312 protein-coding genes, 1 pseudogene and 1 riboswitch (2 of these 314 running past the window's edge) are annotated in these 354,859 nt (G+C 66.2%); of the genes and pseudogenes, 140 read left to right on the top strand and 173 right to left on the bottom strand.

What is annotated here, in order from left to right; genetic code table 11:
* Nucleotides 1–548, bottom strand: the 5' portion of a protein-coding gene (locus ACQZF9_RS21990; RefSeq protein ID WP_428311102.1) for a hypothetical protein. The gene continues 40 nt to the left of window position 1, outside the view; 548 of the gene's 588 nt are visible here — the first part of the coding sequence; its start codon is at nt 546–548; its stop codon lies off the left edge, out of view.
* Nucleotides 549–708: 160 nt separating this feature from the next.
* Between ACQZF9_RS21990 and ppk1 the strand changes: the two genes are divergently transcribed.
* Nucleotides 709–2,808: a polyphosphate kinase 1 gene (ppk1, locus tag ACQZF9_RS21985; RefSeq protein WP_428311101.1), complete on the top strand. Its 2,100-nt coding sequence runs from the start codon at nt 709–711 to the stop codon at nt 2,806–2,808.
* Nucleotides 2,809–2,902: 94 nt separating this feature from the next.
* On the opposite strand, the gene glnA is transcribed toward ppk1, so the two are convergent.
* Entirely contained in the window at nt 2,903–4,315 is a 1,413-nt protein-coding gene (gene glnA / locus ACQZF9_RS21980) for a glutamate--ammonia ligase (RefSeq protein ID WP_428311100.1), read from the bottom strand.
* Nucleotides 4,316–4,467: 152 nt separating this feature from the next.
* Nucleotides 4,468–5,148: a carbonic anhydrase gene (locus ACQZF9_RS21975; RefSeq protein ID WP_428311099.1), complete on the bottom strand. Its 681-nt coding sequence runs from the start codon at nt 5,146–5,148 to the stop codon at nt 4,468–4,470.
* A 113-nt stretch (nt 5,149–5,261) separates the two neighbouring features.
* Between ACQZF9_RS21975 and glyQ the strand changes: the two genes are divergently transcribed.
* Together glyQ and ACQZF9_RS21965 are read left to right on the top strand one after the other, a co-directional pair.
* Nucleotides 5,262–6,167, top strand: a complete 906-nt coding sequence (glyQ, locus tag ACQZF9_RS21970; protein WP_428311098.1) for a glycine--tRNA ligase subunit alpha — start codon at nt 5,262–5,264, stop codon at nt 6,165–6,167.
* 11 nt (nt 6,168–6,178) lie between these two features.
* Nucleotides 6,179–6,808, top strand: coding sequence for a glutathione S-transferase family protein (locus ACQZF9_RS21965; protein ID WP_428311097.1), 630 nt, complete (start codon nt 6,179–6,181; stop codon nt 6,806–6,808).
* A gap of 72 nt (nt 6,809–6,880) precedes the next feature.
* Here ACQZF9_RS21965 and katG read toward each other — a convergent pair whose 3' ends face one another.
* Nucleotides 6,881–9,109, bottom strand: a complete 2,229-nt coding sequence (gene katG / locus ACQZF9_RS21960; protein WP_428311096.1) for a catalase/peroxidase HPI — start codon at nt 9,107–9,109, stop codon at nt 6,881–6,883.
* Between the two features lie 240 nt (nt 9,110–9,349).
* On the opposite strand from katG, the gene glyS reads away from it, so the two are divergent.
* Together glyS and gmhB are read left to right on the top strand one after the other, a co-directional pair.
* Nucleotides 9,350–11,428, top strand: a complete 2,079-nt coding sequence (gene glyS, locus ACQZF9_RS21955; protein WP_428311095.1) for a glycine--tRNA ligase subunit beta — start codon at nt 9,350–9,352, stop codon at nt 11,426–11,428.
* Between the two features lie 94 nt (nt 11,429–11,522).
* Nucleotides 11,523–12,056 (top strand): D-glycero-beta-D-manno-heptose 1,7-bisphosphate 7-phosphatase, encoded by a 534-nt coding sequence (gmhB, locus tag ACQZF9_RS21950; RefSeq protein ID WP_428311094.1) that lies wholly within the window; start codon nt 11,523–11,525, stop codon nt 12,054–12,056.
* Nucleotides 12,057–12,059: 3 nt separating this feature from the next.
* Here gmhB and folB read toward each other — a convergent pair whose 3' ends face one another.
* Nucleotides 12,060–12,434 carry a dihydroneopterin aldolase gene (gene folB / locus ACQZF9_RS21945; protein ID WP_428311093.1) on the bottom strand — a complete coding sequence of 125 codons (375 nt, stop codon included), beginning with the start codon at nt 12,432–12,434 and terminating at the stop codon, nt 12,060–12,062.
* A 5-nt stretch (nt 12,435–12,439) separates the two neighbouring features.
* Complete coding sequence (gene tsaD / locus ACQZF9_RS21940) at nt 12,440–13,471, bottom strand: tRNA (adenosine(37)-N6)-threonylcarbamoyltransferase complex transferase subunit TsaD (RefSeq protein WP_428311092.1); 1,032 nt, start codon at nt 13,469–13,471, stop codon at nt 12,440–12,442.
* Nucleotides 13,472–13,600: 129 nt separating this feature from the next.
* Between tsaD and rpsU the strand changes: the two genes are divergently transcribed.
* The 5 genes from rpsU to rpoD all read left to right on the top strand — a co-directional run bounded on the left by rpsU (nt 13,601) and on the right by rpoD (nt 19,090).
* Nucleotides 13,601–13,816, top strand: coding sequence for a 30S ribosomal protein S21 (rpsU, locus tag ACQZF9_RS21935; protein WP_007184921.1), 216 nt, complete (start codon nt 13,601–13,603; stop codon nt 13,814–13,816).
* 46 nt (nt 13,817–13,862) lie between these two features.
* A complete protein-coding gene (locus ACQZF9_RS21930; protein WP_428311091.1) occupies nt 13,863–14,309 on the top strand; it encodes a GatB/YqeY domain-containing protein in 447 nt (148 codons plus the stop codon).
* A gap of 65 nt (nt 14,310–14,374) precedes the next feature.
* Entirely contained in the window at nt 14,375–15,352 is a 978-nt protein-coding gene (locus ACQZF9_RS21925) for a cyanophycinase (protein ID WP_428311090.1), read from the top strand.
* A 9-nt stretch (nt 15,353–15,361) separates the two neighbouring features.
* Nucleotides 15,362–17,128, top strand: coding sequence for a DNA primase (gene dnaG / locus ACQZF9_RS21920; RefSeq protein ID WP_428311089.1), 1,767 nt, complete (start codon nt 15,362–15,364; stop codon nt 17,126–17,128).
* 114 nt (nt 17,129–17,242) lie between these two features.
* Complete coding sequence (gene rpoD, locus ACQZF9_RS21915) at nt 17,243–19,090, top strand: RNA polymerase sigma factor RpoD (protein WP_428311088.1); 1,848 nt, start codon at nt 17,243–17,245, stop codon at nt 19,088–19,090.
* A gap of 60 nt (nt 19,091–19,150) precedes the next feature.
* On the opposite strand, the gene ACQZF9_RS21910 is transcribed toward rpoD, so the two are convergent.
* Together ACQZF9_RS21910 and ACQZF9_RS21905 are read right to left on the bottom strand one after the other, a co-directional pair.
* Nucleotides 19,151–19,843: an outer membrane beta-barrel protein gene (locus tag ACQZF9_RS21910; protein WP_428311087.1), complete on the bottom strand. Its 693-nt coding sequence runs from the start codon at nt 19,841–19,843 to the stop codon at nt 19,151–19,153.
* 182 nt (nt 19,844–20,025) lie between these two features.
* Entirely contained in the window at nt 20,026–20,655 is a 630-nt protein-coding gene (locus tag ACQZF9_RS21905) for an outer membrane protein (RefSeq protein ID WP_428311086.1), read from the bottom strand.
* Between the two features lie 141 nt (nt 20,656–20,796).
* Here ACQZF9_RS21905 and ACQZF9_RS21900 point away from each other — a divergent pair, with 141 nt between their 5' ends.
* Together ACQZF9_RS21900 and ACQZF9_RS21895 are read left to right on the top strand one after the other, a co-directional pair.
* Nucleotides 20,797–21,708, top strand: a complete 912-nt coding sequence (locus ACQZF9_RS21900) for a DegV family protein (RefSeq protein ID WP_428311085.1) — start codon at nt 20,797–20,799, stop codon at nt 21,706–21,708.
* An 82-nt stretch (nt 21,709–21,790) separates the two neighbouring features.
* Nucleotides 21,791–22,537 (top strand): ParA family protein, encoded by a 747-nt coding sequence (locus tag ACQZF9_RS21895; RefSeq protein WP_428311084.1) that lies wholly within the window; start codon nt 21,791–21,793, stop codon nt 22,535–22,537.
* A 28-nt stretch (nt 22,538–22,565) separates the two neighbouring features.
* On the opposite strand, the gene ACQZF9_RS21890 is transcribed toward ACQZF9_RS21895, so the two are convergent.
* The 5 genes from ACQZF9_RS21890 to ACQZF9_RS21870 form a co-directional block, all read right to left on the bottom strand.
* Nucleotides 22,566–23,672 carry a 5-(carboxyamino)imidazole ribonucleotide synthase gene (locus ACQZF9_RS21890; protein ID WP_428311083.1) on the bottom strand — a complete coding sequence of 369 codons (1,107 nt, stop codon included), beginning with the start codon at nt 23,670–23,672 and terminating at the stop codon, nt 22,566–22,568.
* Nucleotides 23,669–24,190 carry a 5-(carboxyamino)imidazole ribonucleotide mutase gene (gene purE, locus ACQZF9_RS21885; protein ID WP_428311082.1) on the bottom strand — a complete coding sequence of 174 codons (522 nt, stop codon included), beginning with the start codon at nt 24,188–24,190 and terminating at the stop codon, nt 23,669–23,671. Before purE ends, ACQZF9_RS21890 begins: the two co-directional genes overlap by 4 nt.
* Before the next feature lie 212 nt (nt 24,191–24,402).
* On the bottom strand, nt 24,403–25,140 hold the full coding sequence (locus tag ACQZF9_RS21880) for an SIMPL domain-containing protein (RefSeq protein ID WP_428311081.1): 738 nt from the start codon (nt 25,138–25,140) through the stop codon (nt 24,403–24,405).
* Nucleotides 25,137–26,240 (bottom strand): efflux RND transporter periplasmic adaptor subunit, encoded by a 1,104-nt coding sequence (locus tag ACQZF9_RS21875; RefSeq protein ID WP_428311080.1) that lies wholly within the window; start codon nt 26,238–26,240, stop codon nt 25,137–25,139. Before ACQZF9_RS21875 ends, ACQZF9_RS21880 begins: the two co-directional genes overlap by 4 nt.
* Entirely contained in the window at nt 26,237–29,332 is a 3,096-nt protein-coding gene (locus ACQZF9_RS21870) for an efflux RND transporter permease subunit (RefSeq protein WP_428311079.1), read from the bottom strand. The genes ACQZF9_RS21875 and ACQZF9_RS21870 overlap by 4 nt, the downstream gene beginning before the upstream one ends.
* 147 nt (nt 29,333–29,479) lie before the next feature.
* Here ACQZF9_RS21870 and sufT point away from each other — a divergent pair, with 147 nt between their 5' ends.
* Both sufT and apaG read left to right on the top strand, forming a co-directional pair.
* Nucleotides 29,480–30,043, top strand: a complete 564-nt coding sequence (gene sufT / locus ACQZF9_RS21865) for a putative Fe-S cluster assembly protein SufT (protein WP_428311078.1) — start codon at nt 29,480–29,482, stop codon at nt 30,041–30,043.
* Between the two features lie 13 nt (nt 30,044–30,056).
* On the top strand, nt 30,057–30,440 hold the full coding sequence (gene apaG, locus ACQZF9_RS21860; protein ID WP_428311077.1) for a Co2+/Mg2+ efflux protein ApaG: 384 nt from the start codon (nt 30,057–30,059) through the stop codon (nt 30,438–30,440).
* 129 nt (nt 30,441–30,569) lie between these two features.
* On the opposite strand, the gene ACQZF9_RS21855 is transcribed toward apaG, so the two are convergent.
* Nucleotides 30,570–31,142, bottom strand: a complete 573-nt coding sequence (locus tag ACQZF9_RS21855; protein WP_428311076.1) for a superoxide dismutase family protein — start codon at nt 31,140–31,142, stop codon at nt 30,570–30,572.
* A gap of 58 nt (nt 31,143–31,200) precedes the next feature.
* Between ACQZF9_RS21855 and uvrD the strand changes: the two genes are divergently transcribed.
* The 3 genes from uvrD to ACQZF9_RS21840 all read left to right on the top strand — a co-directional run bounded on the left by uvrD (nt 31,201) and on the right by ACQZF9_RS21840 (nt 34,720).
* Entirely contained in the window at nt 31,201–33,450 is a 2,250-nt protein-coding gene (uvrD, locus tag ACQZF9_RS21850; RefSeq protein WP_428311075.1) for a DNA helicase II, read from the top strand.
* A 57-nt stretch (nt 33,451–33,507) separates the two neighbouring features.
* Nucleotides 33,508–33,714 carry a hypothetical protein gene (locus ACQZF9_RS21845; RefSeq protein WP_428311074.1) on the top strand — a complete coding sequence of 69 codons (207 nt, stop codon included), beginning with the start codon at nt 33,508–33,510 and terminating at the stop codon, nt 33,712–33,714.
* Nucleotides 33,715–33,874: 160 nt separating this feature from the next.
* The gene (locus tag ACQZF9_RS21840) at nt 33,875–34,720 is read left to right on the top strand and encodes a zinc-dependent peptidase (RefSeq protein WP_428311073.1); all 846 of its coding nucleotides are present in this window, start codon (nt 33,875–33,877) and stop codon (nt 34,718–34,720) included.
* Here ACQZF9_RS21840 and ACQZF9_RS21835 read toward each other — a convergent pair.
* The 5 genes from ACQZF9_RS21835 to argS all read right to left on the bottom strand — a co-directional run bounded on the left by ACQZF9_RS21835 (nt 34,666) and on the right by argS (nt 41,190).
* Complete coding sequence (locus ACQZF9_RS21835) at nt 34,666–35,922, bottom strand: class I SAM-dependent methyltransferase (protein ID WP_428311072.1); 1,257 nt, start codon at nt 35,920–35,922, stop codon at nt 34,666–34,668. The two genes, ACQZF9_RS21840 and ACQZF9_RS21835, sit on opposite strands and share 55 nt — an antisense overlap.
* Before the next feature lie 154 nt (nt 35,923–36,076).
* Complete coding sequence (locus ACQZF9_RS21830; RefSeq protein ID WP_428311071.1) at nt 36,077–36,460, bottom strand: DUF3192 domain-containing protein; 384 nt, start codon at nt 36,458–36,460, stop codon at nt 36,077–36,079.
* 148 nt (nt 36,461–36,608) lie between these two features.
* A complete protein-coding gene (locus tag ACQZF9_RS21825; RefSeq protein WP_428311070.1) occupies nt 36,609–38,546 on the bottom strand; it encodes a S9 family peptidase in 1,938 nt (645 codons plus the stop codon).
* 97 nt (nt 38,547–38,643) lie between these two features.
* A complete protein-coding gene (locus tag ACQZF9_RS21820; protein WP_428311069.1) occupies nt 38,644–39,483 on the bottom strand; it encodes an SPOR domain-containing protein in 840 nt (279 codons plus the stop codon).
* Nucleotides 39,484–41,190, bottom strand: a complete 1,707-nt coding sequence (gene argS / locus ACQZF9_RS21815; protein WP_428311068.1) for an arginine--tRNA ligase — start codon at nt 41,188–41,190, stop codon at nt 39,484–39,486.
* 153 nt (nt 41,191–41,343) lie between these two features.
* Between argS and ACQZF9_RS21810 the strand changes: the two genes are divergently transcribed.
* The 5 genes from ACQZF9_RS21810 to ACQZF9_RS21790 all read left to right on the top strand — a co-directional run bounded on the left by ACQZF9_RS21810 (nt 41,344) and on the right by ACQZF9_RS21790 (nt 45,748).
* The gene (locus ACQZF9_RS21810; protein ID WP_428311067.1) at nt 41,344–42,237 is read left to right on the top strand and encodes an NAD-dependent epimerase/dehydratase family protein; all 894 of its coding nucleotides are present in this window, start codon (nt 41,344–41,346) and stop codon (nt 42,235–42,237) included.
* 42 nt (nt 42,238–42,279) lie between these two features.
* Entirely contained in the window at nt 42,280–42,705 is a 426-nt protein-coding gene (gene mscL, locus ACQZF9_RS21805) for a large-conductance mechanosensitive channel protein MscL (protein WP_428311066.1), read from the top strand.
* Between the two features lie 171 nt (nt 42,706–42,876).
* Nucleotides 42,877–44,004, top strand: coding sequence for an NAD(P) transhydrogenase subunit alpha (locus ACQZF9_RS21800; RefSeq protein ID WP_428311065.1), 1,128 nt, complete (start codon nt 42,877–42,879; stop codon nt 44,002–44,004).
* Between the two features lie 3 nt (nt 44,005–44,007).
* Entirely contained in the window at nt 44,008–44,319 is a 312-nt protein-coding gene (locus tag ACQZF9_RS21795) for an NAD(P) transhydrogenase subunit alpha (protein ID WP_428311064.1), read from the top strand.
* A 10-nt stretch (nt 44,320–44,329) separates the two neighbouring features.
* Nucleotides 44,330–45,748 (top strand): NAD(P)(+) transhydrogenase (Re/Si-specific) subunit beta, encoded by a 1,419-nt coding sequence (locus tag ACQZF9_RS21790; RefSeq protein ID WP_428311063.1) that lies wholly within the window; start codon nt 44,330–44,332, stop codon nt 45,746–45,748.
* Nucleotides 45,749–45,884: 136 nt separating this feature from the next.
* Here ACQZF9_RS21790 and ACQZF9_RS21785 read toward each other — a convergent pair whose 3' ends face one another.
* Together ACQZF9_RS21785 and ACQZF9_RS21780 are read right to left on the bottom strand one after the other, a co-directional pair.
* Nucleotides 45,885–46,907, bottom strand: coding sequence for a hypothetical protein (locus ACQZF9_RS21785; protein ID WP_428311062.1), 1,023 nt, complete (start codon nt 46,905–46,907; stop codon nt 45,885–45,887).
* Nucleotides 46,904–47,902, bottom strand: coding sequence for a hypothetical protein (locus ACQZF9_RS21780; RefSeq protein ID WP_428311061.1), 999 nt, complete (start codon nt 47,900–47,902; stop codon nt 46,904–46,906). The genes ACQZF9_RS21785 and ACQZF9_RS21780 overlap by 4 nt, the downstream gene beginning before the upstream one ends.
* Here ACQZF9_RS21780 and ACQZF9_RS21775 point away from each other — a divergent pair.
* Nucleotides 47,884–48,141: a hypothetical protein gene (locus ACQZF9_RS21775; RefSeq protein WP_428311060.1), complete on the top strand. Its 258-nt coding sequence runs from the start codon at nt 47,884–47,886 to the stop codon at nt 48,139–48,141. The two genes, ACQZF9_RS21780 and ACQZF9_RS21775, sit on opposite strands and share 19 nt — an antisense overlap.
* A gap of 77 nt (nt 48,142–48,218) precedes the next feature.
* On the top strand, nt 48,219–48,941 hold the full coding sequence (locus ACQZF9_RS21770) for a queuosine precursor transporter (RefSeq protein ID WP_428311059.1): 723 nt from the start codon (nt 48,219–48,221) through the stop codon (nt 48,939–48,941).
* A 98-nt stretch (nt 48,942–49,039) separates the two neighbouring features.
* On the opposite strand, the gene nhaA is transcribed toward ACQZF9_RS21770, so the two are convergent.
* Together nhaA and ACQZF9_RS21760 are read right to left on the bottom strand one after the other, a co-directional pair.
* Nucleotides 49,040–50,137 carry a Na+/H+ antiporter NhaA gene (nhaA, locus tag ACQZF9_RS21765; RefSeq protein ID WP_428313477.1) on the bottom strand — a complete coding sequence of 366 codons (1,098 nt, stop codon included), beginning with the start codon at nt 50,135–50,137 and terminating at the stop codon, nt 49,040–49,042.
* A 100-nt stretch (nt 50,138–50,237) separates the two neighbouring features.
* On the bottom strand, nt 50,238–52,250 hold the full coding sequence (locus ACQZF9_RS21760; RefSeq protein ID WP_428311058.1) for a hybrid sensor histidine kinase/response regulator: 2,013 nt from the start codon (nt 52,248–52,250) through the stop codon (nt 50,238–50,240).
* Between the two features lie 216 nt (nt 52,251–52,466).
* On the opposite strand from ACQZF9_RS21760, the gene ACQZF9_RS21755 reads away from it, so the two are divergent.
* Nucleotides 52,467–53,270 (top strand): glucose 1-dehydrogenase, encoded by an 804-nt coding sequence (locus ACQZF9_RS21755; RefSeq protein ID WP_428311057.1) that lies wholly within the window; start codon nt 52,467–52,469, stop codon nt 53,268–53,270.
* A gap of 32 nt (nt 53,271–53,302) precedes the next feature.
* Here the strand turns inward: ACQZF9_RS21755 and pyrF are convergent, their stop codons facing one another.
* From pyrF to hrpA, 3 genes are all read right to left on the bottom strand, one after another.
* Nucleotides 53,303–54,010: an orotidine-5'-phosphate decarboxylase gene (gene pyrF / locus ACQZF9_RS21750; protein WP_428311056.1), complete on the bottom strand. Its 708-nt coding sequence runs from the start codon at nt 54,008–54,010 to the stop codon at nt 53,303–53,305.
* Nucleotides 54,011–54,157: 147 nt separating this feature from the next.
* Entirely contained in the window at nt 54,158–56,476 is a 2,319-nt protein-coding gene (locus tag ACQZF9_RS21745) for a DEAD/DEAH box helicase (protein WP_428311055.1), read from the bottom strand.
* Nucleotides 56,473–60,927 carry an ATP-dependent RNA helicase HrpA gene (hrpA, locus tag ACQZF9_RS21740; RefSeq protein ID WP_428311054.1) on the bottom strand — a complete coding sequence of 1,485 codons (4,455 nt, stop codon included), beginning with the start codon at nt 60,925–60,927 and terminating at the stop codon, nt 56,473–56,475. Before hrpA ends, ACQZF9_RS21745 begins: the two co-directional genes overlap by 4 nt.
* Nucleotides 60,928–61,068: 141 nt before the next feature.
* On the opposite strand from hrpA, the gene ACQZF9_RS21735 reads away from it, so the two are divergent.
* The gene (locus ACQZF9_RS21735) at nt 61,069–61,911 is read left to right on the top strand and encodes a DUF6279 family lipoprotein (protein ID WP_428311053.1); all 843 of its coding nucleotides are present in this window, start codon (nt 61,069–61,071) and stop codon (nt 61,909–61,911) included.
* Nucleotides 61,912–62,103: 192 nt separating this feature from the next.
* Here the strand turns inward: ACQZF9_RS21735 and ACQZF9_RS21730 are convergent, their stop codons facing one another.
* Nucleotides 62,104–62,745, bottom strand: coding sequence for a YceH family protein (locus ACQZF9_RS21730; RefSeq protein ID WP_428311052.1), 642 nt, complete (start codon nt 62,743–62,745; stop codon nt 62,104–62,106).
* 181 nt (nt 62,746–62,926) lie between these two features.
* The gene (locus ACQZF9_RS21725) at nt 62,927–65,923 is read right to left on the bottom strand and encodes a parallel beta-helix domain-containing protein (protein ID WP_428311051.1); all 2,997 of its coding nucleotides are present in this window, start codon (nt 65,921–65,923) and stop codon (nt 62,927–62,929) included.
* A gap of 341 nt (nt 65,924–66,264) precedes the next feature.
* On the opposite strand from ACQZF9_RS21725, the gene ACQZF9_RS21720 reads away from it, so the two are divergent.
* The 8 genes from ACQZF9_RS21720 to ACQZF9_RS21685 all read left to right on the top strand — a co-directional run bounded on the left by ACQZF9_RS21720 (nt 66,265) and on the right by ACQZF9_RS21685 (nt 73,771).
* Complete coding sequence (locus ACQZF9_RS21720; RefSeq protein WP_428311050.1) at nt 66,265–66,720, top strand: type IV pilin protein; 456 nt, start codon at nt 66,265–66,267, stop codon at nt 66,718–66,720.
* On the top strand, nt 66,720–67,223 hold the full coding sequence (locus tag ACQZF9_RS21715) for a pilus assembly FimT family protein (RefSeq protein WP_428311049.1): 504 nt from the start codon (nt 66,720–66,722) through the stop codon (nt 67,221–67,223). Before ACQZF9_RS21720 ends, ACQZF9_RS21715 begins: the two co-directional genes overlap by 1 nt.
* Complete coding sequence (locus ACQZF9_RS21710; protein ID WP_428311048.1) at nt 67,201–67,647, top strand: type IV pilus modification PilV family protein; 447 nt, start codon at nt 67,201–67,203, stop codon at nt 67,645–67,647. Before ACQZF9_RS21715 ends, ACQZF9_RS21710 begins: the two co-directional genes overlap by 23 nt.
* On the top strand, nt 67,640–68,302 hold the full coding sequence (locus tag ACQZF9_RS21705) for a PilW family protein (RefSeq protein WP_428311047.1): 663 nt from the start codon (nt 67,640–67,642) through the stop codon (nt 68,300–68,302). The genes ACQZF9_RS21710 and ACQZF9_RS21705 overlap by 8 nt, the downstream gene beginning before the upstream one ends.
* A gap of 1 nt (nt 68,303) precedes the next feature.
* The gene (locus ACQZF9_RS21700) at nt 68,304–70,493 is read left to right on the top strand and encodes a hypothetical protein (protein ID WP_428311046.1); all 2,190 of its coding nucleotides are present in this window, start codon (nt 68,304–68,306) and stop codon (nt 70,491–70,493) included.
* Nucleotides 70,494–70,808: 315 nt separating this feature from the next.
* Complete coding sequence (locus tag ACQZF9_RS21695; protein WP_428311045.1) at nt 70,809–71,090, top strand: hypothetical protein; 282 nt, start codon at nt 70,809–70,811, stop codon at nt 71,088–71,090.
* A gap of 67 nt (nt 71,091–71,157) precedes the next feature.
* Nucleotides 71,158–72,324 (top strand): phytanoyl-CoA dioxygenase family protein, encoded by a 1,167-nt coding sequence (locus ACQZF9_RS21690; RefSeq protein WP_428311044.1) that lies wholly within the window; start codon nt 71,158–71,160, stop codon nt 72,322–72,324.
* 16 nt (nt 72,325–72,340) lie between these two features.
* A complete protein-coding gene (locus tag ACQZF9_RS21685) occupies nt 72,341–73,771 on the top strand; it encodes a cation:proton antiporter (RefSeq protein WP_428311043.1) in 1,431 nt (476 codons plus the stop codon).
* Between the two features lie 89 nt (nt 73,772–73,860).
* On the opposite strand, the gene ACQZF9_RS21680 is transcribed toward ACQZF9_RS21685, so the two are convergent.
* Both ACQZF9_RS21680 and gltB read right to left on the bottom strand, forming a co-directional pair.
* Nucleotides 73,861–75,300, bottom strand: a complete 1,440-nt coding sequence (locus ACQZF9_RS21680) for an FAD-dependent oxidoreductase (protein WP_428311042.1) — start codon at nt 75,298–75,300, stop codon at nt 73,861–73,863.
* A 153-nt stretch (nt 75,301–75,453) separates the two neighbouring features.
* On the bottom strand, nt 75,454–79,944 hold the full coding sequence (gene gltB / locus ACQZF9_RS21675) for a glutamate synthase large subunit (protein ID WP_428311041.1): 4,491 nt from the start codon (nt 79,942–79,944) through the stop codon (nt 75,454–75,456).
* 239 nt (nt 79,945–80,183) lie between these two features.
* Here gltB and ACQZF9_RS21670 point away from each other — a divergent pair, with 239 nt between their 5' ends.
* Together ACQZF9_RS21670 and ACQZF9_RS21665 are read left to right on the top strand one after the other, a co-directional pair.
* On the top strand, nt 80,184–80,438 hold the full coding sequence (locus ACQZF9_RS21670) for a type II toxin-antitoxin system Phd/YefM family antitoxin (RefSeq protein ID WP_428311040.1): 255 nt from the start codon (nt 80,184–80,186) through the stop codon (nt 80,436–80,438).
* Entirely contained in the window at nt 80,438–80,863 is a 426-nt protein-coding gene (locus tag ACQZF9_RS21665) for a hypothetical protein (RefSeq protein ID WP_428311039.1), read from the top strand. Before ACQZF9_RS21670 ends, ACQZF9_RS21665 begins: the two co-directional genes overlap by 1 nt.
* Nucleotides 80,864–81,005: 142 nt before the next feature.
* On the opposite strand, the gene ACQZF9_RS21660 is transcribed toward ACQZF9_RS21665, so the two are convergent.
* The 11 genes from ACQZF9_RS21660 to ACQZF9_RS21610 form a co-directional block, all read right to left on the bottom strand.
* Nucleotides 81,006–81,980: a fatty acid desaturase family protein gene (locus tag ACQZF9_RS21660; RefSeq protein ID WP_428311038.1), complete on the bottom strand. Its 975-nt coding sequence runs from the start codon at nt 81,978–81,980 to the stop codon at nt 81,006–81,008.
* Nucleotides 81,981–82,211: 231 nt separating this feature from the next.
* Nucleotides 82,212–83,360 (bottom strand): deoxyguanosinetriphosphate triphosphohydrolase, encoded by a 1,149-nt coding sequence (locus ACQZF9_RS21655; RefSeq protein WP_428311037.1) that lies wholly within the window; start codon nt 83,358–83,360, stop codon nt 82,212–82,214.
* Entirely contained in the window at nt 83,357–84,742 is a 1,386-nt protein-coding gene (locus ACQZF9_RS21650; RefSeq protein WP_428311036.1) for an MFS transporter, read from the bottom strand. Before ACQZF9_RS21650 ends, ACQZF9_RS21655 begins: the two co-directional genes overlap by 4 nt.
* 195 nt (nt 84,743–84,937) lie before the next feature.
* Nucleotides 84,938–86,032 (bottom strand): 3-dehydroquinate synthase, encoded by a 1,095-nt coding sequence (gene aroB, locus ACQZF9_RS21645; protein ID WP_428311035.1) that lies wholly within the window; start codon nt 86,030–86,032, stop codon nt 84,938–84,940.
* A 26-nt stretch (nt 86,033–86,058) separates the two neighbouring features.
* On the bottom strand, nt 86,059–86,592 hold the full coding sequence (gene aroK / locus ACQZF9_RS21640; protein ID WP_428311034.1) for a shikimate kinase AroK: 534 nt from the start codon (nt 86,590–86,592) through the stop codon (nt 86,059–86,061).
* Nucleotides 86,589–88,565, bottom strand: coding sequence for a hypothetical protein (locus tag ACQZF9_RS21635; protein ID WP_428311033.1), 1,977 nt, complete (start codon nt 88,563–88,565; stop codon nt 86,589–86,591). The genes aroK and ACQZF9_RS21635 overlap by 4 nt, the downstream gene beginning before the upstream one ends.
* 142 nt (nt 88,566–88,707) lie before the next feature.
* Nucleotides 88,708–90,969 (bottom strand): type IV pilus secretin PilQ, encoded by a 2,262-nt coding sequence (pilQ, locus tag ACQZF9_RS21630; RefSeq protein ID WP_428311032.1) that lies wholly within the window; start codon nt 90,967–90,969, stop codon nt 88,708–88,710.
* A gap of 14 nt (nt 90,970–90,983) precedes the next feature.
* Nucleotides 90,984–91,496 carry a pilus assembly protein PilP gene (locus ACQZF9_RS21625; RefSeq protein ID WP_428311031.1) on the bottom strand — a complete coding sequence of 171 codons (513 nt, stop codon included), beginning with the start codon at nt 91,494–91,496 and terminating at the stop codon, nt 90,984–90,986.
* On the bottom strand, nt 91,493–92,161 hold the full coding sequence (locus ACQZF9_RS21620) for a type 4a pilus biogenesis protein PilO (protein WP_428311030.1): 669 nt from the start codon (nt 92,159–92,161) through the stop codon (nt 91,493–91,495). The genes ACQZF9_RS21625 and ACQZF9_RS21620 overlap by 4 nt, the downstream gene beginning before the upstream one ends.
* The gene (locus ACQZF9_RS21615; RefSeq protein WP_428311029.1) at nt 92,158–92,745 is read right to left on the bottom strand and encodes a PilN domain-containing protein; all 588 of its coding nucleotides are present in this window, start codon (nt 92,743–92,745) and stop codon (nt 92,158–92,160) included. The genes ACQZF9_RS21620 and ACQZF9_RS21615 overlap by 4 nt, the downstream gene beginning before the upstream one ends.
* Before the next feature lie 7 nt (nt 92,746–92,752).
* A complete protein-coding gene (locus tag ACQZF9_RS21610) occupies nt 92,753–93,844 on the bottom strand; it encodes a pilus assembly protein PilM (RefSeq protein WP_428311028.1) in 1,092 nt (363 codons plus the stop codon).
* A 271-nt stretch (nt 93,845–94,115) separates the two neighbouring features.
* On the opposite strand from ACQZF9_RS21610, the gene ACQZF9_RS21605 reads away from it, so the two are divergent.
* A complete protein-coding gene (locus ACQZF9_RS21605) occupies nt 94,116–96,533 on the top strand; it encodes a penicillin-binding protein 1A (RefSeq protein ID WP_428311027.1) in 2,418 nt (805 codons plus the stop codon).
* Between the two features lie 117 nt (nt 96,534–96,650).
* On the top strand, nt 96,651–97,283 hold the full coding sequence (locus ACQZF9_RS21600) for a hypothetical protein (RefSeq protein ID WP_428311026.1): 633 nt from the start codon (nt 96,651–96,653) through the stop codon (nt 97,281–97,283).
* Between the two features lie 226 nt (nt 97,284–97,509).
* Here the strand turns inward: ACQZF9_RS21600 and ACQZF9_RS21595 are convergent, their stop codons facing one another.
* The 8 genes from ACQZF9_RS21595 to msrP form a co-directional block, all read right to left on the bottom strand.
* Nucleotides 97,510–98,805, bottom strand: a complete 1,296-nt coding sequence (locus ACQZF9_RS21595) for a citrate synthase (protein WP_428311025.1) — start codon at nt 98,803–98,805, stop codon at nt 97,510–97,512.
* A 295-nt stretch (nt 98,806–99,100) separates the two neighbouring features.
* Nucleotides 99,101–99,337 carry a type B 50S ribosomal protein L31 gene (locus ACQZF9_RS21590; RefSeq protein ID WP_299697309.1) on the bottom strand — a complete coding sequence of 79 codons (237 nt, stop codon included), beginning with the start codon at nt 99,335–99,337 and terminating at the stop codon, nt 99,101–99,103.
* A gap of 73 nt (nt 99,338–99,410) precedes the next feature.
* Nucleotides 99,411–99,596: a CPXCG motif-containing cysteine-rich protein gene (locus ACQZF9_RS21585; protein WP_428311024.1), complete on the bottom strand. Its 186-nt coding sequence runs from the start codon at nt 99,594–99,596 to the stop codon at nt 99,411–99,413.
* A gap of 73 nt (nt 99,597–99,669) precedes the next feature.
* Nucleotides 99,670–100,839, bottom strand: coding sequence for a radical SAM family heme chaperone HemW (hemW, locus tag ACQZF9_RS21580; RefSeq protein ID WP_428311023.1), 1,170 nt, complete (start codon nt 100,837–100,839; stop codon nt 99,670–99,672).
* Nucleotides 100,836–101,429, bottom strand: coding sequence for an RdgB/HAM1 family non-canonical purine NTP pyrophosphatase (rdgB, locus tag ACQZF9_RS21575; protein WP_428311022.1), 594 nt, complete (start codon nt 101,427–101,429; stop codon nt 100,836–100,838). Before rdgB ends, hemW begins: the two co-directional genes overlap by 4 nt.
* A 27-nt stretch (nt 101,430–101,456) precedes the next feature.
* On the bottom strand, nt 101,457–102,170 hold the full coding sequence (gene rph / locus ACQZF9_RS21570; protein WP_428311021.1) for a ribonuclease PH: 714 nt from the start codon (nt 102,168–102,170) through the stop codon (nt 101,457–101,459).
* A 31-nt stretch (nt 102,171–102,201) separates the two neighbouring features.
* Nucleotides 102,202–102,822 carry a sulfite oxidase heme-binding subunit YedZ gene (locus tag ACQZF9_RS21565; protein WP_428311020.1) on the bottom strand — a complete coding sequence of 207 codons (621 nt, stop codon included), beginning with the start codon at nt 102,820–102,822 and terminating at the stop codon, nt 102,202–102,204.
* A 2-nt stretch (nt 102,823–102,824) separates the two neighbouring features.
* Nucleotides 102,825–103,781, bottom strand: a complete 957-nt coding sequence (gene msrP / locus ACQZF9_RS21560; protein WP_428313476.1) for a protein-methionine-sulfoxide reductase catalytic subunit MsrP — start codon at nt 103,779–103,781, stop codon at nt 102,825–102,827.
* A 175-nt stretch (nt 103,782–103,956) separates the two neighbouring features.
* Between msrP and ACQZF9_RS21555 the strand changes: the two genes are divergently transcribed.
* From ACQZF9_RS21555 to ACQZF9_RS21530, 6 genes are all read left to right on the top strand, one after another.
* Nucleotides 103,957–104,379 (top strand): SufE family protein, encoded by a 423-nt coding sequence (locus tag ACQZF9_RS21555; protein ID WP_428313475.1) that lies wholly within the window; start codon nt 103,957–103,959, stop codon nt 104,377–104,379.
* 35 nt (nt 104,380–104,414) lie between these two features.
* Nucleotides 104,415–105,353: an SPFH domain-containing protein gene (locus tag ACQZF9_RS21550; RefSeq protein WP_428311019.1), complete on the top strand. Its 939-nt coding sequence runs from the start codon at nt 104,415–104,417 to the stop codon at nt 105,351–105,353.
* 264 nt (nt 105,354–105,617) lie between these two features.
* The gene (locus ACQZF9_RS21545) at nt 105,618–106,064 is read left to right on the top strand and encodes an NfeD family protein (RefSeq protein ID WP_428311018.1); all 447 of its coding nucleotides are present in this window, start codon (nt 105,618–105,620) and stop codon (nt 106,062–106,064) included.
* Nucleotides 106,065–106,210: 146 nt separating this feature from the next.
* Nucleotides 106,211–108,754, top strand: coding sequence for a hypothetical protein (locus ACQZF9_RS21540; RefSeq protein WP_428311017.1), 2,544 nt, complete (start codon nt 106,211–106,213; stop codon nt 108,752–108,754).
* Nucleotides 108,755–108,773: 19 nt separating this feature from the next.
* Nucleotides 108,774–109,568 carry a PAQR family membrane homeostasis protein TrhA gene (gene trhA, locus ACQZF9_RS21535; protein WP_428311016.1) on the top strand — a complete coding sequence of 265 codons (795 nt, stop codon included), beginning with the start codon at nt 108,774–108,776 and terminating at the stop codon, nt 109,566–109,568.
* Between the two features lie 12 nt (nt 109,569–109,580).
* Nucleotides 109,581–110,459: a PPK2 family polyphosphate kinase gene (locus ACQZF9_RS21530; protein ID WP_428311015.1), complete on the top strand. Its 879-nt coding sequence runs from the start codon at nt 109,581–109,583 to the stop codon at nt 110,457–110,459.
* An 82-nt stretch (nt 110,460–110,541) separates the two neighbouring features.
* Here the strand turns inward: ACQZF9_RS21530 and ACQZF9_RS21525 are convergent, their stop codons facing one another.
* The 7 genes from ACQZF9_RS21525 to ACQZF9_RS21495 form a co-directional block, all read right to left on the bottom strand.
* On the bottom strand, nt 110,542–111,111 hold the full coding sequence (locus ACQZF9_RS21525; protein WP_428311014.1) for a YceI family protein: 570 nt from the start codon (nt 111,109–111,111) through the stop codon (nt 110,542–110,544).
* 48 nt (nt 111,112–111,159) lie between these two features.
* Nucleotides 111,160–112,338 (bottom strand): cytochrome b/b6 domain-containing protein, encoded by a 1,179-nt coding sequence (locus ACQZF9_RS21520; protein ID WP_428311013.1) that lies wholly within the window; start codon nt 112,336–112,338, stop codon nt 111,160–111,162.
* Between the two features lie 113 nt (nt 112,339–112,451).
* Nucleotides 112,452–112,979 carry a TlpA family protein disulfide reductase gene (locus tag ACQZF9_RS21515; RefSeq protein WP_428311012.1) on the bottom strand — a complete coding sequence of 176 codons (528 nt, stop codon included), beginning with the start codon at nt 112,977–112,979 and terminating at the stop codon, nt 112,452–112,454.
* Nucleotides 112,976–114,802, bottom strand: coding sequence for a DUF885 domain-containing protein (locus tag ACQZF9_RS21510; protein ID WP_428311011.1), 1,827 nt, complete (start codon nt 114,800–114,802; stop codon nt 112,976–112,978). The genes ACQZF9_RS21515 and ACQZF9_RS21510 overlap by 4 nt, the downstream gene beginning before the upstream one ends.
* 15 nt (nt 114,803–114,817) lie before the next feature.
* Nucleotides 114,818–116,794 carry a M2 family metallopeptidase gene (locus tag ACQZF9_RS21505; RefSeq protein WP_428311010.1) on the bottom strand — a complete coding sequence of 659 codons (1,977 nt, stop codon included), beginning with the start codon at nt 116,792–116,794 and terminating at the stop codon, nt 114,818–114,820.
* Between the two features lie 46 nt (nt 116,795–116,840).
* On the bottom strand, nt 116,841–118,331 hold the full coding sequence (locus ACQZF9_RS21500) for a peptide MFS transporter (RefSeq protein ID WP_428311009.1): 1,491 nt from the start codon (nt 118,329–118,331) through the stop codon (nt 116,841–116,843).
* Between the two features lie 162 nt (nt 118,332–118,493).
* The gene (locus ACQZF9_RS21495; RefSeq protein ID WP_428311008.1) at nt 118,494–119,000 is read right to left on the bottom strand and encodes a DUF4112 domain-containing protein; all 507 of its coding nucleotides are present in this window, start codon (nt 118,998–119,000) and stop codon (nt 118,494–118,496) included.
* A gap of 91 nt (nt 119,001–119,091) precedes the next feature.
* Here ACQZF9_RS21495 and plsB point away from each other — a divergent pair, with 91 nt between their 5' ends.
* Nucleotides 119,092–121,578, top strand: coding sequence for a glycerol-3-phosphate 1-O-acyltransferase PlsB (gene plsB, locus ACQZF9_RS21490; RefSeq protein WP_428311007.1), 2,487 nt, complete (start codon nt 119,092–119,094; stop codon nt 121,576–121,578).
* A gap of 84 nt (nt 121,579–121,662) precedes the next feature.
* Nucleotides 121,663–122,400 (top strand): FKBP-type peptidyl-prolyl cis-trans isomerase, encoded by a 738-nt coding sequence (locus ACQZF9_RS21485; RefSeq protein ID WP_428311006.1) that lies wholly within the window; start codon nt 121,663–121,665, stop codon nt 122,398–122,400.
* Nucleotides 122,401–122,632: 232 nt separating this feature from the next.
* Here ACQZF9_RS21485 and ACQZF9_RS21480 read toward each other — a convergent pair whose 3' ends face one another.
* Nucleotides 122,633–123,076 carry a DUF4124 domain-containing protein gene (locus ACQZF9_RS21480; RefSeq protein ID WP_428311005.1) on the bottom strand — a complete coding sequence of 148 codons (444 nt, stop codon included), beginning with the start codon at nt 123,074–123,076 and terminating at the stop codon, nt 122,633–122,635.
* Between the two features lie 80 nt (nt 123,077–123,156).
* Between ACQZF9_RS21480 and ACQZF9_RS21475 the strand changes: the two genes are divergently transcribed.
* Nucleotides 123,157–123,399 carry a hypothetical protein gene (locus ACQZF9_RS21475; RefSeq protein ID WP_428311004.1) on the top strand — a complete coding sequence of 81 codons (243 nt, stop codon included), beginning with the start codon at nt 123,157–123,159 and terminating at the stop codon, nt 123,397–123,399.
* Nucleotides 123,400–123,406: 7 nt separating this feature from the next.
* Here ACQZF9_RS21475 and ACQZF9_RS21470 read toward each other — a convergent pair whose 3' ends face one another.
* Nucleotides 123,407–124,624, bottom strand: a complete 1,218-nt coding sequence (locus ACQZF9_RS21470) for a murein hydrolase activator EnvC family protein (protein WP_428311003.1) — start codon at nt 124,622–124,624, stop codon at nt 123,407–123,409.
* A 77-nt stretch (nt 124,625–124,701) separates the two neighbouring features.
* Here ACQZF9_RS21470 and ACQZF9_RS21465 point away from each other — a divergent pair, with 77 nt between their 5' ends.
* The 5 genes from ACQZF9_RS21465 (at nt 124,702) to ACQZF9_RS21445 (ending at nt 127,588) form a co-directional block, all read left to right on the top strand.
* Nucleotides 124,702–125,127, top strand: a complete 426-nt coding sequence (locus ACQZF9_RS21465; protein WP_428311002.1) for a rhodanese-like domain-containing protein — start codon at nt 124,702–124,704, stop codon at nt 125,125–125,127.
* Nucleotides 125,128–125,146: 19 nt separating this feature from the next.
* On the top strand, nt 125,147–125,404 hold the full coding sequence (grxC, locus tag ACQZF9_RS21460) for a glutaredoxin 3 (protein ID WP_428311001.1): 258 nt from the start codon (nt 125,147–125,149) through the stop codon (nt 125,402–125,404).
* Between the two features lie 81 nt (nt 125,405–125,485).
* The gene (gene secB / locus ACQZF9_RS21455) at nt 125,486–126,007 is read left to right on the top strand and encodes a protein-export chaperone SecB (RefSeq protein WP_428311000.1); all 522 of its coding nucleotides are present in this window, start codon (nt 125,486–125,488) and stop codon (nt 126,005–126,007) included.
* A 7-nt stretch (nt 126,008–126,014) separates the two neighbouring features.
* Nucleotides 126,015–127,013 carry an NAD(P)H-dependent glycerol-3-phosphate dehydrogenase gene (locus ACQZF9_RS21450; protein WP_428310999.1) on the top strand — a complete coding sequence of 333 codons (999 nt, stop codon included), beginning with the start codon at nt 126,015–126,017 and terminating at the stop codon, nt 127,011–127,013.
* A 185-nt stretch (nt 127,014–127,198) separates the two neighbouring features.
* Nucleotides 127,199–127,588: a PEP-CTERM sorting domain-containing protein gene (locus ACQZF9_RS21445; RefSeq protein ID WP_428310998.1), complete on the top strand. Its 390-nt coding sequence runs from the start codon at nt 127,199–127,201 to the stop codon at nt 127,586–127,588.
* A 41-nt stretch (nt 127,589–127,629) separates the two neighbouring features.
* On the opposite strand, the gene ACQZF9_RS21440 is transcribed toward ACQZF9_RS21445, so the two are convergent.
* Nucleotides 127,630–128,091, bottom strand: a complete 462-nt coding sequence (locus tag ACQZF9_RS21440) for a tRNA (cytidine(34)-2'-O)-methyltransferase (RefSeq protein ID WP_428310997.1) — start codon at nt 128,089–128,091, stop codon at nt 127,630–127,632.
* A gap of 20 nt (nt 128,092–128,111) precedes the next feature.
* A complete protein-coding gene (locus ACQZF9_RS21435; RefSeq protein ID WP_428310996.1) occupies nt 128,112–128,579 on the bottom strand; it encodes a DUF2007 domain-containing protein in 468 nt (155 codons plus the stop codon).
* A 61-nt stretch (nt 128,580–128,640) separates the two neighbouring features.
* On the opposite strand from ACQZF9_RS21435, the gene ACQZF9_RS21430 reads away from it, so the two are divergent.
* Nucleotides 128,641–128,862 carry a hypothetical protein gene (locus ACQZF9_RS21430; RefSeq protein ID WP_428310995.1) on the top strand — a complete coding sequence of 74 codons (222 nt, stop codon included), beginning with the start codon at nt 128,641–128,643 and terminating at the stop codon, nt 128,860–128,862.
* Nucleotides 128,863–128,951: 89 nt separating this feature from the next.
* Here the strand turns inward: ACQZF9_RS21430 and ACQZF9_RS21425 are convergent, their stop codons facing one another.
* The gene (locus ACQZF9_RS21425; RefSeq protein ID WP_428310994.1) at nt 128,952–131,759 is read right to left on the bottom strand and encodes a M16 family metallopeptidase; all 2,808 of its coding nucleotides are present in this window, start codon (nt 131,757–131,759) and stop codon (nt 128,952–128,954) included.
* Between the two features lie 69 nt (nt 131,760–131,828).
* On the opposite strand from ACQZF9_RS21425, the gene ampD reads away from it, so the two are divergent.
* The 3 genes from ampD to ACQZF9_RS21410 are packed head-to-tail and all read left to right on the top strand — an operon-like array spanning nt 131,829 to nt 134,154.
* Nucleotides 131,829–132,398 carry a 1,6-anhydro-N-acetylmuramyl-L-alanine amidase AmpD gene (gene ampD, locus ACQZF9_RS21420; protein WP_428310993.1) on the top strand — a complete coding sequence of 190 codons (570 nt, stop codon included), beginning with the start codon at nt 131,829–131,831 and terminating at the stop codon, nt 132,396–132,398.
* Between the two features lie 24 nt (nt 132,399–132,422).
* Nucleotides 132,423–133,313 carry a regulatory signaling modulator protein AmpE gene (ampE, locus tag ACQZF9_RS21415; RefSeq protein WP_428310992.1) on the top strand — a complete coding sequence of 297 codons (891 nt, stop codon included), beginning with the start codon at nt 132,423–132,425 and terminating at the stop codon, nt 133,311–133,313.
* Nucleotides 133,314–133,317: 4 nt separating this feature from the next.
* Nucleotides 133,318–134,154 carry a cobalamin-binding protein gene (locus ACQZF9_RS21410; protein WP_428310991.1) on the top strand — a complete coding sequence of 279 codons (837 nt, stop codon included), beginning with the start codon at nt 133,318–133,320 and terminating at the stop codon, nt 134,152–134,154.
* Nucleotides 134,155–134,159: 5 nt separating this feature from the next.
* Here ACQZF9_RS21410 and ACQZF9_RS21405 read toward each other — a convergent pair whose 3' ends face one another.
* Nucleotides 134,160–136,172, bottom strand: a complete 2,013-nt coding sequence (locus ACQZF9_RS21405) for an alpha/beta hydrolase family protein (RefSeq protein WP_428310990.1) — start codon at nt 136,170–136,172, stop codon at nt 134,160–134,162.
* Between the two features lie 212 nt (nt 136,173–136,384).
* Here ACQZF9_RS21405 and ACQZF9_RS21400 point away from each other — a divergent pair, with 212 nt between their 5' ends.
* Together ACQZF9_RS21400 and clsB are read left to right on the top strand one after the other, a co-directional pair.
* Nucleotides 136,385–137,146 (top strand): endonuclease/exonuclease/phosphatase family protein, encoded by a 762-nt coding sequence (locus ACQZF9_RS21400; protein WP_428310989.1) that lies wholly within the window; start codon nt 136,385–136,387, stop codon nt 137,144–137,146.
* Nucleotides 137,143–138,429, top strand: a complete 1,287-nt coding sequence (clsB, locus tag ACQZF9_RS21395; RefSeq protein WP_428310988.1) for a cardiolipin synthase ClsB — start codon at nt 137,143–137,145, stop codon at nt 138,427–138,429. The genes ACQZF9_RS21400 and clsB overlap by 4 nt, the downstream gene beginning before the upstream one ends.
* An 18-nt stretch (nt 138,430–138,447) precedes the next feature.
* Here clsB and ACQZF9_RS21390 read toward each other — a convergent pair whose 3' ends face one another.
* A complete protein-coding gene (locus ACQZF9_RS21390) occupies nt 138,448–139,200 on the bottom strand; it encodes an ABC transporter ATP-binding protein (RefSeq protein ID WP_428310987.1) in 753 nt (250 codons plus the stop codon).
* Nucleotides 139,197–140,342, bottom strand: a complete 1,146-nt coding sequence (locus ACQZF9_RS21385) for an ABC transporter permease (RefSeq protein WP_428310986.1) — start codon at nt 140,340–140,342, stop codon at nt 139,197–139,199. Before ACQZF9_RS21385 ends, ACQZF9_RS21390 begins: the two co-directional genes overlap by 4 nt.
* 211 nt (nt 140,343–140,553) lie before the next feature.
* Here ACQZF9_RS21385 and ACQZF9_RS21380 point away from each other — a divergent pair, with 211 nt between their 5' ends.
* From ACQZF9_RS21380 to metK, 5 genes are all read left to right on the top strand, one after another.
* The gene (locus ACQZF9_RS21380; protein WP_428310985.1) at nt 140,554–141,732 is read left to right on the top strand and encodes an alkane 1-monooxygenase; all 1,179 of its coding nucleotides are present in this window, start codon (nt 140,554–140,556) and stop codon (nt 141,730–141,732) included.
* 88 nt (nt 141,733–141,820) lie between these two features.
* Entirely contained in the window at nt 141,821–141,985 is a 165-nt protein-coding gene (locus ACQZF9_RS21375; protein ID WP_428310984.1) for a rubredoxin, read from the top strand.
* Nucleotides 141,985–142,311 carry a pyrimidine/purine nucleoside phosphorylase gene (locus ACQZF9_RS21370; RefSeq protein ID WP_428310983.1) on the top strand — a complete coding sequence of 109 codons (327 nt, stop codon included), beginning with the start codon at nt 141,985–141,987 and terminating at the stop codon, nt 142,309–142,311. The genes ACQZF9_RS21375 and ACQZF9_RS21370 overlap by 1 nt, the downstream gene beginning before the upstream one ends.
* Before the next feature lie 10 nt (nt 142,312–142,321).
* A complete protein-coding gene (locus ACQZF9_RS21365; RefSeq protein ID WP_428310982.1) occupies nt 142,322–142,801 on the top strand; it encodes a cupin domain-containing protein in 480 nt (159 codons plus the stop codon).
* 137 nt (nt 142,802–142,938) lie between these two features.
* Complete coding sequence (gene metK, locus ACQZF9_RS21360; protein ID WP_428310981.1) at nt 142,939–144,141, top strand: methionine adenosyltransferase; 1,203 nt, start codon at nt 142,939–142,941, stop codon at nt 144,139–144,141.
* Between the two features lie 143 nt (nt 144,142–144,284).
* Here the strand turns inward: metK and ACQZF9_RS21355 are convergent, their stop codons facing one another.
* The 4 genes from ACQZF9_RS21355 to ACQZF9_RS21340 form a co-directional block, all read right to left on the bottom strand.
* Nucleotides 144,285–146,150, bottom strand: coding sequence for a sulfatase family protein (locus ACQZF9_RS21355; RefSeq protein WP_428310980.1), 1,866 nt, complete (start codon nt 146,148–146,150; stop codon nt 144,285–144,287).
* Nucleotides 146,151–146,288: 138 nt separating this feature from the next.
* A complete protein-coding gene (locus ACQZF9_RS21350; RefSeq protein WP_428310979.1) occupies nt 146,289–146,831 on the bottom strand; it encodes a cob(I)yrinic acid a,c-diamide adenosyltransferase in 543 nt (180 codons plus the stop codon).
* Nucleotides 146,832–146,913: 82 nt separating this feature from the next.
* Complete coding sequence (locus ACQZF9_RS21345; protein ID WP_428310978.1) at nt 146,914–148,080, bottom strand: hypothetical protein; 1,167 nt, start codon at nt 148,078–148,080, stop codon at nt 146,914–146,916.
* Nucleotides 148,061–150,043, bottom strand: coding sequence for a TonB-dependent receptor plug domain-containing protein (locus ACQZF9_RS21340; protein ID WP_428310977.1), 1,983 nt, complete (start codon nt 150,041–150,043; stop codon nt 148,061–148,063). The genes ACQZF9_RS21345 and ACQZF9_RS21340 overlap by 20 nt, the downstream gene beginning before the upstream one ends.
* A gap of 83 nt (nt 150,044–150,126) precedes the next feature.
* Nucleotides 150,127–150,343, bottom strand: a riboswitch (cobalamin riboswitch).
* Nucleotides 150,344–150,408: 65 nt separating this feature from the next.
* Between ACQZF9_RS21340 and ACQZF9_RS21335 the strand changes: the two genes are divergently transcribed.
* Complete coding sequence (locus ACQZF9_RS21335; RefSeq protein WP_428310976.1) at nt 150,409–151,188, top strand: inositol monophosphatase family protein; 780 nt, start codon at nt 150,409–150,411, stop codon at nt 151,186–151,188.
* Between the two features lie 120 nt (nt 151,189–151,308).
* Here the strand turns inward: ACQZF9_RS21335 and ACQZF9_RS21330 are convergent, their stop codons facing one another.
* Nucleotides 151,309–151,803 (bottom strand): SRPBCC family protein, encoded by a 495-nt coding sequence (locus ACQZF9_RS21330; RefSeq protein ID WP_428310975.1) that lies wholly within the window; start codon nt 151,801–151,803, stop codon nt 151,309–151,311.
* 18 nt (nt 151,804–151,821) lie between these two features.
* Nucleotides 151,822–153,231 (bottom strand): WS/DGAT/MGAT family O-acyltransferase, encoded by a 1,410-nt coding sequence (locus tag ACQZF9_RS21325; RefSeq protein WP_428310974.1) that lies wholly within the window; start codon nt 153,229–153,231, stop codon nt 151,822–151,824.
* Between the two features lie 185 nt (nt 153,232–153,416).
* Here ACQZF9_RS21325 and ACQZF9_RS21320 point away from each other — a divergent pair, with 185 nt between their 5' ends.
* Complete coding sequence (locus ACQZF9_RS21320; RefSeq protein WP_428310973.1) at nt 153,417–154,892, top strand: aldehyde dehydrogenase family protein; 1,476 nt, start codon at nt 153,417–153,419, stop codon at nt 154,890–154,892.
* A gap of 47 nt (nt 154,893–154,939) precedes the next feature.
* Here the strand turns inward: ACQZF9_RS21320 and ybaL are convergent, their stop codons facing one another.
* The 4 genes from ybaL to ACQZF9_RS21300 form a co-directional block, all read right to left on the bottom strand.
* Entirely contained in the window at nt 154,940–156,586 is a 1,647-nt protein-coding gene (gene ybaL / locus ACQZF9_RS21315) for a YbaL family putative K(+) efflux transporter (protein ID WP_428310972.1), read from the bottom strand.
* Nucleotides 156,587–156,822: 236 nt separating this feature from the next.
* The gene (locus ACQZF9_RS21310; protein ID WP_428310971.1) at nt 156,823–157,593 is read right to left on the bottom strand and encodes a DUF3108 domain-containing protein; all 771 of its coding nucleotides are present in this window, start codon (nt 157,591–157,593) and stop codon (nt 156,823–156,825) included.
* Nucleotides 157,594–157,732: 139 nt separating this feature from the next.
* The gene (locus ACQZF9_RS21305; RefSeq protein ID WP_428310970.1) at nt 157,733–160,219 is read right to left on the bottom strand and encodes an acyl-CoA dehydrogenase; all 2,487 of its coding nucleotides are present in this window, start codon (nt 160,217–160,219) and stop codon (nt 157,733–157,735) included.
* Between the two features lie 44 nt (nt 160,220–160,263).
* A complete protein-coding gene (locus ACQZF9_RS21300; RefSeq protein WP_428310969.1) occupies nt 160,264–160,917 on the bottom strand; it encodes a TetR/AcrR family transcriptional regulator in 654 nt (217 codons plus the stop codon).
* Between the two features lie 281 nt (nt 160,918–161,198).
* Here ACQZF9_RS21300 and ACQZF9_RS21295 point away from each other — a divergent pair, with 281 nt between their 5' ends.
* Nucleotides 161,199–162,536 (top strand): S41 family peptidase, encoded by a 1,338-nt coding sequence (locus ACQZF9_RS21295; protein WP_428310968.1) that lies wholly within the window; start codon nt 161,199–161,201, stop codon nt 162,534–162,536.
* Between the two features lie 96 nt (nt 162,537–162,632).
* Here ACQZF9_RS21295 and ubiB read toward each other — a convergent pair whose 3' ends face one another.
* From ubiB to ACQZF9_RS21275, 4 genes are read right to left on the bottom strand one after another with little or no spacing between them, the layout of a single operon-like run.
* Nucleotides 162,633–164,258, bottom strand: a complete 1,626-nt coding sequence (gene ubiB / locus ACQZF9_RS21290; RefSeq protein ID WP_428310967.1) for a ubiquinone biosynthesis regulatory protein kinase UbiB — start codon at nt 164,256–164,258, stop codon at nt 162,633–162,635.
* The gene (locus ACQZF9_RS21285; protein WP_428310966.1) at nt 164,255–164,893 is read right to left on the bottom strand and encodes a ubiquinone biosynthesis accessory factor UbiJ; all 639 of its coding nucleotides are present in this window, start codon (nt 164,891–164,893) and stop codon (nt 164,255–164,257) included. The genes ubiB and ACQZF9_RS21285 overlap by 4 nt, the downstream gene beginning before the upstream one ends.
* Nucleotides 164,890–165,663 (bottom strand): bifunctional demethylmenaquinone methyltransferase/2-methoxy-6-polyprenyl-1,4-benzoquinol methylase UbiE, encoded by a 774-nt coding sequence (gene ubiE, locus ACQZF9_RS21280; RefSeq protein ID WP_428310965.1) that lies wholly within the window; start codon nt 165,661–165,663, stop codon nt 164,890–164,892. Before ubiE ends, ACQZF9_RS21285 begins: the two co-directional genes overlap by 4 nt.
* On the bottom strand, nt 165,660–166,070 hold the full coding sequence (locus ACQZF9_RS21275) for a gamma-butyrobetaine hydroxylase-like domain-containing protein (RefSeq protein ID WP_428310964.1): 411 nt from the start codon (nt 166,068–166,070) through the stop codon (nt 165,660–165,662). Before ACQZF9_RS21275 ends, ubiE begins: the two co-directional genes overlap by 4 nt.
* A gap of 166 nt (nt 166,071–166,236) precedes the next feature.
* Between ACQZF9_RS21275 and ACQZF9_RS21270 the strand changes: the two genes are divergently transcribed.
* From ACQZF9_RS21270 to ACQZF9_RS21260, 3 genes are all read left to right on the top strand, one after another.
* The gene (locus ACQZF9_RS21270; protein WP_428310963.1) at nt 166,237–167,601 is read left to right on the top strand and encodes a S8 family peptidase; all 1,365 of its coding nucleotides are present in this window, start codon (nt 166,237–166,239) and stop codon (nt 167,599–167,601) included.
* A 115-nt stretch (nt 167,602–167,716) separates the two neighbouring features.
* Nucleotides 167,717–168,199, top strand: a complete 483-nt coding sequence (locus ACQZF9_RS21265; protein WP_428310962.1) for a hypothetical protein — start codon at nt 167,717–167,719, stop codon at nt 168,197–168,199.
* Between the two features lie 294 nt (nt 168,200–168,493).
* Complete coding sequence (locus ACQZF9_RS21260; protein ID WP_428310961.1) at nt 168,494–169,558, top strand: Fic family protein; 1,065 nt, start codon at nt 168,494–168,496, stop codon at nt 169,556–169,558.
* Between the two features lie 251 nt (nt 169,559–169,809).
* Here ACQZF9_RS21260 and mnmE read toward each other — a convergent pair whose 3' ends face one another.
* Genes mnmE through rpmH form a run of 5 tightly spaced genes read right to left on the bottom strand, consistent with a single transcriptional unit; the run spans nt 169,810 to nt 173,662 of the window.
* The gene (mnmE, locus tag ACQZF9_RS21255; RefSeq protein ID WP_428310960.1) at nt 169,810–171,165 is read right to left on the bottom strand and encodes a tRNA uridine-5-carboxymethylaminomethyl(34) synthesis GTPase MnmE; all 1,356 of its coding nucleotides are present in this window, start codon (nt 171,163–171,165) and stop codon (nt 169,810–169,812) included.
* 28 nt (nt 171,166–171,193) lie between these two features.
* Nucleotides 171,194–172,897, bottom strand: a complete 1,704-nt coding sequence (gene yidC, locus ACQZF9_RS21250; RefSeq protein WP_428310959.1) for a membrane protein insertase YidC — start codon at nt 172,895–172,897, stop codon at nt 171,194–171,196.
* Between the two features lie 6 nt (nt 172,898–172,903).
* Nucleotides 172,904–173,182, bottom strand: a complete 279-nt coding sequence (gene yidD / locus ACQZF9_RS21245; protein WP_428313474.1) for a membrane protein insertion efficiency factor YidD — start codon at nt 173,180–173,182, stop codon at nt 172,904–172,906.
* On the bottom strand, nt 173,137–173,496 hold the full coding sequence (rnpA, locus tag ACQZF9_RS21240; protein ID WP_428310958.1) for a ribonuclease P protein component: 360 nt from the start codon (nt 173,494–173,496) through the stop codon (nt 173,137–173,139). Before rnpA ends, yidD begins: the two co-directional genes overlap by 46 nt.
* 28 nt (nt 173,497–173,524) lie before the next feature.
* Nucleotides 173,525–173,662 (bottom strand): 50S ribosomal protein L34, encoded by a 138-nt coding sequence (rpmH, locus tag ACQZF9_RS21235; RefSeq protein WP_428310957.1) that lies wholly within the window; start codon nt 173,660–173,662, stop codon nt 173,525–173,527.
* A 335-nt stretch (nt 173,663–173,997) separates the two neighbouring features.
* On the opposite strand from rpmH, the gene dnaA reads away from it, so the two are divergent.
* The 4 genes from dnaA to gyrB all read left to right on the top strand — a co-directional run bounded on the left by dnaA (nt 173,998) and on the right by gyrB (nt 180,178).
* Nucleotides 173,998–175,329, top strand: a complete 1,332-nt coding sequence (gene dnaA, locus ACQZF9_RS21230) for a chromosomal replication initiator protein DnaA (RefSeq protein ID WP_428310956.1) — start codon at nt 173,998–174,000, stop codon at nt 175,327–175,329.
* A 253-nt stretch (nt 175,330–175,582) separates the two neighbouring features.
* Nucleotides 175,583–176,683: a DNA polymerase III subunit beta gene (gene dnaN / locus ACQZF9_RS21225; protein WP_428310955.1), complete on the top strand. Its 1,101-nt coding sequence runs from the start codon at nt 175,583–175,585 to the stop codon at nt 176,681–176,683.
* A 10-nt stretch (nt 176,684–176,693) separates the two neighbouring features.
* Nucleotides 176,694–177,767: a DNA replication/repair protein RecF gene (recF, locus tag ACQZF9_RS21220; RefSeq protein ID WP_428310954.1), complete on the top strand. Its 1,074-nt coding sequence runs from the start codon at nt 176,694–176,696 to the stop codon at nt 177,765–177,767.
* An 8-nt stretch (nt 177,768–177,775) separates the two neighbouring features.
* Entirely contained in the window at nt 177,776–180,178 is a 2,403-nt protein-coding gene (gene gyrB, locus ACQZF9_RS21215) for a DNA topoisomerase (ATP-hydrolyzing) subunit B (RefSeq protein WP_428310953.1), read from the top strand.
* A 55-nt stretch (nt 180,179–180,233) separates the two neighbouring features.
* Here the strand turns inward: gyrB and ACQZF9_RS21210 are convergent, their stop codons facing one another.
* From ACQZF9_RS21210 to ACQZF9_RS21200, 3 genes are all read right to left on the bottom strand, one after another.
* On the bottom strand, nt 180,234–180,833 hold the full coding sequence (locus ACQZF9_RS21210) for a YdbL family protein (RefSeq protein WP_428310952.1): 600 nt from the start codon (nt 180,831–180,833) through the stop codon (nt 180,234–180,236).
* Nucleotides 180,834–180,934: 101 nt separating this feature from the next.
* Nucleotides 180,935–182,839 (bottom strand): hypothetical protein, encoded by a 1,905-nt coding sequence (locus ACQZF9_RS21205; protein WP_428310951.1) that lies wholly within the window; start codon nt 182,837–182,839, stop codon nt 180,935–180,937.
* Nucleotides 182,836–183,510 carry an alpha/beta hydrolase gene (locus tag ACQZF9_RS21200; RefSeq protein WP_428310950.1) on the bottom strand — a complete coding sequence of 225 codons (675 nt, stop codon included), beginning with the start codon at nt 183,508–183,510 and terminating at the stop codon, nt 182,836–182,838. The genes ACQZF9_RS21205 and ACQZF9_RS21200 overlap by 4 nt, the downstream gene beginning before the upstream one ends.
* 105 nt (nt 183,511–183,615) lie before the next feature.
* On the opposite strand from ACQZF9_RS21200, the gene lptM reads away from it, so the two are divergent.
* The 3 genes from lptM to polA are packed head-to-tail and all read left to right on the top strand — an operon-like array spanning nt 183,616 to nt 187,976.
* Nucleotides 183,616–183,831 carry an LPS translocon maturation chaperone LptM gene (lptM, locus tag ACQZF9_RS21195; RefSeq protein WP_428310949.1) on the top strand — a complete coding sequence of 72 codons (216 nt, stop codon included), beginning with the start codon at nt 183,616–183,618 and terminating at the stop codon, nt 183,829–183,831.
* A 46-nt stretch (nt 183,832–183,877) separates the two neighbouring features.
* Nucleotides 183,878–185,149, top strand: coding sequence for a diaminopimelate decarboxylase (gene lysA, locus ACQZF9_RS21190; protein WP_428310948.1), 1,272 nt, complete (start codon nt 183,878–183,880; stop codon nt 185,147–185,149).
* On the top strand, nt 185,142–187,976 hold the full coding sequence (polA, locus tag ACQZF9_RS21185; RefSeq protein ID WP_428310947.1) for a DNA polymerase I: 2,835 nt from the start codon (nt 185,142–185,144) through the stop codon (nt 187,974–187,976). Before lysA ends, polA begins: the two co-directional genes overlap by 8 nt.
* 365 nt (nt 187,977–188,341) lie before the next feature.
* Here polA and yihA read toward each other — a convergent pair whose 3' ends face one another.
* Nucleotides 188,342–188,962: a ribosome biogenesis GTP-binding protein YihA/YsxC gene (yihA, locus tag ACQZF9_RS21180; protein ID WP_428310946.1), complete on the bottom strand. Its 621-nt coding sequence runs from the start codon at nt 188,960–188,962 to the stop codon at nt 188,342–188,344.
* Nucleotides 188,963–189,073: 111 nt separating this feature from the next.
* Here yihA and ACQZF9_RS21175 point away from each other — a divergent pair, with 111 nt between their 5' ends.
* Genes ACQZF9_RS21175 through ACQZF9_RS21165 form a run of 3 tightly spaced genes read left to right on the top strand, consistent with a single transcriptional unit; the run spans nt 189,074 to nt 191,324 of the window.
* A complete protein-coding gene (locus tag ACQZF9_RS21175) occupies nt 189,074–189,715 on the top strand; it encodes a c-type cytochrome (protein ID WP_428310945.1) in 642 nt (213 codons plus the stop codon).
* A 40-nt stretch (nt 189,716–189,755) separates the two neighbouring features.
* The gene (locus ACQZF9_RS21170) at nt 189,756–190,397 is read left to right on the top strand and encodes a thiol:disulfide interchange protein DsbA/DsbL (RefSeq protein WP_428310944.1); all 642 of its coding nucleotides are present in this window, start codon (nt 189,756–189,758) and stop codon (nt 190,395–190,397) included.
* Between the two features lie 45 nt (nt 190,398–190,442).
* Complete coding sequence (locus ACQZF9_RS21165; RefSeq protein ID WP_428310943.1) at nt 190,443–191,324, top strand: M14 family murein peptide amidase A; 882 nt, start codon at nt 190,443–190,445, stop codon at nt 191,322–191,324.
* A gap of 133 nt (nt 191,325–191,457) precedes the next feature.
* On the opposite strand, the gene ACQZF9_RS21160 is transcribed toward ACQZF9_RS21165, so the two are convergent.
* Nucleotides 191,458–192,345, bottom strand: a complete 888-nt coding sequence (locus ACQZF9_RS21160) for an EcsC family protein (protein ID WP_428310942.1) — start codon at nt 192,343–192,345, stop codon at nt 191,458–191,460.
* Between the two features lie 61 nt (nt 192,346–192,406).
* Here ACQZF9_RS21160 and ACQZF9_RS21155 point away from each other — a divergent pair, with 61 nt between their 5' ends.
* The gene (locus ACQZF9_RS21155; protein ID WP_428310941.1) at nt 192,407–193,174 is read left to right on the top strand and encodes an NRDE family protein; all 768 of its coding nucleotides are present in this window, start codon (nt 192,407–192,409) and stop codon (nt 193,172–193,174) included.
* Between the two features lie 41 nt (nt 193,175–193,215).
* Here the strand turns inward: ACQZF9_RS21155 and ACQZF9_RS21150 are convergent, their stop codons facing one another.
* Entirely contained in the window at nt 193,216–193,983 is a 768-nt protein-coding gene (locus ACQZF9_RS21150) for an SDR family oxidoreductase (protein WP_428310940.1), read from the bottom strand.
* A 124-nt stretch (nt 193,984–194,107) separates the two neighbouring features.
* Here ACQZF9_RS21150 and ACQZF9_RS21145 point away from each other — a divergent pair, with 124 nt between their 5' ends.
* Both ACQZF9_RS21145 and ACQZF9_RS21140 read left to right on the top strand, forming a co-directional pair.
* A complete protein-coding gene (locus tag ACQZF9_RS21145) occupies nt 194,108–194,881 on the top strand; it encodes an undecaprenyl-diphosphate phosphatase (RefSeq protein ID WP_428310939.1) in 774 nt (257 codons plus the stop codon).
* A 72-nt stretch (nt 194,882–194,953) separates the two neighbouring features.
* Nucleotides 194,954–196,216 carry an acyloxyacyl hydrolase gene (locus ACQZF9_RS21140; RefSeq protein ID WP_428310938.1) on the top strand — a complete coding sequence of 421 codons (1,263 nt, stop codon included), beginning with the start codon at nt 194,954–194,956 and terminating at the stop codon, nt 196,214–196,216.
* An 86-nt stretch (nt 196,217–196,302) separates the two neighbouring features.
* Here the strand turns inward: ACQZF9_RS21140 and ACQZF9_RS21135 are convergent, their stop codons facing one another.
* Both ACQZF9_RS21135 and ACQZF9_RS21130 read right to left on the bottom strand, forming a co-directional pair.
* Nucleotides 196,303–197,532, bottom strand: coding sequence for a multifunctional CCA addition/repair protein (locus ACQZF9_RS21135; RefSeq protein ID WP_428310937.1), 1,230 nt, complete (start codon nt 197,530–197,532; stop codon nt 196,303–196,305).
* A complete protein-coding gene (locus ACQZF9_RS21130) occupies nt 197,529–199,583 on the bottom strand; it encodes a transglycosylase SLT domain-containing protein (RefSeq protein ID WP_428310936.1) in 2,055 nt (684 codons plus the stop codon). Before ACQZF9_RS21130 ends, ACQZF9_RS21135 begins: the two co-directional genes overlap by 4 nt.
* A gap of 143 nt (nt 199,584–199,726) precedes the next feature.
* Between ACQZF9_RS21130 and ACQZF9_RS21125 the strand changes: the two genes are divergently transcribed.
* Nucleotides 199,727–201,088 (top strand): peptidoglycan-binding domain-containing protein, encoded by a 1,362-nt coding sequence (locus ACQZF9_RS21125; RefSeq protein WP_428310935.1) that lies wholly within the window; start codon nt 199,727–199,729, stop codon nt 201,086–201,088.
* Between the two features lie 50 nt (nt 201,089–201,138).
* Here ACQZF9_RS21125 and ACQZF9_RS21120 read toward each other — a convergent pair whose 3' ends face one another.
* The 11 genes from ACQZF9_RS21120 to ACQZF9_RS21070 all read right to left on the bottom strand — a co-directional run bounded on the left by ACQZF9_RS21120 (nt 201,139) and on the right by ACQZF9_RS21070 (nt 215,173).
* Entirely contained in the window at nt 201,139–201,567 is a 429-nt protein-coding gene (locus tag ACQZF9_RS21120) for a DUF1499 domain-containing protein (RefSeq protein WP_428310934.1), read from the bottom strand.
* Between the two features lie 22 nt (nt 201,568–201,589).
* Nucleotides 201,590–202,528, bottom strand: a complete 939-nt coding sequence (locus tag ACQZF9_RS21115; protein WP_428310933.1) for a LysR substrate-binding domain-containing protein — start codon at nt 202,526–202,528, stop codon at nt 201,590–201,592.
* A gap of 181 nt (nt 202,529–202,709) precedes the next feature.
* Nucleotides 202,710–203,639 carry an oxygen-dependent coproporphyrinogen oxidase gene (gene hemF / locus ACQZF9_RS21110; protein ID WP_428313473.1) on the bottom strand — a complete coding sequence of 310 codons (930 nt, stop codon included), beginning with the start codon at nt 203,637–203,639 and terminating at the stop codon, nt 202,710–202,712.
* An 84-nt stretch (nt 203,640–203,723) separates the two neighbouring features.
* A complete protein-coding gene (locus ACQZF9_RS21105; protein ID WP_428310932.1) occupies nt 203,724–205,718 on the bottom strand; it encodes a reprolysin-like metallopeptidase in 1,995 nt (664 codons plus the stop codon).
* A 71-nt stretch (nt 205,719–205,789) separates the two neighbouring features.
* A complete protein-coding gene (locus ACQZF9_RS21100; RefSeq protein ID WP_428310931.1) occupies nt 205,790–206,392 on the bottom strand; it encodes an L-threonylcarbamoyladenylate synthase in 603 nt (200 codons plus the stop codon).
* A gap of 3 nt (nt 206,393–206,395) precedes the next feature.
* Nucleotides 206,396–208,864 (bottom strand): DNA topoisomerase I, encoded by a 2,469-nt coding sequence (locus ACQZF9_RS21095; RefSeq protein WP_428310930.1) that lies wholly within the window; start codon nt 208,862–208,864, stop codon nt 206,396–206,398.
* Between the two features lie 207 nt (nt 208,865–209,071).
* Nucleotides 209,072–210,328 carry a hypothetical protein gene (locus tag ACQZF9_RS21090; protein ID WP_428310929.1) on the bottom strand — a complete coding sequence of 419 codons (1,257 nt, stop codon included), beginning with the start codon at nt 210,326–210,328 and terminating at the stop codon, nt 209,072–209,074.
* A gap of 297 nt (nt 210,329–210,625) precedes the next feature.
* Nucleotides 210,626–211,843: a hypothetical protein gene (locus ACQZF9_RS21085; RefSeq protein ID WP_428310928.1), complete on the bottom strand. Its 1,218-nt coding sequence runs from the start codon at nt 211,841–211,843 to the stop codon at nt 210,626–210,628.
* Nucleotides 211,844–212,135: 292 nt separating this feature from the next.
* Complete coding sequence (locus tag ACQZF9_RS21080; protein ID WP_428310927.1) at nt 212,136–212,609, bottom strand: DUF494 family protein; 474 nt, start codon at nt 212,607–212,609, stop codon at nt 212,136–212,138.
* A gap of 159 nt (nt 212,610–212,768) precedes the next feature.
* Nucleotides 212,769–213,908 carry a DNA-processing protein DprA gene (dprA, locus tag ACQZF9_RS21075; RefSeq protein ID WP_428310926.1) on the bottom strand — a complete coding sequence of 380 codons (1,140 nt, stop codon included), beginning with the start codon at nt 213,906–213,908 and terminating at the stop codon, nt 212,769–212,771.
* Nucleotides 213,909–213,991: 83 nt separating this feature from the next.
* Nucleotides 213,992–215,173: a LysM peptidoglycan-binding domain-containing protein gene (locus ACQZF9_RS21070; protein WP_428310925.1), complete on the bottom strand. Its 1,182-nt coding sequence runs from the start codon at nt 215,171–215,173 to the stop codon at nt 213,992–213,994.
* Between the two features lie 99 nt (nt 215,174–215,272).
* Between ACQZF9_RS21070 and def the strand changes: the two genes are divergently transcribed.
* From def to rsmB, 4 genes are read left to right on the top strand one after another with little or no spacing between them, the layout of a single operon-like run.
* Complete coding sequence (gene def / locus ACQZF9_RS21065) at nt 215,273–215,779, top strand: peptide deformylase (RefSeq protein WP_428310924.1); 507 nt, start codon at nt 215,273–215,275, stop codon at nt 215,777–215,779.
* 7 nt (nt 215,780–215,786) lie between these two features.
* Nucleotides 215,787–216,716: a methionyl-tRNA formyltransferase gene (gene fmt, locus ACQZF9_RS21060; protein ID WP_428310923.1), complete on the top strand. Its 930-nt coding sequence runs from the start codon at nt 215,787–215,789 to the stop codon at nt 216,714–216,716.
* Nucleotides 216,713–216,916, top strand: a complete 204-nt coding sequence (locus tag ACQZF9_RS21055; RefSeq protein WP_428310922.1) for an oxidoreductase-like domain-containing protein — start codon at nt 216,713–216,715, stop codon at nt 216,914–216,916. Before fmt ends, ACQZF9_RS21055 begins: the two co-directional genes overlap by 4 nt.
* An 8-nt stretch (nt 216,917–216,924) precedes the next feature.
* Nucleotides 216,925–218,259 (top strand): 16S rRNA (cytosine(967)-C(5))-methyltransferase RsmB, encoded by a 1,335-nt coding sequence (gene rsmB / locus ACQZF9_RS21050; RefSeq protein WP_428310921.1) that lies wholly within the window; start codon nt 216,925–216,927, stop codon nt 218,257–218,259.
* 69 nt (nt 218,260–218,328) lie between these two features.
* Here rsmB and ACQZF9_RS21045 read toward each other — a convergent pair whose 3' ends face one another.
* On the bottom strand, nt 218,329–218,823 hold the full coding sequence (locus ACQZF9_RS21045) for a hypothetical protein (protein WP_428310920.1): 495 nt from the start codon (nt 218,821–218,823) through the stop codon (nt 218,329–218,331).
* Nucleotides 218,824–219,055: 232 nt separating this feature from the next.
* Between ACQZF9_RS21045 and trkA the strand changes: the two genes are divergently transcribed.
* Complete coding sequence (gene trkA, locus ACQZF9_RS21040; RefSeq protein ID WP_428310919.1) at nt 219,056–220,429, top strand: Trk system potassium transporter TrkA; 1,374 nt, start codon at nt 219,056–219,058, stop codon at nt 220,427–220,429.
* 80 nt (nt 220,430–220,509) lie between these two features.
* Nucleotides 220,510–221,922: a TrkH family potassium uptake protein gene (locus tag ACQZF9_RS21035; protein ID WP_428313472.1), complete on the top strand. Its 1,413-nt coding sequence runs from the start codon at nt 220,510–220,512 to the stop codon at nt 221,920–221,922.
* Nucleotides 221,923–222,053: 131 nt separating this feature from the next.
* Here ACQZF9_RS21035 and ACQZF9_RS21030 read toward each other — a convergent pair whose 3' ends face one another.
* Nucleotides 222,054–222,959 carry a DNA-methyltransferase gene (locus ACQZF9_RS21030; protein WP_428313471.1) on the bottom strand — a complete coding sequence of 302 codons (906 nt, stop codon included), beginning with the start codon at nt 222,957–222,959 and terminating at the stop codon, nt 222,054–222,056.
* A 119-nt stretch (nt 222,960–223,078) separates the two neighbouring features.
* On the opposite strand from ACQZF9_RS21030, the gene ACQZF9_RS21025 reads away from it, so the two are divergent.
* From ACQZF9_RS21025 to ACQZF9_RS21010, 4 genes are all read left to right on the top strand, one after another.
* Nucleotides 223,079–223,315: a helix-turn-helix domain-containing protein gene (locus ACQZF9_RS21025; RefSeq protein ID WP_428310918.1), complete on the top strand. Its 237-nt coding sequence runs from the start codon at nt 223,079–223,081 to the stop codon at nt 223,313–223,315.
* Nucleotides 223,308–224,024: a hypothetical protein gene (locus ACQZF9_RS21020; protein ID WP_428310917.1), complete on the top strand. Its 717-nt coding sequence runs from the start codon at nt 223,308–223,310 to the stop codon at nt 224,022–224,024. The genes ACQZF9_RS21025 and ACQZF9_RS21020 overlap by 8 nt, the downstream gene beginning before the upstream one ends.
* A 148-nt stretch (nt 224,025–224,172) precedes the next feature.
* Nucleotides 224,173–225,111, top strand: a complete 939-nt coding sequence (locus tag ACQZF9_RS21015) for a homoserine kinase (RefSeq protein WP_428310916.1) — start codon at nt 224,173–224,175, stop codon at nt 225,109–225,111.
* A 152-nt stretch (nt 225,112–225,263) separates the two neighbouring features.
* A complete protein-coding gene (locus ACQZF9_RS21010; RefSeq protein WP_428310915.1) occupies nt 225,264–226,565 on the top strand; it encodes an MFS transporter in 1,302 nt (433 codons plus the stop codon).
* 9 nt (nt 226,566–226,574) lie between these two features.
* Here ACQZF9_RS21010 and ACQZF9_RS21005 read toward each other — a convergent pair whose 3' ends face one another.
* The 3 genes from ACQZF9_RS21005 to dmeF form a co-directional block, all read right to left on the bottom strand.
* A complete protein-coding gene (locus ACQZF9_RS21005; protein ID WP_428310914.1) occupies nt 226,575–226,985 on the bottom strand; it encodes a PaaI family thioesterase in 411 nt (136 codons plus the stop codon).
* A 68-nt stretch (nt 226,986–227,053) separates the two neighbouring features.
* On the bottom strand, nt 227,054–227,791 hold the full coding sequence (locus ACQZF9_RS21000) for a TSUP family transporter (protein WP_428310913.1): 738 nt from the start codon (nt 227,789–227,791) through the stop codon (nt 227,054–227,056).
* Nucleotides 227,792–227,797: 6 nt separating this feature from the next.
* Nucleotides 227,798–228,877, bottom strand: a complete 1,080-nt coding sequence (dmeF, locus tag ACQZF9_RS20995) for a CDF family Co(II)/Ni(II) efflux transporter DmeF (protein ID WP_428313470.1) — start codon at nt 228,875–228,877, stop codon at nt 227,798–227,800.
* A gap of 205 nt (nt 228,878–229,082) precedes the next feature.
* Here dmeF and ACQZF9_RS20990 point away from each other — a divergent pair, with 205 nt between their 5' ends.
* Nucleotides 229,083–229,682: a glutathione S-transferase family protein gene (locus ACQZF9_RS20990; RefSeq protein ID WP_428310912.1), complete on the top strand. Its 600-nt coding sequence runs from the start codon at nt 229,083–229,085 to the stop codon at nt 229,680–229,682.
* Nucleotides 229,683–229,701: 19 nt separating this feature from the next.
* Here the strand turns inward: ACQZF9_RS20990 and ACQZF9_RS20985 are convergent, their stop codons facing one another.
* Entirely contained in the window at nt 229,702–230,097 is a 396-nt protein-coding gene (locus ACQZF9_RS20985; protein WP_428310911.1) for a GFA family protein, read from the bottom strand.
* Nucleotides 230,098–230,160: 63 nt separating this feature from the next.
* On the opposite strand from ACQZF9_RS20985, the gene dapF reads away from it, so the two are divergent.
* The 5 genes from dapF to hslU all read left to right on the top strand — a co-directional run bounded on the left by dapF (nt 230,161) and on the right by hslU (nt 234,291).
* Nucleotides 230,161–231,003, top strand: coding sequence for a diaminopimelate epimerase (gene dapF, locus ACQZF9_RS20980; protein ID WP_428310910.1), 843 nt, complete (start codon nt 230,161–230,163; stop codon nt 231,001–231,003).
* Complete coding sequence (locus tag ACQZF9_RS20975; protein ID WP_428310909.1) at nt 230,991–231,689, top strand: DUF484 family protein; 699 nt, start codon at nt 230,991–230,993, stop codon at nt 231,687–231,689. Before dapF ends, ACQZF9_RS20975 begins: the two co-directional genes overlap by 13 nt.
* A 226-nt stretch (nt 231,690–231,915) precedes the next feature.
* The gene (locus ACQZF9_RS20970) at nt 231,916–232,164 is read left to right on the top strand and encodes a hypothetical protein (protein ID WP_428310908.1); all 249 of its coding nucleotides are present in this window, start codon (nt 231,916–231,918) and stop codon (nt 232,162–232,164) included.
* 193 nt (nt 232,165–232,357) lie between these two features.
* Nucleotides 232,358–232,915 (top strand): ATP-dependent protease subunit HslV, encoded by a 558-nt coding sequence (gene hslV / locus ACQZF9_RS20965; RefSeq protein ID WP_428310907.1) that lies wholly within the window; start codon nt 232,358–232,360, stop codon nt 232,913–232,915.
* Nucleotides 232,916–232,965: 50 nt separating this feature from the next.
* Nucleotides 232,966–234,291: an ATP-dependent protease ATPase subunit HslU gene (gene hslU / locus ACQZF9_RS20960; RefSeq protein ID WP_428313469.1), complete on the top strand. Its 1,326-nt coding sequence runs from the start codon at nt 232,966–232,968 to the stop codon at nt 234,289–234,291.
* Between the two features lie 91 nt (nt 234,292–234,382).
* Here the strand turns inward: hslU and ntrC are convergent, their stop codons facing one another.
* The 4 genes from ntrC to ACQZF9_RS20940 all read right to left on the bottom strand — a co-directional run bounded on the left by ntrC (nt 234,383) and on the right by ACQZF9_RS20940 (nt 239,161).
* A complete protein-coding gene (gene ntrC / locus ACQZF9_RS20955) occupies nt 234,383–235,891 on the bottom strand; it encodes a nitrogen regulation protein NR(I) (protein ID WP_428310906.1) in 1,509 nt (502 codons plus the stop codon).
* Nucleotides 235,888–236,970 carry a nitrogen regulation protein NR(II) gene (gene glnL, locus ACQZF9_RS20950; RefSeq protein WP_428310905.1) on the bottom strand — a complete coding sequence of 361 codons (1,083 nt, stop codon included), beginning with the start codon at nt 236,968–236,970 and terminating at the stop codon, nt 235,888–235,890. Before glnL ends, ntrC begins: the two co-directional genes overlap by 4 nt.
* Before the next feature lie 99 nt (nt 236,971–237,069).
* Nucleotides 237,070–237,585 (bottom strand): DUF4124 domain-containing protein, encoded by a 516-nt coding sequence (locus ACQZF9_RS20945; RefSeq protein ID WP_428310904.1) that lies wholly within the window; start codon nt 237,583–237,585, stop codon nt 237,070–237,072.
* A gap of 31 nt (nt 237,586–237,616) precedes the next feature.
* Entirely contained in the window at nt 237,617–239,161 is a 1,545-nt protein-coding gene (locus ACQZF9_RS20940; protein ID WP_428310903.1) for an exopolyphosphatase, read from the bottom strand.
* A 257-nt stretch (nt 239,162–239,418) separates the two neighbouring features.
* Here ACQZF9_RS20940 and ACQZF9_RS20935 point away from each other — a divergent pair, with 257 nt between their 5' ends.
* Nucleotides 239,419–239,751: a c-type cytochrome gene (locus tag ACQZF9_RS20935; RefSeq protein ID WP_428310902.1), complete on the top strand. Its 333-nt coding sequence runs from the start codon at nt 239,419–239,421 to the stop codon at nt 239,749–239,751.
* A gap of 11 nt (nt 239,752–239,762) precedes the next feature.
* Entirely contained in the window at nt 239,763–240,149 is a 387-nt protein-coding gene (locus ACQZF9_RS20930; protein WP_428310901.1) for a c-type cytochrome, read from the top strand.
* Nucleotides 240,150–240,281: 132 nt separating this feature from the next.
* Here ACQZF9_RS20930 and ftsX read toward each other — a convergent pair whose 3' ends face one another.
* From ftsX to thiD, 7 genes are all read right to left on the bottom strand, one after another.
* A complete protein-coding gene (gene ftsX / locus ACQZF9_RS20925) occupies nt 240,282–241,247 on the bottom strand; it encodes a permease-like cell division protein FtsX (RefSeq protein WP_428310900.1) in 966 nt (321 codons plus the stop codon).
* On the bottom strand, nt 241,247–241,960 hold the full coding sequence (ftsE, locus tag ACQZF9_RS20920) for a cell division ATP-binding protein FtsE (protein ID WP_428310899.1): 714 nt from the start codon (nt 241,958–241,960) through the stop codon (nt 241,247–241,249). Before ftsE ends, ftsX begins: the two co-directional genes overlap by 1 nt.
* On the bottom strand, nt 241,957–242,892 hold the full coding sequence (ftsY, locus tag ACQZF9_RS20915; RefSeq protein ID WP_428310898.1) for a signal recognition particle-docking protein FtsY: 936 nt from the start codon (nt 242,890–242,892) through the stop codon (nt 241,957–241,959). Before ftsY ends, ftsE begins: the two co-directional genes overlap by 4 nt.
* A 15-nt stretch (nt 242,893–242,907) precedes the next feature.
* On the bottom strand, nt 242,908–244,971 hold the full coding sequence (locus ACQZF9_RS20910; protein WP_428310897.1) for a VTT domain-containing protein: 2,064 nt from the start codon (nt 244,969–244,971) through the stop codon (nt 242,908–242,910).
* Nucleotides 244,972–244,988: 17 nt separating this feature from the next.
* Nucleotides 244,989–246,275 (bottom strand): glutamate-1-semialdehyde 2,1-aminomutase, encoded by a 1,287-nt coding sequence (hemL, locus tag ACQZF9_RS20905; protein WP_428310896.1) that lies wholly within the window; start codon nt 246,273–246,275, stop codon nt 244,989–244,991.
* A 147-nt stretch (nt 246,276–246,422) separates the two neighbouring features.
* Nucleotides 246,423–247,058, bottom strand: coding sequence for a thiamine phosphate synthase (gene thiE / locus ACQZF9_RS20900; RefSeq protein WP_428310895.1), 636 nt, complete (start codon nt 247,056–247,058; stop codon nt 246,423–246,425).
* Complete coding sequence (gene thiD / locus ACQZF9_RS20895; RefSeq protein ID WP_428310894.1) at nt 247,055–247,849, bottom strand: bifunctional hydroxymethylpyrimidine kinase/phosphomethylpyrimidine kinase; 795 nt, start codon at nt 247,847–247,849, stop codon at nt 247,055–247,057. The genes thiE and thiD overlap by 4 nt, the downstream gene beginning before the upstream one ends.
* Before the next feature lie 386 nt (nt 247,850–248,235).
* On the opposite strand from thiD, the gene ACQZF9_RS20890 reads away from it, so the two are divergent.
* A complete protein-coding gene (locus ACQZF9_RS20890) occupies nt 248,236–249,165 on the top strand; it encodes a hypothetical protein (protein ID WP_428310893.1) in 930 nt (309 codons plus the stop codon).
* 99 nt (nt 249,166–249,264) lie between these two features.
* On the opposite strand, the gene ACQZF9_RS20885 is transcribed toward ACQZF9_RS20890, so the two are convergent.
* Entirely contained in the window at nt 249,265–249,741 is a 477-nt protein-coding gene (locus ACQZF9_RS20885) for a GNAT family N-acetyltransferase (RefSeq protein ID WP_428310892.1), read from the bottom strand.
* 64 nt (nt 249,742–249,805) lie between these two features.
* Nucleotides 249,806–252,535, bottom strand: coding sequence for a phosphoenolpyruvate carboxylase (gene ppc, locus ACQZF9_RS20880; protein WP_428310891.1), 2,730 nt, complete (start codon nt 252,533–252,535; stop codon nt 249,806–249,808).
* 106 nt (nt 252,536–252,641) lie between these two features.
* Here ppc and ahcY point away from each other — a divergent pair, with 106 nt between their 5' ends.
* The 4 genes and pseudogenes from ahcY to mtgA all read left to right on the top strand — a co-directional run.
* Entirely contained in the window at nt 252,642–254,081 is a 1,440-nt protein-coding gene (ahcY, locus tag ACQZF9_RS20875; protein WP_428310890.1) for an adenosylhomocysteinase, read from the top strand.
* Nucleotides 254,082–254,247: 166 nt separating this feature from the next.
* Nucleotides 254,248–255,102, top strand: a complete 855-nt coding sequence (gene metF, locus ACQZF9_RS20870; RefSeq protein ID WP_428310889.1) for a methylenetetrahydrofolate reductase [NAD(P)H] — start codon at nt 254,248–254,250, stop codon at nt 255,100–255,102.
* Nucleotides 255,103–255,107: 5 nt separating this feature from the next.
* Nucleotides 255,108–255,725: a trimeric intracellular cation channel family protein gene (locus ACQZF9_RS20865; RefSeq protein WP_428310888.1), complete on the top strand. Its 618-nt coding sequence runs from the start codon at nt 255,108–255,110 to the stop codon at nt 255,723–255,725.
* Between the two features lie 78 nt (nt 255,726–255,803).
* Nucleotides 255,804–256,526, top strand: a pseudogene (gene mtgA / locus ACQZF9_RS20860) (monofunctional biosynthetic peptidoglycan transglycosylase); the annotation flags it as partial.
* 382 nt (nt 256,527–256,908) lie between these two features.
* On the opposite strand, the gene ACQZF9_RS20855 reads toward mtgA, so the two are convergent.
* The 3 genes from ACQZF9_RS20855 to ACQZF9_RS20845 are packed head-to-tail and all read right to left on the bottom strand — an operon-like array spanning nt 256,909 to nt 262,380.
* Entirely contained in the window at nt 256,909–257,796 is an 888-nt protein-coding gene (locus tag ACQZF9_RS20855; protein WP_428310887.1) for an efflux RND transporter periplasmic adaptor subunit, read from the bottom strand.
* 19 nt (nt 257,797–257,815) lie between these two features.
* Entirely contained in the window at nt 257,816–259,516 is a 1,701-nt protein-coding gene (locus ACQZF9_RS20850; protein WP_428310886.1) for a TolC family protein, read from the bottom strand.
* A 32-nt stretch (nt 259,517–259,548) separates the two neighbouring features.
* A complete protein-coding gene (locus ACQZF9_RS20845) occupies nt 259,549–262,380 on the bottom strand; it encodes a hypothetical protein (protein ID WP_428310885.1) in 2,832 nt (943 codons plus the stop codon).
* Between the two features lie 256 nt (nt 262,381–262,636).
* Between ACQZF9_RS20845 and ACQZF9_RS20840 the strand changes: the two genes are divergently transcribed.
* Complete coding sequence (locus ACQZF9_RS20840) at nt 262,637–265,132, top strand: TonB-dependent receptor (protein ID WP_428310884.1); 2,496 nt, start codon at nt 262,637–262,639, stop codon at nt 265,130–265,132.
* A 93-nt stretch (nt 265,133–265,225) separates the two neighbouring features.
* On the opposite strand, the gene ACQZF9_RS20835 is transcribed toward ACQZF9_RS20840, so the two are convergent.
* The 8 genes from ACQZF9_RS20835 to ACQZF9_RS20800 all read right to left on the bottom strand — a co-directional run bounded on the left by ACQZF9_RS20835 (nt 265,226) and on the right by ACQZF9_RS20800 (nt 273,465).
* Entirely contained in the window at nt 265,226–265,975 is a 750-nt protein-coding gene (locus ACQZF9_RS20835; RefSeq protein WP_428310883.1) for a DUF1571 domain-containing protein, read from the bottom strand.
* Nucleotides 265,975–266,712: a hypothetical protein gene (locus ACQZF9_RS20830; RefSeq protein WP_428310882.1), complete on the bottom strand. Its 738-nt coding sequence runs from the start codon at nt 266,710–266,712 to the stop codon at nt 265,975–265,977. The genes ACQZF9_RS20835 and ACQZF9_RS20830 overlap by 1 nt, the downstream gene beginning before the upstream one ends.
* Before the next feature lie 6 nt (nt 266,713–266,718).
* Nucleotides 266,719–267,900 carry a heme biosynthesis HemY N-terminal domain-containing protein gene (locus ACQZF9_RS20825; RefSeq protein ID WP_428310881.1) on the bottom strand — a complete coding sequence of 394 codons (1,182 nt, stop codon included), beginning with the start codon at nt 267,898–267,900 and terminating at the stop codon, nt 266,719–266,721.
* Entirely contained in the window at nt 267,897–269,840 is a 1,944-nt protein-coding gene (locus tag ACQZF9_RS20820) for a uroporphyrinogen-III C-methyltransferase (RefSeq protein WP_428310880.1), read from the bottom strand. Before ACQZF9_RS20820 ends, ACQZF9_RS20825 begins: the two co-directional genes overlap by 4 nt.
* 2 nt (nt 269,841–269,842) lie before the next feature.
* The gene (gene hemC / locus ACQZF9_RS20815) at nt 269,843–270,775 is read right to left on the bottom strand and encodes a hydroxymethylbilane synthase (protein ID WP_428310879.1); all 933 of its coding nucleotides are present in this window, start codon (nt 270,773–270,775) and stop codon (nt 269,843–269,845) included.
* A gap of 2 nt (nt 270,776–270,777) precedes the next feature.
* Complete coding sequence (locus ACQZF9_RS20810; RefSeq protein WP_428310878.1) at nt 270,778–271,380, bottom strand: ATP-dependent Clp protease proteolytic subunit; 603 nt, start codon at nt 271,378–271,380, stop codon at nt 270,778–270,780.
* A gap of 233 nt (nt 271,381–271,613) precedes the next feature.
* A complete protein-coding gene (locus tag ACQZF9_RS20805; protein WP_428310877.1) occupies nt 271,614–272,360 on the bottom strand; it encodes a LytR/AlgR family response regulator transcription factor in 747 nt (248 codons plus the stop codon).
* Nucleotides 272,361–272,406: 46 nt separating this feature from the next.
* Nucleotides 272,407–273,465 (bottom strand): sensor histidine kinase, encoded by a 1,059-nt coding sequence (locus ACQZF9_RS20800; RefSeq protein WP_428310876.1) that lies wholly within the window; start codon nt 273,463–273,465, stop codon nt 272,407–272,409.
* 181 nt (nt 273,466–273,646) lie between these two features.
* On the opposite strand from ACQZF9_RS20800, the gene argH reads away from it, so the two are divergent.
* From argH to ACQZF9_RS20785, 3 genes are all read left to right on the top strand, one after another.
* Nucleotides 273,647–275,038 carry an argininosuccinate lyase gene (argH, locus tag ACQZF9_RS20795; RefSeq protein WP_428310875.1) on the top strand — a complete coding sequence of 464 codons (1,392 nt, stop codon included), beginning with the start codon at nt 273,647–273,649 and terminating at the stop codon, nt 275,036–275,038.
* Nucleotides 275,035–275,784 (top strand): SDR family NAD(P)-dependent oxidoreductase, encoded by a 750-nt coding sequence (locus tag ACQZF9_RS20790; RefSeq protein ID WP_428310874.1) that lies wholly within the window; start codon nt 275,035–275,037, stop codon nt 275,782–275,784. The genes argH and ACQZF9_RS20790 overlap by 4 nt, the downstream gene beginning before the upstream one ends.
* Nucleotides 275,785–276,049: 265 nt before the next feature.
* A complete protein-coding gene (locus ACQZF9_RS20785) occupies nt 276,050–279,478 on the top strand; it encodes a GEVED domain-containing protein (protein WP_428310873.1) in 3,429 nt (1,142 codons plus the stop codon).
* Between the two features lie 17 nt (nt 279,479–279,495).
* Here ACQZF9_RS20785 and ACQZF9_RS20780 read toward each other — a convergent pair whose 3' ends face one another.
* On the bottom strand, nt 279,496–279,990 hold the full coding sequence (locus ACQZF9_RS20780; RefSeq protein ID WP_428310872.1) for a DinB family protein: 495 nt from the start codon (nt 279,988–279,990) through the stop codon (nt 279,496–279,498).
* Between the two features lie 59 nt (nt 279,991–280,049).
* Here ACQZF9_RS20780 and ACQZF9_RS20775 point away from each other — a divergent pair, with 59 nt between their 5' ends.
* A complete protein-coding gene (locus ACQZF9_RS20775; RefSeq protein ID WP_428310871.1) occupies nt 280,050–282,236 on the top strand; it encodes an acetyl-CoA hydrolase/transferase C-terminal domain-containing protein in 2,187 nt (728 codons plus the stop codon).
* Between the two features lie 87 nt (nt 282,237–282,323).
* Here the strand turns inward: ACQZF9_RS20775 and speA are convergent, their stop codons facing one another.
* Nucleotides 282,324–284,228, bottom strand: coding sequence for a biosynthetic arginine decarboxylase (gene speA / locus ACQZF9_RS20770; protein ID WP_428310870.1), 1,905 nt, complete (start codon nt 284,226–284,228; stop codon nt 282,324–282,326).
* Between the two features lie 74 nt (nt 284,229–284,302).
* Between speA and speE the strand changes: the two genes are divergently transcribed.
* Nucleotides 284,303–285,157 carry a polyamine aminopropyltransferase gene (gene speE / locus ACQZF9_RS20765; protein WP_428310869.1) on the top strand — a complete coding sequence of 285 codons (855 nt, stop codon included), beginning with the start codon at nt 284,303–284,305 and terminating at the stop codon, nt 285,155–285,157.
* A gap of 76 nt (nt 285,158–285,233) precedes the next feature.
* Here the strand turns inward: speE and ACQZF9_RS20760 are convergent, their stop codons facing one another.
* Nucleotides 285,234–285,662, bottom strand: coding sequence for a DUF4124 domain-containing protein (locus tag ACQZF9_RS20760; RefSeq protein ID WP_428310868.1), 429 nt, complete (start codon nt 285,660–285,662; stop codon nt 285,234–285,236).
* The gene (locus ACQZF9_RS20755) at nt 285,662–286,009 is read right to left on the bottom strand and encodes a DUF4124 domain-containing protein (RefSeq protein ID WP_428310867.1); all 348 of its coding nucleotides are present in this window, start codon (nt 286,007–286,009) and stop codon (nt 285,662–285,664) included. Before ACQZF9_RS20755 ends, ACQZF9_RS20760 begins: the two co-directional genes overlap by 1 nt.
* Before the next feature lie 134 nt (nt 286,010–286,143).
* Between ACQZF9_RS20755 and ACQZF9_RS20750 the strand changes: the two genes are divergently transcribed.
* Nucleotides 286,144–287,055 (top strand): hypothetical protein, encoded by a 912-nt coding sequence (locus tag ACQZF9_RS20750; protein WP_428310866.1) that lies wholly within the window; start codon nt 286,144–286,146, stop codon nt 287,053–287,055.
* Nucleotides 287,056–287,141: 86 nt separating this feature from the next.
* On the opposite strand, the gene ACQZF9_RS20745 is transcribed toward ACQZF9_RS20750, so the two are convergent.
* From ACQZF9_RS20745 to ACQZF9_RS20730, 4 genes are all read right to left on the bottom strand, one after another.
* Nucleotides 287,142–287,480, bottom strand: coding sequence for a P-II family nitrogen regulator (locus tag ACQZF9_RS20745; protein WP_428310865.1), 339 nt, complete (start codon nt 287,478–287,480; stop codon nt 287,142–287,144).
* A 112-nt stretch (nt 287,481–287,592) separates the two neighbouring features.
* Nucleotides 287,593–288,555, bottom strand: coding sequence for an acyltransferase (locus tag ACQZF9_RS20740; RefSeq protein WP_428310864.1), 963 nt, complete (start codon nt 288,553–288,555; stop codon nt 287,593–287,595).
* Nucleotides 288,556–288,584: 29 nt separating this feature from the next.
* Nucleotides 288,585–289,685, bottom strand: coding sequence for a uroporphyrinogen decarboxylase (gene hemE, locus ACQZF9_RS20735; protein WP_428310863.1), 1,101 nt, complete (start codon nt 289,683–289,685; stop codon nt 288,585–288,587).
* On the bottom strand, nt 289,682–290,914 hold the full coding sequence (locus tag ACQZF9_RS20730; RefSeq protein WP_428310862.1) for an MFS transporter: 1,233 nt from the start codon (nt 290,912–290,914) through the stop codon (nt 289,682–289,684). The genes hemE and ACQZF9_RS20730 overlap by 4 nt, the downstream gene beginning before the upstream one ends.
* Before the next feature lie 306 nt (nt 290,915–291,220).
* Between ACQZF9_RS20730 and ACQZF9_RS20725 the strand changes: the two genes are divergently transcribed.
* The gene (locus ACQZF9_RS20725; protein ID WP_428310861.1) at nt 291,221–291,688 is read left to right on the top strand and encodes a hypothetical protein; all 468 of its coding nucleotides are present in this window, start codon (nt 291,221–291,223) and stop codon (nt 291,686–291,688) included.
* A 134-nt stretch (nt 291,689–291,822) separates the two neighbouring features.
* Here ACQZF9_RS20725 and ACQZF9_RS20720 read toward each other — a convergent pair whose 3' ends face one another.
* From ACQZF9_RS20720 to ACQZF9_RS20710, 3 genes are all read right to left on the bottom strand, one after another.
* Nucleotides 291,823–293,910: a TonB-dependent receptor gene (locus tag ACQZF9_RS20720; RefSeq protein WP_428310860.1), complete on the bottom strand. Its 2,088-nt coding sequence runs from the start codon at nt 293,908–293,910 to the stop codon at nt 291,823–291,825.
* 115 nt (nt 293,911–294,025) lie between these two features.
* The gene (locus ACQZF9_RS20715) at nt 294,026–294,310 is read right to left on the bottom strand and encodes a hypothetical protein (protein WP_428310859.1); all 285 of its coding nucleotides are present in this window, start codon (nt 294,308–294,310) and stop codon (nt 294,026–294,028) included.
* 274 nt (nt 294,311–294,584) lie between these two features.
* Nucleotides 294,585–295,487 (bottom strand): LysR substrate-binding domain-containing protein, encoded by a 903-nt coding sequence (locus tag ACQZF9_RS20710; protein WP_428310858.1) that lies wholly within the window; start codon nt 295,485–295,487, stop codon nt 294,585–294,587.
* Nucleotides 295,488–295,621: 134 nt separating this feature from the next.
* Between ACQZF9_RS20710 and ACQZF9_RS20705 the strand changes: the two genes are divergently transcribed.
* On the top strand, nt 295,622–296,323 hold the full coding sequence (locus ACQZF9_RS20705; protein ID WP_428310857.1) for a pirin family protein: 702 nt from the start codon (nt 295,622–295,624) through the stop codon (nt 296,321–296,323).
* Nucleotides 296,324–296,456: 133 nt separating this feature from the next.
* Here ACQZF9_RS20705 and ACQZF9_RS20700 read toward each other — a convergent pair whose 3' ends face one another.
* Nucleotides 296,457–297,431, bottom strand: coding sequence for a DUF3187 family protein (locus ACQZF9_RS20700; protein ID WP_428310856.1), 975 nt, complete (start codon nt 297,429–297,431; stop codon nt 296,457–296,459).
* A gap of 131 nt (nt 297,432–297,562) precedes the next feature.
* Between ACQZF9_RS20700 and ACQZF9_RS20695 the strand changes: the two genes are divergently transcribed.
* Nucleotides 297,563–298,633 (top strand): 3-deoxy-7-phosphoheptulonate synthase, encoded by a 1,071-nt coding sequence (locus ACQZF9_RS20695; protein WP_428310855.1) that lies wholly within the window; start codon nt 297,563–297,565, stop codon nt 298,631–298,633.
* A 52-nt stretch (nt 298,634–298,685) separates the two neighbouring features.
* On the opposite strand, the gene ACQZF9_RS20690 is transcribed toward ACQZF9_RS20695, so the two are convergent.
* The 6 genes from ACQZF9_RS20690 to ACQZF9_RS20665 all read right to left on the bottom strand — a co-directional run bounded on the left by ACQZF9_RS20690 (nt 298,686) and on the right by ACQZF9_RS20665 (nt 304,864).
* Nucleotides 298,686–298,982 carry a hypothetical protein gene (locus ACQZF9_RS20690; RefSeq protein ID WP_428310854.1) on the bottom strand — a complete coding sequence of 99 codons (297 nt, stop codon included), beginning with the start codon at nt 298,980–298,982 and terminating at the stop codon, nt 298,686–298,688.
* Nucleotides 298,979–300,028, bottom strand: coding sequence for a DUF5924 family protein (locus tag ACQZF9_RS20685; protein WP_428310853.1), 1,050 nt, complete (start codon nt 300,026–300,028; stop codon nt 298,979–298,981). The genes ACQZF9_RS20690 and ACQZF9_RS20685 overlap by 4 nt, the downstream gene beginning before the upstream one ends.
* Nucleotides 300,029–300,116: 88 nt before the next feature.
* Nucleotides 300,117–301,241, bottom strand: coding sequence for a TonB family protein (locus ACQZF9_RS20680; RefSeq protein ID WP_428310852.1), 1,125 nt, complete (start codon nt 301,239–301,241; stop codon nt 300,117–300,119).
* A 184-nt stretch (nt 301,242–301,425) separates the two neighbouring features.
* Complete coding sequence (locus ACQZF9_RS20675; RefSeq protein WP_428310851.1) at nt 301,426–303,411, bottom strand: SDR family oxidoreductase; 1,986 nt, start codon at nt 303,409–303,411, stop codon at nt 301,426–301,428.
* Between the two features lie 48 nt (nt 303,412–303,459).
* The gene (locus ACQZF9_RS20670; protein WP_428310850.1) at nt 303,460–304,287 is read right to left on the bottom strand and encodes an SDR family oxidoreductase; all 828 of its coding nucleotides are present in this window, start codon (nt 304,285–304,287) and stop codon (nt 303,460–303,462) included.
* A gap of 151 nt (nt 304,288–304,438) precedes the next feature.
* The gene (locus ACQZF9_RS20665; protein WP_428310849.1) at nt 304,439–304,864 is read right to left on the bottom strand and encodes an HIT domain-containing protein; all 426 of its coding nucleotides are present in this window, start codon (nt 304,862–304,864) and stop codon (nt 304,439–304,441) included.
* A 102-nt stretch (nt 304,865–304,966) separates the two neighbouring features.
* On the opposite strand from ACQZF9_RS20665, the gene ACQZF9_RS20660 reads away from it, so the two are divergent.
* A complete protein-coding gene (locus ACQZF9_RS20660; RefSeq protein ID WP_428310848.1) occupies nt 304,967–305,611 on the top strand; it encodes an NAD(P)H-binding protein in 645 nt (214 codons plus the stop codon).
* An 89-nt stretch (nt 305,612–305,700) separates the two neighbouring features.
* Here the strand turns inward: ACQZF9_RS20660 and ACQZF9_RS20655 are convergent, their stop codons facing one another.
* Nucleotides 305,701–307,371: a DUF1631 family protein gene (locus tag ACQZF9_RS20655; protein ID WP_428310847.1), complete on the bottom strand. Its 1,671-nt coding sequence runs from the start codon at nt 307,369–307,371 to the stop codon at nt 305,701–305,703.
* Between the two features lie 155 nt (nt 307,372–307,526).
* On the opposite strand from ACQZF9_RS20655, the gene metH reads away from it, so the two are divergent.
* From metH to ACQZF9_RS20635, 4 genes are all read left to right on the top strand, one after another.
* Entirely contained in the window at nt 307,527–311,429 is a 3,903-nt protein-coding gene (metH, locus tag ACQZF9_RS20650; protein ID WP_428310846.1) for a methionine synthase, read from the top strand.
* 178 nt (nt 311,430–311,607) lie between these two features.
* Nucleotides 311,608–312,324 carry a glycoside hydrolase family 16 protein gene (locus ACQZF9_RS20645; RefSeq protein ID WP_428310845.1) on the top strand — a complete coding sequence of 239 codons (717 nt, stop codon included), beginning with the start codon at nt 311,608–311,610 and terminating at the stop codon, nt 312,322–312,324.
* A 13-nt stretch (nt 312,325–312,337) separates the two neighbouring features.
* Nucleotides 312,338–312,949, top strand: a complete 612-nt coding sequence (locus ACQZF9_RS20640) for a hypothetical protein (RefSeq protein WP_428310844.1) — start codon at nt 312,338–312,340, stop codon at nt 312,947–312,949.
* Between the two features lie 110 nt (nt 312,950–313,059).
* Nucleotides 313,060–313,707 (top strand): hypothetical protein, encoded by a 648-nt coding sequence (locus ACQZF9_RS20635; protein ID WP_428310843.1) that lies wholly within the window; start codon nt 313,060–313,062, stop codon nt 313,705–313,707.
* Nucleotides 313,708–313,751: 44 nt separating this feature from the next.
* On the opposite strand, the gene ACQZF9_RS20630 is transcribed toward ACQZF9_RS20635, so the two are convergent.
* From ACQZF9_RS20630 to ACQZF9_RS20620, 3 genes are all read right to left on the bottom strand, one after another.
* Entirely contained in the window at nt 313,752–314,585 is an 834-nt protein-coding gene (locus ACQZF9_RS20630; RefSeq protein WP_428310842.1) for a DUF4394 domain-containing protein, read from the bottom strand.
* Nucleotides 314,586–314,765: 180 nt separating this feature from the next.
* The gene (locus ACQZF9_RS20625; protein WP_428310841.1) at nt 314,766–315,644 is read right to left on the bottom strand and encodes a class I SAM-dependent methyltransferase; all 879 of its coding nucleotides are present in this window, start codon (nt 315,642–315,644) and stop codon (nt 314,766–314,768) included.
* A 51-nt stretch (nt 315,645–315,695) separates the two neighbouring features.
* Complete coding sequence (locus ACQZF9_RS20620; protein ID WP_428310840.1) at nt 315,696–316,178, bottom strand: FKBP-type peptidyl-prolyl cis-trans isomerase; 483 nt, start codon at nt 316,176–316,178, stop codon at nt 315,696–315,698.
* A 307-nt stretch (nt 316,179–316,485) separates the two neighbouring features.
* On the opposite strand from ACQZF9_RS20620, the gene ACQZF9_RS20615 reads away from it, so the two are divergent.
* The 10 genes from ACQZF9_RS20615 (at nt 316,486) to ACQZF9_RS20570 (ending at nt 331,077) form a co-directional block, all read left to right on the top strand.
* Nucleotides 316,486–317,592, top strand: coding sequence for an efflux RND transporter periplasmic adaptor subunit (locus tag ACQZF9_RS20615; protein ID WP_428310839.1), 1,107 nt, complete (start codon nt 316,486–316,488; stop codon nt 317,590–317,592).
* Between the two features lie 169 nt (nt 317,593–317,761).
* The gene (locus ACQZF9_RS20610; RefSeq protein WP_428310838.1) at nt 317,762–321,016 is read left to right on the top strand and encodes an efflux RND transporter permease subunit; all 3,255 of its coding nucleotides are present in this window, start codon (nt 317,762–317,764) and stop codon (nt 321,014–321,016) included.
* Nucleotides 321,017–321,032: 16 nt separating this feature from the next.
* Complete coding sequence (locus ACQZF9_RS20605) at nt 321,033–321,671, top strand: phosphatase PAP2 family protein (protein ID WP_428310837.1); 639 nt, start codon at nt 321,033–321,035, stop codon at nt 321,669–321,671.
* A complete protein-coding gene (locus tag ACQZF9_RS20600; protein ID WP_428310836.1) occupies nt 321,668–324,748 on the top strand; it encodes an efflux RND transporter permease subunit in 3,081 nt (1,026 codons plus the stop codon). Before ACQZF9_RS20605 ends, ACQZF9_RS20600 begins: the two co-directional genes overlap by 4 nt.
* Nucleotides 324,749–324,751: 3 nt before the next feature.
* Nucleotides 324,752–325,093, top strand: a complete 342-nt coding sequence (locus ACQZF9_RS20595; RefSeq protein WP_428310835.1) for a hypothetical protein — start codon at nt 324,752–324,754, stop codon at nt 325,091–325,093.
* 196 nt (nt 325,094–325,289) lie between these two features.
* Entirely contained in the window at nt 325,290–326,756 is a 1,467-nt protein-coding gene (locus tag ACQZF9_RS20590) for a M20/M25/M40 family metallo-hydrolase (RefSeq protein ID WP_428310834.1), read from the top strand.
* A complete protein-coding gene (locus tag ACQZF9_RS20585) occupies nt 326,753–327,049 on the top strand; it encodes a DUF167 domain-containing protein (protein WP_428310833.1) in 297 nt (98 codons plus the stop codon). Before ACQZF9_RS20590 ends, ACQZF9_RS20585 begins: the two co-directional genes overlap by 4 nt.
* Before the next feature lie 95 nt (nt 327,050–327,144).
* Complete coding sequence (locus ACQZF9_RS20580) at nt 327,145–328,950, top strand: oligopeptide:H+ symporter (protein WP_428310832.1); 1,806 nt, start codon at nt 327,145–327,147, stop codon at nt 328,948–328,950.
* A gap of 197 nt (nt 328,951–329,147) precedes the next feature.
* Nucleotides 329,148–329,984, top strand: coding sequence for a tRNA 2-thiocytidine(32) synthetase TtcA (gene ttcA / locus ACQZF9_RS20575; protein WP_428313468.1), 837 nt, complete (start codon nt 329,148–329,150; stop codon nt 329,982–329,984).
* Entirely contained in the window at nt 329,956–331,077 is a 1,122-nt protein-coding gene (locus tag ACQZF9_RS20570) for a TraB/GumN family protein (RefSeq protein WP_428310831.1), read from the top strand. Before ttcA ends, ACQZF9_RS20570 begins: the two co-directional genes overlap by 29 nt.
* 136 nt (nt 331,078–331,213) lie before the next feature.
* Here ACQZF9_RS20570 and tatC read toward each other — a convergent pair whose 3' ends face one another.
* From tatC to dtd, 9 genes are all read right to left on the bottom strand, one after another.
* Nucleotides 331,214–331,915 carry a twin-arginine translocase subunit TatC gene (gene tatC / locus ACQZF9_RS20565; RefSeq protein WP_428313467.1) on the bottom strand — a complete coding sequence of 234 codons (702 nt, stop codon included), beginning with the start codon at nt 331,913–331,915 and terminating at the stop codon, nt 331,214–331,216.
* Nucleotides 331,916–332,000: 85 nt separating this feature from the next.
* Nucleotides 332,001–332,489 (bottom strand): Sec-independent protein translocase protein TatB, encoded by a 489-nt coding sequence (tatB, locus tag ACQZF9_RS20560; protein WP_428310830.1) that lies wholly within the window; start codon nt 332,487–332,489, stop codon nt 332,001–332,003.
* A 29-nt stretch (nt 332,490–332,518) separates the two neighbouring features.
* Nucleotides 332,519–332,749 carry a Sec-independent protein translocase subunit TatA gene (tatA, locus tag ACQZF9_RS20555; RefSeq protein WP_428310829.1) on the bottom strand — a complete coding sequence of 77 codons (231 nt, stop codon included), beginning with the start codon at nt 332,747–332,749 and terminating at the stop codon, nt 332,519–332,521.
* A 79-nt stretch (nt 332,750–332,828) separates the two neighbouring features.
* Nucleotides 332,829–333,167, bottom strand: coding sequence for a phosphoribosyl-ATP diphosphatase (locus tag ACQZF9_RS20550; protein WP_428310828.1), 339 nt, complete (start codon nt 333,165–333,167; stop codon nt 332,829–332,831).
* Nucleotides 333,168–333,184: 17 nt separating this feature from the next.
* Complete coding sequence (gene hisF, locus ACQZF9_RS20545; protein ID WP_428310827.1) at nt 333,185–333,979, bottom strand: imidazole glycerol phosphate synthase subunit HisF; 795 nt, start codon at nt 333,977–333,979, stop codon at nt 333,185–333,187.
* A 16-nt stretch (nt 333,980–333,995) separates the two neighbouring features.
* Complete coding sequence (hisA, locus tag ACQZF9_RS20540; RefSeq protein WP_428310826.1) at nt 333,996–334,721, bottom strand: 1-(5-phosphoribosyl)-5-[(5-phosphoribosylamino)methylideneamino]imidazole-4-carboxamide isomerase; 726 nt, start codon at nt 334,719–334,721, stop codon at nt 333,996–333,998.
* Nucleotides 334,722–334,884: 163 nt separating this feature from the next.
* Nucleotides 334,885–335,526, bottom strand: a complete 642-nt coding sequence (gene hisH / locus ACQZF9_RS20535; RefSeq protein ID WP_428310825.1) for an imidazole glycerol phosphate synthase subunit HisH — start codon at nt 335,524–335,526, stop codon at nt 334,885–334,887.
* A 166-nt stretch (nt 335,527–335,692) separates the two neighbouring features.
* Nucleotides 335,693–336,289, bottom strand: a complete 597-nt coding sequence (gene hisB, locus ACQZF9_RS20530) for an imidazoleglycerol-phosphate dehydratase HisB (RefSeq protein WP_428313466.1) — start codon at nt 336,287–336,289, stop codon at nt 335,693–335,695.
* Between the two features lie 94 nt (nt 336,290–336,383).
* Nucleotides 336,384–336,821: a D-aminoacyl-tRNA deacylase gene (gene dtd / locus ACQZF9_RS20525; RefSeq protein WP_428310824.1), complete on the bottom strand. Its 438-nt coding sequence runs from the start codon at nt 336,819–336,821 to the stop codon at nt 336,384–336,386.
* Nucleotides 336,822–336,905: 84 nt separating this feature from the next.
* On the opposite strand from dtd, the gene ACQZF9_RS20520 reads away from it, so the two are divergent.
* The 3 genes from ACQZF9_RS20520 (at nt 336,906) to ACQZF9_RS20510 (ending at nt 339,981) form a co-directional block, all read left to right on the top strand.
* Nucleotides 336,906–337,787 (top strand): lysophospholipid acyltransferase family protein, encoded by an 882-nt coding sequence (locus tag ACQZF9_RS20520; RefSeq protein WP_428310823.1) that lies wholly within the window; start codon nt 336,906–336,908, stop codon nt 337,785–337,787.
* Between the two features lie 228 nt (nt 337,788–338,015).
* A complete protein-coding gene (glnK, locus tag ACQZF9_RS20515; RefSeq protein WP_299697982.1) occupies nt 338,016–338,354 on the top strand; it encodes a P-II family nitrogen regulator in 339 nt (112 codons plus the stop codon).
* Nucleotides 338,355–338,415: 61 nt separating this feature from the next.
* Nucleotides 338,416–339,981 carry an ammonium transporter gene (locus ACQZF9_RS20510; protein WP_428310822.1) on the top strand — a complete coding sequence of 522 codons (1,566 nt, stop codon included), beginning with the start codon at nt 338,416–338,418 and terminating at the stop codon, nt 339,979–339,981.
* A 119-nt stretch (nt 339,982–340,100) separates the two neighbouring features.
* Here ACQZF9_RS20510 and ACQZF9_RS20505 read toward each other — a convergent pair whose 3' ends face one another.
* The 6 genes from ACQZF9_RS20505 to ACQZF9_RS20480 form a co-directional block, all read right to left on the bottom strand.
* Nucleotides 340,101–340,502: a hotdog fold thioesterase gene (locus tag ACQZF9_RS20505; protein ID WP_428310821.1), complete on the bottom strand. Its 402-nt coding sequence runs from the start codon at nt 340,500–340,502 to the stop codon at nt 340,101–340,103.
* A gap of 221 nt (nt 340,503–340,723) precedes the next feature.
* Nucleotides 340,724–341,230, bottom strand: a complete 507-nt coding sequence (locus ACQZF9_RS20500; RefSeq protein ID WP_428310820.1) for a DUF2062 domain-containing protein — start codon at nt 341,228–341,230, stop codon at nt 340,724–340,726.
* A 1-nt stretch (nt 341,231) separates the two neighbouring features.
* On the bottom strand, nt 341,232–342,539 hold the full coding sequence (locus ACQZF9_RS20495; RefSeq protein WP_428310819.1) for a class I SAM-dependent methyltransferase: 1,308 nt from the start codon (nt 342,537–342,539) through the stop codon (nt 341,232–341,234).
* Between the two features lie 12 nt (nt 342,540–342,551).
* A complete protein-coding gene (locus ACQZF9_RS20490; RefSeq protein ID WP_428310818.1) occupies nt 342,552–343,334 on the bottom strand; it encodes a DUF1365 domain-containing protein in 783 nt (260 codons plus the stop codon).
* Nucleotides 343,334–344,611 (bottom strand): NAD(P)/FAD-dependent oxidoreductase, encoded by a 1,278-nt coding sequence (locus ACQZF9_RS20485; protein WP_428310817.1) that lies wholly within the window; start codon nt 344,609–344,611, stop codon nt 343,334–343,336. Before ACQZF9_RS20485 ends, ACQZF9_RS20490 begins: the two co-directional genes overlap by 1 nt.
* Before the next feature lie 155 nt (nt 344,612–344,766).
* Complete coding sequence (locus ACQZF9_RS20480; RefSeq protein ID WP_428310816.1) at nt 344,767–345,405, bottom strand: arylesterase; 639 nt, start codon at nt 345,403–345,405, stop codon at nt 344,767–344,769.
* Here ACQZF9_RS20480 and ACQZF9_RS20475 point away from each other — a divergent pair.
* The gene (locus tag ACQZF9_RS20475) at nt 345,404–346,081 is read left to right on the top strand and encodes an ABC transporter ATP-binding protein (RefSeq protein WP_428310815.1); all 678 of its coding nucleotides are present in this window, start codon (nt 345,404–345,406) and stop codon (nt 346,079–346,081) included. The genes ACQZF9_RS20480 and ACQZF9_RS20475 overlap by 2 nt on opposite strands.
* Before the next feature lie 480 nt (nt 346,082–346,561).
* Nucleotides 346,562–349,036 carry an ABC transporter permease gene (locus ACQZF9_RS20470; protein WP_428310814.1) on the top strand — a complete coding sequence of 825 codons (2,475 nt, stop codon included), beginning with the start codon at nt 346,562–346,564 and terminating at the stop codon, nt 349,034–349,036.
* Nucleotides 349,037–349,042: 6 nt separating this feature from the next.
* Here ACQZF9_RS20470 and ACQZF9_RS20465 read toward each other — a convergent pair whose 3' ends face one another.
* Together ACQZF9_RS20465 and ACQZF9_RS20460 are read right to left on the bottom strand one after the other, a co-directional pair.
* Nucleotides 349,043–349,384, bottom strand: coding sequence for a hypothetical protein (locus ACQZF9_RS20465; protein WP_428310813.1), 342 nt, complete (start codon nt 349,382–349,384; stop codon nt 349,043–349,045).
* Nucleotides 349,385–349,509: 125 nt separating this feature from the next.
* Nucleotides 349,510–349,938: a hypothetical protein gene (locus ACQZF9_RS20460; protein ID WP_428310812.1), complete on the bottom strand. Its 429-nt coding sequence runs from the start codon at nt 349,936–349,938 to the stop codon at nt 349,510–349,512.
* A 159-nt stretch (nt 349,939–350,097) separates the two neighbouring features.
* Here ACQZF9_RS20460 and ACQZF9_RS20455 point away from each other — a divergent pair, with 159 nt between their 5' ends.
* Nucleotides 350,098–351,075: a malate dehydrogenase gene (locus ACQZF9_RS20455; protein ID WP_428310811.1), complete on the top strand. Its 978-nt coding sequence runs from the start codon at nt 350,098–350,100 to the stop codon at nt 351,073–351,075.
* Nucleotides 351,076–351,221: 146 nt separating this feature from the next.
* Here ACQZF9_RS20455 and ACQZF9_RS20450 read toward each other — a convergent pair whose 3' ends face one another.
* Complete coding sequence (locus ACQZF9_RS20450; RefSeq protein WP_428310810.1) at nt 351,222–352,088, bottom strand: trypsin-like serine peptidase; 867 nt, start codon at nt 352,086–352,088, stop codon at nt 351,222–351,224.
* 45 nt (nt 352,089–352,133) lie between these two features.
* On the opposite strand from ACQZF9_RS20450, the gene ACQZF9_RS20445 reads away from it, so the two are divergent.
* Genes ACQZF9_RS20445 through ACQZF9_RS20435 form a run of 3 tightly spaced genes read left to right on the top strand, consistent with a single transcriptional unit; the run spans nt 352,134 to nt 354,347 of the window.
* The gene (locus tag ACQZF9_RS20445; RefSeq protein WP_428310809.1) at nt 352,134–352,409 is read left to right on the top strand and encodes a YcgL domain-containing protein; all 276 of its coding nucleotides are present in this window, start codon (nt 352,134–352,136) and stop codon (nt 352,407–352,409) included.
* A 38-nt stretch (nt 352,410–352,447) separates the two neighbouring features.
* Entirely contained in the window at nt 352,448–353,410 is a 963-nt protein-coding gene (locus ACQZF9_RS20440; RefSeq protein ID WP_428310808.1) for a magnesium transporter CorA family protein, read from the top strand.
* Between the two features lie 16 nt (nt 353,411–353,426).
* Nucleotides 353,427–354,347: a Rid family hydrolase gene (locus ACQZF9_RS20435; protein ID WP_428310807.1), complete on the top strand. Its 921-nt coding sequence runs from the start codon at nt 353,427–353,429 to the stop codon at nt 354,345–354,347.
* A gap of 117 nt (nt 354,348–354,464) precedes the next feature.
* On the opposite strand, the gene glpK is transcribed toward ACQZF9_RS20435, so the two are convergent.
* Nucleotides 354,465–354,859: the 3' end of a glycerol kinase GlpK gene (gene glpK / locus ACQZF9_RS20430; protein WP_428310806.1), read on the bottom strand. It continues 1,099 nt past the right edge of the window; 395 of the gene's 1,494 nt are visible here — the last part of the coding sequence; its start codon lies beyond the right edge, outside the window — the gene reads right to left on this strand; the stop codon is at nt 354,465–354,467.

The raw sequence follows: 354,859 nt of genomic DNA, 5'->3' as shown, positions 1-354,859 counted from the left end.
AAATCGCTCTTCACCAGATAGCTGACCGGCTTGCCGTCCGGCGCGGTGCCCGGTGTACCGCCGCTCGGCAGTACGCCGCTGCGGAACTGCTTGGCGACCGCCCACTCGTCGGTGACGACGTAGCTGCCGTCTTTGAACATTACGCCGAAGAAGCCCTTGGCCAGACCGTCCTTGGTGCCTTCGTACATTTCCTGCGCGGCGCCCTTGATGTTGGTCTTGGTTTCCATGGCCTTGGACTCGGCGCTGGTCACGTCATAGATCAGACGCTCGCCGTTGGGGCCGCCGCCGATCTTGGTGACGGTCTTGGGCACCTCGCCGATCTTGATCAGGCTGGTGAAGTCCTTGGCGTCGGACAGCACGTAAACGCGGCCGTCCAGATGAACCTGATAATAGTCGTCGTTATTGAGCACCGCGGCAGCACGCTTGGCCTCGAGCTCCTTGTCGTACGCCTTCTCGGCGTCCGCTCCCATCCAGTCACCTTTTGTGCCGCAAGCCGATGTAGCGAGCAGCGTGACGGCGACCGCGACGGTGCGCCAATGAAACAACATGCTTGATCTCCCGGTTAATAAGGCCTTTAAAGCCGGCGCAGAGTGCCTGCGGTGTATTGCGGTCATGTGACAGCCGGCAGGCGCCGAAAGCCGGCGGTGTAACATCGTTGCAACCCACCGCACCGTAACGTGCGCAGACTCAAGACCGAATCGACACGCCATGGACGCCCCCGCAAAACTGGAATTTCAGGCCACCGACCTGTTCATCAACCGCGAGCTGTCGCTGCTGGAATTCAACCAGCGCGTACTCGAGCAGGCCAAGGACGAATCGCAGCCGCTACTCGAGCGCCTGAAATTCCTCTGCATCTCCAGCTCCAATCTCGACGAGTTCTTCGAGATCCGTGTCGCCGGCCTGATGCAGATCGCCGAAGCCGGCTCCGCGCAGCGCGGCCCCGACGGCATCTCGCCGCAGGAGGCTCTGACCGCGATCAGCACCCGCGCGCATGCCCTGGTCGAGGAGCAGTACCGCACGTTCAACGACGTGCTGGTGCCGGCGCTCGAAAAGGAGCGCATCCGCTTCCTGCGCCGCTCGGAGTGGACGCCGGAACAGGAAGCCTGGCTGCGCCAGTATTTCAGCACCGAACTGTTGCCGGTGCTGTCGCCGATCGGGCTCGATCCGGCGCATCCGTTCCCGCGGATTCTGAACAAATCGCTGAACTTCATCGTCACCTTGTCCGGCAAGGACGCGTTCGGTCGCAACATCGGCTTTGCCGTCGTGCAGGCGCCGCGAGCACTGCCGCGCCTGATCCAGCTGCCGCGCGACATCAAGGGCAGCGGGCCTTACGACTTCGTGTTCCTGTCGTCGGTGATTCACGCTTACGTCGACGACGCCTTCCCCGGCATGGACGCGACCGGTTGCTACCAGTTCCGCGTCACGCGCAATTCCGATCTGTTCGTCGACGAGGAGGAAGCCAAGGATCTGGCGGAGGCGCTCGAAGACGAACTGAGCCAGCGCCAGTGGGGCGACACCGTGCGGCTTGAAGTCGCCGACAACTGCCCCGAGTCGCTGTGGAACTACCTGATGCAGGAGATGCAGCTGACGCCGGCCGACGTGTACCAGGTGAACGGCCCGGTCAACCTGATGCGACTGATGGCGATCCCCGATCTGGTGGAGCGTGCGGATCTGAAGTACGTGCCATTCGTACCGCGCATTCCGAAAGCGCTGACCACCGACATCTTCACCACGGTGCGCGAGCGCGATCAGCTGCTGCATCATCCCTACGATTCGTTCGCGCCGGTGCTGGAGTTTCTTCGCCAGGCCGCGCGCGATCCGAAAGTGTTGGCGATCAAGCAGACCTTGTATCGCACCGGCGCGAAATCGCCGGTAGTCGAGGCGCTGATGGAAGCGGCGCGCAACGGCAAGGAAGTCACCGTCGTCGTCGAGCTGCGCGCGCGCTTCGACGAGGCCGACAATCTCGATCTTGCACAGAAGCTCGAAGAAGTCGGCGCGCACATCGTCTACGGCGTGGTCGGCTACAAGACGCACGCGAAGATGTGCCTGATCGTGCGTCGCGAGGAATCCGCGGCCGCCACCGGCGGCGCGACCAGCGCGCTGCGTTACTACGCGCATCTGGGCACCGGCAACTATCACCCGCGCACCGCGCGCCAGTACACCGACTACGGCCTGTTCACGTCGGATCAGGATTTGTGCCGCGACGTGCACGCGGTGTTCCTGCAGCTCACGAGTCTCGGCCGCGTCAGCAAGCTGCACAGCCTGCTGCAGTCGCCGTTCACGCTGTTCAAGGAAACCCAGGACCGCATCGATCGCGAGATCGCGCATGCGAAAGCCGGCAAGCCGGCGCGGATCATCGCCAAGATGAATTCGCTGGTCGAAGCCGAGATGATCAAGAAGCTGTACGAAGCCTCGCAGGCCGGCGTGAAGATTCAATTGATCGTTCGCGCCATGTGCTCGGTGCGGCCCGGCGTTCCGGGGCTGTCGGAGAACATCACGGTGCGCTCGGTGGTCGGGCGTTTTCTGGAACATCACCGCGCGGTTTACTTTCACAACGACGGCAAATCCGAGCTGTTCCTGTCGAGCGCCGACTGGATGGAGCGCAACCTGTACAAACGCGTCGAGATCGCATTCCCGATCAAGGACAAGAAACTGCGCGGGCGAATTCTGGATCAGCTCGAAGCCTATCTGGCCGACACCGCGCAGAGCTGGTCATTGCAGTCGGATGGCCGTTACGTGCGCACCGCGATCGCCGGCGAACCGCTGGGCAAGCCGGTGCAGATCCAGTTCCTCGAAGAGAACAGCTAGTCAAACTCCGAAACTGTCATCCCGCGAAGGCGGTAATGACAGATAGAGCCAACAAAAAACCCCGCTTTCGCGGGGTTTTTTTGAAGCTACTCCCTTACAGCGAGTAATACATCTCGAACTCGATCGGATGCGTGGTCATGCGGAAGCGCGTGACTTCCTGCATCTTCAGCTCGATGTACGAGTCGATCACGTCGTCGGTGAACACGCCGCCTTCCTTTAGGAAGTCGCGGTTCTTGTCGAGGGCTTCCAGCGCCATGTCCAGCGAGTGGCAGACGCGCGGGATCTTCGCGTCTTCCTCCGGCGGAAGATGGTAGAGATCCTTGTCCGAAGCATCGCCCGGGTGGATCTTGTTCTTGATGCCATCCAGACCGGCCATCATCATCGCGGTGAACGCGAGATAGGGGTTGGCGCTGGAGTCGGGGAAGCGCACTTCGATGCGGCGGCCCTTCGGGTTCGCAACATACGGAATGCGGATCGAGGCGCTGCGGTTGCGCGCCGAGTAGGCGAGCATGACCGGCGCTTCGAAGCCCGGCACCAGGCGCTTGTAGCTGTTGGTGCCCGGATTGGTGAACGCGTTGAGCGTCTTGGCGTGCTTGAGGATACCGCCGATGTAGTACAGCGCGGTTTCCGACAGGCCGCCGTAGCCGTCGCCGGAGAACAGGTTCTTGCCGCCCAGGCTCAGCGACTGGTGCACGTGCATGCCGGAACCGTTGTCACCGACGATGGGCTTGGGCATGAAGGTCGCGGTCTTGCCGAACGAGTGAGCCACGTTCTGCACGACGTACTTCAGCTTCAGCACCTCATCGGCCTTCTGCACCAGCGTGCCGAACTTGACGCCGATTTCGCACTGGCCCGCGGTGGCCACTTCGTGGTGATGCACTTCCACTTCCATGCCGACCGCTTCCAGCGTTTCGCACATGGCCGAACGGATGTCCTGCAGCGCGTCGACCGGCGGAACCGGGAAGTAGCCGCCCTTGACCGCCGGACGATGGCCGGTGTTGCCGGATTCGTATTCCTTGCCGGAGTTCCAGGCCGCGTTCTCGGCGTCGATCTCGACGAAACAGCCCTTGAGGCCGGAGTCGTAGCGGATCGAGTCGAAGATGAAGAATTCGTTTTCCGGGCCGAAGAACGCGGTGTCGGCGATGCCGGTGCTCTTCAGGTAGGCCTCACCGCGCTTGGCGATGGAGCGCGGATCGCGCGAGTAGCCCTGCATCGTCGCCGGCTCGATGACGTCGCAGGTGATGACCAGCGTGCTGTCTTCGAAGAACGGATCGATGAACGCGGTGCTCGCGTCCGGCATCAGGATCATGTCGGATTCGTTGATGCCCTTCCAGCCGGCGATCGACGAGCCGTCGAACATCTTGCCTTCGACGAAAACGCTCTCGTCGACGGTCTTGGCCGGGACGGTGACGTGCTGTTCTTTGCCTTTGGTATCGCAGAAGCGGAAGTCGACAAACTTCACGCTTTTGTCGGTAATAGTTTTGATTACGTCTTTACCCGAAGACATGGGTTTCTCCTAAGAGTTGTCGAGGGATTCATGGGGTGCCGCGGCGGAGCCCCCTGCCCCGGTTCGGCGGGCAGACCGCAGCAGGATCTATGCCAGGGGAAAACCCCCAGTTACGGCTTGGTACATGGAAGCGGCGCAGCAGGTGAACATCTTCAGTCGGCCGGACGCGGTCCGCCGCTGGGCTCGGCAAAGATCGCCTCGACCGCGGCCTGATGCGCGGCGATCAAGCCGTCCTTGCCGGACATCGTGAGGCCGAGATTACGCAGCAGGCCGTCGCCGACGCCGTACACCCAGCCGTGGATCGTCAGGGTCTGCTGGCGGCCCCAGGCGTACTGGACGACGTTGGTCTGGCAGACGTTGACCACCTGTTCGAGCACATTGAGCTCGCACATGCGATCGTGGCGCGCGGTCGCGTAAGGGATCGACGCGAGCCGGTCGGCATAGCGGTCTTGCACGTCGCGCAGATGATAGAGCCAGTTGTCGGCCAGGCCGATGCGCGTGCCGCGCAGGCTCGCCTGCACACCGGCACAGCCGTAGTGTCCGACTACCATGATGTGCTCGACCTTGAGCACGTCGACGGCGAACTGGATTACCGACTGCGCATTGAAGTCGCTGTGCACCACCAGGTTGGCGATGTTTCTGTGGACAAAAATCTCGCCCGGCGGCAGGCCGAGGATTTCGTTGGCCGGCACGCGCGCGTCGGCGCAGCCGATCCACAGATAGGCCGGCGCATGCTGGGCGGCGAGCTTGCGGAAATAATGGGGATCGTCGGCGAGCCGCTCCTGCTGCCAGGCACGGTTGCTGTCGAAGAGTTCGGTCAGTTCGGTGCTCATCGGTCGGAAATCATAGCCGCTTCCATGCCTGCCCTGCTCTACGTCGTTTGGCCCGCCGGGGCAGCGGTGATGCAGCCGCTATACTTTGCGGCCCCTCAAGTCCGCGCGTCGCCATGACCTTCCAAGACCTCATTCTGAAGCTGCAGGCGTTCTGGGCCGGCCACGGCTGCACCATCGTCCAGCCGATGGACATGGAAATGGGCGCCGGCACGTTCCACTGGGCCACCTTCCTGCGCGCGCTCGGCCCCGAGGCCTGGAGCACCGCCTACGTCCAGCCCAGCCGCCGCCCCACCGACGGCCGCTACGGCGACAACCCCAACCGCCTGCAGCACTACTACCAGTTCCAGGTGCTGATGAAGCCGAGCCCGGCGAACATCCAGCAGCTGTATCTGGACTCGCTGAAGATGCTCGGCTTCGATCCGCTGGTGCACGACATCCGCTTCGTCGAGGACAACTGGGAATCGCCGACGCTGGGCGCCTGGGGCCTGGGCTGGGAGGTGTGGTTGAACGGCATGGAAGTCACCCAGTTCACCTACTTCCAGCAGGTCGGCGGCATCGAGTGCCGGCCGGTCGCCGGCGAGATCACCTATGGCCTGGAGCGCCTGGCGATGTACATCCAGGGCGTCGAGAGCCTTTACGACATCGTCTGGTCGCGCGACCCGGTCAGCGGCCGCGAAGTGACCTATCGCGACGTCTATCACCAGAACGAAGTCGAGCAGAGCAGCTACAACTTCGAGCACGCCGACGTACCGACCTTGTTCGAGCGCTTCAACAAGGCCGAGGCCGAGTGCGTGAAGCTGCTGGCGCTGGAAACGCCGCTGCCGCTGCCGCTGCCGGCCTACGAGCGCGTCGTGCAGGCCAGCCATGCGTTCAACCTGCTCGACGCACGCGGCGCGATCAGCGTGACCGAGCGCCAGGCCTACATCCTGCGCGTGCGCACCCTGGCGCGCGGTGTCGCCGAGGCCTACTTCAACGCCCGCGCGCGCATTGCAGGCTTCGCGCCGCTCAAGGCCGCCTGAGGAGCAGCCCGATGATCCTGATCGGCATGTTCGACTCGCCGTTCGTGCGCCGCGTGGCGGTCAGCATGCGGCTGCTGGGTCTGCCTTTCGAGCACCGCAACTGGTCGGTCGGCAAGGACCAGGCGGCGATTCGCGAATACAACCCACTCGGCCGGGTGCCGACGCTGGTGCTGGATGACGGCGTGTCGCTTTGCGATTCGGCGACGCTGCTCGATTACCTGGATCAGCAGGTCGGCCCGGAGCGTGCGCTGCTGCCGCCCAGCGGCGTCGCGCGTCGCGATGCGCTGCAACTGATGGCGCTGGGTTCAGGCGCAGCGGAAAAAGCGGTGACGCAGGTTTACGAAGGCATTTTCCGCCCCGCTGAGAAACAGCATCGGCCCTGGGTGGATCGCTGCGCCGAGCAAATGCACGGCGCGCTGGCCCTGCTCGACGCCGCCTGCGCGGCCAAGCGCGGCCCGTACCTGCTCGGCGAGCGGTTGACGCAGGCCGATGTGACTGGCGTCACCGCCTGGACTTTCGTGCACGGCGCGCTGCGCGTCGACGCCTCGCGTTACCCGGCGCTCGCTGCCCACGCTGCGCGCTGCGAACAGATGGCCGCCTTCGCCGACGCGCGCCTGGATTTCTCGCCGCCTTCGGCCTGAGCCGCGCCCACAAAAAAGCCGCCGACCCTGAAGATCGGCGGCCTTCGACCAGCGCCGTATCAGCGCGAGCAACTACTTCAGATCGAAGCGATCCAGCTCCATCACCTTGGCCCAGGCCTTGACGAAGTCGCCGACGAACTTCTGCCCGGCGTCGCGGCTGGCATAGACCTCGGCCAGCGCGCGCAGCACGGCGTTGGAGCCGAACACCAGATCGACGCGCGTCGCGGTCCACCTGGCCTTGCCGCTCAAGCGATCACTGCCTTCGAAAGTATTGCGCGAGGTCGGCTTCCACACCGTGCCCATGTCGAGCAGGTTGACGAAGAAGTCGTTGCTCAGCGTGCCGGGCTTGTCGGTGAACACGCCGTGCCGGGCGCCGTCGACGTTGGCGCCGAGCACGCGCAGGCCGCCGATCAGCACCGTCATCTCCGGCGCGGTCAGCGTCAGCAGCTGCGCCTTGTCGATCAGCATCTGCTCGGCCGGCACGTTGAGGCCCGGCTTCAGGTAATTGCGGAAACCGTCGGCCTTGGGCTCGAGCATCGCCACCGATTCGACATCGGTCTGCTCCTGCGAAGCGTCCATGCGGCCCGGCGTGAACGGCACCGTGAGGTCGTGGCCGGCAGCCTTGGCGGCCTGCTCGATGCCGACGGCGCCGGCAAGCACGATCAGGTCGGCCAGCGACACCGGCTTGCCGAAGGCCTTGCGGATGCCCTCGAGTTTGGCCAGCACGGTCGCAAGCTGCGCCGGCTGGTTGGCTTCCCAGTCCTTCTGCGGCGCCAGGCGAATGCGCGCGCCATTGGCGCCACCGCGCTTGTCCGAGCCGCGGAACGTCGAGGCAGAGGCCCAGGCGGTCGACACCAGCTGCGACACGCTCAGGCCGCTGGCGGCAATTTGCTGCTTCAGCGCGGCGATGTCGGCCGCGGCGATCAGCGGGTGATTCACCGCCGGAATCGGGTCCTGCCAGATCAGCTCCTCGCTCGGTACTTCCGGACCGAGATAGCGCACGCGCGGGCCCATGTCGCGATGGGTCAGCTTGAACCAGGCGCGAGCGAAGGCGTCGGCGAACTGGTCGGGGTTGGCGAGGAAGCGGCGCGAGATCTTCTCGTAGGCCGGATCGACGCGCAGCGCCAAGTCAGTGGTCAGCATCGTCGGCAGGAGCTTCTTGGATGCGTCATAGGCATGCGGAATGCTCGCATCGGCTCCCTTGGCCACCCACTGGTGCGCGCCAGCAGGGCTCTTGCTCAGCTCCCACTCAAAGCCGAACAGGTGCTCGAAGAAGTCGTGGCTCCATTGCGCCGGCGTCTTGGTCCAGGTCACTTCCAGGCCGCTGGTGATGGTGTCGGCGCCCACGCCGCTGCCGAACTTGTTGTGCCAGCCCAGGCCCTGCTGTTCCAACTCGCCGCCTTCGGGCTCGGCGCCGACGTTGTCGGCCGGGCCGGCGCCGTGGGTCTTGCCGAAGCTGTGGCCGCCGGCGATCAGCGCGACGGTCTCCTCGTCGTCCATCGCCATGCGGCTGAAGGTATCGCGGATGTCGTAGGCGGCTTTCAGCGGATCGGGGTTACCGTCGGGGCCTTCCGGATTGACGTAGATCAGGCCCATCTGCACCGCGGCCAGCGGGTTCTCCAGCTGGCGGCTGTGGATGTCGCCGTCGGCCTTGTCGTCGGCCACCAGCACCGCCTCGTCGCCGGGCTTGCGCACGCCTTCCGAGCCGTGAGCGTAGCGCTGATCGCCGCCCAGCCAGGTGGTTTCGGTGCCCCAGTACACGTCCTGGTCCGGCTCCCAGGTGTCCTCGCGGCCGCCGGCGTAGCCGAAGGTCTTGAAGCCCATCGACTCCAGCGCGACGTTGCCGGTCAGGATCAGCAGGTCGGCCCAGGAGATCGCCTGGCCATACTTCTGCTTGATCGGCCACAACAGGCGCCGCGCCTTGTCCAGGCTGACGTTGTCCGGCCAGCTGTTCAGCGGCGCGAAGCGCTGCTGACCGCGGCCACCGCCGCCGCGCCCGTCCTGCACGCGGTAAGTGCCGGCGCTGTGCCAGGCCATGCGCACGAACAGCGGGCCGTAGTGGCCGAAGTCCGCCGGCCACCAGGGCTGCGAGTCCGTCATCAGCGCCTGCAGGTCTTTTTTCAGCGCGGCGTAGTCGAGTTTCTTGAACGCCTCGGCGTAATGGAAGCCCTGGCCCAGCGGATCGGACTTGGACGAGTGCTGGTTCAGCAGGTCGGTGCGTAGCCGCTTGGGCCACCAGTCCTGGTTATGGGTGCCGCCACCGGCGGTGTGGTTGAACGGGCACTTGGCTTGATCTGACATGGCTGGGTCACCTATGGAGTCGTCTGTCGTTTTTTATGCTGAGTGCGGGCCCGAACCTAACAAAGGCCTCGCCATCGGTTCGAGCATTCTGATGCGCAAATGCTCCATTTGGAAAATTAAACTTTGTTGGCGAATCGATAGGCATTGAGCATGGAGCGCCGCTGCCGCAGTTGGCGCGGACCGGCCTATGACGGAGAATCGCGCGCTCCTTTTGCCTGCTCCTTACAAAGGTTTAGTGACGTGTTGCGCGACCTCCTGCTTGAAATCGGCACCGAAGACCTGCCCGCCCGTTATGTCGCGCCGTTGGCTGCCGCGCTGGTTCGCGGCGTCGAGGGCGGCCTGCAGCGCCGCGGCGTCGGCATCGGTGCGGTCCGCAGCTTCGCCACGCCGCGCCGCATCGCGGTGCTGATCAGCGACGTCGCCGAGAACCAGCCCGAGCAGAAGCTCGAAAAGCTCGGCCCGGCGATCGCCGCCGCCTACAAGGACGGCAAGCCGACGCCGGCCGCATTGGGCTTCGCGCGCAGCTGCGGTGTCGAGTTCGAGGCCCTGGGCGAGAAGGACGGCAAGCTGTACTTCTCGCGCACCGCGCCGGGCGAAGCCACGGCCAGCCTGCTACCGGCGATTTTTGAAGAAACGCTGAAGCAGATGGACGAGTTGGTGCCCAAGCGCATGCGCTGGGGCAGCGGTGAAGAAACCTTCGTGCGCCCGGTGCAATGGATCGTCTGCCTGCTGGGCGAGGCGATCGTGCCGCTGCGGCGCTTCGGCCTGGACTCCGGCCGCATCACTTACGGCCATCGCTTCCATGCACCGGAGGCGATCGCGCTGTCCACGCCGGGCGACTACGAAGCCGCGCTGAAACGGGCCAAGGTCTGGGCCGATCTGGATTCGCGCCGCGCGTCGATCGCGCAGCAGATCCGGCAGAAGGCCGCGCTGCTCGGCGGCCACGCACGCGTCACGCCGGACTTGCTCGACGAGGTCACCGCGCTGGTCGAGTGGCCGGTGGTGATTGCCGGCAACATGGAGCAGCGCTTCATGCGTCTGCCGCCGGAAGTGATCGTCGCCACCGTCGAAACCAATCAGCGCTATTTCACGCTGTTCTCCGACGAGGCGCTGACGCAGCTGCTGCCGTGCTTCATCACGATTGCCAACATCGAGTCCAAAGATGTCGCGCAGGTGGTGTCCGGCAACGAGCGCGTGGTGCGGCCGCGCCTGACCGACGCGCTGTTTTTCTGGGACCAGGATCTGAAACAGCCGCTACAGGCGCACGGCGAAAAGCTCGCGCAGGCGATGTTCCAGAAAGACCTCGGCAGCATCGCCGACAAGGTCACGCGCGTGCGCGCCATTGCCAGAAGCATCGGCGCTTTCCTCGAAGTTTCGGTGGCCGACGTCGATCGCGCGGCGCAGCTGTCGAAAGCCGATCTGGTCACCAAGGCGGTGTTCGAGTTTCCGGAACTGCAGGGCGTCATGGGCGGCTACTACGCCGCGCAGAGCGGCGAAAACGAAACCGTGTCGCGGGCGATTCGCGAACATTATCTGCCGACACAGCAAGGCACGCCGATCCCGACCGACAGCATCGGCCAGATCGTGTCGCTGGCCGACAAACTCGATTCGATGGCCAGCATTTTCGCGATCGGCCAGAAGCCGACCGCGAGCAAGGACCCGTATGCGATCCGTCGCGCGGCGGCCGGCATGCTGCGCATCCTGATCGAAGGCCAGCTCAATCTGGACCTGCACGATTTGCTGCAGCTGGCGCTGGACGAACTCGAGGCCACACTGCACAAGGCCGGGCTGAAGAACGCCACCAGTGCCGACGAGCTGTGGGCGTTTTGCGTCGAGCGTCTGCGCAGCTATTGCCTGGATCGCGGCGCGACCGCGGAAGCATTCGAAGCGGTGCGCGCGACCGGCGTGACCACGCCGCTGGATTTCGAGCGCCGCCTGCAGGCGCTGCTGAAGTTCCTGCCGTCGCCGGAAGCCACGAGCCTCGCCGCCGCCGACAAGCGCGCACGCAACATTCTTCGCCAGGCCGGCGTCGACAATGCCGCGCCGGTGAATGTCACGCGCTTCGAAGTGCCAGCAGAGAATGCGCTGCACGCCGCATTGCAGCGCGTTGCGGCCGCGGTCGAGCCGCTGCGTCTGCGGCGCGACTACGCCGGCATCCTGGCGCAACTCTCGACGCTGAAGCCGCCGGTCGATGCGTTCTTCGAAGCGGTGATGGTGATGGCCGACGACGCGCAGGTTCGCGCCAATCGTCTCGCTTTATTGGCGCAGCTCGACGCGCTGTGCCGCGACGTCGCCGATCTGTCGCTTCTACCCGGTTGATGCTGAAAACTGTAGGAGCGGGCTTGCCCGCGATTGAGGCTTCGATGGCACAGTCGCGGGCAAGCCCGCTCCTACAGGTGAAGAAAGAGCCGCCATGAAACTGCTGATCCTCGACCGCGACGGCGTCATCAACGAAGACTCGGACGACTACATCAAATCGGTCGCCGAGTGGCAGCCGGTGCCGGGCAGCATCGAGGCGATCGCGCGGCTGACGCAGGCGGGCTGGCGCGTGTTCGTCGCCAGCAACCAGTCCGCGGTCGGCCGCGGCATGATGGATTTCGACGCGTTGTTCGCGATCCACGACCGGATGATGCGGGCCTGTGCCGAGCTCGGCGGCCGCATCGACGGCATCGCCTTTGCGCCCGAGCACCCGGACCACGCGACGCCAATGCGCAAACCCGCTCCCGGCATGCTGCTCGACCTTGCGCGGCGGCTACAGGTGCAGCTCGACGGCGTGCCCTTCGTCGGTGACAGCTACGGCGATATCGAGGCCGCGCGCGCCGCCGGCGCGACGCCCATTCTGGTGCGCAGCGGCAAGGGCGCCCGCACCGAAAAAGCGCATGCGCTGGGCGAGGTCGCGGTGTACGACGACCTGGCGCACTACGTCAGCGTGCTGCTCGCCGCCTGAGACTCAGCGCGCGCCGCAGGCCGCGTAATCCTCGCGACGGCGATCGATCTCGACGCCGACGTCCTGCACCGGAATCGCGCCCGGCTTGTGGATCGTCAGCTTCAGGCTGAGGATCGGGAAGTCATTGAACAGCGAGCGCGCCAGCTTTTCGGCCAGAGCCTCGAGCAGCGCCGGCTGGTAGTCGGTGCTGATCTTCTGCACCGTCTCCATCACCGCGGCGTAGTCGATCGCATCGCGCACGTGGTCGCTGGCCGCGGCGGCGTTGAAGTCCGCACCCATCTCCAGATCGAAAATCAGCGGCCGCTGCAGGGTCCGCTCCCAGTCGTAGACGCCGATGATGGTGTCGACCTTGAGGCCGCGGATGAAAATTTTGTCCATGTTGATCAGGCTCGATAATTTGGTGAAACCGGCGGCCGCAGGTCTTCCAGCGGCCAGCGCGGCGTGGTGAACAGTTTGCCGTCGGCCAGCGGCGCGCCGGCCAGCCGTGCCCAGCCGGCGTAGGCGATCATCGCCGCATTGTCGGTGCAGAAGGCCGGCCTCGGAAAGAACAGGCCGACGCCGCGCTTGGCGGCCAGCATCGCCAGCCGCGTGCGCAGGCGCTGGTTGGCGCCGACGCCGCCAGCGACGACCAGCGCGCGATAGCCGGTCTGCTCCAGTGCGCGCTCGCATTTGATCGCCAGCGTTTCGGTGACCGCGTCCTCGAAGCCGCGGGCGATGTCGGCGCGGGTCTGTTCGTCGGCGTCGGCCGGCAACGCGGTCAGCACCGCTGTCTTCAGGCCGCTGAAGCTGAAATCCAGTCCGGGACGATCGGTCATCGGCCGCGGAAACCGGTAGCGGCCGGGCACTCCGCTTTCGGCGAGCTTGGCCAGGTACGGCCCGCCGGGATAAGGCAAGCCCATCATTTTCGCGGTCTTGTCGAAGGCCTCGCCGACCGCGTCGTCCAGGCTTTCGCCGAGCACCTTGTACTGACCCACCCCTTCGACCGCGACCAGCAGGGTGTGGCCGCCGGACACCAGCAGCGCCAGGAACGGGAAAGCCGGCCGCTCCGGCTCCAGCATCGGCGCCAGCAGATGGCCCTCCATATGATGGACGGCGATCAGCGGCAGGCCCTGGGCCAGCGCGATGCCGGCGGCAACCGAGGCGCCGACCATCAGCGCGCCAATCAGCCCCGGCCCGGCGGTGTAGGCCACGCCGCTGAGCTCGGACGGCTGCAATCCGGCATCATTGAGTGCCTGGCGCACCAGCTCGTTGACCCGGCGCACGTGGTCGCGCGAAGCCAGCTCCGGCACCACGCCGCCGTACTGGGCGTGCAGCTTGATCTGCGAATGCAGCGCATGGGACAGCAGGCCGCGCTCGCCGTCGTAGACGGCGGCGGCGGTCTCGTCGCAGGAGGTTTCCAGGGCCAGAACGGGCATAAGACGCCTATTGTGCGGCATCCCGGCAGCCCCGGCCGACCGCGCCCTTTGCATTACGGGAGCGCCGCGCATAAAATCGCCGCCCCTACGGGGGTCCTAGCCCCTGAGCATCAGAGAGAGCTTCACCTTATGCCGACTGTCCGCGTCCGCGAAAACGAACCCTTTGAAGTTGCCCTGCGCCGCTTCAAGCGCACCTGCGAAAAAGCCGGTGTGCTGACCGACGTGCGCAAGCACGAGTTCTTCGAGAAGCCGAGCCAGGAGCGCAAGCGCAAGCGCGCCGCCGCCGTGAAGCGCCAGCTGAAGAAAGTCTCGCGCGACGTCACCCGTCGCCAGCGCCTGTACTAGAGGCCTCTGCGCGCCGCGGTTGGTACTGCCGGCGCGCAATCTTCCAATGTCGGATCTCCAGAAACGCGTCCTCGACGACGTGAAAGTGGCCATGCGCGCCGGCGAAAAACATCGCCTAACCGTGCTGCGCATGCTCACCGCCGAGCTCAAGCAACGCGAAGTCGTCGAAAGCACGCCTATCACCGATGCCGTGGTGACCTCGGCCGTCGAAAAGATGGTCAAGCAGCGGCGTGATTCGGAGAACCAGTTCCGCGCCGGCAACCGGCCAGACCTCGCCGACAAGGAAGCCGAAGAAATCCAGATGCTGATGGGCTACCTGCCGCAGCAGCTGAGCGAGGCCGAAATCGCCGCCCTGCTCGACCAGGCCGTTGCCGAGACCGGCGCCGCCGGTGGCAAGGACATGGGCAAGGTGATGGCCTGGATCAAACCCAAGGTCGCCGGCAAAACCGACATGGGCAAGCTGTCCGGGCTGATCAAGGCCAGGCTCGGCTGATCGGTTCCGGCGCCGCAAGGTGCCGGAACAAACCGTTAGACTCGGGCCATCGCCCGGGGAATTCCATGAACCGATTTGCAGGTGTGCTGTCGCTGCTGTTGCTGGCAATGGCCCAGCCCGCCGCAGCCCTGGACACGCAGCGCAGCGGCAGCCTGCTCGACGCCGCGCCCGCGCTGACCGGCCCGTCGTACTACCTTCAGGGCAATGGCCAGCCGATGGCCGATGCGTTCCAGACCCATATCAACCAGGTCGCGGCCAGCCCCCTGGATGTCGTCGTGCTCGCCGCGTCGTACGGCAGCGCCACCGACCCGACGCCCGAATGCGACCTGATCGTGCAACTGGCCAACGTCAACTCCTGCCAGACCTTGGTAATGGTCAGGAAAAGCGGCGCCAACGATGCCGCCAACGCGGCGATCGTCGAAGCCTCGGAGATCGTCTATTTCGCCGGTGGCGACCAGTGCAACTACGTCGGCTGGAAAGGCAGCTTGGTTTACAACGCGGTGCTGGGCGTGGTCGCGCGCGGCGGTGGCATCGGTGGCGGCAGCGCAGGCCTGGCGATCCAGGGCGATTACGTCTACGACGGCTGCACCGGCAGCGTCGATTCGCCCGCGGCGCTGAAGAACCCCTATGCGCCGGCCATCCATTTCACCTACGACTACTTCGACTGGCCGCCGCTGAAGAAGCTGATCACCGACACGCATTTCGTCGAGCGGGACCGCATGGGCCGGCTGATGGCCTTCCTCGCGCGCCAGCTCCAGGATGGCGTGACCAAGAAGGCCTATGGGCTCGGCATCGACGCCGATGCCGCCGTGGTCATCGACAGGAATTCGCAGGGCCTGGTGTTCGGCGGGCCGGCCTACGTGGTCTACGCCGACCATCCGGCGGTGCTGTGCAAGGCCGGCAAGCCGCTCAGCTACGATGATTACAAGATCTGGCCGCTGTCACCCGGGACGAGCTTCGACTTCGCAACGCATGCTGCCTCAGGGTTCTACCTGCGCGACGTCGTCAAAGGCAAGATCCAGGGCGATCCTTACGCCCCCTAGAATATCAACGTGGCCGGCCTGATCCCACAAAGCTTCATTCACGACCTGCTCGCCCGAACCGATATTGTCGAGGTGATCAGCTCGCGGCTGGAGCTCAAGCGCGCCGGCCGTGAATACAAGGCGCTGTCGCCGTTTTCCAACGAGAAATCGGCGTCGTTCTTCGTCTCGCCGACCAAGCAGTTCTTCCATTGTTTCAGCAGCGGCAAGCACGGCAATGCGGTCGGCTTTTTGATGGAATACGACCGCCTGACTTTTGTCGAGGCGGTCGAGGAACTGGCCAAGCGCGCCGGCCTGGAAGTGCCCCGCGAGGGCGGCGGCAGCTTCGAGCGCCTGGTGCTCGACGGCCCGCTCGATGCGCTGGCCGCGGCCGAGCGCCATTTCCGCGAGCAGCTGAAAAAACATCCGGCGGCGATCGAATACCTGAAAAAGCGCGGCGTCAGCGGCGATATCGCCAAAACTTTCGGCATCGGCTTTGCGCCGGACAGCTGGGATTCGCTGACGCGCTTCTTCGACAACCCGCTGCACGCGATCGAAGCCGGCCTGCTGATCCCGAAGGACTCCGGCGGCGCCTACGACCGCTTCCGCAACCGCGTGATGTTCCCGATCCGCGACACCCGCGGCCGCGTCATCGGCTTCGGCGGCCGCACCCTCGGCAACGATCCGGCGAAGTATCTGAACTCGCCGGAAACGCCGCTGTTCCACAAGGGCAAGAACCTGTTCGGCCTGTACGAGGCCAAGCAGTCGGTGAAGTCCGAGCTGCCCTACCTGCTGGTCGTCGAAGGCTATATGGACGTGGTGATGCTGGCGCAGCACGGCATCCCGCTGGCGGTGGCGACGCTGGGCACCGCGACCACGCGAGAGCAGCTGGCGCTGATCTACAAAAGTACGCGCAAAGTCGTGTTCTGCTTCGACGGCGACCGCGCCGGCCGCAGCGCCGCCTGGCGCGCGCTGGAGCAGGCGCTGCCGGAAGTGCATGGCGACCGCGAGTGCCTGTTCATGTTTCTGCCGGATGGCCACGACCCCGACACGCTGGTGCAGGAGATCGGCGCCGACGCCTTCCGCGAGCGCATCACCGAGGCGATGACCCTGAGCGGCTTTCTGCTGGCCGAACTGTCCAAGCAGGCCAACCTGGCGACGCTGGACGGCCGCGCCAAGCTCGCCGCGCTGGCGCGGCCGCATCTGGAAAAACTGCGGCCGGGCCCGCTGCAGACCCTGATGATCGACGAGCTGGCGCGGCTGACGCGGCTGCGGCGCGAAGACTTCGCCGCCAGCACCAATACCTCGGCGCCCGGCGATGACGACGCGCCGCCGCGGCGGCAACGCGAGTCCGGCCGCGGCCCGGCCGCGATCGCCGCCGGCGCGACGCGGCCAGTGCGCCGCGCCTTGCAGCTGCTGATGGAGCGTCCCGATCTGGCCGACAGCGTCGCCAATACCGAGCTGCTGCTGACCGCCGACGTCACCGGCATCCCGGCGCTGGTCGACGCGCTGGAGTTCTTTCACGAAAACCCCGGCGCCAACGGCGGCCAGCTGCTGGAGTACTGGCGCGGCACGTCCAAGGCCACCGCGCTGGAAAAACTGATGCGCGAGGAAGTCGCGCTGGAAGACGCCGGCATCGAGCAGGAGTTTGCCGATGCGATGCGTCATCTGACCCAAAAGGCGCTCGACGGCCGTCGCCGCCACCTGCTCGCCGAGGCCCAGGTGAGGGAGCTCGAGCGGCCGGAGCTGGCCGAGCTGGAGAGCCTGACCCGTCAACTTTCGGGCCGCCGTACGGTCTGATCCAGGCCGGCGTCGTGACTCGATACTGGTCTATTCGTGACCAGCTTCGGTAGAATGCGCAGTTCTCCGCTTTCCAAAATGGGGCAGAAAATCGCCCCCGCAGCCGAGTCAAGCATGACCAATAGCGCCGAAAAGCAATCCCAGATCAAGGTCCTGATCGCCCTGGGCAAAGACAAGGGCTTTCTGACCTACGCTGAAGTGTCGGATCACCTGCCGGAAGTGGTCGATTCCGAGCAGATCGACGACGTCATCAGCATGATCCAGACGATGGGCATCCAGGTGCACGACGAGGCGCCGGACGAGGAGAGCCAGCTGTTCTCCGAGCCGGCCGTCGTAGCCAGTGCCGAAGAAGAAGAAGACGCCGCTGAGGAAGCCGCCGCCGCGCTCGCCGCCAGCGACGACCAGTTCGGCCGCACCACCGACCCGGTGCGCATGTACATGCGCGAAATGGGCAGCGTCGAGCTGCTCGACCGCGAAGGCGAAATCCGCATTGCCAAGCGCATCGAAGAGGGCTTGAACGAAGCCCTCTACGCGATGGCGATCTACCCGGAAACCGTGAAGATCCTGCTCGAGGCCTATGCCTCGGTCGGCGAAGGCAAGCGTCGCCTGGCCGAAGTCATCACCGGCTTCTTCGACCCGAACGCGCCGGCCGTGGTCGAGGCGCCGCCGCCGGTCGAGCTGGTCGAGGAAGACGACGAGGACGAGGACGAAGCCGCCACCGACGAGGAAGAAGAAGCCGTCGACACCGGCCCGGATCCGGAAGAAGCGCGTCTCAAGTTCGAAGAGATGCAGAACCTCTACAACAAGGCCTGGGCCGCGTTGCAGAAGACCGGTTCGGACGACAAGAAGACGCTCGGCAAGCGCGAAGCGGTTGCCGACCTGATCATGACCCTGAAGCTGTCGCCGAAAATCGTCGACGAGATCAATCGCAACCTGCGCGGCAAGATCGAGCAGATTCGCGAGATCGAGCGCAGCGTGATGCGCATCTGCGTGCTCGACGCCGGCATGGCGCGCGACGAGTTCCTGGCCAAGTACAAGGGCACCAAGCCGGACGACGTCGAGTGGCTCGACAAGTCGATCCGCGCCAAGCGCAAGTATTCGGCAACGCTGGCCACGCGCCGCGACGAAATCGTGGAACTGCTGACCGGCCTGACCAAGATCGAAGGCGATTACCTGATCGCGATCGACGAGATCAAGGACATCAACCGGCGCATGAACGTCGGCGAAGCCAAGGCGCGCCGCGCCAAGAAGGAGATGGTCGAGGCGAATCTTCGTCTGGTTATTTCCATCGCGAAGAAATACACCAACCGCGGCCTGCAGTTCCTCGACCTGATCCAGGAAGGCAACATCGGCCTGATGAAGGCGGTCGACAAGTTCGAATATCGCCGTGGTTACAAGTTCTCGACGTACGCCACCTGGTGGATCCGCCAGGCGATCACGCGCAGCATCGCCGACCAGGCGCGCACCATCCGTATTCCGGTGCACATGATCGAGACGATCAACAAGCTCAACCGCATCAGCCGCCAGATGCTGCAGGAAATGGGTCGCGAACCCACGCCCGAAGAGCTGGCGGTGAAGATGGAAATGCCCGAGGACAAGATCCGCAAGGTGTTGAAGATCGCCAAGGAACCGATCTCGATGGAAACGCCGATTGGCGACGACGAGGATAGCCACCTCGGCGATTTCATCGAAGACACCGCGGCGGTTTCTCCGCTGGAATCGGCGACGTCGTCGAGCCTGGCCGAAGCCACGCACCAGATTCTCGCCAGCCTGACGCCGCGCGAAGCCAAGGTGCTGCGCATGCGCTTCGGCATCGACATGAACACCGACCACACGCTGGAGGAAGTCGGCAAACAGTTCGACGTCACGCGCGAGCGCATTCGCCAGATAGAGGCCAAGGCCCTGCGCAAGCTGCGCCATCCGAGCCGCGCCAACTATCTGCGCAGCTTCCTCGACGAGTAAGCATCGCAATAACAAAAAAGCCCCGGAGAACCGGGGCTTTTTTGTTGCTTCACGCCAGCATCAGAAGGTCAGACGCGCGCCGACGCGGGCTTCTTCGATACGCGTGGCCGGGTTGTTGTCGCCGCCACCGGTCAGGCTGGTCAGACGATAGTCCGCGAACACGCCCAGGTTCTGGGTCACGTTGAACGCCAGGCCGCCGAGCACTTCCAGACCGTCGCCACCGCCGACATCGACGTAGCCGATTTCGGCATTGAGCGTGATGTAGTCGCTCAGCACTTTGCCCTGAGCGCCCAGATGCGCGCCCCAGCCTTCGTTGGTGTCGTTGTTGCTCTCGGCGGCGCCGCCGTTGTCGAAGGTGATCTTCTGCTTGTTGTCGAGACGGATGTATTCGCCCTCGACATAGAACGGCGTCGTCGGAACCATATAGCCGATGCCGCCGCGATATCCCTCGGTCTTGTCGCGGATCTTCGAGTCCGGCACGAAGATGCCGGTACCGTTGATGCTGATACTGTCGTACGTGTTGCGCTCGTATTCCAGGCTGGCGAACACGTTGTCGATCAGGCCGAAGCGGCCCTTGGCGCCGTAGCCGTCGCCATTGTCGAACTTGACGCTGCCCGAATCGGAGTCGCCCTTGAGCAGCGTGTACGGGGTGTAATACACGTCGAGTTGCGAAGCCGCGTGGGCTGCCGTCATCGGAACCGCTGCCAGCGCAGCGAGCACCAGCGTCTTGCGAAATGTCTTTACGCTTTGCATCAGTCTCTCCTGAGATAAGGGATGCGACGCCGGCAATGAGCTTGATGTTTGAGGGCCGGCGCTCGACGCGAATGATTGATTCGCAGCGCTGAACTGATGCTGTATATGCCAACAAAAAAGCCCCGGAATTCCGGGGCTTTTGTAACAAACTTCGCGCAAGGAATTACTCGAATGAAGCGAGACTACATGCGGCTGGTATCGAACAGCACGCGCACGCCGACGCGCAGATCGCCCAGCGTGTAATCGACGTCGCCGCTCAGATCGGTGTGACGATAGTCGACGAACGCGCCGATATTGGGCGTGATGTCGAGCGAAGCGCCGACCAGAAACTCGAAGCCGTCGTAAGTGCCGTGATCGTCCAGCGACAGGTAGCCGCCCTGGCCGTAGATCTGCACGTTGCGCGCGATCGGGAAGGCCAGGCGAGCATGCACGCCGAAACCGCTGAGATCGGCATCGACATCGTCGATCTGCAGGTCGACGTATTCACCGTAGATCGCCAGCGTGCCGGTCTGCAGCGGAATCTGCCAGCCGCCGCCGAGGCGCAGCTGATCGAGATCGACATCGAAGTCGTCGTACGAGCTGGACTGGTATTCGCCTTCGAGGAAGAAATTCTGCGCACGGCCAAACGGCACGATGCCTTTCACACCGAAGCCATCGCCGTCATCATCGCCGCTGACGCCGCCGCCGAGATCGACATCGAGCTTGCTCGTCGGGATGTAGTAGCCGTCGACATGCGCACCTTCGTTGGCGAACACCGTGGTCGGCACCGCGAGCGCGGCCAGCAGCAACAGCTTCTTTGTAGCTTTCATCATCTTGATTCTCTCCTTGAGGTCGTGGGTACTACGCCAGCCATCCGCCAGCGCTGCGAAACCCGGCCATTTCATGGCGGCTCTCCTTCTACGGGCTTCGCGGCGCCGGCATGATAGCCGGATAAACATCATCAGGAGTCGGGCATGCGCGTCGCTGTGCTCACGGAGGCAAGCTGCGATCTGCCCGAGTCGTTTTTGCGCCATCACGGCGTCGAAGTGCTGCCCGGCAGGGTGCGCGTCGAAGACCGTGTGGTCCTCGACGAACGTGATCCGATCGTCAGCTCTCGCTTCTATCGCAATGCGTTCAGTGCGCACGGCGCCGACTGCGAAGTGCTGCAAGCCACGCTCGATCAAACCTGGCAACGCATCGTCGATCGTCTGATTCCTCGATACGACTATGTGCTGTGCATCGCACCCGATGCCGCACTCAGTCCGGTGCATCGCAACCTGACACGCGCGGCTTTCGCGGCGCTGAATGAAGCCTCGGCGCTGAGACGCGAAGGCGTCGGCACGACGCCGTTCGGCATGCGCGTGATCGACGCGCGCGCGACGTCGGCCGCGCTCGGCGTGATCGTCGCCCAGGCCTGCCTGCTGATCGCCGGCGGTCACGCCGCTGCCGATGTTGCAAGCACGATCGAAGCGATGCGCGACGAAGTCGCCAGCTTTCTGGTGCCGCCCGAGCGCACCCGGCTCGACGCGCCGCGACGCTGGCGCGATCACCTGGCCCGCGCAATGGGACAGCGACCGATCCTGCATCGGGAAGGCCCGCGCTATGTCCTCACCGGCCGCGCGGCCGGCACTCGCGGTGCCGTCGAAAAGCTGCTGCTGCTGGCCGCGGCCGAGATCCGTCGCGGACTGTCGGTGGCGCATGTCGTCATCAGCCACGGCGGCGATCCGGCCGCCATTGCGGCGCTGCCCGGCTACGCGCAGTTGTCTTTGGCCGCGCAGGAGCACAAGGTCACGCTGTTGCCGACGATGATGAGCGTCAGCCGCGCGCTGGTGATCGGCAGCGGGTGCACCGAGGTCGCCTACGTCCCTCGAGCCGGCAGCCGCTGATCGTCGTGCTTATTGTTCGAGTTTAGAGTTTTTATTTAATTATTTAAAACGTCTAAAGAACGCTCATACGAAAAGGTCGGGCATGAAGACTCTGGCGCTGTACAACGTCAAAGGCGGCGTCGGCAAATCCGCCGCCGCCGTCAATCTGGCCTATCTGGCAGCCGCCAGCGGCCTGCGCACGCTGGTCTGGGATCTGGATTCGCAGGCGGCGTCGAGCTGGTATCTGCATGCCGGCGGCGAGGCCGCCAAGGCCAAGCAGTTGCTGGCCGGCGACACGCCGGTCGGCCGCCTGGTCAGGCCGACGCCGTATGACGGCCTGGCCGTGATCCCGGCCGAGTTTTCCTACCGCTATTTCGACATCCTGCTGAAAAAGGTCGAGCCGCCGCGCGAGGCCTTGAGACGGCTGCTGAAGCCCTTCGCTTCGCAATACGACCTGGCGGTGCTCGACTGCCCGCCGGCACTGTCTCACCTGGCCGACAACGTGTTCCACGCCGCCGATCTGGTGATGGTGCCGGTGGTGCCGACCTGGCTGTCGCTGCGCGCGTTCGAGCAGCTGCGCGAGTACTTCGACGCCGAGGGCTTCTCGCAGAAGAAGCTCAAGCCGTTCTACTCGATGGCCGACCGGCGCCGCTCGCTGCATCGCGAGCTGCTGGAGCAGCCGCCCGCGGTCATGCGCGGCATGGCCGAGGCGGTGATCCCGTATTCGTCGATGGTCGAGCGCATGGGCGAGCACCGCGCGCCGATCGCCGCCTACGCGCCCAGCGACGATGCGGCGCTGACTGCGTATGCCGAGCTGTGGCTGGAGGCGGCGAAGACGCTGGGGCTGTAGCCCGGGTGCAACCCGGGTTGCACCCGGGCTACGAGGCGACGCTTTCGACCAGCGCGACCAGTTCCGTCAGCCGGCGCTGCAGCTCGGCTTCGCTGTTCGCGGTGACGGTGGCGTGGCCGACCTTGCGCTGCGGCTTCGGCGCCTTGCCGTAGTGATGCACGTGCACGCCGGCGATCGCGCAAAGGGCCGCGTTGTCCGGCGCACGGCCGATGAAATTGACCATCGCCGAATGGCCGCGTGCGGCGGTAGAACCCAGCGGCAGGCCGGCGACCGCGCGCAGGTGATTTTCGAACTGCGAGCACTCCGAGCCCTCGATGCTCCAGTGCCCGGAGTTGTGCACGCGCGGCGCGATTTCGTTGGCGTAGAGCTGGCCTTCGGATACGAAAAACTCGAAAGCCATCACGCCGACGTAGTTCAGATGCTCGGCAACGCGGCGCGCATAGTCTTCGGCCTGGGCCTGCAGCGGATCGTCCTGCTGCGGAATCGACACGCGCAGGATGCCGTCGCGATGCTGGTTGGCGACCACCGGATAGAAACGCATTTCGCCGTCGCGTCCGCGCACCGCCAGGCACGACAGCTCGCGCTCGAACGGCACGAAAGCCTCGACCAGGCAGGGCGTGTGCGGCGCTTCCGCGCCGCCGAGACGCGACCAGGCGTCGTCCAGATCCTCGGGCTTGCGCAATACCGCCTGGCCCTTGCCGTCGTAGCCGAGGCGACGCGTCTTCATCACCGCCGGCAGGCCGACGTTGCGGATCGCCATGTCGAGCGCGCCGCGCGCCGCCACCGGCATGTAGCGCGGCACCGGAATGTTCAGCGCGTCGAACAGCTTCTTCTCGTTGAGCCGATCCTGGCCGACGGTCAGCGCCACGGCCGGCGGATACAGCGGCAGCTTCGCGCCGACGACTTCGGCGGTATGCGCCGGCACGTTCTCGAATTCGTAAGTGGCGACGTCGCAGCTGGCGCAGAAACGCGCGAGCGCGGCCTCGTCGAGATACGGCTGCTGAATGGTTTCGCCTAGCGAGGCCGCGCAGGCGTCCGTCGCCGGGTCGAGAAACACGAACTGCAGATCGAGCGGATAGCCCGCCAATGCGAGCATCCGGCCCAGCTGGCCGGCACCGAGGACACCGATCTTCATGGCAGCGTCGGCAGGCTCAGGGCTGCGTCGGCGAGCACCTTGTCGGTCTGTCCGGCGCGGAATTCGTCGAGGCGCTGTGCGAGTGCGGCGTCACGCGTGGCCAGCATCGCCGCGGCCAGCAGCGCCGCATTGGTGGCGCCGGCGACGCCGACCGCCAGCGTGCCGACCGGAATACCCGCCGGCATCTGCACGATCGACAGCAGAGAATCCAGGCCGTTGAAGGCCTTGGACTGCACCGGCACGCCGAGCACCGGCAGCCGCGTCTTGGCCGCGCACATGCCCGGCAGATGCGCCGCGCCACCGGCGCCCGCGATGATCACCTGCAGACCGCGTGCGACCGCGGTTTCCGCGTATTCGAACAGCAGGTCGGGCGTGCGATGCGCCGACACCACGCGCGCCTCGCAAGGCACGCCCAGGGTTTCGAGCGTACGCACCGCGTGCGCCATCGTCTCCCAGTCGGAGCGGGAACCCATGATCACGCCCACCAGCGGCGCGTCGGTTTTCGAGTCTGCGGTCATGTCCGGCCTGAGCCCCCGGAATGGGGGAAAAGAGGCGGATTATGGCATCCGGCCACGGGCGGACCAAGTATGGGTTGGGTAAAGCTTCGGCTGCGAGCCTGGCTCAAGCCCCTCGATACGCTTCGCAAGCGAAGCTACTCGGGACGAACGGAGAGAAGCCCGTTCGTCCCGAGTAGCCGCAACGCGGCGTATCGAGGGACCCGAAGCGAGCCCTAAGGCGCCACCTCGAACTGCGCATTCACCGCCGCATGAAAGCGGATTTCGCCGGTCTGCAGGCCCATGTCGGCGTTGCCGCTATCGCTGGCCTCGGCGCCGCGCATCGCCATCGCCTTCATCATCGGCTGCGGTGCCGGCGCAGAGCCTTCTTCAGTGATGCCGTGCACGCTGCCGAGCTTCACGCCCAACGTGTCGGCCAGCAGCCTGGCCTTGGCCTGCGCGTTCTTTGCGGCCTGCACCAGCGCCTGATTCTGCAGATCATCGGCCTTGGACGATTCCAGCACCGGCGGCTGCACCTGGTTGACGCCGGCACGCGTCGCCGCCAACAGATAGTCGCCGAGCTTGTCGAGATTGCCGACGCGCGTCTCGATGTCACGGCTGACGCGGTAGCCGGTCAGCTTGTTGTTGCGCGCCTTTTCGTCCCACACGTATTCAGGCTGGATGCTGATGCCGGCGGTGGCGATGTCCTCGTCGCGCGCACCGAGTTTCTTGGCCTCGGCAACGTAGGCCTTGACGACCTTGTTCACCGCCGCCTCGGCCGTCGCGACTTCCGGGCTCACCTGCGTGACGCCGATCTGGATGCGTGCGCGATCCGGCACCGCGCTGACATCGGCGTCGCCGCTGACGCTGATCAGGCGCGGCGGCAGCGGGTGCGGCGGCATCTCCTGCGCAGCGAACGCGCCTTGCGTGAACGCGAGGGCCAGCGCCGCGCCAAACAAGCTCCGCTTGATCACGGTTGTGAGAGTCCGCTGCTGAGACCACTGCTGCCGCTGTTCCATGTCTTGCGTTCTCCTATGACTTTGACCGGATCACCATCATGCAAGGTCTCGGCACCGCGCACCACCACCGCATCCTGCGCGGCGAGAGCGCCCTGCACCGCAACCCATTCGCCATCGGCCGAGCCGGTTTTGACCGGCACGCGCTCGACCTTGTCCTTGCGCACGACGTATACGGCTAGACCATCCGAGCGGATCACCACGGCGTCGCGCGGCACCGCGAGCACTTGCTGCACCGCTGCGAGCGGCAACACCACTTGGAGCGTGCGGCCGACCGCGAGTTCCGCTTCGGCCTGCGGCAGATCGATCAAAGTCTCGAAGCTCTGCGAACGCGCATCGCCGACCGGCACGATCGCGCGCACTTTCGCCGCGACCACGCGCGTGTCGTCGAGCCTCACCTGTACGGTGGAGCCCGGCTCGATCGCGCGCACGTGGCGCAGCGGCAGGAACATGCGCAACTCCAGATGCTCGGTGTCCTGCATGCGCACCACCGCGTCGCCGCGCGCGACTTCCTCGCCTTCGCGGCGCACGCGCTCGGCGATCACGCCGGCGAACGGCGCGCGCACTTCGGCGCGGGCCAGGCGATCGTCGGTCTGACGCAACGTCGCGCGGGCGATTTCCAGATCGCTGAGCGCGAGATCGCGGGTATTTTCGGCCTGGTCCAGCTGAAAGCGGCTGACCGCGGTGCCGGAGGCCTTCAGGCGTTCGAGTTCGCGATTGGCCTGCTTCAGCGCCAGCTCGCTGCGCGTCACGCGCGCGGCCTGTTCGGCGCGTTGCAGGCGATATTCGCCGGTGTCGATGCGCGCGATGACCTGGTTCTTGGCGACTCGTGAACCGGGTTCGGCGACGAAGTCGATCGGCCCGGCAATGCCGGCGGCCATGTCGGCGCCGGAGCGTGATTGCACTTGTCCTGTCGCGGTGATCGACGGCGCCAGATCGCGCAGCGCGGCGCGCGAGGTTTCGACGGCCGCGGCTTTCTGTTCGCCTTGCGCGCACACCGTTGCGCTGCCCAGCGCGAACATCACCGCCAGCGCGACATGAAACGTATTTTTGCTCATTTACCGAAAACCTCCTGCGACGCCGGCTCTGCGGCCGCGCGTACTCGGGACTCGCCCAGGCGCAGCAGCGCGGGCATCAGAAACCAGGTGAACATCGTGCCGACGATCATGCCGCCGGAGACCACGGCGGCGAGGCCGCGATAAATCTTCGCGCCGAGCCCTGGCATCAGGATCAGCGGCAGCATGCCGAGCACCGCGGTCAGCGTGGACAGAACAATCGGCCGCGCGCGCGTTTCCAGCGCTTCGCGTACCGCATCGCGGCGCGCCATGCCGGCATGTTCGCGCGCGCGCGTCTGATCCACCAGCAGGATCGCGGCGTTGACCACCAGGCCGAGCAGGATGATGAAGCCGATCATCGTCAGCAGATCCATCGCCTGAAAATCGAACCAGCCGATCACACGCAGCGCGCCGATACCGCCGGCGATCGACACCGGAATCACCAGCATCACCAGCAGCGCGTCCCACAGGCTCTTGAACAGTGCCGACATCAGCATCATCAGCATGATCAGCGCGAGCGCGAAATTGCTGGCCATCGCCTTCAGCGCTTCGGTCAGCTCATTGGCGCTGCCGCCGTAGCTGAGCTGCATGCTGCCCTGCATCGCCGCACGCAACTTGGGCTCGACTTTTTGCGTCAGCGTCGACACCGCCTCGTCGAGACTCATCGTGTCCGGCGGCTCGAAGTTCACCGACACGGTGCGGTGACCATTGACGCGCGACAGCTGCGAAGGCCCGACCGTCTGTGTGATTTTGGCGAGTTCGCCGACGGTCTGGATGCCGGCGGTCGGCGTCGACATCGGCAGCTCGGCGAGTTCTTCCGGCGAATGCCATTCCTCGCTTTTGACGATGATGTCGAGCCGCTTGTTGCCGTCGAAGTAGTAGCCGGCCCAGAGCCCGCCGGTGAACGCGCGCAGCGAGTCGGCAACGTCGGTGCGCGTCGAGCCCGAGCGTGAAATGCGCCACTCGTCCGGCTGCAGCTGGATCTCCGGCTGGTTCAGTTCCAGCGCCGGCTGGCTGCGCGGGAACGTGCCCGGAATCGCCAGCGGAATTTCAGTTTCGGCGATGCGCGCGACATCCATCAGCGCGTCGAGGTCCGGCCCCTGCAGGTACAGCTCGATGTTGCGCGCGGTGCCGCCGTCGAGATTGAACAGCGAACCCTGGCTGGCGTAGACGCGCACGTCGGGCAGGTCGGCGAGAATCTTGGTGCGCAGCAGTTCGACCACGTCCTTGGTCTTGCGCGGATCGGCCGCGTAGGCGACGACCAGGCCGCCGTTGCCGCCGCCCCAGGCGCTGAAGTTGTAGTACTTGATCTTGGGCTCGGCGCGGCCTTCGTAATAAGGCCGCAGACGCTCGACGACGATCGGCCCCATTTCGGCCTTGATCGTTTCGATATTGCCGCCCGGCGGCGTGCTGAAATTGCCCCAGACGTTGTCGGTCTGCGCCACCGGCAGGTAATCCGGCTTGGGCGCGGCGAGCCAGCAGAACAGCAGCGAGCCCGGCACCAGAATGCCGATCAGCAGCGCGCGCAGCTGAGGCGTCGCCGTCACGCGCATCGCGCCGCGCGCCATCGCCTTCCACCAGTGATCGTGCTGGTCGTCGGGGATTTTTCTTGCCAGCGCCCAGCGATTCGCCGCGGGAATCACCGTCATCGCCACCAGCAGCGAGGCCGCATGCGACACACTCATCGTGATCGCCAGGTCCTTGAACAGCTGGCCTTCCAGGCCCTGCATGAACAACACCGGCAGAAAGATCGCGACGCTGGTCAGCATCGACGCGAACAGCGCCGGAATCACTTCGCCGGCGCCGTCGATGGTCGCCTTCAGCGCGCTGCGGCCTTCCTGCATGAAACGGATGATATTGCCCTGCACGATCAGCGCGGCGTCGGTGACGATACCGGTGGAAAACGCCAGGCCCGCGAGCGAAATCGTATTGAGGCTGCGGCCGAGCAGATGCAGCGTGATCACCGCGAACGCCAGCGACAGCGGAATCGTCGCCGCGATCACCAGCAGCGCACGCGGCCCGCGCAGGAAGTACCACAGGCCGCCGACCGCCAGCAGGATGCCGATCACCAGCGACTCCTGCACGAAGCCGATCGCGCGGCGCACGTAGACGCTGGCGTCCCAGCTCAGGTCGGCGGTCAGTTTCTCCTTGGCCAGCGGACCGGCATTGAGTTCGGCCAGCGCGGTCTTCACGCCGTCGAGCACCTGCACGATGTTGGCGGTACTGGTGCGGCGGATCGCGATGAAATAGCCGGGCACGCCGTTGCGATACGAAAACTGCTGCTGGTCCTGCAGGCCGACGCCGATGTCGGCCACTTCGCGCAGATACAGCGGCCGGTCATTGCTCCAGCCGACGATCAGATTGCCGAGGTCGGCGACCGGCTCGCGGCCGGTGAAGCGCACCGTGAACTGGCGGCGGCCGACGTTGACGAAGCCGGCCGAGGTGTCGTGCGCGGCGATCACGGTCTGCGCGATCTGCCGTGGCGTGATGCCCAGCGAGGCCAGCCGGTGCGTGTCGAAGCGGATCTGCACTTCGGCGGGCCGGCCGCCGTCGAGCTCGACCTGGCTGACGCCTTCAACCCGCGACAGCCGCGGCTGCACCACTTCCTCGATCAGCTTCTGGTAGCGGGCCGCCATGTCCTCGACGTTGTTGCCCGGCAGCGGCCGCACCAGCACCGAGGCGGCGTTTTCCTTGGTCCAGGGCGCACCGTCGAACACCTGTGGCTCCTCGGCGTCCGGCGGCAGCGGCGGCAGCGTGTTGATGCGCGACACCACGTCGAGCATCACCCGGGTCATGTCGGTGCCGATCTCGAAGCTCAGCGACACGCCGCCGCCGCCACGGTTGATCTGCGAGCGCATCTCCTTCATGCCGGCGAGGCCCTTCATCGCCTCCTCGATCGGCTCGATCAGCGCCTCCTCGACCTCGCTGGGCGCGGCCTCGCGCCATTGCACGTTGATCCAGATCTGCGGGTTCTTGGTGTCCGGCAGCAGCTGAATCGGCAGGCGCAGCAGCGCCATCGCGCCGAACAGCAGCACGATCAGCGCCGCGGCGGCGATCGCCGCGGGATTGGACGCGGAATATTCGGTGAAGCGCATGAGGGACCCCCCTTTAGGTCACCGCGCGATGCTTGAGGGTAGCGCCCCGGCACCGTCTTCTGATGCGTGACTGACAGCAGGGGTTTAAACTGAGTTCCGAAGCGCCATCTTATGGCTCACCCAAAGCCGGTTCCCCGCTGCGATCCCATGTCATCAGATGAATCCGAAACCGTCACGCTGACCCGTGACGTGGTGGCCATTCTCATCCCTGCCGGCACCAAGGTCGAGCTGCCGGAGGGCGCGGCTGCGCAAATCACCCAGGCGCTGGGTGGCAGCTTCACCGTGCAGGTGCAGGGCCATCTGTTCCGCATCAACGGCGGTGACGCCGATGCGCTGGGCAAGCAGGTGGTGCGCGGCCCCGAGGTCAGCGAGGACGCCTCCGACGAGGAGCTGGAGAAGGCGGTGTGGGCGCAGCTGCGCACCTGCTACGACCCGGAGATCCCGATCGACATCGTCGAACTCGGCCTGGTCTACGAAAGCCGTCTGGAGCCGGTGGACCCGGCCAACGCCGGCGGCGCGCGCAAGGCGGTGATCCGCATGACCTTGACCGCGCCCGGCTGCGGCATGGGCGACGTGCTGGTCAACGACGTCAAGACCAAGGTGCTGCAGGTGCCGAGCATCACCGAGGCCGATGTCGAGCTGACCTTCGACCCGCCCTGGAGCCGCGACATGATGTCCGAAGCGGCGCAGCTGCAAGTGGGCATGTACTGATGAGCGCGACGCGATGAGCGACACCGTCACCCAGGGCGTGCGCATCCAGGTCAAGCCGCAGTACGTGGCCGAGCAGTCCTCGCCGGAGCGCGGGCACTACCTGTTCACCTACCACATCACCATCCGCAACGAGGGCAGCACCACGGTGCAGCTGCTGTCGCGGCACTGGGTGATCACCGACGGCGAGGGCCGGTGCGAAGAAGTCCGCGGCCCCGGCGTGGTCGGCAACCAGCCGGTACTCAAGCCCGGCGAACAGTTCCAGTACACCAGCGGCTGCCCGCTGACGACGCCGGTCGGCACCATGCACGGCAGCTTCCACATGGTGCCGATCGACGGCGCGCCTTTCGAGGCGGCGATCGCGCCGTTCCGGCTCGCGGTGCCGCGCGCGCTGAATTGAGCTTCCGGCGGGCGCTCGTGTCCCTCGATACGCCGCGTTGCGGCTACTCGGGAGGAACGGGGAGCGGGATATAACGGAGCCCCGTTCCTCCCGAGTAGCGCCGCCGGCGCGTATCGAGGGACAACGACTTCAGCCCTTTTCGATCACCCCACAGGCAATGCGGCCACCGGCGTTGCCGGCCGGCTGGCTGGTGTAGTCATCCGCACCGGCATGCACGACCAGGGCCTTGCCGATCACGTCCTTGGCACTGCCGGTGCCAATCTCCAGCCCCGGCACGGTGACGTCGACCATCGCCTTTCCTTCACTGTCGGCGGTGATATTGGGCATGTCGCCGGCGTGGTGGTCGCCCGCCGTCATGTTGCCGTGCGGCTTGCCGTCGGGGTTCAGATGGCCGCCGGCGCTGCTGGCGTCGGGCGCGCTGCAATCGCCTTTCTCGTGAACGTGGAACGCGCTGACGCCGCCCGGCTTCAGCCCTTCGAGCGTGCCGCTGATTTTGACGCCGCCAGCGGCGCTGACGAACTTGATGTCGCCCTTGGCCTCGTTGCCGTCGGTGGCCTTGAGGCGGGTTTCGGCGCTGACGACGCTGGCTTCGGCGGACGGCCCGGCCATCGCGGCGGGCGCAGCCGGTTCGGACTTCTTGCAGGCGGCCAGCGCGGCAACGGCCACCAGCGGGATCGCGTACAGCGGACTGAGCTTGTTCATGTTCTTCCTTGATGCAGCAATGCGGAGGCCTACCGTACATTCCCGGTAAAATCGCCAGATGAACGATCTTTCCGAAGTCGGCCACCTGGTCAGCCAGCTCAACGACGCGCAGAAGGACGCCGTCACCGCGCCGCCTGAGCATCGCCTGGTCCTGGCCGGCGCCGGCTCCGGCAAGACCCGCGTGCTGGTGCACCGCATCGCCTGGCTGATCGCGGTGGAGAATGTATCGCCGCTGTCGATCCTCGCGGTCACGTTCACCAACAAGGCCGCCAACGAAATGCGCGGCCGCATCGAGTCACTGCTGGCGGTGCCGGTGCGCCAGCTCTGGGTCGGCACGTTTCACGGCATCGCGCACCGCATGCTGCGGCTGCATTGGAAAGAGGCGACGCTGCGCCAGGACTTCCAGATCCTCGACGCCGACGACGCGCAGCGCCTGGTCAAGCGCATCATCAAGCAGCTCGATCTGCCCGAGGATCAGTGGCCGGCGAAGATGGTCGCCAACTGGATCAGCAGCCAGAAAGAAGAAGGCCGGCGCCCGCATCACTTCGACGACATGGGCGACTTCACCCAACGAGCTTTGGTCAGGGTGTACAGCGCGTATCACGCCACCTGCGAGCAGCAGGGCCTAGTCGATTTCAGCGAGCTGCTGCTGCGTGCGTACGAGCTGTGCCGCGACGACGCGAACGTGCAGGCGCACTACCGCCGCAAGTTCCGCCACGTGCTGGTCGACGAATTTCAGGACACCAACACGCTGCAGTATCTGTGGCTGAAGCTGCTGGTCGGCGAGCAGGGCGTGCTGTTCGCGGTCGGCGACGACGACCAGAGCGTCTACGGCTGGCGCGGCGCCAAAGTCGAAAACATGATGAAGCTGCAGCGCGAATTCCGCGGCCTGGAAATCGTGCGGCTGGAACAGAACTACCGCAGCACCGGCACGATCCTGAAAGCAGCCAACGGTTTGATCGAACGCAACAGCGGCCGCCTCGGCAAGAACCTGTGGACCGACGGCCACGAAGGCGCGCCGATCCAGCTCTACGCCGCGTTCAACGAATACGACGAGGCCGAATTCGTCGTGCAGCGCATGAAGGAGCACATCAACGGCCCGCTGCGCCACAGCGATCTGGCGGTGCTGTATCGCACCGGCGCGCAGTCGCGCGTCATGGAAGAAATGCTGATCCGCGCGCGCATGCCCTACCGCATCTACGGCGGCCTGCGCTTCTTCGAGCGCATGGAAGTCAAGGACGCGCTGGCCTGGCTGCGGCTGATCCACAACCGCGATGACGATGTGAGTTTCGAGCGCGCGCTGGCGACGCCGCCGCACGGCGTCGGTGCGACCAGCATCGAGAAACTGCGCAGCGCCGCGCGCGAAGCCGGTGTGTCGCTGTGGGCCGCTTCACGTCGCGATCCGGCGCTGCTGGGCCGCACTGCCGGCGCGATGAACAAGTTCCTCGACCAGGTCGACAGGCTCGGTGTCGAAGCGAAAGACCAGCTGTTGCCGCGCGTGATGGAAGACGTGATCACCGGCAGCGGCCTGCGCGAGCACTACCAGAAAGAAAAAGGCGAACAGGCCGAAGGCCGTCTGGAGAACCTGGACGAGCTGATCAGCGCCGCACGCAGCTTCGAGCGGCCCGACGAGGACGGCGTCGAGCCGGTATCCGCGTTCCTGGCGCATGCCGCGCTGGAAGCCGGCGAGGGCCAGGCCGCAGCCGGCGAAGACTCGGTGCAGCTGATGACCTTGCACGCGGCAAAAGGCCTGGAATTCCCGGTGGTATTCATCGTCGGCCTGGAGAACAACCTGTTCCCGTCGATGCGCGCCGTCGAGGAAGGCAATCTCGAGGAAGAGCGCCGGCTTTGCTATGTCGGCATCACGCGGGCGCGTCAGCAACTGTATTTGAGCTACGCCGAAGTGCGGCGCATTCATGGTGTCGAGCAGATCGGCATGCCGTCGCCGTTCCTGAAAGAAATTCCGCAGGAAACGCTGATGGAAACGCGGCCGCGTGCCGGCATCCTGCGACCGTCGAGTTTCGGCGGCGGCCGCGATGCGCCGCGTTACGGCAACGGCGGTTACGGCGGCGGTGGCAGCAACAGCAGCGGCGGCGGCTACACACCACCGCCGCGCCGCATCGCGGGCGCGAGTGCGCCCGATTACGGCGGTTTCAAGCTCGGCCAGCGCGTCAGCCACGCCAAGTTCGGCGAAGGCGTGATCCTGAGCTTCGAAGGCGAGGGCGAGCGTGCGCAAATCGAAATCCGCTTTCGCGAGGCCGGCATCAAGCGCCTGATGCTGGGCTTCGCGAAATTGCAGGCGATGTGAACTTGCCGTTGGCGCTTTCGATGCGTCCCTCGATACGCCGCTGCGCGGCTACTCGGGATGAACGGGGCATCGCGAGACGAATACAGAACAAAACACCGTTCGTCCCGAGTCAGGCTCGGCCAGCGCGTCAGCCACGCCGAGTTCGGCGAAGGGGTGATCCTGAGCTTCGAAGGCGAGGGCGAGCGTGCGCAAATCGAAATCCGCTTTCGCGAGGCCGGCATCAAGCGCCTGATGCTGGGCTTCGCGAAATTGCAGGCGATGTGAACTTGCCGTTGGCGCTTTCGATGCGTCCCTCGATACGCCGCTGCGCGGCTACTCGGGATGAACGGAAGACAGCTCAGTGGCCGCGTAACGAAACTCCGTTCGTCCCGAGTAGCGCCAACGGCGCGTATCGAGGGACCGGATCGAGTCGCGAGACTAGCTGATGTCCGCCGCCGCCTGGGCCTTCTTCGCTATCGCGATCGCCGTCGCGCTGATCGTCGGCCCGCTGACGACGCTGCGCCTCATCTCGAATCGGCGCAACAACGCAGCACCGATGCCGGAAAATGATCTGCGCGAAGCATTGCTGAAGCTGATCCCGGTTCTACAGCACTTGCCCGACGCACTGCGTCAGCGCCACGCGCAACGCACCGCGCTGTTCCTGAAGCACAAGCGCTTCGTCGGCTGCGACGGCCTGGAAGTCAGCGACGAGATGCGCCTCGCCGTCGCCGGCTTTGCCTGCCTGCTGGTGCTGCAGCCGGACGCGATCCGCGACGGCCTGTTCCCGGCGGTGAAGAAAATCCTGCTGTATCCCGACGTCTTCCTGGTGCCGGTCAGCGAGCCCGACGAGTTCGGCCTGGTCGACGACGAGCCGCAGGAACGCATCGGCGAATCCTGGCAAGGCGATCGCGTGGTGCTGTCCTGGCGCGACGTGCAGGCCGCGCTGCAAGGCGACGAAGTCAACGTCGTCGTGCACGAATTCGCGCACCAGCTCGACGATGAGTCACTGACCGCCGAAGGCGCGCCGAACCTGCCGGACTACCAGCGCTGGTCGGCGGTCATGCAACAGGAGTTCGAGCGCCTGCGCCGTCATCGCCGGCCGAAAGTGCTCGACCCTTATGGCGCCGAAAGCCCGGCCGAATTCTTCGGCGTGGTCACCGAGGCCTTCATCCAGCGCGGCGCCGAACTGGCGCAGCATCACGCTGCGCTCTACGAGCTGCTGCGCGACACCTTCGGCTACGACACCCGCGACTGGCTGTGGCCGGACGCCCCGGAAGAAGAAGACGCGTAAAGGTAGTCGCGCGTCAGCGGCAGCCGCGTCTGCTCGCGCAGCAGCTGGAAGTGGAACACCACCATATGGCCCCAGCGAAAACTCGCTTCCGAGGTCTGCAGGTAGAACTCCCACATGCGGCAGAAGCGCTCGCCCAGGCGCTCGCGAAATACCTCGCGCTGCAGCTGAAAACGCCGGTTCCATTCGGCCAGCGTGAAGGCGTAGTGCAGGCGCCAGGTCTCCATGTCGCTGCACACCAGCTTGCTCGGCTCGATCGCGCTCAGCACTTCCGACGCCGACGGAATATAGCCGCCGGGGAAGATGTATTTGGCAAGCCAGGGATTGGTCACACCGGGCGGCTTGCTGCGGCCGATGGTGTGGATCAGCGCGGTGCCGTCGGTTTTCATCAGCGCCCTGACGCGCTCGAAGAACGGCGCGAACTGCGGCCGGCCGACATGCTCGAACATGCCGACGCTGACCACGGCGTCGAAGCGGCCGGGTGTGTCGCGATAGTCCTCCAGCCGCAATTCGATGCGTGACTCCAGGCCACGCTCGCGCACCCGCTGCTGCGCGATCGCCAGCTGCTCGACCGACAGGGTGATGCCGGTAACGTGCACGTCGGCGAAATGTTCGGCGATATGGATCGCCAGGCCACCCCAGCCGCAGCCGATGTCGAGTACGCGCGCGCCGGGCCGAAGATCGAGCTTGGCGGCGATGTGCGCGCACTTGGCCTGTTGCGCCTGTTCCAGGCTCATGTCCGGATCGCGAAAGTAGGCGCAGGAATAGAACAGGCCGTTGTCGAGAAACGCCGCGTACAGGCTGTGATCCAGATCGTAGTGATGCGCGACGTTGCGACGGCTGCTGCTGGCGTTGTTGCGCTCATGCAGGCCGGCGCGCAGGCGCTTCCAGCGTTTTTTCAGGCGCTTGACCAGCGTGCCGCCGGGCACCGGCAGGCCGCGCGTCAGGCCCATGCCGACCTGCAGCACCGACATCAGGTCCGTGGCCGGATCACTTTTCAGGGGCTGCCAGACGCCGTCCATGTAGGCCTCGCCGATGCGCAGGCCCGGGCTGGTCAGCGCACGCAGGAAGGCGCGCAGATCGCTGACCTCGACCGCCACCTCGGGCGGGCCCTTGCCCAGGCTCAGCACGCGGCCGTCGGGCGCGTGAATCTTCAAGGTGCCCTGGTCGGTCTTGTTGCCCCGCACATCGAGAATTCGCTGCATCGCGGGGTACTCCTGCGATCGTCCTTGGTGAGGACCAGACAGTAGCAGCGCGCGCTGACGCGTGTTCGCTTCAGCTGTAGGAGCGGACCCTGTCCGCGACTGTGCGCCCAGAGCCTCAGTCGCGGACAGGGTCCGCTCCTACAACCGTAGCGTGTTACTCGGAAATCGCTTTGCTGTAAGCCGCCTCACCGATGCCGGTCAGCTTGCCATTGAGAAACACCAGCGCCGTGGTTTCGTCGCGCGTGGTGTCGCCGTCGGAATGCAGGTGCTGGGTGCGGTAGCGCAGCACGCGGTATTCGCCTTCCTTGCCGCGCAGCGCCTCGGAAAAATCCGGCACGCCGAGCTGGGTCTGCACCTCGGCGAGGTTGGAACCCAGCGGCAGCAGGCCGATCAGGCTGCGGTTGCGTTCCTCGGTGCGGGTATGCGAATCCTTGTGATAGCCGCTGTCACCGTCGCCGTCGCCGATCGCGAAAACGCAGCCGCCTAGGCTGGAAGCCAGCACCAGCACCAGCAGCGCCTGCAGTCCGGTCTTGATCATTTTGTCGCCCTTTATTGTGGTTGATTGGATACGTCCCGATCAGCAAGGGGCACGACGCATGCCAGCCGCTGGCAGCTTATGGATCAATCACTTGCAAGCGGGGCGCCACCGGGCGCTGGCGTAAAAACCCAACTATTGGCGCAGAGCCTCACTCCAGCAGGATCTTTTGCAGGAACAGGATCGCGGCGTTGTTGTACAGATCGCGGTTGGCCTTCTTGCGGAAGCCGTGGCCCTCGTCCTTGGCCAGCAGGTACCAGACTTCGCCGCCGTTGTTGTTGCGGATGGTCTCGACCATCTGCTCGGCCTCGCTGGCCGGCACGCGCGGATCATTCGCGCCCTGGACGATGAACATCGGCCGGGTGATGCGCGCGGCGTTCGTGGTCGGCGAAATCGCTTGCAGAAACGCGCGCATTTTCGGATCGCTTTCGTCGCCGTATTCGGCGCGGCGCAGGTCACGGCGATAGTCCTGGGTATTGGTCAGGAAGGTCACCCAGTTGCTGATGCCGACGACGTCGATGCCGCCGCGCAGCCGGTTGTTGTAGCGCGTCATGCTGGCGAGCGTCATGTAGCCGCCGTAGGAGCCGCCCATCACGGCGACACGCTCGGCATTGAGTTCCGGCTGCGTCGCGATCCAGTCCAGCAGCGCGCCGATGTCGCGCACCGAATCCTCGCGCAGGCGGCCGTTGTCCAGCGTCAGATACTTTTTGCCGTAACCGGAGGAGCCGCGCACGTTCGGCACCAGCACGCTGATACCGAGTTCGCGCGCATAGAACTCGATCAGCGGATTGAAGCTCGGCAGCGCCTGGCTTTCCGGCCCGCCGTGAATCGAGATCAGCACCGGCCGCGGGCCGTCGCCGAGGCCGCGGTAATAGAACGCCGGCACCTGCAGGCCGTCGAAGCTGTTGACGTGGATCAGCTGCGGCTCGGTAAAGGTGCTCGCATTCAGGCCGCCGGTTTCGCTGCGCGTCCAGCGTGTCAGCTTGCGGCTGGCGCCGCTGCCGACTTCGATCGAAAACACGTCGGTGGGATTGCGTGCGTTGTTGAGGTTGAAGCCGAGCCGCTTGCCGCCGGCGTCGAACTCCAGGCCGCTGATCACGCCGGCCGGCAGCGCCGGCACGCTCAAGCTCTTGCCGGTCTTGAGGTCGAGCAGATGCAGCTGGCTGATGCCGTCGGCGTTGACCGTGTAGGCGAGGAACGAGCCGCCGCCGGACAGCTCGATCTGCTCGACGTCCCAGTGGGTGTCGGCGGTCAGCACGCGCGCCGCGCTGCCGTCGAGTTGCTCGTAACGCAGCCGCTGAAAATCCGAATCCTGGTCGCTGACGTAGTACACGCCGCGACCGTCGCGCGAGAAACGTGCGGTGGAAAAACTCACCGGCTCGCTGGCCGGATGAAAACGCTGCAGCTCCGGCAAACCGTCGCCGGAAAGATCGGCAAGATACAGCTCGCTTTCGTTGGCCGAGACGTAGTGCGACAGCAGCAGGCGCCGGCCGTCCGGCGAAAAATCCAGCGCGCTCCAGGCGCCTTCGCGCGCCGTCACCGCGCGCACTTCGGTCTTGCCTGGCGTGCCGATGACGACGTCGGTGTCCTTGCCATTGCGGCGCGTGGTCGAATAGGCGAAGCGCTCACCGCTGGACGACCAGCGCAGATCGGTATTGCGCGCCTTGCCGTCACTGAGCAGCTGGATGTCGCCGCTACCCAGATCGTACTGGTAGACCTGATAGAACTCGCCGCCGCCGACGTCCTTGGTGAACAGGAAGTGCTGGCCGTCGGGCGCGGCCGCGACTTCGGCGACCGGCTCGGCGAAGAACGTCAGCTGCCGGCGGTCGGCGCCGGGCGCGGCGACAAGGTGAACCTGCGCGGTCTCGGCGAAGCGCGTCGAAATCAGCAGACCCTGGTCGCGGGCGAGCCAGCCGGCGAGGCTGGCGGAACGCGTCTGCTGGTAGCGGTTGGTGCGCTCGGCGAGTGCCGGCGGGATGGCCGGCACGTCTTCCATGACCAGGTTGCCGCGCTCGATGCGCTCGACGGCCTGGGCCGGGAGCGCGTTCAGAAAAATAGCTGCGACAAAAGCAATCTGCTTGATCTGCATGGGCTCTCCGTTGCGCTATCTGCTGTTGTAGGAGCGGGCTTGCCCGCGACCTGCGAGCTCGCAGTCGCGGGCAAGCCCGCTCCTACAGGTTTCGTGGTTACTTCACCTTCACCAGCATCGCATTGATGCCATTGCTCTCGAGCTGCGCCAGGGTATCGCGCGCCTTGGCCTCGTCACGCAGCGGGCCGACGCGGACGCGGTAATACGTGTCCTTGTTGTCGATCGTGACTTTCTCGATGCGCGATTCGACGCCGGCCAGCGCCAGCGCGGCTTTCTGCTTTTCGGCTTCGGACTGGCTGCGATACGAGGCGACCTGGATGATGAAGGTGCCGGTGGTCGCAGCACTCGGCGCGGTCGACGGCGGCGTCGACGGCGGGATTGCGGACGGCGGCGTGCCCGGCGTGGTGACGATGCCATTGACCGGCGTCGTCGGCGTCGCGGTCTGCGGCTGTTGCGCAGCCAGCGCCTGCTGCTGCTGTGGTGTCAGCTTGGCCTGCGCCTGGCTCGGCACCAGCACTTCCTGGCTGGGCAGCAGCTCGTAGAACGTGAAGCGCGATTTTTCTTTCGGCGGCACCGTGACCTTGGCCGCGTCCTCGTCGGTCTTGGCCGTAGCGCGACCGCGCGGCGGCGTTGTCGATTTCGTGGATGGCTTCGCCGCCTGCTGCTGCTCGTCTTCATCGTCGACCTCGGCCGCGGCGTTGCGATCGGCGGACGGCCGGTTCTTGCTCGGCCGATCGCTGGCGGCCGAGGTGCCGCGCAGCGGCTCGGCAGTCGGCCGCGACACGTAGACGAACACCGCGACCAGCAGGCCGATCGACAGGCCCGCGAGCATCAGCACCCAGCCGGGCAGACCGCCGCCGGATTTTTTTTTGCCGGACGACGGACGGCGGCTTCCCGAAGACGGCTTGGAATTGCGCGCCGCGTAGTCGCGCGCCACCTACATCTGCTCCGGCGCGCTGACGCCGAGCAGCGCCAGTCCGTTCTGCAACACCTGGCGCGTGGCGACGATCAGCGCCAGACGCGCGCGCGTCAGCTCGGCGTCGTCGGTCAGGAACTTGATGCGCTGGCCCGCCGCGTCGATCGCGTTGTAGTAGCTGTGCAGCAGATCGGCCAGATCGCGCAGGTAGAACGCGATGCTGTGCGGCGCGGCCTGTTCGGCGGCGACCGCGACGGTCTCCGGGAACTTGTTGATCTGCACCAGCAGGTTTTTCTCCTGCGTTTCCGTCAGCCGATGCAGCGCGTCGCCGCTGGCGCTCGCATCAAAGACCACGCCGCGCTCCGCCGCCTGGCGCAGCACCGAGCAGATCCGCGCATGCGCGTACTGGATGTAATAGACCGGGTTTTCGTCGCTCTTGGAACGCGCCAGGTCGACGTCGAACACCAGGTGCGAATCGCTTTTGCGCGCGGTCAGGAAGTAACGCGTCGCATCGCAACCGACTTCGTCGATCAGATCGCGCAAGGTAACGTAAGAGCCGGCGCGCTTGGAGATCTTCACCTCCTCGCCGCCGCGCATCACCGTGACCATCTGGTGCAGCACGTATTCCGGCCACTGTTTCGGGATGCCGACGTCCAGCGCCTGCAGGCCCGCTCTGACCCGGGCAATGGTGCCGTGATGATCCGAGCCCTGCTCGTTGATCACGCGGCCGTAGCCGCGATCCCACTTGGCGTGGTGATAGGCGACGTCGGGCACGAAGTAGGTGTAGCCGCCTTCGCTCTTGCGCATGACGCGGTCCTTGTCGTCGCCGAACTCGGTGGTGCGCAGCCACAGCGCGCCGTCCTGCTCGAAGGTGTGGCCGGCCTTGATCAGCGCCTGCACGGTCTGCTCGACCTTGCCGTCGGTGTACAGCGCGGATTCCAGCGAATACACGTCGAAGCCGACGCCGAAGGCTTTCAGGTCGGCGTCCTGCTCGCGGCGCAGATAGGCCACCGCGAAATCGCGGATCGCCTCGATGTCGTCGGGGTCTTTTTTGCCGGTGACTTCGCGATCGTCGGCGGTCACGGTCTCGCCGGCCAGATAGGCGCGTGCGACGTCGGCGATGTAGTCGCCGCGATAACCGTTCTCGGGCCAGGCCGCGTCGTCCGGCGTGATGCCCTTGATACGCGACTGCACCGACACGCCGAGATTGCTGATCTGCGCGCCGGCGTCGTTGTAGTAGAACTCGCGGGTCACGTCCCAGCCCGCGGCCTCGTACAGCCGCGACAGGCAGTCGCCGATCGCCGCGCCGCGGCCGTGGCCGACATGCAGCGGGCCGGTTGGGTTGGCGGAGACGAACTCGACCATCAGCTTGCCGCGCTTTTTGGAATCGTCGCGGCCATAGGCAGCGCCGGCCGCGATCACGTCGGCGACCACGGCCTGGAACGCATCCGCAGCCAGAAAGAAGTTGATGAAGCCCGGCCCGGCCAGCTCGACCTTGGCGACGCGGCGCGAGGCCGGCAGCAGGCGCACCAGCGCCTCGGCAACCGCGCGCGGCGGCTTGCCCAGCGGCTTGGCCAGCACCAGCGCCAGGTTGCTGGCGAAATCGCCGTGCTTCGGGTCCTTGGTGGCGTCGATCTGGATCATCGCCGGCACGGCGACATCGGCGCCGGCCTCTTTGATCAGCGCCGCGGCGGCGGCGGTGATCAGGGTCTGCAAATGGGATTTCATCGTCGAAAAATACCGCGGGGCTGCTTTGATAAGGACGTCAGTGTAACGTGCGGCGATCCGCGCCCGGAGGGCGGAGTCGCGGGCAAGCCCGCTCCTACAGGGCCGATTTTGTAGGAGCGGGCTTGCCCGCGACCGCTGAGCTAAAGTCCCACCATGAAACCCGGCCTCGACTCCACCTCTCCCGCGCTGATCGTCGGCTGCGGCGATATCGGCCTGCGCGTGGCGCGGCAGCTGCTCGACCGCGGTATCGCGGTGCATGGCCAGGTGCGCAGCACCGCCAGCGCGCAGGCGCTGAGCCAGGCCGGGATCACGCCGGTGATCGCCGATCTCGACGCGCCGGCGACGACCGCGGCCGAGAACTACGAGCTGGTGTTCTGGTTCGCGCCGCCACCGCCGTCCGGTGACGGCGATCCGCGTATCCGCGCCTGGCTGGCGCACAACACGCCCCAGCGCCTGGTCTACATCAGCACCTCGGGCGTCTATGGCGACTGCGGCAATCGCTGGATCGACGAGACCGAGCCCTGCAAGCCGCAGACGCCGCGCGGGCGTCGCCGCGTCGACGCCGAGGCCGCGCTGGCGGATCACGCAGAACGCGGTGGCACCGAGGTGGTGATCCTCAGGGTGCCCGGCATCTACGGCCCCGGACGCATGCCGCTGGAGCGGCTGCGCCAAGGCCTGCCGGTGATCGTCGAAAGCGAGTCGCCGACCACCAATCGCATTCATGCCGACGACCTCGCCGGTGCCGCGATCGCCGCCGCCGAACACGGTCAGGCCGGAGCCGCCTACAACGTCAGCGACGGCTCGCCGACGACGATGACCGATTATTTCTGCCGCTGCGCCGCCTTGCTCGGCCTGCCCGAACCGCGCCGCGTCGGCATGGACGAGGCGCGCCGAACCTTCACGCCAGCGATGCTGTCGTTTCTGGAGGAATCGAAGCGGCTTCTGACCTCAAGGATGAGGCACGAACTGGGCTTTGCGCCCCGGTATCCTGACCTGGCTTCCGGTCTGCCGACCTGCATCACCGGGCCGGAAACGGCAAGGAAATAGCTTTAAACACCGCCTCAACCGATCCGAAAAAGGAGTTTTCGCATGAGCGTGCTGTCCGAATTCAAGACCTTCGCGATGCGCGGCAACGTCATCGACCTGGCCGTGGGTGTGGTCATCGGCGCGGCCTTCGGCAAGATCGTGTCCTCGCTGGTCGGCGACGTGGTGATGCCGCCGCTGGGCCTGCTGATCGGCGGCATCAACTTCAGCGACCTGGGCTGGATCATGAAAGCCGCCGAAGGCGACAAGCCGGCGGTGGTGCTGGCCTACGGCAAGTTCATCCAGTCGATTTTCGACTTCACCATCGTCGCGCTGGCGATCTTCGCGCTGGTCAAGGCGATCAACAGCCTGAAGAAGCCGCCGGCCCCTCCCGCGACCTCGGAGCCGGCGCCGCCGGAAACCCCGGCCGACATCCAGCTGCTGGCCGAGATCCGCGATCTGCTGAAGAACGCGTCGGCGCCGAAACCCTAGCCGGATCTCGCGGCTGCCGGCCTGATCCGGCAGGGCGGTGAAACTTCGCGAAACAAATAATGTCGCGCTGCGGCGCGCATCGGCTAGACTTGCGGCCGTTTGTCCGCTCCCGGCGGCCGTCTGCCGAGGACCGGCCAGCTATTTTTCCAATAAGCGCCAGGGAGCGTAGTAATGCCGGTCAAAATCGCCGTGCTGAAGGAGACCCGTCCCAACGAGCGTCGCGTGGCTTTGGTTCCAGCCGTCGCCGACAAGCTCGCCAAACTGGGAGCGGAGTTGCACATGCAGTCGGAAGCGGGCCTCGCGGTCAAGCTGCCGGACTCCGCATTCAAGAACGTGACGTTCGCCGCCAACCCTCAGGGCCTGGTCAGCGATGCCGACATCGTGCTGGCCGTGCAGCCGCCGTCGCTGGACATCGTCAACGCGATGAAGGAAGGCGCGATCCTGATCTCCTTCGTCTATGCGCATAAAGAACCCGAGTTGACCCAGCGGCTGCGCGACAAGAAGATCACCAGCTTCGCGATGGAACTGGTGCCGCGCATCACCCGCGCGCAGGCGATGGACGCGCTCAGCTCGCAGGGCGCGCTCGCCGGTTATTACGGCGCGCTGCTCGGCGCCACCAGCATCGCCCGCATGATGCCGATGACGACCTTCGCCACCGGCTCGATCCGCCCCGGCACCGTGCTGGTGATGGGCGTCGGCGTCGCCGGCCTGTCGGCGATCGCGACCGCGCGCCGCATCGGCGCCAAGGTCGAAGGCTACGACGTGCGTCCGGAAGTGAAGGAGCAGGTCGAGTCGCTAGGCGCGAAGTTCATCGACACCGGCGTCGACGCGCGCGGCCAGGGCGGTTATGCGCGTGAGCTGACGCAGGAGGAGAAGGACAAGATCGCCAGCGTCGTCACCAAGCACATCCAGGCGGCGGACATCATCATCACCACCGCCGCGATCCCGGGCCGTCCCTCGCCGAAGCTGATCAGCAAGGCGCAGGTCGACGGCATGAAGGCCGGCAGCGTGATCATCGACCTGGCGGCCGAAGGCGGCGGCAACACCGAGTACACCCAGCCGGGCGAGACCATCCAGGTCGGCCAGACCACGATCGTCGCGCCGCTCAACGTGCCCTCGCTGCTCGGCGAGCATGCGTCCGAGCTGTACTCGAAGAACCAGTTCAACCTGATCGAACTGTTCCTCAAGGACAACGCGGTCAACATCGACTGGAGCGACGAGGTGCTGGCCAAGACCTGTCTGACGCACGCCGGCGAGATCAAGAACGAAGCCGCCAAGAAAGCGGTCGAGGGAGCCTAAATCATGGAATACGTCACCACCGCCCTGACGGGCCTCGTCGCGCTGTACATCTTCATGCTCGCCGCGTTCACCGGCTACGAAATCATCGGCCGCGTGCCGGCGATCCTGCATACGCCGCTGATGTCCGGCTCCAACTTCATCCACGGCATCGTCGTCGTCGGCGCGCTGTGGGCGCTGATCAACGCGGTCACGCCGCTGGAACAGGCGATCGGATTCTTCGGCGTGCTGCTCGGCGCCGGCAACGCGGCCGGCGGCTATGTCGTCACCGAACGCATGCTCGAAATGTTCAAGCCTTCCGACAAGAAGAAGGGCTAAGGGGACTCTCATGAATGCAGCTTTGATCATCGACGCGAGCTACCTGGTCGCGGCGTTTCTTTTCATCTACGGCCTCAAGCGCATGTCCTCGCCGGTCACCGCGCGCTCGGGCATCGTCGTCGCCGGCTGGGGCATGGTCATCGCCGTCGCGGCGAGCTTTCTGTACACGCTGGATGTCGAGCCGGCGGCCAAGCCGCATCTGAGCGTCAACGTGATTCTCGCGGTGGTCGCGCTGGTGCTGGGCCTGGGCTGGGCCTGGTGGAGCGGCAAGCGCGTTGCGATGACCGCGATGCCGCAGATGGTCGCGTTGTACAACGGCATGGGCGGCGGCGCCGCGGCGGCGATTTCCGCGATCGAACTGTTCGGCCATAAGGCACACGGCGGCATCGGCATGGCGCTCGCCGTGCTCGGCGGCCTGATCGGCTCGATCTCGCTGGCCGGCTCACTGATCGCCTGGGGCAAGCTCGACGGCCGCATCAACGGCACCTTGCGCTTCACCGGCCTGCAGGCGTTCAACGTGACGCTGCTGGTGGTCACCGCCGCGCTCGGCGCGTACATCGTCTACTCGCACGGCGCGGTGCCGGCCGGCGTGGTCGCCGCGTTCTTCGCGCTGGCGCTGTTCTACGGCGTGATGATGACGATGCCGATCGGCGGCGCCGACATGCCGGTGGTGATCTCGCTGTACAACGCCTTCACCGGCCTGGCCGTGGGCTTTGAAGGCTACGTGCTGAACAACCCGGCGCTGATGATCGCCGGCATGGTGGTCGGCTCGGCCGGTACGCTGCTGACGCTGCTGATGGCCAAGGCGATGAACCGCAGCGTGTCCAACGTGCTGTTCTCCAACTTCGGCGCGGCAGGCGATGAAGAACAGGGCGAGATCAAGGGCAGCATGAAGCCGGTCGACGCCGGCGATGCCGGCATCAACATGCGCTACGCCAGCAAGGTGATCATCGCCCCGGGCTACGGCCTGGCAGTGGCGCAGGCACAGCACAAGCTGTTCGAGTTCGTGAAGCTGATCCAGGAACAGGGCGTGGAAGTGAAATTCGCGATCCACCCGGTCGCCGGCCGCATGCCCGGCCACATGAACGTGCTGCTCGCCGAAGCCGGTGTGCCCTACGACATCATCTACGACATGGAAGACATCAACGCCGAGTTCAAGGAAGCCGATGTCGCCATCGTCATCGGCGCCAACGACACCGTGAACCCGGCGGCGCGCACCAACAAGTCGTCGCCGATCTACGGCATGCCGATCCTCAACGTCGACCAGGCCAAGCAGGTCTACGTCGTCAAGCGCGGCCAGGGCAAGGGCTATAGCGGCGTGGAGAACGAACTGTTCTTCGCCGACAACACCAACATGGTGTATGGCGACGCGCAGAAGGTGATGGTGCAGATGATCCAGGCGGTGAAGTCGCTGGATGGCGGGCACTGAGGTTTAGCTGCTGCTACGAAAAGGCCGGCTTTTGCCGGCTTTTTTGTTTGACTGCACCTGTAGGAGCGGACCCTGTCCGCGACTCTGAACTGGCAGAGCACAGTCGCGGACGAGGTCCGCTCCTACAGGACAACGCTCAGGCTTTTTCGGCCGCTTCGTTTTCCTTCGCCTCCTTCGGCTTGATCGCGTTCCTCAGCTCGACGAAGCGATTCAGCATCTCGAACCAGAACGGCGCGCCCAGCGAAATCGCCAGTGCGGTCAGCGCGATGCCGAGCAGCTTGTAGAGCAGCGCGCCGGCGACCGCGACAAAGCGGCTGTCCCCGGGCTGCAGGCCCGGTTGCCACAGCGCCTCCCAGCGCGCGCGGGTCCAGGCGATCGGCAGGCCGGCGCTTTCGGCCAGGGTCAGCTGGTCGGCGACGCGCCGGCGCACCTCGTCGAGGCAGTCTTCGTCGTCCTGGCAGCTGAGCGCGCTGTTCTCCGACAGGTTGCTTTCATCCAGCGACAGCGCACGCTCGACCAGCTGGCGGCGCAGCTCGGCGTTCTGCGACAGCGTGCTGATCAGCGCCAGGGTGTCGACGTTGAACGCGCCGGCCACCGTGAGCCCGGCGAGCAGCAGCAGGAAGCTGCACCAGCGTTTGTACCAGCTCGACACGCGCTGCATGCTTTCGTTGAAGTAGGCCACGATCGCCTCGGTCTGCTGCTCGGTGCTGGCATCGGCGGGCAGGCCCATCACCGAGTAGATCTGGCTCTGCAGCGCGGCAAAACGCTCGCGCAGTTCGCCGGCCGCGGTGTCGATGCCGAGATGGCGGATCGCGTTGGCGAAGCGCTCCGGCGGGATGTAGGAAGGCAGCAGCTTGATCGGCCCGAACTGCGGTTCTGCCACCGGCGCACCATCGGCCTGTTTCGGATATTCGCCGCGATACAGCGAGCTGATGTGCGGCGAGTCGTAGAACGCCGCGGCCAGCGCCGCAAGCTCGGCGTCGATTCTTTGCCGCACCGGCAGCACCGAGCCCAGCACTTCGCGTATGCCGCGTTCCAGCAAAATCGCGCGGCGCTTGAACTTGGTTTCCATCAGCTCGACCAGGGTCGAGGTCATCGTGCTGAACAGGAAATAGATGAAACTCAGGCCCAGCAGCAGGTCGATCAACTGGCTGATCACGGCGCGTTCTCCGGTGCGACGGCGGCGAGCCGCGGGAACCACAGTTCGAAGCTGTAGCGCGGCGTGCGCTGGCGGAATTGCGTCATCGGCGGCTGCAGTGCGAACCTCGCCTGGCAGCCGAGCAGATTGGCGAGCAGGCGCTCGGCCTCGTCGCGATCCTCGGGATAGACATAGCGCAGCTGCGCGCGCTTCGGCGACGCGGTTTCGCCGACTTTTTCGACGCCGGCCGCGGCATAGCCGTGCAGGTTCAGTTGCTGCGCCAGCTGTTGCGCGGCCTCACGCTGGCTGTCGTCGGCGATCTGCAGATAGACGCGTACCGGCACTGCCGGCGGTGTCGGCGCCTGCCTGCAACGCGCCGGCAATGCGTTTTCCGGCGGCGGCGGACTGGGCACTGCCTGGACCGGCGCCGGGGGCGGCGCGCTGCCGACGATCACCGGTTCTGGCGGCAACGGCGCCGGCATTGCCGCTGGGGGCGGAGGCGGGGGCGGCACCGCCATCGCGACCTGCTCCGGCGACGCGCACAGCGCCTCGGCCTGATCCAGACCGCGATTCATTTCCTCGATCACCGCCGGGCTGCTGGTGCTGCCCAGGGTCGGCCGCCAGCTGCTGCGCATTTGCGCCAGCGTGCCGCGGCATTCGCAGATGCGCGGCTGCGTGTCGGCGCCTTCGCCTTCCGGCTGATAGCGCAGCGCGCTGATCAACGCGCGCCGCGTCGCCCGCGAATAGCCGCCGAGCCGCACCAGCTCCGAGGCGATGTAGAAATGCTCGCACAGCGAGTTCTCGCTTTCGGACGCGATCTGGTTGAGCAGGCTCTTGGCGGTATCCAGATCGCGGCTGACGGCCTCGGCGCGCTGATGTTTGATCAGCTCGCTGCGCGCCGCCTGCTGCTGCTCGCGCTGCTGGCTCTGCTGCTGCATTTCGCCGTACAGCGAGGCCAGCACCGGCAGCAGCGCGCCCAATGCCAGACCGGTCTTGGATGTTTTGGACAGAGCCATCGCGCTTCCCCTGCGCCGCCGTCGTCTTCAGCGACGAATCTTGGGCGCAAGTCCGGCATGGCCGGCGCGAAGCCGGTCACACCGCCCGGCCGATCCGGCATCCCGGCATCAAGCTGGACGCCGCGCTGATCTACCGCTTCACGCCGCGCTTCAGTCTCGGCGTCGGCGGTGGCCTGCTGCGTCCTTCGTCCGACGGCGCGATCCGCCAGGCTTTTGCGCAGATCGAGCTCGGCTTTTAGCAGGCACGGGGCGGCGTCGCTTTACAGCACAGGCGCGATCGTTGCAGCCTCGCGGTCTGGCAACCGGACTCCGCCCCATGCAAAGCTTTCGCTACTACGATTTCTTCGTCGCCGGCATCGTCGCCGTGCTGCTGTGCTCCAACCTGATCGGGCCGGGCAAGGTCTGCGAATACGACTTCCCGCTGATCGGTACGCTGGCGTTTTCGGCCGGCAACCTGTTCTTCCCGATCGGCTACATCTTCGGCGACGTGCTGACCGAGGTTTACGGCTTTGCGCGCGCGCGCCGCGCGATCTGGGCCGGCTTCGGCACGATGATCTTCGCCACGGTGATGACCTATGCGGTGCTGGCGATGCCGGTTGCGGACGACCCGTACAACAAAGTGCTGCAGCCGGCGCTGGAAACCGTGTTCGGCAACACCTGGCGCATCGTCGCCGGCAGCATCGTCGCGTACTGGGTCGGCGATTTCCTGAACTCGATCGTGATGGCCAAGATGAAAGTCTGGACCCAGGGCCGTCACCTGTGGTCGCGCACGGTCGGCTCCACCGTGGTCGGCCAGTTCGCCGACTCGGCGCTGTTCTATCCGATTTCGTTTCTCGGCATCTGGTCGACCAAGGCGCTGATCAGCGCGGTGCTGTTCAACTTCGCGTTCAAGGTGCTGGTCGAGGTGGTGATGACGCCGCTGACCTATCTGGTGGTGAACTGGCTGAAGAAGGTCGAAGGCGTCGACACCTACGACACCAACACCAGCTTCAATCCGTTCTCGCTGAAGGACGAGGGCGAGCGTCGCGGCCACGGCTAGGCCGATCGACAGCAATCAGCCGGTAATTTTCCACGCCCGCGGCCTGCTGCTTGCCGCGGCTTTTTCAAGTATGGATTTCGGCGCGAATCGCTCCGGCGTCAAGACGAACCCCGAGCCGCCCAGCGCAGCACCACGGCGCCGGCGAGAGCCGACAGGATCGATCCCGCGAGCACTCCGACCTTGGTGCCGTCGGCCAGGTGCGGTGAGCTGGCGAATCCGAGCGCGCCGATAAACAGGCTCATGGTGAAACCGATGCCGCAGAGCAAGGCCACGCCGTAGAGTTGCAGCCAGCCTGCGCCAGCCGGCAAGCGCGCCGTTCCAGAGCGGATCGCGGCCCAGCAGAAGCCGAAGACGCCAATCTGCTTTCCGATGAAAAGGCCAGCCGTGATTCCCAGCGGTACCGGCTCCAGAAGATCGGACACGGTCATGCCCGTGAGCGCCACTCCGGCGTTGGCAAATCCGAAAATCGGAACGATCGCAAAGGTGATCCAGGGATGCAGCGCGTGTTCCAGGCGCAGCAGCGGCGGCGTATCCGACTTGGCATCGTTGGCCGATCGCCTCAACGGGATGGTCAGGGCCAGCGCCACGCCGGCGAGCGTGGCGTGGATGCCGGACTTGAGGACGAAGAACCACAGCAGTGCTCCGAGCGTCAGATACACCGGCAGCCAGCGGACCCCCCGAAGATTGATCGCCACCAGCGCCACGATCGTGAGGGCGGCGAGACCCAGATAGCCCAGCGAAAGATCGCTGGTGTAGAACACGGCGATGACGATGACCGCGCCCAGGTCGTCGATGATCGCCAGCGCCGTCAGAAATATCTTCAACGAGGCGGGAACCCGGGAGCCCAGCAGCGTCAGCACGCCGAGCGCGAAGGCGATGTCGGTTGCCATCGGCACCGCCCAACCTCGCAGGACCTCGGCATTGCCCTGGCTGAAGGAAACGTAAATCAGCGCGGGGACGACCATGCCGCCCAGGGCCGCCACGCCCGGTAAAACCCGCAGCGGCCAGGTCGACAGCTGCCCATCGAGCACTTCTCGCTTGATCTCCAGTCCCACCAGCAGGAAGAACAGCGCCATCAGCGCATCGTTGATCCAGTGCAGAACGCTGAGGCCCGCGACATTCAAATGCTGGATTTCAAAGTAGGCGTCGCTCAGCGCTGAGTTTGCGACCACCAGCGCCAGCGCCGCCGTCACCATCAGCAGGATGCCGCCGGATGCTTCGTTCTTCAGAAACCTGCTGAAAAAGCTCAATGGATTGGCTCGTACGGGATCGGATCGATGACCATTGCAGGGGATGCTAATGCAGCTCGCGATCCTCGGTCCTCGATAAACCGGATGGCAGGTCTGCCGTCATGGCCGCAAGCGCAGACGCCGACCACGTCGCTGCCTCGGAGGCCGCGGCGGCGCCGGTGGCAGCCGGGGCGCCGCGCGCCTGCGCAGGCGATTGCATTGCCAACAGCCGCAGCCGGTCCTCGATCAACAGCGGCTTGACGAAGTGCGCATTGAAGCCGGCTTCCTGCGCATTTCGGCGCATGTCGGCATCGCCCCAGCCGGTCAGCGCGACGATGACCATGTCGGCGCCGGATGCGGTTTGCCGCAGGCGGCAGCACAGTTCGAGGCCATCCATCTCCGGCATGCCGACGTCCAGAATGGCGAGATCCGGCGGATTTGACGCCGCCAGTTCCAGGGCCATGACGCCGCTGTCCGCGACATCGGTGACATGCCCGTCCATCTGCAGAACCATCGCCAAGGATTCGGCGGCATCGACGTTGTCGTCGACCACCAGGATCCGCCGTCTCGTGACCACTTTCTCCAGCGCTGATGGGGCCGACGAGCGCAGGCTGGCGACCGTTGTCAGCACGCTCGGCAGGCTGACGATGGCGGTCGCGCCGCGTCCCAGTCCCTCGCTGTGAATCGAAAGGCTGCCTCCGTGTAGCGACACCAGCGTCTTCGCCAGTGACAGGCCGATGCCCAGCCCCCGGGGCGCGCCGCCCTCGGCTTCCGGCACCTGCCAGAAAAGATCGAGCACGCGTTCCAGATATTCCGGCGGTATCCCCGCACCGGCGTCCGCGATCGAAACCTCCACTGCGCTGCCGAGATTGCGGGTGCTGAGCTTGATCGTTGCCCCCGGCGGACTGAATCGCGATGCGTTGTTGAGCAGGTTGGAGAAAACCTGGGTCAGTCGCACCGGATCGCCGTCGACGTCCTGCACGACGGTCGCGCCCTCGATTTGGATCTTCTGCAGGACCCGATCCAGCATCGGCTGCACGGTCTCGATCGCGGTCTCGAGAATCTGGTTGAGTGCGACCCGCTGCCGATCCAGGGCCAGTTTGCCGTGCCTGATCCGCGACACATCCAGCAAGTCATCGACGAGCCGCCCCATGTGGGCGAGCTGGCGCTCCATCGTGGCGTGCGTCGAGCGGATCGCCTCGGACATCGGCAGCGAGCGCCGCAGAACCTCCAGGCCGTTGCTCAGCGGGGCCAGCGGATTGCGCAGTTCGTGCGCCAGCGTGGCAATGAAGACGTCCTTCTGCCGGTCTTCGTCCCGCAGCTGCTCTTCGAGGCGCACGCGTTCGGTGATATCGACCGTTGCCCCGGTCAGATGCCGATTTCCGCCGGCCGATTCCACGACTTGAGCGCGCGCCCCGAACCAGCGGGTGGCTCCGTCGGCGCAGCGTGCCCGGTATTCGCAGTAAAAGCCCGAGCCCTCGTCGATCGCGGTCTGTACGGCCGCGGCCACTCGCGGACGATCCTCGGGATCGACCACGGCGAGAAAGTCGGCGCGGAGTTCATCGCGAAAGCCGAATAGCTCCAGCGCATTGTCCGAGCGAACGACCGCATTGCCGGTGAGATCCCAATCCCAGGCGATCATGCGCCCGGCGTCGAGCGCGATCTGGAAGCGGCGATTCAGGCGCCTTGCCGAATGTTCGGCATCGAGCAGGGCCTTGGCTTGCAGCTCGACGCGTCGACGTCCCCGGTGCATGGCCGCGCAAATCGGCAGAATGCAACAAGCGGTCGCCACGAACATGCCCCAGACGACGCGATCGACCCTGCCTGCCACCCAGGGAATTCCCATCGGGGGCAGCAGCGTCGCCAGCGCTGTGGCCGCGATCACCGTCGCCACGATGCCAGCCCGCGTGCTCAGGCAACCCGAAATCAGCACGGCGACAACGAACGGCACCAGTGGCGTCCGCGAGTTGATGGCGGGCCCCAGGGCGACATAGAGGGCGCTGGCGATGACGCACGCCGCTGCCGCCACGAGCACATCCCGCGGCCTGCCGGTCACGATCGATTTTGGGCTAGGTTTCATGACCTGGCGCCTCTCCTGTGCGCGCCCCATGACTCACGGCATCGGACACGGCCGAGCCTGCTGTGCATCCTGCTCCTTGCATCCTTGCGGCCAGGTGACTGGCTGGGGTCGGCAACCGGCACTACTTGCTGTCGATCGGAAGCGGCGCCGCTTCAGCGCCGAGTCGCCGGGCGCGCGCTATCTGTTTGGGCCGATCAGGCAGAAGGTAGAGCCAACATGGCCGAGCAGGTACTCGCGGGGCAAAGCGCACTGGTCACGGGCGGCAGCTCGGGCATCGGCGCCGGGATTGCGGTGGCGCTCGCAGCGGCCGGAGCGGACGTGGCGGTGAACTACCACTCCGGCGAACAGGCCGCGCTCGAAATCGTCGAGCAGATCATGGCGATGGGCCGCAAGGCGATCGCGGTGCAGGCCGATGTCGGCGACGAGCGCAGCGTCGCCGCGCTGTTCGAGCAGAGCGTCGCGGCTTTCGGCACGCTCGACATCGTCGTCAGCAATGCCGGCCTGCAGCAGGACGCGGCTTTCGTCGAGATGAGCCTGGCGCAATGGAACCAGGTGATCGCGACCAATCTGACCGGCATGTTCCTGTGCTGCCAGCAGGCGGCGCGCGAATTCCTGCGCCGCGGTCTGCGGCCGGTGTCGAAGGCGCGCGGCAAGATCATCTGCATGTCCTCGGTGCACGAGGCGATCCCCTGGGCCGGCCACGCCAACTACGCGGCGAGCAAGGGCGGCATCAAGGCGATGATGGAAACCATCGCGCAGGAGCTGGCGCCGCAACGCATCCGCGTCAATTCGATCGCGCCGGGCGCGATCAGGACGCCGATCAACAGCGACGCCTGGAACACGCCGGAAGCGCTGAAGCAATTGTTGAAGATGATTCCCTACGGCCGTGTCGGCGAGGCCGGGGACATCGGCAACACCGCAGTGTGGCTGGCGTCGGATGCCTCGGACTACATGACCGGGCAGACGCTGTTCATCGACGGCGGCATGACGCTTTATCCGGAGTTCGCACGCGGCGGTTGAGGCTACGCGACCTGAGAACGGAGATTGCGGCATCACAAGGCCGCAAGAATCTCCTGCTGCATCGCCAGCGCGACCGCGCGCGGATCCGCGGCGTCGCGGATCGGGCGGCCGACGACCAGATAGTCGGCGCCGGCCCTGATCGCCGCGGCCGGCGTCATCACTCGCTTCTGGTCGGCAACGACGCGGTTCTCCACCGGGCGTATGCCCGGCGTCACGCAGATCAGCTCGCGCGGCGCTTCGGCGCGTAGCTTTTCGACTTCCAGGCCCGAGGACACCACGCCGTCGCAACCCGCCTGCAGCGAGCGGCGTGCGCGCGACAGCACCAGCGTGGCGATGTCGCACTGAAAGCCGAGGTCGTCGAGATCGCCCTGGTCGAGGCTGGTCAGCGCGGTCACCGCGAGCACCTTGGTGTTGCCGCTCTTGGCGCCGGCCGCGGCCTGCATGATCGACTGGTTACCGTGCACCGTGCAGAAGTCGGCGCCGCGCTCGGCGAGATTGCGCACCGCGCGCGCGACGGTTTCCGGGATGTCGAAGAACTTCAGGTCGACGAAGACTTTCTTGTTCTGCTGCTTGAGCCAGTCCAGCAGCTCGAAGAAGCCCGGCGCCATGCACAGCTCCATGCCGATCTTGTAGAACGTGCCGGAGTCGCCGAGCGTGGTGACCAGGCCGCGCGCGGCGTTCGCGTCGGGTACGTCGAGCGCGATGATCAGGCGGTCGGCGGCGGGGATTTCAGTTTTCATTTCGCTTCCATTTTCGCACATGACGTTCGTTGCGTCCCTCGATACGCCGGATGAAACCCGGCTACTCGGGAAGAACGGGTTTTTGATATGTCCCCCGTTCCTCCCGAGTAGCGCCGCAGGCGCGTATCGAGGGACGCAAACGCAAACTCACAGCGGCGCGAACAGCGCCTCCAGATCGGCCTCGTCGAAGCGCAATTCCGTGGTCGCGCCGCCCTCGAACACCGCGCGCGCCAGCTCGGCCTTGCGCGCCTGCAGGGCCTGGATTTTCTCCTCGACGGTACCGGCGCAGATCAGGCGGTAGACGAACACCGGCTTGTCCTGGCCGATGCGGTGGGCGCGATCGGTGGCCTGCGCCTCGACGGCCGGATTCCACCAGGGGTCGTAGTGGATCACGGTGTCGGCCGCGGTCAGGTTCAAGCCCACACCGCCGGCTTTCAGGCTGATCAGGAACACCGGGACTTCGCCGGACTGGAAGCGCGCCACCAGATCTTCGCGGTTGCGCGACGAGCCGGTCAGCATCAGGTAGCTGATCTTTTCGGCGGCCAGCGCGGCGGCGATCAGGTCGAGCATTTCGGTGAACTGCGAGAACACCAGCACGTGGCGGCGCTCGTCGGCCAGTCCACGCAACAGGGTCAGCAGCAGATCGAGCTTGGCCGACTGCGGCACGCGTTTGGCGCCCTCGAGCTTGACCAGGCGCGGATCGCAGCAGACCTGGCGCAGCTTCAGCAAGGCATCGAGCACGATGATGCCGCTGCCTTCGACGCCACGATCGCCGACGACTTCGCGCACTCTTTCGTGCTGCGCCAATCTCAGCGTTTCATACAGCTCGCGCTGGCGGCCCTCGAGTTCGACCAGGCGCAGGATCTCGGTTTTCGGCGGCAGATCACGCAGCACGTCTTCCTTGCGCCGGCGCAGCATCAGCGGGGCGATGCGCGCGTTCAGACGATCGCGTGTGTCGGCGTCACCGTGTTTTTCGATCGGTGTGCGGAAGTGGCGGGTAAAGCGTTTTTCGTCGCCGAGCACGCCGGGCTCCACCGCGTCGAACTGCGCCCACAACTCGCCCAGGTGATTTTCCAGCGGCGTGCCGGTCATCGCGAGGCGGCGTCTCACGCGCAGCATGCGCACCGCGCGCGCCGCCAGCGTGCGGGCGTTCTTCACCGCCTGCGCTTCGTCCAGCACCAGCAGCGCGAAGTAGTGCGCGCGCAGCGCTTCCTTGTCGCGGCCCAGCAGCGGATACGTGGTGATCACCAGGTCGTAGGCGCCGATCCTGGCGAAGTGCCGGCGACGATCGCCGCCATGCAGCACCAGCACGCGAAGCGCCGGCGCAAAACGCTGCGCCTCGGCGCGCCAGTTGCCGACCAGGCTGGTCGGGCAAACCACCAGCGCGGCGCCGGCATCGCCGCCGAGGCGGCCGCGTTGTTTCTCGGCGAGCAGATGCGCAAGCACCTGCACGGTTTTGCCCAAACCCATGTCGTCGGCGAGGATGCCGCCGAGGCCGACGTCGGCAAGGAAGTTGAGCCAGCCCAGGCCTTCGCGCTGATACGGCCGCAGCTCGGCCTTGAAGCCATCCGGCGCATCGGCCGCGACCGCAGCCTCGCGCAATTGCTCGATGCTGGTACGCAGGCCTTCACCGCCCTGACGCAGCACACCGCTGCGTTCGATCTCGTCGATGACGCGGCTCTGCAGGCGGCTCAGCCGCAGGCTGCCGTCGGCCTCGGACGGCGTATCCAGCCATTCCAGCAGCGGTTCGAGCAGCGCGCGCAGCCGCGACAGCCGCAGCGGCACGCGACGGCGGTCGTCGATCGCGACCAGCAGCACCGCGTCCTCGGCTTCGTTCTTCGGCGGCCGACGCGGGAAGCCGGGATCGGTGATCAGCTTGCGCAGGATCGGCAGCAGATCGACGCGACGGCCGTCGATCTCGATGCCCAGGCTCAGATCGAACCATTGATTGCCGCTGTCGGCGACGTCGCCAACATCAATGCGCCAGGCCTCGGGCTCGCCGGTCATCGAATAGGGAAACCGCGGATCGAATTCGAGCCTGAAGCCGGCCGCGGCGAGGCGCGGCAACAGCACCAGCCAGTGATCCGGATCGGCCAGTTCGTCGCGGCCGCGCTCGAATACGTAGTCGCCGGTGCCGAAGCCCGGCGGGCGCGGGCGAATGCGCGTCGACACCAGCTGCGCATTGGTCAGGCGCAGCGTCTCGAGCTTGTCGCGCGCCTCGTTCTCGGCGCTGCGGCGACGCACGATTTCATAGACGCGTCCGCCGCTTTCACCGCGCTCGTGCGAAGGACCTTCCGATGGCAGCCGCCAGCCTTGATAGTCGAACGTGAGGCGCGCGCAGGCGCAGGCGGCGCGCACCACGTTCTGGCGCAGCGTGCGCTGATAGTCCTGCAGCCGCAGCTTCAGGATCGGCTGCGGATCGGCCTCGACCAGGATCGGCGCCGGGCTGTCGAAGCCGTCATTCACGCCGGCTCCTTGAGCTGCGCGTTGATGCGCTCGACGCTCGGCGAGCCGACCGCTTTCAGCTCCTGAGCGAACTGCGCGACGCGCCATTCCTCGATCAGCCAGCGCGCGCTGTGGAACGGGCCGGGCAGCTGCGCGACCTGTTTGCGCAGCGGCAGCGTCATGTCGATATCGCGCTGCGGCTTGTTCGGCAGCCGTTGCAGACGCGTCGCGATCGCCTTCAACCACACCGACACGCGCGGCCACTGCGCGTCCGGAAGCGCCTCGATGAAGCCCGGCGCCAGCAGCGAGTCGAGCTGCTGGTTCATGTCGGCGATCGAATCCGGCCAGCGGTTGTCCAGCGCGCGGATGCTCCTGCGCAGCTCGGCCGCGGTCAGCAACCAGGCGCAGACATCGTCGAGCAGTTTCACTGCGAGCCGGCCGAATTCGCCGCGATGCTGGACCGCGTCCTTGAACGCGTTCTCGGTGCGCAAATCCGCGAGTTTCCAGGTCTGTGCAGCGGCGCGTTCGGCGACCGCGCGCGCGATGGCTTCCGGATCGTAGCGGCCGGCGATCAGCGCGAGGCCGATCTTCGCCTTAGCGGTCTTGACCAGATCGCGCATGCGATCGGAGAGCTTGCTGAGCAGCAGCGCGCGCACGCCGACGAGGTGCGCGGCACGCGCGGCGTCGGGGGATTCGAACAGCGCGAGCGAGATTTTGCTCCCCTCTCCCGGTGGGAGAGGGGCCGGGGGTGAGGGACTCGCCGATCTTGAGCCAGATTGAGGCTGAGAGTCCCTCACCCGGCGCTGCGCGCCACCCTCTCCCGGGGGGAGAGGGCTTATGCAGAGCGCCGGCCAGGCGCGCGCGCCGTTGGCCAGGTCCACATGCTCCGGCAGATCGCCGAAATCCCAATCCTTGACCTCGCTGCGAACCCAGCGCCTGGCCACATCCTCGCGCTGCGCACTGACCGCGATCGCGGCGCGCGCCGGCTCGGCCTGGCCTTTCTTCAGAGCCGATAGAGATTCGGCGCGCGCCAGCACCTTGCCCTGCGCATCTTCGAGCACCAGGCTCGGCTTCAGATGCGCCGGCAGCTTGGTCGTGTCGAAATCTTCGGGCTTGAGCTTCACGCCGATCATCGCGTCGAAATGCCGCGCCATGCTCAGCAGAAAATTGTTTTCTGCGCCTTCCTCGATCTGCATGCGCGCGCTCAGTGCGTTCGCATATTCGGCGGCCGGTGTGCACTGCCGGCGCAGGTTCATCGGCAGGCTGCGGATCAGCGCCTCGATGCGCGGCGCGCGCAGGCCCGGCACCAGATAGTCGAACGGCGCATCCGGCAGCTGATACAGCAGGCTCAACGGAATGTGGAAGCTGACGCCGTCCTCGTCCTCGCCGGGCTCGTGCTGATAACTCAGCTGGAGCGTGTGGCCGCCGATGTCGATCAGATCGGGGAACAGGTCTTCGACATCCGCATTCGCGCCGGGACGCAGCACGTCCGGCTCCTTCATCTTCAGGATGCGGCCGGGATCGCCCTTGTCCGCGCTCGCGGTGCGCAGCCAGGCTTTCAGGTTGTTCGCGGTGCACACGTCCTGCGGAATGCGCTGGTCGTAGAACGCATACAGCTGCGACTCGTCGGCGAGCAGATCGGGCCGGCGCATGCGCGCCTCCTTGTCCTGCACGTCTTCGATCAGCTTCAAGTTGTCGGTCAGAAAGCGCGGCTTCGCCGTCCAAAGTCCGCGCACCAGGCCTTCGGTGATGAAGATACGGCGTGCGTCGACCGCATCGATCGAGCCGTAATGGCAGTTGCGCTTCAGCAGCTGCAGTCCGAACAGCGTGTGATATTCGGTGCACTGCACTTCGCCGCGCTCGGCGTTCCACACCGGATGCGTGACGGTCTTCTTGACCAGATGCGCGCCGACTTCGGACAACCATTGCGGCAACACGTCGGCGTTGGTGCGCGCGAACAGCTGGCTGGTCTGCGACAGCTGAGCGGACAGCAGCCAGGGCGGCGGCTTCTTGGCCAGAGTCGAGCCCGGAAACACGCGGTATTTGCGCCCGCGCGGCCCCTGGAATTCCGGCCGCTCGTTCTTCTCGGCCGGGAGCCGCAGGCCGATGTGATCGATCAGGCCGGCAGCCAGCGCCTTGTGAATCTGCGGATACAGTTCTTCGAGCTTTTCGGGGCTGAAATCCGCGAGTTTCTTCCCCTCTCCCGCCGGGAGAGGGTGGCCCGAAGGGCCGGGTGAGGGCCTCGCAGCCGCAGCGAGAATCGCCTCCAGCACCGACTCCGGCTGCTTCAGGAATTCATCATTCCAGAACCGCAGCAAATTGATCCCGCGACTGGAAAGAAAAGCAGTGCGCTCGGTGTCATGAACCTGCTGAGCAGACTCGTTGTGCTGTCCGCCATCGAGTTCCACCGCGAGCTTCGATTCGTCGCAGTAAAAGTCGAGCGTGTAGGCGCCGACCGGATGCTGACGACGGAACTTCAGGCCGTTGAGACGCCGATCGCGCAGCAGATACCAGAGCTTGGATTCGGCGTCGGTGGACTGGGCGCGCAGCTCACGGGCGAAGGCGAGTGCCTGTGCGTCCAGTTTGGGTTTCGTGGCGACTGGGACGCCCTCACCCCTGCCCCTCTCCCGGGGGGAGAGGGGTTTTACTCGCGTCATGTCGACGATCTGCTTGTAGACCGACTCCCATTCCTCCATGCGCAGGTAGGAAACGTACTGCTCGCGGCAGATCTTGCGCAGCGCGCGGTTCGACGCGCCCTCGCTCCACTTCTGCCACTCGCGCCACAGGTTGAGCAGCGTGTAGAAATCCGAACGCGCGTGACGCCAGACCGCGTGTTTCTGCCGCGCCTGGGTCTGCTGGTCCGGCGGCACTTCGTGCGGGTCCTGCACCGACAGTGCGGCGGCGAGCACGCAGACCGCGTCCTGCTCCTGGCCCTTGCCGGCGGCGACGATGCGGGCGATGCGCGGATCCAGCGGCAGGCGCGCGAGCTCGCGGCCGAGTTTGGTCAGCGCGCGATCGTCGTCGAGCGCGCCGAGTGTCTGCAGCAGGCGATAGCCTTCGGACACATGCCGGTTCTCGGGCGCATCGACCCACGGAAAATCGTCGACGTCACCAAGGCCGAGCGCGGCCATCTGCAGGATCACGCCGGCCAGATTGGCTCGCAGCACTTCCGGATCGGTGAACAGATCGCGGCCCTGGAAATCGGCCTCGGTGTACAGGCGCAGACAAGTGCCGGGGCCGATGCGGCCGCAACGCCCTGCACGCTGATTCGCCGCGGCCTGGCTGATGCCTTCGATCTGCAGCTGCTGCACACCGAGCCGCGTCGAATAGCGGTTGACGCGCGCGGTGCCGGTGTCGACGACGTAGCGTATGCCCGGCACCGTCACCGAGGTTTCGGCGACATTGGTGGCGAGCACGATGCGCGGCGCGCTGCCGCGACCGAACACGCGGTCCTGCTGCTCCGCCGGCAGCCGCGAATACAGCGGCAGCACTTCGGCTTTCGGAAAGCGGCCCGGCAGCGAGCGCGCCAAGTCGCGGATTTCGCGCTCGCCGGGCAGGAACACCAGCACGTCGCCGGGACGTCCTCCGCCCGCCCAGAGTTCGTCGATGCCGTTGCCGACCTGGCCCTCGAGATCGAGATCCGGATCAGGCTCGCGATAACGCATCGTCACCGGGAAGGTGCGGCCTTCGACTTTCAGGATCGGCGCGGGGCCGTTCGCGTTTTCGAAGTGTTTTGCCAAGCGCTCCGGATCCAGCGTCGCCGAAGTCACGATCAGCTTGAGGTCGGGCCGGCGCGGCAACAGCCGCTTGAGCCAGCCGAGCAGGAAGTCGATGTTGAGGCTGCGCTCGTGCGCCTCGTCGATGATGATCGTGTCGTAGGCGGTCAGCTCGCGGTCGCGCTGCAGCTCGGCCAGCAGAATGCCGTCGGTCATCAGCTTGACCAGGCTGGTGTCACCGACGCGGCGATCGAAGCGCGTCTCGTAGCCGACCAGCTGGCCCAGCGGCGAGCCCAGCTCCTGGGCGATGCGGGTGGCGACGCTGCGCGCGGCCAGCCGCCGTGGCTGCGTGTGGCCGATCAGCCCGCGCGTGCCGCGGCCCAGCTCCAGGCACAGCTTCGGCAGCTGCGTGGTCTTGCCCGAGCCGGTTTCGCCGCACAGCACGATCACCTGGTGGTCGAGGATCGCGCGGCCGATTTCCTCGCGCGCCTGGCTGACCGGCAGCTCCTCGGGGAAGGCGATCGTCGCGGGTTTCAGGCGCAGCCGGTTCTCGGCCTTCAGCGAGGCCGCATCGAGATCCCGGCCGAAGCGCGCCAAGTCCACAGGCTGCCCGCCGGCGGCGCGCCGCAGCAGGCCGTCGAGGCGCCGGTCGTCGGCGATCAGCAGCCGGCCGCTGGCCGCGTTGTAGCGCGCCAGCAGCTCGGGCGGCAGCGTCGACGAGGACTTCGTTTCGGCGGTGGCGGGACGGCTTTGCAAGAGGGATTCGTTCAGGACCGCGAGGGCAGGCTATGCAGGACCACAGCCGGGTATTGTCCCCCGCAGAGCCGCCGGGAAGCCAGCCAGCAGAGGCAGGCGCCGGCCCCAGAACCGGTTCGCCGCGCTAGCAGGAGTCATTTGATGGCCATCAATGGCAGGCGGATCGCCCTCGCGACGGGCCTGGCGCTGCTGGTGCTGCTCGCCGCCGGCTGCAGCCGCATCGGCCTGGTCTACAACCGGCTGGACACGCTGGCGCAATTCCAGATCGGCCGCTATGTCGATCTGACCGCGCAGCAGCGGGCCGACTTCGACACACGCTTCGACGCGACCTGGGCCTGGCACCGCCGCAGCCAGCTGCCGCTGTACGCGGCCGAGCTACGCCAGCTCGCGCATACCGTGGCCGCGCCGATGACGCCTCAGCAGGTCGAACAGCTCGGCGCCCGCTGGCGCGAGCACGCCGACCTGACCACGCGCGAATCGCTGAAGGTCGCCGCGCCGACGCTGGCCGCGTTGAGCGATGAGCAGGTCGGCGAGCTGCTCATCGCGGCCGAGAAGCGCGCCGCAAAGGAACAGCAGAAGCTAGCCAAACTCGACGATGCCGAGTGGCGTGCGCTGCGTGTCGACCAGGCGGCCGACCGCCTCGACGAGTGGACCAACGCGGTCACGCCGCCGCAGCGAGCACGCCTGGTGCAATGGGCAGCGCAACTACAGCGCCCGCCGCCCGACCCGCAGGCCGCGCGCCGCCGGCAGTTCGCCGAGCTGCTGAAAAGCCGCCGCGAACCCGGCTTCGAGCAGCGTCTGCAGACGTACGCCTTCGAGCCCTTCACCGGCGAAGTCGCCGCGATGAACGAGCCGCAAACCCAGGCCAGCCGCCAGCTGCTGGCCGAGCTCAGCGGCATGCTGACCGCGCCGCAACGCGCGTACTTCCGCGACAAGCTGCTGGATATGGCCAGACAGATGGATCAGCTGGTGGTGAATAAATAGCGGGCAGCAGCGGCGGCTTACGCCGCCGTGCGACCTGACCAGCCTACGTCGAACGGGGAAGCCACAACCCAAACCGTTCATGTCGAGTTGCCGCTTGCGGCGTATCGAAACATCGGACCGGGCTGCGATGCGTCCCTCGATACGCTTCGCGAGCGAAGCTACTCGGGAGGAACGGAGCGTCTAAGCGCGGCCCTAGGAAACCAGCTTCTCCAATTCAGCGACTCTCGCTTCCAGCGCCTCGACGCGCTCGATCAGCTGCGTGATCAGCGTGCTGTTCGACGACGACGAGCCGCCCGAAGACGACGAGGCCGGCGCGTCGTTCATCACCGGTATCGCGGCTTCGCCGCACAGCAGGTGCGCGTAGCGCACGGTCGACTGGCCGCTGGCGCGCGGTAGCAGTTTGACCAACGGCTGGGCGCGGTCGGCGAGATCGTCCAGCGCGGCCTGCACGCCGTCGATGTCGGCCGGGCCGTTGAGCACGCTGGCGTTGCTGCGGATTTCGGCCAGCGTCTGCGGGCCGCGCAGCATCAGGGTCGCCAGCACCGCGACGCCGGCGGGTTTCAGCAGCAGCTGGTGCTGGAACTGCTGGCGCCACTTCACCGCGCGCGGGCTGGACTCGTCGCGCTTGACCAGCCGCAGGTTTTCCAGCGCCATCAGCGCGGCGCCGGTGTCGCCCTCGGTCAGGTTCATCACCGGGCTGCGCGAGTTCTTCTGGTTCGCGGCCAGCATCGTCGCGTTCTGCGTCATCGGGTAGTACTGCGGCGTGGTCACGGACTTCTCGACCAGCGCGGCGAGCACGCGCGCCTCGTTGAGGCTCAGCAGCAGATCGGACATGGAACGCACCATCATCGAAAACGCGGGCGCGAATGCTAACAGCCATCGCGTCTCCTGTAGGAGCGGACCCTGTCCGCGACTGTGCCGGTGGGGCCTCAGTCGCGGACAGGGTCCGCTCCTACAGGAACAGCCGGTATCACAATCCGGCGTTCATCCCGCGTATCGAGGGACGCAGCCGCGGCTAACCGCCGCAGCTGGTCGAGCCCGGGTACTTGGCCTCGTCGGCGGTGATCACGGTACCGATCCACTGCTGGATCAGCGCGCTGGCCTCCTCGTCGACGACGCTGCGCGCCAGCGGTGGCATGCGCGCGGCCGGCGTGGTCGCCTCGGGGCCGATGCGGAACGCGAGCACCGAGTCGGCGACGTTGGCCGGATGGATGTCGTAAGTGCGGCCACCCTTGCCCTCCTGGCCGGTCGCGGTCGGGTTCTTGCAGATGCCGTAAGTGACGTCGACCTTGCGCAGCGAATCCAGGTAGAAGCCGGTGCTCGCGGCGAAACCGCGCACGTTGTGGCAGTGCGCGCAATTGACCTCCAGATACGCCCGCGCACGCGCCTCGATGTCCTGCGGCGTGCCGGCGGCGAAGCCGGCGTCGCCGGGCTTGTTGAAGGTCGGGATGCGTTCGATCCTGGCCGCGATCTGGCGCGTCTCGTCGACACCGAGATCGGTCGGGCAGCCCGCAATCAGACCGTGGCTGCACCAGTATGCGAGCTGGTTCTTGCCGGCGACTTCGTGCTGGCTCTGGCCGGTGACGCGCTGGCTCTCGCTCTGGTAGGGCCGGTTCATGAAGCGCACTTTCGGGCCGATCGGCGCCGCGCCAGGTTCGTTGTCCTCGTTGGAGTGGCAGCTCAGGCACTGGTTGGCGTGGGGCACCAGATAGGTGCTGGTCGATCCGCTGTGACGCTGGCCGGAATCGATGTCGGTGTGATCCCAGTGCGCGCTGGTCACCGCGCCGCCGAGCGTGAGTTTGGCGACGCGCTTGCCGGTCGCTGCGTCGGTCGACCAGACATAGGGCAGGCCATCCCAGCGCGCGACGCCCTTGCTCGACACGCGCTTGATCAGCAGCCGCGTTTCCATCGGCACTTCCGTGCCGGCGGCCTGGTCGTCGAACGAGAAGGTCTTGGCGATGATGGTGCCGGCCGGGAAGGTCAGCGCCGCGTTGACACCGTTGCCGGAAGAATCGCGATACACCGCGGTGGTGCCCGGCGGCAGGTAGGCGACGCGATATTTCACCGCGTAGTCGGTGAACAGCTTGGTGTTCAGCACATACGGCACGCCGCCGCCGAGCGGCTTGCTGGTCGGATCCTGGGCGTCTTCGAACAGATGATATTGATCCAGCGTCGGGCAGTTGACCTTGGCCGCGTCGAAGTTGACCGCGCCGGCCGCCACGCTCGCCTTGCACAGTTTCTCGACCTGCTCCGCGCTGGGCGCCGGATCGTAGTCGCCGCTGCGCACGAACGGCGGGATCACCACCGGCGGCAGCGCATCGAGATTGCGTCCGTACTGCGCCTTGCAGCGATGCGGCGTGATGTCCAGGTCGGCCGGGAATTTTGCGATCGCGGCCAGATCCAGACTGCTGGAGACGATCAGCTCCAGGCCCTTGGTGCCGTGGAAGTTGGAGAACGCCAGGCTGTCGCTGGAAAAATCGTTGTCGTCGTCGATGCACGACGGCGTCCAGTCCGGCTGTTTGCGCGGCGCGCCGCTGGCCGCGGTATCGAACTTGTAGGCGTTGTAATGGCAGCTCGGATCCGGCACTTCGTTGCTCAGCACCGGCTTGCCGCGCGCGTCCAGCGGCACCGGCTCGCCGTTGGCGTCGAGCGGGCGCGGGCAGTCCTTGTTGTAGCTGTCGAGCAGGCCGTCCCAGATGATGTGCGCGCCGCGCACGCCGGCCAGATTGCTGACGCCGGCCGACAGGCACTGCGCCAGATTGGTCGGGATCAGGCAGGCGACCTGGTTCTTCAGACCGACGATCGCCGGCAGAAATTTCGCGACATCCTGGTTCGCCAGGTTGGTCGTTGTCGGCAGCGGCAGATGGTTGCCGTTGTTGACGAACTTGTTGTGCCAGATATGCAGGCCTTCGGTGTACCAGTCGATGCGATGCTCGGCCGGGCGGCCGGCGCCTTCGGGGAAGATTTCGTAGCTGGTGTGGATGATGCCGGCAGTGTCGTTGTCGATGAACTGGTTGTCGAAGATGTCGATCTGGTCGTAGGCCAGCGTGATCATGCCGCTGCCCGAGGGCACGTTGCCGACGATGCCGCCGCTGGTGAAGTTGTAGGTATTGTTCATGCGCGCGGTGTTGCCGTGCATGCGCGAGCGGCCGCCGTACTGGCGCAGGCCGTCGAGGTCGTAAATCAGGAAGCCGCCGGTATTGCACTCGGCGAGGTTGTCGGCATATTCGCCGCCCTGCACGTTTTCGATCTCGAAGCCGAACACGTTGAACGCGCTGCGGCTGTTCCTGATGATCGCGTTGTTGGTCTGGCCGACGTAGATGCCGGCGTCGGACGCGCCGATGGATTCGCTGTCCTCGATCAGCACGTTCTCGCTGGACACCGGATAAATGCCGTAGCGGCCGGACAGCTTGCTGACCGTGTAATCCGGCGAGGTGGTGTCGGCGAGCGCGCCGAGCAGCTTGTTCTCCGGCGCATCGGGGTTGGCGGTCGCCGGATCGGTGCAGGGCACCTTGATCTTCGCAGCGAAGTTGCTCGCGTTGATCGGGTCGGCGCTGGCGCGGCCGCCGCCGGAGGACCAGATCGCGCGTACCCGGCTCAAGGTCGCGTGATCGACGCCGCGCAGCTCGATGCCGTTGCCGGCGGTGTCGACCACGGTCAGATCCTGGATGGTGATGCCGCGCACGCTGACCGCGAGAATGCCTTCGGGCGCGTTATTGGTCTTGAAGCTGAGCACGGTGCCGTCCTTGCCGCAGCCCTTGATCAGCACGTCCTCGGTGTGGCTCAGCTGCAGCGATGAGGTCAGCTCGTAGTAACCGCATTCGAACTGGATGACGTCGCCGGGCGCGGCCTGGATCATCGCCGCGATCATGTCGCGGGTCGCATCCGGGCCGGGCTTGATGGTGAAGTTGCGGCCGTTGCTGGCCGGCACGTCGCCGCCGCCATCGTCATCGCTGCCGGACGAGGAACCACCACCGCCGCCGCAGCCGGCGAGCAGGCCCAGTGCGATCAAGCCGGCGGCAACGCGGCCGATACGCCGAGGGTGAAGACCTGATTTACAGCGCAGGTCGACAGGCGAAGCGAATGCGGGATGCGACACGGATGATTCCCCCTCGGTAATGAGTCTGCTCGTCGGGCTCAAGCCCGATCTGTTGCACCCGCCCCCCGGCTGATGCACGGCTACCGCTCAAGCCTAGCGCGGCCGGCGTCGATGCGGCAGCGGCAAATCGCGCTCATGCCGGCACGGCGCCGATCACGGCCGGTAGAAATCAGCCACTAAAGTTCCGCGCGAATCCGCCGATAGCGATTTACTTCTTCCCACGTTGGGGACATTGCCGATCCGGCAATACCGCGATGCATCAGCAGATACCAGCGACTCGCAGAGGTCGCGGCGCCGCCGCCAGGCGCTCGCGTGGCTTCACCTTGATCGAGCTGCTGGTGGCACTGGTGATCAGCGCGATTCTCGCCGCGATCGCGCTGCCGACCTACACCAGCTATGTCGCCCGCTCGAAACTGCGCACCGCGCAGAACGATCTGGTGTCGCTGGCGCTGAACATGGAGAACTACTACCAGCAGCAGCTGACGTATCCGCCGGCCAACACCACCACCGCGGCGACGCAGACCTCGCTGCCCGGCTGGTCGCCGGCGCAAGGCGCCAACTTCAGTTACCAGATCCAGGCGTCGAGCTCTAGCAGCTACACGCTGAAAGCGACCGGCTCGGGCGCCGGCGTCAGCGGCTACATCCTGACGCTGGACAGCAGCAACAGCCGCCAGCAGACCACGCCCGCCGGCGCGGTGAGCACATGGTGATGCGCGCGCGCCGACGCGACCTTCAGCAGGGCCTGTCGATGATCGAGCTGATGATCAGCCTGGCGATCTCCGGCCTGCTGATGGTCTCGGCCGGCAACCTGACACAGAGCTGGATCGCGTCGACGCGGGTCAACAGCGCGCTGGCGGTGATGACCCAGGGCGTATCGCGTGCGCGCGCCATTGCGCTGCGCAATCCGGGCGGTGTCGCCAACGGCGCCTCGGCCGCGATCCTGTGCGTCAGCGACGGCACCGTCAGGCTGTTCTCGGCGACACGCAGTCCGCAGGCGGCGGCGACTTGCCAGAGCAGCGGCGGCCTGTGGAGCGCGCCGCTGGACAGCAGCGCCAGCGTGCAGGTCAACGGCACGGCGCTGTCCTGCCTGGCCTTCAGCAATCGCGGCACGGCGATCAATCCGGCCGCCGCCAGCGGCAGCGATACCTGCCCGGTTTCCAGCACCCTGCTGATCTCGTCGGCGAGCCAGAATGCGACCGTCACGCTCAACTGATCGCGGCGCAGCCGCGCGCTCGCAGCGCGGCGACGCGCTGCTCGAGGCGCTGGTCGGCGTCCTGCTGGTGGCGGTGATCGGCATGGGCAGCGCCTATACCGCGTCACGCGTCGCGGTCACGCACAAATACGCGCGCACCCAGGCGATGGCGATCAGCCAGCTGCGGCAGATGCTGCAGAACGCCAGCGACATCGCCAGCTGGTGCGCCGGCAGTTCGCCGCCGGCGGTGCGCATCCGCCCCGAAGACTCGAGCCTGGCGACCATCGATCTGCCGGTGACGGTGTCCTGCACCGCGGCGGGCACGCTCACGGTCGGAGGCAAGACCATCAGCGCGGCGCCGAGCCGGGTCACCCTGTCGGTGACTTCGGCCGCGACTTTCGGCGGCGCCGGCTCCATCGTCGTGGGCAATATCAGTGGTGGCTAAGCTCAGCTCGCGTCAGCGCGGCCTGAGCATCGTCAGCCTGATGGTCGGCATGCTGCTGTCCATCCTCGGCGCGGTGTCGCTGATGACGCTGTATCGCACGATCGTCGGCCAGAGCGTGCAGAGCCGTCAGCGCGCCGCGCAGGACGGTGGTCTGGCGGCCGCGACGCTGAGTGCGCAGATGGAGCTGCAGAACGCCGGCTACGGTATCGGCAGCAGCGCCGCGCGCGCGGCGGCGAATACCGATCTGGTGATGCTGTCGGGCGCCGCGCTCAACGGCAGCGGCCAGCTCAGCGGCACGGCGGTGACCATCGCCAGCGGCAGCACCGCCAGCGGCAACGCCATCGTCTGGGGCTCGCGTCCTGCCACCGCCTACGAATGCAGCGCGCTGCTGGTGCAGAGCAGCGGCCTGCTGCTGCTGCGGGCCAGCGGCAGCTGCAGCGCGGCGACGCAATGGGCCACGCTGAGCTGGACCCAGTCCGCCGAGCTGATTCCGGCCGGCGGCATCGGTAGCGCGGGCGCGACCCTGTTCCGCGTCGACAAGACCATGTGCTGGCCTTACGGCCTCGGTTCGATGTCGGCGCTGAGAGTCAGTTTGTGGGACGACAACTCGGCCTGGAAGACCAGCGCCTGCCTGACCAATATCGCGGGGAGCTGATATGAAACCGATACGACTCCCGCAACAACAACGCGGCATCGCCACGATCCTGGTGGTGCTGCTCGCCGGCACCGCGCTGACGGCGACCGTGCTCGGCGTGTCTTACGCGGTGCGCGGCGCGCAGGACAAGACGCTGTCGATGCACGCCTCGACCACCGCGCAGGCGCGGGCCTGGACCGGCGTCGAGCTGGTGCGCCAGTACCTGAAGCAGGAGAGCCTGGCGACGCCGCCATGGACCAGCCTGCCGTGGACCCCGGCGATCACCGGCATCAGCAGCAACGACCTGTCGGCGAAAGTCGTCGCGGTCAGCGGCCCGGACGCCAGCGGCCATTACAGCGTCACCGCCGACATCACCGGCGCTGGCGCGGCCTCGACCGCCAGCCTGCGCACGGTCTACGACGTGACGCCGGCGGTTGCCGCCAGCGGCAGTTCGAGCAGCGGCCCGAACATCGACGCGGCGAATTTCTACTACGACCTCAACATGACCGGCGGCATCGTCATCAAGGGCGGCAGCAATGCCAACTTCAACGTGCTCGGCAACGTCACGCTGAGTAGCGCCTCGATCGACGGCGTCAATTCGATCAAGGCCACTGGCAACGTCTCGGTCGGCAGCGGCATCAAGGTCAACTCGATCTACAGCAACGGCGACGTGAGCCTCACCGGCTCGTCGGCGATCGCCTCGGTGTCGGCGCTGGGCAATGTCTACGCGAACAGCTCGGGCCTGCAGAGCGTGGTCAACTGCAACGGCGCGATCGTGATCACCAACGGCTCCACCGGTACGGTCAACGCACGTGGTGCAATCACCGCCAGCAGCGGCGGCACGCACGGCACGCTCAACACCAACAGCACGACGCTGGTCACCAACGGCACCATCGACACGGTGAACGCGATCGGCAGCGTGATCCTCAGCGGCGGCGTCGTGCGCACCACCAACACCATGGGCTCGGACACCTGGACGTCGACCGGTGCCGGCGCGACCACGATCAACGCCAACAGCAGCGTGACGTATGCGGCCAGCGGCGGCACGATCAACGCGATCGGCGACGTGATCCTGACCGGCGGCGGCGCCAGCACGGTCAAGAGCAAGGGCAATGTGTTCGTGCGCAGCTACGGCGGCATCAGCTCGCTGCAATGCGCCGGCGGCCTGCAGGTGGACCAGTACGCCAGCGTCAGCGGCACCATCGGCGGCCTGCTGATCAAGCTGCAGCAGTACAACAGCGGTGTCAATGTCAGCGTGATTCCGGGCTTTTCGCCGAGCGTGGCCAGCGTCGCACTGACGCCGATCGCCGCGCTGCAGCCTTACTCGCTGAGTCGCCCGACCATCGATGCCTACACGCTGAAAACCTCTGCGAACTACCAGTTCGAATACCAGCTCACCGGCTACACCAAGATCACCGTCAGCAATGTCGCCGGCATCAGCGGCGGCGAATACGCGCTGGTCAGCGACGCAAGCAAGAAAGATTTCCTGTGCCCGCTGGCCTCGTTCAACGCCGTCGCCAAGACCTGCGCGGTTTCCGGCAGCAGCGCCAAAACCATATGCCAGGGCTATTCGCCGCAGAACAGCTGCTTCACCTATGCGCTGAACAAATGGACCATCGCCGGCATCAGCCTGGCGCCGGGCGCGATGTGGTTCGACGGCGACCTCGAAGTCAGCACCGGCACTTACTTCAACAGCTTCATCGCCACCGGCAATATCGTCACCAGCGGCGCGCATATCACCAAGGCGGTGAACACCGCCAGCTATGGCGCGATCTGCAACAACACGCCCACCGACGGCGTCACGCAGACCAGTTACTTCAGCGGGCTTTATCCGAGCAATTTCTGTAACACCACGACCTCGACCTTGCGCGGCGACCCGCTCGGCAACATCGCCTTCGTTGCCGGTGGCTACAAGGCCGGCCTGTTCGTCGGCGGCAACATCACGCTCGGCGCCAGCACCAAGACCTGGGGCACGGTGATCGCCGGCAATCTGTTCAACAGCGGCGGCAGCACCACGGTCTACGGCTATGTCGCCGCCGCCGGGCAGGGCACGTTGAGCGGCGTGCCGAACCTGCTCAGCGGCAGCACGACGATCGACCTGACATCACTGCCTGCGACCTATTCGCCGACGACCTTGCCGTGCATGAGCGGCTGCACGCCGGCGGCGGCGTCGACCGGCGATGCGTCGGTGCTGTGGTCGCGTTATCTGTAGCTATCTGTAGCTCGGTGGTCCGAGCTGATTCTGTCTAGCACGGCGCCGCATCCGCGCCGCGACGATAAGCGGATGCGTACATCTCCGGCTCAATTCGCGCCTGGATGGTGCACGTCTCGGTGTGTTATGGCGGTCCTGATCCGGAGTGCGTGCGGGAAAAAAGCCGTTTGCATCACATTCCTACGAGCGATATCGATATGACGCATCGCGCGGGGCACTGTTTTTGCTGATCCGCTGACAGGGAGCGCGTGATGGCGGCCTCAGCGCCGCCGCACCGCAAACAGTGCAAGGCCGTTTGAGAACCGGGGGGTGCTCATGGACGCAGTGAACAGGCCGGCGAAACCGGCCCGGCTGTGGAAAGACCTGCCGCTGATCCTGCCGATCAGCGTGCTGCAGGGTGGCGCCGTCGGCGCGATCGGCGGGCTGCTGATCGGCGGCCCCGCAGGCTGGCTCAGCGGCTACACCTACACCGGCTCGGCCTGGACGCTGGGCCTTCCGCTGGGCGTGCTGATGACGCTGCTGCTGATTGCGGCAGGCCTGAAGCCGGAGCCGGCCAGGCAGAAGCCCGGGCTGGCGCTGGTTTCGCCCGACCAGTAAGCGACACTTGCTTTGCCGCGAGTCCCACGCGGCTCGCGCTCACCAAGCCTGTACCCAGGAGAGGTCGATGTCCGCGATAGCCGAAAATCTCAACGTGATCCGCGAGCGCCAGCGCGCCAACATCCGCGAATGGATCCGCGCCAACGCCTTCCTGCGCCGCGCGCTGACCTGGCTGCCGATGCTGTTGGTGGCGCTGATCAAGGCGCTGCCGTTTCTGCAGCCGCTGTTTCCGGCCGGCATGCGCAAGTTCGCATCGAGCTGGGACTGGGAGATGCTGCGCGTCTACCTGCTGTCGTTCGGCGGCCGCGCCTACATGGATCAGCCCTGCCACATGCCCGATCCGCCGAGCTTCGCGCCGATGGCCGACGTCGACGCGCGCTGGCGGCTCAGCGAGGCGCAGATCAAGAGCTTCTACGACAACGGCTTCATCGGCCCTTTCACGCTGTGCTCCCCGGAAGAAATGGCGGTGTTGCGTGAGGAAGTCTGGAAGGAACTCGACCAGCCGTCGAAGACCTACGGCTTTCTGACCGGCCGCGATCGCCATCTGGATTGCCCGACGGTGTGGAAGCTGCTGCAGCGCCCGGAATGGACCGAGCGGCTCGCGCAGTTCCTCGGCCCGAACCTGCTGCTGTGGCGCTCGCAGCTGTTCCTGAAAAATCCCGGCGCGCCGGAAGTCACCTGGCACCAGGCCAGCACGTATCTGTCCGAAGAAGGCTACAAGGCGACGCTGTATCCGAAGCAGCGCGATCCGCTGTTCCAGCTGACCACCTGGGTCGCGTTCGACGACGTCGATCTGGCCAACGGCTGCATGCAGTTCCTCAAAGGCACGCACCGGCGCGTGCACACGATGCGTATCGGCGGCAAGGACGCGGAAGGTTTCGCCAAGGCGCGGATCAAGCTCGACGTCGACATCACGCCGGACATCATCGTCGACATGCCGATGAAGGCCGGGCAATTCATCATCTTCAGCGAGCGCTGCATCCACGGCTCGCCGCCGAACTCGACCACCGACCGCCGGCGCTGGGGCATGGCGTTCCGCACGATACAGCCGGACGTGAAGATCTACGACGACGAAATGAAGCACCAGGTGTTTTATCTGCAGGAGGAATTCGATCTGAAGAACTGGGGCGCGGTGCTGCTGCGCGGCCAGGATACGGCCGGCATCAACAAGCTGATCGATCCGTTCCCCGAGCTGCGGGTACCGGTCGCGGCACCGCTGGAGAGCGCGGCCTAGCGCCGCATCGCCGACGATGAGCGACAGCGCCTCCGTGTCCAGCGACGATCCGGGTCTGGTTCCGGATCAGGCCCGGCGCGGCGCCGCCGCCTGGCGCTCGCTGAGAACCCTGGGCATCTACGGCCTGCTGCTGGTCGCGGCGCTGCTCGCGTTCCTGGCGATCCGCGTCTACGGCGAAACCCTGCCGTCATTGCCTGGCGCCGCGACTCTGGCCGGCGGCGCGCTGGTGCATTCGGACGCGCTGTTTCGCGTGCTGCTGGCGCTGGCGGCGGTGCTGCTGGCCGGTGCCGTGCTCGGCCGCCTGTGCCGGCTGATCGGCCAGCCGCCGGTGATCGGCGAAGTCATCGCCGGCATCCTGCTCGGGCCTTCGCTGCTCGGCCCGGAAATTTCGGGCCTGATCCTGCCGCCGGCGATCGCGCCGCAGCTGAACATCGTCGCGCAGATCGGCGTGATCCTGTACATGTTCATCATCGGCCTGGAGCTCAACGGCGGCCTGCTGAAAGAGCGCGTGCACGCCGCGGTGACGATCTCGCAGGCCAGCATCGTGGTGCCGTTCGTGATGGGCGCGCTGCTGGCGCTGTACCTGTATCCGCGTTATGCGACCAGCGGCGTGCCGTTCACCAGCTTCGCGCTGTTCATGGGCGTGGCGGTGTCGATCACCGCGTTCCCGGTGCTGGCGCGCATCCTCAAGGATCGCGGCATGGAGAAGACCGAGCTCGGCACCCTGGCGCTGGGCTGCGCCGCGGCCAACGACGTCACCGCCTGGTGCCTGCTGGCGGTGATCATCGGCATCGTGCAGGCGCAGGTCGGCGCCGGCCTCAGAGTCATCGCCAGCACCTTGATCTACGCGGCGGTGATGCTGGCGCTGGTGCGGCCGCTGCTGCGCAAGCTAGTCAAGCTCTGGGACAGCGAGCCGCTGCCGCGCGCAGCCACCGCTTTCGTTTTTCTGGCGCTGGCCCTATCCGCGCTGTCGGCGGAAGCGATCGGCATCCACGCGCTGTTCGGCGCTTTCATGCTCGGCGCCGTGCTGCCGCACGACAGCGTACTGGCACGCACTTTCATGCGCCAGCTGGAACCGGTGGTGACGGTGTTCCTGCTGCCGGCATTCTTCGCCTTCACCGGCATGAACACGCGCTTCGATCTGGTCAGCGGTTACGAATCCTGGATCAGCCTCGGCGTGATCCTGCTGGTGGCGACGCTCGGCAAGTTCGGCGGAACCTACGTCGCCGCGCGCATGAGCGGCCTGGGCCAGCGCGACGCCGGCGCGCTCGGCGCGCTGATGAACACCCGCGGCCTGGTCGAGCTGATCGTGCTCAACGTCGGCCTGCAGCTCGGCGTGATCCCGCCGCCGCTGTTCGCGCTGATGGTGGCGATGGCGGTGCTGACGACGATTTCCACCGCGCCGATGCTGAAGCTGCTCGGTTTCGGGCAGAAAGCCGTGGGCTGAGGTTCCTGTAGGAGCGGGCTTGCCCGCGACTGAGACCTTCAAGGTCGCGGGCAAGCCCGCTCCTACAGGCGCTGCTGATTCAGCGCGGTTTACACGCCCAGATAGTCGAGGATGCCCTCGGCGGCCTCGCGGCCTTCGAACACCGCGGTGACGACGAGATCCGAGCCGCGGACCATGTCGCCGCCGGCGAAGACCTTGGCGTTCTCGGTCTGGAACTTGTGCTTGCCCGGCGCGGCGGTCTTGCCGAGGCCCTGGTGCACTTTGACTCGGCCGTCTTCATGCGTGCTGATGGTGTGCGCGTCGAACCAGCTGGCCGGGCTCGGGCGGAAGCCGAAGGCGATGATCACGCGATCCGCCGGAATGATTTCTTCCGAGCCTTCGACGACTTCCGGCTTGCGACGGCCTTTTGCATCCGGCGCGCCGAGCTTGGTGGTGACCAGCTTGACGCCTTCGACCTTGCCGTTGCCGACGATCTCGACCGGCTGGCGGTTCCACAAAAACTCGACGCCTTCCTCTTTCGCATTGGCGACTTCGCGGCGCGAGCCCGGCATGTTGGCCTCGTCGCGGCGATACGCGCAGGTGACGCTCTCGGCCTGCTGGCGGATGCTGGTGCGGTTGCAGTCCATCGCGGTGTCACCGCCGCCGAGCACGACGACGCGCTGACCTTTCACATCGAAGGCCATGTCGGCCGGCTCGATGTTGTTCGGCGTCAGCACGCGGTTGATGTTGGCGATCAAAAACGGCAGCGCCTCGAACGCGCCCGGCAGATCTTCACCGGGGAAACCGCCCTTCATGTAGTTGTAGGTGCCCATGCCGAGAAACACCGCGTCGTAGTCTTTCAGCAATTCCTCGAACGGCATGTCCTTGCCGATTTCGGTATTGAGCCGGAACTCGATGCCCATGCCCTCGAACACTTCGCGGCGCGTCTGCACCACGTCCTTTTCGAGCTTGAACGGCGGGATGCCGTAGGTCAGCAGGCCGCCGATCTGGTTGTACTTGTCGAACACCACCGGCTTGACGCCGTTGCGTACCAGGATGTCGGCGCAGCCCAGGCCGGCCGGGCCGGCGCCGATGATCGCGACCTTCTTCTTGGTCCACTTGACCTTGGACATGTCCGGACGCCAGCCCTTCTTGAAGGCTTCATCGGTGATGTATTTTTCGATCGAGCCGATGGTGACCGCGCCGAAGCCGTCGTTGAGCGTGCAGGCGCCTTCGCACAGCCGATCCTGCGGGCAGACGCGGCCGCACATCTCTGGCAGCGAGTTGGTCGCATGCGACAACTCGGCGGCCTGGAACAGATTGCCTTCCTCGAGCAGCTTGAGCCAGTTCGGAATGTAGTTGTGCACCGGGCACTTCCACTCACAGTACGGATTGCCGCAACCGAGGCAACGGCCGGACTGCGACTTGGCCTGTTCGACCGGAAACTGGCCGTAAATTTCCCGGAAATCGTGCACGCGCACTTCGACCGGCGCCTTCTTCGGATCCTGGCGCGGCACGTCGAGAAACTGGTTGGCGTTCTTGTAACCCATCGTTTTACCGCTCCTACTTGATTTATTTCCCCTCTCCCACCGGGAGAGGGGCCAGGGGTGAGGGCCTTTCAGAGTCGAACCTGGGTTGCGACTGAGAGTCCCTCACCCGGCGCTTCGCGCCGACCTCTCCCGGAGGGAGAGGCAAGCAAAAGCTTAAGCGGCCGCGCGCACCGAATCGATCAACGATCCGATTTCCGCGGCCTTGGGCTTCACCAGCCAGAACTTGCCGACGTAATCGGCCCAGTCGCTGATGATCGCCTGCGCCCAGCGGCTGCCGGTGACCTTGGCGTATTCGGCGACGACCTTGCGCAGGTAGTTCTCGTGCGCCTCCATCGACTCGGAGACGACGCGATGAATGTCGATCAGCTCATGGTTGTAGCGGTCGACGAAGTTGCGCTTCTCGTCGAGCACATACGCGAAGCCGCCGGTCATGCCGGCGCCGAAGTTGACGCCGGTGTGGCCGAGCACGACGACGACGCCGCCGGTCATGTATTCGCAGCCATGATCACCGCAGCCTTCGACGACCGAATGCGCGCCGGAGTTGCGCACCGCGAAGCGCTCGCCGGCCATGCCGGCCGCGTACAGCGTGCCGCCGGTGGCGCCGTACAGGCAGGTGTTGCCGATGATCGCGGCTTCGCGCGACTCGTACTTGGCGGTCTTCGGCGGCTTGACGACGATGCGGCCGCCGACCATGCCCTTGCCGACGTAGTCGTTGGCGTCGCCTTCGACTTCCAGGTTCAGGCCGCCGGCATTCCACACGCCGAGGCTCTGGCCGGCCGCGCCCTTGAGCTTGATCGTGATCGGCCGGTCGCTCATGCCGAGGTTGCCCCAGCGGCGTGCGATTTCACCGGACAGGCGCGCGCCGATCGAGCGATGCCGGTTGCTGACCGTGTAGTGGAAGATGCCGCCGGTCTTGTGCTCGATCGCCGGCAGGCAGTCCTGCAGCATCGCTTCCGCCAGCTCGCCCTTGTCGAAAGGCTCGTTGTTGAACATGCAGTACTGCGCGCTCGGCAAGGTCATGCCGGCCGATTCCAGAATCGGCGACAGGTCGAGGTTCCTGGCCTTGTTGGTCGTGCCTTCGGCGATCATCAGCAGATCGGTGCGGCCGATCAGTTCCTTGATCGTGCGGATGCCGAGGCTGGCCATCAGCTCGCGCGTTTCCTGGGCCACGAACCTGAAGTAGTTCATGACCATTTCCGGCAGGCCGATGAAGTAGTTCTGGCGCAGCACGGTGTTCTGCGTGGCCACGCCGGTGGCGCAGTTGTTCAAGTGGCAGATGCGCAGGTACTTGCAGCCCAGCGCGACCATCGGCGCGGTGCCAAAGCCGAAGGACTCGGCGCCGAGGATCGCGGCCTTGATCACGTCGAGGCCGGTCTTCAGGCCGCCGTCGGTCTGCACGCGCACCTTGTCGCGCAGGTTGTTCATGCGCAAGGTCTGGTGGGTTTCCGACAGGCCCAGCTCCCAGGGCGTGCCGGCGTATTTGACGCTGGTCAGCGGCGAGGCGCCGGTGCCGCCGTCGTAGCCGGAGATCGTGATCAGATCGGCGTAGGCCTTGGCCACGCCCGCTGCGATGGTGCCGACGCCGGGACCGGACACCAGCTTCACCGACACCAGCGCCTGCGGATTCACCTGCTTCAGGTCGAAGATCAGCTGCGCGAGGTCTTCGATCGAATAGATGTCGTGATGCGGCGGCGGGCTGATCAGCGCCACGCCGGGCCGCGCATAGCGCAGCTTGGCGATCTGCTCGTTGACCTTGTCGCCGGGCAGCTGGCCGCCTTCGCCGGGCTTGGCGCCCTGCGCGACCTTGATCTGCAGCACTTCGGCGTTCACCAGATATTCCGGCGTGACGCCGAAGCGGCCGGAGGCAACCTGCTTGATCTTCGATGACTTCTCGGTGCCGTAGCGCGCCGGGTCTTCGCCGCCTTCGCCGGAGTTGCTGCGGCCGCCGAGACGGTTCATCGCGATGGCGAGTGCCTCGTGCGCTTCCGGCGACAGCGCGCCCAGCGACATGCCGGCGGAGTCGAAGCGCTTCAGGATCGATTCCAGCGGCTCGACTTCGTCGATCGGAATCGCGGTGGCATCCTTGAACTTGAACAGGTCGCGGATCATCGACACCGGCCGCGTGTTCACGACTTCGGCGTAGGTCTGATAATCCTCGTAGCTGCCGGATTTCACGGCTTTCTGCAGCATCGCGACCACGTCCGGGTTGTAGGCGTGGTATTCGCCGCCGTGCACGTACTTGTACAGGCCACCCTGCTCGATCGGCTTGCGCGCGCTCCATGCGGCCTCGGCGATTTCGATCTGCTCTTCCTGCAGGTCTTCGAACTTGGCGCCCTGGATGCGCGATACCGTGGCGTTGAAACACAGGTCGACGACTTCGTCGTGCAGGCCGACGGCCTCGAACAGCTGCGCACCGCGATAGCTGCTGATGGTGCTGATGCCCATCTTCGAGATGATCTTGTACAGGCCCTTGTTGATGCCCTTGCGATAGCTCTGCGCCATCGTCTCCGGCGCCTTGTTCTTGACCTGGCCGCTGCGCGCCATCTCGTACAGCGAGGCGTAGGCCAGATACGGATAGATCACGCTGGCGCCGTAGCCGACCAGGCAGGCGAAGTGATGCGGATCGCGCGCGGTGGCGGTCTCGACGGCGATATTGCAGTCGCAGCGCACGCCGGCGGTGACCAGCGCGGCATTGACCGCGCCGACCGCGAGCAGCGCGTGGATCGGCAGCTTGCCGCGCTCGATCGCGCGATCGCTGAGCACCAGCACGACCTTGCCGGCCCGCACCGCGGCGATGGCTTCTTCGCAGACGTGATCGATCGCGGCTTTCAGGCCGATCTTCGGGTCATAGTTCAGATCGATGATCTGGTGCGCGTAATTGCTGTCGTCGTTGCCGATCGCCAGCAGCGCCTTGAACTTGGCCTCGGACAGAACCGGCGAGTCGATCAGCAGGCGCGCGGCGCGCTCCGGCGTTTCGTCGAACATGCCTTTTTCGGAGCCGAGCTGGCATTCCAGCGACATCACGATCTGCTCGCGCAGCGGATCGATCGGCGGGTTGGTGACCTGCGCAAACATCTGCCGGAAGTAGTCGTACAGCGAGCGCGCCTGCTGGCTGAGCACCGCGAACGGCGTGTCGTCGCCCATCGAGCCGACCGCTTCCTGGCCGGCCTCGGCGAGCACGCGCAGCACCTGGTCGCGCTCCTCGAAGGTCAGCTGGAACATCTTGTGATAGATGCCGACCGTGTCCGGCGGCATCACGTCGAGCGAGTTCGGATCGTCGGACAGCGAGGCTTCGAGCCGCTTCATGTTCGACTTCAGCCACTGCTTGTAGGGCTTGCGCGAGGCCAGCATCTTGTCGATGTCGTCCGGGCGCAGCAGCGAGCCGGTCTCGGTGTCCACGGCGAGAATTTCGCCCGGACGCAGGCGGCCTTTCTCGACCACGTCCTGGGTGCGGAAATCGTTCACGCCGATTTCGGAGGCGAGCACGATGTGGCGGTCGCTGGTGATCACGTAGCGCGCCGGGCGCAGGCCGTTGCGGTCCAGACAGCAGGCGGCGTAGCGGCCATCCATGATGACCACGCCGGCGGGGCCGTCCCAGGGCTCCATGTTGACCGAGTTGTATTCGTAGAACGCGCGGATATCCGGGTCCAGATCCTCGACGTTCTGCCAGGCCGGCGGGATGAGTGCGCGCATCGCCTGGAACACGTCCATGCCGCCAGCCAGCAGCAGCTCGAGCATGTTGTCCATGCTCTGCGAGTCCGAGCCCTTCATCGTCACCAGCGGCATCAGCTCTTCGATGTCGGGCAGGTCCGCGCACTGGAATTTCTTCGCGCGCGCCTGCGCCCACATGCGGTTGCCGGAGATCGTGTTGATCTCGCCGTTGTGCGCCAGGAAGCGAAACGGATGGCACAGCCGCCACTTCGGCAGGGTGTTGGTCGAGAAGCGCTGGTGGAACACGCACATCGACGATTCCATAGCCGGGTCGGCCAGGTCCGGATAGAAGTTCGGCAGGAACTCCGGCATCACCAGGCCCTTGTAGACCAGCACGCGGCAGCTCAGCGAGGTCACGTAGAAGTCGTCGTCGCCTTCGGCTTCGAGCACCTTCTCGACACGGCGGCGCAGCTTGAACAGTTTCAGCTCGAAAGCGAACTTGTGCATGTCCTTGGGCGCGGTGATGAACACCTGCTCGACCCGCGGCACCGCCTTCATCGCCTCGACGCCGAGCGCATCGGCGTCGGTCGGCACCAGGCGGAAGCCCAGCAGCTTGACGCCGTGGTGCTCGCAGGCCTCGACGAACGCGGCCTTGGCGCGCTCGCGGCGCTTTTCGTCCTGCGACAGGAACACATTGCCGGCGCAGTAGTTCTCGCCGAGCGCGAAACCGAGCTTGTCGGCCTCGCGGCGCAGGAACGAGTCCGGCTTCTTCATCAGCAGGCCGCAGCCGTCGCCGGTCTTGCCGTCCGCCGCGACCGCACCACGGTGCGTCATCCGGTGCAGCGCGGTGATCGCGGTCTGGATCAGCTTGTGGCTGGGCTGGTCGTCCATGTGGGCGATCAGGCCGAAGCCGCAGGAATCCTTCTCGAACTCGGGACGATACAGGCCGTGCGCTACGTGGCCCTCGAGGGACCGGTCGACTGGCTGGGACATGCGAAAAGCTCCTGGCAGAAAAAGGCCGCGTGTAGCGGCCTTTCGGTGTTGCATACGGGGTGCAGCTGGCGCGCTCGCAGCCGAGCGCGGGTAGGCAAAGTAATTTCCCGTTCTCGGACAAGCAAATTCCGGGCTGGAAGCTGAACGCGACCGGTCGACGACTGCCGTTGAATCAAGCAATTAGCCGGACGTAATATGGCCATCTAAATGGCCATCTTCCGCAAACTGCTGCTGCCGCAATGAAAACCGTATCCATCGCGCAGGCCAGGGACAGCCTGACCGAGCTGCTCTACGAGGCCGAGGATGGCCGCCCGGTACAGGTCACCCGCCGCGGTAAAGCCGTTGCGGTGCTGCTGTCCGAGGCCGAGTACGAGCGCCTGCTCGGCAGTGCCCGCGCCGACTTCGCCGCCTGGAGCCAGGCCTGGCGCGGCCGCCAGAGCGCCGGCTTCGAAGGCGTGACCGCCGAGGAAGTGGCGCGCTGGGGGGAGCCCTGATGGCCAAGCCGGCCTGGCTGCTCGACCTGTCGGTGATCGCCGAGCTGACACGGCCGGACGGCAACCGCCGCGTATTCAACCTGTTCCAGCAGCGTCAGGGCAGCTGCGCGCTGGCGGCGCCGGTGCTGTACGCCTGGTTGCGCGGACTCGACAGCCTGCCCGAAGGCCCGCGCCGTCAGCAGCTGGCCGCGTTCACCGCCGAACTGCTGCACAGCGGTCCGGCGATCCTCGGCCTGGACCGCGAGGCGGCGATCTGGCTGTCACGCCAGGCCGCGCGCTGGGACCGCAGCGGCCGGCCGTGGAGCCGGCTCGACGGCGAGCAGGCGGCGATCGCCGCGACGCGGGAGATGACCTGGGTGGTGCGCAGCCCGTACCCGCTGGCGGGCGCGGATGGACTGAAATTGGAGGACTGGTTCAGGCCCTGAACACCGTCCCGGGTTTCACCCGGGCTACGCGATGCTGCACCTGTAGGAGCGGACCCTGTCCGCGACTCTGCTCTCGCAGATCCAGTCGCGGACAGGGTCCGCTCCTACAGGCTCTTGGTTGGCCGGGCTCGCGAACCGCGACCTAGGCCAGCGTCGGCGTCGTCACGACCGGCCGGTCACGCCGCTGCTGCAGTGCACGCTCGAGCCGCTCGCGCGTCTCCGGGCCGCGCAGCAGCGCCTTGGCGAACACCATCGAATAGCTCTTGTCGACGATCGCGCCGGCGGCGGCGATGTCGGGCTCGATCAGCGCATGCAGCTTGACCAGGTTGTAGGCCGGCACGCGCGGATACAGATGATGGCCGATGTGCCAGTTGATGTTGTTCCAGAAAAAGCTGTTGACGCGATTGCTGATCACCGTGCGTGTGCCGGCGAGCTTGCCCTGGTCCCAGGGCGTCTCGTAGTGCTCGGCGATGAAGCGCATCGAGTTCAGCAGCGAGAAAAAGAACACCGGCACCAGCCAGACTTCGAGCACCTCGTCGAGCATGCCCTGCTGCTTGGCCCAGGTGACCAGGGCCCACACACAGCCGACTTTCAGCACCGCTTCACCCAGGTGCACCGCCCATTGCCGGGCGGTGAAATACTTGATCGGATAGATCAGGTTGAAATGCAGGAAGGTCAGCAGCGCGCCGAAGGCGACGTAGGCGTAGAACGCGACGAAATCGAGCACGCCGCGCTTGCCCATGGTGAAGGCGTCGGGGTCCTTCGGCGAGCGGTTGTAGCGGTGATGCTCGAGATGGTCTTCCTTGAACGCGATATACGACACCATCAGCGGGATCATCGTAACGACGCCAAAGGCCCAGTTCTTCCACTTGGCCTCGAACAGGATGTTGTGCGTGGCCTCGTGCATGAAGGTGACGATGCTCATCCACAGATAACCGGCGGCCGCATACGCCAGCCAGTCGGTGAGCTCGGACTGCGACTGCCAGGCCAGCGCGGTGACCGTGGCCAGCAGCGCGAAGAACAGCAGGATCTTCGCCGTCGTCATCACCGGGCGAAAGCCGGTCAGGCTCTGCAGCTGCTCAGGCGTCAGCCGCTTGTCGTTGGTACCGCTGCTCATCGTCATGACCCGTCGTCGTTGCGAGCGGCGCGCCGGCTCTGTGGTCCGACGTCGCGCTCCGTGCCCTTACCCCGCCGCGGCGCAAAGCCGCCGATCTGTTACCGATCGGTACGGATTTTTACGTACGTGATCCGCCGCAGTATGGACGAATACGAAGACAATAATCAGGCCGCCGATCGGTCCGGGCGTCCCATTAAGCTTATTTAATCCGGGGTTTAACGCTTCTTAACTTCAGCGCAGCCGGCGCGGATCGAACAGGCGCTCGTGCTCGTCGAGCGCATAACGATCGGTCATGCCGGCGATGTAGTCGGCCACTGCGCGGGCGCGGCCAATTTCGGCCTGCTGCTGCTCCAGCGTGCGTGCGGCCTCGAAAAACGCCGGCGGCATCAGTCGCACGTCGTCGAACAGCGCGGCGAACAGGTCGCGCACCACGCGCTTGGCCTTGGCCATCACGCGATAGACCTGGTGATGGCGATACAGCTGCTCACGCAGGAAGCGCTTCAGCTCCAGGTTCTCGGCGCGCAACTGCTCGCTGTAGCTGATCAGCGGCGAACCCAGCGCGCGCACCTCGTCGATGTGCGTCACGCCCGCGCCCCGGATCAGCGCCGCGCTGGTCGCGGTCAGATCCTCGACGAAGGTGCTCATCACGCGGCGTATGGTTTCGTGGCGCTCCTGCTTGGAGCGCAGCGCGCCGTAGGTGTCGATGACCTCGTCGTGATGGCGGCGGAATAACGGCACCTCGCGCAGCTGCGCCACCGTGATCAGGCCCGCGCGCAGGCCATCGTCGATGTCGTGATTGTTGTAGGCGATCTCGTCGGCGAGATTCGCCAGCTGCGCTTCCAGGCTGGGCTGGCCGCGGGCGATGAAGCGCTGGCCGACGTCGCCGAGTTCGCGCGCCCGCGCCAGGCTGCAATGCTTGAGGATGCCTTCGCGCGTTTCGAAGGTCAGATTGAGGCCGCGAAAACTCGCGTACTTGTCCTCGAGCTCGTCGACCACGCGCAGCGACTGCGCGTTGTGCTCGAAGCCGCCGTAGGGCTTCATGCAATCGTTGAGCGCGTCCTGCCCGGCGTGGCCGAACGGCGTGTGGCCGAGATCGTGGGCCAGCGAGATCGCCTCGCACAGATCCTCGTGCAACTGCAGCGAGCGCGCCATCGTGCGCGCGAGCTGCGCCACTTCCAGGCTGTGCGTCAGCCGCGTGCGGAACAGATCGCCCTCGTGATTGACGAACACCTGGGTCTTGTATTCGAGCCGGCGGAACGCGGCCGAATGGAGGATGCGATCGCGGTCGCGCATGTAGGCGCTGCGATTGCTCGGGCCCGGCTCGGCGTGATGGCGGCCGCGGCTGTGCGCTTCGAGGGCGGCGTAGGGCGCGAGGTTCATGCGGGCATTCTAGTGGCCCGCATCGCTTCGGAAAGCAGCCGGCCCGCCGGCCCGGGATTCCCCTCTCCCTCCGGGAGAGGGGTCAGGGGTGAGGGCCTTTCCGATATCAGGCCACCTTGTGCCGGGGACGCCCTCACCCGGCCCTTCGGGCCACCCTCTCCCGGAGGGAGAGGGGATAGCAGCCGCAAGCCAATCGAGGCAAGGATTCCGATCACCGCGAAGCCCGCGACCGTCAGAAACACATGATGATGCCCGGCTGCGCCGGGATCGCGATCCAGCAGCCAGCCGAACAGCGCGCCGGCAAAAACGTCCGGCGTGTAGCCGATCACCGACACCAGGCCGACCGCGCTGCCGGTGACCGACAAGGGTACGCGCGCCTCGCCCATCACCGCGTAGTAGACGCCGCGCACGCCGTAGATGCCGAGGCTGGTGGTGATCACGGTGGCGATCAGCAGCGTCGGCACGCTCATCGGCAGCAGATCCAGCGCCAGTACCAACGCGCCGGTCGCGAGCACCGCGAAACCGACGATCAAGGCACGCGATCCGCTGATGCGATCGGCGAGCAGGCCGGTCAGCAGCGCGGCGAACGGCCGAGTCCAAAAGCTGATAGTGCCGAGGCGCGCGGCGGCGACTTCATCAAAGCCGAGCACGTCGTGCGCATACAGGCCGAAGTTGTCGGTGGCCTTGTAGGCGACATAGGCGCTGACGATGATCAGCGCCTGCAACCACACGCCCGGCAGCTTCGCTGCAACGCGAATGCCCTTGATGCTCGCGGCCAGATCGTCCGCGGCGCGCAACGCGCGCGGCGGCAGGATCCACCACGCCAGCAGCGCCGCCAACAGCGTGAACGCCGAGCAGATCAGGATAATTTCCTGCAAGGCCGCGCGCCTTTGCAGCGGCGTCGCGCTGGCGACATCGGCCGGCAGCAGATGCGCGAACAGCACCACCGTTGCGGACGCGAGCAGTGCCGCGAGCAGGCCGCGGCCGCCGTCGAGAATGCCGTAGGCGCGGCCCTGCGACGCGTCGCCGCCCCAGACACGCGTCGCGCGGATCAGCGCCGCCCAGAACAGCAGGATCGAGGTCATGCCCCAGAAGCCGTAGAGCAGCGCCAGGCTGGTGATCGACGGAATCGTCGCGAACAGCAGGCCGCCGGCCGCGGTGGCCGCGAGCGCGGCGCTGATCAATACGCGCGCCGCATAACGGTCGGCCAAGGGCCCGCCGAGAAAATACGACAGCATCGCGACGATGCCGTACACCGAGAACGCGCTGCCGAGCTGCAGATTGCTCAGGCCGAACACGCTGAGGAACGTGGTGCGGAGCACGCGCGCGACGACGAAGGGCAGCACGAACACGGTCTCGCCGGCGACGATCAGCGCGAGCATTTGCAGCTGTCTAGACCCGCCAGCAACGGCGAAATTATTCACACGACCGCTCCGGCAATCAGGCTTGCCTCTCCCTCCGGGAGAGGTCGGCGCGCAGCGCCGGGTGAGGGTGTCGCAGCTTAGCCGCAAGCCAGTTCCGCGCTGCGAGTCCCTCATCCGGCCCTTCGGGCCACCTTCTCCCGGAGGGAGAAGGAATCAAACAGCGCAGGCCGCCTGCAGCGTCTCGTCGAGCAGCTCGGCGTCGAAGTCCGAACTCAAAATCGCGTCGCCGAGGCCGCGCAGCAGGATCAGGCGCAGCTTGCCGTTCTGCACTTTCTTGTCCAGGCCCATCAGATTGCGGAAGTCCGCGGCGCGCATGCCAGCCGGCGGTTTGACCGGCAGGCCGCTGCGCGCGATCAGCGCGACGCAGCGTGCCGCCACCGCGTCGGTGATCCAGCCGTGGCGCGCCGACAGGTCCGCGGCCAGGCACAGGCCGGTGGCGACCGCCTCGCCGTGCAGCCATTCACCGTAGCCGGTATGGGTTTCGATCGCATGGCCGAAGGTGTGGCCGAGATTCAGCAGCGCACGCGGGCCGCTGCCGGTCTCGCGCTCGTCGAGGCCGACGATGCGCGCCTTGATCGCGCAGCAGCGCTCGATGATTTCGGCCAGCGCGTTTGAATCCAGCGCCAGGATGCGATCGAGATTGTTCTCCAGCCATTCGAACAGCAGGCTGTCGGCGAGCATGCCGTACTTGATCACTTCGGCCAGGCCCGCCAGCAGCTCGCGCCGGGGCAGGGTCTTCAGGCTGTCGGTGTCGGCAATCACCGCCAGCGGCTGGTGAAACGCGCCGACCATGTTCTTGCCGCGCGCGTGGTTGACGCCGGTCTTGCCGCCGACCGAGGAATCGACCTGCGCCAGCAAGGTCGTCGGTACCTGGATGAAGTCGATGCCGCGCTGGTAGATCGCCGCGCAGAAGCCGGCCAGATCACCGACGACGCCGCCGCCGAGCGCGACCAGGCAGCCGTCGCGCGACAGTCGCGACGCCAGCAGCCAGTCGAGGATGTCGCCGGCCGAATCCCAGGTCTTGTTGGTCTCGCCGGCGTTGAGCACGAACACGCTGTCGCGGCCGATGTCCAGCGCCGACAGCAGCGCGTCCAGATACAGCGGCGCGACGTTGCTGTCGGTAATCACGCGCAGCGGCCGGCCCTGGGCCTCAGGGTATGCGCTGTCGCCGCCGGCGATGCCCTTGCCGATGCGGATCGGGTAACTGCGAGCGCCAAGCTCGACTTTGAGGACGCGGGTGTTGTTCAAGCGGGAGTCGGTGCGTGGTTGCAGCGTTAGAGAGCGGTAGCCGGCCGGTCGATATGATCTTCGATTTCACGCGCGAGCACGCGCGCGTTGCGCCCGTCGGTATGCACCACCAGGTCGGCGATCTCGCGATACAGCGGGTCGCGCACGTCGAACAGCTGCTGCAGGGTTTCGCGCCGGTCGGGCACGTTCTGCAGCAGCGGCCGGTGATCGGTGCGCGCGGTGCGCTGCAGCTGCTGGTCGACGCTGGCGTAGAGGTAGACCACCAGGCCGCGCGCCGCCAGCCACTGGCGGCTGTCGGCGTCGAGCACGGCGCCGCCGCCAGTGGCGATCACCACCTGGCTGCGCTGCGCCAGCTCGGCGATCACCAGTTTCTCGCGCTTGCGGAAACCTTCCTCGCCTTCCTTTTCGAAGATCAGCGGAATGTCGACGCCGGTGCGAATCTCGATTTCGTTGTCGCTGTCGATGAATTCCATGCCGCGGGTTTCGGCCAGGCGCTTGCCCACCGTGGTCTTGCCCGCACCCATCGGTCCCACCAGAAAAATATTCGTTTTGCTCATCAATCCGGGCCGACGATTTCGATCTGCCGCGTACTGCAGACCTGCGAGGCGCTGTCGCTGCTGGTCGCGTTCTTGCGCACGCAGGCCTGCACCGTCACCGGCACCGACTGACCCGAGGCCAGGGACAAGGTCGGCACGTAGTAGCTGGACGAGGCGACGCCGTTGGCATTGGTGGTGCCGCCGCCCGGGAACACGCGCTCGTTGGGATCGCCGCTGGCGGCCGGCGACACCACCGAGAACAGCACCTGGGCGCCGTCGACTGGCGAGTAGGCGCTGTTGAGCACGGTGAAGCTCAGCGCGACGCTGCGCTGGTTGCCGGAGGCATCCGGCGACGCCAGCGTGCGCAGCGGCGCCTGCAGATCGACGCAGTTGCGGCCATCGCTGGTGGTGGTGCAGATCTCGTCGACAAACTGCACGCCGGTGGTGGCGCTCAGCGTGCCGCTGCTGGTGCCGCTGCCGCAGGTCCGGTTCTCGGTGGCGGTGACCTGGACGAAGCCGGAGCGGTCGGACAGCACCTTGACCGGCACCTGGAACGCGCCGTCGCTGCCGAGCTGCACCTGGCGCGTCTGTGCCGCGGGCACCGGGTCACCGTTGATTTCCAGCAGATAGGTGCTGGTACCACTGCCGCTGAACGTCGCGGCCAGGTTGACGCAGCCCGGCACGCCGGCGCCGCCGGTGGTGGTCCACAGCATCGCCAGCGCCACCGCATTCGGCGTGCCGACGGTGCCGCTGGAGCCGTAGACCGGCGCGGTGAACTTGAACACGTCGGGCTGCACGGTGACCTTGAACGTGCCGCTGCAGACGCTGCCGGTCAGCGCGCAGGAGGTCTTCAGCGTGGTGTCGGTGGTGGTGTCGGCGGCCGCGGTGATGGTGATGTTCTGGTTGGCCGTGGTCGAGCTCTTCGGCGCGACCGTGAACGTGACTTTGCCGAAGCTATCGGTAACCCCGATCTGGCCGCTGGCATTGGCGGCCGGCGTGATCGTGCCGCCGTCGGACAGCGTGAAGTTGATCGCCGTGTTCGGCCGCGCCAGCTTGGTGCCGTCGGCGGCCACCGACTGCACCAGCGCGGTGTAACCGGTCTGGGTCTGGCTGGCCGAGGCGGTGCTCGGACCGGCGATCGTGATCGTGGTCGTGTCCGGATCCGGCGGCGGCGCCACCGTCAGCCTGAACGTCGCCGCGTCGCTGGCGACGCCGTTATAGGTGGCGACGACGCTCAAGGTGTCGAGGGTCGCCGCGGTCACGGTCGGCGCGATGTAGTCGAAGGCGGCGGTGCCGTCGATCAGGCTGGTGTCCTCGACCAGGCGCACCGCGGCGGAGGCCAGGGTCGGCGTCACCGCGATCGAAGCGCCGGACAGGCGCCCGCCTGTGCCACAGCCGCTGGCCGGACGCGACACCGTGGCGACGAAATCCGGCAGCAACGCGCCGGAAGCCGCGGTCACGCTGCCCGAGGACTGGCGCACGCCGGAGGCGTTCTTCGGGCCTGCCACGGTAACCACCGGCTTGGTCGTCGGATGCAGCTCGACCGGATAATCGACGGTGCCGACGGTGGCATCGCTGACCTTGACCGCGGCGGTGATCGTCACCGCGACCGAGTCGCGGATGGCGTCGCTGGGCGGCGTATAGGTGAACGGCACGATGCCGCTGGTGTCGGTGTTGGCGCCGCCGAGGCGCGTCGTGCCCTCGGGCGTGGTCGCGCGGATCGTACCGGCGCTGGTGGTGCCGGCGGCCGCGGTGATCGCGACGAACACGTTCTTGGCGACAGCGCCGCTGAGCGTGGTCACGGTCGCGGTGTAGCCGCTGGCGGTGACGCCCGGCTCGACGCAGTCGGGGCCGTCGAGCAGCACGTCGTACTTGGAACTACTGCCGCTGCCGTCGTCGCCGTCGAGCAGGCCGCCGCCGTCGTCACTGCTGCCGCAGGCAGCCAGGAAAAGAGCGGCAATCAGGCTGGCGCCGCGTAGGGCAGGACCGAGGTTCATGGCAAGACAGGCAGGAGGCAGACGCCCAGTATAGCCAAGCACTTGCACGCGCCGGTCGGTGCCGACGGCCGCGAAGCGCCGTAGCGGTAGGTCTTCTCTAACCGATCGTAGGGCCGGGCCGGTGCCACGACGAGCGACGGGCTCAATTGATCTGCAGGCCTTCGCGCAGGATCTTCGGCGTCACGAAGATCAGCAGCTCGTCCTTGTTGTTGACCGTGGTGCGGTTGCGGAACGCCGCGCCCAGGATCGGGATGTCGCCGAGCAGCGGAATCTTGTTGACGGTGTTGCGGTTCTCCTGCTGGTAGATGCCGCCGAGCACCACGGTCTGGCCGTTCTGCACCAATACCTGCGTCGTGACCTTGCGCGTGTCGATCGACGGGATCGCCGCGCCGCTGGTGGTGGTGTAGGTCTGGCCGACGCTGTCGTTGTTGACGGTCAGGTCCATGATGATGCGGTCGTCCGGCGTGATCTGCGGCGTCACGCTCAGCGACAGCACCGCCTTCTTGAACGACACCGAGGTCGCGCCGCTGCTGGCGGCTTCCTGGTACGGGATCTCGACGCCCTGCTCGATCGAGGCCTGCTTGGCGTTGCTGGTGATCACGCGCGGCGTCGACTGGATTTCGCCGCGGCCCTCGGCCTGCATCGCCGAGAGTTCCAGGTCGACCAGGTAATCCGAGCCGAGGATCGCCAGCGCGATGCGGCCGGCGCTGGGGCTGCTGGTCGGCAGGCTGACGTTGTAGCGGTTTTCCAGCGTACCCAGCGAAGCGCTGCCGTTGCCATTGCTGATGAAGCTGCTGGTGGTGGTGTCGGTCGCGGCGGCGCTGCCGGAGGTGGTGATCAGGCCGTTCTTGCCGTTGCGCGCGACCGCGCTGACGCCAAAGCGCGTGCCGAGTTCGCGCGAGTAGTCGTTGTTGGCGATGACGATGCGCGACTCGATCAAGACCTGCTTGACCGGGATATCGAGGCGCGCGATCAGCGCGCGGATCTCGGTGAGCTTGTCGCGCGTCTCCAGGATCAGCAGCGTATTGGTGCGCTCGTCGATCGACACGCGGCCGCGTTCGGAGAGGATCGAGTTGTCGCCGGCCTTGAGCAGCGCGGCGACGTCGGCGGCCTTGGCGTAGTTCACCTGCACCAGCTCGCTGCGCACCGGCGCCAGTTCGATCTTCTGCTTCTCGGCCTCGGCCTCGACCTTGTCGCGCTCGGCCAGCTCGGCGAGCGGCGCGACCATCATCACGTTGCCCTGCTGGCGCATGCCCAGGCCCTTGGTGCGCAGGATGATGTCCAGCGCCTGGTCCCAGGGCACGTTCTGCAGGCGCATCGCGATCTCGCCGTTGACACTGTCGGACACGACCATGTTGGTGCCCGCCACGTCCGCGATGATCTGCAGCAGGCTGCGGATGTCGATGCTCTGGAACGACAGCGAAATGCGCTCGCCGGTGTACTGCGGCTCGTTGCGCTTGCGCTCTTCCTTCTGCGACGCGTTCAGCGGCTGCAGCTCGATCGTGAACAGGTTGCCGCTCTGGTAGGCGACCTGTTCGTAGTCGGTGCCGGTGACCGGCGTGACCACGATCTCGGCGTCCATGCCGCTACGCTGCGTGTCGATGAATTTGACCGGCGTGGCGAAGTCGAGCACGTCGAGCCGGCGCAGCAGCGCGCCGGTGACGCCGACATTGCGAAACCGCGCGCGGATGTGCCCACCCTCGTCGCTGACGTCGACCGCGGCCTGCGGATTGTTCAGCGTGACGACGACGCGGCCTTCGCCTTTTTCGCCGCGGCGGAAGTCGATGTTGGTGATCGTCGCCGGCTGCTTGGCGGTCGAGGCCGGCGCCGTCACCAGCGCGGTCGAGGCGGCGGCACCGGCCACCGGCGCGGCGCTCAGGGTCGCCGGCATCGGCGGCATAACGCCGGGCTGCGGCGACATCATCTGGCTCATCGCGCTGGCCGCTTCGGCCGGACCGGCGATCTGCAGAAACACCTTATTGCCGTCGACGCGCACGCTGTACGGCGCCAGATCGTTGAGTTCGACGACGACGCGGGTGCGGTCCCTGGCCTCGGCGGTGGCGATCGCACGCACCCGGCTGACGTTCACGCGGCGATAGTGCTCGGCCAGGCTCAGCCGCGTATCCGGCAGATCCAGCGACAGCCGCGCCGGCTTGTCGGTGGTGAACACCACCGGCTCGGGCGCCGGCAGCGACATCGTCAGGGTGATCAGCACGCGGCCGTTGGCCAGCGAGGCGGCGTCGACCGATTGCAGCGCGCGCGCCGGCGGCGCGGCGCCTTCGGGCTGCGCATGCGCCGGCGGCATCGCCAGCAGGCCGAGCAGGGCCAGCACCGCCATCGTGAACCAGGCGATCAGGCCGGCGTAGCGTCGTTTGAACCGGTGCAGACTGTGTTGCAGCTTCATCGATGCGACTCCCCTCATTCCGACAGTGCGAGCACGGCCGCGCGCTGCAGCCAGCCACCGAAGCCGTCGGCGACGAGCTCTGACAGCGTGATTTCCGTATCGGTGATGGTTTTCACCTCACCGTAGTTCTGCCCCATGTGGCTGCCGACACCGACCCGGTGCAGCACGCCGTCGGGCGCCTTGACCAGCGCGTACACCGCGTGCGGCGTGCGGATCGTGCCCTGCATGCGCAGCGCGTCGACCGGGTATTCCTCCAGCGCTTCCTTGTTGCGCTTGAAGTCCGGCTGCGGGCCGCTGCCGCCGGCCGCGGTCGCCGGCCGCTGCGGCTCCACCGGCACGAAGGGATCGCGACGCCCGGCGACTTCGTAGCTGAAAGCCTCGTAGGGCTTGATCTGCGGAATCGGCGCGATCGTCGTCGACTTGCGCGACTTGACCTCGGATACCCACTGCTCGAGATCGTCCATGCCCTTGCCGCAACCGGCCAGCAGCAGCGCGAGCAGCAATGGCGTGACCCGCAGCGCGCTCATTTCTTGGCTCCGGCGGCGGCCACTTCGCCTTCGTCGAGATAGCGATAGGTCTTGGCCAGCGCGGTCATGCGCAGCTCGCCCTTGGGCGCGCTGCCACCGGCCGGCTTCAACTCGACTTCGTCGATCGTGACGATGCGCGGCAGCGCCGCGACCGCGCTGACGAAAGCGCCCATCTCGTGATAGCCACCGGTGACGATGATGCGGTTGGGGATTTCGGCGTAGAAATCCTTGGGCGTTTCCGGCTGCGGCTGGAACAGTTCTTCTTCCAGCGCGCTGGCGACGCGGGTCTGTGAAATGTCGGCGAGCAGGTTGGCGACTTCGGTGCGGCTCGGCAACTGGCGCAGCATCGCGCCGAAGCTGCGCTCCATTTCCTTGAGCTGTTCCTTGTAGGCGTCGAGTGCGGCGACTTTCTTCTGCTTGCGCTCGAACTCGCCGCGCAGATCGGTTTCCTGGGCCTCGGCAGCAGCCAGTTCCTCGCGCTTGGGCTGCACCCAGAAATACCAGCCGCCGCCGATGATGATCAGCGCCAGCAGCAGGGCCGCGGCGACGCGGATCCAGGTCGGCCAGGCGCCGGGATTCTGCGCGTCCAGCGACTGCAGCTCGCCCCAGGCCTTGCCCAGGTCGACGTTGAAGCTGGGCAGCTTGACCGGCTGATTGAGCTTCATTCCAGCACCTCGTCGCTGCCGACTGCGGCGGTGTCGCTGGGCTTGGTCAGGTTCTTCACCTGCAGCTGGAATTCGCTCTGGCGCTGGCTGTTCTTCTCACTGGTCTTGATCACCACCAGCTTGGGGTCGGCGAACCATTTCGACGCGTCCAGATTCTTCATGTAGGTCGACACGCGCGCATTGGATTCGGCGATGCCCTCGATGACCACGCCGGTGCCGGTCTGCTTCACCGAGGTCAGGTTCACGCCTTCGGGCAGGGTGTTCACCAGCTCGTCGAAGAAATGCACGGTGGCGCTGCGCGAAGCCTGCAGCTCCTCGATCACGCGCATCCGCGACAGCAGGTTGCGCTTGACCTTCTCCAGCTCCTGGATCTCCTTGATCTTCAGATCGACTTCGGCGATCTGCTGGCGCAGGTATTCGTTGCGCGCGTTCTGGTGATCCACCGCGTTGCCGGCGAGCATGATGCTGATTGCGACCAGGCCGGCCGAGGTCACCGCGGCGGCGGCGAGCATCACGTTGAACTGGCGCTTGCGCAGCTCGCGCCGTTCCGAGCGCCAGTCCAGCAGGTTGATGCGGATGATCATGGCGGGCTCAGGCCGGATCGAAGGCGCGATACGCCAGGCCGCAGGCCAGCAGCAATGAGGCCGCATCCTTGGCCAGCTGGGCCGGTTTGGCTTTGGGGCTGACGCTCATGTGCGCGAACGGCTTGGCGACCACGGTCGGAATGTGCAGCTGCTCCTGTATCGCCTGGTCGACGCCGGCGATTTCGGCGCAGCCTCCGGCGAGAATGATCTGGTCGATCTGAGTGTGCTGTGACGACGAGGCGAAGAAGAACTGAAGCGAGCGGTCGATCTGCTGGCCCATGTCAGCGACGAACGGCATCAGCACGTTGAACGAATAGTCCTCGGGCAGGCTGTTGAAGCGCTTGGCCTTGGCCGCTTCCTCAGGGCTCAGACCGTAGTAGCGCATGATGTCGTCGCTGAGCTGGCGGCCGCCGAAGCTCTGCTCGCGCGTGTACACCGACTGCAGGTCGTGCAGCACCAGCACGCTGGTGGTGGTGGCCCCCATGTCGACCAGGGCGATGGTCTTGCCGCGGCCGCCGTCGGGCATCTGGTGCTGCAGGAACAGGCTGGCGTTCTGCAGCGCATTGTTCTCGATATCGACGATGCGCGGCGTCAGGCCGGCGATTTCGGCCGCGCCGCAGCGCTGCTCGACCTGCTCCTTGCGGCAGGCGGCGAGCAGCACGTCGACGCTGCCGATACCGGCGCTGCCGACATTGCTCGCGCCCAGCACCTGGAAATCCAGATGCACTTCGTCGATCGAATAAGGGATGTACTGGTCGGCCTCGACCTTGATCTGCTCTTCCAGGTCATGCTCGCTGAGCGAGGCCGGCATTTGGATGACCTTGGTGATCACCGAGGCGCCGGACACCGCCAGCGCCACCTGCAGGGTGCGTGTTCCGGAGCGGTTCACCGCGCGGGCAATACATTCGCCGACGACTTTCTCGTCGACGATCTGCTTGTCGACCACCGCGTTGGGCGGTAGCGGCTCGATGGCGTAGGTTTCGACGTGAAAGCGATCGCCGCGACGCGACAGCTCCAGCAGCTTGACGGCGCTGGAGCTGATGTCGAGGCCGATCAGGTCCCGGTTCCCTGAGCCGAACAGCGATTGCATGATCGACATGTTGCGTCCTAACCCTGTGCCTGCCGATAAGCCGGCAACTCCCGCCGGGTGTGACGCAGCCGGCTCCCGGCCTTAATATAGCCGAGGAAATCGATGAAGCAACAATAGCTTGCGTTGTCTTGTCGAAACGCGTGGCGGTGTGCGGCGCTGCACATTTTCAATAGGTCTTCGAGAGCGGTCTGGATCTTGGGTCCGGGATCTTTTGCTTGCGGTCGGCAGTCGCTGGGAACGTCGTGAACAGGAGAAGCTTTCTTTGAGATTGCCGAGCCGCATGCTGTTGATACTGGGGGGCGTGGTGCTTGTGGGTGCTTTGCTGCTGGCCGGCGTGTTCTTCGCTGCCAAGTGGCATTACGGCCGGCAATTACCGTCAGTGGCGGCGATCCGCGACATCCAGCTGCAGGTGCCGCTGCGGGTCTACACGCGCGACGCGAAACTGATCGGCGAATTCGGCGCCGAACGTCGCGCGCCGATGCGCTTCGACAAAATCCCGCAGCGTGTCATCGACGCCTTCCTCGCCGCCGAGGACGACCGCTTCTTCGAACATCCCGGCTTCGACTGGAAAGGGCTGCTGCGCGCCGGCTTCGTGCTGGCCACCACCGGCCAGAAAAGCCAGGGCGGCAGCACCATCACCATGCAGCTGGCGCGCAACGTGTTCCTCTCGCCGGAGCGCAGCTATGTGCGCAAGTTCAAGGAAATCTTGCTGGCGACCAAGCTCGAGCACGAGCTGAGCAAGCAGGAGATCCTCGAGACCTATCTCAACAAGATCTTCCTCGGCCAGCGCGCCTACGGTGTCGGCGCCGCCTCGCTGGTGTATTTCGGTGTCGAGCCCGACGAGCTGAGCTGGGCACAGGCCGCGATGCTCGCCGGCCTGCCGAAAGCGCCGAGCCGCGATAACCCGGTTAGCGCGCCGGAGCGCGCCAAGGAGCGTCGCAACTACGTGCTGCGCCGGCTGCGTGATCTGAACAAGATCTCCGAGCTGGACTACCAGGCCGGCATCGCCGAGCCGGTGACGCTGAAGTTCTCGCTGCCGCTGGTCGAGGTCGACGCGCACTACGTCGCCGAAATGGTGCGCGCCGACATGGTCGGCCGCTTTGGCGAAGCCGCCTACACCGGCGGCTACCGCGTGACGACGACGATCGATTCCACGCGCCAGGCCGCGGCGAATCGCGCGCTGCGCAGTGCGCTGATCGCCTACGACGAGCGCCACGGCTGGCGCGGGGCCGAGACCCGTCTGCCGGAACGCCTGCTCGCCGAAACCACGCTGGCCAAGCCGAGCACCCAGGGCCTGGGCGCGTTCCTCGACGCGCTGCCGAGCGCCGCCGGCCTGGTGCCGGCGGCGGTGGTCGCGTTCGAGCCCGGCAAGCCGCTGCAGCTGCTGGCACGTAGCGGCCTGGTCGAGCTGGCGCCCGAGGACTACGCCTGGGCCCGGCTGTCGGCGAAAAAACCGGTGCAGCGCGGCGACGTGCTGCGCGTGCGCCGCGACGGCGAGCGCTGGAAGCTCGCCGAGCTGCCGGAGGCGCAGGGCGCGCTGGTGGCGCTGGACCCGCGTGATGGCTCGCTGGTGTCGCTGGTCGGCGGCTACGACTTCCTGCTCAACAAGTACAACCGCGTGCTGCAGGCGCACCGCCAGGTCGGCTCGGGCTTCAAGCCTTTCCTGTACACATCGGCGTTCCAGTTCGGTTTCACGCCGGCCTCGGTGGTGCTCGACGCACCGGTGGTGTTCGACGACGCCAACCTGGAATCCGCGTGGCGGCCGGAAAACTACGGCGGCGACTTCAAGGGCCCGATGCGCCTGCGCGAGGCGCTGGTGCAGTCGCGCAACCTAGTGTCGGTGCGGCTGCTGCAGGCCGTCGGCGTCGACTACGCGCGCGACTTCATCAGCCGCTTCGGCCTGCCCAAGGACCGCATGCCGCGCGACCTGTCGATGGCGCTCGGCAGCGGCACGTTCACGCCGATGGAAATGGCGCGCGCCTACAGCGCGCTGGCCAACGGCGGCTTCCTGGTCGAGCCCTACTTCATTGACCAGATCGACGACTCGCGCGGCCAGACCGTGTTCAAGGCCAAACCCAAGGTCGCCTGCCCGGAATGCGCGCAGATGATCGTCAATACCAGCGGCCGAATCGCCGGCGGCAGCATGGCGCCCGCCGCGTCCGGCGCCGCCTCGGCCAATGCGCCGGTGGCGCAGCCGTCCGGCGAAGGCCTGGCGCCGCGCGTGGTCGATGCCAGCTACGTGTGGATGGTCGACGACATCCTGCGCGAGGTCGTCACCCGCGGCACCGCGGCGCAGGCCAAGGCGCTGGGCCGCGGCGACATCCGCGGCAAGACCGGCACCACCAACGACGAGACCGATGCCTGGTTCAACGGCTTCACCAGCCAGCTGGTCGCGATCAGCTGGGTTGGCTTCGACCAGCCGCAGCCGCTGGGCCGCGGCGAAGTCGGCGGCAAGGCCTCGCTGCCGATGTGGATGGACTTCATGCGCGCCGCGCTCAAGGGCCTGCCGGAAACGGTGATCCCCAAGCCGGACTCGCTGGTGGCGGTCGCGGTCGACCCGCGCAGTGGCCATCTGGTCGCCAACGACACCCCGGGCGCTGTGCCGGAAAACATCCCGGCCGAGCGCCTGCAGCAGGCGCAGACCGAGGCGCAGCAGGCGCCGCGCGAGAAGGCGGTGGGCGAGGACGATCTGTTCTAAGCCCAGGAAATCGTCACCTTATCCACGTCCCCATTCCGCCGCCGCGTAATCCGTGATATCCATACCCGGGGCCGCGAATGCGTGGCCCTGCAAATCGGAACCGACCCGGATACGACCATGGGCAAGCGCGCGATAGGCTTCCAACGCGAGATCGTGGCCGAGGCCGCCCGCCTCATTTGCGAGGAGCGGCTGACCGACTACAAGCAGGCCAAGCACAAGGCCGCCGAGCGCCTCGGCCTCAGCGCGCGTTCGCAGATGCCCGACAACGCGTTGATCCACGAAGCGGTGATCGAATACCAGCGGCTGTTCGGCGGCGCCGAGTACGCCGGGCACCTGCAGGCGCTGCGCCGCACCGCGGTGCGCGCGATGAAACTGCTGCGCGATTTCAATCCGCGCATGGTCGGTGCCGCGGTCAGCGGCGCGGTCACCGACGCGCACCGCGTGCGGCTGCACGGCTTCGCCGACAAGCCGGAGATGCTCGACATGTTCCTGCAGGATCGCAACATTCCCTACGAGACCAACGACCGCCGCTATCGCTATCCCGACGGCCGCATCGAAGACGTCCCGACCTGCGAGTTCATGGCCGGCGACATCGGCATCGAGATGGCGATGTTCCCGGTCGAAGACCTGCGCCGCGCGCCGCTGTCGCCGCACGACGGCCTGCCGATGAAGCGACTGACGCTGGAGCAGGCCGAGCGGCTGGCGGAGGAGCCGATCGAGCTGGCGAGTGAGGGCGAGGCTTACGACTGAGGCTTTGCATCCTGCGGATGCTCCGTTCGTCCCGAGTAGCCGCGCAGCGGCGTATCGAGGGACCGGATCGAAAGGGCGCATCAAGATCGGTCGGATCCCTCGATACGCGGGCAAAGCCCGCTACTCGGGACGAACGGAGTTTCTTGATAGCCGCAACAGCAAGCAACAAGCGCAGCCACAAAAAAGCCCGGCTTTCGCCGGGCTTTTTCATACAAGCCGCTACAACTCAGCGCTTGTCGCAAGCCACGTAGTCACGCGTCGCCGCACCGGTGTAGACCTGGCGCGGACGGGCGATGCGCGTGGTCTTGTCGGCGGTCATTTCGCTCCAGTGCGCGCACCAGCCGACGGTGCGGGCGACCGCGAACATCGGCGTGAACATGTTGACCGGAATGCCCAGCGCTTCGTAGATGATGCCGGAGTAGAAGTCGACGTTCGGGTACAGCTTGCGCGACTTGAAGTAGTCGTCGTTGAGCGCGATTTCCTCGAGCTTGAGCGCCAGCTCCATCTTCGGATCGTTTTCCTTGCCCAGGTGCTTGAGCACCTTGTGGCACTGCTCGCGGATGATCTTGGCGCGCGGATCGAAGTTCTTGTAGACGCGATGGCCGAAGCCCATCAGGCGCACGCCTTCGACCTTGTCCTTGACCTTCTGCATGAACGCCGGCACGTGCTTGGCGTCGCCGATTTCGTCGAGCATGTTGAGCACGGCTTCGTTGGCGCCGCCATGCAGCGGGCCCCACAGCGCGGCGATGCCGGAGCTGATCGCGGCGTAAGGGTTGCAGCCGGTAGAGCCGGCCATGCGCACCGTCGAGGTCGACGCGTTCTGCTCGTGGTCGGCGTGCAGGATGAACAGCACGTCCAGCGCCTTGGCGGCGACCGGATCGACGACGTAGGGCTCGGCCGGCACCGCGAACATCATCTGCAGCAGGTTGCTGCAATAGTCGAGGTTGTTCTGCGGATGCATGAACGGCTGGCCGTAGAACTTCTTGTAGGCCGCGGCCGCGATCGTCGGAATCTTGGCGATCATGCGATGCGCAAAGATCTCGCGATGACGCTCGTCCTTGTTGTTGGTGGTGTCGTGGTAGAACGCCGACAGCGCACCGGTGACGCCGGTCATCATCGCCATCGGATGGGCGTCGTGATAGAAGCCGTCGAAGAAGCGCTTGACGCCTTCGTTGATCATCGTGTGACGGCGGATCGAGCTCTCGAAGGCTTCGAGCTCGGCCTTCTTCGGCAGCTCGCCGTGCAGCACCAGATAACAGACTTCGATGAAGCTGGAATGCTCGGCGAGCTGGTCGACCGGGTAGCCGCGGTACAGCAGGATGCCCTCGTCACCGTCGATGTAGGTGATCGCGCTCTTGGTCGAGCAGGTCGAGGTGAAACCCGGGTCGTAGGTGAAGATGCCCAGCTTGTCGTAGACCTTGCCAACGTCGGCGCCCGGCGTGCCGATGGTGCCGGTGACCAGCGGAAGTTCGGTCTTCTCGCCGGATTCGTTGTTGACGAGGCTGTATGTCGCTTGGGTCATCCTATCGCTCCAAACCTGCGTGGGTTCGGCCGACTCCGCGATGCCGCCGTGGACGCCACTCGTCAGCCGGAGGGGCATCGGCCTGACGGGCCGTCGTTGAATCGAACCAAAAATCGGGGTGGATGTTGCAGTGCAATTATCGCTCTTACAGACGCCTGCTTACAACGCAGTCAGATAGCGCCGGACTGACGCCACAGCCAACCCGGGTCGATTTTTCCAGTCCCGACCGCCGCGATTTTTTTTGCCGGCAACGCAAACGGCCGCCCGGAGGCGGCCGTCGGTGCAGCGATGCGGTTTAGGCGTAGCGCTTGCGGAACTTGTCGACGCGGCCGCCGACGTCCAGCACTTTCTGCTTGCCCGTGTAGAACGGGTGGCTGACGCTGGAGATATCGAGGTTCACGAGCGGGTACTCGACGCCGTCGATCGTGGTCTTGTCGCGCGTCTGCACCGTCGAGCGGACGATGAAAACCTGGTCGGCGCCGACGTCTTTGAAGGCGACCGCACGATACTCGGGGTGGATACCGTCTTTCATCTGTAAACCAGCCGGAAAACACAAAAGGGCGCGCAGTCTACTCAAGCCGCCGGCCCGGCGCAACGGGTCGCCGCTATTCGTCCTCGGTGCGACCGTCGACCTCGAAGCCGCCTTCGTCATCGACCCGCAGGCTGACGATGATCGGCCGGCAACACACCGAGCAGTCCTCGGTATAGGTCTGCGAGCCGGCCGACAGGTCCAGCTCCAGCGGGATCGTCTCCCAGCAGTATGGACAGGTGATGTCGGCTTCTTCGAGCATGGTGACTCCTGGTAGCCCGGGTGAAACCCGGCTTGGATTCCAATCGGCCGCGCAGCCCCGGGTTGCACCCGGGCTACAACAGCCCTGTCAGCAGTGTATTCAGATGCTGCAGCCCCAGCGTGGTCGGCACCACGCCGGCCTCTCCCAGTTCGACCAGGCCCTTGCGCTGCGCGGCGGCCAGCGCCTGTTCGATCACCGCCCGGTTCAAGCCGGTGCGGGTCTCGAAGTCGCGCCACTCGAAGCCCTGGTCGAGCCGCAGCGCGTTCATGCAGAACTCGAACACCAGCTCGTCGTGGCCGACCAGGCGGTCTTCCTGCAGCATCCGGGCGGTGCCGGCGGTCTCGATGTAAGTCTTCGGATGCTTGTGGCGCGCGCGGCGGCGCGCGCCACGCTCGTCGCTGAGCTTGGCGTGCGCGCCGGCACCGATGCCGAGATAGTCGCCGAAACGCCAGTAGTTCAGGTTGTGCCGCGCGCGGCGGCCGGCGCGCGCATAGGCGCTGACTTCGTAGCGCGTGAACCCGGCGGCGGCGAGCCGCGCGACGCCCTGTTGCTGCATGGTCCAGGCATCGTCGTCGGCCGGTAGCGGCGGCGGACGCGCGGCGAATTCGGTGTTCGGCTCCAGGGTCAGCTGGTAATACGACAGATGCTCGGGCTCCAGCGCCAGCGCCGCCGCCAAGTCCGCATCGGCCTCGGCTGGGGTCTGCTGCGGCAGCGCGAACATCAGGTCCAGATTCAGATTGTCGAAGCCGGCACGGCGCGCGACCGCGACAGCCGAATGCACTGCGGCCGGATCGTGGATGCGGCCGAGCCGCCGGAGTTGCGCCGCATCCATCGATTGCACGCCGATCGACAGCCGATTGACGCCGGCGGCGCGGTAGTCGCGAAAATGCGCTTCGTCGACGGCGCCGGGATTGGCTTCCAGGGTGATTTCGATATCGCTCGCGAACCGCAGTTTTTTTGCGGCGCTGTCGAGAAAGCGCGCCAGCGCGCGGCCGGATAACAGGCTGGGCGTGCCGCCGCCGATGAAGATGCTGCCGATGTCGCGCGGCTGCGGCAGTTCGAAATCGAGATCGCGCAGCAAGGCGTCGACATACGCGTCTTCCGGGATCTCTCCACGCACTGCATGCGAGTTGAAATCGCAGTACGGGCATTTGCGCACGCACCACGGAAAGTGCACGTACAAGGCCAGCGGAATCTGCGACGCGTCCAGTGCCGGCGCTTGCGCCAGCTGCGCGAGTTTCACTGCGCGCTGCGCAGGCGCGCCAGCAGTGCGGCCGTGGCGAGCGCGCGATGGCTGCAGCGGTTCTTCACTTCCGGCGCGAGCTGCGCCGAGCTGCAGCGGTGTTCGGGTACGAAGAACAGCGGGTCGTAGCCGAAGCCTTTTTCGCCGTGCGGCGCGTCGAGAATGCGGCCGCTCCAGTAACCCTCCGCGATCACCGGCGTCGGGTCCGCGGCATGCCGCATGAACGTCAGCACGCAGACGAAACGCGCGGCGCGCTGGCTCTCGTCCAGGCCTTCGAGCGCGTCGAGCAGCTTGGCGTTGTTGTCGGCATCGCTGGCTTTTTCGCCGGCATAGCGCGCCGAATAGACGCCGGGCGCGCCGTTGAGCGCGGCGACTTCCAGCCCGGAATCGTCGGCGATCGCCGGCAGGCCGGAGACCTGCGCCGCATGCCGCGCCTTGATCAGCGAATTCTCGACGAAGCTCGATGCGGATTCGACCGCGGCATCAATGGTGTAGTCGCTGACCAGTCGCAGCTGCCAGCCCAGCGGCGTCAGCAAAGCCTGCATTTCGGCGAGCTTTTTGGCGTTGCGGCTGGCGAGGACGACTTCCATGGCGAGCGGGTTTGTATCAGCGCGCGATCAGACGCCGAGCGCCTCGCGCTGCGCGGCGAGCAGTTCGCCGATGCCCTTGCTCGCCAGATCCAGCAGGCGATCGAGTTCGTCGCGGCGGAAGGCGTGGCCTTCGGCGGTGCCCTGCACCTCGATGAAATGCCCGGCCTCGTTCATGACCACGTTCATGTCGCATTCGCAGGCCGAATCCTCGATGTAATCGAGGTCCAGCACCGGCGCGCCGGCGTGGATGCCGACCGACACTGCGGCGACCTGGCCGTGGATCGGGTTGGTCTTGAGCTGACCGCGTCTGCGCATCGCCGCGACCGCGTCGACCATCGCGACATAGGCGCCGGTGATGCTCGCGGTGCGCGTGCCGCCGTCGGCCTGCAGCACATCGCAGTCGACGGTGATCGAGAAACCGCCGAGCGCGGACAGATCCACCACCGCGCGCAAGGAGCGGCCGATCAGGCGCTGGATTTCCTGCGTGCGGCCGGACTGCTTGCCCTGCGCCGCTTCACGGCGGCCGCGGGTATGCGTGGCGCGCGGCAGCATGCCGTATTCGGCGGTGACCCAGCCGCCGTCCTTCTTCCAGGCCGGACCGCGCTCTTCGACGCTGGCGGTGCACAGCACGCGCGTGTCGCCGTAGGAAATCAGCACCGAACCTTCGGCATGGCGCGTGAAGGAGCGGGTGATCGAGATGGGACGAAGCTGGTCGGCAGCGCGGCCGGAATGACGGGGCACGTTAGGCTCGCCTGATGAAAACGGGCGGCGATTATAAGCCCGTCGCGGATTTCGGTTTGGCGGCGGCCGCGCGCGGCTTGATCCGCAGCAACATCAGCGCCGCCCAGATGCCGATGTACAGCAGCGGCTCGCGCACGTCGGATTTCACCAGCCAGAAGAAATGCACGCCGCCGAGCAGCGCCGCCGGATAGATCAGCTTGTGCAGCTGTCCCCAACGGCGTTTCAGCCGGCGCTGCCAGCCGCGGGTCGAGGTCACGGCCAGCGGCAGCAGCAGCAGCCAGGCGACGAAGCCCAGCGTGATGTAGGTGCGCTTGATCAGGTCGGCGCCGAGTTCGCGCAGCGACCATTCAAGGTCGAAGGTCAGGTAGATCGCGAAATGGACCGTGACCCAGAAGTAGGCCCACAGCCCGAGCAGGCGCCGCACCTGGATCGCCTCGGAACGCTTGGTGAAGCGCCGCAGCGGTGTCATCGCCAGGCACACCAGCAGGATGCGCAGCGCCCACAGGCCGGTGTTGTGTTCGAGAAATTCCACTGGATTGGCGCCCAGCCCGGCATTCGTGAACGCCCAGGCCAGCATCACGGCCGGATACAGGCCCAGCGCCCAGGCTGCGGCGCGCCACGCGGTCAGCGGCTTCAATAACCCACTTTGCATGTTCAATAGAACTTGCGCAGGTCCATGCCGGAATACAGCGAGGCGACTTCCGGATAGCCGTTGAACATCAGCGTCGGGCGCTTGAACAGCTCGCCGAGGCGGCGCTCGCTTTTCTGGCTCCAGCGCGGATGCTGCACTTCGGGGTTCACGTTGGAGAAGAAACCGTATTCGCTGGCCTGCAGCTTGTTCCAGGTGGTCGGCGGCATCGCCTCGACGAAGCGGATGCCGACGATGGACTTGATGCTCTTGAAGCCATATTTCCACGGAATGGTCAGCCGCAGCGGCGCGCCGTTCTGGTTGGGCATGGTCTTGCCGTACATGCCGACCGACAGGAACGCCAGCGGGTGCATCGCCTCGTCGATGCGCAGGCCTTCGACATAGGGCAGCTCGATGCCGCTCCATTTCGCCTGCGGCATCTGCGCCTTGTCGTAGATCGTCTGGAAGGCGACGTACTTGGCCTTGGACGTCGGCTTGAAGCGCTTGAGCACGTCGGCCAGCGGCACGCCGGCCCAGGGCACGACGATGCTCCAGGCCTCGACGCAGCGGTGACGATAGATGCGCTCCTCGATCGCATGCGGCTTCAGCAGTGCGTCCAGGTCGAGCATGCCCGGCGCTTCGCATTCGCCGCTGATCGCCACGGTCCACGGCCGCGTTTTCAGCGTGCCGGCATTCTGCGCGGGATCGTCCTTGTTGGTGCCGAATTCGTAGTAATTGTTGTAGGTGCTGACGGTGTCGAACGGCGTCGGCGTCTCGCCGCCGGCGCGCTCGCTTTTTTTGGCGATGCTCAGCGGCAGGCCGTCGGCCGAGGCCGGCACGTCCTTGGCCTGGGTATAGCCGGCGGTCAGCAGGCCGACGGCGCCGATGCCCATCTCGGCCAGAAAACGGCGGCGGTTGCGATACAGGCCTTCCGGCGTGATCTCGCTGGAGCGCACGGCGGACGGCGGCGGGATGCGGATCAGCATGTTGGCTCCGGTGCTGTGGTAGCCCGGGTAGAACCCGGGTTCGGTGGTGATGCGGCCCCGGGTTGCACCCGGGCTACGGCTGGCGATGCAGCGATGGACCCCAGCATGCGGCAGACGTTCTGCCGTTACCATAAGAGTCGAACGATAAGCTACGTAATGCGGACGGATGGCGATGCAGGCAGATGAAAGAGTCGAGGAACTGGCCGAAACCTTCGAGATGCTCGGCGACTGGGAAGAGCGCTACCGCTACCTGATCGAGCTCGGCCGCAAGCTGCCGCCACTGCCGGAAGCAGCGCACAACGAGGCCAACAAGGTGCGCGGCTGCATGAGCCAGGTCTGGCTGGAAAGCGAAACCCTGGACGGCCCGCCGCTGAAGCTGCGCTTTCTCGGCGACTCCGACGCGCACATCGTCAAGGGCCTGATTGCGCTGCTGTTTGCGGTGGTGTCGGAACGCACGCCGCAGCAGATCCTGGACATCGACGTCGGCGCGGTGTTCACCCGGCTGGGGTTGGAAAACCACATCACGATGAACCGCCGCAACGGCTTCTACTCGATGGTCGAGCGCATCAAGCAGCTCGCCGCCGCCGCGGTATAGGCATACTCGGCGCTCGAATCGGCAGGGGCGACAACATGAGCATCTTCGCGATCGCGGTCCTGGTGTTTGCACTGGTGACCTTGTGGAAAGGCATCGTCACCGTGCCGCAGGGCAAGGAATACACGGTCGAGCGCTTCGGCAAGTACCGCGCGACGTTCACGCCCGGCCTGCACTGGATGATTCCCTACGTCGACGGCATCGGCCGCAAGCTGTCGATGATGGAGCAGGTGCTCGACGTGCCCAGCCAGGAAGTCATCACCAAGGACAACGCGATGGTCGGCGTCGACGGCGTGGTGTTCTTTCAGGTGCTGGACGCGCCCAAGGCCGCCTACGAAGTGCAGAACCTTGAAGTCGCGGTGATGCAGCTGACGATGACCAATCTGCGCACGGTGATGGGCGCGATGGATCTGGACGAGCTGCTCAGCCAGCGCGACCACATCAACGCGCGCCTGCTCAACGTGATCGACGGTGCGACCACGCCCTGGGGCCTGAAGGTCACGCGCGTCGAAATCAAGGACATCCGCCCGCCGGCCGACCTGGTCGCGTCGATGGGCCGGCAGATGAAGGCCGAGCGTGAAAAGCGCGCCAACATTCTCGACGCCGAAGGCTTCCGCCAGGCCGCGATCCTGAAGGCCGAAGGCGAGCGCAACGCGGAGATTCTGGCCGCCGAAGCGCAGAAGATTTCCGCGGTGCTGGAAGCCGAAGGCCGCAAGGAAGCGGCGTTCCGCGACGCCGAGGCGCGCGAACGTTCGGCGCAGGCCGAAGCGGAAGCGACGCGCGTGGTGTCGGAGGCGATCCGCAACGGCGACGTGCAGGCGATCAATTATTTCGTCGCGCTGAAGTACGTCGACGCCCTGGGCAAGATCGCGACTTCGCCGAACGAGAAGCTGGTGCTGATGCCGCTGGAAGCCGCCAGCGTGATCGGTGCGATCGGCGGGATTGCGGAGCTGGCGAAGAAAGCGGCCGGCAAATAGGCCGCGCCGCGATCCGGTGCCTCGATACGCGGGCTACGCCCGCTACTCGGCACGAACGGGCTTTTCTCATACTGCTCCACCATCCCCGTTTGTGCGGGGTCGCTCCGCTTGCGGAGCGTATCTTGGGCTAAGCCCGCTACTCGGCACGAACGGGTTTTCCCCCCACGCCGCTCCACCACCCCCGTTCGTCCCGAGTAGCTCCGCTTGCGGAGCGTATCGAGGGACCGGAACGCCGCGACCCCGGTTTGGCTCTACACTCGCAACATGAACATCGACCTGACCCACATCGTCTTCTGGCACTGGTGGATCGCCGGCTTCGCGCTGCTGGCGCTGGAGGCGATGGCGCCGGGCGCGGTGTTTCTGTGGATGGGCATTTCGGCACTGTGCGTCGGCGTGGTCACCGCCGCGTTCGAGTTCCGCTGGGAATGGCAGGTGGTGCTGTTCGCGGTGCTGTCACTGAGCAGTTTTTTCCTGTTCCGCCGCTTCCGCCGCAAGCCTTCGGCTGCCGACGAGACCACCCTGAACCGCCGCGGCCACTCCTATGTCGGCCGTGATTTCACCTTGAGCGAGGCCATCGTCAACGGCATCGGCAAGCTCAGCGTCGACGATTCGCAGTGGCGCATCGCCTGCGCCGACGACGCGCCGGCCGGAACCAGGGTGCGCGTCATCGGCGCCGACGGCGTGACCCTGCACGTGCAGCGGCTGGCCTGACGCCGCGCGTCCGCTGCCTTGCATCCGCGGATTTCCCGACTTCTATAATCGGGTTGGTGATGAAGCGCAGGCTTCGTCGACACCGGCCGCAGGGGCGGCCGGCACTCAATAACGATCCACGGACGGAAGCCGCCTTAGGGGAAGTCATGGCTTGCAGGTCCGTCGTTTTGCTGGCTGCGCTGCTGGGCGCGGTATCGTCGTCGGCGCACGCGGCCAGTGCCGTCATCAACGAGCTGCAAGCCGGCAGCATCATCGACGGCAAACTCGAAGAGACCGACGCCAGCTCGCTGCTCGGCGTTCCCTACGACGTCTACCACCTGGTCGGCGTGCCGCAGGACATGGTGCTGACGGTCGCCGCGAACTCGGCCGACGTGGACCTCAGCGTCACCGTCAAATACGTCGACGCCGGCTGGACCGACGGCGATCTGCTGTCGCTCGGTGACAAGGGCGGCGACTACGGCGCCAGCGGCGGCATCGAGCTGAAAGGCCCGGCCGACCTGCTGGTCGAGGTGCGCCCGGCCAACGGCAAGAAGTTCGGCGCCTACTCGCTGCGTGTCGAGGCCGCCGACCGCGCCGACTACTACCGTGTGCGCGCCGCGCGCCAGGCGCTGAGCGGCGACGCCGGCGACATCGCGACGATCAAGCGGCCGAAGAACGCGCCGGAGCCGGTGGTCGTCGTCGATGCGCCCGCCGCGACCGTCTACGCGCCATTCCCGGCGCTGGCCCCGGTGCCGGGCTATCCGCAGTTCGACGAGGCGCGCGCGCTGTACAACGAGCTGACCGCGCCGGACTGGCAGCCGGCGATCAGGACCGTCGGCATCGGCGCGACGCTGGACGCCGCCGGCACGCCGATCGCGCGGATCACGGGTCTGGCGTTCTGCGAAGGCCGCAAGGGGCCGGTGGAAGTGCGCTTCCTGCCCGGCGGCGAAACGCAGCGCCAGCTGACCTCGTTGCGCGCGCGCGAAGCCGATTGCGCCGGCGCCGCGAGCGGCAGCAGCGACGGCCTCTACACGTTCTCCGACGGCACGACCTTGATCGGCAAGCTGCAGCTGCGCCGCAACGATCTGCGCGTGCGCGCGCTCGGCCCGGTGGTGGTGTGGAACCGCGACGGCCTGATCGCCGGCACCGCCGCGGCCGACCTGCAGGTGACGCCGCTGGCGGTGTGGAACCCGGCCACCGGCATCGTGCTCGCCGCGCTCGACGGCGGCACGACCGCGTCCAAGACCGCGCAGCCGGGCCGGCTGATCTATCCGGGCATCGGCGCGATCGACGGCCAGGTCCAGGCCGGGCGTTTCGTGCCGCCGACCGAGGCGCATTTCGTTGCCGAAGACGGCTCGTATAAAACCACCGGCCTGATCGTCGAAAGCAAAGGCGCGCCGCAGGACGCGGTACGGCGCAAACCGATCGAAGGCGTTGCCGACGACGCGACCACGTATCTGCTCGCCGGGCTGACGCGCATCGAAACCACGGCGAACACGGTGCTCGGTCCGGCCGGCGCCTACCTGTATCACGGCACGCTCGAGGCCGGCGCGCTGCCGGCCGAGGCGCGCCCGGAGCCGGCGACGCTGGCGCGGCATGCGCTGTCTGCGGCGGACTGCACGATCAAGCCGGCGCTGCCGATCGGCTGGCTGCCATGGGGGCCGAACTGCGCCACGGCGCCGAACCGGCTCGATGCCTGGTCGGTCGACGGCCGCTACCGGCTGCGCTATGTCGCCGACCTGGAAGTGCGACTGCAGGAGTTCGCGCCGGATCTGCCCGGCCACGTGATGAGCGAATGGCGCGCGGCCGAGTTCTCCGCCGACCGCGTGCCGGCGGTGGTCGGCAACGGCGAGCTGTGGCGCAACGATCAGCTGGTGTATCGCGGCGCGTTCGAAGGTCTGCTGCCGCAGGGCGAGGGCGAGTGCAGCGGCGAGACGCCGGGCATCACCGAGCCCTGCAGCTACCTGAGCGGCGAGCGCGTCGACGCGCTGCATCTGGCGCGCATGGAGCAGAAGAAACTCGATGACGGCCGCGACGCCGCCACGACCGCGCGGCTCAAGGCCGAGGCCGAAGAAAAGGCGCGGCTGGAACGCATCGCGCAGCAGGAAGCGCAGCGCCAGGCCGAAGCCCAGGCCGCGGCCCAGCGCGCCGCCGCACAACGCGCGGCGCAACTCGAGGCACAGCGCCGTGCCCAGGAACAGGCCGAGGCCGACAACGGCTTCCAGTGGGGCAAGCTCGCCGCGCTGGCCACCGGCGCGGTGATCGGCGGCGTCACCCAGCTGGATTCGCAGACGCAGGCCAATCTGCTCGCCGGCGCGGTGCAGGACAGCATGGGCGGCGTCGACGGCATGTCCAACACCAGCGCCGCGATCGGCTCGGCCGGTGGCGGAGGCGGCGGCATGGCCTCGGCGCTGAGCCCGTCGCCGGCTGGCGGCGGCGCCAGCTTCGCGACGCGGCCGAACACCTTGATCGGCAGCGCCGCCTGCCCCGGCTACAGCAACGACAACTACAAGGAATTCTTCGAGGCCAACAGCACCGGCCCGGACGTGCAGCTGCACACGATGTGTGCCGCCGCCTTCAACTACTACTCGGCGTACCTGAACGCGATCCGCCAGGGCTACAGCGAGGCCCAGTGCAATCAGACTTACGGCGCCTTCCAGTCGACGGCCTCGGTGGCGACGAACTTCTACGAGACCACGCGCACGCGGTAGGCGTTGACCCTGTCCCCGTGTGGGAGAGAGAAACCCGGCGGCGCGCTTCGGGTATCGTTACCGCGAACATAGAAAACAGCGGAGCGATCGCATCAAGCATTCACCCGAGAGCGAGATCGACGCGGCGCTGCATGCCGCGCGCGACGGCATCCACAACGCGCTCGTCACCACGCGCGACACGCTGTATTCGATCGGCGAGGAGATCGCGCATGCGATCACCCATGGCCTCGGCGCGGTGCTGGCGGTCGCCGGCCTGTGCGTACTGGTCGCGCGCGCGGCGATGTACGGCGACGCCTGGCATATCGTCAGCTGCGCGGTGTTCGGCGCCACGCTGGTGATGATGTACACGGCTTCGACGCTGTATCACGCGATCCCGATGCCGCGGGTCAAACACGTGCTGCGCATCATCGACCACTCGATGATCTACCTGCTGATCGCCGGCACTTACACGCCGTTCACGCTGGTGACCCTGCACGGTGTCTGGGGCTGGAGCCTGTTCGCTTTCACCTGGGGCCTGGCGCTGGTCGGCGTGCTGTTCAAGCTGGTCGCGACCGGGCGTTTCGAGAAAGTCTCGCTCGCGGTGTACCTGCTGATGGGCTGGTGCGTGATCATCGCGATCAAGCCGCTGGCGACGGCGCTGCCGATGGGCGGGCTGATCCTGCTCGCGGCCGGTGGTCTGGCCTACAGCGGCGGCGTCGCCTTCTATTCCTGGCAGTCGCTGCGCTATCACCACGCGATCTGGCATGTATTCGTGCTCGCCGGCAGCGTGCTGCATTTCTTTTGCGTGCTGTTCTATGTCCTGCCCAGCGCCTGAGCGAGCAAAACCATGAACGAGCCGAAGTTTGCCGTCGACAGTCCCTATCTGACCTCGTTCGGCGGCAAGTTCCGCATCAGGGACGCGCCGACGCTGATCGTCGACAAGAAGCGCGACAAGCTGCAGCGCGAGCAACAACTCGCGAGCCTGGTGGCCGAGCTGTCCGAATTGCAACATGTGCTGTACGCGGACAACCGCTATTCGCTGTTGCTGATCTTTCAGGCGATGGATGCGGCTGGCAAGGACTCGACGATACGAGCGGTGCTCAGCGGCGTCGATCCGGCCGGCTGCAACGTGCATGCGTTCAAGCGTCCGTCGGACGAGGAACTCGAACACGACTTTCTGTGGCGCACCAGCTGCCGCTTGCCGGCGCGCGGCCAGATCGGCGTATTCAACCGCAGCTACTACGAAGAGGTGCTGGTAACGCGGGTGAATCCGGCGCTGCTCGCCGCGCAGCATCTGCCGCATGCGACGGCACTGCCCAAGCTATGGAAGCAGCGCTATCGATCGATACGCGACCACGAACAGCATCTGGCCTGCAGCGGCACCATCGTGCTGAAGTTCTGGCTGAACGTGTCGAAGGAGGAACAGCGCCAGCGCTTTCTGTCGCGGCTGGTGCAGCCGGAAAAGAACTGGAAATTCGAAGCCGGCGATCTCGGTGCGCGCGAGCACTGGGACGAGTACAGCCAGGCCTACGAGGACGCGATCAACGCGACCTCGCGCAAGTGGGCGCCGTGGTACGCGATCCCGGCCGACAGCAAGTCGGCGATGCGCCTGGCCGTCGCCGAAATCATCGTCAAGACGCTGAAGTCGCTGGACCTGCGCTATCCGGTCTCGACACCCGAGCAGATCGCGAGCTTCGATGCGATGAAGCGCAAACTGGGCGCGTAAAGCAGATCGCGGACAGGGTCCGCTCCTACAGGTGCGAGCATTGTAGGAGCGGACCCTGTCCGCGACGACGAGCGCGCTAGCTTTAGTTCTTCAGCGCCTCAACCTGAATCCGCAGCTTGACCTTGCCGGCGTCGCCGTCGGCGTACTTGCTCATGCCGAAGTCGGCGCGGTTGAATTCGGCTTCGGCATCGGCGCCGCAGACTTCCTTCTTCAGCATCGGGTGGGTGATGCACTTGAAGCTGTCGATGTCGAGCTTGACCGGCTTGGTCACGCCCAGCAGCGTCAGCTGGCCGTCGACCTTGCCCGGCTTGCCGTCGTCGTACTTGATCGTGCCCTTGTAGCTGATCGTCGGGTACTTGGCGACGTTGAAGAAGTCCTCGCCCTTGGCGTGCTCGTTCATCTTGGCGTGGCCGAAGTCGACGGTCGAGGCGTCCATGGTGATGTCGACGGTGCCGGTCTTGGCAGCGTCGTCGAGCACCACGGTGCCGCTGGTCTTTTCGATCTTGCCGCGCCAGATCGAAATGCCCATGTGCGGGGCTTCGAAGCTCGGGTAGGTGTGATCCGGCGCGATGGTGTAGGTAACCGGCGCGGCGGCGCTGACGCCGCTCCACAGCAACGCGGCGGCAGCGGCAAAACTCAGTGACTTGAACATGGGTATGACTCCTGGTGTGTGTTGTGTTGTTGGTTAGAGATACGAAAATCAGGACTTCGGCAGCGCAACCTTGAAGCGCACGACGACCTTGTCTTCGAGCACGTCGTTCCACTCCGCGTCGCCGATGTCGTAGGCCGAGCGCAGCAGGCTGGTTTCGCCGCTGTAAACCACTTTGTCTCCCTCGCTGGCCATCGTGAACACGACCACGGCGGGCTGGGTCTTGCTCTTGATCGTCAGCGCTCCACTGGCCTGGTAACGGCCATCGGCGAGCTTTTCGACCTTGTCCGTGACAAAACGTGCCTGCGGAAACGCCGTACTGTCGAACCATTCCTTCTTGCGCACTTCGGCGTTGTAGTCGGCGTCGCCGAGATCGTAGCTGGCGGTGTCCACCAGGATATCGGCGTGCGCCTGATCCAGATGCTCGGGATCGAACACCAGCGCGGCGGCGCTGAACCGGGTGAAGTTGCCGGTGACCGGAACGTTCAACTGGCGGAACTCGGCTCCGATCTCGCCGCTCAGCGCAGCCGGATCGACGGCGCTTTCGCTGCCGCTGGCAACTTGCGCTGCAGCGCCATGTTCGGCGTGCGCGCCTTCGGCCACTTTCAGCTTGAAGATCACACCGAAGGCGATCACCGACAGCAGCGTGACCAGCACGGCCAAGCCATTGGCGCCGGTCTTCGGCAGCATGCGCCGCAGCACATCGTCGCGGCGCAGCCAGTGGTGCTGCAGCGCCGCGGCGGCGTGCAGCAGCAGCACCGTCAGCAGCGCGTAGTTCAGATATTCGTGCGCCTCACCGAAGAATTCCGCCAGCGCCTTGTCCTTGCCGACGACATCCGGAATCGGGAACTGGCCCAGATACACGGTCTGGTAGCCCAGCGCCGAGCTGTGCAGCCAGCCGCTCAGCGGGATCGTCAGCATCAGCAGATACAGCGCCAGATGGGCGCCGTGCGCGGCCCAGTGTTCCCAGCGCGCGCCGCTGACCAGAGGCGGCGCCGGATGCGTCATGCGCCAGAGCGCACGCAGGATCGCCAGCAGGAATACGCTCACGCCGGCCCACTTGTGCCAGCTGTAATACAGCAGCTTGTCGGCCGAGGCCGGCAGGCCGGTCATGAACAGGCCCAGGCCATAGCCGCCGAAAATCAGGATCGCGATCAGCCAGTGCAGGCTGATCGCCGGTGAGCGATAGCGGCCCGGCGTGTTGACGTTCTGGTTGGCGTAGGCACTCATCTGGCTCTCCGATTGTGTCGATGACTATAGGCTGCGTCCCCCAGCGATCCAAGCGGAAGCATTTGAAACAGACGCTCAGAAAAATTGACCCATCACCCTCGGTTATCAGTATGTCAATAAGGCGGGCGAGAGCGTTCCGGCGGCAGCGGCGGTGTGCTCAGCAGCGCGTTCAACTCGGCGACCAGGCCCTGCACCGAAGTCGCCTCGGTGTACCCGCGATGGGCATGGGCGATGCGGCCGCTGCGGTCGATCATGAGCATCGTCGGCACCGCGTCGACCTGATAACAGCTCACCACGCTGGCATCGGGATCAAAAGTCAGCTTCAGTTGCACCGAGGCGAAGCGCGTGCGGAACTGCCGCCAGGCTTGCGCGCTTTCACGGTAATTGACGCCGATGATCTGCAGCTGTGAATGCCCCAGCTGGCGCTGGATGTCCTCCAAGCGGCCCATCTCGCTCATGCACGGCGCACACCAGCTCGCCCAGAACGTGGCGATGACGATCTTGCCGCGGTAGTCGCTGACGTGCACCGGCCGGCCGGAGAAATCCACGCCCAGCGGGTCCGGTGGAATGTCGCCGACCTGCAGTGCCGCGGCCGGCAGCGACCACAGCAGCGCCAGTATCAGCGCACAACGTTTCATCATCCGCCGCTGACGAGCTGGCTCGCGATCCAGCGATCGACGCGCGCCTCGAGCACGCCCAGCGGCAGCGCGCCGGCCATCAGCACCTGGTCGTGGAATGCTTTCAGATCGAAGCGATCACCAAGTTGCTGTTGCGCCCGCGCGCGCAGCTCGAGAATTTTCAGCATGCCGGTCTTGTACGCCAGCGCCTGCCCCGGCCAGACCAGATAGCGTTCGATTTCGGCAACGACGTCGCCCTCGGCCATGCCGGTCTTGTCGATCATGTAGGCGATCGCCTGTTCGCGCGTCCAGCGCTTGTAATGCATGCCGGTATCGACGACCAGGCGCACCGCGCGGAACTGCTCGTCGCGCAGCCGGCCGAGATCGTCGAACGGATCTTTCTCGTAGCCGAGTTCCTTGGCCAGGCGCTCCGCGTACAGCGCCCAGCCTTCGCTATATGCGGTGAACGGCAGCACGCGCTGCACGGTCGACACGTCCTTGAGTCCACGCGCGATCGAGATCTGGAAGTGATGGCCCGGGATCGCCTCGTGATAGGCGAGCGTGTGCATCGAGAATTTCTTGATCTCGGTGACGTCGCGCAGGCTGACCCAGAACGTGCCAGGCCGCGAGCCGTCCAGCGGCGCCGGATCGTAATAGGCCTGCGGGCTGGTCTTCTCCTTGAACTCGGGCACGCGCTGCACGACGACCTTGGTATCCGGCACGTGGTTGAACGCGGCGCCCATGCCGGCGTTGACCTCGTCGATGATCTTCTGGAAATCGGCGAGAATTTCGCTGCGGCCGGCGTCGGTATTGGTATACAGAAAGCGCGGCTCGTTGCCGAGCGCGCTCATGCGCGCGCCGACGCTGCCCTCCGCATAACCCTGCTCGCGCAGCAGCGCATCCATCTCGGCCTCGATACGCGCGACTTCGGCCAGGCCGAGCTGATGCAGCTCTTCCGGCGTCATGTCGGTGGTCGTCGCCTGGCGCACCGAGTAGGCGTAGAACGCATCGCCATCCGGCAGCGCCCAGACGCCGTTGTTGGCGCGCGCTTTGGGCTGCAGCCGCTCGAAGTAGGCGATCAGCTGGTCGTAGGCCGGATACACGACGTTGGTGATGCGATCCGCAGCCTGGGCCAGCAGCTCGCCGCGCTGATCGTCATGAAGGCCTTTGGCGTTCTTGAGCTTATCGGCGAGCGCGGTGTACAGCAGGTTCTGCTCGGCCGGCACCGCGACGAAGGCGCGCATCTGTTCCAGCGATTTGTGCACGACGAAAGCCGGCGGAATGATGCCGCGCTCCTCGCGCAGGCGCAGGCCTTCGAGCAGCTGGCTGAACTTCACGCCGAAGCCGTCGAGGCGGTCCAGATACTGCCCGGCCTCGTGCGCATCGGTGACGCTCTGCTGCGTCGCCATCAGCGTCGGCAACTCGGACTGCAGGCCGAACAGCGGGTTCACCGGATAGTCGTGATACATCCAGCGCCGCCCTTCGACCTGGCCGCCGACGTACCAGTCCATCACGTCGTAGGCGAGTTGCTGCGCCGGCGTCATCGCGGCGCGATCGTAGGCATGCAAGGTGTCGAGATCGTCCTGCCAGGACTCTGCGACTTTCTCGCCCTGCCGGACCGAGACATCGGTAAGGCGGCCGTTGTGGCCGTCGATGCCCAGCGGTTCCAACAGCCGCAACTGCGTCAGCAGCTCCGGATCATCGAGCGTGTGCTTGAGCAGCGCGCGATCCAGAAACCAGCTGAAACGCAGCGGTTTGAAGTACCAGGTCTGCGCCGCCAGCAGCGCCGCCGCAACGACCAGCACCGCCAGTGCGGCCAGGCTCCACTTGAGGATTTTCCTGATCATCGTGGACCGCCGCGATCAGGCTTCGCCGTCCCAGCCGCAGGTCTTGCCCTGGTTCTGCTCCTGCAGATACTTCATCAGCGGACTGAAGTACTCGATGATCGCCGAGGCATCCATCTTGCGCGTGCCGGTGAGCTTCTCCAGCGTGTCCTGCCAGGGCTGCGACTGGCCCTGACTCAGCATCGCCATGAAACGCTCGCCGGCTTCGGCGTTGCCGTAAACGTCGCACTCGTACAGCGGGCCCTTGAAGCCCGAGGCATCGCACAGCGCTTTCTGGAACTGGAACTGCAGGATGAAGGCGAGGAAATAGCGCGTATACGGCGTGTTCGCCGGGATGTGGTACTTCGCACCCGGATCGAAATCGTCCTCGCTGCGCGCCAGCGGCGGCGCGACGCCCTGATACGCCGCACGCAGCTTCCACCAGCCGGCGTTGTACTGGTCCGACGGAATCTGGCCGTCGAACACGCGCCAGCGCCACTGGTCGACGAGCTTGCCCCAGGGCAGGAAGGTGATCTTTTCCAGCGCCAGTTTCATCTGGTCGTTGATCACCGCGTGCTCATCCTTCTTCGCGTCGCTGATCAGGCCGATGGTCTGCAGATGCTGGGCGGTCAGCGACAGCGTCACGGTGTCGCCGATGGCTTCATGGAAGCCGTCGTGCGCGCCGGACTGGAACACCGAAGGCTGGTCCTTGTAGTTCAGGTAGTAATAGATGTGGCCGAGCTCGTGATGGATCGTGCGCAGGCTTTCCTCGTTGGGCTCGATGCACATCTTGATGCGCACGTCGTCCTGCTTCAGGTTGAAGTCCCAGGCACTGGCGTGGCAGACCACGTCGCGATCGCGCGGCTGCACCAGCTGCGACTTGGCCCAGAACGAATCCGGCAGCTTGGGCATGCCCAGCGAGGTATAGAAATCCTCGGCGATCCGGGTCATCTTGGTCGCGATCGCGATGTCGGCCTGGTGCTCCATGTCGGCCTGCTGCACGATCGACGGCTTGCCCTTGTACGCGGCCTTGATCTTGGAGAGTTCGGCTTCGCGCATCTTCACCAGCGCGCCGGTCACGTCGAGGCTGCCGACGCCCTTGTACGGCTCCATCAGCGGATACAGGTTGCCCCACTGCTGCGCCCACATGTTGCCGAGCAGCTGTGCCGGGATCAGGCCGTTTTTCGGCACCACCGCGTCGCCGTATTTTTCGTTGAGCTTGCTGCGCACGCTGCAATGCAGCGCCTCGTACAGCGGCTTGACCTGGCCCCACAGGCGCTCGACTTCGGTGTCGAATTCGGCCGGCGTCATGTCGTAGCCGCCGCGCCACAGCTCGCCGGTGTTGGCGAAGCCGATCTCTTTGCTGCCTTCGTTCATCAGCTCGGCGAAGCGCTGGTAATCCTTGCGGATCGGCTTGGCAGTCGCATGCCAGCCGGCCCAGGCCTCGGCCATCTGCTCGGGCGTGTTCTTGAAATCGACGTTGTCGACGATCTTCTCGATCTGCTGCAGCGTCAGGCATTCCTGCTGGCCGGCGGCATTCGGATGGCACCATTTGCCGGCGCCGTAATTGGCCTCGAGCTTGGCCGACAGCTTGGCGAGTTCCTCGCGATCCTTGGCGTCGCTGGGCGCCGGCAGCGAGGTGCCGAGCCGGGTCAGCTCGATCGCACGTGCGGTCGGCTTGCTGATGCCTTCGGCGTGCTCGAAACGCTTGGCTTCGCCGATGGTCCGGGTCACGTACTCGAGCATTTCCTCGGTGGCCGCGGCCGACAGCGCCTGCGAGTCGTCGTTGATATAGGTCGAGGCCAGCCAGAACGCCGCGGAGAAACGCGGCATGTTTTTCTCGCGCCATTGGTTGATGCCAAGCACGAACTTGTCGGCATCCGCGGCAGTGACCGCGCTCTGCACCTCGGGCACGCTGGTCGCGGCGGCCGCCGGATCGGCCGGTTTGTCGTGACAGGCGGCCACCAGCAAGAGAGCCGCGAACGGCAGCAGTTTGAAGCGCGGGGCGCGATGCATGGCGTGTCCTTTCATCGTCGTCGTTATCGAAAGTTTCGAAGCAACATCATTGAACATTGCCGATCAGCTTTTGCACCGGCCGCGAAATCAGCAGCATCAGCGCGCCGGCGCCAGCGGTGACCATGAAGATCAGCAGAAAGCGGTCGGGCAATGCCGCGACATTACTAGGATCGGCCAGATGCCCGGCCATCAGCCCGGCGATGATATGGCCGAGCGAGGCGGCCATGAACCAGGTGCCCATCATCTGGCCGACGTAGCGGCGCGGCGCGAGCTTGGTCACCGCGGCCAGGCCGACCGGCGACAGGCACAGCTCGCCAGTGGTGTGGAACAGATAGGTCAGCACCAGCCAGGTCGGCGCGACTTTCTCGCCAGCGGCGACGTAACGCGCCGCGTAGTACATCACCAGGAAGCCGATCGCCATCTGCAGCAGGCCGAGCGCGAACTTGGCCGGAATCGACGGCGTCAGATTGCGCCGCGCCAGGTTCACCCACAGCGCCGCGAAGAACGGCGACAGCAGGATGATGAACATCGGATTCACCGCCTGCATCCACGACGCCGGCAGCTGCCAACTGCCGAAGTCGCGATCGGTGTGATCCAGCGCGAACAGGTTGAACGAGGAGCCGGCCTGCTCGAAGCCGGCGAAGAATACCGCTGCGCCGACGAACAGCACGATGATCGCGCAGACGCGCTTTTTCTCCAGCGCATCGAGCTTGCCGAGCAGCAGCACATAGCCGAAATACAGCGCCGCGGTGGCGACGATGATCACCGCCGCCTGCTTGGACAGCCGCACCGGATCGATCGCCAGATGGCCCTGCAGCGCCGCCGTCATGATCACCGCGATCGCGGCCAGCGCGGCGACGACGATCAGCCACCCGCGGCGGCGACGCCGCTGATCCAGCCTTGCATCGCCGCTGCTCGAAGGCAGCAGGCCGATGTTGCCGAGGTGGTGGCCGTAGAGCTTGTACTGCACCAGTCCGGCGACCATGAACAGCCCGGCCGCGCCGAAGCCGTAATGCCAGCCATGCTTTTCACCGAGCCAGCCGCAGATCAGTTTTCCGGCGAACGCGCCGACGTTGATGCCCATGTAGAAGATCGAGAACCCCGCATCGCGGCGCGCGCCGCCTTCGGGGTACAGCTCGCCGACCATCGCCGAGATATTCGGCTTCAGCAGTCCGGTGCCGAGCGCGATCAAGGTCAGGCCGACGAAGAACGTCGCGTTGCTCGGAATCGCCATCGTGAAATGGCCGGCGGCGATGATGCAGCCGCCGGCGAACACCGCGTCGCGCAGGCCGAGCAGGCGGTCCGCGATCCAGCCGCCGGGCAGCGAGGCCAGATACACCGCGGTGGTGTAGATGCCGTAGGCGGCGGTGGCCATGTCGCGGCCCAGGCCGAGGCCGGGATTGTCGTCCTCGACCGCGGCGACCATCGCCAACACCAGGATCGCGCGCATGCCGTAGTAGGAGAAACGCTCCCACATCTCGGTGAAAAACAGCGTGGCGAGCCCGCGCGGATGGGCCGTGGCGGCGGTTGACGTCATGTAGTTCGGGAGGCCGGAAAGGCGCGGCGGCAGAGCGCTGGACCTTGCCCGCTGCAGCGGGCTGCGTCAATCCGGGGTTTTCCGGTGGAGTCTGGCTCGCGCCAAACCCCGGGTTGCACCCGGGCTACGCGTCGCTTCGGTAGCCCGGGTGCAAGCCGCGATTCACGAATACAGGTGCTGGAACAGCGCCACCATGCCGTACACCGCCAGCGCGAACATCGCCACCGGCACCAGCAGCACCAGAAACAGCAGCGGCCCGCGACGCACCGGCTTGGCACCGGCCGGTGTCTGCGTGTGCCGGTCGAGGTGATCCAGCAGCAGCCGCGCGTTCATTGCATTGGAGCGGAATGCGAAATCGAAGATATCGCCCAACAGCGGTACCGAGCCGACCAGGCCGTCGATCACGGTGTTGCCGAGCATGCGCGCGATCAGGCGGTTCGGCGCGCCGGCGCGCAGGCCCTCGGTCAGGATCGCGCCGCCCATCAGCATGCCGGCGAAATCGCCGATGCCCGGAATCAGGCCGATGATCGAGTCCAGGCCGAAGCGCAGGCGCGTGCCGGGAATACCGATCAGGCCGTCGAGACCGTGGGCGATCAGCGCCACGCGCTTGCGCGCGGCCAGCAGCCTTTGCTGATGGGCGTGGGGGTCGGGATGCGTGGGATCGGCCATGGTCGCCATTATCGGGGAATCAGCCGCATCGGGGCTGACTCTCAGACCGGGTAAACTCCCAAGTTCCTGCCTGACCGGTCATGCCTTACACGTGTTCACTGCGGCCTTCTATTGGATTGCCTGGTGGCTGTTTCAGCCCCTGAACCGGCTGATCGGCTATCGCACCACGCCGTCGGAGCTGGCGGCCAAGCTCGCGCTGGATCCGACCAAGCCGGTGGTTTACGTGCTGGCGGCGCGATCCTGGGGCGACCTGTTCCTGCTCGACCGCATCTGCCGCGATCACGGCCTGCCGCGGCCCGGCCGCACCGGCACCAACCTGCCGAGCACCAGCCAGGCCGGCGCGCTGTACCTGCCGGCACTGCTGGAAACGCGCATCCGCGACACCGCGCTGACCGCGGTGGTCACGCGCGCCGCGGCCGATCCGGCCTTCGACTGCCAGGTCGTGCCGGTGTCGGTTTTCTGGGGCCGCGATCCGGGCCAGGAAACGTCGTTGTGGAAACTGATTTTTGCCGACAGCGTGCAGGCCGGCATGATCCGCAAGCTGATCATCATGCTGGTCAACGGCCGCAACGTGTATGCGAACTTCGGCCTGCCGATGTCGTTTCGCGATTTCGTCGCCAACCAGAAAGCGCCGGATTTCGCGGTGCGCAAGCTCGGCCGCCTGCTGCACATCTACTTTCTGCATGCGCGCACCGCGGCACTGGGCCCGACGCTGCAGAACCGCGACGTGGTGATCCAGCAGCTGCTGAACACGACGCGGGTCAAGGAAGAAATCGCCGCCGAAACGCGGCGCGGCAAGCTCAACGCGGAGCAGACCGCGGCCAAGGCGCGGCGCTATGCCGAAGAGATCGCGGCGAACTATTCGGCGACCTCGGTGCGCTTTCTCGAGATCGTTCTCGAGTTCGTCTGGAACCGCATTTTCCGCGGCGTCGAAGTGTTCGGCATGGAGCGTCTGCGCGTTGAAGCCGCGCAGGGGCACGAGATCATCTACCTGCCGTCGCACCGCAGCCACGCCGACTACCTGCTGCTGAGCTATGTGCTGTACCGCTCCGGCCTGGTGGTACCGCATATCGCCGCCGGCGTGAATCTGAACTTCTGGCCGGCCGGGCCTATCCTGCGTCGCGGCGGTGCGTTCTACATGCGGCGCAGCTTCGGCAGCGACCGGCTGTATGCGGCGGTGTTCCGCGCCTACGTGGATTCACTGATCGGCCGCGGCTATTCGATCAGCTTTTATCCCGAGGGCGGCCGCAGCCGCACCGGCCGCCTGCTGGCGCCGAAAGCCGGCCTGCTCGGCATGGTCGTCGAGTCGGCGCTGCGCCAGAGCGCGCGCAAGGTGTCCATCGTTCCGGTCTACGTCGGGTACGACAAGGTCTGGGAGCTGTCGAGCTACTTCAAGGAACTGCGCGGCGCGCAGAAACAAAAGGAATCAGCCTCGGATCTGCTCAAGGGCGCCAAGCTGCTGACCAAGTCCTACGGCCGCGTGCACATCAATTTCGGCGAGCCGATGCAGCTGCAGGAGTACGCCGACAAGCATCTGCCGGGCTGGCGCGACAGCTTGCGCGCCGGTACCGAGACGCCGCCGGGCTGGCGCGATTTCGTCGGCCGGCTGGCGCTGGCGAATCACCGCCGCGTCAACGCCGCCGCCGTCGCCAGCCCGGTGAGCCTGGCCGCGGTGGCGATGCTGGCGAGCCCGCAGCGCGCGGTGTCGCGTACCGAATTCATCGAGCAGCTCGCGCATCTGGTGCGCCTGCTCGAAGGCCGACCGTACAGCGACACGCTGGAAATTCCGGTGAAATCGCCGGCCGAATCGCTGGAATGGGCGGCGCCGATCGCGCGCATCGCCACGGTGCCGCATCCCTGGGGCGATCTGCTCGACGTTGCCGACCGCGACGCGGTGCTGCTGACCTATGCGCGCAACAACATCCAGCATCTGTTCGCGGTGCCGAGCCTGATCGCCAACCTGTTCCGCACCCGCGCCGCGCTCAGCGAGGAGGCCGTGGTCACCGGCTGCCGTGCGCTGTACCCGTTCCTGCGTACCGAGTTCTACCTGCGCTGGGAGCCGGCCGAGGCCGAACAGGTGGCGCGCGACTGCATCGAGGTGATGCTCAAACAGGGCCTGCTGCTGCGCAACGACGACGGCCGGCTGGCGCGTCCGGGCGTGTCGACGCCGGAATTCTCGACCTTGGCGATGCTCGGCCGGGTCATGGGCGAGACGCTGGAACGCTATTGCATGACCACCTTGCTGCTCGCCGACGAACGGCGTACGCAGCAGAGCGTCGCCCGCGACAAGTTCGAGGAAGACTGCCGCCGCCTGGCCGAGCGCATGGGCGTGCTGACCGGCCGCGATTCGCCGGAATTCTTCGATAAAGCCCTGTTTAAAGGCTATCTGGATACGCTGATCGACCTCGGCCTGGTGACCGAGGGCGAGGACCGCAAGCTGCTGGTCGACGCCCGTATCGAGCGCATCGCCGAGCGATCACTTGAACTTCTGTCGGACGAAACGCGTCAGACGCTGCTCCAGTTGCTCAGCCGCAGGCCGCAGGCGGCCACGGTAGCTCTGGAAACGCCTTCACTGTAATCTGCCCGCCGTTAGCCTAACCTGCGCTCCCCAAACCGGTCTTCCAAGCCCGGTTTTCCACCCAGAACTTCTTCAAGAGAACTTATGCACTCCTCCTTCCGTATGCTCGCTGTCGCCGCCTGCGCGAGCCTGTTGTTTGCCTGCGCCAAGAAAGAAGACGACAAAGCGACCGCCAGCAGCGGCGAGCTGACCACTGACGCGCAGAAGTTCGGCTATTCCATTGGCGTGGATCTGGGCAACTCGCTCAAGCCGGTCAAGGACCATGTCGACGTCGCCGCGCTCGAAGCCGGCCTCAACGACGTGACCAACGGCGTGACCCCGAAGCTCGACGACGCCGCCCGCGAGGAGATCAAGAACACGGTCTCCAAGAAGATGCAGGAAGAGCAGGTCAAGGCGCGTGAAGAGCAGGCCAGCAAGGCCAAGGAAGAAGGCGCCAAGTTCCTCGCCGAAAACGGCAAGAAGGAAGGCGTCAAGACCACCGCGTCGGGCCTGCAGTACGAAGTGCTGAAGGAAGGCGAGGGCAAGCACCCGACCGCCGCCGACAAGGTCACCGTGCACTACAAGGGCACGCTGCTCAACGGCGAAGAATTCGACAGCAGCTACTCGCGCGGCCAGCCGGTGACGTTCCCGCTGGGCAACGTGATCCCGGGCTGGACCGAAGGCGTGCAGCTGATGACGCCGGGCTCCAAGTACAAGTTCTACATTCCGTCCGAACTCGCCTACGGCGAGCGCGGCGCCGGCGTGAAGATCGGCCCGAACCAGACGCTGGTGTTCGAAGTCGAGCTGATCGACATCGGCAAGGACGAAGCACCGGCGAAGTAAGCCTCAGGCGCCTCGTTCAAAAGCGGCGGCAGAGCGATCTGCCGCCGCTTTTTTTGTGCTCCGCGCTTTTTGATCGGCCTCTGCGTTCGACCGGGTCCCTCGATACAGCCGCTTCGCGGCCACTCGGGACGAACGGGAGTTCGCTTGGGCTTTTTGAGGCACTAACCGCCCTGCGTTCGTCCCGAGTAGCGGGCTTGCCCGCGTATCGAGGGGCCGGACCGTAGCAAAAGCGCTACGGACGACAGCTCTGCTTGATGGTGTCCGCCGCTGTCTTGCGCTGCTTTTCCCACTCGTCGGCGTCCATGCGGCGCAGTTCGCCGCCCTGTTCGCGCATGCGCAGCCGGTTCGGCGGGCGCTCGTCCAGGAACTGCAGCTGCGCGCGTGCATTGCTGCACTGCTGCTGCAGCGCTTCCTTGGCGCTGGCGGCATCGGCACGCGCCTTGGTCTTGGCGGTGTCCTGTTCCTCGATGCGTTTGAGAAAAGCCTTGTTGCCGTTGTCGCCGGGCGGCGCGCTGGCCGGCGGCGGCAGCTCCGGGTGCACGGTCTGGTACTGGCCCTTGACCGGCGGCGTCTGCTCGTAATGGACCACGCCGCTGGCGTCGGTCCAGCGGTAGGCGGTCGCGGCGATGGCGGCTGGCGTCGCCACGGCGAGCAGCAGAACGGTCGTGATCTTCATCGCCGCATATTAAGCCCGACGCCAGCCGCGCTCTGATCGAATCGGACCGGACGCACACCCGCAACCGACCGGAGGCCGTCATGGACGACGACAAAGCGGCGCCACAGGCGGACCCGCCGTTGAGCTACGCCGAGAGGGCCGAGCTGGCGCGGATCAAGAAAACCAAGCTCGACAACGTGCGCACCCGGCACAACCGCGAGGCGCTGCAGTCGCTGGTGCACAAAGGCCTGGTCGAGCCCGGCCTGAACAACGATCTGACGCCCGAAGGCGAGCGCCAGCTGGAGCATCACAAACCGGTGATCGACACCCCGGACCGCGGCTAGCGCGCGCTTACTTGCCGAGCCATTCGCGCGGATCCAGCGCGGTCGAGCCCTTGCGCAATTCCAGATAAACGCCGCTGCGATCGTGGCCGCCGGTGTTGCCGGCAGTGCCGATGACCTGGCCGGCCTCGACCTTGTCGCCGGCGGCCGGCGACGAGGTCGCGCAATGGCCGTAGAGCGTGAAATAGCCGTTGCCGTGCTCGAGGATCACGATCAGGCCGTAACGCTGCAGCCAGCCGACATAGGCGACGCGGCCGCTGGCGATCGCGCGCACCGCGGTGCCTTCCCTAGCGGCGATCCAGCGGCCGCTCCAGCTCAGGCGACCATCGGCCTTGGGCGAACCGTAGTCGGCGATGATGTTGCCGCGCAGCGGCCACGGCAGCTTGCCGCGCTGCTGGGTGAACGGCTTGCTGGCGTCGAAGTCGCCGGGAATGCTGGCCAGCGCCTCGCGCAGGGTCTCCAGCAACTTGCGCACTTCGGCCTCGTCGGCCTGGGCCTGCTTGAGCTCGCTTTCCGAGCTGACGATGCTTTTTTCGATCTGCGCCAGCGTGGCGGCGCGTTCCTGGCGGCCTTTTTCGAGATTGTTCAGCGCCTGGGTCTGTTCCAGCTCCAGCGACTCCAGCCGCGCGCGCTCGTCGATCAGCTGGTTCTGCAGCCCGGCGATCTTGTCCAGCTCAGCCTGCACCGCGGAGACCTGCCCGGCGCGGGCGCGGTTGACGTAGTCGTATTCGGCCAGCACGCGGCCGATCTGCGCGGTGTCGTTCTGGTTCAGCCACAGCTGGGTGCGGGCGCGATTGCCCATCACGTAGGCGGCGCGGATCTGCCGGCCCAGCACCTCGCGCTGCACGCCCAGGCGGTACTGGGCCTCGGCCTGCTGCGCCTGGTTGGCGCGGATGCGCTCGTTCTGCGCGGCGACCTCGCGGCGGATCGCCTTGAGCTTGCCCTGGGCATCGGCGAGCTTTTTTTCGGCCGCTTCCAGCGCGCCGCCAAGCTCGTCCTTCTTGCCGCGCTCGCGCTGCAGCTGGCTGCGCAGCGCGTCGATCTTGCCCTTGACCTGCTGCAGCTCCTGCTCTTTCCTGCGGATGTCGCCGGTAGCGGGAGCGTCGGCGGCGACAGCGGCCGGTGCGGCGACCAGCGCCAGCAGCGCGCAGGCCGCCAGCGCCCAGGCGCGGGGCTGGACCCGGGTCGCCGGGCGGTCTCGCTTTCGGTCGGGGGTATGGGATGCCATAATTCCGGGCCTATCATAGACGTCTCGCATCGCCCTCTCCCACACCTTTTGGCGCCCGTCGCCATCGCCGGACACCCATGCAGCTGTACCTCGATTTCGTCATCGCCCACCCGATCCTGTTTGCCGCGCTGGCCTTCGTCGCGGCGCTGCTCGTCGCCAACGAGGTGCACGGCAATATGACCGGCGGCAAGCGCCTGTCGATCCCCGAAGCGGTGCGCTTGATCAACGACCGCGAGCCGCTGATCGTCGACGTGCGCGCCGTCGCCGACTTCAAGCGCTCGCATCTGCTCAACGCGCTGAACATTCCGCTGGCCAAGATCGAAGAGCGCGCCACCGAACTGGGCCGCGACAAGAGCCGGCCCATCCTGATTTACGACGCGCTGGGCAGCAGCGCCGGCGAAGCCGCCGACAAGATCAAGAAGCTCGGCCACGCCGAGGCTTATCCGCTACGCGGTGGCATCAACAGCTGGCTCGGCGCCAGCCTGCCGGTCACCGCGAAGTAGGCCGTCACAGGAAACCGATATGGCCCCGGTCCGCGTCTATTCCACGGCGTACTGCCCTTACTGCGTAATGGCCAAGCGCCTGCTCGACGGCAAGGGCGTGGCCTACGAGGAAATCCGCGTCGACCAGGATCTGCAACGTCGCGATGAGATGATGCATCTGTCCGGGCGCCGCACCGTGCCGCAGATCTTCGTCGGCCAGACCCATGTCGGCGGCTTCGACGACCTGTCGGCACTGGATCGCGCCGGCGGCCTGGACCCGCTGCTTGGCAGCGCCTGACGCGGTTTTTTTCTTTAACCGACGCCCCGCCGGCGTCGTTCCCCACCTGTCTATTGATCCGCTTTTTGGAGTTTTGCCGCCATGGCTGCTGACGTCACCCCCGAATCGCCCGCCGTGCTGCCGCAGGCCGACGCACGCCAGGTCATGCTGCAGAAGTTCTATCTGCGCGACGCCTCGGTGGAAGCACCGCTGGCGCCGCAGATTTTCTCGCGCCCCTGGCAGCCGCAGGTCGACGTCAACGTCGCGACCAACGTGCAGTCGCTCGGCGACGACCAGTTCCACCTGGTACTGACGGTCACCGTCACCGCCAAGCTCGGCACCGACGTCGCCTTCCTGGTCGAGGTGCAGCAGGCCGGCGTGTTCGTCGTGCGCGGCTTCCCGAGCGAGCCGGAACGCGCCGCGGTGCTGGCCGGCTATTGCCCGAGCCTGTTGTTCCCGTTCGCGCGCGAAGCGGTGTCGGACTTCGTGCAGAAGGCCGGCTTCCCGCAGCTGCTGCTGCAGCCGATCAACTTCGAGGCGCTGTTCATCGAACATCTGAACCGCGCCCGCGCCGAAGCCCAGGGCGCCGCGCCGGCCACTACGGCCGAAGCCACCACGCACTAAGCGCGCGATGAAAGGCATCGCCGTCCTCGGTGCGGGTTCCTACGGCACGGCGCTGGCGATCCAGCTGGCACGCCGCGGCACGCCGGTGTGGCTGTGGGGACGCGACCGTGATGCGCTGGCCGCGATGCAGGCCAAGCGCCTCAACGAGCGCTATCTGCCGGAAGCGCATTTTCCCATCGGCCTGACAGCGACGTCCGATCTGCGGCTGGCGATCGAATCCTCGGAAGAATTGCTGATCGCGGTACCGAGCCACGCGCTGCGCGAAACCCTGCGCAAATGCGAGCCGCTGCTGCCGCCGGGCATGGGCATCGCCTGCGCGATGAAGGGCATCGAAGCCGGCACCGGCAAGCTGGTGCACGAAGTGGTCGCCGAAGAGCTCGGCGATTCGCGCGATCTGGCCGTTATTTCCGGCCCGACGTTCGCCAAGGAGCTGGGCCTGGGCCTGCCGACCGCGGTGACGGTGGCGTCCTCCAATCTGGCCTACGCCGGCCGTATCGCGCACGCGCTGCATGGCGATGGCTTCCGCGCCTACACCGCCGACGACGTCATCGGCGTCGAGATCGGCGGCTCGGTCAAGAACGTGCTGGCGATCGCCGTCGGCATCGCCGACGGTCTCGGGCTGGGCGCGAACACGCGCGCGGCGCTGATCACGCGCGGTCTCGCCGAAATCATGCGCCTGGGCGAGGCCATGGGCGCCAAGCCGGAGACGCTGATGGGCCTGTCCGGCCTCGGCGACCTGGTGCTGACCTGCACCGACAACCAGTCGCGCAACCGGCGCATGGGCCTGCTGCTGGCGCAGGGCAAGAGCGTTGCCGATGCGACCGCGGAAATCCGCCAAGTCGTCGAAGGCGTGAAGGTCGCGCCGGAAGTGCGGCGGCTGTCGCAGCAGCACAGGGTCAGCATGCCGATCACCGAGCAGGTGTACCGCGTGCTGCTGGCCGAGATCTCGGCGGTGGACGCGGTGCGGGCGCTGGCGACTCGGCCGTCCAAAGCCGAGAACGACTGATGTCGGCGGCAGCGGCAGATCTGGCGTTACAAACTGACGCCATAACCACTTGACAACGAGTTCACGTTTCTGAAAGAAATTTGCGATGTCGCGGTAAATTCCTACAGCTCTTGAAATCGGCCTCGTGTAGTTTTTGACCAAGGTGGGTCAAAACTGTCCTCGATTCGGCAAAGGGAGCTTTTCAGATGTTCAATTTACGCAATTCGTTCTTGGCGCTGGTCGCCGTGGTCTCGATGAGTTTCGCTGGCTCGGCCAACGCGAAGCTGATCGACCTGGGCGCCAGCAGCAATCTCGCTGCAACGACGTCAAGCCTGGTCATCCCGATTCCGGGCCTGGCCAAGCTCACGATCGGCTACGGTGGCGGCCTGTCTCTGGGCCTCAATCTGTTCCCGACGCTGAACACCGTGATTCCGATCATCGACCTGACGCTCGGCCCGCTCAGCCTCGCGGCGAGCATCGGCCCGGCGGTTCCGGAGCCGGAAACCTACGCGATGATGGCGCTGGGTCTGGGCCTTGTCGGGCTGGCTGCGCGTCGCCGTCGCAAGCTGCCCGCGCCGACGCAGGCGACTGCCTAGGCCAGCCCCGGCTGAGCCGTTTTTGCGGGCGGCGCCGAGGTTTATGCGCCGCCCGCAAATTCTGTCTGTCGCCAGGCCTCGTAAACCACCACTGCAACCGCGTTGGACAGGTTGAGGCTGCGACTGTCGGGCTGCATCGGCAATCTCAGTTTGTGTTGTGCATCCAGGCTGTCGAGAACCGAGGCCGGCAGGCCGCGTGATTCCGGGCCGAACAGCAGAACGTCGTTATCCTCGAACCGCACGCTGTCGTAACGCCGTTGCGCTTTTGTTGAAAGTGCAAACACTCGCGCGCTACCTATAGCGACCATAAAATCATCAAAGCTTTCGTGGACGCGGATCACCGCGATCTCGCGATAGTCCATGCCCGCGCGGCGCAGCGAGGCGTCGTCGATTGAAAATCCCAGCGGTTTGATCAGATGCAGCACCGCGCCGGTGTTGGCGCACAGGCGCATCACGTTGCCGGTGTTCGGTGGAATCTCGGGTTGATAGAGCGCGACCTGCATCGTGGTGTTTTCCTGGCGCTTCAGGATCTGGGGGCTTCGCAATTCCAGCACAGCTCGAAATGCGAGGGCACGTTTTCGCCGCAGGCGCAGTGCCAGATCGACGGATTGAATCGGCGCCGCTCGTACTCGGCAAGCAGCTGCCGCGCCTGAGTTTCGTCCGCAGGATTCAGCAGGTAAAGCCGCGGATACTCCATCGGCAGCTCGCCGCGCGCGCTGCCCAGATGTTCACCGTCGATGCGCACGGCCACACCCTGGTCACCGAGATAGTCGCGAAGAATCTGGGCTTCGAGCGTATTGGCGGCGAGATAGAGTGCGGGCATGTGCACAGCAGAATCCTCAGTGTCGGCGTTGCCGTCAAGCGCGGCCGACGGCGAGGTTTGACAGGCCCGGATAGCGCCGCCTAGGCTGCGATCACTGTCGATGGTGCGCCCGATGAAAACCCGTTTCGATTTGACCGCCGCTGCGCTGCGCCCGTTTGCGCTGGCCATCGTCCTGACTCTGGCCAGCGTTCCGGCCTTTGCCGACGAAGTGGTCCAACAGGGCGAGGATGTGCTGCCTGACAGTGCACCGTCGGCAGGCGCGATGGCGTTCGACCTGGTCGTGATCCGCCCCTTGAGCCTGGTCGCGACCCTGCTCGGCTCCGGCCTGTTCCTGCTGCAACTGCCGCTGGACCTGATCCAGGGCACGCCGCCGGTCGACCCGGCGCAGAAGCTGGTGGTCGAGCCGGCCCGTTACACCTTCGATCGTCCGCTGGGCGTGATGGAGTACTAGCCGCTGGGCGGCAGCGGCTCACCCCTTAGCGCGCAATCCAGGTGCCGGGGCCAACGACCTTGCCCTGCCGCGGTACGCCGGGCCGCGCATCACCTCAGCACTTTGCCGTCGGTATCCAGAACCTGCACGTCGCCGAGGCCGAGCTTGCGCACCGGCGCTTCGATTTTGCTCAGGTCACCGATCACGACCCAGGTCAGCGCGTCCGGTTTGAGGTAGCGCTTCAACGCGGCGTTGGCGTCGGCGACGCTGAGGTTTTCGACCTTCGGCACGAGGTCGTTGTAGTAGGTGTCGGGCAGGCCGAACTGCAGGATGTTCAGGTACGAGCCCGCGACTTCACCAGCGGTTTCGTTGTCGCCGGGCAGGCCGACGACGATGTTGTCCGCCGACATTTTCAGCTCGGCTGCCGTGATCGGCCTCTTGCCGACGATGGCGCGCAGCTCCTTGTCCATTTCGCGCATCGACTCGACGGTCTTGTCCGCCTGCACCGGCGCATAGGCGATCAGCGGACGCTGGCCGCGCGCGCTGCCAAGCTGCGAACTGGCGCCGTAGCTCCAGCGCTTGTCTTCACGCAGATTCATGTTGAGCCGCGAAATGAACAGGCCGCCGAGCGTGTTGTTGGCCACCGTCGCGGCGATGTCGTCGGCGTCGGCTTTCGGCGGCGCCAGCAGCACTGCGGCGATCATCGTCTGGCCGGCGCCGGTCTTGTTGACCAGGAACACGCGCGGCTTCGCCGGCAGCGCCACCGTCGCCAGATTCTTGGTCGGCCTGGGCTCGGCCGGCGCCTTCCATGACGCCAGCCGCGCTTCGAGCAGCGGCTTGATTTCGGCCAGCGTGGTGTCGCCGACGACCATCAGCCTGGCATTGTCCGGCCGCACCCAGCGCGCATAGAACTGCTTCAGACCGTCGGTGCTGAGGCTCGCCACCGAAGCCTCGGTGCCGTTACCCGAACGCGGATTGGAATAGGCGTGGCCCGGCCCGTAAATCAACTGCGGATACAGCCGCGTCATGATGCCGGTGGGCTGCGATTTCTCCTGCTGGATCGCGGCCAGGCGCTGTTGCTTGAGCCGAGTCAGTTCCTTGTCGGGAAAGCTGGGATGCAGCAGCACGTCGGCGAACAGATCCAGCGACGGTTCGAGCCGGCTCTTCAGCGCGTTGACGCCGATCAGCGCCGCATCCGCGTTGGCGGTGGTCATCAGCACCGCGCTGAGGTCTTCGGCGCGCCGTGCGATCGCCAGCGAGTCCATCGTCGGCGTGCCTTCGTCGAGCATGTCGAGCGTCATCTTCGCGGTGCCGGCGGCAATGCCGGCGTCGGCCGAGTAGCCGGCGTCGACCAGCAGGGTCGCCTGCACCACCGGCACTTCGTGGCGTTCGGCGAGCAGCACTTCCAGGCCGTTGGACAGGGTCGTGCGCTGCAGCGGCGGCAGTTTCAGCGGCGGCGCTTCTCCCACCGCCGGCAGCTTGCTGCGATCGGCGCCGGTCTTGGCTGGCGTGTATTCCGGGAACGGCTGCACGTCGAGCGTGAAGCGGCCGTCGGCGAGCCACTTGCCGGCGACCTCGCGCACCTCGGCCGGCGTGGTGCCGAGAATCCAGCGCATCTCGGTCTTGTAGTAGTCGGGCGTGCCGCAATACACCTGGTACTGCGCCAGGATCGAGGACTTGCCGGTGAACCCGTCGATGCGCTCCAGGCCGCGCACGAAGTCGCCTTCGTGCTGCACCTTGACGCGCTCGAGTTCTTCGGCGGTCGGGCCTTCGCGCAGGAAGCGCTGCAACTCCTCCTCGATCGCCGCCTCGACGGCCTTGATGTCGCCGCCCGGCGCCACCAGCGTGTCGATCTGGAACTGGCTGCCGATTTCAAACGGGCCGAGGCCGGCGCTGACCGCTGTGGCCAGACGGTCCTTGTAGACCAGGCGCTGATACAGCCGACTGTTCTTGCTGCCGGCGAGCACTTCGCCGGCGAGCTGCAGCAGATTGGTGTCGTGATCGCAGAAGCCCGGCACGTTCCACACCTGGAACAGCCGCGCCTGCGGCACGCGATCCTGCAACGAGCTGCGCTTGGAGCCGCTCATCTTCGCGGTCCAGGGGCCGTGGCGCTCCAGCGTCGGGCCGGGCGCGATGTCGCCGAAGTACAGCTCGACTTTCTTGATCACCTCGGCGGTATTCACATCGCCGGCGATCACCAGCGTCGCGTTGGCGGCGCCGTAGTGCTCGTCGAACCACTTCTTCACGTCGGCGACGGTGGCGGCGTTCAGATCCTTCTCGGAGCCGATCGTGGTCCATGAGTACGGATGGCCGACCGGATAGGTCTCCTTGGCGATGATGTCGTCGGCCAGGCCGTAGGGCTGGTTCTCGCCCTGGCGCTTTTCGTTGAGCACCACGGCGCGCTGCTCGTCGAGCTTCTTCTGGTCGATCGCGCCGGTCAGATGGCCCATGCGATCGGATTCCAACCACAGGGTCATGTCCAGCGCCGAGGTCGGCACGTTCTCGAAATAATTGGTGCGGTCGAACCAGGTGGTGCCATTCATCTTCGACGCGCCGACCGCTTCCAGCGGCCGGAAGAATTCGTCGTTGTAATGCTCGGAGCCGTTGAACATCAGGTGCTCGAACAGGTGCGCGAAGCCGTGCAGGCCTTCGGGTTCGTCCTTGCTGCCGACGTGGTACCAGACGTTGACCGCGACGATCGGCGCCTTGTGGTCCTCGTGGACCAGCAAGGTCAGGCCGTTGCCGAGCACGTGCTTGGTGTACGGAATATCGAAAGCCGCGGCGCGCTCCGCGCCGGTCGCGGCGGCCGAACCGGCCTTAGCGGCCGGCGCCGGCTGCGCCGCGGTGGTGGTGCAGGCCGCAAGCGACAGGGCCAGCAGCGCAAAGCCGGCGCGGGCGGCCAGACGATCAACGATCATGAGAATTCCGGGAGACGAGCAATGCGCCATTGTGCACACTGCACGGCGCCCCGCGCATAGAGCCCGAAGATGCCGCCAAGTTCCTTGCAGATCGATCCCGCCACTAACCGCCTGCTCGGTGCGCGCTGGCTGGCATCGCCGAATTACGACGCACGGCCGGCCGGCAACGCGATCGATCTGCTGGTGGTGCATGCGATCTCGCTGCCGCCGGACCAGTTCGGCGGCCCCTGGATCGACGCGCTGTTCACCAACACGCTGGACCCGGCCGCGCATCCCTACTTCGAGACGATCAAGGCGCTGACCGTGTCCGCGCACTGCTGCATCTTCCGCGACGGCTCCATCACGCAATACGTGGCCTTCGACCAGCGCGCCTGGCACGCCGGGGCCTCGCAATGGCAGGGGCGCACGCGCGCCAACGATTTCTCGATCGGCATCGAGCTGGAAGGCTGCGACACGCAGCCCTTCGAAGCCGCGCAGTACCAGTCGCTGGTCGGCGTCACCAAGGCGCTGCTGGCCACGTATCCGACGCTGCAGCCGGGCGGCATCGCCGGCCACAGCGACATCGCGCCGGGCCGCAAGACCGACCCCGGCCCGCTGTTCGACTGGCCGCATTTCCGGCGTCTGCTGACAGCCGCGTAACGCAACAGCTGTCATCATTGCCGCATGCTGCTGATCGCAACCATTTGTGCCCTGCTGCTCGAGCGCCTGCTCGGGCAGATCGATTGGTGGGGTCGCCCGCTGCTGCTGCAGACCACGGTGCGCGGCGCGCGCGGCCTGCTGCGCTGGCCGGAGCTGTGGACCAGCCCGGCGATCGTGCCGCTGCTGCTGCTGCCGCCGCTGGGACTGACCGCGCTGATCGAGCAGCAGATCGAAAACCCTTTCGTATCGCTGGGCTTCTCGGCGCTGGTGCTGCTGCTGTGCCTGGGCCCGCGCGACCTCGCCGACGACCTGCACGAAATGCTGCGCGCGCATGCCGCCGGCGACGTCGAGACCACGCGCCGCCTGGCGCGCGCGCTGCAGCGCGGGCCGCGGCCCGACGCCAGTCATCGCTCGCTGGTCGGCGCGATGTTCATCCAGTCCCACGAGCGCCTGTTCGGCATCCTGCTGTGGTTCTTCGTGCTCGGCCCGATCGGCGCGGTGGCCTACCGCGTCGCCAGCCGTCTGCCGCGCGTGCTGCATGCCGACGGCAACACCTTGGCCGCGGATTTCGCCGACGCACTGCATGGCCTGATGGCCTGGATTCCGGCGCGCATCACCGCCTTGCTGTTCGGCATGGCCGGCAGCCTCGACGACGCGCTGCGCGCCTGGAGCCAGCTGCGCTTCGATCCGGTGTCCGGCGATGTCGCCGGCTGGAGCCGCAAGACCTGGGCGGTTCTCGCCGAAACCGCGACCGGTGGCCTGGAAACCGATGGCGAGGACGGCGGCGGCCCGACGCTGCCGCCGAACTTCGAGGCGACGCTGCACGAGGTGATGAGCCTGCAGAACCGTGCGTTGCTGATCCTGCTGGCGTTCTTCGCGTTCTTCGCCACCGGCGCCTGGGTCAGCGGATTTTGAGCCGATGATGATGATGCGGCGCCTGCTCGGCCTGTTGCTGCTCGCGCTCGCCACGCCGTCGCTGGCACAGGCGGCGCGCGTGGTCGCGATCGCACCGCATTTGAGCGAGCTGGTATGCGCGGCCGGCGCCTGCGACCAGCTGGTCGGCCGCGTCGAGTACAGCGACTACCCGGCGCAGGTCGCCAGGCTGCCCAGCGTCGGCGATGCCTTCAGCCTCAACGGCGAGGCGCTGCTGGCGCTGCATCCGGATCTGGTGGTGACCTGGCAAAACGGCACGCCGTCGTCGACGATCGCGCAGCTCGATCGCCTCGGCATCCGCAGGCTCGACATCGAGATCCGCAAGCTCGCGGATATCGAAAGCGCGCTGATCGCCATCGGCGCCAGGCTCGGCACCTCGGCGACGGCAAAGACCGAAGCGGCCCGCTTTCACCAGCGCATCGCCGCGCTGAGCGCGCAATACAAGGCGGCGTCAAAGCTGCGCGTGTTCTACCAGATCGAGGCCGACCCGATTTTCACCGTCAACCGCAACAGCCCGATCAGCGAAGCCATTGCGCTATGCGGCGGCGACAACGTGTTCGCCGACCTTCCGCTGCTGGCCGGCGCGCTCGGCCGTGAGGCGGTGCTGGCGCGCGATCCCGATGTCGTCGTCTGGGGCCGCCAGGACAACTCGGCCGGTATCGAGGCCTTCTGGAAACGCTGGCCCGACGCGAAGGCCACGCGCAGCGGCAATCTCTACGCGGTCGACGCCGACACCCTGGCGCGCGCGACACCGCGCATGGCCGACGGCGTCGCTGAACTCTGCGGCGTGATGGATCAGGCGCGGCGCAAAACGAGGCGCTAATCCACTTAGTGCAGAACCGGTGCAACGGCTGGCGTGACGGCCGCGACGCCGATGTTGCGCGCCAGGAAGGCTCTTACCGCTTCCAGAAACCTGACCTCGTCGGCCTCGGCATAGAAGCCGTGCTCTTCGCCTTTGAACGGCATCCACTCGTAATTCTTGTTCTGCCTATCGAGTTCCTGGCGCAGCTCCTTGGCCTGGCTGAAAGGTACGCGCTCGTCTGCATCTCCATGTGCGATCAGCACCGGCGCTTTCAGTTTGTCGATGTAACTGATTGGTGAATTACGCAGCAACTCTTCCTTGTCGACACCGACTACTTCGCTCAGATAATCGCGGCCGAAGTGGCTTCTTGCGATATCAGAATCGCTGCTCTGTGTCGCTAGGTTATAGACGCCCGCATAGGCAATGGCGCAGCGGTACAGATCCGGTTCTTTCACCGCACTCATCAGCGCCGCGTAACCGCCGTAGCTGGCTCCCATGATGCAAACCCGCGCTCCGTCGGCGATCCCGGCCTTTACGGCCCAGGCCACCGAGTCGGTGAGATCGTCCTGCATCGACGTGCCCCAATGACGGTAGCCGTCGTGCTCGAAGCTGCTGCCGTAGCCCCCGGAGCCGCGATAGTTCACTTGCAACACGGCGTAGCCCAGCGAGGCCAGATACTGCGACCACATGTCCCACTCCCAGTAATCACGAACCCCGTGTGGCCCCCCGTGCGGCATGATCACCATTGGCCGCTTTTCGGGCTTGATGCCGCCGGCACTGATTAGGTAACCGGAGAGAAGGCGGCCGTCGCGTGCCCTGACTTCGATCGGCGTCGCCGAGTTCATCGCCGCAGGGTCGATCCAGGGTCGCGACGAGAACAGATACTCCGCCTTCATCTTTGTCAGATCGAGCAGATAAAAATCGCCAGGGTTGCGATCGCTGTTGACCGCGACCACCATCTGCTTGCCATCCAAGGTCTTGCTGGTGACACGCACGCGTTGACCGGAAAAGCTCTTCAGCAAGGTCTTATAGGCTTTCGCGTCAGTCGAATCCTTTTCAATGAGTTCGACACTCGGCAAGCCATCTTCAAAGCCGACTGCCACCGGGCGGCCGTTTTCGGTCGACATCGGCACGCCATCGACGTCGACGTGTTCATTGCAGGCGAGTGTCTTCAGCTCGAGGCTCACCAAGTCGCGGCTGCGCAGGCATGTGCGATCGCTACCCTGGTTCGAAAAAAGGTAAACCGTGCGCGCGTCCTCGCTAACACCCACCAGCCTGATCGAAGTGTATTTATCATTCTGCTGCACCAGCTTCCAGGTCCCGGCTTCGACGTCGTGCAGGTATTCGTTGCGCCTCAAATCGTCGGTGATACCCAGCGCGTACCGCGCATGCCCAGCGACATCGGTTGCCACCGAGCCGGGGCCCAGGTAGCCGGCGGTGATCGCGGACACGTTCTGCTTGATGCCGTTGCGCACATCCAGCAATTGAATCCTGTACTCCGGAATATGGTTGCGCCATGACTCGACCGCGATCAGTGCATGGGCCGGGTCACGCGGCAGCGGATCGATCATGTACGCTGCCGCATACTCCTTGCGCACACCCGCGATGTGCGTGCCCGTACCGGTGCCACCCTGATATCCATGTAGGTAGGTCTTGCCGCTGCCGTCGGCGTTGATGGCATAGAGTTCGCCGGTCAGATAAGGCTGGTCGAGCGGCCCGAAGCTCTTTGCCATCGCCACTACTACCCGCTCTGGCGATACCCACCAGAATCCGTTGACGTGCTGCTGATGCGAAAAGCGTAGCGTGCCGGTCAGCTTCTGCGACGACAGATCGATGATACCCAGACCGACCACGTCGTCCTGCGGATAGGTCACCGCGAGATAGCGGCCGTCCGGCGAGATCCTCGCGTCGATGTACTGCTCGTGCTTGGCAAACTGAGTCAGTGTTGTCGGCTCCGGCGCCTTGATAGCGGCTGTTGCGCCAACGGCATCGCAGGCGACCAGGCACAACGCTAGCGTGCGCAGGAATGGATTGCTCAACGGATTCTCCCCAAGTACTTAGCCCGCCCCACAGGGCAGGTGCCCAACCGGTTCCGTCGAGGAACGATGGCTGGCTCAGGCGCTGAGCGTGAAAAAAAGCCGCTTCGGCCGCAAGAGTGAAGTCGGTATCGCTTTGCAATGCAAACTGTTCCGGTTCAGTTAAGGCTTTTCGCGCAAGATCAGGCTCCTGTTTCCATCGGTCCGTCCGCAGCATGGAAGGCTCACTGCCGCTCACCACGTTCAAGGTGCTGACGTTGAACACCCACAAGGGGTTCACCGTCTTCAACCGTCGCTTCATGCTGCACGACCTGCGCGAGGCGGTGCGCGGAGTCGGTGCGGACGTGGTATTCCTGCAGGAAGTGCTGGGCAGCCACGAGCTGCATTCGTCCAGGCAGAAGGACTGGCCGGCGTCGCCGCAGTACGAGTTCCTGGCGGACACGATCTGGGGCCACTATTCCTACGGCCGCAACGCGATTTATCCGGACGGCCATCACGGCAACGCGGTGCTGTCCAAGTTTCCGATCACCAGCTGGCAGAACCGCGACGTGTCGATCGCGGGTCCGGAACGCCGCGGCCTGCTGCATTGCGTGCTCAAGGTGCCGCAGCGCGATCTCGACGTGCATGTGATCTGCGCGCATCTCGGGCTGATGGAAGATCACCGCCAGCAACAGCTGAAGCTGATGTGCCAGATGATCTCGCAACATGTACCGGCCGATGCGCCGCTGATCATCGCCGGCGACTTCAACGACTGGCGCGTGCGCGCCAATCGCGTGCTCGACCGCTGCGGCGTGCGTGAGGCTTTCGTGGAACACGAAGGCCGCGAAGCCAAGACCTTCCCGTCGCGCTTTCCCGTGCTGCGGCTGGATCGCATCTACACCCGCAACGTGCGCACCGCGCGGCCGATGGTGCTGTCGTCCAAGCCCTGGTCGCATCTGTCCGACCACGCCGCGCTGGCGCTGGAAATCAGCGTGTGAGCAAGCCCCGGCACGATTGGGTGGGCGGCAACCGTCTCGAGCTGCTCGAGAACGGTGAGGCCTATTATCCGCGCGTGCTTGAGGAAATTGCCCGGGCCCAGAAAGAGATCTTCGTCGAGACTTTCATCCTGTTCGACGACAAGGTCGGCAAGCCGTTCCAGCAGGCGCTGATCGCGGCGGCGCAGCGCGGCCTGCGCGTGGAACTCACCGTTGACGGCTACGGCTCGGCCAATCTGACGCCGGAGTTCATCGCCGAGATGACCGATGTCGGCATCGGCTTTCACGTCTACCGGCCGCAGCCGAAAATCATGGGCGTGCGCACCAATCTGTTCCGGCGCCTGCATCGCAAGCTGGTGGTCATCGATGGCCGCCTGGCTTTCGTCGGCGGCATCAATATTTCGCATGACCACATCGCCGATTACGGCGAGGGTTCCAAGCAGGATTACGCGGTCGAAGTGGAAGGGCCGGTGGTGCGCGACATTCATCGCTTCTGCGAACTGTCGGTGGCCAAGCATGCGATGAAGACGCAGACGCGCCAGCGCTGGTGGCAGCGCAAACGGGCGGCTCCGCCGGCGCCGCATCTGCAGCCGGTCGGCAGCGCGCGCGCGATGTTCGTGGTGCGCGACAACGAGCGCCATCACGACGACATCGAGCGCCAGTACCGCCACGCGATCAAGGCGGCGCGGCAGCGCATCGTCATCGCCAATGCCTATTTCTTCCCGGGCTTTCGCCTGCTGCGCAATCTGCGCGACGCGGCGCGGCGCGGTGTCGACGTCACCTTGATCCTGCAGGGCAAGCCGGACATGTGGTACGTCAAATGGGTTGCCGAGAATCTGTACGAATACCTGATGAAGGCCGGCGTCACCATTTACGAATACTGCGAGCGGCCGCTGCATGCGAAAGTGGCGGTGATCGACGACCGATGGGCAACGGTGGGTTCGAGCAATCTCGATCCGCTGAGCTTGTATCTGAATCTTGAATCGAACCTGGTGTTCGACGACGCCGCGTTCAATCAGCACCTGGCGTCGCGGCTGCAGAATCTGATGCACAACAGTTGCCGCAAAGTGGAATGGACCGCGATCCCGAAACGCGATATCCGCCGTCAGCTATTCAACTTCGTCACCTATCACCTCGGCCGGCGTTTCCCCGCCTGGGTCGGCTGGCGGCCGGCGCATGCGGCGGGGCTGGGGCAAACCAAGCCGGATACGCGCGCGGTCGGCGATCAGCGGCAGAATCCCGGCGGAATGGAGAGTGCCGAACCGGGAACGAGCGGGCGTTTGTAGCCCGGGTGCAATCCGGGTTCAGTGCCCGCGATGCTCGGCGGCGATTTCATCCGGTGAATTGAGCGTGCGGAACACGCGGCCGTCTTCCATCTCGGCCATGCGATCCGCATAGGAATAGATGCGGCTGTCGTGAGTGACGATGATCACCGTGCGGTCGGCGCTGGCGGCGACGTCGCGCAGCAGCTGCATCACCAGCACACCGTTTTCGCGATCGAGCGCCGAAGTCGGCTCGTCGCAGATCACCAGCCGGGGTTCGTGCACCAGAGCGCGGGCGATCGCGACGCGCTGCTGCTGGCCGCCGGACAATTTGCTCGGCCTCTCGTTGGCCTTGTGGCCGAGTCCGACGCGCTCCAGCACTTCCTTGGCGCGCTTCAAGGCGACCGCATTGCTTTTGCCCTGTATCAGCAGCGGAATCGACACGTTCTCGCCGGCGGTCAACGTCGGGATCAGGTTGAACTGCTGAAAGATGAAGCCGATGTTGAGCGCGCGGAACCGCGTCAGCGCGCCGGCCTTCATCCGGTCGATGCGCTCGCCAAAGACGGTGACTTCACCGCCGTCGGCATTCAAGGTGCCGGCTAGCACCGACAGCAAGGTGGTCTTGCCGCAGCCGGAAGGCCCGACCAGCATCACCAGGCCGCCGAGTGGCGCGTCGAAGTCGGTGGTCTTCAGCACATGCGTGCGCGCATCGCCTTCGCCGAAAAACTTGTCGACGGCGCGCATGCGCACCGCTTCGCCGCCGACGCTGCTCGGCCTGATGATGTCGCCGCTCATGCGCGGAACACGATCGCGGGTTCGAGCCGCGCGATGCGCAGGATGCCACTGAGCGCCGCGACCGAACTGATCAGCAGCACGATGCCGAGCACGATCGCGGGCACCTGCCAGGGCATCGCATAGGGGATGGTGCGGGTACTGATCGCCATGCGTCCGAAGGCGACGGTGATGCCGACACCGATGCCGTAGCCGATCAGCCCGACCGCCACGGACTGGAACAGCAGCATCTTGCACAGCACCGGCGTCGGCGTGCCCATGGCCTTGAGCGCGCCGAGAAAGCGCGTGTTTTCGAGCACGAAGGAATAGAAAGTCTGCGCCGAAATCGCCATGCCGACGACCAGGCCAATGAACACGGTGATGCCCATCACCGCCGGAATGCCGGTGTTCCGGAAGAACCACCGGATCGTCGACCAGCGGAACTCCTCGTTGGTGAAAGCCTTCAGGCCGGTTTCTTTTTCGATGCGCCTGGCGACCACTTCGGCGGTCAGGCCCTGCGCCGGTTCGGCGAGCACGAAGCTGAGCATCTTGCGCGACTTGTAGGCGTAGCCGGAGACCGCGCGGTCATAGGTCGTATAGACGTAGGGGCCGCCGATGAAAGGCCGCTGCACATCGCAGATGCCGACGACTTCCACCTCGTTGTCGTTCAACTCGAGCACGTCGCCGACACCGATCTTGGTGTCGCGGCCCTCGCTGAAACGCTCCACCGCGAACTCGTCGATGATCGCGGTGCCGGGCCGGCGCAGCTCGGCCAGCGAGCCTTGGATGATCTTGCCGGGCGCGCCGGCGAGCGTGGTCGGGTCGAGGCCGACCAGGGTGATGAACTTGAAGTTGCTGTTGGTCGGATCGCGCGCGACGACGATGCCCTGGTACAGCGGCGCGGCCCAGGCGACACCGTCGACCGAGCGGATGCGGTCGGCGTCGGTGTCGCGCAGCGGCTTGTTCTCGTTGACCTGCTCGACCTTGGGGTCGGCGACCCAGATGCTGGCGCGCATGTTCACCAGCGGCGAATAGGTCCAGCTCATCAGGCCGCAGAACAGCGCGCTCTGCTGCGCCATCAGCAGGGTCGCGAAGGCCATGCCGCTGACCAGCATCATGTACTTGGACTGATCGCCGAACAGCATTTTCAGCGCGACGAGGTACACGAGTCTCCGTTCGGGCGGCGAGGCCACCCGGCAATCGTTCTGTTTGGTAAGGCGCAAGCTAGCAAAAAGCAGGCAAGGGATCGCTTTCGGTCACAGGCCGTAACAGGACGCGATCGGGCCACCGGCCTGGGCTTGACCCCGTACGGCGGTTTGATTTAACTTAATTGAACGGTCGATTAAGAACCTGAACAAGCGAAGCGAGGACATCTGCATGAACACGACAGCAAGCAATCCCCTGGCCTGGACCGACAAGAAGCGCCCCTTGTGGCTGCTTGGCGGCGTTATCGTCGGCCTGCCTCTGTACGCCTTCCTCGGCTACTGGCTTACCGGCTGGGGCCTGTTCTGGTGGCTGGGGCCGGTCTTCGTCTACGGCGTGATCCCGCTGCTCGACACGCTGCGCGGCACCGACCTGGACAACCCGCCGGAAGAGCGCGTGGCCAGCCTGTCGCAGGAGCGCTACTACCGCTGGGCGATCTACTTCGCGATCCCGATCCAGTACGCCAGCTTCGTTGTCGGCACCTGGATCGCGGTGACCCAGCCGCTGGCCTGGTGGGAGCTGCTCGGCCTGCTGCTGACCGTCGGCGGCGTCTCCGGCGGCGCGATCAACATCGGCCACGAACTCGGCCACGCCACCGACAAGCTGGATCGCTGGCTCGCCAAGCTGGCGCTGGCGCCGGTGGTCTACGGCCACTTCTACGTTGAGCACAACCGCGGCCACCACGTGCGCGTCGCGACCCCGGAAGACCCCGCGTCCGCGCGCTTCGGCGAAACCTTCTGGCAGTTCCTGCCGCGCTGCGTGATTGGCTCGGTGGCCTCGGCCTGGAACATCGAGAAGCGCCGGCTCAACAAGCAGGGTAAATCGGTCTGGCACTGGAGCAACGACAACCTGCAATCCTGGGCGCTGAGCGCCGTGATCTTCGGTGCGATGACCCTGTGGCTGGGCTGGATCGCGCTGCCGTTCATGCTGCTGCAGGCGGCTTACGGCGGCAGCCTGCTGGAAGTCGTCAACTACCTGGAGCACTACGGCCTGAAGCGCGAGCAGCGGCCGGACGGCTCCTACGAGCGCTGCCAGCCGCATCACAGCTGGAACAGCAACCACGTCGTTACCAATCTGTTCCTGTACCACCTGCAGCGCCATTCCGATCACCACGCCAACCCGACGCGGCCGTACCAGGCGCTGCGCCATTTCTCCGAGGCGCCGCAGCTGCCCTCGGGCTATGCGTCGATGATCCTGCTGGCCTACTTCCCGCCGCTGTGGTTCCGCGTGATGGACCCGAAAGTCGTTGCCCATCATCGCGGCGACATGACCCGCGCCAACATCCAGCCGGCGCTGCGCGAACGCGTATTGGCGCAGTATTCGGCCGCATCGACGGCGCCGAAAGCCGCCTAGCTCAGGCATAATCGGGGGACTTCAGGGCGGCGCTGTTTCGGCGCCGCCCCTGCCTGTTTCCTATCCCCACAGACGAACTGTTTCCATCATGAAGAAGTGGCGCTGCCTGGTTTGCGATTTCGTGTACGACGAAGAAAAGGGAATCCCGTTCGAGGGCATTCCGGCCGGTACCAAGTGGGAAGACGTACCGGACGACTGGACCTGCCCGGACTGCGGCGCCGGCAAGCTCGACTTCGTGATGGAAGAAATCTGATGGCGGCGACGCTCGATCCGGTACTCAGCAATGTCTCGGTGCAGACCCGGGCCAACGTCTACTTCGACGGCAAGTGCGTCAGCCACACGGTGCTGCTCGCCGACGGCACGCGCAAATCGGTCGGCGTGATCCTGCCGTCCACTCTGCATTTCACCACCGGCGCCCCCGAGCGCATGGAACTGGTCGCCGGGCGCTGCAAGGTCAAGCTCGCCGGCGCCGGCAGCTGGACCGACTACGCCGGTGGCCAGAGCTTCGACGTGGCCGGCGACTCGGCCTTCGACATCGAGGCGATCGAGCCGCTGCATTACATCTGCCACTTCGGCTGATCGCGGCACGATGACCACGGCCGCGGACTGGATCGCCCGTCTCGGCCTGGAGCCTCATCCCGAAGGCGGCTGGTTCCGCCGCATCTATACCGACAGCCGCGTGCTCGCCACGCCGGGCGGCGATCGCGCCGCCGCCAGCTCGATCCACTACCTGCTGGAGCGGCGCTCGCCCATCGGCCGGCTGCACCGCAACCGCTCGACGATCCTGCATTACCTGCAGCATGGCGGCCCGGTCGACTATTACCTGGTGGAAGCCGACGGCGGCCTGCGCACCGTGACCTTGGGCACCGCGCCCGGGCAGCAGCTGTTCCTCGAAGTCCCGGGCGGCGTCTGGAAAGCCAGCCAGCTGCCGGCGGACGTCTCACACGCGCTGGTGTCGGAGGTCGTGCTGCCGGGGTTTGACTACGCCGATCACGATTTCATGAATCTGTCGCAACTGGCGGGCGAGTATCCGCAGCATCTGCAGGCCTTGAGCGCGCTGGTGCGCTAACGTTTCGCTCTACGGCCGCGTCCCTATCGTCAGCCAAAAGCTGTCGCTACAATGCGCGACCATCCGTGCATCCGCATGTGCGGATCGCCCCTTCCCCCGCTTACTGCTTTAGCGTCGTTCTTCCCTGGAGTGCGTTGATGTCCGAATATCTGTTCACGTCCGAATCCGTTTCCGAAGGCCACCCCGACAAGGTCGCCGACCAGATCTCGGATGCGGTTCTCGATGCGATCCTGACGCAGGACAAGGCCGCCCGCGTGGCCTGCGAGACCCTGGTCAAGACCGGCGTCGCGATCGTCGCCGGCGAAATCACCACCACCGCCTGGGTTGACCTCGAGGCCCTGGTGCGCAAGGTCATTACCGACATCGGCTACACCAGCTCCGACGTCGGCTTCGACGGCGCCACCTGCGGCGTGCTCAACCTGATCGGCAAGCAGTCGCCGGATATCGCGATGGGTGTGGATCGCAAGAGCCCCGAAGAACAGGGCGCCGGCGACCAGGGCCTGATGTTCGGCTACGCCTGCGACGAGACCAAGGAACTGATGCCGGCGCCGATCTACTACAGCCACCGCATCGTCGAGCAGCAGTCCAAAGTGCGCAAGGCGAAGAAGTCGCCGCTGCCGTGGCTGCGCCCCGACGCCAAGAGCCAGGTCACGCTGCGCTACAAGGACGGCGTCGCCGTCGGCCTCGACGCGGTGGTGCTGTCGACTCAGCACGACCCCAGCGTCAAGCTGAAGACGCTGCGCGAAGGCGTGATGGAAGAGATCCTCAAGCCGGTGCTGCCGGCGAAGTGGATCAGCAAGAACACCAAGTTCCACATCAACCCGACCGGCAACTTCGTCATCGGCGGCCCGGTCGGCGACTGCGGCCTCACCGGGCGCAAGATCATCGTCGACAGCTACGGCGGCTGGGCGCGTCACGGCGGCGGCGCTTTCTCGGGCAAGGATCCGAGCAAGGTCGACCGCAGCGCGGCTTACGCGGCGCGCTATGTCGCCAAGAACATCGTCGCTGCCGGCCTGGCCAAGCGCTGCGAGGTACAGGTCAGCTACGCCATCGGCGTCGCCGAGCCGACCTCGATCTTCGTCACCAGCTTCGGCACCGGCACCGTCAGCGATGCCAGCCTGGAGAAGCTGGTGCGCAAGCACTTCGACCTGCGCCCCTACGGCATCGTCAAGATGCTCGACCTGATCCACCCGATGTACCAGCTCACCGCCAGCTACGGCCACTTCGGCCGCAAGCCCTTCGACATCGTCGGCGTCAACGGCGAGAAGTACACCGCGTTCTCCTGGGAGAAGACGGATCGTGCGGAAGCGCTGAAGGCCGATGCCAAGGGCATGAAGTAGGTTTCAGCGTTGCGACAAAAAAGGCCGGTTTATCCGGCCTTTTTTGTGGCTGATGGGCCTCAGTCGCGGATAGGATCCGCTCCTACAACGGCTCGCGCTCCCTGTAGGAGCGGATCCTATCCGCGACTGCGAGACCGCGGCGACTACCGATCCTCAGCCTCGCGACAGCTCTCAGCCGCACAGGCCTTGAACGCCTCCAGATCGCTTTTCATCTTCGCCATCGCCGCCGCCGCTTTCTTGTACTCCGCATCGCCAAGCAGCGGCACCAGATTGACCATCTGATACGGATCGCGATCCAGGTCGTACAGCTCCTCGAAATCGACTTTCCATTTGCCGACGTCGATCACCTGCGGCGAATTGGTCAGCGAGTCGTACCACTGCACGTACAGCCAGTTGTCACCGTCGACCTGCCGGCGCACGGCCTTGTACGGCGGATAGCTCAGGTTGCCGAGCGCGCCGAATTCGAAGCCGGCGAGCTTGCCGAGAAACTGCGTCGCGACTTCGGAAAGCTTGTGATACAGCGGGAAATCCGCGGCCAGTTCCATCGTCGTCGCCTCGACGAAATGCTCGACCATGAACTGATGGCGGGTCGACGGCGCCGGTGCATCCGACAGCTGCGCGCGCAGGCTGCGGCCGTCGAAGGCGTCGCTGTCGCGCAGCGGATGCGCGCCGGCGTAGTCGCTCAGGGTCGGCGCCAGATCGTTGTTCAGCGCGATCGCCGGCACATGCTGCGCGCGCTGCACCCCGGGCACGCGAATCACCAGTGGCACGCGTATCGATTCCTCGTAAGGCAGCAGCTTGGAATTGAGCCCGTGCTCGCCGAAGAAGTAGCCGTTGTCGGACGTGAACACGATGATCGTGTCCTGCGTCTGCTGGTTCGCATCGAGTTTTGCCAGCACGCGGCCGACCATGTCGTCGACCGCGATCATCGCCGCCATGCGGAACTGGTGCTGGCGTTCCAGCGCGCCGATGTCGCCATTTTCGACGGTCAGCTTCTGCAGCACTTGTTCCAGCCGCGGATGCTTGTTCGCGTCGAGCACGTTGAATGACGGCCGTTTCGACAGAAACTCCAGGCTGTCCGGCAAGCGGCGCGCGCACCATTCGCCCGGTTTTTCCTGCGCCACGTAGTCCGGCATGAAGCGCCGCACCAGGCACTCGTGGCGCGGCGCCGGGCGGATGTATTCGCGGAACGTGCCTCGGTAACCCAACGCCGGATCGTCGCGAAAACTCATGGTCTCGATATGCGGCGCGACCGGCTTCAACGTCAGATAGAACGGCTTGCCGCTGCCCTTGGCGCCGTCGAGAAATTCCAGCGCCCAGTCGGCCAACTTGTCGGTCTGGTAGTCGGCGCCGCTGCGCGGGTCGGCGTGATACTCGCGTACTTCGGTCTTGCCGCCAGCCTTGGTCAGATTGACCTTGTAATCGACCATGTCGTAGGTCGAGGGATCGAGCAGGCCGTACCACTCGTCGTAGCCCTTCGGCACATGGTCTTCCGAGGAAAACATGCCGTAGCCGTTGAGGTATTTGCCGATGTGTCCGGTGTAGTAGCCGGCCTGCTGCATCATCACGCCGAGCGCGCGGTCTTCACGATTCTCGGCCGCCAGATACCAGTAGGCGACGCCCTTGGTCACGCTCAGAATGCCGTGATTTTTCGGATACTGGCCGGTGAAGTAGGTCGCCCGCGAAGGGCAGCACACCGGGTCGCTGACATAGCTGTTGTCGAAGCTGATGCCGCGATCGACCAGGCCGTGCTCGATGTTCGGCAGCCAGCCGGTCTTCAGCATCAGATCGAAAGCCGGCTGATCGAGATCGTCGGTCATGATCACCAGCAGATTCGGCTTGCTGTCGACCGCGACTTTCGCCGCGGCCGGCAAATCAGGTGCACCTAGCGAATGCGGGCCGGTCTTGACCCAGGCCGCGACGGCAATCGATAGCAGCAGCGCGATGCCGAGGATCCAGCCCAGGCGGGCCTTGCCGGCCTGGGTGCTTGCGTGACGACGGTCCGACATGGGCTGACTCCGCTGCGGTTGCAACGGCATTACGCACGCAACAAACCGACCAGAACCCGGCATCGCTGACTCGAGCGAACAAACCCCCGTTCGTCCCGAGTAGCCGCCCCGAGGGGTCGGCGCGGCACCAGGGCTCGCTCAGCACTTCACCCAGGTCGGCTCCTTGCCGCCATCCATGCGCGCCAACGTGCGCGCCGCGATGAACAGATAGTCCGACATGCGGTTGGCGTAACGCAGCAGTTCTTCGTTCAAGGGCTCGGCCGCGTTGAGCTCCCACAACTGGCGCTCGACACGCCGCGCGACCGCGCGCGCGACATGGCAGGTGGCGGCCTGAGGATTGCCGCCGGGCAGAACGAACTCCTTCAACGGCGGCAGATGCTCGTTGAGCGCTTCGCCGGCGGCTTCGAGCCGCTCGACATCCTCGACTTTCAGAAACACCGCGCCCGGCATCGACAGCTCGCCGCCGAGGTTGAACAAGGTGTGCTGCTCGCGCTCCAGCGTCGCGCGAATAGCCGCCGGCAGCTTCTGTGTCAGCAGCACGCCAATCTGCGAATTCAACTCGTCGGTTTCACCCATCGCTTTCACACGCGGTTCGAACTTGGCGATGCGATCGCCGGTAGACAGGCCGGTGGTGCCCTTGTCGCCGGTGCGCGTGACGATCTTGCTCAAACGGTTGCCCATGAAGATTCCCGATGTCCGAAAAGAAAACGGCGGAGCCGAGACTAGCCCGACTCCGCCGCAAATGCTTGCCGTGCTCGCCGGCCTATTCAGCCGGCACGCTGACGAAGTCGATGTTGATCGGCGTCAGCACGGTGTCGACCAATGCGGCGGCGACGGTTTCGCTGCCGCCGGAGTAGCCGAGAATGCTCACGCCCGGCGCATCGTCGTCGGTGCGGCCGACCCAGAGTTTGCCGGCCGGATCCACCGCCAGCGAACCCAGCGCCTTGGTGCTGAACCCGCTGACGATCACCGGCGCGATCGGCGTCACCGAGGGATTGATGCGATACAGCGTCTGGTCGGCGCCGAAGCCGGTGCTGCCGATGAAGTAGGCGCGGTCGCTGGCCACCACGGCCAGATCGAGGAACTGGCCGTAGGCATGCGTGCTGCCGTCGCCATCGTCGAGCACCAGGCTGGCGGTGTTGCTGCTGGTATCGAGGCTGACCAGACCGCCGTTGTACTGCGTGACGTAGTCCGGGTAGCTGCCGTAGCTGCCGGCGGCGATCACCAGGATCTTGTTGCTGGCCGGCAGCGCGGCGAGGCTGCCCGGGTTGTAGACCGGCAGGTCGATGCTGCGCTGCACGGCATTGCTGGCGACGTCGATGACCACGACGGAGCCGACCTGCGTCGCATCGAAGTTCGTCAGACGCTGCAGCAGCACGTAGAGCTTGCCGTCCTTGATCAGGCCGGCGGTCATCTCCGGAATGCCGTCGCCGTCGTAAGAGGACAGGTCGATTTCACCGGTCTTGAAGTTGGCTTCGCTGGTCGCCGAAGGATTGACGATCCACAGCTTGCCGGAGCCGTAACGCAGCAGATAGGCCTTGGTCGGGCTGGCGATGATCAGGTCGGAAGGATTGCTGTCGTTTGAGCCGTCGCTCGCGTCCTGCGTCGAGTAGGTCCAGGTCGGCGTCGACGGCGTCCTGGCTTCGTAACGCAGCACCTGGTCGCTGCCAAAGCGCTTGATCACGAAGAAGTGATCGCCGCCGCTGCGCACGAAAGTATCGGAGGTGGTCGATGTGGAGACATTGGTCTGCGCAGCGTACGGGGTATCGACACCGACCAGCGACACCGCGCCGGCGCTGTAGTCCGGCGCGCGCGTCGCGATCACTGCGGCATCGGTGGCGTCGGCATCGTCGTTGAAGCTGCTACCGCCGCAAGCGGCGAGCAGCAGGGCTGGCAGCAGCAGTGCGAAGTTAGTTTTGAATTGGATCATTGGATACTCCTCTTGTCATCGAATCGTGCGTCGTGTCGTGTTGCGAATCGAAATCGGGCGGCGGCGCGGAGGCCTGGTAGGGAAAGCTCAGCGACAGCAGCACGCGGCGGCCCGGCGCCGGATAGCCGTTGAACTGCTCGACGCGGTCGTCGCCGAGATTCAGTGCCTGCAGCGACCAGCCGAGCGTGCCGATCGCGCCGCGCGCGCCGACGTCGTGGCGCTGCAGTTCCGGCGACTTCAGCAGGTTGGCGCTGTCGTAATACGCGCCGGCTTCGAGCCGGTAGGCGTAGTGGAAAATGATCTGCCGCCAGCTGCGCTCGATGCGCGCGTTGAGCTGGGTTTCGAAGCGTCCCGGCAGCTGCTGGCCGCGCGTTGCCCGCACGTCGCTGCGGTCCTCGGTGTGCTGCCAGGTGCCGCCGAGCTGCCAGCCGAAACCGAGCGCCGCGCCGGCGCTGTCCAGCTCGACACCGTAGATCAGCGCTCGATCGGTGTTGACCGAGCGGCCGACGCCCTGGGCGTTGTAGGTCGGGCTGATCGCATCGTGCAGATCCTGGCCGAACAGCGTCAGCTCCAGGCGCTGAAAGCGATTGCCGGGCACGCAGCGCGCGCCGAGGTCGGCGTAGTTCGCGCTCTCCGGATCCAGCGCCGGATTGCCGCGGAACAGGCCGCGATCGCCGTAGCGTTCGAAGAACGTCGGCAGGCGCTGGCGATGGCCCAGATTCGCCGCCGCGGTGCAGGCGCCGAAGCGCTGGTTGGCGCCCACCGCGGGCTCGAACTGCCAGTGCGCATCGTGCTCGCCGCCGGCGTCGTCACGCGACCAGCCGGCCTGCAGGCTGGCGTTGTACTTGAACGCCTCGCCGCTCTGATACGCGATGCCGTTGCCGATGCTGCTGCGCCGCGCCGAGCGGGTCGGCAGATTGCCGTACTGGTCTTCAGCCGAATATTCGGTGTGCTCGACGCTGAGCGTGTCCTGCAGCTTGTCGAAGCGCCGGCCGAGGCTGGCCAGCGTGCGCTGCGTGTCCGACACCGTGCCCTGCGCGCCGAGCCCGACCTGGCTGTCCGGATCGCGGAAGGTTTCGCGCGTGTAGCGATGCGACAGCGCGCTCTGCCAGGCCGCGTCCTCCGGGCTGGCGAGTGACAGCGCATACGAGCGCGTGTCGAGCTCGGCGTCGCTGTCGTCGGCATTGAGCCGCGTCGGCAGCTGCTGCATGTCGTCGACGACGTGCGCGGTGACTTCGATCGGCCCACGATAGCGCAGCAGGCCGTAGTACTGGCGCGTCGCCGCGTTCTGGCGCTCTTCCTTCGCGGTGCGATCCGGATCGTTCGGATCGAAAGGCTTGTACGGGTTGACGTAGCGGAAGTCGTTGTCGGCGGCCTGGCCGCCGAGCGCGAGCTGCAGGCTGTCGCTGAGCTGGCCGGCGACATCGAGCTGGCGCTGGCCATAGCTGCCGATCGTCGCCGCGCCGACCACGGGCGCGGCGAGTTCGCGGCGGCTGCGCAGGTTGATCGTGCCGGCGAGGCCGCTGCCGAGGCCGACCGGCACGCGGCCCTTGTAGACATCGACCTCGTCGAGCAGCAGCGGGCTGATCAGCGACAGGCTGCTGGCCTCGCCGCCGCCGGTGTCCAGTGGCAGGCCGTCGAGCAGCACGCGCACCTGCCGGCCGCTGCTGCCGCGCAGGCTGGCTTCGCTGTAGCTGCCGAGGCCGCCGCTGCTGCGCACCTGCACGCCAGGCAACGACGCCAGCAGCTCGGCGAGATCGCTGGCGCCCAGCGGCGCGACCGGCACACGGATCACCACGCCGCTGTCCTGCAGCTCGCTGCGCTCGCCTTCGACGACCACCGGCGCCAGCTCCACCGGCGCCGCGTCGTCGGCCGCGCGCGAGCCCGCCGGCCAGGCGACGAGCAGCGCCGTCGACAGCCGACACAGCAACAGCGGATAAGAAAACCTCGAACTCCCTGACACGGCATGCTCTGTTGTTTCGCACAGACGCAACCGTGGTCGGCGTGGGCTCTAGCCACACCCGCTAAGTCGCCCGCCGCGACCACGGAGAAAGATGCTGGCAGGCCGGTCTCCGGACTCATGGTTCGCAGGTCTTGCGCCTTCCCGTCGTAAGACAGTGGCGTAAGCAAGACCCTATGGGTACCCGAAAGAAAAAGGTACCGACCATTCACCGTTGCGGGGGCAGTGTTCGCATCGCACGAACTTCCCGTTTAACCCCGAACGCCGATCGGCCTTCGGGGCACCTGCAGCCCGGATTCTACGCATCCACAGCCCCGGTTGTCTCGCGGCTATCATTCGCAGCGCAGACCCGACCCAGCCGGAAACCGATGCCCAGCCCCCAACTCCAGGCCGCGCTAGACGCCGCCGAAGCCGCCAACGCGATCATCCGCCGCGCCTACCGCGGCAATTTCGCGGTGGACTACAAGTCCGACGCCAGTCCGGTGACCGAGGTCGATGTCGCCGCCGAAAAGGCGATCAGCGCGATATTGAAACAGCGCTTTCCGGCGTATGGCTTCTACGGCGAGGAAACCGGCCGCGATCGCGCGGATGCCGACTACCTGTGGCTGGTCGACCCGATCGACGGCACCAAGAGCTTTGTCCGCGGCTACCCGATGTTCTCGGTGCAGATCGCGCTGATGCACCGCGGCGAGCTGGTACTGGGCGTGTCCAGCGCGCCGTGCTGGAACGACAGCCGCGGCGAAATCCTGCACGCGGAGAAGGGCCAGGGCGCGTGGCTCGATGGCGAGCGGCTGAAGCTGGCGAACGCCAGCGAGATTGCGAAGACGACGCTGTCGACCGGCAATCTCGCCAGCCTGGCGCGCAAGCCGGACGCCTGGTCGCGGCTCGGCGGCCTGATTCCGCGCCTGCACCGCATTCGTGGCTACGGCGATTTTCTGCACTATCACCTGCTGGCGACCGGGCGCATCGACGCGGTAATCGAGTCGGACGTGAACATCCTCGACATCGCCGCGCTGACCGTGATCGTGCGCGAGGCTGGCGGTGTGTTCACCGATCTGAGCGGCGGCGCGGTCGGGCTGGACACGACCAGCGTGCTGGCCAGCAATGCGTCGCTGCATGCGCAGCTGCTGCAGGAGATCGCGTACTGATCGTGGGTCGGCGGGTCACGGCTCGCGCCACGACTGATTAGCGAACCTGTAGGAGCGGACCCTGTCCGCGACTCTTTCGGCGAGAACACCGTCGCGGACAGGGTCCGCTCCTACAGGCCATCAATCCGGCGTTTTCAGCGCCAGGTACTTCGCCACCAGCTCCAGCTGATGCGTCCAGCCGCCTTCGTTCGCCGCGTATGCCTGCGCACGACGCTGCGCCGGAATCTGATCGAAGCCAGACTCGCTGATCGTCAGCAGCGTGGCGTCGCCCTGCTCGGTCAGCACGAACTCGATCAAGGTCATCGTCTCGGCCGAATAGTCGACCGTCGGATCGATCGCGAACGGGTGCCAGCGGAAGCTGATCCGTCGCAGCGGCTCGATGCGCTCGACAAGGAACTCGAAGGCCATGCCTCTGTACGGTTCCTGCAATCGCGCGACTTCGGCGTCGACCTGCGTCGGCGCGATGCGCCCGGTGATGCGCGCGCCCTCGACAAAAGGCCCGTCGAAATCGACGCCGAACCAGTAGCCGAAACGCGGCGCCTCGCTGACCGCCTGCCAGACCCGTTCGCGCGGCGCCTGCAGAACGCGCTGCTTTTCGATGCGGTCTGCGGTCATGCTCAGCTCCTCTTCGTGTCAGGCCTTCGCCGGCTCGATGCCTAGCAAGGCCTCCAGCTCCAGCAGCGCCTCGCCGGTGTAGACCGAAATGCGCTGCATGTGCGGCAGCGTGTCGCGGCAACCGGTATAGCCGACGTTGAACTGGCCGGCGTAGCTGACCACGGTGATGTTCACCGCCTGGCCGTGGCTGAGCAGCGACAGCGGGTACATCTGGTCCATGCGCGCGCCGTTGAAGTACAGGATCTGGTCCGGGCCGGGCACGTTGCTGATGGTGATGTTGAACATCGGCCGCATCAGGCCGCCGAGGCCGGTCATCAGCTGCAGCATGAACGGCGCCATGAACAGGCTGGTGTAGGCGGTGATCGCCTCTTTCGGCAGGGTTTGGAACTTGGCCTTGGCTTTCTGCGTCGAGTCGCGGATCAGCGACAGCCGCTCCAGCGGGTCGGCGATATGCGTGTGCAGGTTGGCGATGATGAAGCTGATCGCATTGCCGCTGCCGCCGTCGCCGGCGGCGCGCACCGACACCGGCAGGCCGGCGGTCAGCGGCTCCTCCGGCAGCGCGTCGAGTTCTTCCAGATAGCGCCGCAGCGCGGCCGCGCACAGGCCCAGGAACACATCGTTGAGCGTGACCTTGGCGCGCTTGGCGAGCACGCGCATCCGCGTCAGATCGTAGTGCTGGGTGGCGAAGCGGCGCTGCGCCGAAACCTTGCCGTTGAGGATCGAGCGCGGCGCGCGGAACGGCGAGCCCAGCTCCGGATGGGTGTGTTGCACCGCCTCCTTCCACGTAGTGCTGATCGCGCGCGCCAGGCTCGGCACGTAGCGCGTCTGCGCCTTGGTCTGCTCGGCGAGCTGCTGCCAGCTCGGGCCGGCCTCGCGAGCGACGCGCCTCTTCTCGCCGGTGCCGACCGCCCAGGGCGGCGGCAGGTTCATCGCGGTATCGTCCGGCGACAGCAGCCGGCTGACCATGCGCATGCCGCCGACGCCGTCGACCAGCGAGTGGTGCATCTTCATGTACAGCGCGAAGCGGTCGTTGGCCAGGCCTTCGATGATGTGGCATTCCCACAGCGGCCGTGCGAAATCCAGCGGATGCGAATGCAGCCGCGACACCAGCACGCCGAGTTCGCGCTCGCCGCCGGGCTGCGGCAGCGCGCTGTGGCGCAGGTGGTAGTCCAGATCGATATTGGTGTCTTCTTCCCAGCTCGGGATCAGTCGGCTGTTCAACACCTTGATCCGTGGCGCTTTCAGACGCAGGTTGAAGGGCGCGACGAAGCCCGCCGGGCTGCGCAGATGCAGGAACAGGTTCTTGATGAAATCCGGGCTGGCGTCGGCGGGCAGCGAAAAGATGGCGAGCACGCCGACGTGCATCGGCGTGCGCTGCGAGTCCACGAACAGCCAGGAGGCGTCCAGTGGATTCATCTTTCTGGTCATCTGCTGCGGCTCCTTATCGTTCTAGTTGTACGGTCCACGCCGGGCGGGTAGTACACCCGCTGCGCCGGACGTTCTAGCATTGCCGACGCTGTGGTCACAATAGTCGCAGCAACGGGCCGGGCCTATAATCCCTGCCACTGACCGATCGTTTGATTTTCTAGTTTGATCTTTGCGAGGAGATATCGATGAACGCCAACGTGTCCTACCTGCCCGGGGCTCGCCCGGCGGCCAGCTCCGATGCCTCCAAGCCCTCACCGTTGAACTCGGAAATCAACCGCGTTTTCGAGCGCCAGCGCGACACCGCGCTACGCCTGCGCACCTCGACGCGCGAAGAGCGCGCCGCCAAGATCCGCAAACTCAAGGCCGCGGTGCTGGCCGCGAGCCAGGATTTCTACGAAGCCGGCATGCGCGACTTCAAGAAGCCCGCCGCCGAAGTCGATCTGACCGAAATCCTGCCGGTGGTGATGGAGGCCAACGACGCGTTGCGCCACCTCAAGCGCTGGATGAAGCCGCAGCGCGTGTTCCCGACGATGATGATGTTCGGCACCCAGGCCTGGGTGCAGCACGAACCGCGCGGCCGCTGCCTGATCATTTCGCCGTGGAATTACCCGGTGAACCTGACCTTCGGCCCGCTGGTGTCGGCGATCGCCGCCGGCAACACGGTGATGCTGAAGCCCTCGGAAATGACGCCGCACACCACCGCGGTGATGGTGCGCCTGGTGCGCGAGCTGTTCCCGGAGGATGAAGTCGCGATCTTCGACGGCGACGCCTCGGTGTCGACCGCGCTGCTGGAGCTGCCCTTCGATCACATCTTCTTCACCGGCAGCCCGGCGATCGGCAAGGTGGTGATGAACGCCGCCGCCAAGCATCTGACCAGCGTCACGCTCGAGCTCGGCGGCAAGTCGCCGACCATCGTCGACGAGAGCGCGGACATCGTCGTGGCGGCGAAGAACATCATGTGGGGCAAGTACACCAACAACGGCCAGACCTGCATCGCGCCGGACCACATCTACGTGCACAACTCGGTGAAGGAGCCCTTCATCAAGGCCTGCCGCGAGGTGCTGGCCTCGTCGTACGGCGAAACCCAGCAGGCGCAGATGGCCTCGCCGTATCTCGCTCGGGTGGTCAACCAGCGCCACACCGCGCGCGTCGCCGGCCTGCTCAACGACGCCACCGCCCGCGGCGCCAAGGTGCTGACCGGCGGCAGCGTCAGCGAGGGCGACTGCTTCGTCGCGCCGACCTTGCTCACCGACATCCCGGCCGATGCGAAGATCATGAGCGAAGAAATCTTCGGGCCGCTGCTGCCGGTGATCGGCTACGACGATCTGGACAAGGTCGTCGCCGACATCAACGCCGGTCCCAAGCCGCTGGCGCTGTATATCTGGAGCCGCAAGGACAGCAACATCGACTCGCTGCTCAAGCGCACCAGTGCCGGCGGCACCTGCATCAACCACTCGGTGGTGCAGTTCATTCACGGCCGTCTGCCATTCGGCGGCGTCAACAACTCCGGCATCGGCAGCGCCCACGGCATTTACGGCTTCAAGGCGTTCTCGCACGAGCGCTCGGTGGTGCGTAACCGCTACCAGCTGGCCGCGCTGTTCTATCCGCCGTACACCAACTTCACGCGCAGGATCGGCGCCCTGTTGCTGAAGCTGGTTTAGGGTGCCCTTGCTGTCATTCCCGCGCAAGCGGGAACGACAGCGCCCGCTCAGACCGGCAGCGGGACGACCTGCGGCGAGCGGACCAGCTCGGCCATGCAGCGTGCGATTTCACGCTCGCCCATGACGATCTGGTCGGCGCCGCTCTTGCGCAGGTGTTTTTCCTCGGCGTCGGAATGGGCGCGCGCGATCACCTCGATGCCCGGATTGTCGGCGCGCGCCAGCTCGATGATGCGCGCCGCCTCCAGCGCATTCGGGATCGCCACCAGCAGCCGCGATGCGCGCTTGATGCCGGCGGCGCGCAGCAGGTCCTGGGTCGCGCCGTTGCCGAACACCAGCGGCAGCCCTTGCTTGCGCGCGGCGTCGGCCGGGTCGTCCTGGGTTTCGATCACCACCAGCGGATAGTCCTTGCCGCGCAGCTGTTCGCCGATCTGCGCGCCGACACGGCCGAAGCCGACCAGCACGTTGTGGTCGCTGTAACCCAGCGACACCGGCTCCATGGTTTGCTTGCTGCGCCCGCGCGCCTCGAGCCGGTCGAGTACGACGAACAGCAGCGGGTTGAGCAGGATCGACAGGATCGCGCCGGCCAGCACCAGGTCGCTGGCACCGGCGGGCAGCAGCTGCAGATCGCCGCCCATCGTCACCAGGATGAAAGAGAACTCGCCGATCTGCGCCAGGCTCGCGGCGATCGTCGACGCGGTCGGCAGGCCGTGGCCGAACGCACGCACGATCAACAGCGCCGCGATCGATTTGCCGACGACGATGATGCCCAGCGTCGCCAGCACCTGCAGCGGCTCGCGCAGCAGGATGCTCGGGTCGAACAGCATGCCCACCGAAACGAAGAACAGCACCGCGAACGCATCGCGCAGCGGCAGCGTCTCCTGCGCCGCCTCGTGCGACAGCTCGGACTCGTTGAGCACCATGCCGGCGAAGAACGCGCCGAGCGCGAAACTGACGCCGAACAGCGCGGCCGAGCCGAAGGCGACGCCGAGCGCGATCGACAGCACGGTCAAGGTGAACAGCTCGTGCGAGCCGCTGAGCGAGGCGCGCTCCAGCAGCTTGGGAATCAGCCGCCGACCGATGACCAGCATCAGCGCGACAAAGATCGCGACCTTGCCCAGCGTCAGGGCGACCGTACCGAGCAGCTGCAGCGGCGTGGCGCCGTCGCCGCGCTGCGCTTCGGCGAACACCGGCAGCAGCACCAGCACCAGCACCATCGCCAGATCCTCGACGATCAGCCAGCCCACCGCGATCTTGCCGCGCGGCGTCTCGGTCAGCTTGCGTTCCTCCAGCGCGCGCAGCAGCACCACGGTGCTGGCCACCGATAGCGCGAGGCCGAACACCAGGCCGGCAGCGACGCCCCAGCCGAGGAACAGCGCGAGGCCGACGCCCATCGCGGTGGCGACCGCGATCTGCACCAGCGCGCCGGGGATGGCGATGTGTTTGACCGACAGCAGATCGCTGAGCGAAAAATGCAGGCCGACACCGAACATCAGCAGGATCACGCCGATTTCGGCGAGCTGCGGAATCAGCTCCTGGTCGGCGACGAAGCCCGGCGTGAACGGCCCCACCAGCACACCGGCGAGCAGATAGCCGACCAGCGGCGACAACCGCAAGCGGTTGGCAATGGCGCCGAGCACGGTCGCGAGCACGATGCCGGCGACGATGGCGGCGATCAGCGGCGCGTGGTGCGGCATCTTCCTCCCTGAAAACGCGTGGACGCGTCGTTATTGTTCCGCGTTGAGACACGCGCGACGGCGGATCATTCCCTTGGATGTGAGCCCGCGTGGATGTGAGCCCGCGGCTCTCACTCAATCCGTTCGTCCCGAGTAGCCCACTTTAGTGGGCGTATCGAGGGGCCAGACCGCGACCCGGTCCCTCGATACGCCGCATCGCGGCTACTCGGGACGAACGGAGATTCCAGAAGCGGTCTTCAATCCGGCTTGACCGGCACCGCCACCAGCTCCGGCGGCATCTTGCTCAGCATCAGCTTGACCACCGGATCGTCGTCGCGCTGCTGCTCGGCCTTGATGACGATGTAGCCGTGCTCCGGCGACAGCCAGAACTGCGCGCGGCGCGTCTTGCTGTCGGTGCGATCCAGCCGCACCGTGTCGAAGCTGCCGGCCGGCACGGTGACGCGCTCGTGCGCGCGCACTTCGAAGCGATAGCTGTCGACTTTCTTGCGATCGGCGAACTTCACCTCGTGCTCGCCGCTGGGCTCCTTGCCGGTGGCGGCGCGCTCGGTCAGCAGCCAGTCGCGCAGCGCCAGCTGGATGCTGAGCCGGTCCAGCGTGCCCTCGGTGACCGGGCGCACGTCGCCGTTCTGGTAGATCGCCTGGCTCTTGGCCCAGTCGAAGCGCAGCGAGAAATTCTCTTTCGACGAGCCGACGCCGTCGCGGCTGTAGCGATAGGCCACCGGCCGGATCTTGTTGTCGACCAGGCAGAAATTGCTCTGCTCGAGCACGTCGCCGGAGAGCATCTTAAGCCAGCCTTTCGGCGAGGCCTCCTGGCTGTAGAACCAGCAGTCCGGCGAGCTGGCGGGCTTGAGTGAAATCTTGCCTTCGCCGAGCAGGGAGTCGCCGCGGTAGACGTTGTAGGGCAGCGAACTGGGCACCAGCAGGCTGGGCGCCACCGCCAGCACCGGCTGCGCGGCGAGCAGCGCGGCGGCCACCGCAAACGGGCGAGCCAGGCGGGCGAGCAGCATCGGGGTGGGCATCCGTGTCATGGTCATGGGGCCGAAGGCTACCGGAGTTCGCGTTACGGGAGAATGTTGTGCGGACTTGGACAGCAAAAAGGCCGGGTCATCCCCGGCCTTTTTGCACGACTGCCGGCTCTGGGAAGCTCTAGGCAACCCGCGCGCGGCTGCCGGTGAACTCCAGCACCTGCGCGCGCGCGCTTTCCGGCTCGGCGGCGTAGTGGCCGGCGACGTAGTCGGCGCTGAAGTCGTCGGTCAGGATCACGTCGTAGCGCGCCGCGTCGTACTCGGCCACGGCTTGCGCCTCTTCCGGATTCAGCAGGCCACGCGCGACCGCTTCCTTCAGACGCGAGGCGGTGTCGTGGCCGGCGAGGTCGCCCTTGGACATCGCCTTGAAATACTTCAAGTACGGCGCTTCCGCCTTCAGCAGCAGATTGAAGGCGTGCTCGATGCGGCCGATCGCCTCGTCCTTGCCGCCGTTGACGAACACCAGGTGGCTCAGCCGATCGCGCAGCTCGCTGTCTTCCATCATGTGGTCGGCGAGTTCGGCGTTGAGCGCGTCCGACACCGGCTTGTAGTGATTGCCCAGCGGGAACACCGCCAGGCGCATCACGCGCGCGACGAAGCGCACCGGGAAGTTCTCGAAGAAGCCTTCGAAGGCCTTGCCGATTTCGAACAGGCACTGGTCCAGCGCCCAACGCGCGTAGTTCAGCTCGTCTTCCTTCTGGCCGTTCTCGATGAAGAACTTCATCACCGCGCAGCCGATGTAGAGCTGCGACAGCACGTCGCCGAGGCGCGCCGACAGGCGCTCCTTGCGCTTGAGTTCACCGCCGAGCACGCCCATGGTCACGTCGCTGCTGAACGCCAGCGCGGCCGAGAAGCGCTCGAACTGCTTGAAGTACGGCGCCATCGGGCCGGAGACCGGCGACTTCGCCAGCGCCGAAGCGCTCAGGCCCAAGGTCAATGCGCGGACGCCGCGATTCACCGAGAAGCCGATGTGGCCGAACAGCAGCTTGTCGAACGCCGGCAGATCGTTTTCGCGCGCGGCTTCCATTTCCGGAAACACGTATTCGTGGCAGCGGATCGCGCCCTGGCCGAAGATCATCAGGTTGCGCGTCAGGATGTTCGCGCCTTCCACGGTGATCGCGATCGGCGTCGCCTTGTAGGCCATCGCCAGCGGATTGCGCGGGCCCTGCTGCACGCCGCGGCCGCTGAGCACGTCCATCGAGTCGGCGACGACTTTCCGCATCGTCTCGGTCATGTGGTACTTGGCGATCGCGGTGACCACCGACGGCGCGCAGTGATCCACGGCCGAGGCGGTGAGGATGCGCATCGCTTCGAGCGTATAGGTGTTGCCGGCGATGCGGCCGGTGGCTTCCTGCACGCCTTCGAACTTGCCGACCGCCATGCGGAACTGGCGACGGATGCGGCCGTAGGCACCGACCATGCGATACGCGGCCTGGCCACCGGCCGTGGCCAGCGCCGGCAGCGAAATGCCGCGGCCGGCGCTCAGGCATTCGACCAGCATGCGCCAGCCTTTGCCGGCTTTTCCCGGGCCGCCGATGATCCATTCCACCGGAATGAAGACATCCTTGCCGAAGATCGGGCCGTTCATGAAAGCCGCGCCCGGATAGTGACGGCGGCCGATGTGGATGCCGTCGTGCTTGGCCGGTACCAGCGCGCAGGTAATGCCGTAGTCGCTCTTTTTGCCGTCGCCGAGCAGGCCTTCCGGATCGCGCAGGTTGAAGGCGAGGCCGACCACGGTCGCAACCGGCGCCAGCGTGATGTAGCGCTTGCTGAAATTCAGCTTGATGCCGAGCACTTTCTTACCTTCGTGCTCGCCGTAACAGACCACGCCGGAATCCGGCATCGCAGTCGCATCCGAGCCGACTTCCGGGCCGGTCAAACCGAAGCACGGAATCTCGGTGCCGTTGACCAGGCCGGGCAACCACTGCTGCTTCTGCGCCTCGGTGCCGTAATGCATCAGCAACTCGCCCGGGCCGAGCGAGTTCGGCACCATCACGGTGACCGCCAGCGTGATCGACTTGGTCGCCAGCTTGGTGACCACGGCCGACTGCGCCGCTGCCGAAAAACCGAGGCCGCCGTACTCCTTCTTGATCAGCATCGCGAAGAAGCCGTGGTCCTTGATGTACTGCCAGGCAGCCGGCGGCAGATCGCGATCTTCGAACTCCAGCTTCCAGTCGTCGACCAGCTTGCACAGTGCCTCGACCTCGTTGTCGAGAAAGCTCTGCTCTTCCCTGGTCAACTTGGTGTAGCTGAAGCTGAGCAGCTTGGACCAGTCGGGGCGGCCGCGGAACATCTCGCCCTCCAGCCAGACATCGCCGGCCTCCAGCGCCTCGCGCTCGGTCGAGGACATTTCCGGCAGCACTTTCTTGAACACGCCGAACACCGGCCGGGTGATCAGCGCGCGGCGCAACGGCACCGCATTGAGGAAGGCGAGAATCGCCAGCGGAATACCCAGCGCGATCGCGCCGAACAGGCCGATGGATCCGGTGAACACGGCGCTGGCATACGCGGCGGCGGACAGCAGCGTCCACAGCCACAGCGGTGCGCCGACATAGGCCAACACCCAGGCCACGGCAACGACACCCAGCGTTGCAATCAACAGAGTCATGACGAACTCCTCCTAAGCTAAAGAAACCGGGTCGCGCTTTCGGCTCAGGCCGACAGCCGCTCGCCGGCGGCGCGCGGCGTGTTCGGCAACTCGCCGGCCGGTGTCGGGCCGGGGATCAGCATGCGGATCAGGAAGCGCAGGTAGTCGTTGAAATCGCTGCCGGTTGGCAGCGCGTCGGGGTTGTCGCGGCGCATGCGCACCGTGCCGATATAGGTGGAGTAGGCCAGCGTCGCCCAATGCTTGGCGCCGGTCTGGTTCATGCCCAGCGCCTTGTAGGCGTCTTCCATGTAGGCGCGCCAGCACTCGGTGACACGCTGCACGCAGGCACGCGCGGCGGCGTTGTCCGAGCCCGACAGCGCCAGCAACACGCGCTCGCTGCGCTGGTCGGTATTCGCCAGCTGGAAGAACAGCGAGTGCAGACGCTCGCGGGTGTCGGCGCCGTTTTCGGCACGGGCGATGGTGTCGGCCGTCTCGTAGCGCTCCCACAGTTCCAGCGCCGCATGCAGCAGCGCCTCGCGATGCGTGAAGTGCCAGTAGAAGCTGCCCTTGGTGACGCCCAGGCGCCGTGCCAGCGGTTCCACCGCCACCGCCTCGATGCCGTTTTCGGCGATCGCGTCCAGCGCCGCCTCGGCCCAGTTGGCGGCGGTCAGCGTGGCGCGCGGTGCATTGCGCGGCGGAGTCGAGTTCTGAGTTTCCATGGTGCTTAGGTTATCCGTACGGCGGCGTATTGATCGGTATTGTAGCGATACGCCGGAGTATGGGACAAACAGTACGAGTGTTCACTTGCCGCTGCGCCAATGCTGCCGGTGCAAGCGGCGAATGGAGCGATTGGACGTGTCGGTAATTCGGGCGCGGACGGCGCGCGCCGATGATCGGCTGGGGATCGTGAACCGCCCCGGAACGGCGGGGTCTGTATGCTATCGTCGTTGATCCCCGCGTCCCGTTTTCCTCCTCCTATTCGTTGCGGAGTTTCGAGTACATGCCTAATCGGCTACGTGTTCCGCTGGCCCTGGCGGCCGGTGTGTTTCTGGGCACCTGCGTCACGCTGACCACCGGCGTGTTCGCCGAGCGCAGCGCCACCCCGGCGGCGGGCGCCTTGCCGGTCAAGGATCTGCAGAACTTCGTCCGCGTGATGGAGATGATCAAGCAGGGCTACGTCGAGCCGGTCGACGACAAGAAACTGCTCGACGATGCGCTGCGCGGCATGCTCGCCGGCCTCGACCCGCACTCGGCCTATATGGCCGGCGAGGAATACACCAGCTTCGAAACCAGCATCAAGGGCGAATTCGGCGGCCTCGGCATCGAGGTGCAGATGCAGGACGGCCTGGTGCGCGTGATTTCGCCGATCGATGACACGCCGGCCGCCAAGGCCGGCATCCAGCCGGGCGACTTCATCGTCAAGATCGACGACACGCCGGTGAAGGGCCTGTCGCTGACCGACGCGGTCAGCAAGATGCGCGGCACGCCGGGCAGCAAGATCGTGCTGACGGTGGCGCGCGAAGGCGCGACCGCGCCGATGATCTTCGATCTCAAGCGCGACAACATCAAACTGGTGTCGGTGCGCAGCAAGCTGCTCGAGCCGCAGTTCGGCTACGTGCGCATCAGCAGCTTCAACCAGAAGACCGGCGAGTCCTTCGAGAACGAGCTGAAGAAGCTGATCAAGGATTCCAAGGACCAGCCGATCAAGGGCCTGGTGCTGGATCTGCGCAACAACCCGGGCGGCGCGCTGGACGAGGCGATCCGCGTCGGCGACGCGCTGCTGACTTCGGGCCCGATCGTGTCGGTGCGTTCGCGCGATGCCGAAGAAAACCGCGAGTTCGACGCCAAGAGCGGTGACCTGCTCGACGGCAAGCCGGTGATCGTGCTGATCAACGGCGGCTCGGCGTCGGCGGCGGAAATCGTCGCCGGTGCACTGCAGGATCAGAAGCGCGCGATCCTGCTCGGCACCAAGAGCTTCGGCAAGGGCAGCGTGCAGACCATCATGCGTCTGTCCGACGACTCCGCGATCAAGATGACCACGGCGCGCTACTACACGCCGTCGGGCCGCTCGATCCAGGCCGAAGGCATCGATCCGGACGTGATCGTCAAGCCGCTGAAAGTCGCCAAGGACGACTCGCAGCCGGACTTCGACGCGATCAAGGAAGCCGACCTCAAGGGCAGCCTGCTCAACGAGAAGGAAAAGAAGATCGACCAGGCCGCGATCGATGCGGCGAAGAAAATCGACGAGGACGAGCAGAAGCTCGCCACCACCGACTACCAGCTGTTCGAGGCGCTGACCCTGCTCAAGGGCTTGAGCGTGGTCGCCAGCCGCAAGTAGTTTTTCGCAGCGGTGAAACGAAGCGGGCCGGACAAATCCGGCCCGCTTTTTTGTTGCTTTTTCCCGCGTTTCACCGGGGCTACATCGATTGCCTGGTCAGCGCTTGCGCGCGCTCCACCACACCGCGACACCGGCGACCGCCAGCACGATCGCGGCAATCGGTGCGTGCTGATGATGCTGATGCAGGCTGCGGGCAACCATCAGCAGCGCGCCGCTGATGATCAGCGTTGCGCCGACCAGCATGCGGCTTGAACGCTTCTGCTGCGCCTGCATTTCCAGCCGCAGTTCCTCGATCGAACGACGCATGCCGGAATCGAGACCGCCGCCGCGTTCCAGCGTGCGCACCACTTGCTGCACCAGCACCGGCAGCGATTCGGCCAGCGCCGGAATGTCCTTGCGCGCCTGGCTCAGCCAGCGCGCCGGGCCGACGCGGCTGCGCATCCACTCTTCCATGATCGGCTTGGCGGTCTTCCACAGATCCAGTTCCGGATACAGCTGGCGACCGAGGCCTTCGATGTTGAGCAGCGTCTTCTGCAGCAGCACCAGCTGCGGCTGCACCTGGTAGTTGAAGCGCCGCGCGACCTGGAACAGCCGCAGCAGGAACACGCCGAACGAAATCTCGCTGATCGGCTTCTGGTAGATCGGCTCGCAGACGGTGCGGATCGCGGCCTCGAAATCCTCCAGCCGCGTCGTCGCGCTCGGCACCCACTCGCTTTCCAGATGCAGCTCGGCGACGCGCTTGTAGTCGCGGTTGAAGAAAGCCAGAAGATTTTCGGCGAGGTAACGCTGATCGAAAGCCGACAGCTGGCCGACGATGCCGAAATCCACCGCGATGTAGCTCGGGTCTTTCGGATTGGTCGCGTCGACGAAGATGTTGCCGGGATGCATGTCGGCGTGGAAGAAATTGTCGCGGAACGTCTGGCGGAAAAAGATTTCCACGCCGCGCTCGCCCAGCACCTTGAAGTCCACGCCCATCGCGCGCAGCCGATCGAGTTCGCGAATGCTGATGCCGCGGATGCGCTCCATCACCAGCACGTTCTGGCGGCAATGGTCGAAGAACACCGCCGGGTGATAGATCAGCGGCGAGCCCAGCCAGTTGCGCCGCAGCTGCGCGGCGTTGCCGGCCTCGCGCATCAGGTCGAGTTCGTCGAACACGATTTTCTCGTACTCGGCGACGATCGCGCGCGGCCGTATGCGCCGCGCCTGCGCGCTGAATTTCTCGGCGAGCTCGGCGCACAGGTACATCAGCTGCACGTCGTCGTGTATGGTTTTTTCGATGCCCGGCCGCAGTACCTTGACGACGACTTCGAAGCCCGGATCGTTCGGCGCGGTCGGCTTCAGCCGCGCGGTGTGAACCTGCGCAACCGAAGCAGACGCCAGCGGTACCGGATCGAATTCGTCGAAGACATCGCTGATCGGTTTGCCGAGCGCCGCTTCGATCAGCCTGATCGCCTCGCTACCTGGAAACGGCGGCACGCTGTCCTGCAGCTTGCTCAGCTCGATCGCCAGATCCGGCGGAATCACGTCGGGACGCGTCGACAGCGCCTGACCGAGCTTGATGAACACCGGGCCGAGTTCTTCCAGCGCCAGGCGCAGGCGCTCGCCGCGCGGGCGCGGATCGGGCCGCGGCTTGCGCCCCAGAAATTCCTGCAGCCGGTAGCGCTGAATGACGCGGTGTATCGTCCACAGGCGCGGGATGCGATCAAGCTTGATGCTGCTCATGCGGCGCGATGCTCGCTGTGGTTCCTGCTGCTGCGTTCCAGGCGCGACAGCCGCGCCTCGATGCGATCGGCGTGCTCGCGCAGACGATCGACGGCGTCCATCCATTCGACGACGTCGACACCGCGCGCCAGGTCGCGCGTTTCCTCGACCAGATATTCGGCGGTGTTCTGCGCCATCGTGTTGCTGCTGTTGCGGCCCCAGTTGAACAGCGACTTCAGGCCCTGCGCGGCGCGATGCGCGGCACCGTCACCGAGCAGCGGCGCGATCCACTCCTCGATGTCGAAACCGACGCTGGCGAGCAAGCGGCGGAAACGCTGCAGCACCTCGGCGTCGCCTTCGACGCGCAGGCCGGCCGGCAAAGTCGTGTCGCCCGCGACCAGCTTCGTCGCAAGCCGCGCGAACGCAGGCGGCGGTCCGATCAGTGAAACGCTGGCTGGCGCCGGACTCTCATTGATCACGCGCACACCGCGCGCGTCGAACTCGATGAACAGCTGCCAGTCGAGCCCTTCGAGCTGATACGCAATGCGCTGCGAAGACAGCGCCGCGCATTCGGCGAGCGCGGCGGGTTCGATCTGCAGATAGCGGTTGAGCGCGACTTCCAGGCTGGCGCAGACCAGTGTCGGCGCCGGCCTCATACGTCGAGTCGGAAGCCGCGATGCACGGCGACGATGCCACCGGTCAGGTTGTAGACCTGGCAGCGCTCGAGGCCGGCGTTTTCCATCATGCCCTTGAGCGTGTCCTGGTCCGGATGCATGCGGATCGACTCGGCCAGGTAGCGATAACTCGCTTCGTCGCGCGCGACCAGCTTGCCCATCAGCGGCAGCAGCTTGAACGAATACTGGTCGTAGAGTTTCGACAGGCCGGCGTTCAGCGGCTTGGAAAATTCCAGTACGAGCAATCTTCCGCCCGGCTTGAGGATGCGCTTCATCGAGCGCAGCGCGGCGTCCTTGTCGGTGACGTTGCGCAGGCCGAAGCCGATCGTCACGCAGTCGAAGCTGCGATCGGCGAACGGCAGCATCTCGGCATTCGCCTGCACCACCGGCAAGCCGACGACGCCCTGGTCGATCAGCCGGCGGCGGCCTTCGCCCAGCATTGCCGCGTTGATGTCGCTGAGCACAACCTGGCCGCGCGGGCCGACCTGCTTGGCGAACTCGCGGGTCAGGTCGCCGGTGCCGCCGGCGACGTCCAGCACTTTCTCGCCCGGGCGCACGCCGGCCAGATCGATGACGAAGCGCTTCCACAGCCGGTGCACGCCCATCGACATCAGGTCGTTCATCACGTCGTAGCGACGCGCGACCGAGGAGAACACCTCGGCGACGCGCTTCTGCTTGTCGGCGACCGGCACCTGCTGGAAGCCGAAATGCGTGGTGGACGCGGACTGGGTGTCGTTGGGGTCTTGGCTCACGGCTTGGCCGGGTAGTGCTTCTTGGGCAGGGCGGCCAGTTTAACGATGTCGCTGTCGCGGGACATGTTCAGCGCGGCGAGCCGCTCGAGATAGGTCGCCCAATAGCGTTCGTGGTTCATCGCCAGGTCGTGCAGCACGTCCCAGGAATACAGACCGGTGTCGTGGCCGTCGTCGAAGCGCAGGCGGATGGCGTACTGGCCGATGGGCTCGGCCGCGGTGACGCCGACCTCGCGCTTGCCGCCGATCAGGTTGGGCTCGGCCTGGCCGTGTCCCCAGACTTCGGCCGAGGGGCTGAACACGCGCAGATACTCGAAAGGCAGCTCGTGAACACTGCCGTCGGCGTAGCTCAGCGACAGCAGGCGCGAGCGCTGGCGCAGCTTGATCGCGATCGGGCGGGGCGGGGACATCGGCGAATGATACGGGCGGCGGCGGCTCGCGGGGCTGCCCGCCCCCCGGGAAAACCCTCTGTAACCGACCAGGTATTTGCAGTTACTTTCGGATACGGGCGCCGCACAGGCCCGGACCATCGCCAGGGGAACGCCCCACCGGGGCCTCACAAGGGAGAGTGTGCATATGAAGAGCAAGCTGCTTTTAGTCTCGCTGCTGGCTGCCGCTGCCGGCAGTTTTTGCCTCGACGCCAGCGCGGCCGGACGCCCCGAGCTGATCAAGGCCGGCCTGGACGCGCAGCGTCCCTATATCACCGGCGAACTGCTGGTGCAGTTCAAGGCCGGTACCGCGGCAGCCGACAAGGCCGCGCTGCTACGGCAGGTCGGCGGCAGCGTGCAGCAGAACCTGGTTCGCGGCGGCCGCGGCCAGCTCGACCTGGACCGCGTCTCCTACGCCGGCAACGTCGCGATCGAAACCGCGATCCGGCTGCTGCAGGCCAGCCCGCGCGTCGACTTCGTCGAACCCAACTGGGTCTACCAGCACGACGCGGTGTCCAACGATCCCTACTACCTCGACGGCTCGCTGTACGGCATGTACGGCGACGCGACCACGCCGGCCAATATCTACGGCTCGGGTGCTGGCGAAGCCTGGGCGGCCGGCACCACCTGCAGCAACAAGATGATCGTCGGCGTGATCGACGAGGGCGCGATGTACACGCACGAGGATCTGGCGGCGAACTTCTGGACCAATCCCTACGATCCGGTCGACGGCATCGACAACGACGGCAACGGCTATGTCGACGACATCCACGGCTGGGACTTCGCCGGCAACGACAACAGCACGTTCGACGGCTCCGGCGACGATCATGGCACGCATGTGTCGGGCACCATCGCCGCGGTCGGCGGCAACGGTATCGGCGTGGCCGGCGTGTGCTGGAAGGCCAAGATCATCAGCGCCAAGTTTCTCGGCAAAAAAGGCGGCACCACCGCCAATGCGATCCTGGCGATCGATTATCTGAGCGACCTGAAAACCCGCCATGCGCTGCAGATGCCGGCGCTGAACAACTCCTGGGGCGGCGGCGCGTTTTCGCAGGCGCTGCAGGACGCGATCGATCGCGCCGGCGCGGCCGAAATCCTGTTCATCGCGGCCGCAGGTAACGACGGGGTCGACGGCGACGTGTCGCCGCACTATCCCTCGTCCTACGACAGCCCGACGATCGTCTCGGTGGCGTCGATCGACAGCAGCGGCGCGCTGTCGAGCTTCTCCAACTACGGCGCGATATCGGTCGACATCGGCGCGCCGGGCTCGGGCATCGTGTCGACGGTGCCGTCCAAGGCCGTGGACGTGAGCAAGATCAAGTCGAAGTACGCCAGCTACAGCGGCACCTCGATGGCGACGCCGCACGTGACCGGCGCGGTGCTGATGCTGTCCTACCTGAAGCCCGGCAAGACCGCGCTGCAGCTCAAGGACATGCTGATCGCCAAGGGCACGCCGACCGCCTCGCTGGACGGCAAGACCACCAGCGGCAAGCGCCTGAATCTCGGCAACTGATCGCCGCAGATCGACCGCGCGTTTGAACGAAGACCCGGCCCTGGCCGGGTTTTTCGTTTGCGGCGCCGGGGCACGCCGATGCAGTAAGGTGGGCGACCCGACCCAGGAGATCCGAATGCGCCTGACCTCGATCGCCGCGGCTGTTGTTCTCGCCAGCGCCAGCTCATTTGTCGCCGCCGCCGAGCCGGAGCCGTGTACCTCGCAAAGCTGCAAGGCCGGCAGCCACGCCCGCACATTCGCCGACAAGAGCGACCCGTACTACGCCTGCCCGTCGAAGGAGCTGTCCGACTACATCACCGCCGTGATCGGCATCACCGCGCTGAACCTCGCCGCTGGCACCCTGCCCAATGTCTCTGACGAAACCGGCGAGCCCGAACTCAGCGGCAAGGCCAAGGCGGTGGTCGACGGCTATCGCAGCGAGGCCAGAGTGCATTCGCTCGATGAAGCGGTCGCGCGCTGCGAACCCGGCGCCAACAAGCGCAGCGTGACGGTACTGAACATGCCGGCATCGCCCAGCGCGATCTCCGCCTACGTGCTCGACGAATCGCGCCACAAGACCTACTGGCTGCCGATCGCGCATCTGGATCGGCAGAAATAGCGCGCAACCGGGCGGCAGGCGTGGACGAGCCGTCTATTTGCCGATGCAGAAGCTGGCGAACGGATCTAAGCCGCTGTTTCTTAAGCCTGGCATTAAGAAATAGAGCCGCCGCTATACAAGTCGATACCGACATGTAAACAGAACGCGCTTTTTTATACATGTGGATCGGTGGATCGGGGCGGGCCTCGAAAACCCGTATCCCTCCACGCGTAAACGCCTCGGCGTAAATCTATACATGTCTGATACTGTGTGTATAGAAATTGTGTTTTTCTATACATGTAGGCCGGACTGCCGATGACCACGCTCGCTCCCCTCGATAACCTGGATGCGGTCCGCTTCGAGACGCCGGCGGTCCTGAAAAAGCTGGCCAGCGCCAGCCGCCACCTGGCGGAGCTGAAAGGCCTGGTCGCCTCGATTCCCCACCAGGGCATCCTGATCAACACCCTCGGCATGCAGGAAGCCAAGGACAGCTCCGAAATCGAGAACATCGTCACCACCCATGACGAGCTCTACCAGGACGCCGCCTCGCCCGACAGCACAACCAACCCGGCCGCCAAGGAAGTGCTGCGTTATCGGCAGGCACTCTGGCGGGGTTATGAGGCGGTGAATTCGTCGGGCCTGCTCACCAGCAAACACATCCTCGAAATCCAGGCAGAACTGGAAAGCAACAAGGCCGGCTTTCGGAAGGTGCCGGGCACCGCCTTGAAGGACGGAGCCGGTCGCGTGATCTACACGCCGCCATCGCCGCAACTGCTGCCCGACCTGATGACCGGCCTTGAGAAGTTCATCAACGACCCGGCGCTATCGGATCTGGACCCGCTGATCCGCATGGCGCTGATCCACCACCAGTTCGAGACCATCCACCCCTTCTACGACGGCAACGGCAGAACCGGCCGCATCATCAACGTGCTGTATCTGGTCAAAGAGGGGCTGCTGGACATCCCCGTTCTCTACCTGAGCCGGTACATCGTCAGGACCAAGTCGGACTATTACCGCCTGCTGCAGACGGTCCGTGAAAACGACACTTGGGAAGAGTGGGTGATTTACATGCTGACCGCGGTTGAAAGCACGGCGCGCGAGGCGATTGCCATGGTCACCGCGATCAAGCAAGCGCTGCTCGACGTGAAGCACCGAATCCGCGACCAGCATCCGAAGATCTACAGCCAGGACCTGATCAACAACCTCTTCAGTCACCCATACACGAAGATCGAGTTCATCCAGGAAGATCTCGGCGTCTCAAGGATTACCGCCACCAAATACTTGGAAGCCCTCACGGCGAGCGGCTTCCTAGTCAAGAGAAAGGTGGGGCGGAGCAACTACTACATCAATAAAGCGCTTAATGCGATTTTGACCAAGTAACAGATCGCCGACACCCACGAAAAGCCGCGAGATACAGATCCGGATATCTCCCACCGAGAGGTTCGTCCCGGCTCTTGGAGACAGCGGCGGACTTTGGAGGGATCATGTCGACCCGGTTCGCAACGATCAGCAGACGATCTTGTGCGTAGTCAAAGAGGCGCTTAAGCAGGTCGCGATAATCGCTTCAGGCGGTCGCGCTGTTTCGGCCCGCCTCTTTTACCTTGTCCAATAGCGTCCATCTGTATCCAAACCTATTTTCCGATGCAGAAGCTGGAGAAGATGGTGCCGAGCAAATCATCGGTGCTGACGGCGCCGGTGATTTCGCCCAGCTGTTGCTGAGCCAGCCGTAGTTCTTCGGCGATGGTTTCGGCGGCCTGCTTGCGCTCCAGACCTTGATGCGCGAGCCGTGCGTGCTGGCCGCAAGCGTCGAGTGCGACGACGTGGCGGGTGCGGGCGGTGAAGCTGCTTTGCTTGTCGGCGGCGCTGCTGTTCCAGCCGGCAAGTGTGCGCAGCTCGTTACGCAGCAGATCGAAGCCGGCGCCGGTGGCGGCGCTGACTCGGAGTTCGACTGCTCCTGATGTTTCGTGACGCTGCGGCGCGGCGCCGCTCAGATCGCATTTGTTGCGGATCAACAGCCGCGGGATTTGCGAGTCCAGGCGTGCGAGCAGCTGCTGATCCGCCGTCGCGTCGCCATCGCGATCGTCGACGACGAACAGGATGGCCTCGGCTTTTTCCAGCGCATTCCACGCGCGGCGTATGCCTTCGCGCTCGATCGGATCCTGGGTGTCGCGCAAGCCAGCGGTGTCGATCACGGTGATCGGCAGGCCGTCGATGACCAGGTGTTCGCGCAGCAGGTCGCGCGTGGTGCCAGCCTGTTCGCTGACGATCGCGGCGTCGACGCCGGCGAGGCGATTCAGCAGGCTGCTCTTGCCGACGTTGGGCTGGCCGGCGATCGCGACGATCAGGCCGTCGCGCAAGCGGCGTCCCTGCAGGGTCTGCTTCTGCAGCAGCGCGAGTGCCTGGCGCCATGTGGCCAGTCGCTGATGCAGCTGCGCATCGGCGAGCCAGTCGATGTCTTCATCGGAGAAATCCAGCGCGCCTTCGATCCACGCGCGGATCTGCATCAGCTCGTCGGCGAGCGCCCGCACCTGTCGCGAGAACTCGCCTTCGAGCGAGCGCTGCGCGGCGGTGACGGCTTCGCGACTCGAGGCGTCGATCAGATCGGCGACCGCTTCGGCCTGTGCCAGATCGAGACGGCCGTTGACGAAAGCGCGCTCGGAAAATTCGCCGGGCCGCGCGACTCGAGCGCCGGCATAGCAAGCGGCCTGTAACAGCAGATCGAGCAGCACCGGCCCGCCGTGCGCCTGCAGTTCGACCAGGTCTTCGCCGCTGTAGGAATTCGGCGCGATGAAGGTCAGCACCAGGCCGCGATCCAGCACGTTGCCGTCGGCATCGCGAAAAGCGCGCAGGCCGGCCTGTCGCGGCGGCGGCAGGGAGCCGCAGATTTTTTCGGCGATCGTGCGCGCCTGCGGTCCGCTCAACCGCAGCAAACCGATCGCGCCGCGTCCGGCGGCGGTCGCGATCGCGGCAATGGTGTCCGTCGTCACGACCGCATTCCCATTGCGGCTTAAGACACTACTTCGAGGTCTTCAGCTTGAGCTGTTCTTCGCGGGTGATCTTGTTGGTCACGTAGTACTGCTGGCTGATGCTGATGATGTTGGACACGCACCAGTACAGCACCAGACCCGCCGGGAAGAACGCGAAGAAACCGGTCAGCGCGATCGGCATCACGTTCATCATCTTCTGCTGCATCGGGTCCATCGTCGCGCTCTGCCCGGACAGGCGCTGCATCACGAACATGCTGATGCCGTAGATCACCGGCAGCACGAAGAACGGATCGGGTGAGGTCAGATCGTTGATCCACAGCGCGAAGTCGGCCTGGCGCAGCTCGACGCTTTCCAGGAACACCCAGTACAGCGCGAAGAACACCGGCATCTGCACCAGCAGCGGCCAGCAGCCGGCCAGCGGGTTGAAGCCTTCTTTCTTGTACAGATCCATCATCGCCTTGGACATGCGCTCGCGATCACCGGCGTAACGCTCTTTCAAGTCGGCGATGCGCGGCGCGAACTTGCGCATTTTTGCAGCAGACCGGTATTGCGCCGCCGACAGCGGATAGAACGCGACCTTGACGATGATCGTCAGCAGGATGATCGCGACACCCCAGTTGCCGGTGTAGTGATGCAGCTTTTCCATCAGCCAGAACAGCGGCTCGGAGATCGCGGTGAGGAAGCCGTAGTCGACCGTCAGCTCCAGCCCCTTGGCAGCCTTGCCGATCGAGTCCTGCAATTTGGGGCCGACGTAAAGTTTGGTGGTGAACGTCTGCTCGGCCTGGGGCGCGATCGTCGCCACCGCGCCGAGGTACTGCGCGACGTAACGCTGATCCTTGCCCGGCTTGCCTTCGAAATGATTCTTCTGATCGCTCGGCGGCAAAATCGCAGCGACGAAGTAGTGCTGCAGCATCGCGATCCAGCCGCCGGTCTGGTCGACGCTGTAGCTTTCCTTGTCCAGATCCTTGAACGAATGCTTGCGGAAGCGATAGGCGTCCGAGCCGGGCTTGGCTTCATACACGCCGAAACCGGTATAGGTGTGGACGAAGCGCGGCTCTTCTGCGACCGGCACCGGCGTGCGCACGATGCGCACATACGGGCTCGCGGTCAGCGGCTCAGCGCTGCCGTTGACGACCTGCTGGATCAGCTCGATTTCGTAGCTGCCGCGATGAAAGCGGTAGGTCTTCACCACCTTGTTGCCGGCGGCGTCGGTGCGCTGCAGCGGCACGTCGAGCGTGTCGGCGCCGTCGGCCATTTTGTATTCGGACTGGGCGCTGCTGAATTCGTCGAGATGGCTGCCCAGCGCCTTGTCCGAGCCGGCGACGCCGCTCTGCAGCACGTAGAAATGGCCGTCGCGGTCATTGAACAGCGGCACGTTCTTTTCGGGCTGCTTCTTCGACAGCGGATAGCCGATCAGCTCGAGCCGACGCAGGTCGCCGCCGAGGCTGGCGATCTCGCCGACATACAGATCGGTGCGCACTTCGATGCGCGCGTGCTGGACCGGCGCCGGCGCGTCACCGGGAACCGCCGGCGCCGTCGTTGCGGTATCCGGCACGCCGATGGTCGGCACGTCGCTGTCGCTCTTGGCGTTCTCGGCCAGCGTCGCCTGGGTTGCCGCGGTGTCCGGCGGGCTCAGCTCCGGCTTCGGGCCGTGTTCGGTCTGCCACGCCTGATAGATGAAAAAGATCAGCACGCCGAGCACGGCAAGCAGGATAAAGCGACGGTTTTCCATGAGGTTCTAGTGCTTGTGTAGGCTGCAGCAGGAAGGCCGGTCGACACGACCGGCGGGCGGCACGGGATCGAGGCCGCCGGGGTTAAGCGGGTGGCAGCGGACGATACGCCGCAGCGCTAGCGTAGCGCCTCGCGCAAGACCGTGCTGTTGCAAGGCCTCGACCGCGTAGTGCGAACAGGAAGGATAAAAGCGGCAACGCGGCGGCAGCAGCGAGCTGACGTAGCGCTGGTAGAAGCGGATCAGGAGGACGAGGATGCGGACCATCGTTGGGCGATGCGGATCCAGAGCTTCTGCAGATCGGCATTGAACTCGTCGCGGGGACGGGCCTTTGCCATGGGTTTGGCCATGATGACGATATCGCAGGCCGGCAGGCGATCCTGGGCTTCGCGAAAGCTGGCGCGGATCTGGCGCTTGAGCCGGTTGCGGTCCACTGCCAGCGCGGCCTGCTTCTTGGAAATCGCCAGTCCCAGCCGAGCCTGATCGATGGCGCTGGCGACGACGACAGCGGTCAGCAGCGGCGTGGTTTCACGCCTGCCGCTTTTGAAGACCCGCTCGAAGTCCGCGGGATTCAGCAGGCGGGAACGCCGGGGGAAGCGCAAAGGCGCTCGCGCCCGGCCGCTGCAGCTTTTAGACCGGCGTCAGGTTGGCGCGGCCCTTGGCGCGACGACGGGCCAGGACCTTGCGGCCACCGACGGTTGCCATGCGGGCACGGAAACCGTGGGTGCGCTTACGGCGCAGCGAATGCGGCTGAAAGGTACGTTTCATGGCGAGTCATCGGCAACAGCAAAAAAGGGCGCGGATTGTAGCGGCAAGCCGCTCCGGCTCACAAGCGGATTCTTTGGACAGGGTTGAACCGTCCTCAGGACGGCTGTGGATAACTTGGTTCGGGACGGGTAAACTCGCACCGCATAAACCCCGCTTACTCCGGCGATCGATCGCGAGCCGCCAGGTGATCCGTTGAGGCTCGCCCGGCGCAGCCGTCCCGGTAGAGGTAGCGGTACAACGAATGACTATGGATAGCGCGCTTTTTTGATGCCTCGTCGCTCACTCTCTTTGATCTGTTGCCTCGCGATACGTTCGCGCGGGCCCGGTCCGGCTGCATGAGTCTAGGCGAGAGCGATACCTGGTCACGCTGCGTCGGCTGGCTGGAAGGCGAGCTCAGTGGCGCCGACCTGAGCACCTGGATCCGGCCGCTGGTGGTCAAGCGTCTGTCTGACCGGCTGCTGGTGATGGCGCCCAACCGCATGGTCATGGAGCGCGTGCGCGCCGATTTCGTCGGCTCGATCCAGCGCGCCTGGCTGGCCTGCGACGGCGCCGATCTGCCGATCGAGGTCGGCACCTCGAGCGAGCCGCGCGCGGCGGCGGGCCCCGCCGGCCTTTCACCGACCATGGTCGAGCCCGAGCGCTGGACGCAGAACGGCAAGCTCGATCCGCGCTACACCTTTGAAAGCTTCATCCAGGGCAAGTCCAACCTGCAGGCACGCGCCGCCTGCCAGCAGGTCGCCGAGGCACCGGGCGTGTCCTACAACCCCTTGCTGATCTACGGCGCCTCGGGCCTGGGCAAGACCCATTTGATGCATGCGATCGGCAATGCGCTGCTGGCTCGCTCGGCCAAGGCGCGTGTCGTGTATGTCGGTGCCGAGCAGTGGGTGACGCAGTTCGTCGCCGCGCTGCGGCACAACAATACCGAGGAATTCAAGAGTTTTTACCGCTCTGCCGACGCGCTGCTGATCGACGATATCCACTTCTTCGCCGGCAAGGCCGTCAACCAGGAAGAGTTCTTCCATACCTTCAACACCCTGATGGACGGGCGCAAGCAGATCGTGCTGACCTGCGATCGCTTCCCCAAGGAACTCGACCGTCTCGACGATCGTTTGAAGTCGCGTTTCAGCTGGGGCCTGACCGTGTCGGTCGAGCCGCCGGATCTGGAAACCCGCGTCGCGATCCTGCTGGCCAAGGCCGAGCAGTTTCACCTGAGCCTGTCGACCGACGTCGCGTTCTTCGTTGCCCAGCACATCCGCTCCAACGTGCGCGAGCTCGAAGGCTCGCTACTGCGTCTGGCGGCCGGCGTGCGGCTGCAGGGCGAGACCATCAGCATCGAGTTTGCGCGGCACACGCTGCGTGACATGCTGGCGCATTACGAGCGGCTGGTGACCATCGACAACATCATGGGAACCGTCAGCAAGTACTTCAACATCCAGATGAAGGAGCTGCGCTCGCCGCGACGCAATCGCTCGCTGGCGCGGCCGCGTCAGATCGCGATGAGTCTGGCTCGCGAACTGACGCAGCACAGCCTGCCGGAGATCGGCACGGCTTTCGAGAAAGATCACACCACCGTGCTGCACGCCTGTCGTACGGTGGCGAAGCTGCGGGAAGAAGATGCGCGGGTTCGCGAGGACTACGAGAATCTGCTGCGTCAGCTGAGCTTTTGAAGCGGCAATGGGCAGTGCATAGCGTGTGAAACGAGGCACGCATAAGCCTGTGGATAAGCTTGTGAGAGCCTCGGCATCAAAGTAGTGAAGCGGTTGTCCACAGGATGCCGAGTGCGTACCGAACAGACGGACGAGTGCCGTTTTTCGGTTTCAAGTAGTTGATGTTGAAAGAGTTAGCCGAAGTTATCCCATGCTTCGGACGTGCCTTACTAATGCTATTTATCTTTAAAAGAACACCGAGAAAGGTGATGACATGAAGATCCAAGTCGGTCGAAACGAATTGCTGGGCGCTCTGCAGTCGGTCATCGGCGTCGTCGAACGTCGCCAGACGCTTCCGGTGCTGGGCAATTTCCTGCTGGATGTGTCCGAGGACGTGCTGACCGTGATCGGTACCGATCTGGAGATGGAGCTGATCGGCCGCGCGCGCGTGCAGAACCTGGCCCCGGGCCGCACCACGGTGCCGGCACGCAAGCTGTTCGACATTTGCCGCGGCCTGCCGGAAGGCGCCGACGTGACGCTGGAAGCTGCCGGCGACAAGGTCACCGTGCGCTCGGGCAAAAGCCGCTTCAGCCTGTCGTCGCTGAAGGCCGATGAGTTCCCGTCGATGGGTCAGGCCGCTGGCGGCGTGTCGGTGACGCTGAAGCGAGCCGAACTCAAGTTGCTGCTGGAACGCACTCAGTTCGCGATGGCGCAGCAGGACGTGCGCTACTACCTCAACGGCCTGCTGATCGATGTATCGCCGAAGCGCCTGCGCGCGGTCGCCACCGACGGCCACCGTCTGGCGTTCAGCGAGCTGACTCGCGACACCGGCGTGAGCGAGTCGGTGCAGGCCATTTTGCCGCGCAAGTCCATCATCGAACTGAGCCGGCTTCTGGACAACACCGACGAGGAAGTCGTGTTGGTCATCGCGCCGGGCCAGGCGACGATCGATATCGACAGCGTCAAGCTGACCACCAAGACCATCGACGGCCGGTTCCCGGACTACGAGCGGGTGATTCCGGACAATGGCGACAAGCGCGTGATCGCCGACCGCGAAACGCTGCGCCGCGCGCTGGCGCGGACGGCCATTCTGTCCAACGAGAAGTTCCGCGGCGTTCGTCTGTTGCTGGAGCCCGGCGTGCTGAAGCTGCAAACGCACAATCCGGAGCACGAAGAGGCCGAGGAAGAGATCGAAGTCACCTACGCCGGCTCGGCGATGGAGATCGGCTTCAACGTGAACTATCTGCTCGACGCGCTTGGGGTGATGACTGCGATGGAAATTAGCCTCGACCTGAAGAACGCCGAGTCCAGTGGCCTGCTGCACGAGGCCGGCGACGCGTCGAGCAAGTACGTGATCATGCCGATGCGGCTCTAGTCGTCCCGGGATGCATATCGTCAGGGCGCGGGCTGAAAATCTGCGCCTGTACCAAAGCTTCGAGTTGCTGGCCGATCCACGGCTGAATCTGATCCTGGGGCCGAACGCGGCCGGCAAGACCACGTTACTCGAAGGCCTGTATCTGCTGGGTCGGGCCAAAAGTTTCAGGACCAGCGAGGCCAGCGAGTTGTTGGGGCCTCAGGCTCAGGCCTGGAACCTGTTTGCGGAAGTGGAGAACGAGCGGCATCTGGATAGGCTTGGAGTCGGCTGGAATGGTGTCGAGCAGGAGCAACGGTTCAACGGCGAAAAGGCCAGGTCATCGGCGCTGCCGCGAGCTCTTCCGCTGCAGCTGATCGATCCCGTGGGGCATCGGCTGGTAGAGGAAGGTCCGGGCTATCGCCGGAGCTACCTGGACTGGGGAGTGTTCCACGTGGAACCAGGCTTTTATGGCGCTTGGCAGCGTTATCAGCGCTGCCTGCGCCAGCGCAATCAGGCGCTGAGGCAGGGCTTGAACAACGCGGCAATCACCGCCTGGGACGAAGAACTCAGCAGCTCGGCGGAGCAGGTCAGCGAACTGCGAGGCGGGCATGCGGAGGCCCTGGCGGAGCACCTCGGCGAGTGGGTCGAGGCTCTGCTCGGCATATCCGACACACGGGTCGAGTATCTCCGGGGGTGGGCGGTCGATGTCGCGTACCGGAAGGTGCTCGAGGATCAACTGCCGCAGCACCGACGCCTGGGTTCGACGACCCAGGGTCCGCACCGCGCCGAGCTGAAGCTGTGGCTCGCTGGGCAGAAGGCCAAGGGTCGCGTGTCGCGGGGGCAGCAAAAGCTGCTCGTGGCGGCCTTGGTGCTGGCACAATGTGCAATTCTGATCGCCGCCGGCAAGCCGCCACCGGTGATCCTGATCGATGACTTTGGCGCGGAATTGTCCGCCGAGTACCAGCAGCGTTTCGCCCTGGCGTTGATGAAATATCCGGGGCAGATTTTCATTACGGCGTTCGAGATGCCGGCAGCGCTTGAGAAGCTGTCGGCGGCGATGTTCCACGTGGAACACGGGCGCCTTACCAAAGTTGAACACGAGTAGAAGCCGCAATGACGACACCAGAAAACGAGCAGGTTTACGACGCCACCAGTATCCGCGTGCTGAAAGGCCTGGAAGCGGTCCGCCAGCGTCCGGGCATGTATATCGGCGATACCGACGACGGCACCGGCCTGCATCACATGGTGTTCGAGGTCGTCGACAACGCGATCGACGAGGCACTGGCCGGCTACTGCACTGAGGTTTCGGTGACGCTACATGGCGACGGCAGCGTCGCGGTGACCGACAACGGCCGCGGCATTCCGACCGAAATCATGCCGGAAGAAGGCCGTTCCGCGGCCGAAGTCATCATGACCATCCTGCATGCCGGCGGTAAGTTCGGCGGCAGCGGCTACAAGGTCTCAGGCGGTCTGCATGGCGTCGGCGTGTCGGTGGTGAACGCGCTGTCCGAAAAGCTGTTGCTCGACATCTATCGGCAGGGCAAGCACTACCAGCAGGAATACAGCATGGGCGAGCCCCAGGCGCCGCTCGCCGAGACCGGGACTACCGAGAAGCGTGGCACCGCGGTGCGTTTCTATCCCAGCGCCAAGATCTTCACTAAGCTGGAGTTCCATTACGAAATCCTGGCTCGACGCCTGCGCGAGTTGTCTTTCCTCAATTCCGGCGTGCGCATCGTGCTGCGCGAAGAAACCACGGCACGTGAAGACGTCTTCGAATACAAGGGCGGCATCGGCGCCTTCGTCGAATATCTGAACAAGAGCAAGTCGCCGATCCACGACCAGGTGATCTACATGGTCACCGAGATGGACGACGTCATCGTCGAAGCGGCGCTGCAGTGGAACGACTCGTACACCGAGAACGTGTTCTGCTTCACCAACAACATCCCGCAGCGCGATGGTGGCTCGCATCTGACCGGGTTCCGCAACGCGCTGACCCGCACGCTGGGCGAGCACCTGGAAAGCACCGGTCTGACCAAGAAAGAAAAGATTCAGATGACCGGCGACGACACCCGCGAAGGGCTCACCGCGGTGCTGTCGGTCAAGATTCGCGACCCGAAATTTTCGTCGCAGACCAAGGAAAAGCTGGTGTCGTCCGAAGTCACGCCGGTGGTGTCGACCGTCGTCGGCGACAAGCTCAAGGACTTCCTGCTCGAGCAGCCGAAGGCCGCCAAGGCGATCGCCGAGAAAGTCGTCGAGGCCGCCGGTGCCCGCGAAGCGGCACGAAAGGCCAAGGAACTGAACCGTCGCAAGTCGGTGCTGGATATCGCCGGGTTGCCCGGCAAGCTCGCGGATTGCCAGGAAAAAGATCCGGCCAAGTCGGAAATCTTTCTGGTCGAGGGTGACTCCGCCGGCGGCTCGGCCAAACAGGGCCGCGACCGGCATTTCCAGGCGATCCTGCCGCTGAAGGGCAAGATCCTGAACGTCGAAAAAGCGCGTATCGAGAAGATGCTGTCGTCAGCCGAAGTAGGCACCCTGATCATCGCGCTGGGCTGCGGCATCGGCAAAGACGAGATGAAGCCGGAGAAGCTGCGTTATCACCGCATCATCATCATGACCGACGCCGACGTCGACGGCGCCCATATCCGCACCTTGCTGCTGACCTTCTTCTACCGCCACATGTACATGCTGATCGAGCGCGGCTACGTGTATATCGCGCAGCCGCCGCTGTACAAGGTCAAGAGCGGCAAGCACGAAACCTACGTCAAGGACGACACCGCGATGGCGGCCTGGCTGCAGTCGATGGCGCTCAACGGCGCCGGGCTGCAGCTCGCCGACGGCAGCGCCTGGCCGGAAGAACGGCTGACTCGGCTGATGCGCGAATACAACGACGTCGAGATGACCATCGAGCGCCTGTCACGCCGCTACGACGCGCACCTGCTGCAGACCTTGTGGAACCAGTCGCCGGCACCGCTGGATGCCGCCGAGCTGGAAACCTGGGCGGAGCGCTACCAGTCCGCGTTGAATGTCGATGCCACCAAGGGCACGCATCGCGTGGTCGCCCGTATCGGCGAAGACGGTCGCTCGGTGCTGGTCCAGCGCCGTCTGCATGGCCTGGAGTACAGCTACACCTTGGGTACGGATTTCTTCGACAGCGCCGACTACCAGCGCATCTCGGGCACCCGCGCCGCGCTGCTCGCGGATTCGCTGGTCGGCGCCACCGTCAGCCGCGGCGAGCGCTCGGCCGTGGTCCACGACTTCGATGCGGCCTACGCCTGGCTGCTTTCGGAGGCGCGTCGCGGCCTCGGCGTGCAGCGCTACAAGGGCCTGGGCGAAATGAATCCGGGCCAGCTCTGGGAAACCACGCTCGATCCGACCCAGCGCCGCCTGGTGCAGGTGCGGGTCGAGGACGCGATCGGCGCGGACCAGATCTTCACGACGCTGATGGGCGAGCAGGTCGAGCCGCGGCGCGAGTTCATCGAAAAGCACGCGCTGCTGGCCGGCAACCTCGACGTCTGATCGTGATGAAATATCGCCATCATTAATAAATGGCGATATTTCGGAACAGGTCGGGCTACTTCCTGATCCAGGCGCCGCCGGCGTCCTGGTAGTACCAGCCGGCCTTGGCACGCGCGATCCAGCGCGCGGCAAATACGCTGCGGATCTGCGCCTCCCATTGGCCCTGGCCGTTGGCCAGCGCGATTTCGCGATACAGCGCAGCGCGATCCGCGTTCTCGTTGGCGACCAGCGTGCGCACGCCATTGCGCTCGGCCAGCGGCACGTTAGCGCCGTCGCGCATCGCCACATAGCCATCGGAGGTGAGCCCGACGGCGCCGCTGTTGAGCAGCGGCTCCAGCAACGGAAAGCGCGCTTCCATGGAACCGCTGAGCCGTTTCACTTCCGGCGACGTGACGTCGATGTTCGGCTCGGCGGCGCTCGCGGATGGCAGCAGGAAGTTGCCGACGGCGGCCAGTGCCGACCTCGCTCGCGTCTCGATCGCGCCGCTCTTTTCCGGCGCGACGGCCGGTGCCGTAGGCGCGCTACCGCGCCAGACGTCGTCGATGATCTTGTCCGCGGCTTTCTCGGCTGCGGCAGCCGGGAAATAAACGTTGATCGTCACGCAGGCACTGAGCAGCGCGAGCATCGCCGCGGCGGCGAACAGGGACACGGACACGGCAGTTTTCGGCAGGCGGCTCATGGCAATCCCGGGTGACGAGGAGTACCCAGAGTATAGGCATGCGCGTGACTGCCACTGAATGCCGCCGAGGCAAAGCCTCAACGCACCTCGACGCCTTGTGCGCCGCGTATCGACAGCAGCTGTGCGACGAAGCGCTCCCAGTCGACGCGCCGCTCGTAGCCGATCACGTCGATGCGCGGCAGCAGCCGGCCTTTGACCAGCACGTAGCCGCCGTTTTTTGCTGCCTCGATGCCATCCATCGCGCACACGCCGTTGTCGAGCTTGCAGCTGACGCCGACGCGATCGTAGGCAAAGTCCTCGAAAAACCGCAGCACGCCGCGTTGCAGCACACCGGTCGGGCCGCCGCCGAGCGACGACAGATTGTCGATCGCGCGCTGGGAAATGCGATGCCGGGAATGATCGTCCGGCGGCGTGTACAGCCGCGCATCGAATGCGACCGGCCGCCAGCTCAGCAGACGCAACTGCTCGACATCGCCTGACAAGCGCCCTTCGATACGACCGAAAGAAAACGCCTGCGTCACCGCCTTGAGATCCAGGTTGCGCAAACGCAGATTCGCCAGCAGTCGAGGCAGGCGGCCAAACACTTCCTGCACGCGCAAGTCTTCGATGCTGATGTCGCCGTCGAACGCTGTCACCGACAGCCGCCCTTCAAAAATGAGTTCCTTGTCGCGTATCGCGACACCGGGAATGCGCCCGGAAATTTCACCGCCGAACTGCGGCCAGCTCAGCGCCTTGCACAGCGCGGCGAGATCGATGGGTTCGATCGTCGCGGCGAAGCGCGCGAACAGATCATCGCGGCCGATATTGCGCAGCTGCAGCGTATCGACGACCAGAGCGCCGCCCAGTATCGGCAGGCGCGGCGACTGCAGCACTTCGAAATCATGCGCCTGCGCAATCGCGCTGACCGAGGCTGCGGCGATCGGCAGATCGCCGTACTGCAGGCCACGCCAAGACAGCGTCGATACGCGATTCGTCGGCACCGCGCTCCAGTGCAAGGCGCCGCTCAAGCCATCGGCCTGCAACGAAGGCGTGCCGGCTTTGACGCCGATGTCCTTGAGCTCGATCGTCAGCGCGCTCGGCCGATTCGCAAGCACCTGCACGGACGCGTCGATCAGGCCGTTGCCTTCCAGATTCTGCCAGCGACCGCCGGCCAGAAATGGTGCTGCATACAGCGGCAAGGCCTGATCCAGATGCGCCTGCTGCAGCTGCACGTCGCCGCTGAAAAGCGGCTGCGCCGGCGAGCCGCTCACAGCGCCGTGCAGCGCGAATTGATCGAATACGCCGCGCTGTTGCGCCTGCAGCGTGATCGCGCGCATCGCGGTCGGCAACAAGGAATTCGCCGAGATATCGAACTGAGCATGCAGGCTCGCATGCAAAGGCGCTTTCGCTATATCGACGAACACCGGCTCGACATAAGCCTGTCCCGATGCCGAGGCGATATCGAAGTCGAGTTCGCCGACGCCAGACTTCCATGCGAAGCGCCCGTGACTTTGCAGATCGAGCTTCTCGGTCGCATAGCGGCTCGTGCTTTCCGAGAAGTTCATCGCCGATACCGTGGCGACGTAGGAACCCGTCCAGCTAGCGTCGCTACTGCCGGCCAACTCCGCGTGCACTCTCGCTGTGCCACTGAGCTGCGGCTTCAACGCGGCGAATTTTGGCTGTAGCAACGCAGAGATCGCGGCCAGGTCGATTTGCGGTGCATCGACGCTAGCGGAAACAGTCCAGCCGGCCTTGGAATCCACATGGGCTTCGAAGGCGCCGGCAACGGCGCCGCTGGCGTTACCGTTCAGAGCCAGTATTCCATCGCCACAGCGCAGACCTGCGCCCTCGCCCACCAGCACACAGCTCGCGCTGATATCTCGCAGCGGCGTCGGCAGGCCCGCGCCCTCGACGCGCCCGATGCTCATGGCGATACGAGTGGCCGCGCTCGCGACACCGCTGAACATCAGCAGCGTCGCAAAGCCCGCGGCCGCGCGTTTCACGCGAGGCGCTCGCGCATGAATGCCGCGATCGCGTCGATCTCGTCTTCACTGACTTCGTGCTGCATCGGATACTCGTTCCAGCCGACGCCATAGCCGCTGGCCAGCAGCCGATCGCGGCTCCAGATGCCGAGTTCCAGCGGCAGCACCGGGTCGTACTGGCCGTGCTGCATCAGGATCGCGATGCCGCGGTTGGCGTCGCTGGCCTCGGCGTCGATCGTCGATTCCATCGGCAGATAGGTCGACAGCGCCAGCACGCCGGCCAGCGGCTTGGGGTAGCGCAGCGCGGCGTGCAGCACCACGGCGCCGCCCTGCGAAAAACCCGCCAGCAGGATGCGCTCGCTGGCGATGCCGGCCGCGATCTGCTCGTCGATCAGCGCGTCGACCCGCGCCTGCGCGCGGCGTATGCCGGCCACGTCCTGCTTACCCTTGCGATCCAGCGACAGGATGTCGAACCAGGAGCGCATCGCGTAACCGCCGTTGAGGCTGACCGGCATCACCGACGCATGCGGAAAAATGAAGCGCCAGGCCTGTTCGCGCCGCAGCCGCAAGGCCGGAATCAGCGGCACGAAGTCGTGGCCGTCGGCACCCAGGCCGTGCAACCAGATCACCGCCGCGGTCGCTGGCGCATCGGGCTCGAGAATCACGCGGTCTTCGCTTTCGATCTTGTTCATGCTCGGCGGGTCTGGTGGACAGACGGCGATTGTCGAAGCCGGACCGGGCGCAGGCAAGCCGGCTGGGCGTTAAACTGCAGCGACGTTCCTTTCTGGCGTCGTCCCATGTTGCGTATTCCACTGCTGTCGATATCCATTGCCGCCGTGCTGCTAGCCGGCTGTGGCCAGACCGGCAATCTGACGCTGCCCGACAAAAAGCCCGCACCGCGCCCGACCACGGCGACGCGTCCGGCGCAGCCGGCCACCGCCGTGACGCCCGCACCGGCCGAAGATCAGGATCCGGCTGCGAAGAAAGACGACAGCACCAGCCCGCAGCCGTAAGCAGTTCGTCACGCACCTCATCAACGATCACCCAGGCGCAGAATCCGTGGATTATTTCGAGTATCGCGAAGGCCGGCTGTATGCCGAAGAGCTGCCGCTTTCGCAGATCGCGGCCGAATACGGCACGCCGACCTACGTCTATTCGCGCGCGACCCTGGAGCGCCATTACCGCGCGTTCGACGCGGCTCTGGCGAGCGTGCCGCACCAGGTCTGTTTCGCGGTCAAAGCCAATTCCAATATCGCCGTGCTGCAGGTGCTGGCCAAACTCGGCAGCGGCTTCGACATCGTCTCGGGCGGCGAACTGCAGCGCGTGCTACGCGCCGGCGGTGATGCCGCGAAAGTCGTGTTCAGCGGCGTCGGCAAGACCGAGGCCGAACTGCAGCTGGCGCTGGACAAGGGCGTCGGCTGCTTCAACGTCGAATCCGAGGCCGAGCTGCTGCTGCTCGACGAACTCGCGCAGCGCAGCGGCAAGATCGCGTCGATCGCGCTGCGCGTGAATCCCGACGTCGATGCGAAAACGCACCCCTATATTTCCACCGGCCTCAAGCAGAACAAGTTCGGCGTCGATCTGATCACCGCCGAGCGTCTGTATCGCGACGCGGCCACGCGCAAGGGTCTGCGCATCGTCGGTATCGCCAGCCATATCGGCTCGCAGCTGCTCGATGTGTCGCCGTATCTCGATGCGCTCGATCGCGTGCTGGCGCTGGTCGACAGGCTCGCCGCGGCCGGCATCACGCTCGAACATCTCGATGTCGGCGGCGGCCTCGGTGTGAAGTATCGCGACGAGAAAGTCACCGAGCCGGCCGATTGGGCCGCGGCGTTTCTGCCGAAGCTCCAGGGACGGCCGTTGAAGGTCTACACCGAGCCGGGCCGCGCGATCGCCGGCAACGCCGGCGTGTTGCTGACCACAGTGCTGCTGCTGAAAGCCACAGAAGAAAAGCGCTTCGCGATCGTCGATGCGGCGATGAACGATCTGCTGCGCCCGGCGCTGTACCAGGCCTGGATGGACATCGTGCCGGTGAACCAAAACGCGATGGCCGAAACCGCGAACTACGACATCGTCGGCCCGGTTTGCGAAACCGGCGACTGGATCGGCCGTGATCGCGAACTGGCGATCGCCGCCGGCGACGTGCTCGCGGTGCGTACTGCCGGCGCCTACGGCTTCGTGATGAGCTCGAACTACAACACGCGCGGCCGCGCCGCGGAAATCATGGTCGACGGCACGCGCGCGACCGTCGTGCGCAGGCGCGAGACGTTCGAGGATCTGATCGCCGGCGAACGCCTGCTTGAGCAGCGCGAGGAGCGTCGTCGTGGCTGAAGATCTCGTCGATCAGCTTGCGGACAAGCCGCTGCATCCGCTGGTGCTGATCGACGGATCCAGCTGGCTGTTCCGCGCGTTCCACGCGCTGCCGCCGCTGAGCAACTCGCGCGGCGAACCCACCGGCGCGGTCTATGGCATGGGCAATATGTTGAAGCGGCTGCAGCGCGAATACGCGCCGCAGCGCATCTGCGTGGTGTTCGATCCCAAAGGCAAAACCTTTCGTGACGACCTGTACGATCAGTACAAGGCCAACCGCACCGAAACACCGCCGGAACTGTCGGCACAGTATCCCGATGTAATGGCGCTGATCGACGGCCTCGGCTTGCCGCGCATGGTCGTCGACGGCGTCGAAGCCGACGACGTCATCGGCACCCTGGCGCGTCAGGGCCGCGAGCAGGGCCTCGACGTGCTGCTGGTGACCAGCGACAAGGACATGGCGCAGCTGGTCGACGAGCACGTGCACATGCTCGACACGATGAAGAACGTGCGCATCGACAGAGCCGGCGTGATCGACAAGTTCGGCGTACCGCCGGAACGCATCATCGACTATCTCGCGCTGGTCGGCGATTCCGCCGACAACATTCCCGGCGTCGACGGCTGCGGGCCGAAAACCGCGGCGAAATGGATTGCCGAATACGGCAGCGTCGACGAGATCATCAAGCGCGCCGACGAAGTCAAAGGCAAGATCGGCGAAAAGCTGCGCGCCGCGCTGCCGGTGCTGCCGCTCGCCTACGAGCTGGCGACGATTCGCTGCGACGTCGAACTGCCGCAGACCGTCGACGAGCTGGTGCCGGGGCCGCGCAACGACGCGCTGCTGATCGAGTTGTATCGGAAGATGGAATTCCATCGCTGGCGCGAAGAACTCGAAGGCGGCACGCCGGCCAGCGCCGAGCAGAAGCAGAGCGCGGCGCCCGAAGCCGCGGCTTTCGGCACCAGCAACGGTGGTGCCGAACTCGCCGACGTGCTGACGCCGTCGCCGCCGACGCATGTCGAAACGGTGATGACGAATGAGGATCTGGATCGGCTCGTCGCCGTGCTCGAAGCCGCGGAGCTGATCTGCTTCGACACCGAAACCGATGCGCTGGACGCGAACCAGGCGGGCCTGGTCGGCCTCGCATTCGCCACGACCAGCGGCACCGGCTGGTACGTGCCGCTGGCGCACAATTATCTGGGTGCGCCGGATCAGCTGCCGATGCAGGACGTGATCGCGCGCGTGAAGCCGTTTCTGGAAAATGCGAACAAGCCCAAGCTCGCCCAGCACGGCAAGTACGACATCAACGTGCTCGCACGCCATGGCATCGATGTCGCCGGCCTGGCTTACGACACGATGCTCGAAAGCTATGTGCTCGATGCCGCCGGCAATCGCCACGACATGGACACGCTGGCCGAGAAATACCTGAACCATCGCACGATCCATTTCGAGGACGTCGCCGGTAAGGGCAAGAACCAGATCACCTTCAACCAGGTATCGATCGACAAGGCCGCGCCCTACTCGGCCGAAGACGCCGACATCACGCTGCGCCTGCATCAGGTCCTGTACCCGCGCGTGCAGGAGGCGCCGTCGCTGATGCGCGTGTTCGGCGAGATCGAAATGCCGCTGGTGCCGGTGCTGGCGCGCATCGAGCGCCGCGGCGTGTTCGTCGACGTGCCGCTGCTCAAGCGCATCAGCGTCGAACTCGCCGGGCGCATGGACGAGCTGCAGAAGCAGGCGTTCGTCGTGGCCGAAGGCGAATTCAACCTGGGCTCGCCGAAACAGCTGCAGGTGCTGTTGTACGACAAGTTCAAATTGCCGGTGCTGGCGAAGACGCCGAAAGGCGATCCGTCCACCGCCGAAGACACGCTGGAAGAACTCGCCGCCCAGCATCCGCTGCCGCGGCTGATCCTCGACTGGCGCGCGATGCAGAAGCTGCGCTCGACTTACGCCGAGCAGCTGCCGGCCGCGGTGAATCCGCGCACCCATCGCATCCACACCAGCTATCACCAGGCGGTGGCGGCGACCGGGCGTCTGTCGTCGCAGGATCCGAACCTGCAGAACATACCGGTGCGCACCGCCGAAGGCCGGCGCATCCGCCAGGCCTTCGTCGCCGAGCCGGGCAACATCCTGCTGTCGGTCGACTACTCGCAGATCGAGCTGCGCCTGATGGCGCATTTCTCCGGCGACGACAAGCTGCAGGAGGCATTCCGCAACGGCCTCGACGTGCATCAGGCCACGGCTGCGGAAGTCTTCGGCCTGCCGCTGGACGAGGTCGGCAGCGAGCAGCGCCGCGCCGCCAAGGCGATCAATTTCGGTCTGATCTATGGCATCTCGGCGTTCGGCCTGGCCAAGCAGCTGGCGATCGGCCGCAACGAGGCCGCCGAGCACATCGAGCGTTTCTTCGGCCGCTATCCCGGCGTCAAGCGCTTCATGGACGGCACCCGTGAAGCGGCGCACACACGCGGTTATGTCGAAACCCTGTTCGGCCGCCGGCTTTATCTGCCCAACATCAATGCGCGCAACCAGGGCCTGCGCCAGTACGCCGAGCGCACCGCGATCAATGCGCCGCTGCAGGGCACGGCGGCGGACCTGATCAAGACCACGATGATCGACCTGCAGCAATTCCTCGACGCCAATGCGCCAGCGGTCCAGATGATCATGCAGGTGCACGACGAACTGGTGTTCGAGGGCCCCGAGGCGCTGGTCCGCGAGTTCGCGCCGGTGATCGCCGACCGCATGTGCCGCGCGACGACGCTGGCGGTGCCGCTGGTAGCCGACTACGGCATCGCCGCCGACTGGGATCAGGCGCACCAGGCCAGCGGCCACGCCAGTTCTGCCAGCCCGGCTTGACATGGCTTGGACGACCGACCGCCCGTCGGCCGCAGACGACCGCTCACGCTAGATAAACGATTTTTAACCTTGGATGAAAGCCGTTTTTATTCAGGCTGTTAGCTAAGACCGTGCGGCATTTGCGAGGTCTTGTCGAATTTATCTGCGATTCGCCGTGAACTTTCCACGCCGCGGCCCGCTCTAACCCTGTGAATGTGGATCTCTCCCTTTTCACATTCCCCGTCGTCACTCCCTCGACGGGTCCGGTTTCCCCCAAGCCGGAGCTAGTTGCCCCGCGAGTCTCCCCCCGGCTCGCGGGGCATTTTCTTTTATGGCAGCGGTTTTTCCGCAACCGCTACGAAAACGCCGGAAAAAACGGCTTTTTCTCAGCTCGGCAGTTCCACGCCGGCCTCGATCGCCAGCAGCGCGGTCAGCTTGGCGCGTGCCTCGTCCAGGCCCTGGTGGCTGCTGGACGAAAACAACTGCACGCTGGCCGAGCTGCCCATGTCCTTCAGCCCCTTGCGCGTGGTCAGCAGCACGTTCTTGGACGCGCCGTAGCCGAGCTTGTCGGCCTTGGTCAGCAGGATGTGGCAGTTGCGGCGCGCGCCGACCGCCCAGGCCAGCATCTGCTTGTCGTAGTCGGTCAGCGGGTGGCGGCAGTCCATCACCAGGAACAGGCCGCGCAGATTGACCCGCTGCTCGACGTAGCCGCCGACCAGCCGGCCCCAGCTTTTGCGCATCGGCTCGGGCACCGCGGCGTAGCCGTAGCCCGGAAGATCGGCCAGGCGCGAGGCCTCGCCCAGGCCGAACAGGTTGATCAGCTGGGTGCGGCCCGGGGTTTTGGACACGCGCGCCAGACCGTGGCGGCCACATACCGCATTGAGCGCGCTCGACTTGCCGGCGTTGGAACGGCCGGCGAAGGCGACTTCCGGCAGCTCGTCGGCAGGCAACTGGGCGAGCTGGGCGCAGGACAGAAGAAACTGCGCCTGGGAAAAGGGATTCTGCATAAACCAACCGGAGTGTAGAATTACGCCGCCAAATTATCTGGTTAGCGCCGCTACCGCCACTTGGGGATGCCGCGACGCGCCAGCAGCCACCAGCACCGGGAGCCCTGTTCGATGAAACGCCTTTTTCTGGCGGTGATGTTCGCCGCACCTATGATGGTGCCCTTCGTCGTCCAGGCTGAAGAAGCCGCAGCCAAGGATCCGTTCACCCAGGGTGACGCCGCCGCCGGCGCCACCAAGGCCGCGCCCTGCGTCGCCTGCCACGGCGCGGGCGGCAACAGCTCGATGCCGGCCTGGCCGAATCTGGCCAGCCAGGGCTCCAGCTACATCGTCCACCAGCTCAAGGCCTTCAAGTCCGGTCAGCGCAAGAACCCGATCATGGCGGCCCAGGCCGCCAACCTGTCAGACGCCGACATGGCCGACATCGCCGCCTACATGACCCTGCAGAAAGTGCGCCCGGGCCTGGCCAGCAAGGACGCGGTCGCGATCGCCGAGCCGCTGTACCGCGGCGGCGACGCCACGCGCGGCATCCCGGCGTGCGCCAGCTGCCACGGCCCCAAGGGCGCCGGCAACCCGGCGGCCGGCTATCCGCGCATCGGCGCGCAGCACAATGAATACGTCGCCACCTCGCTGACCGCCTACAAGGCGGGTGAACGCGGCACCGGTGCGCAGGGTCCGATGATGCAGGCCGTCGCCGCCAAGCTCTCCGACCAGGAGATCCAGGCGCTGGCGTCCTACGTCAACGGCCTGCAGTAAGGCCGCCTCGCCCCGCTGACCACTGCACCGGAACCCGTCCATGCGCGTCTTCCTGCGTTGCCTGTTCGCCTGCCTGACCCTCGCCGCCTTCACCTGCGCGGCCGCTGATGAGTTCAAGCAAGGCGATCAGTACAAGGAAGTGCGCGACCGGCAACCGGTGCCGGACAAGAAGCGCGTCCAGGTCGAGGAGATCTTCTGGTACGGCTGCCAGCACTGCTACCACTTCGATCCGATCATCGAAGCCTGGAAGAAAACCAAGGCCGGCGACGTCGACTTCGTGCGCATTCCCAACAGCCTCGGCAGCCCGGCCGGCGTGGTCCACCAGAAGGCGTTCTACACCGCCGAGGCGCTGGGCATCGGCGACAAGATCCACGCACCGCTGTTCGCTGGCATACACGAGAAGCACCTGCCGCTGTACACGCAGGACGCGATCCGGCTGTTCTTCAACCAGCAGGCCGGCGTCATGCCCGACGTGTTCGACGCGACGTTTTCCGGCTTCGCGGTCGACAGCCGCGTGCGCCGCGCCGACGGCCTGATGAAGGCCTACGGCATCGCCAGCGTCCCGGCGATCGTCGTCGGCGGCAAGTACACCACCAACGCCACCATGGCCGGCAACTTCGAGAACATGATCAAGGTCACCGACTTCCTGGTCGACAAGGTGCGCCAGGAACAGAAGAAGTAGGCGTCCGCGCCGGCGGATGGCGGGCTTTTGCGGCGACCGATAGCGATGCTTGAAGCCCGGCTCATTGCCGGGCTTTTTGCTGGCCTGCTCGCCGGCTCCGCGCAGGCCGTCGCGGCGCCGACGGGCAGCGCCGACCAGGCCTGCGAGCAGCTCGCGGCCAAGCTGCAGAGCATCCAGCTGGCCGACTGCAAGCGCCTGCATCTACTCGTCGGTGCCGGCGCCAGCCGCGAAGGCAGGCCGCTGCTGTATCGCGATTTTCCGCCGTCGCAGCGTCCGCAGCAGCCGAGCCGCGTGCTGCTGATCGGCGGCATCCATGGCGACGAGCTGTCCGCGGTCAGCATCGTCTTCCAGTGGATGCGCAAGCTCGAGCAGGAGCGGCTGCAGCCGTTCCACTGGCGCGTGATCCCCAGCGCCAATCCGGATGGCCTGTTCGCCAGGCCGTCCAGCCGGGTCAATCGCGGCGGCGTCGATCTGAACCGCAATTTTCCCAGTGCCGACTGGAGCCGCCGCGCGCTCGACTACTGGAAGCGCAAGACCAACGCCGACCCGCGCCGCTACCCGGGCAAGGCCGCGCTGTCCGAGCCGGAGACGCGTTGGCTGGTCGAGCAGATCCGCGAGTTCAAGCCCGACGCGATCGTCTCGGTGCACGCGCCCTACGGCGTGCTCGACTACGACGGCCCGCCCGACCCGCCGCAGCGATTCGGTTATCTGCGGCTGCATCCGCTGGGCACCTATCCGGGCTCGATGGGCAATTACGCCGGCATCGACCTCGGCCTGCCGGTGATCACGCTGGAGCTGCCACATGCCGGCACGATGCCGACGCCGGCGCAGTCGCAGCGCATCTGGTCGGACATGATCGGCTGGCTGCAACAGAACCTGCCGGCGGCGGCGCAGCAGGCTGAAGGCGCACCGCCACCCGATGGTTGACGCGCGATCCGGTCCCCCGATACGCGGGCTCTCGGCCCGCAACTCGGGACGAGCGGATGTTGTGACTCAACGAAAACCGGTTCGTACCGAGTAGCCGCGCTCGCGCATCGAGGGACCGGATCGCAGCGCGGGTTCAGTCCTGCGAAGGCGCCGGCAAAGCGGCTTGCTCATGCGGCAGCGCCGGCATCGGCGCCTGCAGTTGCAGCTCGCGGTAGCGGTTGCGCAGCCAGCGCTCCTGGAAGCAGTAGCGCGACACCGTCGCCAGATCCCACAGATACCAGGCATTGACCGAGCCGCCGACCAGCGCGCCGAACACCGGCAGCGCGCCGGCGGCCTTGCGCCAGCCCAGATGTTTGCCGGCCTGCATCGCCAGGTTCTGCAGGCTGAGCATCGCCGCCTCCTTGGCCAGCTCGCGTTCGGCGGCGCGCTCGATGCCATCGCGCCAGGCCGCGTCGACCGTCCCGGTGCCGGGTTCGGCGCGTGTCAGTGCCAGCAGCGCGGTGCGTTTTTCCTCGACGGTATTGGCCGAGGCCAGCGCGAAAATCGCCAGGCCCAGCTGGCGACCGGCGACGTTGTGCAGCACTTCGCCGTAGCACAGGCCGACTCGTTGAATCGTGCGGAACGCGAGCACCATCAGCGTCGGCACGTCGGCGACCATGCCGGCCGCGCCCGCGACGCCGAGCAGCGCGCCGCTACCGCCGGCGGTCACCGACGAGCGCCGCCGCACTTTGGCGGCGAGCTGGTCGCAGAGCTTCAGATCGGCGTCGCGCAGGTCTTCGACGCGCGATACCTTGGCCTGCTTCAGCAGGCTGGCGTGACCGGCGAAACGCCCCGCTGTCGACTGCACGCCATCGAGCGCGAGCTTCAGGGCCGCGGTCGGGATCATCGTCTGCACCGCCTGGCTCGCCGGGCCGGCGGCGCGGCCGAACCAGCGCGCCACCGGCGGCGGCGCCTGCTCCTGCCAGCGGCGCAGTTCGGCGAGCTGGCTGCTTTCGTAGTCGTCCATGGTGGTCAAAAGCATAAGCCCTGATGCTGAACCGCACAGGTTTGACAGCGTCGCCGGCCGCTGCGCAGAGTCGCGCATGTGCCTGATCGCCTTTGCCTGGCAGACCGACCCGCAGCGCCCGCTGGTGCTGATCGCCAACCGTGACGAATTCCAGGAGCGCCCGGCCGCGCCGCTGGCGTTCTGGGAAGATGCGCCCGAGATTGCCGCCGGCCGCGACCTGCGCGAGCACGGCACCTGGCTGGGCCTGAGCCGCCGTGGTCGCATGGCGGCGGTGACCAATGTGCGCGAAGTCAGCGACATGCAAAAGCGCGCGCGTTCGCGCGGCGCGCTGACCACCGATTTTCTGCGCGGCACGCACAGTGCCGCCGAGCATGCCGCCGCGCTGAGCGCGGACGCGGCGCAATACGGCGGCTACAACCTGTTGTTGTGGGACGGCCGCGAGCTGGTCTATGCCAGCAATCGGCCGAACGCGAACTGGCATCGCGTCGAGCCCGGCGTGCACGGACTGAGCAATGCGCAGCTCGACACGCCCTGGCCGAAAGTGCGCTGGGCGCATCGCGAACTCGATGCCTGGATGCACGACCGCGCCGCGCAGCCCGACACGCTGCTGGCGGCGATGACCTCGCGCGACGTCGCCGCCGATGCCGAGCTGCCGGACACCGGCGTCGGCATCGAGGCCGAGCGCCTGCTGGCGCCGCCGTTTATCTATCGCCCCGGTTACGGCACACGCTGCACGACCTGGCTGCAAATCGGCGGCGACCACAACGCGCGGATTCGCGAGCGTCGCTACGACGACCAGGCGCGGCCGTCGGGCGACAGCGAGCTGAGGTTTCGTATCGTGTAGCCCGGGTGAAACCCGGGATCGCAGCGCGATCAAAACCCGGGCTACGCCAGTCTGAGACCGCCATCCACCGGCAGGATCGCGCCATTCAAATAGGCCGCGTCGGCCGACAGCAGAAAGCGCACCGCATGCGCGACTTCGTCGCCGCCGCCGAGACGCTGCATCGGGATGCGCGCCTGTTCGGCGCTGCGCTGGGCTTCGTCGAGATTGTCGCCGCCGCCCCAGATCATCCGGCCCGGCGCGATGCCGTTGACGCGAATGCGTGGCGCCAGTTCCACCGCGAGGCCCTCGGTCACCGACCACAGTGCCGCCTTGGCCGCGCAGTACGCGACGTAGCCCGGCATCGGCTTGCGCGCGTGTATGTCGAGCAGGTTGACGATTGCCGAGCCCTCGCCCATCAGCCGTGCGCAGGCCTGCGCCAGAAACAGCGGGCCGCGCAGATTGCTGGCGATCAGGTCGTCGAACTGCGAATGGCTCAAGGTGTCCAGCGCGGTCGGATAAAAACTCGAGGCGTTGTTGATCAGTGCATCGAGGCGGCCGAAGTGCGTGATCGCCGCGGCCGCCAGCGCGGCGGGCAAGGCGGCATCGCCGAGGTCGCCCTGAAAGCTCTGCGTCGAGCCGGCGCGCGCGGCATTGAGCTCGGCCTGCAGGCCAAGGGCTTCGTCGCCGGAGCGGTAATGCAGCAGCAGATTCCAGCCGGCCGCATGCAGCTCGCGTGCGATCGCCAGGCCGATGCGGCGGCCGGCCCCGGTGATCAATGCAACGCGCGCGCTGTCGCGCCGTTCCGGTATCGAAGTTGCGAGCACCTTCATCCGCCTGCCCTTATCATGCGAGCCGTCTGGTTTTTGTCCCTGCGATTGTCGCCGAAGATACAGCGACATGCGCCGCCGGATGCCGCGTGACCGAACCTTCCCTATCGAATTACCGCCCAATCCGATGCTTGACGCCCTGCTGCTTGGCCTGATCGAAGGCCTGACCGAATTCCTGCCGATCTCCAGCACCGGCCATCTGCTGATCGCCGAGCACTGGCTCGGCGAGCGCTCGGATCTGTTCAACATCGTGATCCAGGCCGGCGCGATTCTCGCCGTGACCCTGGTCTACCGCGTGCGCCTGCTGGAACTCGCGACCGGCCTGAACCGGCCGGAGCCGCGCGACTACGTGCTCAAGCTCGCCGGCTCGTTCGTGGTCACCGCGGTGCTCGGCCTTACGGTCAAGAAGCTGGGCTTCAAACTGCCGGAGACGGTGACGCCGATCGCGATCGCGCTGATCGTCGGCGGCGTGATCATTTTCTTCATCGAGGTCTGGGCAAAAAAGCAGCCGCCGCGCGACGAAGTGACCTGGAAACTGGCAATCGCGGTCGGTATCGCGCAGGTGCTGGCCGGGGTATTCCCCGGCACCTCGCGCTCGGCCGCGGCGATTTTCGCGGCGATGCTGTTTGGCCTGACCAACCGCACCAAGGCTGCCGAGTTCGCGTTTTTGATCGGCATTCCGACGATGTTCGCAGCCAGTGCGGTCGAGGCGCTGAGCCTGTTCAAGAGCGGCGAGCTGCATGCCGAGAACGGCGCGGAACTGGCGGTCGCGACCCTGGTGTCGGCGATCACCGGCTTCATCTCGGTGAAGTGGCTGCTGCGCTACGTGTCGACGCACAACTTCAATGTGTTCGCCTGGTATCGCATCGCGCTTGGCCTGCTGTTGCTGGCGCTGCTGTAAGCGGGGGGCAACGCACGAGACGCGGTACGGACTTTTCGTATACTTCGGGGTATCGGTCCGGGAGATAGCCGCATGACAAACAAAAAGAACGAAGCTGTGCGTTTCACGAAGGGGGGTCTGTTTCTTGCGCTGGCCGGCATGGTGCCGGCTGTGGCGCAGGCAGGCGACGGTTGGTACATCGGTGCGGAAGGCGGCGCCAACTTCGTCGACAAGCAGACGTTCAAAATTTATTACCCCGACGGCGGCGGGCTGGTCGAAGACGGCACCAAGGTCGGCGAGGTCAAGTTCAAGACCGGCTGGATCGGCGGACTGGTCACCGGTTATTCGTTCGCAAACGGTCTGCGCCCGGAACTGGAAATCGCCTACCGCGAGAACGACCTCAAAAGCATTCATACCGACCCCACCGGCGTGCTGACCGGCGTGCTGACGCCGGGTGGCTCCGACGCGACCGGCGTGCACGGCGACGAGAACGCGCAGACGGCGATGGCCAATCTGTGGTTCGACTTCTTCAAGAGCAGCGCATTCCATCCCTACATTGGGGCGGGTGCGGGCGCGGCGCGCGTCGAGATGCACAGCGCTGGCTACGACAACCAGGACTTTCAGAACACTTCGGATGTCGTGTTCGCCTACCAGGGCGGCGCCGGCCTCGGCGTCGATCTGGGCCCGCACTGGACGCTGTCGCTGGACTATCGCCATCTCGAAACGATGCGCGCCAGGCTCAACCTGCTCGACGACTCGCCGGAAACGCGGGTCAAGCTGCGCTACAGCGGCGACTCGGCCCTGCTGAGCCTGCGTTATTCGTTCGGCGAACCGCCGGCTCCTCCAGCGCCGGCCCCCGAGCCGCCGGCCGAAGTGGTGCCTCCGGTTGAACCGCCGCCTCCGCCTCCGCCGCCACCCCCGCCCTGCGAAAGCCCGGCCGCGGGCAAGGCGTTCACGCTGGAAGGCTGCAACGTCGGCGACAAGGTGGTGCTGCGCGGCGTCAACTTCGAGTTCGACAAGGCCACGCTGACGCCGGACGCGAAGGTGCTGCTCGACATCGTCACGGACGCGCTGGTCGCGCGCACCGACATCATGGTCGAGCTCGACGGCCACACCGATTCCAAGGGCTCGGACGAGTACAACCAGAAGCTGTCCGAGCGCCGCTCGGAATCGGTCAAGCAGTATCTGGTCGGCCGCGGCATCGACGCCGGCCGCATGACGACGATGGGCTTCGGCGAAAGCCAGCCGGTGCAGGACAACGCCACCGACGAAGGCCGCGAATACAACCGTCGTGTCGAGCTCAAGGTCACCGCCAGCAACGGCAACGTGACCACGGAAGCGGCCAAGCCGGAGTAGTCGCCGCGCGCAGCTTGTAGGAGCGGACCCTGTCCGCGACTGTGCCGTCAAGGCCTCAGTCGCGGACAGGGTCCGCTCCTACAGATCTAAAGCGTCTGCTTCCAGAGCTTCAACGCCTGCTCGCGGCGCAGCAGGATCTGCTCGCTGACCGCCGGCCCGCTGTGGCCGTCGCGCATCACCTCCGCGGCCTGGACTTTCAGCGTGACGGTGCGCGCTTCGCGCAGAAAATCCACGACCGGATAGTCGCAGTTTTCCAGACCCAGACGGCCGCGTGCGTCGCACAGGCAGCTTTGCAATGCCTGCTCGAAAAATTCGCCGGACTTTTTGAACGCGCCGAAGCGCTCGAGCAGACCGAGCAAAGTCGCCGGCCGCAGTTCGCGCGCGCGATGCACGTTCAGATGGTCACGCGTGACCGCCAGCGCCAGGTCGCGTGTCTGGTTGGGCACGCGCAGGCGCTCGCAGAATTGTGCGACCAGCGGCAGGCCGCGCTCCTCGTGCATGCGATGGCCTGGCCACTCGGCGCGAGGTGTCGCGGCCTTGCCCAGATCGTGCAGCAGCGCGGTCACGCGTACCGGCAGCGCGAAGCCGTGGCGCACCGCCGCGTCGACGCACATCAAGGTATGTGTCAGCGTGTCGACTTCCGGGTGATAGTCGGCGCGCTGCGGCACACCGCGCAACGCCGCGAGTTCCGGCATCACGCGGGCGAGCGCGCCGCAGGCTTCCAGATCTTCGAAGTACACGCTGGGCTTTTCCGCTTCCAGCATCGCGCGCTCGGTTTCTTTCCACACACGCTCGGCGACCAGTGCGTCGGCTTCGCCGGCCTCGACCATCGTGCGCATCAAGGCCATCGTCTCGTCGGCGATGACGAAGCCGCGCGGTGCATAGCGCGCGTGAAAACGTGCGAGCCGCAGAATGCGTACCGGGTCTTCGGCGAAAGATTCGGAGACGTGACGCAGCACTTTCGCTGCCAGGTCTTTGCGGCCGCCGTAAGGATCGATGATCGTTCCATCATCGTCCTGCGCCATCGCGTTGACGGTCAGATCGCGGCGACGCAGATCCTCTTCCAGCGTCACCTCGGGCGAGGCGTCCATGACGAAGCCGTGATAGCCGCGGCCGGACTTGCGCTCGGTGCGCGCGAGCGCGGTTTCTTCCTTGGTTTTCGGGTCGAGGAAAACCGGGAAATCCTTGCCCACCGGCCGGTAGCCGGCCGCGATCATCTGCTCCGGTGTCGCGCCGACGACCACCCAGTCGCGCTCGCTGACGTCGCGGCCGAGCAGCGCATCGCGCACCGCGCCGCCGACCAGATAGCGCTTCACGGCAGATCGCCGCTGGCGGTCGGCGTGATCGCGTGCATCAGCTTGTCGATCTTCTGCGGCGCGCCGTCGGCGCGCCAGCCGAATACGGCGCTGTGCCAGATCACGCGCTGGATGTAGCTGCGCGTTTCGTTGTACGGCACGTTCTCGATCCAGATGTCGGCGTCCAGCGAATCCTTCGCCGGCTGCCAGCGCGACACCGGTTTCGGGCCGGCGTTGTAGGCGCCGAGCACCAGCACGAATTCGTTGTCGTAACGCTCCAGCAGCTCGCGCAGATGCAGCGCGCCGAGGCGCGTGTTGATCTCGGGATTGAACAGGTCGGCCGCGCTCGGTAGCGGCTGCTGCTGGCGGCGTGCGGTGTCGCGCGCTGTGCCGATCAGCATCTGCAGCAGGCCGAGCGCGTCGGCGCGTGAACGCGCGCGAGGGTCGTACAGCGACTCCTGGCGCATCACCGCATAAATCCAGTTCGACGGCACGCCGCTGGCTCGCGATGCGGCCGCGACTTCATTCTCGAACGGCCGCGGATACAGCAGCTCCAGGTCGTTGAACACCTGCGCCTTGCTGGCCGCGGCGACGGTCTGCACCTGCGCGCCCCAGGTCTGCGCCAGCCGCGCGGCCTGCACCAGCTGCGCGTTGTCGAGTGCGGCGATCTGCTCGCTCCATTCCAGGCTCGACCATTCGTTGCGGCCCGCCAGCCACAGCTCGCGCACGCGCGTCATGCCCGGTTTCTGCGCGAGCTGCTGCTGCAGCGCCGGGTCTTTCGCACTGACGGCCGGTAGCGGCATATAACCGCGATCCAGGCGATACGCGGCGAGCAGCGGGTAGTAGCCGGTCTCGCCGGCGAGCTTTTCGTACAGCGCGCGCGCGCTGGCCTTGTCGCCGTTTTTTTCCAGGCCGCGCGCGCGCCAGTAGCGCCAGCGCTGCTGCTCGGCCAGCGTCGGCGGCAGCGCCGCGAGCCAGGCATTGGCCTGTTTCCAGTCGCCGGCCCACAGCGCCGCGCGGATGCGCCACTCGTGGCTGCGTTCGTCCAGCGCGGCGTCGTCGACCGCGCGAAACGCGCTCACCGTCTGCGGCAGCCGGCTCCACGCCGAACCCAGGGCGACTTCGCGACGCAGCTCGGCCGGCGTTGCCGGCGTGGCCAGCGCGCAGGGCGTGCCACAGGCGCGGATGAAGTTGTCCAGCCGTGGCGGCGTGTTCAGCGGGTTGCTGCGGCCGAGCTTGGAAAACGCGGCGGCGATGGCCTCCGGCTCCTGTGCGCGCATCAGTTCCGGGCCAGCGGCGGCGATCGCATCGAGTTCGCGATCCGGGGTGCGCAGCAGCCGCGTCCAGCTGCGCAGCGCCGGCAGCGACTCCGGCGGCAGCGAACGCAGCAGGAAGTCGGCGAGATCGGCGTTGCCGGCCTGCAGTGCCAGGCGCGCGCGCTTCTCGGTCAGCTCAGGCGTGAACCAGCCGCGCGCCCTGGCCCATTCGAAAGGCGCGACGCAGGCGTCGGGCAGCTGCGCGCCGGTGGTCCACAGATCGAGCACCGCGCCGCGCAGCGGATCGGCCGCGGCAGGGCTGGGCGTGCCCGGCTCCGGCGGCTGCGCGGCGATCAGCGCGTTGAGCCGCTCGCAGCGCAGCCGCGCATCGGCGCGGTTGTCCAGATAGTTCGCCAGGAACGGCTGCCAGTTGCGGCGCTTGGCCAGGTCCACGAGCCAGTCGTGGCGCAGCTCGCGGGTCCACGGCGCATCGCCGTCGCGCTGCAATAGCGCCGCGACCGCCGCATCATCGGCGGCGACGCCGAAGCGCAGCGGCGTACGCAGGCGCTGCGCTTCGAGATAGGGATACAGCACATAGCCGCGCAGCGCCGCCGAGGCTTCGCCGATGCTGCCCGCCAGGGCTGGCGACGGCATCGCCTCGAGCGCCTCGATCTGCTGCACGAATTCGGCGCGCACCGCGCTGTTGTCGGTGGCGGCGGTGGCCGGCGCCTGGGCCCGGGCTGCGGCCGCGATCAGCGCCAGCGGCATCACCAGCGTCAGCACCGCGGCCTGGTGCTTGGAGAGAAGGTGGCTCATCGTCGACATTCTAGAGCAGCCAAGCTGAAAGCCAGCCGGCCCGGCCGCTGCGCGCCGCGCTGGACAAAGTATCCCGGTGTTCGCACGCGTCTCCGGGCCGCTGATACCATCGTCCGGATAGCGGCTTATTCGACTAATAAAGCGTGAAGGGAACCATGGTCAGCTTCGGACACAAGGCCTGTTGGGCGACGGGGCTTGCCGCCTTGTTGTCGGCTTGCGCGAGCACCAGCGGCACCGGCGCGCGCAGCCCGGACTTCTACGCCGACATTCCGCCGCCGACGCCGTCCAGCGCGATCAGCCGCTACCAGATCTACGACAGCAGCACCGCCGCGCCGCCGCGCCCGGCGTTCGAATCCGAGCGCATCCCGCCGCCGTCGGCGCTGGCGACGCCGGCCTACAGCGTGCCGTCGCGCGCCGAGGAAGAACAGCGCACCACCGCCGAGCGCCTCGCCCAGTGGCAGCGCAGCGGCAACGGCCTGACGTCGATGACGACCACCGGCGCAGTCACCAATGGCGTGCAGCCGGCGCTGATTCCGGTGGTGCAGACCGCGGTCGTGCAGAGCGCGCCGGCCGGTTACGCCAGCACCGATTACTACGCCGGCGCCAGCAACATCGGCGCCGGCGCGACGATCCCGCCGATGCCGCAGACCGCGCGCCCCGGCGAGTGCTACGCGCTGGTGCGCACGCCGGAGCAGTACCGCACGCTGCAGCGCGACTACGTCGCGCGTCCCGGCTACGACGGCGTGCAGGTGATACCGGCGCGTTACCAGACGGCGCTGCAGGATTACGTGACCCAGGAAGGTTACGAGCGCCTGGAAGTGATTCCGGCAACGTTCAGGACCGTGACCGAGCAGGTCGAAGTCACGCCGCCGAGCACGCGGTATCTGGCCAGCGAGCCGGTCTATGAAACCATCACCGAAAAAGTGCTGGAGAAGCCGGCGACACAGACCTGGAAGCGCGGCCGCGGCCCGATCCAGAAGCTCGACAATGCCACCGGCGAGGTGATGTGCCTGGTCGAGGAGCCGGCGGTGTACCGCACGGTGACGCGCAAGGTGCTGAAGACCCAGCCATTGATGCGCGAAGTGCAGGTGCCGGGTGAATACCGAACGGTGACGCGGCGCGTGATCGACCAGCCGGCGCAGGTGCGCCGCGTCGCGGTCGCCGAGCAGCGTTCGACGGTGCAGGTGCAGAAGCTGGTCGCGCCGGCCGCGTACCAGACCGTGCGCGTACCGGACCAGATGGCCAGCTACACCACGCGCGAGCTGGCCGCGCCGGCGACGCTGGAATGGCGCCCGGTGCTGTGCGAAACCAACATGAAGGATTCAACCGTGCGCCGCGTGCAGGACGCGCTGCGCAGCGCCGGCTTCGACCCTGGCCCCAGTGATGGCCGCGCCGGCACCCGCACGCTCGATGCGCTCAATGCCTACCAGCGCAGCAAGGGGCTGCCGGAAGACCGCTACCTGAACCTGCAGAGCCTGCAGTCGCTAGGTGTGGCTTACAGCTGAGGCTGCGCGATCCCGGGTTTCACCCGGGCTACCGTGAAAGCCGGGGACTTTTACTCGGCGTCGTCGAAGCGCTCGCGCAGCGTCTCCAGCCGCGCGCGGTTCATGCCGAAATCCGACGGGCCGAGCCGCGCCGCCGAGCGCACGTGGATCACCGACTCGGCCGGCGCCACCAGGAACTCGACGTCGTGGATCATGCCGAGCAGGTCGGTCTGGAATTCGGCGTAGACGTAGTCCCGCGTCTGCGTGACCAGCGTGCAGCGCGGCTCCTCCAGCAGCACCGCGAGCAGCCGCGTCATCGCGTCGCCGGGGCTGCCGGCGTACTTGAACGGATGGATGTGCTGCGGCCCGAGTTCGCCGCGCACCTCGGCCTGCTGCTGGCTGCAGACGCAGGTGGCCTTGTCTTCCGGGCACGGCGTCAGCCGGCCGTTGCGCACGCCCAGATTCTCCGGGCGTTTACCGCTGATCCTGATCAGGCTCATCGCGTCGGCGTCGGCATTACTTCTAGGCTTCCAGCCGGGATTCGGCGGGCAGCATCGTGACGCCGCGCAGCGGGGACTGAAGGATCGCCTCGCGCAGCGCGTTGATCGCGGCCAGGCGCGGATAGGTCTTGCGCCAGACCAGCGCGATGCGCCGCGCCGGCGCTTTCGGCGCGAACGGCTTGAACACGATCAGCCCGGCCTCGTCGCTGCGATTCTCCACCGACGAGCGCGGCAGCACGGTGATGCCGAGGCCGCCGGCGACCATGTGGCGGATCGTTTCCAGCGAGCTGCCGGTCTGTGCGCGCGGGCCATCGCCGTCGGGCTCGACACATTTCGGGCAGGCCTGCACCACCTGATCGCGAAAGCAGTGGCCGGGGCCGAGCAGCAGCAGGTGCTCCTCGGCGAGCTTGCGCGCCGGAATTTCGGCCTCGTTCTTCCAGCGATGATCCCGGGGCATCAGCACGACGAAATCCTCGTCGTACAGCGGCCATGCGGCGAAGCCCTGCATGTCCACCGGCAGCGCCACCACGGCGACGTCGAGCTCGTTGTCGCGCAGCTGTTCGAGCAGCTTGGCGGTGAAGTTTTCCTCGATCACCAGCGGCATCATCGGCGCGGTTTCGCGGATCACCGGAATCAGGTGCGGCAGCAGGTAGGGCCCGACCGTGTAGATCGCGCCGAAGCGCAGCGGGCCGGCGAGCTCGTCGCGGCCTTCGCGGGCGAGATCGTCGATCAGCTTGGCCTCGGCCAGCACGCGCCGCGCCTGCGCGATCACGCGCTCGCCGACCGGCGTCGGCCGCGCTTCGCCGCGGTTACGCTCGAACAGCAGCACGCCGAGTTCGTCCTCGAGCTTTTTCACCGCGACCGACAGCGTCGGCTGCGACACGAAGGAGCGCTCGGCCGCCCGGCCGAAATGCCGTTCCTTTTCCAGATTGACCAGGTAGCGCAACTCGGTGAGCGTCATGGCGTCAGCATAACGGATGAAGCTGCAGACGCTGGGGCCGTGATCCCTTCTCCCCCCGGGAGAAGGTGGCGCGGAGCGCCGGATGAGGGACTGGGAGTTCGCGCGAACGTCGAGTCCCTCACCCCTGGCCCCTCTCCCGAAGGGAGAGGGGATTCCTCGTCAAATTGGTGCCGTGTGCGCCCTACAGCCACTCGCGCGGTTTCAGGTATCGCGCCAGCTGCGCTTCGGCGCTGCCGGCTTCCGGTTGATGGTCGTATTGCCAGCTCGCCAGCGGCGGCATCGACATCAAAATGGATTCGGTGCGGCCGCCGCTTTGCAGGCCGAACAGCGTGCCGCGGTCGAACACCAGGTTGAACTCGACGTAGCGGCCTCGGCGCATCAGCTGCCAGTGGCGCTCGCGCTCGCCGTAAGGCGTGTCGCGGCGACGCCCGACGATCGCCAGATACGCCGGCAGAAACGCATCGCCGACCTGGCGTTGCAGTGCGAAGCTCGCGTCGAAGCCGCCTTCGCTCCAGTCGTCGAAGAACAGGCCGCCGATGCCACGCGTCTCGTTGCGATGCTTCAGATAAAAATAATCGTCGCAGTGCTTTTTCAGCCTGGGATAAACCGCTGCGCCGGACGGCGCGCAGGCATCACGCGCGGCCGCATGCCAGCTGCGCGCATCGTCCTCGAACACGTAGTAGGGCGTGAGGTCGAAGCCGCCGCCGAACCACCACACCGGCTCGCCGCCGGGCTTTTCGGCCAGGAACATGCGCACGTTCATGTGCACGGTCGGGATGTAGGGATTGCGCGGATGCAGCACCAGCGACACGCCCATCGCACGGAACGAGCGGCCGGCCAGCTCGGGCCGCTGCGCGCTCGCGGACGGCGGCAGCTGGTCGCCAGCGACCAGCGAGAAGCCGACGCCGGCGCGCTCGAACAGCGCGCCGCCTTCCAGAATGCGGGTGATGCCATTGCCGCGCAGCGGCGCATCGTCGGGCTTGCGCCATTGGTCCGCGGCGAAGCTTTTGCCGTCGGCGGCACTGAGCGCGTCGCAGATGCGTGTCTGCAGATCGCGCAGGTAAGTCTCGACCGCTGCGGCGTCGGGACTGTCTTGCGTGGAGGAAGGGATGAAACTCAACGGGGCGGCTCCGCTAGCGGGTTTCGGATGCGTGGCGTGCACGCATCCTAGCCGCCCCGTTGTGCTGCGTCAGCGTTACGGCGCCGCGGTGATCGCGAAATCAGCGTCGGACACGTCGAAGAAGACGTTATTGCTGCACTTGATCTTCAGTCGCGCGGTGCTGCTCGCGGTGGTCGGCAAGCTGACGTTGGCCTTGCCGGTGTTGGCCACTTTCGCCTTCAGCTTGGTGAACGTGCTCAGGCCGTCGGTGGACAGAAACACGTCGACGGTGGAGCAGGACACCGGTGCCAGATCGGTATTGGCCACGTCCCAGCTGATTTTCAGCTTGCTGCCGGCCGCGTAGCTGGCGCCGCCATTCGGCACCAGCAGCTTGAACGGGCCGGCGGTGTCGGTGACGTTGAAGCTCAGCAGCGAGCTGCTGACGCCGCCCGAAGACGGCGCGACCTGGTTGTCGCGCACGGTCAGGCGGAAGTCCAGCGTGCGGCTCACCGCCGGCAGGATCTCGCCGATGGTGTGGGTGTTGGCGAGCAGATCGGAGACCTGCGGGAACACGCGCGTGGCGGTCTTCACCGGCAGGAACGAGCGGAACAGCGGCGCGGTCGCGTCCGGTGCATCCGGCGAGCCGGCCGCGCCCAGGTCCATCTGCTCCCACTGGTAGGTCAGCTTGTTCTTCTTGTCCGGATCGCTGCTCTTGACCGCGGTCAGCTCGAACGGCGTCTGCTTGGGAATGGTGTAGCCGCCGAGGCCGGCGTCGGCGGTCGGCGGATTGTTGCCGCTGGCCGTGGTCACCGCGCAGCTGTTGCCGGTGTCGCTGCGCGTGTAGTCGACGATTTCGTCGAAGCTCGCCGCGTGGAAGGTGTCGATGCTGTGCGGCGCGATGTCGTCGGCGCCGCAGATGCCAGCGTAGGCCATGATGGTGACGCCGCTGCCCGGCTCGTAGGCCGTCGAGGCATTGCGGTTGCCGCCGCCGCAGGAGCCGGTCTGGCTGTTGAAGGTGTGGTTGGCGCCGAACTGGTGGCCCATTTCGTGGGCGACGTAGTCGATGTAGAAGGCGTCGCCGGTCGGTGCCGGCAGGCCGGTCACGCCGGCGCCCTTGGATCCGCCGCAGACCACGCCGAGGCCGGCGACACCGCCGCCGCCGGTGCTGACGACGTGGCCGATGTCGTAGGCGCCGGAGCCGATCGCGAGATTCAAGATGCGCGTGTTCGTGTTCACCATCAGGCTGCCCGAGTTGTTCACATACGGGTCCAGCGTCGGATCGGTGTAGATGATCGCGTCCTCGTTGGCGATCAGCTGCAGGCGCACGCCGACTTCACGCTCGTAGACGCCGGTGACGCGGTTGGTGACGTTGACCAGCTCGGCCAGCACGATGCCCTTGTCCGGCGTGCTGCTGTCCGGGTCCTGGAACTCGGCGTATTCGCCGGTGGTGGCCAGCGCCAGGCGGTAGGTGCGCAGGTCGGTGGCGATGCTGGCGGCGTTGGTGCCGATGGCCGCGGCGCCGAGGTCGCGACGACGCGTGATCGAGCTCAGCGAACTGTCGACGACGTCGCCCGCGCCGCTGCGCCTGGGCATGTCGCGCGTGTAGTAGCTCTGGTGGATGCGGGTTTCACCGCGGCGCAGCGGATCGATGAACACCGTGCCCTGCGGTGTGAAGATCTGGCCATGGAAGCCGCGTGGGCCGAGGTCGAAACGGCCGCTGATGTTCGGGTCGGTTTCGCTGACGCCGGAGAACGTGCGGATCTGCGGATAACGCGCGGCCAGCGCCGGCGCCATCACCGAAGTCGCGGCGATGCGGAAGCTCATGCTGCTGCCATCGGGCATCGGCAGGTTGATCACCGGCCGCGACGACAGCGCGGTGCCTTCCACCGGCAGCGCCGCCAACTGCGCGCGCAAGGAGTCGCTGTCGAGATCGAAGATGCGCGCCTTGTTCGGCTGGATCAGCCGCGGCGTGGTCAGCTTGCTCGCCGAAGCCGAGGCATCGGCCCACAGGCTGGAAGAGGCGGCCGCAGCCGGCCCGCAGTAAAGCGCGGCCATGCAGCAGGCCGCCACGAAAGGTTTCAGGGTGCGCATGGTCTTCTTCAGCGAGTGAGGAGACCGGGTTTGTATCAGCTCGGATGCGGCCCCCGACAGGGGAGAGGACCTCAGGCGCGGACGGTGCGTCCACTCAGCAGATCGCGAATGATCGTCGGCCGCGGCGCGCGGCCGATGGGGCCGGGGACGACGTCGATGGCACGGCCGAAGCGCAGCCGCACTTCGGTGACGTTGCGTGCCGGCGTTTCACCGGCGCGATTGGCGCTGGTCGACACCAGCGGTCCGAGTGCGTCGCACAACTCCACCGCGGCCGGATGGCGGGTGATGCGCACCGCGATCTTGCTGCTGCCGCCGGTGATCCACGGCGGTGCCTCTGGCGTCGCCGGCCACAGCCAGGTATGCGGGCCGGGCCAGGTGCGGAACGCGCGGTCTTCGACTTTCTCGGCCAGCGGCATCAGCCAGTGTTCGATCTCGGCGAAATCCGAGGCGATCACGATCAGGCCCTTTTCGATCGGCCGCTGTTTCAGCGCCAGCAGGCGCATCACCGCAGCCTGATTCTCCGGATCGCAGCCCAGGCCCCAGACCGCTTCGGTCGGGTAGGCGATCAGGCCGCCGGCGCGCACGCTGCGCGCCGCCTTGCGCAGGTGGATGTTGCTGAGCACCGGGCCGCGCGGCTTGGTGGTCGTCTCTCTGGCGAAGTCTTTTGCGGCCACGATTTAAGGCTTTTTCTTCTTCGGCGCCGACTTCTTGGTGGCTTTCTTGGAAGCCGCCTTTTTGGTCGCGGCTTTCTTCACGGCGGTCTTGGTCGTCGCCGTCTTGGTGGCGGCCGTCTTTTTGCTGGCCGCGCCTTTCTTGCCGCCCTTGCCGCCTTTCTTGCCGCCGTTGGCCTTGTCCTTCTCCTCGGCCTCGTTCAGAAAGAACTCGCAGTCCAGCGCCGACAGGGTTTCCGGATCGCGCGTCTTCGGAATGTTGGCGCGGCGCGTGCCGTCGGTGATGTACGGCCCGAAGCGGCCCTTGATGATGCGGATGCCGGCGCCTTCGAAGACCTTGATCGTCGCCGCTTCCAGCGCCGCGGCCTTCTGCTCGATCAGCTCGATCGCGCGCGGCAGGCCGATGGTGTAGGGGTCGTCGTCCTTCTTCAGCGACACGAAGCTCTTGCCGTAGCGCGCATACGGTCCGAAGCGGCCGATGTTGACCTCGACCTCGTCGCCGTTCTCGAGCGTGCCCAGGCGCCGCGGCAGCTGGAACAGCGCCAGTGCGTCGGCCAGCGTGACGGTGTCGATGCGCTGGTTCGCGCGCAGGCTGGCGAAGCGCGGCTTGTCGACGTCGTCCTTGGTGCCGATCTGCACGAACGGCCCATAGCGGCCGAGGCGCGCCGACACCGGCTTGCCGGTCGCCGGGTCGATGCCGATCTGCCGCGTCTCGCTCACTTCCTGGCGCGTCAGCTCCATCTTTTCGTCGACGCGCGGCTTGAACGAGCCCCAGAAGTCGGCCATCAGCGGCACCCACTCGCGCTCGCCGCGCGATACCGCGTCGAGATCGTCTTCGAGCTTGGCGGTGAATTCGTAGTCGACGTACTGGGTGAAGTGATCGGTCAAAAACTTGTTGACGATCATGCCGACGTCGGTCGGCGTGAACTGCTTGCTGTCCAGGCGTACGTATTCGCGCGCCTGCAGCGTGCTGATGATCGAGGCGTAGGTCGACGGGCGGCCGATGTCGAATTCTTCCAGCGTCTTGACCAGCGAGGCTTCGGTGTAGCGCGGCGGCGGCTGGGTGAAATGCTGCTCGGCGTCGAGGTCGAGCAGGTTCACGGTCTCGCCGACTTCGAGCACCGGCAGGCGCTTGTCGTCCTCGTCGTCCTCGTCGCTCTTGTCGAGCGGATCGGTGACCTTGATGTTGTACGCGGCCAGGAAGCCCGGCTCCAGCAGCACGCTGCCGTTGGCGCGGAACGTATGCTGCAGGCCGGCTTTCAGGTCGGCGGCGACGGTGTCGAATACCGCCGGATTCATCTGGCAGGCCATGGTGCGCTTCCAGATCAGCTCGTAGAGCTTGGCCTGGTCCGGCGACAGGAAACGCGCCACCGATTTGGGCGTGCGCGCGGCCGAGGTCGGGCGCACCGCTTCGTGCGCTTCCTGCGCGTTCTTGCTCTTGCTCTTGTAGTAGCGCGGCTCGCCGGGCAGCGTCTTGTCGCCGAACTCCTTGACGATGGTCTTGCGGATTTCGGCGATCGCTTCCTGCGCCAGGCTGACCGAGTCGGTACGCATGTAGCTGATCAGGCCGACGGTGTCGCCGCCCAGATCCACACCTTCATACAGCTGCTGCGCGGCGCGCATCGTGCGGCTGGAGGTGAAGCCGAGCTTGCGGTTGGCTTCCTGCTGCAGCGTCGAGGTAGTGAACGGCGGCGAGGGATTGCGGCGACGCTGCTTCTTGTCGACGGCGACGACCTTCAGCGAGCCCTGCGCCGCCGCCAGGATGCGCACCTTGGCCGCGTCCGAGCCGCCGGCGTCGGTCAGCGTGAACTGCTCGACCTTCTGGCCGTCGAGTTCGGTCAGCTTGGCGCCGAAGCTCTGCGCTTCTTTCTGCGCGCGCGCTTCCAGGGTCCAGTATTCCTGCGGCACGAAGGCGCGGATCTCGAGCTCGCGCTCGCAGATCAGGCGCAGCGCCGGGCTCTGCACGCGGCCGGCCGACAGGCCGGGCTGGATCTTGCGCCACAGCAGCGGCGACAGGTTGAAGCCGACCAGGTAATCCAGCGCGCGCCGCGCCTGCTGGGCGTTGACCAGGTCGTAGGCGATGTCGCGGGGGTTGGCGATGGCCTCGTTGACCGCGCGCTCGGTGATTTCGTGGAACACCACGCGCTTGACCGGCTTGTTCTTCAGCGCGCCTTTTTCCTTCAGCAGCTCGACCAGATGCCAGCTGATCGCCTCGCCTTCGCGATCAGGGTCGGTCGCCAGAAACAGCGCGTCGGCTTCCTTTAATGCACTGATGATCGCGCGAACGTGTTTCTCGTTGCGGTCGATGATCTGGTACTTCATGTCGAAGCTGCCGGAGGTGTCGACGGCGCCGTCCTTCGGCACCAGATCGCGCACGTGGCCGTACGACGCCAGGACCTCGAAGTCCTTGCCCAGATACTTTTTGATCGTCTTCGCCTTGGCCGGCGACTCGACGATGACCAGGTTCTTGCTCATTGCACCGCTGCTGGGGTTGAAGCTGAACGCGGTTTTAGGGGCCGCGGGGATCGTGCTTATAAGGGCAAGCCGGCGCCGGTGTCTAGCGAAGATTTCGCCGGATGCGGCTGCGGAGACGCCTCGGCGGCCCGCGCCGGACAACAAAAAGGGCCGGCAAAAAGCCGGCCCCGGGTACTTCGGGCTACCGCGTTACTGCGCTTTTGAGGCTCAGCCCGGGCCGCACAGCATGGACAGCAGCGGGATGTTGGCGAAGGCGCAGGGAGCCGGGTCGGTGGTGCCGCCGCTGCCGCTGCCGCCGTCGATGACGCCGCCGGTCAGCGTGTCGAGCACCGTGGTGACGATGTTGACCACCGGAGCCAGCACGGTGCCGGCCAGCGCACCGCCGGTGCCACCGGCCGAGGTGCCGCCGGACAGCGCGTCCATCAGGGCGCTGGTGACCGTCGGCAGCAGGGTTTCGATCGGAGTCAGGACCGGCGCCAGCGCGGCGAGCAGGGTCGAGCCGAACACCGAGGAACCCGGGTTGGTGCCGACGCTGCCGCCGAGGATGGTTTCGAGCTGGGCGACCGCGGCGGCGATCTGCGTGCTGAGCGCGGTGCTGCCGGCCTGGCCTTCGAGCGTCGACAGCGGTACCACCTGGGTCAGCAGGTTGGTCACCGTGTTGCTGACCAGGGTCTGCAGCGCGGTGCTGGCGTTGCTGGCATTCATGCTCGCGGCGGCGCTGAGCAGCGAGCTCAGATCGGTCAGCGCGGTCTGCACCGTGGTCAGCACACCACCGACGATCGGCGCCGAGTAGGCCGACTCCGGAATCTGCGCCATCGCGGTCTGCATCGCGGCATTGAGCTGCGTGACCAGGGTGGCCAGCGTCGCCAGCGACGGCGTGCCGCCGGTGCCGGCGCCGGTACCGATGGTGGCGATGATCTGGGCCAGCACTGGTTCGAGCTGGGTGGACAGCGGCGCCAGCGGCGTGCCGTCGAGCGCATGCAGCGCGGCCTGCAGCTGGTCCAGCGACAGGGTCGTGGTGGCGCAGGTCGTGGCCTGGCCGGCGAGGCCCTGGAGCAGGCCGGTGAGGTTGACCACCATCAGGCGCATCGACGCGGCGAGCGCCGCCGGATCGGCGTTGCCCGGGTTGGCGGCAGCGGACTGCAGCGCCGCCAGCACGGTGTCGGCGATGTCCAGCGTGCTGCCGTTGACGATGGCGTCGCTGCAGGCGATCACACCTTCCAGCGGCGTGCCGGTGACGGCGCTGCCCAGCGGATCGAACACGGACGTGGTCAGCTGGCTCTGCACGCTGTCGAGAGGGCCGGCCACCTTGTTGCCGACGATCGTGGTGTCGGTCGGCGTCGGATCGGTGGAAGAGGGGGAATCGCTGCTGCTGCCGCCGCCACCGCCGCCGCAGGCGACGAGCAGGGTGGTGCTGAGAATTGCGGCGGCGCCGATGGCGCGCTTGTAGGGAAGGTCGAACATTGCTGGTGAGCCCCGATGCGTGGTGATGACGGGGCGCAACATCTCAGCAATCTCTGTAAGAAAATTCCCACATCCGAACCAGCGGTCGGCTCGCTGAGGACCAACGGTAAGCCCTACAGAAACCCGATCCGCTCGTCGTTTTTCCGCCTACCTTTCATCGCCATCGGCGCAGACCGTCGCGTGACCTACGCGCGATTCGGATCGATTTTCCACGCTGCCGCGCGCGCGGCGAAACGATCCCGGGCATAAAAAAGGGCCGGTGATGGGCCGGCCCTTTCTTAAAGCGGCGGCGGTCTCCTATCCGCCCTTACCGCACAGCACCGCGAGCAGCGGAATCTTGGCGAACACGCAGCTCGCCGCGTCAGTGCCGGTGTCGGCACTGCCGGTCAGCTTGCCGAGCACGCCGCTGACGATATTGACCACCGGCGCCAGCACGCTGCCGGCGAGTGCGCCGCCGGTGCTGCCCTGGGCGGTGCCATTGGCCAGCGCATCGCTGATCGGCCCGAGGATCGTCGGCAGCAGCAGGTTCTCCACCGGCGCCAGCACCGGGTTCAGTGCCGTCAGCAGCTGGCTGTTGAACACCGGCGTCAGCACATGGCCGACCGTGCCGCCGACCAGGGCCGACAGCTGATGCGCGGCGCCGGTGATCTGGCTGCTGACCACGCCCATCTGGCCGGACTGGCCTTCCAGGCTCTGCAGCGGCACGACTACGGTCAGCAGGTTGGTCAAGGTGTGGTCGAGCAGGTTCTGCACCGCGCTGCCGGTGGCGGCGGCGCTATAGGTGGTCGCCGCGCCGAGCAGCGCGCTGATGTCGCCGAGGCTGGTCGATACCGTGGTCAGGGTGCCGCCGACGATCGGCGTCGCGTAGACCCCGGCCGGGAGCTTGGACATGCCGCTCTGGAAGGCGGTGTTGAGCTGGGCGACCAGCTGCGCGATCGTCGCCAGCTGCACCGGCGGCGCATCGGCGTTGGCGCCGATGGTGTCGATGATGCGGCTCAGCACCGGCTGCAGCGCGACGGCCAGCGGCTTCAGCGGCGTCTTTTCCAGATTGGCGATCAGGTTGTTCAGGCGCTCGATTGCCAGCCAGTCCTGGGCGCAGTCGACCGTGGTGCCGGCCAGGCTTTCGAGCATCTGGGTCAGGTCGATCACGGTCGAGCGCAGCGAGCCGGTCAGCGCGGCCGGGTCGGCATTGCCGGGATTGGCGGCCGAGCTCTGCAGCGACACCAGAACGGTGTCGACCATGTCGAGGATGTCGTCGTTGACGATGGTGTTGCCGCAGGCCAGCACCGATTCCAGCACGGTGCCGCTGACCGAGCTCGACAGCGGGTCGATCACGGTGCTGGTGAGCTGGCTCTGCACCGGGTCGAGCGGGCCGGCCAGCGACTTGCTGCCGACGATGCTGGTCGACGTCGGGCTGGGATTGGTCGAGTCGGAGCCCCCGCCGCCGCAGGCGGTCAGCAGCATCAGGCTGGACAGGGCGCCAGCGGCGCAGAGAGATTTGATTGGGTGGTTCATGGGGGGCATCCGGTGGCGATTGGGGGGGGCGACAACACGACCCAAACGTAGGCCGACCGGCCTGTAGGACAATTTCCAGCCGGGAACCAGTGGTTACATCAGCGCGGACGACCGGTCATCGCCTCGGATGTCAAGGGCGCCGGTGCCGGGCAGCCGCGCCTTTCATCGACTGTCTACAGCCGCCCGCAGACGTTGATGCGCTGTTCAGATCATTGAAGATAAAGCGATTTTGTCGTCAAAAAGCAAAAAACCGGGTCACTGGGCCCGGTTTTTTGGCGCCGCTGCGCTGGCTTTAGTGCAGGTAGTCGCCCTGGTAATAGACCAGGTCTTCCATGTGCTCGAAGGCCTCTTCGGAATCCGGCTGGTTGATCAGCACCAGCAGGCATACCCACTTGACCCGTTCCAGGTCGATTTCGTCCTGGAAGGCCATCAGCCGGTCGATCACCAGCTCGCGGCTGCCGGAATCGAGGATGCCGAGCTGCTCAAGGTTGTGCAGGAAGCCGCGGCACTCGACCGACAGCTTGGCCAGCTCTTCGCGGGCGTACATACGCAGCGAGCGCATCGCGCTGCCGCCGTCCTGTACCGGCTTCTGGCGGTTCTCGGACAGGCCGTCGAGCCAGGAGAAGGCGTGTTCCACTTCCTCGACCGGAAAGCCGGCGGCGGTGAGCTCGTCGCGCAGCGTGTCCTGATTGTCCGTATCGGAGAATTCCCCATGCTGATAGTTCTCGAAGAGATACATCAGCACGTCCAGCACTGTTTCTTTCATGTCGATCCCGTTGCGTCGTTCAAGAGGATTTGCGACCTGCTGTGCCAGCACCGCTACCAGGCCATAAGCTGCTTAGCGGTCAGTTCACCTTAAAGGTGAAGTGATTTTTTGTCTACATATTGTGTTTTTTGGGCGTTTCTCCTAACATTTTGGTCCCGCTTATCGCGGATGCACCCGGCGAATCAGCCGCCCGGCGCTGTCACTGGCGATCCAGCCCTCCAGTTCCAGCTTCAAAAGCGCCTCGCTCAAAGCCTCTGCGCTGCTCTGCAGCCGCTCGATCAGGCGGTCCACGGTCACCGGCTCGTCGCCGATGGCCTGCCAAATCCCTCGCAAGTCGCGGGCCGGCTCGGTCGGTATAGCCGCGTTGCTTGACGTTTCCGTGGCACCGGCCGGCTCCGCCAGTACCTCGCTCAGCGCCGCGCCGAGCGGTCCGGCGAGTTCCTCGACGATGTCGTCGACGGTTTCGACCAGGCGCGCGCCCTGGCGCAGCAGCTGGTGGCAGCCGCGCGCCATCGGGTTGTGGATGCTGCCGGGGATCGCGAACACTTCCCGACCCTGCTCGGCGGCCAGCCGCGCGGTGATCAGCGAGCCGGATTCGCGCGCCGCCTCGACCACCAGAATGCCCAGCGAGAGCCCGGAAATCAGCCGGTTGCGCTGCGGGAAGTTCTCCGCCAGCGGCGGCATGCCGGGCGAGAACTCGGAGATCAGCAGACCGTGCCCGACGATCGCATGCGCCAGCTCCTTGTGCCGTGCCGGGTAGACCCGGTCCAGGCCGGTGGCGCAGACCGCAATGGTCGGGCCGCCCGCCGCCAGCGCGCCGCGGTGGGCTGCGCCGTCGATGCCCAGCGCCAGGCCGCTGGTGACGATCAGGCCGCGGCCGACCAGCGCCGCGGCGAAGGACTGCGCGGTATCCAGACCCTGGGCGGTGGCGTTGCGCGAGCCGACCACGCCGATCTGTGGCTGGCGCAGCAGCCCGACATCGCCGATGCAGAACAGCGCCGGCGGCGCGCCGTCGATCTCGCGCAACCGCTGCGGATAGCGCGGGTCCCGGCAGGTGATCAGATGGCGGTTGTCGGCGCCATCCAGCCAGGCCAGGTCCTGCTCGACGCGCTCGGCATCCGGCTCGGCCAGTGCGATACAGGCCGCAGCGGGCAGCCCGAGCCGGCTCCAGTTGCCGCGCCCGGCGGCCAGCGCGGTGGCCGCGTCGCCGTATTGATCGATCAGCCGCATCGCCGGCGCCGGGCTCACGCCCGGTGCGCGCAGCAGCCACAGCCAGGCCCGGAGATCATCGTCGTTCATCGCCCGACGCTAGGGCCGGCGCCGGTGCCCGACAAGGAAGGGCGTCTCGTCCGCCCGCAAGCCGGGTGAAGCCGGGTTGCTGACTACCGCGTCGTCGGCAGCGGCTTCTCGACCTTGTCGAGCAGATGCGCCGGCCGGGTCACGCTCATCACCAGCGCATAGGACAGCCGCGGCGTGGTCTTGAACACCAGCATCTGACCGGCCGGCTGGTCCGGCAACCGGACTTTCTTGCTGCCGTAGGGATCGGCGACGCGCGCGCCGGCCTGCATGATCTGCAGCACGTGGCCGGGCTCGACGCCGTGATTGCTGCCGCGGTTGATCGCCACCACCTGGAACTGGCTGATCTGCGACAGGCCGTTGAACGCGGCGATGATGCGGCCGCCGATCGCATGATCCGGCGCATGCGGATAGAAATCCGCCTGGAAGGCGTCGGCCTCCACCGGCAGCAGCCGATCGCCGATCAGGGCCTCACGATAGGTCTGCGCCAGCAGCGCGGTGGCCGGCTCGCCCGGCTGCTTGACGTCGACAGCGGCGATCGGGATCGCCTCGTAGCCGATGATGCTGCCGTCGTCCGGGTCTTTATACGGCTCGCCCGGCCGCACCAGCGCGTAGTTCCAGGGCTCCTGCTGCGGCAGCCGGCGCACGTAGATCAGGGTGCCTTCGCCGCCGATCAGGTGGTCGTCGACGAAAGCCAGCAGGTAGGGCGCGCGCTGCATCTGCTCCGGCGTGACCAGCCGCGGCCCGCGCAGGAAGTCGCGGATCGCATCGATCGGGATCGTCGGGATCGCCGAGTCCAGCGGCAGCTCGCGGATCTGCGGCGACAGCCGCTCGAGGTCGCGGCCGTCGTTGGCAAAGCCCAGCTGCGGCCGGCCGTCGACGTCGCTCAGCTGCAACACGTCGCCCGGGTAGATCAGATGCGGATTGCGCACCTGGCCGTTGACGTACCAGATCTCCGGCCATTGCCAGGGATCGAGCAGGAAATGGTTGGCGATGTCCCACAAGGTGTCGCCGCGCTTGACCACGTAGTTCAGCGGCGCGCCCGGGCGCAGTGCCACCGGCGCCGCCGGCTGCGGGCTTGAATCGGCATCACCGGCCGCCACCGTTTCCGCGGCCGGCAGCGGCGCGGACTCCGTGGCGGCCATGGTCGAGTCGCTGGTCAGCGGCGCCTGGCTGGCGCAGCCGGCGACGGCGCCGGCCAGCAGCGCGGCCAGACCGGTGACGCCGAGCCGGCGTTGCTCATTCTGCGAGCGACTATACTTTCCCATGCAGGCCGTCCCCATCGTGCGGCGGGCTCCCCCATCGAAGCCGGAATGGCAGCGGGGGTTTACGTAGATCAATCTGTAGCAGCTTTCGAATACTAAGCCATGGCCCTGATGCCGATTCTTCATCATCCCGACCCGCGGTTGCGCATCAAGGCGCAGCCGGTCGTCGACTTCGGCCCGGCGCTGCAGAAGCTGGTCGACGACATGTTCGAAACCATGTACGACGCGCCCGGCGTCGGCCTGGCCGCGACCCAGGTCGGCGTCAACCTGCGCCTGGCGGTGATGGACGCCGGCGAAGAAGTGCCCGAGCCGCGCGTGATGATCAACCCCGAAGTGATCGAGGCCGGCGACAAGGTCGAGATGGACGAAGGCTGCCTGTCGGTGCCCGACGCCAGCGAGAAAGTGCAGCGCTACAACCGCCTCAAGCTGCGCGCACTGGACCGCAACGGCCAGCCCTACGAGATGGACGTCGAGGGCCTTCGTGCGCAGGCGATCCAGCATGAGATCGATCATCTCGACGGCAAGCTGTACATCGATTACCTGTCGTCGCTGAAGCGCGAGCGCATTCTCAAAAAGCTGCGCAAGCAGCAGGCGCGCGAAAACGCGTGAGCCTGCTTTGAAGATCGTCTTTGCCGGAACGCCGGCGTTCTCGGTGGCGGCGCTCGATGCACTACACGCGGCTGGTCACCAGATCGTCGCGGTCTACACCCAGCCCGATCGTCCCGCCGGCCGCGGCCAGAAAACACTGGCCTCGCCGGTCGCGCTGCGCGCCGCCGAACTCGGCATCCCGACCTACAAGCCTTCGAGCCTGCGCGGCAACGAGCCCGCGATCGGCGGCCTGCGCAAGCTCGCGCCGGATCTGATGGTCGTTGTCGCCTACGGCCTGATCCTGCCGCAGGCGGTGCTCGAGGTGCCGCGGCTCGGCTGCTTCAACATTCACGCCTCGCTGCTGCCGCGCTGGCGCGGCGCCGCGCCGATCCAGCGTGCGATCCTCGCCGGCGATGAGTTGAGCGGTGTCACCATCATGCAGATGGACGCGGGCCTGGACACCGGCGCGATGCTGATCCGCGATGAAGTCGCGATCACGGCTACGACCACGTCGGACCAGTTGCATGGCCAGTTGCAGACGATGGGCGCACGGCTGATCGTCGAGGCGGTCGCGCAGGCTGAAGCCGGCACGCTCAAGCCAGAAGCGCAGCCGCTCGAGGGCGTGACGTACGCGCACAAGTTCGACAAGGCCGAAGCGCGCATCGACTGGAGCAAACCGGCGAGCGAACTCGATCGCCTGGTGCGCGCTTTCAATCCGGCGCCGATCGCGTGGACCGAGCTCGGCACCGAGCGTCTGCGCGTGTTCGCGGCGAAGCCGATTGCAGACGCTGCCGGCGCGCAGCCCGGCACGATCATCTCGGCGAACGCTTACGGTGTCGTCGTCGCCACCGGCGAAGGCCAACTCGTGCTGCAAGCCCTGCAATGGGCCGGCGGCCGGGTCACCGACGCCGACCAGGCTTCACGCGGTCGTCCGCTGGTCGGAGCGCGCTTCACGTGAGCGACCCGACCGCGCCGCAGAGCATCGAAGAAGAAGAACCGCTGCCGCTGGAGCCTTATCGCCCCGACTGCTGCAACGGCGGCTGCGCGGTCTGTGTGCTCGAGGGCTTCGACGATGAAATGGCGCTGTGGCGCCGCGCCTGCAACGAAGTGCTGGCACGGCGCGCGCTGAAAAAGCAGCAGCAACAGCAGAACAACTGAGCATCACGATGGTGTGGCCAACCGCCAGCACGACACAGGCAAAACCACTCAACGCGCGTGCGCTGGCGGCGCGCGCGGTCGCGCGGGTGCTGGCCGGCGACAGCCTCGACGATGCGATCGCGACCGCGCGCCGGCAGATTGCCGAGCGCGATCTGCCGCTGATCAAGAGCATGGCCTACGGCGTGCTGCGCGAGCATGCGCAGCTCAGGGCGCTGGCCGCGCAGATGCTGACCAAGAGCATGGACCGCGAGCCGGAGATCATGGCCCTGATCGAAGTCGGCCTGTACCAGCTGCGGCGCATGCGCATCCCGCCGCACGCCGCGGTCGCCGACACCGTCGAAGCGGTCAGCGCGCTGGAGCGGCCGAATCTGGTGGGTCTGGTCAACGCGCTGCTGCGCCGTTATCAGCGCGAACGCGAGACGCTGGAAGCGGCGCTGCCTCAGGACGCGGAGACCACCTACAGCGCGCCGGCCTGGCTGGTCGAAGGCGTGCGCAAGGACTGGCCGGACAGCTGGGAAACCATTCTCGCCTCGAGCAACGAGCAGGCGCCGCTGGTGCTGCGCGTGAATCGTCGCAAGCTCACGCGCGATGCTTATCTCGACAAGCTGCGTGCCGACGGTTTGCCGGCGCAAATCGTCGATGCCGCGCCCGATGCATTGATTCTGGAGTCAGCGGTGCCGGTCGATCAGCTGCCGGGTTTCGCCGAAGGCGAAGTCTCGGTGCAGGACGCGTCCGCGCAGCTGATGACCGAGCTGCTCGATCTGCGCGACGGCCAGCGTCTGCTCGACGCCTGTGCCGCGCCCGGCGGCAAGACCACGCATGCGCTGGAGCACGCGCAGATCGAGGTGCTGGCGCTGGACATCGCCAAGGCGCGGCTGCCGCGCGTGCATGAAAATCTGCAGCGTCTCGGCCTGAGCGCCGAAGTGCGCATCGCCGACGCCGGACGACCGAACACCTGGTGGGACGAGCGCGCCTTCGATCGCATTCTGGTCGACGCGCCCTGCTCGGGCACCGGCGTGATCCGCCGTCATCCCGATATCCGCTGGCTGCGCCGTCCGGACGATATCCAGCGCATGGCCGATCGCCAGCTGCGTCTGCTGTCGGCGCTATGGCCGCTGCTGGCACCCGGCGGCATCATGGTCTACGCCACCTGCTCGGTGCTCGCCGCCGAAGGCGAGGACGTCGCCAAGCGCTTCCTGATGAGTCAGCCCGACGCCAAGCACAGCCCGATCGATGCCAGCTGGGGCGAGGCGCGCCGCCACGGCCGCCGCATCGCGCCCGGCGGCGGCTTCGACGGTTTCTATTACGCGCGCTTCACCAAGCCGCCGAAACGCGACACGTAGTCGCCTCGGATGTCGCGCACAAAAAAGCCGGCTTGCGCCGGCTTTTTTGCATCCGCTGTAACTGACGGCTTACTGGCCGCCGGCCTTGGCGTCGACCGAGGCGTTGACGTTGACGCTGGTGTCCGCCGACGGCTTGGCGCCACCGACCGCACCGACCGTCGCGCCGACACCGGCGCCGACGCCGCCGAGCAGGCCGCCGACCGCACCGGTGGTGCCGTGGACGACCTTGCCGCCGGTTTCCTTGGCGGCCTGGCCGGTCTTCACCGCGGCGTCCTTGGTCGCGTGGGCGGCGTGTTTGGCGCCGTCGGTGACTTTGGCGGCGCCGTTGGCGGCGGCCGAGCCGGCGGCGCTGGCGCCACCGCGGATTTCGGCGTTGGTCTGCGCGGCGGCGGCGCCGGCATCGACGCCGACGTTGACACCGAGACCCGCGCCGACACCGGCGCCCGTGCTCTGCGAGCCGGCATTGACCGCGGCGTTGGCGTTGGTACTGGCGTTGACGCCCGCGGCCAGGGCGGGCAGTGACGTCATGACCAGGGTGGCGGCGAGGAAGGAGAGCTTTTTCATGGCAGGTGATCGCATTTCCGTCGAAGACGGTTGGTGGGTGAGAGGTGCCAGATTCGGGCGAGCTGCCCGACTGGATGCTGAATGGACTGCGTAATGCAGGGCCGGCAGTAGACTTTATCTAGCCGGACTCTAGCGTACCGGACAAGGAAAGCGGGCTGACCGTCGTTCTTGCACTGCAACAAGGGCGGGCGTAAGGTTCGCGCCTTCGCATCCAGTGCACGACGTCGGCCGAGTGAAGATCATTATCCTGGGGGCGGGACAGGTGGGCGGCACCTTGGCCGACAACCTCGCTCGTGAAAACAACGACGTCACCGTCGTCGACAAGAACCCGCAGCACCTCGCCGAGCTCCAGGAGCGCCTGGACATCCGCACCGTGCACGGCTTCGCCTCGCACCCGGACGTGCTCAAGCGCGCCGGCGCCGACGATGCCGAGATGATCATCGCGGTGACCGACAGCGACGAGACCAACATGCTCGCCTGCCGGATCGCCCACGTGCTGTTCCAGACGCCGACCAAGATCGCGCGCGTGCGCTCGATGGAATACCTGCGCGAGAAGAAGCTGTTCGACGGTGACGCGCTGTCGGTCGATCTGCATATCTCGCCGGAGCAGCTGGTCACCGACTACATCCGCCGGCTGATGGAATATCCCGGCTCGCTGCAGGTGGTGGACTTCGCCGACGGCCGCGTCCGCCTGGTCGGGGTGCGCGCCTATTACGGCGGCCCGCTGGTGTCGCGCCAGCTCAAGGAGCTGCCGCTGCATCTGCCGGACGTGGACGCGCGCGTCGCCGCGATCTACCGCCGCGGCCGGCCGATCATCCCCGAAGGCGACACCATCATCGAGGCCGAGGACGAGGTGTTCTTCGTCGCGGCGACCGAGCACATCCCGAAAATCATGTCGGAGCTGCGCCGCCAGGACAAACCGGTGAAGCGCGTGATGATCGCCGGCGGCGGCAACATCGGCCTGCGCCTGGCGCGGGTGCTCGAGGGCCAGATGCACGTCAAGCTGATCGAGCGCGACAAGGCGCGTGCCGTGTACCTGAGCGAGCAGCTCGGCCGCAGCATCGTGCTGCATGGCGACGCCGCCAACGAGCAGCTGCTGCTGGAAGAAAACATCGAGGACGTGGACGCGTTCTGCGCGGTCACCAACGACGACGAAGCCAATATCCTGTCGGCCATGCTGGCCAAGCGCCTCGGCGCGCGCAAGGCGCTGTCGCTGATCAACCGTGTTTCATACGTTGATCTGGTCGAAGGCGGCGCGATCGACATCGCGATTTCGCCGCAGCAGTCGACGGTCTCCGCGTTGCTGGCGCACGTGCGTCGCGGCGACGTGGTGCGCGTACATTCGCTGCGCCGTGGCGCGGCCGAAGCCATCGAAGCCGTGGCGCACGGCGATCGCAAGAGCAGCAAGGTCGTCGGCCGTCGCGTCGAAGAGATCAAGCTGCCGCCGGGCACCGCGATCGGCGCGGTGGTGCGCGGCGAAGAAGTCATCATCGCGCATCACGACACCGTGATTCAGGCCGACGACCACGTGATCCTGTTCCTGGTCGACAAGAAGCACACGCGCGAAGTCGAGCGCCTGTTCCAGGTCGGCGTCGGCTTCCTTTGACGGTCTACAGCGACACCAGCCGGCGGTCGAACTCCGCGCGCCGCTTCGTCGCGGTGCAGCGCCTCGTCGGCCTGTTGCTGATGCTGTTTTCGCTGACCATGCTGCCGCCCGTCGCGGTCGGCCTGTATTACGGCGAGAACACCGAGCCGGCGTTCATGGCGGCGATGTGGATCACGCTGGCCACCGGCGCGGCGATCTGGTGGCCGGCGCGCAAGGTGCGCGCGGAACTCAAGATCCGCGACGGTTTCCTGGTTACGGTTCTGTTCTGGACCGTGCTCGGCCTGTTCGGCGCGATCCCGCTGTTCTTCGCCTCGGATGCCTGGCATACCGGCCTGGACGCGATCTTCGAGTCGGTGTCGGGCCTGACCACCACCGGCGCCACCGTCGTGCCCGACGGCATCGACGAGCTGCCGCGCTCGATCAACTATTACCGCGCGCAGCTGCACTGGCTCGGCGGCATGGGCATCATCGTGCTGGCGGTGGCGGTGCTGCCGATGCTGGGCGTCGGCGGCATGCAGCTGTACATGGCCGAAACCCCCGGCCCGATGAAGAACACCAAGCTGACGCCGCGCATCACCGAAACCGCGCGCGTGCTGTGGATGGTCTACGCCTCGCTGACGACGATCTGCGCGCTGGTCTACTGGGCACTGGGCATGAGCCCCTTCGACGCGATCTGCCACGCGTTCTCGACCTTGTCGTCCGGTGGCTTTTCCACGCACGACGCCAGCATCGGCTACTTCAACAGCCCGGCGATCGAGTTCGCGGTGATGTTCTTCATGCTGGTCGGCGCCAGCAATTTCGCGCTGCATTACCTGGCCTGGGATCGCAAAAGCCTGAAGGTGTATCTGCGCGACGGCGAGTTCCGCGTCTGGCTGAGCCTGTTCGGCGTCTTCGGCGTGCTGGTGTGCGCGCCGCTGATTTATTACCACACCTACCCGGACGTCTACACCGCGGTGCGCCACGGCATGTTCCAGCTGATCGCCTACGGCACCGACGCCGGCTTCGTCACCGCCGACCCGACCCACTGGCCGACCTACACCCCGCTGCTGGTGGTACTGGCGAGTTTCATGTTCGGCTGCTCCGGCTCCACCGCCGGCGGCGTCAAGATGATCCGCCTGATCCTGTTCGTGAAGCAGGCGCTGCGCGAGCTGCAACGCCTGGTGCATCCGAGCGCGCAGCTGCTGATCAAATTCGACGGCAAGACCGTTTCCAACGACATCGTCTACGCGGTCGGCGGCTTCTTTTCGGTCTACGTCGGCCTGACCATCGTGCTGACGTTCGCGATGATGGCGACCGGGCTCGACTCGACCACCGCGTTTTCCGCCGTCGCCGCCTGCATGAACAACGCCGGCCCCGGTCTCGGAATCTTGAACGCGAGCATGGCCCCGGTCAGTGAGGTCGGCAAAGGCATCCTGATCTTCGCGATGCTGCTCGGCCGCCTCGAAGTTTTCACCTTGCTGGTGGTGTTCACGCCATCGTTCTGGCGACGATAGGCAGGATGGCTTTGCGCGTTTTAATCTAGAAATTATGGAGTGACGCTCCACGATTACTAGGTTGTCACACCATTCGCCTCGCACACATGGCAGCCCATATCGCCAATCGCGAGTGCCTCAATGAAGATCTGCTATTCGCTAAAGCGATATTTGCTTGCCGCCAGATATTCCTCAACTAACTCCATCGCCAGCCATTTTCGGCCAAGTTGTTCTGCTACGGCTCCCGCGGTGTTTGAGCCCGCGAATGGATCCAGAACAAGATCGCCTTCGTCGGTTAACAGTTTGATGAAAAATTCCGGAAGCGCTGCCGGGAAACGCGCGGGATGGATCTTGGTTCCGGAGGATTTGCAGCGCATCGTATAAGCGTCGTTTGCAGAATTGTTACCGAGCACCAGCATATCGCCGGCAAGCTGATCTTCGAGTACGTTCGACGGAATCGATCCTCCCGCATCGAGCTTGTCAAATGACGCATTAATGTTGTGGCCGGAGGGCCGAACGGTGGCCTTGACCCCTTTCTTAGCTAGCCTCAGCATATCGGCGCTGTAGGGTCGTAGAACCTTGCGGTTGTCCGCCTTCGGGAACGCCGTCTTGGAGAACCACCAGACGTATTCGACGGAATCCTTGACACGCATCCGCCTTACCGTGACCCATTCAGCCGGCATCGGCATCTTGGCAGGGTTGTACCAAAAGCATTCCTGGGCAAGATGAAAGTTCAGCTCTTCTACCAGGGCAATCAGCAGTTTGAAGTGATACAACGAGCGCGTCGGCATCTTGGGGTTGTAACTCCCGCCGATGTTCAGAACGAAACTGCCATCATCGGCCAGCACCCGGCGAATCTCCCTGGCGAAGCCCAGGAACCAGTCGATATAGTCGGCTTTGCTGACATTGCCGTATTCCTTCTTGAAGTGAAGGGCATACGGTGGTGAAGTGAAAACGAGGTTCACGGATGAATCTGGAAGCCGCTGCAGCAGCTGCAGCGAGTCTCCAAGATAGGCACCGCCGGAACTCGTCTCGTAGTACGGATCGACCGGGGCCATCAGCTTCTTGGGATGGTCACCGGTAACTGCGAACAAGGTTCGCTGAGGGGCGTCGACAAAGAGGTTCATACGCGAGAGTGGCAGCCAATTGTAGCTATCATGAATGAACTCCAAGTTTAATGAATAAGTTTACGTTGTCAACCTATTTATCCATGACCCTCGACTTGTCTGAGTGGATATCGCAGGCGGAAGCAGCACGCCTGCGCGGCGTTTCCCGGCAGGCAATCGCGAAACTTGTGGCTAACGGCCGTTTGGCGACGCTAGATGTTGGTGGCCGAGCTTTTGTCCGGCGCGGCGACATCGTTTCATTCGAGCCGAATCCTGCTGGCCGGCCAAAGAATCCATCCGATGAATGACGATCGCCTGACCGCGATCCGTGCGTTGTTGGAGCAGTGCTCCATCGATGAGCAGAAAGCACTGTTTCAGGACCTCAGAGCGACGCACTCGGTACACGAATTCGAACAGGTAATCGGGGCCCCTGCCGAAATGATCCTTGAAGCGATTCACCGGGCTCCGGAGTTGACGCGGCGCATGCTGAGAGGTGTTATCGCCGACGCGGCGTTCGCGCAGTTCACCGTTCCAACATTATCCCGTTCCGGCTGGGTGGATGTGACACCGGTCGGCAACTATGCGTATGACTACAAGCTCAAGGACGACATCGGGCTAGTAACGGTGCAAATCAAATTGCAGCGCAGTGAGAGAGGAACTCCAGTCGTCAGAGATGGGCGCCGATACGGATTTGATGGCAAAGTTTTTACCGTTGAAACCCAGAAATCGCGGACGGGGACCGACGCCGACGACAACAAAACCCGGCCTTATCGCTATGGCGAGTTCGATGTGTTGGCGGTCTCGATGCAACCCTCCACCGGAAAGTGGAATCGGTTCCTGTACACCGTCGGCGCCTGGCTTATTCAGGGTAAGAAGCCGAACGAGATCGCCACGATGCAGCCGGTCGCAGGCTCAGACAACGAATATTGGACCGATGATTTCGATACCGTGGTGCGTTGGCTCCGTCAGAAGGGTGACGTCAAGCGTATGACGCTTGTTAAAACGAAGCCCGAGTAACTCGTGTTCAGACGCGACAGAGGTAATCCACTTCGGTCCAAATAGCGCGATCAGGTAAATTTAGCGTGATTCCACGCTTGAACGTCGCCGGATTCGACAGGCCGCCGGCTTCCGGCAAAACTTCATCCCCTTCACCGGTCGAGTGCCCATGTCCGTCTTCACCAAGGTCTCCCACGCCGAGCTGCAGCAGTTCCTGAAGCAGTTTCCGGTCGGTGAGCTGATCGGCCTGCAGGGCATCGGTGAGGGCGTCGAGAACACCAACTATTTCGTCGACACGCACGACGGTCGCTGGGTGCTGACCTTGTTCGAGCGGCTGAACTATGCGGATCTGCCGTTCTTTCTCGGGCTGATGGATCACATCGCCTCGCGTGGTCTGCCGGGCGCGATGCCGGCGCGGACGCACGCTGGCGAGAATCTGACGACGCTCAACGGCAAGCCGGCGGCGCTGGTGCGGCGGCTGGTCGGCCAGAGCGTGCTGTTCCCGACCCTCGAGCAATGCGTGCAGGTCGGCCGCGCGCTCGGCGATCTGCACGTGGCGACGGCGTCGTATCAGGGTCATTGCCAGAACGATCGCGGTCCGGCGTGGCGCGAGCAAACCGGTCGCGGCCTGCTCGCGCATGTCGATGCGACCACGCGGGCGCTGATCGAGGACGAGCTGGCGGCGCAGGCCAGGCTCGATCTGGCGGCGCTGCCGCAGGGCGTGATTCACGCCGATCTGTTTCGCGACAACGTGCTGTTCGTCGAGGATCGCCTGACCGGCCTGATCGACTTCTACTACGCTTGCAACGACGCGCTGCTCTACGACCTGGCGATCACGCTGAACGACTGGTGCATGGAACCCGAGGGCGTGCCGAACGTGGCGCGCTGGAATGCGTTGACCACCGCCTATTGCTCGCGTCGCGGGCTCGGCGACGCCGAGATCGCCGCCTGGCCGCTGGTGCTGCGCGCGGCGGCGCTGCGCTTCTGGCTGTCACGGTTGTGGGACTGGACCTTCCCACGCGAAGGCGACGTCGTGCACGTGAAGGATCCGAACGCTTACCGACGCATTCTCGAGCATCATCGCGAGCATGCGCCGCCGGCGTTGTGAGTTCGCCGATCCTGTCCCTCGGTACGCCTCGCAAGCGAGACTACTCGTGACGAACGGAATGTGAGCGAAACTCCGTTCGTCCCGAGTAGCCGCGTAGCGGCGTATCGAGGGATGGCGCGGAAGGCAGAATTAGAAAACGGGAGAGAGAGCAGATGCTGGGTCTGACGCGCTACCAATGGACGGTGCTGTTCGCCGCCTGGCTCGGCTGGGGCTTCGATATTTTCGACGGCCTGCTGTTCAACTACGTCGCACCGAACTGCGTGCCGACGCTGCTTGGCCTGCAGATCGGCTCGCCCGAAGCCAAGAGCGCGACCCTGATGTGGACCGGCATCATGACCGCGACCTTGTTGATCGGCTGGGCCGTCGGCGGCGTGATCTTCGGCCTGGTCGCGGATCGCATCGGCCGCACGCGCACCTTGCTGATCACGATGCTGCTGTACGGCGTCGGCACGGCCGCTTGTGCGTTCGCGCCGAACATCTGGGTGCTGCTGGCGTTTCGCATCGTCGCGGCGCTGGGCATCGGCGGCGAATGGGCCGCCGGCGCGGCGATGGTGGCCGAGGCGGTGCCGGAGAAGAAGCGCGTGGAAGCCGGCGCGTTGCTGTACACCTCGGCGCCGTTCGGCCTGTTCCTGGCGACTTACGTCAACCTGCAGGTCGCCGGCAACTGGTTCGCGGATTCGCCGGAAACCTCGTGGCGCTACGTGTTCCTGTTCGGCCTGCTGCCGGCGGCGATCGCCTTCGTCGTGCGCTTGTTCGTGCACGAGCCCGAACGTTGGCAGAGCGCGCGCGCCAGCGGTCCGCCGCCGCGGCTGCGCGAGCTTTTCACGCTGGAAAACCGCCATCTGACGATCAGCGGCTTCCTGATGGCGGTGATCGCGCTGCTGGCCTGGTGGAGCTGCAATGCCTTCATCCCGGTAGTGTCGACCGGTCTGGCACAAACCGAGGCCGCATCGCTGGGCCTCGACGCCGCGCAGACACGCGCACTCGCCGAGCACTGGAAAACACTGGCGACCACCTATTTCAATCTCGGCGGTCTGATCGGCACCCTGCTGACGATTCCGGCGTCGAAGCTGCTCGGTCGCCGGCCGATGTTCGCGCTGTATTTCGCGCTGTCGGCGGCGGCGCTGTTCGGCACTTTCGGCCCGGACTGGAGCGGCGTCACGCGGCTCTACGGCTACTTTGCGATCGGCCTGACGGTGTTCGGTGTGTTCGGCAGCTTCACCTATTACCTGCCGGAACTATTCCCGACGCGGCTGCGCGGCACCGGCTCGGGCTTTTGCTACAACATCGGCCGCATCATCGCGGCCGTCGGGCCGTTTCTGGTCGGCAGCATCGCCGCGCACGGTGTGCAGAGCGCGGTGCAGGTGCTGTTCTGGGTCGGCGTGGTGCCGCTGGTCGGCCTGCTGCTGATGCCCTGGGTGGTCGAGACGCGCGGACGCGCGCTGCTCGACTGAGCCTGGCGTCTACGGCAGCACGTAACTGCCGGTGATCAGCGCGGCGATGTCGTCGCGCGCGGTGGTGCTGACTTCCACCTGCATCACCACCAGCCGGCGGCCGGCCTTGAGCACACGCGCCCTGGCGATCACGTCGCCGGGAAACGCGCGCGCCAGGAAGTTGCAGTTGAACTGCGAAGTCAGCGCCATTTCGTCGTGATGCTGGGCCAGCAGCACCGCGTACATCGCCGCGTCGGCCGCGGCCATCAGCACCGGGCCGGATACCGAATCGCCGGGCCTGAGCATGCGCGGGTTGTAGGGGATGCGCACGGTCGCGTTGTCCGGCGTGATTTCATCGACGATCAGGCCTTCTCCTTCGGTCGACGGCAGCCCGGTGCGGATCAGCTCCTGCACGGCTTCGGCGGTGAGCAGCGTCTTCATCGCGGTCTCCTGCTTGTTTCGTTATGTGCCGACACTGTAGCCCGGGCGAAACCCGGGTTGCACCCGGGCTACGCGAGCAGTGCGCTGGCGCCTTCCCAAAGCAGCTTGAATGACAACACCACCAGCAGCGCCTTGAACAGCTGCGCGAAGCGCTCCTCGTTCAGATAGCGCTGCAGGTAGCGGCCGGTCCAGGTGCCGGCGATGACGGCGACGCATAGCGGCAGCAGGATGTCCGGCCGCGCGAACGCGCTGAAGCCGATGAAGCCATAGGCGAGCACGCGCAGCAGATGGCCCAGCGCCTGACCCAGTGCCATCGTGCCGAGCGTGGTTTCGCGGCGCCATTCCGGCCGCAGATACAGCCGGCCGACCAGCAGCCCGGTGGCGCCGACGACCAGGCCGAAGGCGCCATTGAGCAGGCCGGCGACGACGAAGGAACTGCGCAGCGGCAGGGCCGCACGCGGCCTGCCGTCGCGGTCCGGAATCAGCGAAACCAGGATCAGCGCTGCGAGCAGCAGCTTCACGGCGTCCGCGTTCAGATGTTCGACCCAGGGCGCGACGACGAAGGTCGCCGGCACCGAGGCCAGCAGGAACCAGCCGGTCGCGCCCCAGTGCACGTGGCGCGCATACGCGGCGACGCGCGAGACGTTGGAGACCAGCTGCACTGCGGCGAACAGCGGCACCGCTTGCACCGGCGGCAGGCCGATCGCGTAGAACAGGCCGATCAGGATGCTGCCGCCGCCGAGGCCGGCGACGCCGGACAGCGCCGCGGTGCAGAACGCCGCCGCGGCGAGGGCCAGCGTGAACATCATCGACTAGTGAGCGTGATGTCCGTGACCATCATGCGAATGATCGTGATCGTGATCGTGATCGTGATCGTGATCGTGATCGTGATGCGTGGCGTGCGCATGCGACTGCGCGCCCGACGATGACTCCACTTCGACCGTCACATGCACCAGCCCGGACAAACCGGCGAGGCGCGCCTTGTACTCGCCTGGCGTCAGCGGCGCCGCCGAGGTCAGCGACACGATCACTGCATGCTTGCCCGGCGCCAGCCGCCACAGATGCAGGTCGGCGATCTGCGCGTCGCCGCCTTCGATCGCGCGACGCACGCGATCCGCGAGCCTGGCGTCGACGCTGGCGTCGAGCAGCACCGCAGCGGTGCGACGCGCCAGGCCCCAGGCCCAGTTGCCGATGACCAGCGCACCGACGATGCCGACGGCCGGGTCCATCCAGCCCCAGCCCATGTAGCGGCCGGCGAGCAGCGCGGCGATCGCCAGCACCGACGTCAGCGCGTCGGCGATCACGTGCACGTAGGCGGCGCGCATGTTGTGGTCGGCATGCTGGCCACCTTTCACGTCGTGGTGATCGTGGTCGTGATCATCGTCATGCGCGTGCGCCGCATGATCATGCTCGCCGTGATCGTGACCATGATCGTGCGAGCCGCCCGGATGCAGCAGCAGCGCGCTGGCGAGGTTCACCGCCAGGCCGATCGCGGCGACGATCAGCGCCTCGCCATAGGCCACCGGCAGCGGCGACAACAGCCGCAGCACCGACTCGTAAATCATCGTCGCGCCGATCGCGCCGAGTAGCAGGCTGCTGGTGAACGCGGCGAGGTCGCCGACCTTGCCGGTGCCGAAGCTGTAGCGCGTGTCGTCGACGTGGCGGCGCGCATAGCCGTAGGCGAAAGCGCCGACGCCGAGCGCGACCGCGTGGCTGGCCATGTGCCAGCCGTCGGCGAGCAGCGCCATCGAGCCGGACCAGTAGCCGGCGACGATCTCGACCACCATCATCGCCAGTGTCAGCACCACGACCCAGCTCATGCGCCGGCCATTGTCGCCGTGGTTGTCGCCGAGGAAGGCGTGGCGCTGTTCGCTGCTCTGCGCCGGGCAGATGCGCGGTTCGGCGGCGGCAGCGTGGTGATGCGGGTGCGTTGAGGCGTTCACGGCGGCGTCTTCGAGCGAGGGTGCAGCGGGGCGCACAGTATGGAACGCCGCGCCGCGTCCGTCATTTGCGCTCACAGCCGCTGTCAGCCCATTTCGTTTCCCGGCGCGCGGCCTTGCTGCGAGACTGCGCGCCGTCGAATAGCGCGGGGGACGCATGATCAGGCTCTATGGCATGACCGGTTCGGGCAACTGCTGGAAGCCGGCGGTGGCGATGAAGATGCTGGGCATCGCCTTTGACTGGACCGAGATCGATTCGGTCGGCGGTGAAACCCGGCGCGCGCCGTTCCTGGCGCTGAACCCGAATGGCCGCGTGCCGCTGCTGCAGCTCGCCGACGGCCGCCTGCTCGCCGAATCCAACGCGATGCTGTGTTATCTCGCCGAAGGCACGCCGCTGCTGCCACCGCCGGGCTATGAGCGCGCCAAGGTGCTGGAATGGATGTTCTTCGAGCAGTACAGCCACGAGCCCTACGTGGCGACCGTGCGCTTCTGGATTCACTACCTCGGCAAGCGCGAGGAGTGGCGCGACAAGATCGCCGAGGCCAGGGTCAAGGGCTATGCCGCGCTCGCCGTGATGGAGACCGCGCTGGGCAAAACCGCGTTCCTGGCCGGCGAGACTTTCAGCATTGCCGATATCGCCCTGTATGCCTACACCCACGTCGCCGACCAGGGCGACTTCGATCTGACGCCCTATCCCGCGATCCGCTCCTGGCTGGCGCGCTGCGAAGCGCAGCCGGGTTTCGAGGCTATGCGCTGAGGGCTGGTTGCATCTCACCTCAGGCTTGCGACAGATGCGCCAGCGTCGGGCCCGCCAGTTCCCAGTTCTGCCCATCGAAGTCCTCGTAGTCGATGTGCTCGATCGTGCCGCCATCGACGCAGCGCAGGCTGATCGAAAAGCCGTCGGGATTCGAGCGCGGCACGTAGAAGCTCTTGATGCCGCAGACCGAGCAGAAGCGGTGCTGCGCCACGCCGGTGTTGAAACGGTAGGTCGTCAACCTGTCTTCGCCCGACAGCAGCCTGAAATCGCGCCCCGGCACGATCAGGTGCTCGTAGCCGGTCATCGCGCACATCGAGCAGTTGCAGCGCTGTACCAGGACCCGCGCCGGTGCCTGGAATTGGAAACGCACGGCCCCACAATGACAGCCGCCGGCATGGGTGATCTTGGTCGTCACGAGGCGCTCATGTTGAGAGTAAAAATTGATAGGCGGCGGAAAAGTCAATAATATTGCACAACCATGAAGTTCTCTTTCACCAAGATGCACGGCGCCGGCAACGACTTCGTCGTCATCGACGCCACCCGCGAGCGCTTCAAGGCGACGCCGGAGTTGCTGGCGCGGCTGAGTGACCGGCGCTTCGGTGTCGGCTGCGACCAGGTGCTGGTGATCGAGGCGCCCACCGCGGCGGGCATCGACTTCGACTATCGCATCTTCAATGCCGACGGCAGCGAAGTCGGCCAGTGCGGCAACGGCACGCGCGCGCTGGCGCGCTACGTCCACGAGCATGGCCTTTCGGACAAGCCCAGGCTGCGCGTGCAGACCGCGACCGCGACCATGGAGCTGCAGCGGCTGGACGGCAATCAGGTGCGCGTCGACATGGGCGCGCCGCGCTTTGCGCCGGCGCAGATTCCGCTGGCGCTGCCGCAGGCCGAGCGCTATCGCCTGGAGTCCGCGCGTTTCGGCGCCATCGAGTTCGGCGTCGCCAACATGGGCAACCCGCATGCGGTGATCCTGGTCGCCGACGTCGACAAGGCCGAGGTCGAGGCGATCGGCCGCGAGCTGCAGGCGCGGCGCGAGGTGTTTCCGGAGAGCGTCAACGTCGGCTTCCTGCAAATCGTCGATCAGGGCTTCGGTCGCTTGCGGGTCTACGAGCGCGGCAGCGGCGAGACGCTGGCCTGCGGCAGCGGCGCCTGCGCGGCGGTGGCGGTTGCGCGGCGCTGGGGCCTGTTCGGCAGCGCGGTGAAGCTGCAGCTGCGCGGCGGCGAGCTGCAGCTGGAATGGAGCGGCGTGGACGCGGATTCTATTTTGATGACCGGTCCGGCCGAGACCGTTTTCAGCGGGGAAATCGAATGGCAGCAGTGAAAGAGCCACCGGCAACGGCGCTGACCGACGAGCAGGTGCTGGCCTATCTGAAGGCGCACCCGGATTTTCTGGCGACGCATCCCGAGCTGCTTGAGACGATGCAGCTGCAGCACGGCACCGGCAGCGCGGTGTCGCTGATCGAGCGCCAGGTCGAGGTGCTGCGCGGCCGCAGCCAGCGCCTCGAAGACCGCATGAGCGCGCTGCTCGAAAACGCGCGCGACAACGAAAAGCGCGCGACCAACGTGCATCGCCTGGCGCGCACGCTGATCCGCGCACCGACGCTGGCGGCGGCGATCCTCGGCCTGCAGCAGTGCATGCGCGAGGATTTCGGCATCGACGAAGCCTGGGTCGGCGTCTCGCCGGGCCTGCTCAAGCGCAGCGACATCGACGGCCTGCAGCGGCTCGATGCCGAAGGCGCGGTGGTGCGCCAGTTCGACGACTTCCTGCGCACCAAGCTGATCGAGTGCGGGCCGCTGTCGGAAAAGCGCGCCAAGCTGCTGTTCCCGAAAGCCGCCGAACTGCCCAGGTCCGCCGCGGTAGTGCCGCTGGAGCGCGACAAGAACCTCGGCATGCTGGTGTTGGCCTCGCGCGACGCCGAGCGTTTCCAGCCGCGCCAGGGCAAGGTGTTTCTGGAGATGACCGCCGAGCTGGTCGCCGCCGCGGTTCGCGCCAAGCTGGTGTCCTGACGGCCGGGGCGGCGTCGGCTCGCTGCATCTGGCGCAGGTCTTGGGCCGGCTCATCCGCAGGTAAAACGGGCCAAAACGCCGTAAGGGCGGGCCCTCAAGCTGAATTGGATGTGAATAGGTCGTCGTCGTTCAGTTTATTTGCTGCATAATCGGGGCTGTCGCCATTCTCGGCGGCGTCGCTGGCCGCGTAATAGCCAGCACCATTTACTGACCTGGGAGTTGTTCAATGAAGCGTGAACTCGTGATCGCCCTGGGCCTCGCCTCCGTGCTGGCGCTGGCCGCTTGTAAGAAGAAAGAAGAAGCCCCTGCTGCGGAACCGGCCGCTCCGGCTGCCGAGACGATGGCCCCTGCTGAAGCCGCGCCTGCCGATACGATGGCAGCTCCGGCCGAAGCGCCGAAGTGCCCGACCGAAGCCGATCCGAACGCGGCCTGCCCGGAAGCCACCCCGGCTCCGGCGGAAGCGCCGAAGCAGTAAGCTTCTTCGGTACGAGCTGAATCGCCGGCAGCGCATCGCCGGTGTTCAGGCTTCGATGACGAAGGCGAGGGGAGCAATCCTTTCGCCTTCGTCGTTTGCGGCGCCCGCGCAAGGCGGGCTCGCCAGCGGTTGAAATCATCTGCGCCGGGCCCCAGATTCTGTGGCCCTACCCAATCGGGCAAATCGTATCCCCATGCAGCAATTCGACGGAACCACCATCGTCTGCGTCCGCCGCGGCAACCAGGTCGCGCTCGGCGGCGACGGCCAGGTGTCGATGGGCAATACCCGCGTCAAGAACAACGCGCGCAAGGTGCGCCGCCTGTACGGCGACAAGGTCATCGCCGGTTTCGCCGGCGGCACGGCCGACGCTTTCACGCTGTTCGAGCGCTTCGAAGGCAAGCTCGAGCAGCACGGCGGCCAACTCACCCGCGCCGCCGTCGAGATGGCCAAGGACTGGCGCAGCGACCGCTACCTGCGCCGCCTCGAGGCGCTGCTGATCGTCGCCGACGCCGGCACCTCGCTGATGATCAGCGGCAATGGCGACGTGATGGAGCCGGAAGAACACGGCGTGATCGCGATCGGCTCCGGCGGCTCTTTCGCCACCGCCGCGGCGCGCGCGCTGGTCGACAACACCACGCTGGGCGCGCGCGAGATCGTCGAGAAGGCGCTGCATATCGCCGCTGAAATCTGCATTTATACCAACCACCATTTGACGATCGAGAGCATCGACGCCGGGCAGGCCGCATCGTGAGCCAAGACCAGAACAACGCCGTCGCGCCGGGCAGCGGCGTCGCCGCGTCGATGACGCCGCGCGAAATCGTCCAGGAGCTGGACCGTCACATCGTCGGCCAGAAGGCGGCCAAGCGCGCGGTCGCGATTGCGCTGCGCAACCGCTGGCGCCGTCAGCAGGTGACCGGCGCATTGCGCGCCGAAATCAGCCCGAAGAACATCCTGATGATCGGCCCGACCGGTGTCGGCAAGACCGAAATCGCGCGGCGCCTGGCCAAGCTCGCCAACGCGCCGTTCGTGAAGGTCGAGGCGACCAAGTTCACCGAGGTCGGCTATGTCGGCAAGGACGTCGATTCGATCATCCGCGATCTGGTCGACGCGGCGGTGAAGATGACGCGCGAGCAGGCCACCCGGCGCGTGCGCGACCGCGCCGAAAGCGCGGCCGAGGAGCGCGTACTCGACGCCTTGCTGCCGCCGCCGAAGGATTTCGGCGAGGCCAGCAGTCAGCGCCAGTCCGAGAACGGCGCGGCGCGCCAGGTGTTCCGCAAGCAGCTGCGCGAACACCGGCTCGACGACACCGAGATCGAGATCAAGCTCAACGCAGCGCCGCCCAACGTGCAGCTGATGGGGCCGCCGGGCATGGAGGAAATGACCAGCCAGCTGCAGCAGATGTTCGCCAACGTCGGCCAGGCCAAGACGCAGTCCAAGAAGATGAAAATCCGGGACGCGCTGAAGCAGATCACCGACGAGGAGGCACTGCGCCTGGTCGACGAGGAAGCGATCAAGACCGAGGCGCTGCACAACGTCGAGGAGAACGGCATCGTCTTCATCGACGAAATCGACAAGGTGGCCAAGCGCGGCGAATACGCTGGCGCCGACGTGTCGCGCGAAGGCGTGCAGCGCGATCTGCTGCCGCTGATCGAAGGCTCGACCGTGACCACGAAATACGGCGCGGTGAAAACCGATCACATCCTGTTCATCGCCAGCGGCGCGTTCCACATGAGCAAGCCCAGCGACCTGATTCCGGAGCTGCAGGGCCGGCTGCCGATCCGCGTCGAACTGGAGGCGCTGAAGACCGAAGATTTCGTGCGGATTTTGACCGAGCCGAACTACTCGCTGACCGAGCAGTACCGCGCGCTGATGGCCACCGAAGGCGTCACGGTCAGCTTCAGCGCCGAAGGCATCGGCCGGCTCGCGGCGATCGCCTGGCAGGTCAACGAAAGCACCGAGAACATCGGCGCGCGCCGCCTGCACACGGTGATGGAACGGCTGATGGAAGAAGTGGCTTTCGATGCGCCGGACCGCAACGGCAGCGAGCTGCGCATCGACGAGGCCTACGTCAACGACAAGCTGGCGAAGCTCGCCGGCAACCAGGATCTGAGCCGGTACATTCTGTAGAGCTGCGAGGTCTCAGTCGCGGACAGGGTCCGCTCCTACAGTCGTGATCAGATGCTGTAGGAGCGGACCCTGTCCGCGACCGACGCCAGCGCTACTCCATCCCCAGTTCCTTGATCTTGCGCGTCAGCGTATTGCGCCCCCAGCCCAGACGCCGGGCGGCTTCCTGGCGCTGGCCGTGGCAGGCTTCGAGCGCGACTTCAATCATCGTGCGCTCGAATTCCGGCGTGGCCTCGGCGAGCAGATCGCTGCGGCCGGCTTTCAGCTCGGCCGCGGCCCAGTTGCGTAGCAGGCCAGACCACGGCGAATCGCCGGCAGCGCTGCCGCTGCTGACGATCGCCGGCGCAGCGAAACCGGTTTCCGCAACCGGCGGCTTGTGGTCGCCCGCCGAGCCCGGTGCCGCGACCGGCGCATGGCGCAGCGCCGGCTCCGGCAGACGCCGCGCGTCGCGCAGCTCCGGCGGCAGATCCTGCAGATGCACGTCGGTGCCCGGCGCCATCACCGTCAGCCAGCGGCAGGTGTTTTCGAGCTGGCGCACGTTGCCGGGCCAGTCGAAATCGCTGAGGCGCTCCATCACCTCCGGCAGCAGGCGCTTGGGCTCGGTCTTCAGCTCCTTGCCGGCCTGCACCAGGAAATGGCGCATCAAGATCGGAATGTCTTCGACTCGCTCGCGCAGCGGCGGAATGCGCACGCGGATCACGTTGATGCGGTGGAACAGGTCCTCGCGAAACTTGCCTTCGCGCACCAGGGTTTCCAGGTCCTGATGCGTCGCCGCGATTACGCGCACGTCGACTCTCACCGGCGAAACGCCGCCGACGCGATAGAACTCGCCGTTCTGCAGCACGCGCAGCAGCCGCGTCTGCAGGTCGCTCGGCATGTCGCCGATTTCATCCAGAAAAAGCGAGCCGCCGTCGGCCTGCTCGAAGCGGCCCTTGCGCTGCATCTGCGCGCCGGTGAACGCGCCGCGCTCGTGGCCGAAGAATTCGGATTCCATCAGGTCTTTCGGAATCGCCGCGGTATTGACCGCGATGAAAGGCCGGTTCGCGCGCGGCGAGTTGTTGTGCAGCGCGCGCGCCACCAGCTCCTTGCCGGTGCCGGATTCGCCGGTGATCATCACCGTGATCTGGCTCTGCGCCAGGCGGCCGATCGCGCGGAACACGTCCTGCATCGACGGCGCTTCGCCGATGATCGCGGTCGGCGCCGCGGCTTCTTCCTGCGGCTCGGCGACCAGACGTTTGGACGCGGCGCGGCGCACCAGCGCGGCGACGCCGTCGACGTCGAAAGGCTTGGGCAGATATTCGAAAGCACCGCCTTTGTAGGCAGCGACCGCCGACTCCAGATCGGAGTGCGCGGTCATGATGATCACCGGCAGCAGCGGCTTGGAGGCGCGCACGCGGTCCATCAGCTCCAGGCCGTTGACGCCGGGCATGCGGATGTCGCTGACCAGCACGTCGGGCGTGTCATCGGACAAGGCGTCGAGCAGCTCGGCGGCGCCGGGGAACACGGTGACCTGCATGCCTTCGCGCGCCAGCGAGCGCTCCAGCACCCAGCGGATCGATTCGTCGTCGTCGACGACCCAGACGGTCAGTGCGGGCGTGTTCATGCCGGCGTACCGGTCGAAACGTCGAGCGGCATGTAGATCGAGAAGACGGTGTTGCCCGGACGTGACTTGCACTCGATGACGCCACCATGCGTATGGACGAGGTATTGAGCTATCGGCAATCCAAGTCCCGTGCCTTCGGCACGCATCGTCACCATCGGGTAGAAGATTTTGTCGATCATTGCGGGAGGTATTCCGTGTCCGTCGTCTTCGATATCGATTTGGACGACCAGGCGGTGACGGGTACCGCCGATCGTGTATTGCCGCCGTGTGCGCGAGCGCAGCGCGATGCTGCCCTGCTCGCGTACCGCCTGCAGCGCGTTGCGCAACAAATTCAGTACCGCCTGGATCAACTGCTCGCGATCACCAATCAGCTCGGGGATCGACGGGTCGTAGTCGCGCAGAAAAGTCACGCCGGCCGGCGCCTCGGCCTCGACCAGCTGGCGCACGTGCTCCAGCACTTCGTGCACGTTCACCGGCGCTTTCTGCGAAACGCGGTTCGGACCGAGCAGGCGGTTGACCAGGTTCTGCAGGCGGTCGACTTCGCGAATGATCACGCGGGTGTATTCGCGATGTTCGGAATCCGGGAATTCGCGCTCCAGCAACTGCGCCGCGCCGCGGATGCCGCCGAGCGGGTTCTTGATCTCGTGCGCCAGGTTGCGGATCAGCTCGCGCGAGGATTCCTGCTGCGCCAGCAACAGCTCGTCGCGCGAGATGCGCAGGTGGCGGTCCATCGGCAGGATCTCGATCAGCAGGCCGACATGCTTGCCCAGCTGCAGCGGCGTCACCGTGCAGTCGACGGTCATCGGCTGGTCGCCGCTCTTGCGCAGCTGCAGCTCGCGCTCGATGAAGCCGGTGCCGGCCTTCAGCGCGTCGCGCAGCCGCGACATGTGCGGAATGAACTGCGGAATTGCCTGGCTGAACGTCTCACCGACGGCGTAGCGGCGGCTGACCCCGAACACGCTTTCGGCGGTCGAGTTGATCGACAGCACTCGCAGCGTTGAGTCGAGGCTGATGACCGCGGTGCTGAGCCCGTCCAGAATCTGTGCGGGCGCCGCACGACTGCTGGGGGCGAGCTTCATATGCTCCGTTTTAGCAAAAGCCGGGCCAGAATGGCGCCCAACATTAGCGTTACCGGCGATTTCCGCACCGAAGCGGTGCGGTGGCGCAAAATGGCGCGCCTACAGCCCGGGCGGTTTGATGTGCACCAGCACCGGCGCGGCGCGGCCCAGCTCCCTGCCGCGGCCGTCGACGACCGCCACGGCGACCAGATGGGTGCCGCGGTCGATGTCGGTCATCGTGAAGCTCAGGTCCTGCACCGGTTTGGACGTGCGCGGGTTGCCGTCGAGCAGATAGACCAGGCCGGCGCCTTCCGGCAGCGGCTTTTGCATCGCCACCGCGACGGCGAGCCGGCGGTCGGTGCCGCGCAGCGTCTGGTCCGGCGTCGGCGAGACGATGTTCAGCGCGACGCTTTCCGCCACCGGCACGGCGGCGGCCGGGGTCTTCGCGGTGGCGCCGGCGGCGGGCAGGCCGCTGGAAATGAACTGCAGCGGCGGCAGCTCGGCCGGCTTGGCGCCCGGCGTCGGCGCCTTGTCGCCGTAATGCACGTGGCCTTCGGCGTCGACCCAGCGGTAGACGTCGGCGTGCGCCGACATGGCGGCGGTCAGCAACAGCAGAGGGAAGAGCCAGGAGCGCATCGGCCTACTCTAGCCAGGGCCGCGAGTGGAATCAGTCGAAGCGCAGGCGAACGTCTGCGGATTTCAGATAGTCGGCTTCCTGCTCCAGGTCGGCCTGGGTCAGCGGGTGCGCCGCCAGCCATTGGCGCGGGAAGCTCAGCTCGATGTGGCGGCGCCCGCTGCTGGCGATGCGGATACTGACCGGCGGGTTCAGATCCGGGTCGCGGCTGCGGTGCAGCAGCGCCGCCAGCCGCAACAGGATCGCCAGCTTGCGGATGGTCTCGGCCTGCGCCTCCGGCAGATCCGTCAGCGCGCTTTCCGCAAACTTGCTGCGATGCAGGCGCACCAGCGCCGCAAGCTGTATCTGGTCGGTCTGCGAAAAGCCCTGCAGGTCGGCGTGACGGACGATGTATTCGCCGTGCTTCTGATACGAGCTGTGCGCGATCACCAGGCCGATCTCGTGCAGCTTGGCGGCCCAGCTCAGCAGCATCGTCGAGGCCTTGCGCTCCAATTGCCAGGCCGAGAACACCTGCGCCAGCAGCTTCAGCGCGGTGCCGGTGACCGAGCTGGCGTGGGCGACGTCGACGCCGTAGCGCGTCGCCATCGCCTGCACCGATTCGTCGCGCACGTCGTGGTCGGAGAGGCGGCCGAGCAGGTCGTAGACCAGGCCTTCGCGCAGCGCGCGCTCCGAAGTCTGCATGCGCTGCAGGTCGAGCGCGTCGAACACGCCGGCCAGCACCGCCAGGCCGCCGGCGAACACCGGACGGCGATCGTCGCGCAGAGCCGGAAAGTCGATCCTGGAAACCTGGCCGCGCGCGATCACCAGCTCCACGGTCTTTTCCAGGCCGTCGCGGGTGATGTGTTGATCCGCCCAGCCCTGCTCGCGCATCACCCGCCAGACGCCGCGCACCGTGCCGCTGGCGCCGATCGCCAGGTCCCAGCCGTTGCGCCGGTAACGGTGCTCGAGGAATTCCAGCTCGTGGCGCGCGGCGAAGCGCGCCTGGCGGAAGCGCGAGCGGCTGATGTTGCCGTCGGCGAAATATTTGCCCTGGTGGACGACGCAGCCCATACCGACCGATTCCATCAGCACGGCGTTCGGCCCGCGGCCGATGATCACCTCGGTGCTGCCGCCGCCGATGTCGACCACCAGCCGCCGCTCGGACTCGGCGCCGCCCATGCCGTGGACCACGCCGCCGTAGACCAGGCGCGCTTCCTCGACGCCGGAAATGATTTCGATGCTATGGCCGAGCGCGGCTTCGGCGCGTTCGACGAAGCCGCGGCTGGCGGCGCCGGCGTCCTGCAGCCGGCGCAGGGTATTGGTGCCGACTGCGCGCACGCGTTCGCGCGGCAGGTTGCTGAGACGCTGGCCGAAGCGCTGCAGGCAGCCCAGCGCGCGCGCCTCGGACTCGGCGCTCAGGCGGTTCCTGTCGTCCAGGCCGGCGGCCAGGCGCACCGGCTCGCGCAGCCGGTCGATCACCTGCAGATCGACGCCGGCGCTGCGCGCCACCATCATGTGAAAGCTGTTCGAGCCCAGGTCGACGGCCGCCACGACGGTTGGATCGGGCGCGGCGCCGAGTCGGTCGGCGTTCTGGCTCATAGTGATGAATTCGCCGTGGTTGGTGCGCAAGTCAATATAAAATCACAAAGGCGCGATGGCGCCCCCGCTCGAAATCGGACTATAGCAATCGTCGGTGAAAGCCTCGCGATTGCCGGCCGCCGTACGATCCGCGTTGACCCACGATGCTGAATCCCCGACAATTTCGTGCTGCAACAGCCCGGCCATCAGTGCCAAGCCACCGCGCCAGGGCTTTTATCGTGGTCAGACACCAAAAAAGTATCCTGGGAGTTGACGGTATGAAACTCGCGCGTCGGGGCATCCTGGCCCTTGCCGCTTTGCTCAGCCTGCCTGCGGCAGCGGCCGGCGATCCGGTCGTTGGCCGTGACAAGGCCGATACCTGCGTCGGTTGCCACGGCATTCCGTTCTACTCCAATGCCTATCCGAACTACCGCGTGCCCAAGCTCGGCGGCCAGCAGCCCGGCTACATCGTCGCCGCGTTGAAGGAATACAAGTCCGGCGACCGCGCGCATCCGACGATGCACGCCCAGGCCGCCAGCATGACCGACCAGGACATGGAAGACATCGCCGCCTTCCTGACGAGCGCGCCGCGCAACAAGATCGATAAGTGAAGAGCGCCCAGATGAGCCTCCTGACCCACAAGTTCCTGCTGATCGGCGCAAGCCTCGCGCTGAGCCTGAGCGCCACGGCGCGCGCCGCCGAACACGAAGCCGCCGCAGCCGCGCCGGCCGTCGACAAGCTGCTGCCGGTGTGCCAGTCCTGCCACGGCGAACACGGCGCCAAGCCGATCCTGCCGGAATACCCGGTGCTGGCCGGCCAGTACGCCAACTACATCGAGCATGCACTCAAGGCCTACAAGACCGGCGAGCGCAAGAACGCGGTGATGAAGGCCCAGGCCGCGAACCTGAGCGACGCCGACATCACCGCGCTGGCGCAGTACTTCGCGCACCAGCCATCGCCGCTGTATACCTTCGAGCTGCCGCCGTCCGGCGCGCCCACCGCGAAGTAAGCGAACAGTGGTGAAACAAAAAGCCGGCGAAAGCCGGCTTTTTTTGTTGCGTAGCCCGGATGAAATCCGGGTTTTGGTTCCATCCGTCATCCCGGGTTTCACCCGGGCCACGCCAGCGAACCGCAGCGGGTTTCAGCTCGGCTCGATCGCCGCCAGATGCCGTGTCACCGTCCACCAGGCGGCGACCAAACCCAGCAGCACGCCGCCGGCGATGATCATCAGCACGCTGCCGGCCGAAGGCCCCTGGATCGTGAAGTCGCTCTGGTAAAGCGCGGCGAGTTCACGCGCCGGCGCCTGCAGCACGGCGAGGCCGACGGTCAGCAGCAGCAGCGCCACCCAGCCGCCGAGCAGGCCCAGCCAGCAGCCGCCATACAGGAACGGGCGGCGGATGAAGCCATCCGGTGCGCCTATCAGTTTCATGACGATGATTTCGTCGCGGCGCGCTTCGATGTCCAGCCGCAGCGTGTTGCCGACGATCACCAGCACCGCGACACCGAGCAGCGCCGCGGCCATCATCACCACGCGCTCGAATATCGACAGCAGCGACTGCAGGCGCTGCAGCCATTGCTGGTCCATCTGCGACAGCTCGACTTCGGGCAGCGCCGCCAGCGCCTGCGCCAGCACGGTGACTTGCGCGGCGCTGCGCGAGGCATCGGGCGAGACCACGATCACCGCCGGCAGCGGATTGTGTTCGAGCAGGTCCAGCACTTCGCCGAAGCCGGAGAGTTCACGGAATTCGGCGGCGGACTGTTCGCGCGAGATGTAGCGTGCGGCCTTCACACCGTCGCGCGACGCGAGCTGTTGCGTGAGCTGACGGCCGCTGGCTTCGTCCACGCTGTCTTTGAGGAACAGCGACAGCTGCAGATCGTTCTGCCAGGTGTAGGCCAGGCGCTGGAAGTTGTTGACGGCCAGGTGCAGCGCCGCCGGAAGGGCCAGCGCGATGCCGATCACCGCCGCGGTCAGCAGCGAGCTGCCCTTGTGCGCGACCAGCTTGCCGAGCGAGAAGAAAAACACGCGCGCATGTTCCTGGGCGACGCGCGTCAGCCAGCTTGGCGGCGCGGATTCGGCTGCGTTGTTTTGCGATTGAGCGCGCGCCATCACAGCACTCCCAGCGGCAGCTTCGACGCGGCCGCCATCTTCACGCCGCTGACGATGCGGCCGTCTTCGAGATGCACGATGCGCCGGTCCATGCGCTCGATAAGGTCGATCGCGTGTGTCGCCACCAGCACGCTGACGCCGACGTCGTTGAAGCGCTCGAACAGGCGCATTACTTCCTGCGCCATCACCGGGTCGAGATTGCCGGTGGGCTCGTCGGCGAGCAGCAGCAGCGGCTTGGTGACCACCGCACGCGCGATGCCAACGCGCTGCTGTTCACCGCCGGACAAGGTCTCGGGACGTGCACGCTCGCGATTGAGCAAGCCCACCGTATCGAGCGCGGCGCGAACGCGGCGGCCGATGTCCTGATGCGAGTGGCCGCGGATCACCAGCGGCAGCGCGACGTTGTCGAACACGCTGCGATCGTTGAGCAGATTGAAATTCTGGAAAATCATGCCGATCTGCTGCCGGTACGGCGCGATCTGGCTGCGCGGCAGTTGCGCGAGATTGCTGCCGGCGACGACGATCTGGCCGCGCGAGGCGCGCGACAGCAGCGCGATCAGCCGCAGCATCGTCGACTTGCCAGCCCCGGAGGCGCCGGTTAAAAACACCATTTCGCCGGCGTCGAGCTGGAAGTCGACGCCGCTGAGCACGTCGCCGCCGCCGCCGTCGTAGCGGTGATACACCTGCGAAAACTGCACGATCGCCTGGCTCATTCGGTGCTGCCTCCGATCAGCGAATCGACGTAGACCGCGGCATCGAACACTTCCAGATCCTCGACGGCCTCGCCGATGCCGACGTAGCGTATCGGCAGCGCCATGCGCCGCGCGATCGCCAGCAGGATGCCGCCCTTGGCCGTGCCGTCGAGCTTGGTCACGGCAATGCCGGTCAGGCCGATCGCTTCGTGAAACTGGATCGCCTGGTTCAGCGCGTTCTGGCCGGTGGTGGCATCCACCACCAGCAGCACTTCGTGCGGTGCGAACTGATCATGCTTCTGGATCACGCGCTTGATCTTGCGCAGCTCGTCCATCAGATGGCTTTGCGTATGCAGGCGCCCGGCGGTGTCGGCGATGACCATGTCGATGCCGCGCGCCTTGGCCGATTGCACCGCGTCGAAGATCACGCTGGCGGAATCCGCGCCTTCGCCCTGCGACAGGATCGGTGTGCCGGTACGATCCGCCCAGGTCGTCAGCTGTTGCACCGCCGCGGCGCGGAAGGTGTCGCCGGCGGCGAGCAACACCGACAGTTTTTCATTCTTGAACCGCTGCGCCAGCTTGCCGATCGTGGTGGTCTTGCCGACGCCGTTGACCCCGACGACGAACAAGATATACGGGCGGATGAAGGCGGGAATTTTCAAAGGCTGCGCGATCGGCAGCAGCAGTTCCAGCAGCGACTTCTTCAGCGAATCGCGCAGCTGCTTTTCGGTCTTGATCTTGCCGGCGTCGATTTCGGTTTTGAGCCGGTCGAGCAGCCAGGTGGTGGCTTCAAGGCCGGCGTCGGCCATCAGCAGCCGCGTCTCCAGCTCCTCCAGCGCATCCGCGCTCAGCGCCGCGCCGCTGAACAGCGTGCCGATGTCGCGCGTCAGCCAGCTGTCGCCGCCCAGGCCCTTGTTGAGCCTGGTGCGGAACTTGGAAAGCAGATCGGCCATGCCGGAGCGTCGTCTTTAAGGTTGCGGTGTGGGGGCGGCGGGAGCCGGCAGCGGCTCGGGGAGCACGGCGCCGGTGTCGCGATAGGCGGCAGTGTATAGGCTCGGGTTCTCGGCGATCAGCCACAGCGAGCCGCCCGGCGCCTGCACCTGGCGCTGCGCAAAGGGCGGCGGCGCGTTGAAGTCGATCGGTGGCGCGCGATCGGTGACCGGGTAGCGGAACAGGCGGTAATAGGTGCGCGCGGTCTGCGTGCTGAGCATGCCCAGCCACACCGGCACGCCCGGGCTGCTGGCGTCCCCGAGCTTCCAGCCCGAATCCCACAGCCGGATCACCATTTGCTTGTCGCCGTCGATCGCATGGCGCAACGCCAGCTGCGGATGGCGGCCGGCATGGACCTGCGGCAGCAGCGGCAGCAGGTCGACGGTGCTGCTGGTGGTCAGCCAGCGCAGCAGGTTGCCGCCGGAAGGCTCGGCCAGCGGCTGCCAGCCGCTGGCCTTGAGGCCTTCGGCGATGCGGCCCAGGTCGCCGGCCCACTGCAGGTTGAAGGCGGTGCCGCTGCGTCCGCGCAGATCGACGCGCTGCTGCGGCAGCTGCTGCCAGCCACCGGTCCACCAGGCCGCGCCCTGGATCTCCTGCTCGTGCGCGATCGCGAACGGCCGGTCCGGCAGCGGCGCGTCGCTACCCCAGCGCACGCCGGCAGCGATCACGAACACCAGGCCCACCGGCAGCAGGAAGCCGCGCGCGAACAGCCGCTCCGGCCGATGCCGCCGGTAGCCCAGGCCCAGCGCCCCCAGCCACAGCAGCGACACCGCGATCGAAAACAGCGTCAGGCTCCACCACTCGATGCCCAGGTACAGCCGCGACAGCAGGATCATCGACACCAGCACGGTGATGCCGATGTAGAGGCGCCGCCGCAGCCGCTGCGGCCGCTGCGTCGCCATCAGTACCGCCATGAAACCGTAGATGACGATGATCATCACCAGGTCGCGCGGCAGCGCTGCGGCGCCGACGCCGTGGTAGTAGGTGGCTGGCGCCGGGCGGATCGGCACCGCGTGCAGGCCCAGTGAAATCAGGCCGCCGAAGGCCAGCGCGGCGATCCAGTGCGCCGCCGCGCGGTTGCGCCGCCGCGCCAGCAGCGAGCCGAGCACCGCGATCGCCACCGGCCCGTAGACCCAGGGGCTGCCGAGCTGCGCGATCGCGTAGGCCAGCACATTGCCCCAGGGCGTCTGCAGGTCGTGCAGGGTCTGGTAGATCACCGCATCGACCGGCGACGGGTAGGGATGGCCGGCCGCGTCGGCCAGCGTGAACAGCCACAGGCCGCCGAAGATCACCAGCATCAGCGCGACCGCGGCCAGCGCCGGCGTTTCCGGCTGCTGCGGGTCGGCCAGCGCCGCGCCGAAGCGGCCCAGATGGCGATGGCGGCGGCTCCAGTCCAGCACCGGGCCCAGCCAGTGTTCGGCGTTGCGCTGTAGTGCCGACATGATCAGCGGCACCAGCCAGAAGATCGCGCCGCCGAGCACGAACACCAGCACCAGCAGCCCGGCCAGACGCGTCGCCACTTCCGCCGCCAGGCCCATGCTGGCGCCGAACAGCACGCCGGGCAGGATGTAGATCAGAGCCCAGAGATAAGCGGCGCTGACGTCGATCAGCGCGAACTGCCACAGCGCCATGCCCGAGGCACCGGCGATCGCCGGCGTCACCGAGCGCACCGGGCCCAGGAAACGGGCCAGCCAGATGCCCTTGCCGCCGTGGCGCTCGAAGAACTTGCGGCCGGCGGCGACGAACTCCGGATGGCGCAGCATCAGCGGCATGTTGAACAGGCGCTCGCCGTAGTGGCGGCCGACCCAGAACGAAATGCCGTCGCCGATCAGCGCGCCGGCGGCCGCGACCGCCGCGGTCTCCCACAGCTCCAGCGAGCCCAGCGCGATCAGCGCGCCGACGCCGAACAGGAAGATCGAGGCCGGCACGAAGGCGCCGACGATGAACAGCGCATCGAACAGCGAGGCGAAGAACAGCAGGCCCAGCGCCAGGCCCGGATGGGCGGCGATCCAGTCGAGAAACGCCTGGGCGTTCTCCAGCACGGCGCGCGGCGCTTGGGCTAACCGGCGGCGAGGGCGGCAAAGCTGGCGCGGGCCGCATCCAGCGTGTGGGCGATCTCGGCCTCGCCATGCGCCGCCGACATGAAGCCGGCCTCGAACGCCGACGGCGCCAGGTAGACGCCGCGATCCAGCATCAAGTGGAAGAAGCGCTTGAAGCGCTCGCCATCGCAGGCCGAGACATCGGCCAGGCCGTGGATCGGGCCGTGACCGAAGTACAGGCCGAACATGCTGCCGACCTGGGTCGTCGTGAACGCGATGCCCGCCTCTTCGGCGGCTTGTTTCAGGCCATCGAGCAGCTTCGACGTGCTGGCTTCGAGCCTCGAATAGAGCGCTTCGTCGTCCAGCGCGCGCAGGATCGCCAGGCCCGCGGCCATCGCCAGCGGATTACCCGACAGCGTTCCGGCCTGGTAGACCGGGCCGATCGGCGCCAGCTGCTCCATGACCCGGCGCGAGCCGCCGAAGGCACCCACCGGCAGACCGCCGCCGATGATCTTGCCGAGCGTGATCAGGTCGGCGCGCACGCCGTACAGGCCGGTGGCACAGCGCGGGCCGACGCGGAAGCCGGTCATGACCTCGTCGAAGATCAGCAACGCGCCGCTGTCGTCGCAGAGCCCGCGCAGGCCATCGAGAAAACCCGGCACCGGCAGCACGCAGTTCATGTTGCCGGCGACCGGCTCGACGATGATCGCGGCGATCTTGTCCTTATGTTCCGCGAACAGCGCCTGCGCCGAGGCCAGGTCGTTGTAGGTCGCGGTCAGCGTGTACTTGGCCAGGTCCGCCGGCACGCCCGGTGAGGTCGGCACGCCGAAGGTCAGCAGACCGGAGCCGGCCTTGACCAGCAGCGCGTCGCCGTGGCCGTGGTAGCAGCCTTCGAACTTGAGGATGTAGTCGCGCCCGGTCGCGCCGCGCGCCAGGCGCAGCGCGCTCATCGTCGCCTCGGTGCCGCTGTTGCACATGCGCACCATGTCCAGCCCCGGCACGCGTGAGCACAACAGGTCGGCCATCTCGACCTCGGCCTCGGTCGGCGCGCCGTAGCTGACGCCGATCTGGGCCTGCTCGATGATCGCCTGCTGCACCGCCGGGTACTGGTGGCCGAGAATCATCGGCCCCCAGCTGCCGACGTAGTCCACATAGCGATTGTCGTCCGCGTCGGTCAGCCAGGCGCCGCTGGCCGCCTTGATGAAGCGCGGCGTGCCGCCGACCGAACGGAATGCCCGCACCGGCGAATTGACGCCGCCGGGGATGCGCGCCTGGGCGCGCTGGAACAGCTCTTCTGATCGGCTCATGGACCTGGCGGCGTGAGGCACCGCGTTGGAATTGGCGAAAGGGCAATAGGCCGATTGTACTGATCGTCACGTGTCGGGGGCTGAAGCGCGGTCGTTGTAGCCCGGGTGAAACCCGGGACCGAGCAAAAGCCGCGGGTTTCAGCCGGGCTACGACATCCGCTGGAACAATGCCGCGTAACGCTGCGCGGCAGCCTCGATATCGGCGGCGCCGAACACGCCGTCGACGGCCGCGATCATGTCGGCCCCGGCGGCCAGCAGCGGCGCGGCGTTGTCCGGCGTGATGCCGCCGATGGCGACGATCGGCAGATGCAGCTGCGCACGGGCTTCGCGCAGCACCTCGATGCTTGCCGGCGGCGCGTCGGGTTTGGTCTGCGAGTCGTAGAAGCGGCCGAAGGCGACGTAGTCGGCGCCCTGCTGCTGGGCGGCCCGCGCGCGCGCCAGATCGCCAGAGCAGCTGACGCCGATCAGCACGCCGTCGCCGAGCCGCGCGCGCGCGGCGGCGATCGAGCCGTCGCTCTTGCCCAGGTGCACACCGTCGGCCTCGACCGCGGCCGCCAGCTGCATGTCGTCATTGACGATGAACAGTACGCCGGCATCGCGGCAGCGTTGGCGCAACGGCTGTGCATTGGCCAGCCGCGTCGCCGCGTCGCCGAGCTTGTCGCGGTACTGGATCAGCCGCGCGCCGCCGGCGATCGCGGCGGCGACACCGGCTTCGAGCCGCGACGGGCTGTCGCAGACGGCCTGCGAGGTGATCGCGTAGAGGCCGCGCAGTTCGCGTTTCATGACGGCAGACGATTCGGGATGCGGCGGCCCTGGCCGATCGCATACGACCGCAACAGCGCGCCGTGCACCCAGCGCTGCGCGTGCTCCAGCGCGGCTTCGAACTCGTCGCCCAGCGCCAGCCGCGCCGCGATCACCGAGGCCAGCGTGCAGCCGCTGCCGTGAAAGCCGGCCGGCAGACGCGGCCATTGCCAGGTTTTCGGCACCGCGCCGGCGCGGTGCAGCGTGTTGTAGACCCAGCCCGGCGTGGGCTCGTCGCCGCCGGTGATCAGCAGCGCCTGGCAGCCCAGCGCCAGCAGCTTCGCGGCGCCGGTTTCGAGGTCTTCGGAGGCGGCCAGGCGCCGCGCCTCGACCGCATTGGGCGTGCTGACCGTGGCCAGCGGCAGCAGCTGCTCGATCAGCGCCTGCATCACCGCCTGGCCGGCGAGGTCACCACCGCCGCCGGCGCGCAGCACCGGGTCGAGCACCACCGGCACCCGGCAGCGCCGGATCGCGCGCGCGATCACCGGCACCTGCGCCGGCTCGCCGATCAGGCCGATCTTGATGGCGCTGATGCGGCTGTCGTCGAGCAACAGCTCGAGCTGGCGCTCGATCAGTGCCGCCGGCACCGCCTCGACCTCGCGCACGTTGCGGCTGTCCTGCACGGTCAGCGAGGTGATCAGGCTCAGCGGGTGGCAGCCCAGCGCGGTCACCGCCTGCACGTCGGCGATGATGCCGGCGCCTCCACTGGGATCATGGCCGGCGATGCACAGTACCAGCGGCGGGGCGAGGGTTTGGGGCATGGAAACCGTCATCGGAACAGTTTAACCGCCCGCTCCGGTCGCTTGTGCAGCGCGGCAGACCGGCGCGGAGCCGAATGATTTCGGTGGAACCCTTATGCACAGTCGGCAAAGGATCGCGCTGTAGAGCCCTTAACTACGACATGTTTCTGCAAGAATGCCGTAACAAGTCAGTAAGCCTATGAATATAATATGAAATTGGAGATGACTATAAACTGGTCGCCGCGCATAAATATGAATGACGGCGTCCACTTAAGTCCTCAGCCCCGACATTGCCCACAGTTTTATCCACAGAAGCTGTGGGCTTTTAGCGATTCCTGAACCATACAATGCACTTACAAAAACAAGTTAAGGTTGGGAGGCACCAGTGGAACGCCGATCCCGGACGACGCGCCCGCGGCGTGCTTGCGGCGCTGCTGCTGCTGGCCGCGCCGGCACTGGGCGCGGCGGATGCGGCGATCCGCCAGGTCGGCGCGATCGAGGACGCGACCCTGGTCGAGCTGTCCGGGCTGGCGGTGTCGCGGCGTGTGGCCGATCGCTGGTGGGGCCACAACGACAGCGGCGGTGCGCCCGAGCTGTTCGCCTTCGACAGCCGCGGCCGCAGCCTGGGCAAGATCCTGCTGGCCGTCCCGGCCTTCGACTGGGAGGACATCGCCAACTACCAGCAGGACGGCGTCGCCTACCTGGCGGTCGCGGATACCGGCGACAACTTCAGCTTCCGCGCCCAGCTGGCGATCCGGATCGTCGCCGAGCCCGGCGCCGAACTGCCGTCGGCGCCGCTGCAACCGCTGCGGACCATCGACTTCCGCTTCGAGGACGGCCCGCGCGACTGCGAGGCGCTCGCTGCCGATCCGGCGCGCCGCCGCTTCCTGCTGCTGGACAAGCAACGCAAGCCGGCCGGGCTGTATGAAGTGCCGATGGATCCGCCTGCCGGGAGTGTCGCCGTGGCGCGGCGCATCGCCGACCTGCCGTCGCTGTATCGCCAGCCCGCGCCGCCGGCCTCGCTGACCGGCGCCGATCGCAACCGCGGCACGCCGACGGCAATGGACCTGTCCGCCGACGGCCGCCGCCTGGCGGTGCTGACGTATACGCATCTGGCGATCTTCGAGCGCCGCGGCGACGAGGACTGGCCACAGGCGTTCAAGGCGCGGGATCCGGTGCTGATGCGCCTGCCGCGCATGCGTATCGCCGAGGGCATGGGCCTGGCAGCCGACGGCAATAGCGCGCTGATCGGCGGCGAGAAGCTGCATACGCCGCTGCTGCGTTGGGATGGAACGCTGCCAGCACCTGCGCCTTCACCGAACTCACCGACCTCCGTTCCTCCCGAGTAGCTCACGCAGTGAGCGTATCGAGGGACGCAATGGACCTCGCAGGCGTCCCTCGATACGCCGCAAGCGGCTACTCGGGAGGAACGGAGTTTTGTTGGATGCTCACTGCCCGCTACGGCGTTTCTGCGGCGCCGGAATCGGCTTCGATTGCTTCTGCTGCTGATAGAGGTCCGGAAAGCAGCGCTCCATCAGGTTCTGCGGCTTGGCCGGCGCGGTAAAGCCGAAGCTCTGGTACAGCGTGTGCGCGTCGGCGGTTGCCAGCATGAAGCGGCGCAGGCCCTGCAGCTGCGGATGCGCGATCACCGCCTGCATCAAGGCCTTGCTGTAGCCGCGGCCGCGATGGCCGTCGAGCACGAACACGTCGGCCAGATAGGCGAAGGTCGCGTAGTCCGAAATCACCCGCGCGAACGCGACCTGCCCGCCGTCGATATAGCCGCCGAAGCACAGCGAATGCTGCAGCGAGCGCTCGACCGTCGCGCGCGGAATGCCCCTGGCCCAGTACGAGTCTTCGCAGAGGTAGCGGTGGATCAGCTCGACGTCGAGCCGGTCCGGATCGGTGCTGATGTGCAATGTGCTCATTCGCGAAGTTTAGCCCTAGCCCGGGTGAAACCCGGGTTGCACCCGGGCTACGCGGAGCGGAGCCTCAACCGGTGTTCTGCAGCCCCTGCGACACGCCATTGACGGTCGCCACCAGCGCGCGCAGCAGCGCCTCGTCCTCGCTGCCGCCGGCGCGCCAGCGCGCCAGCAGATCGACCTGGATCAGGCTGATCGGATCGACATAGGGATTGCGCAGCCGTATCGACTGCGCCAGCTTGACGTCGCCGGCGAGCAGGCGGTCCGCGCTTTTCAGCTTCAGCACCCAGGCGACGGTGCGATCGAATTCGGCGCGGATCATCGGGTAGAAATGCGCGTGCAGATCGCCGGAGAGTTTCGAGAATGCCTCGGCGATGTCGAGGTCGCACTTGGCCAGCACCATGTCGACGTCATCCAGCATCGAGCGCACGAAGCCCCAGTCGCGCGCCATTTCCAGCATGCGCTCTTCGCCGAACTCGGCGGCGCCGCGTTCCAGCGCGCTGCCCAGGCCGTACCACGCGGTCAGCACCGCGCGGCACTGCGTCCACGCGAATACCCAGGGAATCGCGCGCAGGCTCTCGACGCCTTTCATGCTGCCGCGGCGTGAAGGCCGCGAGCCCAGCGTCATTTTCTCAATCACGTCGATCGGCGTCGCGCTGCGGAAATACTCGACGAATTTCGGATCGGTGACGAAGGCGCGGTAGGCCTCGCGGCTGTAGCCGGCGATCGCCGCCATCATCTGCTTCCAGCCTTCTTCGCGCGGCTCGTTCAAACGCGGCCGCAGGCTGGCGCGCAAGGTCGCCGCCACCGATTGCTCGAGTTCGCGCAAAGCCAGCGCACGAATGCCGTATTTGCGGTGGATCACTTCGCCCTGTTCGGTGACGCGGAAGGTGCCGCCGACCGAGCCGCGCGGACTGGCCATCAGTGCCGGCATCACGCGCGTACCACCCCGGCTGGCACTGCCGCCGCGGCCGTGGAAAAAGCTCAGGCGTATGCCGGCTTCGGCGGCGACTTCGAGCAGCTCGACCTGCGCGCGCTGCAGGCCCCAGCGCGATGCGAGCGTGCCGCCGTCCTTGCCGCTGTCGGAATAGCCGAGCATCACGTACTGGCGGTCGCCGCGCGCCTGCAGATGCGCCCGATACACCGGATTCGCGAGCAAGGCGCGCAAGGTGTCGGGGCCCTGCTTCAGGTCGTCGACGGTCTCGAACAGCGGCGCGATGTCCAGCGGCACCGGCGCGTCCGGTTCGGCGAGCCCGCCCTGACGGGCCAGCGCCAGCACCGCGAGCACGTCGGCGCCGCGCTGCGCCATGCTGATGATGTACAGCCCGGTCGCATCGGCGCCGTAGCGCGTACGCGACTGGTCGAGCTGATCGAACACCGCCAGCGTCTTCGCCGCGACCGCGGCGCCGGGCCGCGGAAAGCGCGCTTCGCCAGCCGCGTAAGGCGTCAGCGTTTCGGCCTGATCTTCACTGCTGCGATCGGCCCAGTCCGGATCATTCAGCAGCGCGCCGACCGCCTGCGCGTGGATGCGCGAATCCTGGCGCAGATCGAGCCGTGCCAGATGGAAGCCGAACGTGCGGATGCGCCAGCGCAGACGCCGCACCTGGAACCAGCCCGCATGCAGGCCTCGATGCGCGCGCAGGCTGTCGGCGACCTGGTCGATGTCGGCCAGAAACGCGGCCGCATCCGGATAGGCGTTGGCGACGTCGTCGCGCTGCGTCGCGCGCAGGCGCGCGCGAATCAACGTCAACAGCACGCGATACGGCATGTCGGCATGACGCGGGCGGATTGCCGCCGCGGCTTGCGGAAAGCGCGCGCGATAGTCCTCGCTGAGCTGCATCACCGCCTCGGAAATCTGCGCGCGATTCACCGTCTGCGACAGCAGCCGCGCCAGGTCGCTGACCTCGCTGACGTAACGGTCGAGCACCTGGTTGCGCTGCGTCGACAGCGTCGCGGCGATGGTTTCGGCGCCGACGTTGGGGTTGCCGTCCATGTCGCCGCCGACCCAGGTGGCGAAGCGCAGCAGCCGCGGCAGGTCTTCGGTGACACCGTAGACCGTGCTCAGCGCGTCTTCGAGCAGCTCGTAGAACACCGGCACCACCAGATACAGCGGCCCGCCGATGTAGAAGCCGACATGCTCCAGCTCGTCGGCGACGGTCAGGCGCACCGCCGAGGTGTCGCTGGTCTGCCAGCCGGCGGTCATCGCCATGCGCAGCCGCTCCCAGTCGGCCGTGGCTTCCATCGGCGTGCGCGCATCGTCGAAGCCGTTGACCAGGCAGCGCACGATCTCCTGTTCTTTCTCCAGCAGGGAGCGCCGGATCGCCTCGGTCGGGTGCGCGGTGAATACCGGCTCGACGTCGAGCCTGCCGAGTGCGGTCAGCAGCTCATCGACGCTGACACCGGCGGCTTTCAGCCGCTGCAGCGCATCGACCAGGCCGTCCGGCTGCGGCCGGGTCGCCTCGCGCTGGTATTGGCGGCGGCGGCGGATGCGGTGCACGCGCTCGGCGATGTTGACCATCTGGAAGTAGGTCGCGAACGAGCGCGTCAGCGCCTCGGCGGTCGCCACCGGCAGCGCTTTCAGGGTCTCGGCCAGGCCGGACAGCGGCTGCTGCTGCTCGCGGCGCGCGATCGAGCGCGTGCGGATCGCCTCGACCTGCTCGAACATCGCCTCGCCCAGCTGTTCGGCGAGCAACTCGCCGACGGTATTGCCGAGATGGCGCACGTCTTCGCGCAGCGGCGCGTCCAGGGTGCCGCGGGCCGGCGGGGAGACGAGTTCGGAGCTGAGATCTGAGGTTTTCATGGCTGTCTGGGTACGCAATTGGCATACCTTCGCCCCGCCGCCACTAAACATATCCCTTTATCCGCATAAGCGGATATACTCGTTCCGTCTCCACCTGGAATTCGCCATGAACGCTCCGCTCTCCCCCGCTGCCCACGACTTCAAGGTCCGCGATCTCTCCCTGGCCGAATTCGGCCGCAAGCGCATCAAGATGGCCGAAGAGGAAATGCCCGGCCTGATGAGCATCCGCGCCAAGTACGCGCCGCTGAAGCCGCTCAAGGGCGTGCGTCTGACGGGCTCGCTGCACATGACCAAGGAAACCGCGGTGCTGCTGGAAACCCTCGGCCACCTCGGCGCCTCGGTGCGCTGGGCCAGCTGCAACATCTTCTCGACCTCGGACGACGCCGCCGCGGCGGTCGCCGCCGCCGGCACGCCGGTGTTCGCCTGGAAGGGCGAGACACTGGAGGAATACTGGGATCTGGCGCTGGACGCGATCACCTTCACCTTGCCCGACGGCACGCTGACCGGCCCGGAGCTGGTCGTCGACGACGGCGGCGACGTGACCCTGCTGATCCACAAGGGCTTCGAGCTGGAAAACGGTTCGGACTGGGTCAACACGCCGTCCGACAACCATGAAGTCAAGGTCATCAAGGACCTGCTGAAGAAGGTGCTCAAGGAGCGCCCGGGCTTCTGGACCCGCGTGGTCAAGGACTGGCGCGGCGTCTCCGAGGAGACCACCACCGGCGTGCATCGCCTGTACCAGATGGTGGAAGCGGGCAAGCTGCTGGTGCCGGCGATCAACGTCAACGACTCGGTTACCAAGAGCAAGTTCGACAACCTCTACGGCTGCCGCGAGTCGCTGGCCGACGGCATCAAGCGCGCCACCGATCTGATGATCGCCGGCAAGGTCGCCGTGGTCTGCGGTTACGGCGACGTCGGCAAGGGCAGCGCGCATTCGCTGCGCGGCCTCGGCGCCCGCGTCATCGTCACCGAGATCGATCCCATCAACGCGCTGCAGGCGGCGATGGAAGGCTTCCAGGTCGACACCGTCGAAGACACGCTGGGCCTGGCGGACATCTACGTCACCACCACCGGCAACAAGGACATCATCACGCTCGAGCACATGAAGCGCATGAAGCACAACGCGCTGGTGTGCAACATCGGCCACTTCGACAACGAAATCCAGATGGATCGTCTGAACACTGCCGAAGGCGTGGTCAAGATGAACATCAAGCCGCAGGTCGACCACTACACCTTCCCGGGCGGCAAGGCGATCTACATCCTCGCCGAAGGCCGCCTCGTGAACCTGGGCTGCGCCAACGGCCACCCGGCGTTCGTGATGAGCAACTCCTTTTCCAACCAGACGCTCGCGCAGATCGATCTGTGGAAGAACAAGGACGCCTACGAGAAGACCGTGTATCGCCTGCCGAAGAAGCTCGACGAGGAAGTCGCCGCGCTGCATCTGGAGCAGATCGGCGTCAAGCTGACCAAGCTGACCCAGGATCAGGCCGACTACCTCGGCGTGCCGGTGGAAGGCCCGTACAAGCCCGAGCACTATCGCTACTAGGCTGTAGCCTTCTCCCTGCGGGAGAAGGTGGCGCGAAGCGCCGGATGAGGGCGTTTCAAGGCGTGGGGCCCACCTGGATGTCGATGGAGTCGCCCCACGCTCTGCAACGCCCTCACCCCTGCCCCTCTCCCGGTGGGAGAGGGGTTTTTCGTTGAAGGGTTGCAACATGAGCACCAGCCAAAAATTCTCGCTTGAACTGTTCCCGCCGCGCACGCCCGAAGGCGCTGCGAAACTGCCCGCGACGCTGAAGCAACTCGCCGCCACCGGCCCCGAGTTTTTCTCGGTGACTTACGGCGCGCTCGGCTCGGACCAGAACGGCACTTACGAAACACTGATGACGGTCGTGCGCGAAACCGGCGTGGAGGCCGCGCCGCATCTGACCTGCATCGGCAGCACGCGCATGCACATCGCGGCCTTGCTGAATCAGTACCGCGACGCCGGCGTCAAGCGCATCGTCGCGCTGCGCGGCGATCTGCCGGCGACCGCGTACAGCCCGGCCGCTCCGGGTGAATTCCACTTCGCCAACGAGCTGGTCGCGTTCATCCGCGAAAGCCATGGCGATCACTTTCGTATCGAAGTCGCCGCGTACCCGGAGATGCATCCGCAGGCCGACAACATCAGCGCCGACTTCGCGCACTTCAAGCGCAAGGTCGAGGCCGGCGCCGACGCGGCGATCACCCAGCTGTTCTACAACGCCGACGCGTATTTCAGCTTCCGCGAGCGCTGCGTCAAAGCCGGCATCAGCGCGGCGATCGTGCCCGGCATCATGCCGATCACCGGCTACCAGAACATCCTGCGCTTCACCGCCAACTGCGGTGCCGACCTGCCGCGCTGGATTCGCCTGCGCCTCGAAGAACTGCAGGACGACAAGCCGGCGCTGCTGGATTTCGGCACCGAAGTGGTCGCGCGCCTGTGCGAGACGCTGATCAAGGGCGGCGTGCCGAGCCTGCACTTCTACACCATCAACCAGGCCGATCCGACCTTGCGCCTGTGCAGCGCGCTGGGAATCGGCCGCCGCTGATCGTGGTGAGCTTGCCGCATGCGCTGGAATACGCCGGCACCGCGGTGTTCGCGGTGTCGGCAGTGCTCGCGGCCGGCCGCAAGGGCCTGGACCTGCTCGGCGTCGCGGTGATCGCCGTGATGACCGCGACCGGCGGCGGCACCGTGCGCGACCTGCTGCTCGGCCGCACGCCGTTCTGGTTTACCGACACCGGCTATCTGGTCACGATTCTGGTCGCGGCCGCGATCACCGTGCTGATGCTGCGCTGGCGCCATCCCAGCGAGCGCGTACTGCAGATCGCCGACGCGCTGGGCCTGGCGCTGTTCTCGATTTCCGGCGCCCGCATCGCCGAAGCCGCCGGTCTGCCGGGCCTGATCGTCGTCGTGATGGCGACGATCACCGGCACCTTCGGCGGCGTGCTGCGCGACGTGCTGTGCAACGACATCCCGCTGCTGCTGCGGCCCGGCACGATCTACGGCACCGCGGTGATCGCCGGGGCGACGCTCTACGTGCTGCTGCAGTCCTGGGGCGTCGAGCGCACACCGGCCGGCTTCGCCGGCATGGCGCTGATCGCCGGTCTGAGGCTGATCGCGATCGCGCGCAACATCCAGTTGCCGGTGCTGACGATCAAAGAGAAGCCGTAATCTGGCACCGCTGTTGTAGCCCGGTGCAACCCCGGCTTGGCGTGCTGCGATTCAGCGCCGGCCTCTACAATCCGGCCCATGCCCGCCCCCGACATCCAGATCCCGGCGCGTCGTCCGCCGCCCGAACCTGCGCCCAAGGAAGCCGTGCGCCGATCCCGCCGCTCCAAAAAAAAGTCGACCTTCAAGCGCGTGCTGATCGCGCTGCTGCTGATCTTCGTCGTGCTGCCGCTGAGCCTGATCCTGCTCGGCCGCGTCATCCCGATCTACACCACCAGTTACATGCTGCAGAGCCCGACCCGGCCGGTGCAGCATCAGTGGGTACCGGCCTCGCGCATCAATGAGACTGCGCGGCGCGCGGTGATCGCCGCCGAGGACCAGAAGTTCTGGGACCACCACGGCTTCGACATCGAGGCGATGCAGAAGGCTTACGAGCGCAACCAGCGTGGCGGCCGTGTGCGCGGCGGATCGACGATCAGCCAGCAGACCGCGAAAAACCTGTTCCTGTGGGCCGGCGGTGGCTACCTGCGCAAGGGCATCGAGGCCGGCATTACCGTGCTGATCGAAACCTTGTGGGGCAAGGACCGGATTCTCGAGGTGTATCTGAACTCGGCCGAATTCGGCCCCGGTATCTATGGCGTGGAGGCCGCGTCACAGCGCTTTTTCAATCATCCGGCCTCGCAGTTGAGCGCCTCCGAAGCGGCGCGGCTGGCCGCGGTGCTGCCGAATCCGCGCAAGTGGAAAGTCGGCGCGCCGGGGCCGTATGTGGCCTCGCGTGCCGCGTGGATCCAGCGCCAGATGGGCTATTCCGGTCGTCGTCCGCCGATCGAAGATGCCGAGCCGGCACCGCCGCCGGGCGAGGAACTGCAGGAGCCGGACGACGATGCGCCGCTGTTCGCGCCGCATGCGGCTTCCGAGCCCGCGCCGACGCAGCCCAGCGAGCCGGCGGCTGCGGAACCGGCGGCTGCCGACGAAGCACCGCCACCCGCTGCCGAGCCACAGGCCACGCCGGTGGAAGAGCCGGCTCAGCAGCCGGTGCCGGTGGAAGCACCGCCTGGCAACTGACGGAACCTCGTCATTCCCGCGAAGGCGGCGATCCCGCGACGACAACAGCGATGCCGGCACGACGTAGCCCGGGTGCAACCCGGGTTTCACCCGGGCTACGCATCGCCGGAACGAGCGCCGGTTATTCCTCGATGTAAAGATCCATCTGCTGCCCGACGTACACCGGTCTCTCGGTCGGATTGGCGAAGCGGAACACCACCTGCAGCACGCGCGTGTCGACGCGCTCGGCGGCCATGCCGGTCAGCGAGCGCTTCGGCACGACCAGGGGCTCGATACGCACGAACGTCAGCGGGATCGCGCGATCCGGCTCGCCCTTGATGTAGCCGACCGCGTTCTTGCCGGCCTTGATGCGCGGCGCGATCTGCTCGTCGACGTCGGCGCGCACCTGCACCTCGTCGGTGTTGCCGAGCACCATCGGCGCCACCGGCGACTGCGGCGACACGAACTCGCCGACCGAGACGCTCATCTGCAGCACGCTGCCGTCGATGGGCGACACCACCAGCAGGCGGTCGACCAAGCTTTGCGTGGCCTTGACCGCGGCCTGCGCGGCTTCGACCTGGGCCTTGGCGACCTCGACTTCGTCGGAGCGGTTCGACACCTCGTTGCGGGTCACGGCGTAGGGATCGGTGACGCCGGTCAGGCGCTTGTAGGCGGCGCTGACGCGCGTCAGCTGTGCCTGCGCGACACGCAGATTGGCCTGCTGCACGCCGAGCTGCGCGCGCAGGTCGCGATCGTCGATCTGGAACAGCGGCTGGCCGGCCTTGACGTGATCGCCGGCGTTGACGAACACCTTGGCGACGATGCCGGCCACCGGCGCGCCGAGCTGGGTGTTGTCATGCATCGCCTCGACCAGGCCTGCGGCGCCGATGCCGGTGGAATGCGGCTTCACCGGCGGCTGCACCGACGGCGGTGGCGGCGCCGGCCTGTGCGACAGCCGGTAGATCTGGATGCCCATCATCACGATGCTGATCAGCGCGATGTAGAACGTGAATTTCTTGAGAACGATCATGTCGGCGCCTGCGCAAAGCTCATGGAGTAGCCGCTGCGGCGGCGTCGGACGGCAAGGGCACGACGTCGGCGCGCGTCGGGTTGGCATCCACCGGTTCCACCGCGGCTTCGGCGCCGAGGCGGCGCTTCGGCGGCAGCGTGCCGGTGGCAACGTCGGTGTCGCTGCCCCATGCGCCGGGAGCAGCCTCATCGGAAACCGGCGTGGCCGCCGCCGGCGGTGGTGCTTTCAGCAACGCCGGCGTGGTGTCGTCGGTCGCCTTCGCGCCGTCGGCGCGCAGCACCGGGCTGCCGCCCAGCGCCAGGTCGAGCGCGATGCGGTTGTTCAGCAGCGCCAGATCCAGGTCCAGCGCCTTGATCCGCGCCAGCACCACGCCGCGTTCGGCGCCGAGATTGGTGCCGGCGTCGAGCGTGCCGTTGTCGTAGCTCTGCCTGGCCAGGCCCTGGTTGCGTGTCGCCAGATCCAGCGCGCGCTGCACGTACTCGCGCTGCTGGCGCAGCGCCGCTTCGGTGGCCAGGCCATCCTCGACTTCGCGGAACGCGCTCAGCGCCTTGTCGCGATATTTCTGCATCGATTCGACCATCAGCGCGCGCTGCGCGCGAATGCCGGCGCGAATCTGGCCGCCGTCGAAAATCGGCTGCAGCAGGCCGCCGCCGAGCGACCAGGTAAACGAGTCGTCGTCGAACAGCAGATCGCGATACTTGGACTGTGTGCCGCCGGAAGCATTGATCGTGAAGCGCGGCAGCAGGTTCTTTTTCGCTGCCATCAGCCGGTCGTCGCTGGCGGTGACGCGTAGCGCCGCGGCCTGGAGATCGGGCCGGCGTTCGAGCAGGCTCGACGGCAGGCCGGCCGCGACCGGCGGCGGCATCGGCGGCAGCGTATCGCTGGCCTGCAAGGCGGCCGCCGGATAACGCCCGACCAGCACTTCCAGCGAGCGGGCGATGCGGTCGCGCTCGAGCCGGCGCGCGACCAGATCGCCGTCGGCGCCGGCCTGATCGCTTTCCAGCTTGATCAGCTCGGCAGTGCTGAGCAGGCCGGAGGCTTCGCGCTCGCGCGAGATGCGTACGGTTTCGTTCTGGCTTTTCTGCAGCGCCTGCGCCAGCTCGATGCGCTGATCCGCGGCGACCAGCGCGAACCACAGGCTCGCGGTCTGCGCGGCCAAAGAGAAGCGCGCGGCTTCGACGTCGAGCATCGCCGACACCACGTCGCCGGCGGCGGCGTGGCTCAGGTCGAGCACGCGATTCCAGACGTCGAGCTCCCAGGACAGGCCGAGGCCGAAGCGAATGCGCGAGATGTAGGCGTCGTCCGGCACCAGCGTCGAGTTGCCGAGAAAGTCGTTGATCTGGCGCTGGCGGCCGACGCTGGCCTGAAAATCCAGCCGCGGCAGATTGCCGGCCTTGTCGATCGCCGCGCGCGCCGCGGCCGCGTCGCGCCGCGAAATCGCGCCGAGCAGCGAGGCGTTGTTGCTCCAGGCCTCTTCGACCAGCGACGTCAGCGTCGGGTCGTTGAAATCCTTGAGCCAGTCGTCGTTGACATTGCCTTGGCCGACCGCTGGATTGGCCCAGGCCTCCGGCACCACGCCGCTGACGACGGCCTTGGGCTCCGCTGCTTCACGCTGGAACAGCGAGCAGCCGGCCAGCGTGATCGCGCTGCCGGCGACCGTGCCGGCGAGCAGCGCGCTGCGCAGCAGCGGGCGCCGCGGCGAAAACATGAAAGCATCCATCGGCATGATCCGGGCGGTGCGTTGCGCGCGAATCAGGGCGAGATGTTGACGATCGCGAAGAACGGCGTGCTGATGCCCAGATTCTCGGCGGTCCAGAGAGCCCAGGTATTGCCGGTGTCGTTGGGGACGACGGTCGGATCGATCGCGGTATCGGGAACGTTGGCGTACGACACTGCTGCGTGTTCCAGGGCCGTTTCGCCGGTGCCATAGGCCGATTCCGGATAGCTGGCCGTCGTGAAGCAGCCGGCCGGGTCGCCGCCGAGCAGGCTGGCGGGGAACGTGAGCTTGGTGCCGTCCTCGCTGAGCGTCACGCCATCCTGAGCCAGGGCCACCGAGAAGCCGCAGCCGCTGAAATCGATCGTTCCGAGTTTCTGGATCGCCTCGTTGAAGCTGAAGACGAAGTTGGTTCCATCGTAAGAGCCTGAGGTCATCAGCGGCGGCATCTTGTCGCGCAGCCGCAGCGAGGCGCGGGTCGCGGCGTCCGGCACGGTGTCGTTCAGATCTTTGATCGAACCGCTGAGATCGATCGTCGCCGTGCCCGGGCCGGCATCCCTGGACAGCTGGAACACGTTGCCGAACTGGATCGCGAGCAGGTTGGAAGTGCCGGGGTCTTCGTTGACCACATTGTTCAGCAGACCCTGCACCGTCAGCGACGTGCTGATGCCGCTGGTGACCGGCGCGACGCCGGTATAGGCGCCGGGCTCGGTGACGGCGATGCCCAGCGTCGGCGACGTTGCCAGGAACGCGGCGGTGCCGTCGGCGTCGCCGATGGCGGCCGTGTTGGCGAGCCCCTGCGCGAACGCCGAGTCCTGCAATTCGGTATGCGACAGGCCCTGCAGCTCGTTGTCACCCTTCCAGTTGTCCAGCGCGTAGCCGTTGTCGGTGTCGTTGACGTCGGCGGCCTGGGGCGTGATCGAAAACACCACCACGGCCGGCACCGAGCTGGTCGGCGGAATGATCACGCTGCCGCCGCCGCCGCTGCCGCCGCTACCCGCGGCTCCGGCGATCAGCGAGTCGAGCAACTGCAGCGCCACCGTCGGCCGGCCGTTGTCGGCCAGCTTCGCCGTGCTGCTGCCACCGATGATCGCGGCGGCGTTGCGCGAGCTGATATGGAACACATCTCCGGCCTGAAGCGTGACCGACGCGCCATTGCCGCGGATCAGCAGATCGAAGCTGCTGGCGCCGCCCGGCGTTATCACGTAGGTCGGGCCGCTGTTGTCGATCGCCTGGCTGTTGGTCGGCGAGCCGCCGCTGGTCACGACCGGGAAGAACAGCGCGTCCAGCTTGGTGCCGGCACGCTCGACCCAGACCAGGAAATCGCTGGCGTTGGCCGGCACCGTGACGCTGACTCGCGCCACGCCCGGCTGGATCACGCGGGTATCCGAAGGCGCGATTGCCGAGCGCAGCGCGGTCAGCGCGGTGACGGCGGCGGGATTGTTGAGCTGCTCCATCACCGCGCTGGTGGTGTAGGTGGTCGAGGTCGACGTCGGCGTCAGCGCCGGACGCACCGGCGTGGTCAGCGGATCGACCGTGTCGAGCAGCGCGTCGGTGGTCACGTACGACAGATCGTTGGCGAACACCTGCGCGCTGACCTGAGCGACCACGGCCGCATCGGCGATGGTGTTGCTCGAGCCGAAGCTGGTGAACGACAGCAGCAGCTCCTGGCTGCTGAGGCTGTCGTAGGCGAGCGCGCCGGCATCGGCGACGCCGTTGCCGGCGGTGTCCTTCAGCGCTTCGCGCGCGATGTGCACGGTCACCGCGGTACTGGCCGGCAACGCGTTCTGCAGCGTGATCGTGACCAGGCTGCCATTGAGCGCCACACCGCTGACCGGCGTTGCCGTCGCGTTGGTGCCGCTGCCGAGCACCACATACACGTTGCTGGCGGACAGCAGATCGGCCTGCAGCGTTTCGCTGAAGTGGATAGCGAATGTGCGAGTAACGCTGCTTTCGAGCTGCGCCGGCGTCTGGGTCGGATCGATCACACCATCGACCGAGGACACCGTCGGCGGCACCGTATCGGCGCTGGTGAACGGCGTCACCGCGACGCTGGCCAGCAGCACCGGCGTGTTCGCGTCGGAGGTGCGCAGGTTCAGCGTGTTGGTGTCGCTGGCGGCGCCGGCGGTCGGGCAGGGCGGTGCCGAGCCGCTGACGCTGCCGATGGCGTAGCCGTTGACGGCGAGCTTGACGCAGGAATCGTTGTAGACCGAGGCCAGGCTGAAGCTGCCGTCCGCGTTCGACGTCACCGGCAGGAAGCTGCCCGAGTCGTAGGTGGTGGCGACACCGGTGGTCGTGCCGTCCTGTACAAATTCGACGCCGACGAAGTCCAGCGACACGCTGGCACCGGCGACCGGCGAACCGGTGGCGCTGCTGCGCAAGGTGCCGCTGACGGTCGAGGCCAGCGCCGGCAGCTTGACCACGCCGACGCCGACGTTGAAGTCGTCGATGAACACCGTGCCGCCGCCGACGGTACCGGTGGACTGCGCGATCGGGCTGGCCTGGATGGTGGCGCCCATGTAGCCGGCCGGCGGCACGATCGCCAGCGTGATCGGGCCGTTGGCGTCGTTGACCGTGGTGCCGGCAACACCGGTGACGGTGACGCCGGGCATCGAGAACTGGCCGTCGGCGTTGGTGGTCGCGCTCAGCGGGCTGCCGCTGTCGGAAGCGCCGGCGTAACGGATCGTCGCATTGGCGATGGCGTGGCCGTCGGTGTCCTGGATGGTGCCGGTGATGGTGCCGGTCAGATCGCTGACCTGGGTCGGGTCGCCGTCGTCATCCGGCGACGAGCAGGCGCTGAGCAGCAGGAGCGCCGACACGGGCAGCAGCAGCAGGCTCCGCAGGGCGGGGCGGCCATCACAAAGCATCATCGTCAATCTCCCAGGGAAAACGCCCGTCTGCGGGGTCGTTGATTCCATTGTGCCTGCGCCGTGTGGCGCCGCACTGTAACGCTGCGTGACGCGCCCGGGGACACGCCCCGGTCGCCGCAGTGCCAGGGCTGAGCTTATGCAAATTCCATGCGGAGGGGGATTTGCATGAAGCTTGCGGACGCATCGGCCTGTCCGAAAAGCAGACAGCCACGCTGGTGTTATAGGGTAGCGGCCAGCGACATCCGGGGGGATCGTCATGAGTAAAGCAATCAGGGCCGCGCGTCGTCGCGCCGGCCTGCAGGCCGTCATGCTGGGGCTGCTGTGCCTGCCGGCCGCGGCCATCGGCGCAGAGGACGTGCCGGCCGAGCCGCAGGTGCTGGAGGTGATTCCGGTCGAGGTCGCGCCGCCGCCGGCCGAGACGCCCAGCGCGCGCGAGCCCGAGACGGTCGAGCTCGACGAGGTCATCGTCACCTCGCAGAAAACCAAGCAGAGCCTGCGCGAAGTGCCGGCCTCGGTGTCGACCCTGAGCGGCGAGCAGCTGCGCGACTCCAAGATCCTCAGCGCCGGCGACCTCAACGGCTATGTGCCGAATGCGCAAATGCGCGTGTCGCCGTTCGCCGGCGAGCTGCGCATCCGCGGCTACGGCACCTCGATCAGCAACGCCGGCTTCGAGCCTTCGGTGGGCCTGGTCATCGACGATGTGTACTACGGCCGCAGCGCCTTCCTGTCGGCGCTGATGTACGACATCGACCGGCTGGAGGTGATCCGCGGCCCGCAGGGCGCGCTGTTTGGCAAGAACACCGTCGCCGGCGTGGTCAACATCACCACCATCGATGCCGACAACATCACCGCCGGCGATCTGACCTTGTACGGCCGCAGCGACGGCGAGATCCTCGACGCGCGCGGCGGCGTCTCGCTGCCGCTGGCCGACGGTCTGTATTCGCGGCTCTCCGGCGCGGTGCAGTCCTTCGAAGGCCTGTTCTACAACACCACGCTGGATCGCCGCGAAGCCGATCTGGAATCCTTCGCCGGTCGCGCCAAGCTGCGCGTCACCGATCTGTTCGGCGAAGGCCAGCTGCGCCTCGCGGTGTCGTCGTCGTCGCAGAAAGGCAACGGCAATCTGTTCCAGCTGAAAAAGGCCAGTGATGCGACGCTGGCGCTGTTCCGCCAGTACGATCCGAAAACCGAAACCAATGCCTACAACGACACGCTGTCGAGCAATGTGCCGTCGCGCGTCAACGTCGCCACCGACACCGCCTCGGCCGCGTTCGATTATCCGTTCGGCGACATCTGGGGGCTGGAAAGCCTCAACCTGAGTTCGGTCAGCGCCTACGCGTACTACGAGGTCAAGGACCGCACGATCGACTTCGATTTCTCGCCGGTGCCGGTGGCGCGCCTCGACCTGGCGCGGCCGACGCCCTATGACCAGTACAGCCAGGAGCTGCGACTGTCCGGCGTGTCGCCGTCGCTGTTCGGCCTGTTCGGCCGCACCGAATTCATCGGTGGCCTGTACTACCTGAAGTCGAGCCTGGTCAGCAACGACCTGGTGCAGATCGAGGATCTCGGCGCGGCCGCGGCCTTCGTCATCGCCGCGCGCGGCGGCGGCCAGATAAGCGGCGCCGACGGCCTGCCCTTGAACGACGTGCTCGCCGAACAGCTCGGCAACCTGCTCGGCGCGATCACCGCCTCGCCGCTGGGCGATGTGCTGCTCAACAGCCAGACCAACCGCGAGCGCGCCGAACTGCTGCTCGACCAGGACCAGGAAGCGGTTTCCGCCTATGGCCAGGTGACCACTTACCTGACCGAACATTTCGCCGCCATTCTCGGCTGGCGTCTGGGCCATGAAACCAAGGATGCGCATCTGTCGTCGCAGGCGCCGCAGGGCGCGATCTTCATCCCGGCGATTCTCGGCCAGAGCAATTTCGACACGCACGAGCATCGTGCCGAAAACGAAAGCTCGCCCAAGCTCGGCGTCAAATACGACTTCAGCAAGAAAGCCTCGACCTACCTGGTCTGGGCCAAGGGCTACAAGGGCGGCGGCTACAACGCGCTGCCGTTCAATGCGGACAACCTCGACTACGGGCCGGAGACCGCCGACACCTACGAAGCCGGCCTGAAAACCCGGCTGTTCGACAACACGCTGGACGCCAACCTCGCGGTGTATCTGACCAACTTCAACGATCTGCAGGTCTCGGTTTTCGACGGCACCACGGCCAACATCCAGAACGCGGCGCAGGCGCGCAGCCAGGGTTTCGAGGCGGATTTCCGCTGGCTGTCGCCGTTCCCCGGCACGACGCTGCGCGGCACGCTCGGCTATTCGGACGCGCATTACCGCAGCTATCCGGACGGCCCGGCGCCGGCCGGTTCCAGCGAGAGTTCGGTGGATCTGTCCGGCCGCACGCTGGCGTCGGCGCCGCGCTGGAGCGCCAGCCTGATTCCGCAGCTGAGCCTGCCGGGTTTCGGCCCGAGCTGGGGCTTCCAGTTCCAGGTCGAAGGGCTGTATACGTCGCAGCGCTATCTCGACGTCGACCTCGACCCGAACACCTTGCAGAAGGCGACTTTGCTGGTCAACGCACGCGTTTCGGTCGGTGCGCGCGACGGCGCCTGGAGCGTCTCGGTGTTCGGCTCCAATTTGAGCAAGGAGAAAGTGCTGGCTCAGGTAACCGACGAGCCGGTTGCGCCCGGCAACTTCGGCGCAGTACGCCAGGATCGCGGCCGCGAAGTCTTCGGCGCGATCAAGCTGAATTTCTAGGCGTTCGCGCCGGCTTTTGTAGGAGCGGGCTTGCCCGCGACAGGTTCTCCAACGGCACAGTCGCGGGCAAGCCCGCTCCTACAGGCTCGGCGATCAGAAGTCGTAAGCCTTGTTCTTGGTATCGAAGTCCGCGTCCGTCAGCCCCGGCTTCAAATTCCATTCGCGGAACCGGTAATGCTCCATCAGCCGCCCGTCCTGGTGCCAGAACTGCACTTCGGTCGGCATCGCGATGGCCTTGTCGAAGCACAGCTCGGCGGCGCCGACCGGATACGGTGCCTTGTCATCCGAGCCCATCGTGTCGCTGCGCAGGCACAGCGAGGCCTGGCCGTCGACGACGCGTTCGCTGGTCTGCGGCGGCGCTTCGGGCTGCGCCGAGGCCTGGCGTTTGGCGATGTTGGTTTTCAGCATCTTCGCCATGTTGTAGATGCCGGCCTGCGCGATCGGCCGCAGGTTGCCCTTGCTCGCGGTCGAACCGTTCGGGTCCAGCGAGAGCGTCGCGATGCCGAGCAGGCCGGATTCGTGTACCTGGATCTTGCCGTCGTAGCGGCCGCTGCACAGGATCAGTTCGCGGCCCTTGTGCGGCTCGGCGAGCCATTTCATGTAGCGGCAGTCCGAGCTTTTCTGCTGTTTCAGCAGCAGGGTCTCGGCTGGATTCAGCTCGGCGCCGATGCGCTGCTGCTTGACCATGACCACCTGCAGCGCCGGCAGCGCGTCGACGGTGTCGACGAATTTCTGCACCAGCGCCCGTACGTCGGGCGCGACCGGCGCGGCGCCGTCACTGGCCAGCGCGGAGGCGCTGGCGGATGCCGCGATCGCGGCCAAGCACAGCGCCGCGGCGCGCATCAGAAAGCCACCGCCAGGCGCAGGCCGAGGCTGGTGTTGTGGCCGGTCTGATCGACCACGCCGCTGAGCGCGAACGTCGGCAGATTCAGCCTGAGGCCGGCGTAGATATCGGGCCGCAGCAAGGTCTGGTTCTTCGGCGCGTCGTCGCCGGAAGCGCCGAATTCGCCGACGGCGATGCCGAGGCCGCCATAAGGCTGCAGCAGGCCGTAGACCCGGCTCGCTTCCAGGCCGAGCGTCTGCGTGTAGGCATCGACATTCTTGATGCTCCACACCGCGCCGAGGCTGGCGCGGCCGCTGACGGTCCAGGCGTCGATCGTGGCGACCGGCAGGCTCGCGTCGATGCGCCACAGCGCGTCGTCGGTGCTGGCGATCGCCGCTGCGAGCACGCCGATGCGGATGCCCTGCGGCAGCTGGAACCAGGCATCGACGCCGGCGACGTCGATGTGGTCGACATGCGCGCCGGTGACCGCGGCCCAGGTCTTCGAATCGTCGGTGTACGTGGTGCTGGCGCTGCCGGCGATGCCCCAGCCCCCGGTCTCGGCCTGCACCGGGCCGCTGAGGCCCTTGCTGCCCAGGGCGGCGAGCAGGTCGGCGCTCAGATGCTTGAACTGCGAGTCGCTGGCGGCTGCCAGACCGTTGAGCTCATAGGCCTGCGCCGGCGCGGCAACGGCCGAAGCGCCGATCGCTGTGCCGAACAGGGCGACCGGGAAAAGGCGGTGAAAGCGGGAAGTTTTCATAGGTCTTCAGGCCGCAAGTTCCAGGCCCATTCGGTAGTAGCGCGCGGCCTCGTCCGGATTCTGGGTCTGTTCGGCGAGCCGCGCCAGCTCCAGGTAGGCGGCCGGCGAGGGCTGCATGCGCGCCGCGGCTTCCAGGTAGCTGCGCGCCTTGCCCCAGAGCTTGTTCTGCAGGCAGGACTGGCCGGCGGTGATCAGCAGCTCGATGCGCTCGCCGTACTGGCTCAGCCACTGCTCGATCGACGCCAGCCGGGTGACGCCGTCGCTGCCGTGCAGCTGCCCGTAGAGCGTCACCAGCTGGCCGTCCCAGTCTTCGCGCAGCGCTTCGCCGATCAGCGCCGCGGCTTCGTTGTCGGCATTGAGCCGGTGCAGGGCCTGGGCGTAGCGCAGGCGCAGTGCCGGATCGCGGCGCAGCTCGTTGCCGCTGGCGTCCCACAGCGCCTTCATTTTCGCCAGCTGGCTGCCGGCCTCAGCCTGCACGATCAGCTCGCTCATCGAGCGCCGCATCAGCGCCTCGCGACGCTCGGCGGTCGGCGCGTCGAGCCTGGCGGTTTCGATCAGCAGGCCGCGCAGCGCTTCCCAGTCGCCCAGGCCTTCGAACGCCTGCGCCAGCAGCTCGACCGCGTAGGGATGTTTCGGATCCTGCTCGCGCAGCCGCAGCGTGGTGTCGCGCGCCGGCGCGAACTCGCCGCGCTCCAGCTGCAGCTCCGCCTGGGTCAGCAGCACCGCGAAGTCGTGCTGGTTGTCGCCGCTGGCGGCGAGCTGCAGATAGTGATCGCGACGGTCCGGCGCACCGAGACGCTGCGCCGCGCGCGCCGCGGCCAGATAATTCAGATGCGAGGCGTGATGATCGGCAGCGCGCCGCACCAGCTCGATTTCGGCGCGCTTCCAGTTGCCTTCGAGCAGCCGCAGCAGGCCTTCCTCGAAGGTGTCGCGCGCGCGTTCCTCGCGGCGGTTGTCGAGCAGGCGCTTGATCAGCGACGGCAGGCGCACGCCGGCGAACAGCAGGCGAAAACCCCACAGCACCACGCCGATGCCGAGGATCACGCTGCCGAACAGGCCGAGAATCGAGGTCTCGATCACGTAGTGGCCGTAGTTCAGCAGCACGTAGCCGGCGTCGGCGCGCAGCAGCCAGGCCGCCGCGGCGCCGACCGCGAGTGCGACGAGCAGCAGCAGCCAGGTGCGGATCACGGCTGCGCCGCGGGTGCCAGAACCTGGCGCAGCAGCGCCAGCGATTCGGTCAGATCGGGCGGCGGCGCCGACAGCTCCAGCGCCTGCAGTCTTTCCATTTCGCCGATCGCCGCTTCGACGCCGGGATCATCGGCACGGAAGAACTGGCGCAGCCAGTCTCCGGCCGAGCTCAGGGCTTCGCGAAAGCTCGCGGTTTCGCCGCGCAGCAGCGCGACCCGCGCCGATTCCAGTTTCAGGATCAGCACGTGCACCAGCACCGCCTCGTCTTCGGCCGGCAGCAGGCGCAGGCTCGCGGCATTGTCCTCGCGGCGGATCACGAACAGGCCGGACGCGGCATCGCGAATCGCGCTCCATACGCGCTCGTACCAGCGCGAGCCGGCATCGTCGCCGGCGGCATTGCCGGAACGCGGGCCACCGAGCACGCGCGGTGCGAGCCGCGCGCGCAGTGGCAGAGCGTCGGCCCTGTCGATCAGGCTCGACAGGGTCAGCGAAGCCGAGGTCAGATCCGGCCTTGGCAGCGACGCGAGCTGGGTGCGTTCCCTGGCAATGGCTTCGCGGGTCTTGAACAGACGCGGATCGTTCAGTGCGCCGAGGCGCTCGTCGGCGATCTGCAAGGCGAGCAAGGCCGCGCGCACATCGTGTTCGAGCAACAGGCGATCGTTGGCCAGCAGGATCAGCTGCTCGACCGAGGCGAGAGCGAAGCGCGTGCGCCCGCCCTGCAGCTCCTCGGTCATGCGGCCCATCAGCTGCTCGCTGTTGTCGAGCCGGCCCTGCATCGCCGCCAGGTCCGAGCCCGAGCGCTGCAGCACGCGAGCCAGATCGCTCTGACGCGTCGCGGTCTGCGAGGCGAGGTTGTCCAGCTCCGCGGTCTGCCGCGACAGCCGGCGCAGCGCATGATCCTGCGCCTGCAGCAGCGCGCTCTGGTTGGCGCGCAGATCCCAGGCCAGCCAGCCGCCGTAGCCCAGCGCCGCGGCGAGTACCAGAACCAGCAGCCAGGCGACGATGCCGCTGCTGCTTTTGGCGGCTGCCTGCGGCGTGTCGTGCACGAACTGGGCGCTGGCTTTGGGCGGCGGCGGGGTCGGCGCGCCTGCGGCCGCGGCACCGGTATCGCTGCCGGTCTCGGGCACTGCGGCGAGCTCGGGCGGCTTGGGACTGCTCATGCTGGAATCCTGAATCTGGCGTGTGCGCCAGTCGCTGAGGCAGCGGACGATGGCGTCATCGCTGACCGTTTCGGGCAGCAGTGGCGCGGTGAAACCCAGCGCCAGCGCTTTTTCTAACACGCGCGGGCTCGGCACGACGAGTTGCAGCGCGAGCAGCGTCGAACGCAGCGCATCCGGCGTCAGCCGCCAGAGCCGATCCAGGGTTTCGCCGCTGGTGATCACGATGACGTCGGCCATCGCGACCTCGGCTTCGACCCGGGCCTCGTCGTGCTCGACCGGCTTGCGCCGATACAGGCTCAGCGTGTCGACGCGCGCACCGCGCGCGGCCAGTTCACTGGCGATCAGCTCGCGGCCGTCTTCGCCGGTGACGATCAGATATTTCTTATCGGCGACCTGGCGCAGCTGCGGCAGTTGCAGCAGCGTTTCGCTGGACGCCTGCGCATCCGGCGAAATCGCGCCCGGATGTCCGGCATTGGCCAGCGCCGCAGCGGTGGCGCCGCCCACGGCGAACAGCGTCGGCCAGTCGGCTTCGCGCTCGTCGATTTCGGCGGCGTAGCGCACCGCGTTGGCGCTGGTGAAGATCCAGCCGTCGTCGTCGCGATGCGCCTGCAGCACGCCGCGCGTGACCTCGTCGTCGCCGCTGGCTTCGATCGCGAACAGCGGCAGACGCGCGGCTTCGGCGCCCTGAGCCTCCAGCAGCAAGGCCAGATTGCCGGCCTGCAGATCGGGCCGCGTGACGATCACGCGCAGGCCCTTCAACGGCAGGCTGGGCTTTTTCATCGCTACAGCACGCCCAGCGACTGCAGGATGTCGCGCGCGCCGGCATTGAGCAGGCGTTCCGCCAGGCTGATGCCCAGATTTTCGGCGTCCTCGACCGGACCGCGGATTTCATCGCGCACCTGCCTGACGCTCGCCGGATCACCGACCAGCGCCTGCAGATGCAGCTCGCCGTTGTGGATCCGGGCATGGCCGGCGACCGGCACCTGGCAGGCGCCGCCGAGGCGGGAGTTGAGCGCGCGTTCGGCGATCAGGCGTTGCGTGGTCTGCGGATCGTGCAGGCGCGCCAGCAGCGCGCGCGTCGCCTGATCGTCCTCGCGGCATTCGATGCCGATCACGCCCTGGCCGATCGCCGGCACGAAGCGCTCGACGTCCAGATATTCGCGTATGCGCTGACCCAGGCCGAGCCGCTGCAGGCCGGCGGCGGCGAGCAGGATCGCGTCGTAACCGCCTTCGTCGAGCTTGCGCAGGCGCGTGCCGACGTTGCCGCGCAACGGTGAAATCTGCAGGTCCGGGCGCAGCCCGCGCAGCTGCGTCGAGCGGCGCAGGCTGGAGGTGCCGACATGCGCGCCCTGCGGCAGCTCGGCGACGCTGGAATAGGTGTTGGAGACGAAGGCGTCGCGCGGATCTTCACCGGCCAGAAACGCGCTCAGGCACAAACCCGCAGGCTGCTGCGCCGGCACGTCCTTCATCGAGTGCACGGCGATGTCGGCGCGCTGTTCGAGCATCGCCGTTTCCAGCTCCTTGACGAACAGGCCCTTGCCGCCGACCGCCGACAGCGGGCTGCCGAGCAGCTGGTCGCCCAGCGTCGTCATCGGTACCAGCTGCACGTCCAGCGACGGCTCCAGCTCCAGCAGGCGCCGCTGCACGTGATGCGCCTGCCACAGCGCGAGCGGCGACTCGCGCGTAGCGATGCGGACGCGAGTCGCCGCGGTCACCGTCAAACGACTTCGGCTGCGCTGCTGATGATCTTGCCGACCAGGCCGTATTCCTTGGCTTCCTGTGCGGACATCCAGTGATCGCGGTTGGTGTCCTGGGCGATGCGCTCGACGCTCTGACCGGTTTCCCTGGCGTAGATCTCGTTCAGACGCTGGCGCATGCGCACGATTTCCTTGGCCGCGATCGCGATGTCGGACGCGGTGCCGCCGGAGCCGCCGGACGGCTGATGCAGCAGGAAGCGGGTATTGGTCAGCGCGTAGCGGTTCTCCGGCTTGGCCGCGCTGTAGATCAGCGAGCCGGCACTGGCGCACCAGCCGGTGCCGACCATTTTGATCTCGGGCTTCACGAACTTGATCATGTCGTAGATCGTGTCGCCGGATTCCACGTGGCCGCCCTGGCTGTTGATGAAGATGGTGATCGGGTCCAGCGACTCGGCCTGCATCGCCAGCAGCCGGCTGGTCACGTTCTCGGCGAGCTTCTGGTTGATGCCGCCGTAGATCAGGATCGTGCGCGCCTGGAACAGCCGCTCTTCCAGCGCGTTGGGCCGCTTCGGCGTCACCGCTTCGGCCGGATCGGTGTCGGCGGTGATGAAGGGGTACGACATGGCAAAGCTCCTCGTGTGAGTGTCGTCCGCCTGGGGGGCGGGCAAGGGCCGACAGTTTAGGGGAGTCGGCTGAAGCGTGGCGAAAGCAGGCCCTGCCGCCCCCGAGTCATGGGTGGGGGCGGAACGCTCCAGCACAAGTTTTTGTAGGAGCGGACCCTGTCCGCGACTCAGGCCGTCGAGAGCACAGTCGCGGATGGGATCCGCTCCTACAGGTTCGGCGATCCGGGGACGCCCTAGCCGTCGGTCAAAAACCGCCGCACTTCCGCCAAGCGGCGCCGCGACACCGGCAACGGCTTGCTGGCGTGCTTCATTTTCAGCCAGTGGTGCTGCTCGCCGCCGCGTTCGCGCTCGAGGCTGGCGATGAAACGCGTCGCCACCAGTGCCTTGCGGTGGATGCGCAAAAACCAGGGCGAGAAGTCGTCTTCCAGGGTCTTCAGCGACTCCTCGATCAGCACTTCGCCGTGCAGGTGGCAGACCGTGGTGTATTTCTGGTCGGCGAGGAAATAGACGATGTCCTCGACCGGAATTCGCACCAGACCCTCGCGGGTCGTCGCCAGGATGTGTTCGCGCTTGGGGCGCTCGCCGGTACCGGGGCCGGCCGCGGCCGGGCTTTTTTGCGCGCGCGTCGGGCGGCGCGCGCGCAGCAGGGCTTCCTTGAGCTTTTCGACGCGAATCGGCTTCAGCAGATAGGCGTCGGCGTTGGCGTCGAAGGCCGACAGCGCATGCTCGGAGTAGGCCGTGGTGAAGATGATCGCCGGCGGCGGATCGTATTCGGCGAGCTGGCGGGCGACCTGCAGGCCGTCGATGCCGCCCATGCGAATGTCGAGCAGCACCAGGTCGGGCTCCTCGTTGTCGACGATTTCCAGCGCGGCTTCGCCGTCGCCGGCCTCGCCGACGATCTCGTAACCCGGGAATTCCGACAACAGACGGCGCAGGCGCTCCCGCGCCAGCGGCTCGTCGTCCACGATTACGACACGCATGCCAACTCCTCCCTGTTCTGCCACGGCGAACCCGCTGTGGAGGAGATTACGCTGGCAGGAACAATCTTGCCTTGTACAGCCCCCCCTCGATGCCCAACTCCACCCGTCCCCGCTCACCGTAAATGAGGCCGAGGCGGCTCGCAATGTTGTCGACCGCGACCTGGTTGCCGCTGTGCGCGGCGCCGGTCCTGGGCTCGTCCTGCGGTGGGATCGGGTTGCTGACTTCGAGCACAACCTCGGTCTTGTTGCGCCGCGCGCTGACCTGGATGGTGCCGCCATCGCGGCGCTTGGAGACGCCGTGATGCACCGCGTTCTCGACCAGCGGCTGGATGATCAGCGACGGCACCGGGTGGCTGAGCAGCTCTTCGGGGATGTCCCAGTCGACGTTCAGGCGATCGTCGAGGCGCGCCTTCTCGATGCGCAGATAGGCATTGCAGATGCTGATTTCGTCGACCAGCGGCGCCATCTGCCCCGGCTTCTCCAGGCTGGCGCGAAACACGTCGGCGAGATCCTCGACCAGGCCCTCGGCCTCGACCGGGCGCACGCCGATCAGCGCGGCCAGGCTGTTCAGCGCATTGAATAGAAAATGCGGGCGGATGCGTGCGTTCAGCGCCTGGTAGCGGCTCTCGGATTCGGCGCGTACCTGTTCGCGCCACTGATGGCGGGTCCAGAAGTAGCGCAGCAGCAGCACCGAGACGATCGCCGCGATCGCGCTATGCCGGATCACGAACCACAGCCGCGGCTCGTTCGGGTCGAGCACCGCCCAGCGCGGATGCGTGCCGATGCTCCAGGCGAGGTTGGACAGCAGGCACACCGCCAGCACCAGCGAACCCCAGCAGACGAAGAACACCACGCCGGGCCGCGCGATCGTCAGGAAGCGCCGCAGCCAGCACAGGATCGCGGCGCCGCACAGGCCGATCCACTGCAGGTACACGCTGAGCAGCACCAGGCGCTGCACGAAACCGCCGCTGCGCACGCTGCCGCCGAGCGTGAAGCACAGCGCCACCAGTTCCATCGCCAGGGCCAGCGACAGTGCCACCGGCACGGTGCAGAAATTGGGAATCAGGCGGATACGGGTCGCCGGATTGGACTGGACTTGGAGCATGGTTCCGGCAGTGGTGGGCGGTGGGCGTCGTCGTTCTACGCCGCGCGGCCATTGTAAGCCGATGCTTTCGCCGCGCGTCCCCGATGGCGGCCCCATCGGCCCGGGCGAGGGGCGCCGCTGGTCGGCCGCTATACTTTGCGCCCGTTTAGTTGTCCCGTTGATCGACCTGGAAGATCCGCGCATGACCCAGCCCGCCGGCAAAAACCAGATGTGGAGCGGCCGCTTCTCCGAATCCACCACCGAGCTGGTCGCGGCTTTCAGCGAATCGGTGAGCTTCGATCGGCGGCTGTATGCCCAGGACATCGCGCAGAGCACGGCGCACGCGCGCATGCTGGCCAAGGTTGGCGTGCTGACCCAGGCCGACGCGGACGCGATCGGCGGCGGCCTGCAGCAGGTGCTCGCCGAGATCGAGCGCGGCGACTTTGTCTGGAAGGCCGAGCTCGAAGACGTGCACATGAACATCGAGGCGCGGCTGACCGAGATCGTCGGCGACGCCGGCAAGCGCCTGCACACCGGCCGTTCGCGCAACGACCAGGTCGCCACCGATATCCGCCTGTATGTGCGCGACGCGATCGACGTGCTGCTGCCGCTGATCGACCAGCTGGCCAACGGCCTGCTCGATCTGGCCGAAGCCGAGGCCGACAGCATCATGCCCGGCTTCACCCACCTGCAGATCGCGCAACCGGTGACCTTCGGCCATCACCTGCTGGCCTGGCGCGAGCAGATCCTGCGCGACCGCTCGCGGCTGGTGGACGCGCGCGCGCGCCTCAACGTGCTGCCGCTGGGCTCGGCGGCGCTGGCCGGTACCGTGTATCCGCTGGATCGGCACTACGTGGCGCAGCAGCTGGGCTTCGATGCGGTAAGCGAGAACTCGCTCGACGCGGTGTCCGATCGCGATTTCGCGATCGAGTTCTGCGCCGCCGCGGCGATGATCCTGGTGCACCTGTCGCGCTGGAGCGAGGAGCTGATCATCTGGTCGACGCCGATGTTCGGCTTCGTCTCGCTGCCGGATCGTTTCTGCACCGGCAGCTCGATCATGCCGCAGAAGAAAAACCCCGACGTACCCGAGCTGGTGCGCGGCAAGACCGGCCGCGTGATCGGTGACCTGAACGCGTTGCTGGTGCTGATGAAAGGCCAGCCGCTGGCCTACAACCGCGACAACCAGGAGGACAAGGAGCCGCTGTTCGACGCGATCGACACGGTGACGATGTGCCTGCGCGTGTACGCGGAAATGGCGCCGCACATCGTCGTCAAACGCGAAGCCTGCCGCGCCGCCGCCGCGCGCGGCTTTTCCACCGCGACCGACCTGGCGGACTATCTGGTGCGCAAAGGCCTGGCGTTCCGCGACGCCCACCATGTGGTCGGCGCCGTCGTCGGCTTCGCCGCCAAAGCCGAGCGCGACCTGGCCGAGCTGTCGCTGGACGAGCTGCGCGGCTTTTCGTCGGCGATCGAAGCCGACGTCTACGAACACATCACGCTGGAAGCATCGGTGTCGGCGCGTAAGACCTATGGCGGCACCGCACCCGAGCAGGTGCGCGCCGCGATCGCCAGGGCCAGGGAGAAAACCTCATGATCGTACTCGTCACCGGCGCCAGCTCCGGTTTCGGCGCCGCCATCGCGCGGCGCTTCGTCGCCTCCGGTTCCAGCGTGATTCTCGCCGCTCGGCGGCGGGATCGGCTCGAAACGCTAGGCGAGGAGCTGGGCGCCAGCGCCTGCACCGTCGAGCTCGACGTGCGCGATCGCGCCGCGGTCAGCCAGACCATCGCCTCGCTGCCGCCGCACTGGAGCGAGATCGACCTGCTGGTCAACAACGCCGGCCTCGCGCTCGGCCTGGAGCCGGCGCAGCGCGCCTCGCTGGACGAGTGGGAGACGATGGTCGACACCAACGTCAAGGGCCTGATGACGATGACGCATGCGGTGCTGCCCGGCATGGTCGCGCGCGGCCGCGGCCACATCATCAACATCGGCTCGGTGGCCGGCGAATGGCCGTATCCGGGCGGCAACGTCTATGGTGCGACCAAGGCCTTCGTGCGCCAGTTTTCGCTGAACCTGCGCGCCGATCTGGCCGGCACGCCGCTGCGCGTCAGCAACGTCGAGCCCGGCCTGTGCGGCGGCACCGAGTTCTCCAACGTGCGCTTTGCCGGCGACGACGCGCGCGCCGCCAAGCTCTACGAAAACGCTTCGCCGCTGACGGCCGAGGACGTCGCCGAGACAGTGCACTGGATCGCCTCCTGCCCGCCGCACATGAACATCAACACGATCTCGCTGATGCCGGTGTCGCAGACCTTTGCCGGCATGCAGGTAGCGAGAAAAACGTAAACACGCGCGCGCGATACAGCGCCCACCGTGGCGGCCGGCACTGGGCCGAATTTGATCACTGGCCAGCACTGCCCCGCCGACGAAACGCCGCGCGGTACCGCGCACCAAGCTTGAGCCGCGGCCATTGAGACAGAGTCGGTACTGAGTTGCGATTTGTAACAATGGACCGTTAGATTCAAGACATTCCGAGTCTGGCGTGGACTCGGCGCCGCTTCGGTGACGATCGCTCGCCGCCGATACGCTAAGCGTAGCCCTGGGGGATTCAATGTCGAAAATGGCCGCTTATCTGGCGCGCTGCGGTATCGCTGCCGGTTTGCTGTGGGCTCCCGTATCGCAGGCTGCCGGTGCCGGATCGAGCCAACGCGTTGCCGTCGGCGAAACACCACAGGGCGTAGACGCCGAAGCCTGGGCCGGCATCCAGCAGCAGATCGCACAGGCGCAGTACGACGCGGCGCCAGTCCCGTCCGACCCGGGCAAAGCTAGCGCATATAACCCGCAGCAGAGCCTGATGCTCGGCTTCGGCCGCGACGGCGCCACCTTCGAGTCGCGGCGCAACGCGACAGGCGACGCCGCTGCAGGCCCGCTGAAATTGCAGACGCTGGCGATGCGCCGCGGTGCCGCCAGCGTCGATGCCGAGTTGGTGCTGCCGATCGCAACAGGGGCGCGGGTCGAGTACCGGCGCGATGGCTGGACCGAATGGTTCGTCAATGCCGCTGCGGGTCTGGAGCACGGGTACACGCTGGATCGGCGGCCCTTGTCGCATTCGGCTGGCCCCTTGCGTATCGCGCTTGCCGTGTCCGGCATGCGGGTCAGCGCGAACGCCGATGGCAGCTTGCTGTTCTCCGACGACGCCGGCCACCGGCTGCGCTACGACAAGCTGCTGGTCACCGACGCCAGTGGGCGCAGGCTGCAATCGACACTGTCGATCTCGGAACGAGACCGCATCGAAATTGCCGTCGACGATACCGTGGCGCGTTATCCGGTTGTCGTCGATCCGCTGCTGGTCAACGAAGAGCAGAAAATTGTCGACCCGGGCGACGGTGCCGACCTCGACTACCAGTTTTTTGGACAGTCCGTCGCTATCGAATCCGGAACGATACTGGTCGGTGCTCCGTATGCGTTGGGTTACGGCGCTGCCTACGTATTCACCGGCAGCGGTTCCAACTGGACTTTGCAGCAGCGCCTGATGGACACAGACGCGGCTACTGCCGGCGACATGTTCGGCTGGTCGGTCGCGCTATCAGGTGACACTGCGCTGATCGGTGCATACCTGGACCACCAGGGCTTGGCTATCAAAGGCTCGGCCTTCGTATTTGTCCGTTCCGGCAGCAGCTGGACACAGCAGGCTCGTCTATCGCATGACGATCCTCCCGGCCCCGCTGGCTTGAATCACCAGTTTGGTAACAGTGTTGCACTGTCCGGCGATACCGCCGTCATCGGTAGCGCGACCAATAATGCCTTTGTGTTCGTGCGCTCAGGATCAAGCTGGGCAGAGCAGGCCGTACTGCCTTCAGCAAACCAGTCCATTCTCAATGGATTCGCTCTGTCGGTTGCGATCACCGGCGATACGCTGATGATCGGAGCCCGGAGCGAGGACATCGGCAGCATCGTCGATCAGGGCACGGTCTATGTGTACACGCGCTCCGGCACGAGCTGGACCCAGCAGGCGCAGCTGCTTGCGTCTGACGGCGGCCAGAAAGACTATTTCGGTTCTGCGATCGCGATGTCCGGCGACACCGCAGTGCTGGGCGCCAACGGCGATGGCAAGACCGCCGGTTCGGCCTATGTGTTCCGGCTGCTGGACTCGGCTTGGGTAGAGGAAGACAAGCTCAAGGCTGACGACCGTCTCAAGGGCGACCAGTTCGGCTCGGTAGTGGCGCTGTCCGGCGATACGGCGCTGATCGGCGCGCCGAAGGATAACGGATCCGGATCAGCCTATATGTTTATCCGCAATGGTACGGTCTGGGCGCAGCAGGCGCACCTGACCGCAGCCGGCGGTGTCACCGCCGTGGCGCTGTCAGCTGATACCGCGCTGCTCGGATCCAGCCAGGCCAATGGGCAGACCGGAGCGGGCACTGTCTACCAGCGTGCCGGTTCGGCGTGGACGCAGCAGACCGTGCTCCAGCCCGGAACCGAGGGAGGCACGCGCGACTCGTGTGGCAACGCTATCTCGATTTATGGCGACACGCTGCTGGTGGGTTGCAGCAACGACGACCTGACCGGCTTTTTCCAGGGCTCCGCTTACGTGTTCGTGCGCTCGGCCGGCGGTTGGCTGCAGCAGGCCAGATTTACGGGGCCTGCGGGTAGCTACTTGCACTTCGGACAGGCGGTGGCGTTGTACGGCGACACGGCCTTGGTGTCTTCGCCGTATGAAGACTACGAAACGGGCGCGGTCTACGTGTATGTCCGGTCGGGCAGCAGCTGGACCCAGCAGGCCAGGATCTACAACAACGTATCCGAGGAGGAGCTGGGCAGGGCGATCGCGCTGAACGGCGACACCGCTCTGATTTCCGCCAACGAGTACGGTGGTTCCGTTTTCGTCTACCAGCGTTCTGGAACGGTCTGGAGCGAGCAGGCGCAGCTCAACGGCACGGACCAGGGCACCAATGATTCCTTCGGCTCGGCGGTCGCCATCGACGGAGACAGCGCCGTCGTCGGCTCCAGCACCGACCAGCAAACCCTCTACAGTCAGGGTACGGCCTACGTTTTTGTGCGCTCGGGCAACAGTTGGGCACAACAGGCCAAGCTGATCGCAGCCGACCCTAAGAGTTATTCGCGGTTCGGAGGCGCGGTGGCGATCTCGGGTGACACGGTGGCAATTGGCGCCTCGCAGGTCAATGCCACCTACATCTTCGGGCGCTCCGGTACGGCCTGGACGCAACAGGCGAAGCTGAAGGCTGCCGATGGTCAGAGTAACGACAACTTCGGCTCTTCGGTAGCGCTGTCCGGCGACAGCCTGCTGATCGGCGCTGCGGGTGACGCGGAGTATTCAGCCGGTGCGGCTTACTTGTTTCTCCGCCGGGCCGGCGCCTGGACCCAGCAGAGCAAGCTGATCGACGCCAATGGCCGTGTCGACGATGCGTTCGGCGGTTCCGTCGCGCTCGCGGGGACCACGTTGGGCGTCGGCGCGGAGCTCGCGGACGGGCCGGCCGGCGTCGACAGCGGTGCCGTGTCCGTATTCCGTATCGGCACAGACTACGGCGATGCGCCGGCGCCGTATCCGAGCCTGGTGGCAGACAACGGCGCGCGGCACTTCATCAACACCGATGGCCCGTATCTAGGCAATGGCATCGACGCAGACAACGACGGCCAGCCCAATAGCGGCGCCACCGGTGACGACATCACGGGCAGCGACGACGAGGACGGCGTCAGCTTCGGCAAGCTTAAGCTCGGCCAGAAGGCTAACTTCACGGCGACCGTGACCGCGCCTGCTGGCACAGCGCAACTCGACGCCTGGATCGATTTCAACGCCGACGGCGACTGGAACGACTCGGGCGAGCAGATCTGCGATCAGTGCGTCGTCAACGCCGGCAGCAACAGCCTGAAAGTAGCAGTTCCATCGACTGCTACGCCGGGCCAGACTTACGCACGGTTCCGCGTCAGCCCTGCCGGCGCAGGCAAAGTGAAATCCACCGGCAAGCTGATCTTCGGGGAAGTTGAGGATTACATCGTCACGATCAAGCCAGCTGAATAAGCCGCGGTTGCCGGCATTCAACTGCCGGGCATCGCCGGCAGATCGGTCGCGCCGGGGTCGACGCCGAGCTGCATCAGCAGATCGCTGGCCTGGCCGCGATGATGCGTCTGATGATTGAACAGGTGCACCACCAGCAGCCAAGCCGGCTTGCTGTAATGCGCGTTGTAGGACTTGCTGAAGTAAGCGAAATCCGACTGCAACCAGGCTGGATCCAGGCTCGCGGCCCAGGCTGAAATCTCCGCGTCCAGCCGTTCACGCTGCGCGCGCAACTCGGCGAAATCGCTATAGCGCTCGCCCATCTGGAAATGCTCGATGCTGCGGCCGGTGAAACGATATAGCCAGATCATGTCGGCACTGACGATATGGTCGAGCGTGCCGTGCAGCGACTTGAAGAACGCGCCGCGATCCTGCTTGCGCTGTTCGTCGCCGAGCCGCGCCGCCGCTTCGTACAGTTTGGCGTTCATCCACTGGTTGTAGGCTGCCATCGTGGTGGCATAGGCACGGTCGATCATCGGGCACGGCTCGGCGACGGCGGTAGGCTTGCCCTCATCTTAGCGATAGTGTGTGTCCCATGATCGATGCCAATGCCTCGGCCGACGCCGAAAAAGCACAACCCGAAATCTTCGCCGGCATCGACGCCTGCGTCGACGCCATCCTGCAGCGCATCGGCTTCGACGTGCGCCTCGGCGTGCCGCTGGGCCTGGGCAAGCCGGTCGAGCTGATCAACGCGCTGTACGATCGCGCACGGCGCGATCCGTCGATGCGGCTGACGATTCTGACCGCGCTGTCGCTGGAGCGGCCGCATCCGAAAGGCCTGGAGGCGGCGCTGCTGAACCCGTTTCTGGATCGCGTGTTCGACGGCGTGCCGCAACTGCAGTACGCGCTCGATCAAAGCGCCGGCCGGCTGCCGCCGAACGTGCGCATCGTCGAGTTCTTCATCGCGCCGGGCAGCCGCTTGAACAACGCGCAGGCGCAGCGCGACTACATCAGCACCAATTACACGTTTGCCGCGCGTGACGTCTACGAGCAGGGCTGCAACATCGCCGCGCAGATGATCGCCAAACGCGACACGCCGGAGGGACTGCGCTACAGCCTGAGCTGCAACCCCGACACCGGGCCGGAGCTGGTGCGCATGCTGCGCGCGGCGCAGGCGCGCGGCGAGCGCAAGGTCGCCGTCGTCGGCATGGTCAACCAGAGCCTGCCGTACATGGCGCGCGATGCCGAAGTGCCGCCGTCGACTTTCGATTTCGTGCTCGACGACGCGCAATACACCCGGCCGCTGTTTTCGACGCCGAAGACGCCGGTGGTCAGCGCCGACCATGCGATCGGCCTGCAGGCGTCCGCGCTGGTGCGCGACGGCGGCACCCTGCAGATCGGCATCGGCAGTCTCGGCGACGCGATCGTGTCGTCGCTGATCCTGCGCCATCGCGACAACGCCGCGTATCGCAGCGCGCTGGAAGCGATCGGCATCGTCGAGGAACACGCCGAGCTGATCAGGCGCTTCGGCGGCGTCGATGCCTTCCAGCGCGGCCTGTACGGCGCCAGCGAAATGTTCGTCGACGGTTTCTGGGAGCTGATCAAGGCCGGCGTGCTGACGCGCGAGGTCTACGACTTCTGGGCGCTGCAGGAGCTGGTCGACGAAGGCCGCTGCGATCCGTCCGCGCTGAAGCCGGAGCTGCTCGACGAGCTGGTCGCGCGCGGCGTGCGCCTGCTGCGCACGCAGGATTATCGCCGTCTGCAGAACCACGGCTTTTTTGCCGACGGTACGCGCTATGAAGACGGCAGGCTGGTCGCGCCGGATGGCACGCGCATCAACGCCAATCTCGCCGATCCGGAGGCACGCGCGCAGATGGCGGCGCGGTGTCTGGGCAAGGCCTTGCGCAACAGCGTGGTCATGCACGGCGGCTTCTTTCTCGGCCCGCGCAGCTTCTATCGCGCGCTCAACGAACTCACGCAGGAACAGCGCGACCGCATCTGCATGACCGGCGTCGAGCGCGTCAACCAGCTCGATCTGGACCCGCGGCTCTACATGGCACAGCGGCTGCATGCGCGCTTCATCAACACCGGCATGATGGCGACGCTTTCCGGCGCGGTGATCTCCGACGGCCTCGCCGACGGTCGTGTCGTCTCCGGCGTCGGCGGCCAGTACAACTTCGTCGCCCAGGCGCACCAGTTGCCGACCGGCCGCTCGATCCTGCTGGTGCGTGCGGTGCGCGACGCCGGCGGCGTGGCCAGCAGCAACATCGTCTTCAACTATGGCCACTGCACGATCCCGCGCCATCTGCGCGACATCGTCATCACCGAATACGGCATCGCCGACCTGCGCGCCAAGACCGACGCCGACGTCGCGAAAGCGATGATCAATGTCGCCGATTCACGCTTCCAGGCGCAGCTGCTGGCCCAGGCGCAGAAGGCCGGCAAGATCGAGGCGGGCTACGCGATCCCCGATCGGTATCGAGGCAACACTCCGGAGCGGCTGGTGCGCGTGTTCGATCCGCGCGCGGCGGTGTTCCCGGCATTTCCGTTCGGGCACGAGTTCACCGAGCAGGAGCTGCGCATCGCCAAGGGGTTGAAGGCGGTCGCGGCGCGCGTGGCGAAGACGCCGAAGTGGAAGCTCTTGCTGATCGCGGCGAAGCCGGTGGTGAAAGTCGATGCTGCGGTTGGTGAGGATCTGCAGCGTGTGGGCTTGTTGGCACCGGACGGGATCGAGAATCGGGTGGCGCGGGCGTTGTTGATTGGGGAACTGCGCCGCGCTTGAGATTTCAGTCGCGGACAGGGTCCGCTCCTACAGTTGCGTAGCGACTTTGTAGGAGCGGACCCCGTCCGCGACTGAGGCAGAGCAGACCTAGCTGAGGTAGGTATACCCCGACAACCCCGCCTCCAGCTCCGCCAGCAGCGCCGTGCGTTCCGCCTGCGGCAGGTTCAGCACCGCGAGTTTCTTGCGATAGCTCTGCGCCAGTTCTTCGGGCGCGATGTGCACGTAGCGCAGCAGTTCGTCGGTGCGGTCGCCGTGCTCGGCGCCTTCGAGGTGCCAGCCGTTCGGTGACCTGGCGTCGAGCACCACGTTGACGGCGTTGGTGTCGCCGAACAGGTTGTGAATGTCGCCGAGAATTTCCTGATAGGCGCCGACCATGAACAGGGCGATCAGGTAGGGCTCGCCTTCTTTGAGCTCATGCACCGCCAGCGTCGGCATCACGCCTTCGCGGTCGACGTAGCGATCGAGGCGGCCGTCGGAGTCGCAGGTCAGATCGCACAGGCGAGCGCGGATGTTCGGCTGCTCGTCGAGCCGGTGAATCGGCAGGATCGGAAACACCTGCTCGATCGCCCAGGCGTCGGGCACCGACTGGAACACCGAGAAATTGCAGAAGTATTTCGCCGACAGTTTTTCGCTCAGGCCTTCGATCGCGTCGCGTTCGGCGCGAATGCCGCTGTCGAGTCGCGGCTGCGCCAGACGCGCGACCGCAAAGTACGCGCGCTCGGCCCAGGCACGTTGCGCCAGCGACAGCAGGCCTTCGGTATACAGCGCATGCGCCTCGGACAAGAACTGCGCGGCCTCGTGCAGCGCCTCGATCGCGCTGTGGCGCTCGATGTTGCCGATCAGCTCGTGGAGCTCGCGCAGCACGCTGGGCGCATCGGCCGTCGGGGCTTCGATCGCCGAAGTCGGGACGATTTCCTGGTCGATGACGCTGGTGATCAGCACCGCGTGATGCGCGGTCAGAGCGCGGCCGGATTCGGAGATGACGTTCGGCTGCGGCTCGCCGGCTTCCACACACACGTCACGTAGCGTACGCAGGATGTTGCGCGCATATTCGCGCAGGCCGTAGTTCATCGAGCAATGGCTGCGCGAGCGCGTGCCTTCGTAGTCGACACCGAGACCGCCGCCGACATCGACGACGTCGATCGGCGCGCCGAGCCGGCGCAGTTCGACGTAGAAGCGCGCCGCTTCACGCAGGCCGCGCGCGATGTCCTGCACCGCGGCGACCTGCGAGCCGAGATGGAAGTGCACCATCTGGATCGAGGCGATGCGTCCGGCCGCGCGCAGCATTTCCACCGCTTCCAGCACCTGCGGCGTGGTCAGGCCGAACTTGGCTTTCTCGCCGCCGGTGTTCTGCTGCGTGCTCGACGAATCCGCCGCCAGGCGCACGCGCAGACCGATCACCGGCGCCACGTCCAGCGCCAGCGCTTCTTCGAGCACGATCGGCAGCTCGGAGAGTTTTTCGACGACGATATAAACCGTGTGGCCGAGCTTCTGGCCGATCAGCGCGCGGCGGATGTAGCCGCGATCCTTGTAGCCGTTGCAGACGATCAGGCTGCCGCTAGGGGCCAGGCCCAGCACCGCCGCGAGTTCCGGCTTGCTGCCGGCTTCCAGGCCGACGCGCGTGCCGCCGTGGCGGACGATGGTCTTGACCACGTCGGCCTGCTGGTTGACCTTGATCGGGTAAACTGCGGTGTACTTGCCCTGGTAGCCGAGGTCGGTGATTTCGTGGGCGAAGGCGCCGGTCAGCGCGTCGACGCGGTCTTCCAAAATATTGTTGAAGCGCACCAGCACCGGCAGCTCCAGGCCCTCCAGCGGCAGGCGGCGCGCGATGTCGTACAGGTCGATCGCCGGGCCCTGCTCGTCGCGGAACGGCCGCACCAGCACGTGGCCGAGGCTCTCGCCGCTGTCGCCGACGTCGAAATAACCCTCGCCCCACTGCGGCAGGTTGTAGCGCTCGCGGGCGCGGGCGGCGGTCCAGGCGGTCTTCGACATCGTTCTGTCACTCATGCGGCGTTGTGGGCCTTTATACTCGCGCCCTCATTGCAGACTTTGGTAGAGAGCGCGACATGGCACTGGATAAGAGCTGGTTCACCGAGCCCGTTGAAGCGACCGGCACCGCATTTTCGCTCAAATTGGCCGGCGAAAAGCTGGTCGAGGAGCAGACGCCGTACCAGAAGATCGAAATCTACAAAACCGAAACCTTCGGTTATCTGATGGCGATCGACGGCTGCACCATGGTCTCGACGCGCGACAATTTCCTCTATCACGAGATGATGTCGCACGTGGCGCTGAACTCGCACCCCGACCCGCAAAACGTGGTGGTCGTCGGCGGCGGCGATTGTGGGACTTTGCGTGAGGTTTTGAAACACCCGGAAGTGCGCAAGGCGACGCAGGTGGAGATCGACGAGCGCGTCACGCGTCTGTCGGAGCAGTATTTCCCCGAGCTGTGCACGGCCAATAACGATCCGCGCGCGACGCTGTTTTTCGGCGACGGCATCCAGTGGATGAAGGACGCCGCTCCCGAGAGCATCGACCTGATCATCATCGACTCGACCGATCCGGTCGGCCCGGCGGAAGGTCTGTTCGGCAAGAAGTTCTATCTGGACTGCATCAAGGCGCTCAAGCCCAACGGCATGCTGGTGCAGCAGAGCGAGTCGCCCTTGCTGCATCTGGAGCTGATCAGGGAAATGCACCAGACGATGAAGGTCGCGGGCTTTGCCCAGACCCATCTGTTCACGTTCCCGCAGCCGCTGTATCCGAGCGGCTGGTGGTCGGGCTCGATCGCGCTGAAAACCGCCGCGCCGCTGCAGGAGCGGCTCGATGCCGCGGCGCTGGAGCAGCTCGACGCGCTGTATTACAACGCGCAGATTCATCGCGGCGCGTTCGCGCTGCCGAATTACGTGGCCAAGGCGCTGAAGTAACAGCCGCACCTGTAGGAGCGGGCTTGCCCGCGACCCTGCGAGGGCACAGTCGCGGGCAAGCCCGCTCCTAACCGGTTCAGTTGGTCGCGGCTTTCTTCTGCACCGGCTGCAGATACAGCCGACGCGGCGCCTCTGCATCGCACAGCCCGGCGGTTTCGCGCTCGGTCTGTGCGACCAGCAATCTGACCTGCGCCGCCGACAGCGGATAGCTGTGGCCATCCGGATCGCGGCCAAACAGGGTCTTGGCGCTGCGATAGCCGGCGAGGCGCTCGCGGCTTTGAGCGCAGCGCTGCTCGACGTCGCGCGCGAATTCCGCCGGCACCAGGCCGGTCCAGTCCGGCACCGGCTTGATCTGGCGATTCTTGACGTCGTCCTGGGTCAGGGCCTTGCCGCTGGCCTGGTTCATGTCGTCGTAGTGCAGCACGCCCTGGCTGTCGGTCCACTTGTAGACCGCGGCATTGGCCAGCGCCGGCAGCAAAAACAGCAACAGCCCGACGGCACGCATCAGCCCTGGGCTCCGCAGGCGTTCTGCACCTGCTGCTCGCCGATCTGCAGCAGTTTGGCTTTCTGCTCGGGGTCGTACTCGTGGCGGCGGCCGAGCGCGTCGGTTTCGACCACGGAAGTCGCGCGCTTGTAGGTTTCGAGCTGTTCACGGCGACGCTCGCACTCCTCGCTGCGCAGTTGGCCGGCTTCGTCGGCCGGTTTGGCCGCGCCGCTACCGGGCGTGACTTCGATCGAGCTGGCGCCCTTGCCGCGTGTGTCGCCGTAGTGCACGCGGCCGCGCTCGTCCACCCAGCGGTAGACGGTGGCCGCCTGGGCCACGCAGCCGGTAGCCAGCAACCAGATCGCCATGAGCGTTCGAACGTGAAGACGGGTCAGGCGCATCGAGCCTTGCATCGAGAAAAAGCGGACGGCAATCAGTTTATTCCGTCTGGACCGGGTGGCCTGCGCCTAGAATCCGACCATCGCTACCGCCGGACCGCTTCTTGAGACTGAGCACATTGTTGCTGCGCGCATTGCTGCTGACCGCGGTCGCACTCGGCCTTGCGCAGTGGTGGGCGTTGCGCGAGGCCGAACTGGCGACGCAGCGCTTCGCCTACCAGTGGCAGGCCTATGGCCAGCTGCGCTACGACTCGCTGTGGGTCAATCTTTGGGGCACCGGCGTGTTGCGCGGCGTGTCGCTGCAGCCGAATGGGCTGACCCAGGCCACGCTCGGCACGCCCTTGGATTACCGCATCACCGCCAGAGAAGTCCGCATCGACCGCATCGACCTGGCCGACGACCATTCGCTGGAGCGCGCCAGGATCCGGCTGATCGACCTGAGCCTGCCGATGAGCGACGGCTACCGGCTGCGCGGCCGCGATGTGCCGCCGGCGCTGTCGGCTCTGGGCTATCCGAGCCTGGAGCTACAGGCGAGCTTCGATATCCGCTCGCTGCCGCAATCCAAGCTACTGCTGGTCGACGGCCAGCTGCTTGGCGCCGACAGCGCCGACCTGCGCTTCGACCTGCAGCTGGATGCAACGCCGGCGCAGCTGGCGAATGCGCCGGACCAGGTCGGCCTGCGCAAGCTGCAGCTGGATTATCGCGATCGCGGCCTGATGGGCCGCTATCTGGATCGCCGCGCGACCGAGCTGGGCATTGGCCGCGAGATCGCGCCGGAGGTGCTGATCGGCCTGCTGGATCAGCGTGCCAAGCGCGAGAAATGGCGTTGGGACACGGCCTCGGCGGCGGCGCTGCGCGGTTTCATCCGCGATCCCCGGGGCTTTCGCGTGGTGCTCGACCCGCCGGCCGAAGTGATCCTGCGCAACCTCAATCTCTATGAGGTCGGCGACTGGGCGCCGCTGCTGGGGTTCCGGTTTCAGGCCTTGGCGCCGGAAGCGGCAGCAACGAAGCCCTGACGGTCATTGCCGAGAAAGCGGGAATTCAGAGAACTGCTCGCCGCCCTGGATTCCCGCTTTCGCGGGAATGACCAGCGGCGTGGTGTTCAGACCGCGCTGACGCCCGACTCGCCGGTACGGATGCGCACGGTCTGGCCGAGGTCGTAGACGAAGATCTTGCCGTCGCCGATCTGGCCGGTCTTGGCGGCCTTGGCGATCGCGTCGATCGCCTTGTCGACGTTCTCCGGCGCCAGTGCGACTTCCAGCTTGATCTTCGGCAGCAGGTCGACGGTGTACTCGGCACCGCGATACAGCTCGGTGTGGCCTTTCTGGCGGCCGAAGCCGCGCACCTCGGTCACCGTCATGCCCTGCACGCCGATGTCGGACAGTGCCTCACGCACCGCGTCCAGCTTGAACGGCTTGATGATGGCGATGAGCATTTTCATGACGGGAGCCTTGGCAGCCTGAGGGTAGGTCTGTTCAGTCTAGCCAAAGCGTGGGCGCTAGGAGAAGCGTCCGCGTAAAAATTTGTACCGGTCGCGGTGGTCGTGCACGGCTTCAGCCGCTCGAAGGCGCCGGAGTCGGGCCGCCGACGCCGTCGGTGGCACGGGCCTTGAGCCGGTCCAGTTGCGCGTCCTTGTGCGCCCACAGGCCGTTGAGCCAGGCCTGGAAGCGGCCGCGGAATTCGGCGTCGCCGTCGTGATCGCCGTGCAGGATCTCGGCCGGCAGCGGCCGCACTTCGGCCTGCACCACCAGGGTCTGCTGCTGTCCGCACAGCCAGCTCCAGACGATGCTGCCGCCGGATGCGGTCGGCTTGTAGGCGATGGTCACGTCGATCATGCCGGCGAACTGCTCGCCCATCGCATTGAGCGTGAAGGCCATGCCGGCGGACTTGGCGCGCAGCAGATGGCGGTAGGGCGAGTCCTTGCCGTCGCGTTTGGCCTCGGTGAAGCGCGTGCCTTCCGGGAACATGATCGCAGTGATCGGCTGGCGCCGGTATTTCTCGCAGAACTCGCGCGTCGCGCGCAGGTCGTCGCCGCGCAGCTGCGGGTTCCGGGCGATGGCTTCGCGCGAGTGGCGCCTCATGAACGGCATGTCCAGCGCCCAGCAGGTGACGCCGATGATCGGCACCCAGATCAGCTCGCGCTTCAGGAAGAAGCGCGGGAAGCGGATGCGGCCCTGCAGCGCGTCGCACAGCACCGGGATGTCGGCCCAGGACTGGTGATTGCTCATCAGCAGGTAGCTGCGGCCGGGCTCGATCACGCCGTCGATGCTCACCTGCCAGCGCACTTCCTGCAGCAGCCGGTAGATCACCGCGTTGCCGGCGACCCAGAGGTCGGCGACGCCGGTGAGATAACGCGTCGCCAGCCTGCACACGGCCGGCAGCGGGATTGGATAAGCGAATAAGGCCTTCAGCGCGATGCCCGGCGCCAGCAGCACGCCGATCAGCAGCAGCCAACAGGCCATCAGCCCGGCAGTCAGCGCGCCGATCAAGGGCGGCGGCAGCAACATCGACAGCATCAACGCGCTCCTTTGAGCAACCGCTGCACTCAGGCTTTAGCAGCTGCCGCCAGGTGATAGGCCGGGCTGAGTTCGCGCACGGCCTGGATCATCGCACCGGCATGTTCCGGCGGCGTCTGCTGCAGGATGCCGTGGCCCAGGTTGAAGATATGGCCGGGCCCGGCACCGTAGCTCTGCAATACCCGCGCGACCTCGTTTCGGATGCGTTCCGGCGACGCGAACAGCGTCACCGGGTCGAGATTGCCCTGCAGCGCGACGCGGCCGCCGACGCGCTCGCGCGCCACGGACAGGTCGGTGGTCCAGTCCACGCCCAGGCCGTCACAGCCGGTATCGGCCATCTCGCTCAGGTACTGGCCGCCGTTCTTGGTGAACAGGATCACCGGCACCGTCGGCGCGGCTTTTTTCAGGCCGGCGACGATCGCGCGCATCGGTGCCAGCGAGTGCCGGCGATACAGATGCGGCGCGAGCACGCCGCCCCAGGTGTCGAACACCATCAGCGCGTCGGCGCCGGCGGCGACCTGGGCCAGCAGGTACTGGGTGACGCTGCTCACCAGCTTGTCGGTGAGCCGGTCCAGCACGTCGGGCTGGTCGTAGGCCAGCGCCTTGATCTTGGCGAAGTCGTGGCCGCCGCGGCCTTCGACCATGTAGGTCGCCAGCGTCCAGGGGCTGCCGGAGAAACCGATCAGCGGCAGCTTGTTGCCGAGCGCGCCGCGGATCGTGCGCACCGCGTTCATCACGTAGCGCAGCTCGCCTTCCGGATCGGGCAGCGGCAGCGCGTCGATCTCCGCCGCGGTGCGCAGCGGCCGCGCGAACTGCGGGCCTTCGCCTTCGGCGAACGTCAGGCCCAGGCCCATCGCGTCGGGGATGGTCAGGATGTCGGAGAACAGGATCGCCGCATCGAGCCCAAAGCGGTCGAGCGGCTGCAGGGTCACCTCGCAGCACAGCTCGGCGTTGCGGCACAGGTCCATGAAGCCGCCGGCCCGGGCGCGGGTCGCGCGGTACTCCGGCAGGTAGCGGCCGGCCTGGCGCATCATCCAGGTCGGCGTGCGCTCGACGTTTTCGCGGCGCAGCGCGCGCAGGAACAGGTCGTTGTCGAGGATGCGGGCGCCGGCGGTCGAGAGTGTGTTCATGGCTTATTGTCGCCTGCCGGATCGGCGTTGACGATGCCGGGCGTCGACAGCGACGGCATCGGCAGGTATCGCTGCTGCTCGTCGACCGCGGTATCGGCGGTCTCGAGCCGGCGCAGGCTGTAGCCGGCGAACGCCAGCAGCGCCACGAACACCGACACGTAGAGCCCGGCCGGCCCGATCAGGTGCATCACCGCGGCGCTGACGATGGGCCCGACGCACTGGCCGACGCCGTAGCACAGCAGCAGGCTGGAATTGGCCGCGACCGGATGACGGCCGTGGGTGCGGTCGTTGAGCCGCGCCAGGCTGGCCGGATACAGGCAGGACAGGGTCGCGGTGAACAGCATGCTGGCGACGAACAGGCCGCTCAGCGACAGCTGGCCGACGGTCGCTGCCAGCAGCGAGGCCGCGGCCACCGCCAGCGCGATGCCGAGGATCACGCGGCGCCGGTCGTAGCGGTCCGACAGCCGACCGATCGGATACTGCAACGCCATCGACGCGACCACCGCGCAGGCCATGTAGCGCGCCACCGTGCCGACGTCGTAGCCCAGGCCTTTCACCGACACCGGCGACAGCTGATAGAACGCCGACATCGCGAAGCCCGCCACCAGCGCGCCGGCGATGCTGATCCGCGAGGCCTGGAACAGCTCGCCGAAAGCCATCCGCGACGACGCCGGCAGTGCCGGCGCCGGTCGCGAGGTCAGCGACAGCGGCACCGAGGCCAGCACCAGCAGGCCGCCGGCGATCGCGAACAGCCGGTGATCGCCGGGCGGATACAGGCCCACGAGCAGCTGGCCGCCGGCGCCGGCGAGGTAGTAGTTGACCATGTACAGGCTCATCAGCCGACCGCGCGCCTGCGGCGTCGCGTGCGCATTGATCCAGCTCTCCAGCACGATCAGCAGCAGCGCGCCGCAGAAACCGGAGATCGCGCGCAGCAGCGCCCACAGCAGGTCGTTGAGCACGACGCTGTGCATCAGCGCCGCGCAGCAGGTGATCGCCGCGAACGCCGAGAACACGCGGATATGGCCGACCCGGCTGATCAGCCGCGGCCCGGTGACCGAGCCGAGCATGAAGCCGAACGAGTAGCACATCAGCACCAGGCCGATATGCATCGGCCCGAAGCCGGCCGCCGACAGGCCCAGCGACAACTGCGTGCCGAGCAGCATCTGGCCGGCGGTGAACAGCGCCGCGGCCATGAACACCGAAAAAGCGGAAAGGACGAGCGGCAGCATGGTGTCGATGTGACAAAAAAGCCGCAAGAGCGACTTTTTGTATCAATTAATCAATAAGCGATCAGGTATTGTCGTGGAAACGGCCGCCGGCTGCAGGAATGCATCGCCACCAAGAGATTTAGGCTGTAATTTTACGACTTAATACAATACATTTTCACAAACTGTGATTTTTAGTTGCAAATACAAGCACAATGCATCTTAAAATAACTGTGCTTTTACTTTGTGATAAAGCGTGTAAGTAAATCTATTATCACAATATTGTGATAATAAATAATATTCAAAACTTAAATACAGGGAATCATCTCGATGAACGCGGAGTTTCTCGCCGAGCCCGCCGTCCGCCTGGCGCTGGTCGCCACCGGCGCGTTCTTCCTGGCCGGCCTGCTGACCGGTGTCTGGAAATACGCCTACATCGCGGTCACGGTAAAAGCCGAGGCGCCGACCTATGTCGACATCGCCCATCGCGCCTCGCTGATGTACAGCTTTGCCGCACTGCTGCTGGCCGCGTTCGCGGCGCTGTCGGCCTGGTCACCGGCGGTGAATCTGTGGTCGGTCGCGCTGCCGCTGCTGTTCTTTGCCGGCGCGATCGTCGGCTACGTCGTCCACGGCGTGTTGCGCGACACCGACAACCAGTTCCGCCGCCCCCACACCGTCGGCCCGGTGGCGTTGCCGCGGCATGGGCTGCTGCTGTTCATGGTGGCGTTGACGATCGCCGAAGTCGGCGGCTTCGTCGTGCTGTTCGCTGGCGTGTTGCGGCGGCTGGGGCTGATCTGAGCGTGTAAAAGGTGGGTCACGACCCGCCCTACAAAAAACACATCGGCACCTGTAGGAGCGGATCCAATCCGCGACTGCGCTCTCGCAGGCCTCAGTCGCGGATAGGATCCGCTCCTACAGGATGACGTGAAGCGCTACAGCAGCTTCACCTCAAACCCGACGATCACGCTCGCACCCGGCAGCGGCACTTCGTCCTTGATGAAGCTGGTCGCGCGGCGCGCTTCCTGGTCCAGCAGGTTGCGGCCGCGGATGTAGAACGTGGTGCTGTGGCTTTCGCCGGGCAGCGTGTAATTCATGCTGGCGTTGAGCATGGTGTAGCCGTCGGTGTCGGTCTCCAGCTGCGCGACGCGATCCTGCTTCAGCACCTGGATCAGATCCAGGTTGCCGGACCAGCGATCGTGATCCGCCTCCAGCCCGAGGCCGATGCGCGCCGGCGTGATCCGCGGCAAGTTGTCGCCTCCGGTCAGTTCGCCATAGGCCGCGTCGCCGAACAGCCGCGCCTGCAGGTTGATCGGCGCGCCCTGCAGCAGCGCATAACCGATCTCGCCTTCGACGCCGTAGAAGCGTGCATTGGCCTGGCTGTAATTCACCAGCAGCAGCTCGCCGTTCGGGTCGAAGTTGCCCTCGTCGTCTACCCGGTCCGCCTCGCCGTCGCTGCTGGCGACACCGCTGCCGTCGGCGTTCAAGCCGCGATCGGTTTCCTGCTCGAAGATGTAGTTCTTGATGTATTCGTAATAGACATTGGCGCGCCACTGCAGCCGGCCGCTGTGCTTGTCGAGGCCGATTTCAAAGTTGTTCGCGGTCTCCATGTTCAAGTCCGCGTCGCCGCGCTCGAAAGTCGAGGTCGCGCCATGCGGGCCGAAGGAATACAGCTCCTCGGATTCCGGCGAGCGCTGCGAACGCGTCGCGTAGAACTTCAGGTGGTAGTCGTTGCCGAGATCGACCGTGGTGCCGGCCGACAGCGAAAACGGATCGAAGCTCTTGTCGGCGTAACCGTCCGGATCGCTCTGGTTGTGATCGCTGCGGATGCCGAATTCCAGCGAGCCCCAGCTGACCGGCCGCTGCTCGACCAGGAACACGCCGAGATCGGTCGAAATCGTCGGTGGCACGAAGGCCTCTTCGCCGACCGCGGAGAAATCGCGATGGCCGTACTGCAAGCCGAACACGCCGACCCAACCAACCAGCGGCTCGTGCACCGCTTCGAGCCGCGTATCGCTCTGCTGGTTGGCGAAGCGCGTGCCGGCGACGCCGGGCGATTCGAACTCGACATGGCCGTAATCGTTGTAGCCGCTGCGCAGCCGCAGCGAGGCGATGCCCGGCAGCGGATTCTTCAGCTTGGCCTCGAGGTCGTAGCGCGTCTGGCTCATGTCGATGAACGCGGTCTCCTCGACCGGCAAACCGTATTCGGCGACCACGCGCGACACGCTGCCGGCGATTGATCCGCCATCCCAGACCTGTGCGACCGAAAGCGAGCCGGAGTCCTTGCGCGTCGCGCTGTTGGGCATGTGGCCTTGCGCGCCGCTGCCGTCGAGCGCCGAGTTGCCGTGGATGTCGTAGTCGCTGCTGTTGTTGCCGGAAATATCCGCGTGCAACTGCGTGCCGCCGAAGCCGTAACCGATGTCGGCATTGCCGTAGCGCTGGTCGCCGTTGCTGCCGTAACCGGCGCCGGCGCTGCCGGACAGCCCCGGCGTCACCGTGTCCGGCAAGCGGCCGGTGACGACGTTGACGACACCAGCCGAAGCCGCGCTGCCATAGAGCAATGCGGAAGGGCCTTTCAGGATTTCCATCTGCTCGGCATGCGCCGGATCGATGCTGACATCGTGATCGGTGCTGACGTCGGACGCGTCCATCGACGGGCTGCCGTTCTCCATCACCAGCACGCGCGGACCGCCCTGGCCGCGAATGATCGGCCGGCCGGCGCCGCGGCCGAAATCGGTGGTCGACACGCCCAGCTCATGCTCCAGCGTCTCGCCGATCGAGGCGCCGCGCTGGCGGTCCAGGTCGGCGCCGCTGAGCACTTCCACCGGCTGCGTCAGCTGGTCGGCAGCGCGGGCGAAGGGGTCGGCGGTGACGATGATTTCGGGCAGCGCCTCGGGCGTGTCGTCGTTGGTCGCAACGGTGGTGGGTGCAGCCGGTGTCGTTGCATCGGCGGCGTGGGCCAGCGGAAAAAACGCAAGGTACAGCGCGCTCGCGATCGCGGAGCGACGGTAAGGAAGCAGCATGGGATGTAACCCCTCGAACAGGACTGATCGAAAGCCCGCGCGCCGCAACGAGTCGCGGGACGGGCGAAAAAACGCAGCGACCGGCGCGACGCGTCAACGCGTCGGCGGCCGCGGATCAGGCGAGGGTTTGAGGCGGCGCGCGCGCGCGCGTTTCCGGCGGGATCGCGGAAACGACGCGGGTGTCAATGGAACTACGGGGTGCTTCTGAAGGCTGCCAGTGCGCGACGGCCGGCGAGGCCGGCAGCGGCGCGCCGCCGTCGATGTTGATGCCCAGCGCGCAGATCGAGCAGGCTTTTTCCGCACTCAGCGCCGGATGTTCCAGCGCATGCGCAAAGCTCAGCCACTGCGTCAGCAGTAGCGCTAAAGCCAGCAGCAGGTGGGGAAGGCGGCGAGTCCGCATGCAGCTATTGTGACGGAACGGGATGACAGCGGAAGTGGCTGAGACTGATTGTTACGGTTTTGGTTCCCGTATCACTTCTGTCATTCCCGCGAAAGCGGGAATCCAGTGACGATATCACCACCCCCGCTCGTCCCGAGTAGCGGGCCTTGGCCCGCGTATCGAGGGACCAGACGAAGAGCGCGATCCGATCCCTCGATACGCCTCGCGAGCGAGGCTACTCGGGACGAACGGAGGGTGGTGGAAACCCGCCGCTGACACGCGCAATGACGGCGCCTCAGCAATCACCCAGCAGCTTCACCGAATCCCGCGCCACCGCATCGCGGAACCAGCTCAGCGCACGGCCTTCGCCGCCGCTGCGCCAGGCGATGCGCAGCGGCGGCAGTTCGCGCTCCTGCTCGACTCGCTTGATCCGCAGGCGGCCGTCGGCGACATGGGGCGCGATCATCTGCTGCGGCAGAAAGCCGCCACCGAGACAGGCCAGCTGTGCCTGCAGCTTGGCGTTCAAGGTCGGCACGATCAGCGTCTCCTGGTTCGGCTGCACGCCCTGGCTGCGCGTCGGCAGCCGGCGCGAGGAGTCGGCGGCGACGATGCCGCGATGGCGCGCGATCTGCGCCGGTTGCAGCGGCTCGGGCTCGTCGGCCAGCGGATGCGTCGCCGCGACCGCGTAGACGAAGCGCACGCGGCCCATCTCCTGCGACGCCAGGCCGAAACCTTCCGGCGGCTCGCCGGGGGCGGCCAGCGCCAGATCGGCGCGATTGTCGATCAGCGCGTCCCAGGTACCGCCGAAAATCTCCTGTGTGAAACGCAGCCGCGTGCCGCTGGACAAGGCGTCGAATTCCGCGACCAGCGGGAACAGCCGCTCCAGCGGCAGCACTTCGTCGACGGCGATGGTCAGCTGTGTCTCCCAGCCTTGCGCGACCCGTTTGACGCGGCGCTCCAGGGTCTCGGCCTGGCGCAGCAGATCGCGGCCCTGCTCCAGCAGTTCACGGCCGGCGGCGGTGAGTTCGGCGCGCTTGCCGCTGCGGTCGAACACCGCGACGCCGAGATCGGATTCCAGCTTGTTGACGGTATAAGTCAGCGCCGAGGGCACGCGGTGCAGGCGCTCGGCGGCGCGGGCGAAGCTGCCGGCGGCGTCGATCGCGTCCAGGGTTTCCAGCGCGTCCAGGCTCAGTCTCATCGTGTGGCTCGGATGACAAAATTCAGGGGTTCAGTCGGACTGAAGACTCGTTCCAAATCATTCCGATTTTTTGTTGTGCGCATCGCGCCTACATTGGCTGCATCACTTCTGCAGCACAGACAAGGAGCACCGTCATGATCAAGTTCGAAGCCCGCAACGAGCGCGGCCACGCCGAGCACGGCTGGCTCGACAGCCATCACACGTTTTCTTTCGGCGAGTTCTACGACCCGAACAAGCTCGGCTACGGTGCGCTGCGCGTGATCAACGAGGACAAGGTCGTCGCCGGCGCCGGCTTCCCGCCGCATTCGCATCGCGACATGGAGATCATCAGCTACGTGATCGAGGGCGGCCTGCGCCACCGCGATTCCACCGGCGGCACTTCGGTGATCCTGCCCGGCGAGCTGCAGCTGATGACCGCCGGCAGCGGCATCCAGCACAGCGAGATGAACGCCTCGCCGATCGACCCGGTGCACTTCCTGCAGATCTGGATCGTGCCGTCGGAGCGCGGTGCGGCGCCGGGCTACCAGCAGAAAGCGCTGGACCAGGACGCGCTGCGCCGCGGCTTCGTCACCGTGGTGGCGCCCGGCGGCGAGAACGCGCCGTTCACGATCCTGCAGGACGCGCGCCTGCTGATCGCCTGGCCGGCCGCTGGCCAGCAGCTGACGCAGACGCTGGATCCGCAGCGCCGCTACTACCTGCATCTGGCGGCCGGCGAAGTCACGGTCGGCGGACGCACGCTGAAGGCCGGCGACGCCTTGTCGCTGAGCGGCGAGTCGCTGCTGGAAATCGGCGCCGGCGACGATGCGCAGGTGCTGTTGTTCGACCTGGCGAGCTGAGGATCTCCTTCCCCCGCTAGCGGGGGAAGGCCGGGATGGGGGCGAATCGCTAAACCGTGGCGCCGCGACTTCCGCCCCCACCCTTGCCCTCCCCCGCAGGCGGGGGAGGGGATCGGCCGTCAGGACTTCCTGCTCAGCTGCGCCCACGCCAGCTCAGCCCCAGGTGGATGCTGAAGTCCGGCGACGAGCTGGTGATCGGGTCTTCCTGAAAGCCGAAATCCAGATCAAAGGCCGGGCCGACGTGGTAGCGCAGGCCCAGCGAAAACTGCAGCGCTTCGCGAAACGGATCGAGATCGCCGTCGTAGAGCGCGCCGCTGCCGTACAGCTGCGCCAGCAGCGACAGCGAGTCGATCAAGCGCACCGCCAGACCGGCGCTGCCAAAGGGCACGAAGCGGTTCTGCATGTCGCCCAGATATTTCGTCTTGCCGTTGTACGAGCCGCCGGCCGACAGGAAGCCGCTGAAAATCGAGTCGTCCGGGAAAGGCAGTGCATAGTCGCCGTACACCGCGACGCCGCTGTTGCCGCCGGACAGATGCGATTCGCTGCCGGTCGGGAACTTGACCTCGCTGCGCAGCGCCAGGCCGTCCAGCGCCTGCCAGCCGAAGCCGATGCGCAGATCGCCGAGGTCGGCACCGCTGCGGTGTTCGTCGAGCAGCACCTGGCCGTCGCGCTGGTACTCGTAGAGATAGCGGTCGCGCGGCGCGTCCTCGCGGCCGCCGTTGGGCAGGCCGAAGGCGCTGTGCCAGTTCTCGACCGGCTTGTCCATGAAACCGCCGCCCTGGTACAGCAGCGGCAGGTCGAACGTCAGCTCCAGATCGCGGCCGATGCCGCGGCGGAACGCGAAGGTCAGCAGATTGCTTTCGCCGTCCAAAATCACCGACTCGCCGGCGTCGCCGCTGGCGTGGTACTCGGTGGTCAGGTCGTAGCGCAGGTCGGTGATCGAATCGGCCAGGCCCAGCACCTGGGTTTCACCGAGCACCGGCAGCTCGAAAGCACGCGCCAGCGCGCCCTGGTTGTAGACGGCGAGAGGCCGCTCGCCGGCAACGGCACAGGTGCCCGCAGCGACACCCGCCATCAACACGGCAGAACGTGACAAAAGCTTGATCACTGAGGCTCCCTGAAATAATTTGAAACAGTTCCCACGATGCCGAAGCTTAGCTCAGCTCTAGGGCCGCGCGGCGGCCTCTGCTAGCATCCGTGCCCCTTAAAACGCAATCCGCCGATCCGGCAACCGCCATCATGAAGTTCGTCACCGACAACATCCGTGCACGCGCCCGCGCCGTGTCGACCCCGGCCCAGGTCCAGGCCGAGCTGCCGCTGTCCGAGCGCGCCGCCCAGACCACATTCGACACGCGCCGCGAAATCCAGGATGTGCTCGCCGGCCGCGACGACCGCCTGCTGGTCATCGTCGGCCCCTGCTCGATCCACGATACCGCCGCCGCGCTGGAATACGCACAGCGCCTGATCGCGGCGCGCGAAAGCCTGAAGAAGAACCTGCTGATCGTGATGCGCGTGTACTTCGAGAAGCCGCGCACCACCGTGGGCTGGAAAGGCCTGATCAACGATCCGAACCTCAACGACACCTACGACATCGACACCGGCCTGCGCACCGCGCGCAAGCTGCTGCTCGATTTGAACAACCAGGGCCTGGCGGCCGGCGTCGAGTATCTCGACCTGCTGACGCCGCAGTACCTGTCGGACCTGGTCAGTTGGGGCGCGATCGGCGCGCGCACCACCGAGTCGCAGCTGCATCGCGAAATGGCCAGCGGCCTGAGCTGCCCGGTCGGCTTCAAGAACGGCACCGACGGCAGCGTCAAGGTCGCGGTCGACGCCTGCCAGTCTGCGCGCACGCCGCACCGTTTCCTGTCGCTGACCCAGGAAGGCCAGATCTCGATCTTCGAGACCACCGGCAACGAGGACTGCCACATCATCCTGCGCGGCGGCACGCTCGGCACCAACTACGACGCGCAGTCGGTGGAAGCGGCCAGTGCGGCGATGACCAAGGCCGGCCTGCGCCCGGAAATCATGATCGACTTCAGCCACGCCAACAGCAGCAAGCAGCACAAGCGGCAGATGGTCGTGGCCCAGGACGTCGGCGGCCAGATCGCCGGCGGCGACCGCCGCATCATCGGCGTGATGATCGAGTCGCACCTGTTCGAAGGCCGCCAGGAAATCGCGTCGCGCGAGCAGATGAAGTACGGCCAGAGCGTCACCGACGCCTGCATCGGCTGGGACGACACCGTCGAGACGCTGCGCGTGCTGTCCAACAGCGTCGCTGCACGTCGCGAGCGACTGGCGAAGACGGCGTAAAAAGTAGCCCGGGTGCAACCCGGGACGGCCGCAACCCCGGGTTGCACCCGGGCTACTTGATTCGTGCGTCGAGCCAGCGCATCACGCGCTGTGGCTCGTCGCCATTCTTGGCCACGTGCAGTGGCTTCTTGCCGGTAAAACGCCCACCCATCGCCAGTGCCACGCCGTCATCGGGGCACAGGTCCAGGCATTTGCACTTGGAGATCGGCAAGGCCTCTTCCGTGGCTTGCTGCCTGAGCCAGTCGTATAAATCCACGTCACCGACATCGGCGTCGCCGCGCTGCTTTTTCAGGCACTTCCTGCACACCAGCAGGCCGTCTTCGCGCAGGCGTTTCTTCAGCTTGCTCATGACACCGTGAACTCGAGCCGCTGGATCAGCTGGCCGTCGGGCGTTTCCAGATCCACGCGCCAGTCGCCGCGCGGATCTTCGGGGAAGTTGCGCTTGCGGCTCCAGGTGCGCCAGCCGTCCTTGCCGCCGCCGTGAATTTCGGCCGGGATGCGATCCAGCATCCGGCCGTTCTGCACCCACTGGAACACCACGCTCTGCTCCAGGCCCATCGGCGCGCGGATCGCGACGAAGGCGATCGCGCCGCTGCCTTTCAGCGCGCTGGTGGTGAACGAGGTGACCTGGTTGCCGGGATTCAGGCCGGTGATGCTTTGCGTGATCTGTGCCTGCGTCACCGACAGCCCGGCCGGCGGCACATGCGAGCGCAGCAGCCACAGCAGCGCCGGCACCAGCAGCAGGCCGGCCAGACCCCAGGTGCGCGCACGCCGCGTCGCCAGATCCGACCAGACCCGCGGCAGGCCGAGCAGCAGCCATACACCGGTGATCGCCAGCGCCAGCGGCAGTGCATTTTCCAGCTGCACCTTGAGTGCGATCGGAATCACCACCAGCGCGCAAACGAAGCTGCAGTAGGCATGGAACAGCAGGCTCATCGCCGGCCGCTGCGAAATGCGCTTTTCGTAAACCGGATCGAGCACGCTGATCAGCGCGGCGGCGCAGGCCAGGCTGGTGAAGGCCCACTGGCCGAGATCGGGCTGGGTCGCACCGATGATGAAGGGCAGCGCAAAAAACAGCACTTCCTGCTGGATCGACTGCGTCACCATCTGCAGCGCATACGGCGTCCAGCGCGAATTGAATTTGCGGATCAGGTAACGGTGCAGCCAGCCCTGCACCAGCATCCATGGCCAGCCGAGCAGCGCGACGATGGCGATGGTCCGCGCCAGCGTCTCGCCACGACGCACCATGAAGTAACTCGCCGCACCGGCGACGAAGCTGGCCAGCGGCAGCAACCAGGGATAGCGGTCGAGCAGGCTCAGCACGCGCGCCAGCAGCCGCTGCAGCAGCGGCCAGCGCGTGGATTCCGGCGGCGGTGGGGAGACGGCTTCGATCAAGGGGGACTGGCGTTGTTTAGCGCGGTGTAAGGAGAACGGTACAGGCCATTAGGCTGGGCCGAGACTGAAGCGCGGATGAGTCATGGCGTCAGCGGTAGATCTGCACCGGAAAGCTCAGCTCGATGCGGGCCTGCGGTATGTCGGCGGGCATCTGCGGCACCGGCGAGGCGCGCAGGATGACGTCGGCGGCCTTGCCGTCCAGCGCCGCATCGCCGGTGCTGCGCATCACCTGTGCGCCGAGCACCCGGCCGGCGCGGTCGATGCTGAAGCGCACTTCCACGGTCAGCTTCGGCGTCGCGCGGATCGCTTCGGCCAGCACGATCTGGTTGGTCTGGAACAGATGCGTGGTCAGTTTCTGGAAGAACTCGCCGCGGCCGCCGACCGCCACGCCCGGTCCGCGATCCGGCGCCGGCTGCGCGCCGGGATACGCGGCGACGGTCGGCGGCGGCGAGGCCAGCGTATCGTCGCCGGCCGCGCGCGGCGGCAACGGCGGCGCGATCGCGATGTTCTCAGGCGGCGCGCCGCGATAGGTCTGTACCGGTGCGTAGATCTGCGGGCGTATCGGTTGCTGCAATGCTGACTGCGCAGGTTTAGGCGCCGCAGCTGCCGATGGCGGCGCTTTCTCGATCGGCTCGCCCTTCGCGATTTCGCGCTTCGGCGTTTCGGCCGGTTTGCTCGGTGCCAGGATTTTTTCAACCGGCGCGGATGCCGGCGGCCCGGGGCGCTGCGCTTCGATCACCGTGCCATTGCCGGCGACGTTTCCGCCGCCGGTCGCCAGCCTCAGCTCCGCGACCAGCCGCGTGGTCGGTGGTGTTGCCGCTTTGGGTCGCGCGCGCTGATCGGCCGCCAGCGCCTCGACAGCGGCGGCGCCGAGGCGGCTGCTCATCGCCAGCTTGCCGGCCGGCGCCCTGGCGGCGCCGGGCAGCACCAGGTCTTTCGGCGGGCTGCTGCGTGCAATCGCCCCCAGCTCGGTCTGCATGCGGAAGCCGGCCAGCGGCAGACGGATCGGGATCACTTCGCTGCCCGGCGTCGTGGCTTGCGGCGGCGGCAGTGGCGGCGGGCCTGATGCCGCGCCTTTCGCCGAGGTCGCCGCATTGAACAGCAGCTTGAGATTGGGCAAGGTCAGCGCCGCGAGCAGGTGCAAGGTCAAAGCCGTCGCGAACGCGAGCGACAGTCGCGATTGCGGAGTCGGTTTGATCAGAACGGCGGCCATTGGCCGCAAAGGCTAAGCGATGCGTGGGCGGTGCGACAAAACTCCGTTCCTCCCGAGTAGCCGCGAAGCGGCGTATCGAGGGACATTCGCGGCGTTTGGTCGCTGTGTCCCTCGATACGCGCCGTTGGCGCTACTCGGGAGGAACGGAGTTTTGTTGGCCTTTTCGAGTGCGCCGCTGCGAGTGCTACCAGTGCTCGCCCTTGAACACGTTGGCGAACACCATCTGCTCCAGCGTCGGCTTGTGGCCTTCCTTGCGGCCCTGGCGCGCGGCCGAGGACGACGGGAACAGGCGGAAGCCCCAGCTCAGCACATAATCGTTGAGCTTGGGCCACAGCGCGTAGCTGACGCTGGCCGCGGTGCCGAGCGTGGTCGCGACCGACTTGGGCCGCTCCAGCACCGCCTTGATCACCACGTCGCCGGCGGTGTCCGGGCTCCAGGTCGGCACGTAGTCGTACATCTTGGTCGGCGCGATCATCGGCGTGCGCACCAGCGGCATGTAGATCGCCGTGGTGTGGATGTTGTGGTTGCGCACTTCGGCCGACAGGCAGCGCGTGAACGCATCCAGCGCCGCCTTGCTCGCCACGTAGGCCGAGAACCGCGCCGCGTTGGCGAGCACGCCGATCGAGCTGATGTTGACGATATGACCGCTCTTGCGCTTGGTCATGCTCGGCAGCATTTTCAGGATCAGGCGTACCGCGCCGAAGTAGTTCAGGTCCATCGTGCGCTGGTAATCGTGGAAGCGCGTGCTCGATTCCATTACTGCGCGGCGGATCGAGCGGCCGGCGTTGTTGATCAGGATGTCGACATGGTCGAAGTCGCGCAGCACCTCGTCGGCCATGCGGTCGATGTCTTCCATGTTCGACAGGTCGCAGGGATACACGTAGGCCTCGCCGCCGGCGCGCTCCAGCACGGTCTTGGCTTCCTCGAGCTTGTCGAGCGTGCGCGCCACCAGGATCACCTTGGCACCGGCGGCGGCGAATTTCTTCGCCGCGTTGAAGCCGATGCCGGAGCTGCCGCCGGTGACCATGACCACCTTGCCGGCGAGCTTCTGCATCGCGTCGGCCGGGATTTTCACTTTCAGGTCCAGGAACAGTTCCCAGTAGGCCCAGAGCTTGTCGGCATAGTCGCGGATGTCCGGGCAGGCGACGCCGGTGCCCTTGAGCGCAGCGCGCGTGCGCTTGTTGTCGAACACCGCGCGGTTGAACGAATAACCGATCACCGACATTGGCACGCCGACGGTATCGGCGATGCGCTTCTGCACCGACTTGGGCACCGCGGCGGCCGCGCGCGAGCCGAGATTGCGCGCGAAATCCGGGATGTTCGGCAGCTGGATCTTGGTGGCGAATTCCGGCCCGTGCGCGACTTCCATGCAGGTGGCGATCAGCTCGCCGACGGTCGGCGACTTGTTCTGCATCAGGTGGAAGGTCTGGCCGTCGAGCTTGGGCTGATGCGCGATCGCGTCCATCGCGGCGGCGACGAAATCCACCGGCACCACCGGCATGCGGCCGCCTTCGATGCCCAGCAGCGGCAGCCACTTCGGCACCTTGTGGCTGATTTTCTGCAGCGCCTTGAAGAAGTAGTAAGGACCGTCGATCTTGTCCATCTCGCCGGTGACGCTGTGGCCGACGACGATGCCCGGGCGATATACGCGGAACGGCACCGTGGCCTCGTTGCGCACGATCGCCTCGGACTGGAACTTGGTGCGGTAGTAAGGGTGATCGACGCTCTGGCCGACGTCGAACATGTCCTCGGTGAACTTGCCGACATGCGCTCCGCCGGCGACCGCGACGCTGGAGACGTGATGCAGGCGCACGTCGCCGCCCAGATCGTTGGTGAAGGCCACGACATTGCGCGTGCCCTCGTTGTTGATGCGATCGGCCATCGCATCGTCCATGTTCATGTCGTACAGCGCGGCCAGGTGGAACACGTGGTCGATCTTGCCGGCGAGCTTCTTGAAATCGGCGGGCTTGACCAGGCCGGCTTCGGTGATGTCGCCGTACACCGGCACGATGCGCCTGGCCGCATCACCGTAACGCAGCGCCTGCTCGGCGAACTTGTCCTTGGAGGCTTCGCGCACCAGCACGAAGACCTTGGCATCGTCGCGTTGCAGCAGCTTTTCCAGCAGGAACTTGCCAATGAAGCCGGTGGCGCCGGTAACGAAATAATTCATGCTGCTCTCTCCTCGCGTTTTATATTTTTTAAATGCCCAAGCCGATGCCTACGTGGGGCGGCCGCCCTTGAAGTGTTCCATGCTGCTGTAGATGTGAAAAATCTTGTCGGCGATCAGATCCCACAGCTTCAGCGGCAGCAGGCCGCGGCTGAGCATCGCCAGGCGCACGGTCCACGGCAGGGTCAGCTGCGGCTTGCCGGCTTTCATCGCCGCCCAGACTTTGTCCACCACCACCTGCGGCGTCAGGATCGGCGTCATCAGCGGCGCTTTCACGCCCTCGAACATGCCGGTGGAAATGTAGCTCGGCATCACCGTGGTCACTTTCACATGCTTGTGGCCGGCCTGTTCCAGCTCCAGCCGCAGCGAATCGCTCCAGCCGATCGCCGCCCACTTGCTGGCGCAGTAGACGCTCATGCGCGGATTGCTGACGGTGCCGGCCGCCGAGGCGATGTTGATGATGCGGCTCTGGCGGCCGCCGGTGATCATCGCCGGCAGGAAGGCGCGGGCGATGTACATGATCGCCAGCGAGTTCACCGCCATCGTCAGCCAGATGTCGCGGCGGTTGTCGTGGTCCCAGAAATACTTGCCGCGGATGATGCCGGCGTTGTTGAACAGCAGGTCGATGTCGCCGATGTCACGCTGCACCTGTGCCGCGTTCTTCTCGATGTCCTCCAGGCTGGAGACGTCGACGAGGTACGAGAACACGGTGCCGCCGGCGGCTTTCAGCTCCGCGACGGTTTCGTCCAGCGCGGCCTGGTTGATGTCCCACAGCACCACCGCGCCGGCCTTTTCGCGCACCGCGAGTTCCGCGTACAGCTTGCCCATGCCCATGGCGGCGCCGGTGATCAGGATCTTCTTGCCAGCAACGGTTTCCATCACGCACTCCGAATCGCAATTGTGTCGGGTCGAACCGTCCCGGCCGCGGCGGCATTACGCCGCGATCTCGTATGAAGGACAGTTCGGATTACGCCAGTGTGTTGCCGCCGCCCGCCGACCGCAATAAGCAGCCTGCATTGGCGACGTGGCGCTACAGCCAGCGCCAGTCGGCGCCGAGCCGCGGACGCAGCGCCTGCTGCCGTTCGCTGATCTGCCCGGGCGTATAGGGCACGGCCGGATGCCGGCCCCAGACCGGCGCCGGCCAGGCCGGATCGCCGATCCTGCGCACGACATGATGCAGGTGCAGCTGCGGCACCATGTTGCCGAGCGCGGCGACATTGAGCTTGTCGCCGCCGAAGGCCTGCATCGCCGCGCGGCCGAATTCCACGGATTCCGCCAGCAGCTGCTGCTGGCCGGCCAGGTCCAGCTCGTAGATTTCGCGCAGGCCGGCGCGGCGTGGCACCAGGATGAACCAGGGGTACTGCGCGTCGTTCATCAGCAGCAGCCGCGACAGCGGCGCGTCGGCGAGCACCGTGCAGTCGGCGGCGAGCTGGGGATGCAGGCTGAAGTCGGTCATGGCGGCAGGGGCTTAGGCAGGCGGCCATTATGCCGGCGCCGCGCTTGGGCCCACCGAGGCCTTGCTGGCATGCTGCGGCAGGACCTGGAAGGAGCGATGCCCGTGACCCGAACCGCGCTGCTTGCCGGCAGCACCGGCCTGATCGGTACGCAGCTGCTGCAGCAGCTGCTGGACGAGCCGCGCTACTCGCGCGTGACCGCGCTCAGTCGCCGCGCGCTGCCGGTGCAGCATCCACGGCTCGAGGTGGTGCTGAGCGATCTGGACGATCTGTCGGTGCACGCCGATGCCCTGCAGGCCGACGATGTCTACTGCGCGCTCGGTACGACGATCGCCAAAGCCGGCTCGCGCAAGGCGTTCGCGCATGTCGATCACGATCTGGTGATGGCGGTGGCGCGCGCCGCGCATCACGCCGGCAGCCGGCGTTTCATGCTGGTTTCCGCGATCGGCAGCAGTGTGAAATCACCGGCGTTCTACAGCCGCGTCAAGGGCGAAGTCGAACGCGATCTGCGCGGCGTCGGCTTCGAGGCGCTGCATATCCTGAGGCCGTCGCTGCTGATGGGCGAGCGCAGCGAATCGCGGCCTGCCGAACAGATCGCGCAGAAGCTGGCACCGGCCCTGGGCCTGATCACGCGCGGCCGGCTGGCGCGCTACGCGCCGGTGAGCGCGCAGCAGGTCGCCGCGGCGATGATCGCCTGCGCGTTCAGCAATCAGCGCGGCGTGCACGTCCACGAGGCGCCGTTCGGCTGAAGCCGCCCCAAGGGAGGACGGCGGGTGTAGCCCGGGTGAAACCCGGGATGGCGTGGTGGTGACCGACCCCAGTTTTCACCTGGATGACCTCAGCTCGCGAAGCGAATCCGGCGCAGTTCCAGATCAGGCCCGTCGTCGGCGGTTCGCGGTGCCTTGTCCGGCCTGACGTTGTCGGCGCCGTCGACAAACTCCGGCAGCTCCAGCACGCCGATGCCCGGCATCGCGCCGGCATTGGCCGCCGCCGGCGCCGACATCGTATCGGCGGCAACCCGCAGCTCGTAATACGCTTCGCGCAGCGCCTGCTGCAGGCGCTCGCAGCGTTCGGCGCGCATGCCGGCCTCGAACAGCTCGGCCGAAACTTCGCCGAGCAGGGCCTCGAACTCGCGTACCCGCGTCGCCTCGCTGCTCAATGCATTGAGTATGCGGTCGAGCAGATCGAGCGCGTCCTGCCAGGGCGCCGACGGACGGCCGTGGCGCAGCAGGCGCTGCGTCAGCAGCGGCCCCCAGCCGCCACGCAGGAACAGGCGCAGGCCCTGCGGCCGAGCATGCGGCAGGGTCGCATGCTCCAGCGCCTGCGCGACCTGGCGACGCGCCTCGCCGATGCGCGCTTCCTCGCGGCTGCTGTCGTGCTGGCGCAGCTGGTCCAGGCAGGCGTCGATCTGCGCGATCGTCAGCGCCGTCAGCAGCGGCAGGCCGCTGGTGACGAATTCGGCGCTCATCGCCACCTGGTCGACACGGGAGCAGGCCTGGCGGCGCCGGCGCTCGTCTTGGTGATCGCAGGCGTCGCGCAGCAGCGAGCGCAGCGGGTGGCCGGCGCTGAGCAGGAAGCCGGAGTCGGCGAGCACGATTTTGATCAGCGTGAAACGCAGCCGCTCGACGTCCTGGCGCGCGGCCGGCGTCAGCGGCTCGAACCAGCTGGCGCAGAGCCGGCACAGCAGCGCGATGCGCTGCACCACCGGCTGGCGCTCGACTTCATCCGGCGCGGTGTCGCGGATCAGCGCCAGCAGGCTCGCCGCCAGCCGCGAATCGGCGCGGTGCAGGCCGCCGGCCGGCTCGCGGCGCAGCGCACGCAAGGTCGCGTCGTCGACGCACAGGGTCTGATGGTGGGCCGGCATCGACGGCGTCGGCGCGGTCGCGGCCGGTTCGGCGGCGCGCCGATCCAGGGTCTGCAAGGCCTGATCGTAGAGCTCGGCGAACGCGGCATTGGCGGCCGGCTCGTACAAGGCGAGCAGCACCTGACGCTGCGCCAGATCGAAGTCCAGCGCCTCCAGCGCGACGCGAAAGCTCTCCAGCGCGGTCGCCGGTGAATACACCGCCGGCGCGATCGGCAGCGCGCTGCGCCGTACCAGCGCGCGCAGCCGCTGTTCCAGCGCGTTCAAGCGAGGTTCGTGGGTGGCGCGTAGCCGGCGCGCCAGTTCGTCCAGCGCCATCTGCTCCTGCAGCGCCTCGGCCGGTGGCCGGGTGTAGCGCTGCAGCTCGCGCTCGGCGCTGCCGCCCGGCGCCTGCGCCTGCGCCAGCGGGTCGAAGCGACGGCCGATTTCGCGCAGATAGCGCCGCTGCAGGTTGGCGCGGTCCAGGCGCAGCCGGCTGGCGAGGTCGATCTGCAGGCGCGCCTCGGCGGGCGCGCGCTCCACGCTGCGCAGCAGCGCCGCGAGCAGCTGCCGGTGCTGCTCGACTGCGGCTTCGCAAAGCTCGTCGACCAGCGGGTGACCGCCGCTAGGGCTGACGGGACCGCGTCCGGGATCGTAGGTGTGGACCATGCGCCAGTGTCGCCGCCCCGCAACGACGGCGGGCAGTGGGTAAGATCAATGGATGCGCGGCTGCTGATAGGCGGTTCATGGGGTCTCGGGGGCGCGCGCAGCCGGATTCATCCGTCTATCCGGATGACAAGATATCCGGCGGGTTATAATCGGCCATGTACGACGCCAGCCCCGCCCTCCGCCCCGACTGTTCCGATGTCCTCAAGCGCCTGCTGGCCGAGCGGGTGATGGTGCTCGACGGCGCCATGGGCACGATGATCCAGGGCTACCGGCTCGAAGAGGCGGACTACCGCGGCGAGCGTTTTGCCGACTGGCATCGCGATCTCAAGGGCAACAACGATCTGCTGGTGCTGACCCAGCCGCAGATCATTCGCGAGATCCACCGCAAGTACCTCGACGCGGGCGCCGACTTCATCGAGACCAACACCTTCAACGCGCAGGTGATCTCGATGGCCGACTACGGCATGGAGTCGCTCGCGTACGAGATGAACCTCGCCGCCGCGCGGCTGGCGCGCTCGGCCTGCGACGAAGTCACCGCGCTGAACCCGGCCAAGCCGCGCTTCGTCGCCGGCGCGCTTGGGCCAACCAATCGCACCGCGAGCATTTCGCCGGACGTCAACGATCCGGGCAAGCGCAACGTCAGCTACGAAGAACTCGTGGCCTCGTACCTGGAGCAGGCCAATGGCCTGGTCGATGGTGGCGTCGATCTGCTGCTGATCGAAACCATCTTCGACACGCTGAACGCGAAAGCCGCGATTTTCGCCGTCGAGACGCTGTTCGAAGAACGCGGCCGGCGCTGGCCGGTGGTGATTTCCGGCACCATCACCGACGCCTCGGGCCGCACGCTCTCGGGCCAGGTCACCGAGGCGTTCTGGGCATCGGTGCGACACGCGCGCCCGCTGGCGATCGGCCTGAACTGCGCGCTCGGCGGCAAGGACATGCGCCCCTACATCGCCGAGCTGTCGCGGCTCGCCGACTGTTACGTGAGCTGTTATCCGAACGCCGGTCTGCCGAACGCGTTCGGCGAATACGACGAAACCCCGGATGAAACCGCCGCGATCGTGCGCGAATTCGCGCAAGCCGGGCTGATCAATATCGTCGGCGGCTGCTGCGGTACCTCGCCCGGCCACATCGGCGCGATGGCGCGCGAAGTCGCCGGCATCGCGCCGCGCGTGCCGGTGCCGCACGACGGCATCACCAAGCTGTCCGGCCTGGAGCCGCTGAACCTGACCAGCGCGATCCGCTTCGTCAACGTCGGCGAGCGCACCAATGTCACCGGCTCGGCCAAGTTCCGCGATCTGGTCAAGGCCGGTGATTACTCGGCGGCACTGACCGTCGCGCGCCAGCAGGTCGAGGCCGGCGCGCAGGTCATCGACGTCAACATGGACGAGGGCATGCTCGACGGCGTCGCGGCGATGGACCGGTTCCTGAAACTGATCGCGTCCGAGCCCGACATTTCGCGCGTGCCGGTGATGGTGGATTCGTCCAAGTGGGAAGTCATCGAAGCGGGCCTGCGCTGCGTACAGGGGAAGCCCATCGTCAACTCGATTTCGATGAAGGAAGGCGAAGAAAAATTCATTCGCGAAGCGCGGCTGTGCCGCAAATACGGCGCCGCGGTCGTGGTGATGGCCTTCGACGAAGAAGGCCAGGCCGACAACCTCGAACGGCGCAAGACCATCTGCGGCCGCGCCTACAAGATCCTGGTCGAGCAGGTGGGCTTTCCGCCGGAAGACATCATCTTCGATCCGAACGTGTTCGCGGTCGCCACCGGCATCGAGGCGCATAACAACTATGGCGTCGATTTCATCGAGGCCGCGCGCTGGATCAAGCAGAACCTGCCGGGCGCGCACATCAGCGGCGGCGTGTCCAACGTCAGCTTCTCGTTCCGCGGCAACAATCCGGTGCGCGAGGCGATCCACAGCGTGTTCCTGTATCACGCGATCAACGCCGGCATGGACATGGGCATCGTCAACGCCGGCGCGCTGGTGGTCTACGACCAGCTCGATCCCGAGCTGCGCGAGCGTATCGAGGACGTGATTTTGAATCGCCGCGCCGACGGCACCGAGCGCCTGCTCGAAATCGCCGGCAAGTTCAAGGGCGACGGCAGCAAGCAGGAAGTCGCCGACGAAGCCTGGCGCTCGCTGCCGCTGGGCGAGCGCATCACTTATGCGCTGGTGAAGGGCATCGACCAGTTCGTCGAGGCCGACACCGAACTGTTGCGCGCCGAAATCTTCGAGCGCGGCGGCCGCCCGATCGAGGTGATCGAAGGCCCGCTGATGGACGGCATGAACGTGGTCGGCGACCTGTTCGGTGCCGGCAAGATGTTCCTGCCGCAGGTGGTCAAATCCGCTCGCGTTATGAAGAAGGCGGTGGCCTACCTGATCCCGTTCATCGAAGCGGAAAAGAAGCCCGGCGACGTGGCCAAAGCCAAGGGCAAGATCCTGATGGCGACGGTCAAGGGCGACGTGCACGACATCGGCAAGAACATCGTCGGCGTCGTACTCCAGTGCAACAACTACGACGTCGTCGATCTCGGCGTGATGGTGCCGTACCAGAAGATTCTCGACGCGGCGAAAGCCGAGAAAGCCGACATCATCGGCCTGTCCGGCCTGATCACGCCGTCGCTGGACGAGATGGTCACGCTCGCGAAAGAAATGGAGCGTCAGGGCTTCGACATCCCGCTGCTGATCGGCGGCGCCACGACGTCGCGCGCGCACACCGCGGTGAAAGTGTCGCCGCAGTATCACGGCCCGGTGGTGTGGGTGAAGGACGCCTCGCGCTCGGTGCCGGTCGCCTCCGCGCTGCTGTCAGACGAGCAGCGGCCGAAGCTGATGGCCGAGGTCAACAAGGATTACCAGGCGATCCGCGAGCGTCACGCCAACAAGGACCGGCAGGAAAAATATCTGCCGATCGATGCCGCGCGCGCCAATCGCACGCCGATCGACTGGAGCACGGCCAAGCCGTTCCGTCCGCGCATGCTGCTGCAGCAGGCGAAGGATGTCTGTGAAGGCCCGGCTCGCGTCCGGCCGCCTGCCGATCCGCGAGATGAGCCGGGCGCGAGCCACGCGACGTCTCCCGCACCCGCTTCGCTGCGCGAAGACACCGTGTCGACGTCGCCCTGCGATCACCACCATGAGCACGCGACGCAGTTCATCAAAACGCTGCGCGACTATCCGATCGCCGAGCTGCGCGAGTACATCGACTGGCAGCCGTTCTTCATTTCCTGGGAGCTGAAAGGCCGCTTCCCGGATCTGCTTAACAACCCGGCCAGCGGCGAAACCGCGCGCAAGCTGTTCGCCGACGCCAACAAGATGCTCGACGACATCATCGAGCACAAATGGCTGCGCGCCAACGCGGTGTTCGGCCTGTTCCCGGCAAACGCCGTGGACAACGACGACATCGCGATCTACACCGACGAGACCCGCCAGCACGAGCTGACGCGACTGCACAACCTGCGGCAGCAGAGCGAGCACCGCCCTGGCGTGCCGCATCGTTCGCTGGCCGACTATGTCGCGCCGGCGTCGACCGGCCTGCACGACTACGTCGGCGCGTTCGCGGTGACTGCCGGCATTGGCAGCAGCGAAAAAGTCGAAGAGTTCAAGCGCAACAACGATGACTACAACGCGATCCTGCTCGAGTCGATCGCCGATCGTCTGGCGGAGGCTTTCGCCGAACGCCTGCATCAGCGCGTGCGCAAGGAATGGTGGGGCTTCGTACCCGATGAGCGCCTCGACAACTCCTCGCTGATCGACGAGAAGTACCAGGGCATCCGTCCGGCGCCGGGCTATCCGGCCTGCCCCGAGCACACCGAGAAGGGCACCTTGTGGCAGCTGCTCGACGTCGACAACAACGCCGGCATCACGCTGACCGAGAGTTATGCGATGTGGCCCGGCGCCGCGGTTTCGGGCTGGTACTTCGCGCATCCGGAATCGCAGTACTTCGTCGTCGGCCGCATCAACAAGGATCAGGTCGCCGACTACGCCCGGCGCAAAGGCTGGACCATGGCCGAGGCCGAAAAATGGCTGGCGCCGAATCTGGGATACGAGCCCGAGGACTGATTCCCGGTCTGTTGTAGGAGCGGGCTTGCCCGCGACCGGCTGGCTCGCAGTCGCGGGCAAGTCCGCTCCTACAGGTTCGGCTCTTGTCGCCGCAAATCTGCCGCCGAGCCGTCCCCCCTGGTCGTCACCACGGCGCTGGCGCAAGCTGTAGAGACGAATATCCAAGGGGCGTCCAACGATGAAATCTTCGATGCGCGCGTCGGCGGCGCTGATCGCCAGCCTGCTGCTGACGCCGGCCTGGGCTGCTCCGCGGCTGATTGACTTCGCCGGCTACCAGTGGAGCGTGAAGAGCAGCGGCGACGACGTCGCCGGCCCGGGGCCGAATCATTTCTCCGACAGCAGCAACAACGTCTGGGTCGATTCCAAGGGCAAGCTGCATCTGAAAATCACCCAGGACGGCCAGGGCAACTGGCAGTGCGCCGAGGTTTATCTGAACCAGTCGCTGGGCTATGGCACCTATCAGTTCAAGCTCGCCACCGATCTCGGCGACATCGATCCGAACATCGTGCTCGGCCTGTTCACCTACGACGTGTCACCGGCGCAGCACTATCGCGAAATCGACATCGAGTTCGCCAAGTGGAGCGTCGTCGACAATCCCAACAACGTGCAGTACACGGTGCAGCCGCCGCGCGACGGCACGTTCTACGAATGGTCGCTGGCGACCGGTTACGCCAAGACCACGCACCAGTTCAAATGGGCGGCAAAAAAAATCGCGTTCAGCAGCAAGGCCGGTGATGTGACGCTGGCGCAGTGGAGCGATACGCGTGCCGGCAGCATCCCGACGCCGGGCAATGAAGTCGTGCATCTGAACCTGTGGCTCAACCAGGGGCAGCCGCCGATGAACGCCTTGCCGATGGAAGTGGTCATCAGCGGCTTCAGTTTCACTGCGCCTTGAACGGCAAGCCCGGATGAAGTTGCCCGCGCGCTGGCCGCTGCTGCTGTGCATCGCGCTGCCCGCGATCGCGGCGGGCTTGTGGTGGTGTCTGCGCGCACCGGCGCAGCACCCGGACAGCGCGCGGTATCTGCAGCGCGAACCCGCTCTGGCGCTGGTCGCGGGTTTCGTCAGCTATGCGAGCATCGCCGACACCGGCGCGCTGTTGCGGCAGCAGGGCCATCCCTGGTCGCGGCGCACGTTGGCGCGGCCGCCGGATCCGCGTTATCCGCCGCATGTGATCGATACGATGACGGTCGAGCGCTTCGTGATGCTCGGCACCGCCGGCCGCCTGAGCCTGCAGTTCTTCAACGACCGGCTGTTCGAAGTCGATTTCAAACCCGACGACGCGGCCGCCTGCGCCAGCGCATTGAAGCGCGCCGATACGCTGCTGCGGCGTGATCGCAACGGCCGCGCCGAGCGCGTCGACGGCGCCTGGCGGCTGGCGACCAATGTCGAACTCGCCGCCAGCACGGTGGGGAAGAGTCTGGCGACCGAGCCCTACCTGCTGTGGCAGGACCTGCGCCTGACCGCTCAGCGCGACGACTGGGACGCGCGTTTCGGCGCGTTGCCGTACCGGCTGCCGTGACGACCGGTGGCCCGATCAGGATGACCGGGTGTCACTGCGGTCGCGGGCCTGCCGGTCGTGTCTGAGGCAATATCGGGCGCCTGCTTTAGCGGGCAGCACCGGGAATCGCCATGAGTTCCGCGACGCCTTACGCCATCATGCTGGTCGTGTGCGCATCGGTTGCGACTACCTGGTATGGCCTGCGCGCGGATCTGCCGAGCCGCTTCAAACCCAAGCAGCCCGCGCCGACGGTGCAGGTCTCAAGCGAGGATTACACGCGCCGCCAGCCGGGCCGCCCGCTGTTCGCCGGTCTCAGCAGCTACGCCAGCCTCGACCAGGTGCGCCGTGAGTTCAGCGCCAAAAAACTCGAGCCCGAACACCGGCTGATGACGCCACCGCCCGACCCGCGCTACCCGGTGCATGCGATCGACACGCTGACACTGCAGCATTACCCGCTGCTCGGCACTCACGGCCGACTGACCTTGCAGTTCTTCAACGACCGGCTGTTCGAAGTCGGCTACAAGCCCGACGACGCGGCCGCCTGCGCGCGCGCGCTGAAAGGCGCGCTGCCGCAACTGCGCCGCGACGCCAACGGCCGCGCCGAGCACATCAGCGGCAGCCAGCGCGTCGCCAGCAACGTCGATCTGGCGGCAAGCAGCGTCGGCCAGTCGCTGAACACCGAGCCCTACGTCATCTGGCAGGACCTGCGCCTGATCCGCGAACGCGACGACTGGGACCAGCGCTTCGGCTCGCTGCCGTATGACAGCGCTGGCGACTAAAAAAAACCGGCCGCAGCGGCCGGTTTTTTTTGATGCAGTCGCTACTAGGGCGCCAACTGCTGGCCCAGCGGCACGGCGATGTCGGTGACGCTGAAGGTGCTCGCGAAGCGGTTGAACAGCTGCGCTTCGCCGGTCAGCAGGTTGATCGAGTACATCCCGGTGACGCCGCCGACGCTGAGGCTGGCGAGCGCGATGTTGACGTTGTTGCGGTTGGTCGACGACAGGTCGGTGTAGATGTCGAAGCCGACTGCGCTACCGGTGTCGACGGCGAGCTTGCCGGTGAGGGCCAGCGAGCCGTTGTTCGGCGGGCTCTGCAGCACCACCTGGTCGAGCGCCGGGTCGATGTCGAACAGGCTGGTGCCGGTCAGCAGATCGAGATCGTTGTTGGTGTAGGCCGCGGCGGCGATGCCGGGCACGGTGGTGCCGGGGGTGTAGTTCAGCGCGCCGTCTTCCAGTGTGACGCCGCCGGTGTTGACGTTGTGGCGCAGGTTCTGGCCGGCGTTGCTGATGATACGCAGGCGATCCGCCGCGGGGTTGAAGTCGACGCCGAACTGAGTGCCGCTGAGCGACACGCTGAGGTTGTTGACCAGCGTGGCCACCGCGGTGCCGGTATCGATGGTGTAAACACCGCCGGCATTGCCGACGCCGTACAGCTTGCCGTCCTGAACGCGGTAGTCGATACCGACGATCGAGGTGTCGGTGGTCAGGCCGCTGATGCTGCCGATCGCGACGGCCTTGTTGGCCTTGCCGGCGGCGAAGCTGATCAGCTGCTGGTCGCCGGTCAGGCCGATGACCTGCAGGTCTTTGACGTCGACGCCGGCATGCGCCAGGCCGCTGCCGACCAGCATGGCGGCGGCCAAAAGGGTTTTACGGATCATGTTCCACTCCTGATGATGGGGATGTTTCTCGCCGGGTTCCGGTTATCCGGAAACAAATGGGCATCATCGGTTACGAGCTGTTACCCGAAGTGGTTGCGGAATCGGTCGCCGCCGGCCCCGTCAGCAGCTAGACAAAATCTCGACAAGCGTGGCTCCCCGCCCGAAGAGCGGCGGTGGTTGTCAAGGCGCCGCAGGCGCCGGTACGGCGGGTTTGACGAACTTCAGCGTCATCCGGTCGGACTCGCCTATCGTCAGGTACTTGAGCCGGTCGACTTCGCCCAGGCGCAGCGTCGGCGGCAGCGACCAGACGCCGCCCGGATGGTCCTTGGTGTCGCGGGGATTGGCGTTGATCTCTTCCCAGGCGACCCAGGTGAAACCGGCGTCCTGCGCCAGCTGCACGACGTATTCCTGGCTGACATAGCCGGTGCGGATCGAGTCTTCGCGCGTGGTGTCGTCGAAGCCGCGGTGCTCGACGATGCCGAGTACGCCGCCCGGTTTCAGGGAGCGATAGAACGTGGCGAACATCTCGCGCGAATTGTCGTCGGCCAGCCAGTTATGCACGTTACGGAAGGTCAGCACCATGTCGGCCGTGCCGGGCGGCACCGGCATGTAGAAATTGGGCTTGCCGATGCCGGTCAGCTGCACGCGGCTGAACAGCTGGGGGTTGCCGGCCAGCGCCTTCTTGTACTGGGCCAGCGTCTTCTTCTGGTAGTCCGGCGCGCTGGGCGCGTCCGGGTACTGCGCGGCAACGTAGCGGCCGCGTGCGCGCAGGAACGGCGCCAGGATCTCCGAGTACCAGCCGCTGCCGGGCCAGACCTCGACCACGGTCATATCGTCTTCGATGCCGAAGAATTCCAGCGTCTGCAACGGATGGCGGTAGAGGTCGCGGGCGCGGTTGGCATCGCGATACGGCGCGGCGATCGCCTGTTCCAGCGTAATCGGCTGGAATACTTCCACCGGCGGCGGTGGCGCCGCGACACAGCCGGCGGCCAGCAGCGCGCCCGCCAATACCGCGACAGCGAGCGGCCCTGCGGCCGCACGAGATTTCAAACCCGGCATCGAAAAACTTCCCGCAACAGGCGGCACCGAGGCGCCGCCTACTGGTGATGACTAGTGGTGATGGCCGCCTTCGCCGTGCACGTGACCGTGCTCGAGTTCTTCGGCGCTGGCTTCGCGCACGGCGGTGATCTCGACATCGAAGTTCAGGTTCTCGCCGGCCAGCGGATGGTTGCCGTCGACGGTGACCATATCGCCGGCGACGCGTGTCACGGTCACGCGGCTCGGACCCTGCGGGCCGTCGGCGGTGAAGCTCATGCCCGCCTTGATGTCCTTGATGCCCTGGAACGCGCGGCGCGGCACGTCCTGGATCAGGCGCGCGTCGCGCTCGCCGTAGCCTTCGGCCGGCGACACTTTCACGCTGAGCTTGTCGCCCGGGTTCTTGCCGGTCAGCGCATTCTCCAGGCCCGGCACGATGTTGCCGGCGCCGTGCAGGTAGGCCAGCGGCGACGAACCTTCGGAGGAATCGATCACCTCGCCAGCGTCGTTTTTGAGGGTGTAATGGAACGAGACGGCGCAGCGGTCAGCAATCTGCATGATCAAGAGCTCTGTGTGTGTAGCGGGCTACTATGGTAGCCCATCGCCGGCTTTTGCTTGCCGATGCAACCCAAACCGGGTTTGCAGCGTCCAAGGGGCTTGGGATAGCAGTGAATGCTCGCCGGCTCCGCGGGGGAGACCTTGTGAATCACAAGATGGCGATTTTCGCCAAGCACTCGCCGTTTGCGCGCCGGCGCCAGCCGGCCGGCGTAAATTCAAAATTCAAAAACCTTTTTATTCAGCCACTTGCATATGCCCGCAGCTTGGCACAGTGCGTGGAATGCCTGCCTCAAGACTTCGACCATTAATGAATATGACCATCACCAAGACCCTTCAGCGCTCCGCCCTCGCCCCGGCGCTGCTGGTTCTGCTGTTGCTGAGCGCCTGCGGCGGCAAGAAAGAGGAAGAGAAAAAAGAGGAGCCGTCGATACCGGTTGAGACCGCCAAGGTGGTCAACGGGCCGATCGACGCCGCCTACCGCGGCACCGCCACGCTCGAGGCCGAGAACGAGGCCACGGTGATGGCCAAGCAGGGCGGCACCATCGAGCAGGTGCTGGTCGAGGAGGGTGACAAGGTCCGCGCCGGCCAGACCCTGGCCAAGCTCGAGACCGACAAGCTGCGCTTCGAGGTCGCGCGCGCCCAGGCCGACGTCGACCGGCTCGAGCAGGACTTCACCCGTCTGAAGTCGGTCTACCAGCGCAACCTGGTGTCGCGCGAGGCTTACGACAAAACCCAGTACGACCTCGCCGCCGCGCGCGCCGCGGCCGACCTCGCCGCGCTGGCGCTGAAGGAGTCCGAGATCCGCGCGCCGTTCGACGGCGTGGTCAGCGCGCGCTACATCAAGCGCGGCAACCAGATCGTCGCCGGTACCCAGGCGTTTCGCGTGACCCAGCTCGAACGGCTGCGCGCGGCGATCTACGTGCCCGAGCGCGACATCTACAAGCTCAAGCCCGAGCATCACGTGAACCTGTCGGTCGACGCCTGGCCGGGCAAGAACTTCGGCGGCGTGGTCAGCCTGATCAACCCGACCGTCGACGCCAGCTCGGGCACGGTCAAGGTCACCGTGACCATCGACGCCAAGCAGAACGAGCTGCGTCCGGGCATGTTCGCGCGCGCCGAGATCCTCTACGACCGCCGCGACTCGGCGCTGCTGGTGCCGCGCGACGCGGTGCTGGTCGAGGACGCCGCCGAATCGGTCTACGTGGTCGCCGATGGCCGCGCCCACCGCCGGCTGATCAAGACCGGCTACGGCGACGCCGACAACTTCGAAGTCGTCGAAGGCCTCAAGGCCGGCGACGCGGTGGTGACCACCGGCCAGTCCAGCCTCAAGGACGACGCCAAGGTCGAGATCGTGCAGCCCTTGAAGCCGGCGACGCCGGTGACCACCGCCGCGCCGGCCGCGCCCAAGGTCTGACGATGCCCGCGCCCGCCGCCTTGACCGAAACTCCGTTCCTCCCGAGTAGCGCGCGCAGCGGGCGTATCGAGGGACCGACGGCCTCGCGCAGTCCCTCGATACGGCGCGCGTTTCGCGCCTACTCGGGAGGAACGGCACCGAGATGCCGCAGCTTCGGGGAGCACCGCTAATGCTGGCTTTCGTAACCCGGCGCCCGGTCGCCGTGGTGATGTTCACACTGGCCGTGCTGCTGTTCGGCCTGGTGTCGCTGTCGCGGCTGCCGGTGACGCTGCTGCCGAATCTGTCGTATCCGACGCTGACGGTGCGCACCGAGCTGGAAGGCGCGGCGCCGACCGAGATCGAAACCCTGCTGAGCAAGCCGATCGAGGAAGTCGTCGGCGTGATCAAGAACGTGCGCCGCGTGACCTCGACCTCGCGCGCCGGCACCAGCGACGTGACCCTGGAATTCAACTGGGGCACGAAGATGGATTACGCGGTGCTCGACGTGCGCGAGAAGCTCGACACGCTGGAGCTGCCGAAAGAATCCAAGCGCCCGGTGGTGCTGCGCTTCGACCCCTCGAGCGACCCGATTCTGCGCATGGGCCTGGCGCTGAAGACCGACGAGCACGCGCGCAACACTTCCGAAGAAATCAGCCTGAAACGGCTGCGCCGCATCGCCGAGGATCTGATCCAGAAGCCGCTGGAAGCCGTCGGCGGCGTCGCCGCGGTGAAAATCAGCGGCGGTCTGGAGGACGAGGTGCAGGTGCTGGTCGACCTGCACAAGCTCGCCCAGCAGGGCTTGACGCTGGAGTCGATCGGCGCGCGGCTCAAGGCCGAGAACGTGAACCTGTCCGGCGGCCGGGTCGAGCAGGGCGCGAGTCGCTATCTGGTGCGCACCCTGAACCAGTTCAGCGATCTGGAGCAGATGCGCAACGTCATTCTGACGTCGCGGCCCACCGCGACCGGTGAGATGCAGCCGATCTATCTGCGCGATGTCGCCGAAGTGCGCAGCGGCTTCAAGGAGCGCGAGGCGGTGATCCGCATCGGCGGCGCCGAGGCGGTCGAGATCGACATCTACAAGGAAGGCGACGGCAACACCGTCGAGACCGCGCAGATCGTCAACAAGCGCATCGAGACGATGAAGAAATCGCTGCCGGCCGACGTCGAGCTGAAGCCGTTGTACGACCAGAGCATCTTCATCGAAAGTGCGATTCACGAAGTGCGCGACGCCGCGATCATCGGCGGCGTGCTCGCCGTGCTGATCGTCTATCTGTTTCTCGGCAGCGCCTGGATCACTGCGGTGATTTCGATCTCGATCCCGGTGTCGGTGATCGCGACGTTCAACGTGATGTATGGCGCCGGCCTGTCGCTGAACATCATGAGCCTGGGCGGCATTGCGCTGGCGATCGGCCTGGTCGTCGACGACGCCATCGTCGTGCTCGAAAACATCATGCGCAAACGCGAGCTCGGCCTGGAGCCGGCGCAGGCGGCGGTGGAAGGCGCATCCGAAGTCGGCGCCGCGGTGGTCGCATCCACGTTGACGACCGTCGCGGTGTTCTTCCCGATGGTGTTCGTCCAGGGCATCGCCGGCCAGCTGTTCTCGGACCAGGCGCTGGTCGTGACCGGCGCGCTGATCTTTTCGCTGATCGTGTCGTTCACGCTGATTCCGATGCTGGCCGCGCGCGGCAACAAGAAAACACCGCCGCCGCAGGCCGAGCCGATCCGTGATGCCAGCGGCCGCTTCGGCCGGCTGCGCCGCGGCGCCTCGGCGACGCGCTACGGCGTGTTCGAGCAGGCGCCGTTCGGCGTGCTGTGGGTTTTCGTGCGGATTTTCCGTGGCATCGGCTACCTGCTGGGTTTGATCTTCCGTCCGCTGTCGCGCGTGTTCCAGGCGATGTTCGATCGCTTCGAGGCCGGCTACGAACGCACGCTCGGATGGGCGCTGCGCAACCGTGCGCTGGTGCTCGGCACCGCGCTGGCGCTGTTCGCGGCCAGCCTGTGGCTGCTGACGCGCATCGGCGTCGAGCTGATTCCGCCGTTCAATCAGGGCGAGCTGCGCGCCGAAATCGAACTGCCGCCGGGCACGCCGCTGGCGCGTACCGACTCGGTGCTGCGCGACCTGTCGCGCGACCTGGACAACAGCGACACCGGCAAACAGTGGCTGGCGTCGAACTTCTCGATCGCGGGGCAGGGCAATCGTCTCGACGTGTCCGCCGACGAAGGCGGCGAAAATCACGGCGTGCTGAATCTGGGCATCAAGAGCGGGCACTACGATCGCGAAACCGACGTGATCGCGCAGCTGCAGAAGCCGCTGGAAGCAATTCCCGGCCTGACTTATCGTTATACGCGGCCGACGCTGTTTACCTTGAAAGCGCCGCTGGAAGTCGAAATCTCCGGCTACGATCTGGACAACCTGATCCGCGTCTCCGAAGCCATCCGCGCGAAGATGCGCGCGTCCGGCCGCTTCACCGAGATCGAAAGCACGCAAGCGCCGGGGCATCCGGAAATCCAGATCCTGTTCGACCAGGAGCGTGCCGCCAAGCTCGGCCTCGACACGGCGGACCTCGCCAACCGCGTGGTCAACTCGGTGCAGGGCGACGTCGCCACGCGCTATCGATTGAACGATCGCGAGATCGACGTGCTGGTGCGCGGTTCCGAAGGCGATCGCTCCAGTGTCGAAGACGTGCGCCGGCTGGTGATCAATCCGGACGCGGCACGGCCGGTGACCCTGCAGGCGGTCGCCGACGTGAAACTGCGCAGCGGGCCGAGTGAAATCCGCCGCATCAGCCAGTCGCGTGTGGTCGTGGTCTCCGCCCAGCTCGCCGAGGGCGGTGATCTGTCCGAGGCCGTGGTCGAGCTGAACCGCATCGTCGGCTCGGTGGCGATGCCGCAGAACATGAGCGCCTTCGTTGCCGGCCAGAGCGAGGAGATGGAAGTTTCGTTCAAGTCGCTGCAGTTCGCGCTGGCGCTGGCGGTGTTCCTGGTTTACCTGGTGATGGCCTCGCAGTTCGAATCGCTGGTGCATCCCTTCGTCATCCTGTTCACGATTCCGCTGGCCGCGATCGGCGCGATCGGCGCGCTGTACGTCACCGGCTCGATCATCAACGTGGTCGCGCTGATCGGCATGATCATCCTCGCCGGCATCGTCGTGAAAAACGGCATCGTGCTGATCGATCTGGTCAACCGCAAACGCGACGAGGGCCTGTCCAAGTACGACGCGATCCTCGCCGGCGGCCGTACCCGCCTGCGCCCCATCCTGATGACCACCGCGACCGCGGTGCTCGGCCTGCTGCCGATCGCGATCGGCATGGGCGCCGGCGGCGAAGTGCAAAGGCCGATGGCGATCACCGTGATCGGCGGTCTGACGGTGTCGACCTTCCTGACCCTGCTGGTGATTCCGGTGATGTACACGCTGCTGGACCGGCGGCCTGACGTTCTGAAATGAGGGCATGAGTACGAACATGTCTTCATTGCCGCCGATCCGGGCGACGCTGATCGCCGGCGTTTCGCTGATCTTGCTGGTGCTGCTCGGCACGCTGCTGCTCGATCGCCCGCTGGCGATGTTCCTGCACCAGCACGCCAGCTTCCTGGTCGAGCCCTCGCGCGTGTTCACCGACACGATGACGCGCATCGTGCAGCCGGCGCTGCCGAAATGGTCGCATCCGCTGGCGATCGCGATCATCGGCGCGCTGCTGATGTGGCGCGGCGGCTACGCAATGGCGAGGCCGTTCTGGCTGACCGCTCTGGTCCTGCTGGCGACGCGCCTCAGCGTCACCGCGCTCAAGGGCGTGTTCGAACGCGTGCGGCCTTTCGACTATGTCGCGCAGCCCGAGCTGCAGGATTTCTTCGTCGCCGGACACGACTCGTTTCCGTCGGGCCACGCCGCGGTCTACATGGGCCTGATGCTGCCGCCGGCGCTGCTGCTGCCTGCGCGCTGGCGCTGGCCGCTGCTGGCGTTCGCGGCAATCTGCGCGCTGGCGCGTGTCGCCGAAGGCGATCACTATCTGGGCGACGTCGGCGCCTCGGCGCTGATCGCACTGCTGTTCACGCTGTTGTTCGGCCGTCTGCTCGGCCTGCGCTTTGCCGGAGCCAGGGCATGAACATCACCGCGCTGTCGATGAAGCGCCCCGTGTCGGTCGCGATGTTCTTCGTCTGTGTGACCCTGATCGGCCTGATCGCCGGCCAGCGGCTGCCGCTGGAGTCGCTGCCGGACATCGAATTCCCGTTCATGGTCGTCAATATTCCGTATCGCAATTCGACGCCGGAGGAAGTCGAGCGGCGTATCACGCGGCCGACCGAAGAAGCGATCGCAACCTTGGTGGGACTGAAAAAAATCCAGTCCAAGTCCAAGGACAACGGCGTCGAGATGGAGCTGCAGTTCGACTGGGGCACGGACCTGGCGGTGAAAGGCGTCGAGGCGCGCGACAAGATCGACGCGATTCGTGAAAGCCTGCCGCCCGATCTGGATCGCATTCAGATCCTGAAGTTCTCCGGCAGCAGCCAGCCGATGCTGCAGCTGCGCATTTCGGCGGACCGCGACCTGTCCGGCGCGCACGACATGCTCGACCGCAATCTGAAGCGCAGGCTGGAGCGCATCAACGGCGTGTCCAAGGTCGAGCTGTATGGCGTGGAGGAAAAGCAGGTGCGCATTTCGCTGGCCGCGGATCGCATCGCCAGCCACGGCGTCGACATTTCCAAGCTCGGCGCGCAGCTGCAGAAAGCCAACTTCGCCATCAGCGCCGGCCAGCTCACCGACGCGCGCATGCGCTACACGGTGCGTCCGGAAGGCGAGTTCACGTCGCTGGAACAGATCGGCAACATCGTCATCGACGGCCAGGGCCTGAAGCTGCGCGATATCGCCGACATCGCCTACACCGATCCCGAGCTGACCTACGGCCGCCATCTGAACCGCAAGTTCGCGATCGGCATCAACGTGTTCAAGGAGACCGGATCGAACCTGGTCGAAGTCGGCGAGCGCGTCAAAGCCGAAATCGAGAATGTGAAAAAACTGCCGGAGATGTCCGGCATCAAGCTGTTCACAATGCAGGATTCGGCGCAGGACGTGAAGAGTTCGCTGGCCTCGCTGCTGGAAGCCGGCGGCATCGGCGCACTGCTGTCGGTCGTGGTGCTGTGGCTGTTCCTGCGCGACATCAAGATGACGCTGATCGTCACGCTGTCGGTGCCGCTGTCGCTGTGCATGACCCTGGCGGCGATGTACTTCCTCGGCTTCACCTTGAACATCCTGACGCTGATGGGCCTGATGCTCGCGGTGGGCATGCTGGTCGACAACGCGGTGGTCGTCACCGAAAGCATTTTCACCGAGCGCACCCGCACCGGCGATCCGGCGCAGGCGACGCTCGACGGCGTGCGCAAGGTCAGCCTCGCGGTGGTGGCCGGCACGCTGAGTACCGCCATCGTGTTCTTGCCGAACCTGTTCGGCGCCCAGAACGAACTGACCGTGTTCATGAGCCAGGTCGCGGCGACGATCACGCTGTCGCTGGCCGCATCGCTGCTGGTGGCGGTCACGCTGATTCCGCAGCTGACCACGCGCATGGTCAGTGCCGACGCGCACGGCGGTGCCAAGTTCCTGGTGCCGCTGTCCGCGTTCTACCTGCGCAGCTTGCGCTGGACCTTGCACCATCGCGGCTGGACCGCGCTGATCATTCTCGTCGTGCTCGCCTCGACCGCGATTCCGCTGATGTTCATCAAGGTGGATTTCTTCCCGCAGGAAGACGGCAAGCGGATCCAGATGGACTACAACCTCAACGGCATCTACCGGCTCGACAAGGTCGAGGAAGCGGTGACGACGATGGAAACCTACCTGTTCGCGCACCAGAAGGAGCTGGGCTTCGATTCGGTCTACAGCTATTTCGACGTCGGCCAGGCACAGACCACCTTGATCATGCCGGACAAGGAGCAGCGCACGCGCGGCAATACCGAAGTCATGGACGAAATCCGCAAGAACTGGCCGAAGCTGGCGATCGGCGAGCCCAGCTTCGACCAGAATCGCAGCGGCTCCGGCGAGAAACTCGGCGTGCGTGTCTACGGCGAATCGGCCGAGCATTTGCGTACCGTGGCGGACGATGTCGTCGGCGTATTGCGGCGCGTCAGCGGCCTGACCGATGTGCGCGTGATCGCCGAGGCCGAAGACCAGGAAGTGCGTATCCGCATCGACCGCGACCGCGCGCGGCAGAACGGCTTGTCCAGCCAGCAGGTCGCCGACGCGGTTGCAGCGGCGATGCGCGGCACGCAGCTGCGGCCGTATCGCACCGCCACCGGCGAAGTCGACACCCTGGTCGAATTCCGCAAGGAAGACCGCGCCGACTTCGATGCGATCCTGGCGATGCCGATCATTCGCACCGACGGTCAGCGCATCACGCTGGGCTCGGTCGCCCAGGTCGACGTCGGCGCGACGCCGGGCAATATCACCCGCGAAAACCGCATGGCCTCGCTGAAGGTGCAGTTCGGCACCGCCGAAGGCGTGACCAGCGAAGACGCCAAGAAGAAAGTCGAGGCGGTGCTCAACGACCTGCAGTTTCCTTCGGGCTACAGCTGGGGCTACAGCCAGGCGTTCGACGACGAGGCCGACAGCATGCAGAGCATGGTGGTCAACATGGTGTTGGCGATCGTGCTGATCTATCTGGTGATGGCGGCGCTGTTCGAATCCACGCTGGCGCCAAGTGCGATCATCACCGGCATCTTCTTTTCGTTCGTCGGCGTGTTCTGGTTCTTTCTGGCCACGCACACCACGTTCTCGTTCATGGCGATGATCGGCCTGCTGATCCTGATGGGCGTGGTCGTCAACAACGGCATCGTGCTGGTGGATCACGTCAACCAGTTGCGCGCGTCCGGCATGAGCCGCGAAGAGGCGGTGGTGCTCGGCTCCAAAGACCGCTTGCGCCCGATCCTGATGACGGTATCGACGGCGACCCTCGGCATGGTGCCGCTGGCGCTCGGCGACACCTCGATCGGTGGCGATGGCCCGGCCTATTACCCGATGGCCCGCGCGATCATCGGCGGCCTGGTGTTCTCGACGCTGGTCAGCCTCGGCGCGCTGCCGAGCATCTACTGCATGCTCGACGACCTGCGCATCTGGGGCAGCCGCGTGGTCACGCGGGCGCGCGGCGGCGCGCTGTCGCCGCGCGAAGTCCAAACTCAATCCACCGCGGAGCATTGATTCGTGCAAGAGCAAGTGAGAGACGAAGGCAGCCGAGATCAAGGCAGTGTGTTCTGGGGCTCGTTCTGGATGCTGATCCTGTCGCTGCTGCTGTTCTGGCTGCCGGTGTTCGGCAGCCTGATTGCCGGCATCGTCGGCGGCAAGATCGCCGGCAGCGTCGGCCGCGCGTTCTTCGCGTCGATCCTGCCCAGCCTGGTGTTGGGCATCGCGCTGCTGGTGCTGGCGCAGCTGCTGATCGGCATTCCCTGGCTGGCGGCGCTGATCGCGTTCGGCACCGTGCTGTTCGCGATCGGCGGCGCCGGCGCGCTGGTGGTGGGCGCGCTGATCGGCGGCCTGCTGGCCTGAGATGAACTTGCCGATGCTTCGGCACCTGTAGGAGCGGACCCTGTCCGCGACTGGTTTTGCGCGGCGCTGTCGTCGTCGCGGACAGGGTCCGCTCCTACAGGGCAATCCGTGCGCCGCAGTTCGTGACCGCCTGCCCGCTGTCGGTTAGATTCGCAAAGGCGCCCGCGTTCCGGCGCGAACCCAGGTGTGCCTTCCGATGCTGAAAAAGCTGCTGATCGCCGTGGTCGTGCTCGCGCTGCTCGGCATCGTCGCGTTTGCGCTCTGGCGCACCGCGCAACTGCCGCCGCGCACCGTGATCACCGCCAGCGCGCCGCTGATCGCGGTGGATCGCGCCGCCGCCGCCGACCGGCTCGCGCAGGGCATCCGCTTTGAGACGGTCGCCAAGTCCGGCCAACCCGACGACGAGCGCGTGGCTTTCACCGGCTTTCTGGAATTTCTGAGCACCCGCTTTCCGCTGGTACACGAGCGTCTGACGCTGGACCGCGTCAGCGAATACAGCCTGCTTTACACCTGGAAAGGCACCAAGCCCGAGCTGCCGCCGGTGCTGCTGGCGGCGCACATGGACGTGGTGCCGGCCGAGGCCAGTGGCTGGACGCATCCGCCGTTCGACGGCGTGATCGCCGACGGTTTCGTCTGGGGCCGCGGCGCGCTCGACGACAAGAACAGCCTGCTGGCGATCCTCGAAGCCGCCGAGGCGCTGCTGCAGCTGGGCTATGCGCCGGAGCGCACGCTGATGTTCGCGTTCGGCCAGGACGAGGAAATCAGCGGCGAACGCGGCGCCGTCGCGATCGCCGCGCTGCTCGCGCATCGCGAAATCAAGGCGGCTTACACGCTCGACGAGGGCGGCGCGGTCACGCATGGCCTGGTGCCCGGCATCGACCGGCCGGTGGCCTCGGTGATGGCCGGCGAGAAAGGCTACCTGACGGTGCGCATGAAGCTGGTCGCCGATGGCGGCCACTCGTCGACGCCGCCGCCGCACAGCGTCGTCGGCCGGCTGTCCGCGGCGGTGGCCAGACTCGAAGACCATCCGATGCCGCCGCGGCTGATTGCGCCGGTGGACGCGATGCTGGCGGGCTTGGCACCGGACATGGATCTGCCGACGCGCATTCTCGTCGCCAACCGCGACTGGCTGACGCCGATCGTGTTCCGCGCGTTAGCGGCTTCCCGCACCACCAACGCGCTGATCCGCACCACCACGGCGACGACGATGTTCAACGCCGGCGTCAAGGACAACGTGCTGCCGGCCAGCGGCGAGGTCATCGTCAACTTCCGTCTGCTGCCCGGCGATTCGATCGCCGCGGTGCTGCAGCACGTGCGCGACAGCATCGGCGACGATGCGATCTCGATCGAGCCGGTGGATGACTTCAACCACGAAGCGCCGCCGGCCTCGGACGCGAGCGCGCCGCAATTCAGGCAGATCGAGCGCGCCATCAACGAAGTGTTTCCGGAGGCGCTGGTGACCAGCGGCATCGTGCTCGGCGCCACCGACAACCGCCACTACGCGCACGTGCGCGAGCAGGGCTACAACTTCTCGCCGATGCCCTACGGCAAGGAAGACGAGAACCGCATCCACGGCATCGACGAGCGCATCGCGGTCGCCGACTACCTGAGGATGATCCAGTTCTACGCGCAGCTGATGCGCGAATCGACCGCGCCGCAGTGAGGTCGGCGCGGCTGGCGCTGAAGGTTTCGCCCAAGGCGTCGCGCAACGCCGTCACCGGCTGGCGCGGCGACAGCCTGAAGGTCTCGGTGACCGCCGCTCCCGAACGCGGCAAGGCGAACCAGGCGGTGATCGATCTGCTCGCCGAGGTACTCGCCGTGCCGCGCGGCGCGGTCCGCGTGCTGCGCGGCGAATCCTCGCAGGACAAGCTCGTCGAGATTTCGGGGCTGGACGAGGCGGGCCTGCGCGAGCGCCTGCCGCCCGCAACCGGGCTTTTGCCGGCCGCCCCGGACTGAGGAAAAACCCCCGGCGCGGATTGTTTCGGCTTTGGCTAGACTTCGACCACACCGCCGCGCCCACGCGGCGTTCTCATTTTGGAGCCCCCGAAACCATGACCAGCGCCACCGCCGCAGCTCCTGCGCGCTCCGACAAGATGCCCTCCGGCATCCCCTTCATCGTCGTCAACGAGTTCGCGGAGCGGTTCTGCTTCTACGGCGTCAACGCGATCCTGGTGCAGTACATGATCCAGTTCCTGCACTTCGGCGATGCCAAGGCGCAGGGCTGGCAGGCGATGTTCAAGAGCGCCGCCTACCTGTTCCCGCTGCTCGGCGCGATGGTCTCGGACATCTTCCTGGCCAAGTTCCGCACGATCATCTATTTCTCCATCGTCTACGTGATCGGCTGCACCACGCTGGCGCTGGGCAGCACGCCGACGATGCTGATCGTCGGCATGTTCCTGATGGCCTTCGGCACCGGCGGCATCAAGCCTTGCGTGTCGACCAATGTCGGCGACCAGTTCACCTCGGCCAACCAGCACCTGATCGAGCGCGCGTTTTCGTACTTTTACCTGTCGATCAACCTCGGCTCGTCGATCTCGATCTACTTCTGCCCGCAGCTGCTCAGCGATCCGGATTTCGGCCCCAAGGTCGCGTTCGGCATGCCGGCCCTGATGATGGCGCTGGCGACGCTGGTGTTCTGGCTCGGCCGCAAGCGCTTCGCGATCGTGCCGGCGGCGATGGCCAATCCGGGCCTGGCGCCGCTGGGTTTCATCGCCTATTTCCTGGTGTTGCTGGCGATTTCCGCGGGGATTTTCCTGGCGACGAACTTTTTGTTCGCGCTGCTGATGATGCTGGCGATGCTCGCCGCTTCCGCCGCGATCTGCCTGAAAACGCCGCTCGGCAAGGCACTGCCGACCGAGCTCCAGGCCTGGCTGGTGCGCTCGTTCACCGGCGAGCATCTGAGCATCGTCATGCGGCTATCGTTCCTGTTCATGTTCGTCGCGTTCTTCTGGGCGCTGTGGGACCAGAGCAACGGCAACAGCTGGACCGTGCAGGCGCAGTCCGGGCTGATGGACAAGCATCTGTTCGGCTTTCTCGGCGGCATGTTCCCGGCGCTGGCGAACTACGAAATGCTGCCGGCGCAGCTGCAGGTGGTGAACGGCCTGTACATCATCGTGATGATCCCGATCTTCACCTTCGGCATCTATCCGCTGCTCGGCAAGTTCTTCGCGGTGACGCCGCTGCGCAAGATCGGCATGGGCTTTTTCATCACCGCCTCGTCGTTCGTTGTCGTCGCCTGGATCGAGCAGCGCATCCAGAGCGGCCACGTCGTCAGCCTGTGGTGGCAGATCAGCGCCTACGGCGTGCTCACCGCCGCCGAGGTGCTGGTGTCGATCACCTGCCTCGAATACGCCTACAAGCAGGCGCCGCCGGTGATGAAGAGCACCATCATGAGCCTGTTCCTGGTGTCGACCAGCCTGGGCAACGCGCTGACCGCGACGGTCAACGCGCTGATGGTCGAGCCGCTGCAGGCGCTGTCGGTGGAGACCGGCGCGCAGACCTGGGCGACGATGGCCAAGGTCGACGACTTCGTCACCGGCCAGAAGATCGACTTCGGCGGCGACAACGGCGTCAAGGTCACCGAAATCGACGGCACCGTCGCGCCGCTGGCCGGCACCTTCCTGGTCGGCGAAATCGACACCGCCGGCAAGCGCATCAGGCTGCTCGACAAGGTCGAGCGCCGTGACGTCGTCAGCAGCGGCGACTTCGTCGTCGACAAGGCCGACGTCTCCACCTACGCGCTGGTCGGCCCGGTCTACTTCCTGTTCTTCGCCGGCTTGATGGGCGCGATATCGGTGCTGTTCATCTTCTTCGCGATCAGCTTCAAGGAACGCACCTTCGTTCGCGAGGACGTTTAAGGTTTTGTAGGAGCGGATCCCATCCGCGACTGTGCCCTTGAGGTTCCAGTCGCGGATAGGATCCGCTCCTACAGCTTCGGATAGAGGGTGCAAAAGGCTAAACTGGCGTCCCTGCCGTGGTGTTGCCCGTCGTGATCGAATCCGCTGTCGAAGTCCCCGTCCGTTTCGCGCCTGCCGGCGTCGCGCGCGCGTCGCGCCTGTCGCACGAGTCCAACAAGCTCGCGAAACGGCTGCGCCGCAACGTCGGCCAGGCGATACAGGACTACCGCATGATCGTCGAAGGCGATCGCGTGATGGTCTGCCTGTCCGGCGGCAAGGACAGCTACACGATGCTGGAAATGCTGCTGCAGCTGCAGGCCAAGGCGCCGGTCAAGTTCTCGATCACCGCGGTCAATCTCGACCAGAAGCAGCCGGATTTTCCCGAGCACGTGCTGCCGGACTACCTGCGCTCGCGCGGCGTCGATTTTCACATCATCGAGCAGGACACCTATTCGGTGGTCAAGCGCGTCGTGCCGGAAGGCAAGACCCTGTGCTCGCTGTGTTCACGGATGCGTCGCGGCGCGCTGTACACCTACGCGCAGGAGCAGGGTTTCACCAAGATCGCGCTCGGCCACCACCGCGACGACATCCTGGCGACGTTTTTCCTGAATCTGTTCTTCGGCGGCAGCCTCAAGGCAATGCCGCCGAAGCTGCTGTCCGACGACGGCCGCAACATCGTCATCCGGCCGCTGTCCTATTGCCGTGAAACCGACATCGCCGAATACGCCAGGCAGCGGGAATTCCCGATCATTCCCTGCAATCTGTGCGGCTCGCAGGAGCATCTGCAGCGCAAGCAGGTGCGGCGCATGATGGAGAGCTGGGAGGCCGAGCACCCGGGCCGCAGCGAGATCATCTTCAAGGCGCTGAGCAATGTCGCGCCGTCGCAGCTGGCCGATCGCGAGCTGTTCGATTTCGCCAGCCTCGGCCGTGACGCCGGCAGCGCGCCGGGCAACTGGCTGATGCCGGATGCCGAGCCGGAAGACGCTCATCGCTAAGCCGCGGATTTTCGGTGGCGCACTCGCGCTGCTGCTGAGCGGGCTGCTGGCGCTGCCGGCGTTCGCCGAGGACGCGGCGCCCGCACCATCGCCGACCGCACCGCCGACGATCGTCGCCGCTCCGGCGATGGTGCCGTCGGCGCCTTTCAGCTGGAAGGTCTACCGCACGAGCGCGGATTTCCCGGATCGCGCGCCGGTGGTGCATCGGCTGGTCGGCTCGGTGCATCTGCTGCCGGAGTCGGCCTACCCGCTGCCGTCGGGCCTGCAGGCGGCCTACGCCGAAACCAGCGGCCTGGTGCTGGAAACCGATCCCTCGGCGCTGGAAGAGCCGGAATTCCAGAAAAATTTCCTGGATGCCGCGCGCGCGCCCAACGGACTCAAGGCCAGCGTCGAGCCGGCGCTGTACGAGCTACTCCAGCAGCGCAGCGCCAAGATGCAGGTACCGGCCGCGAGCGCCGCCTGCGAGCCGTTCCGCGCCTGGTTCTGCGCGCTGTCGCTGGAGCTGTTCCGTTTGCAGAGCCAGGGTGTCAGCGGCGAACTCGGCCTGGACCGGCACTTCTACACGCGTGCGCTGCGCGACGGACGCAGCGTGCGCTGGCTCGAGGAGCCCGGCGCGCAGCTGGCGATCTTCTCGACGATGAACGACGCGCAGTCGGCGCAGTTCCTGGAAGCGACGCTGCAGGGCATGGGCGAGTCCGGCAGCGATCCGGCCGATCTGGTCCGGCAATGGCGCAGCAACGACCAGAGCACGATGGAGCGCACCGTCGCCGACATGAAGCGCGTCTATCCCGACCCTTACGAGCGGATACTCGGCGCGCGTAACCGCGCCTGGATCCCGCGGCTGGAAGCGCTGTTCGGCGAATCGCGTCCGCTGATGGTCGTGGTCGGCGCGGCGCACCTGCTCGGCCCGGATGGCCTGCCGGTGCAGCTGGCGGCGCGGGGCTGGACGGTCGAGCCTGTGACCGGCACCGAAGCTGCGCCGGTTCCGGCTCCCGCCAAGCCGCCGGCGGATCAGCCGGCGCCGCTGTTGGTGCCGGTGGGTGCAGGGCCGAACAAGCCCGGCGTTGCCGCCAAACCGGTGGCTGCGTCTTAGCTTGCTGTTGCGTCCCTCGATACGCGGGCAAGCCCGCTACTCGGGAGGAGCGGGGGATAGCTTAGAAACTCAAGGAAACTCCGTTCCTCCCGAGTAGCCCACATCGTGGGCGTATCGAGGGACGCATCGCCGCCCGCTACTTCTCGGCCGGCAGATTCGCGGTTTCTTCGTCGTCTGATTTCTTCGGCGAGGCCCAGGACGCGGCGATGATGCCGACTTCGTAGAGCAGGTAGCTCGGCACCGCCAGCAGCAGCTGCGACAGCACGTCCGGCGGCGTCAGCACCGCGGCGACGACGAAGCAGCCGACCAGCACGTACTGGCGATGCTGGCGCAGCTGCGCCGGCGTGACGAAGCCGGTGCGCACCAGCAGCACGATCGCCACCGGTGTTTCGAAGGTAATGCCGAACGCGAGGAAGATCGCGAGCACGAAGTCCAGGTACTTGTTGATGTCGGTCATCACCGACACGCCGACCGGCGCGATGCCGACCATGAAGTGGAACACCGTCGGCAGTACCAGGAAATACGCGAAGGCGATGCCGGCGTAGAACAGCAGCGTGCTCGACACCAGCAGCGGCATCACGAACTTCTGCTCGTTCTTGTACAGGCCGGGCGCGACGAAAGCCCAGACCTGGTACAGCGTCCACGGCATCGATAGCGCCGCGGCGAGGATGCCGGCGAGCTTCAGCGGCGCGAAGAACGGCGAGGCGACCTCGGTGGCGATCATCGTCGCGCCGGCCGGCAGCAGCGCCAACAAGGGTTGGGCGACGAAGGCGTAGATCTCCTTGCCGTAATAGGCCAGCGGTGCGAACACCACGGCGATGCCGGCGAGGATGCGCATCAGCCGCGAGCGCAGCTCCAGCAAATGGGCGATCAGCGGCAGTTCGCCTTCGCTGGAGGCGTCGGGTGTGGTGCTCAAGTCGGCTCTACGGATACTGCTGTTCGGAAGGCGGCAGCGGCGCGCGTGTCGCCGGCGTCGCGACGGTCACCGCCGGCGGTTCGGGTGCGGCATCGGGCTTCGCGGAGGGCTGCATATCGGGCTCGATATGATGCTGATCGGCGAGTGACCCGGCCGCGGCCGAAGCCGGCGCTTCCACCGCGGTGGCCGCTGCGGCGGCCATGGCTTCGCCCGGCGGCGCCAGCCGCTCTTTGACGTCGTCGTGCAGCGCGCGCGTGGACTTTTCCAGCTCGGCCTTGGATTCCAGCAGCGCCTGCTGCGCTTCCTGGAACTGCTTCTTGATGTCGGCCATCTGCGTTTCGCGCTCGAGCTCGGTGGTCAGGTTGCGCATGTAGGCGCGCGCCTTGCCACTCCACAGGCCCAGCGTGCGCGCCAGCTTGGGCAGGCGCTCGGGGCCGAGCACCACCAGCGCGACGACGAAGCACAGCGCGAGTTCGGAAAAGCTGATGTCGAACATGGGGCGAGTCCGAAAGGCTCAGGCCGGAATCAGACCTTGTCCTTTTCCTGCTGTTCGCTGGTCGCGCGCTGCGCGTTGCGCTGCTCGATCAGCTCGGCGCTGTGGCGCTCGCCCTCGGCCTCGCCTTCCTTCATCGAGGACTTGAAGTTCTTGATCGCGCCGCCGAGGTCGCCGCCGACGTTGCGCAGTTTCTTGGTGCCGAACACCAGCACGACGATGGCCAGCACGATCAGCCAGTGCCAGATACTGAATGAACCCATGATGCTTACTCCTGTGGTCGACCCTGAGCCGGTCGAGTGGGACAGTCTATTGCACGGACGCGGGCGCCGAAGTTACTCGTCAATGCCCGCCGCGTGAAGCTTTTTCGGCGAGGCCGGACTGGGCGCTGCGCCGCGCCAGCTCGGCCGCGATCTGCTGCGGCGCGATGTTGCGCTGCGCCATCAGCACCAGCGTGTGATACCAGAGATCCGCCAGTTCATAGACCAGCGCCTTGGGGTCTTCGTTCTTGGCCGCGATCACGGTTTCCACGGCTTCTTCGCCGAGCTTCTTCAGGATCGTGTCGGTGCCCTTGGCGTACAGCGAGGCCGCGTAGGACGTGGACGGATCGGCGCCCTTGCGCTGCTGCAGCAGCGCGTAGAGATCGTCGAGCACCGCGGACAGGTCGGGAGTCGTAGCCATGGCCGATGATGCCACGCCTAAATGACGGCGCTGCGGATCTCGCTCTGGCGCACGCGCACGCCGCGGCTCGCCAGATAGGTCTTGGCGTCCTGCACGCTGTAGGTGCCCGAGTGGAAGATGCTCGCCGCCAGCACCGCGTCGGCGCCGCCGCGGTCGAAGCCCTCGAACAGATGTTCAAGGTTGCCGACGCCGCCCGAGGCAATCACCGGCACCGTCACCACCGAACTGATCGCCTTGAGCACGTCGAGGTCGTAGCCTTCCTTGGTGCCGTCGCGGTCCATGCTGGTCAGCAGGATCTCGCCGGCGCCCTTGTCGACCATCTTCGACGCCCATTCGACGGCGTCCAGGCCGGTGGCCTTGCGGCCGCCGTGGGTGAACACTTCCCAGCGCGGCGCTTCCTTCTTTTTGCTGACGCGCTTGCAGTCGATCGCGACGACGATGCACTGCACGCCGTAGCGCTCCGCGGCCTCGGTGACGAAGTCCGGCTTGTGCACCGCGGCGGTGTTGATCGACACCTTGTCGGCGCCGGCCTTCAGCAGCGCGCGCACGTCGGCGCTGGTGCGCACGCCGCCGCCGACGGTCAGCGGGATATAGATTTCGCGGGCCACCGCCTCGACCGTCGCGAACAGCGTCGGGCGCTCTTCGGAGCTGGCGGTGATGTCGAGGAACACCAGCTCGTCGGCGCCCTGCAGGTCGTAGCGGCGCGCCACTTCGACCGGGTCGCCGGCGTCGCGGATCTCGGCGAACTTGACGCCCTTGACCACGCGGCCGCGGTCGATATCCAGGCAGGGGATGATGCGTTTGGCCAGCATGGGGAGCAGCTCGGTTTTAGGCGGTCGCGATCTTCACGGCGTCCGCGAGCGAGAAGCCGCCTTCGTAAAGAGCGCGGCCAATGACCGCGCCGGCGACACCTTCGCCTTCGAGATCCTTGAGCCTGCGGATATCGTCCAGCGTGGAGACGCCGCCGCTGGCGAACACCGGCGTGTTCACCGCCTGGGCCAGCGCGCGAGTGGATTCGACATTGAAGCCGGCCATCATGCCGTCGCGGCCGATGTCGGTGTAGATCAGCGCTTCGACGCCGTCGCGCTCGCAGTGCACCGCGGCTTCGATCGCGTCGAAATGGGTCAGCTTGGCCCAGCCGTTCAGCGCCAGGCGGCCGTCCTTGGCGTCGAGGCTGACGATGATGTGGCGCGGGTATTCCAGGCACAGGTCGCGCAAAAAGTGCGGCGTGTTGACTGCCTTGGTGCCGATGATCACGTAGGCGACGCCGGCGTTGAGATAACGCTGCACGGTCTCCTCGTCGCGGATGCCGCCGCCGATCTGCACCGGCACGTCGACCGCCGAGGCGATCGCCTCGACCACTTTCAGGTTCACCGGCAGGCCCTTGAGCGCGCCGTCGAGATCGACGACGTGGATGCGCTCGGCGCCCTGGTCGGCCCATTGCCTGGCCATTTCCACCGGGTCTTCGGAGAACACGGTGACGTCGTCCATGTTGCCCTGACGCAGGCGCACGCAATGGCCGTTTTTAAGATCGATAGCAGGGATCAACAACATGGGAGCTTTGAGCGCGCGGCCGATTCAGACAGACGTAGACGGCGCGAGCGCCGCGAGACAATGGCGTAAGAAGAGAGTTCCCGAGAAGCCTGACTCTGCCCGATCCCGCGACGCCTTGGCAAGTTGAGTTTGGATCACGTCGCAGCCCGGTGCAGATCGCCGCTCAGATCTCGCCGTTCCACTCGGCAAAATTCGCCAGCAGCTGCAGACCCGCTGCCTGGCTTTTTTCCGGGTGGAATTGGAAGGCGGCGATGTTGTCGCGCGCCACGGCGGAAGCAAACGTCTTCACGTAATCGGTGCTGCCGAGCACGTGCGCCGGATTCTCCGGCTCCGCGTGATAGCTGTGCACGAAATAGAACCAGCTGTCGTCCGGCACCTGGCGCCACAGCGGATGGGCCTTGCGCTGCCTGACCCGGTTCCAGCCCATGTGCGGCACTTTCAAGCGCTCGACCGCATCCGCCGGCGGATCGGGAAAGCGCACGACCTTGCCCGGAAACAGGCCCAGCGCGGCGACGCCGCCGTTTTCGTTGGAGTGGTCGAGCATCACCTGCATGCCCAGGCAGACGCCCAGCATCGGGACTTTCTTGGCGGCCTCGATCACCAGATCGTTCAGCTCGAGCCGGCGCAACTCGTTCATGCAGGCGAGCACGCCGCCGACACCGGGCAGCACCAGCCGCTCGCACTTGAGCAGCTTCTCCGGGTCGTAGGAGATCTCGATGCGCTGCGAACCGGCGACGCGCTCCAGCGACTTGCCGAGCGAGTGCAGATTGCCCATTCCGTAATCGATGACGCCGATGCTGGCCAAGGTGCGCTGCTCAGGAAAAGGTGGGGGAAACTTCGAGTAATCGTAGCGAGCGAAGGCAGGTCGGACGAGGACGGAGCGCAGCGACCGGAGCGTGCGGATAGCACGTGAGGATCGCGAGCACCGCCCTCATTCGAGATGTCGAGCGCAGTAGATTAATCGGAGTTTCCTAGAGACTGCCCTTGGTCGAAGGCATCGTGCCTTCGGCGCGTGGATCGGGTTCCACCGCCATCCGGAGCGCGCGGCCAAACGCCTTGAACACGGTCTCGGCGATGTGGTGGGCGTTGCGGCCGCGCAGGTTGTCGATATGCACGCTGATCTTGGCGTGGTTGACCAGGCCCTGGAAGAACTCGCGCAGCAGGTCGACGTCGAAATCGCCGATCATCGCGCGCGGATATTCGACGTTGTATTCCAGGCCCGGGCGGCCGGACAGGTCGACGACGACGCGCGATAGCGCCTCGTCCAGCGGCACATAGGAATGGCCGTAGCGGCGCACGCCGAGCTTGTTGCCCAGCGCCTTGTCCAGCGCCTGGCCGAGGGTGATGCCGACATCCTCGACGGTGTGGTGCGCGTCGATATGCAGATCACCGCTGGCCTTGACCGTCAGGTCGATCAGGCCGTGGCGCGCCACCTGGTCGAGCATGTGGTCGAGAAACGGAACGCCGGTGGCGAAATCCGACGCGCCCTGGCCGTCCAGATTGATCTGGACCTGTATCTGCGTCTCGCGGGTATCGCGGGCGATGCTGGCGGTACGTGCTGGCATGATCGGCTCGTGGCCGTCGAACAAAAAAAGGGCGCCAAGGATACTCCGCGGCGGCCGTGTAGCAAATTGTGTCTTAAGGTTCCTTAGCGGACGGCGATCAGCTGGTGAGCCAGAACGTCACCGGGCCGTCGTTGGTCAGGCTCACCTGCATGTCGGCACCGAACACGCCGCTGGCGACCTGCGGATGGCGCTCGCCGGCGAGGCGCACGAGATGCGCATAGAGCGTGCGCGCCTGCTGCGGCGGCGCGGCGGCCGAGAAGCTCGGCCTTGCGCCGCTGCGCGTGTCCGCCGCCAAGGTGAATTGCGACACCAGCAGCAGGCCGCCGCCGGTGTCGGCCAGCGAGCGGTTCATGCGCCCGGCCGCATCGGCGAACACGCGGTAGCCGAGCAGCCTGGCCAGCAACCGCGCCGCCGCGCCCTCGTCGTCGGCCTTTTCTATGCCGACCAGCACCAGCAGGCCGGCGCCGATCGCGGCGACGGTTTCGCCACCGACTTCGACCCGCGCCCGGGTCACCCTTTGCAGCAGGCCGATCATCAGCGATTCCTTTGTACGGTGATTCTCATTGCGTATTTTCGGGTGGCTACTTGTGACTTGGCCGGCGCCGCCTAGAATGCAAGCATGTCGACCCTTTTGCGCGGCCTTTTCGTCCTGCTGGGCCATCTGCCGCTGCCGCTGCTGCATGGCATCGCGACGATCGTCGGCCGCCTGGTCTGGTACTTCCCGAACAATCTCAAGCGCGTTACCCAGCTGCATCTGGACCTGTGTCTGGAAGAGCTGCCGACGACGGATCGCGAGCAAATTGCCAAGCTCAGCCTGGTGCACATGGCCAAGGCCGTGTGCGAGGCGCCGGCGATCTGGTTCGGCCCGCAGGCACGGCTGCAGAACTGGCTGAACGACGACGAGGCGCGCAACCGCCTTCGCGCGCTGGTCGGCGAAGGCCGGGGCGCCATCATCCTGTGCCCTCATATCGGCTCCTGGGAACTGGCGGGGCTGTTCTGCTCCACGGTCGGCCGCATCACCTCGCTGTACAAGCCGCAGGGCGAGGCGATCGACAAGGTCATGCTCGAGGGCCGCTCTCGGCTCGGCGCCAATCTGGTGCCGACCACCGGCGGCGGCGTCAAGGCCCTGCTGCATGCGCTGCGCAACGGCGAGATGGTCGGCATCCTGCCTGACCAGGATCCGCCCTGGGGTGCCGGCGTGTTCGCGCCGCTGTTCGGTCTGCCGGCGCACACCTCCGAACTGGTCACGCGGCTGGCCGCGCGCACCGGCGCGCCGGTGTGGTTCTGCTATGCCGAGCGGCTCGGCCGCGGCCGCGGCTTTCGCTTCCACATCACGCCGGCGCCGCAGCAGGTCGACAACCCGGCGCTCGGCGCGGCGATGCTCAACCAGGGCATCGAGGCGGTGCTGACGCATCTGCCCGAGCAGTACTGGTGGAGCTACAAGCGCTACCGCCGCCAGCCGGCCGGCTCGCTGAACCCCTACGCCCGCCTCAAGCGCTGATTCCGGCGCGGCGTCCCGGGCTGGTCCGTTCGCGAACATCTGACTGCGTAATCAGCCACAACGCACCAAGTCGGTGCGCCGCCGGCCGCATCTGAGGGTTTTCCCTTTCATTACCGGGGGAAGTCACTGGCATGCTCCATGCTTTGTTGCAATTCCGCAGACCGGGGAAGCAGCCTGCGACATGCGCTAGCAAATCAGAAATCGCTGCCAGTTCAAGGAGTTCAGACAATGAAGTTAATTGCAGCCATCATCAAGCCGTTCAAGCTCGATGAGGTTCGGGAGGCCCTGTCGGAGATCGGCGTAGCCGGTATCACCGTAACCGAAGTGAAAGGTTTCGGTCGTCAGAAGGGTCATACGGAGCTGTATCGCGGCGCCGAGTACGTGGTCGACTTTCTGCCGAAAGTGAAGATCGAAGTGGCGGTCGACGACGACAAGCTCGATGCGGCCATCGACGCGATCAGCAAGGCCGCGCACACCGGCAAGATCGGTGACGGCAAGGTGTTCGTGTTCACCCTCGAACAGGCGGTGCGCATCCGCACGGGCGAGACGGGCAAGGACGCGCTCTAAACAAAAGAGTCGGTTCGAATCCAGGTCGGATTCTGCAGTTTTTCCAAATCGAATAGGGGAGATGTCGATGATTCGTAAATTCGTACTGGCTCTGGCGCTGGCCGCATCCTGCGGCTCGGCCACGGTCTGGGCCCAGGGAGCGCCGCCGACCAGCGCCGCTCCGACGGAAACCGCCGTTCCGGAAGGCACGCCGGCGTCCACTGAGGCCGCTGCTCCGGCTGAAGCCGCTCCGGCCGAAGCCGCGCCCGCCGAGGCCGCTCCGGCCGAAGCCGTCGCCGCTCCGGCCGCGGATGCGCCCAAGGCGCCGGTGTTCAACGAAGGCAACGTCGCCTGGATGCTGGTTTCGACCGCGTTCGTGCTGCTGATGTCGCTGCCGGGCCTGGCGCTGTTCTACGGCGGCATGGTGCGCAGCAAGAACATGCTGTCCACTCTGACGCAGACTTTCGCGATCTTCTGCGTGATCGGCGTGCTCTGGGTTGCCTATGGCTACAGCGTCGCGTTCTCCGACGGCACTACCGCCTACTTCGGCGGCCTGTCCAAGGCCTTCCTGAAGGGTGTGGTCTACGACGCCAACGGCTTCTTCACCGCTACCGGCACCTTCAGCAAGGGCGTCGTCATTCCGGAACTGCTGTTCGCGGTGTTCCAGATGACCTTCGCCTGCATCACCGTGGCCCTGATCGCCGGCGCCTACGCCGAGCGCATGAAGTTCAAGGCCGTGATGATCTTCTCGATCGTCTGGTTCACGCTGTCCTACCTGCCGATGGCCCACATGGTCTGGTGGTGGGCGGGCCCGGATGCGTACACGAGCGCCGACAAGGTCGACGCCCTCAACGCCTCCGCCGGTTATCTGTGGCAGCTCGGCGCGCTGGACTTCGCCGGTGGCACCGTGGTGCACATCAACGCCGGTGTGGCCGGCCTGGTCTGCGCGATCGTCCTCGGCAAGCGCCAGGGCTTCGGCAAGGTCGCGATGGCCCCGCATAGCCTGGTGATGAGCATGATCGGCGCCTCGCTGCTGTGGTTCGGCTGGTTCGGCTTCAACGCCGGCTCCAACCTCGAAGCCAACGGCTACGCGGTTCTGGCCTTCGCCAACACCATGTTCGCCACCGCTGCTGCCGGTGCCGCCTGGTTCTTCGCCGAGTGGATCTTCAAGGGCAAGCCCTCGCTGCTGGGCATCATCTCCGGCGCGGTCGCCGGCCTCGTCGCCATCACCCCGGCCTGCGGCTTCGTCGGCATCACCGGCGGCCTGATCATCGGCGCGGTGGCGGGTGTGGTCTGCTTCTTCTCGGTTGCTTACCTGAAGAAGCTGATCGGCTACGACGACGCGCTCGATGCGTTCGGCGTGCATGCGGTCGGCGGCATCATCGGCGCGATCCTGACGGGTGTGTATGTCGACCCGGCCAAGGGCGGCGTCGGCGTGTACAACAACTGGGTCGAGATGGTCGCCGGCTACTCCTCCAGCCAGATCATGATCCAGGTCAAGGCCGTGATCGTGGCGATCGTGCTCAGCGCGGTGGTTTCCGCGGTGACCATGCTGCTCCTCAAGTTCACCATCGGTGTCCGCGTGTCGGAAGAAGCCGAGAGCGAAGGTCTGGACGTCGCCGAACACGGCGAGAAGGCCTACAACTAAGTTTTCAGCAAAGCATCCGGTGGCCCCGCGCGAGCGGGGCCACCACAGTCTCCTAGGGGTGTTGTCTTGGGGCGGGTCGAAAGACCCGCCCTTTTTCTTTTGGGCGCCCGGTTACAACGCTAGCCGGTCGCCAGCGGAATCACCGCCAGCGTGCAGCGCGAGATGCACACCGGCTTGCCCTGCTCGTCGCGGATGTCGATGCTCCAGACCTGGGTACGGCGGCCGACATGTACCGGCGTCGCCACACCGGTCACCGTGCCGGAGCGCACGCCGCGCAGGTGGTTGGCGTTGATCTCCAGGCCGACGACCATCTCGCCGGAGGCGACATTCATCTGCGCGGCGACCGAGGCCAGGGTCTCCGCCAGGGCGACCGACGCACCACCATGCAGCAGGCCGAAAGGCTGGTGCGTGCGGCTGTCGACCGGCATCGTGCCGGCGACCCGCTCCTTGCGCATCTCGGTCAGTTCGATGCCCAGGGCACCGAGCAGGGTCTTGTCGGGAGTCAGCGGGTAGGCAGCCATGAGTGGGTCTCGGCAGTGGGAATGGCCCGAGAGCTTATGCGATTGCGCATTTCCGACGCCCTACCTAATTGGTAGCCGCCATCAGCCCACGCCGTTCGTCCCGAGTAGCGGGCTTGCCCGCGTATCGAGGGACCCGACCGCGATCCGGTCCCTCGATACGCCTCGCCAGCGAGGCTGCTCGGGACGAACGGAAAGCGGCGGTGTCGGCGGCAGAGCCGAAGCTACGGCGCCGTACGCTGCCGCAACTGCCGCCGCGCCGCCAGCGCCGTGAACAGCGGCCGCAGCAGCGCATAAAACAGCGCGATCCACAGCGGCGCGCACAATGCCCAGATGCCGATGCCGCCGAGCAGGATGCCGCCGAAGTCGAGCAGGCTCTGCCAGGGCGCGGCGTCGACGCGGGCTTTGATTTCGGCCAGCGACAGCGACAGATGCGGCGCGCCGATCCATTCCCCGGCTTTCCACAGCGGCAGCAGCAACAACAACTGCAGGCCCGACATCGCGTAGTTCACCAGCTGCATCAGCGGATGATTCAGTCCGAGCAGCGCGCCGGCGCCGAGGCACAGCAAGGTCGTGGTGCCGAGCATCGGGAACAGCGACAGCGCCGAGGCCACCGCGATGGTCAGCGCCAGCTGGTGCGGCGTGATGCCGCGGCGCAGCTGCTCGGCGACGATGCCGCGCGCGCGCGCCCACAGCCCCGGCTTGGACTGAGTGGTTTGGGGCAGGCTCACTTCAAGCCGGCTTGACCAGACTGATCTGCATCAGATCGATGCTGCCGACGCGAAAGCCGCATTCGCAATACGACAGGTAATAGCGCCACATGCGCAAAAAGCGCTCGTCGAACAGCTGCACCACCTGGTCGCGCACCGCGAGCACGTTGCGGTGCCAGGCCGCGAGCGTGTCGGCGTAGTCGATCGCGTAAAACGAGGCGTTTTCGGTGCGCAGGCCGGCACTCAGGGCCAGATCCTGAAACAGGCCCGGCGGGCTGAGCATGCCGCCCGGGAAGATGTACTTCTGGATGAAATCGCGCTTGCCGCGATACTCGTCGAAAATTTTCGCGTTGATGGTGATGCCCTGGATCGCGGCGCGGCCGCCGGGCTTCAGCGCTTTTTCGATCGCCGCGAAATAGCCCGGCCAGTACTCCTCGCCGACCGCCTCGTACATTTCGATCGACACCACGCGGTCGTACTGGCCGGCGATGTCGCGATAATCGCGCAGCTCGAAGGTCACGCGATCGGCAACGCCGGCCTGCTGCGCGCGTATCGTCGCTTCGGCGAGCTGCTCGCTGGACAAGGTGATCGAATGCACCCGCACGCCGTGATGCTGCGCCGCGTAGATCGCGAAGCCGCCCCAGCCCGAGCCGATTTCCAGCAGATGCTGGCCGGCTTGCAGCTGCAGGCGCTCGGCCATCAGCGCGAACTTGTTGAGCTGGGCGTCATAGAGTTTCTGCTGCGGCGTGGCATACACCGCGCTGGAATAGGCGAGCGTCTCGTCCAGCCACAGCCGATAGAACTCGTTGCCCAGATCGTAGTGATGCTCGATGTTCGCACGTGCGCCGCTCTTGCTGTTGGCGCGGCGCTTGTGCTGGATGTAGCCGTACAGGCGACCGAGCCGGTTGAACTCCACCGGGCCTTTCAGGTTCTTCTCGTTGAGATACAGCACGATCAGCAGCTGGGTCAGATCGGGGCTGTCCCAGGCGCCGGCCAGATAAGCGTCGCCGAAGCCGACTTCGCCGCCGCGCAGCACGTGGCCGACGACGCTGGCGTCGTGCAGCAGCAGCACGCCGTGCGGGCCGGCTTCGCTGCCGGCGAAATGGCGCATCGTGCCGTTGGGCAGGCGCACGTCGAGGCTGCCGACGCGGATGCCGCGGAACATGTACAGCAGCACGTGCAGGGTCAGCGGCGTGCGCCGGCCGTTGCCGACGTTGTCCTTGCGCGCGGCGCCAGCGCCCAGGGACGCAGGCAAATCCGGCGAGAAGCCGTCACGCTGCATGATGCGTGACAGCGGCTCGTCTGCTGCGCGTTGTTGCGGCTTGCTCATCGTCTGATCCCGTCAGCTAGTTTCGGATTGGGGGGGCGCGGGCTTGGTGTGGAACCGGGCTCCGCGCAACCAGATTTTCAGCGCCTGCCAGTGAATGCCGACGACCACCTTGATCGTCATCCACGGCATGCGCGCCACCTGCTGCACAATTCGCGTGTCGCTCAACACTTCACGCTCGCCGATCAGGCTGGCGTCGAAGATCGGCTGTCCTTCGCGCGTCTCGTGGATCCGCAGCATCAGTTTCTCGCCGGGCAGCGCCAGCTCGAAGTGATAGCGCCCGACCAGGTCGAAGAACGGCGACACGTGAAAGCATTTGTCCTTGTGCTGCGACCATTGATACGCAGTGCCGCCGTCCGAGGATGCAGGCGCCGGCAGCAGGTAGCTGTGCTTCTCGCCGAAGGTGTTGCGCACCTCGGCGATCACCGCCAGCAACCGGCCGTCGCGATGCTCGCAATACCACAGGCTGATCGGATTGAAGGCGTGGCCGAGCAGCCGCGGCAAGGTCAGCAGGCGGATGCGGCCGCCGTCGATGTCGATGCCGCCATCGACGAGCACGCCGGTGGCCCAGGCGCGCAGACCGCCGTTGTCGCCGCGGCCGTAGTCGCTATCGCGAAACGACAGCAGGTTGAACCGATTGCGCGAAAACCAGCGCAGGCCGCGGTCGAGTTCGTCGATGCGGTCGATGTCGAGTAGCAGATAGAAGATGCGGTAGACGAAGCGATACAGCGGCGCGACGCGGCGGCGGTGCATCACCGTCGCGCTATACAGAGCGCCGATATCGTCCGCCAGCGGCATCACAGCCGGGCCCACTCCGGCAGACAGAGGCTGTCGATGCCGGCGACCGCGCGCAGGCCGGAGGTGAAGCCGTCTTCATGAAAGCCGTAGCGAGTCCAGGCGCCGGCCCACCAGGTGTGGCGCAGGCCCTGGATCGCCGGCAGCGCATCCTGCGCGGCGATCGTCGCCGTGTCGTACAGCGGATGCTCGTACTCGGTCTGGTAGCAGATGGTGCCGGCGCGCGGCGGGCGCGGCGGGTTCAGCGAGACGATGTAGTTCTGTTTCGTCGGCAGGTTCTGCAGCCGGTTCATCCAGTAGCTGACACCGATCGGCCTATCGTCCAGCTCGTCGCTGGCCAGCAGCGCGTTCCACGCCGACCAGGCCCAGCGCCGACGTGGCATCAGGCTCTCGTCGGTGTGCAGATAAGCGGTGTTGCGCGCATAACGGATGTCCTTGAGTACCGCGTCTTCGGTCGGCTGGATGTCGCCGAGCATCGCACGCGCCTGATCGCTGTGGGTGGCGCAGACGACGGCGTCGAAGCGCGCTTCACCGCCGTCGGTCAGCAGCGTCACGCCGCCGCCGTCGCGGCGCAGCTCACGCACCGGCGTCGAGGTCTGTACGCTGCCCTTGAATTGCTGCAGCACTTTGTCGACATAGCGCTGCGAGCCGCCGACCACGGTCTGCCACTGCGGCCGCTCGTAGACATTGAGCAGGCCGTGGCTGTCGAAGAAGCGCGCGAAGAACGGGAACGGGAAGGCCATCGTGCCGCGCGTCGACGTGCTCCAGATCGGCCCGGCCATCGCCGCGACATAGCGCACGCGCAGCGACATCGGATAGTGGCCGCGCTCGAGGAATTCGCCGAGCGTGATATCCGGCAGCCGGTTCTCGACCAGGCGCTGCTTGACGTCCTTGTTGAAGCGCAGCACCGCCAGCAGCATGCGGATGTGCGTGGGCGACAGCATCAGCGAGGGCTGGGCGAAAATCTTCGCCAGGTTCTCGTCGCCGGCCCACTCCACCGCGCCGCCGCGCACGCTGACGCCCAGCGACATGTCGGTGTCCTGGCGCTTGACGCCGAGCTCGTCGAGGAAGGGATAGAAGTTGGGATAGTTGACCGGGTTGCAGACGATGAAGCCGGTGTCGATTGCCAGGCGCTGGCCTTCGACGTCGCGTACCGCGACGGTGTTGGTGTGGCCGCCGATGCGCGGAGCGGCCTCGAACAACGTCACCTCGTGCCGGCCGCCCAGGTAATGCGCGGCGCAAAGCCCGCTGATGCCGCTGCCAATGACCGCGATCTTCATCTGTGATTTTTTATTTGTTTAAGAAACGAAAACCAACTAATAAGCACGACCCGACATGGGCCTGCCTCAGGTTTACGTGGTCTTGGCGGCGCGGGATGCAGCCGGGCCGGTATGCTCGTTCATCCTCCGGCCGCTGCGAAGGAACGACTGCGCAGCTATTTCAGCAAAGTTTTCAGGCTGGGCCACAGCGCGTCCAGCATCTTCGGCTGCGACACCGCGGCCGGATGGATGCCGTCGTCCTGGAAGGCGCCCGGCACGCCGACCAGCGACATCAGGAAGAACGGCACGAGCGGCACCTTGCGCTCGGCCGCGACCTGGCCGAAAGTCCGGGTGAAGCCCTCGGTGTAGACCGCGCCGTAGTTCGGCGGGATGCGGATCTCCAGCAGCAGCACCTTCGCCTGGGCCGCCAGGCTCAGGTCGACCAGCTTGAGCAGGTTGTCGTGCAGGGCTTTGAGCGGAAGCGCGCGCAGACCGTCATTGCCGCCGAGTTCGATCAGAACGATCGCGGGCCTGTGCCGGTCCAAGGCCGGTGGCAGCCGCGCCAGCCCGCCGGAGGTGGTGTCGCCGGAGACACTGGCGTTGACCACGCGGTAGTCGTAGCCCTCGCGATCGAGGCGCTGTTGCAGCAGCGCGACATACCCGGCCTGCGCGTCCAGGCCATAGCCGGCGGAGAGGCTGTCGCCGAGCACCAGGATGATTGGTTTTTGCGGCGGCTTCGCGGGCTGTGGTTCGGCCCGCGCCGGCGTCAGTAGCGTCAACAGAAGGATGAAGATGAGCGAAGGCAGTCGCAGCATGGAAGCGTCGGTCCGGTCGGTGGTCGAGGCGCGGGGCGTGTCCAAACAGATTAGCAGCGGCGGCTCGGCGCTCTCGATACTCGACGGTGTCGACTTGCGCATCGCTGAAGGCGAGCGGGTCGCCATTGTCGGCAGCAGCGGTTCGGGCAAGACCACCTTGCTGTCCCTGCTCGCCGGCCTCGACCGGCCCAGCAGCGGCGAGATCCTGCTCGACGGCCAGGCCTTGAGCGCGCTGGACGAAGACGCGCGCGCCGGCCTGCGCGCCGGCCGTGTCGGCTTCGTGTTCCAGTCGTTCCAGCTGCTTGGCGGTTTCACCGCGCTGGAGAACGTGATGCTGCCGGCCGAGCTCGCCGGGCTGGCGGATGCCGGTGCCCGCGCCAAGGCGGCGCTGGAGCGGGTCGGCCTGGCCGCGCGGCTGACGCATTATCCGTATCAGCTCTCCGGCGGCGAGCAGCAGCGCGTCGCGATCGCGCGCGCCTACAGCGGCGAGCCGAAAATCCTGTTCGCCGACGAGCCGACCGGCAATCTCGACAGCGAGACCGGCGAGCGCATCATCGAGCTGCTGTTCGAGCTGAACCGGGTCAGCGGCACGACCCTGGTGCTGGTCACGCATGACGCCAAGCTCGCGGCGCGCTGCGATCGGCAGCTGCGACTGGTCGCCGGCAAGATCGTCTGACTGCTTGACCTGTAGGAGCGGACCCGGTCCGCGACTGTGCTCTGCAAGCCTGAGTCGCGGACCGGGTCCGCTCCTACAGCTGCGGATCGAGCGTCGTCGTGACCGGCGCCGCGATCACGACGAATGCCCGCTACGAACCTGCCGCGTAAGCGCGTGTCATTCTGTTGGCCTCGTTGCGAGGTTCTTGAAGGAACCTCTGATGAAGTCCTGCGCGCCCGCGTTGCCCCGGAAATGTCGCCAGGCCAGGCGCGGGCTGCGCGGCTTGGTGATTCCAAGCAAGCAGCACGCAACGCCGCATGGCGGCATTTCCGGGGCAACCCTAAGGGCGGTGGCCGAAAGGGGCGCATTGCGGCGTCTCTCCTTCCTCATGTACGTCCAGTACATTTCGTCAGTCGTTCCTTGCACTGCGCCCCTTTCGGTCACCGCGCGGACGTGCAGGGCTTCATCAGAGGTTCCTTAAGGACTGGAATGCAGACCGCGTTGAAATTTGCCTGGCGCCGTTTGCGCCGCGGCTGGAGCAGTGGCGAGCTGCTGATCCTGGCGCTGGCGCTGGTGGTGTCGGTCGCTGCCGCCTCCGCGGTCGGGCTGTTCAGCGATCGCGTGCGGCGCGCGGTGCAGACGCAGAGCGGCGAGGCGATCGGCGCGGATGCGCTGATCAGCAGCCGCGACCGGCTGCCGGCGGAGTTGCTCGCGCAGCTGCGGCGCGATGGCCTGCGCAGCGCGACCACCACCGAGCTGACCAGCGTCGTGCTCAATGGCGACAACACCTTGCTGGTGTCGGTGAAAGCCGCCGAAAACGGCTACCCGCTGCGCGGCGCGCTGCGCATCGCCGACCAGCCTTATGGCACGGCGCGCAGCGTGGCCGAGCTGCCGCCGGCCGGCGGCGCCTGGATCGACGTGCGCGTCTGGCAGGAGCTGGGGCTGAAAGCCGGCGCGACGATCCAGCTGGGCCAGTCGACGTTCCGGGTCGCCGGCATCATCGAGTACGAACCCGATCGCGGCTCGGGCTTCACCGATCTGGCGCCGCGCGTGCTGATAGGCGCCGACGATCTGGCCGCGACCGGCCTGGTGGGTGTCGGCAGCCGCGTTCAATATTCGCTGCTGCTGGCCGGTGAAGCGCCGGCGCTGGAACAGGCCGCGAAGCTCGAACTGCCGAAAGGCGCGCGCTTCCTGAAGCCCGACACCGCGCGCCCCGAAGTCGGCCGCGCGCTCGGTCGCGCCGGACAGTTTCTCGACATCGCGGTACTCGCCGCGATTTTGCTGTCGGCCGCCGCGGTGGCACTGTCGGCGCGCCAGCACGGGCAGGCGCAGCGCGATGAAGTGGCGCTGCTCAAATGCCTGGGCGCCAGCAGCCGCACCATCGCGATCACGCTGCTGCTGCAGTTGCTGCTGCTCGGCGTGATCGCCGGCGTCATCGGCGCCGCGATCGGTTACGCCGGTCAGGCGGTGCTGGCGCTGCTGATCGGCAGCCTGGTCGATACGCCGCTGCCGGCGCCGGCCTTGCAGCCTTTGCTGACCGCGGGCGCGCTCGAGCTGTTGCTGCTGCTGGGCTTTGCACTGCCGCCGGTGCTGCAGGCGCGCAAGGTCGCGCCGATACGCGTGTTCCAGCGTGACGACAGCAGCGACGGCGGCGGCATCGCGATCGCGCTGATCGCGGTCGTCAGCGTCGTCGCGATGCTGTGGTGGCAGGCCGGTGATGCCAAGCTCGCCATGTGGGTGCTGGCCGGCGCACTGGCGACCTGCGCGGTGCTGGCGCTGTTCGCGCTCGGCTTGGTTGCCCTGCTGACGCCGCTGCGCCGCGCCGGCCACACCGCGCTGCGCTTCGGCCTGGGCAATGTCGCGCGGCGCCGCGCGGCAAGCGTCGCGCAGGTGGTCGCGCTCGGTGTCGCGCTGCTGTCGCTGCTGCTGCTCGCGGTGGTGCAGAACGATCTGCTCGACGCCTGGAAGCAGCGCGTGCCGGCGGATGCGCCGAACCAATTCCTGATCAACATCCAGCCCGACCAGGTGCAGCCGCTACGCGAATTCTTCGCGCAGCACCAGGTGAGCGCGCCGACGATGTGGCCGATGGCGCGCGGCCGTCTGACGGCGGTCGACGGCAAGCCGGTGACGGCCGAATCCTTCGACGATCCGGAGACGCGGCGCTGGATCAACCGCGAATTCAACCTGTCGTGGACCGATACCTTCGGCGAAGACAGCGAGCTGATCGAAGGCCGCTACTGGGCCAAGACCGATGTCGGCAAGCCCGAGCTGTCGGTCGATGACTACGTGGTCGAGCGCCTGCACGTCGGCATCGGCTCCAAGCTGACGCTGGCGATCGCCGATCGCGAAGTCGAGCTGACGATCACCAGCATCCGCAAGGTGAAATGGGAGAGCTTCAAGCCGAATTTCTTTCTGGTGACGCCGCCGGGCGTGCTCGACGAAGCCGCCGGCACCGCGCAATACCTGACCGCGTTCCATCTGCCGAAAGAACGCCGCGCGCTGCTGCGCGAGCTGATCACCGCCTTCCCCAACGTCACCGCGATCGACATCGAGGCGACGATGAACCAGGTGCGCGGCATCGTCGACCGCATCGTCGGCGCGGTGCAGTTCCTGTTCGCGTTCGCGCTGGCCGCCGGTGCCTGCGTGCTGCTCGCGGCGATCGAAAGCACGCGCGCCGAACGCGTGCGTGAAACCGCGCTGCTGCGCACGCTGGGCGCGCGGCGTCGCACGATCGCGCTCGGACTAATCACCGAGTACGCGGCGCTGGGTTTGCTCGCGGGCCTGGTTGCGGCTGCGGCGGCGCAGATCACGGCGCTGATCCTGGCGCGGCAGGTGTTCGACCTGCCTTACCGTTTCAGCCCGCTGCTGTGGATAGCAGGCGGCCTCGGCGGCGCGCTGCTGGTAGTGGCACTCGGCTGGTGGTCGCTGCGTAAAGTGCTGGATACGCCGCCGCGTGTGGTGCTCGCCGGCGGCTGAGACGAGTCAAAGCACCGTGTAAACCATCAGAAAGCCGGCCAGTACCAGGCCGCTCAGCGACAGCAGAAACATGCCGTCGACCAGCTTGACGATCTGCGGCAGGTAGCGACGTGCCCTGGTGCGCAGTGCGAACACGATCAGATAGGTGCAGATCAGGAAGCCCAGCGCGCACAGCGCCAGCAGATCGTCGACCAGCGTGCCGGCGCGCGAGCTGGCATTCATCGTATGGAACAGCGTCACACCGCCGATGCAGATGCCGGACAGCGTCCCGGAAATCGACAGCAGATTGAGCAATTCCTCTTTTGCCTGCGCGATTGCAGCTTCGGCTTCATGAGGCAGCAGGGACATGGCATCGACACGCAGCGGCAACGGTGGATCGCAAGCCTAGCAAACCGTGCCAGATGACGGACTCGCCACGAAAAACGGCCGTGCCGCAGCAACTGCGGGACGGCCGCTGACGACTGAGAAGGCGACTATTTGCAGCTGCGGTACTTGTCCGGCGAAGCTCCCGGGCCGCCCTTGCGGCCGGGCGGATTCTCCCAGTTGGTGCCGGGGCCACCGGCGCGGCCCGGCGGGTTGTCGTCGCGGTCGTGCCAGCATTTACCGCCCTGGTTCCAGTAGCCGTGCTTTTCGTTGTAGTACCCGTATTGCGGGTTGTAGTAGTAGCCATTGCCGACGGCGCGGAACTGGTAGGGCTTGTTCTGGATGACCACGCGCCGATCCGGCGATGCGCCCGGGCCGCCTTCGGCTCCCGGGGGATTTTCCCAGTTGGTGCCGGGCCCGCCGGCAGGGCCGGGCGGGTTGTCGTCGCGGTCGCGTGCCGAACCGATGGCCGGCGCCAGCGCCAGCGTGGCCGTCGCGAGCAACAGTGCGCAACGGCGGAAAGGAGTCTTGAGGGTCATGGGCGTTCCTTGGTTACTGCGGTGATGCAACGGGCCATCTAGGGCACCCGAGCTGTGAACCCCTGCTGACCGCGGCCCGCCCGGGCCTTCCGATGCCGATCCGCGCTATGGATTAAAATCGTCGCCCACCATCCGTCCCCCGCTCCTGGAGTTCTTTTGATGAAAAAGCCCGTCAAGGTCGCCATCACCGGCGCCGCCGGCCAGATTGCCTACTCGCTCATCTTCCGCATCGCCAGCGGCTCCATGCTGGGCCCGGATCAGCCGGTCATCCTGCAGCTGCTGGACATTCCGGACTCGCTGGAGAAGCTCAAGGGCACGGTGATGGAAGTCGACGACTGCGCCTTCCCGCTGGTGGCCGGCATCGTCGCCACTGCCGACCCGATGGAAGCTTTCGACGGCACCGACTACGCGCTGCTGGTCGGCGCCCGTCCGCGCGGCCCCGGCATGGAGCGCAAGGACCTGCTGACCGCCAATGGCGCGATCTTCGTGCCGCAGGGCAAGGCGATCGCCGCCAAGGCCAGCAAGGACGTCAAGGTGCTGGTGGTCGGCAACCCGGCCAACACCAATGCGCTGATCGCCGCCAGCGCCGCCAAGGGCCTGGATCCGAAGCAGTTCACCGCGATGGTCCGCCTCGACCACAACCGCGCGATCAGCCAGCTCGCCACCAAGACCGGCGCCAGCGGCAACGACATCGACAAGATCATCATCTGGGGCAACCACAGCTCCACGCAGTACCCGGACATCACCAGCACCACGGTCGCCGGCAAGCCGGCCAAGAGCCTGGTCGACCAGAAATGGATCGAGTCCGACTTCATCCCGACCGTGCAGCAGCGCGGCGCCGCGATCATCAAGGCGCGCGGCCTGTCGTCGGCGGCATCTGCCGCCTCGGCCGCGGTCGACCACATGCGCGACTGGGCGCTGGGCACCAACGGCAAGTGGGTCAGCATGGGCATTCCGTCCGACGGCAGCTACGGCATCAAGCCGGGCGTAGTCTACGGCTACCCGGTGACCTGCAAGGACGGCAAGTACGAAATCGTGCAGGGTCTGCCGATCGACGAATTCAGCCGCAGCCGCATGGACGCGACCGAAGCCGAACTGCGCGAAGAGCGCGCGGCGATCGAGGATCTGCTGAAGTAAGTGTTGGTCTTGCTGTAACAAAAACCCGCCGCGATCCGGCGGGTTTTTTTGTTGGTTGCCATCTGCACCTGTAGGAGCGGACCCTGTCCGCGACTGTGCACTGGAAGCCGGAGTCGCGGACAGGGTTCGCTCCTACAGCGGCCGATTCAACGCGGCAACGCAACCAACCGCCGATACGCCGCATAAAACGCGCTGCTCGGCGTGCCGTAATTGCCGTCGCCGGGCGGCTGCTTCGGATAGCGCGGATCGGGGCCGTCGGTGTGCATGCCGATGACGCTCCAGCTGCCGTCGCGCCCGCGCAGCAGGATCGGCGAGCCGGAGGCGCCGGCGGTGGAATCGCAGTCGTGGCGGATCAGGCCGATGTCGCGGCCCCGCTCGCGGCGCCGGATGTAGTCCATCGAGCAGCTCGCGTCGAAACTCGGATCGCCGTCGCGGTAATAGCGATCGGCCGAATAACCCGGCATCGCGATGCCGCTGTCGAGCCTGCCACCGAGGTCGGCCGGCGCGATGCGCAGCGGCGGATAGCGCGCGGCATCCAGCGGCGTCGCCAGCTGCAGATAGGCCCAGTCGTCGCGCCGCTGCTGGAAATACGGCGCGCCGGCGCCGGGCCGGTAATCCGGCCCGTAGGCCAGCACGCGCGTCACCTCGATGCTGCGCGCGTACTTGTTGGCGCGCGCGATACCGGCGTTGTCGTCGGCGAGGAAGCGCAGATCGCGCGGCTGCAGTGCGCCGTCGCCACAGCCCTCGGCCGGGTGCGGCCAGCGGCAGTCGGCCGGCCGTGCCGCGCGCAGCGCGCAATGCGCCTCGGTCAGCACGATGTCGGGCGCGACGACGGTGCCGGTGCACAGCGCGCCGCTGTCCACATCGATCAGCGAGCCGATGGCGGCATGCGGCAGCGCGGCGATCGCGGCGCTGTGGCGGCCGTCGGCGCCGATGATGCTGGCGCGCGCCGGCAGCGCCAGCATCATCGTCGACAGCAGCAGCAAAGGCAGGCGTTCAAGCGGGGATGGCATGATGCCCGCCGTGCAACAGCCTTGCCGTGAAGACGGAACGCATCAATGAACCCGATCGAGTGTGTGGTCTACCGCTGCAGCAAGCAGCAGGACATGTACGTGTATCTTCGCGCCGATCTGCTGCCGGCGGATCTGCCCGCCGCGCTGCGGGCGCGTACCGGCAGCCTGAGCCAGGTGATGTTGCTGGAGCTGACGCCGCAGAAGAAGCTGGCGCGAGTCGACGTGCAGCGGGTGATGGCGGAGCTGGCCGGCCCCGGCTACTACCTGCAGCTGCCGCCGAACGGATTGGTCGAGGCCTACGTCAACTACGGCGGCGGCTGAGCACACGGCGGCGGCGCAGTTTCGTCATACTTTCGCCCATGGAAATACTGCATCTCGTCCCCGGCCAGCTGCCGGCCAAGCTCGACCATGCCGACGCGCTGCCCGAGCACGGCATGCTGTGGATCGACTTCACGCGCAGCGAGGCCGCGGACTGGCCGGCGAAGATCAAGCTGCTGACCGGCGCCGACATCGACAACGAGCATCTCGACGACAGCCTCAACGTGACGCATCCGCCGTTCTTCGACGGCACGTCGGACTACGACATGCTGATCTTCGAAGGCCTGGGCCCCAAGGACGAAGTGTTTCCGCTGGACACGAGAGTCGGCGCGATGTTTCTGTTTGACCGCCTGCTGGTGTCGATACGCGAAGCCGACGCGCCCAGCTATGCCACGGTCAAGCATCGCCTCGCCTCCGGCCGGCTCAAATGCGGCATTTCGCCGGTGCAGCTGGCCGAACACATCCTCGACTGCATGGTCGATCGCTGGCTGCGCATTCGCGAAATTCTCGACCAGCGCCTGACCGCGATGCAGGACGAGTTGCTCGACCCGACCAATCACTGCGACGACTGGCGCACCCTGCTCGGCGGCCGCCGCGTGGTGCGTCGCCTGGAGTCGCTCGGCGACGCGCAGCACGAGGCGCTCGACGCCTGGCGCCGCGGCACGCGCTTCGACTGGACCCAGGGCGAGGAAGTGCGGCTGCGCGACATCTCCGAGCACGTCACCCGCATCATCGAGCACGCCAGCAACCTGGAGCGCGACGTCGAGGCGGCGGTGCAGCTGCACTTCGCCACCGTCAGCCATCGCACCAATCGCATCATGCGCACGCTGACGGTGATCTCCGCGGTGTTTTTCCCGCTGAATTTCGTCACCAGCCTGTACGGCATGAACTTCGAATACATGCCGGAACTGCACTGGCATCTGGGCTATCCGCTGGTGCTGTCGCTGCTGACGATCATCGCCGGCGGCCTGCTGCTGCTGTTCAAGCGCCGCGGCTATTTCTGATCGCGCCGACGTCACCATGCTGAAGCCTGTTTATGTCCGGGTCGCGGCCGCCGCGTCGCTGACGCCGGAATCCACGCTGGCCTGCCTGCGCTTCGATTGCGGCCGCGACGATCGGCTTCATGTCCATCGCGTGCCGCTGGCGCCGGTCGGCGAGGCGCTGATCGAAGTCTGGCCAGCGGCGGCGGCCGTGCATCGTTACGAGTCGCATGGCTATGCCTGCGCCGACGACGGCGAGCACCTGTTTTTCTGGCGCATCGATTCGTCTGCCGTGGACTGCGAAGCCGCCGCGGAAAACGCCTACCGCGATCTGCTCGCGCTGTGCGCCAGCAGCGGCTATCCACAGTTGCTGCGCATCTGGAACTATTTCGACGACGTCACGCGCGGTGAAGGCGACGACGAGCGCTACCGGCGCTTCTGCGTCGGCCGCCATCGCGTGCTCGCCGCGCCGGGCTTCGAGCGCCGCCTGCCGGCCGCGACGCTGATCGGCACGCGCGTCGCGGGCCTGCAGCTGTATGGCTTCGCGTCGAAAGTCGCCGGCACCCAGGTCGAGAATCCGCGCCAGACCAGCGCGTTCCGTTATCCGCGCGAATACGGCCCGAGCAGCCCGAGCTTTTCGCGCGCGACGCGTTACGACGACACGCTGTTCGTCTCCGGCACCGCCGCCATCGTCGGCCACCAGACCCAGCATCCGCACTCGGTGCTGCCGCAGGCACGCGCGATGATCGAGAACGTGCAGGCACTGCTGGCCAACGCCGGTGCTGCTGCCTGGTCGCCACAGGCTTTGCGGCTGTATCTGCGCGATGCCGCCGACGTGGCGACGGTGATGCCGGAAGTGCGTGGCGCTTTCGGTGAAGCGGCGCCGCTGCTGGTCGTCGAGGGCGATGTCTGCCGGCGCGATCTGCTGGTCGAGATCGAGGGCGTTTTTGGCGCCAACTAGCATTGGCCTGCTCCCTTGGGGGGCAGGGTTGGGTGCCTCCAGTCGCGTTGAGTCCGTGACGGAGAGTCCCTCACCCGGCGCTTCGCGCCACCCTCTCCCGGAGGGAGAGGGCAAACGCTAGGTGTCGCTGCGCACCCGCTTCACCGCATCCAGCCAGCCGTCGTAAAGCCGGTCGGCGTTAGCGGACTCCAGCGCCGGCGCGAAGCGCGCATCGGCCTTCCATAGCGCGGCGATTTCATCCAGCGATTCGTAGACACCCGCGCCCAGGCCGGCGAGATAAGCCGCACCCAGCGCCGTGGTTTCGACCACCTGCGGACGCAGCACGTCGATCTGCAGGATGTCGGCGAGGAACTGCGTCAGCCAGTCGTTGACGACCATGCCGCCGTCGACGCGCAGCTCGGTCGGATTGCAGGCGTCGCCGGCCATCGCCAGCATCAGGTCGCGTGTTTGATAGCAGGTCGATTCCAGCGCCGCACGGACGATGTGCGCGATGCCGGAATCGCGGGTGAGGC

Source organism: Hydrocarboniphaga sp. (assembly GCF_965279055.1).
Lineage (GTDB): Bacteria > Pseudomonadota > Gammaproteobacteria > Nevskiales > Nevskiaceae > Hydrocarboniphaga.
This window is presented reverse-complemented; position numbering and strand designations above follow the sequence as displayed.

Coding starts and splice junctions, on each gene's coding strand:
- ppk1 (WP_428311101.1), top strand. CDS start 709: ATGGACGCCCCCGCAAAACTGGAATTTCAGGCCACCGACCTGTTCATC.
- glnA (WP_428311100.1), bottom strand. CDS start 4,315: ATGTCTTCGGGTAAAGACGTAATCAAAACTATTACCGACAAAAGCGTG.
- ACQZF9_RS21975 (WP_428311099.1), bottom strand. CDS start 5,148: ATGAGCACCGAACTGACCGAACTCTTCGACAGCAACCGTGCCTGGCAG.
- glyQ (WP_428311098.1), top strand. CDS start 5,262: ATGACCTTCCAAGACCTCATTCTGAAGCTGCAGGCGTTCTGGGCCGGC.
- ACQZF9_RS21965 (WP_428311097.1), top strand. CDS start 6,179: ATGATCCTGATCGGCATGTTCGACTCGCCGTTCGTGCGCCGCGTGGCG.
- katG (WP_428311096.1), bottom strand. CDS start 9,109: ATGTCAGATCAAGCCAAGTGCCCGTTCAACCACACCGCCGGTGGCGGC.
- gmhB (WP_428311094.1), top strand. CDS start 11,523: ATGAAACTGCTGATCCTCGACCGCGACGGCGTCATCAACGAAGACTCG.
- folB (WP_428311093.1), bottom strand. CDS start 12,434: ATGGACAAAATTTTCATCCGCGGCCTCAAGGTCGACACCATCATCGGC.
- tsaD (WP_428311092.1), bottom strand. CDS start 13,471: ATGCCCGTTCTGGCCCTGGAAACCTCCTGCGACGAGACCGCCGCCGCC.
- rpsU (WP_007184921.1), top strand. CDS start 13,601: ATGCCGACTGTCCGCGTCCGCGAAAACGAACCCTTTGAAGTTGCCCTG.
- ACQZF9_RS21930 (WP_428311091.1), top strand. CDS start 13,863: ATGTCGGATCTCCAGAAACGCGTCCTCGACGACGTGAAAGTGGCCATG.
- ACQZF9_RS21925 (WP_428311090.1), top strand. CDS start 14,375: ATGAACCGATTTGCAGGTGTGCTGTCGCTGCTGTTGCTGGCAATGGCC.
- rpoD (WP_428311088.1), top strand. CDS start 17,243: ATGACCAATAGCGCCGAAAAGCAATCCCAGATCAAGGTCCTGATCGCC.
- ACQZF9_RS21910 (WP_428311087.1), bottom strand. CDS start 19,843: ATGCAAAGCGTAAAGACATTTCGCAAGACGCTGGTGCTCGCTGCGCTG.
- ACQZF9_RS21905 (WP_428311086.1), bottom strand. CDS start 20,655: ATGATGAAAGCTACAAAGAAGCTGTTGCTGCTGGCCGCGCTCGCGGTG.
- ACQZF9_RS21900 (WP_428311085.1), top strand. CDS start 20,797: ATGCGCGTCGCTGTGCTCACGGAGGCAAGCTGCGATCTGCCCGAGTCG.
- ACQZF9_RS21895 (WP_428311084.1), top strand. CDS start 21,791: ATGAAGACTCTGGCGCTGTACAACGTCAAAGGCGGCGTCGGCAAATCC.
- ACQZF9_RS21890 (WP_428311083.1), bottom strand. CDS start 23,672: ATGAAGATCGGTGTCCTCGGTGCCGGCCAGCTGGGCCGGATGCTCGCA.
- purE (WP_428311082.1), bottom strand. CDS start 24,190: ATGACCGCAGACTCGAAAACCGACGCGCCGCTGGTGGGCGTGATCATG.
- ACQZF9_RS21875 (WP_428311080.1), bottom strand. CDS start 26,240: ATGAGCAAAAATACGTTTCATGTCGCGCTGGCGGTGATGTTCGCGCTG.
- ACQZF9_RS21870 (WP_428311079.1), bottom strand. CDS start 29,332: ATGCGCTTCACCGAATATTCCGCGTCCAATCCCGCGGCGATCGCCGCC.
- sufT (WP_428311078.1), top strand. CDS start 29,480: ATGTCATCAGATGAATCCGAAACCGTCACGCTGACCCGTGACGTGGTG.
- apaG (WP_428311077.1), top strand. CDS start 30,057: ATGAGCGACACCGTCACCCAGGGCGTGCGCATCCAGGTCAAGCCGCAG.
- ACQZF9_RS21855 (WP_428311076.1), bottom strand. CDS start 31,142: ATGAACAAGCTCAGTCCGCTGTACGCGATCCCGCTGGTGGCCGTTGCC.
- uvrD (WP_428311075.1), top strand. CDS start 31,201: ATGAACGATCTTTCCGAAGTCGGCCACCTGGTCAGCCAGCTCAACGAC.
- ACQZF9_RS21845 (WP_428311074.1), top strand. CDS start 33,508: ATGAACGGGGCATCGCGAGACGAATACAGAACAAAACACCGTTCGTCC.
- ACQZF9_RS21840 (WP_428311073.1), top strand. CDS start 33,875: ATGTCCGCCGCCGCCTGGGCCTTCTTCGCTATCGCGATCGCCGTCGCG.
- ACQZF9_RS21835 (WP_428311072.1), bottom strand. CDS start 35,922: ATGCAGCGAATTCTCGATGTGCGGGGCAACAAGACCGACCAGGGCACC.
- ACQZF9_RS21830 (WP_428311071.1), bottom strand. CDS start 36,460: ATGATCAAGACCGGACTGCAGGCGCTGCTGGTGCTGGTGCTGGCTTCC.
- ACQZF9_RS21825 (WP_428311070.1), bottom strand. CDS start 38,546: ATGCAGATCAAGCAGATTGCTTTTGTCGCAGCTATTTTTCTGAACGCG.
- argS (WP_428311068.1), bottom strand. CDS start 41,190: ATGAAATCCCATTTGCAGACCCTGATCACCGCCGCCGCCGCGGCGCTG.
- ACQZF9_RS21810 (WP_428311067.1), top strand. CDS start 41,344: ATGAAACCCGGCCTCGACTCCACCTCTCCCGCGCTGATCGTCGGCTGC.
- mscL (WP_428311066.1), top strand. CDS start 42,280: ATGAGCGTGCTGTCCGAATTCAAGACCTTCGCGATGCGCGGCAACGTC.
- ACQZF9_RS21800 (WP_428311065.1), top strand. CDS start 42,877: ATGCCGGTCAAAATCGCCGTGCTGAAGGAGACCCGTCCCAACGAGCGT.
- ACQZF9_RS21795 (WP_428311064.1), top strand. CDS start 44,008: ATGGAATACGTCACCACCGCCCTGACGGGCCTCGTCGCGCTGTACATC.
- ACQZF9_RS21790 (WP_428311063.1), top strand. CDS start 44,330: ATGAATGCAGCTTTGATCATCGACGCGAGCTACCTGGTCGCGGCGTTT.
- ACQZF9_RS21775 (WP_428311060.1), top strand. CDS start 47,884: ATGTTTTGGACAGAGCCATCGCGCTTCCCCTGCGCCGCCGTCGTCTTC.
- ACQZF9_RS21780 (WP_428311061.1), bottom strand. CDS start 47,902: ATGGCTCTGTCCAAAACATCCAAGACCGGTCTGGCATTGGGCGCGCTG.
- ACQZF9_RS21770 (WP_428311059.1), top strand. CDS start 48,219: ATGCAAAGCTTTCGCTACTACGATTTCTTCGTCGCCGGCATCGTCGCC.
- nhaA (WP_428313477.1), bottom strand. CDS start 50,137: ATGGTGACGGCGGCGCTGGCGCTGGTGGTCGCAAACTCAGCGCTGAGC.
- ACQZF9_RS21760 (WP_428311058.1), bottom strand. CDS start 52,250: ATGAAACCTAGCCCAAAATCGATCGTGACCGGCAGGCCGCGGGATGTG.
- ACQZF9_RS21755 (WP_428311057.1), top strand. CDS start 52,467: ATGGCCGAGCAGGTACTCGCGGGGCAAAGCGCACTGGTCACGGGCGGC.
- pyrF (WP_428311056.1), bottom strand. CDS start 54,010: ATGAAAACTGAAATCCCCGCCGCCGACCGCCTGATCATCGCGCTCGAC.
- ACQZF9_RS21735 (WP_428311053.1), top strand. CDS start 61,069: ATGGCCATCAATGGCAGGCGGATCGCCCTCGCGACGGGCCTGGCGCTG.
- ACQZF9_RS21730 (WP_428311052.1), bottom strand. CDS start 62,745: ATGTCCGATCTGCTGCTGAGCCTCAACGAGGCGCGCGTGCTCGCCGCG.
- ACQZF9_RS21720 (WP_428311050.1), top strand. CDS start 66,265: ATGCATCAGCAGATACCAGCGACTCGCAGAGGTCGCGGCGCCGCCGCC.
- ACQZF9_RS21715 (WP_428311049.1), top strand. CDS start 66,720: ATGCGCGCGCGCCGACGCGACCTTCAGCAGGGCCTGTCGATGATCGAG.
- ACQZF9_RS21710 (WP_428311048.1), top strand. CDS start 67,201: ATGCGACCGTCACGCTCAACTGATCGCGGCGCAGCCGCGCGCTCGCAG.
- ACQZF9_RS21700 (WP_428311046.1), top strand. CDS start 68,304: ATGAAACCGATACGACTCCCGCAACAACAACGCGGCATCGCCACGATC.
- ACQZF9_RS21695 (WP_428311045.1), top strand. CDS start 70,809: ATGGACGCAGTGAACAGGCCGGCGAAACCGGCCCGGCTGTGGAAAGAC.
- ACQZF9_RS21690 (WP_428311044.1), top strand. CDS start 71,158: ATGTCCGCGATAGCCGAAAATCTCAACGTGATCCGCGAGCGCCAGCGC.
- ACQZF9_RS21685 (WP_428311043.1), top strand. CDS start 72,341: ATGAGCGACAGCGCCTCCGTGTCCAGCGACGATCCGGGTCTGGTTCCG.
- ACQZF9_RS21680 (WP_428311042.1), bottom strand. CDS start 75,300: ATGGGTTACAAGAACGCCAACCAGTTTCTCGACGTGCCGCGCCAGGAT.
- gltB (WP_428311041.1), bottom strand. CDS start 79,944: ATGTCCCAGCCAGTCGACCGGTCCCTCGAGGGCCACGTAGCGCACGGC.
- ACQZF9_RS21670 (WP_428311040.1), top strand. CDS start 80,184: ATGAAAACCGTATCCATCGCGCAGGCCAGGGACAGCCTGACCGAGCTG.
- ACQZF9_RS21665 (WP_428311039.1), top strand. CDS start 80,438: ATGGCCAAGCCGGCCTGGCTGCTCGACCTGTCGGTGATCGCCGAGCTG.
- ACQZF9_RS21660 (WP_428311038.1), bottom strand. CDS start 81,980: ATGAGCAGCGGTACCAACGACAAGCGGCTGACGCCTGAGCAGCTGCAG.
- ACQZF9_RS21655 (WP_428311037.1), bottom strand. CDS start 83,360: ATGAACCTCGCGCCCTACGCCGCCCTCGAAGCGCACAGCCGCGGCCGC.
- ACQZF9_RS21650 (WP_428311036.1), bottom strand. CDS start 84,742: ATGCTCGCGCTGATCGTCGCCGGCGAGACCGTGTTCGTGCTGCCCTTC.
- ACQZF9_RS21635 (WP_428311033.1), bottom strand. CDS start 88,565: ATGAACCTCGGTCCTGCCCTACGCGGCGCCAGCCTGATTGCCGCTCTT.
- pilQ (WP_428311032.1), bottom strand. CDS start 90,969: ATGAAGCTGCAACACAGTCTGCACCGGTTCAAACGACGCTACGCCGGC.
- ACQZF9_RS21625 (WP_428311031.1), bottom strand. CDS start 91,496: ATGAGCGCGCTGCGGGTCACGCCATTGCTGCTCGCGCTGCTGCTGGCC.
- ACQZF9_RS21620 (WP_428311030.1), bottom strand. CDS start 92,161: ATGAAGCTCAATCAGCCGGTCAAGCTGCCCAGCTTCAACGTCGACCTG.
- ACQZF9_RS21615 (WP_428311029.1), bottom strand. CDS start 92,745: ATGATCATCCGCATCAACCTGCTGGACTGGCGCTCGGAACGGCGCGAG.
- ACQZF9_RS21610 (WP_428311028.1), bottom strand. CDS start 93,844: ATGTCGATCATGCAATCGCTGTTCGGCTCAGGGAACCGGGACCTGATC.
- ACQZF9_RS21605 (WP_428311027.1), top strand. CDS start 94,116: ATGCTGTTGATACTGGGGGGCGTGGTGCTTGTGGGTGCTTTGCTGCTG.
- ACQZF9_RS21600 (WP_428311026.1), top strand. CDS start 96,651: ATGGGCAAGCGCGCGATAGGCTTCCAACGCGAGATCGTGGCCGAGGCC.
- ACQZF9_RS21595 (WP_428311025.1), bottom strand. CDS start 98,805: ATGACCCAAGCGACATACAGCCTCGTCAACAACGAATCCGGCGAGAAG.
- ACQZF9_RS21590 (WP_299697309.1), bottom strand. CDS start 99,337: ATGAAAGACGGTATCCACCCCGAGTATCGTGCGGTCGCCTTCAAAGAC.
- ACQZF9_RS21585 (WP_428311024.1), bottom strand. CDS start 99,596: ATGCTCGAAGAAGCCGACATCACCTGTCCATACTGCTGGGAGACGATC.
- rdgB (WP_428311022.1), bottom strand. CDS start 101,429: ATGGAAGTCGTCCTCGCCAGCCGCAACGCCAAAAAGCTCGCCGAAATG.
- ACQZF9_RS21565 (WP_428311020.1), bottom strand. CDS start 102,822: ATGCAAAGTGGGTTATTGAAGCCGCTGACCGCGTGGCGCGCCGCAGCC.
- ACQZF9_RS21555 (WP_428313475.1), top strand. CDS start 103,957: ATGCAGGCAGATGAAAGAGTCGAGGAACTGGCCGAAACCTTCGAGATG.
- ACQZF9_RS21550 (WP_428311019.1), top strand. CDS start 104,415: ATGAGCATCTTCGCGATCGCGGTCCTGGTGTTTGCACTGGTGACCTTG.
- ACQZF9_RS21545 (WP_428311018.1), top strand. CDS start 105,618: ATGAACATCGACCTGACCCACATCGTCTTCTGGCACTGGTGGATCGCC.
- ACQZF9_RS21540 (WP_428311017.1), top strand. CDS start 106,211: ATGGCTTGCAGGTCCGTCGTTTTGCTGGCTGCGCTGCTGGGCGCGGTA.
- ACQZF9_RS21530 (WP_428311015.1), top strand. CDS start 109,581: ATGAACGAGCCGAAGTTTGCCGTCGACAGTCCCTATCTGACCTCGTTC.
- ACQZF9_RS21525 (WP_428311014.1), bottom strand. CDS start 111,111: ATGTTCAAGTCACTGAGTTTTGCCGCTGCCGCCGCGTTGCTGTGGAGC.
- ACQZF9_RS21520 (WP_428311013.1), bottom strand. CDS start 112,338: ATGAGTGCCTACGCCAACCAGAACGTCAACACGCCGGGCCGCTATCGC.
- ACQZF9_RS21515 (WP_428311012.1), bottom strand. CDS start 112,979: ATGATGAAACGTTGTGCGCTGATACTGGCGCTGCTGTGGTCGCTGCCG.
- ACQZF9_RS21510 (WP_428311011.1), bottom strand. CDS start 114,802: ATGATCAGGAAAATCCTCAAGTGGAGCCTGGCCGCACTGGCGGTGCTG.
- ACQZF9_RS21505 (WP_428311010.1), bottom strand. CDS start 116,794: ATGCATCGCGCCCCGCGCTTCAAACTGCTGCCGTTCGCGGCTCTCTTG.
- ACQZF9_RS21500 (WP_428311009.1), bottom strand. CDS start 118,331: ATGACGTCAACCGCCGCCACGGCCCATCCGCGCGGGCTCGCCACGCTG.
- ACQZF9_RS21495 (WP_428311008.1), bottom strand. CDS start 119,000: ATGGCCGATCCCACGCATCCCGACCCCCACGCCCATCAGCAAAGGCTG.
- ACQZF9_RS21485 (WP_428311006.1), top strand. CDS start 121,663: ATGCACTCCTCCTTCCGTATGCTCGCTGTCGCCGCCTGCGCGAGCCTG.
- ACQZF9_RS21480 (WP_428311005.1), bottom strand. CDS start 123,076: ATGAAGATCACGACCGTTCTGCTGCTCGCCGTGGCGACGCCAGCCGCC.
- ACQZF9_RS21475 (WP_428311004.1), top strand. CDS start 123,157: ATGGACGACGACAAAGCGGCGCCACAGGCGGACCCGCCGTTGAGCTAC.
- ACQZF9_RS21470 (WP_428311003.1), bottom strand. CDS start 124,624: ATGGCATCCCATACCCCCGACCGAAAGCGAGACCGCCCGGCGACCCGG.
- ACQZF9_RS21465 (WP_428311002.1), top strand. CDS start 124,702: ATGCAGCTGTACCTCGATTTCGTCATCGCCCACCCGATCCTGTTTGCC.
- grxC (WP_428311001.1), top strand. CDS start 125,147: ATGGCCCCGGTCCGCGTCTATTCCACGGCGTACTGCCCTTACTGCGTA.
- secB (WP_428311000.1), top strand. CDS start 125,486: ATGGCTGCTGACGTCACCCCCGAATCGCCCGCCGTGCTGCCGCAGGCC.
- ACQZF9_RS21450 (WP_428310999.1), top strand. CDS start 126,015: ATGAAAGGCATCGCCGTCCTCGGTGCGGGTTCCTACGGCACGGCGCTG.
- ACQZF9_RS21445 (WP_428310998.1), top strand. CDS start 127,199: ATGTTCAATTTACGCAATTCGTTCTTGGCGCTGGTCGCCGTGGTCTCG.
- ACQZF9_RS21440 (WP_428310997.1), bottom strand. CDS start 128,091: ATGCAGGTCGCGCTCTATCAACCCGAGATTCCACCGAACACCGGCAAC.
- ACQZF9_RS21435 (WP_428310996.1), bottom strand. CDS start 128,579: ATGGCCAGCGCAAACGGGCGCAGCGCAGCGGCGGTCAAATCGAAACGG.
- ACQZF9_RS21425 (WP_428310994.1), bottom strand. CDS start 131,759: ATGATCGTTGATCGTCTGGCCGCCCGCGCCGGCTTTGCGCTGCTGGCC.
- ampD (WP_428310993.1), top strand. CDS start 131,829: ATGCCGCCAAGTTCCTTGCAGATCGATCCCGCCACTAACCGCCTGCTC.
- ampE (WP_428310992.1), top strand. CDS start 132,423: ATGCTGCTGATCGCAACCATTTGTGCCCTGCTGCTCGAGCGCCTGCTC.
- ACQZF9_RS21410 (WP_428310991.1), top strand. CDS start 133,318: ATGATGATGATGCGGCGCCTGCTCGGCCTGTTGCTGCTCGCGCTCGCC.
- ACQZF9_RS21400 (WP_428310989.1), top strand. CDS start 136,385: ATGGAAGGCTCACTGCCGCTCACCACGTTCAAGGTGCTGACGTTGAAC.
- ACQZF9_RS21390 (WP_428310987.1), bottom strand. CDS start 139,200: ATGAGCGGCGACATCATCAGGCCGAGCAGCGTCGGCGGCGAAGCGGTG.
- ACQZF9_RS21380 (WP_428310985.1), top strand. CDS start 140,554: ATGAACACGACAGCAAGCAATCCCCTGGCCTGGACCGACAAGAAGCGC.
- ACQZF9_RS21375 (WP_428310984.1), top strand. CDS start 141,821: ATGAAGAAGTGGCGCTGCCTGGTTTGCGATTTCGTGTACGACGAAGAA.
- ACQZF9_RS21370 (WP_428310983.1), top strand. CDS start 141,985: ATGGCGGCGACGCTCGATCCGGTACTCAGCAATGTCTCGGTGCAGACC.
- ACQZF9_RS21365 (WP_428310982.1), top strand. CDS start 142,322: ATGACCACGGCCGCGGACTGGATCGCCCGTCTCGGCCTGGAGCCTCAT.
- metK (WP_428310981.1), top strand. CDS start 142,939: ATGTCCGAATATCTGTTCACGTCCGAATCCGTTTCCGAAGGCCACCCC.
- ACQZF9_RS21355 (WP_428310980.1), bottom strand. CDS start 146,150: ATGTCGGACCGTCGTCACGCAAGCACCCAGGCCGGCAAGGCCCGCCTG.
- ACQZF9_RS21350 (WP_428310979.1), bottom strand. CDS start 146,831: ATGGGCAACCGTTTGAGCAAGATCGTCACGCGCACCGGCGACAAGGGC.
- ACQZF9_RS21345 (WP_428310978.1), bottom strand. CDS start 148,080: ATGATCCAATTCAAAACTAACTTCGCACTGCTGCTGCCAGCCCTGCTG.
- ACQZF9_RS21335 (WP_428310976.1), top strand. CDS start 150,409: ATGCCCAGCCCCCAACTCCAGGCCGCGCTAGACGCCGCCGAAGCCGCC.
- ACQZF9_RS21330 (WP_428310975.1), bottom strand. CDS start 151,803: ATGACCGCAGACCGCATCGAAAAGCAGCGCGTTCTGCAGGCGCCGCGC.
- ACQZF9_RS21325 (WP_428310974.1), bottom strand. CDS start 153,231: ATGACCAGAAAGATGAATCCACTGGACGCCTCCTGGCTGTTCGTGGAC.
- ACQZF9_RS21320 (WP_428310973.1), top strand. CDS start 153,417: ATGAACGCCAACGTGTCCTACCTGCCCGGGGCTCGCCCGGCGGCCAGC.
- ybaL (WP_428310972.1), bottom strand. CDS start 156,586: ATGCCGCACCACGCGCCGCTGATCGCCGCCATCGTCGCCGGCATCGTG.
- ACQZF9_RS21310 (WP_428310971.1), bottom strand. CDS start 157,593: ATGCTGCTCGCCCGCCTGGCTCGCCCGTTTGCGGTGGCCGCCGCGCTG.
- ACQZF9_RS21305 (WP_428310970.1), bottom strand. CDS start 160,219: ATGACTCTGTTGATTGCAACGCTGGGTGTCGTTGCCGTGGCCTGGGTG.
- ACQZF9_RS21300 (WP_428310969.1), bottom strand. CDS start 160,917: ATGGAAACTCAGAACTCGACTCCGCCGCGCAATGCACCGCGCGCCACG.
- ACQZF9_RS21295 (WP_428310968.1), top strand. CDS start 161,199: ATGCCTAATCGGCTACGTGTTCCGCTGGCCCTGGCGGCCGGTGTGTTT.
- ubiB (WP_428310967.1), bottom strand. CDS start 164,258: ATGAGCAGCATCAAGCTTGATCGCATCCCGCGCCTGTGGACGATACAC.
- ACQZF9_RS21285 (WP_428310966.1), bottom strand. CDS start 164,893: ATGAGGCCGGCGCCGACACTGGTCTGCGCCAGCCTGGAAGTCGCGCTC.
- ACQZF9_RS21275 (WP_428310964.1), bottom strand. CDS start 166,070: ATGTCCCCGCCCCGCCCGATCGCGATCAAGCTGCGCCAGCGCTCGCGC.
- ACQZF9_RS21270 (WP_428310963.1), top strand. CDS start 166,237: ATGAAGAGCAAGCTGCTTTTAGTCTCGCTGCTGGCTGCCGCTGCCGGC.
- ACQZF9_RS21265 (WP_428310962.1), top strand. CDS start 167,717: ATGCGCCTGACCTCGATCGCCGCGGCTGTTGTTCTCGCCAGCGCCAGC.
- ACQZF9_RS21260 (WP_428310961.1), top strand. CDS start 168,494: ATGACCACGCTCGCTCCCCTCGATAACCTGGATGCGGTCCGCTTCGAG.
- yidC (WP_428310959.1), bottom strand. CDS start 172,897: ATGGAAAACCGTCGCTTTATCCTGCTTGCCGTGCTCGGCGTGCTGATC.
- rpmH (WP_428310957.1), bottom strand. CDS start 173,662: ATGAAACGTACCTTTCAGCCGCATTCGCTGCGCCGTAAGCGCACCCAC.
- dnaA (WP_428310956.1), top strand. CDS start 173,998: ATGAGTCTAGGCGAGAGCGATACCTGGTCACGCTGCGTCGGCTGGCTG.
- dnaN (WP_428310955.1), top strand. CDS start 175,583: ATGAAGATCCAAGTCGGTCGAAACGAATTGCTGGGCGCTCTGCAGTCG.
- recF (WP_428310954.1), top strand. CDS start 176,694: ATGCATATCGTCAGGGCGCGGGCTGAAAATCTGCGCCTGTACCAAAGC.
- gyrB (WP_428310953.1), top strand. CDS start 177,776: ATGACGACACCAGAAAACGAGCAGGTTTACGACGCCACCAGTATCCGC.
- ACQZF9_RS21200 (WP_428310950.1), bottom strand. CDS start 183,510: ATGAACAAGATCGAAAGCGAAGACCGCGTGATTCTCGAGCCCGATGCG.
- lptM (WP_428310949.1), top strand. CDS start 183,616: ATGTTGCGTATTCCACTGCTGTCGATATCCATTGCCGCCGTGCTGCTA.
- yihA (WP_428310946.1), bottom strand. CDS start 188,962: ATGCAGAATCCCTTTTCCCAGGCGCAGTTTCTTCTGTCCTGCGCCCAG.
- ACQZF9_RS21175 (WP_428310945.1), top strand. CDS start 189,074: ATGAAACGCCTTTTTCTGGCGGTGATGTTCGCCGCACCTATGATGGTG.
- ACQZF9_RS21170 (WP_428310944.1), top strand. CDS start 189,756: ATGCGCGTCTTCCTGCGTTGCCTGTTCGCCTGCCTGACCCTCGCCGCC.
- ACQZF9_RS21165 (WP_428310943.1), top strand. CDS start 190,443: ATGCTTGAAGCCCGGCTCATTGCCGGGCTTTTTGCTGGCCTGCTCGCC.
- ACQZF9_RS21160 (WP_428310942.1), bottom strand. CDS start 192,345: ATGCTTTTGACCACCATGGACGACTACGAAAGCAGCCAGCTCGCCGAA.
- ACQZF9_RS21155 (WP_428310941.1), top strand. CDS start 192,407: ATGTGCCTGATCGCCTTTGCCTGGCAGACCGACCCGCAGCGCCCGCTG.
- ACQZF9_RS21150 (WP_428310940.1), bottom strand. CDS start 193,983: ATGAAGGTGCTCGCAACTTCGATACCGGAACGGCGCGACAGCGCGCGC.
- ACQZF9_RS21145 (WP_428310939.1), top strand. CDS start 194,108: ATGCTTGACGCCCTGCTGCTTGGCCTGATCGAAGGCCTGACCGAATTC.
- ACQZF9_RS21140 (WP_428310938.1), top strand. CDS start 194,954: ATGACAAACAAAAAGAACGAAGCTGTGCGTTTCACGAAGGGGGGTCTG.
- ACQZF9_RS21130 (WP_428310936.1), bottom strand. CDS start 199,583: ATGAGCCACCTTCTCTCCAAGCACCAGGCCGCGGTGCTGACGCTGGTG.
- ACQZF9_RS21120 (WP_428310934.1), bottom strand. CDS start 201,567: ATGAGCCTGATCAGGATCAGCGGTAAACGCCCGGAGAATCTGGGCGTG.
- ACQZF9_RS21115 (WP_428310933.1), bottom strand. CDS start 202,528: ATGACGCTCACCGAGTTGCGCTACCTGGTCAATCTGGAAAAGGAACGG.
- ACQZF9_RS21105 (WP_428310932.1), bottom strand. CDS start 205,718: ATGCGCACCCTGAAACCTTTCGTGGCGGCCTGCTGCATGGCCGCGCTT.
- ACQZF9_RS21095 (WP_428310930.1), bottom strand. CDS start 208,864: ATGAGCAAGAACCTGGTCATCGTCGAGTCGCCGGCCAAGGCGAAGACG.
- ACQZF9_RS21090 (WP_428310929.1), bottom strand. CDS start 210,328: ATGTTCGACCTTCCCTACAAGCGCGCCATCGGCGCCGCCGCAATTCTC.
- ACQZF9_RS21085 (WP_428310928.1), bottom strand. CDS start 211,843: ATGAACCACCCAATCAAATCTCTCTGCGCCGCTGGCGCCCTGTCCAGC.
- ACQZF9_RS21080 (WP_428310927.1), bottom strand. CDS start 212,609: ATGAAAGAAACAGTGCTGGACGTGCTGATGTATCTCTTCGAGAACTAT.
- dprA (WP_428310926.1), bottom strand. CDS start 213,908: ATGAACGACGATGATCTCCGGGCCTGGCTGTGGCTGCTGCGCGCACCG.
- ACQZF9_RS21070 (WP_428310925.1), bottom strand. CDS start 215,173: ATGGGAAAGTATAGTCGCTCGCAGAATGAGCAACGCCGGCTCGGCGTC.
- def (WP_428310924.1), top strand. CDS start 215,273: ATGGCCCTGATGCCGATTCTTCATCATCCCGACCCGCGGTTGCGCATC.
- rsmB (WP_428310921.1), top strand. CDS start 216,925: ATGGTGTGGCCAACCGCCAGCACGACACAGGCAAAACCACTCAACGCG.
- ACQZF9_RS21045 (WP_428310920.1), bottom strand. CDS start 218,823: ATGAAAAAGCTCTCCTTCCTCGCCGCCACCCTGGTCATGACGTCACTG.
- ACQZF9_RS21035 (WP_428313472.1), top strand. CDS start 220,510: ATGCTGTTTTCGCTGACCATGCTGCCGCCCGTCGCGGTCGGCCTGTAT.
- ACQZF9_RS21030 (WP_428313471.1), bottom strand. CDS start 222,959: ATGGCCCCGGTCGATCCGTACTACGAGACGAGTTCCGGCGGTGCCTAT.
- ACQZF9_RS21025 (WP_428310918.1), top strand. CDS start 223,079: ATGAATAAGTTTACGTTGTCAACCTATTTATCCATGACCCTCGACTTG.
- ACQZF9_RS21020 (WP_428310917.1), top strand. CDS start 223,308: ATGAATGACGATCGCCTGACCGCGATCCGTGCGTTGTTGGAGCAGTGC.
- ACQZF9_RS21015 (WP_428310916.1), top strand. CDS start 224,173: ATGTCCGTCTTCACCAAGGTCTCCCACGCCGAGCTGCAGCAGTTCCTG.
- ACQZF9_RS21010 (WP_428310915.1), top strand. CDS start 225,264: ATGCTGGGTCTGACGCGCTACCAATGGACGGTGCTGTTCGCCGCCTGG.
- ACQZF9_RS21005 (WP_428310914.1), bottom strand. CDS start 226,985: ATGAAGACGCTGCTCACCGCCGAAGCCGTGCAGGAGCTGATCCGCACC.
- ACQZF9_RS21000 (WP_428310913.1), bottom strand. CDS start 227,791: ATGTTCACGCTGGCCCTCGCCGCGGCGGCGTTCTGCACCGCGGCGCTG.
- ACQZF9_RS20990 (WP_428310912.1), top strand. CDS start 229,083: ATGATCAGGCTCTATGGCATGACCGGTTCGGGCAACTGCTGGAAGCCG.
- dapF (WP_428310910.1), top strand. CDS start 230,161: ATGAAGTTCTCTTTCACCAAGATGCACGGCGCCGGCAACGACTTCGTC.
- ACQZF9_RS20975 (WP_428310909.1), top strand. CDS start 230,991: ATGGCAGCAGTGAAAGAGCCACCGGCAACGGCGCTGACCGACGAGCAG.
- ACQZF9_RS20970 (WP_428310908.1), top strand. CDS start 231,916: ATGAAGCGTGAACTCGTGATCGCCCTGGGCCTCGCCTCCGTGCTGGCG.
- hslV (WP_428310907.1), top strand. CDS start 232,358: ATGCAGCAATTCGACGGAACCACCATCGTCTGCGTCCGCCGCGGCAAC.
- hslU (WP_428313469.1), top strand. CDS start 232,966: ATGACGCCGCGCGAAATCGTCCAGGAGCTGGACCGTCACATCGTCGGC.
- ntrC (WP_428310906.1), bottom strand. CDS start 235,891: ATGAACACGCCCGCACTGACCGTCTGGGTCGTCGACGACGACGAATCG.
- glnL (WP_428310905.1), bottom strand. CDS start 236,970: ATGAAGCTCGCCCCCAGCAGTCGTGCGGCGCCCGCACAGATTCTGGAC.
- ACQZF9_RS20945 (WP_428310904.1), bottom strand. CDS start 237,585: ATGCGCTCCTGGCTCTTCCCTCTGCTGTTGCTGACCGCCGCCATGTCG.
- ACQZF9_RS20940 (WP_428310903.1), bottom strand. CDS start 239,161: ATGAGCCAGAACGCCGACCGACTCGGCGCCGCGCCCGATCCAACCGTC.
- ACQZF9_RS20935 (WP_428310902.1), top strand. CDS start 239,419: ATGAAACTCGCGCGTCGGGGCATCCTGGCCCTTGCCGCTTTGCTCAGC.
- ACQZF9_RS20930 (WP_428310901.1), top strand. CDS start 239,763: ATGAGCCTCCTGACCCACAAGTTCCTGCTGATCGGCGCAAGCCTCGCG.
- ftsX (WP_428310900.1), bottom strand. CDS start 241,247: ATGGCGCGCGCTCAATCGCAAAACAACGCAGCCGAATCCGCGCCGCCA.
- ftsE (WP_428310899.1), bottom strand. CDS start 241,960: ATGAGCCAGGCGATCGTGCAGTTTTCGCAGGTGTATCACCGCTACGAC.
- ftsY (WP_428310898.1), bottom strand. CDS start 242,892: ATGGCCGATCTGCTTTCCAAGTTCCGCACCAGGCTCAACAAGGGCCTG.
- hemL (WP_428310896.1), bottom strand. CDS start 246,275: ATGAGCCGATCAGAAGAGCTGTTCCAGCGCGCCCAGGCGCGCATCCCC.
- thiE (WP_428310895.1), bottom strand. CDS start 247,058: ATGAAACGCGAACTGCGCGGCCTCTACGCGATCACCTCGCAGGCCGTC.
- thiD (WP_428310894.1), bottom strand. CDS start 247,849: ATGACGGTTTCCATGCCCCAAACCCTCGCCCCGCCGCTGGTACTGTGC.
- ACQZF9_RS20885 (WP_428310892.1), bottom strand. CDS start 249,741: ATGAGCACATTGCACATCAGCACCGATCCGGACCGGCTCGACGTCGAG.
- ppc (WP_428310891.1), bottom strand. CDS start 252,535: ATGAAAACCTCAGATCTCAGCTCCGAACTCGTCTCCCCGCCGGCCCGC.
- ahcY (WP_428310890.1), top strand. CDS start 252,642: ATGAACGCTCCGCTCTCCCCCGCTGCCCACGACTTCAAGGTCCGCGAT.
- metF (WP_428310889.1), top strand. CDS start 254,248: ATGAGCACCAGCCAAAAATTCTCGCTTGAACTGTTCCCGCCGCGCACG.
- ACQZF9_RS20855 (WP_428310887.1), bottom strand. CDS start 257,796: ATGATCGTTCTCAAGAAATTCACGTTCTACATCGCGCTGATCAGCATC.
- ACQZF9_RS20850 (WP_428310886.1), bottom strand. CDS start 259,516: ATGGATGCTTTCATGTTTTCGCCGCGGCGCCCGCTGCTGCGCAGCGCG.
- ACQZF9_RS20845 (WP_428310885.1), bottom strand. CDS start 262,380: ATGATGCTTTGTGATGGCCGCCCCGCCCTGCGGAGCCTGCTGCTGCTG.
- ACQZF9_RS20840 (WP_428310884.1), top strand. CDS start 262,637: ATGAGTAAAGCAATCAGGGCCGCGCGTCGTCGCGCCGGCCTGCAGGCC.
- ACQZF9_RS20835 (WP_428310883.1), bottom strand. CDS start 265,975: ATGCGCGCCGCGGCGCTGTGCTTGGCCGCGATCGCGGCATCCGCCAGC.
- ACQZF9_RS20830 (WP_428310882.1), bottom strand. CDS start 266,712: ATGAAAACTTCCCGCTTTCACCGCCTTTTCCCGGTCGCCCTGTTCGGC.
- ACQZF9_RS20820 (WP_428310880.1), bottom strand. CDS start 269,840: ATGAAAAAGCCCAGCCTGCCGTTGAAGGGCCTGCGCGTGATCGTCACG.
- ACQZF9_RS20810 (WP_428310878.1), bottom strand. CDS start 271,380: ATGTCGTACCCCTTCATCACCGCCGACACCGATCCGGCCGAAGCGGTG.
- ACQZF9_RS20805 (WP_428310877.1), bottom strand. CDS start 272,360: ATGCGTGTCGTAATCGTGGACGACGAGCCGCTGGCGCGGGAGCGCCTG.
- ACQZF9_RS20800 (WP_428310876.1), bottom strand. CDS start 273,465: ATGCTCCAAGTCCAGTCCAATCCGGCGACCCGTATCCGCCTGATTCCC.
- argH (WP_428310875.1), top strand. CDS start 273,647: ATGACCCAGCCCGCCGGCAAAAACCAGATGTGGAGCGGCCGCTTCTCC.
- ACQZF9_RS20790 (WP_428310874.1), top strand. CDS start 275,035: ATGATCGTACTCGTCACCGGCGCCAGCTCCGGTTTCGGCGCCGCCATC.
- ACQZF9_RS20785 (WP_428310873.1), top strand. CDS start 276,050: ATGTCGAAAATGGCCGCTTATCTGGCGCGCTGCGGTATCGCTGCCGGT.
- ACQZF9_RS20780 (WP_428310872.1), bottom strand. CDS start 279,990: ATGATCGACCGTGCCTATGCCACCACGATGGCAGCCTACAACCAGTGG.
- ACQZF9_RS20775 (WP_428310871.1), top strand. CDS start 280,050: ATGATCGATGCCAATGCCTCGGCCGACGCCGAAAAAGCACAACCCGAA.
- speA (WP_428310870.1), bottom strand. CDS start 284,228: ATGTCGAAGACCGCCTGGACCGCCGCCCGCGCCCGCGAGCGCTACAAC.
- speE (WP_428310869.1), top strand. CDS start 284,303: ATGGCACTGGATAAGAGCTGGTTCACCGAGCCCGTTGAAGCGACCGGC.
- ACQZF9_RS20760 (WP_428310868.1), bottom strand. CDS start 285,662: ATGCGTGCCGTCGGGCTGTTGCTGTTTTTGCTGCCGGCGCTGGCCAAT.
- ACQZF9_RS20755 (WP_428310867.1), bottom strand. CDS start 286,009: ATGGCGATCTGGTTGCTGGCTACCGGCTGCGTGGCCCAGGCGGCCACC.
- ACQZF9_RS20745 (WP_428310865.1), bottom strand. CDS start 287,480: ATGAAAATGCTCATCGCCATCATCAAGCCGTTCAAGCTGGACGCGGTG.
- ACQZF9_RS20740 (WP_428310864.1), bottom strand. CDS start 288,555: ATGCTGTCGATGTTGCTGCCGCCGCCCTTGATCGGCGCGCTGACTGCC.
- hemE (WP_428310863.1), bottom strand. CDS start 289,685: ATGAACACACTCTCGACCGCCGGCGCCCGCATCCTCGACAACGACCTG.
- ACQZF9_RS20730 (WP_428310862.1), bottom strand. CDS start 290,914: ATGCTGCCGCTCGTCCTTTCCGCTTTTTCGGTGTTCATGGCCGCGGCG.
- ACQZF9_RS20725 (WP_428310861.1), top strand. CDS start 291,221: ATGAACGCGGAGTTTCTCGCCGAGCCCGCCGTCCGCCTGGCGCTGGTC.
- ACQZF9_RS20720 (WP_428310860.1), bottom strand. CDS start 293,910: ATGCTGCTTCCTTACCGTCGCTCCGCGATCGCGAGCGCGCTGTACCTT.
- ACQZF9_RS20715 (WP_428310859.1), bottom strand. CDS start 294,310: ATGCGGACTCGCCGCCTTCCCCACCTGCTGCTGGCTTTAGCGCTACTG.
- ACQZF9_RS20710 (WP_428310858.1), bottom strand. CDS start 295,487: ATGAGACTGAGCCTGGACGCGCTGGAAACCCTGGACGCGATCGACGCC.
- ACQZF9_RS20705 (WP_428310857.1), top strand. CDS start 295,622: ATGATCAAGTTCGAAGCCCGCAACGAGCGCGGCCACGCCGAGCACGGC.
- ACQZF9_RS20695 (WP_428310855.1), top strand. CDS start 297,563: ATGAAGTTCGTCACCGACAACATCCGTGCACGCGCCCGCGCCGTGTCG.
- ACQZF9_RS20690 (WP_428310854.1), bottom strand. CDS start 298,982: ATGAGCAAGCTGAAGAAACGCCTGCGCGAAGACGGCCTGCTGGTGTGC.
- ACQZF9_RS20680 (WP_428310852.1), bottom strand. CDS start 301,241: ATGGCCGCCGTTCTGATCAAACCGACTCCGCAATCGCGACTGTCGCTC.
- ACQZF9_RS20675 (WP_428310851.1), bottom strand. CDS start 303,411: ATGAATTATTTCGTTACCGGCGCCACCGGCTTCATTGGCAAGTTCCTG.
- ACQZF9_RS20670 (WP_428310850.1), bottom strand. CDS start 304,287: ATGGAAACCGTTGCTGGCAAGAAGATCCTGATCACCGGCGCCGCCATG.
- ACQZF9_RS20665 (WP_428310849.1), bottom strand. CDS start 304,864: ATGACCGACTTCAGCCTGCATCCCCAGCTCGCCGCCGACTGCACGGTG.
- ACQZF9_RS20655 (WP_428310847.1), bottom strand. CDS start 307,371: ATGGTCCACACCTACGATCCCGGACGCGGTCCCGTCAGCCCTAGCGGC.
- metH (WP_428310846.1), top strand. CDS start 307,527: ATGTACGACGCCAGCCCCGCCCTCCGCCCCGACTGTTCCGATGTCCTC.
- ACQZF9_RS20645 (WP_428310845.1), top strand. CDS start 311,608: ATGAAATCTTCGATGCGCGCGTCGGCGGCGCTGATCGCCAGCCTGCTG.
- ACQZF9_RS20640 (WP_428310844.1), top strand. CDS start 312,338: ATGAAGTTGCCCGCGCGCTGGCCGCTGCTGCTGTGCATCGCGCTGCCC.
- ACQZF9_RS20635 (WP_428310843.1), top strand. CDS start 313,060: ATGAGTTCCGCGACGCCTTACGCCATCATGCTGGTCGTGTGCGCATCG.
- ACQZF9_RS20630 (WP_428310842.1), bottom strand. CDS start 314,585: ATGATCCGTAAAACCCTTTTGGCCGCCGCCATGCTGGTCGGCAGCGGC.
- ACQZF9_RS20625 (WP_428310841.1), bottom strand. CDS start 315,644: ATGCCGGGTTTGAAATCTCGTGCGGCCGCAGGGCCGCTCGCTGTCGCG.
- ACQZF9_RS20620 (WP_428310840.1), bottom strand. CDS start 316,178: ATGCAGATTGCTGACCGCTGCGCCGTCTCGTTCCATTACACCCTCAAA.
- ACQZF9_RS20615 (WP_428310839.1), top strand. CDS start 316,486: ATGAATATGACCATCACCAAGACCCTTCAGCGCTCCGCCCTCGCCCCG.
- ACQZF9_RS20610 (WP_428310838.1), top strand. CDS start 317,762: ATGCTGGCTTTCGTAACCCGGCGCCCGGTCGCCGTGGTGATGTTCACA.
- ACQZF9_RS20605 (WP_428310837.1), top strand. CDS start 321,033: ATGTCTTCATTGCCGCCGATCCGGGCGACGCTGATCGCCGGCGTTTCG.
- ACQZF9_RS20600 (WP_428310836.1), top strand. CDS start 321,668: ATGAACATCACCGCGCTGTCGATGAAGCGCCCCGTGTCGGTCGCGATG.
- ACQZF9_RS20590 (WP_428310834.1), top strand. CDS start 325,290: ATGCTGAAAAAGCTGCTGATCGCCGTGGTCGTGCTCGCGCTGCTCGGC.
- ACQZF9_RS20580 (WP_428310832.1), top strand. CDS start 327,145: ATGACCAGCGCCACCGCCGCAGCTCCTGCGCGCTCCGACAAGATGCCC.
- ACQZF9_RS20570 (WP_428310831.1), top strand. CDS start 329,956: ATGCCGAGCCGGAAGACGCTCATCGCTAAGCCGCGGATTTTCGGTGGC.
- tatC (WP_428313467.1), bottom strand. CDS start 331,915: ATGCGCATCCTCGCCGGCATCGCCGTGGTGTTCGCACCGCTGGCCTAT.
- tatB (WP_428310830.1), bottom strand. CDS start 332,489: ATGTTCGACATCAGCTTTTCCGAACTCGCGCTGTGCTTCGTCGTCGCG.
- tatA (WP_428310829.1), bottom strand. CDS start 332,749: ATGGGTTCATTCAGTATCTGGCACTGGCTGATCGTGCTGGCCATCGTC.
- ACQZF9_RS20550 (WP_428310828.1), bottom strand. CDS start 333,167: ATGGCTACGACTCCCGACCTGTCCGCGGTGCTCGACGATCTCTACGCG.
- hisF (WP_428310827.1), bottom strand. CDS start 333,979: ATGCTGGCCAAACGCATCATCCCCTGCCTGGATATCGACCGCGGCCGC.
- hisA (WP_428310826.1), bottom strand. CDS start 334,721: ATGTTGTTGATCCCTGCTATCGATCTTAAAAACGGCCATTGCGTGCGC.
- dtd (WP_428310824.1), bottom strand. CDS start 336,821: ATGATCGGCCTGCTGCAAAGGGTGACCCGGGCGCGGGTCGAAGTCGGT.
- ACQZF9_RS20520 (WP_428310823.1), top strand. CDS start 336,906: ATGTCGACCCTTTTGCGCGGCCTTTTCGTCCTGCTGGGCCATCTGCCG.
- glnK (WP_299697982.1), top strand. CDS start 338,016: ATGAAGTTAATTGCAGCCATCATCAAGCCGTTCAAGCTCGATGAGGTT.
- ACQZF9_RS20510 (WP_428310822.1), top strand. CDS start 338,416: ATGTCGATGATTCGTAAATTCGTACTGGCTCTGGCGCTGGCCGCATCC.
- ACQZF9_RS20505 (WP_428310821.1), bottom strand. CDS start 340,502: ATGGCTGCCTACCCGCTGACTCCCGACAAGACCCTGCTCGGTGCCCTG.
- ACQZF9_RS20495 (WP_428310819.1), bottom strand. CDS start 342,539: ATGAGCAAGCCGCAACAACGCGCAGCAGACGAGCCGCTGTCACGCATC.
- ACQZF9_RS20490 (WP_428310818.1), bottom strand. CDS start 343,334: ATGCCGCTGGCGGACGATATCGGCGCTCTGTATAGCGCGACGGTGATG.
- ACQZF9_RS20485 (WP_428310817.1), bottom strand. CDS start 344,611: ATGAAGATCGCGGTCATTGGCAGCGGCATCAGCGGGCTTTGCGCCGCG.
- ACQZF9_RS20475 (WP_428310815.1), top strand. CDS start 345,404: ATGGAAGCGTCGGTCCGGTCGGTGGTCGAGGCGCGGGGCGTGTCCAAA.
- ACQZF9_RS20480 (WP_428310816.1), bottom strand. CDS start 345,405: ATGCTGCGACTGCCTTCGCTCATCTTCATCCTTCTGTTGACGCTACTG.
- ACQZF9_RS20465 (WP_428310813.1), bottom strand. CDS start 349,384: ATGTCCCTGCTGCCTCATGAAGCCGAAGCTGCAATCGCGCAGGCAAAA.
- ACQZF9_RS20460 (WP_428310812.1), bottom strand. CDS start 349,938: ATGACCCTCAAGACTCCTTTCCGCCGTTGCGCACTGTTGCTCGCGACG.
- ACQZF9_RS20455 (WP_428310811.1), top strand. CDS start 350,098: ATGAAAAAGCCCGTCAAGGTCGCCATCACCGGCGCCGCCGGCCAGATT.
- ACQZF9_RS20450 (WP_428310810.1), bottom strand. CDS start 352,088: ATGCCATCCCCGCTTGAACGCCTGCCTTTGCTGCTGCTGTCGACGATG.
- ACQZF9_RS20445 (WP_428310809.1), top strand. CDS start 352,134: ATGAACCCGATCGAGTGTGTGGTCTACCGCTGCAGCAAGCAGCAGGAC.
- ACQZF9_RS20440 (WP_428310808.1), top strand. CDS start 352,448: ATGGAAATACTGCATCTCGTCCCCGGCCAGCTGCCGGCCAAGCTCGAC.
- ACQZF9_RS20435 (WP_428310807.1), top strand. CDS start 353,427: ATGCTGAAGCCTGTTTATGTCCGGGTCGCGGCCGCCGCGTCGCTGACG.